General features: G+C 43.7%; 367 protein-coding genes, 11 tRNA genes, 5 pseudogenes and 1 riboswitch (2 of these 384 cut by a window edge). Of the genes and pseudogenes, 180 read left to right on the top strand and 203 right to left on the bottom strand.

What is annotated here, in order from left to right; genetic code table 11:
- Positions 1-266, top strand: partial view of an alpha/beta fold hydrolase gene (locus tag AC3CIA_RS23665; RefSeq protein ID WP_488519206.1) — the 3' end only. It extends 1,027 nt beyond the left edge of the window; only the last 266 of its 1,293 coding nucleotides appear in the window; the start codon falls outside the window, past its left edge; the stop codon is at positions 264-266.
- Between the two features lie 280 nt (positions 267-546).
- Here the strand turns inward: AC3CIA_RS23665 and AC3CIA_RS23660 are convergent, their stop codons facing one another.
- The 6 genes from AC3CIA_RS23660 to AC3CIA_RS23635 all read right to left on the bottom strand — a co-directional run bounded on the left by AC3CIA_RS23660 (position 547) and on the right by AC3CIA_RS23635 (position 5,994).
- Positions 547-729: a hypothetical protein gene (locus tag AC3CIA_RS23660; RefSeq protein WP_145565456.1), complete on the bottom strand. Its 183-nt coding sequence runs from the start codon at positions 727-729 to the stop codon at positions 547-549.
- Positions 730-936: 207 nt separating this feature from the next.
- Complete coding sequence (locus AC3CIA_RS23655) at positions 937-1,164, bottom strand: PAS factor family protein (protein WP_004730426.1); 228 nt, start codon at positions 1,162-1,164, stop codon at positions 937-939.
- Between the two features lie 207 nt (positions 1,165-1,371).
- Complete coding sequence (locus AC3CIA_RS23650; RefSeq protein WP_488519205.1) at positions 1,372-3,528, bottom strand: c-type cytochrome; 2,157 nt, start codon at positions 3,526-3,528, stop codon at positions 1,372-1,374.
- Entirely contained in the window at positions 3,525-4,139 is a 615-nt protein-coding gene (locus AC3CIA_RS23645; protein WP_488519204.1) for a cbb3-type cytochrome c oxidase subunit II, read from the bottom strand. Before AC3CIA_RS23645 ends, AC3CIA_RS23650 begins: the two co-directional genes overlap by 4 nt.
- Positions 4,140-5,564 (bottom strand): cytochrome-c oxidase, cbb3-type subunit I, encoded by a 1,425-nt coding sequence (gene ccoN, locus AC3CIA_RS23640; protein ID WP_488519203.1) that lies wholly within the window; start codon positions 5,562-5,564, stop codon positions 4,140-4,142.
- Between the two features lie 43 nt (positions 5,565-5,607).
- The gene (locus AC3CIA_RS23635) at positions 5,608-5,994 is read right to left on the bottom strand and encodes a c-type cytochrome (RefSeq protein ID WP_488519202.1); all 387 of its coding nucleotides are present in this window, start codon (positions 5,992-5,994) and stop codon (positions 5,608-5,610) included.
- A gap of 474 nt (positions 5,995-6,468) precedes the next feature.
- Here AC3CIA_RS23635 and AC3CIA_RS23630 point away from each other — a divergent pair, with 474 nt between their 5' ends.
- A complete protein-coding gene (locus tag AC3CIA_RS23630) occupies positions 6,469-6,924 on the top strand; it encodes a putative pterin-binding protein (RefSeq protein WP_029405637.1) in 456 nt (151 codons plus the stop codon).
- 9 nt (positions 6,925-6,933) lie between these two features.
- The gene (locus AC3CIA_RS23625; protein WP_019825037.1) at positions 6,934-7,959 is read left to right on the top strand and encodes a GGDEF domain-containing protein; all 1,026 of its coding nucleotides are present in this window, start codon (positions 6,934-6,936) and stop codon (positions 7,957-7,959) included.
- A gap of 231 nt (positions 7,960-8,190) precedes the next feature.
- Here AC3CIA_RS23625 and AC3CIA_RS23620 read toward each other — a convergent pair whose 3' ends face one another.
- The gene (locus AC3CIA_RS23620; protein WP_488519201.1) at positions 8,191-10,623 is read right to left on the bottom strand and encodes a putative bifunctional diguanylate cyclase/phosphodiesterase; all 2,433 of its coding nucleotides are present in this window, start codon (positions 10,621-10,623) and stop codon (positions 8,191-8,193) included.
- 3 nt (positions 10,624-10,626) lie between these two features.
- Positions 10,627-11,658, bottom strand: coding sequence for a polyamine ABC transporter substrate-binding protein (locus AC3CIA_RS23615; RefSeq protein ID WP_019825033.1), 1,032 nt, complete (start codon positions 11,656-11,658; stop codon positions 10,627-10,629).
- 362 nt (positions 11,659-12,020) lie between these two features.
- Here AC3CIA_RS23615 and AC3CIA_RS23610 point away from each other — a divergent pair, with 362 nt between their 5' ends.
- The 6 genes from AC3CIA_RS23610 (at position 12,021) to AC3CIA_RS23585 (ending at position 15,798) form a co-directional block, all read left to right on the top strand.
- A complete protein-coding gene (locus tag AC3CIA_RS23610; protein ID WP_488519200.1) occupies positions 12,021-12,671 on the top strand; it encodes a LysE family translocator in 651 nt (216 codons plus the stop codon).
- Between the two features lie 324 nt (positions 12,672-12,995).
- Positions 12,996-13,796, top strand: coding sequence for a PhzF family phenazine biosynthesis protein (locus AC3CIA_RS23605; RefSeq protein ID WP_488519199.1), 801 nt, complete (start codon positions 12,996-12,998; stop codon positions 13,794-13,796).
- 119 nt (positions 13,797-13,915) lie between these two features.
- On the top strand, positions 13,916-14,419 hold the full coding sequence (locus AC3CIA_RS23600) for a YgjV family protein (RefSeq protein ID WP_488519198.1): 504 nt from the start codon (positions 13,916-13,918) through the stop codon (positions 14,417-14,419).
- 90 nt (positions 14,420-14,509) lie between these two features.
- A complete protein-coding gene (locus AC3CIA_RS23595) occupies positions 14,510-14,824 on the top strand; it encodes a cupin domain-containing protein (RefSeq protein ID WP_065206018.1) in 315 nt (104 codons plus the stop codon).
- A gap of 91 nt (positions 14,825-14,915) precedes the next feature.
- Complete coding sequence (locus AC3CIA_RS23590) at positions 14,916-15,395, top strand: GNAT family N-acetyltransferase (RefSeq protein WP_016785165.1); 480 nt, start codon at positions 14,916-14,918, stop codon at positions 15,393-15,395.
- 106 nt (positions 15,396-15,501) lie between these two features.
- Positions 15,502-15,798, top strand: a complete 297-nt coding sequence (locus tag AC3CIA_RS23585) for a hypothetical protein (RefSeq protein WP_004730457.1) — start codon at positions 15,502-15,504, stop codon at positions 15,796-15,798.
- A 127-nt stretch (positions 15,799-15,925) separates the two neighbouring features.
- Here the strand turns inward: AC3CIA_RS23585 and AC3CIA_RS23580 are convergent, their stop codons facing one another.
- Complete coding sequence (locus AC3CIA_RS23580) at positions 15,926-16,423, bottom strand: fasciclin domain-containing protein (RefSeq protein ID WP_054546975.1); 498 nt, start codon at positions 16,421-16,423, stop codon at positions 15,926-15,928.
- A 202-nt stretch (positions 16,424-16,625) separates the two neighbouring features.
- Here AC3CIA_RS23580 and AC3CIA_RS23575 point away from each other — a divergent pair, with 202 nt between their 5' ends.
- The 5 genes from AC3CIA_RS23575 to AC3CIA_RS23555 all read left to right on the top strand — a co-directional run bounded on the left by AC3CIA_RS23575 (position 16,626) and on the right by AC3CIA_RS23555 (position 20,944).
- Complete coding sequence (locus tag AC3CIA_RS23575) at positions 16,626-17,609, top strand: DUF2860 family protein (RefSeq protein ID WP_054546974.1); 984 nt, start codon at positions 16,626-16,628, stop codon at positions 17,607-17,609.
- A gap of 166 nt (positions 17,610-17,775) precedes the next feature.
- Positions 17,776-18,270: a GNAT family N-acetyltransferase gene (locus tag AC3CIA_RS23570; RefSeq protein ID WP_488519197.1), complete on the top strand. Its 495-nt coding sequence runs from the start codon at positions 17,776-17,778 to the stop codon at positions 18,268-18,270.
- 86 nt (positions 18,271-18,356) lie between these two features.
- Positions 18,357-18,456: riboswitch (purine riboswitch) on the top strand.
- Between the two features lie 90 nt (positions 18,457-18,546).
- Complete coding sequence (locus AC3CIA_RS23565) at positions 18,547-19,545, top strand: adenosine deaminase (RefSeq protein ID WP_488519196.1); 999 nt, start codon at positions 18,547-18,549, stop codon at positions 19,543-19,545.
- A gap of 359 nt (positions 19,546-19,904) precedes the next feature.
- The gene (locus AC3CIA_RS23560; protein ID WP_474356548.1) at positions 19,905-20,621 is read left to right on the top strand and encodes a Crp/Fnr family transcriptional regulator; all 717 of its coding nucleotides are present in this window, start codon (positions 19,905-19,907) and stop codon (positions 20,619-20,621) included.
- Positions 20,622-20,785: 164 nt separating this feature from the next.
- Positions 20,786-20,944: a hypothetical protein gene (locus AC3CIA_RS23555; RefSeq protein ID WP_017070406.1), complete on the top strand. Its 159-nt coding sequence runs from the start codon at positions 20,786-20,788 to the stop codon at positions 20,942-20,944.
- Between the two features lie 88 nt (positions 20,945-21,032).
- Here the strand turns inward: AC3CIA_RS23555 and AC3CIA_RS23550 are convergent, their stop codons facing one another.
- Both AC3CIA_RS23550 and AC3CIA_RS23545 read right to left on the bottom strand, forming a co-directional pair.
- Positions 21,033-21,698 (bottom strand): DUF2057 family protein, encoded by a 666-nt coding sequence (locus tag AC3CIA_RS23550; protein WP_488519195.1) that lies wholly within the window; start codon positions 21,696-21,698, stop codon positions 21,033-21,035.
- 300 nt (positions 21,699-21,998) lie between these two features.
- Positions 21,999-23,561 carry an arylsulfatase gene (locus AC3CIA_RS23545; protein ID WP_004730480.1) on the bottom strand — a complete coding sequence of 521 codons (1,563 nt, stop codon included), beginning with the start codon at positions 23,559-23,561 and terminating at the stop codon, positions 21,999-22,001.
- 347 nt (positions 23,562-23,908) lie between these two features.
- Between AC3CIA_RS23545 and AC3CIA_RS23540 the strand changes: the two genes are divergently transcribed.
- From AC3CIA_RS23540 to AC3CIA_RS23500, 9 genes are all read left to right on the top strand, one after another.
- Positions 23,909-25,456: an arylsulfatase gene (locus AC3CIA_RS23540; RefSeq protein WP_004730481.1), complete on the top strand. Its 1,548-nt coding sequence runs from the start codon at positions 23,909-23,911 to the stop codon at positions 25,454-25,456.
- A gap of 208 nt (positions 25,457-25,664) precedes the next feature.
- A complete protein-coding gene (locus AC3CIA_RS23535) occupies positions 25,665-28,073 on the top strand; it encodes a tetratricopeptide repeat protein (RefSeq protein WP_488519194.1) in 2,409 nt (802 codons plus the stop codon).
- A 128-nt stretch (positions 28,074-28,201) separates the two neighbouring features.
- Positions 28,202-29,185 carry an AAA family ATPase gene (locus tag AC3CIA_RS23530; protein ID WP_488519193.1) on the top strand — a complete coding sequence of 328 codons (984 nt, stop codon included), beginning with the start codon at positions 28,202-28,204 and terminating at the stop codon, positions 29,183-29,185.
- Positions 29,186-29,197: 12 nt separating this feature from the next.
- Positions 29,198-30,160: a DUF58 domain-containing protein gene (locus AC3CIA_RS23525; protein ID WP_488519192.1), complete on the top strand. Its 963-nt coding sequence runs from the start codon at positions 29,198-29,200 to the stop codon at positions 30,158-30,160.
- Positions 30,161-30,721, top strand: coding sequence for a DUF4381 domain-containing protein (locus tag AC3CIA_RS23520; RefSeq protein WP_488519191.1), 561 nt, complete (start codon positions 30,161-30,163; stop codon positions 30,719-30,721).
- A complete protein-coding gene (locus tag AC3CIA_RS23515; protein ID WP_488519190.1) occupies positions 30,714-31,793 on the top strand; it encodes a vWA domain-containing protein in 1,080 nt (359 codons plus the stop codon). The genes AC3CIA_RS23520 and AC3CIA_RS23515 overlap by 8 nt, the downstream gene beginning before the upstream one ends.
- Positions 31,786-33,510 carry a vWA domain-containing protein gene (locus AC3CIA_RS23510; RefSeq protein WP_488519189.1) on the top strand — a complete coding sequence of 575 codons (1,725 nt, stop codon included), beginning with the start codon at positions 31,786-31,788 and terminating at the stop codon, positions 33,508-33,510. Before AC3CIA_RS23515 ends, AC3CIA_RS23510 begins: the two co-directional genes overlap by 8 nt.
- Entirely contained in the window at positions 33,507-34,886 is a 1,380-nt protein-coding gene (locus tag AC3CIA_RS23505) for a BatD family protein (protein ID WP_488519188.1), read from the top strand. The genes AC3CIA_RS23510 and AC3CIA_RS23505 overlap by 4 nt, the downstream gene beginning before the upstream one ends.
- A gap of 78 nt (positions 34,887-34,964) precedes the next feature.
- The gene (locus AC3CIA_RS23500; RefSeq protein ID WP_004730495.1) at positions 34,965-35,870 is read left to right on the top strand and encodes a LysR family transcriptional regulator; all 906 of its coding nucleotides are present in this window, start codon (positions 34,965-34,967) and stop codon (positions 35,868-35,870) included.
- 235 nt (positions 35,871-36,105) lie between these two features.
- Here the strand turns inward: AC3CIA_RS23500 and AC3CIA_RS23495 are convergent, their stop codons facing one another.
- Entirely contained in the window at positions 36,106-38,580 is a 2,475-nt protein-coding gene (locus tag AC3CIA_RS23495; RefSeq protein WP_017094544.1) for an EAL domain-containing protein, read from the bottom strand.
- On the bottom strand, positions 38,577-39,695 hold the full coding sequence (locus AC3CIA_RS23490; RefSeq protein WP_017085136.1) for a substrate-binding domain-containing protein: 1,119 nt from the start codon (positions 39,693-39,695) through the stop codon (positions 38,577-38,579). Before AC3CIA_RS23490 ends, AC3CIA_RS23495 begins: the two co-directional genes overlap by 4 nt.
- Positions 39,696-39,776: 81 nt before the next feature.
- On the opposite strand from AC3CIA_RS23490, the gene AC3CIA_RS23485 reads away from it, so the two are divergent.
- Complete coding sequence (locus tag AC3CIA_RS23485; protein WP_488519187.1) at positions 39,777-40,871, top strand: substrate-binding domain-containing protein; 1,095 nt, start codon at positions 39,777-39,779, stop codon at positions 40,869-40,871.
- 140 nt (positions 40,872-41,011) lie between these two features.
- On the opposite strand, the gene AC3CIA_RS23480 is transcribed toward AC3CIA_RS23485, so the two are convergent.
- Both AC3CIA_RS23480 and AC3CIA_RS23475 read right to left on the bottom strand, forming a co-directional pair.
- A complete protein-coding gene (locus tag AC3CIA_RS23480; protein ID WP_237288946.1) occupies positions 41,012-42,694 on the bottom strand; it encodes an alkaline phosphatase family protein in 1,683 nt (560 codons plus the stop codon).
- 148 nt (positions 42,695-42,842) lie between these two features.
- Entirely contained in the window at positions 42,843-43,631 is a 789-nt protein-coding gene (locus AC3CIA_RS23475; RefSeq protein ID WP_488519186.1) for a formylglycine-generating enzyme family protein, read from the bottom strand.
- Between the two features lie 136 nt (positions 43,632-43,767).
- Between AC3CIA_RS23475 and AC3CIA_RS23470 the strand changes: the two genes are divergently transcribed.
- Both AC3CIA_RS23470 and AC3CIA_RS23465 read left to right on the top strand, forming a co-directional pair.
- Positions 43,768-45,099, top strand: coding sequence for an anaerobic sulfatase maturase (locus tag AC3CIA_RS23470; protein WP_004730505.1), 1,332 nt, complete (start codon positions 43,768-43,770; stop codon positions 45,097-45,099).
- Positions 45,100-45,186: 87 nt separating this feature from the next.
- Positions 45,187-46,245 carry a HEAT repeat domain-containing protein gene (locus tag AC3CIA_RS23465; protein WP_237298069.1) on the top strand — a complete coding sequence of 353 codons (1,059 nt, stop codon included), beginning with the start codon at positions 45,187-45,189 and terminating at the stop codon, positions 46,243-46,245.
- Between the two features lie 161 nt (positions 46,246-46,406).
- Here the strand turns inward: AC3CIA_RS23465 and ggt are convergent, their stop codons facing one another.
- Entirely contained in the window at positions 46,407-48,137 is a 1,731-nt protein-coding gene (ggt, locus tag AC3CIA_RS23460) for a gamma-glutamyltransferase (protein ID WP_171307860.1), read from the bottom strand.
- 619 nt (positions 48,138-48,756) lie between these two features.
- Between ggt and AC3CIA_RS23455 the strand changes: the two genes are divergently transcribed.
- From AC3CIA_RS23455 to AC3CIA_RS23440, 4 genes are all read left to right on the top strand, one after another.
- Positions 48,757-50,223: a methyl-accepting chemotaxis protein gene (locus AC3CIA_RS23455; RefSeq protein WP_171308050.1), complete on the top strand. Its 1,467-nt coding sequence runs from the start codon at positions 48,757-48,759 to the stop codon at positions 50,221-50,223.
- 118 nt (positions 50,224-50,341) lie between these two features.
- On the top strand, positions 50,342-51,478 hold the full coding sequence (locus AC3CIA_RS23450; RefSeq protein WP_146453763.1) for a porin family protein: 1,137 nt from the start codon (positions 50,342-50,344) through the stop codon (positions 51,476-51,478).
- A gap of 9 nt (positions 51,479-51,487) precedes the next feature.
- Positions 51,488-51,898: a type 2 periplasmic-binding domain-containing protein gene (locus AC3CIA_RS23445; protein ID WP_017081159.1), complete on the top strand. Its 411-nt coding sequence runs from the start codon at positions 51,488-51,490 to the stop codon at positions 51,896-51,898.
- A gap of 109 nt (positions 51,899-52,007) precedes the next feature.
- Positions 52,008-53,245, top strand: a protein-coding gene (locus AC3CIA_RS23440) for an IS3 family transposase (protein WP_145572392.1) whose coding sequence is annotated in 2 segments (ribosomal slippage) — positions 52,008-52,374 and positions 52,374-53,245 — 1,239 coding nt in all. Because the reading frame shifts where the segments join, the coding sequence is not laid out codon by codon here.
- A gap of 53 nt (positions 53,246-53,298) precedes the next feature.
- On the opposite strand, the gene AC3CIA_RS23435 is transcribed toward AC3CIA_RS23440, so the two are convergent.
- The 10 genes from AC3CIA_RS23435 to AC3CIA_RS23390 all read right to left on the bottom strand — a co-directional run bounded on the left by AC3CIA_RS23435 (position 53,299) and on the right by AC3CIA_RS23390 (position 67,813).
- Positions 53,299-54,366, bottom strand: coding sequence for a porin family protein (locus AC3CIA_RS23435; protein WP_146453759.1), 1,068 nt, complete (start codon positions 54,364-54,366; stop codon positions 53,299-53,301).
- Between the two features lies 1 nt (position 54,367).
- Complete coding sequence (locus AC3CIA_RS23430) at positions 54,368-54,844, bottom strand: hypothetical protein (RefSeq protein ID WP_017080103.1); 477 nt, start codon at positions 54,842-54,844, stop codon at positions 54,368-54,370.
- A gap of 9 nt (positions 54,845-54,853) precedes the next feature.
- Positions 54,854-58,054 carry a response regulator gene (locus tag AC3CIA_RS23425; protein ID WP_171307859.1) on the bottom strand — a complete coding sequence of 1,067 codons (3,201 nt, stop codon included), beginning with the start codon at positions 58,052-58,054 and terminating at the stop codon, positions 54,854-54,856.
- A gap of 215 nt (positions 58,055-58,269) precedes the next feature.
- Positions 58,270-58,644, bottom strand: a complete 375-nt coding sequence (locus AC3CIA_RS23420; RefSeq protein WP_171307858.1) for a hypothetical protein — start codon at positions 58,642-58,644, stop codon at positions 58,270-58,272.
- 108 nt (positions 58,645-58,752) lie between these two features.
- Positions 58,753-60,891: an ATP-binding cassette domain-containing protein gene (locus tag AC3CIA_RS23415; protein ID WP_488519185.1), complete on the bottom strand. Its 2,139-nt coding sequence runs from the start codon at positions 60,889-60,891 to the stop codon at positions 58,753-58,755.
- Positions 60,891-62,474 carry an ABC transporter transmembrane domain-containing protein gene (locus AC3CIA_RS23410; RefSeq protein WP_474356529.1) on the bottom strand — a complete coding sequence of 528 codons (1,584 nt, stop codon included), beginning with the start codon at positions 62,472-62,474 and terminating at the stop codon, positions 60,891-60,893. Before AC3CIA_RS23410 ends, AC3CIA_RS23415 begins: the two co-directional genes overlap by 1 nt.
- The gene (locus AC3CIA_RS23405) at positions 62,464-63,888 is read right to left on the bottom strand and encodes a TolC family protein (RefSeq protein ID WP_488519184.1); all 1,425 of its coding nucleotides are present in this window, start codon (positions 63,886-63,888) and stop codon (positions 62,464-62,466) included. The genes AC3CIA_RS23410 and AC3CIA_RS23405 overlap by 11 nt, the downstream gene beginning before the upstream one ends.
- On the bottom strand, positions 63,863-66,094 hold the full coding sequence (locus AC3CIA_RS23400) for an ATP-binding response regulator (protein ID WP_135456906.1): 2,232 nt from the start codon (positions 66,092-66,094) through the stop codon (positions 63,863-63,865). The genes AC3CIA_RS23405 and AC3CIA_RS23400 overlap by 26 nt, the downstream gene beginning before the upstream one ends.
- A gap of 3 nt (positions 66,095-66,097) precedes the next feature.
- Positions 66,098-67,447, bottom strand: a complete 1,350-nt coding sequence (locus AC3CIA_RS23395; protein WP_135456908.1) for an HlyD family type I secretion periplasmic adaptor subunit — start codon at positions 67,445-67,447, stop codon at positions 66,098-66,100.
- A gap of 3 nt (positions 67,448-67,450) precedes the next feature.
- On the bottom strand, positions 67,451-67,813 hold the full coding sequence (locus AC3CIA_RS23390) for a hypothetical protein (RefSeq protein ID WP_237298078.1): 363 nt from the start codon (positions 67,811-67,813) through the stop codon (positions 67,451-67,453).
- Positions 67,814-67,999: 186 nt separating this feature from the next.
- On the opposite strand from AC3CIA_RS23390, the gene AC3CIA_RS23385 reads away from it, so the two are divergent.
- Positions 68,000-89,221, top strand: a complete 21,222-nt coding sequence (locus AC3CIA_RS23385) for a tandem-95 repeat protein (protein WP_488519183.1) — start codon at positions 68,000-68,002, stop codon at positions 89,219-89,221.
- Positions 89,222-89,441: 220 nt separating this feature from the next.
- Complete coding sequence (locus AC3CIA_RS23380) at positions 89,442-89,795, top strand: hypothetical protein (protein ID WP_017079131.1); 354 nt, start codon at positions 89,442-89,444, stop codon at positions 89,793-89,795.
- A gap of 231 nt (positions 89,796-90,026) precedes the next feature.
- On the opposite strand, the gene AC3CIA_RS23375 is transcribed toward AC3CIA_RS23380, so the two are convergent.
- The 5 genes from AC3CIA_RS23375 to AC3CIA_RS23355 form a co-directional block, all read right to left on the bottom strand.
- On the bottom strand, positions 90,027-90,923 hold the full coding sequence (locus AC3CIA_RS23375) for a sigma-70 family RNA polymerase sigma factor (RefSeq protein WP_488519182.1): 897 nt from the start codon (positions 90,921-90,923) through the stop codon (positions 90,027-90,029).
- Positions 90,924-91,387: 464 nt separating this feature from the next.
- Entirely contained in the window at positions 91,388-91,720 is a 333-nt protein-coding gene (locus AC3CIA_RS23370) for an Hpt domain-containing protein (protein WP_017079133.1), read from the bottom strand.
- Entirely contained in the window at positions 91,714-93,303 is a 1,590-nt protein-coding gene (locus AC3CIA_RS23365) for a response regulator (RefSeq protein WP_488519181.1), read from the bottom strand. Before AC3CIA_RS23365 ends, AC3CIA_RS23370 begins: the two co-directional genes overlap by 7 nt.
- Positions 93,304-93,589: 286 nt before the next feature.
- Entirely contained in the window at positions 93,590-95,140 is a 1,551-nt protein-coding gene (locus AC3CIA_RS23360; RefSeq protein WP_488519180.1) for a DHA2 family efflux MFS transporter permease subunit, read from the bottom strand.
- Positions 95,141-95,143: 3 nt separating this feature from the next.
- The gene (locus AC3CIA_RS23355; protein WP_019822141.1) at positions 95,144-96,208 is read right to left on the bottom strand and encodes an HlyD family secretion protein; all 1,065 of its coding nucleotides are present in this window, start codon (positions 96,206-96,208) and stop codon (positions 95,144-95,146) included.
- Positions 96,209-96,336: 128 nt separating this feature from the next.
- On the opposite strand from AC3CIA_RS23355, the gene AC3CIA_RS23350 reads away from it, so the two are divergent.
- Positions 96,337-97,239, top strand: a complete 903-nt coding sequence (locus tag AC3CIA_RS23350) for a LysR family transcriptional regulator (RefSeq protein WP_488519179.1) — start codon at positions 96,337-96,339, stop codon at positions 97,237-97,239.
- 72 nt (positions 97,240-97,311) lie between these two features.
- Here AC3CIA_RS23350 and AC3CIA_RS23345 read toward each other — a convergent pair whose 3' ends face one another.
- From AC3CIA_RS23345 to AC3CIA_RS23330, 4 genes are all read right to left on the bottom strand, one after another.
- Positions 97,312-99,768: a glycoside hydrolase gene (locus tag AC3CIA_RS23345; RefSeq protein WP_488519178.1), complete on the bottom strand. Its 2,457-nt coding sequence runs from the start codon at positions 99,766-99,768 to the stop codon at positions 97,312-97,314.
- 120 nt (positions 99,769-99,888) lie between these two features.
- Positions 99,889-100,707, bottom strand: coding sequence for a DUF2861 family protein (locus AC3CIA_RS23340; RefSeq protein ID WP_372042838.1), 819 nt, complete (start codon positions 100,705-100,707; stop codon positions 99,889-99,891).
- Positions 100,707-101,354: a response regulator transcription factor gene (locus AC3CIA_RS23335; RefSeq protein WP_054546940.1), complete on the bottom strand. Its 648-nt coding sequence runs from the start codon at positions 101,352-101,354 to the stop codon at positions 100,707-100,709. Before AC3CIA_RS23335 ends, AC3CIA_RS23340 begins: the two co-directional genes overlap by 1 nt.
- Positions 101,332-102,741, bottom strand: a complete 1,410-nt coding sequence (locus tag AC3CIA_RS23330; protein ID WP_488519177.1) for an ATP-binding protein — start codon at positions 102,739-102,741, stop codon at positions 101,332-101,334. Before AC3CIA_RS23330 ends, AC3CIA_RS23335 begins: the two co-directional genes overlap by 23 nt.
- Positions 102,742-102,984: 243 nt before the next feature.
- Between AC3CIA_RS23330 and AC3CIA_RS23325 the strand changes: the two genes are divergently transcribed.
- Together AC3CIA_RS23325 and AC3CIA_RS23320 are read left to right on the top strand one after the other, a co-directional pair.
- Entirely contained in the window at positions 102,985-103,518 is a 534-nt protein-coding gene (locus AC3CIA_RS23325) for a YbhB/YbcL family Raf kinase inhibitor-like protein (RefSeq protein ID WP_237298087.1), read from the top strand.
- Positions 103,519-103,614: 96 nt separating this feature from the next.
- Positions 103,615-104,427 carry a helix-turn-helix transcriptional regulator gene (locus AC3CIA_RS23320; protein WP_171307843.1) on the top strand — a complete coding sequence of 271 codons (813 nt, stop codon included), beginning with the start codon at positions 103,615-103,617 and terminating at the stop codon, positions 104,425-104,427.
- 14 nt (positions 104,428-104,441) lie between these two features.
- Here AC3CIA_RS23320 and AC3CIA_RS23315 read toward each other — a convergent pair whose 3' ends face one another.
- Complete coding sequence (locus AC3CIA_RS23315; protein WP_054541138.1) at positions 104,442-105,635, bottom strand: MFS transporter; 1,194 nt, start codon at positions 105,633-105,635, stop codon at positions 104,442-104,444.
- Between the two features lie 133 nt (positions 105,636-105,768).
- Between AC3CIA_RS23315 and dsdA the strand changes: the two genes are divergently transcribed.
- The 9 genes from dsdA to AC3CIA_RS23270 all read left to right on the top strand — a co-directional run bounded on the left by dsdA (position 105,769) and on the right by AC3CIA_RS23270 (position 115,980).
- Positions 105,769-107,100, top strand: a complete 1,332-nt coding sequence (gene dsdA / locus AC3CIA_RS23310) for a D-serine ammonia-lyase (protein ID WP_488519176.1) — start codon at positions 105,769-105,771, stop codon at positions 107,098-107,100.
- 254 nt (positions 107,101-107,354) lie between these two features.
- Positions 107,355-108,155 carry a hypothetical protein gene (locus tag AC3CIA_RS23305; RefSeq protein ID WP_488519175.1) on the top strand — a complete coding sequence of 267 codons (801 nt, stop codon included), beginning with the start codon at positions 107,355-107,357 and terminating at the stop codon, positions 108,153-108,155.
- Between the two features lie 251 nt (positions 108,156-108,406).
- Positions 108,407-109,489: a tryptophan--tRNA ligase gene (gene trpS, locus AC3CIA_RS23300; RefSeq protein ID WP_488519174.1), complete on the top strand. Its 1,083-nt coding sequence runs from the start codon at positions 108,407-108,409 to the stop codon at positions 109,487-109,489.
- A gap of 218 nt (positions 109,490-109,707) precedes the next feature.
- Entirely contained in the window at positions 109,708-110,076 is a 369-nt protein-coding gene (locus AC3CIA_RS23295) for a YbbD-related protein (RefSeq protein ID WP_488519173.1), read from the top strand.
- 458 nt (positions 110,077-110,534) lie between these two features.
- Positions 110,535-112,559 (top strand): M4 family metallopeptidase, encoded by a 2,025-nt coding sequence (locus AC3CIA_RS23290; RefSeq protein ID WP_488519172.1) that lies wholly within the window; start codon positions 110,535-110,537, stop codon positions 112,557-112,559.
- A 200-nt stretch (positions 112,560-112,759) separates the two neighbouring features.
- A complete protein-coding gene (locus AC3CIA_RS23285) occupies positions 112,760-113,137 on the top strand; it encodes a VOC family protein (RefSeq protein ID WP_065206061.1) in 378 nt (125 codons plus the stop codon).
- Positions 113,138-113,279: 142 nt separating this feature from the next.
- Positions 113,280-113,804, top strand: coding sequence for a hypothetical protein (locus tag AC3CIA_RS23280; RefSeq protein WP_488519171.1), 525 nt, complete (start codon positions 113,280-113,282; stop codon positions 113,802-113,804).
- A gap of 382 nt (positions 113,805-114,186) precedes the next feature.
- Complete coding sequence (locus AC3CIA_RS23275) at positions 114,187-115,047, top strand: delta-class carbonic anhydrase (RefSeq protein ID WP_488519170.1); 861 nt, start codon at positions 114,187-114,189, stop codon at positions 115,045-115,047.
- A 306-nt stretch (positions 115,048-115,353) separates the two neighbouring features.
- Positions 115,354-115,980: a LysE family translocator gene (locus tag AC3CIA_RS23270; protein WP_488519169.1), complete on the top strand. Its 627-nt coding sequence runs from the start codon at positions 115,354-115,356 to the stop codon at positions 115,978-115,980.
- A gap of 143 nt (positions 115,981-116,123) precedes the next feature.
- On the opposite strand, the gene AC3CIA_RS23265 is transcribed toward AC3CIA_RS23270, so the two are convergent.
- Positions 116,124-116,729 carry a short chain dehydrogenase gene (locus tag AC3CIA_RS23265; protein ID WP_054546927.1) on the bottom strand — a complete coding sequence of 202 codons (606 nt, stop codon included), beginning with the start codon at positions 116,727-116,729 and terminating at the stop codon, positions 116,124-116,126.
- Between the two features lie 153 nt (positions 116,730-116,882).
- Between AC3CIA_RS23265 and AC3CIA_RS23260 the strand changes: the two genes are divergently transcribed.
- The 3 genes from AC3CIA_RS23260 (at position 116,883) to AC3CIA_RS23250 (ending at position 120,649) form a co-directional block, all read left to right on the top strand.
- Positions 116,883-117,767, top strand: coding sequence for a LysR family transcriptional regulator (locus AC3CIA_RS23260; protein ID WP_488519168.1), 885 nt, complete (start codon positions 116,883-116,885; stop codon positions 117,765-117,767).
- 426 nt (positions 117,768-118,193) lie between these two features.
- On the top strand, positions 118,194-119,720 hold the full coding sequence (locus tag AC3CIA_RS23255) for a methyl-accepting chemotaxis protein (RefSeq protein ID WP_171308049.1): 1,527 nt from the start codon (positions 118,194-118,196) through the stop codon (positions 119,718-119,720).
- Between the two features lie 362 nt (positions 119,721-120,082).
- Positions 120,083-120,649, top strand: coding sequence for a type II secretion system protein (locus tag AC3CIA_RS23250; protein WP_135457799.1), 567 nt, complete (start codon positions 120,083-120,085; stop codon positions 120,647-120,649).
- A 97-nt stretch (positions 120,650-120,746) separates the two neighbouring features.
- On the opposite strand, the gene AC3CIA_RS23245 is transcribed toward AC3CIA_RS23250, so the two are convergent.
- A complete protein-coding gene (locus tag AC3CIA_RS23245) occupies positions 120,747-122,129 on the bottom strand; it encodes an MATE family efflux transporter (protein ID WP_488519167.1) in 1,383 nt (460 codons plus the stop codon).
- A 397-nt stretch (positions 122,130-122,526) separates the two neighbouring features.
- On the opposite strand from AC3CIA_RS23245, the gene AC3CIA_RS23240 reads away from it, so the two are divergent.
- Together AC3CIA_RS23240 and AC3CIA_RS23235 are read left to right on the top strand one after the other, a co-directional pair.
- Complete coding sequence (locus tag AC3CIA_RS23240) at positions 122,527-123,522, top strand: DUF4062 domain-containing protein (RefSeq protein ID WP_488519166.1); 996 nt, start codon at positions 122,527-122,529, stop codon at positions 123,520-123,522.
- A gap of 19 nt (positions 123,523-123,541) precedes the next feature.
- On the top strand, positions 123,542-123,976 hold the full coding sequence (locus tag AC3CIA_RS23235) for a hypothetical protein (RefSeq protein WP_488519165.1): 435 nt from the start codon (positions 123,542-123,544) through the stop codon (positions 123,974-123,976).
- Positions 123,977-124,318: 342 nt separating this feature from the next.
- On the opposite strand, the gene gcvP is transcribed toward AC3CIA_RS23235, so the two are convergent.
- The 3 genes from gcvP to AC3CIA_RS23220 all read right to left on the bottom strand — a co-directional run bounded on the left by gcvP (position 124,319) and on the right by AC3CIA_RS23220 (position 129,011).
- Positions 124,319-127,198 (bottom strand): aminomethyl-transferring glycine dehydrogenase, encoded by a 2,880-nt coding sequence (gcvP, locus tag AC3CIA_RS23230; RefSeq protein ID WP_372267277.1) that lies wholly within the window; start codon positions 127,196-127,198, stop codon positions 124,319-124,321.
- A gap of 88 nt (positions 127,199-127,286) precedes the next feature.
- Positions 127,287-127,667, bottom strand: a complete 381-nt coding sequence (gcvH, locus tag AC3CIA_RS23225) for a glycine cleavage system protein GcvH (RefSeq protein WP_004730871.1) — start codon at positions 127,665-127,667, stop codon at positions 127,287-127,289.
- 51 nt (positions 127,668-127,718) lie between these two features.
- On the bottom strand, positions 127,719-129,011 hold the full coding sequence (locus AC3CIA_RS23220) for a serine hydroxymethyltransferase (protein ID WP_171310553.1): 1,293 nt from the start codon (positions 129,009-129,011) through the stop codon (positions 127,719-127,721).
- 441 nt (positions 129,012-129,452) lie between these two features.
- On the opposite strand from AC3CIA_RS23220, the gene AC3CIA_RS23215 reads away from it, so the two are divergent.
- The 3 genes from AC3CIA_RS23215 (at position 129,453) to AC3CIA_RS23205 (ending at position 133,026) form a co-directional block, all read left to right on the top strand.
- The gene (locus tag AC3CIA_RS23215) at positions 129,453-130,076 is read left to right on the top strand and encodes a helix-turn-helix domain-containing protein (protein ID WP_017082298.1); all 624 of its coding nucleotides are present in this window, start codon (positions 129,453-129,455) and stop codon (positions 130,074-130,076) included.
- A gap of 494 nt (positions 130,077-130,570) precedes the next feature.
- A complete protein-coding gene (gcvT, locus tag AC3CIA_RS23210; protein ID WP_029223675.1) occupies positions 130,571-131,704 on the top strand; it encodes a glycine cleavage system aminomethyltransferase GcvT in 1,134 nt (377 codons plus the stop codon).
- A 263-nt stretch (positions 131,705-131,967) separates the two neighbouring features.
- Entirely contained in the window at positions 131,968-133,026 is a 1,059-nt protein-coding gene (locus tag AC3CIA_RS23205) for a S1 family peptidase (protein ID WP_488519164.1), read from the top strand.
- Between the two features lie 100 nt (positions 133,027-133,126).
- On the opposite strand, the gene AC3CIA_RS23200 is transcribed toward AC3CIA_RS23205, so the two are convergent.
- The gene (locus tag AC3CIA_RS23200; RefSeq protein ID WP_488519163.1) at positions 133,127-133,453 is read right to left on the bottom strand and encodes a hypothetical protein; all 327 of its coding nucleotides are present in this window, start codon (positions 133,451-133,453) and stop codon (positions 133,127-133,129) included.
- 201 nt (positions 133,454-133,654) lie between these two features.
- Here AC3CIA_RS23200 and AC3CIA_RS23195 point away from each other — a divergent pair, with 201 nt between their 5' ends.
- The gene (locus tag AC3CIA_RS23195; protein ID WP_065206071.1) at positions 133,655-133,972 is read left to right on the top strand and encodes a helix-turn-helix transcriptional regulator; all 318 of its coding nucleotides are present in this window, start codon (positions 133,655-133,657) and stop codon (positions 133,970-133,972) included.
- 93 nt (positions 133,973-134,065) lie between these two features.
- Here the strand turns inward: AC3CIA_RS23195 and arfB are convergent, their stop codons facing one another.
- A complete protein-coding gene (gene arfB, locus AC3CIA_RS23190; RefSeq protein ID WP_004730912.1) occupies positions 134,066-134,476 on the bottom strand; it encodes an alternative ribosome rescue aminoacyl-tRNA hydrolase ArfB in 411 nt (136 codons plus the stop codon).
- Positions 134,477-134,563: 87 nt separating this feature from the next.
- On the opposite strand from arfB, the gene AC3CIA_RS23185 reads away from it, so the two are divergent.
- Entirely contained in the window at positions 134,564-135,169 is a 606-nt protein-coding gene (locus AC3CIA_RS23185) for a beta-phosphoglucomutase family hydrolase (RefSeq protein ID WP_488519658.1), read from the top strand.
- Between the two features lie 36 nt (positions 135,170-135,205).
- Here AC3CIA_RS23185 and AC3CIA_RS23180 read toward each other — a convergent pair whose 3' ends face one another.
- The 4 genes from AC3CIA_RS23180 to AC3CIA_RS23165 form a co-directional block, all read right to left on the bottom strand.
- Positions 135,206-137,110: a sensor domain-containing diguanylate cyclase gene (locus AC3CIA_RS23180; RefSeq protein WP_488519162.1), complete on the bottom strand. Its 1,905-nt coding sequence runs from the start codon at positions 137,108-137,110 to the stop codon at positions 135,206-135,208.
- A gap of 237 nt (positions 137,111-137,347) precedes the next feature.
- Positions 137,348-139,096, bottom strand: a complete 1,749-nt coding sequence (locus AC3CIA_RS23175) for a formate--tetrahydrofolate ligase (RefSeq protein ID WP_488519161.1) — start codon at positions 139,094-139,096, stop codon at positions 137,348-137,350.
- A 293-nt stretch (positions 139,097-139,389) separates the two neighbouring features.
- Positions 139,390-140,694 (bottom strand): inosine/guanosine kinase, encoded by a 1,305-nt coding sequence (locus AC3CIA_RS23170; protein WP_054546914.1) that lies wholly within the window; start codon positions 140,692-140,694, stop codon positions 139,390-139,392.
- Positions 140,695-140,836: 142 nt separating this feature from the next.
- Positions 140,837-141,313 (bottom strand): CreA family protein, encoded by a 477-nt coding sequence (locus tag AC3CIA_RS23165; protein ID WP_017088239.1) that lies wholly within the window; start codon positions 141,311-141,313, stop codon positions 140,837-140,839.
- 248 nt (positions 141,314-141,561) lie between these two features.
- Here AC3CIA_RS23165 and AC3CIA_RS23160 point away from each other — a divergent pair, with 248 nt between their 5' ends.
- From AC3CIA_RS23160 to AC3CIA_RS23150, 3 genes are all read left to right on the top strand, one after another.
- Positions 141,562-142,056: a hypothetical protein gene (locus AC3CIA_RS23160; RefSeq protein WP_372290093.1), complete on the top strand. Its 495-nt coding sequence runs from the start codon at positions 141,562-141,564 to the stop codon at positions 142,054-142,056.
- 60 nt (positions 142,057-142,116) lie between these two features.
- Positions 142,117-143,925 carry an HD domain-containing phosphohydrolase gene (locus tag AC3CIA_RS23155; RefSeq protein WP_488519160.1) on the top strand — a complete coding sequence of 603 codons (1,809 nt, stop codon included), beginning with the start codon at positions 142,117-142,119 and terminating at the stop codon, positions 143,923-143,925.
- 305 nt (positions 143,926-144,230) lie between these two features.
- On the top strand, positions 144,231-144,956 hold the full coding sequence (locus tag AC3CIA_RS23150; RefSeq protein ID WP_488519159.1) for an HAD-IA family hydrolase: 726 nt from the start codon (positions 144,231-144,233) through the stop codon (positions 144,954-144,956).
- 442 nt (positions 144,957-145,398) lie between these two features.
- Here the strand turns inward: AC3CIA_RS23150 and AC3CIA_RS23145 are convergent, their stop codons facing one another.
- On the bottom strand, positions 145,399-146,823 hold the full coding sequence (locus AC3CIA_RS23145; RefSeq protein WP_488519158.1) for a methyl-accepting chemotaxis protein: 1,425 nt from the start codon (positions 146,821-146,823) through the stop codon (positions 145,399-145,401).
- A 148-nt stretch (positions 146,824-146,971) separates the two neighbouring features.
- A complete protein-coding gene (locus tag AC3CIA_RS23140) occupies positions 146,972-148,195 on the bottom strand; it encodes an aromatic amino acid transport family protein (protein WP_171328545.1) in 1,224 nt (407 codons plus the stop codon).
- 446 nt (positions 148,196-148,641) lie between these two features.
- On the opposite strand from AC3CIA_RS23140, the gene AC3CIA_RS23135 reads away from it, so the two are divergent.
- From AC3CIA_RS23135 to AC3CIA_RS23125, 3 genes are all read left to right on the top strand, one after another.
- Positions 148,642-148,770: a hypothetical protein gene (locus AC3CIA_RS23135; protein ID WP_004730901.1), complete on the top strand. Its 129-nt coding sequence runs from the start codon at positions 148,642-148,644 to the stop codon at positions 148,768-148,770.
- Between the two features lie 174 nt (positions 148,771-148,944).
- Complete coding sequence (locus tag AC3CIA_RS23130; protein WP_488519157.1) at positions 148,945-149,556, top strand: acyl carrier protein phosphodiesterase; 612 nt, start codon at positions 148,945-148,947, stop codon at positions 149,554-149,556.
- Positions 149,557-149,613: 57 nt separating this feature from the next.
- Positions 149,614-150,885 carry a DEAD/DEAH box helicase gene (locus AC3CIA_RS23125; protein ID WP_017088235.1) on the top strand — a complete coding sequence of 424 codons (1,272 nt, stop codon included), beginning with the start codon at positions 149,614-149,616 and terminating at the stop codon, positions 150,883-150,885.
- Positions 150,886-151,012: 127 nt separating this feature from the next.
- Here the strand turns inward: AC3CIA_RS23125 and AC3CIA_RS23120 are convergent, their stop codons facing one another.
- A complete protein-coding gene (locus AC3CIA_RS23120; RefSeq protein WP_171308672.1) occupies positions 151,013-151,753 on the bottom strand; it encodes a TetR/AcrR family transcriptional regulator in 741 nt (246 codons plus the stop codon).
- A 150-nt stretch (positions 151,754-151,903) separates the two neighbouring features.
- Here AC3CIA_RS23120 and AC3CIA_RS23115 point away from each other — a divergent pair, with 150 nt between their 5' ends.
- The 3 genes from AC3CIA_RS23115 to AC3CIA_RS23105 are packed head-to-tail and all read left to right on the top strand — an operon-like array spanning position 151,904 to position 157,103.
- Entirely contained in the window at positions 151,904-152,992 is a 1,089-nt protein-coding gene (locus AC3CIA_RS23115; RefSeq protein ID WP_488519156.1) for an efflux RND transporter periplasmic adaptor subunit, read from the top strand.
- Complete coding sequence (locus AC3CIA_RS23110; RefSeq protein ID WP_488519155.1) at positions 152,992-154,047, top strand: efflux RND transporter periplasmic adaptor subunit; 1,056 nt, start codon at positions 152,992-152,994, stop codon at positions 154,045-154,047. Before AC3CIA_RS23115 ends, AC3CIA_RS23110 begins: the two co-directional genes overlap by 1 nt.
- Entirely contained in the window at positions 154,044-157,103 is a 3,060-nt protein-coding gene (locus AC3CIA_RS23105; RefSeq protein ID WP_488519154.1) for an efflux RND transporter permease subunit, read from the top strand. The genes AC3CIA_RS23110 and AC3CIA_RS23105 overlap by 4 nt, the downstream gene beginning before the upstream one ends.
- 201 nt (positions 157,104-157,304) lie before the next feature.
- On the opposite strand, the gene AC3CIA_RS23100 is transcribed toward AC3CIA_RS23105, so the two are convergent.
- Both AC3CIA_RS23100 and AC3CIA_RS23095 read right to left on the bottom strand, forming a co-directional pair.
- On the bottom strand, positions 157,305-158,042 hold the full coding sequence (locus AC3CIA_RS23100) for an EAL domain-containing protein (protein ID WP_081279982.1): 738 nt from the start codon (positions 158,040-158,042) through the stop codon (positions 157,305-157,307).
- Positions 158,043-158,617: 575 nt separating this feature from the next.
- Positions 158,618-159,253 (bottom strand): hypothetical protein, encoded by a 636-nt coding sequence (locus AC3CIA_RS23095; protein ID WP_054546903.1) that lies wholly within the window; start codon positions 159,251-159,253, stop codon positions 158,618-158,620.
- A gap of 285 nt (positions 159,254-159,538) precedes the next feature.
- On the opposite strand from AC3CIA_RS23095, the gene AC3CIA_RS23090 reads away from it, so the two are divergent.
- The 3 genes from AC3CIA_RS23090 to AC3CIA_RS23080 all read left to right on the top strand — a co-directional run bounded on the left by AC3CIA_RS23090 (position 159,539) and on the right by AC3CIA_RS23080 (position 161,075).
- Positions 159,539-159,784: a DUF2164 domain-containing protein gene (locus AC3CIA_RS23090; protein ID WP_017059821.1), complete on the top strand. Its 246-nt coding sequence runs from the start codon at positions 159,539-159,541 to the stop codon at positions 159,782-159,784.
- A gap of 185 nt (positions 159,785-159,969) precedes the next feature.
- Positions 159,970-160,509 carry a cytochrome b gene (locus tag AC3CIA_RS23085; RefSeq protein ID WP_171328558.1) on the top strand — a complete coding sequence of 180 codons (540 nt, stop codon included), beginning with the start codon at positions 159,970-159,972 and terminating at the stop codon, positions 160,507-160,509.
- Positions 160,506-161,075, top strand: a complete 570-nt coding sequence (locus AC3CIA_RS23080; protein WP_004730890.1) for a YceI family protein — start codon at positions 160,506-160,508, stop codon at positions 161,073-161,075. The genes AC3CIA_RS23085 and AC3CIA_RS23080 overlap by 4 nt, the downstream gene beginning before the upstream one ends.
- 349 nt (positions 161,076-161,424) lie before the next feature.
- On the opposite strand, the gene focA is transcribed toward AC3CIA_RS23080, so the two are convergent.
- A complete protein-coding gene (gene focA, locus AC3CIA_RS23075; protein WP_054546901.1) occupies positions 161,425-162,876 on the bottom strand; it encodes a formate transporter FocA in 1,452 nt (483 codons plus the stop codon).
- 272 nt (positions 162,877-163,148) lie between these two features.
- Here focA and AC3CIA_RS23070 point away from each other — a divergent pair, with 272 nt between their 5' ends.
- Together AC3CIA_RS23070 and AC3CIA_RS23065 are read left to right on the top strand one after the other, a co-directional pair.
- A complete protein-coding gene (locus tag AC3CIA_RS23070; RefSeq protein WP_009845304.1) occupies positions 163,149-164,054 on the top strand; it encodes a LysR substrate-binding domain-containing protein in 906 nt (301 codons plus the stop codon).
- Between the two features lie 204 nt (positions 164,055-164,258).
- On the top strand, positions 164,259-164,753 hold the full coding sequence (locus AC3CIA_RS23065) for a DUF1097 domain-containing protein (RefSeq protein WP_017079195.1): 495 nt from the start codon (positions 164,259-164,261) through the stop codon (positions 164,751-164,753).
- Positions 164,754-164,934: 181 nt separating this feature from the next.
- On the opposite strand, the gene AC3CIA_RS23060 is transcribed toward AC3CIA_RS23065, so the two are convergent.
- On the bottom strand, positions 164,935-166,755 hold the full coding sequence (locus tag AC3CIA_RS23060; RefSeq protein ID WP_488519153.1) for a DUF2813 domain-containing protein: 1,821 nt from the start codon (positions 166,753-166,755) through the stop codon (positions 164,935-164,937).
- A gap of 238 nt (positions 166,756-166,993) precedes the next feature.
- On the opposite strand from AC3CIA_RS23060, the gene AC3CIA_RS23055 reads away from it, so the two are divergent.
- The 7 genes from AC3CIA_RS23055 (at position 166,994) to AC3CIA_RS23025 (ending at position 176,241) form a co-directional block, all read left to right on the top strand.
- Positions 166,994-168,733, top strand: a complete 1,740-nt coding sequence (locus tag AC3CIA_RS23055) for a bifunctional metallophosphatase/5'-nucleotidase (protein WP_488519152.1) — start codon at positions 166,994-166,996, stop codon at positions 168,731-168,733.
- A gap of 657 nt (positions 168,734-169,390) precedes the next feature.
- The gene (locus tag AC3CIA_RS23050; RefSeq protein ID WP_029222116.1) at positions 169,391-170,392 is read left to right on the top strand and encodes a TerC/Alx family metal homeostasis membrane protein; all 1,002 of its coding nucleotides are present in this window, start codon (positions 169,391-169,393) and stop codon (positions 170,390-170,392) included.
- 312 nt (positions 170,393-170,704) lie between these two features.
- Positions 170,705-170,893, top strand: a complete 189-nt coding sequence (locus AC3CIA_RS23045) for a hypothetical protein (protein ID WP_017079198.1) — start codon at positions 170,705-170,707, stop codon at positions 170,891-170,893.
- A 266-nt stretch (positions 170,894-171,159) separates the two neighbouring features.
- Positions 171,160-171,900 carry a DUF1223 domain-containing protein gene (locus tag AC3CIA_RS23040; protein WP_171314460.1) on the top strand — a complete coding sequence of 247 codons (741 nt, stop codon included), beginning with the start codon at positions 171,160-171,162 and terminating at the stop codon, positions 171,898-171,900.
- Positions 171,901-172,043: 143 nt separating this feature from the next.
- Positions 172,044-173,330 carry a DEAD/DEAH box helicase gene (locus AC3CIA_RS23035; RefSeq protein ID WP_488519151.1) on the top strand — a complete coding sequence of 429 codons (1,287 nt, stop codon included), beginning with the start codon at positions 172,044-172,046 and terminating at the stop codon, positions 173,328-173,330.
- Between the two features lie 199 nt (positions 173,331-173,529).
- Positions 173,530-175,248, top strand: coding sequence for an autotransporter assembly complex protein TamA (locus AC3CIA_RS23030; RefSeq protein ID WP_488519657.1), 1,719 nt, complete (start codon positions 173,530-173,532; stop codon positions 175,246-175,248).
- A gap of 111 nt (positions 175,249-175,359) precedes the next feature.
- Positions 175,360-176,241, top strand: coding sequence for an aspartate/glutamate racemase family protein (locus AC3CIA_RS23025; RefSeq protein ID WP_488519150.1), 882 nt, complete (start codon positions 175,360-175,362; stop codon positions 176,239-176,241).
- A gap of 88 nt (positions 176,242-176,329) precedes the next feature.
- On the opposite strand, the gene AC3CIA_RS23020 is transcribed toward AC3CIA_RS23025, so the two are convergent.
- From AC3CIA_RS23020 to AC3CIA_RS22995, 6 genes are all read right to left on the bottom strand, one after another.
- The gene (locus tag AC3CIA_RS23020; RefSeq protein WP_488519149.1) at positions 176,330-177,787 is read right to left on the bottom strand and encodes a phospholipase D family protein; all 1,458 of its coding nucleotides are present in this window, start codon (positions 177,785-177,787) and stop codon (positions 176,330-176,332) included.
- An 84-nt stretch (positions 177,788-177,871) separates the two neighbouring features.
- Complete coding sequence (locus AC3CIA_RS23015) at positions 177,872-179,986, bottom strand: carboxylesterase family protein (RefSeq protein WP_488519148.1); 2,115 nt, start codon at positions 179,984-179,986, stop codon at positions 177,872-177,874.
- Positions 179,987-180,177: 191 nt separating this feature from the next.
- The gene (locus tag AC3CIA_RS23010) at positions 180,178-181,836 is read right to left on the bottom strand and encodes a hypothetical protein (protein WP_488519147.1); all 1,659 of its coding nucleotides are present in this window, start codon (positions 181,834-181,836) and stop codon (positions 180,178-180,180) included.
- 321 nt (positions 181,837-182,157) lie between these two features.
- On the bottom strand, positions 182,158-183,513 hold the full coding sequence (locus tag AC3CIA_RS23005; RefSeq protein ID WP_488519146.1) for an FUSC family protein: 1,356 nt from the start codon (positions 183,511-183,513) through the stop codon (positions 182,158-182,160).
- A 9-nt stretch (positions 183,514-183,522) separates the two neighbouring features.
- On the bottom strand, positions 183,523-184,389 hold the full coding sequence (locus AC3CIA_RS23000) for an HlyD family secretion protein (RefSeq protein WP_488519145.1): 867 nt from the start codon (positions 184,387-184,389) through the stop codon (positions 183,523-183,525).
- Between the two features lie 10 nt (positions 184,390-184,399).
- Positions 184,400-184,612: a DUF1656 domain-containing protein gene (locus tag AC3CIA_RS22995; protein ID WP_010429574.1), complete on the bottom strand. Its 213-nt coding sequence runs from the start codon at positions 184,610-184,612 to the stop codon at positions 184,400-184,402.
- Between the two features lie 471 nt (positions 184,613-185,083).
- Here AC3CIA_RS22995 and aspT point away from each other — a divergent pair, with 471 nt between their 5' ends.
- The 7 genes from aspT (at position 185,084) to AC3CIA_RS22960 (ending at position 193,918) form a co-directional block, all read left to right on the top strand.
- Entirely contained in the window at positions 185,084-186,799 is a 1,716-nt protein-coding gene (gene aspT, locus AC3CIA_RS22990; protein WP_488519144.1) for an aspartate-alanine antiporter, read from the top strand.
- A gap of 163 nt (positions 186,800-186,962) precedes the next feature.
- The gene (locus AC3CIA_RS22985; RefSeq protein ID WP_488519143.1) at positions 186,963-188,561 is read left to right on the top strand and encodes a bifunctional aspartate transaminase/aspartate 4-decarboxylase; all 1,599 of its coding nucleotides are present in this window, start codon (positions 186,963-186,965) and stop codon (positions 188,559-188,561) included.
- Between the two features lie 206 nt (positions 188,562-188,767).
- A complete protein-coding gene (pdxY, locus tag AC3CIA_RS22980; protein ID WP_488519142.1) occupies positions 188,768-189,625 on the top strand; it encodes a pyridoxal kinase PdxY in 858 nt (285 codons plus the stop codon).
- 204 nt (positions 189,626-189,829) lie between these two features.
- Positions 189,830-191,002 carry a patatin-like phospholipase family protein gene (locus AC3CIA_RS22975; protein ID WP_488519141.1) on the top strand — a complete coding sequence of 391 codons (1,173 nt, stop codon included), beginning with the start codon at positions 189,830-189,832 and terminating at the stop codon, positions 191,000-191,002.
- A 16-nt stretch (positions 191,003-191,018) separates the two neighbouring features.
- On the top strand, positions 191,019-191,444 hold the full coding sequence (locus AC3CIA_RS22970; protein ID WP_019825859.1) for a hypothetical protein: 426 nt from the start codon (positions 191,019-191,021) through the stop codon (positions 191,442-191,444).
- Positions 191,445-191,599: 155 nt separating this feature from the next.
- Positions 191,600-192,505, top strand: coding sequence for a LysR family transcriptional regulator (locus AC3CIA_RS22965; protein WP_488519140.1), 906 nt, complete (start codon positions 191,600-191,602; stop codon positions 192,503-192,505).
- A gap of 258 nt (positions 192,506-192,763) precedes the next feature.
- Complete coding sequence (locus tag AC3CIA_RS22960) at positions 192,764-193,918, top strand: BamA/TamA family outer membrane protein (RefSeq protein WP_488519139.1); 1,155 nt, start codon at positions 192,764-192,766, stop codon at positions 193,916-193,918.
- Between the two features lie 83 nt (positions 193,919-194,001).
- Here the strand turns inward: AC3CIA_RS22960 and AC3CIA_RS22955 are convergent, their stop codons facing one another.
- The 3 genes from AC3CIA_RS22955 to AC3CIA_RS22945 all read right to left on the bottom strand — a co-directional run bounded on the left by AC3CIA_RS22955 (position 194,002) and on the right by AC3CIA_RS22945 (position 198,539).
- Positions 194,002-194,559, bottom strand: coding sequence for a PhnA domain-containing protein (locus AC3CIA_RS22955; protein ID WP_004730927.1), 558 nt, complete (start codon positions 194,557-194,559; stop codon positions 194,002-194,004).
- Positions 194,560-194,865: 306 nt separating this feature from the next.
- The gene (locus tag AC3CIA_RS22950) at positions 194,866-197,274 is read right to left on the bottom strand and encodes a VolA/Pla-1 family phospholipase (RefSeq protein WP_488519138.1); all 2,409 of its coding nucleotides are present in this window, start codon (positions 197,272-197,274) and stop codon (positions 194,866-194,868) included.
- A 23-nt stretch (positions 197,275-197,297) separates the two neighbouring features.
- A complete protein-coding gene (locus tag AC3CIA_RS22945; protein WP_046223601.1) occupies positions 197,298-198,539 on the bottom strand; it encodes a porin in 1,242 nt (413 codons plus the stop codon).
- A 356-nt stretch (positions 198,540-198,895) separates the two neighbouring features.
- Between AC3CIA_RS22945 and AC3CIA_RS22940 the strand changes: the two genes are divergently transcribed.
- Positions 198,896-199,978, top strand: a complete 1,083-nt coding sequence (locus tag AC3CIA_RS22940) for a site-2 protease family protein (protein WP_488519137.1) — start codon at positions 198,896-198,898, stop codon at positions 199,976-199,978.
- Between the two features lie 85 nt (positions 199,979-200,063).
- Here the strand turns inward: AC3CIA_RS22940 and AC3CIA_RS22935 are convergent, their stop codons facing one another.
- Positions 200,064-200,852 carry a M48 family metallopeptidase gene (locus AC3CIA_RS22935; protein ID WP_249633003.1) on the bottom strand — a complete coding sequence of 263 codons (789 nt, stop codon included), beginning with the start codon at positions 200,850-200,852 and terminating at the stop codon, positions 200,064-200,066.
- Between the two features lie 188 nt (positions 200,853-201,040).
- On the opposite strand from AC3CIA_RS22935, the gene AC3CIA_RS22930 reads away from it, so the two are divergent.
- The 5 genes from AC3CIA_RS22930 (at position 201,041) to AC3CIA_RS22910 (ending at position 204,869) form a co-directional block, all read left to right on the top strand.
- A complete protein-coding gene (locus tag AC3CIA_RS22930) occupies positions 201,041-201,466 on the top strand; it encodes a hotdog fold thioesterase (RefSeq protein WP_108109013.1) in 426 nt (141 codons plus the stop codon).
- A gap of 76 nt (positions 201,467-201,542) precedes the next feature.
- Positions 201,543-201,776 carry a DUF3389 family protein gene (locus tag AC3CIA_RS22925; protein ID WP_372321159.1) on the top strand — a complete coding sequence of 78 codons (234 nt, stop codon included), beginning with the start codon at positions 201,543-201,545 and terminating at the stop codon, positions 201,774-201,776.
- A gap of 154 nt (positions 201,777-201,930) precedes the next feature.
- Positions 201,931-203,622 carry an SgrR family transcriptional regulator gene (locus AC3CIA_RS22920; RefSeq protein ID WP_017081104.1) on the top strand — a complete coding sequence of 564 codons (1,692 nt, stop codon included), beginning with the start codon at positions 201,931-201,933 and terminating at the stop codon, positions 203,620-203,622.
- 65 nt (positions 203,623-203,687) lie between these two features.
- Positions 203,688-204,596 carry a DMT family transporter gene (locus AC3CIA_RS22915; protein ID WP_488519136.1) on the top strand — a complete coding sequence of 303 codons (909 nt, stop codon included), beginning with the start codon at positions 203,688-203,690 and terminating at the stop codon, positions 204,594-204,596.
- Positions 204,597-204,617: 21 nt separating this feature from the next.
- On the top strand, positions 204,618-204,869 hold the full coding sequence (locus AC3CIA_RS22910; protein ID WP_017082269.1) for a hypothetical protein: 252 nt from the start codon (positions 204,618-204,620) through the stop codon (positions 204,867-204,869).
- A 93-nt stretch (positions 204,870-204,962) separates the two neighbouring features.
- On the opposite strand, the gene AC3CIA_RS22905 is transcribed toward AC3CIA_RS22910, so the two are convergent.
- On the bottom strand, positions 204,963-205,571 hold the full coding sequence (locus AC3CIA_RS22905) for a DUF2238 domain-containing protein (RefSeq protein ID WP_488519135.1): 609 nt from the start codon (positions 205,569-205,571) through the stop codon (positions 204,963-204,965).
- Between the two features lie 202 nt (positions 205,572-205,773).
- Here AC3CIA_RS22905 and AC3CIA_RS22900 point away from each other — a divergent pair, with 202 nt between their 5' ends.
- Complete coding sequence (locus AC3CIA_RS22900) at positions 205,774-206,613, top strand: isopenicillin N synthase family dioxygenase (RefSeq protein ID WP_004730947.1); 840 nt, start codon at positions 205,774-205,776, stop codon at positions 206,611-206,613.
- Between the two features lie 308 nt (positions 206,614-206,921).
- The gene (locus AC3CIA_RS22895; protein WP_065206102.1) at positions 206,922-207,542 is read left to right on the top strand and encodes a DNA-J related domain-containing protein; all 621 of its coding nucleotides are present in this window, start codon (positions 206,922-206,924) and stop codon (positions 207,540-207,542) included.
- Positions 207,543-207,632: 90 nt separating this feature from the next.
- On the opposite strand, the gene mrdA is transcribed toward AC3CIA_RS22895, so the two are convergent.
- The 5 genes from mrdA to AC3CIA_RS22870 all read right to left on the bottom strand — a co-directional run bounded on the left by mrdA (position 207,633) and on the right by AC3CIA_RS22870 (position 215,535).
- Positions 207,633-209,531: a penicillin-binding protein 2 gene (gene mrdA, locus AC3CIA_RS22890; protein WP_488519134.1), complete on the bottom strand. Its 1,899-nt coding sequence runs from the start codon at positions 209,529-209,531 to the stop codon at positions 207,633-207,635.
- A gap of 245 nt (positions 209,532-209,776) precedes the next feature.
- A complete protein-coding gene (locus AC3CIA_RS22885) occupies positions 209,777-211,432 on the bottom strand; it encodes a P-loop domain-containing protein (protein ID WP_488519133.1) in 1,656 nt (551 codons plus the stop codon).
- Positions 211,433-211,551: 119 nt separating this feature from the next.
- A complete protein-coding gene (locus AC3CIA_RS22880) occupies positions 211,552-213,459 on the bottom strand; it encodes a sensor domain-containing phosphodiesterase (protein WP_488519132.1) in 1,908 nt (635 codons plus the stop codon).
- 177 nt (positions 213,460-213,636) lie between these two features.
- Positions 213,637-214,836 carry an enoyl-ACP reductase FabV gene (gene fabV / locus AC3CIA_RS22875; RefSeq protein ID WP_488519131.1) on the bottom strand — a complete coding sequence of 400 codons (1,200 nt, stop codon included), beginning with the start codon at positions 214,834-214,836 and terminating at the stop codon, positions 213,637-213,639.
- A gap of 81 nt (positions 214,837-214,917) precedes the next feature.
- Positions 214,918-215,535: an arylesterase gene (locus AC3CIA_RS22870; RefSeq protein WP_004730957.1), complete on the bottom strand. Its 618-nt coding sequence runs from the start codon at positions 215,533-215,535 to the stop codon at positions 214,918-214,920.
- Here AC3CIA_RS22870 and AC3CIA_RS22865 point away from each other — a divergent pair.
- From AC3CIA_RS22865 to AC3CIA_RS22855, 3 genes are all read left to right on the top strand, one after another.
- Positions 215,534-216,208, top strand: coding sequence for an ABC transporter ATP-binding protein (locus tag AC3CIA_RS22865; protein WP_004730959.1), 675 nt, complete (start codon positions 215,534-215,536; stop codon positions 216,206-216,208). The two genes, AC3CIA_RS22870 and AC3CIA_RS22865, sit on opposite strands and share 2 nt — an antisense overlap.
- A 1-nt stretch (position 216,209) precedes the next feature.
- A complete protein-coding gene (locus AC3CIA_RS22860) occupies positions 216,210-218,648 on the top strand; it encodes an ABC transporter permease (protein WP_488519130.1) in 2,439 nt (812 codons plus the stop codon).
- A 531-nt stretch (positions 218,649-219,179) separates the two neighbouring features.
- Complete coding sequence (locus tag AC3CIA_RS22855) at positions 219,180-220,634, top strand: FAD-dependent oxidoreductase (protein ID WP_488519129.1); 1,455 nt, start codon at positions 219,180-219,182, stop codon at positions 220,632-220,634.
- 318 nt (positions 220,635-220,952) lie between these two features.
- Here the strand turns inward: AC3CIA_RS22855 and AC3CIA_RS22850 are convergent, their stop codons facing one another.
- The 3 genes from AC3CIA_RS22850 to AC3CIA_RS22840 all read right to left on the bottom strand — a co-directional run bounded on the left by AC3CIA_RS22850 (position 220,953) and on the right by AC3CIA_RS22840 (position 223,582).
- A complete protein-coding gene (locus tag AC3CIA_RS22850; protein ID WP_171314444.1) occupies positions 220,953-221,903 on the bottom strand; it encodes a 5-oxoprolinase subunit C family protein in 951 nt (316 codons plus the stop codon).
- Positions 221,896-222,663, bottom strand: a complete 768-nt coding sequence (locus AC3CIA_RS22845; RefSeq protein ID WP_488519128.1) for a 5-oxoprolinase subunit B family protein — start codon at positions 222,661-222,663, stop codon at positions 221,896-221,898. Before AC3CIA_RS22845 ends, AC3CIA_RS22850 begins: the two co-directional genes overlap by 8 nt.
- A gap of 175 nt (positions 222,664-222,838) precedes the next feature.
- Positions 222,839-223,582 carry a 5-oxoprolinase subunit PxpA gene (locus tag AC3CIA_RS22840; protein ID WP_114635342.1) on the bottom strand — a complete coding sequence of 248 codons (744 nt, stop codon included), beginning with the start codon at positions 223,580-223,582 and terminating at the stop codon, positions 222,839-222,841.
- A 170-nt stretch (positions 223,583-223,752) separates the two neighbouring features.
- Here AC3CIA_RS22840 and AC3CIA_RS22835 point away from each other — a divergent pair, with 170 nt between their 5' ends.
- From AC3CIA_RS22835 to galE, 4 genes are all read left to right on the top strand, one after another.
- Positions 223,753-225,816, top strand: coding sequence for a TonB-dependent receptor plug domain-containing protein (locus AC3CIA_RS22835; protein ID WP_488519127.1), 2,064 nt, complete (start codon positions 223,753-223,755; stop codon positions 225,814-225,816).
- The gene (locus tag AC3CIA_RS22830) at positions 225,806-226,342 is read left to right on the top strand and encodes a YfiR family protein (RefSeq protein WP_488519126.1); all 537 of its coding nucleotides are present in this window, start codon (positions 225,806-225,808) and stop codon (positions 226,340-226,342) included. Before AC3CIA_RS22835 ends, AC3CIA_RS22830 begins: the two co-directional genes overlap by 11 nt.
- Positions 226,342-228,315 (top strand): sensor domain-containing diguanylate cyclase, encoded by a 1,974-nt coding sequence (locus AC3CIA_RS22825; RefSeq protein ID WP_488519125.1) that lies wholly within the window; start codon positions 226,342-226,344, stop codon positions 228,313-228,315. Before AC3CIA_RS22830 ends, AC3CIA_RS22825 begins: the two co-directional genes overlap by 1 nt.
- Positions 228,316-228,400: 85 nt before the next feature.
- Complete coding sequence (gene galE, locus AC3CIA_RS22820; RefSeq protein ID WP_488519124.1) at positions 228,401-229,414, top strand: UDP-glucose 4-epimerase GalE; 1,014 nt, start codon at positions 228,401-228,403, stop codon at positions 229,412-229,414.
- Positions 229,415-229,769: 355 nt separating this feature from the next.
- Here galE and AC3CIA_RS22815 read toward each other — a convergent pair whose 3' ends face one another.
- Positions 229,770-231,917, bottom strand: coding sequence for a TonB-dependent hemoglobin/transferrin/lactoferrin family receptor (locus tag AC3CIA_RS22815; protein WP_102569153.1), 2,148 nt, complete (start codon positions 231,915-231,917; stop codon positions 229,770-229,772).
- Positions 231,918-232,141: 224 nt separating this feature from the next.
- On the opposite strand from AC3CIA_RS22815, the gene AC3CIA_RS22810 reads away from it, so the two are divergent.
- Positions 232,142-233,029, top strand: coding sequence for a LysR family transcriptional regulator (locus tag AC3CIA_RS22810; RefSeq protein WP_004730984.1), 888 nt, complete (start codon positions 232,142-232,144; stop codon positions 233,027-233,029).
- Here the strand turns inward: AC3CIA_RS22810 and AC3CIA_RS22805 are convergent.
- A complete protein-coding gene (locus AC3CIA_RS22805; protein ID WP_488519123.1) occupies positions 233,021-235,702 on the bottom strand; it encodes a bifunctional acetate--CoA ligase family protein/GNAT family N-acetyltransferase in 2,682 nt (893 codons plus the stop codon). The two genes, AC3CIA_RS22810 and AC3CIA_RS22805, sit on opposite strands and share 9 nt — an antisense overlap.
- Before the next feature lie 216 nt (positions 235,703-235,918).
- Here AC3CIA_RS22805 and AC3CIA_RS22800 point away from each other — a divergent pair, with 216 nt between their 5' ends.
- Positions 235,919-236,482, top strand: a complete 564-nt coding sequence (locus AC3CIA_RS22800) for an SPOR domain-containing protein (RefSeq protein ID WP_004730988.1) — start codon at positions 235,919-235,921, stop codon at positions 236,480-236,482.
- A 179-nt stretch (positions 236,483-236,661) separates the two neighbouring features.
- Positions 236,662-237,657: a D-alanine--D-alanine ligase gene (locus AC3CIA_RS22795; RefSeq protein ID WP_054546869.1), complete on the top strand. Its 996-nt coding sequence runs from the start codon at positions 236,662-236,664 to the stop codon at positions 237,655-237,657.
- 63 nt (positions 237,658-237,720) lie between these two features.
- On the opposite strand, the gene AC3CIA_RS22790 is transcribed toward AC3CIA_RS22795, so the two are convergent.
- Positions 237,721-238,689, bottom strand: a complete 969-nt coding sequence (locus AC3CIA_RS22790; protein ID WP_054546868.1) for a tyrosine-type recombinase/integrase — start codon at positions 238,687-238,689, stop codon at positions 237,721-237,723.
- Between the two features lie 100 nt (positions 238,690-238,789).
- Here AC3CIA_RS22790 and AC3CIA_RS22785 point away from each other — a divergent pair, with 100 nt between their 5' ends.
- The 6 genes and pseudogenes from AC3CIA_RS22785 to AC3CIA_RS22760 form a co-directional block, all read left to right on the top strand.
- On the top strand, positions 238,790-239,158 hold the full coding sequence (locus AC3CIA_RS22785; RefSeq protein ID WP_004730993.1) for a DUF3319 domain-containing protein: 369 nt from the start codon (positions 238,790-238,792) through the stop codon (positions 239,156-239,158).
- A 3-nt stretch (positions 239,159-239,161) separates the two neighbouring features.
- Positions 239,162-239,473 (top strand): stress response translation initiation inhibitor YciH, encoded by a 312-nt coding sequence (gene yciH, locus AC3CIA_RS22780; protein WP_145565382.1) that lies wholly within the window; start codon positions 239,162-239,164, stop codon positions 239,471-239,473.
- 319 nt (positions 239,474-239,792) lie between these two features.
- Positions 239,793-240,165 (top strand): annotated as a pseudogene (locus AC3CIA_RS22775) (ISNCY family transposase); the annotation flags it as partial.
- Positions 240,166-240,404: 239 nt separating this feature from the next.
- Entirely contained in the window at positions 240,405-240,947 is a 543-nt protein-coding gene (locus tag AC3CIA_RS22770) for a hypothetical protein (protein WP_135458701.1), read from the top strand.
- 41 nt (positions 240,948-240,988) lie between these two features.
- Entirely contained in the window at positions 240,989-241,183 is a 195-nt protein-coding gene (locus tag AC3CIA_RS22765) for a superinfection immunity protein (protein WP_167853058.1), read from the top strand.
- Between the two features lie 464 nt (positions 241,184-241,647).
- Positions 241,648-242,052: pseudogene (locus AC3CIA_RS22760) on the top strand (GGDEF domain-containing protein); the annotation flags it as partial.
- Between the two features lie 808 nt (positions 242,053-242,860).
- Here the strand turns inward: AC3CIA_RS22760 and AC3CIA_RS22755 are convergent.
- From AC3CIA_RS22755 to AC3CIA_RS22715, 9 genes are all read right to left on the bottom strand, one after another.
- Entirely contained in the window at positions 242,861-243,013 is a 153-nt protein-coding gene (locus AC3CIA_RS22755) for a YoaH family protein (protein ID WP_004731009.1), read from the bottom strand.
- Positions 243,014-243,054: 41 nt separating this feature from the next.
- Positions 243,055-244,203, bottom strand: coding sequence for a conjugal transfer protein TraF (locus AC3CIA_RS22750; protein WP_017079243.1), 1,149 nt, complete (start codon positions 244,201-244,203; stop codon positions 243,055-243,057).
- Positions 244,204-244,253: 50 nt separating this feature from the next.
- Positions 244,254-245,141, bottom strand: coding sequence for a DUF2861 family protein (locus AC3CIA_RS22745; RefSeq protein WP_488519122.1), 888 nt, complete (start codon positions 245,139-245,141; stop codon positions 244,254-244,256).
- A complete protein-coding gene (vxrB, locus tag AC3CIA_RS22740) occupies positions 245,141-245,800 on the bottom strand; it encodes a response regulator transcription factor VxrB (RefSeq protein ID WP_009845363.1) in 660 nt (219 codons plus the stop codon). The genes AC3CIA_RS22745 and vxrB overlap by 1 nt, the downstream gene beginning before the upstream one ends.
- Positions 245,775-247,247, bottom strand: a complete 1,473-nt coding sequence (gene vxrA, locus AC3CIA_RS22735; RefSeq protein WP_054546846.1) for a sensor histidine kinase VxrA — start codon at positions 247,245-247,247, stop codon at positions 245,775-245,777. Before vxrA ends, vxrB begins: the two co-directional genes overlap by 26 nt.
- A 378-nt stretch (positions 247,248-247,625) precedes the next feature.
- Complete coding sequence (gene pntB, locus AC3CIA_RS22730; RefSeq protein ID WP_017079246.1) at positions 247,626-249,005, bottom strand: Re/Si-specific NAD(P)(+) transhydrogenase subunit beta; 1,380 nt, start codon at positions 249,003-249,005, stop codon at positions 247,626-247,628.
- A gap of 10 nt (positions 249,006-249,015) precedes the next feature.
- A complete protein-coding gene (gene pntA, locus AC3CIA_RS22725) occupies positions 249,016-250,563 on the bottom strand; it encodes a Re/Si-specific NAD(P)(+) transhydrogenase subunit alpha (protein WP_076648415.1) in 1,548 nt (515 codons plus the stop codon).
- 300 nt (positions 250,564-250,863) lie between these two features.
- Complete coding sequence (locus AC3CIA_RS22720; protein ID WP_004731023.1) at positions 250,864-251,145, bottom strand: HlyU family transcriptional regulator; 282 nt, start codon at positions 251,143-251,145, stop codon at positions 250,864-250,866.
- A 39-nt stretch (positions 251,146-251,184) separates the two neighbouring features.
- Entirely contained in the window at positions 251,185-251,553 is a 369-nt protein-coding gene (locus tag AC3CIA_RS22715) for a late competence development ComFB family protein (protein WP_004731025.1), read from the bottom strand.
- A 354-nt stretch (positions 251,554-251,907) separates the two neighbouring features.
- On the opposite strand from AC3CIA_RS22715, the gene AC3CIA_RS22710 reads away from it, so the two are divergent.
- Positions 251,908-253,149 carry a GGDEF domain-containing protein gene (locus AC3CIA_RS22710; protein WP_488519121.1) on the top strand — a complete coding sequence of 414 codons (1,242 nt, stop codon included), beginning with the start codon at positions 251,908-251,910 and terminating at the stop codon, positions 253,147-253,149.
- Positions 253,150-253,181: 32 nt separating this feature from the next.
- Here AC3CIA_RS22710 and AC3CIA_RS22705 read toward each other — a convergent pair whose 3' ends face one another.
- Positions 253,182-254,192 carry a Solitary outer membrane autotransporter beta-barrel domain gene (locus tag AC3CIA_RS22705; protein ID WP_488519120.1) on the bottom strand — a complete coding sequence of 337 codons (1,011 nt, stop codon included), beginning with the start codon at positions 254,190-254,192 and terminating at the stop codon, positions 253,182-253,184.
- Between the two features lie 77 nt (positions 254,193-254,269).
- Positions 254,270-255,220 (bottom strand): diguanylate cyclase, encoded by a 951-nt coding sequence (locus tag AC3CIA_RS22700; protein ID WP_488519119.1) that lies wholly within the window; start codon positions 255,218-255,220, stop codon positions 254,270-254,272.
- A 152-nt stretch (positions 255,221-255,372) separates the two neighbouring features.
- Between AC3CIA_RS22700 and AC3CIA_RS22695 the strand changes: the two genes are divergently transcribed.
- On the top strand, positions 255,373-255,810 hold the full coding sequence (locus AC3CIA_RS22695; protein WP_004731036.1) for a DUF3069 domain-containing protein: 438 nt from the start codon (positions 255,373-255,375) through the stop codon (positions 255,808-255,810).
- Between the two features lie 451 nt (positions 255,811-256,261).
- On the opposite strand, the gene modC is transcribed toward AC3CIA_RS22695, so the two are convergent.
- The 4 genes from modC to AC3CIA_RS22675 all read right to left on the bottom strand — a co-directional run bounded on the left by modC (position 256,262) and on the right by AC3CIA_RS22675 (position 260,477).
- Positions 256,262-257,368, bottom strand: coding sequence for a molybdenum ABC transporter ATP-binding protein ModC (modC, locus tag AC3CIA_RS22690; RefSeq protein WP_004731038.1), 1,107 nt, complete (start codon positions 257,366-257,368; stop codon positions 256,262-256,264).
- Entirely contained in the window at positions 257,365-258,063 is a 699-nt protein-coding gene (gene modB / locus AC3CIA_RS22685) for a molybdate ABC transporter permease subunit (RefSeq protein ID WP_428792037.1), read from the bottom strand. Before modB ends, modC begins: the two co-directional genes overlap by 4 nt.
- Positions 258,064-258,822 carry a molybdate ABC transporter substrate-binding protein gene (gene modA / locus AC3CIA_RS22680; RefSeq protein ID WP_488519118.1) on the bottom strand — a complete coding sequence of 253 codons (759 nt, stop codon included), beginning with the start codon at positions 258,820-258,822 and terminating at the stop codon, positions 258,064-258,066.
- Positions 258,823-259,004: 182 nt separating this feature from the next.
- Positions 259,005-260,477, bottom strand: a complete 1,473-nt coding sequence (locus AC3CIA_RS22675; protein ID WP_237298141.1) for a cobyric acid synthase — start codon at positions 260,475-260,477, stop codon at positions 259,005-259,007.
- A 280-nt stretch (positions 260,478-260,757) separates the two neighbouring features.
- On the opposite strand from AC3CIA_RS22675, the gene AC3CIA_RS22670 reads away from it, so the two are divergent.
- A complete protein-coding gene (locus AC3CIA_RS22670) occupies positions 260,758-261,156 on the top strand; it encodes a YgiW/YdeI family stress tolerance OB fold protein (protein ID WP_108209198.1) in 399 nt (132 codons plus the stop codon).
- Between the two features lie 99 nt (positions 261,157-261,255).
- Positions 261,256-261,780, top strand: coding sequence for a hypothetical protein (locus tag AC3CIA_RS22665; RefSeq protein ID WP_054546838.1), 525 nt, complete (start codon positions 261,256-261,258; stop codon positions 261,778-261,780).
- 203 nt (positions 261,781-261,983) lie between these two features.
- Here the strand turns inward: AC3CIA_RS22665 and AC3CIA_RS22660 are convergent, their stop codons facing one another.
- The 4 genes from AC3CIA_RS22660 to AC3CIA_RS22645 all read right to left on the bottom strand — a co-directional run bounded on the left by AC3CIA_RS22660 (position 261,984) and on the right by AC3CIA_RS22645 (position 266,845).
- Complete coding sequence (locus AC3CIA_RS22660) at positions 261,984-263,591, bottom strand: ABC-F family ATPase (RefSeq protein ID WP_267136073.1); 1,608 nt, start codon at positions 263,589-263,591, stop codon at positions 261,984-261,986.
- Positions 263,592-263,915: 324 nt separating this feature from the next.
- Entirely contained in the window at positions 263,916-264,602 is a 687-nt protein-coding gene (locus tag AC3CIA_RS22655; protein WP_054546836.1) for a putative ATP-dependent zinc protease, read from the bottom strand.
- An 11-nt stretch (positions 264,603-264,613) separates the two neighbouring features.
- Entirely contained in the window at positions 264,614-265,798 is a 1,185-nt protein-coding gene (locus AC3CIA_RS22650) for an amino acid aminotransferase (RefSeq protein WP_488519117.1), read from the bottom strand.
- Positions 265,799-266,008: 210 nt separating this feature from the next.
- Positions 266,009-266,845, bottom strand: a complete 837-nt coding sequence (locus tag AC3CIA_RS22645; RefSeq protein ID WP_488519116.1) for an AraC family transcriptional regulator — start codon at positions 266,843-266,845, stop codon at positions 266,009-266,011.
- Between the two features lie 121 nt (positions 266,846-266,966).
- Between AC3CIA_RS22645 and AC3CIA_RS22640 the strand changes: the two genes are divergently transcribed.
- The gene (locus AC3CIA_RS22640) at positions 266,967-268,394 is read left to right on the top strand and encodes an MATE family efflux transporter (protein ID WP_488519115.1); all 1,428 of its coding nucleotides are present in this window, start codon (positions 266,967-266,969) and stop codon (positions 268,392-268,394) included.
- Positions 268,395-268,547: 153 nt separating this feature from the next.
- Here AC3CIA_RS22640 and nrdG read toward each other — a convergent pair whose 3' ends face one another.
- Both nrdG and nrdD read right to left on the bottom strand, forming a co-directional pair.
- Positions 268,548-269,018: an anaerobic ribonucleoside-triphosphate reductase-activating protein gene (gene nrdG, locus AC3CIA_RS22635; RefSeq protein ID WP_171314421.1), complete on the bottom strand. Its 471-nt coding sequence runs from the start codon at positions 269,016-269,018 to the stop codon at positions 268,548-268,550.
- Between the two features lie 173 nt (positions 269,019-269,191).
- Complete coding sequence (gene nrdD / locus AC3CIA_RS22630; RefSeq protein ID WP_017081069.1) at positions 269,192-271,312, bottom strand: anaerobic ribonucleoside-triphosphate reductase; 2,121 nt, start codon at positions 271,310-271,312, stop codon at positions 269,192-269,194.
- A gap of 303 nt (positions 271,313-271,615) precedes the next feature.
- On the opposite strand from nrdD, the gene AC3CIA_RS22625 reads away from it, so the two are divergent.
- Positions 271,616-272,491, top strand: coding sequence for an endonuclease/exonuclease/phosphatase family protein (locus AC3CIA_RS22625; RefSeq protein ID WP_171312806.1), 876 nt, complete (start codon positions 271,616-271,618; stop codon positions 272,489-272,491).
- A 159-nt stretch (positions 272,492-272,650) separates the two neighbouring features.
- Here the strand turns inward: AC3CIA_RS22625 and AC3CIA_RS22620 are convergent, their stop codons facing one another.
- The 5 genes from AC3CIA_RS22620 to AC3CIA_RS22600 form a co-directional block, all read right to left on the bottom strand.
- Positions 272,651-273,082, bottom strand: a complete 432-nt coding sequence (locus AC3CIA_RS22620) for a DUF6691 family protein (RefSeq protein WP_488519114.1) — start codon at positions 273,080-273,082, stop codon at positions 272,651-272,653.
- Positions 273,082-273,558 (bottom strand): YeeE/YedE family protein, encoded by a 477-nt coding sequence (locus tag AC3CIA_RS22615; RefSeq protein ID WP_488519656.1) that lies wholly within the window; start codon positions 273,556-273,558, stop codon positions 273,082-273,084. The genes AC3CIA_RS22620 and AC3CIA_RS22615 overlap by 1 nt, the downstream gene beginning before the upstream one ends.
- Positions 273,559-273,760: 202 nt before the next feature.
- The gene (locus AC3CIA_RS22610) at positions 273,761-274,993 is read right to left on the bottom strand and encodes a glycosyltransferase (protein WP_488519113.1); all 1,233 of its coding nucleotides are present in this window, start codon (positions 274,991-274,993) and stop codon (positions 273,761-273,763) included.
- Between the two features lie 99 nt (positions 274,994-275,092).
- Positions 275,093-275,557, bottom strand: a complete 465-nt coding sequence (locus AC3CIA_RS22605) for a GNAT family N-acetyltransferase (protein ID WP_488519112.1) — start codon at positions 275,555-275,557, stop codon at positions 275,093-275,095.
- Between the two features lie 32 nt (positions 275,558-275,589).
- Positions 275,590-276,687, bottom strand: coding sequence for a ketoacyl-ACP synthase III (locus tag AC3CIA_RS22600; protein ID WP_114635312.1), 1,098 nt, complete (start codon positions 276,685-276,687; stop codon positions 275,590-275,592).
- A gap of 122 nt (positions 276,688-276,809) precedes the next feature.
- Here AC3CIA_RS22600 and trxC point away from each other — a divergent pair, with 122 nt between their 5' ends.
- Positions 276,810-277,244: a thioredoxin TrxC gene (gene trxC, locus AC3CIA_RS22595; protein ID WP_004731082.1), complete on the top strand. Its 435-nt coding sequence runs from the start codon at positions 276,810-276,812 to the stop codon at positions 277,242-277,244.
- Between the two features lie 145 nt (positions 277,245-277,389).
- Here trxC and AC3CIA_RS22590 read toward each other — a convergent pair whose 3' ends face one another.
- Both AC3CIA_RS22590 and AC3CIA_RS22585 read right to left on the bottom strand, forming a co-directional pair.
- On the bottom strand, positions 277,390-279,039 hold the full coding sequence (locus tag AC3CIA_RS22590; protein ID WP_488519111.1) for a GMC family oxidoreductase: 1,650 nt from the start codon (positions 279,037-279,039) through the stop codon (positions 277,390-277,392).
- Entirely contained in the window at positions 279,032-280,633 is a 1,602-nt protein-coding gene (locus AC3CIA_RS22585) for a long-chain-fatty-acid--CoA ligase (RefSeq protein WP_488519110.1), read from the bottom strand. Before AC3CIA_RS22585 ends, AC3CIA_RS22590 begins: the two co-directional genes overlap by 8 nt.
- Positions 280,634-280,936: 303 nt before the next feature.
- On the opposite strand from AC3CIA_RS22585, the gene AC3CIA_RS22580 reads away from it, so the two are divergent.
- Entirely contained in the window at positions 280,937-281,962 is a 1,026-nt protein-coding gene (locus tag AC3CIA_RS22580) for an AraC family transcriptional regulator (protein WP_488519109.1), read from the top strand.
- A gap of 270 nt (positions 281,963-282,232) precedes the next feature.
- Positions 282,233-283,384: an MFS transporter gene (locus tag AC3CIA_RS22575; protein WP_054546822.1), complete on the top strand. Its 1,152-nt coding sequence runs from the start codon at positions 282,233-282,235 to the stop codon at positions 283,382-283,384.
- A gap of 158 nt (positions 283,385-283,542) precedes the next feature.
- On the opposite strand, the gene AC3CIA_RS22570 is transcribed toward AC3CIA_RS22575, so the two are convergent.
- The 3 genes and pseudogenes from AC3CIA_RS22570 to AC3CIA_RS22560 form a co-directional block, all read right to left on the bottom strand.
- Positions 283,543-283,878: a winged helix-turn-helix domain-containing protein gene (locus AC3CIA_RS22570; protein ID WP_017079269.1), complete on the bottom strand. Its 336-nt coding sequence runs from the start codon at positions 283,876-283,878 to the stop codon at positions 283,543-283,545.
- Between the two features lie 147 nt (positions 283,879-284,025).
- Positions 284,026-284,402 (bottom strand): annotated as a pseudogene (locus AC3CIA_RS22565) (winged helix-turn-helix domain-containing protein).
- A gap of 130 nt (positions 284,403-284,532) precedes the next feature.
- Complete coding sequence (locus tag AC3CIA_RS22560) at positions 284,533-285,426, bottom strand: helix-turn-helix domain-containing protein (protein WP_488519108.1); 894 nt, start codon at positions 285,424-285,426, stop codon at positions 284,533-284,535.
- Between the two features lie 50 nt (positions 285,427-285,476).
- Between AC3CIA_RS22560 and AC3CIA_RS22555 the strand changes: the two genes are divergently transcribed.
- On the top strand, positions 285,477-286,874 hold the full coding sequence (locus tag AC3CIA_RS22555) for an MATE family efflux transporter (RefSeq protein WP_488519107.1): 1,398 nt from the start codon (positions 285,477-285,479) through the stop codon (positions 286,872-286,874).
- A gap of 150 nt (positions 286,875-287,024) precedes the next feature.
- Here the strand turns inward: AC3CIA_RS22555 and AC3CIA_RS22550 are convergent, their stop codons facing one another.
- Entirely contained in the window at positions 287,025-287,420 is a 396-nt protein-coding gene (locus AC3CIA_RS22550; RefSeq protein WP_171312824.1) for a nitrous oxide-stimulated promoter family protein, read from the bottom strand.
- A 2-nt stretch (positions 287,421-287,422) separates the two neighbouring features.
- Entirely contained in the window at positions 287,423-287,938 is a 516-nt protein-coding gene (locus AC3CIA_RS22545) for a GNAT family N-acetyltransferase (protein ID WP_488519106.1), read from the bottom strand.
- Between the two features lie 97 nt (positions 287,939-288,035).
- Here AC3CIA_RS22545 and AC3CIA_RS22540 point away from each other — a divergent pair, with 97 nt between their 5' ends.
- Positions 288,036-288,254 carry a DUF2986 domain-containing protein gene (locus tag AC3CIA_RS22540; protein ID WP_488519105.1) on the top strand — a complete coding sequence of 73 codons (219 nt, stop codon included), beginning with the start codon at positions 288,036-288,038 and terminating at the stop codon, positions 288,252-288,254.
- A 128-nt stretch (positions 288,255-288,382) separates the two neighbouring features.
- On the opposite strand, the gene AC3CIA_RS22535 is transcribed toward AC3CIA_RS22540, so the two are convergent.
- From AC3CIA_RS22535 to AC3CIA_RS22495, 9 genes are all read right to left on the bottom strand, one after another.
- The gene (locus AC3CIA_RS22535; RefSeq protein ID WP_488519104.1) at positions 288,383-289,306 is read right to left on the bottom strand and encodes an ABC transporter substrate-binding protein; all 924 of its coding nucleotides are present in this window, start codon (positions 289,304-289,306) and stop codon (positions 288,383-288,385) included.
- A 2-nt stretch (positions 289,307-289,308) separates the two neighbouring features.
- Positions 289,309-290,184 carry a metal ABC transporter permease gene (locus AC3CIA_RS22530; protein ID WP_004731167.1) on the bottom strand — a complete coding sequence of 292 codons (876 nt, stop codon included), beginning with the start codon at positions 290,182-290,184 and terminating at the stop codon, positions 289,309-289,311.
- The gene (locus tag AC3CIA_RS22525; protein WP_171308621.1) at positions 290,184-290,918 is read right to left on the bottom strand and encodes a metal ABC transporter ATP-binding protein; all 735 of its coding nucleotides are present in this window, start codon (positions 290,916-290,918) and stop codon (positions 290,184-290,186) included. Before AC3CIA_RS22525 ends, AC3CIA_RS22530 begins: the two co-directional genes overlap by 1 nt.
- Complete coding sequence (locus tag AC3CIA_RS22520) at positions 290,918-291,853, bottom strand: metal ABC transporter solute-binding protein, Zn/Mn family (protein WP_171308620.1); 936 nt, start codon at positions 291,851-291,853, stop codon at positions 290,918-290,920. Before AC3CIA_RS22520 ends, AC3CIA_RS22525 begins: the two co-directional genes overlap by 1 nt.
- Before the next feature lie 49 nt (positions 291,854-291,902).
- Positions 291,903-292,481, bottom strand: coding sequence for a DUF6162 family protein (locus tag AC3CIA_RS22515; protein WP_171308619.1), 579 nt, complete (start codon positions 292,479-292,481; stop codon positions 291,903-291,905).
- Complete coding sequence (locus tag AC3CIA_RS22510; RefSeq protein WP_017079279.1) at positions 292,478-292,813, bottom strand: hypothetical protein; 336 nt, start codon at positions 292,811-292,813, stop codon at positions 292,478-292,480. The genes AC3CIA_RS22515 and AC3CIA_RS22510 overlap by 4 nt, the downstream gene beginning before the upstream one ends.
- Positions 292,814-292,928: 115 nt before the next feature.
- The gene (locus tag AC3CIA_RS22505; protein ID WP_017109579.1) at positions 292,929-293,765 is read right to left on the bottom strand and encodes a DUF4198 domain-containing protein; all 837 of its coding nucleotides are present in this window, start codon (positions 293,763-293,765) and stop codon (positions 292,929-292,931) included.
- A gap of 94 nt (positions 293,766-293,859) precedes the next feature.
- Complete coding sequence (locus AC3CIA_RS22500; protein WP_065206167.1) at positions 293,860-294,378, bottom strand: DUF2271 domain-containing protein; 519 nt, start codon at positions 294,376-294,378, stop codon at positions 293,860-293,862.
- Between the two features lie 97 nt (positions 294,379-294,475).
- Positions 294,476-295,105: a PepSY-associated TM helix domain-containing protein gene (locus AC3CIA_RS22495; RefSeq protein WP_488519103.1), complete on the bottom strand. Its 630-nt coding sequence runs from the start codon at positions 295,103-295,105 to the stop codon at positions 294,476-294,478.
- Between the two features lie 417 nt (positions 295,106-295,522).
- Between AC3CIA_RS22495 and AC3CIA_RS22490 the strand changes: the two genes are divergently transcribed.
- Positions 295,523-295,843, top strand: a complete 321-nt coding sequence (locus tag AC3CIA_RS22490; RefSeq protein WP_488519102.1) for a hypothetical protein — start codon at positions 295,523-295,525, stop codon at positions 295,841-295,843.
- Between the two features lie 175 nt (positions 295,844-296,018).
- Here AC3CIA_RS22490 and AC3CIA_RS22485 read toward each other — a convergent pair whose 3' ends face one another.
- From AC3CIA_RS22485 to AC3CIA_RS22455, 7 genes are all read right to left on the bottom strand, one after another.
- Positions 296,019-297,197, bottom strand: coding sequence for a tetratricopeptide repeat protein (locus tag AC3CIA_RS22485; RefSeq protein WP_054546809.1), 1,179 nt, complete (start codon positions 297,195-297,197; stop codon positions 296,019-296,021).
- Complete coding sequence (locus AC3CIA_RS22480; protein WP_054546808.1) at positions 297,194-297,814, bottom strand: energy transducer TonB; 621 nt, start codon at positions 297,812-297,814, stop codon at positions 297,194-297,196. Before AC3CIA_RS22480 ends, AC3CIA_RS22485 begins: the two co-directional genes overlap by 4 nt.
- 19 nt (positions 297,815-297,833) lie before the next feature.
- Entirely contained in the window at positions 297,834-298,238 is a 405-nt protein-coding gene (locus tag AC3CIA_RS22475) for an ExbD/TolR family protein (protein WP_004731145.1), read from the bottom strand.
- Positions 298,235-298,795, bottom strand: a complete 561-nt coding sequence (locus tag AC3CIA_RS22470; RefSeq protein ID WP_010429842.1) for a MotA/TolQ/ExbB proton channel family protein — start codon at positions 298,793-298,795, stop codon at positions 298,235-298,237. The genes AC3CIA_RS22475 and AC3CIA_RS22470 overlap by 4 nt, the downstream gene beginning before the upstream one ends.
- On the bottom strand, positions 298,795-300,171 hold the full coding sequence (locus AC3CIA_RS22465; protein WP_102556153.1) for a MotA/TolQ/ExbB proton channel family protein: 1,377 nt from the start codon (positions 300,169-300,171) through the stop codon (positions 298,795-298,797). The genes AC3CIA_RS22470 and AC3CIA_RS22465 overlap by 1 nt, the downstream gene beginning before the upstream one ends.
- A complete protein-coding gene (locus AC3CIA_RS22460) occupies positions 300,171-300,938 on the bottom strand; it encodes a DUF3450 domain-containing protein (RefSeq protein ID WP_171308617.1) in 768 nt (255 codons plus the stop codon). Before AC3CIA_RS22460 ends, AC3CIA_RS22465 begins: the two co-directional genes overlap by 1 nt.
- A 178-nt stretch (positions 300,939-301,116) precedes the next feature.
- Positions 301,117-303,210 carry a TonB-dependent siderophore receptor gene (locus AC3CIA_RS22455; RefSeq protein WP_488519101.1) on the bottom strand — a complete coding sequence of 698 codons (2,094 nt, stop codon included), beginning with the start codon at positions 303,208-303,210 and terminating at the stop codon, positions 301,117-301,119.
- Positions 303,211-303,765: 555 nt separating this feature from the next.
- On the opposite strand from AC3CIA_RS22455, the gene AC3CIA_RS22450 reads away from it, so the two are divergent.
- The gene (locus AC3CIA_RS22450; RefSeq protein ID WP_017093555.1) at positions 303,766-305,070 is read left to right on the top strand and encodes a dicarboxylate/amino acid:cation symporter; all 1,305 of its coding nucleotides are present in this window, start codon (positions 303,766-303,768) and stop codon (positions 305,068-305,070) included.
- A 249-nt stretch (positions 305,071-305,319) separates the two neighbouring features.
- Here AC3CIA_RS22450 and AC3CIA_RS22445 read toward each other — a convergent pair whose 3' ends face one another.
- The 3 genes from AC3CIA_RS22445 to AC3CIA_RS22435 all read right to left on the bottom strand — a co-directional run bounded on the left by AC3CIA_RS22445 (position 305,320) and on the right by AC3CIA_RS22435 (position 307,921).
- A complete protein-coding gene (locus AC3CIA_RS22445) occupies positions 305,320-306,705 on the bottom strand; it encodes a histidine kinase sensor domain-containing protein (RefSeq protein WP_488519100.1) in 1,386 nt (461 codons plus the stop codon).
- Positions 306,702-307,367 carry a response regulator transcription factor gene (locus AC3CIA_RS22440; protein WP_054546803.1) on the bottom strand — a complete coding sequence of 222 codons (666 nt, stop codon included), beginning with the start codon at positions 307,365-307,367 and terminating at the stop codon, positions 306,702-306,704. The genes AC3CIA_RS22445 and AC3CIA_RS22440 overlap by 4 nt, the downstream gene beginning before the upstream one ends.
- Positions 307,368-307,447: 80 nt before the next feature.
- On the bottom strand, positions 307,448-307,921 hold the full coding sequence (locus AC3CIA_RS22435; RefSeq protein WP_004731130.1) for a LabA-like NYN domain-containing protein: 474 nt from the start codon (positions 307,919-307,921) through the stop codon (positions 307,448-307,450).
- A gap of 235 nt (positions 307,922-308,156) precedes the next feature.
- On the opposite strand from AC3CIA_RS22435, the gene AC3CIA_RS22430 reads away from it, so the two are divergent.
- A complete protein-coding gene (locus tag AC3CIA_RS22430; RefSeq protein ID WP_488519099.1) occupies positions 308,157-308,708 on the top strand; it encodes a DUF4174 domain-containing protein in 552 nt (183 codons plus the stop codon).
- A 51-nt stretch (positions 308,709-308,759) separates the two neighbouring features.
- Here AC3CIA_RS22430 and cobA read toward each other — a convergent pair whose 3' ends face one another.
- From cobA to nirB, 4 genes are all read right to left on the bottom strand, one after another.
- Positions 308,760-309,536 (bottom strand): uroporphyrinogen-III C-methyltransferase, encoded by a 777-nt coding sequence (cobA, locus tag AC3CIA_RS22425; RefSeq protein ID WP_054546801.1) that lies wholly within the window; start codon positions 309,534-309,536, stop codon positions 308,760-308,762.
- Between the two features lie 296 nt (positions 309,537-309,832).
- A complete protein-coding gene (locus AC3CIA_RS22420) occupies positions 309,833-310,648 on the bottom strand; it encodes a formate/nitrite transporter family protein (protein WP_017109568.1) in 816 nt (271 codons plus the stop codon).
- A gap of 123 nt (positions 310,649-310,771) precedes the next feature.
- Positions 310,772-311,095, bottom strand: coding sequence for a nitrite reductase small subunit NirD (gene nirD, locus AC3CIA_RS22415; protein ID WP_004731122.1), 324 nt, complete (start codon positions 311,093-311,095; stop codon positions 310,772-310,774).
- Positions 311,096-311,110: 15 nt separating this feature from the next.
- Positions 311,111-313,669, bottom strand: coding sequence for a nitrite reductase large subunit NirB (gene nirB, locus AC3CIA_RS22410; RefSeq protein ID WP_054546800.1), 2,559 nt, complete (start codon positions 313,667-313,669; stop codon positions 311,111-311,113).
- Positions 313,670-314,290: 621 nt separating this feature from the next.
- Here nirB and AC3CIA_RS22405 point away from each other — a divergent pair.
- The gene (locus AC3CIA_RS22405; protein WP_488519098.1) at positions 314,291-315,481 is read left to right on the top strand and encodes a hypothetical protein; all 1,191 of its coding nucleotides are present in this window, start codon (positions 314,291-314,293) and stop codon (positions 315,479-315,481) included.
- 157 nt (positions 315,482-315,638) lie between these two features.
- On the opposite strand, the gene AC3CIA_RS22400 is transcribed toward AC3CIA_RS22405, so the two are convergent.
- The 6 genes from AC3CIA_RS22400 to AC3CIA_RS22375 all read right to left on the bottom strand — a co-directional run bounded on the left by AC3CIA_RS22400 (position 315,639) and on the right by AC3CIA_RS22375 (position 318,438).
- A tRNA-Cys gene (locus tag AC3CIA_RS22400) sits at positions 315,639-315,712 on the bottom strand.
- Positions 315,713-315,778: 66 nt separating this feature from the next.
- Positions 315,779-315,865, bottom strand: a tRNA-Leu gene (locus AC3CIA_RS22395).
- 80 nt (positions 315,866-315,945) lie between these two features.
- Positions 315,946-316,021: transfer RNA gene (locus tag AC3CIA_RS22390), tRNA-Gly, on the bottom strand.
- 44 nt (positions 316,022-316,065) lie between these two features.
- Positions 316,066-316,139 (bottom strand) — tRNA-Cys (locus tag AC3CIA_RS22385).
- Between the two features lie 83 nt (positions 316,140-316,222).
- Positions 316,223-316,309 (bottom strand) — tRNA-Leu (locus AC3CIA_RS22380).
- Between the two features lie 323 nt (positions 316,310-316,632).
- Positions 316,633-318,438, bottom strand: a complete 1,806-nt coding sequence (locus tag AC3CIA_RS22375; protein ID WP_488519097.1) for a citrate lyase ligase — start codon at positions 318,436-318,438, stop codon at positions 316,633-316,635.
- A 311-nt stretch (positions 318,439-318,749) separates the two neighbouring features.
- Here AC3CIA_RS22375 and AC3CIA_RS22370 point away from each other — a divergent pair, with 311 nt between their 5' ends.
- Positions 318,750-319,538 carry a lipase family protein gene (locus tag AC3CIA_RS22370; protein ID WP_488519096.1) on the top strand — a complete coding sequence of 263 codons (789 nt, stop codon included), beginning with the start codon at positions 318,750-318,752 and terminating at the stop codon, positions 319,536-319,538.
- A gap of 83 nt (positions 319,539-319,621) precedes the next feature.
- Here AC3CIA_RS22370 and AC3CIA_RS22365 read toward each other — a convergent pair whose 3' ends face one another.
- The 7 genes from AC3CIA_RS22365 to AC3CIA_RS22335 all read right to left on the bottom strand — a co-directional run bounded on the left by AC3CIA_RS22365 (position 319,622) and on the right by AC3CIA_RS22335 (position 325,622).
- On the bottom strand, positions 319,622-321,511 hold the full coding sequence (locus AC3CIA_RS22365) for a methyl-accepting chemotaxis protein (RefSeq protein ID WP_488519095.1): 1,890 nt from the start codon (positions 321,509-321,511) through the stop codon (positions 319,622-319,624).
- Positions 321,512-321,808: 297 nt separating this feature from the next.
- Positions 321,809-321,882, bottom strand: a tRNA-Cys gene (locus AC3CIA_RS22360).
- A gap of 65 nt (positions 321,883-321,947) precedes the next feature.
- Positions 321,948-322,034 (bottom strand) — tRNA-Leu (locus AC3CIA_RS22355).
- 80 nt (positions 322,035-322,114) lie between these two features.
- A tRNA-Gly gene (locus AC3CIA_RS22350) sits at positions 322,115-322,190 on the bottom strand.
- A gap of 48 nt (positions 322,191-322,238) precedes the next feature.
- Positions 322,239-322,312: transfer RNA gene (locus AC3CIA_RS22345), tRNA-Cys, on the bottom strand.
- A gap of 197 nt (positions 322,313-322,509) precedes the next feature.
- Positions 322,510-323,955, bottom strand: coding sequence for an ATPase RavA stimulator ViaA (gene viaA, locus AC3CIA_RS22340; RefSeq protein ID WP_065105819.1), 1,446 nt, complete (start codon positions 323,953-323,955; stop codon positions 322,510-322,512).
- Positions 323,956-323,966: 11 nt separating this feature from the next.
- Entirely contained in the window at positions 323,967-325,622 is a 1,656-nt protein-coding gene (locus AC3CIA_RS22335) for an ATPase RavA domain-containing protein (protein WP_171308899.1), read from the bottom strand.
- A 287-nt stretch (positions 325,623-325,909) separates the two neighbouring features.
- Between AC3CIA_RS22335 and AC3CIA_RS22330 the strand changes: the two genes are divergently transcribed.
- The 10 genes from AC3CIA_RS22330 (at position 325,910) to AC3CIA_RS22285 (ending at position 335,703) form a co-directional block, all read left to right on the top strand.
- Positions 325,910-326,425 (top strand): NUDIX hydrolase, encoded by a 516-nt coding sequence (locus AC3CIA_RS22330; protein ID WP_065206181.1) that lies wholly within the window; start codon positions 325,910-325,912, stop codon positions 326,423-326,425.
- A gap of 39 nt (positions 326,426-326,464) precedes the next feature.
- Positions 326,465-327,469 carry a low-specificity L-threonine aldolase gene (gene ltaE / locus AC3CIA_RS22325; RefSeq protein ID WP_108117114.1) on the top strand — a complete coding sequence of 335 codons (1,005 nt, stop codon included), beginning with the start codon at positions 326,465-326,467 and terminating at the stop codon, positions 327,467-327,469.
- Between the two features lie 771 nt (positions 327,470-328,240).
- The gene (locus AC3CIA_RS22320) at positions 328,241-328,765 is read left to right on the top strand and encodes a hypothetical protein (protein ID WP_428784161.1); all 525 of its coding nucleotides are present in this window, start codon (positions 328,241-328,243) and stop codon (positions 328,763-328,765) included.
- A gap of 77 nt (positions 328,766-328,842) precedes the next feature.
- A complete protein-coding gene (locus AC3CIA_RS22315) occupies positions 328,843-329,340 on the top strand; it encodes a hypothetical protein (RefSeq protein ID WP_488519094.1) in 498 nt (165 codons plus the stop codon).
- A 106-nt stretch (positions 329,341-329,446) separates the two neighbouring features.
- Positions 329,447-330,172 carry a fimbrial biogenesis chaperone gene (locus AC3CIA_RS22310; protein WP_114635285.1) on the top strand — a complete coding sequence of 242 codons (726 nt, stop codon included), beginning with the start codon at positions 329,447-329,449 and terminating at the stop codon, positions 330,170-330,172.
- Positions 330,173-330,174: 2 nt separating this feature from the next.
- Positions 330,175-330,861 carry a fimbrial biogenesis chaperone gene (locus tag AC3CIA_RS22305; RefSeq protein WP_017076029.1) on the top strand — a complete coding sequence of 229 codons (687 nt, stop codon included), beginning with the start codon at positions 330,175-330,177 and terminating at the stop codon, positions 330,859-330,861.
- A 91-nt stretch (positions 330,862-330,952) separates the two neighbouring features.
- On the top strand, positions 330,953-333,337 hold the full coding sequence (locus AC3CIA_RS22300; protein WP_488519093.1) for a fimbria/pilus outer membrane usher protein: 2,385 nt from the start codon (positions 330,953-330,955) through the stop codon (positions 333,335-333,337).
- Entirely contained in the window at positions 333,327-334,208 is an 882-nt protein-coding gene (locus AC3CIA_RS22295) for a hypothetical protein (RefSeq protein ID WP_114635283.1), read from the top strand. The genes AC3CIA_RS22300 and AC3CIA_RS22295 overlap by 11 nt, the downstream gene beginning before the upstream one ends.
- Before the next feature lie 94 nt (positions 334,209-334,302).
- Complete coding sequence (locus AC3CIA_RS22290) at positions 334,303-334,986, top strand: response regulator transcription factor (protein ID WP_488519092.1); 684 nt, start codon at positions 334,303-334,305, stop codon at positions 334,984-334,986.
- Positions 334,987-335,355: 369 nt separating this feature from the next.
- Positions 335,356-335,703, top strand: coding sequence for a c-type cytochrome (locus AC3CIA_RS22285; RefSeq protein ID WP_488519091.1), 348 nt, complete (start codon positions 335,356-335,358; stop codon positions 335,701-335,703).
- A 46-nt stretch (positions 335,704-335,749) separates the two neighbouring features.
- Here the strand turns inward: AC3CIA_RS22285 and AC3CIA_RS22280 are convergent, their stop codons facing one another.
- The 3 genes from AC3CIA_RS22280 to AC3CIA_RS22270 form a co-directional block, all read right to left on the bottom strand.
- The gene (locus AC3CIA_RS22280) at positions 335,750-337,195 is read right to left on the bottom strand and encodes a pyridoxal phosphate-dependent decarboxylase family protein (RefSeq protein ID WP_474357314.1); all 1,446 of its coding nucleotides are present in this window, start codon (positions 337,193-337,195) and stop codon (positions 335,750-335,752) included.
- A gap of 196 nt (positions 337,196-337,391) precedes the next feature.
- Positions 337,392-338,402 carry a helix-turn-helix domain-containing protein gene (locus AC3CIA_RS22275; RefSeq protein WP_171313408.1) on the bottom strand — a complete coding sequence of 337 codons (1,011 nt, stop codon included), beginning with the start codon at positions 338,400-338,402 and terminating at the stop codon, positions 337,392-337,394.
- A gap of 115 nt (positions 338,403-338,517) precedes the next feature.
- On the bottom strand, positions 338,518-338,838 hold the full coding sequence (locus AC3CIA_RS22270) for a hypothetical protein (RefSeq protein ID WP_474357312.1): 321 nt from the start codon (positions 338,836-338,838) through the stop codon (positions 338,518-338,520).
- A gap of 355 nt (positions 338,839-339,193) precedes the next feature.
- On the opposite strand from AC3CIA_RS22270, the gene AC3CIA_RS22265 reads away from it, so the two are divergent.
- The 4 genes from AC3CIA_RS22265 (at position 339,194) to AC3CIA_RS22250 (ending at position 343,747) form a co-directional block, all read left to right on the top strand.
- Positions 339,194-340,300: an HlyD family secretion protein gene (locus AC3CIA_RS22265; protein WP_114635278.1), complete on the top strand. Its 1,107-nt coding sequence runs from the start codon at positions 339,194-339,196 to the stop codon at positions 340,298-340,300.
- The gene (locus tag AC3CIA_RS22260) at positions 340,290-341,285 is read left to right on the top strand and encodes a DUF2955 domain-containing protein (protein ID WP_488519090.1); all 996 of its coding nucleotides are present in this window, start codon (positions 340,290-340,292) and stop codon (positions 341,283-341,285) included. The genes AC3CIA_RS22265 and AC3CIA_RS22260 overlap by 11 nt, the downstream gene beginning before the upstream one ends.
- 216 nt (positions 341,286-341,501) lie before the next feature.
- Positions 341,502-342,437: a ribosome biogenesis GTPase YlqF gene (gene ylqF, locus AC3CIA_RS22255; RefSeq protein ID WP_054545545.1), complete on the top strand. Its 936-nt coding sequence runs from the start codon at positions 341,502-341,504 to the stop codon at positions 342,435-342,437.
- Positions 342,438-342,721: 284 nt separating this feature from the next.
- Positions 342,722-343,747 (top strand): GGDEF domain-containing protein, encoded by a 1,026-nt coding sequence (locus AC3CIA_RS22250; protein WP_171329618.1) that lies wholly within the window; start codon positions 342,722-342,724, stop codon positions 343,745-343,747.
- Between the two features lie 151 nt (positions 343,748-343,898).
- Here the strand turns inward: AC3CIA_RS22250 and AC3CIA_RS22245 are convergent, their stop codons facing one another.
- Entirely contained in the window at positions 343,899-344,444 is a 546-nt protein-coding gene (locus AC3CIA_RS22245) for a GNAT family N-acetyltransferase (protein ID WP_004731280.1), read from the bottom strand.
- A 166-nt stretch (positions 344,445-344,610) separates the two neighbouring features.
- Here AC3CIA_RS22245 and AC3CIA_RS22240 point away from each other — a divergent pair, with 166 nt between their 5' ends.
- The 6 genes and pseudogenes from AC3CIA_RS22240 to AC3CIA_RS22215 all read left to right on the top strand — a co-directional run bounded on the left by AC3CIA_RS22240 (position 344,611) and on the right by AC3CIA_RS22215 (position 350,160).
- The gene (locus AC3CIA_RS22240; RefSeq protein ID WP_004731281.1) at positions 344,611-345,753 is read left to right on the top strand and encodes an acyl-CoA desaturase; all 1,143 of its coding nucleotides are present in this window, start codon (positions 344,611-344,613) and stop codon (positions 345,751-345,753) included.
- A 279-nt stretch (positions 345,754-346,032) separates the two neighbouring features.
- Entirely contained in the window at positions 346,033-347,454 is a 1,422-nt protein-coding gene (locus tag AC3CIA_RS22235) for an endonuclease/exonuclease/phosphatase family protein (RefSeq protein ID WP_488519089.1), read from the top strand.
- Positions 347,455-347,635: 181 nt separating this feature from the next.
- Positions 347,636-347,926: a putative quinol monooxygenase gene (locus AC3CIA_RS22230; protein ID WP_488519088.1), complete on the top strand. Its 291-nt coding sequence runs from the start codon at positions 347,636-347,638 to the stop codon at positions 347,924-347,926.
- A gap of 30 nt (positions 347,927-347,956) precedes the next feature.
- A pseudogene (locus tag AC3CIA_RS22225) lies at positions 347,957-348,088 on the top strand (transcriptional regulator); the annotation flags it as partial.
- Positions 348,089-348,319: 231 nt separating this feature from the next.
- On the top strand, positions 348,320-349,216 hold the full coding sequence (locus AC3CIA_RS22220; protein WP_488519087.1) for a hypothetical protein: 897 nt from the start codon (positions 348,320-348,322) through the stop codon (positions 349,214-349,216).
- 191 nt (positions 349,217-349,407) lie between these two features.
- Complete coding sequence (locus AC3CIA_RS22215) at positions 349,408-350,160, top strand: DUF481 domain-containing protein (RefSeq protein ID WP_102512069.1); 753 nt, start codon at positions 349,408-349,410, stop codon at positions 350,158-350,160.
- Between the two features lie 124 nt (positions 350,161-350,284).
- Here the strand turns inward: AC3CIA_RS22215 and AC3CIA_RS22210 are convergent, their stop codons facing one another.
- The 4 genes from AC3CIA_RS22210 to AC3CIA_RS22195 form a co-directional block, all read right to left on the bottom strand.
- Entirely contained in the window at positions 350,285-353,362 is a 3,078-nt protein-coding gene (locus AC3CIA_RS22210) for an efflux RND transporter permease subunit (RefSeq protein ID WP_488519086.1), read from the bottom strand.
- The gene (locus AC3CIA_RS22205) at positions 353,349-354,701 is read right to left on the bottom strand and encodes an efflux RND transporter periplasmic adaptor subunit (RefSeq protein WP_488519085.1); all 1,353 of its coding nucleotides are present in this window, start codon (positions 354,699-354,701) and stop codon (positions 353,349-353,351) included. Before AC3CIA_RS22205 ends, AC3CIA_RS22210 begins: the two co-directional genes overlap by 14 nt.
- 194 nt (positions 354,702-354,895) lie before the next feature.
- Positions 354,896-356,089, bottom strand: a complete 1,194-nt coding sequence (locus AC3CIA_RS22200) for an outer membrane protein transport protein (RefSeq protein WP_488519084.1) — start codon at positions 356,087-356,089, stop codon at positions 354,896-354,898.
- Positions 356,079-358,283: an alpha/beta fold hydrolase gene (locus tag AC3CIA_RS22195; protein WP_341635810.1), complete on the bottom strand. Its 2,205-nt coding sequence runs from the start codon at positions 358,281-358,283 to the stop codon at positions 356,079-356,081. The genes AC3CIA_RS22200 and AC3CIA_RS22195 overlap by 11 nt, the downstream gene beginning before the upstream one ends.
- A 356-nt stretch (positions 358,284-358,639) precedes the next feature.
- Between AC3CIA_RS22195 and AC3CIA_RS22190 the strand changes: the two genes are divergently transcribed.
- The 3 genes from AC3CIA_RS22190 to dcuC all read left to right on the top strand — a co-directional run bounded on the left by AC3CIA_RS22190 (position 358,640) and on the right by dcuC (position 361,676).
- Positions 358,640-359,359, top strand: a complete 720-nt coding sequence (locus AC3CIA_RS22190; protein WP_488519083.1) for a winged helix-turn-helix domain-containing protein — start codon at positions 358,640-358,642, stop codon at positions 359,357-359,359.
- Entirely contained in the window at positions 359,352-359,858 is a 507-nt protein-coding gene (locus tag AC3CIA_RS22185; RefSeq protein ID WP_171329634.1) for a hypothetical protein, read from the top strand. The genes AC3CIA_RS22190 and AC3CIA_RS22185 overlap by 8 nt, the downstream gene beginning before the upstream one ends.
- Positions 359,859-360,308: 450 nt before the next feature.
- Entirely contained in the window at positions 360,309-361,676 is a 1,368-nt protein-coding gene (dcuC, locus tag AC3CIA_RS22180) for an anaerobic C4-dicarboxylate transporter DcuC (protein WP_016785306.1), read from the top strand.
- A gap of 232 nt (positions 361,677-361,908) precedes the next feature.
- Here dcuC and AC3CIA_RS22175 read toward each other — a convergent pair whose 3' ends face one another.
- Both AC3CIA_RS22175 and narQ read right to left on the bottom strand, forming a co-directional pair.
- A complete protein-coding gene (locus AC3CIA_RS22175) occupies positions 361,909-362,541 on the bottom strand; it encodes a response regulator (RefSeq protein WP_004731316.1) in 633 nt (210 codons plus the stop codon).
- Complete coding sequence (narQ, locus tag AC3CIA_RS22170; RefSeq protein WP_488519082.1) at positions 362,528-364,258, bottom strand: nitrate/nitrite two-component system sensor histidine kinase NarQ; 1,731 nt, start codon at positions 364,256-364,258, stop codon at positions 362,528-362,530. Before narQ ends, AC3CIA_RS22175 begins: the two co-directional genes overlap by 14 nt.
- Positions 364,259-364,511: 253 nt before the next feature.
- Here narQ and napF point away from each other — a divergent pair, with 253 nt between their 5' ends.
- From napF to AC3CIA_RS22140, 6 genes are all read left to right on the top strand, one after another.
- Positions 364,512-364,991 carry a ferredoxin-type protein NapF gene (gene napF, locus AC3CIA_RS22165; protein WP_017078318.1) on the top strand — a complete coding sequence of 160 codons (480 nt, stop codon included), beginning with the start codon at positions 364,512-364,514 and terminating at the stop codon, positions 364,989-364,991.
- Positions 364,992-365,014: 23 nt separating this feature from the next.
- Positions 365,015-365,320 (top strand): chaperone NapD, encoded by a 306-nt coding sequence (locus tag AC3CIA_RS22160; protein WP_004731320.1) that lies wholly within the window; start codon positions 365,015-365,017, stop codon positions 365,318-365,320.
- A complete protein-coding gene (gene napA, locus AC3CIA_RS22155; RefSeq protein ID WP_054545564.1) occupies positions 365,317-367,806 on the top strand; it encodes a periplasmic nitrate reductase subunit alpha in 2,490 nt (829 codons plus the stop codon). Before AC3CIA_RS22160 ends, napA begins: the two co-directional genes overlap by 4 nt.
- A gap of 125 nt (positions 367,807-367,931) precedes the next feature.
- Complete coding sequence (locus tag AC3CIA_RS22150) at positions 367,932-368,393, top strand: nitrate reductase cytochrome c-type subunit (protein ID WP_004731324.1); 462 nt, start codon at positions 367,932-367,934, stop codon at positions 368,391-368,393.
- 29 nt (positions 368,394-368,422) lie between these two features.
- On the top strand, positions 368,423-369,004 hold the full coding sequence (locus AC3CIA_RS22145; protein ID WP_017105877.1) for a NapC/NirT family cytochrome c: 582 nt from the start codon (positions 368,423-368,425) through the stop codon (positions 369,002-369,004).
- A gap of 11 nt (positions 369,005-369,015) precedes the next feature.
- A complete protein-coding gene (locus AC3CIA_RS22140) occupies positions 369,016-369,153 on the top strand; it encodes a TIGR02808 family protein (protein ID WP_004731329.1) in 138 nt (45 codons plus the stop codon).
- Positions 369,154-369,297: 144 nt separating this feature from the next.
- Here AC3CIA_RS22140 and phaC read toward each other — a convergent pair whose 3' ends face one another.
- The 5 genes from phaC to AC3CIA_RS22115 all read right to left on the bottom strand — a co-directional run bounded on the left by phaC (position 369,298) and on the right by AC3CIA_RS22115 (position 374,843).
- The gene (phaC, locus tag AC3CIA_RS22135; protein ID WP_488519081.1) at positions 369,298-371,124 is read right to left on the bottom strand and encodes a class I poly(R)-hydroxyalkanoic acid synthase; all 1,827 of its coding nucleotides are present in this window, start codon (positions 371,122-371,124) and stop codon (positions 369,298-369,300) included.
- A 75-nt stretch (positions 371,125-371,199) separates the two neighbouring features.
- Positions 371,200-371,547: a phasin family protein gene (locus AC3CIA_RS22130; protein WP_054545566.1), complete on the bottom strand. Its 348-nt coding sequence runs from the start codon at positions 371,545-371,547 to the stop codon at positions 371,200-371,202.
- Positions 371,548-371,656: 109 nt separating this feature from the next.
- The gene (locus AC3CIA_RS22125) at positions 371,657-372,868 is read right to left on the bottom strand and encodes an acetyl-CoA C-acetyltransferase (protein ID WP_428784174.1); all 1,212 of its coding nucleotides are present in this window, start codon (positions 372,866-372,868) and stop codon (positions 371,657-371,659) included.
- 26 nt (positions 372,869-372,894) lie between these two features.
- Positions 372,895-373,635, bottom strand: coding sequence for an SDR family oxidoreductase (locus AC3CIA_RS22120; RefSeq protein ID WP_054545568.1), 741 nt, complete (start codon positions 373,633-373,635; stop codon positions 372,895-372,897).
- A 530-nt stretch (positions 373,636-374,165) separates the two neighbouring features.
- On the bottom strand, positions 374,166-374,843 hold the full coding sequence (locus AC3CIA_RS22115) for an SH3 domain-containing protein (RefSeq protein WP_114635232.1): 678 nt from the start codon (positions 374,841-374,843) through the stop codon (positions 374,166-374,168).
- Between the two features lie 96 nt (positions 374,844-374,939).
- Here AC3CIA_RS22115 and AC3CIA_RS22110 point away from each other — a divergent pair, with 96 nt between their 5' ends.
- Both AC3CIA_RS22110 and AC3CIA_RS22105 read left to right on the top strand, forming a co-directional pair.
- Positions 374,940-375,515, top strand: coding sequence for a hypothetical protein (locus AC3CIA_RS22110; protein WP_488519080.1), 576 nt, complete (start codon positions 374,940-374,942; stop codon positions 375,513-375,515).
- A gap of 269 nt (positions 375,516-375,784) precedes the next feature.
- Entirely contained in the window at positions 375,785-376,027 is a 243-nt protein-coding gene (locus tag AC3CIA_RS22105) for a hypothetical protein (RefSeq protein ID WP_017062621.1), read from the top strand.
- 168 nt (positions 376,028-376,195) lie between these two features.
- Here AC3CIA_RS22105 and AC3CIA_RS22100 read toward each other — a convergent pair whose 3' ends face one another.
- Positions 376,196-376,654, bottom strand: a complete 459-nt coding sequence (locus tag AC3CIA_RS22100; protein WP_009845472.1) for an Lrp/AsnC family transcriptional regulator — start codon at positions 376,652-376,654, stop codon at positions 376,196-376,198.
- A gap of 149 nt (positions 376,655-376,803) precedes the next feature.
- Between AC3CIA_RS22100 and AC3CIA_RS22095 the strand changes: the two genes are divergently transcribed.
- Together AC3CIA_RS22095 and AC3CIA_RS22090 are read left to right on the top strand one after the other, a co-directional pair.
- A complete protein-coding gene (locus tag AC3CIA_RS22095) occupies positions 376,804-377,733 on the top strand; it encodes a DMT family transporter (RefSeq protein ID WP_488519655.1) in 930 nt (309 codons plus the stop codon).
- 137 nt (positions 377,734-377,870) lie between these two features.
- Positions 377,871-378,356, top strand: coding sequence for an exoribonuclease R (locus AC3CIA_RS22090; RefSeq protein WP_081279987.1), 486 nt, complete (start codon positions 377,871-377,873; stop codon positions 378,354-378,356).
- 152 nt (positions 378,357-378,508) lie between these two features.
- On the opposite strand, the gene AC3CIA_RS22085 is transcribed toward AC3CIA_RS22090, so the two are convergent.
- The 5 genes from AC3CIA_RS22085 to AC3CIA_RS22065 form a co-directional block, all read right to left on the bottom strand.
- Complete coding sequence (locus tag AC3CIA_RS22085; RefSeq protein WP_488519079.1) at positions 378,509-379,882, bottom strand: sensor histidine kinase; 1,374 nt, start codon at positions 379,880-379,882, stop codon at positions 378,509-378,511.
- A 66-nt stretch (positions 379,883-379,948) separates the two neighbouring features.
- Entirely contained in the window at positions 379,949-380,680 is a 732-nt protein-coding gene (locus tag AC3CIA_RS22080) for a response regulator transcription factor (protein ID WP_488519078.1), read from the bottom strand.
- A gap of 82 nt (positions 380,681-380,762) precedes the next feature.
- Positions 380,763-381,443, bottom strand: a complete 681-nt coding sequence (locus AC3CIA_RS22075; protein ID WP_488519077.1) for a spondin domain-containing protein — start codon at positions 381,441-381,443, stop codon at positions 380,763-380,765.
- Between the two features lie 9 nt (positions 381,444-381,452).
- Positions 381,453-382,136 carry a spondin domain-containing protein gene (locus AC3CIA_RS22070; RefSeq protein WP_488519076.1) on the bottom strand — a complete coding sequence of 228 codons (684 nt, stop codon included), beginning with the start codon at positions 382,134-382,136 and terminating at the stop codon, positions 381,453-381,455.
- Between the two features lie 371 nt (positions 382,137-382,507).
- On the bottom strand, positions 382,508-382,849 hold the full coding sequence (locus tag AC3CIA_RS22065) for a YggL 50S ribosome-binding family protein (RefSeq protein ID WP_004731398.1): 342 nt from the start codon (positions 382,847-382,849) through the stop codon (positions 382,508-382,510).
- 254 nt (positions 382,850-383,103) lie between these two features.
- On the opposite strand from AC3CIA_RS22065, the gene AC3CIA_RS22060 reads away from it, so the two are divergent.
- Positions 383,104-385,131: a PhoX family protein gene (locus AC3CIA_RS22060; protein ID WP_488519075.1), complete on the top strand. Its 2,028-nt coding sequence runs from the start codon at positions 383,104-383,106 to the stop codon at positions 385,129-385,131.
- A gap of 242 nt (positions 385,132-385,373) precedes the next feature.
- Here AC3CIA_RS22060 and AC3CIA_RS22055 read toward each other — a convergent pair whose 3' ends face one another.
- The 3 genes from AC3CIA_RS22055 to AC3CIA_RS22045 form a co-directional block, all read right to left on the bottom strand.
- Complete coding sequence (locus tag AC3CIA_RS22055) at positions 385,374-385,994, bottom strand: LysE family translocator (protein WP_004731394.1); 621 nt, start codon at positions 385,992-385,994, stop codon at positions 385,374-385,376.
- Between the two features lie 136 nt (positions 385,995-386,130).
- A complete protein-coding gene (locus AC3CIA_RS22050) occupies positions 386,131-387,417 on the bottom strand; it encodes a DEAD/DEAH box helicase (protein WP_488519074.1) in 1,287 nt (428 codons plus the stop codon).
- A 181-nt stretch (positions 387,418-387,598) separates the two neighbouring features.
- Positions 387,599-388,582: a CobW family GTP-binding protein gene (locus tag AC3CIA_RS22045; protein WP_488519073.1), complete on the bottom strand. Its 984-nt coding sequence runs from the start codon at positions 388,580-388,582 to the stop codon at positions 387,599-387,601.
- Between the two features lie 573 nt (positions 388,583-389,155).
- Here AC3CIA_RS22045 and clcA point away from each other — a divergent pair.
- Positions 389,156-390,562 carry a H(+)/Cl(-) exchange transporter ClcA gene (gene clcA / locus AC3CIA_RS22040; RefSeq protein WP_488519072.1) on the top strand — a complete coding sequence of 469 codons (1,407 nt, stop codon included), beginning with the start codon at positions 389,156-389,158 and terminating at the stop codon, positions 390,560-390,562.
- A gap of 336 nt (positions 390,563-390,898) precedes the next feature.
- A complete protein-coding gene (locus AC3CIA_RS22035; protein WP_017078300.1) occupies positions 390,899-391,879 on the top strand; it encodes a TDT family transporter in 981 nt (326 codons plus the stop codon).
- A 157-nt stretch (positions 391,880-392,036) separates the two neighbouring features.
- Here the strand turns inward: AC3CIA_RS22035 and hmpA are convergent, their stop codons facing one another.
- On the bottom strand, positions 392,037-393,233 hold the full coding sequence (gene hmpA, locus AC3CIA_RS22030; RefSeq protein ID WP_473578326.1) for an NO-inducible flavohemoprotein: 1,197 nt from the start codon (positions 393,231-393,233) through the stop codon (positions 392,037-392,039).
- A 349-nt stretch (positions 393,234-393,582) separates the two neighbouring features.
- Between hmpA and norR the strand changes: the two genes are divergently transcribed.
- Together norR and AC3CIA_RS22020 are read left to right on the top strand one after the other, a co-directional pair.
- Positions 393,583-395,175 carry a nitric oxide reductase transcriptional regulator NorR gene (gene norR, locus AC3CIA_RS22025; protein ID WP_237298188.1) on the top strand — a complete coding sequence of 531 codons (1,593 nt, stop codon included), beginning with the start codon at positions 393,583-393,585 and terminating at the stop codon, positions 395,173-395,175.
- A gap of 89 nt (positions 395,176-395,264) precedes the next feature.
- Entirely contained in the window at positions 395,265-395,624 is a 360-nt protein-coding gene (locus AC3CIA_RS22020) for a glutaredoxin family protein (RefSeq protein WP_004731371.1), read from the top strand.
- A gap of 112 nt (positions 395,625-395,736) precedes the next feature.
- On the opposite strand, the gene AC3CIA_RS22015 is transcribed toward AC3CIA_RS22020, so the two are convergent.
- Entirely contained in the window at positions 395,737-396,372 is a 636-nt protein-coding gene (locus AC3CIA_RS22015) for an OmpA family protein (protein ID WP_029222001.1), read from the bottom strand.
- Positions 396,373-396,643: 271 nt separating this feature from the next.
- Between AC3CIA_RS22015 and AC3CIA_RS22010 the strand changes: the two genes are divergently transcribed.
- From AC3CIA_RS22010 to AC3CIA_RS21985, 6 genes are all read left to right on the top strand, one after another.
- The gene (locus tag AC3CIA_RS22010; RefSeq protein WP_237298189.1) at positions 396,644-397,270 is read left to right on the top strand and encodes a thioredoxin domain-containing protein; all 627 of its coding nucleotides are present in this window, start codon (positions 396,644-396,646) and stop codon (positions 397,268-397,270) included.
- A gap of 95 nt (positions 397,271-397,365) precedes the next feature.
- Positions 397,366-397,839, top strand: coding sequence for a BamJ family beta-barrel-assembly machinery protein (bamJ, locus tag AC3CIA_RS22005; protein ID WP_004731366.1), 474 nt, complete (start codon positions 397,366-397,368; stop codon positions 397,837-397,839).
- Positions 397,840-398,011: 172 nt separating this feature from the next.
- Entirely contained in the window at positions 398,012-398,602 is a 591-nt protein-coding gene (locus AC3CIA_RS22000) for a TetR/AcrR family transcriptional regulator (protein ID WP_029222534.1), read from the top strand.
- 138 nt (positions 398,603-398,740) lie between these two features.
- Positions 398,741-399,772 carry an NADP-dependent oxidoreductase gene (locus AC3CIA_RS21995; protein ID WP_488519071.1) on the top strand — a complete coding sequence of 344 codons (1,032 nt, stop codon included), beginning with the start codon at positions 398,741-398,743 and terminating at the stop codon, positions 399,770-399,772.
- Between the two features lie 38 nt (positions 399,773-399,810).
- Positions 399,811-400,431, top strand: a complete 621-nt coding sequence (locus AC3CIA_RS21990; RefSeq protein ID WP_237288816.1) for a glutathione S-transferase family protein — start codon at positions 399,811-399,813, stop codon at positions 400,429-400,431.
- A gap of 151 nt (positions 400,432-400,582) precedes the next feature.
- Positions 400,583-402,265: an RluA family pseudouridine synthase gene (locus tag AC3CIA_RS21985; protein WP_488519070.1), complete on the top strand. Its 1,683-nt coding sequence runs from the start codon at positions 400,583-400,585 to the stop codon at positions 402,263-402,265.
- Between the two features lie 88 nt (positions 402,266-402,353).
- Here the strand turns inward: AC3CIA_RS21985 and AC3CIA_RS21980 are convergent, their stop codons facing one another.
- Positions 402,354-402,737, bottom strand: coding sequence for a DoxX family protein (locus AC3CIA_RS21980; RefSeq protein ID WP_488519069.1), 384 nt, complete (start codon positions 402,735-402,737; stop codon positions 402,354-402,356).
- Positions 402,738-402,841: 104 nt separating this feature from the next.
- Here AC3CIA_RS21980 and AC3CIA_RS21975 point away from each other — a divergent pair, with 104 nt between their 5' ends.
- Positions 402,842-403,738, top strand: a complete 897-nt coding sequence (locus tag AC3CIA_RS21975) for a LysR family transcriptional regulator (RefSeq protein WP_488519068.1) — start codon at positions 402,842-402,844, stop codon at positions 403,736-403,738.
- 114 nt (positions 403,739-403,852) lie between these two features.
- Here the strand turns inward: AC3CIA_RS21975 and AC3CIA_RS21970 are convergent, their stop codons facing one another.
- From AC3CIA_RS21970 to AC3CIA_RS21960, 3 genes are all read right to left on the bottom strand, one after another.
- Complete coding sequence (locus tag AC3CIA_RS21970; RefSeq protein ID WP_017085602.1) at positions 403,853-404,146, bottom strand: YkgJ family cysteine cluster protein; 294 nt, start codon at positions 404,144-404,146, stop codon at positions 403,853-403,855.
- A 167-nt stretch (positions 404,147-404,313) separates the two neighbouring features.
- Positions 404,314-405,498 carry a D-alanyl-D-alanine carboxypeptidase family protein gene (locus tag AC3CIA_RS21965; protein WP_102565948.1) on the bottom strand — a complete coding sequence of 395 codons (1,185 nt, stop codon included), beginning with the start codon at positions 405,496-405,498 and terminating at the stop codon, positions 404,314-404,316.
- A 178-nt stretch (positions 405,499-405,676) separates the two neighbouring features.
- Entirely contained in the window at positions 405,677-406,267 is a 591-nt protein-coding gene (locus AC3CIA_RS21960) for a DUF4136 domain-containing protein (protein ID WP_017093719.1), read from the bottom strand.
- 268 nt (positions 406,268-406,535) lie between these two features.
- Here AC3CIA_RS21960 and AC3CIA_RS21955 point away from each other — a divergent pair, with 268 nt between their 5' ends.
- Complete coding sequence (locus AC3CIA_RS21955; protein WP_010430226.1) at positions 406,536-406,790, top strand: YgjV family protein; 255 nt, start codon at positions 406,536-406,538, stop codon at positions 406,788-406,790.
- Between the two features lie 135 nt (positions 406,791-406,925).
- On the opposite strand, the pseudogene AC3CIA_RS21950 reads toward AC3CIA_RS21955, so the two are convergent.
- Positions 406,926-408,388 (bottom strand): annotated as a pseudogene (locus AC3CIA_RS21950) (sensor domain-containing diguanylate cyclase).
- Positions 408,389-408,626: 238 nt separating this feature from the next.
- Positions 408,627-411,794, bottom strand: coding sequence for a chitinase C-terminal domain-containing protein (locus AC3CIA_RS21945; protein ID WP_488519067.1), 3,168 nt, complete (start codon positions 411,792-411,794; stop codon positions 408,627-408,629).
- Positions 411,795-412,245: 451 nt separating this feature from the next.
- On the opposite strand from AC3CIA_RS21945, the gene AC3CIA_RS21940 reads away from it, so the two are divergent.
- On the top strand, positions 412,246-413,832 hold the full coding sequence (locus AC3CIA_RS21940) for a BCCT family transporter (RefSeq protein ID WP_029405430.1): 1,587 nt from the start codon (positions 412,246-412,248) through the stop codon (positions 413,830-413,832).
- A gap of 128 nt (positions 413,833-413,960) precedes the next feature.
- Here AC3CIA_RS21940 and AC3CIA_RS21935 read toward each other — a convergent pair whose 3' ends face one another.
- Positions 413,961-414,323, bottom strand: a complete 363-nt coding sequence (locus AC3CIA_RS21935; protein WP_488519066.1) for a RidA family protein — start codon at positions 414,321-414,323, stop codon at positions 413,961-413,963.
- Between the two features lie 281 nt (positions 414,324-414,604).
- Between AC3CIA_RS21935 and AC3CIA_RS21930 the strand changes: the two genes are divergently transcribed.
- Entirely contained in the window at positions 414,605-415,051 is a 447-nt protein-coding gene (locus AC3CIA_RS21930; protein WP_076646849.1) for a DUF417 family protein, read from the top strand.
- Between the two features lie 109 nt (positions 415,052-415,160).
- On the opposite strand, the gene AC3CIA_RS21925 is transcribed toward AC3CIA_RS21930, so the two are convergent.
- The 8 genes from AC3CIA_RS21925 to AC3CIA_RS21890 form a co-directional block, all read right to left on the bottom strand.
- Entirely contained in the window at positions 415,161-415,679 is a 519-nt protein-coding gene (locus tag AC3CIA_RS21925; protein WP_237298197.1) for a GNAT family N-acetyltransferase, read from the bottom strand.
- A 70-nt stretch (positions 415,680-415,749) separates the two neighbouring features.
- Positions 415,750-416,214 carry an acyltransferase gene (locus AC3CIA_RS21920; RefSeq protein WP_237298198.1) on the bottom strand — a complete coding sequence of 155 codons (465 nt, stop codon included), beginning with the start codon at positions 416,212-416,214 and terminating at the stop codon, positions 415,750-415,752.
- Between the two features lie 113 nt (positions 416,215-416,327).
- Positions 416,328-416,477: a hypothetical protein gene (locus tag AC3CIA_RS21915; protein WP_165886753.1), complete on the bottom strand. Its 150-nt coding sequence runs from the start codon at positions 416,475-416,477 to the stop codon at positions 416,328-416,330.
- A gap of 94 nt (positions 416,478-416,571) precedes the next feature.
- Entirely contained in the window at positions 416,572-416,928 is a 357-nt protein-coding gene (locus AC3CIA_RS21910; protein WP_146457734.1) for a hypothetical protein, read from the bottom strand.
- Positions 416,929-417,151: 223 nt separating this feature from the next.
- Positions 417,152-418,399 carry a RidA family protein gene (locus AC3CIA_RS21905; RefSeq protein WP_237298199.1) on the bottom strand — a complete coding sequence of 416 codons (1,248 nt, stop codon included), beginning with the start codon at positions 418,397-418,399 and terminating at the stop codon, positions 417,152-417,154.
- 578 nt (positions 418,400-418,977) lie between these two features.
- The gene (locus AC3CIA_RS21900; RefSeq protein WP_488519065.1) at positions 418,978-419,439 is read right to left on the bottom strand and encodes a GNAT family N-acetyltransferase; all 462 of its coding nucleotides are present in this window, start codon (positions 419,437-419,439) and stop codon (positions 418,978-418,980) included.
- Positions 419,440-419,558: 119 nt separating this feature from the next.
- Positions 419,559-419,909 carry a hypothetical protein gene (locus AC3CIA_RS21895; RefSeq protein ID WP_108100593.1) on the bottom strand — a complete coding sequence of 117 codons (351 nt, stop codon included), beginning with the start codon at positions 419,907-419,909 and terminating at the stop codon, positions 419,559-419,561.
- 165 nt (positions 419,910-420,074) lie between these two features.
- Positions 420,075-420,959 carry an AraC family transcriptional regulator gene (locus AC3CIA_RS21890; protein WP_054545603.1) on the bottom strand — a complete coding sequence of 295 codons (885 nt, stop codon included), beginning with the start codon at positions 420,957-420,959 and terminating at the stop codon, positions 420,075-420,077.
- A 193-nt stretch (positions 420,960-421,152) separates the two neighbouring features.
- Between AC3CIA_RS21890 and AC3CIA_RS21885 the strand changes: the two genes are divergently transcribed.
- The 6 genes from AC3CIA_RS21885 (at position 421,153) to AC3CIA_RS21860 (ending at position 427,090) form a co-directional block, all read left to right on the top strand.
- Positions 421,153-422,301 (top strand): iron-containing alcohol dehydrogenase, encoded by a 1,149-nt coding sequence (locus AC3CIA_RS21885; RefSeq protein WP_004731461.1) that lies wholly within the window; start codon positions 421,153-421,155, stop codon positions 422,299-422,301.
- 225 nt (positions 422,302-422,526) lie between these two features.
- The gene (locus AC3CIA_RS21880) at positions 422,527-423,273 is read left to right on the top strand and encodes an amino acid ABC transporter ATP-binding protein (RefSeq protein WP_019350835.1); all 747 of its coding nucleotides are present in this window, start codon (positions 422,527-422,529) and stop codon (positions 423,271-423,273) included.
- On the top strand, positions 423,273-424,070 hold the full coding sequence (locus AC3CIA_RS21875) for an amino acid ABC transporter permease (RefSeq protein WP_488519064.1): 798 nt from the start codon (positions 423,273-423,275) through the stop codon (positions 424,068-424,070). The genes AC3CIA_RS21880 and AC3CIA_RS21875 overlap by 1 nt, the downstream gene beginning before the upstream one ends.
- 12 nt (positions 424,071-424,082) lie before the next feature.
- Positions 424,083-424,892, top strand: a complete 810-nt coding sequence (locus AC3CIA_RS21870) for a transporter substrate-binding domain-containing protein (protein ID WP_488519063.1) — start codon at positions 424,083-424,085, stop codon at positions 424,890-424,892.
- Between the two features lie 134 nt (positions 424,893-425,026).
- Positions 425,027-425,953: an amino acid ABC transporter permease gene (locus tag AC3CIA_RS21865; protein ID WP_488519062.1), complete on the top strand. Its 927-nt coding sequence runs from the start codon at positions 425,027-425,029 to the stop codon at positions 425,951-425,953.
- A gap of 192 nt (positions 425,954-426,145) precedes the next feature.
- On the top strand, positions 426,146-427,090 hold the full coding sequence (locus AC3CIA_RS21860) for an ADP-ribosylglycohydrolase family protein (protein ID WP_237298203.1): 945 nt from the start codon (positions 426,146-426,148) through the stop codon (positions 427,088-427,090).
- A 55-nt stretch (positions 427,091-427,145) separates the two neighbouring features.
- Here the strand turns inward: AC3CIA_RS21860 and AC3CIA_RS21855 are convergent, their stop codons facing one another.
- From AC3CIA_RS21855 to AC3CIA_RS21835, 5 genes are all read right to left on the bottom strand, one after another.
- Positions 427,146-427,577 carry a GNAT family N-acetyltransferase gene (locus tag AC3CIA_RS21855; RefSeq protein ID WP_488519061.1) on the bottom strand — a complete coding sequence of 144 codons (432 nt, stop codon included), beginning with the start codon at positions 427,575-427,577 and terminating at the stop codon, positions 427,146-427,148.
- Between the two features lie 93 nt (positions 427,578-427,670).
- Positions 427,671-428,165, bottom strand: coding sequence for a GNAT family N-acetyltransferase (locus tag AC3CIA_RS21850; protein ID WP_488519060.1), 495 nt, complete (start codon positions 428,163-428,165; stop codon positions 427,671-427,673).
- A 47-nt stretch (positions 428,166-428,212) separates the two neighbouring features.
- Entirely contained in the window at positions 428,213-428,635 is a 423-nt protein-coding gene (locus AC3CIA_RS21845; RefSeq protein ID WP_428784201.1) for an N-acetyltransferase, read from the bottom strand.
- 101 nt (positions 428,636-428,736) lie between these two features.
- Positions 428,737-429,075, bottom strand: a complete 339-nt coding sequence (locus AC3CIA_RS21840; RefSeq protein ID WP_004731484.1) for a zinc ribbon domain-containing protein YjdM — start codon at positions 429,073-429,075, stop codon at positions 428,737-428,739.
- A gap of 179 nt (positions 429,076-429,254) precedes the next feature.
- On the bottom strand, positions 429,255-430,418 hold the full coding sequence (locus AC3CIA_RS21835) for a threonine/serine exporter family protein (protein WP_017058966.1): 1,164 nt from the start codon (positions 430,416-430,418) through the stop codon (positions 429,255-429,257).
- A 525-nt stretch (positions 430,419-430,943) separates the two neighbouring features.
- Between AC3CIA_RS21835 and AC3CIA_RS21830 the strand changes: the two genes are divergently transcribed.
- Positions 430,944-431,018, top strand: a tRNA-Gly gene (locus AC3CIA_RS21830).
- 38 nt (positions 431,019-431,056) lie between these two features.
- Positions 431,057-431,131: transfer RNA gene (locus AC3CIA_RS21825), tRNA-Gly, on the top strand.
- Positions 431,132-431,310: 179 nt separating this feature from the next.
- On the opposite strand, the gene AC3CIA_RS21820 is transcribed toward AC3CIA_RS21825, so the two are convergent.
- Entirely contained in the window at positions 431,311-433,596 is a 2,286-nt protein-coding gene (locus AC3CIA_RS21820; protein WP_488519059.1) for a glycoside hydrolase family 9 protein, read from the bottom strand.
- A 299-nt stretch (positions 433,597-433,895) separates the two neighbouring features.
- On the opposite strand from AC3CIA_RS21820, the gene AC3CIA_RS21815 reads away from it, so the two are divergent.
- Positions 433,896-434,153: a hypothetical protein gene (locus AC3CIA_RS21815; protein WP_016788617.1), complete on the top strand. Its 258-nt coding sequence runs from the start codon at positions 433,896-433,898 to the stop codon at positions 434,151-434,153.
- A gap of 161 nt (positions 434,154-434,314) precedes the next feature.
- Here AC3CIA_RS21815 and AC3CIA_RS21810 read toward each other — a convergent pair whose 3' ends face one another.
- The 6 genes from AC3CIA_RS21810 to AC3CIA_RS21785 form a co-directional block, all read right to left on the bottom strand.
- Complete coding sequence (locus AC3CIA_RS21810) at positions 434,315-434,800, bottom strand: hypothetical protein (RefSeq protein WP_488519058.1); 486 nt, start codon at positions 434,798-434,800, stop codon at positions 434,315-434,317.
- A 112-nt stretch (positions 434,801-434,912) separates the two neighbouring features.
- Positions 434,913-435,533 (bottom strand): copper-resistant cuproprotein CopI, encoded by a 621-nt coding sequence (gene copI / locus AC3CIA_RS21805; protein ID WP_488519057.1) that lies wholly within the window; start codon positions 435,531-435,533, stop codon positions 434,913-434,915.
- Between the two features lie 106 nt (positions 435,534-435,639).
- A complete protein-coding gene (locus AC3CIA_RS21800; RefSeq protein WP_145565613.1) occupies positions 435,640-438,783 on the bottom strand; it encodes an efflux RND transporter permease subunit in 3,144 nt (1,047 codons plus the stop codon).
- A complete protein-coding gene (locus AC3CIA_RS21795; RefSeq protein ID WP_488519056.1) occupies positions 438,780-440,519 on the bottom strand; it encodes an efflux RND transporter periplasmic adaptor subunit in 1,740 nt (579 codons plus the stop codon). Before AC3CIA_RS21795 ends, AC3CIA_RS21800 begins: the two co-directional genes overlap by 4 nt.
- 3 nt (positions 440,520-440,522) lie before the next feature.
- Positions 440,523-441,974 (bottom strand): TolC family protein, encoded by a 1,452-nt coding sequence (locus AC3CIA_RS21790; protein WP_488519654.1) that lies wholly within the window; start codon positions 441,972-441,974, stop codon positions 440,523-440,525.
- Positions 441,975-442,073: 99 nt separating this feature from the next.
- Entirely contained in the window at positions 442,074-442,538 is a 465-nt protein-coding gene (locus AC3CIA_RS21785; RefSeq protein WP_054545614.1) for a hypothetical protein, read from the bottom strand.
- Between the two features lie 233 nt (positions 442,539-442,771).
- Here AC3CIA_RS21785 and AC3CIA_RS21780 point away from each other — a divergent pair, with 233 nt between their 5' ends.
- Complete coding sequence (locus AC3CIA_RS21780) at positions 442,772-454,423, top strand: VCBS domain-containing protein (RefSeq protein WP_488519055.1); 11,652 nt, start codon at positions 442,772-442,774, stop codon at positions 454,421-454,423.
- A gap of 256 nt (positions 454,424-454,679) precedes the next feature.
- On the opposite strand, the gene AC3CIA_RS21775 is transcribed toward AC3CIA_RS21780, so the two are convergent.
- From AC3CIA_RS21775 to AC3CIA_RS21755, 5 genes are all read right to left on the bottom strand, one after another.
- On the bottom strand, positions 454,680-455,993 hold the full coding sequence (locus AC3CIA_RS21775; protein WP_054545616.1) for an HlyD family type I secretion periplasmic adaptor subunit: 1,314 nt from the start codon (positions 455,991-455,993) through the stop codon (positions 454,680-454,682).
- Positions 455,986-458,238, bottom strand: a complete 2,253-nt coding sequence (locus AC3CIA_RS21770) for an ABC transporter transmembrane domain-containing protein (protein ID WP_488519054.1) — start codon at positions 458,236-458,238, stop codon at positions 455,986-455,988. Before AC3CIA_RS21770 ends, AC3CIA_RS21775 begins: the two co-directional genes overlap by 8 nt.
- Positions 458,235-459,881: an ABC transporter transmembrane domain-containing protein gene (locus AC3CIA_RS21765; protein ID WP_488519053.1), complete on the bottom strand. Its 1,647-nt coding sequence runs from the start codon at positions 459,879-459,881 to the stop codon at positions 458,235-458,237. Before AC3CIA_RS21765 ends, AC3CIA_RS21770 begins: the two co-directional genes overlap by 4 nt.
- Before the next feature lie 139 nt (positions 459,882-460,020).
- Positions 460,021-460,656 carry a CatB-related O-acetyltransferase gene (locus AC3CIA_RS21760; RefSeq protein WP_054545619.1) on the bottom strand — a complete coding sequence of 212 codons (636 nt, stop codon included), beginning with the start codon at positions 460,654-460,656 and terminating at the stop codon, positions 460,021-460,023.
- 414 nt (positions 460,657-461,070) lie between these two features.
- A protein-coding gene (locus AC3CIA_RS21755) for an NADH:flavin oxidoreductase (protein ID WP_054545620.1) crosses the window boundary here: on the bottom strand, positions 461,071-461,373 show its 3' portion. Its footprint extends 810 nt past the window's final position; 303 of the gene's 1,113 nt are visible here — the last part of the coding sequence; its start codon lies beyond the right edge, outside the window; the stop codon is at positions 461,071-461,073.

Raw genomic sequence — 461,373 nt, 5'->3', positions numbered from 1 at the left:
CAAACATGTTGGCCGAGAAGTCGGACTGGGGCTCTTTGTACAACGCAGAGCAGCTGAGTAAGAATACGGTTCCAATGGCATGCGCAGTTTACGCTGACGATATGTACGTAGAGCTGGATTACAGCCGCGAAACGCTGGCGAACATTCCAAACTCAAAAGCGTGGATTACTAACGAGTATGAACACAATGGCTTGAGAGTCGATGGCGAAAGAATTGTAGATAAATTAATGACGATGGTTGAAGCGTTAGAGAACCTGCCAAAATAATTAGACGATTTCCGTTAGAAGCTGTTTACGTTAAAGCTGTCTACATTAGAAGCTGTCTACGTTAAAAAGTTATGCACGTTAAAGGCCATCTGCGTTAAAGGCTATCTACGTCAGAAGCTATCTACGTTAGAAATCAGATACGCTAGAAACAAGAAAACGCTGCATCCGTGCAGCGTTTTTTTTATGTCATCGAACTGTGTTTTACTAGCCGTGATGTTAAGAACTGCAGCTAACTGAAACGATAGAGTTTAAGAACCGGGAGGGATAGTTCCTAAATTCATTAAGGTTGGATGACGATATCTTGAGTTTCTGTGGTAGTTAAGTTGGCGCGGTTTTGTTTGATAAGTTGAGCCGCATAAGAAGGACTCACAGCTTGAACTTCGCCTTTTGATCGAATCGTTAATGCTTCCCACGCATGGTCACGGTATTTGCCTGTTTGTGTATATTCAATAAGTACTCTCATGATTCTTCCATTCGGTGTGTGGTTAACGTGCTACTAACATTAGCGGCTTTGTGTTGGTTGCACACCTGTTAAATATGAAACATAAGATTAACCAAATGAGAATGTGTGTAACTTGAAAAACAGAAGAAATTGCACATATAACAAACAGTGGATATAAAAAAACGCTGCACAGTGGCAGCGTTAAAATAGAGATAAGTTGAAGAGCGATCAGCTGTTTTCTAAACCAACGATCTTACGCGCGGACATCACCGCACTATCTAAATCGGTCAATCTACCAGCACTCGCAGGACCAAGAACTGATGAATACAAAGCCAACTGCTTCTCAAATGATAAATCTAATTGGTTATATAGATTTTGGCGGATTTGAGCGTGTTGCTGTGGCTTTGCGCTCGACAGGCCTTCCAACGTATCGTAGATGAGTGTAGTTGTATCCATATCTGTCCTTAGTACACCTTTATAAAATTTTGTATATTATGCACTTGGTGTCATCTTTGTTCTGCGAGATTGATCGCATTATGTGCAGCTCTGCTTAATTGTGTAATCAGTTGGTTATAATTGTGTTGTTTTGACGATGTTAACTATGAAATCAACATAAAGAAAAGGAGGCACATTGGCCTCCTTTTAAAGGGTGATAGATAGTGGTTATCTAATGTTAATCGAGTTATCTCTGCGGTCATACATGTCTGGTGTGGTATGTAAGCCGCCAGCGTAACCTGCAGCTTCCAGTGTTTCTCTTACCTCTCTAACATGTTTCGCGGTTACTGGCTCCTCTCTATCCCCAAGGTGCAATCGTACGAAGGTGATCAACTCTGCCAAGCGTTTATCCGACAGGACATCTTCAAAACTTGCCATCGGCATGAAGTTTCTGTCTTTGTCGAGATAAGTGGGTTGAAGGCCGCGCACGGTTACCGCGATGGTGTTGAACGGGTCGTTGTGCATGATGATGCCATTATTCAGCAGTGTAGGTGCGATGGGATCTCGCCCTTTACCATCGTCACCATGACAAGCACCACACGTTTGGCGGTAAGTGGTGTAAATGTCAGTCGTGTAAGCGTCTTCATCAAACCCTTTAGGCTGCAACGGAACAGCGTTACTGCTGATGGTGTTGTTGATGTCACCACTGAGTAGGTAATAGGACATCGACTCGACATCTTCACGAGTCATCAAGCTCAGGCTGTTTTTCACGACGTCTGCCATACCCGCAAAAGCAGTCCCTTTGTCTGAGTGACCGGTATGTAAGAAGTCGGTGAGTGTTGCTTCGTCCCAACCGTCGATATACAGCTCATTGGCCGTGATATCAGGCGCGTTCCAACCATCAATCAAGTTACCTTGGAAAATACGTTCAGGTATCAGCGCTTGGGCAATGTTTCGCGGCGTGTGACATTCAGAACAATGTCCAAGTCCCGCAACCCAGTATTTCCCTTGTTGCCATTTGTCGACGTTTTTGACTTCCGTTTTAAGAGCTTCAGGCACTTGGTAGTCAATCGGATCGGTATCCATGAACACAATATTCCAGCCGAGCAACCCTAGACGAATGTTCGACGGGAACATCATGCTGTTGTCGTCATTACGGCGAGGCACCGCGGTGATTGATTGCATGTATTCCCACAAGTCGACCATGTCTTGGTCTGTGAGATATTGATAAGAGGTGTAAGGCATTGCAGGGTATAGATAGCCGTTCTTACCCTTGCCGGCGACTAACGCGGCTCGGAAGTCTTCAAAGTCATATGTTCCAATACCTTCCGTTGTGTGTGGCGTAATATTGGTTGAATAGACGGTGCCAAAAGGTGTCACAAAAGGTAGCCCGCCAGCAAAGGGTTCGCCACCTTCTGCACTGTGACACGCGACGCAGTCACCGGCATAAGCGAGGTATTCACCACGCTCAACAGACTGAGCTTTTAGGTTCGCGAGTCTTTGTTGTTGCACTGAACCCGAGTGTCGAATATAAGCCCCAAGCGCGAGTATCTCGTTCTCCGTCAGCTGTTTATCAAACGCAGGCATTAAGTTGTTCAAGCCTTTGTTGATAGTGTGCTGAATCTCTTCAATACTGCCGCCGTGCAACCAAATATCGTCTGAGAGATCAGGCACGCCAATCTCTGGGTTCGCAACAGAACCATCAGCGTGACAAGACGAGCAGTATTTTACAAACAGCTCTTTGCCGACTTTAACTTTTACTTCTGGAACATCGGTATGGCGTTGATTGAGGGAAGCTAAGTAGTAAGAAACCTTAGCCACTTCATCGGGGCGCATGATTTCGCTCCAACCTGGCATAGCACCGTTCCGACCTTTGGCGATCGAATGAATAACAGCTTCATCACTGCCACCGTACAGCCACTCTTGGTCTATCAGGTTAGGGAAGTGCTTTTGTCCCTGAGCATTATCTCGGTGGCAGGCCGCACAGTGAGTTTGGAACAAGATCTTACCGCTATTGACGATCTCTGGGACTGCTGCTAATCCTTGTAACGTGGTTTCACTGGTTTGAGAGAATTGTTCATTGAGAGTGGTGGATGGTGAACTGAGCTTATCATCGCTTTGTTCCCAATCGACTAATCCTTCCCATTCGCCAAGCCCGGGGTAGAGCACCAAATAACCAGCAGACAAAAGAAATGCGACCGCATAGCTTACAAACAACAGCTTAGGTGGAGGCGCATCTTTCTCTTCAATACCATCAAAGGTGCCAATGGTGTGGTCGTGATCGGCCTTGTGATTGCTACGCCAGTATTTAACGACAACAGACACCATCAGAATAAAGAATATTAAGGTTAAGAGTACCGCCCATAGATTCCAGAATGTGCTCATTGTGATACCTCCTGTGACGTATCTTTACCCAGGCTTTGTAAATAGCGAATCAGCGCTTCACCTTTGGTTTTGCCTCTTACTTGCAATCTGGCATCACCAATTTTTTGATCGGTATAAGGCACACCTAAGGTACGTAAAACCTCCATTTTCGCGCTGATATCATCGCCAGTCAGAGTCTGCTCAAACAGCCACGGGTAAGAGGGCATGATCGATGTAGGAACGACTTTTCGAGGATCAATTAAGTGAATAACATGCCATTGGTCAGAATACTTTCTACCTAAATTAGTGAGATCAGGGCCAGTACGTTTAGAGCCCCACAAGTTAGGAAACTCATAGATATCGTCTGCTTCTTGGTTGGGGCGACCATTACGCTTCACTTCTGGCTCTAGAGGGCGAACCATTTGTGTGTGACAAACATGGCAGCCTTCACTGATGTAGATGTCTCGGCCAGCTAACTCTATCGGTGTGAGTGGCATCGCTAAGCTGCCTTTGGCAATATCATCTCCACGGACAATGTTTGGCACTACCCAGACCAATAAAGAGAAGGAGGCCACGACAACAGTGGTCAAAATTAAAATGACGATTGAATGTGTAAAGTCTTTACTCATCATTTAAGCCCCCTCATTAACGGTGTGTTTAGCATCATGTACTGCGGGCATACGAACCGTTTTGTACAAGTTGAAAGCCATTAAGAACAATCCAAGTACAAACAGCGCACCACCAAAGAAACGCATGAATAGCCAAGGTGCTTTAAAGTCCATAGCTTCTACAAAACTGTAAATCAGTTCGCCATTTTCATTTTGAGCGAGCCACATATACCCCTCGCCGATGCCTGCGATCCATAGTGCTATTGCATAGATGGCGACGCCAGCATGAGCAAGCCAAAAGTGCCATTTAATCAGTCGTCGTGACCATAGATCGGTTTGGCCCCATAAGCGTGGAATGAAGTAGTAAAAAACCGCTATCCCTGACATTCCAACCCATCCGAGAGCCGCGGAATGGACGTGTCCTATGATCCATTCGGTGTTGTGTGCCACCATGTTGAACCAGCGAATAGCGAGTAACGGACCTTCGAATGTTGCTAAGCAGTAGTAAAGAATCGCTGAGAAAAAGAATAAAAGAATGTAGTCGGACTTCAGCTTTTCTTTGTTTTGTAGGAGGGTCATTGCACTATTGAACGCGCCCGCCCAAGAAGGGAGCCACAGGATCAAAGACATTACGATGCCGATGTTCTGAATCCAGATAGGAACGGAAGAGTAAACCAAATGGTGCGTTCCGGCCCACGTGTAAAAGCCGACCAAGCCCCAGAAATGGATCACAGACAAACGGTACGAATAGATAGGTCGATCCGCTGCTTTGGGTATGAAATAGTAATTCATACCAATCACACCAGCAGTCAGCAAGAAGCCGACGGCATTATGTCCCCACCACCACTGAACAATCGCATCTTGAGCGCCTGCAAACACAGAGTAAGACTTCATCGCCAACACAGGCATCGCGAGGTTGTTCACGATGAAAATCATTGCAACGACGATGATGAAAGCAGCAAAGAACCAGTTAGCCACGAAGATATGGCTGACCTTACGCTTAGTAAGGGTGCCAAAGAACAACACCGCATACAGCACCCAAACCAGTACAATCATTAAGTCGATTGGCCATTCAAGCTCCGCATACTCTTTTGAGCTGGTGTGTCCTGCGGGTAACGAAATGACCGCAAGTAACAAGATGAATTGCCAGCCCCAAAATACCATCCATGAAAGGCTTTTATTGAACAAGTCACAATGGCCTGTTCGCTGGGCAATGTATAAAGACGTCCCCATCAAGATATTCACGACGAAGCCGTAAATTACTCCAGAGGTATGTAGCGGACGCAGTCGACCAAATTGGAAATATTGAGAATCAAAGTTTAAGACTGGCCAATATAATTGCGCGGCGAGAATCACGCCGATGATCATACCTACGATCGCCCACACTAAGGATGCGACGATGAAGTACTTCACGACCTTAATGCTGTATTGCGTTGTCACTTGTTCCATAACAAGGCTCCTTGCCTAGAGGTTTTGAACCGCTGACTTAATTTTATTCGTTGACTTCATTTGAATCGCCAAGCGAGCTTGCTTCGTTGCCGAGCACTGAATAGAAATAGGAAATGTCACGGATGTCTTGGTCTGAGAGCGTGTCGGCTTGTTGTTGCATGAGAATCGCTAAGCCACTGGTTCTTTCTCGAGTCTGGTAATCTTTCAGTGAGGAGATGAGATAACCCACTTTTTGACCGCGAAGGTTCGGGTAGGGGTCTTGTGTTGAGATGCCATCAGCGCCATGACAAGTCATGCACACTTTGGCTTTTTGTTTACCTAACTCGAATTGTTCTTGGTTAACTTCGGCAGAAACAGGAAACATGACCAGCGTCATTACCAGGGTAGAAAGTATCGCCATGGGGTTAAATTTTTTTATATTCAAACTCATTCTCGATTCCCTTGATTATGAAATGAGTAAGCTTTCTAAGATCAATACACGAGATCAACTGGTGAAGTAGAAACGACTGGAACCCGTTATTAAGTCTCTTAAAGCTGCTTACGTTCGATTAAAGGTTATGCAGCAACCAGCATTCTCGCTACTTACTTACTCATATTTATTGTTAATTTTGTTGTTTGATACGTATTCATAAGGCTTATTGGTTTACTTCCGCAGAGTAAAATACGAGTTTTTGTTACTAGACGGTCGAGAAGGAATACGTCAAGCGGGTAGGGAGTGCTGAACGAGAGCGGTGATGGAAGCGACAGAGAAGTGAGAGAGAAACTGCGAAGCTATTGAAAAACAGCGAGGTGTAGGGGGCCTTAGGGATAAATCGATACCAATCAATCTGAGTGGTATCGGTACAAGTTAAATGGTCAATTTATACTAGACTCAATTTAGTGACCTTTTTAAATGGAGTTTAGAATGAGAACTGTATTCTTGTTGATGCTTTGGCTTTGCTCGTTTTCGATTTTTGCAGCCTCAGAGTTAACGGTTTTCGACCACTCCGGGCAAAAGCATGGTTTTAGTAGAGAGCAACTCCTGTCACTTCCTCAAAAAGAAATTACTACCACCTTGCCTTGGGTCGAAGGGCTGACCGTTTATAGTGGTGTGACGTTACAAACGGTGCTTGAAAATATAGATCTACCGATATCATCACAAGTTACTTTCGTAGCATTGAATGACTATAAAATTGCGGTGCCCAAAGAAGATTTTGATACCTATGAACCCATCATTGCGATTAAAAAGAATGGTGAGTTGATGTCTGTGAGGGAGAAAGGCCCGTTTTGGTTGATTTACCCAATCTCTGCGAACCCTGAGACCAATACCCCTGATTTCCATGCCAAGATGATTTGGCAGATTCGTGATATTCATCTGTAGAGGCTAATTATGAAGAAGCTGTTGTCTATGGCTGCAATCAAAGTCGTTGTTTTGTCTTTGGCCGTGGTTGTTCTATCCGTCAATATCTACAGCGTTACTCGAATTAATGACATCAACAAGAGCTTTTCTAATCGCCAAAATGAGGCTACATGGTTTGTTTTTCAACTTGTCAAAGAGTATGCAAACTTCTTGATGGTTAGCCACGCAAAGAAGATTGATTATGATGAACTTTGGTTGGCTTATGACATTACATGGAGTCGCTTTGATATTCTGATCAACAGCACTGAATCGTCCAATTTTATTCGCTCAGCAAACTTTAAGCCTTACTTTACCGCAGAGTTTGAAAAGTTTAAGTCGCTAGAATCGTCAATCAAGTTGGTCAGTACAGGGCAATTACCTAAAGAATCGCTGCAGAAGAAAGTTGATATTTGCTACACCACTTTGGTCGAATTCATTAACGAAAAGTTTCGATTACAAAGCCCAGTTATTGAAGAAAATACGTCCATAGTAGGCAAATTTGTTGTTGTTCACCAAATCAGCAGCGCCTTTCTTGTTTTGATTTTGTTGATGACAGGCATCATTTTCTATCTCGATTTTTCCATCAAACGAAAACTTTATTCTACCGACTTCATTACAGGCTTTCGTAATCGAGTATCGTTAATGAAATTTGTTAAGAACAGCTATCCTACAAACGGTAACTTCGACCTTTACTTTGTACGAATCAGAAATCTCAGTGAGATAAACCAAAAGTATGGGCTTGAATATGGAGACTTGGTGGTGAGTTCAGCCGCTAAGTCTCTGACGGCAAAGGTTCCGGAAAGTACTATCTCGTTTCGTAGTAGTGGCAGCCAATTTCTATTCTTCATTCCTGAGCACTTGTACACAAGTGATGAGATACAGGAAAAGTTCAATGACGTGCTCAAGGACTATATCTCGGCGGGCAATTTAGAATTGATGATTGACGCTGTAGTCAGGCATAAGAAGAATATCAGCTCTAAAGATATGATGGAGCTATTAACGACAATGCAGAGCTAATCTCCGCATTAGCGATAAGTTAAATCGTCAGGTTTTGTTTGCTTTTTGCTCGCCATTCTCCCGCTTCACTATCATGGCCTTTGCCATCCTTTATTTGCCTCCTCATTCAATGTGTAGCCAACGCAGAGCTCCTGCACTGATGAAGATAGTCCTACTACTAGTTATAGCTATAGTGGATTGCAACGCTTGGATAGGAAGGGAGGCCTTGAAGTTTAGGTTTAAGGTTTAAGGTTACTGCTTTTGAGTGAGAGCAACGATTCGCTCGTTAGATCTCGAACTGGTAACAGACTGCGGGTTTAAAATTGCTTGCGGATTATGGTCTCGCACAAACTCGATGAATTCCAGATAAGTGAGTGGTTGGCTAAAGAAGTAGCCTTGTATTAGGTCACAGTTCGCTTTTTTAAGGTAATGATACTGTTCTATGGACTCGACACCTTCTGCGACGATTCGCGTGTCACAAGAGTGGCCTAAGTTAACCATAGATTCGACCATCTTACGGTCGGCTTTGCCGTCTACCATGTTATCGATAAAGCTCTTATCAATTTTTAGCTCATCCACAGGGTAGTGGAGTAGCTGGTTGAAGGCTGTGTATCCAGTACCAAAGTCATCAAGTGAAACCTTTAAGCCTAGGCTTCTGATTCTCTCGATAGTCTGTACCGTAAGCTTGGTACTTTTCACGTAACTGGTCTCAGTTATCTCGATAATAATGTTGCTAGGAGGTACTTGGTACCGTTCGATAACCTTACGAATATTGTCGGCAAAATTGCGGTTGTATAGCTCCATTGCTGAAATGTTAATGGATAAGGTACCTTTGTACTTGTGGATTTCTGAGAGCTCTTTATAGCTCTTGATAGCGGTGCTAATAACCCACATATCGAGTTTGGATATGAGGTTGCTCTTCTCTGCTGCAGGTATGAATTCGTCTGGACCCGCGTTTATGGCAAATAAAGCAGGGCAACGAACCAAACACTCAGCGCCATCTACCTGAAGTGTTTTAGCGTTGAAAATAGGCATAAAGCGAAGTTCAAAGTTATCACTTTCACAGCACTCTAAAAGCCTTTTTTCTATAATGTCGTGTCTCTCTAACGTGTGTAATAACTCCTCGCCATAAACAATACGGCTTTCTCCATCATTGTGAGATTTTGCACGGAGCAACATCTCATCAATACATCGGTGCCAAATTTCTTCAAACTTTGGTGTGTCGAGCGGTAAAACACCTGTTGCGAGTGATAACCTAAATCCATAGTAATCAAGGAACGTAGTGCTAGTCAGCGTATTATTGATGTTCTCTATTTCTTCGTTTATCACTTGGCTTTTATTCATTTCTAAAATGGCGATAAACTGATTCCCCCCAAGCCTTGCTATGGAGTAGTCATTGCAATTGAAACCGGAAGATGACTGTTGGTTTTGTAGAGTATCTCTCAGCACTCTAGTTAAGTTTATTAGTACATTATCACCAACTTTGGCACCGTAGAGATCGTTGATTTTACGGAAGTCGATGATGTCCCAACAAACCACATAGCAGTGTGGGTTCATTGAACTCTTGAGGCGTACATCAAGGTGACGTATGAACGAACGTCGGTTGGCTAACTTGGTGAGTTGATCAAACTCAGCTTCGAATTTTAATTCCGTCAACGAGTCAATGTACGCGTTCTTTAAGCCATCAATTTCACTTTGCCCCGATGAACGCTTGAAATACCTAAGCTTGAGCCCGCCGATCGATATCTCTTGCAGTAAGTCTTTAAGCGGGCGCACAAGTTGGTAACGCACCACTAAATGCACGATCAACATGATCGTAAAGAGAGTGCCAAAGCCACCTAACAAGGTTTGTTTAGCGATGATGGCTTTCTCATGGTTGAACTTTTGTTCTCGAATATTTACTTGCGCGATGAGATGTCGGCTGGTCATCTGCACATTGATATTATCTTGGGTTTGCTCAATTGATTTGATAACGAATTGGGTATTTGCGATGTTGGCAGCGTCTGAGGATGGCTCGATTAAGAACTGAATATTGTCATCGTCATTGTATTTGATTAATAAGCTAGAGAGTTGTATCAGAGGTCCGTCAGCAATCAAAATGTAGCGATTTAAACTGCTACTTGCACGTTTATCTTGAGGAAGGAGGTAAGGGTCAATTGCCGCAACATACGAATATCTGAGCTCGCCACTAATCGAGACATAAGAGAAGCCTTCGTAGGAGAGTTCCTTCTTGCTGATTAACGAGGTGTATATGTCGAAGACTCTTTCATAAATCTTGTCAGGGATTTTTAGCTCCTCGAAAGGATCGGCTCTGAGAGTCGAAAGCGTTAATTTGAACTTAGGGTCCACGATATAAACATTGCGTTGCCCAAATTGATTGACGTGATTCTGGCTTAATACTCGGAGTACTCGTTTTTCCAATAGCGATAGAGTCGTGTAGTCGCCAGGATTTTGAATGTAGCGGAGGAACTGCAACGAAGAACCGATATCTTTAACTAGTAAGGACAAGCCGAGCTGCTCGTATTCCGCCGCGACTAAAGCGGTGTTCACATCAGATTGCACCTTGTCCAAATACATGTGCTTAGCATGATTTGATGCGAAGTTGTACATCACGATTCCTGCTATCAGGAGCACAAATGTCAGCGTTGGTAAAAGTACAAAATAGAGCTTCTTCAATACTGGCATGAGTTATCTCAAACTGTCGACAATACGATTGCGAATTTGAATGCTACTCGGTTCTAACGGCTGATAAAGGTAGCTGCGATCTAATACTTCTTTATTCGGGAAAAGCTCGGGATCGTTTTGATACTCCTGAGAAGTGAGTGCTTTTGCTTTTGAACTTGGCGTTGCAAACCATGAATCCATTGCGTTTTGAGCGGCGATTTCGGGTTGCGATAAGAAGGCGAGAATCGTGGTTGCCTGTGGAGATCGCTCTCCGTTGTTAATTGCAGCCATACACTCTAACCATAAGGTTGTTCCTTCTAGAGGCACTGTGTAGGCCCAAGATGCCTCAGGTTCGGCATCATTAAGCACATAGCTGTCACCTGAGTATCCGTAGGCGAGGTCGATATTGGCTAAGCGCTCAAGCTGGTGGATGTGGTCGATGACATACTCATTGCTTTCAAGATGTGGTTTTTGCAGTTGTAGCGTTTTGTACGCAACACGAAGTTCTTGCTCATTATTAGTAAATGGGTTAAATCGATTGACCAATAACGCCGTGCTCACCAAGTCGGTGGGGTCGTAGTACATACTTATACGGCCACTGACTTTAGAGTCGGGTTCAAGAATCGCCATCCAAGATTCTGGGGCGGAGATTCTATCACTGCGATATAGGATACCGGATGTTCCCCAAGCGTAAGGAATACCATATTCACCGCATCCATCTGCCCACCTGGGATCAAAATTGCTTTCAATGGATTGTTGTAAGTCACTTAGGTTATGGAACAGGTTTTGTTTGGCTAATGCCTTAAGTTTTACGCTTTCGATGATGACCAGTTCAAAAGCGCCTCGACGCTCGCTTAATAGAACCTCATCCCTTATTGACTCATCAGAGAAGAATTGTTGCTTTAGTGAGATGCCGTAGGTATCACTCAACTGGGTAACGACGCTGTCAGATAAAAATTCATCCCAATTGTAGAGATAAATATCATGCTGCTGGCCAAATACAGGGCTAGCCAAAAAGGATGTTGACGCAAGTATTGATACGCAAAACGCTTTCACTGACGGATTCCCTTTCGTACGTGATAACTAAATCGTAGCCCAAAATCTGCAACCTGATTCAAATTTACGACTCTTATTTTAGTACAACCTAATGCAATGCATGCGAACACCAACTTTTAATTACCAAAATAGAAGGGAAATGAGTCTGGGTTATGAGATCGCTAGGCAAAATAATGGATTAACTATCTAAACTAAATGTTGGAAAGTCGGTTATTAGAGCGTCTTTACCTAACGAGGCTTATGAAAACGTGTTGTCCGTCTGATTCTCTTAGTATCGAAGCATTAATTATGAACCAAAAAACCAACCGCAAGTTAATTATGCGATAATAATGCATTAAATTTCAAAATAAGGACGTTGATTTATGGATGCAGGTTTAGTTGGGATTTTTGTTACCGTGGCGATTGCTCATTTTTTGGCGTTGTTGAGCCCCGGACCAGACTTTGTGATTGTGGTGAAGAGTGCTGTTCGAAATAAGGGAAAAAAAGCCCTAGGCGTTGCATTCGGTATTGCCAGTGCGAATGCGGTTTATATTGCTTTGTGCTTGGTTGGTGTTGGCTCGATTCTAGCGGCATCCGTTTCTATTATGATTGCACTCAAGATCATTGGTGGTGTGTTTCTTGTCTATCTTGCTGTACAAGCGATAAGAGCGAAAAAATGCAATTACAGTAATTTCGATGTTGACGAAGAAGGTGCCTCCAATCAAACCACTTTTCTTAAAGAATTCCTCACCGGTTTTCTATCGGGCATCCTTAACCCTAAAAACCTTTTGTTCTATTTGAGCTTATTTACTGTTGTACTGAACAATGACGTTGGCTTCATGTTTAAGTTAGGTCTAGGTATTTGGATGACGGTGGTTGTATTTGTATGGGATGCGGCGATCATCTTCCTGCTATCTGCACCTAAAGTGCGTCAAGAGTTTACACGTGTTGCTTACTATATTGATAAAGTGACAGGAGTCATGCTGGGGCTACTTGGCTTGACTATTGTGAAATCTGCTCTAGTCCGCCAGTAGATTATATTGAATTATAATTACTTGGTAAGCTTACGTTCGTAGCTCGATATGGTGTCGGTGTGCCACGAATGTGAGCTTGTTTCCTGCCAGGCTGATACGTTTTATCTTTTATCTGCTCGATTATAAACCTTCTGCTTAATCCACGAATTCTTTGCATAACTCTTTGTTTGTCATTTCTTTTGTTTCTGATTAAGTATCTATAAATTTGTTTCTAAAGACTTGTAGCACAAGGTGATTGTGCTTATTGTGGGCAGCAATATCTAGGTTATGTCCCAACGAGCCATGATTGCCGGTTTGGGAAATGTTGTGCATTTAGGAGCCATTGTGGATTTAGAGATATATCAAGTAGATTCGTTTACAACTCAAGCGTTTAAAGGGAACCCTGCCGGGGTCTGTATCTCCAAAGAGCCGTTGGATGAGTCGTTAATGTTTTCAATCGCTGAAGAGATGGCGGTATCTGAAACGGCTTTTCTCGCGCTTAACACTATGACGCTTAAATGGTTTACTCCCGAAGTCGAAGTGAAGCTGTGTGGACATGGCACACTGGCAACGGTTCATGTGATGAAAGAACAAGGACTGCTTGAGACAGGTGATAAGGTCGTGTTTAACACCTTATCTGGGGAATTATCTGCCGCCGTTTGTGAATCGTCTATCGAGCTTGATTTTCCTAGCTCCGAACTGTCATTAGATTCTGAACCCAACCTCACGCTGCTTGAACATCTAGGTTTAGAGCCGCATCAAGTCGTATCATTCCAAGAATTTGACTCTAAGCAGTTAATCGAAGTATCCAACGAACAAGTATTATTGGAGCTTTCACCAAATTTTGATGCGTTAAAAGGCATTCAAGGTCGCGGTGTTGTGGTCACAGCATTGGCAGCAAATACGGAACTTGATTTTGTTTCTCGTTACTTTGCACCCTGGGTTGGGGTTAATGAAGATCCTGTGACTGGTTCGGCGCATTGCGCACTGACGCAGCACTGGGCAGAAAAGCTAAACAAAAGTAGTTTCAATGCTTATCAGGCGTCTCGTCGTGGTGGTTATATGTCGACAGAGTTATTATCTAACGGGCGAATAAAGTTAATCGGTTCTGCTATCACTGTGATTAGTGGTGTGTTGAAACTTTAGATCTCTATTGAAGCTTTAGATCACTGTTGCCGTATTTTTGAATTAACCAAGAGAGTTTCTTAGGCTATTCATGGTTGAACGAAACGGCTCTGCGTAATGTTATTATTGAAGGAATCACCGTGTCAGCCTTTTATCTTTCTCAAGTATTAGTCGCGATTGCGATCTGTTTCGATCTTTTGTCATTCCAGTTTAAGGAAAGGAAGAAAATCGTCACTTGTCTGTTCTTTGCTGGTGTGCTTATTTCGAGTCACTTTATTCTTCTCGAACAATGGACAGCGGCGAGCCTAATGACGATTGCCACTGTTCGCTATTTAACGAGCGTGTTTTCTACATCGTCTAAGTTTAAATATTTGTTCTGTTCCATGTCGGTGGTCGCAACGGCCGTGACTTACTCAGGATTAACCAGTGTATTGAGCTGTTTTGCCTCGGTGTTTCAAACCTTTGCCGCATTCAATAAAGATGACCGTCGATTAAGAGAGTTGATGATCATCGGAACCAGCTTTTGGCTAGTTCACAATTACTTAGTAGGCTCTCCTACTGCTGTACTGATGGAAGCGCTGTTTATCTGCAGTAACTTGGTGGGTTATTACCGTTTTTACTTCAAAAAGAGTGCTGCTGCCTAGGTTTCGGCTTTCTACTGTTTATTAAGTTAAAGAACCACAAGCTTTAAAGCGCAGCACCAGATTACAGTTAACAAGGATTAGGAGAGTTCGATGTCTAATATTTACGCTGATGTTCCTTCGTCAATGCCCAATGAAATATTCAATGACCTGCTTGCGAACGACAGTGTTCGAATCGAAAGAATATTGTCTCATGGTCATAGTTCCCCTGAAGAGGGTTGGTATGACCAAGATGAGAATGAGTGGGTAATGGTGATCGAAGGTCAAGGTGTGATTGAGTTTGAAGATGGACGCGTTGTGACTTTATCAAAAGGGGATTACATCAACATTTCCGCAAGAGAAAAGCACAAGGTTATTGGTACGGACAAAGACATGGTGACGATCTGGTTGGCTGTGTTTTATCGTTGAAACTCTTTGTTCTATAGTCGACTCATTCAGAGAGCACATAGGGATAATACTTTACCTGTCCAATACACTAGATACATGAAAGGACTATGTCGTGGTTAGAATTCGAAATTACCAAACCAGTGATGCTAAGGCGTTGTGGGAGATTTACTTTCATACCGTTCGCAATGTTAATGTTCGAGATTATTCTCAGCAGCAAGTAGAAGCTTGGGCACCAAGTAGCTTTGACTCTGAGCTTTGGCAAAAGCGTATGAACGAGTTACTACCTTTTGTGGCTGAGCTAGATGGTTGCGTTGTTGGTTATACTGACCTGCAACCCAATGGCTTGATTGATCATTTCTTCTGTCATCATGAATGCCAGGGTAAAGGCGTTGGAAGAGCGCTAATGGAACATGTTCTTGCTGTTGGTCGTGTTCGTGGTGTATCGCGGTATTTCTCTGAAGTAAGTATTACCGCAAGGCCTTTCTATGAACACCTTGGTTTTAAGGTCGTTAATGAGCAGGAAGTTGAAATGCGTGGCGTAAAACTCACCAATTACGTGATGGAGAAGGTAGTGCCTTCAGACGAACGGTAATCTCATTTTTGTTACAGTTTTCACCTGTTTTTGGTTCTCTTCTTAAAGAAAAATCATCACTTTAGCGATAATATTCACTGCAACTAATTTGAGTGAAGGAAGTAACGTGGGAATTGAAGCTTTAGCGTTTGTGATGGACGCATTAATAACAGCATGCTGCATGTATATCGCCTCCAAAATGTCTTTCGTGGTCGCAGACTTTAAATCCCTTCTTACTATTGCTGTAATCGTTGCTTTGGTGTCATTGATTCCGACAGTGGGTTGGGTGTTGGGGTTGATTCTGTTTGTGTTCCTTCTCGGGAAAGCGACGCACTCTAGTATTGGTGATTGCATCTGGGTGGTGGTCTTCACGAAGGTGGTGTCGATGGCGGCATTTCTAATATTCGGCCGCTTGTTTGTGTAACTCGGGTTCTTGTTGATATAAAGGCAGCCTCGCTTGGCTTGAGACCGTGATTAACTTTTTAGTTAAAAGATGAAAAGGGCGTGACCTGTCACACCCTCTTAAAAGACTTTGACCGATATTGTATTTCTTATTTAGGCAACAGCACAGCGTCAATCACATGGATAACACCATTGCTAGCCTCAACGTCTGGCATAATAACTTTAGCGTTGTCTATCATTACGTTGCCGTCATCAATCGCTATCATTACCGCACCGCCTTGAACCGTTACTGCGCTATTTAATTTCATAACTTCAGCTGCCATGATTTTACCTGGTATTACATGGTATGTGAGCACTGCAACTAATTTGTCTTTGTTTTCTGGCTTCAACAACATGTCGACCGTTCCTTCTGGTAACGCAGCAAATGCCTCATCAGTGGGAGCTAATACGGTGAAAGGGCCTTCACCTTTCAATGTGTCAACTAAGTCCGCTGCTTTTACTGCAGCCACTAAGGTGTTGAAAGAGCCGTTTTCAGCCGCAACATCAACGATGTCTTTCTTCATCTCGTGGTGGTTAGCGTGAGCAAAAGCCGTAAAAAGAAGCGTCGCAACTAGCACTGATGTGGTTTTGATTAATTTGTTAAACATATTGTCTTCCTTTGAGTTTTGTCCGTTATTTTCGAGAAGTTCTACGAAAGCTTAAAAGCGATAGATCAACTTATTGCACCTTTGAACCTATTTTTTAGACACCCAATTCGTCAGTTGAACGAATGTATCCGTTAAATAGTTGTTATAATTTTAATTTAATACATATAGTTAACGGGTGATTATTCAATTAATGGATGTGAATATGAGGTTTGTTTTACCAGTTGTATTTTCGGCATTCGCTTCAATGCCAGCTTATAGTGGCCTTGCACCAACTGAAGGTTTCAGTGGTAACTTCAGTGTCTTGACGGGTGTATCTTCTGATAGCAGTAACTTGAGCACCGAGCAAGACGCGAATCAAGCAACTAACACCAAGGAGGGGGACAGCGAAAATCTAGGGCTACTCGGTTTTTTGGGTACGGTTCAATATACCTTTGGTGAGTCACTGACTCATCAAGTGTATGCGGGTACCACTCGAGAGGATATTGCAACAGGTACCATTGCTTTTGAGATTGGTTATCGACATCAGCTATCTGGAGGCACAATATTGGATTTTTCTGTTCTTCCTACGCTTATCTCGGGCAAGGCTTGGACGGATCCGTATGCTGTTGGCGTTAATCGAAATGAAACGGATGTGAAAGGTAATGTAGGACGACTGCAGCTCACTAATATCGGTGGAACTGGTTTTCGAACGGATCTCGCATTTGGGCAATCTGATGTTGATGAAGAGCTATCTGGTAGCCAAGGCTTATCTCCGGAAAATGCTGTGCTGCTGGATAGGGAAAGAACCTATGTGTACGCCAAAGCAGGGTACCGCTTTATCTTGCCAAACCAAGCAGGTCTATTTGTTCCTTCAATGGTGTATTTCCACTCAGACGCAGAAGGAGGAGCACTCAGCTTCGATAGTTATGGTATTGAATTAAACTACGCAAAGAGAATCGGTCGTCATGGTTTTGTTGTCACCCTAGATGCAAGTGATCGTGAATATGATGAGTCGAATCCAATTTACGGGCAAGTACGTGAAGAGAATGAATTCGGTGCATTCTTAGCTTATGAGTTTGGTGGCTTAATGGGTTATGAAGATTGGTCGTTTATTTCATTACTCGGTGTAAGGTCGATTGACTCTAAGATTGACTTTTACAGCTCTGAACAAGCATTAGCGAGTGTTGGTGTTGACTACAAATTCTGATATTCACACTGCGTAAACAATACTAATCAAAGCAGAAACAGAAGCTCAGTCTTTCTATTTGTTTAATTATTTCGGGCACTTACACTTTCAAAGGTTGTAGGTGCCCGTTGCTATCCGTAATATGAAAATTAGCTTATGGACAAAAATAATATGATAAGGAAACGTTTTGGATATACAAATTAGACATTTAGAAGCAACGGATAGCCACGATATTTTTGATATTTATCGCCACCCTTCAGTTTCAGAAAATACCTCACAAAAGCCTTATCTTAGTTCTGACCAAGTGGAGCGACTGTTTGGCCATTCTGATCATTTCACATTGGTCGCCGAATTATCAGAGAAAGTCGTAGGACACATTACGCTATTCATGACCACAAAGGTAAGAGACAGGCACTGTGCTGGGCTTGGTATTGCGATTCACCCTGAAGCTCAAGGGAAGGGGATAGGAAAGGCTTTGATGCAAGAGGTGATTAATCAGGCCGATAATTGGCTAAATCTAGTTCGCCTTGAGTTAGAGGTTCATGCAGATAACCACTCCGCGATTGCTTTATATGAACGAGTGGGTTTTCAGTTAGAAGGCACCAAAAGGCTGAGTACATTCAAAGCGGGTAAATATATCGATATGTTGCTGATGTCGAGAATTCGACCGGATTATCGTTGATATCGAGCTAAACGGGTTCCTACTATATAAATCGGTTTTTACTATGTTAATGAGTAATTGATTAGTGAAATTCACACTGAACTCTGTATAGTAGCAACCGTTTGCTTCGTATAACCCCAATGATATGGCTTGGGGGTCTCTACCAGCTCCCGCAAAGTGCTGATTACGAAGGGTTTAGATCACAATTGTGTTCTTACTCTTTGTAATGGCGTTCAAGAAAACCTCCTGTCTATTATTCAGAGTAAGTGCACACCTAAAATCCATAGTAGGTGAAATATGAACGCATTTATTCAAGGGCTCCCAAAAGTTGAGTTGCATTTACACATTGAAGGTTCGCTCGAACCTGAGTTACTTTTCCAACTTGCTCAACGCAACGGCATTGATCTGCCTTATTCATCCCCAGAGCAGCTAAGACGCGCATACGAATTTGATGACCTGCAGTCATTTCTTGATATTTATTATCAAGGTGCGGATGCATTGCGCACTGAACAAGACTTCTATGACTTAACCTGGGCGTATTTAGAACGTTGTAAAGCCGACAATGTTATCCATACTGAAATTTTCTTTGACCCTCAGACACATACCGATCGTGGCATTGCATTCGACACCGCTATTAACGGCATTCATCGTGCGCTTGAACAGGGTCATAAAGAGTTGTGCATCACATCTCAAATCATCGCATGTTTTCTGCGCCATTTATCTGAAGAGAGCGCCATTCAAACGTTCGCCGATGTGTTGAAGCATCAAGACAAGATCATCGGAGTTGGCCTAGACTCTTCTGAATTAGGGCACCCACCAGAGAAGTTCAAGCGTGTATTCCAGCAAGCAAAACAAGCAGGCTTCTTAACGGTTGCCCATGCAGGAGAAGAAGGGCCTGCTCAAAACATTGTGGATGCGATTGAAATGCTCAGCGTGAGCCGAGTGGATCATGGTGTACAGTGCATGACCGACGAAGCTCTGATAGCCGAATTGATTGAAACCAAAATGCCGCTGACCGTGTGCCCACTGTCTAATATTAAATTGCGTGTATTCGATGAGATGGAAGACCACAATATTGTTGAGCTGTTAAGACGAGGCGTAGCGGTGACGATTAACTCGGACGACCCTGCATACTTTGGTGGTTATATGTCGGATAACTTTAACGCGGTGAGCTTAGCTCATGAGATGACGGAGCAAGAGCTTGCTCAATTTACTTTAAATGCTATAGAAGCGAGCTTTATTGAAGAATCATTGAAACAGCAATATCGTGATGTTGTTTTAGCATATCTCACTTAAGTCAAAAATTAAAAGTTAAAAGTTAAAAGTTAAAAGTTTCAGTCTGAAACTACAGGCGGAGTTTAGGATATAGGTGAATGCGAACGAACTCTCGGCATTTTGCGATTTAGAAAGCTTAAACGGCCAACAAGTGTTGGTCGTTTTTATTTTGGTTCTCAAGCGGGTTTTAAGCTAGATAAGTGGCTTAAGACATTAAGAAATATGATTTTATTTAGGTAAAAACATCTTGCCTTAAGCTTTAGTGAACTACATTTAAACGAGGTGTAGATATACAGTGTCACGCTGTATTGATATAGAGATCAACTTAAGCATAAGCATATAAAAGCAGACACAGAGATTGTCTGAGGAGGAACAAACTGTTGTTAGAGCCAACAATCAGTGAACAAATACAATGGCCGTGTGAATTGTCAGCGGACTTGATAGAAAGCTTGATTGATATTGCCGTTTTTAAAACGGGTGTCGACAGCTTTGAGATTACAAAAAAGTTTCAGAATTTGCCCGGTGTCTTTTATATTTTAAGTGGCTCCGCTGGAATCTGTTTTTCTACGGAAAACATGAAAAGCTTATCTGGTGGTGTTATTGGAAGGGGAGATTGGATGGGTGCTTTGTCTATACATGCTGACTACAACCTCTTTGCAGTGGCAGAAGAAGTCGAGCCTATCACTATGGTACTTTTTCCTGCAAGTAAGGTATTAGAGCTCGCAGAGCGGAAGTGCATGGTTTACAAATGGCTACTTCACTGTGGAACCAAAGCGCAATCTATTTGGATGCAGGCTTACTTATCCTCGATTCATGAAAAAGAGCAGAAAACCATTTACGTCTTGTTGGAACTTGCGGCACGCCAGACCAATATCGCGGGGGCAACCGTCAGCATTAATATTTCACAAATTCAACTGAGTTCGATAACAGGCATATCAAGACCTAGGCTAAACGAAGTTCTTAAAGGGATAGAGCAACAAGGCTTGGTTAAGATACAAAGAGGAAAGGTGTTTATCACCGATGTTAAGGGCTTGTATGAGCATATTTCACCGATGAATTTGATGATACGAGATCCTGTTGCTGAAATTAAGGCATGAATCTTTAACACTACGAGCTAACGTTTGGATTACTAGATTTTCAGTGTTTATTAGATATTTCAAAAAATTATGCACAGTGTTCTTTTAGGAACATACATTACAAGAGAACATCTATAATGTTCACTCTAGATTTATAAATTGAATTAGAGCGGAATAGAATTGTTATGAAAATGGCTGTATTGGAATATAAAGTATTGGGGCTTGGTGATTGGATTAAAACAAGAGTTTCTAGCCGCTGTGCGCACTTACTGGCTGCAGAATACAAAGCGCTAGGGTGGCCAACAAAAGTAGATGGAAAAGTGTTATCGACTGAGTCTGCTTAATCTATATAAGCCTAAATCATCTAGATGAAGACAAAAAAGAAGCTGGCAGTGCGCCAACTTCTTTCGTTTTTAAATTAAGACCATTGAGCTACTTGTTCACGTAGTCTTTGAATTTCTGCTTCGTTGCAGCATCCGCTTTTTCGTACCAGAAATACAACATTTCTTCGGCTGTATTCGCCGCATTTCCATCAATCTTTGCTGGAAGCGTTACGGGTTGTACTACAGCAGCCGCTGTACCCGCGCTAGCACCTAGTGTAAGTGCTGCGATGCCGCCTTTCTGGTTGTATTCCTTCGCTTCTTGAGGGTATTTACGGCCAATCTGCATGCCATCTTTGATTAGCTTATCTTGCTTAACACTGATTGCGTTTTGGTTTTCATCAACCAGTTTCCAATCTAAGTTTTGAAGGCCTTTTTTCGCTTCGTTGGTGTTGCGGAACTTCGGCATGTCGAACGTTAATGCGGTGTCTGTCGCGTCAAAAGTAGCAATAATGGTGTCGCTATCGACAAACTCGCGGTCGTTACCTTGGCTAAAAGCGAGTTGATATTTGAAAACGATTTGGTTCACGCCATCTGGAACGGTTATCGTTTTGCTCGAAGAGAAAAAGCCACCGTCAAGATCAGGTTTAGCCTCATTTACAGCTAAGACTTCGACTAAAGCATCTGCGCTAGAAGGAACTTCAATTGTCACGTCAGCTAACACGTTTGGTGCTACGATAATTGTGGAAAGCAGCGCGATGGATTGTAATGTTTTCATAATCATACAGTTGTTTATGGATAGTTAAATTACAATCGCATGGTAAGAACTCCAATTCAAGTCAAGTTATAAGGATTTGGAAAAATTTGCAAAATCTTAACGCAACGGTCATATATTAAGGTTCACATTGACTAGTGTGAGTTTTATTTTTGAAAAATGAGCGGATAGGTTGGGGATGAATTATGCTAGTTGGCGGTTCGCGCCTCATGTTCTTTGTATTGGGTACTAAAAAGCCGAGATAACGTTTGAGTTATCACGGCTTTGTTTGGCTTTACTAGGGTTGTGAGCGTTAGCTAGCTATTATTTAGCTTGCGCTGCTGCCGCTTCTAGTTGCTTAAGTTTACCTTGAAGCATGTAAGCATTTTGGTTGAAGTTACCAGGGTTCAACACTTGGCTTTGCTGCATAGGGTAGTCAGGTAGCGTGTTCATGAACTCTTGTACTTTGCCGCCTACTGGTACGAATAGCCACATGTTATCTGCCATCCAGCGTAGGTACATGCCCGATTCGTGTGGTGCTTTTTCGAATGGGTCAGCACGTAGATGAACAACTTGAGGCCAGTTTGGTTGGAAGCGAACTGCATCAACAATGTTACCGTCCATTACTGCGAACGAAATCTTGAAGTCATTCCAACGAACTGCGTTTAGCTCAGCGTTAGCAGAGAAGTAAAGCATGCTGTCACGAGGGCCTTTCTCTTCTTTGCCTTGGAAGTAAGGTAGGAAGTTGTAACCATCTAGGTGAACACGCCAGTTTTTACCGTTGTAAGTTGCCCCTTTATCAGACGCAAGTTTCTCAACCACTTTATCATCACCAGCGGCTGCGAGTAGAGTAGGGATCCAGTCTTGGTGCCCCATGATATCGTTGATCTTAGTTCCCGGTTTGATAGTGCCAGGCCAGCGAACTAGCTGAGGAACACGCATGCCACCTTCGTACGTTGTACCTTTTTCACCGTGGAAGTAAGTAGCACCACCATCAGGCCAAGATACCGTTTCTGCACCGTTATCGGTCGAGTAGATGACGATAGTGTTGTCTGCGATTTTAAGCTCATCAAGCTTGTCTAAAAGGATACCCACTTGGTCATCGTGCTCTAACATGCCATCAGCGTAGATGCTGATACCCGATGCGCCTTGGTATTTTTCTTGTAGACGAGTCCACACGTGCATACGAGTCGTGTTGTGCCAAATGAAGAATGGTTTGTCAGCTTTCACTGCTTTTTCCATGAATGCTAGAGATTCTTCTAGGAACTCTTCATCCGCATGCTCCATACGCTTACGCGTCATAGGGCCTGTATCTTCAATCTTACCGTCAGAAGTCGATTTGATTACACCACGAGGGCCAAAGTTCTTACGGAACTCAGGATCTTTAGGGTAGTAGTAAGTCTCTGGCTCTTCTTCCGCGTTTAGGTGGTACAGGTTACCGAAGAACTGGTCAAAACCGTGGTTCGTTGGAAGGTGTTTGTCTTGGTCACCCATGTGGTTCTTACCGAACTGAGCTGTCATGTAGCCTTGTTCTTTAAGAAGGTCTGCGATCGTTGGAGCCCAATCAGGGATACCGTGGTCCGAACCTGGCATACCGATAGTCAGTAGACCTGTACGGAAAGGTTCTTGACCGGTTAGGAATGCAGCACGACCAGCAGTACACGATTGTTGACCGTAGTGGTCAGTAAATAGTGCGCCTTCGTTAGCAATACGGTCGATGTTAGGTGTTTCGTAACCCATCATACCGTTGTTGTATGCACTGATGTTGAATACACCAATGTCATCACCCCAGATAGCAAGAATGTTTGGTTTTTCTGCTGCTGTTGCCGCTGAAGAAGCTGCTAATAAGCCAACACCTAATGCTAGTTTATTAATTTTAGTACCCATAAGGACTCCGGTTCACTTTTAAGATTAATGCGTTAGAACAACGCATCGATGAGCAAATGTTATTCTCAAAATTCCGTTACGTCCTTTTATAGTGCTTATAACCAATCGTTATGATGCATGGTTAACTTGCTGATTAAATTGAATTTAGGCTGATGGTTACCAGAAACCCTTAGATAACATGTGTGATCCTTATCATGTTTGTCGCCGTAAACCTTATCGATAACTTCTGCACCTGTATCGGAATAAAAAATGACAAAAAGATTAATAGTTTAGCGAACCTCGCGCATGCTTAAAAAATGGACTATACGTTGTAGGGCAGAATGCAAATAACTTACGGAGAGGTTTCTATGACAGCGAAATATGGCGTTAAGCGTCGTTTAGCAATTTTGGGTACGGCGATGATGGCGGCTTCCACCACCACATTCGCAGCTGAAAAACCAAATATTCTCGTGATTTGGGGGGATGATATTGGACAGTCTAATGTTAGCGCATACACCTTTGGTTTAATGGGTTACAAAACGCCTAATATTGATAGCATCGCCAAAGAAGGGATGATGTTTACCGATTATTACGCTGAACAATCGTGTACTGCGGGTCGCTCTACCTTTATTACGGGACAAAGTGTATTACGAACAGGTTTGAGTAAAGTAGGCTTGCCGGGTGCCGATATTGGTCTTCAAGCAGAAGATGCAACAATTGCAGAAATGCTAAAACCTATGGGTTACATGACAGGTCAATTTGGTAAAAACCACCTTGGCGATAAAGATGAATTCCTTCCAACAGCACACGGGTTTGACGAATTTTTTGGCAACCTTTACCACCTGAATGCTGAAGAAGAACCAGAGAATGAAGATTACCCAACCGATCCTGAGTTTCGTAAGAAGTTCGGTCCGCGTGGTGTCATTAAGTCATTCGCTGATGGCAAGATTGAAGATACGGGTCCACTGACGCGTAAGCGTATGGAAACGGTCGATGAAGAAACACTAGACGCGGCACTTGATTTCATGGATCGCGCAGTGAAAGCTGACAAGCCATTCTTCGTTTGGTGGAACGCAACACGTATGCACTTTAGAACGCACGTGAAAGCCGATAGTAAAGGTGTGACCGGTGTCGGTAATTACGCTGATGGTATGGTTGAGCACGATCGACACGTTGGGCAACTATTGAAGCAAGTGGATGAATTGGGAATCAAAGACAACACGATTGTTTTCTACTCAACGGATAACGGCCCACACATGAACTCTTGGCCAGATGCTGGTACAACCCCGTTCCGTGGTGAGAAAAACACTAACTGGGAAGGCGCATACCGTGTTCCAGCAATGGTCCGTTGGCCTGGCAAGATTGAACCTGGAACAGTATCTAACGAAATCATGCACCACATGGACTGGATGCCAACCTTCGTTGCCGCTGCTGGTGATGACCAAATCAAAGAGAAATTGCTGAAAGGTCATACTGCCGGTGATAAAACGTTTAAGGTTCACTTAGATGGTTATAACTTCCTTCCTTACCTAACGGGTGAAGAAGAAAAAGGCCGTCGTTCAGAGATCTTCTACTTTACCGATGATGGCGATTTAGCGGCGCTTCGTTACAACCAATGGAAAGCGGTGTTCATGGAGCAACGTGCAACGGGTACCATGCAGATTTGGTCAGAACCGTTCGTGACGTTACGTCTTCCTAAGCTGTTTAACCTGCGTATGGACCCATACGAAAATGCAGATATTACGTCGAATACCTATTATGACTGGTTGTTAGACCATGCTTATATGTTCGTTCCTGCGCAAGCGTATGTAGGCGAGTTCTTAGAAACGTTTGCCGAATACCCACCACGCCAAAAAGCAGCAAGCTTTAGCTTGGATCAGGTTATGGAGAAACTTCAAGAGAACCATAATAAGTAAGCTTTGGTTTATTGAAACTGATAGCTTGATGAAACTGATAACACGAAAGAGCTCCTAGGAGCTCTTTTTTTATGCGCATATCGATGAGTAAATCCCGGTCGTGAATATGAATCACAACTATCGTGCTCATTGCCACTAAATAATTGTATTTTAGTCGTTTTTACGTCTACCTTAGTAAGCATAAGGATGTATAAAAACAAGGAATGTTATGTCTGCATGGTTGTGCTCGCTAGTGAACGGATTGAAACACCAGAGAGTCGCAGTATTATCCGTAATCTTGTCTCCACTTATGTTGTCGCTGTTCAGTTTGAGCACCTATGCCAACGAGCAAGCTCCTAATAGCAACACTGAGACTTCAAAACTCAGTTCTGTAGCTTCACACGCTAGCTCTGATGTTTTACCTATCGGCTCTAAAGCCACCTATGTTGGATCGGAAGCTTGTGTTGATTGTCATAGTGAAGAAGTCGAAGCGTGGCAGGGCTCTCATCATGACATGGCGATGAAACACGCTACAGATGAATCTGTATTAGGCGATTTCAACGATCAAACGGTCACTCATGGCGGTAAACCCAACCGATTTTTTCGCAAGGGTGAAGAGTTCTGGGTCAATATCGAAGGCCCAGACGGGCAATTCAAAGATTACAAAATCAGCTATACCTTTGCCTTTGAACCATTACAACAGTACATGGTTGAGTTTGAAGACGGTCGAGTACAGTTGATTCCTTTCGCTTGGGACTCTCGCACTGAGGGCGAAGGCGGTCAACGCTGGTTTAACCTCTACCCGGATACCACCAACACTGATGAATTCTACTGGACCAATAGCGGTCAAAACTGGAACTTCATGTGTGCCGATTGCCACTCAACGAATCTAGAGAAAAACTACGACAGCGCGAGTAATACCTATAACACGACTTGGTCTGAGATTAATGTCGGTTGTGAAGCCTGTCATGGCCCTGCAAGCGAGCACGTTAAACAAGCCCAGCTAGCAAAAGCCAACGGCGGAAAGGATGCTCAAGTCTCGTCGCATTATGGCTTTGATCGCGACTTGTCGAAGTCGGTGAAAGAATGGGTTTACCAAGAGGGCAACTCAACCCTGCAACCAAAAGACATCATCCATACTAACCAAGTTCAAACCTGTGCTCAATGTCACAGCCGACGCACTCAGCTGAATGAAACAGGCGATCATGTTAACGGGTCATTCTTTGATAAATATCGCCTGAGCTTAATTACTCCTGAGCTTTACCACAACGACGGTCAAATCTACGACGAAGATTACGTTTACGGATCTTTCCTTCAATCAGTGATGGCTGAAAAAGGCGTCACATGTACTAACTGCCACGATCCACATACTGCTGAACTAAAAATTGCGGAAGAAGCTGTGTGTAGCCAATGTCACATTGCCTCTGAATACACGCCTGAAAAGCACACCTTCCACGAGGCGAATACCGAAGCTTCACAATGTACGACTTGTCACATGCCAGAGACGACGTACATGGAAGTCGATCCAAGGCGTGACCACAGTTGGCATATTCCACGCCCAGATATCAGCCAACACATTAAAACGCCGAACGTCTGTACTAGCTGTCATGAAGATCAAACCGATCTGTGGGCCGATAAGCAAATTGGTGGGTGGTTCCCAGATTCTAAGTATCGTAATCAGCAGCACTTTGCCGTTGCCTTTTATGCTGACTCAATAGGGCACAGAGGATCAGAAGATGCATTGGCGTATTCTGCTCAGGATTCAAGTTTAAGTAATATTATTCGAGCATCGAGCTTAGAACGCTTAGGTGGCAACACGGGTAAGAACACGCTTATCTCGCTGGCAAGAGCGGTGAAACACGATGATGAGATGATCCGTTTAGGTGCTGTTCAAGGCTCGTCTGGTTTCCCATTCACTGACCGTTGGCAGATTCTAGAGCCGCTACTGAAAGACCCTGTATTATCGATTCGTTCAGAAACCGCAGGCGCATTAGTGCGTTATTGGGGAGAAATGAATCCTCTGCAGAAAGACCAAATCAAGCCTGCATTGGAAGAGTACATTGAGATACAGCAATTTAATTCTGATAGAGGATTTGGACGTACTAATCTAGGCAACGTTTACCGAGATTTAGGTCAGCACGACAAAGCGATTGAGTTTTATCAAGGTGCTATCGAAATCGAGCCTTATTTCGAAAACAGCTACGCTAACTTGGCGGATTTGTATCGAGCGCAAGGTAACGAAGCAAAAGCGCTGTCGACCTTGAAGCAAGGTATTGAAGCTCAGCCTAAATCGAGTGTATTGCCATACAGCACAGGATTATCTCTGCTTCGTGTGAAAGATTACGACAAAGCAACGGAGTACCTTAAACAAGCTGCTGAAACGGCACAAACCGACCCACAATATTGGTATGTGTACGGATTGGCTTTGGAGAAATCAGATGTGCTTGCGGCAAGTCAATCACTGCACAAGGCTTACCAATTCAGCCGCAATCCACAACACCTGTATGCACAGTGTGAAATCTTAGCGCGAAATTACCAACAACCCGGTGTACCTAAAGCGTTTGAACAATGTGTTTCATCATTGAGTAAGGTGGCGCCGCCTGAGGCGATTAACCAATTGAAAGCAATTAGCCAGTAGAAAGCTGAGCTGAAATAAAGCGCCAACATTGACGTGGCTATGCGCTTATAATTTATGGTGTTTATAACTAATAGTTATGGGGCTTGTGAGTAGGATGTACGCAGCCAGATTGAATTAAGGGAAGACCTATGAACCATGCGCAACAAGCAATAAACCAACTGATTGAACAGACAGAGAAAAGTGTTATCGGTCAGAGTCACGTCGTTCGGGCTCTGGTAATCGGATTATTGACCAATGGCCATGTGCTTCTAGAAGGGCTCCCTGGTACTGCGAAAACGCGCTCGGTGAAGTCGTTGGCGAATTTACTGAATACAAGCTTTGGCCGTATTCAGTTTACGCCCGATCTCTTGCCATCAGATGTTACGGGTACTGAAGTGTATCAAGAGCTGGATGGTAAGCCTCAACTGCATTTCCAACCGGGGCCTATTTTCAATAGCATTGTTCTGGCCGATGAAGTGAACCGTGCCCCTGCGAAGGTGCAAGCGGCTCTGCTTGAAGCGATGGCGGAAGGCACGATAACCGTAGGTGGTCAAACTCATATCCTTCCAGACTTGTTCATGGTGCTAGCGACTCAAAACCCTGTTGAACAAGAAGGCACGTATCCACTGCCTGAGGCGCAAATGGACCGTTTCATTATGAAAGTGACGGTCGACTACCCAGAAGACGAAGCGGAGCGTGACATTATTCGACTGGTGCGCAGCGAAGAGTTGGGCAGCGAGACCAGTTCAGAATTAGTCACCCCACAGCATATTGAACCTGAATTGGTACTTGAAGCTCGTCGCCAACTTCCTGATATTGCGGTTTCTGATTTAGTCGAAAACTACATTGTGGCCTTGGTGATGGCGACTCGTAAGCCTGAGCGTTACCCAGAATCAAACTTGTCTAAATGGATTGAGATAGGTTCAAGCCCACGAGCGTCAATCTCCTTGGATAAATGTGCACGCGCTTATGCGTGGCTACAAGGGCATGACCACGTCACGTTAGACGATGTGCGAGCAATGCTACCGACCGTATTAGGCCATCGATTTTCGCTATCTTATGACGCATTGGCTGATGGTGTGAACCATCAACGAGTAGTTGAAGAGCTGCTTGATAATGTTGAGATCGGATAACTAGGGGGCGTTATGGCGAAGCCAACACAAGCTCCCGAATCGCAAGGCCTTGATCCACGACTGTATTGTGACTATTCAAGGCTAGTGCGAATACAGGCTCAAGCGGAGTCGTTTTCTCTGTTACCTCATTTAAAGGCAGGCAGCGTATTGTCAGGACGACATAATTCTTTGTTTCGCGGTCGAGGTTTGAATTTCGAGGAACTGCGTCATTATCAATTGGGTGATGATATCCGCAACCTCGATTGGAAAGTGACAATGCGAACAGGCAAGCCGCATGTTCGTAGTTACACCGAAGAGAAAGACCGAAATGTGATGATCTGTGTTGATCAGCGCAGTTCGATGTTTTTCGCTTCTCAAAATACCATGAAATCTGTTGTGGCTGCCGAAGTGGCGGCATTGTGTGGATGGCGAGTGCTTAAAGACGGCGACCGTGTCGGCTTTGTTTTAGCTTCACACCAAAAGCTATTTCACAGCAAAGCACAGCGTTCTCAGTCTGATTTACTGGCGCAGCTCAAGCACCTAGCAAAAGCCAATCAAAGCTTAGGGGTGAGTGTCAGTGACAATGATGGTGTTGGGTTTAGTCAGTGGATTGAACTGATCAAGAGAATGAGACTCAAGCAGTCGACTTTAATTTTTATTAGTGATTGGCGTGACTGCCAAGAACAACACCTTGACCGACTCAAGCAGCTTCAACAACACAATGACATCCTAGCGATCATGGTGACTGACCCATTAGAACAGTCATTGCCTCAAGATCTTGCAAGCGCAAACTGGGTGGTGGGTGATGGTCGCTTTCAACTGAATCTGGATAGCCAATCTAAGGTCAATCTTGCGAGCGAGAGCCTTGCTCAGAAAGCGGAACTTCAGAAACAGTCCCTTGCTAAATTGATGGCGATGAAAAACCTCCCTTATATAGAATTAGACACGTCGGGCAATCACATATCACAGCTGCAGAAGCAAGTGGGAGGGCGCTAAATGGCTGTTGAACATACTCCTCCAAGTACCTATATCCTCCGCGAACTGCACGATGTAGCGATTCCTGACAGTGTGAGCTGGGCTCCTCAAACGATCGGCTGGAAGATCCTTGGCGTTATTTTGTTATTGGTCGCTATCTATCTGGCTTATCGTTTAGCGCAGAAATGGTGGAATAACCGTTATCGTAAAGAAGCGCTTAAAGAGCTCGTGCTATTGGATGCACGAGACAAAAATTCAACCGAGCGAACTTTCAAGGTGCTCAAAGTGGTGCTTCGTTATCTAGACAGCGGCAATGCTAAGTTGTTTGGTCAAGCCTATGTAAATCGCTTGAATGCTTATTTGCCTGTTAGCGCTGGCACGAGCGCAAACAGCAATGCTTTCTTTACCGATGAAGTATCGGGGTTATGGATGCAAAGCCTAATTGACCCTAAGGTGCGTTTGACTTTTGAACAGCGTTTAGAGGTGATTCAAACCGCGATGATGTGGCTAAAAATTCATAAACCCAATGTACAAACAAAACCAGAGGTACAAGCGAAACCCGAGGGACAAGATAATGTTTGATAGTTTATCTGCCAGCTTTGAATTCGCGCACCCACTGTGGTTTATCGCACTACCTTTACCTTTGTTGGTCTACTTTGCCGTACCTGCTTATCGCACCAAACAAATGGCTATCAAAGTGCCGTTTTTCAGTGAGCTGGTTGAAGCGATTGGTGAGGCGCCATCCGAAGGTGCAAGCCAATTAACACCAAGCTGGTGGCAACGCACCACGCTGATTATTACTTGGGTACTCGTGGTTTGCGCGTTAGCTAAACCAACCATCTTAGGTGAGCCACAAGTTCGTGAACAATTAGGTCGCGATGTGATGGTGGTCGTCGATTTGTCGGGCTCAATGGCTGAAGAAGATTTTACTTCTCAACAAGGCGATAAGATCTCTCGTTTAGATGCAACCAAAGACGTGTTGGCTGATTTCGCTAAAACTCGAAAGGGCGACCGATTAGGTTTGATTCTGTTTGGTGACGCGGCATTTGTACAAACGCCATTTACAGCTGACCAAGAGGTGTGGCTTGAGCTACTCAATCAAACCGACGTGGCGATGGCTGGGCAAAGCACGCACTTAGGCGATGCCATTGGCCTTGCGATCAAGGTGTTTGAACAGAGTGAGAAGCAGAGTTCAGCGGTTCAAGATTCAAGTATTGATGCCAACGCAAAAGAGAAAGTAGTGATTGTGCTAACTGATGGTAATGACACTGGCAGCTTTGTTGAGCCTATCGATGCCGCCAAAGTGGCTAAGGCAAAAGACGTTCGTATTCACGTGATCGCCATGGGTGACCCGCAAACGGTGGGAGAAGTGGCGCTGGATATGGAGACCATCAATCGTGTGGCGCAAGAGTCTGGTGGTGAAGCTTTTGAAGCTCTCAACCGCGATGAACTGACTAAAGCCTACGCTCAAATCGGTGAGCTAGAGCCTCAGCTGTATGAGAGTACGACTTATCGTCCTAAGCAGGGGTTACACCACTACTTGATGGCGATTGTCGTTGTGATGTATTTGACTGCGTTTAGCTTAGCGACAATCCGTAGAAGATCCCTTTTGGTTTCTTCAAAGAAAAATTTGAAAGGAGAGAACAATGCCTGATTCTCTCATGTTGCAACAGTTTTTTACTCAGTTTCACTTTATCCGACCTTTGTGGTTGTTGGCCTTTATTCCGATGTTCTTCCTGTTATGGGTTCGTTGGAGAGAAGAGACCAAACCGACGTGGAAAGACATTCTACCTGCACACTTACGTGATGTATTGACGATTGGCGAAACAGGCTGGCGTAAGCAGCTACCATTGAAGCTATTGGTGGTGATTGTAACTATCGCCATCATTATCTGTTCTGGCCCGACATGGCAACGTGAGGCTTCGCCTTTTGGTGAAGACAAAGCGTCGATGTTGGTTGTGCTTGATAACAGTGAATCTATGCTCGCTAAAGACTTACCACCGAGTCGCTTGGAACGATCTAAGCAGAAGATTAGAGACTTATTAGCAGCTCGGAAAGGCGGTAATACGGGCTTAGTGGTTTACGCAGGCAGCGCACACGTCGCGATGCCAGTCACTCAAGACAGCAAAGTATTCGAACCGTTTCTAGCGGCTATCACACCCGATATCATGCCGGTATCAGGTAAGTCAGCAGAAGAAGCACTGCCTCTGATTCATCAGCAACTGTCTGGTGAGTTAGGCTCTTCAGTACTGTTGGTATCAGATGGTGTAAACCCAAGCACCAGTAGGGCGTACGAGAGTTTCTTTAACGACAACCCTTATCAGTTGCTCATTCTAGCCGCAGGAAACAGTAATGTGGTGAGCGATAACCCTGTCGACCTAGATTCACTGCGTAACTTAGCGAGTAAGACAGGTGGACGAGTGATTGAGGTGACCGTTGATGATTCCGATATTCAACAACTGAACAGAGCGGTTGAAAGAAACATGCAGCTCAACGGCGAATCTTCAATGCCTTGGAAAGACATGGGCTATGGACTGCTTATTCCAATGGCTTTCATTATGTTGCTATGGTTCAGAAAAGGGTGGCTGGTGCAGTGGTGTGTCGTTGGTTTGATGATCACAAGCAGCATGTATTCACCAGACACTTTGGCGAAAACAGTCAACTTAACCGCTGAGAAACCAGTTGTGGTGGAGTCGGTTACGGCTTGGGACAAAACAGCTCAATGGTGGTGGGACTTATGGCTAACGTCTGACCAGCAAGGTCAACGCCTGTTGAACCAGAAGGAATACCTTGAAGCGGCAAAACATTTTACTGATCCAATGAGAAAAGGCGCGGCTTACTACTATGCTCGTGATTTTAAGCTCGCTCACAGTGCATTCCTGCAAACCAAAACTGACCTTGGTTTGTACAACGCGGCGAGTGCGTTAGCCAGACAGCGTGAATACCTTGCGGCGCGAGACCTTTTGAAATCATTAAGCGAGAAAGAGGATCTGTCACCAGAACTAAGGCCTGACGTTGAGCATAACTTAGCGGTAATAGGAGGTATTGTCGAAGAGGTAAACCGAACCAGTGAAAGTCAATCCGGAACCACAGATGGCCCTGAAGAGTCTTTAGAACTCGAAGACGATCAGCCGCGAACGGGTGATGGCGCTGAAGAAGAAACGGTAGCGGAATTGATGCTCAAGGAAACGCTTAATGCCAATGAAATTTTGGGCAGCCAAGAACTTGCCGATAAGTGGTTGAAGCGCGTAGAAGCGGATCCTAAGTTCTTCTTGAAGTCCAAGTTCCAAATTCAATTAAGAGACCCTGCACCTTCCATCGAACAAGCGTCAAAACAGGAACAGGCATCAAAACAGGAGCAAACCCAATGAGTCGATATGATTTAGCTCTTGAATCGATTCAAGTAAAGGTAGGGCGCTCAGAGTCCTTTAAACTAACCAAGACCTTGCTTGTGTCGATGGTTCTATTGATTAGCACTGTTTTCCCTACTTTTGTTTCTGCTGCCGATATCTTCGATCTTCAAAAAAGTGGTGACGTTGAGCTTATTGCTTGGGTAGGGGAGAAGCCAAAGTCAGGCGATAAGATAACGCCGAATAAAGTGAGCGTTAATGAGCAGGTAATTCTGAACATTGAGGTGGCGACGCCGCGTTGGTTAACGGGAGGGACTCGAATCGGCAGTATCGAAATCCCTAACGTGATTGCTAAGCAACGTAACCAACTCGCAACTAACTACACGGAACGGGTCAATGGCACTACATGGTCACGCCAGCGTTGGGAAGTGACGCTCTATCCGATGACTTCTGGCGAGTTTGTCATTCCAACCGTACCGGTTCGTATTCAAGTGTCCGCTCCTGATGGCTCAAACGTAGGTGGCACGCTTTACACGCAGCCAATTAAGTTTGAAGCTTCGTTGCCTTCAGGTTTACTTGATAATGAATCGCCTTGGTTTTCTGCAACAGAAGTAGATACAGAGCAACAATGGCAACGCTCGAGTGAAAACTTAAAAGTAGGCGATGCCATTACTCGAACGGTAACCATCAAGGCAAAAGACAGCCTTTCTGTATTACTCCCGGACGTGTTGAACAATGAATCGATCCAGCAGTACCAAGCTTACCCGCAACCTAATCGTTTAGATGATACTCAAGAGCGTGGTAACTACCGTTCCAGTCGAATTGAAGAGACGGTTTATGTTATTCAGCAGGGCGGTGAATTTTCGTTGCCAGAGTTTTCATTTCAGTGGTGGGACAGCAAGAATCAACGCCTTGAAAACGTGGTGATAAAAGGGAATGTGTTTGAAGCTAAACACACAGTCCGATCTTTCATCAAGGCTTACATGTCAGTGTTTATTAGCGTTGGTCTGGCATTGTTGTTCAGTGTGGCGTGCTTTGTTTCTGTTAAACGTTATTATGCGAACCGCCCAACACCAGGTTGGTTGGCACTACGTCGTTTACTTAAGCAAGGTAATTGGCCTGCATTAAGAACCTTTATCTATCGTCAATTGCGAAACGAAACCTCTCAGCTAGAGCTGGGTAAAGCGCAACTTGGTAAATTGAATGGACAAAAGCGTTGGCTAGAAGATAGCGAAGCGCTTCAACAAGGGCGAGAAGACAAAAACGTATTTACTCGTTTGTGGAGAGGGTTACGTAACTTACCCAATGACACATTAAACTCAAGCAATTCTTGTTCAATTTTCGACCGCTTGAAAATCCCTAAAGCCTTGCCAGACTTAAAAGATAGAACTAAGTAGCAAACTTTAGTTATTCGCATCGAACAAAATCGGCAGGTTCTCTACTATAGGGAACCTGCTTCTTTAATATGGAACTGTATGAAAAGTACCGAACTCAATCTAATTCCTATATTTGTCGCTATTTATGAAGAGCAGAACTTATCTAGGGCTGCTAATCGCATGGATATAAGCCAGCCAGCTGTGAGCAAAGCGCTTGCAAGGTTGAGAGATATCTATGACGAGCCACTGTTTCATCGAACTACTTCTGGCGTAGAGCCAACCACATTCGCTATTGATATCTATCCAGCAATGGCTGCGGCGCTTAAAAACTTTACTTCTACTTTATCCGCATCAAGAGATTTTGACCCTAAAACCTCTGGCCGTGTGTTTTCAATTGCCTGCGTTTCAGCAGCGAGTTATGAAATGATGCCAAGAGTCATGCAGTTAATCAGTCAAGTCGCACCTGGTATCGCATTAGAAGTTCATCCTCTATTTACGGAAGATTACGAGTCTGATTTAAGGCTTCAAAGACATGATGTCATTATCGATATGACGCCAAGAGGAAGAACCATGCTCAAGCATGAGGTGATCTCTAAAGAGGAACTGGTGGTGGTGTGCCGTAAAGACCATCCCACGATTGGTGACACTATCGATATGGAACAGTTTTTATCACTTGATCATGTGGTTGTTTCAAGATGGCATGCACGTAGAAGCTTATTGAGTTCTGAACACTACAGTGACCTTGAAAAACGCAGAATCGTCTATCGAGCTGCTGGCGTTGTTGAGATGCTGCCTGTTATTGAGGGCTCTGATTACATTGGCGTGCTACCTATGTCATCGGTGCGTTGCTTTTCTGAAAAATATGACGTTAAAACTCTTCCTTTGCCATTCGAATTGGAAGACCTCGATATGTGTATGATTTGGCACCCCAGTCGCACTAACGAACCTAGCCACAAGTGGTTGCGCACTAAGCTCAAAGCGGCGGCAAAAGAGTTATCAAGTTAGCTTCTAAAGGGCTTTTTCATAGAAAGCATTCGCGCAATTTTAAATGGAAAGAAAGCCAGTATCCCTGAGCTGAGGTAAGCGGTGTTTACTACAAGGGGACGGGATATTGACCTACAAGTTAGAGTCAGGTGGGACTCGTAAGATATGTTTCGCTTGGTGCTGCCCGAAGGCAGCCCTTGTTTAATCATAAATCATTGAAAGAACTTACTGAATTGTTTAATTTAAGTAACGGATACTAAGCCTCTTTTGGGCTCTGTTCTGAGTTAAGCAAGAAGTAGGACACCCAATCATCAATAGGTAAAGGTCGCGCGAAGAAATAGCCTTGAGCGTATTTACAACCGATCTGGCGCAGAGTCGTTACATGATTCTGGGTTTCAAGGCCTTCTGCAATCACTGAGAAATCGAGTATTTGCGCGAGCTTGAGAACCGCGCAAGTAATCTCATAATCTACTTTTGACGAGTTAATATCTTCAATAAAGCTTCGATCTAATTTTACGCAATCGGCGGAAAGATTCTTCAACACCGACAACGAAGAATAACCCGTTCCAAAATCATCGATAGCGATCTTGTAACCCTTAGAATGAAGTACCTCAATGGTCCTTGAACAGGTCTCGAAATCTCGCATCATATCCCTTTCTGTGATCTCCAGAAGCAGCTGATGAGGCTGACAATCTGTTTCGTCGAGTATCACTTGTAACTGGTCTGCGAGATCGGTCATATAGAACATTCTCGCTGAGAAGTTGATGGAAAAAATCACGCCCTGTAGGTCCATTCCTGCGCGTTGCCATTCGGTAATCAGATTCGCTACTTTCTTAAATACCCATTTATCAATGTCGATAATGAGATCACTTTTTTCGGCAACCTCAAGGAAATCGACGGGCGGTAATAAGCCCAGTTTAGGGTGACGCCAACGTATTAGAGCTTCGGCACCAATGATGTCTTGCGAGTCTAAGTTGACTTTGGGTTGGAAGAAGACTTCAAGCTCGTCATTGGCAATGGCTTGATGAAGCCCCATGTTGGTTTCAATCAAGTCATTTACCTCGTGAGTCATTTCGTCCGCGTAGACGCGATATTGATCTCGGCCGTTTCGCTTTGCGTGATACATTGCTGTGTCCGCATTTCTGATTAGAGTTTCACGATCTAAACCATGAGTAGGGTACTCACACACACCAATACTCGCCGATACAAAGATAGAATTATCATCGATGTAATAAGGCTTTCTTAACGCTTGATTTAAGCGGTCTGCGATAGGTTCGCCTTCGTCTAACCCAATGTTTGAGTAAACAACCAAGAACTCGTCTCCGCCCATTCGCGCAACAAAGCCTTTATCACCCACTAAGTTACTCAATATGTGCCCGACATTGACTAATAAGTTGTCACCTGGTGCATGCCCTAAAGAATCATTAATGGTCTTAAACTCGTCAATGTCGAGGTAGAACAGCAAGAAAGAGGCGTTGTTCTCATAGGATTTCCTGATCTCTTCATCTAACTGTTTGGTTGCCAATAGTCGATTTGCCAAACTGGTCAGTGGATCGTGGTGGGCGAGGAAGTCGAAATTCTTTTTTTCTTCAGTGAGGTCTAGGTATGCTTTAGATAGCCTTGAAGCCATATCATTATAGGCTTTCTCTAAGTGAGACCATTCGTCACTTCGGCCCAAGTTAATGGGGTTTTTTAGGCTTCCAGACTCTAGACGATCGAAGCCATGTCTCAGTGCATTGAGTGGCTTTCGAATGTGATGTCGAACAACGTGGTGAACCAACAACATCGATAATACAACGGCTGAAAAACTGATAATAATGGCGTTTAGTCTTGATAAACCGATCTCTTTTTCAAGCTGGTCGGTTAATTCTAAGGCTTGGCTTTGTACGCGTGACTCGGTTTTTTCTACCATCTCCAATAGGTCGCTTTGAGCGACTAAGAGTGAAGCCATCACCAACCAACGCTGCTCCAGATTAGCTCTAATGCGCTTCAAAGCGGCGTTGTATCGTTTCACCGTTCGATTGATTCTTTTCTTCTCAGCAATAACCGCCGTCGTTTCGATATCAACGTTTTCTAAGTGGAGTAAGAATATATCGAGTTCTTTCTCGACTTCGATAAGCAGTACTTTCTCCGTTTCTGGCGTGATGCGACTGTGAATGTCTCCAACCATTTTCCCTGAGGTGAGGAACGACTCTCTCAACATGTTGATAAGATCTAATTCATTGTTATAACGAATGAAATTGGGTTGGTCTAAGTGCCTAAGCTTGCTGTCGGCTATCGCAAATTCGAGCTGATCAAGCTGTTCAGCTAAGGTGGCGTCGATCTGATTGGTCTGCTTTAGAATTCGATTCAATGCGAGCGAACTGCCTAAGAAACGGTGGAAGTTATCGATAAAGGCATCAATTTTTTGCGAGAAACCTTCGTTAGTTGATAGGTCTCTGAGTCGTTGAAGCTGGAAATCCACATTAAATGCTTCTTCCGACAGTGTGGTTTCACTGAACAAAAAAGTTTGTTCAAGTAGCTTAACTCGAGAGGTGAGCGTAAATACGCGTCGGCTGATTTCAGAGTTAACAATCAAGTCTGATACGTGTGTAGAAGTTTCGTTTTTAAGCGTCGACTCGACGTAATAGAGAGATCGAATCACCATGATGACAGCAAAGCTGACAATCAAAAGCGAAAGCAGGTTCGAAATAATGAGTCGTTGGGTGATGTTTATCTGAGGTAATTTCATTGTGGCTTCCAAATTTTCAGATACGCTTCACGGTAGCCATTTTTAGGGTCGTAGATGCCTTTGTCTGACTGGCTGATGAGCTCTTCAACATTATCGGGCGTGACGAGATGCACAGGGGCAGAGTACCCACTTGGCGGCATTTGATTAAATGCTCGGTTGAGTTCGTCGACTATTTGCCAGCCTTGTAGATATAAGGGCTCAGGAACTGTTGCTAGTTGGAATTGACCGCTATTGATTCTTTTGTACGCGGCCTTGCTACCATCACCCGCTGAGATATTTTGTGGTATTAACCGGTACTCCTCTAGGTTTGATTCCAAAGAAGGGATAGCATAATCAATGTACAGGTCGTTAATTGCCAGGAGATGAGTGACTTTCTCGCCGTACTTCTCATCTAGGTTCTTTAATGTCGCAGGCATTTGCTCGGCAATTTTATCGAGCGGTAAATAGTTAAGCTCAAGTACATCACAAGTGCTGCAACGCTTGATGGTATTGACCATCGCGTTGGCTTTGATCATCGCGATTTCATAGTTAGGGTCGGTGAACACCACGGTTCTCGCTCGACCGTTTGAGTTTACAATCGCGAGTAGCGCGGCCACTTCCGCCACATCGAGAGGGTCGGTGGTGATGTTGGTGTATAAACCTATTTCTGGATTACCACCGACAAGTTCAGTCGCGTGCCATCCAATGACTACAATTCCCAAATCTTCTGCTTGTTTCAAAATGGTTTTGTGTCGGACTGCGTCAATGCCGCCCAAAACAATGGCATCGGGTTCAAAACCAATCGCTTTCCTGATAGCTGCACCTTGGCGCACTTCTGAGCCTAATCCATCGATGAATCTAAGGTGCCAATTGATGTTAGAAATGGCTTCAGATATGCCTTTCCCAACGCCATAAACGCCACCATTACGTAAATCAGACGCGACAAAAATAACGTTCTTTTCATGGCGCACAGCAGGGCCTTGTGTGGGGCCATTCCACGTTCGCTGGTTGGAAACCGCACGCATCACTTTTTCTTCAGCATATTGGAAGAAATCGTCTTCATGATTACCCGCAAAACTCTGAGAGTAGCAAGTAATAGCGAGCAACAAACTCGCAAAATTTAATCTCTTATTCATATGGCTTATAAAACGCTTTAACTTATAATCGCTCTATATTTATAATAATGTTAATAAACATTCAAACATTTGGTAACAGTTATGCCGGGTCAAATTTGTAAAAACGTCTTGCTAACCCTACTGACAGCGTGTTTTTCCCTCCCTTTGTACGCCAATTCCGACCGTATAAGGGTGGAGGCTGATGCTCAGAAACTCGAAAAATTTCAAGAGACTGTGAGTGGCGAACCGATTCTTTTGGCTCCAATGTCGGTAGAAAAACCGGTAAGAATTGCATTAATTTACCCAAGTGCAGATATTTCTGACTTTTGGACAAGAAATTACACAGCATTGAAGCAAAGGCTCGTCGCTTTGGAGTTACCATTTGAGATAAGCGAGTTCACCTCAAGGCAAATTGAGCACTCATTGCAGACTCAATACACCGAACAAGTGTTGAACTCTGAAACCCCTTACGACTTCGTTATTTTTGGCCCTTCTGAACTGGGTATTCAAGCTGAGAATATTCAAAAACTGTCTGCTTCGACAGAGTTCAAAACGTTTATTTGGGCTTTTCACACGCCCAATGAACAATGGAAACATCAACCGGATAGCTGGTTCGATTTTTCAAGCGCGATGGGGGCCGATGTCCTGTGTGACCATGTGGTGAAAGAGCTCGGTAACGACGTGGAATTTTCAGCGAATCGTGGGATACCGGGAATAACAGATACCCAACGCTCACAAGGTTTCATTGATTGCGTAGAAGAGAAAGGTGATTGGCTAACAGTGTATGAGCACTTTGGGCAATACCAGAAGATAGGCGGTGCTGATGGAATTCGTTTAGTGCTCGGTAATTTCCCTGAGGTGACCATGGTTCACAATGCCAATACTGCGATGACCATGGGAGCGGTGGACGCATTAAACAATGCCGACATGTTGTCTGAAATCTATGTGACGGGTTGGGGCGGTACAGCGAAAGAGATTGAAAAGATTCGTACGGATGAACTGGATGCGACTCCAATGAGAATGAGTGATGACCTTGGTGTGGCAACGGCCGAAGCGATCAAGTTTCATTTGGAAGAGCGTGAAGCAGAAGTCCCACTGGTTTATTTAGGCCGTATCACGGTTGTACACAACAAGATGAATGATGACCAGTTGGATCAGCTGACCAGAGAAGCGTTTCGATATTCTGGTAAGAACTAGGTTAGATTCAATCTATCCTTTATCAATCAAAAAGAGCCGCTTATCTGTTTCGACTGAATCAGTCTGAATATGATAAACGACTCTCTTAATGAGTGGGCACTGGATTCGAAATCTAGCTCACGAAACCTTAGAGGTATAGTCTACTCAGTGATCTCTTGTAACACCTCTCCAATTGATCCGCTTGGTTGGGTTATCCCCAGTTTGTTCGAAAGCGTTGGCGCAATATCGTATGGCGTGATTGCACGCGAGATCTTCTGAGCTTCAACGTCGTAGCCTGCGAAGATTACAGGGACGTGCGTATCGTACTTCCATGGAGAGCCATGTGTAGAGGCGATTTGAAGGCCTTCCATGTCGTTAATGTAACTACGCGGTGCAAACACCACATACACGTCACCAGAACGAGCAGGGTGGTAGTTGTTTTTGATTAGCTGCATCACATGAGTATCAGGCACTCGGTTCGCTGCAATATCGCTGCTTGATACTGCAAACGCCACACCCTTCACTTTTGCTATTTCATCGGCGATCGCTTCCTGCACTTTAGCTAGGTCAAGTTTCTTCTCTGCGATTAAATCGTGATTCAGATAGATATAAGGCTGTGCATACAAGCGAATGGCGTCTTTGGATAAACCAAATTGATCCTTCAATCTTTTTTCTACGCCACTCGAGAGCAGTGTGTCTTTATTGAAGTATTGAGCTTGATTAAAGCCAAGCGCATTTGCCGCAGGTGAAGATTCAGGGACACCATGATCGGCAGACAACACAATTAATGTATTTTTTAGTCCGACTTGGTTATCAACGGTTTTAAGAAGCTTGGCGATCGTCTTATCAAGTCGAATTAGGTTGTCTTCTGTTTCTAGGCTTTCAGGGCCGTATAAATGCACCACGTAGTCGTTTGATGAGAAACTCACAGACAGATAATCGGTCACGTCACTTTGGCCTAGCTTCTCTTGCATCAACAGTGTGCTTGCAAAGTTTTCTGTGATCTCGTCACCAGCCGGGCTAACGGTTAGCGTTGTGCTGTAGTACTTGTAACTTGCGGGGCCATAAGGGTGAGGGAAGGTGCGTTGGAAGTCACCGAGTTTCACTTTGTGTTCGGTATTGTGCTCTTGAAGCGTGTACTTCTCACGTGGTAATGAGAGCTCCCACTTCTGTTTCGAATACTGAGCAGCAATCGCTTTCTCGTTCCAACGTGATACCCAATCTGGATACTCGTCGTAGTAATAGTTGCTGGTGACAAACTCAGATTGCGCTTTGGAGAACCAGAAGGCTTTACCACTGTGTCCCGCCAATGAGATTGCGCCGCGATCTTTCACTGATACACCGAACACTTTTGATTTGCCACTATTAGAAATCGTCAGCTCGTCACCAAACGTGGTGGAGAGTATTGGCACAGGGGAACGGCCATCGCCTTGTGCTGTCTTCTGCGTTGGGTCGATCTCAGTTGCTTTGTCGACACCCGCACCAGAGGTCAACATTTTGTAGTTGCCGTCTTCTACGTTATACACCAAACGCTCTTCGCTACGGTCATACCAAACGTTACCTACCATGCCGTGTACGCTCGGTGGCGCACCGGTTGCAAGCGACACATGCCCCACGATCGTTTCCGTGTTGCCATGTTGGTAGTTCGCGTTGGTGTAGTAAGTGCCGTCATCCATTAAGTACCGGAAACCACCTTCACCGAAGTTATGCTTATATCGTTCGATTAGGTCTGCGCGCAGGCCATCTACCGTGATTTGAAGGACTAGATCTGGCTTTTCCGCAGCCGAAACAGGGAAGGCACAGAGTAACGCGAGTGTAAGTCCTGAAAGCTTGGTGTATTGCATAGAGTTTCCTTATTTAGTATTGCAGCAGAGTTCTAAGGTTTGGTCAGATTTCCAACATTTGGTTAGATTTCTAATGTTTGTACAGTGCGAATCGTATTTTTAGGATTGTTTGTGAAGATTATTGAGTCATAACCGTCGGCATCTTTAGTTAGTTCGTATCCTTAACTAAACGCAGGCCCATATCTGACATAGTGATCGATTGGCTTGCGAAGTCGCGACGGTAACTTTCAGATTCATTTTCGTCATAAGCAAAGCTGCCACCGCGAACCGATTTATGTGATAAACCAACGTCGCTGTGTTTTGCATTGTTAGGATTGTCTGTTGGACCGAATCGGTAGAAGGTGTCATCGAAGGCATCAATCACAAACTCACCCACGTTTCCGGTCATGTCATATAAGCCTAGTTCATTTGGCTTCTTTAGCCCGACTGGATGTGCGCTATTTTTAGAATTTGCTGAGTACCACGCAACATCATCTAAGTTATTGGAACCACTGTAAGTATAGCCTTTGCTCTTGTTGCCACCTTTCGCTGCAAATTCCCATTCAGCTTCAGTCGGCAGACGGTATTCTTCACCCGTAAGTTCGTTCAATTGTTCAACGAAGTAGTTCGCCTGTTGCCAACTTAAGTTATTGACCGGAACTTGTGGGTTTTGGAAATAACTGAGAGATGAACCCATCACCGATTCGAACAATTCTTGAGTCACCTCAAACTTCGCAATGTAGAAACTATCTACAGTTATATCTCGCGCTGGTCGTTCTGCTTTGGTCGCTTCAGGATCGTTCGAACCCATGGTGAATGTACCACCTTCAACTAGCACCATTTCTTGGTCGATTTGTTGAGCGATAGGGTGTGTAGGCACGCTCGCACAGCCGCTTAGGAAAATAGTCATGGTGATGCTGCTGATCGCCGCTAATTGTTTGTAATTGAAAAATTTCATCACGTGCCTCGAATGTTCGAAATAGAGGGCAATTTTAACGTTTAAGGTCATTCCTATTGGTTATAAAGGGTATAACATGCCACTGACTGAAATAGGCATTATGATGGCTACAGACACTAAGATAGGTAGATAAATCATGCACATTACTCAAGGTCCACAATACAATGGTAAGGCGTCTAAACGCTTGCATGTTATGGCTAAGCCAATTGGTGCAGCGTGCAACATTGATTGTAAATATTGTTATTACCTAAGTAAGCAAGATTTGTTGGAGTACAAGAAAGGCAGTTCTCCAAGAATGGATGATGAGACGTTAGAAACCTACATCCGACAATACATCGAAGGTCAAAATACGCCTGAAATTATCTTTTCATGGCAGGGCGGTGAACCGACCATGCTAGGTTTAGCGTACTTTGAAAGAGTGGTTGAACTACAGAAAAAGTACCGACCTGAAGGTGTGTTGATCTCAAACGATCTACAAACCAATGGCACATTATTGAATGACGACTGGGGCCGATTCTTAGCAAAGAACAATTTCCTAATCGGCTTGAGTATTGATGGCCCTGAAATGCTGCACAATGCGTATCGTGTTAACAGAGCAGGCCGTGGTACATTCAAACAAGTGATGGCGGCCGTTGAACTGCTGCACAAACACCAAGTGAAATTCGCAACGCTGACTTGTGTGAATAACCTCACCAGTCAAAATGCACTTGAGGTGTATCGCTTCCTACGTGATGTGGTGAAGTCACCGCAAATGCAGTTTATTCCTATCGTTGAGCAAAAAACCTTTAGAACGGTTGCGCCACAAACGTCTCAAGTGAGTGAGCAGCTTAAACAAGGCGACAAACGCCTTATCCCCGGCCATAAAGACTCGATTATGGAATCGTGGTGTGTGTCGGACTTGGCTTGGGGTAACTTCCTTATTTCTGTATTTGATGAGTGGGCGAAGAACGACATCGGTAAAGTGTTCGTTCAGTATTTTGAAGCAAGTTTAGAAACATGGATAGGGCGTCCTAACCCGCTTTGTACTCTGAATGAAATCTGCGGTAAAGGCCTCGCGATGGAGCCTAATGGCGACGTATTCTCATGCGACCACTATGTTTACCCTGAATACAAGATTGGCAATATTCATCACGAGAAGCTTGATGACTTGGCGTACAGCGCACCACAGCAAAAGTTTGGTTTCGCTAAATCACGCACAATGACCAGTCAATGTCAGCAGTGTGATTATAAGTTTGCTTGTCATGGTGAATGTCCTAAAAACCGCTTTATCAAAACTCGCGCAGGCGAACCGGGCTTGAACTACTTATGTGCAGGTTGGCACAAGTTCTTTTCTCATGTCGACAAGTCGATGGCTTATATCGCTCGTGCGATGGGGCATCCGGTTGCTCATGGCAAATTCAGTGACTCAGTATTGATGGCACATCGTGCAAAACAGGCGCAACAAACTACGTTCGAGACCAAGTTTTAACTCGTTTTTTGGGTCAACAGGTCTAAGACAAATTTAATCAGATACGAGTCTAAGGACAGGCTAAGTTCTCCAGTTTAAGGTAATACTATGATGAAGAAGAGTTTAGCGACGGCTGTTGCTCTATTAGTTTCAACGTCCGCATTGATTTCAACGTCTGCGATGGCAGCGAATAGCGTTCAGCAAACTGTTGACGCTCCGGCACAAAATATCAATCAAGTGCTCGAAATGACGGACACACAAACCCGTATTCAACAGTTGTCTTACATGGCACAAGATCAGAACCAATCTATAGAGAATCGTACTGGTGCACTGCAAGAGCTTGCTTCATACCCAAGCCAGAATGCGCTGGTGGCGGTGGCAAGAGGTTTGAAAGATCAAAACCCTGAAGTTCGTGAGGCTTCGATTATCGGTTCTTCGCCATATCAACTTGAGCATCGTTGGGCGTTAGTTTCACCTTTGCTGAGCGATACAGATTCTATGGTTCGTCACTCGGCAACATCGAACTTAGTACGTGATTACAATACGTTAGATAAAGAACAGAAAGCACAAATTGAACAACCCGTCGCTGAGTTAATCACATTCTTGGAATCACAAGAATCTGAAAAGTTTCAATTGTTGTTCGCTGACGTGCTCCGTTGGCACAATGAATGGGATAAAGCGGAAACGATTTATCTTGAGTTGATTAATACTCACCAGAAAGACCCTCAAGTTTGGCTGAGCTACGCGGATAACTTCCGAGCTCAGAATAAAGATCAACAAGCGGTCGAGGTGTTGGATCGTGGTTTGAAGAACGTGCCGGACAATGCAGCGATGCACTATTCTAAATCATTAACTTTGGTTCGCCTTGAAGACAAGGCAGCAGCAGCCAAAGAGATTGAAGTAGCAGCAGAACTTGCAAAAGATAACAGCTACTACTGGTACTTGAATGGGGTACTACAAGAAGAGCTGGATATCGACAAATCGACTAAATCGTTCGAGAAGGCGTATTTGATCTCTGGTTCTCCGGAGCAGTTATACGCAGTATGTGATATCTACGTGCGATACGGCAACGACAAGACCGATGATTGCTTAAGTGAGCTAGGTAAAGTGGCTCCTGATTATGTTATTGAACAGCTGAAAGAGAAGCGAGTAGCGCCAAGCTCATAATATTTGAATGAGTAAATTGATAAGCCGCTTATGAAAAGCCAGTCGAAATATTCGACTGGCTTTTTTGGATCTAGAGTTCTGTTTGGAATGTCTATTAAAGCAAGGCACAAGTTGGAAACATCTAAAGTGGGTGAGCTTATTCTCTCACCCGTTAAGTTAAATTATTCGCCCATTGAGGTGGATGCACGGCGTCTGTCTGTCGCGCCATGGATCTTGCCATCTTTGATTTCAATGGCGTTCAAACCGCTGACCACTGGAATGACATGTACTGGGTAACCGAGCTGCATAAATTCTGGAACCAACATTTCAGCGTAAGTCTTCTTCTCGACCAACAAACCTGTTGGATCATAAGGTTTGGTGCGGTCGATCTTGGTGCCGTACTGAATGTTCGGCAGGTCAATTGCTTCCTGCGCAGACAGACCCCAATCTAAAACACCAACCACAGTTTTCAACACGTACCCCGGAATTTGTGAGCTACCAGGAGAACCTACCACTAAACGCAGGTCGTCTTTTTTATCCATAACCATTAACGGGGTGATCGCGGAACGAGGTCGCTTACCTGCTTCAATAGAGTTTTGAGTCGGTTTACCGTTTATTGTGGGTTTGGTGGAGAAATTTGCCATTTGGGCATTAAGAATCACGCCGTCGACCATTACCCCTGACCCCATGCCTGTGCCGACGGTACTGGTCATTGCAATGGCATTACCGTCTTTGTCGATGATAGATATGTGCCCTGTATCTTGGCTCTCAAAACCTTGATATTGAGCGTAATCGGTATCAGATAGCTTGCCTGCTTTCGGTTTTGTTTTCGCAATGCCACTCTCCGGAATGAGCTTACGTCGCTCGTCGATGTAGGTTTTGTCGAGTAGGGCAGCAATTGGCGCTTCAATGTAATCTGGGTCACCTGCATACGCAATGCGATCGGCTTTGGCGATTCTCATGGCTTCAGTCATCAAGCGCCAAGGTTCAACATCAGTTTTAGACATGGCGGCTAAGTCATAAGCTTCTAACATTTCAAGGCTTTGAGCAACCATCACGCCACCAGAGGCTGGATAACCGAACGAGACAATCTTGTTGCCTCGGTAGTCGCTTTCAATAACCTCACGCTGTTTGACTTGGTATTGTGCAAAATCTTCTATAGAGAGCTTTGCGTGGTCGGCATCGATTCTGCTGTTCACAGTTTCAACGATGTGCTTACCAAACTCGCCACCATAAAGGTACTTATCGCCTTGTTGAGCAATGTTGCTAAGAGTGTCAGCAAGCTTTGGGTTCTTCATCAATGTGCCGGTTGGTTTGATTTGGTCGTCACTCCAATACAGGGCTTCGATTTCTGGATCTTCAATCAATCGTTCTTGTTCACGAACCACGATGTCGTAGGTGTAGCTGTTCATCGCGTAACCCTTGCTTGCCAGTTCAATCGCGGGTTGAACAAGCTCAGACCATGGTAGCTTTCCGTATTGTTGATGAGTGCTATAGAGCAAACGAAGCGTGCCGGGAACGGCAACAGATCTTGGTCCTAAAATCTCATTTCGACTGAGTGCTTTACCATCTTCCATAAACATATTTGGAGTCGCACTTGAGGGCGCTTCATCACGCCCATCCAGTGCGAGAAATTGATCTTTGTCTTTTTGATAAAACAGCGCAAAAGTACCACCGCCAATCCCTGTCATATCAGGTTCAACCACCGACATGGTCATCTGCATCGCCACCATCGCATCGACCGCATTACCGCCTTGCTTGAGTACCGAATACCCAGTGCTGCTTACATATGGATTCGTTGCACTTACCATAAACTCTTCGCCACTTTCATCTGGCGTAATTGGAAAAGGATTTGGCTCAGCCGCGAAACCGACCGCTGAAACCACACTTAAAGATAAAGTCGCTATTCGCATGCGTTCTCCGTTTAAGGTATCTGTTTATTCGCTCTTAGGTTGACTGAATAAAGGCGGTGAAGTTCGTGAGTTTGCAGCCTTCTTACACAATGCTGACGCTGCTGACAGAACCATTAAATTGTAGATCACTCTGCGACGTTAATTTATTACCAAGTTGAATGTAAGAAGGGTTTTGGCTTCTTTATATCGATTTAATCGTGACGATAGGTCTGCTCTTAAATAATAAAAATGAGGACAAAAACCGCAGAACTATATTTTAAATAAAGGGCCGATATTTTGATGACTAAGGGTTTTTAATAAAATGGTTATTTATACATGTTGATTTATATGGTTATTTTTCTGAGATAACAGTTTATAAATAATATTAACATTTCTGTCACTATTTTTGGTGTGACAGATTGATATACTGGTCAGATCTGTTATTGTTCGAATAATTAGTGCAGTTTATCATACTGTTTAGCAAGGAAAGCTTATGTTTACACTATCGATCAAGAATAGAATTCTAGCGTTATGTTTAGTTTCGTTAGTCGGGTTTATTAGTATTCTATTTGTTGGAGGGGATACATTAACCAACAATACAAAGCAGGTTAATCGAATTGATCAAGTGACTTATCCTGTCATGAATTCTGCTTCGTTGAATAGTGTTTTAATCTCTCAATTAGCAGAGCGTTTTAATTTAGCCGTGACTCTCGGTGATGAAGAGATTTTGGAGATGAATAAGCAAACTCTTGCTGCGATCCAAAGCAACTTCAATATTCAAATTTCATTGGACCAATCTTTACAGGGTTCATCCGCACTTTTGCAAAATCAAACCAATCAATATTTCGATCTGGCTTATCGTATCGCGCAAGGCATGATCGACGAAGAAATTAGCCTTAGTGAGGCAGGTCGTCTCGCGAAGCAAAGCACTGCAATTTTAGAAGAGCTTACTACGGGGATGAGTGAGTTTTCGTCGGCTCGTCAGTCAGAGTTTGAGAACGCAGTGCAAGAGTTGGAATCGAATAACAAAGCAGCTAACCAGATCATGAGTATTTCAGGTGCATTAGCCATGCTTGCTATGTGTATCTTTGGGTGGTTTGTTGTAAAAGGTATACGGAAAGATTTAGCAAACATCAGTGATAAAATGCGTGATATTGCGGAAGGAGATGGTGACCTAACCGTTCGCTTACAACACGAGAAAAACGACGAACTAAAACCTCTAGTTGAATCATTCAATAGCTTTGTTTCTCACCTACAACAAAACGTGACGCATACAATCGAAAACGTCACTCAATTGGACACTATTTCTGGCTCTTTGGTGAGATCTAGTCAGGTCACGAACGAACTTTCAACCAAACAACATCTTTCTATTGAAGAAGTATCTAGTTCATTAAATCAGTTGTTTGTTGCTGCCAGAGAGATCGCAACGAACGCGAATGATGCTTCGACTTCTGCTTCGAGTGCCAGTGAACAGGCGACACTAGGAGAGCAGCAGGTTAAAAGTACCATTTTAGCCGTGCAAGAACTGACGCAAGATGTAGGCAATGCTTCACAAGTGGTTAAGCAATTGAATGACAAGACTCAAAGTGCCGGATCTATCTTAGAGGCGATAAGCGCTATTGCTGAGCAAACAAATCTACTGGCACTAAATGCTGCAATCGAAGCGGCACGTGCTGGTGAGCAAGGTCGTGGTTTTGCTGTTGTTGCTGATGAAGTTAGAACGTTAGCATCAAGAACACAAACGTCGACACAAGAAATCCAATCTGTACTTTTGCAGTTACAAGAGCAAGCTAAAACAGCCTCTACGATCATTTCGGATAGCGTGACGAAAGCTGAAACTTGCGTTGAAAAGTCACTTGTTGCTGAAAACTCGCTACAAAAAATCACTTCCGAGATCACTGAAATCAGTCAGCGAAACGAAAGTATTGCCGCTGCAACTGAAGAGCAGGAACAAACTTCAACTCGTATAGAAACTTTTGTCGAAGAAATTAGAAAAATGGCAGAAGGTACAAGCAACAGCGTTCAACAAGTCGATGCAGTTGCTCATGACATTCAGGAAGTCACTCGTAACATATCAACATTAACTGGCCACTTTAAGGTGAGTTAAGCCCCCTAGAATCATTCCTTCTCTCTTTCTGGCTATGCCTCAAGGAGGGCAGGAGTATGCCCAACATTTGGGTTAATTACATAAAAACAAGAAACAACATAACAAATTGGAGTTAGTTATGAAGAAGACAGTGGTTGCTGCCCTAGTAAGTATGGCGTTTGGAGCAAATGCTGCAAATATGGATAACCTTCGTATTAGCGGATTTGGTTCTGTAGGTATCGGTAAGTCAGATAACGCAATCGGTTATGCTGGCTACACGGACGAAAAGTTGGATTGGGAGCAAGAAACACTAGCGGGCTTGCAGTTTGATTTTCAAGTTAACGAGCGAGCGAAGTTCGTGACGCAAATTGTTGCAAACAGCCGTTATGACTATGAACCAAAAATCGAAATGGCTTACGCCTCTTATGATTTTGATTCATTTACTGCCCGTGCAGGTAAGCTGCGTCTACCTCTGTTTTTCTACTCTGACTACACTGATCTTGGTTATGCATACCCTATGATCAGACCTTCTCAAGAATTGTATGAAAACATTGTTTTAAAGGGCTATACGGGCGCTGATTTATTGATTCCGATTGAGCTTGAAGATTCAAGCATTCTTCTTCAGCCTGTGGTCGGTATTGGTACTATTGATGAAGACGACTCAATTGTTGGTGAAGTTAAACTGGATAAACTATTCGGTATCAGTGCCAACTGGAACGTTGATGATTTTACTTTCCGTGGTTCGTACTTTGTTGCTGAGTCAAACCCTTCTTGTGATTTCCAAAACTCACAAGACCCGTATTGTCAATTGGGTGCAATGCTAGATAGCCAAGATGGTCAGTTCATCTCCTTGGGTGCTCAATATGACAATGGTGATCTGTTAGTTAATGTTGAAGCTGCGGATGTTCAGTTGGAAGGGCAGTTTTATGACTATCAATCGGTTTCTGGCTTGGTCGGTTACCGAATTAATGAATTTACGCCTTACGTTTCTGTTAGCTGGGTTGAAACAACAGACAACGAAGAACGTGAAAACATGACTACGACGGCAATTAAAGAGTCGATGAATTACGAGCGTCTTTCTTACTCTGTTGGTAGTCGTTGGGATTTCGCTAAGAACATGTCTTTAAAAGCGGATGTGACGTATGTGGATTACCGAGATACTAGTGGTGGGTTCCAAAGCAATGTTGAAACAACAGCAAACCCATATATTGCAACGGGTAACTACCTTGAAGACAGCTCTATTGTCTATTCAGCACGTCTTGATTTCGTATTCTAAGGAGGCAACATGAAAAGTTTACTGGCAGCAATAACCGTAGCGGTTCTTTCATTTAACGCTTCTGCTGGAATGGTAGTGATTGGTAACAATGCTGGCGTTGATTCTCTATCTAAATCTGACGTTAAAAAGTTATTCATGGGTAAGAAAAGCAAGCTATCGAATGGTACCAAAGCACAGATCATCGAGCTGGCCGATGGTTCTGAAGGTCGACTAGCCTTCCATGAGGTGGCGACGGGGCGCAGCGAATCACAACTTCAATCAGCGTGGTCGCGACTTGTATTTACCGGTAAAGCTGAAGCGCCAATCCAGGTTGCAGACTACAACGAAGCAATCACAACGGTTGCTTCAAAAACCAACGCAATTGGTTATGTCGACGAAGCCGCTGTAACAGGTGACGTGAAAGTATTATTTAAATACTAAGCGTTGTTTGCTTACCAACATTAAAAAGCCCAAGGTTATTTGATTACCTTGGGCTTTTATTTAATGGTGTGTCCCGTCCTGAAATGTGTTTACACATTGAGGACGAATTATGACTACTTCAAATAATACCTACGTTAAGCGCACTCAGCGTGATTACACACTAGGCTTTAAATTACAGGTCGTCGCCGCTGTAGAAAGAGGCGATATGACATATAAACAAGCCCAAACCATTTATGGTATCCAAGGCCGTTCAACTGTTTTAACTTGGCTTCGAAAGCACGGTAAGATGAATTGGGCGCAAACTCCAAGGATGAATACCATGCACCAATCAATTAAGCCTAAAGAGTCACCAGCACAGAAAATAAAGCGCCTTGAGAAAGAGCTGGAAGACGAAAAAATAAAGAATCTCTTTTTAAATAGAGTGGTTGATATTCTTGATACTGAACACGGAACTAGCCTCAGAAAAAAGTATCTCGCCAAGGAGCAAGAAGTCTTCAAGAACAGGACGGAATAAGTTTAGTTCGAGTATGTAAGCTATGCGGGATATCGAGACAAAGCGTTTATCAACGAGAAAAGCGAGCTGTTCATCGCCAGTTGGAACTTAAACCCATCAAACAAATGGTGTTAGATATTAGACGTTATATGCCTCGGGTTGGCACTAGAAAACTCTACTTTTTACTTAAGCCAAAGTTGCAAGAACAAGGCATCAAGCTAGGTCGAGATGCTCTTTTCAACTACTTACGTGATGAACGATTATTGGTAAGACCTAAACGTAGTTTTACAAAAACGACAAACAGTAAGCATTGGATGAAAAAACATCCGAACTTATTAAAGAACTACAAACCATGCAATCCAGAGGGTGTGTTAGTAAGTGACATTACCTATATCCAATCAGATGAAGGAGTTCACTATCTCTCATTGGTAACTGATGCGTTTAGTCGGAAAATTATGGGCTACGAGCTAAGCAACGAAATGAAGGCGACGGATGTTGTAAAAGCGCTAGATATGGCTATTAAGGGACGTCAATATCATCGTTCGTGTATCCATCACTCTGATCGTGGTCTCCAGTATTGCTCAGGTGTTTATCAAGATAAGTTGAAAAGTAGCGGCATAAGCCCCTCGATGACAGACGGTTATGACTGCTATCAAAATGCATTAGCAGAGAGAGTAAATGGAATACTGAAACAAGAGTTCTTACTTGATAAGTGTAAAAACCTCGGAGAGCTTAAACAACTAGTAAAAGAGTCTATAAGTACCTATAACAACATGAGGCCGCACCTTAGTCTCAGGATGAAAACTCCAAATGAGGTGCATGAAAAAAGCCAACAGCTGACGCTGTTGACTTAGTAGAAATACTGTCAACGTATTTTAGGACGAGACAGTGATTGTTTAATTCTGGGTTAGAAAACGAAACTCAACATGATGGTGTAAAGGACGGCATCTTTGTCATCAAAACCAGTAAGTGCGTTGAAATCCTCAACAAAGGCACCGTTTGCTTTACGAGCCTCAAAATATTGCACTTCACCATTAATAGACACGTTAGGTAACACATCATAGTCAACGCCAATTAAGTAGCTGTTCCCCTCTAAGTGTTCATTGGAGTCAAATTGTGCGCCATAAACGACGTAAGGCGTGAATGACCCTAAGTGGTAGCCAAGACTTGCGTACATGGATGAAGAGAAGTCGCTAATTTGCCCTTCACTGGCAAGTACAGCTTGACCAAATTCATATTCAGCACCTAACGACCAAAGTTGGATGTGTTGGTTGTCTGCTGTTGGAAGTGAACCGATGTTTTTAATCTTTACGGTTTGGTCAAAATTGGAATCGAGGAATGACAAATTCCAACGATAATCTTCTCCACTCAATTGTAGATTGGCACCAAACATTCGATTTGTTTCAAACTCCAGCTCAGTTGTCGAATTGAAGTCGACCTCATTGTTGTCTTTTATACCGAAGAACGGGGAGAGTAATAGAGTCGCCTCATCACTTACATCGTGAGTCCAACTCACTTTGATACCATTGAAGGCAGTAATACCTAATACGGCGTTATATACCTCTGTTGGGGGTCTCGCCGTCATATAGGCTTGGCCGACATAGTAGTATTCAGAGGCAAGGAACAGTGGCAGCCTTAAGCGTCCAACACTGACATCGAAGTCGTTAAACTCGTAACCGACGTAAGCCCACTCTAATTGAGGGTCACTCCAATCATATTGGGGTGGTTTGACAACTTGCACAGAAGCTTTGAATGAGTTGTAGAAGTAGTCTAACTGAACCCCAAATGTGGTATCACAGTCGTAACAATTTTCATCGGTAAAACCGCGGTTGATGATTAATGGATTATCGTTATCTGAGGTTGCCCAAGAAGTAGAACCGAATCCGCTTAACGAAAAATTATCGGTAAGTTCAATAATCGCAAAAGCCGGAGAGGCAACTGAAGCACACAGTACTGACGTAATTATTCTTTTCATATTATTTCTCCGAACTTATAACGTAGAGAATGTTGGCATTTTGAGGAACCGAAGAGAGTGGGGAGTAACCAATACGGTTTGGTTTGTCATCAAGCCAGTCCACTAAGCTGTCGGTTGACGCCGTTTTGATTTCTCTTGGATAACGCGCTTTTCCTGAAAAAGATAAACCAGCCCAGTGTGCATTCATTTGAGCGGCATTTTTTCCAAGCAAAAGCTGATAAAAGTCCTCTCTTTCGGCACTGTTCTCAGGCCAATCAGACAGTTCAACACGTTTGCCATTGAGGCGTTTAGTTTTCCCTCTATAGAGCTTTCGCGCTTTGTTTATTGATATCTCTTCAAATCCGGAGTCTAAAGAAAATATGGCATAATCTTCAGCGGCGTGAGCAGGGCTGAGAAGAAGCAAGCTTCCTAATAGCCCTACCGCGACTGGCAACATGACTCTGCGGGGAAGTGTTTTTATTGTTCTAATCCAATCCATGGGTATCTCCTAACAAGTCGCACTTTCTATTTGATGGAATAGCTTTTCTTTTCTTACGGGCTTCGCTACATATCCATCCATGCCTGAATCAAAGCACTTTTGAATATCATCGTCGATAACACTGGCGGTTAACGCGATGATAGGAGTTTTGCTTAAGCCTAGGTTTTTCTCATGCTCTCTGATCTCTTTGGTCGCAGTGAAGCCGTCCATAACGGGCATCATGCAATCCATTAAAATAATGTCGAAGCTACTGTCGTTTTGGTACATGTCGACGGCGATTTGCCCGTTGTCGGCGATTTCAAACGCGTAGCCCGCCTTTGTTAACATCACAGAAGCGACTTTTTGGTTAACTCGATTGTCTTCGACGAGCAGTATTCTTTCAGATTTACTCGGAACCGTGTTTTGTACTCTTTCTTCTGGCAATGTTCGCTTAGCCGCAGCATTAAGAATCGGTGTTACGGTCGTGGGTTTTTTCGTAGATTTAGTTTTGTAGGCAGCAGGAAGTGGCATCGCTTCAACGGCGGCAAGTACTTTTTCTTTTAGCATTTCAAATTTGAAAGGCTTTGGTACATAGTCATCCATACCTACGTCGAAACACTTTTGAATATCATCATCAATCACACTGGCGGTTAAGGCGATGATAGGGATACGACGCGTGGCATTGGTCTCTTTTTCAACGCGTCGAATGTTGCTTGTCGCTTCAAAGCCATCCATGATGGGCATCATACAGTCCATCAGTATCACTGCGTAATGAGGATTTGCGGTGAACATGTCCACAGCTTCCTGACCATTATTAGCGAACTCGAATTCAAAACCACTTTTACCGACATGAAGCCCAGCAATTTTTTGGTTGATCTTGTTGTCTTCGACGATGAGTATCTTATGTTGGATCTCTAGAGGTTGTTGGCTTGCCTCTGAAAGCTCAGCTAAACCCTGCGTATCACAGAGCTCAATAGCTTTAATTAAACGTAAGCCGAGTAGGGGTTGTGCGACTTGTGCAGTAACACTGTCGCCAAGATCCGCAGGCTCACTTAAGAAAGAACGTATCAAACAGATAGTGATGCCATTCTGGTGCAGCTTAGCTAAGTTATCTGCGTGGGTATTAGCTAGGAATGCATCATCTTCAGCGAAAACGACAGTAATCGGTTTATTGTGTTTCTGAGTCGCGAGTTGTTCGGTCATCGCGGAAGTGTTATTCATTCGCTGAGTTACCTTTAAGCCATAAAGGTTAAGGTCGCATTCTATTCGTGTAGAAAGCATGCTCTCGTTACCCAGAATATAAATGTCAGCGGTTGCCGTGCTTGGTTTAGGTAGCATGATGTCAACGGGTAATTCTAAGTCGAAGTAGAAACAGCTGCCTTTCCCCTTAACTGAATCGAGCTGAATCTGGCCACCCATCAGTTCGACCAACTGTGTACTGATGGCGAGGCCAAGACCAGTACCGCCAAACTGACGTGTAGTTGAGTCATCTTCTTGAGCAAAGGGCTCGAATATTTGTTTCTGTTGTTGCTTGCCGATACCAATACCTGTGTCGCGAACGGCAAATCGAATGGTGATATTATCGTCAGATTGTTCGAGCGTTTGGATTGATAATGTGACGCCACCTTCTGCCGTGAACTTCACTGCATTCGACATAAAGTTCATTAGGATCTGTCTTAAGCGGTGATCGTCGATCATCACGCGTGCAGGTGTGTCTGGGCTGATATCAACGTTAACCGATATTTTTTGCTCTTTCGCTTTTGGCGCAACAATAGAGGCTATGTCGTATATCGATTCTCTAATCGACGCCGAGTGCGGGCTGATTAACAGCATGCCAGATTCAATCTTCGAGAAGTCTAAGATATCGTTGATCAAGCTCAGTAGCAGTTGGGATGAAGTTTCAATCGTATCCACATAATCACGCTGTGTGGGTGTGAGTGGGGTATCTGCAAGAATCTCGGAAATACCAATAACGCCATTGAGTGGGGTACGAATTTCATGAGACATATTGGCTAAGAAGCTGCTTTTCGCTTTGCTAGCTTGTATTGCATGATCTTTCGCTTCTTCAGCGTCTTCTTTGGCTCGCTCAGCGTCTTCTTTCGCTATCGTAAGCCTGTCTTTTGCAAGTTCTCGCTCGATGGTCAACCGTTCAACTTGCTGAGCAAATAGGCTGAGTTCATCTTTGCCTTGAATCAGCTTATCCAAAGAAGGTCGAGTTTCATCATTTTCGCTTTTCAAGAAAGCTAACACCAAATTCAGGTTGTTGGTGACTTGTCGTGCCAAGCTTAGGGTTAATCCCATTACAATGGTCGCGAGCAAAGCAACGATGGAGATAAACAGTGTTCGTTGGATTTGCGCTTCATAGATGGCTTGCTCAACTTCCTGTTGGAACTCTTGCTTGATAACATTACCGAGGCTTTGCAATAAGCTGAGTCGAGCACTCATAGCCTCTAATCCGACTGAAATCTCTTGTGGCGTTAGTTGGCTGATTGCGTTTAGGTCGAGTAGGGCGCTGCGGATCTCTTGGCTTTGAGCAAATACATCGTTTCTAAACACTTCAACCATCAATGACACTTGATGTTCGTTGGCATTCAATGACACAAAGCGTTCTAGGAACAGTTGTTGTCTTTCACTCAGAGTTTCGATCTGTTCAGCGAGTTCTGGATCGTATTCTTGGCTATTTTGGAATATCTCAATCAATGAGGTACCCAGTTTAAATTCTTCATTTGACCAAAACATCAGCCATTCAAGCTGTTGTAACGCGGTGAGGTGCTGTTGAATTTCACGCTTGGTGTTTTCGAAAGGGACTTTTTCTATCTCAAGGAGCAACTGTTTGTACAAATCACTCTGCCATTCAAGTGCATCCAATTTATCGTAACTATCAGTCGCTTCCATCGTTGATAGAGTCGCTTCGCTGAAGTCTGCAACCAGTTGGTTCATTTCATCAGAGGTGTTTAAAAATATAGCTGGAGAAAGCGTTTTTAGTTCTGCCTTTACTTGGCTGCTTTGTGTCGCGAATTCTTCAGGGCTAGAAGCCAGAGTGCTCCGATATAAGACCGAAATATCTTGAAGATACACAGATAACTGATTGGTTCGTTCAAAATCGGTTAACTGAGTCGTTAAAATATACGCTTGTCTGCCTGCTAGAAAGAGCAGTAGTGAAATGGGAAGTAGAACTAAGCCAAAGAGTTTATGTTTGACTGAAAGGTTATTCCAGACCGTAATCGCCATATAAGGATCCATCCAACTGTTTTTATATCAAAACAGTAGAATAAAAATGATGATATGGAAACTTTGAAACTGTAAATTTAGTGGAAGTGTGGGAGGGGTATAAGTTCTTGTGATTCCAGAGCTTATTTTGAAATGGATTCTGTTTTTAGTGGTTTATAGCGATTGGCAGTCGGTTTATTTTTTTATGCTTATTGATGAGTAACCTAAAAGACGCGCTAATGAGCACGATTTTTGTCTTGAGTTACTTCGAATAGAAGCTGTTCTAACACCGTTTTTGCTGAAGGCTCTAATGTCCAAATTCCTAGCATTCGCTTTAGCGCGGCACAATATGCTCTGTTTTTTAATAAAAAAGCGAGCGTATTTGTATCGTTATTCAAAGCATGTGTTTGTATGACGGACAGCTCGGCTTTGTTTGCGATGTCAATTTTCTTAAGATTGAAAGCGGGTAGGAATGCACACACGTACCAAACTTCAACGATCTCTCTGAGTTCGATTTCTTCTTCGGGTACGTCACAGTCCTGAAGTTGATGACCTTCAGGAATCGCGGATAAGTACGCTACATCAAGCTTGTCTGCAACAAAAGTGTACATTTGCTTCCTTGTTACCAATATTTTGAGACTGAATCATCCCTCTCACTTATGAATTTGTCAATTACATCCATTTATCTAAAGAGTGAATTGTGAATAAGCGTTGAAGTTTTAACTCAAACTGTTTAAGTATTTGTCTGTTAAGCCAAAATATTTCAAATTCCCGTCTGATTCTAAGACTAAACTCATGTTTGATGTGGCGATCAAACCAGGATCATTGGTGGAAAAAATCACCGTTTTATTCAGAAGTTTATCGGTGAACAAACGATTAAAATACTGTGCGTTTTCATTTTCAGAGCCGTTGAAGGGTTCATCAATGATGATCAGAGATTGCTCACAGTTACCTAGGCCAAGCGCTAAGCGCAGTTTTTGCTGAATTCCGTTGGGAAGGCTTTTACATTTATCCACGCTTAATTGTGTTGCTAAGCCTTCTGGTAGCCATTCATCTAACTCGAAGAAGCTCACCATCTCTTGCATCTTATCTGTTGGAATGAGCCCATTGTGTAGAATGAAGTTGGTTTCTAAAGAGCCCTCAAAAATGTGTAGATTAAAAGGGATGTAGTTAATCGATGTACGATATCGATAACTGTTAAATTGCTTAATGTTGTAACCATCGACGGACACTGCGCCTTGATAGCGATCTTCCAACCCTGCAATGATAGAAATTAGCGTTGTTTTTCCGCAACCTGTCGGGCCACAGATGACCACTTTTGCACTGGGTGGGATTTTGAAACCAAGGTTGGTTAAGCCTGTTGCAGCCCCGGTGTAACGGTGGCTTACACCACTGCCCACAATACTGCCTTGGAACAGGCGAATAGGCGGGCTTTTCTCTAGCGTTAGCTTATCGTCATTCATCGACATCAAATTGTTTATTTGTGCGGATGAAGCCTTGATGGACTGGAATTTAGAAATTGAGTTATAGATGCCCATGATTGGCCCTAATGCTTTCCAAACCAGAATAACAGTCGCGAGCATGGCACCAGCATCTGAAGTGCCTTCCATTACTCCAATTACTGCAGTCACGATACTGGCAGTACCAATCACCTGAATCAAACTACCACCCGCAGCCTGGATTTTACTGTTGGTTACAGCAACGTTCTCGGCATCACTGGTGCTTTGCATATGGGAGGCACTAAAACGAGATTGAACTACGCGCAGTAAAGGCAAACCCTGAATGGTCTTGATACCACGAAGAATTTCATTCCATTGGTAAGACACCATCGCGTTAGCACGAGAGCTTTTGGATGTGGCTTGTGAGTAGATATAGCGTGAGTAAATACAGAATACTAACATCAAGATTAAGCCGCCCATCACCACAAGGGCTGCTGTGCCAGACATCAGAGCAATCGCAATGATGAATACAATCACAAATGGCATATCAAAATAGCTTAGGGTGGATTCTGCAGTCACTAATCGACGGAAGGTGTCGATATCTTTCAAACGAGCTAACTGGGATGAAACGCCAGCGGTTGATGTCATCGCGTAGGGCAGCCAAAGAAGCTTCGATATTACGGCTTGGGATATGTGTACCGCGAGATCTTTACCGGAGGTCGCAATGATGTTGACCCGCATCTTTTTAAAGAAGTATTCCGAGAAACCAACAATGACGGCAAACAAGGTCAACCAATAGAGCGTTGCTTGAGAACTCGAGGTGAGTGCGAAGTTATACACGCTCATAATGAAGAAAGGCTGCAATGCTCCTAAGATACTGATCACAAAGCTCAGGATGATTAGGCTTTTGAGTTCATTGTTGTAGCGGTAAAAAGCGTATTTTATCCAATTACTTCTATCTTGGGATTCGGGTGGGGGTTCGCGAAACAGACGAGAATATTCACTAATTGCAATCAATAAGCAGGGCTTCTTACACATTGGATGTTCAATGGTGTTGTTGTTCGTGTAATCGAACAAAAGCAACTTGCCATCCTTGGTCCCCAAAAAGATGGCATTAAGGTTTTCTATCTCAATAAAGCATGGGTGAGGGTGCTTATCGATATTCTCGAGTGTTTTAAGTTTAGTGACATCACAACGATACCCTAGGCGTTCTATGGTTGCGGTAAAGCTATCGCTGTCATTCGGTTTTGGAATAAAGGCGTCACTGAGGATAGAAGGAGTCCCTTCCCATTCAAGTGCTATTAAGGTGTAGGCCAACCCTCGAATCAGAGGTGATTGGCTGTAGCGCTCGTCATACCCGCTTGATTCAAAATCTGCTACGCGCTGTGGAACATTGTTGAAGTCTACTAGGATACTCATTATTCACCTCCCGTAAGTTTGACACGTTTGAGGCGATGGTTAAGTTTGTCCATTTTATTACTGGCGATAATCAGGATCTTGTCATTGGCACGATAAGCGGTACTGGTTAACACCACGCGCGCAAATTCATCATCAAAGACACAATCGATGTCGTCGAATATTAAGACGCGTTTACTGGCGAGCAGAGCGCGGACTAACAACAAAGCGTAACCGACTTGGCGCGAGAATGGATTGCGCATATGGCCTTTGATTTCAGTGTAAAAGCCGGCCGGCAGCGCATCTATTTGTGCTTTGATGTTCATGGTTTCACATAACGCAAACGCAGTGTTATTCAAACTCGGTCGAAAGCAGGTCAGATTATCAATAATGGATCCTTCTACGAACGAACTGGTTTTATCTACCATTAGCACGCTGTTGCGCCACACGTTGTAGTTAACATCATCTAGACGCGTTTCGTTAATCATTATTTCTAGTTTGCTATCATTGTTTTGTCGCGTAATACAGTTGGCTAAGTGTGTCTTGCCTGCACCACTCTTACCTGTGAGCAGGTAGGCTTGTCCTAGTTCAAACTCGATACGTTGTTTGTCAGAGTACTTGATTGAAATACGTTCAACTTCTGTTGTTTCATGTTGATGCTCAACAGAGGCTGCCAGTTCAAGCAGTTCCGCGATACGTTGTATATGGAGTTTGTTTAATTCCCAGCGGCTCGCAGTACGCATTACTTGTTGGTAAGGCGCGAAGTAACGGTTGGTCAGCATAATGATTGCCGCCATGATGCCTTGGCTTGATTCCATGTTGATAACCGCGGTTGCTAAAACCACAACCACACAAGCAATCGAGAGTTGTTGTATCAGCGCCAAGATCAAACCAAAATTCGATTCAATTTGTTCATATTTGATGTTCTCAACTTCACGCTCTTCGACCATCTGTGTCATCAAACTTTCAACTCGGTATTCCATGTTTCGCGCTTTAATATCAAGTGGACTAGAGATGATTTCAATGATTTTGGACGTCGTTAAACCTTCAATATCAGACTTGTTTTGTAGGCTGCCAATCTTTTGTTTAGACAGGCTCCAAGCGAAAATAGCTAAGATAACCGAGGCAATCAGAAGTGTAACGCCTGCCCATATGTTAATTAGGCCGATGATGAGGATGGTAATTACGCTGACGGCAAGGTTTATCAGGGCTCGAACCGACTCTCCACCAAAGAAGGTTTTCAGCTCAGGAATGGTTGAGATCCGTTCTAGGTATTCACCAGGTTCTAAGCGGCGAAATTTGGAGATTTCAGCCAAACAAATGGATTGGAATACCTTGTTGGTTAAATTGGTCTCAAACTGTCTCATGATTACGGAAGAAATCTTCTCTTCCTGACTTTTCAGATGGTAGTCGAGGAAGATGGAAATCAAGATAATCGCGAACAACAAGAACAACGTGTCTTGTGCTTGGTTGGGCAAGACTCGGTCGAAAATGATCAGAATCGAGAAGGGCAGCACCAAACCAAATAGCGTTGAAATGATTGTCGAGAAAGTCAGATAGCATTTATCTGCCATGTTGATTTTTTGAGAAAATTGCTCAGTTTGCATTGCTAACTCCTTTTCTCAAAGACGACGTTGAGAGCAGGTGTTTAGGCACTAATTCTTGCTTGTTTCGACCTTCGATGTCACTCATTAGCTGCATAACACTCTCTATAGACTGCACGGAAAGCACGCCTTTAACCTGCTCAAGCTTGATGGTTTCGATGATGTAGTCGTAACGTGCGCTTTCATAGTCTCTTAACGCGCTGAACAATTTACTTTCTGCGGCAAGCAAATCGGTGATAGTACGCGTGCCTAACTGGTACGCCCTTTGGATACCTTTGTAAGAGGCATAATTAGCGCGAATGATGTTTTCGTAACTGCTTATAGACTGTGAGAAATCGTTAATGTTGAGAACTGAGGTGTTAACGCTGTTGCGTGTGGTGTATAGCGAGTCTTGGTAAAGCAATTCAGTTCTTTCAATGGCAGTTGAAGATTTTTGATATCCATAATAGTCAGAACCACCTGACAAGATAGGTACAGCGAGATTCAGCCCTACGCTTGTTGAGTTGCTTTCGCCGGTCGCTGTTATGTCGGTTTTGTCGTAGTTATTGGCATCATCGTGACGATAGCTGGCTGAAAGCGAAACGGTAGGTAAGAAGTTCGAACCGCTTTCTTTTAAGCTTCTTCGGCTTCTTTCGACGTTTTTCTTTGCTACTAACAAGTCGTTATTGAGCTTTAAGGCTTGATCCATGATCGTGCGCTGTTCGGTTTCATTTATTTCCTTTAACGGGACACTTTCATATATATCTTGTGATGGCGTAATAGGGTACTGAATTTGAATAGACAGCCCGTTAAGAATGACACGACGATCTTTCTGCAAGGTTCTTAATCGATTCGACACACCTTCTTTTTGAGCAATAACTTCGTACAGTTCACTGGCCGCTGTATTTCCTAGCTCTACGTTACGTCGCATCTGATGTTCACGAGTCTCAGACGATTTAAGCTCAACCTTAGTCGCTTTGATTTGAGCGTTGTTTTTCAGGTATTCAAAATACTGTGAACCGATTTCCGAAATAGTGCTTTGAATTTTGTTCTCATGTTTAATCTCTTCAATATTGAAGTCGAGCTTTGCTGTTCCGTATTTGAAAATATCGCCAAGGTTGAATACTGATTGGGAAAGGGAAAGACTGTAGCTGTTTGAGTTATAGCTTGAGGTCTCATCAGGCACACTTGATAACAAGGTTTCATTTTCGTTCCAGGTGGTATCGGCTGCACCATTAAGCGAAGGGAGAAACTTAGATCGGCTGACGCCAATGTTGTACTCGTTTTCTTCAACCCCTTTGTTGCTCGCACGAAGAGAAAGACTGTTTTGTAGGCCGAGCTCTACCGCCTCAAGCAGGGTCGTCGCCGATGCTGAAAGTGTTGTGCTGAGTGCAAGCGCAGCCATGATGCTGCTAGTTAAGTTTCTGTACCGCAACATACTTGTTGATCACCTTGATGATTTGGTCGCTTTTGTAAGGTTTGCTGATCACGTAATCCATTCCGGCTTCAATACAAGCCTGGTGTTCGTTACTGCTGGTCAATGCGGTTGCACCTATGATGGTACAAGGGTTTTTCTCGTTCTCTTGTTCAAACTGTCGAATCCGCTTTGTCGCTTCAATACCGCCCATGCCTGGCATGATGCAATCCATAAAAATGATGTCAGACCGTTGATTCATGAAGTGTTTCACAGCGTCGGCACCATCACCCACAGTGTCTGGTTCATACTCTTGTTTGGTCAGGATTCGTTTAAGTAAGATCTGCTGAACTCGGTCGTCCTCTACGATAAGGAATGAGCTGTTCTCCATTTGTTCTTCTGATGCTTCCGCTTCCATAATGGTCAACAAGTTAGGGATGAACTCATAAGGAATCGCAGGGGAGTTGATGATTTTATCGACGAAGCTGTGACACTCTTGAGCGTGTTGGGTGCTGGTTACTGATAGCAATAGCTTGGTATGTGGGTGATTTTTAAGTTGGGATTTCACCGTTTTACAAAGCGATGGCAACTTGTTTGCCTCAAATGTATCAGTCAGCATGATCGCATCGTATTCACCGAAGGTTTTCGCTGCTGAAAATAGCTCATTTGCGGTGCGAACCTCGGTGATATCAAGCCCTAAGTTCGAGAGCATTTTCTTCATCACATCAATGCGAACTTGAGTGTTGGCGCAGAGTAATAAACGCTTGCCGTCGAAGCGAGTTTTCTCTGTGTGGAAATTCTTAGCTTTTAGGTCAAGCTCAATCTGGAAACGTTCCTGAGTGCCCGATTGGAACCAATGGCTTTCGTAATACCCGTAATCTTTCAATACGCTTTTCGCCAAGTCATCTGTATTGGCGGTATGGTCTTTGTGAGCACTCCAATGCAGCTTGTTCAATTTGGCAACCGAGACATCAAGTGTTGATAGGAAGTTGAGATTAATGGTGACACGCGTATTTTCCATATCAGAAGCGGCGCCGGACTCTATCGTCACAAATAACTTCTTATTCGACTTGAGTTGAATGGCATTGGAAAGTTGTAAGAACAGTATCCAAAACAAGCTGGTGGATTGGCCTTCAACACGGTTCGGTAAATTGTCAGAAATAAAGCAGTCGAGCTGACCTTCATTACGTTGCACTTTTGCGCTGATATGAATCATCAACTCAGACAACACGCTCAGAAGCGAAAACTCTTTCGATTTACTTTCTGTCCCTTGTGAAATCAATCGGTTATAGTTTTCAGCGAGCTCAGATAAGGTGTTACACGCAGAGGTAATATCTTTCGCCATCAATACACCATTTTCATCGGTTTCTTGAACGAGATATTGCACACCACCATTAATGGTGTTGGTGATTCCACGAATCTCATATCCGATTAGCGCATACAGCTGTTTATAGAGGTCGTTGTTGCGCTTCTGGTCTTCTAATTTACTGAAGATCAATTTGAGGTGAGAGTAAATCTGGCGTTGTTTAGGATTGATGCTTACTTCGTTAAGAAGTTCTTCTAGTCTTTGTAAATCTAAGTGTTTGAGCTCTTGGTACAGAGCATCGAATTCATAGTCGATTTCTCGTTCATTCGAACTGGATTTCTTCAGTTTCAACATCGCGACTGAGTTAGATAAAACCGTAATCACAGTTAATATCAGAACCACCATAAACAACCAGATAAAGAACTCGTTTTTCTCAGACATCAAGTCGCTCGCATGGTTGTTAAACATGGTGCGATAGTTATCATCCATTTGTAGGTAGTTGTTAGTCAGTGATAAATACAAGTCCAAAACATCGTTACGGGCTTTCACGCTGTCAGAAAATCGGTTAATCGCCAATTCAAGTTGCGTATATTCGGTCGCACCAACCAAACTGAATTCGGTTTTGTTCAATGAAGCCAAAGACCGAAATTCATCAATTTCACCTTTCAAAATAGAAAGGTTCAATTCACGGGTACTGCAGTTATTAGCTTTTAGGCATTGCTGTAAGGTTTGAATATCGAGCTCTATGGTTTGATTTAACTGTTGGGCTTGTATCAGCAGCGGGGCGTTTTGCACTTGCGCGACGGAATCTACTTTTGACCAAGAAAAGTACAAATAGAAAGCGAGCGCCGCCAGTACGACGCTAAACCCTATGCTAAGACGTAGCGCTGGAACTGAAATGTTGTATGAAGGTTTTCCGCTCATTGACTACCTCTCATCGAATGCATCTTCAATGGCAGACATCACAGGTTTCGCTGCGTATTCGATTACGCGACGCGAGCCTGTTTTTACATCGGCGGTAAATTCCATGTAAGGCGATAGTTTGTATTGTGTGCCTCCTCGCTCAAGAAAGTTTCGGTCAATTTCGATCTCTGCTAAATAGAATTCGGCATCTTCCTCTTCATATGATGAACGGCTGATTGAGGCGATCGTTCCCTCAACAAATCCGTATTTTGCAAAGTTATAAGTGTCCATTTTTACTTTCACAGCCTGACCAATTTCAACAAACCCCATGTCTTTACGAGGGATCTTTGCTTCTCCGTGTAGGGAGTTATTAATCGGTGCAATATCAGCGATACTCTCACCTGGTGGAATTACTGCCGAGCGGAAGTTGAAGTGCAATTTATCGACCACACCATCAACCGGAGAGTAGACGACTAATCGATCAACCTTGTCGGAATGTTGTGGTTGTAAGATTCGTTTAAGCTTGAGGTCTTTATTCGCCTGAATGATTTGTGCTTGGTACTCTGAGTTTCGATTCTCAACCAAGTCTCGGTGCTGCTTTTCAAGTTTGTCGAGCTGAAAACGTTCATTCATGACCGACTCATCGAGGTTTTCAATCTCACGTACCATATTGGATTCTTGTACTTTCATGTTGAGAACGTCGACATACGACGCCATCTCTTCTTTATAAAGCGTGTTTTTGATGTTGAGTTGTTTGCGAATGAGCGATAGTTGGTTCTCTGAACTTTTACGACGCTTAAGCATCGATTTAATCAGAGAACTCTTGTGTTTAATATCGTGTGTAATGAGCTCTTCGTTAGAGCGGTTTTTAGAGAACTCTTGCTGCCACGTATTCATGTTTACCTGTACTTGTTCCGGAAACCTTTCGATGTAAGAAGCGAAGTTTGGTTCGATCATGTCACGCAAGCTTTCATAACGAATTTTGTCTAGCTCTAGCTGAGTGATTTCGGTATTCACGGTATCAAGTTGTGTGTTGCGATCTAGTGAGCGTATTCGTGCGATTGGTTGTCCTTCATAAACAACTTCTCCTTTTCGGACTAACATCTCTTCCAATATGCCGCCTTCTAAGTGTTGAACTTTCTCGACGTCGGATTCCAGTAGCAATTCACCGCGCACAGAAACGACAATATCGATACGCGCCTGTGACGCCACGGCGATAGCGACCAAAGCGAGTAGGAATATGATGAGCAAGGTTTTATGAACGCTGGTCATGGCACTCGCAAGTACGATGGTGTCATCCGCTGTTACCTTAGACGCTTCGTTATTAGAAACGAGCGCTTTTCTAAGATGATGCTCTATTTGGTTATTGCTCATGGCCTACCTCGATGACTTGCCATCTATTACTTCCTTAATATCCAACAAGTGATTGATCTGTCGATTGACGTTTTGTAGCTCAGTTTTTACATCCTCTAAAAGCGCTTCAGGCGCAGGGAAGTGGTGTTTACTCAAATGTTCCAATTTGGCCATCTTGGGTGGTAGGTCTTGGTCGCAGAGCAAAGTTAAGATGCTTTTCAGTTTTTTTGAGTAACTGCTGAGTTCATCAAAACGCTGCATGTCATGGAGAGTATCTATGTTTATATCTGCGTCTGAAAAATCTTGATAAAAGTCGCCTAACAGCAATTGCAGCCCTTTGTGGTTGTTGCCGATTGAACGCAACAAATTCGTCATGTCTATCATCATTCCACTGCCTTAATTGCTTTAATGACAATAACTAAGGATCTTTAAAGACAGTTTTCAAATTTTTTTTCATTCTTTATGTATAAAAAGAAAAATATGAAAAAAGTTGTATAAAAACTTGGTTTTTCAAAATGGTGTCCTTTAATGCCTCTAAATACGATCAGTTAGCTAGTAGCAACGGAGGCTGTAATGGCAGGCGAAAACAACCAAAATGAAGATCTAAATGACGCGGTAGAACAAACGGACACGAACGACGCGGGTACGCCCTCCCAACAGCAGAATCAACAAAATCAACAGAATACGATTGCGTCGACAATCGCGACGGGTGCTGAAAACACGGATGCGGCAGACGAAATCAACCAAGCGCTAGAAGACAATCCAAGTGGCGCAGGTAATGCAGAAGATGCGTCTGCTTCTGGTGGGGCTGTTCAAGAAGAGACGCCAGAAAGCGATGGAGACTCAGATGCAGCTCAATCCAATGTAGTCGGTGGTGCGGCTTCTGAAGCTGGCTCAGAGAATGCTGCCGGTAGTGGGGGCGGAGCGGGTGCTGGCGCGCAAGCTGTCGGTGGTGAAAATACCGCAGGTTCTGGAGGTGCTTCGAGCGCTGAAGGTAATGAAGAACAAGGCCAAGCAGTAACAACGTCAGCTGCGCCTAGTGCTGATTCTTCTAACTCTGGTGAGCAACAAGTCGGTGATGATCTCGATTCACAAACGGTAGAAGAGACATTCGCCGTTGATGTTCAAGCCTCTGACGAAGGGACTATCAGTGAAGTAGAAGATGACTTTGATTCTGAGACGGTAAGCGAAACGTTTAAAATCAAAGTGGAAAGTGAAAATGATGCACCAGAAGCTCAACAAGACCTGGCTTACATCATCGATGAAGATGGATCCATAACATTCACTCAAGAACAATTACTCGAATACGCAAGTGATGTAGATGGCGATGAGCTGGTTGCTTCAAACGTTCAAGTCGGCGCAGATGCAACGGTTCAAGACAATGGTGACGGTACATTCACAGTTGTACCTTCCGCTGACTTTAATGGTGAGCTTGACCTTACTTTTGATATTAGTGACGGTCAAGAAACCGTAAGCAGCGCAATTGATTTAACGGTTCGTCCTATTAATGACGCACCTGTACCAGAAGATAAAACCTTTGAAATAGAAGAAGACGGCACGCTTGTTTTCACTGATGCAGACCTACTAACCGGTGCAACGGACATTGAAGGCGACAACCTAACGGTTGAAAGTGTGACCTACGATGGTGGCGACGGTATTTTTACCGACAACGGTAATGGTACTTACACCTTTGCACCAAATGAGAACTTCAACGGCGATGTAAACTTCGGCTTCGATGTGTCTGACGGGACTGATACGGTGTCTGCAAACATTGATGTGAGCGTTACAGCGGTTGATGATGCGCCAGTATCGGGTGACCTCGCTTACTCAGTGGACGAAGACGGTTCGATTCGTTTGAGCCAAGAACAGCTTTTATCGCAAGCATCAGATGTTGAAGGTGATGACCTGACAGCCAGCAACCTAACGGTTGATGGCGATGCAACAGTAGTTGCTAACGATGACGGCAGTTTCACCATCACGCCAGATGAAAACTTCAATGGCGACATCGATATCAGCTTCGATATCTCAGATGGTACCAATACGGTTCAAGCATCAGCAGATTTAACAGTTAACCCAGTTAACGACCTACCAGTCCCTCAAGATCAACAGTTCAGCGTTGAAGAAGACGGTACACTCATCTTCACTGATGCAGATCTGTTAACAGGTGCTACGGACATTGAAGGCGACAACCTAACGGTTGAAGGTGTGACCTACGATGGCGGTGACGGCATTCTTACCGACAACGGTAACGGCACATACACCTTTGCTCCGAATGAAAACTTCAACGGCGATGTAAACTTCGGCTTCGATGTGTCTGACGGTACCGATACGGTGTCAGCAAACATCGATGTGAGTGTAACGGCGGTTGATGATGCGCCAGTATCCGGTGACCTTGCTTACTCAGTGGACGAAGACGGTTCAATTCGTCTAAGCCAAGAACAGCTACTTTCTCAAGCATCTGACGTTGAAGGTGATGACCTGACTGCGAGCAGCTTAGCGGTTGATGGAGATGCCACAGTTACTCAAAACGATGACGGCAGCTTCACTATTACGCCAGATGAAAACTTCAATGGCGACATCGATATCAGCTTCGATATCTCAGATGGTACCAATACGGTTCAAGCTTCTGCAGACCTGACGGTTAACCCAGTTAATGATTTGCCCGTTCCTCAAGATCAACAATTCAGCGTTGAAGAAGACGGTACACTCATCTTCACTGATGCAGATCTGTTAACAGGTGCAACGGACATTGAAGGCGACAACCTTACTGTTGAAGGTGTGACCTACGACGGTGGTGACGGTATCCTTACTGATAACGGTAATGGTACTTACACATTCGCTCCGAATGAAAACTTCAACGGCGATGTAAACTTCAGCTTCGATGTGTCTGACGGGACTGATACGGTGTCCGCAAACATTGATGTGAGTGTAACGGCGGTTGATGATGCGCCAGTATCCGGTGACCTTGCTTACTCAGTGGACGAAGACGGTTCGATTCGTTTAAGCCAAGAGCAGCTTTTATCGCAAGCATCAGATGTTGAAGGTGATGACCTAACGGCTAGCAGCCTAACAGTTGGCGGTGATGCAACAGTTACTCAGAACGATGATGGCAGTTTCACCATCACGCCAGATGAGAACTTCAATGGCGACATCGATATCAGCTTCGATATCTCAGATGGTACAAATACGGTTCAAGCATCTGCTGACCTAACCGTTAACCCTGTTAATGACTTGCCAGTTCCTCAAGATCAACAATTCAGTGTTGAAGAAGACGGCACGCTTCAATTTACTGATGCAGACTTGCTTACAGGTGCAACCGATATTGAGGGTGATGATCTCACGGTTGAAGGCATCAGTTATGAAGGGACTGATGGGGTACTGACAGATAATGGTGACGGCTCATACAGCTTTGCGCCAAATGAAAACTTCAATGGCGACGTGAACTTTAGTTTCGATGTGTCAGACGGCACCGATACGGTGTCTGCAAACATTGACGTTAGCGTGACTCCAGAGAACGATCCGCCAGTTGCTGGCTCTACGTCTTACACTGTTAATGAAGACAATTCGATTACCATTTCTGATGCCCAACTATTGGCAACATCTTCAGATATTGAAGGTGATGTATCGATAGACAGCGTGACTTACTCGGGTAGTGATGGTGTACTTGAAATCAACGGTAACGGCACTTACACCTTCTCGCCAAACGAGAACTTCAATGGTGAAATTGCTCTAGATGTGGTGGTTGCCGATGAAGAAGGTGCAACCGATGCGACAACTGCGGGTATCACCGTACTTGAAGTTAATGATCCGCCAGTTGCTGGCCCAACGTCTTACACCATTGATGAAGACTCAGTACTGACCTTCAGTGAGTCACAAGTGCTACTGAATGCTTCTGATGTAGAAGGGGATGTTGAGCTTGTTGGTATTAGCTACGATGGCCCTGACGGTATCTTCTCGGTAAATGGCGATGGTACTTGCAGCTTCGCTCCGAATGAGAACTTTAATGGCCAAGTTCAGCTTGATGTGACCGTGCGTGATGAAGACGGTGCAGAAGTTGAAACCGTCATCAATGTTGACGTATTGCCAATCAATGATGCGCCAGTATCGAGTGATTTGGCTTACAACGTTAACGAAGATGGTTCAATTACATTGAGCCAAGAGCAACTATTGTCTCAAGCGTCTGATGTTGAAGGCGAAGACCTAACCGCGAGCGATTTAACGGTAGATGGCAACACAACAGTAACCGCCAATGATGATGGCAGTTTTACCATCGTTCCAGAAGCGAACTTCAATGGCGACATTGATATTCAATTCAACATTACTGATGGTACTGACACAGTTCAAGCAACCGCCGATCTTACGGTTAATCCAGTTAATGACTTGCCGGTTCCTCAAGATCAACAATTCAGCATTGAAGAAGATGGCACTCTGCAATTTACAGATGCCGATCTACTTACCGGTGCCACCGATATTGATGGCGATGACTTAACCGTTGAAGGTATTAGCTATACAGGTGGCGATGGCGTATTGACCGATCACGGTGATGGTACTTATACCTTTGCGCCAAATGAAAACTTCAATGGTGATGTGAACTTCAGTTTCGATGTGTCTGATGGTACAGAAACGGTCAGCGCTAACATTGATGTGACTGTGACGCCTGAGAACGATCCGCCCGTTGCGGGTTCAACCTCGTACATGGTCAACGAAGACAATGCGATTACCATTTCTGATGAGCAATTGTTAGCAAACTCTTCTGACGTTGAAGGTGCGGTATCGGTTGATAGCGTGACCTACAGTGGCACCGATGGTGTGTTCCAAGATAATGGTGACGGCAGTTACACCTTCCTTCCTAATGAAAACTTCAGTGGCGATATCAGCCTTGATTTGATTGTTGCCGATGAAGACGGTTCGATTGATGAAACCACCGCGGGCATTACCGTTCTAGAAGTGAATGACCCACCGGTTGCAGGTCCAACGTCTTACACCATTGATGAAGATTCTGTTCTTACATTCAGCGAATCTCAGATTTTAGTGAATGCCTCTGACGTTGAGGGCGATGTAGAGCTAGTTGGCATCAATTACGATGGCTCGGACGGTATCTTTATCGTAAATGGTGATGGTACATGTAGCTTTGCACCCAATGAAAACTTTAATGGTCAAGTTCAACTGGGTGTGACCATTAAAGATGAAGACGGCGCAACGGTTGATACTCATATTAATGTTGATGTACTACCTATCAACGATCCACCGACTTCTGGTGAATTGGCTTATACCATTAATGAAGATAGCTCGATCACTCTGAGCCAGGATCAATTGCTAGCTCGAGCGGGTGATATTGATAGCGAAAACCTAGAAGCTATTAACCTGTCGACCGATGAAAACGCGACCATCCAACAAAACGACGATGGTAGCTATACGATTACACCAGACGCTGATTACAACGGCGACTTAGACTTAAGCTTCGATATCATCGATAACGACGGTGGTTCAGTTCAAGTTGGCCTAGACATTACCGTGAATCCGCTGAATGACTTGCCACAAGCGCAAGATCAACAGTTCTCAATTGAAGAAGACGGCACACTACTCTTCACCGATGCTGACCTACTCGCAGGAGCATCAGATATTGATGGTGATGAACTGTCGATTGAAAACGTGCTCTACACTGGTGCAGACGGCGTTCTGAGTGACAATGGTGACGGCACATATAGCTTTGCACCAAACGAGAACTTCAATGGCGATGTTCAATTCTCATTTGATGTTTCTGATGGCACGGGCTCAACGGCTGCTGTCATCGATGTCAGCGTAACGCCTGAGAATGATCCACCAGTCGCAGGTTCAACGTCTTACACAGTTCAAGAAGATGGCCAAATCACGATCAGTGATGAGCAGTTATTAGCGAACTCTTCTGATGTTGAAGGTGACGTTGCTCTATCAAGTGTTAGTTACGCTGGTGATGACGGCTCATTCGTTGATAACGGTAATGGCACATACACCTTCACACCAAATGAAAACTTCGACGGTGACATCTCACTTGATGTTGTTGTCGTTGATGAAGACGGTGCAACCGCAACAACAACCGCTGGCATCGATGTTATTGCTGTGAATGATGGACCTGAAACTTCGGGCATTCAGGCTGAGGTAGACGAAGATAATTCCATTACTATTACTCAAGAGCAGTTGCTTGCAAACGCAACCGATGTTGAAGGTGATGAGTTAACGGCAACTAACCTACAAACCAACGATCCAGACGCGACAATTGTTACTAATGACGATGGTTCATTTACCATCACGCACACAGAGAACTTCAATGGCGAGTTGGACTTCACATACAGCATCAGTGATGGTGACAATGAAGTTCTGACCACATTCGACTTAACGGTTAACCCAGTTAATGATGCGCCAGAAGCGGGCGAAGAAATCTTCATTCAAGCACAAGAAGACCAAACGGTTGGTGTGACGCTTCGTGAAGAGCCGGCACTGCGCCTGGATCAAGCACCAGAAAACGGCATCATCGAAGCAAATCTTGACAATGAGTGGGTAGTACTGGAAGTCGGACAAGAAGTACCTGCTGATACAGAAGTACGCTTTGTTCCAAGTGAGGATGCTCTGGCTGAAGGAACACATACCACGCAAATTGGTACCTTTGACGATAATGCGAGCGTAGACGATTGGGGCACAGAAGTAGACCCATACACGCGTGAGTTCTCGGATGGCGACTTAACGGTAACGGTTCAAAGTAACGATGATCCACTTGGCGCTTGGAATGGTAACACACACATTGGTCACGGCCTTGGTGATACCGATCGCCAAGGGCTGAGTGGTGATGAAAAACTGACTGTTTCAGTTGAAGGCCAAGACATCAACGAAATTAGTTTCCACCTAGATGGTTTAGGTGGTTGGTTCATGGAAGATTCACGTCACTTTACAGAAGTAGAAATCAAAGCATTCAATGAGGATGGCGACCTAATTGACTCGATGACTTACCACAAAGAAGATCGTGGTGGTTACGAGACTGATTACACGCTTACTGTTTCTGAACCTGTGTCTTACTTTGAACTCGGTACGGTACAAGGAAATGGTACTTACGTCGTTCAAAACATGACAGTGTCACAAACCTATCATGATGAAGCCGTGTTTACTTCGATTGGTGTAGACGGTTCTGAAATCACTGAAACGGTTGAGTTGAACATCCATGCGGGTGACAACGAAATCGAGCTAACGGCTGATCTTCCAAATATCACTATCGATACGGAAGGTTCTGCTCAGTTTGCTTCTGTTGTGATTACAGAAGAACAGTTACTGGCACAAGCCTCTGATATTGATGGCGACGACCTTGATATTCAAAATCTAGAGCTGGTGGGTGAAAACTCAGAGCATGCAACACTGACTGATAATGGTGATGGTACTTGGACGGTAACACCGGATGAAAACTTCCATGGTGAAATCGAACTGGGTTATCAAGTTACCGATGGTGAATTGACCGACGACAACATCATTAACATTAACTTCGAGTCGGTGAATGATGCACCAATCGTTTCTGGTCCAATGGTGCTATCGACAGACGAAGACCAAGGTATTACTTTCAGTGCTGATGATTTATTGGCGAACACTACAGATGTGGAAGGCGATACGCTGTCTATTTCTGACATCACTTACGGTGGTGATCACGGTGACTTGGTCGACAACGGCGATGGCACGTTTACCTTCATGCCGAATGAAAACTTCAATGGTGAAATCGACATCGACTACAAGGTGTTTGATGGTACTGATGAAGTTGCAACGCACCTAGACCTAACGGTTGTACCGGTCAATGATGTGCCGGTTCCGGGCGAACCACTGCACACCCAAATGCTTGAAAACGGATCCATGATCATTGAAGCGAAAGACCTATTGTCTGGCGCAACGGATGTCGATGGTGACATTCTTCATGTTGAAAACCTATTACTTGCAGACCAAACGCAAGGTACGTTAACAGATAATGGCGATAATACGTTCACCTTTGAGCCTGCAGAGAACTTCTCTGGTGAAGTGAATCTGACCTTCGATATTAGTGATGGTCAAGCAAGCGCGCCAAGCATTGCAACAGTCGACGTTGAAATTGTCAACGAAGGCCCTGAAGTTAGCGGCCCAATTGAAGCGGCGGTTGATGAAGATGGTTCAATCACCATTACGCAAGAGGACTTGTTGGCGAATGCAACCGATGTCGATGGTGACAACCTTGAAGCGGTTAACTTTGCGACCAACGATCCAAATGCGGTTATTGTAGAAAACTCAGACGGTAGCTTCACAATCACACCAAGTGCAGACTTCTTTGGTGAGATTGAGTTCACTTACGATGTCACTGACGCAATTGAGACAGTGGCAGCCGATCTTAACCTGACCGTAAATCCAATCAACGATGCGCCAGACGTACCGGATATGTCTTTCACAACGGAAGATGGTCAAGCAATCACCATTACCGAAGCTGAGCTATTAGCACAAGCGACAGACGTTGAAGGCGATGAGCTGTCTGTTGTGAATGTGACTAGCGCGAGCGACACGGTAGAAGTCACGGACAACGGTGACGGTACATACACATTAACGCCAGAGCAGGGTTTCTTCGGCAATGTTGATTTAGCGTTTGATGTGAGCGATGGCACTGACGTGGTTGCCGCAAACATTGACCTAAAAGTTGAGTTCGTCAATGACACGCCAGAAGCGACGCCAATGGTTGCAGATGTCGACGAAGATGGTTCAATTCTCGTTACACAAGAGATGTTGTTGGAAAGCGCGAGCGATCAAGATGGTGATGAGCTGTTTGCGAGTGCGCTGGAAACCAATGATCCAAACGCCACCATCGTAAATAATGGTGATGGCACGTACACAGTGACGCCTTCGGAAAACTTCAATGGTGATATCGCATTCACTTATGAGGTGAGCGACGGTGAGCTGAGCACGTCTAATGACATGACATTGACCGTGAATCCGGTGAATGACATTCCAATCGTTGCTCCAGGCATGTACCACATTGAAGAGGATGGCAGCATCCTGTTCACTCAAGAAGATCTGTTGAGTGGTGCGATTGATATTGATGGCGACGACTTAAGCGTTACTAGCATCAATTACTCTGGTGATGAAGGCACAGTCACCGATAACGGCGATGGCACGTTCAGCTTCGTTCCTGAAGAGCACTTTAGTGGCGATCTACAGTTCAGTTTTACAGTTACCGATGGCACAACTGAAGTAGAACAAGACCTCAATGTTCACATTGAAGCGGTCGCAGATGCGCCGGATCTTGTGATTACCGATAGCGATGGCGTTAACGTCGATGACCAAGCGATTTTGGTTGAGCCAGGCGGCATTGTTGAACTGAATATTGCAGCGGCGCTTGTCGACCAAGACTTGTCTGAAACACTTACCGTAACTGTAGATGGTGTGCCAGAAGGTTCGGTTATTCAATACGATAACGAAGGCGTTCTGAATGACCAAGAGAACGGTATCACCAGTTACAACGACACTGAAATTACAGTAACGTTTGAAGGTGAAACGGCAGGTTACCAAAACGCAGCGGGTTACTACAAAGTTGACGAAGACGGCAACATCACGGGTGTTGAAGTTGTCTATGAAAATGCATCACAAGTGGGTGGCGGTGGTGACCTTGTTCCAGGACAAGACCAGTTCAGCTTCCAAGTTGAAGAAGGTGAAAGTTTCAACCTGTTCTTGATTCCAAACGGGCATCAGCACAATGACTTTGACGCGATGCAGGAAGGTCAGTACGAGTTCCGTGCAGTGGATGGTTCGCCTGCAAACATGGATACGGTTGATCCTCAACTTGTATTTGTTGCTGCCGATGGAACTGAAACTGTAGTTCAAGGGCAGAATGGTGACGCGATATTCCATGGTGGTTCAAGCTCTCAGCTCAACCAAGATGGTATCGAACATACGCGCACAACGGTTAATGAAGACGGAGAGCTGGTTTACGGCTTTGAAGATTTGTATGGCGGCGGTGATGCTGACTATTCAGACTTCAACTTCACAATCGATGTCGGTGAAGTGAACAGCCAAATCTACAGTGGTGAAGTGACGGTTGGTCCTGATGGTACGGTGAACCTACCAACAACGGCTATCGAAAATGCACTACAAATCCAGTTACCAGAAGACTTCAACGAACAGCTTGAAGTTCATGTAACAGCAACCGCAACAGAGCTATCGAATGATGATTCTGAAACGGTCTCTCAAACCATCTACATTAACGCGACAGGCGCCCACATTGAACATGCACCTGAAGCACTTCCTGTTGCTGCAACTGTGGAAGAAGATGGTTCTATCATCATTACGCAAGAAGACTTGTTAGCTAATGCTCGTGATCTCGATGGCGACCAGCTGACCGCTCTGAATTTAGCAACTGATGATGACAGCGTTACGATTACCGATAACGGTGATGGTACTTACACATTAACGCCAGATGCTGACTTCAACGGTGATGTTAACTTCACATTTGATGTATCGGATGGTGATGATGTTGTCTCTACCAATCTTGAGTTAACCGTTTCACCAGTGAATGATGGTCCAGAAGCGCAAGACCAAGCGTTCACAGTTGGTGAAGACGGTGTGTTAACGTTCAATGACCAAGACCTATTAACGGGTGCAACGGACATTGAAGGGGACGACCTAAGTGTTGAAGGCGTGACTTACACTGGCGCAGACGGTGTTCTCACAGATAACGGCGATGGCACATATAGTTTTGCGCCAAACGAAAACTTCAATGGCGATGTGAACTTCTCGTTCAATGTATCAGATGGTACCGATACGGTAACCGCTAACATTGATGTCAGCGTGACGCCAGAGAATGATCCTCCAGTGGCGGGTAGCACGTCTTACACCGTTCATGAAGACAACTCCATTACGATCAGTAACGAACAGCTATTAGCGAACTCTTCGGATATCGAAGGGGAGGTGGCAATTGATAGCGTCACCTACAGTGGTAGTGATGGTGTGTTGGAAATCAACGGCAACGGTACTTATACCTTCTCTCCAAACGAAAACTTTAACGGCGAAATTAGCCTAGATGTTGTCGTGGTTGATGAAGATGATGCTGCCGTATCGACTACCGCGGGTATTACAGTCCTTGAGGTAAACGACCCTCCTGTGGCTGGTCCAACGTCATACACTATCGATGAAGATTCTGTACTGACCTTCAATGAGACTCAAGTTCTATTGAACGCATCTGATATCGAAGGTGATGTACAACTCGTCGAGATTAACTACGATGGCCCAGACGGAATCTTCTCAATCAATGGTGACGGCACATGTAGCTTTGCACCGAATGAAAACTTCAACGGCCAAGTACAGTTGGATGTGACCATTCAAGATGAAGACGGCGCTCAAGTTGATACTCATATTACGGTTGATGTCTTACCAATCAATGATGTTCCAGTATCGGGAGGCTTGGCATACAGCGTAGAGGAAGACGGTTCAATTACCTTGAGCCAAGAGCAACTTCTTTCTCAAGCTAGCGATGTAGACGGAGACGACCTTACTGCTTCTAACTTAATTGTTGATGGAGACACGACAGTCGTTGCTAACGATGATGGTAGCTTTACTATTACACCAGATGCGAACTTCAATGGCGACATTGACCTAACGTTCGACATTAGCGACGGTACCGATACGCTGGTTGCGACGGCTGACCTCACCGTTAATCCAGTTAATGACCTTCCACAACCTCAAGATCAAACGTTCAGCATTGGCGAAGACGGCATCTTGAACTTCACAGATGAAGACTTGCTAACAGGTGCGACAGACATCGATGGGGATGACCTATCGGTTGAAGGCGTTACTTACACAGGGGCTGATGGGGTTCTTACTGACAATGGCGACGGAAGCTACAGCTTTGCGCCAAACGAGAACTTCAATGGTGATGTGAACTTCAGTTTTGATGTATCAGATGGTACCGATACGGTTCAAGCCAATATTGATGTGAGCGTGACACCAGAGAACGATCCACCGGTTGCGGGTAGTACGTCTTACACGGTTCATGAAGACAACTCGATTACCATTAGCAACGAACAGTTACTTGCTAACTCTTCAGATATTGAAGGTGAAGTGGCGATTGATAGTGTGGCTTACACCGGTGCCGATGGTGTATTCGAAGACAACGGAAACGGTACGTATACCTTCTCGCCAAACGCTAACTTCGATGGCGATGTAAGCCTTGATGTTGTCGTGACTGATGAAGATGGCGCAACCGTAACGACCACAGCAAGCATTGATGTTCTACCTGTTAACGATGCTCCGGTATCGGGTGACTTGGCATACAGCGTTGATGAAGATGGTTCGATTACCTTGAGCCAAGAGCAATTACTTGCTCAAGCTGGTGACATTGACGGGGATGACCTAACAGCGGCCAATCTAACCGTTGGTGGTGATGCGACCGTCACTGTAAACGATGACGGTAGCTTTACCATTACGCCAGATGCGAACTTCAATGGCGATATTGATTTGAACTTCGACATTACCGATGGTGATGCAACGATTCAAGCAACGTCAGATCTCACGGTTAACCCTGTGAATGACTTGCCAACAGTTGGTGAACCACAATTCACCACTCAGGAAGACACCAGCTTTACCTTCACAGAAGAGCAACTGCTGCAAAATGCAGGTGACATTGATGGCGACAACTTGTCGGTTGAAAATGTCGCTTCTGACAGCGGTTCTTTGGTTGATAATGGCGATGGTACTTACACATTCGCACCGAATGAAAACTTCGACGGCAATGTGAATGTGACGTTCGACGTGAATGACGGTACAGCGACAGTACCAGCGGAAGCGACGATTGATGTTCAATCTGTGGTTGATATGCCTGAGTTGTCGATTGCCTCTGACTTGGTGATTGCTTCAGATAACTTCGAGTCTGGCTCAAATGGCTGGAATGCGGGTACTGAAAGCTCACAAGGCTTTGAGTCGGGTGACATGCTGGGTCGCATTGGTGGGACTGGTGGCGATGAAGCGGTCAGTAAAACTTACGACATTCCACGTGATGTGAGTGAAGTGAATATCTCATTCAGCTTCTACGAAATTGATTCTTGGGATGGTGAGTCGTTCCAAATCTTTGTAGGCGGTGAAGAGCTTACCTCGCTAGATAATTCTGCGTTCCGTACCGAAGATGGCACGACAACGTTGTACGATTCAGCTGGCAATGAAGTGGGTGAAGTCGTCCATGGTGTATCGCAAGGTGAAGGCTTCAGTGGTTGGAATGACCAAGCACACCAAATTACCCTAACGGTACCCGTTGAAGACGGCCAACTTGAATTAGGCTTCGGTTCAACCTTGAACCAAAGCGTGAGTGATGAGTCATTTGGTATCGACAACATTGAAATCACAGTGTCTGACGCGGATTACCAAATCATTGGTACCGAAGATACGCCAGTACCACTGGATATTGATGCGGCACTAACGGATACGGATGGTTCAGAAAACCTCGCTATCTTGATCGAAGATGTGCCGGAAGGAAGCTCGCTTTCTGCAGGTACGGATAACGGTGATGGCTCTTGGTCACTGCAACCAGGAGAACTAGAAGGGCTAGAGTTTATTCCTTCAGGTGACTTCAATGGTGATGTGGTACTAACCGTTAAAGCGACATCGACTGATGTTGATACAGGCACCACCGCAACGGCAACACAAGATGTGACGATTCATATCTCTCCAGCAAATGATGCTCCAGAAGTTGATGGGGATATCAGTGCAGTCACTGCCGAAGACAATAGCATCACGCTAACGCAAGAACAGCTGCTAGAACACGCTGTCGATATTGATGGTGATGACCTATCAGCAATCAACCTAACCACCAATGATGAAAATGCCACCATTGAAATGAACGACGATGGTAGCTTCACCATTACCCCAAGTGAAAACTTCAACGGTAATATCGAATTTAGTTACGATGTCACCGATGGAGAAGAGATGGTGGCAGCCGGTCTAGACTTGACAGTAACGCCAGTCAATGACGCGCCAGAGCCACAAGATCAAGCATTCACTATTGGTGAGGATGGTGTTCTTAACTTCACGGACACTGACTTGTTAACTGGCGCAACCGATGTTGAAGGAGACGACCTAACAGTAGAAGGTGTGACTTACACGGGTGCGGACGGTGTTCTTACTGACAATGGCGACGGCAGCTACAGCTTTGCACCAAACGAGAACTTCAATGGCGATGTGAACTTCAGTTTTGATGTGTCAGATGGCACGGACACGGTTCAAGCCAATATTGATGTGAGTGTAACGCCGGAGAACGACCCTCCAGTGGCGGGTAGTACGTCTTACACGGTTCATGAAGACAACTCGATTACTATCAGTAACGAACAGCTATTAGCTAACTCTTCAGATATTGAAGGTGAAGTGGCGATTGATAGTGTGGCTTACACCGGTGCCGATGGTGTATTTGAAGACAACGGTAACGGTACGTATACCTTCTCGCCAAACGAAAACTTCAATGGTGATGTGAGCCTAGATGTTGTTGTGACCGATGAAGACGGTGTAACTGAAGCAACGACAGCTGGAATTACTGTACTTGAGGTGAATGATCCACCAGTCGCGGGTTCAACCAGCTACTCTGTCAACGAAGACGAAGTTATCACCATCAGTGCCGAGCAACTGTTGGCGAACGCTTCTGATATCGAAGGTGAAGTGGCAATTGATAGCGTGAGTTATACAGGCGCTGACGGTATCTTTACTGACAACGGTAACGGCACATTCAGCTTTGCACCTAACGCAAACTTCGACGGCGATGTGAGCCTCGATGTCATAGTGACAGATGAAGACGGTGCGACAGTAGCCACCAGCGCAAGTATTGATGTCTTGCCAATTAACGATCCACCGGTATCAGGTGACTTGGCGTACAGCATTGATGAAGATGGCTCGATTATTCTGAATCAAGAGCAATTGCTGTCTCAAGCTTCTGATGTGGATGGTGATGACCTTACGGCAAGCAACCTAAGTGCGGGCGATAATGCGACGGTCGTAGATAACGGTGATGGTACCTTTACGGTGACACCAAACGCCGATTTCAACGGTAATATCGACCTAAGCTTTGATATTTCGGATGGTACAGAGTCAATTGTGGCAAACGCCGATCTGACGGTAAACCCAGTTAATGACTTGCCAACGACATCTGATGTTTACGCGAACGTTGATGAAGATAATGTCATCACTATCACGCAGGAGCAGTTACTAGCGAATGCCGCTGATATTGAAGGTGATGATCTTGTCGCTTCCGACTTAACCTTGGTGGGAGATGATGCAACGATTGTCGATAATGGCGATGGCACATTCTCTATCACTCCAAGCGAAAACTTCAATGGCTACATCGATGTGGCTTACAGTCTCAGCGATGGTGACACACCGATTGCGGCTAACTTAGGTTTGACGGTTGATCCAGTTAACGATGCGCCAATTGTTTCTGCTGATGTTGCTATAACCATTGAAGAAGATGGTTCGTATACCATTACTCAAGAAGAACTCCTACAATTCGCGACTGATATCGAAGATGATGACATGACCGCAATTATCGGAGAGCAAGGCGATGAAACGACCGTAACCGGTACGGTGCTGGATGCCGAAACGGGTAGCCCAGTCGTTGGTGCAGACGTCACAATGACCGATAACGCCGGTCATTCTTACACAGCGGAGACGGATCAATCCGGTAACTACTCTGTGAGCGGTCCTGTTGTTGACCAAGGTACCGTCACTATTGAACAAGAAGGCTCTATTACCAGCAGCTTCCTGGTTCCAGCAGGCGAAGATACCAACGGTGGCGTAACCGCTATATCCGAAGTCCTTGAAGAAACAGATATGCGTATCGTGGTCACATGGGGCGACAGTCCACGTGATATGGACAACCACCTATGGCTCTACGATACAGAGAATGGCAATGAGCTAGACCATATTTACTATCGCGACATGAGCCATGATTTGGGCGAAGGTAATGTCGTTCAGCAAGATGTAGATGATACAAATGGTGGTGGCCCTGAAACAATCACCATTCCAAACTACCAAGATGCGGACATGCACTATTCAGTACACAACTACACCAGCAGAAGTTGGGATGTAGATGGTGTTGAAGATGTACAGGTTCAGGTGTTTGTAGGCGATACATTGGTTGAAACCTTTAGCCCTGATTTATCTGAAAACCCATCGGGCGACCATTGGCATGTATTCGATATCGTGAACGGCGTTATTGTTCCAAGCCAAGATGTAGGCAGCGAGAATGCGTTTGATTTACCAACGGCAGAAGAAGCGCTCGCGAATGAAAACGGCATTGATATCTCTGAGTTGCTAACTGGCGATGAAGGTGATGATTCTGGTGAAACGGGTGGTAACGAACCAAGTGTTGGAGATGTTTCAATTGAGAACGCTCTTATCACTGACAATGGTGATGGTACTTACACCATTACACCGGAAGAGAACTTCAATGGTGAATTCTCGATTAGCTACAACGTAGACGATGGCAACGGTGGGGTTACTCCAGCGGAACTAGACGTGACCGTAACAGCAGTTAACGACCTTTCTGTAATTTACGACCACGACTACACCATTAATGAAGATGGTTCGCTGACCTTTACCGATGAACAGCTACTGACTGGTGCAACGGATATTGACGGCGATGATCTTTCTGTCGAGTCGGTTAACTACGAAGGCACCGACGGTGTGTTCACGGATAACGGCGACGGTACTTATACCTTTGCTCCAAACGAGAACTTCAATGGTAATGTCGACCTTACTTACGATGTGAGTGATGGTACAGATGTTGTATCGGCGAATATTGATGTTCAAGTTGTTCCAATCAATGACGTACCGGTTGCAGGCACTACTGCTTACACAGTTGAAGAAGATGGCAGTATTACCCTAAGCGATGCACAACTTCTGGCGAACAGCTCGGATGTGGAAGGGGAAGTCTTTGTTAGCGATGTCAGCTACAGCGGCACAGATGGTGTGTTCACCGATAATGGTGATGGCACTTACACCTTCTCGCCGAACGAAAACTTTAACGGCGACATCAGTCTTGATGTGTCTGTTATGGATGAGGATGGCGCAACGGCTGAAACAACCGCAGGCATCGACGTTATTGCTGTCAATGACCTACCGGTTGCAGGTTCAACGACCTACAGCGTTGATGAAGATAATGTGATTATTATCTCTGATGCTCAGCTTCTTGCTAACAGCTCAGATATTGAAGGTGATGTATCCGTTAGTGACGTTTCTTACTCGGGTGCAGACGGTATCTTTACTGATAACGGTGATGGTACTTACAGCTTCGCACCAAATGAAAACTTCAACGGCAATGTAAGCCTAGATGTGACCGTTGCCGATGAAGACGGTGCAACCGCGCAAACTACCGCGGGTATTGACGTTATCGCAGTCAACGACGCTCCAGTATCTGGCGACTTGGCTTACTCAGTGGATGAAGATGGTTCAATCACCTTAAGCCAAGAGCAATTGCTGGCTCAAGCGTCTGATGTTGATGGCGATGATCTTACCGCTGCAAACCTAACGGCAGGTGATAACGCAACAGTAACGGCAAACGATGATGGTTCATTTACCATCACACCAGATGCTGACTTCAATGGCGACATTGACCTAAGCTTCGAACTGTCTGACGGTACTGAAACGGTTGTCGCAACGGCAGACCTTACTGTTAACCCAGTGAATGATGTCGCGGTTGTTGAAGATGTGGCTTACACCATTGAAGAAGACGGTTCATTAACCTTCACAGATGAGCAACTGCTGGCGGGTGCTTCTGATATAGATGGAGATGAGCTTTCAGTTGCTGATGTGTCTTACACCGGCGCAGAGGGTGTGTTCACTGACAATGGTGATGGTACTTACACCTTCGCTCCAAATGAAAACTTCAATGGCGAAGTAAGTCTGGACTTCTCAGTATCTGACGGTACAGAGACGGTTGATGCAAACATCGACGTAACGGTAACAGACGTTAACGATGCACCAGTAGCGGGCGCAACGTCTTACCAAATGAACGAAGATGGCACCATTACACTGAGCCCTGAGCAGTTGATTGCGAATAGCTCAGATGTGGACGGTGAAGTATCACTCGATAGTGTTAGCTATTCAGGTGCAGACGGTATCTTGGTTCAAAATGAAGATGGTTCAGTCACCTTCGCTCCAAATGAAAACTTTAACGGCGACATCAGTCTTGATGTGACGGTTATTGATGACGATGGCGCAACGGCTGAAACTACCGCTGGTATTGAAGTGATTGCAGTCAACGACGCTCCAGTAGCCGGAAACGTGGCTTATTCGGTTGATGAAGATGGTTCAATTACGCTATCTCAAGAACAGTTGTTGGCGAACGCTTCCGATGTTGATGGTGATGCACTGACCGCAAGCAACCTATCTGCGGGTGACAATGCAACCGTCACAGCAAACGAAGATGGTTCATTTACTATCATGCCGGATGCTGATTTCAACGGTGAGATTGACTTGAGCTTCGATGTGTCAGATGGCCTTGAAACTGTTCAAGCTGGCGTCGACCTAACGGTTAACCCAGTCAATGACCTACCAACAGCCGCAGACCAAAGCTTCACCGTTGAGGAAGATGGAACACTAATCTTCACGGATGCAGACCTACTAGCAGGTGCTGCAGACATCGACGGCGATGATTTGTCTATCACGGATGTGTCTTACACGGGCGCAGAAGGTGTGTTCACGGATAACGGTGATGGCACTTACAGCTTTGCTCCAAACGAGAACTTCAATGGCGATGTAAACCTTGGCTTCACAGTGTCTGATGGCACCGAGACAGTCGATGCCAATATTGATGTGACCGTAACCGACATTAACGATGCACCAGTGGCGGGTTCAACGTCTTACCAGATGAACGAAGATGGCACGATTACCATTAGCCCTGAGCAGTTGATTGCCAACAGCTCAGACGTTGATGGTGAAGTGTCGCTTGAAAGCGTGACTTACACTGGCTCTGACGGCGAATTGGTTCAAAACGATGATGGTTCAGTAACCTTCACACCAAGTGAGAACTTTAACGGTGATATCAGCCTAGATGTGGTTGTAACCGACGATGACGGTGCAACAGCGACAACAACGACGGGTATTGAAGTTCTAGCCGTGAACGATGGACCTGAATCTGAGGATGTGAAACTAACCACAGCCGAAGACAGCACCATTCTTATCACACAAGACATGTTGTTGGCTCAGGCGACGGATATAGATAACACCGCAGACGAGCTGTCAGCTTCGGGTCTACAAATCGACCCTAGCTTGGGTGAGTTGTTAGACAACGAAGATGGTACTTGGTCATTCACACCAAACGAGAACTTCAATGGCGATGTGCCAATGACGTTTAACGTTAGTGATGGCCAAGAGACAATTTCAGTCGACGGTAACATCGATGTCACGCCAGTGAATGATGCACCTGAAGCGCCAATGATTGAGATGCAGGGCGAAGAAGATGTGGTCATGGTGATTGACCCAGCTTACATCGCGGATCAAGTGACGGATCTAGATGGTGACGAGATCAGCATCGAAAGCATCACGGTTCGTGCTCCAGCCAATGCGACCTTAACGCAGCAACCAGACGGCATGTATCACTTAGTGACTACTCAAGACTTTAATGGCTTGGTAGAACTGGGTTATCAAGCGACTGACGGGGAAGAAGTGGTTGATGGCTCGCTGAATGTGGATGTCATTCCTGTTAACGACGCACCGTTTAACGTCGGCAACGCAATGATGACCACAAGCGAAGATGGCGCGTTCACCTTCGATGCTGGCGACTTGATGAACTTGTTCGGTGACATTGATACCGCTGACCTTGTTGTTTCTCGCATTATCACCGCAGACGGTGAAGATGGCGGAGAAGTAACAGACAACGGTGATGGTACGTGGACATTCACACCAACAGGCGACTTTGCGGGTGTTTCTGACCTACAAGTTGTCGTGAGTGACGGTGAGTTTGAAACCGTTCTCGATGTTCCTGTGTACGTACGTCCTGTCGCAGATGGCGCGGTTATTTCAACTGACCATGACGGTCCATTGGTGTTCGGTGAGGATGAAACCGGTCACTTAGGACTGAATGTTGGCCTAGTCGATGATTCAGAAACACTAAGTAACCTAGTGATGACAGGTTTCCCTGTTGGATTCGAGGTAACAGATGGTGTGAATACCGTGATGATCACCGAGCCGGGTCAATACATCGACCTGTTCGATTGGGATATCTCAAACATTCAAATGACGCCTCCTGAAGACTTCCATGGTGAGTTCTTCGTAACCGTAAGCGCAACAACGGTTGATTACGGAGATGAGCCGGAAGCGTTTGAAGATGGCATCGATTCTGGTGATTTCGAAACCGTAGCGGGTGATTCCATCATCCTAACGGCGGACGACCTAATCGGTTTGGCTGAGAATGTGGATGCTGACAGCGATGATGAAGTGAAACTGGTTCATCTTGCCGACCGCAGCCAAGGTGAGATTGTCGATAATGGCGATGGCACTTGGACCTTCACACCAGCACCAGGCTTCACTGGCGAAGCAGACATTGCGTACGTAGTTGATAAAGATGGCGTGCTTCATGATGAGCAAACTGGCGTAGTCGTGAAAGAAGGCGACTCGCAAGAGAATGCAGCACCAGAAGTTAACAGCATCACGACGACGGAAATCGCAGCGGATGCAACCTTGTCGTTCACTGATGAAGACATGTTAGCGAACCTGAGCGATGCAGAAGGCGATAGCTTGAGCATTGAGTCAGTAAGCTTGATGGAAGGTCAGGGCGTAATTGAGAGCGATAACCAAGGTAACTATCAATTCACACCTGCTGAAGACTACACCGGCGATGTTCAAGTTGGGTTTATCGCGACCGATGGCGAAAATCGCATCGAAAGCTTCTTCAATGTGGATATCCAAGGTGGCGATGAAGCAGCGGCGAGTGAAGGTTATGCCTTAGCTGATGATGGTTCACTAACTATCACCGAGTCACAGCTGGTGGATGAGTTAGGCGTGAGTGATTCTGCACAAGTTGTTGATGTTGCAGACGCGAACGATGCAGGCTTCTTTGCGGAATCTGGTGAAGGTGAGTGGACTTATTGGCCGAACGAGGACTTCGATGGCAATTTAGCGATGAATGTTGACGTTAACGATGGTGGTGAGGTGTCGAGCCATAGCTTAAGTATCCAAGTAGCCGATGATTCAGTACAAAGTGATGAACCACAAGTTCAAGCTGCTCAAGTAACAGAAGACCAGCAAGTGGAAGTGGCTCAACAAGCTGATGACCAAGCTCAAGATGCTGAAACTGAAGACAGTACAGCAGATGTAACCGCGGCACCGGGCGATACCATCTCTATCTCGATTCCAGATGAGGTGAGTGGTAACGAATCGGTTGATTACGCTGATATGTCTGGCTTACCTGAGGGTTCCACTGTGAGCAACGCACTGGATAACGGTGATGGTAGCTTCACAATCAGTGGCAACTTAGAGCAACCGGTATCCGTTGAACTTCCAGAAGGTTACGAAGGGACTAGCGAAATCCAATTCCAAGGTTACGACGAGTTGGGTAGCTCAATTGACGGTGCGAGCGGTTCTGTTGAAGTTGAGGTCGATGATCAATACACCATGCAAGGTTCTACTCAAGAGCAGCAACCGGACATGGCAGGTATGGAATCTGGAGGCAGCGACTGGACAAGTTCAGGTGGTCAAGATCAAGGTGTTGACTTCACGGATGACTCTGGAAGCTTCGATTCAGATTCTCAAACTGGAACCGATCAAGGCAACGACTTCGACCAAAGCTCGATTTAATCGAGAGGGCTTGGTTTTAGTCTGAACCGACATTTAGTCTAAACCAACAAGTAGATAGGGCAGCGTAAAGTTGCCCTCACTAAAGCCATGTGGGTCATTGATGCATGGCTTTTTTATTGCTTGTTCTTCTAAACAATATTGTTTGTTTCGCTAAATAAACTTGAGAACAGATAAAAATGTCCTTAATTATTAGAAGAGTTAGTTAGAAAGGAGGGACGACATGTATCGTTATGTCAGTTCACCGCAAGCGTCGAAGTACATCGTGCCACCACCTCAACATCGTGAGTTGTCGAGTGTGGATGTGCCTGAGTCCGAATTAGAGATGCGAGAAATATTGAATAATTGGTTTGCTGATGGTTTAGCACCCATTATTGAAAGTGAAGATGACTACATCTCTGCGAGCGATCACGTTCGATTTGAAAAGCTCAGCGGCACCGTTGGGATGCTGTTGAGAAACAAAGATTATTATTTTGCGGCCAAACGGATTCTATCTGTGTGGGAACAAGATTGCCTTGAAACCACTTACATCAATTATCTCATTTTACGCAGTGAGCGAGTCACTTCTTTAAGGTAAGTTAATGCTGTGGCATTTGCCAATAGCGATTAGCCATTTAGGGTTCGTGTGCTTACGATCTTTTTGTTTTTCTACCGAATTAGGTAAACAAAACAGGCAAACAAAAAGGGCAAGCTTTGAGGCTCACCCTTAAGGTTCTTTCTTTAATTAACGTTGTTTCTCAATTAACGATGCTTTTGTCTAACGTTATTGTTCTTTCCTGTCGTTATAACTTATCAGTAGGGTTGAGACTTACACCCAACCATCAAATTTGAGTCGTTTTTGAATTCTCTCGACTGCTTCTTTCTGCATTTGTCTAACACGCTCATTAGAAACATTCACATCTTGCATTTGTCCCACCTCAGACAGTGTTTTCACCTTGTTATCAAAGAAACCAAAACGGTGAATGAGAACCTTCTGTAATTTGGGTGGCAGTGTGTTTATTATTTGCTCTAGAGCTTGGGTAAAAGACTGATCTTCACAATCTTTTTGCGGGTCAGGGATATACTCACTTTCACACTGTTCAAGTACTATCGGTGCGTGGCTGATACCAACCGTTGTTGTCACGTCAATAAACCCACTTAACGCCACCAGTTGATCGACGCGTTCGGCCTTAACACCAGAGCTGTCTGACAACTCTGAAATAGAAATCTCTTTACTCATTTTTTTACTTACATCGAGCTTCTTGGACGCGAGGCTATTTATTTCTTTGCATACGTGGGCGGGCAATCGGACAGTACGACCTTTGTTCATCAATGCTGCTTCAATATTCTCTCGAATCCACCATACGGCGTAAGTCGAAAAGCGATAACCGGGTTCGGGATCGTATTTATCGATTGCTTTGATTAAGCCGATGTTACCTTCTTCGATAAGGTCGAGCAGCGTGAAGTTGTTGCCTTTACGTTTTAGGTAACTCTTTGCGATTTTTACAACAAGTCGCAGGTTTGATTCGATCATGATGTCACGTGCTTGCTTGTCACCAGCGCGATTCAATTTTGCGTAATACACCTCATCTTCACGCGACAGCAGATCAATCCCCACAATATCCTTTAGATAGTGAGCATAAGGTTCTGCAGTGGTAGAAAATGATTCTTTAATGGGTGTGTCATCCATGAGCCCCTGAAACGCAGCAAAACTGTCATTGTTCATTTCCTTGTCCTTTTTTAGCCGACTGAACGTTTTATTTTTTTATTTATTATTATGCCACCAAGTGATTAACGCTTGGTTTCATTAGAGTGTAGATAACAGTTTCTTCTTTACCAATAAATAAAATGCAATTTCGTATACTTACGTCACAAAAAGATCTACAAGTATTTAACCATTTTACATCTCATCGAACGTGTCGGTTTTTCATAGGAAACATGAACATGCATAGCTTATAAAGTATGTATTATGCATTGGCGTATGTAGATAAATCGAGTGAATTTATAGTAGCGGGCGGCTATATAATTGATAGGGAAAATGAGGAGAACGTGGCAAGAGTCGAGGTTCCATGTTGCCAAAGTACCTCAGCTCTTTAACCTGTTCAGCTGACATTGTTTGCTGCGTAAAACTATAAAACTATTAGTGGAGACTAAAAGCTGTTACGGAATACTAAAAGCTCAGTGAATTGACTAATAAGTGCTGAGCACCTCATCGATTTGTTTGTTGATGATCTTCATTTCGCTGTAGATAACAGAAAGATCATCATCTTGAGGTGCAAGCTTATTAAGTGTGTTTTGCTCCACTCTTTCTAAGGCCACGGTGGCGGTTTCTTCGCCGAAGCTGGCTAATATGCCTTTTAATGTGTGCACGGTAAAATGAAGCTTGCCCCAATCCTGTTGCTGTACCAGTTCTTGTATCTCTTCTAATGAATTGCCATGGTCTTCTTGATACACAGACAACACAGCGAAAATCACTTCTTTGTCATTATCTAAGTAGGCATTTAGGGCATCAAAATCTAGCATATAGACTCCTGTCGGCTGTATGTTGAAAATGGGCTGGGCGGCTTAGTAGAAAAACCAGATCTTAATGAATCACTGAGCCATTGGCTCCATCTTGGTGGAAGCTCTAGCTGTGCGAGCTGTTTCAAGTATTCGTGTCTAAGGTTTTCTTCTATATGAGCTTTATGGACGGCATATATATAGTCAAGTTTCGCCGCAATTGAATATGGGTAATTGTGAATGTAGTCCTTTAGTTCTTGGATGGAATCGGAATTTTCGATATTTACACAAGTAGAAGGGTCTACATCTTTTGATTCGAGTTGGTGGTTTATTGTCTCCCCTCGAGCTTTTAAGCACTCTGTAACTAAGTGGTACAGGGAGTACTCGCCAAAGTGAGTCAGGAGAGGCAGCAATTGAAGCAATAAGTGAGTGGGTTGGTTGTAAAAGTTATTTGCTAACAGTGTCGAGGCTCGAATCACTTTCTTGTGAGCAACTTGAGGGCTGTTCTCAATGAGTAAAATATTACTTTGAAATAGGGCAAGGCTGGCCAGAACTTGTTGCTGTTGTTTTACCGGAAGTTTGAGATTTACCAACTCTGTGAATTGATTAGCATGTTCCAGCAGAATACGTTTGTACTTTAATTGTGTCTCACGTTGGTAGGTCGCCTTTAGTGAACTGAAGTGAGCGCTAATGGAATGAATAATATCAATGTCGGCAGACGATATATGCGTCGCGTACATCTCACCAAGCTTGATAAGCATCAGGGTGTTGTCGACGTTTTCTGCCAAGTCGATTGCTCTTATCGCACGGTGACTGATGCTAGGCGTCATTTCAAACGCTCTTATGGCCAGTTTAAGTGCGGGCAGTAACATATTATGTTTTTCATAAATGCAGCTTAAACAATCAATAACGTTTAATGACAATGGCTGAGCAATCAGGTAATTGTGGAGCTTTTCTATGGCTAGGTTCGGTTTACCCAAGCTGTCTAGAATTAATGCCTCTGCGACTAATTTGGTCGGGTGCATTTTCGTGTTCGAGTTGTTGATTGTGCTTGAAAGCAAATCCCATTCTTTGCCTCCAATTAAGTGCTCAATCAACGTCGCTTCAAACTGAACGCTATTGCCATTAGGGGAGATCGCTAACGCTTGTGTCAATCGTTCCAGATTAGTGATCGGATATAAGTCATTCAGTTGGGTGAGTTTCTTCGAAACGGACACAGCACTTTGAATCTTCTTGCCTAAAGATTGAGTATTGATCGGTTTAGAAACAAAGTGATGTGCTTCGCCAGAAAGGGCTGTCAATACGGTTTCCTGACGCATATCCCCAGAAACAAGAATCGTGGCGACTGTATGATCGATGAGCCTGTTTCGATAGAGGATCCCCAAAAGCTCAAACCCCGTGAAGGATTGCTCTAAGTGGTAGTCAATGAGGAGTACATGAAATGAGTGCGTCTCGACCGCCTTGATGGCTTGTCGATAATCGGTCGCAATAAAGATGCAATCATGTGAAATGCCCAAGCTCGAGAGTTGCTGCTTAATGAGTATTGTTGCGCTCTTAGAGTCGTCGACAATCAAAACCCGCAGGTCTGTTGGTAAGGTCAAATCCATTTTCCTCAATACCAAATGTTATGTTTAATTTAGGTGTCAGGTTGCACATTGTCAAGGTGCCTATATCACATACAAACACTCAATAAACTATTGGTAATTAAAGAGTATTCGATAACATTTATGAAAGCCTTCAAACGCAGGCTGCGTTTACCTTATTTTTGTGGGGTTATCCGTGTTTTAGAAATAAAAAAGAGGTAAGCCGATAAGCTTACCTCTCTGTTTTCTTACTCGATTTTTTATCCGAAATGTAGCCTTTTTTGAAGCTTTACTAACTAAAAAACTAGCGCTAATCACGCATGTTAAAAATCAATACTGCCGCTAGAGCCAAGAACGCCGTCATCATTAAGAACACATCGTTGTAAGCCATGATGGCAGCGTCACGTTGCATTGTACCAAGTAAGCTTGCTTGCGCTTGTTGCATCGCCGTTGCGGCATCACTTCCTGACTGAATGAAAAACGCTTGTTGTTGCTGAAGCGTCTGCCAACCAAGTTGACTCACAGAAGGTAGCGACTCCTTGATGTGAGCCAGATGCTCACGGGTTTTGTTATCCAATAGCGTAGCGATAATCGCGATGCTGAAAGCGCCACCTAAGTTTCTCATTACGTTGGTTAACGTTGATGCGTCTGGCGTGTCCATTTTGCTGATGTTTTTCATGGCAACCAAAGACAGCGGAACCATAATAAATGGGCTACCGATAGCACGCAGAACCATAGACAAAATCAGCTGTTGGCCAGCAAAATCGATTGTCATGTGCGTATTCACGTAACAACTGAAACCGAACATTGCGAAGCCAAAGGTCACCAAGTACTTAGGCTTAATTATCTGTGTTAGCTTGGGCACAATTGGGAATATCAGAAGCTGTGGGAAACCCATCCACATTAGCACTTCACCAATTTCCATCGCGTTATATTGCTGAATTTGAGTGAGATACATCGGCAGCACATAGATAGAGCCAAGCAACGCCATCCCCAAAATCAAATAGGCGACACAAGACATAGCAAACTGCCCATCCCGCAATAGCCGCAGGTTAACCAATGGCTTTTTGTGTTGGAGTTCGTTTATCACGAAGTAAACCAAACTCACCGCCGACACGATACTCAAGCCAATAATAAAGCTCGAACTGAACCACTCTTCACGGTTACCTTCTTCTAGTACCACTTCCAAACAACCTAGCCCTAACGCCATGGTGGCAATACCAAACCAGTCCGCTTTTTTCAGCGTCCCAAGGTCGAGCTTTTCGTCATCCAAGCCATATCGGATCATGGTGACCACAAGCAAAGCAGGCGGAATATTGATGTAGAAAATATAGTGCCATGAAAAGTTCTCCGTCAGCCAACCACCAAATGTTGGGCCGATCGATGGAGCAAAGGTCGCGGTTACGCCAAACAGTGCCATACCCACAGCCCGTTTGTTAACAGGCAATAACTGAATCACTAACGAGAAAGCAAGCGGGATTAAAGCGCCACCACTGAAGCCTTGCATCGCTCGGAATACGATCATCGAGGTCATATTCCAAGAGAACGAACACAGCAAAGATGAAATGGTGAAAATGGCCGTCGTCCACGTGATATAACGGCGTTTACCGAGCGCTTTAGAAAGCCAACCACTGAGTGGGATAGCAATCATCTCTGCGACTAGATAAGACGTAGAGATCCACGAACTTTCATCTAAGGTGGCAGACAGCGCGCCTTGAATATCTTTGAGAGACGAGTTGGTGATCTGAATATCCAAGATCGCCATAAACGCGCCAATCAAACCGCCAAATAGGGCGATCCAATGGCGTCTAGAAACCACTCCATCATCATTAGTGTGGGTGACAACACCAGCGTTACTCATGATCTAGCCTCGTTTATCGATGGTCGCTACCACAGACAAACCAGGAAGCAATCTACCTTTCAATTCTTGCTGATCTGGAATGGTAATTTTCACCGGTACACGTTGAACGATTTTAGTAAAGTTACCGGTCGCGTTTTCTGGTGGCAGTAGTGCAAACTTGGCGCCAGTCGCAGGAGAGAAACTGTCTACCACGCCTTCAAGTGGTTGTCCCGGGAAGGCATCTAATTCAACTTCTACGGATTGACCTTTATGAATGCCGCTTAACTGTGTCTCTTTGAAATTAGCTTCGATCCACACTTGGTTGTTTGGTACCAAACTCATAAGTGGCGCGCCGGCTTGAATCAACAGACCTTCTCGCACGCTGCGTTTGCCAATTACACCATCTGCTGGCGCGTAAACTTTGGTGTAATCAAGGTTAAGTTGTGCTTGATCTCTTTGTGCTTGAGCTTCAGTCACGGATGCGTTTGCTTGTTCGATTTCACTCGCAATCACGATTAGCTGATCATTACTTGCGACGAGGTTTGCTTTTGCTTCTTCAAGTTCTGCTTGGGTGACTTTTTGTTGTGCGACCATGCTGTCGACTTCATCTTGCGAAGCATAGTTGCGCTTTAATAAGCTGCGAGAACGCACGACTTGTTGGATTGCACGCTCGTATTCAGCTTGTGCGGAATCAACACGGCTCTCGGCTTGATTTATTTGGCTACGTTGTAACGTTTGTTGAGCGATAAGGTTGTGTACGCTTGATTGAACGACGCTTAAATGCGCATTCGCCTGAGCAAGTGCAGATTGGTAATCACGATCATCAATTTGAACCAACAAGTCACCTTGTTTAACCGATTGGTTATCACTCACGTAAGACTTAACAATATAACCTGACACCTTCGGGCTTATATTCGTGATGTCGCCTTGTAGGTAGGCATTGTCGGTAGATTCAAAGTATTGGCCATAGCCGTACCAATATCCGGCACCAGCAAGACCTAATGACAGCATGATCGCAGTAGCAATAAGCGGGGCTTTTTTACGTTTTTTTGTGCTTACTGATTGCGAAGCGTTGTTGTTCTCTGTCATTTTTTATTTCTCATTTTGTTTTTATTTAGATGTAACGAATTGTAAATGAATTCGATTGATTGATAAGATAGGAAAAAAGGGAAACACTGTTGCAAAAATCTTACTAATATAGCTTTGGGAGAAGTACGATGGACTTAAATGCTGTGACTGTTTTTACACAAGTTGTTGATTATGGGAGTTTCACGCACGCAGCTGAAGCGTTGAACATGACCAAGTCGACCGTCAGCCGAAAGCTTGACGAGCTAGAGCAGCATCTAGGTGTGAGGTTGATCACTCGTTCGACACGAAGTTTAGTTTTAACGCCAGAGGGTGAGCGCTTTTATCAGTCGAGCATGCAGATGCAAGAGATCATGAACCAAGCTGAGTTAGAGGTTTCTGCCAATCAGGATTTGATCCGAGGGCAGTTGAATGTTGTGTTGCCTGTCGAATTGGGACATCAAGTATTAGCCACATACATCCACAGTTTCCTAAAAGAGCACCCAAACGTGACTTTGAACTTAGAACTGTCGAATCGAGAAGTCGACATCATTGCGGAGGGGATCGATCTTTACGCACAAATTGGTGAGCTGGTGGATTCGAGCTTGGTTTCTCGCTACCTCACAACATCGAAGCGTGTATTGGTAGCCAGCCCTGAGTATTTAGAACAGTTCGGTGAAATCTCTTCACCCGATGACCTTAAGCCTCCATTTAGGATGATTGAGGTGGTGAATAAGGCGGCACGTCTACCCAAGTGGCATTTGCAATTAGAAGGCGGTGAGTCGATTTTGATCGATCTGCCGTGTCAGTTACGGGTGAATACCATCACGGCATGCCTAACAGCTTGTGTGGATGGGCTCGGCTTGGCGGTGCTTCCTGAATTCATTTGTCGGGAACACTTCAAGACAGGTAAGCTGATTCGTTTGTTACCTGAATATGAGATGCCAGAAGTTTCAGTAAGCCTAGTGTATGCAGACAGGCAGTTGATGCCGAAACGTAAAAAGGTCTTTATCGACTATCTACTGACTGCCTTTCAAAATAGGAAGCACAAGTAACGGGCTGAACATTAGCGGTTAAATAAGTGCTTAAGCTTCCTATTATTCATTTTTGTCTAAACCGTATTGAAGCTAACTATGATTGGGCTGCCAGTCGACGACTTGCCCATTCGCTAATATAGCTTTGACCGACAGGGCTGCAATATCAATGTTATCGTGACGAAAGGTCTTGTTGGAGAAGTTGGCAATGATCTTACTCCCGTCACTGAACTCGGTTTGTTGAACTTCGCCGCTTTTGTCTAACCAGTCGAAATCGACCAACTGTTTATCCCATAACTGTTCGTGCATCGGTTCAAAGCCATCTTGATAGTGTTTGAGTGCTTTTATCCTTGGACTTGAACTTGATAAAGCTTCATCTCTGGTCAAGTGAACCATCGGTGGTGTGTTGTACAACATGGCGGTTAAGTCTCGTTCTGCTTGTACATTAGTGAACTTAAGGCTGTCTGAGTGCCAATGGCGCGTATTGATTACTTCATCATGGAAAACGGCTTGGTAAAGCGGAATTCGATATTGTGGCGAAAACAGTAGCGACTTGTAGGGCTCTTTAACCTCGGCGGGTTTAAAGAAGAAGTCAGGTTTGTGGTCTGGATACCAACGACCTAAATAGTAAGGTGATTGACGATTTTCTTTCATGTCTTTATCTGTCCAACCGAAGCCTACCGTTTCTAAGCCGTGTGCAAACGCGATGCCTTTTGTTGTTAGGCTGTTGCCGTCTTCAGAGCCTAATACTAACGATGGTTGCTCGCTTAGCCACTGCATTCGGTTGTTGAAGGCAGAAAGCATATCCGATTCGTTTGTATCGCCATTGCCATTACCATTGCTGTTGCTATGACTCTTGCTATGACTGTCTATAGAGCCGCTGTAATCCTCACGTGCCATGGCGGTTGCATCAACATCTAAGAACAAGCTGTTGAAGTTGCCGAATTTCATAATGTCTTGAGCGCGCTGCTTTACGTAATCTAAATGGCAATTCGGATTAAGATAGAATCCGTTACCTCGAAACCCTTTTTTTAGGCTGCCATCCGCTAGTTCAATGGCACAACTTTGACGCATTGGCTCTGGTAATTGAGCGGTTAGCCAGTTGTCGTTCAGCTTCGCAGGAATGGCTGTGTTGTAGGAGTCATAGGTGCCGACCAGATATCCTGACTGTTTTGCCAGACCCACAGCGTTAGGTTGATAGAATGCTGGCATCCAATTATCAAATCCGAGCCAAAGTTTGTTTAAGCCTGCCTTATTTAGATTGGTTACCATGTCTGAAGACAACGCTTGTCCCCAAGTGTCTGACGAGTTTAGGTAGGGGGAGGCGTGTTCAACCAACCAATTTTTCTTATTCTGCGCTGCCACGTATTGAGCTTTAATCGTGTTGTTTTCGAGTGTCGGATTACCGACTGGAAATAACACCTGCAACGACTGGCTAATAGAGTCCAACAATAACTGTTTGTGGTACTGACTGAACCAGTCTTTGCCCTTGGAGAGTGATGAAAGCTCTCTTTTTGCTTCATTCGAAACGTTGAGTTTAGAGCCTTCTAAATACCAGGTTTTCAATCCCCACCAGTCGCTTACATCTTGGATGCTTAATGGGTCTTTGCCAAATAGGTAAATGTGGCTTGCGCCGATTAGCTTACTCACATCTGGATTGTGCTTTTGCTTTGCTACAAGTGTTTCAGAAAGGCCATTTTCGATGCGCCAATCGCGGTAGTGTTTCGCTCCATCTAACCACGAGTCTCCAAGGGTGATACGAACAATAAAAGATTGTGACTGATTGAGCATCGTAAATTGGTGTGATGCCTTCATATCAATTCTGGTCTTGGAATTTGTGGAAGTATTAGAGGATGCATCTGCAAAGAGCAGTTGATTGTTGGTTGCATTAATCATCTGATAGCTAATGAAGTGGTCGTTCTGTTGTGCTGTCCAAAAAGGCATCTTTAGGTCTTGAGTGGTGTTGCTTCCAGAATGGTTGTCGACTAGATAACTACCCCAAAGCTTGTTATTTGTAGGTACACGCATGCCTTCGCTAAAAGGAAGAAATAGGGTCTGAGTTTGTTTTTCTGCAAGATCAAACCACGCCAACTCTACGGGCTGGTTACGTTTCACCTGTATATTTGAAGGGAAGCTGAACTGAAAAGTGAGCTGGTCTTGATTAAGCTCGGCCTCAACGTTTATCCCACTAGGTACTAAGGTCCAAGTTGCGGTCTTTGCTGAATTAATTTTATCGGAAAGACCAATGACTAGATTGGTCGCTTTCTGTGGTTGGTTATCAACGGTGAGAGCGCCGCTGTTAACGCTTAAGCCGTTCCAATCTATCTCTAAAGTATTCGATGAAATAGAGACTGTATTGTTAGTGGCGATGTTAGCGTTGTCGCGAATACTGCTGCCGCTAATGCTATTTCCGCTAACGCTGCTGTTGCTGGTGCTAATAGTGGTGAGCGTTATTTGGCCCGCTTGTGCGTTGGATGAAAACAGACAAGCTGTTGTTAAAGCTACAATGGCACAAGTAGAAAGATTGAGTGGGTGACGTACGCTGAGCATATCTAGATTCCGTAAAGGGTAAGTACGGTTATTACACCCAAGTAGCGCTAGTGCTTTGTCACCTATATGTCTCTATTTTCTGCATTACCTAGTTTCTCATCTTCTTCTGAATGCATTCCATTAGAAAGGCACCGCGACACGCTGCACATATTGGACTTCAATCGCGCCTTGGTATTCAAACATTTCAACCGAAGCACTCAAGTGTTTGGCATTAGTCCCTAGTGGGCTTTCTGTGGGAACGGGTGCTTGCGCTATCTTGATTGGCACTTTGTAGCCTAACAGGTTGTAGTTCTCATCGAACCATTGCCAACTCACATTGGCGTTAGGGCAGTTGTTGATCACCTTCGGTGGCGTGATCACGATATGTGGTGCGCTGAGTTTACTTTCGAGTGTTAACCATCGCTTGCTGTTGTCTAAAGCGACAACAATAGGATAGTGGTTTGAATCTATCTTTAGTTGATAAACACCAGATTCGGGTTTGATAAACATTTCACTAGTCTCAATCTCTTGATACTCATTGTTAGAAGCGAGTTGTCCATCGAGAAGGATTTTACCTCTTGGGGAAACCAGAGAGATAGGTTGTGTTTGGATTTTCGTGTCTTCACTGAGTTGCTCTGCAGCGACTTTGATTTGATAACCTTGCGATGACAGGCCGTAGCGTCGAATGAAGCTAACTTGAATGTGATGTTTCGTCTCAGTGTCTTGTCTTAGTGAAGTTCCGCATTGAGTTTGGCTCAATATCTCTTGTTTCACAGGCAGCCAAAGCTCACTATCGAGTGTTTGTTGATCGAGTGCGATTTGAAGCTCTTGCCACGCGACTTGAGGTTGTTCATCAAGCAGAGATTGATACGTATGTTGCAATGGTGTGTTGGTAAACCAAGCGGCGTGACACGCAAACGGCAAAGCGCAGATCAATGCGATTAACGAAGTGACTCTCATTATGATTCCCCAGCTAAGCGGTAACCAACGCCGCGATGTGTTTCGATCTTTAGGGTTGGCAGCTTCTGGCGCAAGCGCAGTATGTGATTATCCACGGTTCGGGTACTTGGAAAGGCTTGATAACCCCAAATCTTATTGAGTAACTCATCACGATGAAACACACGACTTTGGTTCTGAACAAACAAGACCAATAACTGGAACTCTTTAGGTTTTAACGTGATCGGGCTTTCATCCAAATAAGCGATTCGTTCTGACAAGTTGATTTGGATATTTGCGTAATTTAAGTGGCTCACCCCTAACGGACGAAGTTGGGTAATGACTCGAGCAAGCAACTCCTCGTTCGAGAAAGGTTTAGTGACGTAATCTTTGGCTCCTGCCATTAAGCCTTCTACGCGTTGTTGGACTTCCACTTTAGCCGTTAACACAATCACTGGTAGGGCTTTGAGCAGTAACCAATTCGGCAAATGTCGCAAGCTGTCACCGTCTTCGAGTTGTCGATCCAGTATCACTAGATCGGCTCGGAACCATTGCTTACTGGCACTCTCTGAATCCTTCGCCCAAAGGCATTGGTAACCATTGGACTCAAAGAAGCTGACGAGGCCCTGTCCAAGTAGATGGTCGTCTTCAATCAGCAGTAGGGTGTTCATAAGCTATTTCCAAAATACATCGGGTTGGGTTACGAAGAATAATGAGGCGGCCATTCGCTTGTTTCATCAAGTGTTCGACAATTGTGAGGCCAATGCCCATGTTGTCTTGTCTGTGATTGATATTCGGTGTTGCTCGAGATACTAACCGTTGCAGAAAAGAAGGGAAGTGACCTTCGTCTTGCACCTCAATCCTGAGCTTATCAGCGAGTTCTACCTTGACCAAAACCTCACCTATACCGTGCTGTTTAGCGTTCTTAATCAAGTTATCTAAGCAGATGGTTAGCCAGTAATACGGTAGGTTAAGTTCAGCATCACTTGAATCACATTGATACTCGATATTGTGCTTTTCACATACATGATCGAGCCACTCTTCTAATGAAGCGTTTTGCTTCAACAAAGGTTCTGACTGATCCGAACTTAGATACACTTTACTGTTTTCGGTGAGCTGAGAGAGCCTTTGATAGTCGGATATTAAACGCCAAACCGCATTTTGAGTTTCATCAGAAAAGTCATCGTAGCGATTTCTAAACATTTCGACGGTTAAGCCTAGGCTAGTAATTGGCGTGCGCAGTTCATGAGTAAGAAGCTGTAAAACGAACTGCCTCTCTTTTCGTTGTTTTGTTCTTAGGTATAAGACTCTACCGAGTCCGGAAAGCAACGTTAACAGCAATGTAAAGATCAACGTTTTCATGATCAGATTGTCATTGCTAGGCTCGCTTAAGCACACGTTGCTGTAACGAAAAGTACAGGTTTCACCCGTCAAAGATACCTCTTGCCGCTCTGCAATAGGTTGCCAAACATTTAAGGGAATGGCTTTCCAGCCTTGTTCGCCACTTAACCAAAGCACATCGTCCTGTTGCCAAGCGCGGTATCCACTGAGCAGTGCTTCTCTGCCTTGTGCGCTTAGGTTTTCTAGCTTGTTATATAAAGGATGCTGAGGGTTGGTAAGACTCAAAAATGGGCGTATCTGCTCGGTCACATCTGGGTAAGCGGCTAAATAACGATCAGCAAAACTGCCACCTGCAGGGTGTCGTTTGGAGTGTGCTGCAAACCAAATGGAATCCAATGCTTGTTGCTGACACAAAGCGAGCTCAAACTCGATGGCGTCATCTAATGAAGGGTTATTGCTTTCAATCGCTCGGCAGTGATCTTGTATTGACGCTAACGCTGCGATGTCGTCCCAACTGAATTGGTTGAAATCAGGATAGCGGCTACGTTCATGAAGCAGAACTTTCGGATACTGAGCCAACTCTTGTTGAGATACTAGGATTGGGGATGATTGCCAGCTCAGTTGATACAGGGTTTGCCACTTGTCTTGCAAACTTTGGGCATTGGCTAGAGTTGGGAGCCAAAAGATCAAGCCAAGGGCTAAGGTAAACCTGCGCATCCAATCATTCTCGTTAAAAGTCGTGGGGCGAGTCTAAAGAGTTTTGGACGTGATTTGTAACCTGAATGTCAACAAGTGTTCCTTTAACAACAAATTGTCGAGTGGGTCATGTTTTAAAATAATAAATTGGAAATACAGTAAGTATCATTTTAATGGATTAAACTAGATAATTGTGTACTTATTGTCATTATTGAACGGATGGAGGGGACTATACTGGGCTCATACCTAATCAGAGGAACCACCATGAAAACACTCATTAAATCAGTATTGGCACTTAGTATCTTAACAGCGGGCTCGGCTCAGGCATTCGAATTAACGAGTAATGATATTCAAGAAGGTCACCCAATGGCGAAGACGTTTGAATATTCAAGTTGGGGCTGTGATGGCGAGAACTTGTCACCGCAGTTGATGTGGAAAGATGCTCCAGCAGGAACCAAAAGCTTTGCAATCACGGCTTATGATCCAGATGCACCAACTGAAAGTGGTTTCTGGCACTGGGTCGCGTTTGATATTCCAGCAACAGTGAGCGAGCTACCTCGTGGTGTCGACATCTCTAAAGTGGGTGGCAAAGAAGGCCGCATAGATTATGGAACGGTAGGTTTCGGTGGCGCTTGTCCTCCTGAAAAAGATGGCATGCACCGCTACCAGTTCGCGGTTTGGGCATTGCCAACGGATAAGCTCAACCTAGACGAAAACACGCCGTCGGCTGTGGTTGGATTCACGTTGAACAGCATGGCTTTAGGCAAAGCGAAACTGACTACAACTTACACACGTTAATAGCTTACACACGTTAGTAATTGACACAAGCTAATAAAGCGACCAGTTATTGATGCGAAAGCTGGTCGTTGATAATAAGTAAACAAGGGAGATGAGATGAATCATCAATATCAAGTGACGATCTTTCGTGCAGAGCAGTTACAAAAACTGCGTAATGTGAGGATTCTATCTCCTAGTATTATTCAGATCATTACAGGCAGTAAGCGCCTGTTTTGGAAAGACTCAACGGCAGAACTCTCACATTCTGAGCTGCTGTTGTGTGAGGCATCAGCGTCATTAAGTTTTGAGAATATGCCTCACAAAGGACGCTTCTTATCACGAGTGTTCAGCTTTCAATTCCAACCTTCTCAGGCGATGCTTGATTTAAGTGAGGAACGCTCGAATGATCTGGGGCTGCCTACAGTACAAGCGGACCGAAGCTTACAAGATTCACTCAATGCTCTGTTTTCCTTTGATAGACAAAGCATGAGTAAAGAGACCCAGCAGTTTTGGTTGCAGGGCTTATACCAGCAATTAGCCGAGAAGGGCGTACTGCATCGATTGTTTATTAGCTCAAACGTCTCGTTTAGCCAGAAACTCAGCCACTACCTTTCACATTCACCGGACGAGAAACATCCGTTAGAGTCGGTAGCAGAGCGCTTTGCGATGAGCCGCGCCACGCTTATCCGTAAATTGAAACTTGAAGGCATGCAATATCGTGAGGTACTGGCTGAAGTTCGCTTGAGTCACGCGCTTTATCTGATGCAAAACGGGCAGCAGAATGTCGCGATGCTGGCTCAGTCTTGCGGTTACCAATCGGAGGGGCGTTTTAGTCAGCGCTTTAAAGGGAAGTTTGGTTTGTCGCCAAGCGAATACATCAAAACCGTCGTCAGCAATAGAGTCGCGAGTAATAAAGTCACGACGCCATAACCATTCTGTTCGTCCTAAACGCTCACTTTTTTGTCTCGTGCTGCCAATGCCGCGAAAATCGTGCACGCAAATGCAACAGATGCGATCAGCAGAATGGGAACGCTCCAAGAATCGGTTTGAGCATGAAGCTTACCCACCAGCGTTGGACCTGTTGCCGCTAAAGCATAACCAATTCCTTGCGCCATACCCGACAGCGATGCGGCTTGGCTGCTATTCGATGTTCTCAGGCCAACAAAAGAGAGCGCGATAATAAACGTAGAGCAGTTGGCTAATCCAAAGAGTCCCACCCAAAAGATCGCAAACTCAGGCAAATACAGCAGCCCAATTAATCCAATGAATACACTCGAAGTACAAAGCGTAATGAGCCATTGTTGGTTATCGCTTTTACCTAAGAACGGCAGTAACAGCAATCCCGGAACCATAGTCGAAAATTGTAGAAATCCGTAGATATAACCCGCATCGATTTCGCTGTAGCCAAGGTCGTTCAAGATCTGTGGAAGCCAGCCTGCCAAAGAATAGAAGGTAAATGAGTTAAGCCCAAGAGCTAGTGTCACTTGCCATGCAACGCCACTCTTGATCATCTTCTTCATCGGAATTGGCTTTTCTTGATGCTTGTTATTGGTCGATGAAGAAGAGCGTTTTCTGATTTTAGGCAACCAGATCATCAAAGCTAATATTGGGAATATTAGGTTCATTAACAGTGCTAATTGCCAACCCGTGACCGTGAATAAGGTTAGATTTGAAAACGGCACCATCAAACTTGAGCCTAACGTCGAACCGATGCCCATAGTAAAGATGTACAAAGAAGTGACTGTCGCAATACGAGTAGGGAAGCTAATTTTCACTACTACGGGCAACAACACATTACCAATCGCGATACCAAGTCCAATCATTACTGTGCCGATGTATAAAGTCGGAATTGCTCCAAAAGAGCGCAGTGTAATACCCGTAGTGATCAAAACTAAGCCTAAGAGCAGACTAGGTTCTAGGCCAATTCGTTGAGATATCTTGGTGACTAATGGTGAAAATAAGGCAAAAGTTAACAGTGGCAAAGCTGTTAAGAAGCCAGCAGCCGACGACGTAAGGTTGAGGCCTTCCATAACCTGAGAAAGCACAGGAGCCAAGCTCGTAAAAGGCCCACGAAGGTTAAGTGCTAGGAATAGAATCCCTAACATGACGAAAATGCTATTACGAAGAGAGGCGCTCATAGGTTGTTCTACTGTTTGCTTATGAGAAGAAAAGCTAGCCTACAGGTCATTGAATGATTACACAAATACCGTTTAAATAGGTTTACTAATGACTGAACCAGCGTCGCGCGCGCTTTACCAAAAAAGGTAATCCATGACCATATTGAATATCCATAAACTCATCTCAGATTTCCCACTGCTTCAACAATTGATTGCATTGGAAGAAGTGGTTTGGTTTAACCCAAATGTGACGACTCTGGAGCGCGGTTTACCTTATGTGGGATTGGGCGAACAAGATATTCATGATGCGAGTTTGAGGTTACAAAGGTTTGCCCCTTATCTGGCGAAGGCATTTCCTGAAACTCATGTGACGAATGGCATCATCGAATCTGAGCTTATCGATATCCCTGCAATGAAGTTGGCATTAGAAGCTCATTATCAGCAGCCAATAAAAGGGCGTTTGATGATGAAGAAAGACAGCCATTTGCCGATTTCAGGTTCAATCAAAGCGCGCGGAGGTATTTATGAAGTACTAACGCATGCCGAGAAGCTTGCGATTGAAGCCGGGTTACTATGTGAAAGCGATGACTACAGCAAGTTGCTCGAACCTGAGTTTCGTAACTTCTTCCAACAATACAGCATTGCAGTAGGTTCAACGGGTAACCTAGGCATGTCGATCGGTATCATGAGTGCCAAATTGGGCTTTACGGTCTCTGTTCACATGTCGGCAGACGCGAGAGCTTGGAAGAAAAGTAAACTGCGAGAGCACGGTGTTAACGTGGTCGAGTATCAACAAGATTATGGCGTTGCAGTAGAACAAGGGCGTAAAGAGGCGGAGCGAGACCCACGTTGTTTCTTTATTGATGATGAAAATTCGCAAACCTTGTTTCTTGGTTACTCAGTGGCAGGACAACGACTAAAGCAACAATTTGAACAGCAACAAATAGTGGTCGATAAACAACACCCATTATTTGTCTACTTGCCATGTGGAGTAGGTGGCGGGCCCGGTGGTGTTGCATTTGGCTTGAAGATGGCATTTGGCGACCATGTGCACTGCGTTTTTGCAGAGCCGACGCATTCACCTTGTATGCTTCTTGGCGTTCATACCGGTTTGCATGACCAAATTTCAGTACAAGATCTTGGCATCGACAATCTAACGGCTGCTGACGGCTTAGCGGTGGGTCGTGCGTCTGGTTTTGTTGGTCGCGCGATGGAACGTTTGCTTGATGGTTACTACACATTAACCGACGAACGCATGTATCAATTGCTAAGTGAACTGAATCAAGCCGAGGGGATTCAATTAGAGCCTTCAGCACTTGCGGGCATGCCGGGTGTGATTCATGTTGAGCAGAATAGAGAATATCTTGATCGCCTAGAGATTGATGAGTCGACGCTAGCGAATGCAACGCATCTTGTGTGGGCAACTGGCGGAGGCATGGTGCCGAAAGAAGAAATGGCCGCTTACTTGGAAAAATTGTCGGTTTAGCCCTAAAGCGTTTATAAGCTCGCTGTTTGTTGATGCTTAGCTGTTACAAATATAAGCATTTAAAAAGATAAGTCATGATAGAAGAGTGTTGTTTATCGGTTGAACGCACTCTTTGTTACTCCTAAATCCAGTCGTTATTCAAACAATAACTTGCGCAGATCGTTATCCGAAACACATATTTTATAAATTAGGCTTCTTAGGTGTTATAACTATCAGTTAGGTTGAGTGGCATTCAACTTGATAGGGATTTAGCAATGCAAACGGATAAAGTGATGCAGACAAGACACATAAACACACCAGAAAAATTACTCCAGCGTTTAGATGCGATTGGGGAGTCTTTGGAAGCATCGGGTAAGGCTCATGCTTTACTGGGATTGGGCTCCGTAGGTATTGAAACGGAGCGACTTGATCAGTATTCAGATGTCGATTTTTTCGCGATAGTACAAACGGGGCATAAGCAGTATTTCTTAGACTGCTTGCATTGGCTATCTGATATTCACCCAATCGACTACGCGGTGAGAAACACCGTCGATGGCTATAAAGTCTTATACGCTGACGGAATCTTTTGCGAATTTGCGGTGTTTGAATCCCATGAGTTAGCGCATATTCCATTTGCTGAAGGGCGCATTGTTTGGCAGCAACCTGAATTTGATACGCAGTGTTGTGTTCCACCAGTAAAAGGGGAGGCACACACTAACTCCCAAGAGTGGATCATTGGTGAGGCTCTAACCAATCTTTATGTCGGCATGTCTCGTTATAACCGAGGCGAAAAGCTGTCGGGCAGTCGATTCGTTCAATCTTACGCACTTGATCGTTTGATCGATCTTGTGGATCAAACTGAACATTCTGAGCCTGAATTCGTCGATGAGTTTATGTCGGATAGAAGACTAGAAGCGCGCTTTCCTAAGTTTGCTCAATTGCTACCAACCTTTACCCAAGGTTACGAGCGTACGGCTGAATCGGCACTTGCCCAACTGGCGTTCCTCAACACCCACTTCACAGTTAACCAAGCCATGTGTAACCGAATCACTGAACTGTGTTCCGGTAAAGATTAAGCTTATAACCTGTTAATCTTAAAACCTATTTTCTTGGTGCGCGTAAATAACAGTTGTCGCTAGTCTGTATTGTTGATAGGTTTTAACCATGAAATTTAATTCTGCTTCAACTTCAATTTTCTTTTGGTGGTGCTCTTAATAGAGCAGCACGGAATATTCACATTCTTTAGCTGCTGGACGGTAGCTAAGAATGTCATCAAAAATGTCGCCTCTTTTTATCTCCAGTAGCCTTTCTAACTTGGAGATACCTCATGAAAACCCATTCAAACAGCCATATTGATAGCAACAGCCATGCGGTCAGCAACTATAGCGCTGGCAGTAAGAACAATACCAACAAGCCTGAAATCATTCTGACTGGCGATAGAGCAACTGGGCCTTTGCATTTAGGCCATTACGTCGGCTCTCTCGAACAAAGAGTCTCTTTGCAGCATATTCACGACCAAACGATATTGGTCGCCGACATGCAAGGGCTGACCGACAACGCCCATAACCCCTCGAAGGTTTCTTCTAACATTCTCAATGTAGTCGCTGACTATCTTGCTGTTGGAATTGATCCAGCGAAGACCACGATTTGTTTACAATCACAGTTGCCGGTGTTAGCTGAGCTCACCATGTTCTACAGTAATCTTGTTTCTATCGCTCGTTTGGAACGTAATCCAACGGTCAAAAGCGAGATTCAAAACAAAGCATTTGGACGCTCAATTCCAGCAGGCTTCCTCACTTATCCAATCTCACAGGCGGCAGACATCACCTCTTTCAACGCGACTTTAGTACCTGTCGGTGATGACCAACTGCCGATGTTAGAACAAACCAATGAGATCGTGCGAAAGTTAAATTCGCTCGCTGGCAAACCAATCTTGAATGAATGCAGGCCACTTCTCAGCAACGCCTCGCGTCTCCCTAGTGCTGATGGTAAAAGTAAGATGTCTAAATCGATGGGCAACGCCATTAATCTTGGTTCAACAGAAAAAGAGATCAGAGCTGCCGTTAAATCCATGTATACCGACCCAAACCATCTACGAATTGAAGACCCAGGCAAGGTAGAAGGGAACATCGTGTTCACTTATCTTGATGCTTTTCACACAGACGTTAACTATGTCAGTCAGCTAAAAGAGCATTATCAAAGAGGTGGGCTAGGCGATGGACAAACTAAGAAAGTGTTGGAAGAGTGCTTACAAGAGATGCTTCGTCCTATTCGTGAAAGAAGATCTGAGTTGCTGGATGACAAAGCGCAGCTCATCGATATTTTGCGAAATGGTAGCGAAGTCTCTAGGGAAAGAACGCAAAAGGTATTGTTCGATGTAAAAGGCGTCTTTGGTCTGAATATTATCTAGCATTTGCTGCACCTGTCACAGGCTAAACGGCGGGAGAGTGAAAGCGCGATGACTTAGTAATCAAGAGTTTGGTATTCAATGACTGGTTTGGATGTAAATAAAGTCAATTGATTTGAATGGTGATTACGATTGATTTATAAAATGCCTTTTGTGAATATCTTTGAGGTTATGTGGCAAAGCACGACCTCAAAACCTTATCTTCAAGTGATGGTAATTAAATGAAAATTAACGTTTTACTCCCTGTCTTATTTTCGATTCTGGCCCTAATGTCGGGTTGTTCAGATGTAGTCAGCGATGAATACTCGACTTATGCGCAAGCCAAACAAGAGCGATTGTTCGACAGAGGTTGGTTAACCGATATTCTGCCTAAATCTACTTTGAATATTGAAGTGAATAACGATCTGGATGCGAATACTTCAAAAGGACGCTTTATCATCAACGAGCCAGCATTGTCCGAGTTTATTGCGAAATTGGAGTCGAGTGAGTCGACCAATGAATTTCACTTTGTAGACGGCGAAAATGTTTGGGTGTTCATTGTGGGAGAAGACAGTGTAGTTAACTACACACTAAACAAGCGTGAAGACTAAGTTGCTGAATTCCAACCTATATCTGTTTATTGCTGATATGGGTTGATAAATAGCACGTTTCACCAAAGTACCAGCAAGCACTCATCATGGTTATTCTTCGGACGGTAATCATGGAATTCAAACCGTTGAATTTGTCGACGCTGCACTTTCGTCGTCGTTAACCCAAAAAGGCGACGAATAATGTTCAATCTTTGGGTTCAGTTCTTTGTATATGGATATAAAAGACATGAGGATAAATTCGTATTTTCTCGTTCTTCTTAATACATTGCTTCAGTTAACCATCAGATTTAACTTACTTTTTTTGACTGCATGTCTCAGTTCGTCCTGCACCAGTAATTATGTTTTGAATTAAGCTCACGTATGCAACTAGGTTTATTTCTATATGTGGAATATCTATCGTTAAGATACGCGCTCATCAAGTTGGTGAATTTGTAAAACATAATTATAAAAGGTTACATATGCGTAGTGCACATTTAATAATGCTATTCCCGATAGCGTTTACTTCTCAAGCTGCTAATGTTGTTGATTATTCGAAGGTTGACTTGTCTAAAGTACTTAATAATACACAACAAGGGCTTACAGTAGCCAGTGAACAACTGTCTTATCAAGATATAAGCCGAGTAAACACCAATACAACAACACTTTTACGTAAGAAGCAGCTCCATTATGGAATCCCTGTTTATGGACAATCTGTGGTCGTTGATCTTTCTAAGCAAGGTGTGGAAAAAGCTGTTGATGGCCAAGTGTTAACCGGTATTGAGTCAGATATTGGTTCAACACTGCCCATGATTAATGCTAAACAGGCGGTTGATATTGCGAAGTCACAACACAAAGGTATTGCCGCGGCTACTATCCGTGACCCTCACACTGAGCTTGTTATTTGGCTTGATGATCAGCAGTCTGCTCGGCTCATCTATAAAATTGATTTCTTACAGACTAAAGGGATGGCTCCTTCAAGGCCGATTACGCTTGTGGATGCTAAATCTGGTGAGCTATTGGAACAGTGGGAAGGCATCGCTTTTCTTGAGGCTGAAGGTCCTGGCGGTAACGAAAAAAGTGGGCGTTATTATTTTGGCTCAAACACAAAGTATGGCGGTTTTCAGGTTAACCCGTATTGCCAAATGGACAGCGAGAACGTCGTTACTCTGAACATGAACAATCAGCAAAGCTCTGGGCAGATACATCAGTTTAGCTGTAGCGATAATAATGGCGTGAACGTTAACAATTATCGCGCAGTGAATGGTGCGTATGCGCCGATGAATGACGCTCATTATTTTGGCCAACGTGTATTCGACATGTACCAAGATTGGCTAAATACACGTCCGATTAAACAAAAGCTCACGATGCGTGTTCACTATGGTTCGAATTATGGGAACGCATTTTGGGACGGTCGTCAAATGACATTTGGCGATGGTAACCAATCGATGTATCCGCTAGCAACATGGGATGTGATCGCCCATGAAGTAAGCCACGGCTTTACCGAACAAAACTCAGGCTTAGAATATCGTGGAATGTCGGGAGGAATGAATGAATCCTTTTCTGATGTGGCAGCAGCAGCATTAAGTGAATATGTGCACGGTAGCTTCAATTGGAAGATGGGCGAACATGTGATGAAACATAGTGATGCAATGCGTTACTTCATTCAACCAAGCCAAGATGGTGTGTCTATTGACCACGTCAACCAGTACTACAACGGCATTGATGTTCACCATAGTTCAGGCATTTTCAATAAAGCGTTTTACCATTTATCAACAAGCAATAACTGGGGAATTAAGAAAGCTTTTGAGGCTTATGCTACCGCTAACCAACTTTATTGGACGCCTAACTCGGACTTCCAACAAGGTGCTGACGGTGTCTGCAAAGCGGCCCAAGATCTTGGTTATGAAACCTCTGCGGTAAGGATTGCTTTTAACGAAGTAGGCATTGATGTAGAACACTGTGGTTCTGGTCAGCCTAATCCACCATTACCAACTTCAGACGTTGTGGACCTAGAGATCAATATGCCAACGCCTATCTTGAGTGACGGCGCGGATCAGCAACAGTTCGTTCTAAAAAATACACCAGCCGATGAGGTATGGGTGCAGACTTATAATGGGTACGGTGAAGTAGATATGTACGTTGCAATCGGTCGACCAGCCACGCTGAGTGACTACGATTGTGCGTCAACTAATCAAGGTAACCGAGAATATTGTGGTCTCAATGGTGTAACGGGTGCCGACATTTACGTGATGGCTTCTGGGGCTCAAGCTTCGATGGATGCGTATGTTGCTGTGAGTGCTGACCTAGAAGCTCCTCAACCTGAGCCACAACCAGAACCACAAGGTTTGTGCGATAACCTTCAAGAGTGGAACCCAAATTACTATTACCCCGCAGGCACAGCAATTCAATATTATGGCAATAGATTCTCAGCGTCTGCGGATAACTGGGGAGCCGACCCGTTCAACAATTATTGGTACTGGGTATTTGAAGGTACTTGTGACTAGTTAAAACGACTTAAAGTGATTCAAGTTAGCTAAAACCGATGAGAAGGGAGCGCAGTCTGTGCTCCCTTTATTGGTTCAAAGTGAGAAGTGAAGGTGTACGCTTATCTTGTGTTAGCAAACCCAACATTAGAGTATGTAACTTAGCGTTATTCAGCATTGAATATTCAACATTTAGTAACAACGAGATAAGGATGATTAAATTGGAAATTAGCCATTTAGACCATTTGGTATTAACCGTTCAAGACTTATCCGTGACGGTGGATTTTTATCAAAACGTGTTAGGTATGAAGCCAATCCAATTCGGTGAAGGGCGTTTGGCTTTATCGTTTGGTAATCAAAAGATTAACCTTCATCAAAGAGGTAATGAGTTCGAGCCAAAGGCTGAGTACGTGCAAGCTGGCAGTGCCGATCTCTGCTTTATTACCAATACGCCCATGATTGATGTTATTGAGCATATCCAAGCGCTAGGAGTCGTGATAGAAGAGGGACCAGTACCGCGAACAGGTGCAACGGGTAAAATCGTTTCTGTCTATGTTCGAGACCCTGATGGGAACCTGATTGAAATATCCAATTACTAGATGTTGGCGAGAGCAAAATACCAGACCGTTTAATAGAAACTTAATAGTACACCAACTGCCTTTAGAGCCAATAGATGCTGGATGTTGAAAGGCAAATAAATTACAATCGAACAATGTTTTATTAATTCAAACTCTAATCCCTATGCTGAGAAATTTAATCACATTCATCGTTAGCCTATTTCTTTTGACGGCTTGTTCTACAACGAGCAACAATCAACTTGATGATAAGACATTAAGTAACGAAGACACTGTGTCTAAAAGTGTAGAGGAAGAGACCAATCTAGACATTAGTACAGAAACAAACTCTGGTACTAACGCAAATGCTAAAACGGGTGATGAGCCTTTATATGAGGCTGGTGGCAACGATGATTCTAATGTGCTCCCAGATTCCAAAGCGAACCTAGAACCAAATACGACTTTAGATGTAAATACATCGTCTGACTCAAATGAAGATTCGAATACACACACTAAGACAGAGCTTACATCAACAGAAACCTCTCAAATAACGGCAAAACACGCGGCCGACGGGCACGATAGTGAAAAGGGCATAGGAAACTATTTCTTGCAAAATAATGAACCAACCAAGAAGGTCATTAAATCGTTAGAGGGTGTGACAGACACATTGAATATTCTGACCTTCGGAATATTTGCGACGGGCCATGGATAAGCAAGTTGGGGGCGAGCTCTAAGCTAAACTTTGTAATGAAGCGATGAAGGCGAGCTAAGTGGTTCGCCTTTTTTATATCGCAGCCTAATTAACTCATCGTTCTGTTGGCTATTATGTTTGTTGTTCAATATCCACAGCTCTATCTGATTAAGTCAAAACACAGTCAACTAAAGTAGGAATTTTCTCGTTCTGGAAGGGACTAGTCGTATTTACTGTGTTCGACTTGTTATATGCACCAAGGCTTTTAATACTCTTACCCAAAAGTAAGCAATGAAATCTAATCTTGCTAAGACAATGTCTTATATTCACTTTGGAGCATAGTAATATGTTTGTTGTGAAGTTCGATGTTTAGATTAAGTTATCAATATTCTAGGGAAGAGATATGAAGAACAAGAGTGTGTTTTTAAGCGTTGCGATGGCCATGTTATCGGCTCAAGCAAATGCATCTAGCGCGAATCATGAAGCTGTTTCAGATGGAGTTATCGCCGAACAAAGAGCGAACCTTTCTGAAAATACTCAAGGGAAAGGTTTTGGCCCGCAAGCCCCACGAGATTTGGACTCTTTAAAGGGAACTAACGCCCGCCTGTTTTCGGATGCGCCAGATTCAACAGCAATGAACTTATGTAATATTCACTTTCACAAGAACGCCGAGCATAAAGGGGGTGAGTTTACTCAATACGCTGGCAATGGTGATGGAAAGGGCTTCCAAAGTGGTTTCAAATACACAGGTAAGTTAAGCGCTGCTGAGCTTAATCCATTCGATCAAAAGGTTTGTACAAGTGATCATGGTTCTCTTCACTCGGGAGATACTATTGAGGTGCATTACGTGTATTCAACGGCGCAAGTTGAACCGGGTGAAACATTGGGCGCTTGTTTTAACGATGCGATTACCAATCCACAATTGCGTGTTGAAACTCAAGTCTATGTATTAGTTAATGACGATAAAGCTCTCGACTTCGAAGTATTAGCGAAACACTCTAAAGTCAACGGTTTAAACCAAGCCCCGAACATTCCACAAGATACCGGTTCTGCGATTCAATACGCAGGCTCTACAACTGGCCCTGGCTATAATGAACAAGGTTCACCGTTTCAAGTAACATGGAGCGTGAGACCGCAAGTAGCGAAAGTGAACATTGCGACGGTAGGCAGCTGGTGTGAAGGCAATGACTTCAACGAAGATCACGCGCATGGTGTGAGAAACATAGTTGTAAACCCAGAGTTGTTGTCACCAATAGCGAACTAATCTTGTTACGTTGATTTGTAATCAATATTTTTCAAAGGCGAGCCACTAGGTTCGCCTTTTTTGTGTCTTAACGAAAAACGCTTAGTTTCAGTTTCAGTTTCAGTTTTAGGCTTAGGCTTAGGCTTAGGCTTAGGCTTAGGCTTAAGTTTAAGTTTAAGTTTAAGTTTAGTGGGGAAATTACGTGTGACACTTATTCAAAACATGAGTTGTGTTAAACGTGCTTAGTCAAAAACGTTCTTTACCCGAATCGAAGCTCCATGATACGTTCATGATCAATTATGTTGGGTTATAGATAAGGACAGTCCAATGTCATTAGAAGGTGCGATTACATTCTTTATTGCCATGTTTATATTTGGTATTACTCCGGGGCCTGGCGTGTTTGCCATTTTAGCTCGAGGCATGGTTAACGGTTGGCGAAAGTGCATCACTCTCTCGTTGGGGATGATATGCAGTGATCTTATCTATCTTGCGCTTGCCTGTTTTGGTCTAGCGACGATTGCTGAGAACTGGTCGTTTGCTTTTGAGGTAATTCGCTACGTTGGTGCGGCTTATTTGATTTACTTAGGCTACAAGATGTTTAAGAGCCTACCGGAAGTGCAAGGCTCAGCGGAACTTGCAGCCAAACAAAGTCAGAAATCAGAACTCGCCAGTTTTGCGCAAGGCTTTTTGATTTCGGCATCAAACCCTAAAGTGATTCTCTTTTATATTTCATTTTTGCCGACCTTCGTCGACCTGACTGTTTTGCGCTCACAAGACATCGCCTTGGTTTCTGTTTTAGCGGCTGTTGCTCTGATGTCTGGTTTAATGCTAATTGCAATGGGCGCGGGCAGAATGGCAAGTTTACTTAAAACGCCACGCGCACATAAAAGGTTAAATCAAAGTGCAGGTGGAATAATGATTGCTGCTGGCTCGTATTTGGCGATAAATCGATAAACACGATTTTTTAAGCACGACTCTTTAAACAAGAAGGCGAACCGAATGGATCGCCTTTTTTGTTAGAGAGAAATGGACTATATGCTTGTAAAAACTATTCGTATAAAAAGCTAGCGCTTATAAACACGGTTCATTTGCTAAATCTAAGCATCTACAAAAATCACTTCACCGGTAATGAAGCCATCGACAGAACGCTCGAAGGCTTTACCGACTAATTTGCTCGGTACAGGTTCAAAGCCTGGCATCATTTCACCGTAAACATCCCATGCTTCAGCAAGAACCGTTGGGTTGATTACATTGATACGTGTGTTTCTTGGCATTTCATAAGCGACACACTTTACGAATGTATCAATTGCGCCGCTGGTGGTTGCGTCTGCAATAGCGAAAGGGATTGGTTTAACGTTCAATATGCCACTAATCAGCGTAAATGAACCACCGTCAGCGATGTACTTTTGGCCGATACGAACAAGGTTAATTTGTCCCATCATTTTGCTCATTACCGTAGTCATCCACTGTTCTTCAGTCATATCTGCAAAGGTATTGTATTCGCAAAGGCCGACGGTGTTCACAACCGCATCAAAGTGACCCACTTTCTTGTAAAGCGCCTCAATTGATTGTGGGTCAGTGATGTCAACAATATGGTCTACATCGCCAGAGCGACCCGCAGTGATAACGTTATGATTGCCTAAGCCCATTAATGCTGCTTGACCCATCTTGCCACGTGCGCCAATTAGAATGATTGTTTTCATGTTGTTCTCCGATCTGTATATGTTTCGTTTCGATGGAAGAACTTTAACCAAATAGCCAAACAAGTAGAAACAAAGCTTAGTTGTGAGTGTTACTGGTTTTATTTGTTGAGTGTTACACTGACATGGAATCCAACTTCACCGAAGCGAGTGCGTGTGAGCAAACTAGACCGACTAGACATAAAGCAACTTAGAGTTTTCCAAGCTTTAATCCGTGAAGAGAACGCGTCTAAAGCTGCGAATCAATTGGGGCTGACCCAGCAAGCTGTTAGTGAGCATTTGAAGAAGCTGCGAGAAGTGTTCGACGATAGGCTGTTTGTTAGAAAAACCAACGGCTTTGTTCCGACCACCTTCGCGCAAGAGTTATCTGTTGGTGTTGATCGTTTACTGATCGATTTCAATTTGTTGTTATCTAGAACAAATTTCGTACCAGAGAAAGCTAAAGGGACGTTTGTGATTGCGGCGACGGATTATGCTCAGCAGATCATCCTACCAAGCTTAATTGCAAAGCTAAGGGCACAAGCACCAGAGTTAAAGCTGATTGTGCGTGACTTCGAAATCGACAACCTGCACGAGCTAATGGAAAGCGGCAAAGTTAACTTAGCGATCGCGTTTCCAGACTACATTCCAAGCAGCTACAAAGTAATCAAGCTGTTTGAAGAGCACCATGTGTGTGTTGCATCACCTCGTTCTTCAATAGCACAAATCACGCCTTCATTAGAGGAGGTGGCGACCTATCCAACCATTATTGCTTCACCATCGCGTCCAAACTTCAAAGGGTCGATTGATGAATGGTTCGGTCAGTTTGGGTTAAAGCGTAACGTGGTGGTATCTGCACCGTGTTTCTCTATCGTACCTATGTATTTAAACACTACTGACTCTATTGCTTTCTTACCATCAAGGGCAATCGAAGGGCTGAACTTGGTGACTATTCCAATGGAACAATCCCCCGAGAGTTTTGATGTGATAGCCGCATGGCACCCAAGGTATAACGATGATCCGCTACAAAAATGGGTGACGTCTTTGTTAGAAGTCGATTAATGGGAAGAGTGTTTTTGTATCGCAGCGAACTAAAGAAGGCTCTTATTGGGCTGTCTATGTGATTAGATTAGATTAGGTTAGATTAGGTATTTCGACCTGAACCGCCGCTACTTTAATTGGTGTTCTTGCACTTATTTGTTCATCGACATTTTTTTCTTCTAACCTGAACTCCAACTACTTGATTTCCAGTTAATTGACCTTTATTGAAGAATTTTACGTGTTGCATAAACGTGATCAATATATGTTTTTTGTATTCTTCGGCTAAAGTTATCGGGCTTTTTACAGATAAAGGAATAGAGGCGAGCTCTAACACGAGATAAAACGTGCGAGCTTTGGTTTCGCTTTTTGAAACCTTTAGAGAACTTTTAACAAACTTGCGTCGAGACAACCTAAATGAAGAAAACAATCCTATTTGCCGTTTTTATTATGTTTGGCATTGCCGTCGCTGCGAGTATGGCGTCAACTTATTTCATTTCAAGCGAAAAAATTGATGAGATAATATTGAACAAATCTCAAGTTCAAGCTGAATTTTTGGCTGGGAATGCTGGGTATATCTTAGAGAATTCGGACAATCCAGTTCAAGATTTACAAAAGCTGGTGGGCGAGCTGAAACAGCGGTCTGATGTCACTTATGCCATTGTTATCGATAGTAACGTAAGTGCTATTGCTCACAGCGATAAAAATAAACTGAATAAAGTTTATGAAGATAGCTATACCGTTAAAGGCGCGACCAAAGGCGTACAACAGTATTCAAAATGGTACGCTGATGTTCAACAAGTGTGGGTGTTTGACATCATGGCACCTATCTACGTCAACGGTGAGCTGTACGGTACTTTTGATATCGGTATCCCGATCACAGAGGTTAGCCAAGCAACGAATGGCATTATTAGCTACCAGCTCGCTTCAATGGTTTTCATTTTTGTGGTTTGTCTCGTTGTTCTATCACTTCTTCTTAGCAAACTGATGCAACCTCTCTTGGTATTGAAAAATACATTGCATGATATTTCTGAAGGCGATGGTGATCTATCAGTACGTTTGCCTATCAAAGGGAATGACGAAGTTGCTCAAATCTCATCGGCTTTCAATGTGTTCGTTGGTAAGGTGCACGAGATAATTACGCAAACAGTGAATACGGGGGTCGAATTAAATAAGACCGCTATTGGGCTTCGTGAACAGTCGCAGCAAGCATTGCAAAGAGGGCAAGAACAGAACGAACAAACCATGTTGGTCGTGACGTCTATGAATGAAATGATTGCCACGGTTAATGAAATTGCATCTAGCGCGGCTGGTGCTGCAAGCGCGGCAAACATGGCAGCGAGTGAAACTCAAGAAGGTCATAAGACGATTGAGAAGACCACGACTTCAATTTCGAACCTTGAAGCCGAAATGAATAGTGCTTCTGACATCATTGTGAGCCTTGCTGATAATACTCAGTCCATTGGTACTATTCTTGATGTTATTCGAGGTATCTCTGAGCAAACGAACTTACTGGCACTTAATGCTGCAATTGAAGCTGCGCGTGCTGGTGAGGCTGGCCGAGGCTTTGCGGTTGTTGCTGACGAAGTTCGTAACCTAGCGACAAAAACCGCGCAGTCTACCGATGAAATTGACACTATGATCAACCAACTTCAAACCGAAGCTAAGAACGCTGTTAGTTCGATGAGTAATAGTAAGAGCTTAATTGAAGAGGGTACGACTGAAACTGAAATGGCTCGCCAAGCTTTGGAAAAAATTTCCACGCAAGTTTTGGCTATTCTTGATATTAATACGCAAGTCGCAACGGCAACGGAGCAGCAGTCAGCGGTAGCGAATGAAATTAATATGAACATGGATACGGTTAATAGCTCAGTCAAAAACGGTTTGAGCGCAAGTGAGAAGTTAGAGCAATCAAGTCAGCAGCTGGCAGAGTTGTCACAAGTTCTCGATCGTTATGTTGGTTCATTTAAAATCTAGACTTCCCAACATATTTCTTTGAGAGAAGTGTTGAGTCTCCAGTTATTTAATAGCGCTTATGTCATACATGAGCGCTATTTTTTTGCGATATGCAGACGCAGATACTCCGATAGAGCGCAATAGAAATGAAGAATGTACCTGCAGTGTAATATCGTGACAATTTAGCTCATTCAAAACAACGCGATCAAATAAGACAGCGACAACAAGGCGCTAATTTTCATCCTCCCATGCGTAAGGTCTAAAAATCGACTAAACAACAACTTTGACGCGACACAGAAGGTGTTCCGCATCTCATCACGATGTATAGTTATTGATAATTCATTCAGTAATTGTATCTGTAGTTGTCAGTTGATGTGGGTGTTATGAAGAAAAACGGCTTTACGTTAATGGAATTAATCATTGTTATCGTGATACTCGGTGTTTTAGCTGTGACAGCAGCTCCAAGGTTTCTTAATATCCAAGAGTCAGCGAGAGAAGCGGTGCTTGAAGGTGTTGCAGGTGCAATGGAAGGGGTAATCACGCAAGTTACGTCTAAGGCCATTATCGTTGGGCTTAATCCGGACGCAACAAACCCAGGAGATCAGAGCAACTATGTGATCGATTTTGGCATTGGTAGCGTTGAAGTCGATTGGGGAACCCTTTGCCCTGAAAGTAAAGGTGAATCAGGAGATGCGTTAAATATGCTCCACTTCCTAACTTTGTCGGATGATGATAGCTTAACTTCAGAACTCGGTAATCGACACACTGTGGTCGGGTATGATTATGACTTTACTCAAGCAGAACTAGATAGTACGAATATAACAGACGCTGACCTAGAGCAACGCCAAGGTTGCTTTGTTCTTTATGACTCTTTTGGCCGAACCAATGGTAGTCAATGTCCTGATGAAGGATGTGAGTGTACAGTTCGTATTGTTAACAACAATTGTTAAACCGAACCCTTTAACTGATTTTTAGACTTCGAATAAAAAAGCGCGTTATTACCGGTTGGTAGTAACGCGCTTTTTTGTATTAGCTTATCGGTCAATCTTAGTTTGCTATTGCCGCACTTGCTGGTGGCAAGTCACGCTTCTTAATCACGTATCGCAAGCGAATTAGCATCAGCGTCGCTGAAACACTCAAGCCCGTTAGGATACCAATCCAAAAGCCTTCTTCACCCATTGCTGGAACAATATGGTCTGTTAAGCCCAACACCATACCTAGTGGTAGTGCTAAGCCCCAGTATGAAGCGATAGCTAAGATCATCGGGATCTTAGTGTCTTTATAGCCACGCAGTGCGCCGTTAGCAGAGGTTTGCAGAGCATCGCTGAATTGGTACATCGCCGTAAAGGTCAACAATACCGCTGCTGTAGCGCTTATTGTAGGGTCGGTTGTGTAAAGCCTAATGATCCACTCAGGGAACAGCAGGAACATCGCTACTGAAAGTAATGAAATCAACGCTGCAACCAAGATACCGACTTTGCTGCGTTCAATTGCGCCTAGTTCATCTTTCTCGCCTAGTGCATGCCCAACACGAATTGTAATGCCAAACGAGATACTCATTGGAATCACGTAAGTTAGGCTCGAGATGTTAAGTGCAATTTGTGCGGCAGCTACGTTCTCTGCACCAATACGGCCAATCATCAGTGCGATTACTGCAAAGATGCTGCCACACACCGCGATATTCATCCCGATAGGTAAACCTAATCTTAGAAGGTGTAGCATCTCTTTTGCTTTTGGCTTCGCATCTGAAAACTTGATGATGGTCTTGTAGTGGTGATGACCTTTAATGTAGGAATACAGCATTCCCGACATTAACCAATACACTAAGCTTGTCGCCCAGCCACAACCCACAGCGCCCATTTCAGGGAAGCCGAACTTACCGTAGATAAGCACGTAGTTGACCGGAATATTCACCAACAAACCAACCACAGAAATGATCATTGGCACTTTGGTGTTGTTCATCCCTTCACAGAAGCCGTTCAAAGTGTAGAACAGGGCAATACCCGGCACACCGAAGGCTAGGGCAAACGCATAATCGCTGCCGATAGGGATGATCTCAGCGGCAACCCCAATCCATTCTAAGATCGGTTTAGCACTCACCAAATAAGCGATGAGTAATACACTGGCAATTAATGCCAACCAAACCATCTGGAAGAATTCAACAGAGATACTTTGAAAGTCACGTGAACCGCGGTGATAAGCGACAACAGGCGTTAACGCCATGATCACGCCACGCAGTAACAGCAATACAGGAATCCAAAGACTGGTGCCAAGTGCAATAGCGGCGAGGTCGGCAGGGCTTACTTGGCCAGCCATTGTCGTATCGACAAATCCCATCGCTTGGGTCGCTATTTGAGTCAAAATGATTGGAACCGAAAGATGCATAAGCGCACCCGATTCATGAGTAAAAGGACGAAATTTCGTTAGCATGGAAGTTCACAACACCAATATAAATACACGAATGATGGCAGGATGGCCGGTGTGCATTTTAGGATGTGCCCCGTTGGGCGGGCGACAATATAAACACCTTACCGTATAGGGTCAAGCATTGGATTTATAGAGTTCAACTAGCTTTGATATTCGGATAGGTTTTGAAGGTCAAAACACAGCGCCAACGCACGTAAGTTAATGATTTAGTGGGAATCATACTAGACGAGTAAATTCTATATTTGCCACACTAATTACTAAGGTCACGGTATAAGTGATTGTTATGGAAAGACAAAGTCTAGTACAATTGCTGGCATAAGGAACTAGATAGAAAAATTCTGTATTTAAATGCAGAATTTTTCTGTCTAAGAACTGTTATGCATCAGGACAGGAGAATCACTTGGAAAAACGTTATCAGGTTTTTGTTAGTTCAACATATGCTGATTTAAAAGATGAACGTCAAAAAGTTCATCAAACTCTTATGGAAATGGACTGTATCCCTTCAGGAATGGAAATGTTTCCTGCTTCCGATGAAGAACAGTGGGAATTCATCAAGAAGATAATAGATGATTGCGATTATTACTTGCTAGTAATTGGTGGCCGTTATGGCTCTCTTTCAGATGATGGTATTAGCTACACTGAAAAGGAATATCAGTATGCAGTAGAAAAAGGGATAAAAGTTATCGCGTTTATTCATGAATCACCTGACAGTTTAGCTGTATCTAAAACTGACATAGATCCTGCTTTAATGGCCAAGTTAAATGAGTTTAGAAGCCAAGTATCAACAGGAAGGCTAGTGAAATTTTGGACTCATGCGAATGAACTGCCTGGATTAGTAGCTCTCAGTTTAACTAAGACAATAAAAACTTACCCTGCTGTTGGCTGGGTAAGAGCTAATAAGCAAACTAGCTCTGAATCGCTTGTAGAAATAAATGCATTACGTAAAGAAAACTCTGAACTTAAACAAGAGTTATCAGGGCTAAAAATACAGCCTTTGGTTTCAGTTGATAATTTGGCAGACCTTTCTGAAGAAATTGAATTTAAAGGGACTTATACAGCTCAATGGCAAGGTCAAACTAGAAATTGGTCAACGAATATGTCGTGGGAGGAGATATTCTCAAGCCTTGCACCTTATTTGCTAGAGAATCCGAATGATGGTTCTGTAAAAATTACGGTAAAAAAGAATGCAGTTTCTCGAGTTGTTGGTTCATACCATGAAGCCGTTTTAGATGATCAAATCTATCAAACAGTAAAAATTCAGCTAATGGCTTTAGGGCTTGTAGATGTGAAATACGCTAAAACTGTTAAAGGCGGAATGTTGTTGTTTTGGAGCATTACAGAAGCAGGTAAAGATCTAATGCTCAAACTACGAACCGTCCGTAAAGCTAATACATAACGCCGCAAATGGAGTAAAAGTGGAAGTTTCAGATTTTGCCAACATTATTAGTATTGTCTCTGGTTTAATGACTTTGTTAGGCATCGGTGGTTTTTTTAGTTGGAGTATTTATGACAAGTCAAAAGAACCGGATTTGTCTGGTAAGACTATTTCGGTATTTGCTTATTCAGTAAAGTTCGGTTTATGCATTTTGGTTTTTTTGCTAATGCTTTTGCCTGTGTATCTTGTTCATATCTTTATAGTTTTAGCTATTGGTGACGGTTCTATTGGAACTTCGGATATGTACTGGTCTCAAGGTGATTGGTATGCTTACTTAGTGAGCTATACGATCATAGTGTCAATTTGGCTTCCTATTTATCTATTGGTGACGTCATCAGTTTTCCAATGGTCTTTACTACCGTTTCGATTGTTTATGGCAAAAATACAAGGGAAATCTCTAGCCCCAGCTAGTTAACAAACGACTATGGCGCCAATATCAATTTGGCGCTATCTAACCCTTACTTAATCATCACTTCTTAGCTTCAAACCTACCTCTTATTGCCATAAAGCCAGCAGAAACACAAAAATCCCAATCCCGAGCGTGACTTTTAGAAGCAAGCCAAGAGGGGCTCCACCTTTTGGCGCTTTGTTGCAACATCCCATAATTGATTCCTAATTTATTGTTGGTTTCAATCAACCTTAAACCTTTCCCTTACGGTAAGGTCAATGCATTTGTTGACCTTGAATTTCAGAAAACAAAAAGGCGAACCGTTTGGTTCGCCTTTTGTTATGTTTCGTTGCTTAGCGCCGCTACGAATTAGTCTTCGTAGTTATCGATGCTTGGGCAAGAACAGATTAGGTTACGGTCGCCGTATACGTTGTCTACACGGTTAACTGTTGGCCAGTACTTCGAGTTCTTCGTTGCTTTCGATGGGAAGCAAGCCAGTTCGCGAGAGTAAGGGCGATCCCATTCTGCGCCTGAAATGTCAACTTGTGTGTGTGGTGCGTTCACTAGAGGGTTGTTGTCTAGTGGCCATTCACCCGCTTTCACTGCTGCCATTTCGTGACGAATTGCTATCATCGCTTCACAGAAACGGTCTAGCTCTTCTAAATCTTCTGATTCAGTTGGTTCTACCATTAATGTGCCAGCTACTGGGAAAGACATCGTAGGCGCGTGGAAACCGAAGTCCATTAGACGCTTAGCAATATCTTCTTCGCTGATGCCTGTGTCTTCTTTAAGCGGACGAATATCGATAATACATTCGTGTGCTACGCGGCCGTTAGTGCCACGGTAAAGAACAGGGTAGTGAGGACGTAGTTTCTCCATCACGTAGTTCGCGTTCAGAATCGCTACTTTCGTTGCGTCTGTTAGGCCTGGTTCGCCCATCATCGCGATGTAAGCCCAAGAGATAGGCAGGATTGAAGCACTACCTAGATCTGCAGCTGATACCGCGTAATCTGAACCTTGTACACCGTTTTCGATGTGACCCGGTAGGAAAGGTGCTAGGTGCGATTTAACGCCGATAGGACCCATACCCGGACCGCCACCACCGTGTGGGATACAGAATGTTTTGTGTAGGTTCAAGTGAGATACGTCTGAACCGATGAAGCCAGGTGAAGTTAGACCTACTTGAGCGTTCATGTTCGCGCCGTCTAGGTAAACCTGACCGCCCGCTGCGTGTACTTGTTCACACACTTCTTTCACTTGCTCTTCGTATACGCCGTGCGTAGAAGGGTAAGTGATCATGATGCTTGATAAGTTTTCTTTGTGCTTCTCGATTTTCGCTGCTAGGTCTGTCATGTCGATGTTGCCATCTTCATCACACTTAACAACCACTACCTTCATTGAAACCATAGATGCTGTTGCAGGGTTAGTACCGTGCGCAGAGCTTGGAATCAGACAAACGTTACGGTGAGCTTCACCGCGGCTTGCGTGGTAACGTTGAATCGCGATTAGACCTGCGTATTCACCAGATGCACCAGAGTTAGGCTGTAGTGAGAAATCGTCGTAACCAGTGATTTCACATAGCTTCTCTTTAAGATCTTTTGCTAGTGCCGTGTAACCAGCCGCTTGCTCTAGAGGTGCGAATGGGTGAATCGAACCAAATTCAGGCCATGTTACTGGAATCATCTCAGCAGCAGCGTTCAGCTTCATCGTACAGCTACCCAGAGGGATCATGCCGTGCGTTAGTGAGAAGTCTTTGTTCTCTAGCTGTTTTAGGTAACGCATCATTTGCGTTTCGCTGTGGTGCGTATTGAATACTGGGTGAGTTAGGAACTCTGATTCACGACGGCAGTTTTCTGGAATTGCTGCAAACTCGTTTGATGCAATGTCAGAAGATAGTGCTTGAACGTCTTCTTTCACGTCGAAGATTGCGAACAATGCGTTCACGTCGTCGATCGTTGTTGTTTCATCTAAGCTGATACCGATCTTACCAACAAGTCGACGAAGGTTGATGTCTGCTGCTTGCGCTTTCGCGTACAGTGCATCTGTCTTGTCTTCTGTGTTCAGCGTAATAGTATCAAAGAAGCTGTTGTTCGTTAGCTCGTAACCCGCTTTAGTCAGGCCAGCCGCTAGGATAGCTGTCATGTGGTGTGTACGACGAGCAATAGTACGTAGGCCTTCTGCACCGTGGTAAACCGCGTAGAAAGACGCCATGTTTGCTAGAAGTGCTTGAGCTGTACAGATGTTCGATGTCGCTTTCTCGCGGCGGATGTGTTGCTCACGAGTCTGCATTGCCATACGTAGCGCTTGGTTACCGTGAGTATCGATAGATACACCGATTACACGACCTGGCATTGTACGCTTATGCTTTTCACGAGTACCCATGAATGCAGCGTGTGGACCACCGTAACCCATAGGAACGCCGAAACGTTGCGCTGAACCGATTACTACGTCTGCGCCCATTTCACCTGCAGGCTTAAGTAGAGCAGAAGCAAGTAGATCAGTAGCAACTGTTACAAGAGTCTTATTAGCTTGAGCTTTAGCAATGATGTCTGTTAAGTCGCGAACTTCACCCGTTGTACTCGGGTATTGAAGAAGCGCACCAAATACGTCTTGCTCTGGAAGTGTTTCAAGAGCGCCAACCATTACTTCAAAACCGATGTACTCAGCACGAGTTTTAACAACTTCTAGTGTTTGAGGGTGAACATCGTCAGCAACGAAGAATACTTTGCTCTTGCTTTTACCAGCACGCTTACACAGTGTCATTGCTTCGCCAGCCGCTGTCGCTTCATCAAGAAGGGATGCGTTCGCGATTTCCATACCGGTTAGGTCCATTACCATTTGTTGGTAATTGAGTAGAGCTTCAAGACGACCTTGAGAAATCTCTGGTTGGTATGGTGTGTAAGCTGTGTACCAGCCTGGGTTCTCTAAAACGTTACGTAGAATAACGTTTGGAGTGAATGTGTTGTAGTAGCCTTGGCCAATGAAAGTACGTTTCACTTGGTTTAGGTTAGCGATCTCTTTAAGAGAGGTCAGCATGTCCATTTCGCTCAGTGGCGCAGCAAGTGTCATTGGTTTTTCAAGACGGATTTGTGCAGGAACCGTTTCGTCGATCAGAGCGTCTAAGCTAGTCGCGTTGATCGCATCAAGCATTTTTTGCTGGTCTGCTTTATTAGGGCCGTTATGACGAGCAACAAACTCGTTTTGAGTACCCAAGTCTTTTAGTAATTGGCTTTGAAGTAATTCAGTCATGATATGTTCTACTTTCTCTTTGGAGCCGTGAGCTAGCCCCTAAAATTAAGCTGCTCTAAAGAGCAGCTTTATCGTAATGAGGAACCTATTAGTCTTCTTCGATAGAGCTTAGGTATTCTTCCGCATCTTTAAGGTTGTTTAGTTCAGACGCATCAGACATCTTCACTTTAACAATCCAACCACCTTCATAAGATTCTTCGTTAATCAACTCTGGGCTATCTTCTAATTCTTCGTTGATTTCTACGATTTCGCCAGAGATTGGTGCGTAGATATCAGAAGCTGCTTTCACTGATTCAACGAGAGAGAAGCTTTCGCCAGCTTCGATTTCGTCTCCAGTGTCAGGCAGGTCAACAAACACAACGTCACCTAGCATCTCTTGAGCGTGCTCAGAAATACCGATTGTTACAGTACCGTCACCGTTGTCTTTTACCCACTCGTGGCTGTCTGCAAACTTTAGTGTATTGTCCATTGCTTATTCTCCAAAAATTTATGAGGTTTTAATTTAAATCTTAAAAACGGTTTAACGATAAAGAGGGAAGCGTTTGCAAAGCTCTTTAACTTGCTTGCGAACACGTTGCTCAACTTCAGCGTTGCCTTCAGGGCTTTCAACTAAGCCATCAAGTACATCGCCGATCCATTCACCGATAAGTTTGAATTCTTCAGTGCCAAAACCACGACTGGTTCCAGCTGGCGTACCTAAACGAATACCCGAAGTAATCATAGGCTTCTCTGTGTCGAATGGTATGCCATTTTTGTTACATGTGATCCCTGCACGCTCTAATGCTTCTTCAGTTACGTTACCTTTCAAGCCCTTAGGACGAAGGTCAACCAACATTAGGTGCGTGTCTGTTCCGCCAGTCACAATGTCACAACCGCGAGTTTGCAACACTTCAGCAAGAACTTTTGCGTTATCGATCACTGAATCAATATAAGTATTAAATTCTGGGCCAAGAGCTTCGCCAAACGCCACTGCTTTAGCTGCGATAACGTGCATTAGTGGGCCGCCTTGAAGGCCTGGGAACACTGCAGAGTTGATCTTTTTGTTGATGTCTTCGTGGTTAGTCAGAATCATACCGCCGCGTGGGCCACGAAGTGTTTTGTGCGTTGTTGTTGTAACAACGTGTGCGTGTGGTAGTGGGCTAGGGTGAGCACCTGTCGCGATAAGACCCGCGATGTGTGCCATATCGACCATTAGGATAGCGCCAACTTCGTCTGCGATTTCACGGAACTTAGCGAAATCAATAACGCGTGGGATAGCACTACCACCAGCAATAATCATTTTAGGTTGGCTTTCGATAGCTAAAGTACGAACTGCTTCGTAATCGATTTCTAGTGTATCGCGGTCTACGCCATATTGAACGGCATTGAACCATTTACCAGACATTGCAGGGCGTGCACCGTGTGTAAGGTGACCACCAGCGTCAAGAGACATACCCAAAATAGTGTCGCCAGGTTGAAGCAGAGCAAGTTTAACTGCACCGTTTGCTTGAGCGCCTGAGTGAGGCTGTACGTTTACGTATTCGCATTTGAATAGTTGCTTCGCACGTTCAATCGCAATCGCTTCAACTGTATCTACATGTTCACAACCACCGTAGTAACGGCGGCCTGGGTAGCCTTCTGCGTATTTGTTTGTTAGGCAAGTGCCTTGAGCTTGCATTACTGCTTTAGAAACGATGTTCTCAGAAGCAATAAGTTCGATTTGTTCATTTTGACGAGTGTTCTCTGCTTGGATGCCAGCAAATACTGCGTCGTCAGTACCAGATAGGTTCGTAGTGAAAAAACTGTCTAAGCTATGGTTTTGGTAAGCGTTCATTGTCGAGACCTTTCATTAAGCTAATGGTGATTATTTTTATAGTCCATTAGGTCTTACGTTGATTTCTGCATCGGTATCGTTTGCGCTATATAGGTATAGATAAACGTGAATTGCGTTATAAATATACTCTTACAGCGTCTAAGCGATCGTTGTAGGGTCAATGCAGCACGAATTGTTTCCCAAAAAGTTCGGGTAAAAAACAGCTCTTACAAATGTTAAATCTATCATTTGCTGCAAGCTGAAGTAGCATCTCTTCATCTAACAAGTCGATAACATAGCTCCGATAAAATCAATTTTCAACAAAAATTTCCAATAGGAAACAACTTTTCTTGTTTTGCTACGGGGAGCACGCTTTATTTCTCTGTGTGCTCTTTAATCAACAAAGCGCTTCATGCAACAATGAAATTAATAGACAGGAAGCAAGAATTTAATGAGGGACCTATGTCAGAAGACATTTATGATGAGTACCCATCTTTAACGTTGGCGAAGGAAACGTTAGACCAGAATATCGAACCACTTAGGCTTGGTCAGCGCATTAAAGATATCCGCGGCAAGCTTGGGATTACGTTAGAAGAAGCGAGCCAACGTACTGGTTTAGCTCGCTCTACGCTCAGCAAAATTGAGAACGAGCAAATCTCTCCAACCTTCCAAGCGATGCAAAAGCTAGCGATGGGCTTACAAATAAATATGCCCCAACTGTTTGAGCCACCAAGGAAAAAGGTCGCAACGGGGCGTCGTGACTTAACTAAGGCCGGTCAAGGTAAACCTCACCCAACCCCAACGTACGAGCATGAACTGCTTGCAACAGAGCTGTCTAATAAGAAGATGATGCCCTTTAAGAGTCGCGTGAGAGCGCGTACTTTTGAAGAGTATAACGATTGGGTACGTCACGACGGTGAAGAGTTTTTGATGATCATCTCTGGTGATGTGATGTTCTACTCAGAATTCTACGAACCTGTGCCAATGAGTGAAGGTGATAGCATGTATTATGATGCCAATATGGGTCACATGCTTATCTCGACCAGCGCAGAAGACGCGCTCATTTTGTGGGTGACAGCAAAATAAATTAACAAAGTTGGAATTTCTTATAGTGAATGCAACCGTTTGCTATTGTTTCTAACGTTAGCCAACAGACGCGATATTGATGTGATAATCATCAATATCGCGTTTTTGTATGCATCGAAAAATTGTTTTTAAATTGTTAAATGTCACATTTTGAACTGTTTTACTATTGTTAAGGGTGTAAAACTGACTCAGGCTTGTTTATTATAGTGAACACGGTTTACTCATGTTGATTGAAGTTTACTGAAGTGAATTCTTAGAAAGTGACTTGTAGAGCTTTTGTACAGCTAACCTGATTTATCAAGCTAACGATATAAGCCTATATAAAAGACATCACTTTTTACTATCTACTGTTTCTAAGGTTAAGACGTCAAGGTGACTAACGCGAATACGCTGAGGTGACTAATGATGAGACTTATCGTTAGAAGCGACTCTAAATAGAGATATAAGCGGCAGACTCGACTTTGGACAGCCTGCAACGCTTCATGGAGAAGAAAATGACTCAAGAACACGCTAATCAAGACCTACTAACAACACCACTGCATGCACTTCATGTTGAAGAGGGTGCAAAAATGGTTCCTTTCGCTGGCTACGATATGCCAGTTCAGTACCCACTAGGTGTAAAGAAAGAGCATTTACACACTCGTGATGCTGCCGGTCTTTTTGATGTTTCTCACATGGGGCAACTTCGTCTTCATGGCGCAAACGCAGCAGCTGTCTTAGAATCTTTGGTTCCTGTAGATATTATTGACCTTCCTTCTGGTAAACAGCGCTATGCGTTCTTTACTAACGAGCAGGGCGGCATTATGGATGACCTGATGGTTGCTAACCTAGGCGATCACTTGTTTGTTGTTGTTAACGCGGCTTGTAAAACACAAGATATCGACCACCTAACTGCGCACCTTCCAGCTGACGTAGAAATGGAAGTGATTGATGATCGCGCTCTATTAGCACTTCAAGGCCCTAAAGCGTCTGAAGTTCTTGCTCGTTTCCAACCAAGTGTTGCAGACATGCTGTTCATGGACGTTCAAAAAGTCGATATCGACGGCGTAGAGTGCATCGTAAGCCGCAGTGGTTATACCGGTGAAGACGGCTACGAAATCTCAGTACCGAACGATCACGCTGAAGCACTTGCTCGTAAACTAACATCAGAAGCAGAAGTGGAGTGGATTGGCCTTGGTGCTCGTGACTCACTTCGTCTTGAGTGTGGTCTATGTTTATATGGTCACGACCTAGACACAACGACAACACCAGTAGAAGCTAGCCTTCTATGGGGTATTCAAAAAGTTCGTCGTACTGACGGTGAGCGTGCAGGCGGTTTCCCAGGCGCTGATATCATCCTTGAGCAAATCGCAACGAAAGATGTTCAACGTAAGCGTGTAGGCCTAGTGGGTCAAACTAAAGCGCCAGTACGTGAAGGCGCAGAGCTGTTCGATGCTGAAGACAACAAGATTGGCGTTGTAACAAGCGGTACTGCTGGCCCTAACGCTGGTAAGCCTGTTTCTATGGCGTACGTTCGTACAGATCTAGCAGCAATTGGAACGGAAGTTTTCGCTGACGTTCGTGGCAAGAAGCTACCAATGACAGTAGAAAAAATGCCTTTCGTACCTCAACGTTACTACCGTGGCTAATCTCTTTTAAGATAAACCACTAAGTTGAATCAAAGCCTATTGTTTACCTCTTTATATTAAGAAGTATGACGGTAGGCTTTTTTGTATTCGGTAACGTACATAACTTTGAGTATTGGTAAAGATACATCGTCTGGAATTTCGTTTATAAAATGAGAGATGTGGCCATATCGTTACAAATACTTACTATACTCAGGTTTATGCCGTGTTATGGTGGCCACATATCATTTTTATAAATAAGTCGTAGTGGTTACAAGGAGTTAACTATGAATGTGAACTATACAGTGAGTCCGGTTCGTAAAGCCGTTTTAGTGCTATTAGCACCGTTGATTTATACATCTAGTGTATTGGCGACGGAAAACACGGCCGAGAGTGCTCCTGATGCGGGTGTCACACCTTATATCGTGAATGGTAGTAACGCATCTGTGAGTGAATTTCCTTCGATGGCAAGCCTGTTCATCGATCGTATTGGTTACGACGGCGTTTACTCGAAAGGTTCATACTGTGGTGCGACTATTTTAGACAATTACCATATCTTGACAGCGGCACACTGTATTTACGGTGATCAGAGTGCACAGTTGTTTACAGTGGTTGTGCCTCAATTGGAAGATACCTCGCTATTTCCTAATGGGAATATTCCAAAAGTACGAGTATCAGAGGTGTATTACCGAACTGATTATTCAAATAGTATCAATCAGTTATTAAGAAATGATATTGCGATTTTAAAGTTAGAAGCCTCTCTCAATCTTCAATCTTCCGCTGAAACTGTTATTCCTCAATTTGATACTTACCTTAATGCTGCGAATGATTTCGTTGCAGTTGGCCATGGCGACATAGAAACGGATGTTGATGGTACAACTTTGCTACAACAAGTTGATCTTACATACGTTGACACTCCTAATTGTAAAGCTGTCTTCGGTCCCTTAGTCACAGACAAACAAATTTGTTTTAATGGTGATGGACCGAATAATGGTCTATATGGTGGTACATGCCAAGGTGATTCTGGTGGCCCGGTTTTTTGGAAAAATGGGTCTACTTATGAGCAGGTTGGTATAACCAGTTTTGGACCAACTACTTGTGGTGCAGGCATCGGTGTTACATCAGTATTTACAGAGATATATGATTATAAAGATTGGATAACTGACGTGACTAATGGATCAATCGATAGCACTGAAACCGTCCAGTTTTCTGCGACAGAGGCAAAACGAGTTGCGTATGCTGGCACAAGTTCGTCTGGCTCAGGTAGTAGTGGTGGTAGTGTTTCATTTGGTTTGCTAGGTATGCTGATGTTGTTCGCGGGTCTTAGAAAAGCCGTGTTACGTTAGAACTTCAATGTTTTGAACAAGTCGACGCTTTATCTAACGATAGCGTCGACTTTTTTATCTCTGCAGGTTTATCTGTTTAGTCATTTACCCGCTTAGTTACTTAGCTGTTTAGTTCTACAACCGCTTTTCGGCTGTACCTTTCTAGAATCTCATCCATCTCTTTTATTGCATCATTGATACTTTTGATGCCACCTTGCGCGACACCTTTTTCACTTGGGTTCAATGCAGAAAAAGCCTGTCTTAATTCCTTATCTTCCAACATGTTCCCGTGCAACAACACTTCTTTGTAAGTGAGTAGCCTATGCTGTACCGCGATAATTTGATTGCGGGTATTTTCTGATTCTAATGCGTGCTTTATGCAAGGAAATGCCAATGTATAGCGATTCGCAATTTCCAATTTGACGTCTTTATTATTCGCAATTTGCAATTTTTTTTATTTCCCAACACTTAAATATTCAAGTTTAGTAGCCTGTACGCTCACGACCGATCTAAGTGTCAAAGTTTATGAAACGTAACGTTTTTTAATAATCGAATAATATGCCTTTAATGGCGTATGTAAACCGTTGCGAGTCAATATGGTCTGCTTCTTGCTGAAATTAGGTCATAACTGTCTATTGAGGATAAGCTTATGTCACAAGAACCCATAATCATGGCGCTGATTGATCGCAGGAAGCTCGCTAATTTGTCCCAGGAAAAATTAGCCTCAAGTGCGGGAATGAGTTTAAAAACCTATCAACGAATCGAACGTGGTGAAGCTGATATCAAAATGTCTCAGTATCGTTCGCTCACGAGGACGTTGAAAGTTACCGATTTGGATGTGGTACTGGATGTTGTTGGCGCATCACAAGCGACAGCGGAAGACGTAGCGGCGGTCAGTCGTTTACTGACCAGCGAAGAGCGCATGTTGTTAATCAAGCTGATTTTGTCGGTCAAAAAGCAGCCGTAGCGTTTTGGTCTAATAGGTACCGTCTTTTCTCTAAATAAATAGAGTTAGAGCGGTTGTTTCATGGGTGACGTGTTCACTGATGACATGAAACAATTATTCTACTCTTCCGCGCAGTTGCTTGGTGGTACTTCTTTGCTTCTTACCTTCTAAACGTCTTTTCTGAGAGCCACGCGTCGGCTTAGTTGCTCGTCTTACTTTTTGAACCTTTGTTGCTTCCAAGATCAGTTCTTTCAAACGCACCAAAGCATCATCACGGTTTTGTTCTTGAGTTCTATACTGCTGCGCCTTAATGATAATCACGCCATCTTTAGTGATACGGCTATCTTTGTGTGCAAGCAGTTTCTCTTTATAGAAATCTGGTAGGGTGGAGTGCTTGATGTCAAAACGCAAATGTATCGCACTTGATACTTTATTGACGTTTTGGCCGCCTGCTCCTTGTGCTCTGATCGCAGTTAACTGGAGTTCCCAGTCTTGAATCGAAACAGAGTTAGATATTTGTAACATAAACATCCATTTTGAACGGTAACATGGGGTCATGATACTGAATATTGGTTATGGTATCAGTAACTTTCTCAAAGAGTGGTAGTAGTGATGAAAATAGATTTAACGGCATATGATGGATTAATCTTTGATATGGATGGTACGTTGATCGATACAATGCCAGCACATGTAAAGGCGTGGCAGCAAACGGCTGAAGAATTCGGTTTTCATTTTGAAGCGTCTTGGCTGCATAGCTTAGGTGGCATGCCGAGTTATAAGATCGCGGGTGAGGTGAACAGTAAATACGGTTTATCGCTCGACCCACAAGCGGTTTCTACGTTTAAGATGGCGTCATTTGCTGCGATTGAAGACAAAGGAGATATCATCCCTTGTACTCACTCTCTGCTGTTAGAGCATCTGGGTAATAAAAAGATTGCAGTAGGAACGGGCAGTCAACGTAAAAGTGCCGAACAGTTATTGGATAAGACAGACATCTTGAGCAAGCTCGATATTCTAGTGACAGCAACAGACGTTAAGAATCACAAACCCAATCCAGATACCTTCTTAGATGCGTGTTTTGGTATGGGATTACAGCCAAAGCAGTGTGTTGTGTTTGAAGATACGAACTTAGGTAAACAAGCCGCTCATGCTGCGAAGATGGATTGTATTCTGGTGGTAGAAGGGAATAAGTTAGAGTTTTACCCGGCCCCAAGTTGATCGAGAGCCTAACAAGAGTGCTTGTACTGTCAATTGTTAGGCTATTTCACTCATTTCTTTGTCTAGGAATAAGCATACATTGTTTCTACCTGCCGCTTTAGCTTCGTATAACGCTAAATCAGCGCACTTGTAGTTCAGTGCTGGATCGTTGGTGACGTTAGTAATGCCGCCACTCACAGTGACTACGTTATCGAGTTCAAGGCTGACAGCAATTCTCAGCCTATTGAGAACGTATTCAGCTTCTTCTGTTGTGGTGTGAGGCAGAATCACACCAAACTCTTCGCCACCAATGCGAGCAACAAAATCCGTTTCACGGCATTCACGCTGAAGCACTTGAGCGACTGTTTGAATGACTCGATCACCGTAATCGTGCCCAAATCTGTCATTAATACGTTTGAAGTAGTCAATATCCAAGATAGCTAAGCAAGATTGCTCGCGAGTAGGGTAACGATTAACACGAGAACATTCGTCACGAAGTTCAAGGTCAAATTTTCTTCGATTCCAGCAACCAGCTAACGCGTCTTTTTCACTTAGGTTTCTGAGCTTTTTTTCGAGTTCTTTGTGTTTACTAATATCGACAAAAGAAGCGACGTAAAACTGAATCACATCTTTCGAATCTTTGATGGTTTGGATTCGTAATATCTCAGTGATCAAAGACCCGTCTTTACGGCGATTGACCACTTCGCCTTCCCAAACTCCCGTCTTGGTGATAATGCTCCACATCTTGATGTAGAACTCTTGATTGTAGCGACCAGAGGCAAACATCGAAGGCTGACGTCCTTTTACATCTTCCAAATCGTAACCACTCACGCGAGTAAACTCTTGGTTTACTTTGATGATTCGGTTATTTCGGTCAGTAATTACCAAGGCTGACATGCCATTCATCGCGGCTTTAGCCAGTTGGCTATCGATGCTGTTCTTTTTATGGTTACTGTTCCAAAGCACAAAACCTGCTGAGATCATCGAAATTAAGAAAGATAAGGTGATGATCTGCACGAATATGGCTTGTTTTTCTTGTCGGTATTGGCTGCTGAACAGTTGGTTTTCAACATGAAGAACCAAATAAATTGGTCCTTCAAATTGCTTTATTTTAGGGCTGATATCTGAGTGGAAATACCAGTTTTTACCATCAAAGTAGCTAGAAGAGGTATTTTCTTGAATGGCTTTCCAAAGTTCAGGGTAAAGCTTCGCGTAGGTTTTATCTGAACGAGATTCAATAAGATGCCCAAACGATTCTTCGATATCCGGGCCCATGATGACATGTCCGGTCCTGTTAAGAATAACAGGGACGGCGGATGACGTACCGATTTGATAAAGAAGGCGGTCGTAGACCTCGAGCATATTCAGGTTAGCGATAAAGTAACCAATAATACGATCTTCTGATGCGACTGGTGTCATTATCCTTAGGGCTGGCATCAAAGGATGGACAACCTCACCATTTTCAATCTCTAAATCGATACCGTTGGAGCTTACGTCTCCAATCTTCAGTCGGTGGAGATCTTTAAAGTAGCTACGAGCTGATTTGTTCTGCAGTTTATTCTCAGGAACTATTGTCGCTTTATTGTTGTTGTAATTGATACGGTAAACCTCGTTACCTTCTAGGTCGAGGTAGCGAAGTTGAGAATAGTATTGTTGTCCGCGAGCTAACATCACCCACAGATCTTGCAGAGCTTGTTTATGAACAATTGATGGTTCTTCAATTGCGCGAAGCAACGTTTGAGAGTCTGCGATGGAAGGAACAGAATTAGATATTTGCTCAACAATAACGGCCAGTTCGTGGAAGCTGTATTCAATTTGGTTTTGACTTGATTGCTTAATATTTAGCGTGTGCTGAGCGTCTATCCGATCAAATTCAGAGTTAATATAGAGGGCAGGGACTAGTCCTAGGGCAAAAATGGTACATAGAAATTGGCTGACTAGTTTTTTTATACTCGTATTCATCACTGTCCTCAAAGAATCAGCGCAATACTATATATTTTATGGGGTTTTTAATGTGATCTTGACCCAGAACTTAAAACAAGCTTTGCATATAATTATGGTTTTAGTGCAACTTTTTGCAATTAAGCTTGATTGTTGAGCAATCACTTCGTTAAAAAATGATTGCTCGATATAGAACGCCGATCTGAAGCTTGAGCCCAATTAATCGCGATTAATTGCCGTTTATCTAGCTATGAGCAGCTAGCTTAGGCCGATAATATTACCATTACTATCAATATCTAATGACATGAAAGCCGGTTTATCAGGTAAGCCTGGCATGGTCATTACGTTGCCGCACAAAGCGTAGATGAAGCCGGCACCAGCACACAGTTTGAGCTCTCTAACCGGTACATCAAATTGAGTCGGTGCGCCTTTTATATGAGCTTCGGTAGATATAGATAATGGTGTTTTGGCCAAACATACGGATAGGCCACCGTAACCATGTTTGTTGAACTCTTTGAGTTGTTTCCTTGCCAGTGGTGATAGCGAAATACTTGCTGCGCCGTATCCGACTTCAGCGACTGCCATCAGTTTCTCTTCTAAGCTTTGCTTAGAGTAGTACAAAGGCTTAAATTTACTCTCTGTTTGGCATGCTTTTACCACGGCGTGAGCCAACTGAACTGCACCTTCACCACCTTGACCAAAGGCTTCACTTACTTCAACGCTGACACTTGGGTCAAAGTCGGTGATCATTTGTTTCAAAGTATCGAGCTCTTGAGCTGAATCTTGTGGGAATCGATTGATCGCAACGACAGTAGGCACTTGATATTGTTTAACGTTGTTGATGTGCCATTTAAGGTTCTCAAAGCCTGCAGTGAGCGCGTCTTGATCGTCATTAAAGATTGAATCAGGCAATGGAGTACCCGGTCTCAAATCGTATAAACCAGAGTTGGCTTTTAATCCGCGTAATGTTGCGACAACTACGGCGCAATCGGGCTTCTTGTTCGACGCTTTAACCTTGATGTTACACGCCTTCTCAAACCCCATGTCAGAGCCGAAGCCGCCTTCAGTCACAACAAAATCACTGAGTTTTAGAGCAATCTTATCGGCAATAATTGAAGAGTTACCATGTGCAATGTTTGCGAAAGGTCCTGCGTGAATCAACGTTGGCACACCTTCAAGGGTTTGCATCAATGTTGGTTCAATAGAGTCCTTCATCGTTACTGTCATAGCGCCCGCGACGTTAAAGTCTTCTGCGGTTAATGGCGAACCTTGATTGTTATATGCGAGTACGACATGGCCGATCCGCTTGCGTAGGTCTTGTAGATCATCGGCCAGCGCGAGAATAGCCATCAGCTCTGAAGCGGCTGAGATATCAAAACCATCTTCGCGTTCAAGGCCATTAATTGTTTTGTCTGCTTCGTTTTTGCCTACTGTGATCATGCGCAATGCACGGTCATTATGGTCGAGTACACGGCGCCACACGATTCTGCTTGGGTCGATGTCTAATGATTTTAAGCCAGAGCGTGTTTCAAAGGCTTCTAATCCTTCACGCTGCTCATGATACAAGCGTGCATCAATGGCTGCAGAGGCGAGGTTATGAGCGGCTGTCACAGCATGAATATCACCGGTGAGGTGCAAGTTTAATTGTTCCATAGGGGCGACTTGAGAGTAACCACCACCGGCTGCGCCACCTTTAACACCAAAAACTGGGCCCATTGAAGGCTGGCGAATGCAGGCCATCGCAGATTGGTTAATCTTTGCGAGGCCTTGTGCTAATCCAATAGTAGTGACGGTTTTGCCTTCGCCAAGAGGCGTTGGTGTGATAGCGGTCACCACGACCAATTTACCATCTTGTTGGTTGGCGAGGCGTTCAAGTGATGTCAGAGACACTTTAGATTTGTATTGCCCTAATGGCTGATGTTCGTTGTGTTGCAGGCCAGCTTGTTTGGCAACTTCACTGATGTTTTTAAGGGGAGTAGAGCGACAAATATCAATATCAGACAGCATATTTGATCCTTATATCAGAACCGAAAGGTTGTACGTAAACGTTTGCGTGGCGATAGTACTGTATAAATTTGCCAAGTAAAGGCAAACCACACGAATTATGTGCTGGAAGATAACAGATCTAAAGAGTCATTGCGCGAGATCAAATGTTAAACGAGCAAAATATTCGATGTGACTACCTTCAGCTGCAGTTATATTAGTGCTGAATACAAAAAGGGCTGCATATAGCAGCCCTTCAGGAATGGAAAATCTAGCTGGTCATCAACTTTGATGAGTTAACAACCTGGCATGGTTGATTAACGATCCCAGTATGTTTCTTCTAAGCTATCTTCGCGTTCTGGTAGTGCACGAGAAAGGCGAGGAGAGTGCTGAGTCAATACTTCGTAGCTTACGCGGTTTGCGTACTTACAAATTTGAGACAGTGACGAGTAAGTTAAGCACGCGTGCTCGTGTTTCTCTGAATTCGGTACGTTCACGTGATGGTAACTGTTCGCTGCCATGTCATGTAGAAGTGCCGAAAGCGCGCCATCACCAGCACCGTTTGTGTTTTTAATCTCAAGTGGGCCACCTAAGTAAGGGCCGATGTGAGAGTACACTTTGACTGGGTCTTTACAGTCTTGCTTACGCATCGCACGGCTGAATTCGTATTTGTTAAATTCAGGAATGTTACCCGGTAATAACGGTAGTGTGGTTTCGCGTTTCGCTGGCTCGTCAGTGTAGCCTGCCATGTATAAGCCGACAGGACCTGCAGTGCAGAGAACTAGGTCAACCCACTCAAGCGCTTTGTTCGCCGCTAGCAAAGGATCTTTTTCACCGGTTAAGGCTTCACCTTCATCTTCGTTCATTGCGACGATGGTTACGTTCTCTTTCAGGTATTCTTGCCACCATTCAGCGTTACCTTCGATCACGTACTTCGTACCAAGCGTCAGTACAACTGGCACATTGTGCGCTTTCGCGTATTCAATCGCTTTTTGTACCGCTTTTGGCATCGGATCTTCAGGCTTACCGCGCATTAAGTATGAAGACACAACCAATGCAGACGCTTTTTCAAAAATCTGTTCAGGAATACTTTCAGGGAGTAGTTGGTTCATGTGTCCTTCGTTGATCGCAAACGTACGTTCGCCATCTTCGGTAATGAGCGTGTAACAACGACCAATTGGACCATCAACGGTTTGTAGGTGGTTTAAGTTCATACGAGAAGAAGTGCGGCAAAGGTAGCGGTAACCAAATGAGCCAACTTCAATCTTCTTAGACATTACGCCAAGCAGGACAGATTTACTGTCTGCAAGTACGGAATAGTTGTGCAATGTATTGCCGATAGTATCGCCAGGGTATTGATGCGTGATCAAACCGCGTTGAACTAATTCTTCATACAGCGCATCTGCTTTACTTTCTTCCAATACTAGTGAGTGACCTTTACTCAGCTCGTATTTTTCTAGGAACGCGTTGTCAACACGGGCCTCGATATCAACAATAGTTTGACCCACACCGACAATTGTTGCGCGGTGAAGCTTAGGTGTTTGTTGAATTTGGTTGACCAACGGATCACGGGCGTGAGTTGGAAAGTAGTGCTTAGATTTACGCTGTCCAGGAAATTTCATATGACAAATACAGTGAAAAAATTTTGCCGCATGATATCACATTTTGTTTCTGTTTCTTTCATTTTTATTACATTTTGAATCACCTGCGCAATGTCTGTACAGGTGATTCAGCTTACTCTTGCTTCAGACCATTCGTGTGAGACTATTCGACTGGAACGAGTGTTGCCGGATCTACGTAAGCCTTTGTACCCCATAGCGGAACGGTTGAAAGGCTATGTTTGAAACTGCCTTCTGTTTCTTTGGTTGTGTAAGACAAGTAAAGCAGCGATTGATTCTCAGCATCGTAGATACGACGAACCTTCATCGTTTTAAAAAAGATACTTTTCGACTGCTTGAATACCACTTCACCTGATTTACTTTTGTCTATTTTAGCAATCATTTCTGGAGTGATTTCGCCCGTTTGACGACAAGAGATAGAGCTATCGCTTGGATCAGAAAGGCTAAGATTTGCTTCGATTGATGCAATGTGACAAGTCACACCTTCGATCTTATCATCATCTAAAGATGACATTTTGATATCCTTCATTGTGAAGAATCCCAAAGAGACGTCGCCAACCTCGTTGTCCGAACAGCCTGCCAACATTGTGATGATACCTGCTGCTATTAAGGCTTTTTTCATAAGAAGTCCTTTTTATTTATATAGTTCTGTTTACTATAAGGATATTGAAAGCTTGAATACGAGTGTAGAGCTTTTCACCGAGTTCTTAAAGGATGTTATGAGAGAATGAAAAATATGAAGCATTTAAAGTACTTGTTGGTGTTAGTTATGCTCTGTATCCTTTCTGCATGTAGCTCGGCACCTACGCCGACCATATGTCTTCCAAATAACTGTGATATTTGGGGTTACTAATCTTAGGTACTAAAAGAATGAATAACGAAATACCTGAAAGCGCGCATAAGAAAAACCAATGGCTGTTTAGCCAACTCGACATTGCTTATCCCGCAAAGGAGAGCTTGCTAGGTCGAGAACTTTATCAAAGCAGACTCCCATCCAAGAATTACCAACTCCTCGCTCAAGATCAAATTCCTTCCCAAATTGATGAACTTCATAAAGTCGATTTCCATAAACTGACGGTACTTTTTTCACTTAACCAAGCCAGTGTTTATCACGATGAAACCGAAAGGGCACATATGCTCGAGTTCTTGAGTCAGATTATGTTGTCTGATGAGCATGTTTTATACATTGGTACTCAAAGTGGTGATGTTGTGGCGAGTGCTATTGTCACAGAAGTGGAAGACTCTCTGTTGATCTCCGACGTGATTATTGAAAACGGTCAAGATATCAACGGCTTTGCCAAGCAGTTACATGATTTTTGGGCACAAGATCATGCTTCTCACGATAAAGTGTGGGTCGAGAACTAAAGATTCTTTGAGAAAGCGTTAATCTAAGTACAATACCCCATCTTTTATAAAGGGTTTTGTATGTACAAGCTATTGATATCAATCGCTGTATTGTGTGTTAGCGCTTTTTCTACAGTCAGTTTTGCTACCGACTGGGATATCAAACGCATCCTAGTTTTACACTCATACGAACCTTCTTACCAATGGACTGCTGACTTTCAGAAAGGGATAGACAGTGCGTTCAGCCAATCTCAAACCGAAGTTAAACTCTCAATCGAGTATTTGGATACAAAGCGCGTCCATAGCTCTGAGTACTACCACTCTCTCACCGATTACTTACAAGCCAAATACGCAGGTTATAAATTTGATGGTGTTATTGCGACTGACGATAACGCGGCTAATTTCCTTGAATCACTGAGTGCGTTGATTGACCGTGCGACACCTATTGTTGCGGCGGGTATCAATGACATAAGCACCGATATGTATGCGGTGTCTGATAGAGCGACTGTGCTTTATGAAAACGATCAGATAGACGTCAATATTAAGCTGATCTCTAAACTAAGACCTAATCTAAAGAACCTCTATTTCATCAATGATTACAGCGTCACTTCTGAGCTAATCCGTAAAGATATAAGCCATTTTATGGCAGGCTTTCCATCGATTAATTTGGTAGAAATACGCGATTTGTCGCTCAAGCAAACAAGTGAGTTCTTGAAAGGGGTCTCTGTTGACGATGCGGTCTTACTGAGCCACTACAATACTGAGTTAGATCAAGGTGTATATCATACCTATCAAGAGGTCGCGGAAACCTTATCTGCATCGAGCGCCGCACCAGTGTTTGCGTTATGGCAGTTTAATATAGTCGGTGATGTACTCGGAGGTTATGTAAACCACTCGCGAAGTATGGGCGAAGAGGCCGTTAGTGCATTGGATAAGTATGTGCCTCTTAATTTTTCTACACCTTTAGTTCCCGGTGACAACAAGCGTTTTGTTTTCAATTATCCGGCGCTTAAAAAGTTTGGTATTGGTGATAATGTACTGCCGACAGGATCTGTGATTGTTAACGAGCCTTCCTCCTTTTTACAAAAGAACTTTCAATTGTTGTTGGGCTTAATCATGGTCATTACAGGGCTGAGCGTGATTATCGTGATGCAATTTATTACCCTGCGCCAAAAGAAAGAGTTGGCAAAAAAGAACAAGCGAATCCTTGCTCTACAGAAACAAACTTTGAATGTTCAAAAGGACATGATTCATGTGTTGGGTGAAGCCATTGAAACTCGCTCTGGCGAGACGGGTAATCACGTTAAGCGTGTAGCCAAGTTATCCGCATTGCTTGCCAAGTATCGTGGCTTGAGCCATCGCGAGGTCGAGATGATTGAGATCATAAGCCCGATGCATGATGTAGGTAAGATTTCGGTTCCGGAATCTATCTTGGATAAACCAGGTAAATTGACAGACCAAGAGTGGGATGTAATGAAACTTCACACCACTGCGGGCTACAATTTACTGAAGAGCGGAGCGGGTGATATTACCAACCTCGCAGCAATCATTGCTAACGAACATCATGAGCGTTGGGATGGCACTGGATACCCTAATGGTAAGGTAGGTGAACAAATTCATTTGTTTGCTCGCATTACTGCGGTAGCCGATGTATTTGACGCATTGCTTAGTGCCCGCTGCTACAAAGAGCCATGGCCATTAGAGATGGTCGTCGATTTGTTCGATAGAGAGTGTGGCTATCAATTTGACCCTAAACTAACCAAACTGCTACTGAAACACTTGCCCGAGTTTGTCGCCATCCGAGATTCGTATCCCGATACTGGAACTGTAGAATATGCGTCTGTACCTTCGATTGAAGTTAAGGTATTAGAAGAGTCGGTTGTTAGCTAACTCTCGCTCTATCTGAATAGTCTATAAGTCTTGGTTTCTTTATCAATTCGCCATAATCCGACTAGGACGTGGCAATTTATATTTTCCACTGAAATTAAGTCATTTATGTAAACCTTGCAGTATTTGGTTTGGCAGATTCTGGGTTAATTTGATGAAAGCTGTTGCTTATGTCGAGCCATAAGGTGATCAAGCCCATATTTCGCGAAGAGAAATAAGCCTGCGTCCGTAAACTGTTATCTTAATCATCCCACGCATTGAAAGAACACTATAGGATAAAACTTGAATTCAATGCGAGTGAGAGAGCTATGCGGTTAGAACAGACTAAATGTGTAATTTTCGATTGTGATGGAACACTCATCGATAGCGAAAAGCTTTGTTGCCAAGCCTTGGTGAATGTATTCACCGGCTTTGGGGCGGAGCTAAACGTTAATGACTGCTATGCGCACTTTCAAGGTGGAAAGCTGGCCGACATCTTAATGGATACACAGGAACGTTTAGGGCTATCTATCTCGATTGATACGCTTGAGCCGTTATATCGTATTGAATTAGAAGCCTTGTTCCAACGTCATTTAAAGCCGATGGATGGTGCCATCGAGCTCATTGAATTTCTAAAGCGACAGGACATCGAATTTTGTATCGCTTCTAATGCGCCTAAGTCTCGGGTTGAATCTTCATTGGCCATGACAGGAATGCTTGATGACTTTAAAGGTAAAGTGTTTTCAGCTTTTGATGCCAACAGTTGGAAGCCAGAACCTGACCTGATTATGTATACAGCCATGAATATGGGCTTTTTACCCAATGAGTGTATCTATGTGGACGATACTTTGAAAGGAATTGAAGCGGGTGTTCGTGCGGGTATTCAATCTTTCCGATTGCGCCCAAGTATCAATGAATCAGTCGTAGATCCCGAAGCCGACTCATCAGAGGTAGCGGCTCAGGATATCTACAGTTTGGAAGAGATTTCGGTTTGGATTAATGGCAAACACTGCTCAAGTGGTGGAATACCGAACCCTGCAGCTTTGGTGGGGTAGAGCCTAGCTGAAGGCTGACTACCTTACTAAATTGTTTAGTGTGAAAACCGCAAGAGGCACAAGTAAACTTTTCTCCACTTTCTGAGAGCAGATATTCGTCGTGTTGGCATAAAGGGCATGTAATGTCGTCGGTGTTTGGTGTTTCTGTTTTATTCATTATGTGTCACCTGCAGCAAGAGGGTAAGCGAAAAAAGACCCGTTTAATTAGATTACCCCTAAGCTCGAATATTAGACAGTTTTGACACTTGATAATCTCGCCTTTGCGACTTGCTTCATGGTAATGATAATCTCATCGTTAAAGACCATGTGTTTCCTGCAGTTATTAAAGGAAGTTGTTATTAAAGGAAGCTGTAATTAACGGACGTCGATAAAAAAGGACTCATGATGAGTCCTTTTTAGTTTCGCTTAATTTAACTTGGTCAGCCTAAGTGAACACTCAAATCTAAGTGCGGTATCTTGCCAAAGTTTTAGACAAAGAAACTGATGCGTCTGTCAGTGTCGACACGCCATTTGAAGAGTTTTGAGCCACTTCTTTAATCACATCGGATTGACTGCGAATATCGTTAAGCTCAGCTGCGATGGTGTTCGCTACGTTGCTTTGCTCGTCCGCTGAGGTTGCAATCTGAATACTCATATCCATTAGCGCTTGAGCTGAGTCAGCAATCGAGTTTACATCGTCCCCAATGTTTGAAATCAGTTGGCTGCTAGTTTGCGCTTGATCGACCGTTTGCTCGGTGATCTTAGCGATATTTTGGCTCTCTTGCTGTAAGCGTTCAATCATCGCTTGGATTTCAACCGTAGCCGACTGAGTGCGACTTGCCAGTGTTCTTACTTCATCCGCAACAACTGCGAAACCACGGCCTTGTTCACCCGCACGAGCAGCTTCAATCGCGGCATTCAAAGCAAGCAAGTTAGTTTGCTCTGAAATAGCGTTGATCGTCGTGATCACTTCATTAATTTGGCTAGTGTTCACATTCAAGCTAGTAACAGAAGATGAGGTTTGCTCAATCAAAGAAGAAAGGGTGGTGATTTCTGAGATGGCTTGTTGAACTTTCGTATGGCTGTCGTTGATTTGCTGCGCGTCTTGTTCAGTTTGTTCAGTTGAACGTGCTGAAATGTTAGAGACTTCATTGGCTGAAGCGGTCATTTGATCCATAGCAGTAGCAACAGAGTCTAGAGACGCATTCTGGCTCATGATTTGTGTTTCACTGCGCTTCATCTCTGCTTCGAAAGAAGCCGATGTTTCGCTTAGTGTCGCTGCACTGTGGTTTACGTTGTTGACTAGCTCACTAAGCGTGTCCATTGAACGGTCAAGTGCACAACCAATCGTACCAAACTCATCTCGTCCTGGGTGGAAACCAAGGCGTGATGTTAAGTCGCCATCACCAATTTTTTGAGTAGTTGAGTAAAGCACCCACAATGCACCGCCTAGAAAAGTCGCCACCCAGTAACAGAAAAGACCAAAAGGCACACACCATAAAAAACTGAGTAATAAAGAGTACAGTGCTTGCTGCTTTTGATTCTGTGTATCGATATTTGAAACGGTAAGAGAGTAGTAGTTACCATCTTGTGCAATGGCTGTTGCTGTAACTGCACCATTCTTCAATATGGTTGTTTCTTGAGGACGTGTTTGTTGGCTAACTGAACGAACGGAAGCTGGGGAATCTGACGCTGATAAGATGCCTTGCAATTGATATTCAACCTGCTGTTTTGCACTCGCGTCAATTTGTTCCATATTGTTGACGTAGTTGAGGCCAGCGAGGCTTGCCATAGCGGCAAAAAAGATCAAGAAAATGACCCAAAACTTGTCGTTGATAGACATTTTAATAAACAGTTTATCTATCGTTCGAAATTGTACTTCTTTCATAAAAACTCCACGGTAAATCCTTTACCGTGGACTCTAAATAACCGACCTCAATAAAAATGTGATGCCAATCGACTAATTGTGAAAATTAATGATACCAACATATCGTTTATGAGATATCTATCAAGTATTTTTGTTCTCTATGGGTTTATTAGCCCAGAGAAGGCAATAGCCCTACTGAAATAAGGATTTGAATCGCAATGATAAAAACGCCTACGCTGCCAACTAAAAACAGCGCTTTACTTCCACCTAACACTTGGTAAGTCGCTTCGTTGCCTTGAGGTTCTACAGAGAAATCCGTGTAACGAATCTTGTATACCATCACTGTCGGCAGCAAAATTGCGAGCACTGAAAGTGCTATGGCTGCGTAGCCCAGAGCTGTAATGAAACCCTGTGGGTAGAACAAGGCAAAACCTAATGGCGGTAAGAAAGTGATAGCGGCTGTTTTAACGCGTTTTGCACTGCCTAGTTTCTTGCTCAGTGAATCCCCCATGAATTCAAATAACCCCAAGCTCACACCAATAAAAGAAGTCAGCAGTGCAAGGTCTGCGAATACGCCAACAATAACGCTAAGGTTTGATTGATGAACGGTTTGTGACAATGAGACTAACAGTGCGCCCAAACTTGTATCCGATAAAAGCTGCTCTTGGCTGATCACACCTAGAGTTACACTCTGCCAGAAAACATAGATGACCAAAGGCAGTGCAGAGCCAACAATCATGACCTTACGTAGAGATCGAACGTCACCATCTAGGTATCGAACAATTGAAGGGATGCTGCCGTGGAAGCCAAAAGAGGTAAACACAACTGGAATTGCAGCAACAATCAGCCCTTGCTGTAAAGGCATGCTCATTAGGTATTGAGAGGTGATGTTTGGTGCTAGGAAGCTGAGTACCAGTACCATCGCAATCAGTTTAAGTCCGAATAAAACGCGGTTAACTTTATCAACACTGTGCGTACCAATCGTCACAACGCCAGCAACTAACAGTGTGAATAGAAGGGTTGTAATTTGGCCATTAAGCTCAAAGCCTGAAATATCCGAGATACGCTGATTAAACTGCGCACCACCACCTGCGATATAAGCTGCACACAGAGCGTAGAAAAGGAACATAACTGCAAAGCTAGCGATCCACTTACCTTTTGTCCCTAAGATTTTGTCAGCTAGCGTGTGTAGGGTTGCGTCAGAATCAGCGAATTGATGTAGTTCTACCATTAACAATGCAGTAAAGGCCATTAGAGCCCATAAGCCAAGCATTAGAAAAAGTGAGGTTGAAAAGCCAATACCTGCAGAAGCAAGTGGAAGAGCGAGCATGCCAGCACCAATAGTGGTGCCTGCAATGATCAAAGTACTACCAAAAACCTTTGATTTATTCATTGTATATAATTCTTTACGTTAGGGTGTGTTTTCATTGTAATTCTTCTAGCTTAAGCGCATAAACCCAAAGAATATCTCGATTTTCAAGTATTCTGATTGAGTTTAATTCCAAATGCAATGTCTAATGTAATTAAAAATATCCACTGTAAACTATAATTTACGACTGGTGAGTTGGAAGCACTCAAATGCCCGAAGCAAACGTTTGACCATGATCTGCTTCAAAATTTGTAGAGTAATTTGTTGTACTTGGTGTAAGGTGACAGTACATATGTCGTTCGCGTATACCCCTTTAGCGTAAACAAGCGCTAATGATCGCGAGTAGCTTCAAGCTATAAATATGGAATGGGTAGAGTAGAGTGCGTTCATCAAAGTGACATAATATAAGTCCAAGATGGTGCACTAGTTAATCGGACATCATGTCCGCATCAAGGAATAGAGGGGGCACTATGAGTGACCAATCTTTTAATGACGAAAGTCTTGAGTTGTTAGATGCCATGGAAATTGGCATTGATTTATCTGACTACGAGCAGGCGGTTAAACAATTAGCAGAAGAACTTTTTAAGTCTTCGAACTAGGTTTTACCTGAACTAAAGGTTTCTGTAGTTCAACGTTCTCAAATTAGACAATTCTTAAACTGAGCAAATCTCATTCGCTCACACGTCATAACAAAACTATCCTCATTAAAGTTCGCGAAGATAAACGAGTACGTTTACCATGTTACTTAGTTCTCGATACTTTAATGAGGTTCAATGAACTTTCTCGCACACCTCCACATCGCTCAACACTGTAAAAGTAACTTAGCTGGTAATCTGTTAGGTGACTTCGTTAAAGGCGACCCTAATAAACACTATTCAACCTCGCTTTCAGACGGAATAAGACTTCATCGATTCGTGGATAGTTACACAGACCGCCACGATGTATCCCGATCGGCAAAATCGCTTTTTTTAGGCCAAACGCGTCGCTTTGCACCTATTGCACTGGATGTATTTTGGGATCACTGCTTAGCCAATCATTGGACTCAGTTCTCGCAGCAGACGTTAGAGCATTTTTGTTTCGATAGTCATCAACAGATCTTTGAACATCAAGAGCCACACTGGCCTGAGAACTTCATTACGATTCATCAGAAGATGGCTGAACAACGTTGGCTGGAAAGCTATCAAGACATGTCTTCCATAGAGGTGGTATTGCAACGTATGGCGTTGAGAAGGCCCAAGTTAGGCATGCTCAAAAATTGTTACGACGACCTCGAACGTCACTATGATACGTTGCAGTGTCACTTTAATGAGCTGTATCCCAACGTTTTAGAAGAAGCGAAGCAGTTTAATGCACTTCAAATGAAGAAAAATCAAAAGGAAAGGTAAACAGCGTAATGCAGGTTTGCTACAATCCGCGCCTATTTAATCTTTGAGCATCATACTATGTCTGAATCTACCCGATCTTTTAACCAACTAGGATTGTCTGAGCAACTTCTTACAACGCTATCAGAGCTAAACTTTACGGCTCCGACTAGTGTTCAAGAACAAGCTATTCCATTGGTACTGGAAGGCAAAGATGTACTGGCTGGTGCGCAAACGGGTACCGGTAAAACCGCGGCGTTTGGTTTGCCGATTATTCAAAGATTAATCGAGACTAAAGACAATGTTATTCCGAACCCTAAGCTCGTTCGTGCACTTGTGTTAGTGCCAACGCGTGAATTGGCACAACAGGTGTTTGATAACGTAACGAGTTATGCGAAAGGCACCGATATTAAAGTTGTGGTGGCTTACGGCGGCGTTAGCATGAAGGTTCAAACCGATAACTTACGTGGAGGCGCCGACATTCTTGTAGCGACACCTGGTCGTCTTATTGACCATATGTTCACCAAGAACATAATGTTGAGCCAAACGGAAGTGTTGGTATTAGACGAAGCCGACCGCATGCTAGATATGGGCTTCATGCCTGACATCAAACGCATTCTTTCTCGCATGAACGACGTACGTCAGACGCTGTTCTTCTCTGCGACGTTCGACAATAAAATTAAAGCGCTTGCACATCGAATGATGCAGTCACCAAGCGAAATTCAAGTTACGCCAAAAAACAGCACCGCTGACACCGTTACCCAGATGGTTTATCCGGTTGATAAATCGCGTAAAAGTGAACTGTTGGCCTATTTGATTGGCTCAAAAAACTGGCAACAAGTGTTGGTGTTCACGAAAACTAAGCAGGGCACTGATGCTCTAGTTAAAGAGCTTAAGTTAGACGGTATCAAAGCGGCATCAATCAATGGTGATAAGAGCCAAGGTGCGCGCCAAAAAGCACTGGACGATTTCAAATCAGGCAAGGTGAGAGCGTTGATTGCAACCGATGTGGCAGCTCGTGGTATTGATATCCAGCAGCTAGAACAAGTTGTGAACTATGACATGCCATTTAAAGCTGAAGATTACGTTCACCGCATCGGACGTACTGGCCGTGCAGGTAATACCGGTTTAGCGATTTCTTTGATGAGTCAGGATGAAGCGTACCTATTGGGTGACATTGAACGCTTACTTGATACTCGCTTACCTCAAGAGTGGTTAGAGGGCTTTGAACCAAGCCTAGAAAAAGATGTAGCCCCTGATCGCGGTGGTCGAAGTAAAAGTCGTTCATCAGAAAAACGTAAGATGAAAGCGAAGCTTAAGATTCACCAAAACCGCGGTAAAGCACGTCGCTAACAAGCTGGATAAAGCTCCAGTTTAAAGATCTATAGATATAAAAATGCGCCGTTACAGTTGGTTCTGTAACGGCGCATTTTTGTTTCAAGTAAATCAATTTATGACCAAGGAAAATAAAAACACTGGATTAATGATGTTCTTGATTGCACTTCCATACACAGGGCACTTCATAAATTAGCTCTTCTAGGCTAATTGGGTTTAGCACCCATTGGTCTTCGATTCTAAACTTACTTACCATTTGTGAGTTGAATAGTTGCCAATGCTTAAGTAGGGCATCTTCGGGCGAGGTGACCATATCGCCTTCGTTCCATGTGCTTTCCATGAAGGGAGTTAGGCATACCGCACCGTGCGCATACATGATCATTTGCCATTTAATCTCATAAATGTTGATCAAGTTCTTTGGATTCGCATCGTTATATTGTTCAGCTAACATGTTGATTTCTTTTTCAACATCGCCAACATTGTCGATAAAGTAATCGACCAAGTTGTCTTTTTGACGAACAGAGTCAGTGATAAGTTGCATCGGTTTTCGTGAGTGAATCATGTTGCTAAAGAGGCGCATACTAAATAAATAGATAGTAATGTTTGGTGCGACGCCTTTTGGTAACTCTTCCACTATCTTAGCAATATAAGACTGAAAATAGGCGTGTAAACAATCACTTATCGCATGCCAGATTTTTTCTTTGCTGCCGAAGTGGTGGCGAATAAGGCTATGCGATACACCTGCTTTCTCACTGATGTTACGAAGCGAAACGCTATCATAACCATGCTCACAGAACATATCCGCAGCAACACCCATGATCAAAAATCTCGTCTCTTCAGCGTCTTTTGCGCTTCTTCTGCCTTGTTTCTTTTCAGTCATCTTCATTTCACACATTTACCTGATTACCACATTCTACACTGTTTTTACTCAAATAAAAAATACTGCACAGGTGGAAAGTAAAGCTTGTGGATTACGGAATTTTGAATATACTGCCCACCTGTGTAATAAATCATAATAATTAAATGGAGAGACATCATGCAGTCCAATTTGTCTATCAATGCCATATCGAGCAAGCGCATGGGAGCTGTGATTGCAGCACTATTGCTCGCAGGCTCTTTGACCGGATGTAATAAGGTTCAGTCAGAAGAAACGGTTCAAGTTGTTAAGCCTGTAAAGCTGTTTGAGATTCCTTTGCAGACGGATATCGAGCTTGATAGCTTTATCGCAAAAGTGGATGCAACCGACCGTGCTGCGCTTTCCTTCCAAGTAGGAGGCGATATTGAAACCTTCGATGTTCGTATGGGACAAGAAGTGAAGAAAGGTCAGGTGCTCGCCGTATTAGATGCGACGGATTACCGTATTGCGGTTGATGCAGCACAAGCAAAATTTGATCTTGCAAATAGCCAATACAAACAAGCTTCTGAGTTGTACGCGAAAAAGTTAGTCAGTACTGATTACTACGACCAAGCCGTGAACACCTTTACTGCCGCTGACGTTGAGTTGGACCAAGCAAAAACAAACCTTGGCTACACCACCTTAGTTGCTCCATTCGATGGCGTGGTATCGATGGTGTTTGGAAAACAATATCAATTGATCGCAGAAAAGCAGCCTGTACTGAATATTTTGAATCACAGTGAGATGGACGTGACGTTTTCAATTCCAGTATCAAAGCTTGAAGACCGTTCTATTCAAGACCTAACGAGCTCAAACATGTGGGTTGTGATGGATAGCCACCGTGGTATTCGTATCCCGACTCGCTTTAAAGAAATCTCTACACAACCAGATGAAGACACCAACAGCTACCAAGCGGTTGTATCCATCGAAAAGCCGGAAGGCATCAATTTACTTTCTGGAATGACAGCGCAAGTTGAAGTTCAGGAGCATAAATCTGACTACGGTATTGGCATTGTTGATTCAGCTTGGTTAACCAAAGAAGCTGACCATGGTGAGCTATGGCGCTATAACCCTGACTCTCAATTGATTTCTAAAGTACAAGTCCTTCTTGATGAGCAAGGCAAGGTTATTGATGGATTGTCGTCTGGCGACCTTATCGTTGAAGCGGGTGTGGATGTGTTATCCGATGGACAGCAAGTAAAAGCTTGGTTACGTGAGGGAGGTATTTAATGAACCTTTCCAAATTATCAATTGTTGTCGCGTCGGCTATGTTGCTTCAAGCCTGTAACAGTGAAGCCGTACACCGTGAACAACCTCCTCTGCTAGTTTCTACCTTTGAAGTTGGCGCGCCGCTGACTGATCAATTCAGAAGTTTTAACGGTCAGGTAATGCCCGCTGAATTGACCCCCTTGGCATTTAAGCTCGCAGGCGAAATCCAACAAGTCTTGGTAGAAGCCGGTGACAACGTCGAAAAAGGGCAGTTACTTGCGACCTTAGACAACGCAACGTATCTCCAAGATCTTACTGATGCTAACTCTCAATTCAAACTGGCGAGCAAACAGTTGGTCCGTGGTTCGGAGATGTTTGGTAGCAAGATGTTGTCGCAGTCAGAGCTAGACCAACTAACGGCTAACTATAAGCTGGCATCAGCGAATTTGGCGGCTGCAGAGCGCAAGCTAAGTTACACAGAGCTTTTAGCGCCATTTTCCGGGACCGTTTCTACCGTGGACAAGCAACGTTTCGAAAACACGATACCGGGTGAAACACTATTAAGCGTGTACCAGAACGACAAGGTATATGTACGAATTCAAGTATCAGATTCGATCTTGGCATCGATCAGTCCAGACATGCGTTCAAATAGCTATCGTCCTGAGGCGACCTTTGGCGGTCACACTGGCCAATATCCACTGACGTATTTGGAGCACACCAGTGAATTGCACCCGCAATCGCGTACTTACGAATTTTGGATGCAGATGCAACAACCTAAAAACGAAATCCTGCCGGGCACCAGCGTTACGGTGAACGTGGATATGGCGAAAGCTGGCTTGAGCGATGTTCAAGGCTACCAATTACCAATGACAACTTTAGAAGCGGGTTCTGAAGCGAATCAGTTTTATGTGTGGAAAATGGAAGACGGACAAGCATTCAAAAGCGAAGTAGAAGTCGACAAGATCAGTGGCCAAGGCGCATTAATCGCTCATGGTGTTGAGCAAGGTGATCGACTCGTAAACTCGAATCTAAGAAAACTCCGTGACGGAATCAAATTGTCAGGAAAAGCAGAATGAACATCGCAGAATATTCAATAAAGAACAAAGTAATCAGCTGGCTGTTTCTAGTCATTTTGGCCATTGGCGGTGTGACGTCTTTTGGTAATCTATCCCGTTTAGAAGACCCAGCTTTTACCATTAAAGATGCAATGATTATTTCAACTTACCCTGGCGCTACGTCAATGGAAGTTGAGGAAGAACTGACTTATCCCCTTGAGAAAGAGATAAGACAGCTCCCTTATATTGACAAGATCACTTCGACCTCATCGAATGGCATATCCCAAATTATGGTGAGCATGAAGATGGACTACGGTCCAGACGAGCTACCACAAATATGGGATGAAATGCGTCGTAAAATCAATGATCTACAGCCAACACTACCAAGTGGTGTTAACTCAGTTCAGATCATTGATGATTTTGGTGACGTATTTGGTGTGATGATCATGCTGACTGGTGATGGCTACGATTATGTCGAGCTAAAACAGTACGCAGATTACCTAACACGTGAAATCGAATTGGTCGATGGTGTCGGCAAAGTAAGTATTGCGGGTGACCAACAAGAGCAATTGTTTGTTGAGATGTCACTTGAGCGTTTAGCAGCACTGAACCTAGATATGTCGATGGTAACGTCACTGTTAGCACAACAAAACAGTGTGGTATCGGCAGGTGAGGTAATGCTCAATGGTCAAAGCCTAACGATCAAACCTAACGGTACGCTGAGCACAGTTGAAGAGCTAGAAAACCTAATCATTCATGGTCGTGACACTGGCAATCTGATTCGTTTGAAAGATGTTGCTGAGGTCACTCGCGGAATCCAAGAAAAACCGGGCAATGTCTTAACTTACAACGGCAAGCCAGCTATTAACCTAGGTATTGCGTTCTCTTCAGGCGTAAACGTCGTCGAAATTGGTAGCGCGTTAGATGCCGAACTGGATCGTTTAGAAAGCATTAAGCCAGCCGGTGTTGAGTTGAATTACTTCTACAACCAAGCACAAGAAGTGGACAAGTCTGTTGCTGATTTCTTGATCAGCCTAGTGGAAGCGGTCGCAATTGTTATCATCGTACTTCTGTTCGCGATGGGCTTGCGCAGTGGTTTGATCATTGGTTTGGTTCTGTTGCTGACTGTATTCGGTACGTTCATTCTTATGGACTACAACGATGTTGAACTGCACCGTATCTCGCTGGGTGCTTTGATCATCGCACTGGGTATGCTGGTGGATAACGCGATTGTTGTCGTTGAAGGTATTTTAGTTGGCTTGAAGAAAGGCAAAACCAAGCTTGAAGCAGCGAAAGACATCGTGACACAAACACAATGGCCACTATTAGGTGCAACCATTATTGCTATCACAGCCTTTGCACCTATCGGCTTGTCGAAAGATGCAACGGGCGAGTTCATGGGCTCGTTGTTCTGGGTATTGTGTTTCTCGCTATTCTTGAGCTGGGTAACGGCGCTAACATTAACGCCTTTCCTGGCTGAGATGTTGCTTAAAGAAGAAGACAAGGTTGATGAAAACGTAGACCCTTACAAAGGCATCTTGTTCGTTGTATTTGGTGCGTGCCTGAAAGTAGCGCTTCGATTTAGATGGCTTACTGTTGTCAGCATGGTTGCGCTATTAGCGGTTTCCGTTGTCGGCTTTGGTATGGTGAAACAGCAGTTCTTCCCGCCATCAAACACGCCAATGTTCTATGTAGACATGTGGATGCCGGAAGGTACTGATGTTCGTGAAACGATCAAGCAGACAGAAAAAGTCGAAAGCTACATTCGTCAACAAGACGACGTAGAGTTTGTAACCACAACGGTTGGGCAGGGCATGCAACGTTTCGCGCTGACATACCAACCAGAGAAAAGCTACGAAGCGTACAGTCAGTTACAAGTAAGAACCACTGACCGTGACACCATGTTCGAAGTCCTAGAAGAGTTAGACAAGGACTTAGCCAACAAATTTGAACAACCTACGTTCCAATTCAAATTGATTGAGTTTGGCCCGTCACCAGCTTCAAAAATCGAGGCTCGTATTAGTGGTGCCGACCCACAAATCTTGCGCAGTATTGCGGTTGAAGTGGAAGACATCTTGTTAGCGGACCCAGGCTCTCGAAATGTTCGTCACGACTGGCGTGAACGTACCAAAGAGCTAGTGCCACTGTTTAACGAATCAAAGGCTCGTCGTCTTGGTATTTCAAAGACGGATCTGTCCGAGACGTTACAGATGGCGTTTGGTGGCTACAACATCGGTTTACTGCGTGATGGTACTCATATGTTGCCTATTGTTGCGCGTTTACCTGAAGCAGAGCGTTTTGATTTTGAATCACTGAACAATGTGAAGATTTGGAGCCCATCGCTACAAACCTACATTCCCGTTGAACAAGTGATTGATGGTGTAGAGCTTCAATGGTCTGAACCACTGATTCAACGTCGTGATAGAAAACGTACGCTAACCGTCCTGGCTGATCACGATGTATTGGGTGATGAAACGCCGGCTAGCTTGTTTGCTCGTGTTAAACCAAAGGTAGAAGCATTAGAGCTACCAGCAGGTTACAACATTAGCTGGGGTGGTGAGTACGAAAGTTCGAAAGATGCACAAGAATCTCTATTTGGTTCACTGCCAATGGGTTACTTGTTGATGTTTATCATCACCATGCTTTTGTTTAATTCGCTTCGTAAGCCACTTGTGATTTGGTTTACGGTACCACTTTCTATCATTGGTGTTTCGATTGGTCTGTTAGGTACCAATATGCCATTCAGCTTCACGGCGTTCCTTGGCCTACTGAGCCTAAGCGGCATGATTTTGAAAAACGGTATCGTCCTGCTTGACCAGATCAACACCGAACTCTCAACAGGTAAAGACCCATACCTAGCGGTTGTCGACAGCGCGATTAGTCGTGTACGACCGGTATCTATGGCAGCATTGACGACTATCTTGGGTATGATTCCTTTGGTATTCGATGCATTTTTCGGCTCGATGGCGATTACCATCATGGCAGGCTTAGGCTTTGCTACAGTACTAACGCTAATAGTAGTACCAGTGATGTTCGCTATTCTATATAGAATCAAACCGTCCACTGCGGGTTATTAGGGAATGATATAAAATAGATTCTTTTAAGCCAGCCTAGTCAATTTTGACTGGGCTTTTTTATGGGTGTGATTTGGCGACTAAGGGACTATAGCGTCAGCGAGCGTTGCGTTAAGAAAGAGATAGGTATTAAAAAGCCGCTAACCAATGGTAAAGCGGCTTCCTGTAGAATAGGGAATAGGGAATAGGGAATAGGGGGCAGTTCTAGATTGCGAGGCGGAGATCTAACTCAATCGGCTTTGGCATGGCTAAGTGATAGCCTTGATACATATCGAAGCCTAAGCTTTGCATTGCTGCGAGCTGTTGTTCGGTTTCGATACCTTCGATTACGGTCTTAGCACCAATTTGATTAGCAAGGCTAAGAACCAATTCCATCTCGCTTGTGTCGCCTTGTTCAAAATCCAACATGACAGAGCGATCTATCTTGATGATATGAGGATTAATATGACGAACGCGCTGTTCTGTTGACGCTTGTGTTCCAAAATCATCAACAGCAATTTGAAAGCCGTTCTCTGCGAGAGAGTGAGCAGCATCTTTCAAGCGTTCTTCACTTTCTGCATTCAGTTCTACCAGCTCCATGACGATTTGTTCGCATGAAAGGTTAAGTTCATGCAGGCGTTTAGCCAACAGGCTGTCACTGACTTTTTCTGCGGCAAACAGCTCACCAACGTTTGGAAGAACGTTTAGGAAGAGGTGTAAATGACGAATATTCGATTGCGCGAAGTTACGGATATGGATAGCGCGACTCAGCCTTTCTACATTGATCTTGTCAGTGCACAAGGTATCGTCGGAATGGAAGAAGTGATCAGGACGAACAACATCCCCTTTGCTATTCGAAATACGAACCAAAGCCTCAACGCCTATCTGAGTCATTGAACTGTCAAATATAGGTTGATAGACACTTCTAAGTGTTAAGTCTTGATATTTCGCAATAAACTGCATATCGGCATCCACAGATATACAGCTAATAAATTCACTTCTGTCTGATAAAATCATAGTCGCTAATAAAGGTGTTTATTTAATGACGAAAATATACGTCATGGCTGTCACAATATTGACAGGTGTAAGTAAATTGTCAATTAATAAAAATTCATTTGTAGGGTCAATATTTAAATAAATATAATTAACGAAAAATCAGCATGATAAATGACATTAGCCATTAAATTTACTTATCATTCACTATATTTGATAGTTGCAGTGAATTTAATGGCTAAGTAACGTCTCTCATATTAACCCCAGCCAATATAAGGCTAGAATGCTGATACACCAGAGAAAAGTAGGGTTAAAGGCTTAGATTGTGGGGGAATGTCAAAGTTACAAAACAGAGAGACTAAGCGAGTTACATAGAAATGGTATCTATCTCTCAAAATCGAGACGGCAAGTACAACAACTATTAATAATTAAAACAGAAGGTTCGAATAATTAATGAACAAGGAATGAGTTGTCTTTTATAAAATATTGGGATGAAGGTCTAACAATTTACTTTCAATATTGAATGAAAAAGTTGACCCGTATTATCACTGCCATTGAAGTACCGCATAAAGTTGCAGGTATTTACGAACCAATTGTTGATTTCCTGACCGTTTGAGTGGGTGGCTGAATTTAATAAAGCAAGGGCTGATTCTGAAATTGTTATTTAAATCGGAAGCGAATTGAGAATCACTCTCTCTTAGGGTGATGCCCTGCTGGCTGTATTCCGTTATCTCGTCTGGGAGTTCTCCCATCCACCAATGTAACAACTCACTACTGTTTTTACTTCGGCTTATCCAATGGTCGGAGACAATAATCAAAACGTCATTTGGCTGAATGGCAAATCCATACTCTTGCTGCCAGTTATGAATGTCTAGCATCAACTTTTTACGACAGGTTTTTCCTGCACTCACCATATGATGGCTGATCATCCAAACGGTACCTATTTCAGAAGAGATTCGGAAGTGTCGAGGGTTTTCACCAGAAGAGAGCATTTCGAGTGGGCTGATGTTGCTTGCATGGTTAAAGCTAACAAAGGTGTGTTCCATTCGTCGGGCAAAGGCTTTGCCGATGTGATGCTCACTGATTCCTTGATTGTGTACCGTAGGGTAGTGGCGTTCACATAGCTTTAGGCAATCATCTTGAAATTGATTGACGCTTTTAATCACTAGATCTAATAACAATGAAGTCCCTTATACATAGTTACTATCTTATTGATGGGCAATAGTACGGTAATTGAGGTTCCATTACCTATCGCCAAAGTGCGAGTTCTTGATCCCTCTATCAAAATTAGCTATTGCCGAGCGATTTTATGGATAGCACTGGCACTTCAATGGTCTGTATTCTAAATTATGAGGAATTCTAATTAGTTAGAAGGATTATGCTTAGTTAGCAAAGTTACTGGTGGCTAGCTTAATCTTAGTCAGCTAATCACAATTGATCTACTTACTCTTTATTTGGAAACATTCATGACTATTCAATTAGATTCGAAACAAAAGTCTGAACTCACTCATACGCTTCAAAAGTACCTTCAAGATGAACTCGATGTGGAACTTGGTCAGTTCGACACGGAATTTTTGGTCGACTTCATTAGCAAAAAGTTTGGTGCTGTGTATTACAACAAGGGGATAGAAGATGCTCAGAAAGTCATGGAACGAAAAATGTTAGATATCTCAGATGAGCTCTATGAAATTGAACAAATCGTTGAAATATAGAATCAGCAAGCGATTGTTCGACAAAGAAATTTGTCAATAAGGCAACTTGTTCAAAAATTTTGAATAACTTGTTTAATTTGAAATGATGTAACTAATGTAAAGCTTGGTAAATAATATGTTACACAAACTTAGTGTAGGGTACGCTTTTCAAAATTACACGACTCGTTAACATTCGGAACAGATGCATGGACAACAACGTTAAAAATTACAATCCCTTAGCAAGAGCAATGCATTGGATTTCAGCACTCGCAATATTTGGCTTATTTGGTGTAGGCCTATGGATGGTTGATCTTTCATACTACAGCGAGTGGTACAAAACAGCGCCAGACTACCACCGTTCGGTAGGCATTCTTTTGGCTACAGTTACTGTTCTCCGTTTGCTTTGGAAACTAGTTACCGCGTCACCTAAGGTGGAAGGCAAAAGTTATGAAGTTGCAGCCGCTAAGATAGCGCACGGCTTTATGTACATTAACCTAGCGGTTTTATTTATTTCAGGTTATTTGATTTCAACATCAGATGGCCGTGGGATCGAGGTGTTTAATTGGTTCACTGTTCCAAGTATGGGTGAGCTATTTGAAAACCAATCGGATCTCGCAGGAACGATTCACTACTATGCTGCATGGGTACTGATCATTATGGCATCAGTGCACGCCTTAGCGGCGATAAAACACCACGTTATCGACAAAGACGATACGCTACGAAAAATGATAGGAGCTTCAAAATGAAAAAGTCAATTATCGCTACAGGATTAGCACTTGCTATGGCAATGCCTTTCGCTGCGAACGCCGCTGATTACGTGATTGATACAAAAGGTGCGCATGCTTCAGTTAACTTTAAAGTTAGCCACCTAGGTTACAGCTTTATCCAAGGTCGTTTTAACACGTTCTCAGGTGATTTCTCATTTGATGAAAGCAACGTTGAAGCGTCTAAAATAAACGTAACGGTTGATACTACAAGTCTTGACTCAAACCACGCAGAACGTGATAAGCACATCCGTAGCGGTGATTTCATCGATGCAAGCAAGTTTTCTGATGCTACATTCAACAGCACGAAAGTGGTTGATAAAGGCGACGGCAAACTTGAAGTTATGGGCGACCTTAAACTTCATGGCGTAACTAAGCCTATCGTTATCGAAGCTGAATTCATTGGTGCTGGTCAAGACCCATGGGGCGGTGAGCGTGCTGGTTTCGTTGGTACAACTCGTCTAGAGCTTGCTGACTTCAACATTCCAGTAATGGGCGCTTCAAGCTATGTAGACATGGATCTGCACGTTGAAGGTGTAAAGAAATAATCTAGCTTTCAATATTCGCTGACAGGTATCAACATTTTTTAGAAACATCAAAAGTTTGGTCGATACTAAAGAGGTCAGCAGCTGGCTAGTTAGTTAGTCATCGGGAAAGTAGTAAAATAGCTAAAATATAGAGAAAGGCGCAAAGTTTTCATTTTGCGCCTTTTTTATTGAGGTAAATGGCGACGCGTTTGGGTCTGTTTTGTGTCAAACCTTTTACTGCGTCTTAAGCCACCATTTACTTCTAGCCAGTCAACGTTGCCATGACTGATTTTCCTAAGTGAACGACTAATCCCTAATCATCCAGCTTTGTTTTGGTTAAGTTACTATTTGTTAGTCAATTCGTCTTGCGTTAAGCCGTTTCTAGTTCAGCCTTTGGAACCACGTTTAGTCGGTCACCGTAGATTGGACGTAGTGCTTGCATCACTTCAATGCGAGTTAACACACCGACCATTACGCCATTTTCTAACACTGGCAGCATATGTGGTTGGCTTACTTTCATCGCTTTTGCACGCTCTTCTAGAGAAAGAGAAGTCAGGCGAGTGGCGTAGCCCATGCTTGTAGTAGGGTAAAGTTGCTCTTTGTCGATACATAGGAATTCAGCAACATCGACCAACTTATCGCTAGCAGAGATAGCGACTACGTCACGGCTCATTAGGTCTACCACTTTCTGGCCTTTAGTCGGAATGTAGTCTTGGCACCAAAGGTCAACCATTACGTCATGAACAGAGAAGATACCCACTAGGCGACCTTCAACATCGCAAACAGGAGCGCTAACAAGTTGAGCGTCTAGAAGGGAATCAATTGCGACTGATGTAGGCATTTCTACGCTCAGTGTAATTGGTTGAGTGTTCATGATTTGCTTGATAGTCGTTGCTGTGTTCATAGTGATTTCCTTAACTGACGTAATTTCTGTTGTTTGTGTAATTGCTGTAATTTTTGCTGCTTTCAGCTGCGGGCGACGGTAAATGCTCCAGTTAGCTAAGCCGACCAATACTGAACCACCTACAATGTTGCCGATTGTCACTGGTATTAAGTTTGCGGTGACAAATTTCATGATGTTTAAGTCTGCGTACTGAGCAGGCGTTGCTCCGATTTGCATCCAAAAACTCTCTGGTGCGAATGTTTGAATCGTGATGCCTAGTGGAACCATGAACATATTCGCCACACAGTGCTCAAAGCCTGAGCTAACGAACATTGCAACGGGTAATACGGTCATCATTGCTTTGGTCATGGCGTTCGCAGAGCTGAACGTTAACCAAATCGCTAAACACACCAATAAGTTACAAAGCACACCCAAAGCAAAAGCTTGAACAGGGCTGTGGTGTAGCTTGTGTTGAGCAATGTTCAGAGCGTTTAAGCCCCATTGACCGCCATCCAGTTGATATAAGCCTGCTGCGCTTACCAAAGCCAATAGGAACATGGCACCGATAAAGTTACCGACGTAGACCTTGCCCCAGATAGACAACATCTTGGTGAAGGTTATCTGCTTGTTAGCCCATGAAATGCTTGATAACACTGAACTGGTAAACAGCTCGCCACCGCAAATCACAATCAGGATTAACCCCATACTGAATGCAAGACCGCCGGCTAAACGACTCAATCCCCATCCAGCATCAGCGCTACCCGTGGTCACCGTGATGTAGAATAAAAAAGCAAGCCCGATGAATGCGCCAGCCATGATTGCCAAACTCAATGTCATGCTGCTGGTTTTATTTGCTTTGCTTAATGCAAACTTCTCGGCTTCCGCCATCATTTCTGTTGGCGAGAACAGCTGCTGATTTTCAGAAGTGCTGGTTGCCATATCCCCCCCTTGAACAATCCGTCATGTGTAATTCCTAGTGTTAACGACTTGGTTAATCCGTAATGGTTAATCAGTGATTTTTTGCAGGGCTCGTTGTGTCCTGCCATTCCAGATTAGGGGGTAGAGGGGTAGAGGTAAAATTGATAATTTTTAGAAACCACATCAAATTTATTGATATAGATTGGGTTACGCGTAGAATGAAATTGATTGCTCATCGGCTTAAGAAAAACGAGCAACAGGACACAAGTTATTAAAAGAATTAAGGATGAATTTTGCGTTATTCATTAAAGCAACTCGCGGTATTTGATGCAGTGGCAGATTCCGGGAGTGTCAGTCAAGCAGCAGACAGATTGGCGTTGACTCAATCGGCGACAAGTATGTCTCTTGCACAGTTGGAAAAAATGCTCGGCAGGCCCTTGTTTGAAAGGCAGGGCAAGCAAATGGCCCTTACTCATTGGGGTATGTGGCTAAGGCCTAAAGCGAAGCGTTTACTGCAAGATGCGCAGCAAATTGAGATGGGTTTTTATGAGCAGCACTTACTAAGTGGAGAGCTCAAACTCGGTGCAAGCCAAACACCAGCGGAACACCTTGTTCCTGACCTCATCAGTATTATTGATAACGACTTTCCTGAGATGCGAATCTCGCTCGGCGTACAAAGTACCGATGCGGTTATTGATGGCGTATTAGATTATCAATATGACTTGGGTGTTATCGAAGGTCGTTGTGATGACAACCGAGTTCACCAAGAAGTGTGGTGTACTGACCATTTAACGGTGGTTGCATCGGCTCATCACCCCTTTGCGAAGCGTGAACGAGTAAGCTTGGCGCAATTAGAACAAGCAAAATGGGTATTACGTGAACATGGTTCGGGTACTCGCAAAGTTTTTGATAGCTCTATTCATCATTTAATTGGTGATCTTGATGTTTGGCGAGAGTATGAACACGTTCCTGTTTTAAGAAGTTTGGTTGCAAACGGCCCATATTTAACGTGTTTACCTTATCTCGATGTCGAACAGTTTGTTGAATCAGGTCAACTCGTTACCTTGAATGTTCCTGAGCTTGAAATGGAACGTACGCTTTCGTTTATCTGGCGTGCTGATATGGCCGAAAACCCGCTTGCTGAGTGTATTAAGCGAGAGGGTAAGCGCATGATGAAAGGCAAACCGTCGGTTCTGTAAGGTAGATTTGATAGAATACTAATAACTATTTATGTTGAATAAGCGATTTCGGTCTCTATCTGGTGATAAATGCATGTTCGCATACATTATTAATGTGATCGAGATCGGCTAAAAAAGGGTGTTCTTCCCATAATATGCTTACTTGATTTTAAGTGAGGCTAAATCCGGTTGCGATGAATTACGTAATTAGGCTTTAGAAATAGTATGAGTACATTAGTCGCGATTTCATTAACAACAGGTATTTTGTCAGGTCTATGGGGATGGATTGCTATCTCTTTCGGCTTATTGTCATGGGCAGGTTTCTTAGGTTGCACCAGTTATTTTGCTTCGCCAACAGGCGGCGTTAAAGGGCTAGCCGGTAGCTTATTGACCAACATGACAGGCGTATTCTGGGCAATGGTGATTATCGAAAGCTCAACCTTCGCAGGGTTAGAGATTTTAGGCTATATGATTACCGCTATTGTGGCTTTCTTTATGTGTATCCAAGCGAAACAAGCGTGGCTAGGTTATATCCCAGGAACCTTCATTGGTTGTTGTGCGACGTTTGCTGCAGGTGGCGATTGGCAACTTGTAGTACCATCTTTACTGCTTGGTGGTGTATTTGGATACTTGATGAAAGCAACGGGGCTATGGCTTCACGAGAAATCGACTCAATCTTCGGAAGTGGTTGAACAACACACTAAGCAAGCTAAGGCCTAATTAATACGTTAAGCCGTAGTTTAGTGACTGTAAACTCTTGCAAGATAACCCCCAATTAATTTGTATATCGATTTATACAGGCACACCACTTGGTGTGCCTTTTTTGGTTCTTGGTTAAGCCAGTCAGTCAAAAAATTCATCTGCAGAAGAACCAATAGCACCTATCAATTAATTAAAGCGCTTAGGTGTTGCCGTTTGCCATGGTGATGACACGTTTTAGCGTCCACCTTAATAACAAGGGAATACAGTCTTGTCCTTGATTCTCACAATGAGACACGATCGCTAAAGCCAGATCTGGTTTTGCGTGTTTCTTAAGAACTTTAGCCACGACTTTTTTCGCTGGGATAGGGTGATCGTAAGGAATCTTAACCATGTCTCTGAAAAAGTTCTCAAACCCATTCATATACAAGTAGTGCTCGATGTCTCTGTCAGGCAGTTCTGTGAGGCGATGTCGCTCTTGATCGTTCCCAAGTTTAGATAGCACTGTTGCCGCATATTTTTTGCCTGCTGCATCACCATCGGTGACGACATGCCAATCGATGCCAAATTCTTGCGCGACTTTGATCAATGCCTTTAGTCCTGATTGAGCGAACTCAATAATCTGAACGCCTTCCGCAGCAAGGTTATAGCCACATTGGTTGGCTAGCTCGTTAAACAACCAAACTTCAGTCTCACCTTCTACCAATAACCAACAGCGAGCATACAGAGCACCTGAACGATGGAAACGAATATGAAAACCAATTCGACGAAGCTCATCTTTGCTAAAGTGGTTCATGTTGAGTTGGTTAGCGATGGTTTTATCGGACTGACGCACCAAACGACGAATCGATTGAAGTGGTACGGCAGCAAGTAGATCGCCACTGTTGGTGGTAAGGATTTTTTGCATGGGTAACTTCTGCATTAGGCTCCAAGCCCTTGCTAGGTGCGTTGGGTGCAGTCGACCTTCTGGATCTTCAAGGATCAAAAGAGGGCGAGCGCATCGTCTTAAGTCAGTCGGCCCTTTGGCCTGTAGATAAGCGTTAAGTAAGCCCATGAATAACAGCCGAGTTTGCTTATTCTTGGTCTCCTCGACCAATTGATGAATGCTCTTGTCGTTCGCTCCAGCTGAGTACAGTAGCCCGTCACGCGGTTTTCTCGGATTCTTACGTGAGACACTCTTAAATGAGAAGTAGTGTTCTATTAAGCTTTGCATTGATTCAAGACTACTGCGCATTTCACCTTTATTAACATGTCCGGGTATCGCCATAAGACGGCGGCAGGTGTTGTCGATGCGCTTTTCTATTCTTGCCTGACGGCCATTGCCATTGCCATTGCTATTGCCGTTGCCGTTGCCGTTGCCGTTGCCATTGCTGCCGTTTCCATTCGTGCCATGACCATTGGTCGTGTGATTATGTCCGTTCCCATGTCCGTTATTTGGATTGTTGTTCCCATTTACGTTTGCATTATTCGCGTGAACATTAGTCGGCAGGTGAGCATTGTGGTTGAGTGAATTTCCGTTGAAAGGGCGATCAAAGTGCCTTGCGTCTCGTAAACGGATCACAGGATGTAAGGTCATTAATTCTTGAGCAAGCTTTTCTGAATGATGGAGTTTGAGCGGATTACCGTCTAAACCTAAAAATGCGTAGTTTGTGGTCGTTTCATATTGTTCTAATGTGGCACTGATTCGGTAATAGATACGATAGACGCCAAACTCATCTTGAACCCATATAGGTTTGAGCTTGCGGTAACGACCAGCGTTGAGTTCGCTCTTGTCATTGGCTTTTAATGCGAGAACAATTTGAAGATGTTGAGACTGTGGATGTGAAACCGAGTAATCGACATGAAAATCAGTCATTTCGAAGTGATATGGGACACCGTCTGAGGGGAGAACGACGGACAAAGCATCAAGTAAAGAAGACTTACCCCAAGTATTTTCACCAATCAGCGTGGTTAGCTCGTCAAACGCGAGTGACATGCGCTTGATACCTCGAAAGCCAGAAATCTCGATTCTTTCTAGTTGCATAGGCTTACTCCTAACGGAAGGCTCTGCTAATTGTTTGAAAGCTAACAGATATCTTTAATCATAATCGAAAAATGCCAATCCGGTATGCTCACCTGTCACAAAACCCGTTGTTTATTTATACGGTTCAAAATGGGATTTTTGATCTATCTCGAGAATTTTTTTGCAGTGCAGTTTCATAAAATTCACGATTCTGTCATGATTCTCGACCTAGTATGAAGGGACAAAGAGAGAAGAAAATATGACTAAAAAGAATAAGCCGACAAAAATAGTGTTGGCACACATCAACGACACCCACTCATACTTTGAACCAACCTCGTTACAGCTATCACTTAAAATGAACAACCACATCATTGAACCTTATGTCAGTGCTGGTGGCTTTGCTCGAATTTCAACACGCTTTAAACAAATAGAACAAGATGCCCAGCGTCAGAAGGTTGGAACCCTGTTCCTACACGCTGGTGACTGCTTCCAGGGGACTTTGTACTTTTCTTTATTCAAGGGAAAAGCCAACGCCGATTTGTTGAATGCCCTTAATATAGATGCCATGACGCTCGGCAATCACGAGCTAGACATGGGTAATGAGCCCGTTGCGATTTTCGCTAGAAGAATCAAATTCCCATTGTTGGCCGGTAACTGGAATCTATCGAATGAGGATATCAATAAAACTCATACCTTAGCGGACAACGAAATTGTTAAGCCTTATCTGACTGAAACGCGAAGTGCTTCTTTTATTACGAAAGAGTTTGATGGCGAGAAGGTTGCAATATTCGGCTTAAGCATCGACAAGATGGCGGGCATTGCAAATCCAGATATCGATACACCGTTTGAAAATGCTTTAGAAACAGCAAAAGCGACCATTGAGCAGATTCATAAAGCTGGTATCAACAAGATTGTGTTACTTAGCCATCTTGGTTACGAAGCTGATTTAGAGTTAGCAGCCAACGTAACAGGTATTGGTGTCATTGTTGGTGGTCATAGTCATCGCTTACAAGGTGATTTCTCTGATATTGGCTTAGTTAAAGATGATGATTACGGCGTGAAAATCGGTGACACTTATGTTGTGCAAGCGGGTTTCCATGCAATGAGTCTAGGACACTGTGAAATCGAGTTCAATGCTGAAGGCAAAGTGACTCACTTCAACGGTAAGAACGAACTGCTGTTAGGCCGTCGACTGTTTATAGACGCGAAATTGAGTGAAGTAGGGCAAGACGATGCCCACGATATGGCGTGTGAGTTTTTGAACAACCACCCCAATATTGCGGTATGTAAAAAAGATCCGGAACTTCAGAGCATTCTTACGGATAAATATCAGCCGAGAGTTCGAAAGCTTCAGCAACAAGTTATTGCTCATGCAGATACAAAACTGCGCCACATACGCATCCCGGACGAGAAAGGCCCGAGCCAACTAGCGCCCTTAGTTGCTCAATCATTTCACTACCTAATGAACAAAAAAGGGCATCAGGTTGAATTTGCCATTCACAACGCAGGTGGTGTTAGAAATTCACTGAATAGCGGCGACGTCTCTGTTGCCGATATTGCCGGAAAACTACTACCGTTTGCCGTACCCATTGGTGTGTATGAAGTAAAAGGTGAAACGATCGCAGGCATGCTTGAAGGTGCAATCAACAATGCTTTGGATAATGGTGTTGTAGGGACAGGTTCAGGCAGCTTTCCTTATACGCATAACTTGAGGTTTTGTTACCACAAAGAAGCACCTCTAGGGCATAGGGTTCACCATTTAGAAATTCGCTCTGAAGTATTGGGCTGGCAGGCTGTTTCTCGTGACCGTATTTACCGAGGCGCGTCGTCAGCCTATACCATGAAAGGAAAAGAGGGCTATAACGCCGTCTTGGATATGATAGGTGATGGCGTGGTTACGACCGACTCAATGGCAGACTGTTTCATCGAGTTTCTACAAGACCACCCAGAGTCACTGCAACACAACGAGCCGCTGAATTGTTTGGAGTGTTTTAGATAGTCACAGGTAATTTAGATAGTCACAGGTAATGCTTGCGGCTAGTATTATTAGTTTTGCCTATTTATAAATTTGGCATTGTTTATGCTTTATTCCTGCAGGTCGCCTTCTTGTGGAGATAAGCATGGATAAGAAAGATTGGTTAGATGCGGTAGCGGTGGTTGGTTGGGTATCGGTTTGGTCTGCGTTAGTGTACTTGGTACCCGCTGCAGGTTTATAACGTAGCGTGCCTTTAAGTGAACTGTAAGATAAAGCACGTACAAGACTCGTTCGTTATTCGCATCATTGAATAACGGATTTGTATCATGAGTAATGGTAATAGGGGTTAATCCTCTCAGTAGCATTCTCAAAATCAATACGAATGTCGTTTTGACAAGCCTATAGAAATAAATGAGGAGCGTTTTGCTCCTTTTTTATTTATTTCCGAAAATTTTTCTAGACGAAACAAAGATAGAGGAATATTATCCACGCGTTTGGGGAGTAGTTAGCGCAAGTTTACATATCGTCATCTCGTTAGGCCAAGAGTCTATCCGGTATGTAAAGGTGAAATCCCATATTTCACTTCAACGAGACCAACGCAATCACAATCAAGATCCGTCGTGGAACTTGATAGTTTTGTTTGCGGAAGGTCTTTGTACAGTTCTTCCGCCCGGAGGAATAATGAACTCAACTCAATCTCTATTATCTACGAATAGTGAATCCTTTTTTTCATCGCCAATCATGACGACTTATGCGGGCTTTTTCCTGCTGACAGTCATTCTCGTCTCTATTGATATCTATCAGACTCGTGGTGGTAGTGTAACCATCAAGAAAGCGGCAATTTGGAGCGTTTTCTGGTTTGTGCTCGCGTTTTTATTTGCTGGTTCCATTTACCTTTTTTGGGACATCTATGCGCCGAATAGTGAATACACAGCCCAAAAAGCAACCGTGTCATTTATTACCGGTTACTTGCTAGAAAAATCATTGAGCGTAGACAACTTGTTTGTTTTCGCGATGATCTTTGCTCAATACCAAGTTCCTGAGCATCTAAGACCTCGTGCGCTTCTTTGGGGCGTAATTGGTGCATTGGTGCTTCGCGCAATTATGATCGCATTAGGTGCTCAGCTATTGGCTGAATACCACTGGGTGCTTTATGTATTTGCTGCGTTCCTAATTGGTACGGGTATTAAACTGGCGCTAGATAAGGGCGAAGAGGAGAGTGTGAATACGCTACCTGAGAAGTTACTTCGTAAAGTGATGCCTGTGACAGAAGACTTCCATGGTCCCGCGTTGATGATCAAGCAAGGCACTAAATGGGTACTCACGCCAATGATGTTGGTGATTGGTGCCATTGCGGTTATGGATGTCATGTTTGCACTGGATTCTATTCCTGCAATTTTCGCCGTTACGCGAGAGCCATTCTTAGTACTGGCTGCAAACGTATTTGCATTGCTTGGCCTTCGTTCTTTGTACTTTGTTCTGCAAGGCATGATGGATAAGTTCATCTACTTGAAGCCTGCACTGGCATTCATCATGGTGTTCATTGGTGTGAAAATGTTATTGGTTGACAGTGAGTGGGCTATCCCAACGTATTGGTCGTTAGCTGTTCTAATTTCTACTATGACGATTGCGGTTATAGCGTCGATTTATGCGAAGAAGCCAGACATTGAACAAGTAAATTAAAACAAAAATAACTTATCGAAAACTCGATAATAATTAGGTGGTCAATGAAGCTTGAAATTTATTTATGTAAATTTTTTGTGACATTGACCGCTGTTGTTTGAGGGTTATTTGTACTAAATGCATGATTTAGGCACTGCTGTGAATTTTTACTCATCAAGCGTGAATATGTATTTCGAGGTGTTGTTAATGATTTGTGTTATTAGAAAAACTAATCTGAATTTCTAATTTTAGTCATTTTTTAACCTGCAAAAGATCACCTATTATTCTTGTCATCAGAACGAACCACATAAACAAATTTATAGAGAGGCAATCATGGCTCAAGCAATGCAAATGAATACTATCGCTGTTCCTAACTCTATGGATAAGAAGACCTACTCGGTTAACATCAAAGGATTGATTGCACACATTTTCGATATTCTTTTCGTAGACAACTCTCCACGTAGTTACTACGCAAGCGACCTATCTGGTCACATGCAACGCGATATCGGTATCAACCGTTAATCTCTGCGTTAACATGTAAAAATATAGAATTTAAAAAACGCCAGCTGCTAAAGCTGGCGTTTTTGTATCTGAAACAAGCTGTGTATCTGAAAGGAACTAAGCATCTGAAATAAACTACACATCTGAAATAACCCCAGCACCTGAAATAAACTACACATCTGAAATAACCCCAGCACCTGAAAGAAACTCATCACCTGAAAGAAATACTTAGGCATAACGGTCTGTATTTGAGCGCCAGTAAATTCGCTTTGTACAAGGATCTCGGTATGTCACACGCCACACGCAATTCATCATTGATTAAACTTTGTTTATTTGCCTTACCGATCGGCGCCTATTCCTCTGTGTCGTTTGCACAAACCTGGAGTAACGAAGGCCAGCCTGCTCAGGTTATTGAGCTGTTTACCTCTGAAGGTTGTTCTAGTTGTCCGCCTGCTGACACGTACCTTAGTACTTTTGCAGATCATCCAAAACTTTGGACCGAGGTCATACCGCTTGCTTATCACGTAGACTACTGGGATTACTTAGGCTGGGGAGACAAGTTCGCCAGCAAGGCATTCAGTCAGAAGCAACGTTTGTACAAAGCTTATGGGGTAACAAGTGGCGTCTATACACCGGGCTTCGTTGTCGATGGAAAAGAGTGGCGTGGTTACTTTAATTGGCTAGACAGAACGTTGCCTTCGCTCCAACAACAAACTAATCCCAAATTAACAGTGCACCATGAAGGCGATACGTTCAGTGTGAGTTACGAAAGCAAAGGGGATTATGTCGCTCATATTGCCTTGTTGGCGATGAACGAAGTCACCAGCGTTAAAGCGGGCGAGAACAGAGGTAAGAAACTTGAGCACGATTTTGTCGTGGTTTACGACGGCTATCAACGTGGTGAATCCAAATGGCAATTCAATATCGACTTCTCCCCGTTAGTCGCCACGCCAGATGCTGTAGCCGTATGGTTAACTGAGCTCAACTCATACACGCCAGAGCAAACGGTAGCAGGGTGGCTTGACTAAATTTGCGATAACTTGTTATCTGGATGTGTTTTACAGGGGCTTAATCGCTGAAACACGGGAGAAAGGGGCGATTTAGTTACGTAATACTGCTGAAATACGTTAATATAGCGCGCTATTATTTTAGCTTTGAGTTCCTGCAATTAATGACTAACACCACAACACCACCCAACTTCTCTGATCTTGGCTTAATCTCTCCTTTGATGGCTCGTTTAACAGAGCTTGAATACCAACAGCCAACGCCTATCCAAGCGCAAGTTATTCCAAGTGTGTTAGCAGGACGCGACCTAATTGCAGGGGCAAATACGGGTTCAGGTAAAACCGCAGCATTTGCACTTCCACTGTTACAGCAGATCCATGAAGATGCACCTTTAGACCGTCGTTCGGGCAAAGGTAACTTTGTGTCCGGCCTTATCTTAGTTCCTACTCGTGAGCTTGCTAAGCAAGTGGCTGACAGTGTTAAGTCTTACGCTGTGCATTTCAATGGTGCGATCAAAACGGTTTGTGTATTTGGTGGTGTATCGGTCAACACTCAGATGCAAGCGCTACGTGGCGGCACTGATATCTTGGTGGCAACACCGGGTCGTTTGTTGGATCTGATCTCAAGCAATGCTATCAAGCTAGATAAAGTAAAAACGTTAGTGCTTGATGAAGCTGACCGTATGTTGAGCCTTGGTTTTACAGAAGAACTAGACGCGATCTTGAAACTTCTGCCAAGCAAAAAACAAACCTTGTTGTTCTCTGCGACTTTCCCCGAGCAAGTTAAAACGCTGACTCACGAACTACTGAATGATCCAATTGAAGTTCAACTTCAAAGTGCCAATGCGAGCACTCTGGTTCAGCGTGTATTCGAAGTCGAGAAAGGACGCAAGACAGCTCTGCTAGCGCACCTGATTCAACAACACGAGTGGCGACAAGCACTGATCTTCGTAAACGCGAAAAACAGCTGTGAGCACCTTGCAGATAAGCTTTACAAGCGCGGTATCATCGCAGAAGTATTCCACGGCGATAAAGGGCAGGGTTCACGTACTCGTATTCTTGAAGATTTCAAATCTGGCGAGATTGACGTTCTTATCGCGACAGACATCGCGGCACGTGGTCTGGATATCGAAAAGCTACCAGTAGTAATCAACTTTGACCTACCGCGTAGCCCATCAGACTACATGCATCGTATTGGCCGAAGTGGTCGTGCGGGTGAGGTTGGTCTAGCGCTATCTTTGATCGACCACGAAGATTACCATCACTTCACAATCATTGAGAAGAAGAACAAAATCCGTCTTGAGCGTGAGCAAATTGAAGGTTTTGAAGTGGATGAAGAGGCAACCGCTGAACTTGTTGCTGCATTAAAACCCGTTGCGCCACCGGCTGGTACAGGCAAGAAGAAAAAGAAGAAAGCACCTAAAAACCAAGATGTTTGGTTGAGAAACAACTGATATTGAGTCAGTAAAAATAGAATTTCTAAAGGCGCTTAATTGCGCCTTTTTTGTGTCTGCTAGATAAAGAGATGTAATTGGCGAATGAACAACTGAACTTATGTTTAAAGTGAAGGCACATTAGTTCGTAGGACGACGTCCTCTATAAGAGATTCAGTGATTTCACGCTTTGCTCATAACCTATTCGGGTTTTGAGCAACTGGGTAATGGCGTGAAGACCTCGATTAAACAAGTAATACTGGCAGCTTCACTCTTCATGGTTATTCACCCCGCTGCGATAGGTGCAGACTTTAAGGTTAAAGGGCTAAACAAAACTCTCACTGAAAATGTAGAGTTATACTTAGAACCTTTGGTTGATGTCCCAGCTTCCCAGCTATCCCATACTAAGTTATTGAAACGGGTTCAAGATGCGCTCAACCCTTATGGCTACTATCATTCTCAGATAGATATCGAACTTGATGACAGTGATAACCTCACCTTGAACGTCGATTCTGGCCCTGTCATGTACATTGCAGAATCGGTTGTAAAAGTCACAGGTGAAGCGAGTAAAGATGAAGAGTTCATCAAAATACTCACGCAAAGTAAGTTAGATTCAGGCTCACCATTATCTCACCAAGAATACGACCAAACTAAACGAGCGATTTTCTCTATGGCAAAGCGTAAAGGCTATTTTGACGGTAGGTTTGTCGAGTCTAAGATTGAAGTGATTCCTAGCGAAAACATCGCCAACATTCACCTGCATTTTTCTAGTGGCCCACGCTATAAGTTTGGCGCTATCAGCATTCCTGATGATGGTGTTGAAGCTACTCGTATCGATAAAATTCCAACATTCAAGCAAGGTGAGGAATTTGACACCATCAAGTTGGGTGAGCTGCAGTCTGACTTGTTTGAAACTCAGTGGTTTCGCAGCGTTGTTGTGCACGGTGACTTTAACCACCTTGATGACAATCTAGAAGTGCCAATCGAAATCATTGCTGATCCAAGCTCTCGCAACATTGTGCAGGTGGGTGGGGGTTATTCTACCGATCTCGGTTTAAGAGCGTCTTTAAACTGGTCCAAGCCTTGGTATAACCGAAGAGGACACAGCTTTGAAACACAGACGTATTTGTCTGAACAAGAGCAATCACTGCAGCTAGGGTACAAAATCCCAACAGAGAAAGTGACGACCGATTACTTTGGTATTCAGTTTGAATCGAAACGAATTGATCATCGAGACACCAATAGTTTTTCAAACGATCTTAAGTTTGAACGTTACTGGCAACTAGACAGTGATTGGCAAAGCACTATTTATGTCAAATATTTGCACGAACAGTATCGTCAGGCGTCTGAGGAAGATCAATCGCAATTATTGTTACCAGGCCTCAGTTTTTCTCAGATTGATCGTAAAAATGATCAATTGGAACTTAGTCATCGACACATCTACTCTGTTGAGTATTCTGACCCTAGTCTGTTCTCTGATTCAAGGTTGTTGCGGCTGGAAGGAAACAGCGTGCTTTCGTGGGACATTAGCGAAAGCCAGAAGCTCCATTTCCGTTCAAACGTTGGCATTAACATAGCTAAATCGTTGTCGGATGTACCATCGTCATTGCGTTACTTTGCTGGTGGCGATGGGAACTTACGAGGCTATGGCTATGAATCGATTTCTCCGAAAGATGAGAACGGTGAATTAACAGGCGCGCGTTACATGCTAACGGCAGGGCTTGAATATCAACATCAGGTTTATCGGTCAATTTGGATGGGCGCGTTTCTCGATGTTGGTGATGCGTTTGATGACGAAGCGGATTGGAAGCGCGGCACAGGCCTTAGCCTGATTTGGAACTCACAATTTGTGCCTATAAAACTCGATTTTGCTTACGGTTTAGATGCCCCTGAAGGTGATGAGTTTCGTATTCATTTTTCCTTGGGCACTCAGTTCTAATATTTGTACGTTGTTTAAGCGCTCACGAGGATGCGATCCATTGAATGGGATTCAAGTAAATCGACAGAGCGTAATAACCTTTGTGCTCTAGCAAACACAAAGGTAAAAACAATGAAAAAGGTACGATTCGGTGTATTTGGTAATATGGGCCCTGAAGCAGATGCTTTGTTCCAAGATACCGTCGCCAAGAAAGAAATTGAACACGGCGCGCTTAAAGACCAAGACCACATGGCCATGATTGTGGTTAAAAATTCAGATATCCCAGATCGCTCTGAAGCAATAAACGAAGGCGGTATCGACCCTGTCCCAGAGTTGATTGAATCAGCGTGCATTTTAGAACACGCCAATGTTCAATTTGGCGTTATGACCTGCAACACCGCCCATTACTTCAGACCTGAAGTTCAAAAACATACCAATGTTTATATCGTCGATATGCTTCAAACCACGGTTGATCAAATCAAAGAGCAGAACCCTGAATCCATTGTCGGTATTTTGTGCACCAACGGTACATACAACTCGGGAATCTATGATCGCTACCTAACAGACGCCAATCTTGTATTCGCTAAACCAGATGCTTTTGAGCAAGAGCATAATGTTCATAGCGCTATCTATGGCGAAGTCACGGGTGAGATGACCGCATGTGGGCAAGCAATCCGAGAAACCAACGGCATTAAAGCAGGCGAGTTTGACCGTAATGCGGCACTTCTTGCTGTTGAGGTTCAAAGCATCGTAGAGAAGGGCGTTGATACGGTCATTCTGGGGTGCACTGAACTTCCTCTGGTTAGAAAGCAGCTTGAAACTGCATTTCCAGCACTTACTTTTATTGACCCAATGGAAGCTGTTGCAGAACGTGTCGTTGATATCTATCGATTAGCAGAGCAGTATGTTGAACGTGACCATCTTGATTACGACATTAACGATGTCGATTCGATTTATACAACGTTAGATATGGTGAACTACGTAGCCAAGAGAGCGATGACCTACCGCCTGTAAGCTCCGATACGTCTATTTGAAACATGAGAAAGCCGCGAATTACGCGGCTTTTTTGCATTTGGACTGGTGAGAACTCGAAGCTCGGCACTTAAAGCTCAAACTCGCCATTCATTTTTTGAAACAACCAATCCGGCAATTTATTCCATGAACTGTAATCAGGGTTCTTAGTCTGTTTTTGTTCCCCTGAAACCCAAGTAGTCTCGCCTGATTGGGCTCGCGATACAGTCCAGAACAAATCCTCTTTCTGACGTGTTAAGTAGTGTGTCACTTGCTTCGCAAACTCTTCACTCTCAATCAACACACCAAACTCAACGTTGAGAAAGTCTGATCTTGGGTCGAAGTTGGATGAGCCTATATAAGTAACACGCTCATCTAGAATTACAGTCTTATTGTGATAATAGGTATCAACATGAAAGTAATGGTCGTCGTTTATCGCATCGCTTTTGTATTCTAAAATATTAACCCCTTTGTCCAACAAAGTTTGACGATGTTGTTCGTAGTAGGCGGGTATAAACCCAGAGTCATTCGACGCCGAAGAGTTTGTGATTAATGTCACTTGAGCTTGTTGTTCGGTCAATGCATCAATAAACACAAACTGCTGGTCACTTGGTACCACGTATGGGGTTGAAATCATAGCCTTAGAAGGTGTCGGTACTTTTTGCTTCATTAAGTGCTCTGTACGCTGACGAAAGTAGGGCTTGTTGTCATTTAGCTTCTCTAATGAATCGAATAAAGGCGTTACCGATGCTTTAATAAACCTTGGTTCGCTTAGGCGATGTATCTGTTGCTCGACATCGAAAGTGATCGGCTTTTTATTCTTCTCACCTTTATTTATTGCCTTGGTAAACGCTTTGTATTGGTCTTGTTCTTTGACTTTGATTCGCTCTTGAATTGGCACTACATATTGGCTGTCCCAAAGCGCTTGGTAATTGTTGTCGAAAGACGCGATTACGTCACCTCGAAACAAAACGTCCATATCAAAGAAGTTGGCATTCTCGCTATAGCCAAAGTAATCATTGCCGATATTTCTTCCACCTAAAATCATCGAGTGATGATCAACATTGAAGTACTTCTCGTGAAGCCGATTATCCAGTTGTTTTTGGTGAGTCGAGAAGTTAAAGGCGCGACCAATCCAGCCCGCTTTACGTGACTCAAAAGGATTGAATAGTCGAATCTCAATATTGGGGTGTGAGTCCAATTCCGCTAGCCATTTATCATTAAATACCAGTAGGTCATCTAAGGTCAGTCGGACGTGAACCTCGCGATCCGCCGCTTGCTTTAGCTCGTTTAGAAGCATCAAACCAAGTGTGTCACGCTCCCAAGAGAAGTAGGTCATATCAACTGAGTGTTGTGCTTGGCGAACAAGCTCGATACGACGTGCGAAGGCTTCTGGCGCAGTCGGGATCAGGTACACTTCTGCTTGGTGTTCCGTACTTTGCCAATTTGCTTCGAAGTCAGGTTCAACATCGGGATAAGGTTGGGCACACCCTGTGACTAAAGCAATTAACATCATTGTGCATGTTGTTTTTAGTTTGCTAAGTGTCATAAATAACCTGCGTTTGAAAGTAAATTTTGGATATAAAAACGGCCAGCGAGCTGGCCGATAAAGTAGGAGGGGTGTTGAGTCTGTTTAGTTTAGGTACCACTGCCAAGGCATAAGACCTTGATCTTCTAAACCGTTTAAGCGACCTTCACGAAGCTTTGGATCAACACCTGGGTTTGTAGCATAGTCCCAGTCATAGGTTGTGCTAGCGCTAAAGCCTTGAGATTCGATAACTAATACATTGTCGGCAGAGTCGCTGTACTGGTAGTTAGTGAATAATTCTTCGCTAAACCATAGGCGTGACATTTCGTTCATCAACGCCTTCTCACTGCTTGTCGGGTGAATCTCACTACCGTCAAAACGTACAGCTTTGTTAAACATAAATGGCAGTTCTGAACCGTTACATGCACCGCTGATGCAACCGATCGTTTTGAATAGATCAATGATTGACAGTTGGTCGTATTCGCCCGTTTCTTCATTTAGACCTGTTTTAAAGTTCCACATGTTGAAGCTTGGTTTGTGCTCAAAGTGGTATAGCGTTGCTTCTACTTCGTTGTTTGCTGCCATATAACGAGCTGGGCCATTGAACAAGGTGTCATTTAGCAGGGTTTTAAATTGTTTCATGTTGTCAAGAGCACCACCTATGTCAGCTTCTGAGTTAGGGTAGAAATCAGTTAGAGCCAGAATATCTTGGGTTTGTTGATGGCTAGTGATCTCAACAATGTCAACCAAGCAACCTACGGTACCCGTAATATCGTTGGTATCAATGCATCCAGTCATTTCAAGTAGATCACCTTCTAGCTTGGCACCATAAAATAAGCCCGTTACTGCGCTGTAAGCACTGCTTGGCAATACAAGGTCTGCTGAAACTTCATCGCTTGCTTGCTCAGATAGTTTTTGCTGCAGAAGAACGATATTGTTTTCATCTTCTAACCAGTTAACCATAGCTAGAGCTAGCTTTGCTGGATCTTCATTAGTAAGCAGTTCAGGTTCATCATTTGTTAATAACTCGATGACTGTCGGAATTAAGAACGTAGTAGTAAAGAGCATGCCAAAGCTGTTCGCTTCATGTGCATTTTGACCTAGGACAGTTGGTACTGAGAAGCCTGCTTGCATTGGTGATTTTGCTGATTCGCTACAGCTACCAAGGAGACTCGTTTTTTCACACAATATGTATGGAGCAAAAGGCATCAGGTTTGACATTGGAGTCTCATCTGCGGTTGGGCTCAGAATTGGGATTTGCAAAGAACCTAACAACCAATTTTTTAGCTGTTCAATACCATTCAAAGCTGTCTCTTGCGACTCCATGATCTCGTCGACCGAAGTGTCTACATCAAAGTTATTGTTGCGGCTCTTAGCCACGTCATAGCTAGGATATTCAAAACCATACGGGTTACTTTGCATGATGGCACGTTGGAAATATTGACCTGCGATCTCTTCATCTTGCTGCAAGAAACCAATAGACATGGCACCTGAGCCTTGACCGATAACGGTTACGTTTTGAGCATTACCACCGAAGTCAGCGATATTGTTATGTACCCACTCCAAAGCGCGCTTCTGGTCACCTAGGCCATAGTTGCCATCTTTGTTCGCGCCTTTAATCCATTGAGTACCTAATTGACCAAGACGGTAGTTTAAGCTTACATAGATGAAAGGCTTACCATCGTCGCTTCCTTGAGCAACCACGGTATCACCGTGCACAAGTGCTTCTGCACCAGAGCCGTATTCAAAGTCACCACCGTGGATGAATACATAAACCGGTAGGTCTGCATCAGCATCTACGCCTACCGGGCGCCAAATGTTCAGGTTCAAACAGTCTTCAGATTGTGTCTGTGAAATGGTTTTTAATTGTGGGCAAGCATCACCAAACGAAGTGGCATCGACGATGCCTGCTGAGTTCAGCAGCTCAGTAACTTCTACAGGGGTACTGTGCTCAAAACGTTCAGTATCCGCAAAGCGAATACCTTTAAAGATTTCAACAGAAGCCAGCTTGTCATCTTCAGAATTAGAAGACACAACAAGTTCTTGTTTGGTCGCTTTGATCATCACTTCGCCGATTTGCGCAGTAAACTGTTCAGCAGGTGCCGGTACTAAAGGCTCTGGTTTGTTTGGCATAGGAACAGTAGGTTCTGTATCACTACCACAAGCAGCGAGTAACATTGAGATAGTCACAGCAGGAATTAATTGTTTGTTGAGTTTCATTGTTACGTCCACAGTTATTTGTTGTTACCAAACCAGCAATTCCGTGCGCTATCGTCGACCGTTGTCGTGCTTGGATGTATGTAATTTTCTTATGGGATGTATATTAAATACATTTAATTGATTGATGGAATCGCATAAGTAGGACGCCACCCATCAAGAGTGGCCGTGACCACTCAATGCATGATGTAGGGCTAGAAGCGATAACCAAGGTTCAATGTTACAGCCGAGCGCGTTTCGCCCTTGTTGTACAACATCGTCATGTTGTAATGTTTGCCGATCTGCTTATTGAATCCGGTTAAGAATGCCCACTGGTTAATGTCGACACCAACGTCATAATCAAATTCGATGTCATCGGTTTTTACGGTGCCTTGCATACGTGAATTTAAACCTTGGTATTCAGCACCAACGAAAAACTGAGCGCGATAGTCAACTAATTGATAACCCAACATTGGTTGAATAGTGACGATGCCATCGCCCCAATCATCTAATCCTTTTAGGCGTGTTTGTGAGTAGGTACCTGTCACTGAGGCAAAGAACTCTTTGTAACCAACAGATAGTGTGGTGCCCGCACCGCGTAAGTCATATTCGAGATGCAGTGGTACATTCAAACGGCCTCTGTTACATAAGGCAGAGACACCTTCGCAAAGTGCGTTACCTAGCCCTGGCAGTTTGTCATTGAGCTTGTCTTTTAGGTATTCACCTGCTGCGCCGGTATAAGCCGCATCCACATTCGCATCAACGTTTACCTTTCCTACATATCCGAATACATTCCAGAATGGCAGGATATTTACATCGCCGCGTATCGAAAGGCTTTCTGCTTTAACTGTCGCAACGCTATCTTCAGGATCAAATAAGTCATTCAAGCGAACACCACCAATCACGTAATCAGTCATTGGAATGTCCATGTCTTGGTTGCGATAAGCCACTGATACGCCGAATGGAAGAGGCAAATCAATGCCTTGACGGCGCACCATGTCACCCATTAACGGAAAAACTCGGTCTAGCTTCACGTTTGCTTCTTGCATTCTTGGGTCTGATACTTCTTGAAGTCTGTCTTCATTCAGTATCTGTACACCGTTGTCGTCTTCATACAGTGCAACGGGTTCAGTTAAACTCGTCATCTTCATAGGCTTATTCTTTGATGTACCTACGACTTCAGTCGCTTTACTAGCAATAACAACCTTTCCTGAATCCAATGTGTGGAATTCAATCTCTTGACGATAAGTTTCTACTTTGTATACGTGATGTTTGAATGGCTTATCGTTAGTGATTAGCATTCGCTTGGGTTCGCCATCAATTAACTCAATGTCGACATTCAAAAAACGGAAATACGCGATGTCTTGAGGTAGTCCATACTTCGAATAGTCGAAGCTGATGATTACCTTGTTATCGTCGATTTCTTTCACGCGAACCGAAGCTGAATCAAAGCTTTCTGCATAATCACGTAAGCGATATTCGGTACGTGTGAACGCTTCGATTTCATCTAGCAGGTTTTCGTTATCATCCAGTTCTTCTGGGTTGTATTTGATACGAAGATCGATGTTGCCTTTGCTATCGGTGTTCTTGACGAGGTAAACGCTTGAGTCACGAACTTCATCACCAACTTTCAGAGTACGATGTGCGTGCTCAACTAGGTGCTCACCCTGTACAAGTGAGCTGATTGCAAGCTTTGGCAAGTCATGGCTAATACCATATTTGTCAAACAGTGCTCGACCTTGCTCCATGACTTCGGTGTAAGTCTTGGTTTCCGCTGCTGACGCAAAAGTGGGAGTAGTAAGTAATAAGGCGCTCGCTAACACAGAGAGAGTATGGGTCTTACGGGCGCTGTTGCGGATTTCAAAAAAACTCATGACGGATTCCACGCTGAGTAACCTCAAACCTTCGAGGTTCACACAGTCGATGTAAAACTGAACTTCGTGTTCAGTTGTTATGTATTTATCCATTAGGATTGCTTGTGTGAATGTCGCGACTAAAAATGCATTGCGTCAATCAATGAGAGGATTTTAAGAGTAGGTGGCAGATCGCGTTAATCGCGTTTGATGGACGCTATCCTACTTTAGTTAGTTTTGATACTAAGACTATGATTTGTAGGCGCTTTAATTAGATAAAAACGGCCTGCTTAGTAAAATACTTTGCAGGCCGTGTTGTTATAGTGGTGAATGTATTGATTTTTAAGCGGTTACCTTCACTCTAAATAGATCAGTAAACAGCTTGGCTATCATTAAAATGATCAAAATATTCACCAGCATCAACAGTGGCGTTTCTATTGTGTAAACCGGGGTGAGGTTAAGTGCTCCAGATGTCAGTACGACTAACAAATTAACACCTAGTATTCGATGCACCATGAGTTTAGGCGTGGCGAACACTTTCCATATCACCATAATGTTAAGGAAGTAGAATAGACCCAGCTCCCATAACTCTGTCATTAATGGCATCACAAAGATGTACTGCAACAGAATCACCGATCCTGTACCCAAAACACCATAGAAGGCATCCTTAATAACGCTTGGTGGCATGGTCGGCACCATAGAAGAGAATACACCGGCTAACATAGGAAATATAAAACCACCCGGAACTGGAAGATAAATCCAAATCAAGAGCGATGTGATAAACATCGACACGCCTTGCAGCACTTTGCGTCCATCTTCATTCAAATGTTCAACAAATGTGCGATGAGCATGATGCCAAGACACTTCTTTATGATCACCCATTACATTAGGCTCACCTTCCACAAGTGATTGGTCTGGTGTTAATACATCGAACGTCTTCAAGTTGTTAGTTAGAACTGCCCATTGGATGCCCAAGTCTGATTCGATGTTACTTTGTTTGAGTAATGTATCTTGGATATGTGCCATTTCATCTATGCGCAAACTCCATGCTTGGATGTTCTCTTTAAGGTGGTAACTTCCGGTTAGTGGCAGATCTAAAAGTTGATACAGCTTATCAATATTCGCAGTGTTGCTTTCAAGTGCGGCAATGTCGATGTCGCCTGTTTTTTCCATCGCATCTAACAAGGCTTGTTTACTGGCTTCGAAACGTTGTACAAAGTTGAGCTCTGTATTCACAGGCCACAGGATGCGATACACAAAAGAGAACACCACAACACCTAGTAGTGTTTCTTGAAGTCGAACTACAGCAAAGTGAAAGGTGGTTTGGCTATCAAACCCGCCCATGCAAGCAACAATCGAACACACGGCAAATCCTATTGAAAAGATATAGCCGTACTTTTCATCGCTCGACATGAAGATACATACCCCAAGAAATAGGGTGAAAAAAGTAAGAAACAAGAAGCGATCTTGAGAAAATATGGCGATAAGGAAAAAGGCATAACTGGTTCCTAACAAGGTTCCCATTAACCGGTTATGGCCTTTGTTTATCGAATGGGCGAAACTCTCGTTCAATGCCATCACTGCTACGGCTATCGCCGCCCAATACGGTTTTTCCCAACCAAACCACAACGCTAGGCAGATTGCGATAACGATAGATAGTGCGGCTTTAATCGCGTCTTTAGTCGATGCAGTGAACATAAGAATCACCTAGCTATTTTTGATTATTTTAATCGAGGCAGTCATACCAACACGTAGTTGTACGTCTTCTGGTATTTTGTCTAACTTAACTTTGATAGGGATGCGTTGAGCGAGACGTATCCATTGGAAGTTTGGATTCACGTTTGGCAATAAATCATTACCTGTGCTGCCATCTTGCTTAGCGATACCAAAACCAATGCTTTTTATATGTCCTTCTAGTTGAACATTGTTGTGCATCATTAAGGTGACATAGGCTGTGTCCTGAGCATCGACGCCGACTAAATCAGTCTCTTTGAAATAACCTTCAATCCAGAAGCTATCTTCATCAATTAACGCAACCACAGGTGAATTCGCGACAACTTGAGAGCCCACTCGTAGGTTCAGATTAGTGATGTAGCCGTTAGTAGGCGCGTATACCTTAGTGTACTCAAGGTTGAGATGTGCTTCTTCTACGTTCGCTTTTGCCAGTTCTACATTCGCGGTGCTGGTTTCTACCGCGTTGTTCAAGTTGTTTAGAGTAAGAACTGGTACGGCACCGGGCGTTCTTTTCTCTAAATTCAACGCGCGTTGCTCTTCGTTTTTGGCTTTGGCGAGTAGGGCAAACGCTTGTTTTTGAGTGGCAAGCGCTTTTCTGTAGGTCGCCTTGTAAATACTCGGATCGATTTCAAAAAGAAGATCGCCTTTTTTTACTTTCGAGTTGTCTTCGACATGCACTTCAGTCACTTGACCCGTTACTCGAGGTGTAATCGAGACAATATAAGCGCTCACTTGCCCGTCTCTGGTCCACGGGTTACTTGAGTACGACTGGTAATAGCTATAAACCACAGTTCCCGCAGCAGCCAATAATAAAAGTGTGATGAGATAACGTTTGATCACAGTAAGTGCCTCAAAAAATGGTAATAAAATGGCCGATAGCGCCAGTAAAAATCACGATCAAGCTCAGTTCTGCTATTGCAGGAAAGGCGACGTACTTATGCAGGCCAAACCTTGTAGCGATTGACCCTGTTAGCATTGTCAATATGTAAGCCAGTGCGATAACCAATAACAGCGGTGGGAAGTAGACTTCACCCCACACAAGTTCATGTGGCATTGTGTTCATGGTTCTTTTCTCTATTTGTTTGGTGAATGCAACGATAGCGGAGTTATGTTTATTGTGATAATCGCTTATAGAGGATTAGATCCATCAAATCTAAGACCATACTGGCTTACGGTTCGATTTGAATCCTTGTTAAGTGCTGCAAAGCCTGCTGGCTAAGGAAACGAAGAGATACGATCTGGAGGTAATAATACTTAGTTGAAATTTATTTCCAAAATAATTTAAATATTTCGGTTTTGGTTAAGTCCTTTTAAAACAACAACTTTTAGTATGAACCGCGCTACTGTGACTCATAAAACAATCGAAGTGATGATTTGATCCTTCAAATGAGATTACAGAATAAAACCTTTTGTTCTTAATATTCGGTTCGAAGCAACGAGCTGCTTTATTAAATTGAATAATCCAACAAATATTACTATTAAGTATTCGTTAGATTATTTACTCCTTATATTTTGTAACAAGAGTAAATTTGTCATGGACATTATTTCTAATCTGTTTGACATGGCACCATTTGTCGCACTATTTATTACACTCTCATTAGGTTATATGGTTGGTAAAATTACTATCGGCCGATTTGTTTTAGGCGGGGTAGCCGGAACATTATTAATGGGCGTAATTATTGGGCAATTTGGTGTTCAGATTGATCCCGGCGTAAAAAGTATTTTCTTTGCGCTCTTTATTTATGCTGTGGGTTATCAAGGCGGCGCTCAATTCTTTAAAGCCCTTAACTTCAGAACCATTAACATTCTGCTCTCTGCGGTTGTTATGACGGTTTCAGGCTTATTGTGTGTGCTTGCTGCTGCATGGTTATTTGATCTAGATAGAGGTACAGCTGCAGGTCTAGCGGCTGGTGGCTTAACTCAATCTGCGATCATTGGTACTGCAGGCGATGCGATTGCACGTTTAGGCGGCGTATCTGAAGAAGCCAAGCACATGATGCAGACAAACGTAGCAGTTGGTTACGCTGTAACATACATCTTTGGTTCTTTAGGACCAATCTTGATGGTGACTTGGGTATTCCCAACGCTCATGAAGTGGGATATCCGATCTGAAGCTATTGCTCTAGAAGAGAAAAACTCTAACGGCAAACGCGATTTAGCAGACGGCGAATTTAATGCAGTCACCGCTCTAGTGACACGTGCTTTTAAAGTAACTCACGACGATAAATTGGTTGGGAAAACGCTAGCACAACTGAATCAATCATCACTTGCTGCGTGTATCGAACTTATTGAGCGCGACGGAAAAGAGCTAAGTGCAGACAAGTTCACTGCGCTTAAAGCAGGCGACCTGGTTGTGGTTACCGGCCGTAGAAATGCGGTTCATGAGCTACAGAGCAAGGCACAAAGCAATGAAGTAGCATTACCGGAAAGCTATGAAGTTATTGAAGAAAATCGTCAACTTATCGCTGATAACCGCAAGCTAATAGGTCACTCGCTAAAAGAAATCAAAGACAGCTCAAACGAGCGCTCATTCCGCGGCGTGTATGTGACAGACTACATGCGTGCAGGTACTTCAATGGACATTACTGATGACCTGATTGTCGAGAAAAACGATGTTATTCAATTAACGGGTACCGCTCAAGACATCAACCGAGTTGAAAAACACATCGGTAAGCGCATGGGTTCTGCGACTATGACTGACTTCATCGTACTGGGTTTCGGTATGGTGCTGGGTCTTCTAATTGGCCTAATTAGCTTCAAGATTGCAGGTATTCCTGTAACGATTGGCTCTGGTGCAGGTTGTTTGATTTCTGGCTTGCTTGTCGGCTGGTTACGTAGCCGAAACCCGCATGTGGCTCAGTTCCCAGCGGGTGCAGCAAACTTCATTCGCGACTTTGGTTTAGCGGCATTTGTAGGGATTGTTGGCCTACAAGCAGGCCCTCAAGCGGTTGATACCATAAAAGAACACGGTATGTCGCTTCTGTTCTTGGGTATGGCGGTCACCATAATTCCACAGATTATTTCATTCTTCTTCTCGTACTTTGTATTGAAGATCAAGAACCCAGTAGAGGCTTTAGGTTGTGTGACTGGTGGTCGAAGTGCAAACCCAGCATTCGCAGCATTGATGGAAAAAACAGGCAACGCAACGCCAGTATTCTCTTTCACTGTGACTTACGCTGTAGCTAACGTGTTACTGACGTTATGGGGACCAATTATCGTCGGCATTATTACCGTTAATGCGGGTATGTAATTAATACCTCGAACTAATTATAGATATAAAACAGCTAAAACAATCATCAAATTATTAACAGAGCTACCAAATAACTAAATAGGTTAGGTCTGAATAATTACAATTAAGTAAAACACTTCATTCTAATTGAAAGTGTTTAAAATTAAACTATTAGGTAAATATTATGACTACAAAAAACACTACTATCGACTTTTCAAAATTCGCTGATTTAAGCCCTTTTGAATTGAAAGATAAATTAATTGAAGTTGCACAAACAGTGCCAGACCGTGCTTTATTAGATGCGGGTCGTGGTAATCCAAACTTCCTAGCAACACTGCCACGTAAAGCATTTATTCGCTTGGGTGAATTTGCCGTAATGGAGGCGGAGCGCACGTATTCATATTTAGATGGTAGCTTTGGCGGCATTCCAGATGGTGTTGGTATTGTTGAGCGTTTTGATTCTTATGCAAACAATAATCAACAGAACCCAGGTGTTCAATTCATTGAAAAAGCTCTGAGCTACGCAAAAGATCGCTTAGGTATCGAGAAGCAAGTGTTCTTAAATGAGCTAGTGAATGCGTACTTAGCGTGTAACTACCCAGTACCACCACGCATGCTGACGAATATCGAAAGTGTTGTAAAACAATACATTGCAGAAGAGATGTACGGTCCAATGCCAATGACGACGGATTTCGATTTGTTTGCAACGGAAGGTGGAACAGCATCAATGACGTACACATTCCAAACAATGTTTCACAATGGTCTACTAAAGAAGGGCGATAAGGTTGCGTTAATCACACCAATCTTCACACCTTACCTAGAAATCCCTGAGCTTTCAGAATACGAACTTGAGATTGTAGAACTTCGTTTAGATGAGACAACATGGCAGCTACCTATGTCTGAAATCGAGAAGCTTGAAGACAAAGACATCAAACTGCTATGTGTGGTAAACCCAGCAAACCCTGCATCAGTGAAGTTCTCAGATGAGACGCTTGATAACCTATCAGACTTCGTTAACACACAACGTAGTGATCTGTTCATTATCACCGATGATGTGTACGGCACATTCGCAGACGATTTCGTTTCACTGTTTGCCAAACTTCCATACAACACACTTTGTGTTTACTCATTCTCAAAGTACTTCGGTGCAACAGGCTGGCGCCTTGGCTCGATTGCGATTCAGCACAATAACGTGTTCGATGATGCAATGCGCAGCCTACCAGAATCACGTCAACTGGAACTGGATGATCGTTACAAAACGCTTGACCCAGAACCACGTGGTATTAAGTTCATCGATCGTATCGTTGCAGATAGCCGAAGTGTTGCACTAAACCACACAGCGGGTCTTTCACTACCACAACAAGTTCAAATGGCGCTGTTCTCATTGAACTGCCTAATGGACTCAGAGCAAAACTACAAAGAAGCGTGCAAACGCATCATTCGCGAGCGTTACAAAACTCTGTACAAAAACATGGGTATCGAAATTGAAGAAAACAAAGATCGTGTGGACTACTACACATTGCTTGAGCTCGACACTTTGGGTGGCAAATTGTACGGCCCAGCTTTCGTTGAATGGTTCAAAGCGAACGAGAAGGGCAAAGACTTCCTGTTCCGCCTTGCACACGAAACTGGCGTTATCTTGCTTCCAGGCAAAGGTTTCGATGTAGTTCACGCTTCTGTTCGTGTATCGCTAGCTAACCTGACTCACCACGAGTACGAACTGATTGGTCGTGCAACTCGCAAGGTGTTAGACGAACACTTCGCTGAGTTTCAAGGCGCATAAGTTCAAGTCAGGCTTAGAATCGAATACATGATTTTAAGCCGATGACGTCCAACTCGTTAAGAATAAGCCTCGGCGATGTCGAGGCTATTCCGACCAAATAAGCACAGTGGTTAGATCGATAAAACTTCCTATCTTGATGTTCCGTTGTGTTTATTTAGTCGTCTTATCTAAGTAATCAAATCCATTTCAAACTGAAAGAGCGACGCATGAAAAGCATTATTTCTATTCAATCTCACGTGGTTTATGGGCATGCAGGCAACAGCTCTGTGGTTTTTCCAATCCAAAGGATGGGACTCGATGTGTGGCCAATCCATACTGTTCAGTTTTCTAATCACACTCAATATGAGCAAGGTTGGACAGGACAAACATTTGGCTCAGACGATATTCGAAACTTAATTAGAGGCTTAGACAACATCAGTGCATTGAAAGACTGTGGCGCGGTTCTCTCGGGTTATCAGGGAAGTGCAGACCAATGCAAAGCGGTTGCTGAAGCGGTAAATCTCATCAAAGATAAAAATCACAGTGCACTCTACATTTGTGACCCTGTAATGGGTGACCCAGATAAAGGTTGTATTGTTGATGACGGCGTGAAAGCGGCTATTGCCCAACATTTGCTGCCCATAGCTGATGTCATCGTGCCTAACCAATTTGAGTTGAGCGAATTGACCGGTACCAAAATCCACTCGCTTTATGATGCGGTTACAGCCTGTAAGAAGGCATTGGAACTTGGGCCAAAGATGGTGCTCGTGAAACATCTGCACTCATTACCCGATGATGCGTTCAGCATGATCCTCGCAACGAAAAAGGCATGCTATTTAGCTCAACGACCGAATATCGAATTTGATAAACAACCGGTCGGTGTTGGCGATCTTATCTCAGGCATATTTACTGCAGGGTTAATGAAAAAAATGTCTCCGGTGGCTGCATTCCGTCACGTAAACAACGCTGTTTACGGTGTATTGGAACTGACTAAAAGCTATGGCACTTGGGAACTACAAACGATTAATGCTCAATATGAATTTGTTGAGCCTACCCACGATTTCAACGTAGTCAAAATAGCCTAGAGCGTTTAACTCTAAATGTGGTGGCGATGGCTATTCGATGGATAGCGTCCTACAAACAAGATTACGAGTTAAGCCTTACTCTAGCTATATTACGACCACAAAGAGATGGACTTCACTTTATCCCTATTTATTAACTTTTCTGTTTTCAAATTTTATTAAACAGAGTCTCTGAATCACATTAGAGAAAATTAAATGAGCCTAAATATGAACCGTCTAATCTCTTCCAGTCTTACCGTTGCTTTGTCATTCCTCGTAGTGGCCTGTAGTTCACCTCATACACTGGATCTACGTGTAAATAAAGATAATTACAAAGAAGTAGTAGTAGAAGATACCTCTACCGTAGGTGAGCCACTGCGTATTTGGTCTAACGAGGCGCCAGATTTCTTATATTCTGCAGATGATAAAACCACGCCGATTACCGTATCAGGCGATCAACTGAACATTCTTGCGTTGTCAGGAGGTGGCGCCAACGGAGCCTTTGGTGCCGGTATTTTGATCGGGCTTGAAAAATCAGGCCAGCTGAAGGACTACTCCATAGTGACAGGCATCAGCGCAGGCGCGTTAATGGCACCGTTTGTGTTCATCGGGGGAGATGCGTTTCCGAAGATGAAGGAAGTGATGTTGAATATTAATGACAAGTCAGTCCTTGGCAAAAAGAATTTTCTGAACACTGTCTTTAAAGATGCGTTTACTGATGGAGAAAGCTTGTATCAGTTCATTGCTTCGGCGTTCCCTGAACCGATGATTGAGCAAATTGCAGAGCAACATCGAAATGGCAAGCGTCTGTTCATTGGCAGCACACATTTTGATTCCGGCGAGCTTGTGATTTGGAATGTGGGCGCAATTGCAAACAGTGACATGCCAAATAAATCCGAGCTTATCTATAAGGTTTTGGCCGCAAGTGCATCTATTCCTGGAGTGTTCCCACCGCAGTTTATCAATGTGGAACATGAAGGTGAAACTTTTGAAGAGTTACACGTTGATGGTGGCTTAGCGGCTCAAGTGTTCTTCAATCCATCGCAATTTGACTATCAACAGATCTCAGATGCACTTGGATTAGAAACACCACCACAGCTTGATGTGATTCGAAATGGTGCACTGAAAGCGCCGTACCACTCGTTACGAGACAAGGGCCTAGATTTGGTAGCGAAGAGCGTATCAAGCCTGACTCTTGCTCAAACTCGTGGTGACTTATATCGAATGAAATACATCAGTGAAGCCAACAATATTGATATGCAATTTACTTACATTGAACACGATTTTGGTTACGCCAAACGAACCAAAGACATGTTTGATGAACATTACCTATTAACCATATACGAGTATGGCTATCACAAAGCAACTCAGGGCAAACCTTGGGTAACCGAATTACCTTAATTAGGGATATTGTAAAATGAAAAAAACGGCATTAACGCTACTTATTATTGCAACGTCTGGCGCTGCAATGGCACAAAACACATCCTCAATGGAACAGCAAAAAGTAAATAACGACATGCTACAACTGGTCGATGTTCAACAAGAAGCAGCGTTGGTGATGGTTGAAGAGACTTCAGATTACGTGACAATTGATTACATTGGTCAGTGGGTAGAAGTGAATAACTACATCACACATAAAGAAGCTAAGCAACGCCAACTTCAGAAGGGCAGCAAGAAATACATTTACTCGCAAACGGGTGAAACTCTAGAGTCCATTGAGCAGCGTATTGCTGAACATATTCAAGCGGATCAACCTAGATATTTTAGTGTCGATATTTACCGCAATTACCACGGTGATTCAGGCGACTTTAACTACCTAGCTCGAGTTATCGAGTACATTTAAGTTATTCGCTACAACTCAATGATAGAACCTACTGACTTAAGTAGGTTTTTTTGTTTCAATTAGACGAATTCATCTCACTATTATTATGACAAAGTAGATATTTCGTCAGCCTGTGATAATTTAAATATATAACGATTAAAAATAAGCACATCAAAATGAATTTCAGCATTGAACAACTTCTCGCGTTTGTGACTGTCTATGACCAACTGTCTTTCAGCAAGGCTGCGGTTAAGCTTAACAAGCATAGGACAACAATCGGCCAAGTTATTACTAACCTTGAAGACCAACTCGCGGTAAGTCTATTTGAAAGGGTTGGACGATCGGTTAAGCCAACAGAAGATGGCCACCATCTCTATCACTATGCTAAGCAAACGATTGAACAAGCACGCACTTTCGACAAGGTAGCCTTGAGCTTGTCTTATGGCGGTTTGGAAAACATTACTTTTGCTTATTCAAGTGTGATACCTCATCAAATACTTGTGGATATTCGAAAGAAGTTGCGTCGCGATTTCCCGATGATGCGAGTGAATTTTCTAGTACGAAATAAAAAAGACATTAAGCAAGGCCTTCAGAGCGGTGAGTATCATTTTGGACTGGTCAACGTGCATGACAGTCGTGGAATACACAGTTTTGATGCCACCTTTTTAGGCCATATAGAATTTTTTCCTTTCGTTCAAAAAAATGGTGAGTTTTCATCTTTGGCAAAAGAAGATGTACTTTTAGCGCTAAGAAATGCGAAGCAGTTTGTCTTAAAATCCTTCATTGAAGAAGGAATGTCCGAAAAAATAACCGTTAGTTCTGACAATGAAGAAGTCGACCAATTAGCGCTAGTTATCAAAATGGTTGAAGCAGGCTTAGGATGGGCACTTCTACCAAAAACGTTCGCTCATTCTGAATTTTCGCATTACGACATCGAACCTATACAATCGTCTGAAATGGAACAAGGATTTAAATTTGGCTTTGCACTGTGGTGTCCTCATTCTAAACAAATTAGCGAAGTTAAGTCATCAGTCTTAGCAGTTATCAAAGAAAACGTAGAGCGATTGCTAAAGCGAGATTAATGAACCAATAACACAGTTTATTTGCTTATAGAGGCTCATTTATATGAGCCTTTTTCGTTCATACGATCTATGGATTATTTGATTTTGTAGGGCGAGACCCTCCATATGAGAGTAGGGGAAATATTAAGAGCTAGCTATTATGCTTGCGCTGATAAAGAACTTTCTTTGTAGCAAAATGTTATTATTTTTAATGTTTATTGCACGGAAGCAAATTTTCAACCGAGGTTCGCGCCTCGGTTTTTTTTTGAGGCAATTAATATGAACTGCAGTGGTGTGCTTGCGTTATTTTCAAGCTCTTTATTGATCCCTTTTTCTACTATGGCGTCTTTTTACGATCCTGTGGATGGCAAATTTGATATGGGCCATCACATCGCAGAAAATGCGACGGGCTTTTTACCTATTCCAATTTTGATTACCGAGCCTGCAATAGGTTACGGTGGCGGTGTAGCTGGCTTGTTTCTACATGAGACGGATGAAGAAAAGCGACAACGAAAGCAGGCAGCACTCTCTGCTATAGATGGTGGTGCACAGCTTGTTCCTTCTGCAATGTCAGTGGTTGGCGCAGTCGGTACAGAAAATGAGACTTGGTTTGTCTTTGGTGGCCATAGACGTTCATGGATGAATGATGCTATTCGTTATACTGGGGGGGGCGGTTTTGGTGTTGCGAATTTAGATTTGTACACATCAATCGATTGGGCACCGATTGATCATGACCTGAGAATAGCCACATCAACTTCCGTTGCTGTACTGTCTCAAAAGGTACAGTTTAGACTCGGAAATACACCTTGGATGTTGGGTATAAAGCAATTACTGGCAAAGTCTGAAATTGAATTCGAAAATACACTTTTAGATAAACTCCTGGGTAACGAATCGGTCACATCAGGTTTAGGGTTAGAGGCAGAATATGACACGCGAGATAACCTATTTTATCCGACTAAGGGCTATAAGTTGTCTGCTGATTACATGATTTATGATGATGCCATTGGCAGTGATTACAATTACCGTAATCTCAATATTGATGGTGAAGCTTATATCCCAATCACCAATAAATGGACGTTAGGCTTGGCCGCAAACTATCAAAACTTCGAACAGAAAGATCTGTTTGTATCACCAACAGCGAAGCCTTATGTTTCTTTACGTGGTGTGTCTTCTTACCGTTATCAAGGGGATGAGATTGAAACTATACAAGGGCAATTGACGTATAGCATTAATCATCGCTGGAAGGTTTCGGGGTTCTACGGTTCTGGTAATGCAAAACAAGATAGCAGGATAAGTCAGGATAGTACGGTAAATGCAGGAGGTGTCGGTTTTCGATATCAAATCGCAAGACGTTACGGTTTACACCTTGGTATGGACTACGCGCAAAGCCATGAAGAGCGTGCTATCTACTTTAATGTCGGCAGTGGCTTCTAGAGCTACGCATGGGTTGAATTTTTTCTAAGAAAAAGGCGCTAATCAGCGCCTTTCTAGTTTCTTATTACTTGTTCACAGTAAGATTACTTCTTACGGCAGAACTCAGCGATTACGTACATTGATTGACCGCCGTTTGTTTTACCAGAAACAAGCTTAGGATCGTCACCAACGCTGATACCACGGATAACAGTACCTTGCTTAATCACTTGGTTAGTACCTTTAATTGGCAGGTCTTTGATTACTGTTACGTCGTCACCTTTTTTAAGTTCAACGCCGTTCACATCAAGAGGCTTGTCATCAGCAGACATGCCGATTTGTGCCCAAACTGATGTTTCTTCTTCAAGGTACATCATGTCTAGCGCGTCTTGAGCCCAGCTTTCAGAGTTCAGACGAGTAAGTTGACGCCATGCCATTACTTGAACTGGCGCTTCTTGGCTCCACATGCTGTCGCTTAGGCAACGCCAGTGGTTGATATCTTTTGGATCGTCAATCTCACCCAGGCATTTGTCACATACCATGATGCCGTGATCCACTGTTACGTGGCTGTGTGGCGGTACTGCGTATGCAGTAAGAGAAGAATCAGAACCACATAGTTCACATTTAGATTGGCAGCGTTCTAGCATCGTAGCTTCAGAAGACATAATGGACTCACATTAGTAATGTTTTTTGGTGGCGGTATTATCCACTTTATCCTGAAAAATAAAAGGGTATTAAAGAATTAAAAGCGAGATCCTACAATATTCTAACTCAAGAGGATCCGAGATGTAAGATAGCAGCTGCTACCGCAAGCGGCGAGAAGTAGTGAAGTAGCAATTAAGGTCGATACGCGCATAGATATTTTTGTCTTAGAACTAGTGAGTTAGACAAAGAAGAAATATTAGTGGGTTTGAATAGCGATGAAATGAAAAGCCCAGTCCGAAACTGGGCTTTGGTATAGCTAGATATACTTACTTAAGTACTGAGGTATTGGTGACACCAATTAGCAAATCATCCACTAGGAAGTCAGCATTTTCCATCTGCATTTCTACATGATGGTCTAAGTCAGCCAGTGTTCCCCCGGGGGATGCAAACGTACTGTGTGTTGCTGTCGCATCAAACTGAACAAAGCTAGCAGAAGGAGATACCGTCGTGCTAGCACTGTTCACTATTGTTAATCCAAGTTTAGCCGCAAGAGGTTCAGTACCCGCAAATGGTGCTTTTGCAACATTGTTTGGTACGGTATTGTCACCATCTACTTCTGTCATGAAGAATGGTGTTGATAGTGAGCCACTTGAGACAAGGTCACTTGCATTGGTAAATGGATCAACTGTATCTAGCGTAGTTTGCGCAGCATAGATAAAGCTAGAGAAACCAGTATTCAGTGCCGCTAGTTGGGCTTCGCTCGCTACTTGTTCAAATGCCTCATAACACGATTTGTCAGACAAGTCTGCACACGATGCATCTGCATAGCTCGCGTAATCTGTTGAAGCTGCGTACGCTAGGTTATGCTTGATTTGGGGTCCAAAGTTAGGCGACCCAAGTAGCAGGTTACCAATTTGACCACCCGCGTTTTGGATAGATGCACCGCTGAACGTGTAAAGTGCATCAGCTGTCGGGCTACCCAACGTATTGTTTGCGGCTGCAACTGCTGAAGTGCCAACGATACCGCCAAGCGAATGGCCAAGCATTTTAACTTTTGAACCAGTCATTGGATTGAAGCCGCTAAGTGGGCTTTTAGCTAATAAGCCAGCTTGCGCAGAAACGACCAAGCTTGCTCGTAAACCCAGTACATCGAGCACGCTTTGGCGAAGGTTATCACGCGCCACTGCAAGGTTAGAAAGATTCAGGTAAGCCAGTACATCTACGTTGGCGGAGCGTTGATCATCTAAACTACGAGTACCATGGATTGGTAGATCGATTGCAATAACAGCAACACCTGCTTTTACCATATTAAACGCAAAAGAGTACGCATTTTCTTTTGCTGATGTAATACCGTGTTGATAAATCACAACATCTGTAGGTGTGCCAGTTTGCGGTGTAAACAACAAGAACTCGACGTCTTCGAGTGATTTGACCACTGGTACAGGTGAATAACGACTGATAATACGGTCACTATCCAGCTGTGTTCCGTCCGTTAGATACAGAGTCGAACCAACAAGCTTTAACTGCTCTGTCGGTTCCGTAGCTAACTTAGTGACATCTACAGGGTCATCGGCAAATACACCGGTAGAAAGCTGTTGAACCATATTCGCCTGTTCGCTTTCATCCGCTAGTGCAGCACTGACTTTTGCAAGGCTAGGCATTGCAGAAACCATTGGTTGCATGTTCCAGTCAGCACCTTTCTGTATATAATGAGGCAGTTTTGCCACACCTTGCGTCACATTCACCGCAACAGCGGCGCCAGCATATAAGCCTTTGATTGCTGTTTTAGCTGCATCCAAGTCACTAACGTACTTGTTAAAATTTTCATCAGCATCAAGTGCTGTAATAAAATCTTGTGTCGTCCCCATTGTCAGAGTATATGCAGTAGAAAGGTCAATTGAACCTTCATTTGCGTCGTTTTTGTACACAGTATTTAACGTATTAGCACCAGTAGCAAAACCGGTTGCCGTGACGCCTTTTACTGCGGCAAGCGTATCGCCTACAGATTGTGTGCTGAACCATGATGAGTAAACAATATCAGCAGGGTTGACACTTGCGAGTCCAAAAATACCCTCAACTGCTGTCGTGGCTGCCTGTACTGAAGCTAGGTCACCAGTCTCATAAACGATCTCTTTCGTTTTACCTGTTGCGTAGCTTCCTGATGTACCAATAGGATTTCCGTTTACGTCTTGAATCGCTTGAGTTACCGCGAAGATGTACTCGCCAGATTCGTCCAAAGAGTTCATAAATTGAATGTATAGAGAATTACCGCTCGCTTGTACAACATAGTCCGTACCCAGCGTAAGTACTTTTTCGATTGGGTTTGAAGCGCGATCCCAATCGGTAAGACGTTGGTTTATTTTAATAACGCTGACACCAGAAGTAACAAGGCCGTCAGCAAAACCATCGCCATTGAAGTTAAGAACGATTGGCATAGACGTAGACCAACCATCCATTGTGTTCATGGCTGCGAGGGGATTGGTCAACGCATCATCACCACCTGTTGGAAGGCCAAGTGTTCCGTCTGTGCTATCCATCAATAAATAAGATGGTGCAGGAACGTCTGCATCTGCACCTTGCAATGTAAAGCTAATCGATGTGTTGCGGTCAAGAAGCGCTTGAACCTCTGGTTCAAACGTAACGGTATCAGAAGTGCCTGAACTAGAGGTATCGTCACCACAACCTGTAAGTAGGATTGCAGAACAAAGCAGCGATAGTTTAAACGTATGTTTCATTGGTTTTACTCCGTTAATCCTAATTAATTGAAGGTGTAGTTCATTTGTACGGAACTGATGTACGCTGTACCTTCTGAATCAAAGGTGATCTCTTGATCTGCGGCATCGGTTTCAGTAAATGAACCAGACTTACTTTTAATGAAAGCAAAACCAGCATCAAAGGTCAGGTTTTCTGTCATTGCGTAAGTCACGCCTGCGCTGTACCAAAAACGATCGCTATCAGGGATACTCAATGTAGCTTCACCGGCTTGTTCGTCATAGGCGATACCCGCACGAAGTGTCCATTGATTGTTCAGAGTGTATGTACCACCGAAGGAGTATCTGTTGTTGTCTTCGTATTTTTCAGGTTTGAAGAGGCACACTCCACCAGCACAATCTTTACTGGTTGCTTTTAATTCTTTAAATGTGCTCCAGTCTGTTTGTTGCCAGCCGTAGTGGATCGCCCACGCTTCGTTTAACTGATGGAATGCCGAAAGTTCGATAATAGACGGAAGAGAAATCTGCAAACGGCCATCTACTTTTGCAGCGTTGGCGATACCAGAGTCATAACTGCTGAATTCACCGTCATCAAAGTCAAGGTCCACTTTAGAGCGATAACCAAAGCCAAAACGGTTGTTTTCATTTAGCTCGTATAACGCGCCAATGTTCCAACCCCAAGCAAACGTGTCGCCCTCCATACCAATAAGGTTGTCTGACTTCTTGCTGCCAGGGCCAAATAGCGGGGCAAGTGAGCCTTTGTGGCGAGTTAACTCTGCGTGTGCGTATACCAAGTTAATACCACCACCCACACTGAATTGTTCATTAATGCGGTAAGCTACATTAGGGTTGATATTGACTGAAAGAAGTGAAGTATCGCCAGCCATATCACCAACAGAAATATCATCTGGGTAATCGGTTGCAACACCATAAGTTGTAAACATACCGATACCCCAAGCCCAGTTATCATTGATAGGGCTTATATAATAGGCTGCTGGAACGACTTGTAGTGGTGCTACATCTTTTGAGTGTTCGTTATTGTCCACGTCATACACATTAACTTCTGGATCAACGATAGAAACCGCGCCTGAAAATTGGGCTGTATCAAATAGGGTCATTGCGGCGGGGTTTCTCGCTAGTACACTCGCGTTATCAGCTACAGCACCTTCACCTGAAAATGCGCGACCAAGACCTGAGGCAGAGTGCTCAGCAACTTGGAAACCAGCCGCAAGTGAATTACATGCAAATAGCACAGAAAGTGAAACGAGAGAGCGTTGTATTGTTTTCATCCTTGACCCTCCTAGGGCATCAAATCTCATTCTTATTGTTGAAAACACACTGAGCGTTGTTGGTGTTTAAGCTCTAATGTAAATGGCATGTTAAATTCATGTTTAATATAAAGTCAAAGAATGAGTTATCATTTTGTGAAGTAATATTTTTGAGGGGCGGCACTCTAACACTAATAATATAATTACAATCAATGATTTATGGGTGGTTGGAGGTGTGACCAGAATGTTTATGTTAGGTGCTGGTATAAATAGTGTTCAACTGCTCAATATGTAACAACTTTGTTTATGTTTACCGTTAATCGCTAAATCGGCATAATATCGATTCATATTGATAGTCATTAAATTGGAATTAAAGTTTGGAATTACTCGCGATAGAGTTTCTTGGAAAACCACTTCGTTTAGAGGGGTCAATGGCAGGGTGGCAACAGTTGTATTGGGACAATACTTTGGTGTCCCAATTAAACGCAACCACAGATCAAGATGACGCTCGAACTCATGCATTTACTCTGCGCGCAGGCGAAGAAACGTTGCAGTGTCACGTTGAGGCGTCCGTTCAGTGGCAACCGTTTGAGATGACCTATAAAGCGACCGTGAATGGCCAAACCGTTACCGAAGGCAATCGAAACACCAAAGATATCGAGCAACAAACACCGGTTGTCGCACCAAAACCAGAGAAGCGTTTTAGCTTAATCGGGTTAGTTTCGCTGGGAATGAAAGCCCTCAAGAGTGCCAAGTTAATCAAGGTGGTACTTGCCTCTGCGAGTTTAGCCGCTTATTCGTGGCTATTTTCAATTCAGTTCGCTTTAGCCTTGATCGCTTGTTTAATGTTCCATGAATATGGGCACATTAGAGCTATGAAATACTTTGGAATGAAGACCAAAGGCATCTATTTGATACCATTCCTTGGTGGTTTGGCGTTATCCGACGAAAAGATCAATACGCGTTGGCAAGATGTGGTTATCTCGATCATGGGACCATTGTTTGGTTTGATACTGTCGTTGATATTTATGGTGTTGTACTGGGCGACTGGCGAAATGTTCTTCGCCGGGCTTGCAGTATTTAACGCATTATTAAACTTGTTTAATCTATTGCCGATTTTGCCTCTCGATGGCGGACATGTACTAAAAAGTATCAGTTTCTCGATGAACAGTGTGCTTGGTATTGTCCTGTGTGTTGCGGCTGCTATTGCTGGCGTGGTACTGAGTTATCAGTTGAATTTGACCCTGTTTGGCTTCTTATTGATTATGGGCAGTGTTGAAATCCTATTCGAATGGAAAGGGCGTCACCATAGCCATTTATTGCCATTAGATAAATATGGCCAAGTCGTATCATTCCTTTGGTATGTGGGCTTAGTGAGCAGTTTAATCGGCGTTATCTGGTACTTTGCCTCTACTGGTGATCAGCTATTAAGCCTACCATTGCAAATTCTTGGTACTTAACAAGAATCAAAAACAAAAAAATGCCCTAACCAATATAGATAGGGCATTCTTGTATTCGAAGTTTAGCGTCTAAACAAATGTAAAATTACGCTTTGCAATTTGGTCTTGGTGAACCTGATTGAGGTAACGTTTTTATCGTCGCCTGTAGATCTTTGATACGCGTACTGTGGGAAGGGTGCGTAGACAGCAACTCTGGCGGTTGGCTACCACCTGATGCTTTCGCCATGTTTTGCCACAAGTCGACGCTCTGTTTAGGATCGAACCCTGCCTGAGCCATATATTCTAAACCAACAACATCGGCTTCTGATTCCTGAGTTCGGCCATACGGTAGAATTACCCCGTATTGAATGCCTAAACCTAAGGCAGCCATTGTCATTCCTTGGTACTGTTTGTATTCTGATGCGCCTAACGCGACGCTAGTAATAGATAAGCCAGTATTAGCGATTTGAGACTGAGATAGACGCTCATTACTGTGGTCAGCGAGAACGTGAGCCACTTCGTGTCCGATAACCGTTGCGAGTTGGTCTTGATTGACCGCTACCTTAAGTAACCCTGTGTATACGCCAATTTTGCCACCCGGCAAAGCAAAGGCATTCACTTGGTCGCTATCAAAAACAACAACTTCCCATTCACTAAAGCCTTGTTTTGGAATATGTTGAGTAATGCTATTTGCAACGCACTGTACATAAGCGTTTGTTTTCGCATCTTTACTTATTGGCTGCTCTTTCTTCATTTGTTCAAAAGATTGTGCCCCAAGTTGAGACATGTCTTGATCAGAAAAAAGCAGTAATTGGTTTCTTCCTGTCGGGGAAGCGCTACATGCGGTTAGGCCTGCAAGTGTGAGAAGCGAGGCAAACTTCATCCATGACGTCATACAATATCCTCTGTGTATTCGGTTTTTATGCATGTTAACATCAACTTGCGTAATAACTAAGAGCTGTAAGATAAGTATTGTATTTAAAAACATCGTTATCGTTAAGATCACTATTAACGATAATGAAGTTATTTACTTACTAATAAAGCAATTCACGCACTAATAAAGTCAATAATTAAGGAACCCATATGAGTATTTGGAAAAAGCCCGTTGACCTAGATACCTTCAACGCGACCTCAAAAAATACCTTAATTGAGCACCTCAACATTGTTTACACAGAAGTAAACGATAATTCCTTAGTGGCAACCATGCCGGTTTGTCATTTTACGCACCAACCACTAGGCATGCTTCATGGCGGCGCATCGGTTGTGCTAGCTGAAACGCTTGGCTCATTGGCGGCTAATTTCTGCGTACCAGAAGGCTACTATTGTGTTGGATTAGATATCAACGCGAATCACGTAAGATCAATGCGTGAAGGCCATGTTATAGGTACTGCTGAACCTATTCACCTGGGTGTCTCTACCCAAGTATGGCAAATCAATATCACTGACGAGCGTCAACGCTTAGTTTGTACGAGTCGATTAACGATTGCCGTGAAGAAATATAAGCGATAATAGAGTAGGCAGCAGTTAACTGTGTTCTATTTCGAAAATAGTAATTTGTATTTTAAAGAAGTAGCTAGAGAAACCGATGGTCATAACGTTTAAAAGTGGAAAAGTTATCGCAACCGCACATGAGCTGGTTGTTCGTTTAGATGGTGAACATAGAGTCACACTGCAAGCACAAGTTGACGCGATTCAATTAATTGGAAAAGGGGCAAATGTCATTTCGGTGAATGGCTCTGAGTGCAAGTGGTCAATTAAATTAGATAATGAACAACAGCTTCGTGATATCGCCAATGAAATCGGCTGCGATGTGATGTAACTGTATGCTGCAAAAGTACTTAGCCATTCTGTTTGAATAACATCTTGGGACGTCATACCCAATAATTCGCAATAAAAACACGTCAGTAAGATTGATTTTACGTCTTAAAATAGGGAAACTGAATTCAATGTCCTTTGAATAAGTTTTCCTCTTTATGAGCAGCCCAAGACTTCGCGTTCAATTTGAAACCCTGTTTGAATACTTCGATGGTAAAGATTCTGATGTTCAGCTCGATGACATAACAGATGTACTCTGTTGTACGCGTCGTAATGCAAGAATGGTACTCAACAAACTTGAAGAACAAGGCTGGGTAGAGTGGTTACCGGCGGCTGGCCGAGGTAAGTTATCTCAACTTATCTTTAAGCAGAATCGTTGCGATGTCAGTGAAAACTTAGCGAGGCGGTACTTACAGGAAGGTAAAATTGGTCAGGCGCTGTCAGTGCTTGACCACAATGCTGCCAAGCTTACTCAGGTTATTCAAAACTATTTGGGTGTGCAATATCAAGAAGGTGAGCAGGTCATTCGTTTGCCTTATTATCGACCGCTCTCAATGCTTAACCCGACAAAATCGATGCGACGTTCAGAGCAGCATATTGCCTGCCAAGTCTTCAGTGGGTTAACGCGATTAGATGAAAATGATCAGTTACAACCCGATCTTGCTCATTCATGGCAAAAAATCAGTGATTATCAATGGCGATTCTTCTTAAGGCCGGGTGTCCGTTTTCATAACGGGGAGCCTCTATTAACGAATCATGTTGTCGACACGCTTCTTGCGCTCGAACCACTCAATTTGTTCTCGCATATTAAAGATGTCTCTTCACCCGCAAATTGCGTGGTCGATGTATTCTTAACGCGCCCAGACAAGTATTTCCCACTCGCGCTCACGGAGTCGGTCGCTAAGGTCACTTTGCCGATGATTTTACGTGGCGAAGACTACGATATTCGACCAATTGGTACGGGGCCGTATCGCATTGAGAAGAACGATGAGAAGCAACTCGTACTAACGGCTTTCAACGGATACTTTGGTTTCAGGCCGTTGATTGATCGCGTTGAGGTTTGGGTGGTTGATGAGGCGTATTCTTCTATGGTTTACCCAAGTCTTTCGAAACCTGTAATGGCCGACCGTGGTGATAGTGATGAAGTAGAGCTTGATCCTGGTTGTACGTATTTACTGTTGAATAGAAAGAAGGGCATCGCACAAGATCCCGCATGGGCGGAGTTTTTGTCTAACGCATTGAATGCAGCTGATCTGTTTGTTCATATTCCAAAAGAGACCGTCATCGATTTGGGCGTTCTACACGCCTATGGGATAAAACCTGGTTGGTATGACATAAAGTTAAACACGCCAGTCTGTCCACCAGCGAATGCGAAACCAACCATTAGATTGGCGTACCAATGCCAACACCCGATGTTCCCAACACTTGCCAAAGCGATTGTCACTGTATTGAAGCAATATAATGTCGATGTTGAGCTTATCGGTTACGAAACCGATCCTCCACACGCCGATAATGTTGATATTTGGATTAATCCAATGGGTATCGCTAACAACAGAGACGATGCATTGGCCGGCTGGTTGATGGATTACAGTTTTCTTGATGAATCCAGCCCAGCAGAAGACTTCGACCAATGGTGTCACATGATTGATCGTTGGCGTTCAGGCGAATTCGACCAATTCCCAGCAAGGCAACTCGGTAAGCAACTGGTCCAAAGCAATCAGTTAATTCCGATGTTCCACTGTTGGTTGGGCGTTAACAAAGATCAATGTGGCACGTTGCAGAACGCAAAATGTAATGCATTAGGCTGGTTCGACTTTAGTCAAGTTTGGGTGAAGCCTGACGTTGATTGAAACCCAACGTTGATTGAAAACCAAGAACACTTATTAGGACCAAATAACTCAATTAGGACAAAACGATGCAAACTGTGATGGTTACATTTATTACGCTGGTGGCCTTTGCTGCTAATTCAGTTTTGTGTCGCTGGGCTTTAATGGATCAAACGATTGATCCTTTGAGCTTTTCGATCGTGCGCATCTTGTCTGGTGCGCTTACACTGTTGATTTTATTCACTTTATCTGCCCAACCTAAGCATAAGCAGGAGTTAGCAAACAACAGCACATCGGTATATACAAAGCTAAAGTCACAGTTTCAATTCACATCAATATTGTCACTGCTTGTGTATATGTTTGGCTTTTCATTCGCTTACTTAAAGCTTGGCGCAGGTCTCGGTGCGCTGGTGCTGTTTGTCGCAGTACAATTTACGATGATTGCCGCGCACTTGTTCTCTGGAAACAGAATGTCATTACTTGAGTGGGGCGGATGTTTGTTATCGGTGGCAGGGCTTGTTTACTTGTTAATGCCAACTGAATCGACACAGGCACCAGACTTAGTTTCTATCATCTTGATGTCTCTGGCAGGAGTTGGGTGGGGTATTTACACATTGGCAGGAAAGAAATCTTTAAACGCACTGCAATCGACTACCGCTAACTTTGGATTTAGCTCGCTAGTTATCCTTGCAGGTTTAAGCCTTCTAGTTGTAATACCTAATGCAATGCCTCAAGTCTCTATCACTGAGCAAGGTTTGATTTACGCGGTTATATCGGGCTCAGTGGCTTCAGGTGTGGGTTATAGTTTGTGGTATTACGTGGTGAAAAAGCTGAATACAGTGGTCGCATCCATTGCACAGCTCTCTGTGCCGGTTATTGCGACACTCGGTGGCGTCTTGTTACTCTCCGAGCCGGTCACCATGCAATTTATTATCTCATCGACCGTTATTTTACTCGGGATAAGCTTGGTTCTTGTCGCACCTAAACTTAAGAAATAAAGAGTTCAATCATTAACTTCTATGGCTAAACCAAACAAGAAACAACCAACCAAAACGGTTCAGATTTTCTGTGCGAAATGCAAAACGCAACTTTTTAAGTATCGGAAAGGTGGCAAAGGTGCCCTCGTGAAGTGTTTTAAGGAACGTATTGTTGAAGATTTCACTAAAGAGCCATGTGTGTGCCCTGAATGTGGGATTGAATTCGCGCGAGATACCTTGGTTCGAGGTACGCCAGCCTACAAGTTTGTGGGTGGCAAGGTGACTATGAAGTAGAAAAGAACAAATGCCACGACACAGTTTCTGTGTCGTGGCATTTAAATCGACTTATTAGCTTATAAGCAAGAAGTTGATGGGGCTATCCACGAACTATTGAGCTCTAACTCGCCCTTGAAGTTTCAGAAGTAATAGCGAGACAATAGCACCCGTTGTATCACACAGCATGTCTTTCTGTGCGTCCCAAATATCACCTTGTGAGCCAAGGAACGCGATACCTTCATCACCACCTGCAATCTCGGCATACCACCACTCGATAATTTCGTAACCTGCGGCAACACTCATGATCGCAAATAAGGCAAAGAAACATGCCAGTACTGGTTGAGCCAATTTCTTACGAATCAAATATTCAGCGAGCGGGTAAGCGTAGAGACCAATCGAAAAGTGCGCCACGCGGTCAAAGTTATTACGCTCAGATCCAATCAGGTTATTAAACCAATCAAAGGGGACTTCAGCGAAAGTGTACTTAGCGCCAATCGTATGCAGAACCAACCAGATGAACATTAAAACGTAAGCCGTCTTTGAAAAGGTGAGCTTGGTGGAAAGCCACCAGATACCTACTAATATCGCTAGAGCAGGAACAATTTCGGCAATCCATACTGCTCTTGAAGAGGGAGCAAACGCTGAAAATAGAAACACAATCAGATAAAGCGTCGTTAATGAAAGCAATGGTCGATTTTGAGCAAGTGGCGTAATTGTCATATCGAGATCTCTCGTCAAAATTTTTAATAGTGTTACACAATATTGAACAGTGTTCAATTAGGCTGTAATCACCATATTTGTTGAAAACTGGCGTTATCGCCCAGTATCTAGACAAACGGTTGCGAGAGTTTCACAAAAGTTTGATTTACAACAAAGCGATCCTTAAAATCGCTTCATCACTACATAACAAGAAAGAAAAGTCATGAAACTGGAAACTGTCGATTACCTTGCTGACGACGCAGCAGAACAATTTGTTCGCTCTCTACGTGAAACTGGTTTTGGTGTTCTTAAGAACCATCCAATCCCGAAAGAGCTTGTTGAGTCTATTTACGAAAACTGGTACCAATTCTTCATCTCTGAAGAGAAAGAAAACTTCCACTTTAATGTTGAAACACAAGATGGATATTTTCCACCATCAGTGTCTGAAGTTGCTAAGGGCCACACTGTAAAAGACATCAAAGAGTACTTTCACGTATACCCTTGGGGCCAAATTCCTGAGCAGCTGAAAGAACAGATTCTAGATTACTACCAACGTGCGAATGCTTTTGCTCAAGAGCTTCTAGGATGGGTTGAAGCTCATGCTCCTAAAGAAGTACAAGAGAAGTTCTCTATCGCGTTGTCTGAAATGATCAACGGCAGTGAGCAGACTCTGCTTCGTGTTCTTCACTACCCACCAATGCAAGGTGACGAAGAGCCAGGCGCTATCCGTGCAGCAGCACACGAAGACATCAACTTACTGACTGTTCTTCCTGCTGCAAACGAGCCGGGCCTACAAGTTAAAGCTCAAAACGACGAGTGGTTAGATGTTCCATGTGACTTTGGCAACATGATCATCAACATTGGTGACATGCTTCAAGAGGCATCGGGTGGTTACTTTCCATCGACAACTCACCGTGTAATCAATCCATCAGGTGAACGCCAAGAGAAATCTCGTATCTCTTTGCCTCTATTCCTTCACCCGAAACCGGAAGTTGTGCTGTCTGAAAAGTACACAGCAAACGAGTACCTAATGGAGCGCCTAAGAGAACTTGGCGTTATCTAACTAGCGAAATATTTCGTACTAAAATTGGTATAGATATCAAAGGTCAGCAAAATTGCTGACCTTTTTTGTACCTGTACCGCAGGCTCACGTCTGCATTGATGGCGGTTGCACTCACTTAATGACTTTCAGTTTCATGATGAAAGGGTGCCTTTGAGCCAAGCGTTTGAAAGTTGTTGGTCCATTAGCTCGACAAATCGCAAAAAATCGCTTTCAATTAAAAGAGATACGCCAATGGTTATGATGTAGGTTGCTCATTGTATCCAATACCCTAGTCATCCATTAATACAGAAAAGCTAACTGAGTCTACTATGTCGAATCATCAAGAGGTGAGAGCAAACTTTCATTGCCATATGGAGAATCCATTGCTTTGGCCGATTATGGAAGTGCTTAAGCAAAAGCCAAGCGGCTGGAAAGTACACACATTGGCGGCTCACCTTAACGACCTTGGGTTTGTGCCGGTGCTAGACCCAGCACCTGAGAAAGAGTTGTTTAAAAAGAACTTCCTCATAATGAATGCGCTTTATCAGCTTCAAGAAACCTTACACCCTGATGGTTGGCTACAAGTCCAAGCGATGGACATTGAATTGATGAATGGTCGGTATCACGGAAGCAGTCACAGTATCGATCATCAAGACCCACTGCGAGAATACTACATTAATTGGATTAACTATGAAGCGGACGAGGGCGAAGTCAAAAGGCTGCTGAACGAGTTCTGGACTCGGTACAGAAAGTTTGTCGGTGGTGATGAACTCGATATGGATAGAAGCCGAGCGTTAAACTTGTTTGAGTTACCGTTGGACGCGACTCACCATGAGATTAGAAAGCGCTGGCGACAATTGGCTTTGCGCTGGCATCCAGATCGGGACGAGGGCAACACGGCTAAGTTTCAGACATTGTGCGAAGCATGGCATATATTGAGAAGCTCGTAAGCTAACGAAGTCTCTAGCTACGTCTACGTCTAATGCAACTCTAAAATAAAAAGCCCCATACTATGAATCTAGAGTGGGGCTTTCTTGGTATTAGGAGTTATCTTTGTTTTGGCCACTTTTATGCTCAAACGCATAATCGAGTACTTTACGGATATATGGCGCGCCGACTTTTGAACCGCCGTTACCGTGTTCAATGACCACCGTCGCGACATACTCAGGGTGCTCGTAAGGTGCGAAAGCCGTGTAAAGCGCATGGTCGAGTAAATGCTTAGCCAACTTCTTCGAGTTGTAGACTTGATCTTTCGCAAGATCAAATACTTGTGCCGTACCTGATTTTCCGCCGCTAGTGTAGTTGGTTCCCTTAAATGCGCGCCTGCCGCTACCTCGCCTGCCGTGGTTTACGAGTCTCATTGCATTGATGGGTACATCCCATATTTTGTCAGGGACTTCAGTGATAGATGGCATAGGTTCAGGTGTAACGAGTTGTTGTGTGTCAAAGTCCTCACCATGATCCAAGATTGCTCTCAGGATATGAGGTGGCATCACCTTTCCATGATTGACCAACACTGAAGTCGCTTTTGCCAGTTGCATTGGTGTCGATGTCCAATAACCCTGACCAATGCCAATTGGAACTGTGTCACCTTGATACCAAGGGGTACGATAACGCATCATCTTCCATTCTCGAGTTGGCATGTTGGCGGTACTCTCTTCATAGATATCGATACCTGTAGGTTCACCAAAACCAAAGCGATTCATCCAGCTTGAGATACGGTCAATGCCCAAGTCAAAAGCGGTTTGATAGAAGAACGAATCCACTGACTCTTCAATGGCTTGAGTGACGTCGACAGGGCCGTGACCCCAGCGTTTCCAGTCTCGCCATGATTTAGAGCTACGCTTAGAACCAGGGATTTGCCATGAACCGTGATCATCACGAATCGTATCCTCAGAGATGACATGCTCTTGCAAGCCAGCGACTGCCATAAATGGTTTGATGGTAGATGCCGGAGGATAAACGCCGAGAGTAGTGCGGTTTACCAATGGGTGAGCAGGATCATTCAATAAACGCTGATAGTTCTTGCTAGAAATACCGTCGACAAAGAGGTTCGGGTCGTAGCTGGGGCTTGATGCCATTGCAAGTACACTGTTGTCTTTCGGGTCCAGAACGACTGCGCTGCCTGTTCGGTGATCAAGCTGGTCGAATACGTATTTTTGTAGTTCGAGATCGATATTTAATACGATATCTTTTCCTGCTACTGGAGCTACATACTCAATGGTGCGGACGACTCGCCCACGGCTGTTTACTTCGACTTCTTGATAACCTTTGGTGCCGTGCAAAATGTCTTCGTAATAGCGTTCGACACCAAGCTTACCGATAATGGTCGTCGCTTGATAATTCGCTTCGATGCCTTTTTCTTCTAGTCTCTTAAGATCGCTATCATTGATGTGTGCGACATATCCTAAGACATGGGTAAGTACCTCTCCATTTGGATAAAATCGTTTCAAGCTGGTATCGATCGATAAGCCGGGGAATTGGTACTGGTGCACTGAGAACTTAGCAATTTCTTCTTCGCTTAGGTTCTCTAGTATCGTGACAGATTTGAAACGGCGAGTGTTGTGATAACGCTTTTTGAAACGAGCAATCTGCTCAGCCTCTCGCGGGATGTATTTGTCCAACTTGGTAAGCATTGCATCGACATCATCAGTTTGCTCTGGAATCATCGTCAGATTAAAGACAAGTTCATTCTCGGCGAGCAACACACCATTGCGGTCGTAAATGAGCCCGCGAGTTGGGGGAATAGGTAATACTTTGATTCTGTTGCCGTCGGCACGAGTTTGATAGCTTTCAAAATTTTCGACTTGAAGTCGGTAAAGGTTGCCGACTAAGACAAGAGTGAACAGCAAGATCCCACAAAACGCAACGGTTACACGGTTTTTGAACAGATTTACTTCTTTTTTATGGTCACGCATCTTAACGCGTTTATGATTCATTGAAGCCTCAAGGGGTTGTTACATTTGGTTACACTTGTCGAGTCGGAACTTTATATGAATATCGCCATAGTTTTGTAAAAGCTGTGTCATGATTTTTAGGATAAGCACAATATTGGTGGGTTTTATCGTCAAACAAGAAAAGTGAGGCAGGAGACGGTCTTAAGGCTTTATATAGAGCTAGCGAATAAAAAAAACGGCCCTCACATTGAGAGCCGTCCATACAATTTATGATGCTTGGATCTAACTTAGTTCGAAGGTTTGAACTGAGATTTACGCATACGGTTTAGTGCGGCCATTACATCCAATACTCTTGGTTTCGCTAAATCACCGTAGTTTGGCATGTTGACGTGCCACTCATCGCTTAAGATAGCGCTAAACTCTTTAGCAGGGTTGTTTGACCAACCCGGAGTTTGGGCAAACTGGAACCATGCCCAACCAATCGCGTTCACTTCTGAAGTTGATTCTAACTGCTCCAATGCAGAAAGATCAGCGAATTCCTTACCAAAACGCAACGACTCTTTGCCTTTCGCGTTAACACGGAACTTACCGTCAGTCAGAATGTTCATCAGTGCAGCACGGTTTAACGAGCGAGGAACAAACGTTTCTAATGCTGTCTCACATTCATTAGTTCGTTGAGTAGGGTGTTGAGCGATCACTTCTTGTGCTTTTTCAGTGACGTCTACCGCTTGGTAGTCGTGCATTTGAATCACAGTGTCAGCCACATCTAGGTAATCGCCAGAACCACCCATTACAACAATGGTAGAGATATCCATCTCTTCACGTAGTTGGCCAATACGGTCAACAAGTGGAGTGATAGGCTCAGCCCCTTTTGATACTAGCGCTTGCATACGTTCGTCACGGATCATGAAATTAGTCGCTGACGTATCTTCATCAATAAGTAGTGTTTGAACGCCGGCTTCAATCGATTCTTGTAACCAAGCCGCTTGAGACGTAGAGCCTGAAGCATCTTGAGTGCTAAAATCAGACGTGTCTTTTTGCATCGGTAAATGGTTGATGTAGTTAGACAGGTTCAAGTTATGTACACAGCGGCCATCTTCCGCACGGATCTTCATTGTATCCGTCGCAGTAACAATGCCTTCACGACCGTCACCTGGAATATGGTTGTAGACAGAACGTTCAACAGCATTCAATAGTGTAGATTTACCATGGAAACCACCACCAACGATCAGCGTGATGCCTTTAGGAATACCTAGGCCAGTCACATCACCTTGGTTTGGCGTGTTTAGCGTCACACTTAAAGACTCTGGTGCTAGGAAAGGAACTGCGCCTTTCATTGGTAAATCACAGTTACCAGCAATACGAGGTAATACGCTGCCATTTGCTACGAATGCCGCTAGGTTGTTTTCTTCCAATTGAGCACGCAACGCGTCTTGGTCTTCAACGGCTTCACAATGCTTAATCATCGCTTCAATGTTGAGTTCGCGTTCAAGCGTTGCACGACGAATAAACTTAGGCAAATAGAATGTAATGATGTTGATTGCTTTCTTTGCAAGAATACTACGACCATCAGCAGGTAGGTTGATACGAAAACGGATTTCGATACCGCGCTCGGTGAAAACCACTGAGGTGTTATCCAAAACAGTTTGACCCGTTAATGCAATAGACACAGTCGTTTCTTGCTTAGCAAATTCAGAGAAGCTACGTGCAATGAAATCACGTGCTGCTACTTGGTATTCGTAAGACTTTTCTTTAAGCCAATCTAACCCAGTTAACGACCAAGCGCGTGTTGCGCGAAAACGTGAAGAAGATGCATACGGGTCACCTTGAACGTGGTCGATGTGTAATTCGAAATCAGCAAAGTCGTATTGACCTTTAATTTGTTGATATGCGCGGAAGTTTTGTTTTTCGAGCTTTTTAAGCTTTGCAGTCAACTGATCCATAACGAGGAATGCCTATATAAAGGGAAGATTAAAACAGAAAGGCGGCGATTATAAAAATCACCACCTTTAGAGTAAAGAGAAAGTAGGCCTAAATCCAAAACAAACTGCTCTTTTTTGCTTTAAGCGTAACGGGTTGTCCCCAAATAGTTTTGATTGATTAAACTGTGTTCGAATTCTTGGCTCGGCATTGGCCGCCCATAAAGGTAACCTTGGCCCACATCGCAGCCCTCGTTGATAATAAATTGCTCCTGAACTTCCGATTCTATCCCTTCAATCGTGACTTTTAGGTCGAGCTTCTTCGCGATTTGGACAATAGAACGAACGATTTCCGAGTCTTCGTGTGAGTTAAGCATCTGATCGATGAAGCTCTTATCAATTTTAATCGTATCGAACGGAAATTTCTTGAGATAACTGAAAGAGGCGTAGCCCGTCCCAAAGTCATCCAGTGACAATGTAACGCCAATGTCATGCAGCGATTCTAAGGTATTCTTAGCGACAACTTCATCGGCAATCAGGCCACTTTCTGTCACCTCGAGTTCCAAAAAATGAGGTTCTAGGTGATAGGTTTCGAGTAGGTGAACCACTTGTTCCGCAAAGTGCACGTTCTTGAGTTGAATTGCAGACACATTCACAGCCATCTTGAAATCTTCAACGTATTCGGACCACTCTTTCGCTTTTTCAATCGCATTGCGTAGAACAAAGCTTCCGACTTCGAAAATCAAGCCGTTTTGCTCGGCCATATGTATCAAGGTTTCGTTGGAGATATCACCTAAAACTGGATGGCGCCAACGTAGTAGGGCTTCAGCACCAACCCAACGATGCGTTAATGGACATACTTTAGGTTGAAAGTAGAGCATGAGGTCATCATTACGGACAGCTTGAAGCAAATAACCTTCGATCTTATTGATGTGACTTTGTTGTTCAGTATGAGATTGAGAGTAGTAAGCGAATTTTTGCCCGGAATCTTTACAGGCGAGCATGGCTTCTGATGATTTCTGGAGAATGCTTTCCGCATCATCTTCGTTATCAGTAATCGCGATCCCGATAAAGGCATGCAAATGTACTTTGTCACTGTCGATATCGAACTCTGAATGGCCGACTTTAACGAGCGTCTGGCACAGTTCTTCTAGGCGTTGGTGCAAATCTTTTACGCTGAACGCCAGTACGAGATCGATAGAAGTAGGGCGTGCAGTTAGTACCTCGATATCCGAGATACTGTCGATACGTTGTCGGTATTCAACCAGCACTTGATCTAACGCGTCATAGCCATATCGAGCCTGTATGCGCCTCCCATTCGTAAACCCTATATGAATAACCGCAAATGAACTGTCCGTCAGCCTTTGCTGTGACGACAGTTTGTTATTTAGGCGAGACTCGAATGCGGTTCGGTTTAAAAAGCCGGTGCCGATGTCATGATTCTTTTGGAAGTTTATCTTTTGTTCAGCCGCTCTTCGCTTATCGATCTCTTGGTTTAAAGAATAATTGAGGCTCGCAAGATCTTTAGTGCGAGTGTAAACCCGGTTCTTTAAGTCACGATTCATTTGGGTGAGCTTAGCGTGCTGAAACAAGGTTTTAAGCTGGGACTCTATCGAGGTACGAAAGCTCTCTAATAGCTTGATATAGGTAGGCGTATAGTGATTCTCTTTCGAATCCAAGATACAAATGGTGCCGAACAATTCGCCGTTAGGCCAAAATAGCGGAATGCCACAATAAGAGATTAAGCCAAGCTTTGTATCGGGGTTGTTTTCCCAATCAGGAGCGGCAAGCGCATTGGGCACCACAAGTTGTTGCTGAGACTCCATCACCGTTTCGCAGTAAAGCCCATTTCCTAAGGTTTCGGAATCGCCTTTGTTGTAAGGGTTATTCTCACTGTGACTGGTAGAGAAGACTTCAATATAGTTGGTGTGAACACGCATGATAAGTGCGGCAGGCACTTCAGTGATTTGAGCCAAGAGGTCGACAATATTCTGCCAGCTGGAGGCCATATCGTCAGGGATATCTAAGTCTATCGTTTTTATCTTCTTCATATGACTCCGAGTCAATTATGCTAAATGCATCAACACATCCTGTGTTAATTAAGATGACCAAATAAACTGTGAATCTTACTTTTACTAAGTATAAGAAATGTTGCACAAAAAAACCTCTGCAATTTTGCAGAGGTTTTCAAATGTGAATCTGGGTCTCAGTAATGAGATAAGTTTCGATTAAGGCTTTAACTTTATAAAATCATCAGTGTTAAGTTTCTCTTTATAGTCTACCGACGGTTGAGCAAAACCGTTCAACTGTAAAAACTCTTCTTTGAATCCTTGATAGTCGCCAATTGCTTGAAAGTTGTTTTCATCCATAGCTTCAAGTAGCTCAGTCACATGGGCTTGGGTTTCTGGATCGAGTTCCCATTCATCCATCCGAATTAGGCGTTCGCCGTCCAGAGGGACTTTTGATTGACCATAGAGTTTACTGCTGAATAGACGCTGCATTTGTTGGATACAGCCTTCGTGCGTCTCTTTCTCTTTCATCACTTTATATAAAGCGAGCAGATAAGGACTTAATCCCGGAATGAATACACTGGCTTTGGTGACGAGTGCCTTACACACAGTCGCGTAGGCATTACCGCCGAAGTTTGCTAGTTCAAGATTCAGAGCATGGCTGGTTTGATGAAGGTCTATTTTAGCGCGTCCCAAAGTGCCGTCTAAGTAAATAGGGTGCGTGACTTCTGGACCAACATAGGAAAATGCGATGGTTTTACAACCAGGGGCAATGGATTCAGCGTTGATGAGCTCATCTATCCACTGTTCCCAATCTTCGCCGCCCATGACTTTGAGTGTACTTTTGGCTTCTTCTTCCGTCGCTGCAGCAAGTGTGTCTGTCACCCAGTTGTCGTGCTCTAGCGAGATAGTCGCACCGGTAACGCTTTCACCAATAGGCTTAATGGCAGAACGCCAAAGCTCATCAGTATTTGGCTTAGGTCGAACGCCCGCCGCTAAGCTATAGATAATCAGATCCACTTCACCTTCGAAGTAGGTTTCAATGGCTTCGACAACTTGTGTACGTGTTTCTTGTGAAAATGCATCGCCAACGATGTTGATAGCAGTGCGTTGCTCTCGTTCGGCTTCTTTCTTGAAGTAGATGTTGTTGTACCAACCAGCACTACCGAGGGACTTTTCGTTAGGACCGCGCTCGAATGAGACGCCGATGGTGTCAGCTTTTGCACCGCCAAAGGTCACGGCAATACGAGCGGCAAGGCCGAAGCCTGAGGAAGCGCCGATAATCAGTACTCGTTTAGGGCCATCTTTGATTTGCGGCGCACTCTTAACAAACTTGATTTGTTGCTTTACGGCTTCTTGACAGCCAAGAGGGTGAGCGCTTTTGGCTACCACACCCTTGATAATAGGTTCGATCAGCATAAATAACCTTACAGTTAACGGTGATATGCACTCAGGCTAACGTAAAGCTGTGTAAAATTTATTGAGCTAGACCATTAAAACTTAAAGATACTGATATAATTCTTCGGCGACGAATTCAGCGATCCAAGGTTGAGCTTCTGGTTTTGGATGCAGTCCGTCGTTCATCATCCACTCAGGTTTAAGGATGATATGCTCTAGGAAAAACGGCAAAAGCGGCACATTTTGTTGATCAGCAAGCGCTGCAAAAACGTATTCAAATTGCTGGTTGTAACGCTTACCGTAATTCGGTGGGATTTTAATCTGCATCATAATTGGCTTGGCGCCCGCAGCTTTTATCTGCTCAATGATTTGATCAAGGTTCGCAGACATCAGCTTAGGTGGGAAGCCACGAAGGCCATCATTTGCACCGAGTTCGATAAGAACAGTGTCTGGAGCATGTTCTTCAAGTAATTGTGGCAAACGAGCTAACCCGTTGCCAGTTGTGTCGCCCGAAATACTGCCGTTTACCACGGTAACTGTTTTGTCATGCTTCGCTAATGCGTTTGGCAATAGACTTGGCCAACTCTGTTTGATGTCCATGTTATAACCAGCACTCAAGCTATCACCAAGTACCAGTAACTTAGAATCTAACTCGGTATCTTGAGCCAAAGAAGCGGTTGAAAATATAATAAAGAATAAAAAGGAAATTAGTCGAGTCATGCATACATCCATCATTAAAGCTGAAGCTGTTTCGAAGACAGTGTCTACTAATCAAGAACATTTAACAATCCTAGAGCACGTCGATATTGATATTCGTGAAGGTGAAACTGTCGCGATTGTCGGCACGTCTGGCGCAGGTAAATCAACCCTAATGACATTGCTTGCAGGGCTTGATGTGCCAACGAAAGGCGAAATCAGTTTATTAGGGCAGCCACTTTCACAGCTTGATGATGAAGCAAGGGCTAAGATCCGCAGTGAATCGGTAGGATTTGTATTTCAAAGCTTCTTATTAATCCCAAGCCTTTCTGCGCTGCAAAATGTCACGCTTCCTTGTCTACTTAAAGGGGAAGACGAAGACATCGAACGTGCGACGGCTTTGCTTGAATCAGTGGGCTTAAAAGACAGGCTTGATCACCTGCCATCTCAACTATCAGGCGGTGAACAACAAAGAGTCGCTTTAGCTCGAGCTTTTATGATCAAGCCAAAAATCCTTTTTGCTGACGAACCTACAGGTAACCTAGACCAACAAACGGCAGCCAAAATTGTCGAGTTGTTGTTTGAGTTGAACTCATCACATGGCACAACGCTTGTTCTAGTGACGCATGATCCTAAACTCGCACAACGTTGCCAACGAACACTTAAGATGCATGTCGGTCAGATAGAGGAAGTCTAAATTGAATTCATCAAACGGACTGAATAAGCGCCTGTTCTCATGGAGTGTCGAAGAGATTCGACACGGTCAGTTGTGGCCAGTTTCCATAGCATTAACACTGATCATTGCGTGTGTTTTTGCATTATCGGCATTGGCCGAACGTATGGAGCAGGTGATTGTTAAACAGGGCAAAGATGCGCTTACTGCCGATAGTGTGTTTATCTCAGCAAACCCAATCCCGCAATCCTTATTAGACCTCACTCAGGTTGAACAGTTAGACAGCTCTCAGTTGACACGTTTTTCAACGATGGCATTCAGTGATAACTCGATGCAGCTAGTGACGGTGAAAGCGGTTGAAAGTAATTACCCATTACGCGGTGAAATGATCTTAGAGGGTGCTGATAAAGCATCAAGTAACCATGTTGAGCCAGGTGAACTTTGGTTAGACGAGCGTATATTTGCACAGCTTGAGGTTGAAATTGGTGACAATGTCACTATTGGCGATGCCGATTTAACGATAACAGGGCGTATCACCCAAGAGCCAGGTTTGAGCTTTAACCCATTCCAACAAATGCCTGCTGTGCTAATTCATACCAGCGATATCGAGGCCACTGGAGCGATTCAACCGGGCAGTCGCGTAAGCTTTAGGCTGTTTCTAAACGGTGATGATACAAAACTGAAAGCCGCGCAAGACAGCGTAGAATTGACACCGAGCGATCGCTGGCGCACGCAAGATTCAGCGAGTCGCACTAACGACATGTTCGAGAGCACAACTCAATATCTTTCGCTAACGGTTGCTATCGTTGTGATCATGGCGGCAACCACTTTGGTACTTACTTGCCAACATTATGTTGCGAGTCGCCGTAAAACCATCGCGATGCTTAAGAGTTTGGGCGCGAGCAAGCAATGGATCATTAAATGGTTGTTTGTACAGGTGTCTCTGTTAGTGGTCATCGGCGCTGTACTGGGAATTACAATAGGGGTCGGCTTAGAGTTTCTACTTCGTATACCATTAGGTGATTTGTTGCCAACACCACTTCCTAGCTATGGCATTGAACCTGTCATTTTGGCGATTTTATCAAGTATCCTCATTGGTGTACCTGCGCTTGGAATTCCGTTAATTGGCTTGGTCAACACTTCGGCAATCAGCGTGATTCAATCGAGTCACCAATCAAGTGAAAGCTACAAGAAATACCTGTTGTTGCTGGTACCTATTATTCCAATGATGCTGATGTACGGCGATAACCTGTTGGTATGGATAGTTCTAGCGGGTATCGCATGCCTGTTCTTAGTGCTCGCGATTGTCAGTACGTTTGTTCTGCGTTTGGTCGGCAAGCTGCCGACGTCGACATCTATGCGTTTGGCATTGAGCCGAATTAATCGCACACCATTAGCAACAGGGATTCAATTTGGGTCTTTAGCGTTGTCTTTGATGCTGCTATCTATTATCTGGCTAGTGAGAAGCGATTTGTTGTCGGATTGGCAACAAACCTTGCCCGAGAACGCACCTAATGCGTTTGCGCTGAATATTGCGAGCTATGAGAAAGACAGTTATCTCGAGACGATTGATGCAAACGGAGTAGAGCGTACTCAAGCGTTTCCAATTATACGAGGAAGACTCACGACCATCAACGGCGTTGAAGCGGCAAAATACAGCGATACCTCACAAGAAACAGATGCACTAAGCCGCGAGATCAACTTCACTTGGGGAGATAGCCTGCCTGAGTACAATGAAGTGTTAGAAGGCAGCTGGACACAAGAGCAGGGCGTATCTGTGGAATCCGATGTCGCGGAGCAGCTGGGTCTAAAGATTGGCGATGAGCTATCGTTCACAATCAACAGCCAGAATGTCTCTGCCAAGGTGAACAGCATCCGAAAAGTAGAGTGGCGAGAAATGAAGCCGAATTTCTACTTCATATTTACGCCAGATGTTTTGAGCTCTATTCCTTCTACTTGGCTCGTGAGCTTCCGACTAGAAGAACAACATAATCAGATGCTCAACGAACTCTCTCGAAATCACCCAACCGTGAGTTTGATGGATATTCGTAAGATGGGTAGCAAGATCCAAGAGTTGCTCAAACAGATTGTTTGGTCGATAACCGTACTTGCGGCTCTGGGTGTGGTAGCAGGGTTGTTGCTAATCTTTACTCTGTTGCGATTGAGCTTGTCTCAAAGACAACAAGAGATACGTTTGTACCGCACTTTAGGTACGAGCAAGAAGCGCATTCTCAACACTATTTGGTGTGAATACGGGTTAATGGCGTTAGTGGCTGGCTCGATTGCTGCGATGGGTTCTGAGCTCAGTGTTGCAGGGGTAATGAACTTTGGCTTCGAGTTAGAACCTTCACTCCACCCAATGCTGTGGATAGCGCTACCTGTACTAACGTTCATCACATTGGCTGCGGTAGTGAATAGCTTAATCAAACGTTTGTTGGCACCCGTGAACAAGGATTTTGGCTAGTCGCTAGCGAGATCTCACAAATGCTTAAAACGGTCTAAAAGTGACATTATTTATATTTAGTCATGCACTATTTATAAGGCGTCGCTTTAGACCGTTTTTTATTTGACCAATGGGTAGCACAAGTAACGAATATAGCACCTTAATTTTCCAATTTTTTAGTGTTTTTTAAAACTAATCGCACAATAATGCCGATTTAATGAACAGCGGTTAGTCCCTGTAAACAAAGGGTTTGCGCAACTTAGCAAGAACGTTATCAACAGTTATCCACAAAAACGGTGGATAACTTTAGGGATAAGTTAACATCTATGTTTTAAGAGTACTGAGGCAGCCTTTATGTGGCGTCACTTAGGACAATTTTGACTGTTAGAATAACCTTTAAAACTCTATCTGGAGTTATTGAGTCAAGAGATTATTTATGTTTTTTACATAGATATTAAATCCCACTGAACTAAGACCTTGATAAAAATGTGTTTTAATTCATCGCAGAACAAAAGTAGAATAGCGGCAGTTAATCTTATTCTACAGAACACGATGAACCACAACAAAACGGATACAAATCAGCCTTCTATTGCCATTGTTGGTGGTGGTATTGCCGGAACAACGAGCGCGATTCACTTTAGTGAGTTGGGTTTTAAGGTCACTATCTTGGAAAAAGGGCCGAGTTTGGTTAATGGTCCACCAATTTGCCACCTGCACGCTGGCGGCAATTTGTATCGAGATATTTCTGTAGAGCAGTGTCTTCAGTTGCTCACTCAGTCAATTGATACTGTCCGCTTGTTTCCCCACACGATCAATATTCGACCGACAATTATTGCTGTTCCACACAGTGATGGTGGAGAGCCGTTGGATCTGCTTCCGCGTCTAAAGATAATCAAGAACGCTTATGCTGAGCTTGTTAATCAAGATAAAAGCAACCAAGTGCTTGGTAAACCGGAAGAGTATTACAAGCTGTATAGTAAAGATGAGTTATTAGCACTTGCTACCCAAGCACAGCCTCTGAAACCAACATCGCTTGATGAGTGGTGTATTCCTTTCGCTAAACATACGGATCTAGAAACCCTTAAGTATCCTGTTGCTATGGTTCAAGAGTATGGTTGGAGTGTATTCCGACTTTCTGCAACCGCTCAGCTCTCTTTGGGGCAACAGTCTAATTGTACCGTGTTAACCAACAGCCGATTGCAATCTGTTGAATCGTTAGAGCAAGGCTGGTCTTTGACTTATACCGATACCGAAAACCAAAGCTGTCACCTAACGACCGACTACTTGATTAATGCAAGTGGCTTTGAGACGGGCATCGTGGATGACTTTGTCGGTTCTAAGCAACAAAGGCTTGTTGAGTTCAAAGCCGCATATGTTACAGAGTGGCCGTATTCGCAAGAATGTAAGGAAGAGTGGCCAGAGGTTATCTTCCATGGCCCGAGAGGCACACCGCAAGGCATGGCTCAGCTAACACCGTACGCTGATGGTGTATTCCAACTTCACGGTATGACGGAAGGGATTACTCTGTTTGAGGGGGGGCTTGTTTCATCATCAACAGATTCATCACAACCTCAGCTGCCTTCTAAGCTTCTTAAGAAAATCGTATCAGGTTGGAGTGAAGAGCAGCTTGAATTAAGAACTCGCGCTGCGATAACGCATATGTCTCAGTTCATCCCAAGTTTTAGCTCTGCACTGGTAGGTGGTAAGCCTCTGTTCGGTGCACAGCAGATTCCGGGAACCGATCCTAGCTTAAGAGCTTCAGATGTTTCATTCTGTGGTGAGCGCTATGCTCGACTTGAAGTAGTCAAAGCTTCCTCAACCCTAGAGGCTGCACAAAAGGTTGCTGAGCATTGGTTTGATGTCGCAGAGTCAGTATCGATTGAAGATACGCACTCGGTGACAATGTCACTTAATCTAAATGCTATTGAAAACAGAGCGATAGATTTGACACAAGAACGTGGATACCCAGAAGCGCTTGCAAAGGTGTCAGGTCAAGACCACGCTTAAAATTGCGCTGATTCATCTAGCGTCTAAATCATGATGGCCTCATCAAAAAAATCCAGCTTGCTGCAAACAGTAAGTTGGATTTTTAGTTTATACGTCTTGCTTCATGTTCGAAATTATACCAATCACAGTAAGTAAGTGATCAAAAATAGCGTAGGAAAAAAGCTTGAGAACAAGGCGGCTCTTTTCGACAAGAAGTTTCGATGAGTAGTTATTCTACAATCAAAAATTCTAACGAAGTTATCGAGATTTTTAACGAGCTAGGGTGACCAGTTAATTACTACGATTGGTATTAAAGTGGCTTTTATCTACAGGGGCACATCAATAACCGAAAAATTGAGCCCATTGGCACCAAACATCTTGTAAGCCTAAGCGATCTCCCTTGCTGAATGATATCGCATGTCCAGGTTTGGCTTGTGCTAAGCGCGGTAAATCGATTCTGGCGACACATCCAATCTTTGGGTAGCCACCAATAGTCTGTCTGTCATTAAGCAACACGATAGGTTGCCCATCTTGGGGGATTTGAATCGCACCTAAGGCAATGCCTTCTGACAATAGCGAAATATCAGGTGAATCAACCGATTCACCACTCAGTCGATAACCCATGCGATTTGAATTTTGGTCAACGTGATACTGTGCGTTATACAAAGTCTCTTTTGCTGACTCGGAGAATAGTTCGCTTTGATAGCCTTCAATCACTCGCAGGTTCACTGGTAGGTTGTAATTAGGCGTGTATCGGAAGGTGACACTCAACGCTTTAAACGGGCGAGAGAGTTTGTGTTGGGTAAACGCAATTTGTTGCCCTTGCTGGCATGGCTCTCCATCTTGCGTTAATCCACCAATCTTTTCTCGAGTCACCGTAGAACAGCTATGAAGAGTTGATGGAACATCGAAGCCCCCCTTAATGGCTAAATACGCCCTTAGACCATTTTTAGGTAAACCAAATGAGAGAACTTGCCCAGCGAAAGCTTGAAAAGTACGCCAGTTCGACTGTGGTTTGCCATCGAGCTTCGCTTGTAAATCGCCACCACATAACGCCATTTCGCAATCAAAATCGATTCGTAACGCACATTGCCCAAGCGTGATTTCCAACGCCGCTTGGTTGACTGGGTTTCCGAGCAGGTGATTGGCCCAGCTATACGAGTAATCATCGACAGGGCCACCTTGTGTCAACCCGAGATGAGCGACACCAAATCGTCCGAAGTCCTGAATCAAGCTCAACGGGCCGGGCTTAATGACTGTCAGCGTTGGTTTGGCTTTTGACTTAACCATTAGCGACACCTCCACTAATCTCCATAAGCCTAAGTTCTACAAATTCTTGTTTTGAAATCGCGATGAAACGGACTGTATCACCGACATTAAGTAGAGACAGCGACGTTTGCGTGGTATCAGCGTTCTTTAATTGGCTGTGATCAAACAGTGCGAGTGGGCAATTGCCAATAATATTCCAACCGCCCGGTGAGTCCGAAGGATACACCGCCGTTTTCGTATCCGCGATGGCGATGCTGCCTTTCGGTACACTTAAGCGTGGGGTTGAATGACGAGGCAAAGCAAGTTCATTGACCACATCAGACATAAACGCAAAGCCAGGCGTAAACCCAATGGCACTGACGCTGTATGTCTGAGAAGTGTGGTATTGAATAATATCGTCCAGCGACATGCCTTGGGCTTGATATCGGTCTAAATCGAGTGCTGTTTCTGGTGAGTAATAAGCGGGAAGATCGATAGTGTTACGCGTGTTAATAACACTAGAGAAGGACGAAATAGCATGACTTAACAAGGCGTTGAGTTGTTCCATGAGCTGATGCTCTGAAATTCTATAAGGTAAGTAGTCAACCAGAATGGTGTGGTAAGCCGGTGTCACATTCATCAATACAGGTGCTAAGTTTTGACGAATAGCATCGGAAAAATGAGCCATGTACTGCGCATATTGAGCGCTAGATTGATTATTTGAAGGCGATAGCGCCAAGGTGACCAAAACACTGCATTCTGCGACTGGCGCTATATTGAACTCAATTTGATTCGTCGTCATTTCGTTTCCATACTTTTGCTTGCCTTTGATTTACTTACTGCCTTTTATTTACTTATTTGGCTTTTCTAACTTCCGTGTCCAAACCAATACAAAGCAATTAGACCTTACTAGCAATTGGTTAAGTGCCGTAAGGCGAGCGATAAGGCCATGCGCCATACCAATCACACGCTTCATATTAGTTAAAAGCGTTGAGGTCTTGTCTGATTTTTCTAATTAATGCGATAGATTGGGGATTATCACCATGAACACAGATGGTATCGGCTTCAATAGGCAGTCTTTCACCTTCTATGGTCGTGACCGAACCGTAGTTAATGATTTGCATGACTTGGTTGTAGATGTCGTCCTGATTAACGTAAACCGAGCCTTGTTGAGTTCGCGGCGATAACTGCCCATTATTCAAGTATGCACGGTCGGCAAACGCTTCAAACAAGAGGGGTAAGTCATGATCGTCAGCAATATCTAAATACTGCTGATTGTCTGACGAAGAGAGGATCATTAAGGGGATGTTAAATTCAGCGACTGCTTGGGCTACCGCATTAAACACATCAATGTTCGCCATCATATCGTTGTAAAGAGCGCCATGAGGTTTCACATAGCCAACAGATGCATGGTGATATCGGCAAAGGGCTTGTAGTGCACCGACTTGATAACAAACCAGTTCACTGATCTCATCCATGGTGTGCGGAATAGAACGGCGACCAAACCCGACTAAATCTTGATAACCAGGGTGAGCACCTATTTGGGTGTGATAGTGCTGTGCCAGTTTAATAGTCTTGGACATAACGTGCGGATCAGACGCGTGAAAGCCACAAGCGATGTTTGCCATATCGACCCATTCCATGACCGACTCATCATCGCCCATCTTCCAATTGCCGAAACTTTCTCCCATGTCGCAATTAAGCAAAATCTTCGTTGTCACGTGGTGCTAATCCTTTACGTTGAGGTAAGTAATGACGGTCTTATAAATACCATAAATAAACAGTGACCTGACTCAAACTTTCGACACCGAAAATTTACCAGTATGGCATTTCATATATAGTTGAACTATTGATTAAAGGATTAATATCTATCTGTATATTAGGTGAGCACATGATATCGCGCCAGGTTTGCTTAGGACTAGCATTAACGACACCTGTTTTTGTAGCTGCTCAAGAAAACTCTTTAGACCAACTCATGTCGATGAGCCTTGAAGAGTTGTCTATGTTAGATGTTGAGATGGAAACGGCTTCGAAAGTGACACAGAAACTTACCGACATTCCCTCATCGGTTTATGTACTTTCTAATGAGCGAATTCAACGCAGTGGGGCTAAAACCATTGCGGAAGTGCTGACGCTAGTACCCGGCCTCAAAGTAACCAAGTTTAACGAGACCTCGTGGTTTGTTTCGACGCGCGGGTTTCATGATGGGCTGTATAACAAAATGCTCGTGATGATGGATGGACGAAGCTTATTTAGCCCAGTCTATGGCGGCACGTATTGGAGCGATGTTGACTATATACTTGCCGACATCGAACGTATCGAAGTATTAAAAGGCCCCGGCGGAACGATTTGGGGAGGCAATGCGGTTAATGGTGTGGTGAATATCATTACTAAGTCTGCCAATGATACTCAAGGGACGTATCTCTCTGGTGTCGCTTCTAATACTGATAATTACGAGTTTAGTGTTCGTCAGGGTTTAAGCTTTAATGACGATGTGAATGCGCGTGCATTCTATAAGTACCGAGAAGAACCCACGTATCGCACAGACGAATCTGAAAAATGGAAAGCGCAAACGGCTGGGATGGTGTTTCAACCAAGTAATGCCGAAGAAAGTTGGTCATTACGTATCGGCGGCGAGAAAAGCTTTTACGAGTCGGAACTCTATACGTTCCAATATGATAACTCAGGTTCGTTTGTCGGTTCACAAGCCAATGATTTTGATAACAAGAGCCAATCTGTTTACGTCCAATTCAACGACTCTCGCCATTTTGATGAAAGTTCGACACTCTCATACTCGTTATGGGGGGAATATAATGAGGATAACGCGCCAGATGCTCCGGGAAGCTACTCGACCCTCGATTTTGACTCGACCTATATCAACCAGCTATCTGCAAAGCATCAGATGACACTCGGTGGTGGCCTGCGATATATGTATCTTGATTTCTCGTCTAGCCAAGTTTCGGACGTGGATTGGTACAATCCCGATTACGAAGGTCGAGCCTACAATATCCAATCTGCCAACGATTATATTGCGAACGCTTTTATACAGTCTCAAATTCAAATGACGGAAGCACTATCTATTACTATTGGTGCCAAGGTCGAGCACTTTACACAGAATGATTCAACTGAGCTTTCACCTCAATTGCGAGGTTTATATAAGTTAACTCAACGTCATTCTGTGTGGGCGGGGCTCAGCCGTGCAGTGGTTGCACCATCATATATGGATTCAAACTCTACATACTACTTCAACAGTTTGAATACCGATTCAAACGACAGTTATCTGGATGTCTATAAATCAAACTCAAACCTTGAAATAGAAGACGTCATAACGGCTGAAATGGGGTATCGCTACTCTAACAATTCAAATTTCGAGCTCGATGCAACAATCTACCTGAGTGAACATGACAATCTTCGCTTCCACAGCTATGACCCGAATGATATCCCCGCGAATCATGTCTATGTCGGTGCATTATCTGATGATTATAAAGCGAAAACCTATGGCTTAGAGTTAGGCGCAAGTTATCAAATTACAGAAGATCTCACCAGTTACCTGAGTTATGCCTATTCAACGTTAGAGGGTGAAAACAAGGGTGATGACTCTAAATCTAGCCCGCAAACTGGCGTCTATCATGACATTGATAATGAACATTTAGCCACGGCACAGTTGATGTGGAATATCACCGATAGCTGGCAATTCGATGTTATCGGCCAATACATTAATGTGAATTACCCAGACTATTGGATAGCAGGCGATGGCACTCAATACGAATGGCAATCTTACCCACATGAAATAACTTTTGATGCACGTCTTGCATGGAAAAAATCATCCGCAGCACCTTTAATTGAAGTGGTCGTTGAAAACATTGGTAAGAGTGACGGTTATCAAGCTGAGTTCACGTCTGAGAAAAGTGCTAACCAAGAGTCCGTATATGTGAGGGTCTCTCATGAATTCTAAGTGGCTCAAGTACCGTATTAAGCTTGGTTTTACTAAACTCAGCATTGCCACTTTAGCTATGTTTATTGTGCCTTTGAATACATCGGCGGCTAGCTTCAAGCCTTATGAAGTGAAAGCGGTGTACCTATTTAGAATTGCCAACTTTATTCGTTGGAACGACGAAAGCACAATGAATACGGTTAACTTCTGTGTGATTGGCGATGAGAAGGTAAGCAAAGCACTGACGTCGATTACACAAGGAAAATCTATTCGTTCTCTCGCTATACAAGTACATCAATTGGTGACTCCTAAGTGTGATATCACTTATCTATCTGATACCGATAATGATGAATTTAGCCGTAAAGCCCACTCACCACATACTGTGACGATTAGCGATATCCCAAACTTTACGGACATGGGAGGAGTCATTGAGCTAACGCACATCGATAATAAGCTAAAGCCTAAGATCAACTTAGTGAATGCAAGACGCGGTGAATACGTCATCGGCTCAAACCTGTTACGAATCGCTATAGTGGAGGGCCAATAATGTTGTCTTTCATTAATAATTTATCGATTAAAAACAAGCTGATATTACCGATTGTCATCTTCATCGCGGTTACTTTTGTGACGATTCAATCAGTTAATTACACTGTCACTTTTGAGCGAGAAAAAGAGAGTCTTATTCAGCGAGTTAAAGTGTTGGCACAAGGTGTTGCTTATAACCTGCAAGCCGCGATTCTATTTGAGGATAAATCCTCGGCTCAGGAGATTTTGTCAGCCTTCGTTGCGGATAAAGATATCGTCAGGGTGAAGCTCTATGACATTAATGAACAGCTTTTTGCGAGTTATCAAGTGAGTAATACGCTGGTTCCTAGGCCGAATACAGATGAATTAAATGACATCGCGGATCACCAATTTGCCATCTCCGAGAATTTCATCTTTTTGCTTGTTCCGGTGACTCTGGATGAGGCTGTGATCGCTAACTTGAGAGTGACAATATCAAAAGAGACGTTTAATACGATCTTAACGAATATTTTCAAGGTTGCGGCCGTCTACTTGCTGTTTCTGGTGATCTTAGGCGGGGTACTGGTCAAATTGGTTCAACGCTTGATTATCGAACCGATGTTTGACCTTAATGAGGCGATGCAAGCCTTTGTTGAACGTCGTTCAGAACAACAAAAATTAGTCGCAACGAACCACGATGAGATAGGGGATCTGGTTCGAGCTTTTAATACCATGCTCGAAAGACTTCAACATCGTGACAACCAAATCAATTTTACGCTCGATAAACTACAAGAAGAAAAGTCGTTTGCAAATGAGGTAATTGAAACTGTTCAGCACTCGTTGTTGGTAGCAGATGAAAAAGGGTTCATCGTTCATGCGAACGCTGCCACTCGTGACATTTTTAAGTGTACCGAAGCGTTTCTTGAAAATTTATTGATCCAAGAGTTGATCTCGACAAAGCAAACTGGGTTCTTACAAGAGGTTATCGACGCCAATATTGAGCTGAATGACGAACTACTCGAAACCACCGATCTCTTTAACTCAAAACGCTGGCTTCGTGTGAGCAGCCGTTCGTTGTCAAAGCACGGTCGTATTCTTTATGCAATCCAAGATGTCACGGGGATAGAAACTGCCATGAGTCGCCAGCGTATAGCCGCGGGGGTTTTTGAGAACAGTAAAGACGGCTTAATCGTACTGAATTCATCCAATGTAATTACCATGGTAAACCCAGCGGTCACCCAACTTCTTGGTTATCACGCCGATCTGCTGGTGGGCAAAACACCATTTGACGTTTTTTCTTGGCAACAGTTTTCATCCCTAATGCCGACAATTCGCAGTTCATTGGAAAATTATGGGCAGTGGCAAGGCGAGGTATGGGAGAAGAGTGCATCTGGCACTTTGGTTCCAATGTTTGTAAAAGTGAATCGAGTTTCGTCAGACAACGAGAAAGACGAGTTTGATATGGTACTCACACTGTCTGATTTATCTAATGTCAAAGAGATGGAAAGGCTTGAACACTTGGCTCATCACGACGCATTAACGGGTTTGGCCAACAGAGCTCAGCTGTATAAGGTAATGGATGATGTCGTCACGTCTAGCCATTATTCTAATCAGCATTTTGCGGTTATCTACTTGGATCTCGATGGCTTTAAACACGTTAACGATAACTATGGACACGATGCGGGCGACGAAATCCTCAAAGAAGTATCGAGCCGGTTGCTATCTCAAGTTCGTGCAGGAGATTTGGTAGCACGTTTGTCGGGTGATGAATTTGTTCTTATTATTAAACAGACCAATAAAGTCTTGTTAGCAAAGTTAGCGGAGCGACTGTTGGAGCTGATCGGGCAAGAGGTGACCCATAAACAGCGTTCGCTTCATGTTGGAGCGAGCTTGGGCATACACTTAGTTGATGGTTCAGAGCGTGATATAGACGTGATTCTAAAGGTTGCCGATGAGGCGATGTACCAAGCAAAACGAAAAGGAAAAGGTCAATTTGTGTTCTCTCGTGATAGTTAATAGCCGTAGGCGTTTGTGACCTCTACCTAAGTTGTTGTATCATAAGTGATAGGTTGAATATTTTTAATTAAAAGGTCTGCTAAACATGAATGTTTTAGTTACAGGTGGCATGGGTTACATCGGTAGCCATACAAGTATCCAGATGATCAACGCAGGAATGACACCTATACTTTTTGATAGCTTGTATAACAGTAAACCAAGCGTTCTAGAGCGTATCGAAAAAGTATCTGGTGTTCGCCCTAATTTCATTGAAGGTGACGTTCGTGATAAAGCGCTTTTGACTGAAACCATGAAGCAACACAACATTGAAGCCGTTATTCATTTCGCTGGCCTAAAGGCGGTTGGTGAATCTGTGGCTAAGCCTCTTGAATACTATGACAATAACGTCAACGGCACGTTAGTCCTTGTTGATGCAATGCGTGACGCTGGTGTGAAAACCTTAGTATTCAGCTCTTCAGCAACGGTCTACGGCGATCCTGCGAGTGTGCCTATCACCGAAGATTTTCCAACAAGCGCAACCAATCCTTACGGTCGTAGTAAGCTAATGGTTGAAGAGTGCTTAACCGATTTCCAAAAAGCCAATCCAGATTGGAGCATTACGCTGCTGCGTTACTTTAACCCAGTAGGTTCACACCCAAGTGGTGAGCTAGGTGAAGACCCGCAAGGTATTCCAAATAACCTAATGCCATTTGTCTCTCAAGTAGCCGTGGGCCGCCGTGAATTCCTATCGGTATTTGGTAGCGATTATCCAACAAAAGACGGGACTGGTGTTCGTGATTACATCCACGTCATGGATCTGTCTGATGGCCACATCGCAGCGCTTGAAAAGGTAGGGCGTAAAGACGGTCTTCATATCTACAACCTTGGCACTGGTAACGGTTCGAGTGTATTAGATATGGTTAAAGCGTTCGAGAAAGCGAGCGGTAAACAAGTCCCTTATAAACTGGTCGATCGTCGCCCAGGTGATATTGCAGAATGTTGGGCAGACCCTGCTAAAGCTCAGAAAGAGCTCGGCTGGAATGCGACGCGTACATTGACTGAAATGACGGAAGATACATGGCGCTGGCAGTCAACGAATCCTAATGGTTTCCCTGGCTGATCTAGTCGTTTCATGAATGATTAATATACAAAAAGATGCTTTAGGGCATCTTTTTTGATCTAAATCGAATAAAAAGTGAATTAGTGGTTAAAAAGTATCATTCTGTATCGGTTGTTGTTATCATGCTCGCGAATTATATGTTTAATGTTAATTTTCTTTGGAGTTAATCATGGAACTAGGCCTAATTATCACTTTCATCATTGCTGCTGCAGTAATGGTTAAGAAAGAGATGGCAGAGAAGTAATTTCACTTTATCCCTTTTTGATACAATTTTTAGTGAAATAATAAAAGCCAGCGTTTAGCTGGCTTTTTAGTCTCTGCTGTATACGTTTCTGTGGTTCAGATTTCTAACGAATTAGAATTCGTATTTAGCTGAAATGCCGTAGTTTCTTTCCGCTTGAGAGTTCTCTTTGTAAAGCTCATCATCGCCACGAATGTCGTTCCAACGGTAGTACTCTTCGTTAGTTAAGTTGAATACGCCACCACGGATAGTAAGATCCTTCATTGGCTTGTAGTAAGCTGTCAGGTCAACAACCGTAGCGCTTGGAAGCTCAGCTTGACCAGCGTTGCCGCCGCTTTCGTCATCGAAGTTGATGTCTGAACCAGACTTGTTAGCTGTGTAGTTTAACTTAAGGCTAGTACCCCAGTTTTGGTTTGGAGCATCATAGTTAAGACCTAATACAGCATTCCAAGGGTTAACACTATTCAGTGCATTACCGTTTCCGTCTTCACCTTCTGTATATGAAGCAACGAAGTGAGTTGAAATCCCCTTAGGTGCACCTACCAAAACATCCCATAGTAACGTGTTAGAGAATTCAACTCCCTTAATTGTTGCCGAATCTAAGTTAACGTTAGAGTAGTGTGTAGTTCCGCCAACTTTTTTCGTTACCACTGTTTCGATGAAATCATCGTAATCACTGTAGTAAGCCGCAATTTCAGACGATGAAGCCTGTGTATTATGACGGTAACCTAGCTCATAAGAGATACTGGTTTCTGACTTAAGATCCGGGTTTGGATCGTTTACGTAACCATGTCCTGGGTTGTCATACGTGTAGTACAGTTCATCGAAAGAAGGGGCTCTAAAGCCTTGGCTAATTTGGCCAAAAATGGTGCCTGTATCAGTAAGTTTGTATGTTGAGCCTAAACGTCCAGTTACCGCAGAATCAGAGAAGTCCGTAAGTGACTCACCTGTATTTTTACCAGGGTCTGTAGAGAAGTGATCGAAACGAACGCCTGGAGTAACAACAAGTTTGTCGTTCATTAGGCTAATTTCGTCTTGTACAAACAGACCAAACTTCTGCTCTTTAGCATCAGGAGTGTATACATAAAGCTGATCATCAGTAGCAGGATCAGAGTTGTACTCCATATTCGTGTTGCTTATATCGCTGTGTGTATATGTCGCACCATAAACTAGGTAATGGTTGTTAATCTCTTTATCTAACTGCGTTTCAATCTCAAGCTTATCTTCTGTGTACTCGTAATCTTTGGTTTGAAGATTGTCGTTGTTAGCAGGAACGTAAGGTGGAAAGCCCGGACCTGCGGGTTTAAAGCGTTTCGTCACACCATTTTCTTCTTTGGAAATGTACGACACTTTACTGGTCACGGTATCGGCAATTGCGCCATCAGCGAACCAAATGTGTTTAATCGCAAATCGATTTTGCTCTGTATCATCTGCACCCGTGTAGCTATCGTAGCTTGAGTGATAAATGTCAGAGTCAGAAGTATCCTTGATTAGCTCAGCTAGAAACTCGATACGATGGCTTTCGTTCAATTGGTATTGCAATTTTACCAATAGGTTATCTGCAGATGTGTCTTGATCTTCTACTGCGTAATTCTCTAAGTTATTAGAGTCGCGGAAGTTTTGAAGCTCTTCACCGTCACGACGAGTGTAGGCAACCAATGTTTCTAAGTCACCAAATCGATTAGCTAATGCAACGTGCTCACTGAAAGAGTTATCTTCTGAAGAGTAAGACAGTTTCGCTTGGCCACCGAAGTCTTCGCCATCTTTCAAGAAATCAGAAGGGTCTTTAGTTTCAAAAGCAACAACACCGCCAATAGCATCACTTCCGTGTAAACTTGAAGCAGCACCTTTGATAATTTCTACACTTTTAAGCATGTCGGGATCGATTGAAATACCGCTAGAATTGATAAATGCGTATGGACCACCATCAAATGAACCTGGCTGAGAAGAGCCATCGACTAAAATCTTAACGCGTTTACCTTCCATGCCACGAATGTTGATAGTCTGTGCGCCTTGGCGAGAGCTTGAATTCATCGTCACACCCGGAGTGTATTCGAAGATTTCATTCACATCTTTCGCCATGTTCTCTTCAATTTGCTTATCCGAGATGACAGTAACAGAAGCCGCAGTATTGATAAGTGTTTGATTCGTACGAGTTGCCGATACAACAACCTCGTCAAATAGGGCATAATCGTCAGCAAAGGCTGATGTTGATGAAAGCGCTAAAACGATTGAAGCAGAGAGTAGGGATTGCTTATACATCTGATAGTTACCTTAGTTCCATAGTATTATCTTGATTTGCGAAAGATAATATTGGATCTAAATGATAATTACTATTATTTGCATTTAAATAATTTTCAATTTTATCAACTAATTCATAATTAATACTCTTAAATATCTGTATTAAAAAGACTTTTACAGAAGCATTCATAGTCTGAATGCTTCTGTTTTTGTGATTTAAGTCTCATTTATAAAGTAGGAAAGCTATGCATAGTCCAATAACACTTGAAGCATTACACATATTAGATGCCATTGATCGTCGTGGGAGTTTCGCAGCTGCAGCAAATGAACTGGACCGAGCGCCTTCTTCATTGAGTTATCAAATCCAGAAGTTAGAGCAAGACTTAGATATCATGATTTTTGATCGCTCAGGCCACCGTGCAAATTTCACGGAAGCGGGGCAGTTAATATTAGAGCAAGGTAGAATCATTCTTGGTGCCACTGAACAACTCGTTAACGATGCGAGTATTCTTGCTAATGGCTGGGAGCTAGATTTAACCATTGCCTTTGATGGCATCATTCCTATTGCCAATTTCTTCCCGTTGGTCGACGAACTCGGGAAAATCAGCAAAACACGTGTTCGCTTACAAGAAGAGATCTTAGCCGGATGTTGGGAATCCCTGACAGATGGCCGAGCCGATTTATTGGTATGTCCCAAGCTCGATACGATTCCAAACGATATGAAAAGTGACATCATTGGTAAGATGGAAATGGTATGGGTCGCGGCATCAAACCACTACGTTCATAAACGTTCTGGGGAGTTCGATCAAAAAGCGAGGGAAAGTTACAGGGTTATTGCAATTGCAGACACTGCACGTGATCAACCAGCGTTAAGTCGCAATATTCTAGAGAAACAACCTCGTTTAACCGTAACAAGCTTCCCAGCAAAGGTAGAGGCTCTGACAACTGGATTAGGGATTGGCACCTTGCCGAGTAGTATTGCTAAGCCGCTGATTGAATCTGGCGTTCTACAGCAGATTTCGGGGACAGAACCACAGCCGATCGATATCGTCATGGCTTGGCGACGCAACAAAATGGGCGACGCCAAGTCTTGGTGTATCCAACATCTTAAAAAGACATGGGCGTTAAAGTAACGGTAACACCATATCTGCAGTACCATCTTCAAAACTGATATCTAGCTCGAAGCCGAGCTTTTGAGCTAGTGTCAGCATCCCTCTATTCGTTGGCATCGTCATGCCCGACATCTGTTTAGTCTGCTTCGCACGGCAGTAATCGATAACCTTAGTCATAAGAATACGACCTAAGCCGACACCTTTCAGATCGGAACGTATCAGAATCGCGAACTCGGCATCGGTGTTCTCAGGGTTAATCAGCGCTCTCGATACACCAATAATCGCAGGCACACCTTGTTCCTTACGAACCACCACAAACGCGATTTCTCTATCAAAATCAATCTGAGTAAAGTTCGCCAACGCCTCATGATTGAATTCACCAACATCACTAAAGAAACGCTTATAAAGATCCTCTTTAGATACGCGATTAATAAAGTCAGCATGAAGCGGTTCATCTTCAGGAAGAATAGGGCGTAGCAACACTTCGGTGCCGTCCTTGAGTACGATATTCTCTTCAAGCTCGACCGGATAAGGGCGAATCGCAAGACGTTCTTGTGGATCGCCTTCGTACGCTTTCAAGATGATATCGGCATCTAATATCGTGAACTTGTCACCATTGGCTAGTACTGGGTGGATATCCAAATCATGTATTTCAGGGCAATCCACTACCATTTGCGATATACGAACCAGCAACTCAGATAGCCCTTCAATGTCGATCGGGTTAGGCAGTTTTTGCAGGCGAATCTTGCCACTTTTTATCGCCCTAATGATCAAGTAACGCGCCAGTGTCATGTTAAGCGGTGGGAAAGCAGCAGCGGCATCAATTGATTCGTCCCACTCAGAGCCACCTTGGCCAAGTAAAATGATAGGGCCAAAGGTTTCATCCGTTGTGACCTTAACTCGCAGTTCTTGGCCGCCAGCAAGCTTGGCCATACCTTGAATCAACAAGCCATGGATATGAGCAGTAGGGAACGACAATTGAGATCGATCGAGAATTGCCTGAGCGGCATTCGCGACTTCACTACTGTTTCGTAAATTGAGCATCACACCTTGAACATCCGACTTATGCGCAATGTCTGGTGAGCGAAGTTTTACGGCGACCGGGTAACCGATCGTTTCAGCAATGTGCACCGCTTCACTTGGGTCAGAAGCAATCCAAGTTGGCAACACATCAAGATTGAAGTGCTTGAAAAACTGACTGTTTTGATGGGTATCAAGACTAACTGTATCTTTATCCAGTAGTTGACGTTCTATCCAATTTTTTGCATCTGCCAAGTCTTCAATGTGCACTTTTTCTGCCGTGGTCGGCGTTTCCATTAACTGACGTTGGTTGCGTCTGTACTCGACCAAGTGCATGAATGCGACCACCGAACTTTCAGGCGTTCGATAGGTTGGGAAACCCGCTTCCGTAAACAGCTTTCTCGCTGGCCTTGCGGTTAACTCACCAGACCAATTCGTTAAGATATTAAAGCGCTTGTGGCGAGGATGCTTTTTAATCGCCTCAATAATTCGCTCTGCCGTTTTGGCTGAATGTGCGACCGCAGAAGGGCTGTGCATGATAAGAATGGCATCCGCTTCATCGCCATCGAGCAAGATGTTTATGGTGTCGATATAGCGTTGATCGCCGGCATCGCCAACAATGTCGATAGGGTTGCTATGAGACCAACTCGATGGCAAAACCTTACTGAGTTTATCGAGCGTATCTTCAGATAATTCTGCGAGCTTACCGCCGCGGTCAAATAGGGTGTCCACGGCCATAATTGCAGGGCCGCCACCATTGGTAACAATAGCCAAGCGCTCGCCACGCAAGGGCACTGAATGAGTCAGTGTCTCTACCGCAGCAAACAGTTCATGTAAGTTCTTAACTCGCAACATACCGCTGCGTCGGATTGCAGAGTCATAGATAATGTCTAAGGTATCGGCACCACCGGTATGTGCCATGGCCGCCGCTCGGCCCTTCGCTGTTCGCCCGCCTTTGAGCACTAGAATTCGTCGGTTGCGTGACGCTGCACGCGCTGCAGAGATAAAGCGCCTCGCATCAGTAATACTATCGACATAAAGCAATATCGCTTCGGTGTGAGAATCGGTGCTCAGATAATCCAAGAGTTCCGAGAATTCAATGTCACTGCCATTGCCTATCGAGATAAACGCTGAGAAGCCAATCTCTTTGTCGTTCGCCCAATCGAGAATCGTGGTACACACTGCAGCCGACTGAGAAACAAAGGCGATTTTACCTGGCAGCGCAGTTACCGGAGAAAAAGAGGCGTTCAAATTTAACCAAGGGACAATAATCCCCAAGCTATTGGAGCCAAGCACCCGAATGTTGTGTTTTTTAGCAATCGCTAGGCATCGTGCATCATACGTTTCGCCATTATCGCTTTGTTGCTGCATATCGGAAGAAAGCACAATGACAGAGGCTATGCCTTTCTCGGCCAGCTCTTCAAAAATGTCCACATTACGGGTCGCATTGGTACAGAGAATCGCAAGGTCAGGCACGATAGGCAGTGACAAAATGTTCTTGTATGAGAGTACGCCTGCCACCGAGTCATATTTTGGCGTAACGGGCATCACCGCACCTTTAAAATCCCCGTGCAACAAATTGTTCATGACGATATATCCCGCGCGCGTTTCTCGTTGAGAAGCACCAACAACAGCGATTGAACGGGGTTTAAGGAGGGGATCAAGATGATTCATAGACATATCCTAGCAATGCACGTAAGTTCATCGTAACTTACTTTTCACTCACGGGTTGATGGCAAATTCACCGAATTCAGATGAATAAGCAAACACTGCATAAAGTTTGTGAAATAGGTCACCCACTAATGGTGTATAATCTCAAAGTTAACTTGATTCTAAACCGACGTATCGGCATGATTTATAGTAATTATTATTAAGGATATAGAGCTTTCCATGAAAAAATTTGCAATTGTGACTTTGCCACTGCTCTTGGCTGCATGTGTATCTGACGACTACGTTACAAATGTAACTTCAGATAGTTATCAAGAAGAGTACAAAACGGCAAAAGTTGAAGCTCCAGTTGTATCTCAATCTGAGCAAACAGGCGTTGTTGAAGAAAACGTTGTCAACGTGATCAGAACCGAACCTGTTGAGCAGAAAGTCACTCAAACGACTAAAGCTAAGCCAGTTGCAGTAGTGACAGGCCCAACGAAGAAACAACAAGATATGAACCAGCGTTTTGGTTACACGGTTCAAGTTGTTGCTGTTGGCAGCCAGAGTAAAGTCGATTCTTTCGTGAAAATGCTACCTACGACTTCTCAACCAGTTTGGGAAAACTACAAAATGGTTAACGGCACTAAGTGGTTCACCGTACTTTACGGTGATTACGCAACACGCTTAGAAGCTAAAAAGGCAATCTCAACGCTGCCAACCACTTTCCAAAACTTGAAGCCGTTTGTTAAGAGCATTGATGACATCAAGAACTCTGAATACCCAACGCTTAACAAGTTGAACTAAGTTTTAATTCAGAAAGAGGGAGCAAATGCTCCTTCTTTTGTTTTAAGACCTGCAGTTTTGTTTAATAGTTAATCGCTCGTTCTTTCGAACACAATTTTAACGTTCAAAACACTGTACCTATTTCGACTTTTGTTTATCATTGAAGTCAGTATTCCTAGTTTCAAGGACCGAATTTACCCATGAACACCATTAACATCCTTCTACTTTGTGGCGGTGGATCTTCAGAGCATGAAGTCTCTTTAGTTTCAGCCAATTACCTTTTTGAACAACTGAATAGCGTTGCCGATTTTAACGTTGTCAGAGTTGAAATTAAAAACGAAGGCTGGTGTCTTGATTCAGGTGAATTGGTTTATCTAGATATCAATAATCAAACCTTACGTGGCGACAACCTAGAGTCTAAAGTCGATTTCATTGCGCCTTGTATTCACGGCTTCCCGGGTGAAACAGGTGACATTCAATCATTATTTGAAATGGCTAAGATTCCGTACTTAGGTTGTGGTTCTGAAGCGAGCAACAACAGCTTCAACAAAATCACTTCAAAGCTTTGGTACGATGCACTTGGCATCCCAAACACGCCGTATCTGTTTTTATCAGACAACAACGACCAAGCTCATTCACAAGCGACTCAAGCTTTTGAAAATTGGGGTAAAGTGTTCGTGAAGGCGGCTCGTCAAGGTTCTTCTGTAGGTTGTTACCAAGTTAACCAAGTGGAAGACTTAAGCGAAGCGATCAATAAGGCGTTTACCTTCTCTGATCAAGTGCTGGTTGAGAAATCAGTTGTGCCTAGAGAGCTAGAAGTTGCCGCTTATGAAATCGATGGTGAGCTACACATCAGCAAACCGGGCGAGGTGATTGCACCTAATGGCGCATTTTACTCTTACGAAGAGAAATACAGCTCAGACAGCCACTCAATTACCGAAGTTGAAGCAAATAACTTAACAGATGAACAACTAGAGTTAATTGCAGACAGTGCTCGTAAAGTATTCACCCAAATGAAGCTTCGTCACTTGTCTCGTATCGATTTCTTCTTAACACAAGACAACGAGATCTACCTGAATGAAGTCAACACCTTCCCAGGTATGACACCAATTTCCATGTTCCCTAAAATGGTTGAACATGATGGCCACAAATTCAGCCAGTTCCTAGAGAACTGTGTGAGAACAAGCATTTCTTAGTTGTTCCAAAATATCTTAGCGAGTCTTACACCACTGGCTAAAGAACATAATAGTGCCTTGAGCTTATTGCCAAGGCACTAGTGTTTTAAACTTCATCTTCTCACTCTCAGCCGTCCCCGAATAACCCACATATTGCGCAGGCATTGCAGGGCTGAGCCAACGACCAAAATCCTGAATCTCCCTCACCTTAAGACCTTGTTTTGACAACTCTTGTGCGGCACCCACACGAATCGAATTCCCTGAAAAATGGTGGTTTTCTGCGAGCTGAAGTAAGTCGCTTGCACTTCTTAGTATCCTATAGATCGACGAATCATCTAAAGGTTGCAGACTGATATTTTCATGCTTGTCTATCGCACGAAACACGGGTAACTCATCTTGTGTCCCAGTAAACGCAAACCAACGCTGAAGAGCAGCACTTGCTACTTGCGACAGCCGATACACTGAATCTTTTACTGTAATCTGGTAATCATTTTCAACGCACTCGACATTACCCATTGATAACGCCTTAAGTTCTGATCGTTTTAAAGCACACTCAAACATCACATTATAAATGGCGATATCTCTGATCTCTTTTAAGCTCGATTTCTCATTTGAAAGTAACGTGTTTAACTCAGCGAGGTGTGCAGATGTCATGGCATTGGTTTGCTTAGCGTCGCCGGCCATTTGAGCTTGCAAGTGGAGCAGGGCAAAACGAACTTGTCTATGCTTAATTGGGTTGGCAAAGCTCAACACAGTATGCAACAAACTAAGCGTTGCAGTGTAACGTTTTAAAGATGCGTATTTTCTGTCACTGGATTCAGTCTCTAGAAAACGACGAACAGCAGTAATAGAGGCAGGGAGTGTGTTGATACGGTTTTTAGTACAGAACGCATGGTAGCGATTCCAATCACTGTAGATACCCAACAGTGAGTTACGAGAGTACTGGTATCCTGTTAACTCATCTATAATTTCAATTGTCGCGTGCCTGTTCAATTTTTCAACAAATGAATTAATTGTCACAGAGTCGGTTAAAATAGGGACTTTTTTTCGCAAATTACCGTACCTCGACAGGTGTTTTTACCATATTATGCTTGATATCATTATAAGTATACTTATGATTAATACAGTGAAAACAAAAAGATGATTAATAGATATGGCTAATTCAATTTACCGTAGCGTCCATCTGCAATCGATGGATGCGAATAACACCATTTGGCGTGCTAAGTTAAAAAACAATGTTATTCAGGGCAACCTAGCTGCCGTGAAGAAGAGTATTGATTGGTGGATTGACACGGCGTCTATTATTGACCCTAAAGAGTTCACTGCATTAAATAAGTCGAGAGGAACTGGTGGCCTAACTGAAAACTTCAACGGCTATCAGATCAAGAATGACACCGGTGAGCCTAACGCGTGGTATTGCATGTTTAACGGGCGTCTTATCAAAGGCGGCAAGATTGCAATCCAGCGTCATATAGAAGCTTACTTACTCGCAAAACAAAAAGCAGAGCAACAAAAGAAGTAATTTATGAGCCTAGTATATTCAACAGAAACAGGTCGTATCACACCTGAAGAAGAGAAAGTCCAACGTCCTAAAGGCGATGGTATCGTTCGAATCCAAAAAGAAACCAAAGGCCGTAAAGGCAAAGGCGTTTCTATAGTAACTGGCTTAGACCTAGATGACGCACCATTAAAACTAATGGCAGCGGAACTCAAAAAAGTGTGTGGCTGCGGCGGCTCAGTAAAAGATGGCAACATCGAGATTCAAGGCGACGCTCGTGACAAGCTCAAAGCGCATCTTGAAAAGAAAGGCTACAAAGTTAAATTTGCTGGCGGTTAAGCTCTAACTAATGCCAGGGGTAAAATCGAAGATTATTATCACTGGTTATTAGGTATTTTATGGTAAATAGCTAATGTGGTTAAATACACAGTATAAATCAGAGAATATCGACACCAAATAAAGGCAGGGCATCACACAAAGATACCTGCCTTATAAACACCAAAATCAATTTAACATAACGTACATAATACGCACTGAGCTTGTAAGCGCAAAGTTGTAATGTCACTATTTTCAAAAGTTAAAATGTCCCTTTAGCTCATCACCACTAGGCTTAATTGATATTGGTAAACGCTATGGACATAACAACATGCTGGTGACTATGAGTGATTCAGAGATCAATCGTTTTAAAGTAATTGAAGATGTGTGTCAGCGACGGATACGCCGGGCCGATGCTGCCGAGATCCTCAGCTTGAGTGTCCGTCACATCCAACGCCTGATGAACCGACTTCGTAAATACGGTGCGAGCGGATTGGCTCATCGCGCTCGCGGTAAGCCTAGCAATCATCGTTCGAAACTCGGTGCTAAGCCTTGTCCGTGAAAACTACAGCGACTTCTCACCAACACTCGCTCAAGAAAAGTTATCTGAGCTGCACAACTTGCCCATATCAAACGAAACTTTACGTCAATGGATGATCGCCGACGGACTGTGGCTTCCACATTCACAACGCAAACCTCGGGTCTATCAGCCTCGTTAAATCTCGCTCTAAAGTTTATGTTTGGGGCATATGAGGACATTTTAAAATGGCATTGACATGTTGACTATTGATGTTAGTGCTCAAACTGAACCCTGCGGAAATGCCGAAGTTCAAGCATGATCAAAACGATTTGTATGATATATCAACTCTAAGTAATATGTGCCGCCTCTCTTCTAGCCAAGCAGAAAACCGCTAGTTTACGCTATTCAAACAAATCAAATTGGTTATCATAATTAATGAAAAATCGTTCTAAAATACTTGTCCCTTTGACATTCGGCATCTTTTCATCATTGTCGGCCTACTCCAATGAAACCACACTCGATCAAAATACATCATACGACAGAGTTTATGTAGGTTACCAAGCGTTAGATGATAAGTACTCAGAATACAATGGTATTAAGATCGGTTATACGAACCAAATATCTAACGGCGGAATTTTGCTTGGCGGTGAATTTAGCTATAACAAGTCAACCAACACTTATTACGACGCAACGTTAGTTGACTTAAACTTCAATGCTGGATTTGATGTGGTATCGTTGTGGTTTGAAAGTGATTACAAAATCGTTCCTTACATAAAACTTGGTCTTGGTTCTTACAAGGAAGATTATGGAAATGTAGACATTTCGGATTTCGGTATCAGCCGTGGTCTAGGAGTACGCTATATAGGAAAGCATGGCTTGTACCTTGACGCTAGCTTACAGAAGCAAAACGTTGACGTAATGGGTTTAACTACTGTAGACATAAAATGGACTGGCCTATCCCTCGGCTGGTCATTCTAATGATCATCTACTAATGAAAATTTTTCAAACAAGGTAACATCGTGGAACTTATATTCTATGTGATTGCATTTGGCATCACGATTTACATTTTTCTACTACCGACAACCATCTCAAGACGAAAAGACCACCCACATAAGACTGCAATAGCAACACTAAACATAGTTGGTAGTCTTTTCTTTGGTACTGGCTGGCTAATAGCCCTAATTTGGAGCTTGATGAACACTAAGCGGCTATAGCGTTAAGATAACCTGTTACGATTCCGTAGCGGTCGTCGAACTAGTCATTTCTAATGAATTCCGACTAAGTAAATATATAAAGACTATACGACGCATGAACTTAAAATTTTCGCAATAGGTATTATTAATTACGAACTGAATTTCTTGTGGATTCAAAGGTTATGCATACTGACGTATTTATAAAGTGACACTGCAACTAATATGGGTACTAACTAGTGAATTAGAAGTCTAAAACCAAACACTTCAAATTACTGTATAAATGCACAGTTAAATTATTATCCCCGTAAAACCGCACTTATTGACCAAATAACAATAAAAACGACATATTCCTTTCTGTTTTTTATTTGGCAGTCACCCTGCTATCACCTATCTCTTTCCGTACGATAATAGGCAAGAACCCAAACAGAAACTAAGAGCAGGAACGTTGCTTCATTACGCAAGTCAAAAGATGGAATTGAGGACGCCTTGCGCAACAAGGAAAAACCATTCACATCGCGTTGTTTGATTTAGACCATTTTAAGCAGATCAACGATCAACATGGCCATGAAGTGGGTGACAAAGTACTTATTCAGTTTGTCGCAACGGCGAACGAGAGCCTTGGTGAGCAGTACTTGCTTTATCGCTGGGGTGGTGAGGAGTTTCTACTCGTTTGCCTCGAGCAAACTGCGCTACAGTGTAACGAATCTATCGGTAATCTTTACCTAGCAATGGACCAAAGCCTTTGGCCTAAAGCGCTTAAAGTAACCGTTTCGACTGGAGTAACGCAGCTCAAGGAGCATGAATCGATACGTACAGCCATCAAACGTGCAGACAAAGCACTCTACCAAGCGAAAGACAACGGACGAAACCAAGTCGCTACATTTTATTAAGGCTCGCTAGACTGGACTGCAGTTACACATTCAACGCTCTGCCTATACTCAATCAACACGTAATCAACACCCTGTCGATATCTACTCTCCACTTAAGCACCCGTTAGATTCTTAAGTGCTGACCAAACAAGCCCATAAGCTTTGCTGTCTCATCAGAACTCAAATCGATTCGTATGCCTATAAGCGCACTCTCGCCATCTGCTATAACACCGTTTGCTAGAAAACCATCTGTAATAACGCAATCAATAGCATTCTCAGGTTGATACGTATTGTTCCTGAATCGCTCTATAAACAGCTCTTCCGTACGCCTCTAAGCTTCCTAAGCACTTGTTTTAAAGTGCACATATTTGGCTAGTAAAGCGTGCTCTAACCAGTGGTTAGTCACTCGCGGTATCGGTTTTGAACATTACCGTCGTCACTTATCTCGCACTGTTCTTAGATGAAATCCTCATTTGTCTGCTTCTGAACATTCATCCACTCGTATCCGCTAAAAATAGAGGTCACAACGTCACTAGCCTTAAAAAACGGCATATATTTAACCACTTAGACGTGGTGACATAAATACTGACACCTAAAATGGCGATTGTTTTACTTTCAGATCTTGCTGTAATTTAATTACAACCCAAAGCCAAGAAAAGCCTTAAAAGTGGATTACTCCGACGTAACTGACTGAATATACTGTATTTAAGGGTTTTTGGTAGATCGGTGTTTAGGGTAACTAAAGAGTTCGGATGTACGAAATAATATACTAGAGGGTAATATATTTAGTTATAGTGCACTAAGGCGTTAAAAAAGAAGGGCTGATGCCCTACTCTTCTTTATTACTCATTTCTTCACGAATTTGCTCAGCAACGATTTTGATAGCTTGTGCTGTGCTGATGCCCTGAGTCATCATTTCTTGAATTCGTTCAACAGCTTTCTGTTGTTCTTCGTGAGAAAGGGTTGGTAAGTCGTTTAGCATGCTCTGCTCCTTTATTTAGGAGCAGAACTATATAAGGACTGTTAGTAACTAGCAAGGAAATTGATTGAAGCACCCATTGCATTTTCGTTTGTGTAGTTTGCACTTAGATCTAACTGGAACAAGTTGAGTGGCGAGATACCAATACCGGCTGTGACTGTTCCTTCTGAATCAGAGTAAGCCAGGTTCTTGTAGTACCCTCCCCTTAACTTAAGCTGACGTAGAAGATCGACTTCGGTACCCACACGAATCATCTGTTCGTTATCAGCAAACGAAGTAAACTTCTCAGTCTCGTTTAGGTCGTAATCAACACTGAAAGAAAAGTAATCCGATACAATGCCGGCACCCACTGTGTATACCGGTTCAAGTTGGTAAGTGTATTTACCGCCAACTTGGTGTGTCGCACTACTTGTGCTGCTGTTTAGCGTTCTCGTCGTATCCTTGGTTTCGATGTCTCGAGAGATTAAGTTAGTTGCTGCAACACCCACTCGGAACGGGCCGAAGAACCAAAGCGCACCAGCATCCATATTAAATGCAGTTTCGCCGTCACTGTTTTCTCTTACATCAGATAAATCGTAATCATCAACCGATGCAACATAGTTGTACGTGTAAATACGTTGGATTTTAGGTGTGATACCAAATGAGATGTGTTGGCCCATAAAGGTTTGGTATTTTGCTAAAGAAAGGCCGACTTCTGCGACACCGATTGAAACCGCTTCAACGGTAGACAGTTCCACTTTATCTGCATCTGAACCTGTTGTGTAAACGTTAGGTGTTGCAAATGATTCTGTGTAGGCTTTAGCGAAAAGGTTTGCCGCGATAAACTGATTAGGAAGAGCAAAGGCGACTACACCACCCAGTTCAACATTGGCTTGGTTGCCATCCAATTTGTTAAGCGCCGCATCGAGTTCTGCAGTATTTGATGCATCAACAACACTATCGATGTTCGATTTCATGTCGTTGGGGTCGTTATAGCTACCACCAAAACTTGGCGTGATCATTCCCATATCATCATTACGACGATAAATGGCAACAAGTGCTGGGTTATAGAATGGAGCGGTTAAGAAGTTTGCTGAAACAACACCAACACCACCCATCGCATCACCACGCGCTTCAATGGCGTAGTTTGCTGCTGAAAGAGGAAGACTGGCGAATGCAATTGATGCTGCGAGTAGTTTAGTCGTATTTTTCATGCCGTTTATCTTTGTTAGATCCCTTACATAGTTAACGGCTCAATTTTAAATTACTTTAACTCTTCTTCGCTAGAAATATCATAAGTTTTACTGATAGTTTGTGCTTGTTCTATCGCTATGTCACCTTGCCAGCGTGAATGCACCATTGAAACCGCCAAAACGTAGCGATCATTTGGAAGTTCTTCGCCAGTGAGGTTCATTGGATAATCAGATTCATAGCTCTTGCCCCACACCTGCTCATAGTGTTCATCGACGTAATCGTACAAACCAATTTCGAGCTTAGGAAGCGGACAATAAGGGTTCAGCAGTTCTTTTTTATCGATGCGCCACGTGTCTTTTGACGCCCAACGAACTTGCTGGCGAAAAGAAACGTCACCAAGAATAATCCAAGTACTCCATGAATTACCGCCATCGCCTTTCACACTTAAACGATACAGGCCTGACTCAAGTTGAGATGCTAAATTGTAACGCTTGCGGTATAGGCTCACCGATGCGTTGTTTACCACTTCACTGTCTTTGGTTAGCTCACTGTCCGATGAAACAATCTTATCGACCCACTTCTCGAAGGTAATATCTTGAATGTTGTTTTCGGATTCAACATTAATCGATACGCGAAAAGTATCTCGGCCAGGGCTTTGAATAATGTGTCTTTTAACGACGACTGAACTGATCCAATCTGGGAGTGTTTTTCTGGTGAGGGTTTTACCACAATCTTTGTTCAATGCTTGATCGAACAGCTCATTGAGGTGGTCTTCTCGTGATTGAGAAGAGTTGATTTGCCAAACTTCCACTAGTGAATCAAACATCTGAGGTAAGTCATTATCCAGCAGGTGTTTATGAACTTGAGTTAGAGTATCGCTACTCTTAAACCAATCTGCAGCTTGCGCGGTATTCACCACGCAAGACAACATTAATAGTGGAAGTAAGGCTTTTTTCATTACGCTTTCATCTTGTAACCAACGCCACGCAGCGTTTCGATTTCTAGACCCGGCAGTTTCTGTCTTAGTTGCAGAACGTGCGTGTCTACCGTACGTGTTGTTGGGAAATGGTTGTAACCCCATACATGGTCAAGCAGCTCATCACGCGTGAAAACACGGCCAAGATTGCTTGCCAAAAATAGCAGTAGGTCGAACTCAGTTCGCGTTAACGTGACTTCCAGTTCATTGAAAAACACTTCACGTGTCGCTTTATCGATAACCAGATTTTGAGCCATCACTTTTGATGCGTCTTGATCTTCAGCATCAGGCAGGCGTAACTGCGCGCGAATTCGAGCAAACAATTCAGCTTCAGCGAAAGGCTTAGTTAGGTAGTCGTTTGCACCTGAATCTAGGCCCGCAACTTTGTCTTTTACTGTTACGAGAGCCGTTAGCAAAATAACTGGGATGTCTTTCTTTTTCTTCCAACCTGGAAGTGAATCTACTGAGTCACCATCAGGAAGTTGACGGTCTAGAATCACTAGGTCCGCTTGTTCCCAGTAGCCTTCAACTTCAGAGATCAGTTCTGCATGCAAACATTCATATCCAGCTTGCTCAAGGCTAACTAATAAACCGTCAGCTAAATTTTTATCATCTTCAACGAGAAGCAATGTCTGTTTCACAAGGTATCTCCAAAATAAATGTTGTTGGGGGGCCTATCAGCGTCATGTGACCGCCCATTTTTCCGACCATAGATTCCACTATCGTCAGACCTAAACCGAGTCCACTCTTACTTACGAATGGCTTTCTTAGTTGCCCCCAATCTTTGCGGGACAAGTCTCCATTATCTATAACTTTGAATGTCAGCTTCTTGTCAGAAGTATTCAGTTCTAGTATCACTGGTGCGACACCGTATTTCACGGCGTTCCTGATCAGGTTGTCGATGCACGTTCCTAACCAATATACGTTTATTTTTGCAGCAATATCTTTGTTTACACGGAGTTCAATGCCCGGTGCAAATTCTTCTTCAACTTTGTATTGAAGCCACTCTTCTACGCTTGGTACCCACTCTGTTGCGAGCGGTTGGTTGTCTGATTGCAAATAGTCTTTACTTGCTTCTGCCAACTGTCTTAAACGGCGTGTATCTTCACACAGCCTACGAAACTCATCATATACCGATTCTGGTAAGTGTTCGAACTCACGTCTGAACCCTTCAACCGTCAATGACAAACTTGCAATCGGCGTTCTTAATTCGTGCGTTAGGATTTGAAGCACCAGCATGCGGCTCTTCATCTCTTGTTTCTTACTGTTCCAACGGTAAACCGCCCACCCCAAAACAAGCATGATGTTGGCGAGCACCAAGATAAACATGGCGACTTGCAGAAGCTCTGAATGATCTTCTATTTCCCAACATACATTACCGCGCTGAACAAAACAGCTTTTGCCTTCTGAAGACAAACTGAACGATAATCCAGAAAGTGTCGCGTTTTCATTCCAGTCTGATTCTTTGTACAGGTAATATCTGTCGCCGCGTTTTACCCACATTTCGTCAAGCTCGACAAACATGCTCGAACCGGCTAACAGTGCCGTGATGGCCTCACTGTCCATATTTTGTAAACGAGATAACAGTTCATCATGTTCAGTGTTTGGACGCTCTTGAATATGCATAAAGCGTTTCAAAGAGTCGAACTTGTCAGGATACTTCTCTACGTATCGCGCCGCATAAGAACCACCACCTGGGTGAATCAAGCCACTACGGCTAAACCAACGATCAGAAAGCTTCGTTCCTTTACACATTGCACGAGTAAAGACTAAAGGCTCGGTGATCAACGGGCTTAACGGTAATTTCCCGCTACAGGTTTTTGATAACTGGTATAAGCGCTGTATGTCTTTTAATGGGTACTCTGCGGTTTGTGGCAGCATAGAAGACGGCATGATCAAACGTGTTGGATAATCAGCCTGCAACAATCGAATATCATAAGATTCGATTGCGGTTTCATGATCAAAGAGTTTGGTGAAATTATCGATACGCTCAGGTAAAGAGTCAGCAAGCGCGTTTGCAGACACAGATAACGTAGCGATAAGAAGAGTAAATGTTCTTTTGATGATCACAAACCAACGCAAATTCATATAGATCAAACAAATATATACCATTCGCTATCAAAGATAAATTTTTAACCGCATGAAAAACAGTGGGAATGGTGAGTTATAGCGATAAATTCCATCATATTAGGATTGTGTTGCACAGGCGTACTCGCTAGCTGATTGATGAATCCAGCCATCATTCGAATGGGTTTTGCTTTGGTTTCTTTACCCTATTCGTTGTGGGTTTGGATTAAGACTAGTTCTGAGGATCAAAAAAAGGAGCTCAAATGAGCTCCTAGTCTGGTTATTACATGGTGCTTAAAAAGCACTTAGAGACTATTAGAAAACCTCTTGGAAATCTTCTTAAAAAACTTCTTAGAAAACTCTTAGAAATTTTCTTAAAAAGAAACTAGAAAATGCTTTCTATAGATGTTCTAGAATGCCTAAACAGCTCTGTTTAGCATCACCAAACAACATCTGCGTATTCTCTTTGAAGAACAGTGGGTTTTGCACACCGGCGTAACCTGTGTTCATCGAACGTTTGAATACGATAACATTCTGAGCATTCCAAACTTCAAGTACTGGCATACCAGCAATTGGGCTGTTCGGATCTTCAAGTGCTGCAGGGTTCACTGTATCATTTGCACCAATAACCAATACAGTATCGGTCTCATCGAAGTCATCATTGATTTCGTCCATTTCAAGAACGATATCGTAAGGAACTTTTGCTTCAGCAAGTAGTACATTCATGTGACCCGGTAACCTACCAGCAACTGGGTGGATACCAAATCGAACTTTGATACCCTGCGCTCTTAGCTTGTCAGTGATTTCATGCACTGGGTATTGAGCTTGAGCTACTGCCATGCCGTACCCTGGAGTGATGATCACTGACTTAGAGTTTTTCAGCATGTCTGCCACATCTTCAGCTGATGTTTCGCGGTGTTCACCCTGCTCTTCATCGCCATCAGATACAACGACGTCTTGGCCGAATCCACCAGCGATAACACTAATGAACGAACGGTTCATCGCCTTACACATGATGTAAGACAGAATCGCACCTGATGAACCTACTAACGCACCAGTTACGATAAGCAGATCGTTCGCAAGCATGAAGCCTGCTGCCGCTGCTGCCCAACCAGAGTAAGAGTTCAGCATAGAAACAACCACTGGCATATCTGCGCCGCCAATCGATGCCACTAGGTGGTAACCGAATGCGAATGCGATAAGAGTCATCACCATTAATGCGAACATACTGCCGTCAGCTTTAACGAACATAATCATGAGCAATGTAGAAGCAACGATAGCCGCTAGGTTCCACTTATGCTTATGAGGGATGTTAAGTGCCGACGAAGAGATAACGCCGCGAAGCTTACCAAATGCAACAATAGAACCGGTGAAGGTTACCGCACCGATAAACACGCCTAGAAACACTTCCACTAAGTGGATAACGTGTTCTGCATGCGTTGCCGCTTCTGGTGCATCAATGTAGCTGTTGTAACCAACAAGCACTGCCGCCATACCTACGAAGCTGTGCAGAATTGCCACCAGCTCTGGCATTTCAGTCATTTCTACTTTCTTCGCGAAGTGGATACCAATACCACCACCGATCACCATAGCAATGATGATCCACACAATTCCAGCAGAATGAGGGCCAAAGATCGTCGCGATCAACGCGATTGCCATACCCGTAATACCGTAATAGTTACCTGCACGTGCAGATTCCTGTTTCGATAACCCGGCCAAGCTCATTATAAAGAATACAGCAGCAACAATATAAGCTGCTTGTACTAATCCTTCAGACATCTGTTACTCCTTAGTCTTTACGGAACATTTCAAGCATACGTTTGGTCACGGTAAAGCCACCAAAGATATTGATACTTGCAATTAATACGGCAATAAATGATAAGAATGTGACGACGCCACTTCCTTGTCCTATCTGTAACAGTGCGCCTACTACAATGATCCCTGAAATCGCGTTAGTTACGGACATCAGAGGTGTATGCAATGAATGGCTTACATTCCAAACTACGTAATAACCCACCACACAAGCGAGAACAAAAACGGTAAAGTGAGATAAGAACGCAGCAGGAGCAACCGAAGCTATCCAAGCGAAAGCACCAACAGCAACTGCCATACCCGCCGCTTTCTTAATTGGAGAGACAGGTTCTTGAACTTTTGGTTCAGGTCTCACCGCTTTAGGCTTAGCTTGTTGTGGTTGAGCAGAAACTTGAATTGGTGGAGCTGGCCAAGTCACTTCGCCCTCTTTAACCACCGTTACGCCACGTAAGACGACATCTTCAAAGTCGATATTGATGTTGCCATCTTTCTCTTTGCAAAGCAGTTTCAGCAGGTTAACTAAGTTAGTCGCGTATAGCTGAGATGATTGAGTCGGCAGTCGACCAACCATATCGGTGTAACCTACCACTTTCACGCCATTAGCGGTTGTGATCACTTGATCTGCAACCGTGTATTCACAGTTACCGCCATTCGCAGCGGCAAGATCCACAATGACGCTACCTGCACTCATGCTGTCTACCATCTCTTTGGTAATCAGCTTCGGAGCCGGGCGACCTGGGATAAGTGCCGTTGTAATAATGATATCGACGTCTTTTGCTTGAGCCGCATAAAGCTCTTCCGCTTTCTTATTGAATGCTTCAGACATCTCTTTTGCGTAGCCATCACCCGCGCTGGTATCTTCCTTGAAATCGACTTCCAAGAATTCAGCGCCCATAGATTCGACTTGCTCTTTTACTTCAGGACGAACATCGAACGAACGAACGATCGCACCCAAACTACCTGCAGCACCAATCGCCGCTAGGCCAGCAACACCCGCACCAGCAACCAATACTTTCGCTGGTGGAACTTTACCTGCCGCCGTAATTTGACCCGTGAAGAATCGACCAAACTCATGTGCCGCTTCAACAACGGCACGATAACCGGCGATGTTTGCCATAGAACTCAATGCATCTAGCGCCTGAGCTCTCGAAATTCGTGGAACAGAATCCATCGCCATCACGTTGATGCTACGAGTGGACAATTGTTCCATTAATTCTGGATTTTGAGCAGGCCAAATAAAGCTGACCAATGTTGCGCCATCTTTAAGTAGATCGATTTCGTTTTTAGACTCGTCAACGATCGGAGCGTTAACTTTAAAGATAATATCGGATTTCCAAGCTTCATCTGCGGTAACAACTTTTGCTCCAGCTTGTTCATAAGCTGCATCTTCAAAACTTGCTAACGCACCTGCTTGTGATTCAACACAAACTTCAAACCCTAATTTTAGAAGCTGTTCTACCGATTTCGGCGAAGCAGCGACTCGCGTTTCACCTGCGAGTGTTTCTCTTGGTACACCAATTTGCATAGCTATTCCTTGACTATTGGCACGAATGACTTATTCGTTTGTATCTAACGACAACTAATACTTCAAGCGTTTTGTTCAAAGAACAGGAAAAGTTATTACTTATAACGATCTGGATGGAATTTGAGCGCTTCATTTGAAGAAATGACGACCGTCTCGAACTAAGAGGTCAAACCACTTGCAAATAATCCTTTAAATAACAACTTACTAGCTGTTCTTTGTCCCTAAAACTAAAAAGAGCTTTCAGCATATACACTGAAAGCTCTCTAAATTATGACCAACATCAATTCTAACCCTATTTGGTTAGCTAAAAATATTGTCGCCCATTTGGTCGATGAACATCTGCGATTTTTTTAGCATCAATTCATCGGCATCTTGTTTGTTTGAAACAACATCTGAACGAATAAAACGATGAGTTTTGATTTCACCGTCGAATTCTTTCTCGATTCGCCCAGCAACACGGTATTGACCAGATTCTGCAATGGCATCTTGATAGATATTGAAACCTTTATATTCGACTGGCTCAATCTCTACTTTTTGTTCGGTTTTTTCTTTGCCACCAAATAATCTAGAAAAGAATCCCACGTTTTTTACTCCTTAAATGACCGTATTAACCCTAAACTATCACGACTGTTTACGGTTCAACAATGGCTTTTCATACCACTGCAATTCTACGTCATCATCAAAATTGTGTTGACTAAAGATAACGGGCACATTGTCGTCACGTTCGCGTCTTCTATCGTCAATGATCATACTTTCTGCATTCTTGACCGCGATCTCACTATTTCGTTTATAGAGTACCAATTTGTCTTCTGGCAATGCCGAAAGAAAATCGATATCGAAACGAATATAGATGGGCTTAAGTTGACCTAAAGCCAAACACGCGAGATCAGCCAACTGTTCGTTGTTATAACTAGACACATACTCCTCGGTAGCCAAGACCTGACCCACCAGCGTTTCCATATAGTTGTGAACATCAACACTAATTTGCATACCACACCTCCATTTGTAGCTATCACGACAGATCGCTATCACGACAGATCGAGTTCTAGCCTGATTGGCAACGACCTACATATTGTTACCTTACTATACCCTACTCATTACTACAGATTTACTAACTGCATGTTAACTAACTATAACGACTAATTAATTTCTCATATATACTGTGTAGTTGGTTCTATGGTTAATAGCAACTCAAATACATATAAAAATGGTTGCACCATTAGCGGCCTATGACTATGTTTTTGCTCTAATTTAAGTAAAAAGCTTGGCATTCGCTTGTTTAACCGTATCCTACGTATAAAATTAAATTATAAGATCATCAGTATAATTAGGCTCACCACGTAAATGGCATCTTCTTTTGTAACGTCGAGCATGTTTCGATTTTGCTTCCCTCTATTTTTATTGGCAATTTTACTCGCTGGTATGAACAACGTCATTCTTGTGACGGATTCAAACCTAGGGTTTGCTAGCAACCTTCCATATATCTTATTGAGCGTTGCCGTTTTGCTATGCCATACATTCAGACAAGGGCGCATGGCCATGGTGTCATTAACCATGCTAGTAGCCTATTTGATCATCCAAGTTCGCTTACAAACCCCTTTGGACACCGGGACCACCTTATTAGAGCTGTCGTTACTTGCGGCATTAGTACCGGTTACTTGCTTATTGGTGTATGCCTTCCCGGATAACGGTGTCAATTCAAAGTCGATGCTCCTCTACGCCATCGTTCTCGTGCTGTTTATGGTTTGGGCGCAATTGATCGTTTCTCATTTCCATGCTGGCGGTTTTGAATCATGGAGTGAAGGCCTACTGTTCATTGTTAGAGACTTCTCCAAACTGCCTTTTGTTTTGGTGTTGTATAGCCTTTGCTTACTTGGCCTTACAGCCATCCTAGTGCTGGTGTACAACCGTTCTATCGATGTTGTCGTTTATAGCACTATCTTGCTGTCTTCTTGTACGTTCATCTTCTTTGACGTGCAGTACATCTCTAGCACTATGTTCTCCTTATCAGGCACGTTGATCATCGTCTATGTGATGTCTGCTAGCCACGATATGGCGTTTAATGACCAACTGACTAACATCCCAGGTCGACACGCCTTAGAAGTCGATATGAAGCACTTAGGCCGCAAATATTCGATGGCTATGGTTGATATCGACCACTTCAAGAAATTTAACGATGCCTATGGCCATGACATTGGCGACGATGTGCTGAAACTGGTGGCTCGTATTCTTAGAGAAACCACTGGTGGTGCGAAAGCGTATCGCTATGGTGGAGAAGAGTTCACGATTATTTTTAAAGGCAAATACACGGAACAAGTGAAAGAGCACCTTCAAGTTCTGATTTCAGAGATTCAAAACTACGACATGACCATTCGAAATAGCCACGAGCGCCCTGATGACCATGAAGTGGGTATCAAAAATCGTGGTCAGAACGGAAAACCATCGGAAGTGGTAAACGTGACGGTGAGTATTGGGCTGTCTGATAGCACAACCACCAAGCATCCTGAAGAAGTATTGAAGCTTGCTGACAAGGCACTCTACAAAGCGAAAGAAACCGGCCGAAACAAGCTGTGTGTTGATAGCTAAACATAAGTGTCGATAACTCGACTAGAGGGAGATTAATCTTGGTTGAAGAAGATAACTAAGCTCCCTCCTTTCAGACTACTTCCGTAATTGATCGTAAACCCAATTCCAACATTATCAACCCAGTCGTTAAATAGATTTGGGTTGAGTAGCCAACCTACACTGCCTTCGTAGTATGACGTTGTACCCATAGAAGCAACGGTATCACCACCGATATCAATTCTTCTTATACTGGAGTACATAGAAGTAATGTTCTTATCCCAGCGTATTAAGTCATAGAAAATCTTGGCTTCATTGGCGATATACCAACCTTCGGGATATCCAACGTTGCCATTATTAGCCTCTCCCCAACCTATACCATTGAAGTAATGCCAACTAGTACTTAACTTGTATTTTCCCCAGTCATTCTTGTCTTCAAAGGTCAATTTAATCTTAGGTTCAATGATGTAAGCCCATGCATCGGTATTGAGATAAACGTTATCCAATTGATCTTTAATAGGCTCAAGTAATGATGAACGATATTCGAAGTCATTACGGTAATAAGAGATGTGGTTACCAATAGCAGAACTGAAACTCCAGTGCTCATCTAATTGGGATACATTCGCAAATTCTACATAGCCAGAAATGACTGATTCTTTTTGAAAATCGCTTTTCACCGTAGACGCGTACGAAATGTCCTTCTCAATACGCAGTGCAGACAAACGCAATGTTATCTCTTGATGATTATCTTCAATATATTCAGGAAGTTCAAACGTATACGGAAGGCTGATTGAAGTAATATCTTTTCTGCGACTTACAGAGTCTTTTGAACCAATATCTTCGTTATCTAAACTAAAGACTTTGTTTGGATCAAAATTATTAATACCAAAGGTAAACACGTCGGTGTCGTTAAGCAGTACGCTCGTCGCGAATGTTCGTTCGAGATCCTTTCTGAATGAATCTGTCAACGAGTTTGCATTACCTATTGTAGGAAAGATAAAACAAAGCAGTGGAAGTATGGTTGCCCTGTTTATGTTTACCCTAGAGCATAACTTTGAATGTGGCATTTCTTTTATCACTAAATCAGCTTCCTAGCACAATGCTATTAGAAGTATAAATTCAATTATCTAAAAGAGCTCACCAACTAACGCGCAAGCTCTAAAATAGTTCGCTGTATAAAGGTATTTCTACCACTTTGCTTTGCTTGATAAAGCGCCTGGTCAACCTTGTCGTAAATAGAGGCCGTAGATTCATCACCTCCGGGTACAAATGACAACACACCTTGTGACACTGTCACTCTATCAGATACCATTGAATGATCGTGTGCATAATTCATTTCATGCAGCGCTTCTTTGACTCGGATAGCTTGTAACTTAGCCGTTTCACTGTCGGTATCACTCAGAATCAAAACAAACTCTTCACCGCCATAACGCCCTACATACTCACCCGCACGAACGAAGAGTTGCTTTAAGGTCGAGGCAAGGCCTTGCAAGCAGGTATCCCCTTGAATATGCCCGTAATTATCGTTGTAAGGCTTAAAGAAGTCTACATCTAATAAAATGACTGTCATGGGTATATTACGCCTTCCATGCCATGCAATACTTTCTTCAAGCTTAGTGTCCATATATCGACGATTATACAGTTTGGTGAGACCGTCTTCGTTTGCTTGTTGCTGTAGGAGTATGTTGAGTTCTTCGAGTTTGGCAGTACTCTGCTTTAATTCTCGTCGCATGTGCGCGATACGCTGCATTGCGATCAGCTTGGAATTCAAAACAACTTTGTTAACTGGCTTAATCAGGTAATCGTCACCGCCCGCATCAATCGCCTTAGCGATCATTGCTGGCTCTTCGTGACCACTCAAAAAGATGATAGGAACCCATTCAGGGAATCGACTGCGAACCTCATTAGCTACTTCAAAACCATCCATGTCTGGCATGCTGATATCGAGCAATACGAGTTCAGGATCAAAATCAGAATAAACATTCAGGGCTTCCTTTCCGCTGCCGACAGCTTCAACAATATGACCTAATTGCTTAAGTCGAATAGCAAGTTGCATCCGGTCGAGTTGAACATCATCAACCAGCAATATGCGCATCGAAGATCCCTTTTCTATCATCACATCACCTTTATCTAGTGTTGAATATTCAAAGTAGCTCAAATTTGGGCTTAAATCATGCCCTAATCTCTATATTATATTGACTTTTTTACAGATCTTTTTAGCATTGTTTCTTTTTAAAGAGAAATACTATGTCAGACGCTACAAACAACGAAGTACAAGAAATCGATTTAACCACTATCTCACCAGAGCTTCGCCAAGTTATCGAATTTGATGAAGTGCCTAAAGAGATGCACAACATGGTTACTTCTATTCATGAGGTGTCTGAAGAAGCAGTGCGTGAAACTTGGAGCAGCCTTCCAGCAAGCGCACAAAATGTTTTAGACAACTTTGAGCAATTCCACGCTCTAATCTCTGTTAGCCAAGCTTTCGCTGGTGTAAACATGATGGAGGAGTTCCCTACTCTTAAACTTCCAGAAGGCATGTCTGATGAAGAAAAAGAAGAGTACCGAGCTCAACTGCTTGACCAAATTTTACATAACTGTGTAAAAGACATGGCTAAGCAAATCAAGAAAGCGCGCCGTGATGCTATCTTGAAGCGTGATTTCAAAGAAGTTTTCATCCGCTAAGCTATTCATCGCACCTAAATTTAGGTTGAATATTTAACGAAAACTTAATGATTAAGCCGTATGTTATTTAAAACATGCGGCTTTTTTGTGCCTGCAGCTTTTTCTGTTCGTTGCTTGAGAGCTTCGCTCACAATATCTTTGTGTTTTTTGCCACTGAAGCTCTTGTCAGTGTCGCTTTTGACATTCTACAAATAATTAATATGCCTTAACACTCATACAGTGTGGCGTAAAGCTGGCAGTTATACCGTAAAAAAATGACGCATGTATCCATTCATGGAATCAAGATCAATATTCATATCGCGGACAAGTATTCATATTGCAGACAAACAGTAAGTATCGCAAACAAGCAGTAAGCATCACTGACAAACGTTAAACCCGCTGAAAAGCAGTAAACATAGAAAAGACAATGACCGAACTTATCTCACTCATTGCCTCAAAGGTCGCGCCTGAATCAGTGCGTGACGGCAATATCTCGCTGAGCGACACTCACGCCTTTAATTTGAGCGTAGACTTGCTGACCGATTTCCAAACTCAACTCGTCCAGAGCCCACAAGGTTATGGTGGCCCACAAGTAACAACCAGGCTCTAGCTCCAGTTCTACTGCAACACTCTGCTTGTTTGAGCCTTGCTGGTGCGTCTCTACGCTTTTAATGGTCACAGGGAGGATATTACGTATAGAAGTGCCTTGCGGCTGTTCTAGCGTGATAGAGACATCATTTGCCCTAACTTGTAACCTTACCGCAGCTCCAATGTCGCTCGACACCTTCTGAACCCACAACGATGTCGATTTACCAAGCTTCAGTCGCGATAGTGCGTAATCGTCATTGTGCTCAGCTAGCGTCCCCTCAAACAATGAACTTTGTTCTGAGAACGATTGCCACGGCTGCATCGCTCGTGAAGCCCATACTTCCTCAGTCACACCCGACGAAATGACTTTGCCTTGCTCTATGATCACAAGGTGATTGGCCAAGCGTAGGATCTCATTAAGGCTGTGCGTAACGTAAATGATTGGAATATTCACTGTTTCAGAAAGGTTTTCCAGAAACGGCATCACTTCGCGCTTACGAGGTAAGTCGAGAGAGGCCAATGGCTCATCCATCAACAAAATACTCGGCTTAGACAACAAAGCACGTCCAATTGCCACACGTTGCTTCTCACCGCCAGACAGACGAGCTGGATAGCGATCAAGCAATGAGTCCAAAGACAACAGCGAAACTATTTGCTCAAAGTGCGCTTTGTCCGCACCTTTCATACCGTACTTAAGATTCGCCGCAACTTTCATGTGCGGGAACAATCGCGATTCTTGGAACACATAACCAACGTTGCGTTTATGGGTTGGCAAATTAATGCCATTTCGACTATCAAACAGAGTGGTGCCAGATACGCTGATCAAGCCTTTGTCTGGCTGTTTAAGGCCACTGATCGCATTGATAAGGGAGGTTTTACCCGCACCAGAACGACCAAAAATCGCCGTAATTCCGCTACTCGGTAACTCTAAATCGATATCAAAAAAGGTTTCACCAAGCTGCTGCTGATATTGAAGGATCAAAGCACTCATGCATTTCCTCCCAAGCGTTTTGCTGACTTTTTGTTGAGCCACTCAGATAGCATTAATGAACCGAGCGCTATCACAATTGAAATGACACACAAACGCGCCGCTTCCATTTCCGCGCCAGGGGTTTCAATAAAGGTATACATGGCCAATGGAATGGTCTGAGTTTCACCGGGAATATTTGAAACGAAGCTGATGGTCGCACCAAATTCACCTAGGCTTCTTGCGAATGAAAGCATGGTGCCAGTAATGATCCCTGGGATCATTAAAGGTAAAGTGATGGTGAAAAACACACGAAGAGGTGAAGCGCCCAATGTGGCTGCGGCCTCTTCCAGTTTACTGTCTACGGTTTCTAGGCTCAGACGAATAGAGCGAACCATCAATGGCAGCGCGACAACAACACACGCGAGTACCGCGCCCTTCCAGCTAAAACTGAATACGATACCAAACACGTCATTAAGCCAAGAGCCAATAACGCCTTGCCTACCCATCATCACTAGCAACAAATAACCGATGACCACAGGTGGAAGTACCAAAGGCAAATGGACAATACTTTCTACAATGCTTTTACCCACAAATTGTTTCTTAGCAAGCAACCATGCTAAGCCGATGCCGATAGGAATAAGCCACAAGATGGCAAAACCAGCGACTTTCAAGCTCAGCATTAAGGCTTGGTATTCGTATTCCGATAAATACATCATTTAACGCACTTCAAATCCAAAACTGTTCAAGGTGTCCTTCGCTTTTCCGCTATTTAGGAAAGTATAAAACTCTTCTGCGACGACTTTATCGCTCAACTTCGCTACAGGGTAACGTATTGGCGTATGTAAATTTGATGGGAACGTCGACACTAGGTTCACTTCTTTAGAAAGCAACGCATCTGTTTTGTAGACAATGCCAAGCTTAGCTTCTCTACGCTCTACCAAAGCCAATGCCATACGAACATTGTTACTTAGTGCCAATCGAGTCTTCACATCGTCCCATACACCTAACGTTTCTAGCGCTTCTTTCGCATAGATACCCGCAGGAACCGACATGGTGTTACCAACCGCAAGTCTTTCATTCGTTAGTAGTTTAGCCCATTGGTCACCGTTTGAGAGATCCAACGATATTGGCGTCTCTTTCGGGGAAATTAGCACCAATTCGTTTTCGCACAAGTTTGTGACATTGTCACTAGAAACCAATTGACGATCGACTAAATGCGTCATCCATTTTTCGTTTGCCGAGATAAATATGTCTGCTGGCGCGCCTCTTTCGATTTGGCGTACCAAAGATGACGTGCTCGCATAGACTGGAATAACATCGACAGAATGATCTTTCTCAAACTCTTCGACCAACAAGTTAACCGCATTCGTCATCGACGATGCAGCGTAAACTCGTAGCTTTTCCGCAGCCAAAAGATGACTAGAACTCAATGCCGAAGTTAAGGCGATGGTTAAAAGGATGACTCGCTTTTTCATTGTGATCACTTATCTATTGTTCGTTTCAGTTCTTGAGCTCGTTTTAAGACAGACTCAACGGTTTAACGAAAGCTAAAGCTATTAACGCAAGCTAAAGCTTTTAACTCTAACTGAAGCTATTAGGTCAGACATAAGCTAATGAGTCAGACATAAGCTTTTGAATTCAGGCTAAAGCTTTTAATTCAGACCGAAATGGTTAATTCCGGCCAAAGCAAATCAAGATTTAAATGCTCTTCGATGGCATCAGCGATTCGATTAATACCCAGCTCTTTAAGCTGTTCATGGTCAATCGCTGTTACATCGTTGGCTCCTGCCCATTCGCAAATAAGCGACAACGCATCGCTGTTATCGAATACGCCATGCAGGTAAGTACCAAAAATTGAGTTATCTTGATTCACAGCGCCATCAAGGCTGCCTGATTCTAACTGAACCGGTAATGCTATTTCTTTGACATCAGTCCTACCTACGTGGATCTCATACCCTTTTACTTGTGCTGTTTTACCATCAAGTGTCATGGTGCCGCGCATGTTTGTTAAGGTTTTCTGTTGTGTTAGCGTCGTTTCAGTATCGAGATATCCTAACCCTTCGCTGCTTCCTGGCTCACCTTCAACGCCATCTGGATCGTGGATGATATTTCCTAGCATCTGGTAACCACCACAAATACCCATCACTTTGCCGCCCAAGCGTAAATGACGCTGAATATCTTTATCCCAGCCTTGTTGTTTTAGGTAATCCAAATCAGCTCTTACCGATTTTGTACCCGGCAAGATAATCAAATCTGCATTGTTTATACGTTCACCTTTACCGACATAACGTAAATCAATGGAAGGATTAAGTCTTAACGCGTCGAAGTCCGTATGGTTGCTGATTCGGGTTAGCACTGGCACCACCACCTTAAGCTTAGCTTCTCCGTCAGACTCTTGAGCTGAGGTAATGGCATCTTCCGCTTCTAGGTTAAAACCATGGAGATATGGCAATACACCAATCACTGGCTTGCCGGTTTTCTCTTCTAGCCAATCAAGTCCAGATTGAAGTAGCGCGATATCGCCTCTAAAGCGGTTTATCACAAAGCCTTTTACGCGAGCTTGTTCAGATTCAGATAACAACTCTAATGTGCCGTAGAGGTGTGCAAAAACGCCACCACGGTCAATGTCAGCAACAATGATCACAGGGATATCCGCCTTTTCAGCAAATCCCATGTTCGCAATATCATTTTCGCGGAGGTTAATTTCTGCTGGGCTACCCGCCCCTTCAATCATCACGCTTTCGTATTCGTCAGAAAGTCGGTCAAATGAGTCAATAACGGTATCCATCGCCACTTTCTTGTAATCGTGATAGCCCGTAGCTTCCATGTTACTGATCGCTCGGCCTTGCAGAATCACTTGTGCGCCAGTATCTGAATTGGGTTTTAGCAATACCGGATTCATGTGAACAGTGGGTTCAATGTTACAAGCTTGCGCCTGAACGGCTTGAGCGCGACCAATTTCGCCGCCATCTTTTGTCACCGCACTGTTTAACGCCATGTTTTGTGGCTTAAAAGGTGCCACTTTGATTCCTTTCCTTGCCAAAACACGGCATAAACCTGCCACCAAAACACTTTTTCCGGCATCTGACGTTGTCCCTTGAACCATAAGGGCGTTTAACGGTGATCGCATCTGTACTTAAATCCTTAATTTCTTAATGTTCAATTTATAGCTGTACGCAATATTTCTCTGCCTCCATCTTAACGTCATTGCCGAGTAGATGCTCAATAAAATGAATGGAAAATGAATGTGTTACTCACTCTGGATTCAACCCCGGTGTTGTTTAATGGCTCCATCGAAACGAAGCTTATGAACAATAAGCAGCGCATCAACAAATAAAACGTACTAACGAAAAGAAACGTTTCAAATTCAGAAAAACGTTTCTACTAAAAACAACATTAAGGGATTCACCATGAAAAAAACTGTATTAGCTATCGCATCTACTATTATCCTTGCCCCTACTTTCGCAATGGCTAGTGACCACAACAGCAGCAATACCCACAACAGCAATAGCAAGCACGAGAGCGCTATCGCTTACACAGGGCCGATTGAAACCGTTTCTGTTGCGACACTACTTGCAGACACAAGCATGTTCGCAGAGCAAGAAGCGATTGTAGATGGCAAGATTGTTCGTCAGCTAAAGAATGATACATTTGTCTTCTCTGATGGGCAGAGTGAAATTCAAATCGAATTGGATGATGATATCCGCCTAGCACAACCGCTAACTGCTGATACTAAAGTACGCATCTTCGGCGAATATGAAGGCGGCAAGACACCGGAAATCGAAGTGGATCATATCCAAGTTCTATAAGCGATAAATACAAAACATACTGACTTCAAGTAATTGGCCTGCATATTGCAGGCTTTTTTGTATTATACTGCCGAAAAATACAATTTATATGGAGTCACCATGCTAGGTTGCACGAATAAGACTGTCCTTTTAGGACTAGCTGCACTGTGTTCATTCTCTGCGTCTGCAAACAACTTTAACTACAACACATTCGAGCTACGCATGGGTACTAGCCCAAGTACTTTCGGTGGTGAAGTAACAACAATGTTCACTCAGAACTCTCACTTTGTTGCTCGTATCGATTCAGAATTTGAAAGTGACTGGGATGCAGCGGTAGGTATGGGGTTCAACGGCCCAATTAATCAATTTGCTGACGTTACGGGTCAAATGCTGTTACACAACATTGAACGTAATGATGACAATCACATCAAGACTGAAATCAACATCGGTTTGAGAGCGTGGTTAATGGCAAACGTTGAAGTTAACGCGCGCCTTGGTCAACTGATCGACAACGACGACTCTCGCTCAGTTGTTGGTATCGGCGCTCGCTTTCACTCAACGGATCAACTGTCTGTTGGCCTTGATATGCGAAACAACGGTACTTATGGCCACCAAATCTTAATGTCTGCTCGATTCGGCTTCTAAACTGAATCGGCTGCTAAACTGAATTAGTTGCCTTAGTTAAATTCTGTTTCTAAGCTAGGGTCTACTTTTAAGCTAAGTTCCCTTTATAAGTAGTGATACAGAGATACTAAAAAGCCCCGAGCATAAATATGCTCGGGGCTTTTTTATTATTCGCTGTTATCGCTCGCTTTTAACCACGTTAAGACTTAGCGAGCAATTTGCATCTATAGAGCAACCATCAGCATCTTTTTCTGATGATCTAAGTACTCTTCATAAGTACCTTGGAAACTAACCAGTTGCTTGTCTTTCACATCAATAACGTGTGTCGCCAAAGAAGAAACGAACTCACGGTCATGGCTTACGAAGATAAGTGTGCCAGTGTAAACCTTCAATGCATCGTTAAGCGCTTGAATTGCTTCCATGTCCATGTGGTTCGTTGGTTCGTCCATTACAAGCACGTTGATGTCTTGCATCATTAGCTTGCCGAATAACAGACGGTTCTTCTCACCACCTGAACAGTTACGCGCTTTCTTGTTCGCGTCATCAGCAGTAAACAATAGACGACCTAGAATGCCACGTACCATAAGGTCATCGTGCTTCACTGTGCGCCATTGAGAGATCCAATCGAAGATGCTCAGGTCGTTGTCAAAGTCAGTCGTGCTATCTTGTGGGCAGTAGCCTACCGATGCGTTTTCAGACCATTTAACGATACCTTCGTTTTGCTCTAGTTCTTGAACTAGGCAACGTAGCAGCGTGGTTTTACCCACACCGTTCTCACCAATAACAGCAAGGCGTGTACCCGCTTCAAGCAGCAAGTTACCACCAGCAAACAGTGTTTCGCCATCGAAGCCGTGACCAAGCTCTTTAAGTTCAAGCGCTTGACGGTGTAATTTCTTGCCTTCACCAAAATCAATTGATGGGCTCATACGGCTCGATGATTTCACTTCATCAAGCGTGATTTTATCCATTTTCTTAGCACGTGAACTTGCTTGCTTCGCTTTAGATGCGTTTGCGCCAAAACGGTTAACGAAATCTTGAAGTTCGCTAATTTCAGCCGCTTTCTTAGCGTTGTTTGCTAGAAGTTGCTCACGAATCAAACCAGAAGCTTCTAGGAAGTACTCGTAGTTACCAGGGTAAACACGTAGCTCACCGTAGTCGATATCAGCCATGTGCGTACACACAGAGTTCAGGAAGTGTCTATCATGCGAAATGATGATCATTGTACATTTACGCTGGTTTAGCTCTTCAGCAAGCCAGTTGATCGTGTGAATGTCCAAGTTGTTGGTTGGTTCATCAAGAAGCAGAATATCTGGGTTTGCAAATAGAGCCTGTGCCAGAAGCACACGCAGTTTCCAACCTGGAGCAACTTGCTGCATCAGGCCGAAATGGAACTCTTCTTCGATACCCGCTTGAATTAGGATGTCACCTGCACGGCTTTCTGCTGTGTAGCCATCCATTTCAGCGAATTCACTTTCAAGTTCAGCGACTTTCATACCATCGTCTTCGCTCATTTCTGCCAAAGAGTAAATACGGTCACGTTCTTGTTTTACTTCCCACAGTTTTCTGTCACCCATGATCACAACGTCGATAACGCTGTATTGTTCAAAAGCGAACTGATCTTGGCTTAGCACACCCAGTTTCTCTCCTGGAGTGATAGAAACGTTGCCCGAGCTTGGCGTTAATGCACCACTTAGGATTTTCATGAACGTTGACTTGCCGCAACCATTGGCGCCGATCAAACCATAGCGGTTGCCGTTACCAAATTTAGCAGAGATGTTTTCAAACAGCGGCTCTGCGCCAAATTGCATTGTGATGTTCGCGGTAGATATCAAAGAACTAATTCCTAAGCGTGTACTGACAGATAATTATTAGGCTATTTCAAGAACCTAAATAAGAAGTACGAAAGTATGGATTAAACAAAAATCGAAGCGCGGATTATATAGAGATCTCGATCACGTTGTCGAGGCTAAACCGTAAACGAATCGTAAACATAGACCATTTAGATGCTTTTCATACGTTATTAACGTGTAAATAGAAAAATCCCCACCAGTTGAACTGACAGGGATTCAATTTATCGATACTAAAAATGTTCTAATCTGATCGCTTTTAAAGCTATCTCTCTTCAAGACTAAAAGGCTTGAGGAGGAGATGTACCGTTATTTAGTAATTTTCTTTTGAACGTACTTTTGGCTTACATCCACTACCGCAACATCTCTAAAGAAGCTTCTACCCAATAGAATAGGGAAAGAAAGATGCGTTCGGTCTGCTAGCGTAAACTCAGTTTTGTCTTTCAGATCGCCGATTTGAATTGAAGCTACGACAACAGCACGTCGTTGTGTGCCTTCCGCGCTCGACTGCTTGATCTTAACCCAACGCTCTACCGGTAAACTGATCTCTTTGGTTGTGATACCGTCATGCTCAATTTTAAACTTAACCCAGTCTTTTCCGTCACGCTCAAAATCAACGATATCTACAGCACTGATCGAAGATGTTGTTGCGCCTGTATCAATACGAGCTTTAAATGCTTCTTTCAAACCAGGAACAAACACCCACTCTTCTTCGCCAAGAATCAGTTTTCCATCATCCGTTTTTAACGGTTTTGCTGGTGGCTTTTCAACTGGCTCAGGTTTAACTTCTGGCTCAGTTGGTTTTACTTCTTCAGGCTTCTCTGTAGGTTCCGTTACTTTCTCGCCTTCAGTTGCTTCAGTCTTTGAAGAGTCATCCACAACGGGTTGTTCTACTTGAGGCTTTTGCTCTGGCTCGACAGGAACTTGAGTCGTCGTCGAACAAGCAAACAGGCCACCACTTAGCATTAAGACTACAATCGCTTTCCAATTATACATTCAGTCACCTTCTATTTCGAAACGTTAGCTATCGCTTTAGCTACATAAGGAATATGGGATTCAGAAAGGCCTGCAATATTGATGCGTCCATCACCAACACCATAGACTCCATATTCTTCACGTAATTGATTCATTTGAGTTTCTTTAAAGCCTAGTACACTAAACATACCTTTATGGCTTTCAATGAAGTCAAAGTGTGACGTGTTGTAAGTATTTCGCAATTCATCACATAAACTTTGGCGCAGATTTAACAAACGTTGCTGCATTTCACTCAACTCTTGCTTCCAAATCTTCGTTAGCTCTTGATTCTGAAGAATTGTTTTAACCAGAGCAGCACCGTGATCAGGCGGCATAGTGTAAGTTGAACGAGCCAGCGTAAGAAGCTTGCCTCTTGCGTTGCCAACGTGTTCGCTGTTCTTACCGATAACGATCGCAGCACCCGTTCTTTCACGGTACAAACCGAAGTTTTTTGAACAAGACGTAGTAATCAGCATCTCTTCTACGTTGTTAGCCATATGTTGAAGACCTTTTGCATCTTCTTCTAGGCCGTCACCAAAGCCTTGATAGGCAATATCAACGAACGGTAAGAAACCATTCTTTTGCGATAACTTAGTGATTTCCTGCCACGCTTCAAAGTTGATATCAGCACCCGTTGGGTTGTGGCAACAACCGTGCAGAAGTACCACGTCTGATGGACCCGCTTTTGAAAGATCATCCAACATTTTCGCAGTATCAACTTGCTTCGTTTCCGGACTGAAGTAGTTGTAGTATCGAACTTTTAAGCCCGCCGCTTCCATCACCGGTTTATGGTTAACGTAGCTTGGGTTTGAAATCCAAACCGTGGTGTCTGGTTGAGAAACTTTCATTAAGTCACCCAACATACGAAGTGCACCACTTGCACCCGGTGTTTGAATCGCGGCTACACGACCCATTGCAGAAGTCCCTTTAAGCAGCAGATCAACCATGCTCTGGTTAAACTCTTCACAGCCTGCTAGGCCAACGTAAGCTTTGGTTTTCTGAGTATCGACAACAATGTCTTGAGCCATAGAAACGGCTTTCATGATCGGTGTTTCGCCTTGGTCGTTTTTGTAAACGCCAATGCCTAAATCGACTTTGTCAGTACGAGGATCGCCGCGGTAAGCGACAGAAAGAGATAAAATTGGATCTAAAGTTGGTTTTGGTAGATGTGAAAACATGAAAGTCACAACCCTTTGAAATTCAAGTATTGAATTTCACGTTAACATTTTCGTACTAAAATCAGAAACATTTTTTAATAGAAGAGCTTAGTTACCATAAGTAATCAGAGATTGGTCATTTTAAGCCAAGATAATGTGAAAATTTCGGGCATTTAATAACCAATCACAAAATAAACGGGCTTATTGTTAAGTCTTTTATTACGACTTCAATTAGGTGTTCTGTTTGAATTGCCTCGGTGTCACTCCCGACCAAGCCTTGAATCGAGTACTAAAGTTAGACGCATTCGGGTAACCGACTATCTCGCCGATGTGTTGAATCGACCAATCACTCGACTTCAGCAAGCGTGCTGCGTACTCCATCCTCATACGCATAATATGAGTCATTGGGCTGTGTGAATAATAGCGCTGGCACAAACGATGGAAATGCGGCTCTGAACACGGGAATAAGCCTGCCAGCTCATGAACGTTCCATTCCTTGTGGAGCTGCTTTTGTACGTTGTCGAACACTCGTCTTAAACGAATCAAATTGCGTGATTGTTGCTGAGGTACCGGCGCATTAATCATGTGTTCTATTTGAGCCACACTGTGATTAGCAATTGCTCCACCCAAATCGATCGGTAAGGCAATGCTTCTCAACAGAGTATGAATGCACGACGAGACGACTTCTGCTGCGGGAGACAGCGTATAACTCACTTCATCACTGACGACATTTTCCCATTGTTTATCGGGTGAGAGAAAGATCCATGCGATTTGCCATGTTTCTTCTTCAATCCCGAATCCATTCTCAATGCCCGCAGGCACGGTAATACACGACCCTGGCTCTAGAATATAGCGACACGCCCCACTTTCTAACCAACCCTTTCCTCTCACGGTATACAGCAACATGTGTTTTTGTTGGTTTTTCCGATACACCGAAAAGAAATCACGACACGACGCCGTCCCACACTGAACGATACCTAGCTCTTCGAATGCCAATACATGGCTTTGGTCGACAAACTCTTGATACGTGTTTTCAGAAATCTCATACCGTTCTTGCTTCTCACTCATTTCTCTTTTCGCTCATTGGGTTTGCCTGCAACTGAGTCGCCATGTAAGTAGTTCGATAGTTTTGGAAAATAGATAGTTTGGCAAAAGCTTGTGATGAACAGAAACAATACAGGCAAAACAAATGCCGATAAACTTCTCGCATATTAACCACAGGAGAAATGCGATGCTCTCGACATATCGTCATTTGGACAAAGAGTTTTGGCAAAAACTATTACACATTGGTTTACCTGTCTCACTGCAAACCATGTTGTTTTCATTACTAGGCGTGGTCGATATCTTTATGGTCAATCAGCTTGGTGATTCTGCAACCGCCGCTGTGGGCGTTGGCAACCGCATTTTCTTCTTCAACTTGATCATGGTATCGGGGATTAGCGGCGCCGTCAGCGTGCTAGCTTCGCAATATTTTGGTGCGGGTAATTTCAAGGGGATTAGACGCACACTAGCGCAATCGTGGGCATTGTCGATTGTCGCCATTATCCCGTTTGTGTTGATTTATACATTGGCTCCTGAATCCGTGGTGTCTGTGGTGGCCTCAGACCCTGATTACGTCCGCTTGGCAACGGATTACCTTTGGATAACAGGAGCCAGCCTTTTTGGTACCGCGATCGTAGTGCCCTTAGAAAGCGCACTGCGATCGGTCGGCGAAGCAAAACTACCTACCAAGATCAGCATCTGGGCGATCATCATCAATGCGATCCTCAATGCCTTATTGATCTTTGGCTTGTTTGGATTCCCAGAACTGGGTGTGGTTGGCGCGGCAATCGGTACTACGGTGTCTCGATTCTTTCAAACGATTGCCCTGCTTGTTATGGCAAAGAAACACTACGCCCACCTTTTCCCAACACTAAGTAATTGGCGCGATGCAATATTGCCTAAGCATAGAAAGAAGTATTTCAAGATAGCAATTCCGATGTTGGTTCATGACACGGCTTGGGCGGGTGGCATTCTGATTTATAACGTTATTGTTGGTCAGATGGGGGTTGGCGAGCTTGCGATCATTTCATTGTTATCACCAGTAGAAAGCATCTTGATCTCGGCGTTCATGGGCTTTGCCGTCGCTGCTTCGATCATTTTAGGCAACGAGATCGGCGCAAAGAACTATCAACGTGTTGAGAATACCGCTTGGGGATATGTATTGGTCAGCTGTGGGCTTGCGGCTCTGTTAGCCTTGATGTGCTGGTTTGCTAAACCCGCGATCATATACATGATCGGCCTTACGCACTTAGAGCTAAAAGACACGGCCGTAAACGTCACCTTAGTCATGGCACTCGGCATGATACTGAGAGTCTTCAATATGGTTGGTATCGGCGGTGTGCTGAAAAGTGGTGGAGACATCAACTACAGCATCTTCATCGATCTGTTTGGCCAATGGGCGATTGGTATTCCCCTTGCCTACTTTACTGCGGTAGTGTTTGGTTGGCCGCTAGAATGGGTTTTGATGATTGTGTTACTCGAAGAGCTAGCCAAAATAGTTCTGACCAGTCAGAGGATTCAATCCAAGAAATGGATAAACAACCTAATTGATGAGCCTGAGCACATTCCTATTTAAACAGGCGCCAAACCAAAACTTAGGTATCGGGCGATAGATTCAAAAGAACTCACACCCAAGGGCTGATTTGTAGCATTGCGCTAACGATGAAGCCCTTTTTTCTGTTTCTTTTTCTGTTCACGAGAATACTGAATCAGAACAAACCTTATAAGTTTATAAGTCAGTAAATCGATGGATGATTTGGTTTGAACTACCACGCCAATCTAACATTGGGTCCGCTTTATCTTGTTCGAAACGACCGTCAATCAGGGTATCAACGTATTCCAATACTTGCTTCTGCTTTTCATCCAGCTCATCGAGCTCGTAGCCAGTCCACATCCAGATGTCTTTGCCTTCACATTCCGCTTTTACACGCTGAACAAGCCTCAGCACTTCAGACACGTTTGCCGGATGCAGAGGATCGCCACCAGAAAGCGATAAACCACGACGCTTAATTCGCGGATCATTGAGGTCAGAGATAATTTGGTCTTGTAGCTCTTGAGTAAACAAATGCCCAGAGTCCAATCTTTGTGTCGACTGGTTATAGCACCCGCGACATTGGTGTACACAACCCGACACAAACAACGTGCAGCGTGTTCCTGGGCCATTTACAACGTCGATTGGGTGATATTGATGATAATTCATAAGGCAGTATTGAAAACTCGTTATTGCTTAATAGTTTGAAGGAAGTGCTGTAAGAACTGAAACGAAAGAATTGGTATCGACATAGCGCCGATACCAATCTTATGTCTTGAAACGTAGCTCTTCTAAGTGAGCTAGCTAAAGATCTCAGATCTTAACTAAGATCCTTCGTTAGATTAAAGATGCTTCACGCGGCGTTTAACTTCTTCTTGCTTACCGAAGTTAAATGGTCGTGCATCTGGGCTACCAAGGTAACCACAAACACGGCGTGTTACCGACACTTTGGTTGAGTCGTGGTTGCCACACTTAGGACACGTAAAGCCCTTACTTGTACAGTCGAACTCACCGTTGTAACCACATTCGTAACACTCATCAATCGGCGTGTTGGTGCCGTAGTAAGGAACACGTGTGTAGCTGTAATCCCATACATTTTCTAGTGCTTCGATGTTCTTCTGCATGTTCGGGAATTCGCCGTAACAGATAAAACCACCACTAGAGATTTCAGGATAAGGCATCTCGAAATCGATCTTGTCGTATGGGTTCACTTTCTTCTGCACGTCTAAGTGGAAGCTGTTTGTGTAGTAACCACGGTCTGTCACGCCATCAATCACACCAAACTCTTTGGTATCAATGCTGCAGAAACGGCTGCATAGGTTTTCACTTGGTGTGCCGTATAGGCTGAACGCGTAACCTGTTTCTTTGGTCCAAGATTCCACTTCACGCTTCATGTACTCCACTAACTCAAGCGCTTTAGCACGCATTTCGCCGTCGTCATACAGGTGAACATCTGTGCCGTAAAGCGCAGTCATTGCTTCGTGGATACCAATGTAGCCGAGAGAAACAGAAGCACGGCCGTTCTTGAAGATATCGGCAATAGAGTCGTCCGCTTTCAAGCGAACACCACATGCACCTTCCATATATAGGATTGGAGCAACACGTGCTTTGACGTTTTCTAGACGAGAGATACGAGTCTCTAGAGCACGACGAGCCAGCTTCAATTTTTCATCAAGCAGTTCGTAGAACTTAACCATATCTTGCTTCGCGTTAATCGCGATACGTGGCAAGTTGAGGCTAACTACACCTAAGTTGTTACGGCCTTCGTGAATCAACTCACCATTTTCTTCGTAAGTATTCAAGAAGCTACGGCAACCCATAGGCGTTTTAAATGACCCTGTCACTTCTACTACTTTGTCGTAGTTAAGAATGTCTGGGTACATACGCTTAGACGCACACTCAAGCGCCAATTGCTTGATGTCGTAGTTTGGATCTTGCTTCTGGTGGTTCAAACCATCTTTGATTGCAAACACCAGTTTAGGGAATACCGCTGTTTTGCGGTTCTTACCCAAACCTGCAATGCGGTTTTTCAAAATAGATTGCTGGATAAGTTTCGAACCCCAGCTTTCGCCTAGACCAAAACCAAACGTAACGAATGGAGTTTGGCCATTAGCCGTGTGTAGCGTGTTTACTTCGTATTCCAGAGATTGGAACGCGTCGTAACACTCTTTCTCGGTACGAGAGATAGCAAAAGCTTCTGGGCTATGAATGTCCCACTCTTTCGCTAGTGATAAATGCTTCTCGTAGCTCGCCATAACGTAAGGCTCTAGAACCTCATCGATACGGTTAATCGTAGTACCGCCATAGATGTGGCTCGCGACTTGCGCGATGATCTGCGCGGTTACCGCTGTTGCTGTAGAAATAGACTTAGGCGTGTCGATCTCCGCGTTACCCATCTTGAAGCCATGCGTTAACATGCCTTTCAAGTCGATAAGCATACAGTTAAACATTGGGAAGAACGGTGCGTAGTCTAGATCGTGGTAATGAATGTCACCACACTCGTGAGCTTGTACGATGTCACGCGGCAAAATGTGAGTTTTTGCATAGTGTTTAGCCACGATACCCGCCAGCAAATCACGCTGAGTTGGGATTACTTTACCGTCTTTGTTGGCATTCTCATTGATCAGATCAACATTGCTTTCTTCGATCAAACCTTCGATCTCACGAGTTAAAGCGCTTTGCTTTTCACGTGCGATGTCTCGGTCATGACGATATTCAATGTAGGCACGAGCCAGAGACTTATACGGTCCCTGCATTAGCTCATTCTCGACCAAAGTCTGAATTTCAGAAATATGAACTTCATCGTAGTCTTCGAGCTTCAACTCAACTGCTAATGCCACATTCAGAGCATAAATAGCAATTTCCTTATCGGCTTTGTCTGATGCTGCTTCCACTGCAGCTTGGATACGATCTCTACTGAATGGAGCTCTTGAGCCATCACGCTTGATTACGATTGATTTCACCACTTCTCCTTACTCTTGAGGTATTCACAGACTTATCCACAAACACACTATATAGAGCGATTTATCGTTTAACTAACACTAGATATTGTGGCGTATTTAACGAGAACCACCAACTTTGAGTATTGATTTGGATCAATAAAACGCGCACGCTGAACAAGATAAATCCAATATTATTACGTGAGTTCTCAAGTCGAAAAGAAACAATGTAACAATAAAAAAACTGCTAAAAAGAGTTGAATTTTTGGTAAGTGTTGTAGGATAACGGCTCAACTATATTGGACACCAAAATTAGGGATATTTGGGATGAAACGACTTCAAAAGTGGATAATGTTAGCTTGCTTACTCAGTAGCCAGACATTTGCTGAACCTTTGACCATATCCAGTTGGAATATCGAATGGTTATCAACCAACGAGGCTGTGAATAAGTTTTCTTCCAAACGAAACCAAGCAGATTTCGATAAACTCGAACAGTATTTCCAATCCTTAAATGCGGATGTGGTCGCTTTTCAAGAAGTCGATGACATCAATGCCATTCAACGCATCGCCGGCGCTCAATACAAAATATTGATGTCTGATCGTTCATTGCCCAAAAACAGTAACCGACAATTCAAAGAAGTGAACCAATATACGGGCTTCGCGGTTCGTAAAGGAATCGCTCTCACTGACTACGCTGACTTTCCTCTGGAAACGAGTGCTAACAGCAAGCTCAGATTTGCCAGTTATATGGTTGTGGAAACGGATTCAAATCCAATTCACATGTTGTCAGTGCACTTAAAGGCGGGTTGCAGCGGCGCTTACAAGTCGAACCGTGACTGTTCAATACTTAAAGACCAAGCTAAGCAACTGAATAAGTGGATACAGCAAAGAGAACGTAATGGTGAAGACTACGCGATTCTAGGCGATTTCAACCATAACCTATCCTATTCAAGAGATTGGATGTGGAAAGATATGACGCAAAATACCGATGCCCAGTTGGCAACAAGAAAAACTCGAGCAGATTGTAAGGTGCGCTCAAACCGCAACAATCATCGCACACACCAGTTCCGTTCGGTGATTGATCATATTGTTGTGAGCAAGTCCTTGGATGCCTCTCCTGCGAAGCAAAAGGTATTTGAAACGCAAGATGTTCTGGACTACAAACTCAGTGACCACTGCCCTGTTTCAACGACTATTAAATAGTAGATTTTAGATAACGGCAGATTGTAGATAAGTGCAAATAATAGAAAACAGTAGATATAGAAAGAGGCTGACTGGCTTTTACTGAAAGCGGGCCAGCCTCTCTGTTTGGTCAGATAAGATCGAATCCTCTCAGCCATGCAATAAATGGTAGGCGTACTGCTAGCAACCTTTATTGGTTCGACCCGCTAGCCACATCCCCACCAGCATACTTAAGACGAACAGCCATACCGTAGGGTTACCGCCACTAAGGCTGGTTACTGCAGGCCCCGGGCAAAAGCCTGCAATCCCCCAGCCTAAGCCAAACGCTGTAGAGCCAAGAATCAGCTTTCTGTCTATCAACGGATTGTTACGGCTATCTAACGGCTCGCCATTAATCGCTTTAGCACGCTTTTTAATGACCAAATGATAAAACGGTGCAAAGACCAATAGCGCGCCACCCATAACGAATGCCAAACTAATGTCCCAGTTACCGGTAATGTCTAAGAAGCCGAGTACCTTCTCAGGATAAACCATGCCTGAGATAATCATTCCTGACCCAAACAGAATACCTGCGACCAAACCGACAACGATAGTAAATGAAGCGTTTTTCATTATGCCCCCAAGCCAATCAGATTCTTGATAAACACGGTTACGATTGCCACGCCCATAAATACGCAGGTCGCAACAATAGAACGTTTAGATAAACGAGCCATTCCCACAATGCCATGGCCGCTAGTACAACCATTTGCTGTTTTAGTACCAAAGCCAACCAAAAGACCAGCAATAATGACTAAAACGAAATTCATCTCTTCTAACTGTGGAAGTTGATAGCCTGTCGGGATTAATAGCCAACCACTTATGACCATTCCCACAACAAAGGCGATGCGCCAGTGCTTTTCGGTCTTCTCAACGTTGTTGTCCGTACCTGATTGAGAAGCCTTGCTTGCACTATTGTTCGAACCTGATGGCAATAGTCGGCTAACAATACCGCTGATTCCTGCTACTCGCCCTATGCCTAACATAAGTATAATTGCCGAAGCACCTAACAACATGCCACCGAACAATGCATCCCAAGGTATTAAACCCATCACCGACCTCTCCTATCCACAAACATCATAAACTCATAACAAACTATAAATTAGAGTTTACTAATAAATGTAAATTAGTCAATGCTAATGTAGAGCTAGTATGTTTCGTTTTGTAAGTCTGGAATAGAAAGCGTCCCGCATGAAAAAAGCCCCTAGGCGTTAACCTAAGGGCTTATTATTTGATTCGGTTATATTTTATCAGCTACTTAGTCTTGTTCTTTTCAGCTATCCACTGCGACATGTACTTGGTGCTCGCCATGCTGTGGTGCTTGAGCATCGAACCAAAGAAGTTATCTAGTCGATGAGATTCAAGTTCAGACTCTAACGCCGTTAATCGCTCAATCAATGCGTCGCCGAGTTGATTCTGCTCGTAGTGCGCTTCAAGGATTGAATGACACTGGCTTTGTGCCTTAAGCCACTTCTCTTCATCTTTGTATAGACCGACAGCTTGTTCAACAAACTCGTCGATATCATCAGCAACCGCACCCGGCCATTGCAGTTCACCTTGCGGTAGCATGCCTTCACTGCCGATCTCGCTGGTTACATTCGGAGTTTGCAGCTTCATCGCATCAAGCAACTTACCTTTAATGCCAGCGCCAAAACGTAATGGAGCAACACAAACACGCGCATCTTCCATCACTTCTTGAGCATCTTTAGCCCAACCTTTGATATGGAAACCGGTTTTAGGGTTGTGTAATGCGGTCGCTTTTGGCGGCGGATACGATCCATAAATATGAAGTTCAGTGTCAGGTAGCTGTTTGCGAATCTTCGGCCAAATCTTCTGTAACTGCAGCACAGCATCCCAGTTAGGTGCGTGTCTAAAATTGCCTATCGTCATGAAATTCTTACGTTCTTCAAAGCTTTTCGTGCTTTCAGGTAGCGTATTAAGATCAACCATGAAAGGCAGATGATGAAGCAGTTTTGGATCGATATTGAACTCAGATTGAAGAAGTTCCATCTCGTAACTTGAAATGATCAACGAAAGATCACAGCGTAGAATCGCGGCAATTTCACGTTTCGCTAAGTCACTGTACAAATGCGCTTTGGTCAGTTCAGTCTCTTTCTTAACAGCTTCATGGCGCGCGTTACGTAGGAACTGTAAATCTTCAGTATCCAGTAACTTAAATGCATTCGGGCATACTTTCTCAACACGCCAACCAAACTGCTCTTCCATCATAAAACGGTCGAACATCACGACATCGGGTTGCAGCTCTTCAATGTATTGGTCAAAGCTGTCGCAATTCAACTGTATAGATTGGCTTGTGATGCCCTCTTCAGAAAGATCGATCATGTGCTCGGTTTCTTGAGCTGGCGTTGCAAATTCAACTGACCAACCTTGTCTCTTGAACAGGCGTAAAAGTGACATCATATGGCTACCCGCCGCCGATGAATTCGGTTCTGGCCAAACGTAGCCAATTGCTAAAACTTTCTTCAAAACACTTCCTAAGAAATAACAAAAGGGACTGTAGAAGTCCCTAATTAAACGTAAGTCGATTTATACCGCTGATTATAATTAGTTCTAAAAACTCAGCGATCAGATTCGCTCACCTATATTGCGAGCGATCATAAGTACTTCATCAGCAGAATACAGGTTTGAAATCGTGGTTTCGACTTCTGCACCCAACGTAGATTGATAAAGCTTTTGTGCAAAGTTGTCTGCTCTGGTGGTCACTAGCACGTGTTTGAGCGTCGAGCCTTGATCCGCCAAATGCTGTTTTACCTGCGGCAGGGAATCTAGAATCAGCGTTTTTCCCAATCCTTGCCCTTGCACGCTTGGTAACACGGCAAGTTGCTCTAGTTCTAAAACAGCTTCAGGTCTAAACCCGCTTTTCTGAACCCAGATGATGTAACCCAAGATCTCGCCTTCACTCTCCACAACAAAGTTAAGAAAACGCGGTGCAGCATTTAAGTTACATTGTAACCAACTTCTAGAGTGCTGTTGTCGAACAAATGCAGCTTGGTGGACTAAAGCCGCCTCATCAAGGTCGGCTTTAGTCATAAGACGTACTTTGACGACTGTACCCATCAGCGTTATTCGCTCGCTGAATTCGGGTGTGTTTTACAGTGTAAAATGGCTCTTTCTAGAAGCTCTAAAGCGGATTTATCAGCTTCTGGAAGCTTAGCATCTGATTGACCTAGCGGTTCAACACGGTTACCCCATTTAATGTGGCCAGCACCCCACGTTAAACCCGCACCAAACGCTGCAACAAGAATATTGTCGTTAGGCTTAACGAAACCTTGCTCTAGCGATTCACACAATGCGATTGGTACTGTCGCTGCGGATGTGTTGCCGTAATTTTGGATGTTAACAAACGCTTTCTCGCGATCGATACCCGCCATATCACAAAGGGTTTGAATAATTCGGATGTTCGCTTGGTGCGGAATCACAACGTCAATGTTGTCGGTTGAGATGCCTGTGCGACTCAAAACTGTGTGCGCCGCTGCGCCCATGCCTTTCACTGCGCGTTTGAAGATTTCTTTACCAACGAAATCAAAGTCCCAGTAACCGTTATCAGCCGCAAAGCGATCCATAGACGTACCGAATTTTGGTACCGCTAAAATATCGCGGCCTTCGGCGTCACAACCGATTTGAGCTTCTTGTAAGCCGACTTGTTCTTCAGTGCGAGATAGAACCACAGCGCCGGCTCCATCACCGAAAAGAACCGCGGTATCACGCTTAGTCCAATCAATGAAAAATGACAGGCGTTCTGCGCCTACAACGATCGCATTGCGGTAGTTACCCGCTTGAATCAGTCGAGTCGCCGTTTCGACACCGTAAATGAAGCCAGTACACGCTGCGTTAAGGTCGAAAGCCGCTGCACTCTTAATGCCTAAGTTCTGTTGAACCTTAGATGCGGTATTTGGAATAAGGGAATCTGGGCTGCACGTCGCGATGATCACGAGATCGATATCTTCGGCTGTTAGGCCAGCACACGCCATGGCATGTTTCGCTGCAACAGTCGCTAGCTCAGAGGTATTTACATGACTGATACGACGGTTTTCGATACCAGTTCGAGTTCGAATCCACTCGTCAGACGTATCAATGAAAGTGCTTAGATCATCATTGGACAGCACGGCTGGTGGTAGACACTTTCCCCAGCCAGTAATTTCGGCGTAAAATTTTGTCATCATTTACCTGTTTATTGTTTGTTTCTATTTAAGTATCGTATTCTAGTTTTAAACAGTATAAGCGCTCCGTGCGTGATTCGTAAATCGCGTTAGCAACGGAGTTACAATAAAAAGAGAAAGTTATGTCTACATTCAACACACGATGCCCTTCTTGTAATGGCGTAAACCGAGTTCCTTCAGAAAGAATTTCAGAAAGCCCAACTTGTGGTAAATGCAAAACAGCATTGCTCGATGGCGCTCCTATCGAGGGAACGTCACTTAATTTCCAATCTATATTGAACAGTTCACAGCCTGTGGTTGTCGATTTCTGGGCGACATGGTGTAACCCATGTGTGGGTTTTGCGCCAGTGTTCAGTGACGTTGCTAAAGAGCGCTCGGGAGATGTTCGATTCGTTAAGATTGATACTGAAGCTCAGCAGCAGCTTGCCGCGATGTACCAAATCAGAAGTATTCCGACGGTAATGGTCTTTAAAGACGGTAAACGTGTCGATACGATTAACGGTGCGTTACCAAAAGGCCAATTTGATCAATGGCTTAATCAAGCTCTAACCAAGTAACACTATTGTTTAAGCTATTGATTAAACTATTGAATTAGCTTTTGCTTTGTTCTAAGTAAACACACAAAAATAGGTTAGAGAGTCTTATCAAATCAAGACTATCTAACCTACTGTTTTATTTATGGTTATCACTTAGCTTCTTGAATTAAACCACAGCTTCGCCTTTCGCTTGAATACTAGATTCTTGCTGACCTAACCCGTATTCCTCTTTGATTTGATCTGCGATTTTTTCAGCAATCATAATGGTTGGCGCGTTGGTGTTTGCCCCAATCAATGTCGGCATCACAGAAGCATCAATGACTCTCAAATTATCCAATCCATAAACTTTAAGATCGTTATCTACCACGGCTAATGAATCACTACTAGGGCCCATTTTACAGGTCCCGACCGGGTGATACTGAGTGTCTGCACGGTTACGAATGTCTTGCTCGATAGCCTTGTCATCACTGGCGTCCACTGGGTAGAAAGCATTGCCACGGATGTCATCAAACGCCGAACTCTCTAACATTTGATACTGCTTCTTCCAGCCCTTAATCATAATCTCCATGTCTTCTGGATGGCTGAAAAACGCAGGGTCGATCTTAGGCGGATCATAAGGATCACTACTATTAAGCGTTACGGTTCCTATGCTTTTCGGTCGTAGCAAGGTGACGTGAGAGGTAAACCCATGACTGGTATGTATTTTTCGGGCGTGGTCATCTACCACAGCGACGACAAATACAAACTCTAAATCCGGCACGGCGATATGATCTTCTGAACATAGAAAGCCTATCCCTTCAGCAAAGTTGCTACTCATCTTGCCACGGCGTTCTTTGTGCCATAGCGGCAGAGCTTTGGTCATTTCAGAGGCCATTTGCAACGAGATACCGAAGGTTTCACGCTTTTCACTGCATTTGTACGAATGCACTAAGTCGATATGGTCTTGTAGGTTCTTACCTACTCCAGGCAATTCATGAACCTGTTCGATGCCATGCGTCTCTAGTTCAGCTTTAACGCCGACACCCGACAGTAACAGCAATTGGGGAGAACCAAATGCACCCGCAGATAAAATCACCTCTTTGTTGGCTCTGATCTGATAACGCTTCCCGTTAGAGCCATATTCAACCCCGACCGCCTTCTTGCCTTCAAACAAGACCTTATGCGTGGTGGCCTTGGTCACGACCGTTAGATTTGGTCTCGAAAGGTTTGGTGTTAAATAAGCCTTAGCAGCACTGCATCGTTCACCATTAATCTGAGTCACCTGAGTCGGCATCGCCCCAAACTGAGCCGCACCGTTGATGTCGTCATTACGAGGAATCCCTATCGACTCACACGCCGTTAAATAGCGTTCCAACATTGGACTTGGCGATCGAAGGTTAGCCACATTCAATGGACCACCTTGGCCGTGATACTCATCTTGGTGAACTTCGTTATTTTCTGCTTTCTTAAAGTAAGGCAGACACGATTCATAATCCCACCCAGTGTTACCCAAACTTTCCCATATATCGTAATCATAACGGTGCCCACGAGCGTACATCATGGCATTGATAGAACTAGAGCCGCCAAGTGTCTTACCTCTCGGTTGGTAACCTTTGCGGCCGTTCAAACCCGGTTGTTTAACGGTTTCAAAAGCCCAATTATTCAGTTTGGTTGGCATCATTGCCACAACGCCAACCGGTGTATGAATGAATGGGCTCGTATCTTTGCCGCCCGCTTCTAGTAAGCAAACAGTGACATTAGGATCTTCCGACAGCCGAGAAGCCATCACACACCCAGCCGAACCACCGCCAACAACAATAAAATCATAACTATCCATTTGCCATCTCCGCTATTTCTAGTGGGTGTAATTCGCGCTTCAAGATTTTTCCGGTTGCTGTCATGGGTAAGGCTTTACGAATGAATATCTTACGCGGATATTTGTAATCGGCCAATTGCTCACGACACCATGTTATCAGAGCTACACTATCACATTGCGTATGTTCGTGAAGCACCACATGGGCGTGAATCTCCTCGCCTAGGCGATCATGATGTTCACCCACCACCGCGACCATTTCGACATCAGGATGACACATCAATACTTCTTCGATTTCGCGCGGGTACACGTTGTAACCACCGCGGATGATCATGTCTTTAACGCGATCGACAATGAACAAGTTGCCGTGCTCATCGGTGCGTCCAATATCTCCAGTTAGGAACCAACCGTCTCTGATGGCTTCCGCCGTAGCTTCTGGCCTTTGATAGTAGCCTTTCATGACACTTGGACTTTTGATGCAGACTTCGCCCAATTCACCCATTGCAACAGAGTTACCTTGTATATCAGTGATCTTGATAAGGTGACCACACAAAGGTTGACCCACACTGCCAGACAATCGGTCACCATCAATATGATTAAAGGTCGCAACTGGCGCTGTTTCTGATAAACCATAGCCTTCTAATACTGGAAGCTCAAAGCGAGACTCAAACTGTCGAATAACCTCAAGTGGCATAGAAGCACCGCCAGAAACACCCAACCTCAAGCTGTGTTTAACCTGTTCAGAGCGTTTGCTTATTTCTAAACTACTAGAGGACTCTTCTCCCGCCTTTAATAGCGCGATATACATGGTTGGAACGCCCGCAAACACGCTGACTTTATGGTTAATGATCTGTTCGATCACCAGTGACGGTTCGAAACGCGGAATCAACACCATGGTCGACCCTGTTAGCACACTCGCGTTCATCATGACCGTTTGGCCGAAGCTATGGAATAAAGGCAGTGTGGCCATTGTGGTGTCGCTGTACTCCAATCGCATTAGATACTGTGACGACATCGCATTGGTTTGCATGTTGGTGTGGGAAAGCTCAGCCCCTTTTGGCTGACCTGTCGTACCTGAAGTATAAAGAATCACAGCGGTATCATCACCATGGCAAGCCACAGACTCAAACGAAGCCAAAGGTTGTTCTAACCAGTCAGTGATTGATTCATGCTGCTCGTTTCTTTCTGAAGTCGTGTCTGCGCCGGTTGGGATGGGTATCTCGACAAAGTGTTCACAATGGTTTGCCTGTTCGAAACCTTGTAAGCCATAGCGACCGATGGGCAGCTCTTCACTGCCCTCAAAGCATAAATAGGCTTTCGCGTCCGAGTCATTAAGGTGGTAAGCGATCTCTCTTGCTTTAAATAACACGTTTAAAGGCACCACGACGCAGCCTGCTTTCAGGATTCCATAATAGGCAATCGGGAAATACGTGACATTCGGACACGACAACGCGACCTTATCTCCTTTCTTGAGCCCCAGCCTCTTTAAATTAGCGGCGACGTTTCCAGAAAGTTGTTCCAACTGAGAGAAGCTGACTTCATCCGTCCCCATTCGTAGTGCGGCTTTAGTTGGGAAAAGCGAAGCGCTGCGCTCCAAGTTAACAGCAAGATTGTGCATCCATGATCTCCTTATTCGGCTTAGACCTATTAGTCACGGTCACCGTAGACGTTGTTGTGTTTTGTTTCGAATATGTGTTTAACCTATGTTCATTTGCTCTTTGCTTTCGTTTCTAATCTATTGTTATTTCGACCCTATGCACACGTGTCCGTGTATTACTTATTAAATTACAACATTTCGATAACATTCCGCAAAGGTTGCAAAAAGACAAAAAACGGTGATATTCGGACATAATTGCAACACAGCCGACGAAAAGATGTTCGTGGTTAAGATAGAATAAGAACACTCAACAAGAGGCATATTATGGAATACACCGCAGTTTACGAACCGGATATGCAGGCATTTGGTATTCTTGATCTTCAACTATTGTCTCGCTATTTTTCATCATCCTTGACGGTCGATACGTTATTGAAAGGCAGTAACATCGATGAGTTCCAGCTTAATACGCCCGATACCCACATCACGCTCGCACAAAAATTAGCGGTGTTCAGTAACGCGCTTGAGAGTTCCAACGTAGAGGGGTTAGGGCTAAAAGTTGGACAGGAAGCCCGATTCAGTGATTTTGGTGTGTTGGGTTACGCAGTGTTCAGCAGTGAGACACTGTTAGACGCTCTTTTAATGGGCTTCAAATATCTGCGTCTTGCGGGCCCTGTTCTCAAGAAGACCATGTCCGTTGAACATCAAATCGGATACTTTCGCGCTGAGCAACTTATCGAGCTCGACTCTTTGTTGCCTTTCTGTTGTGAGTATTGGTTTTCCGCTATTCAAAGTTTGTGTGAAGAAGTGCTACAACAGCCGTTTCCCTCTCTTGTGATCCGCTTCCCTTACCCTAAACCTACTTATGGCGATCTCTATCAGGAGATTTTCCGTTGCCGTGTAGAGTTTGATTGCGAGCAGCTTGAGTGGCAGTTCGATGCAACAAGCCTATATTCACCTTTACCAACGGCTAACCCAATCACCTTACAAATGTGTTTAAAATCTTGTGACGACATGTTGGCTAGAGTCAGCGCGCCCACCAGCCTTAAAGAGAAGATCTCACAAATGTTTATTGAAAGGCCTGGCTGTTACCCTTCCATTGAGGCGCTATCCACAGAATTAGGAATGTCTTCTAGAACACTACGTAGACACCTTAAAGCTGCAGACACGAGCTATCAGAAAATATTGGATCACGTGCGATTTCACCTCTCTCGACACTATCTTTCATCGACGCATATGAGTATTGAAGAGATCTCCGATAGAGTGGGTTTTTCAGACAGTGCGAACTTTCGGCATGCCTTTCGTAGGTGGAGTGGAAGCTCGCCCAGACAATACCGAAAAGAAGTGGTCTAACACGATTAAACGCCCTAAATTAAAATCTGATGGATACAACGAATCTCTCTCCGTCTTTCAAATTAAATAGTCGTTTGAACAACGCTTTATCGGCTATTTAACCGCAGAAAATATCGCGAAAACATGAAATATCACAACGGTATTTTAGCCAACAAACACGATAGATTTCTTTTATCTTAACGACCATTTTTATTCGTTTTACCCAATTCGGTTTCTCCCCCATAGTCGCGGAAAATTCATCGTTTCTTTTACTATTTAGAGGCTCCTGCATTGGACAACATCCAACCAACAACTCGCATAACTGTTCCTGTTATTGCATTGTCTTTTTACGCGATCGCTTCAGGCTACTTAATGAGTTCATTACCATTAATGCTGTCTGAGTATGGCTTAGACAGTAATCTATCGAGTTGGTTGGCGAGTGCCTTTTATGCAGGTCTTTTAGCGGGTACGTTATTGATTGAGCGTGCGATCGCTCGCGTTGGTCACAAAGACGCTTTCGTCATTGCACTTAGCGTATTTATCGCCACGATTCTTGTATTACCGTTGGCGCCACATCAATCAGTTTGGTTGTTGGCTCGTTTCGTCGCGGGTGTCTCAGTCGCTGGGATCTTTGTGATTGTGGAATCTTGGCTAATGAGCGGTGAAGAATCTCAACGTGCGAAACGTTTAGGGGTTTACATGTGTTCGTTATATGGCGGTTCGGCCGTTGGTCAACTTGGCATCGGATACCTTGGTATTACGGGCGGCGTGCCTTTCATTGCAATGTTCACCCTGCTGTTTGGAGCAATCATTGTATTGATGTACGGACAAGCAACAGCACCACAAATTCACGATGCGCAGTCTTTATCACTGAAACAAATCAGCAAGCTAAGTCACAGCGCTTTGATTGGCTGTATTGTTTCTGGGTTAACACTTGGGTCTATTTACGGATTGATGCCTGTAGAACTCGCTCAGCGCAACATCGCACACCAAGACATTGGCGGTTTGATGGCGTTAGTGATCATGGGTGGTATGGCCGTTCAACCGATGGTGACGTGGTTGTCTCACCACATAGGACAAGTGTTATTAATGGCTCTGTTCTGCATGCTAGGGGTTGCAAGCATTGGTGTGCTCACTATCAACCATGATTTTTACGTTCTTGGTATGAGCTTGTTTGTATTAGGTATGGCAACATTTGCACTTTACCCAATTGCGATTAACTTGGGTTGTCGTAACTTAGACCCGAGCTACTTAGTTTCAGTGACTCAAGTTATGTTGTTGTGTTACAGCATCGGCTCTGTAGCAGGGCCATTGGTTGCGGATAGCTTTATGGATTCACAAGCAGGCTTATTCACTTACCTGTTCGCGTCTCTACTCGCTACAACCATCTACATGCTAATTGCTAGCCTAAAACGTTCTCCTCTACAGATTGCAGGCGAGTAAATGGAATAGACAGGCACAAGAACTGTATCACTAGGGCTCTTAGTTATGACTTCCCGTCTAAATTAAGAGCCCTTTTTGTTTTATGTCGTCTGGAGGAAAGATCGACAAAAAAACAATAGCAAATAGCAAATAGCAATAAAATCTATTATTTCAGAAGGTTAAGGTTGAAATACGTAACCTTCACCAGTAATCGTGATGATTAATCCGTCTCCGAATAATGATCTAATTTCGGATATCGCAACAATCACAGATGAGTTGGTCACTTTCTCACTTTCCCAGCCAATCTTCTTTAATTGGCCAACACTGAACAGTTCACCTCGATGTCGATTCATAAATAAAATGATCTTTCGGTACGCCAAAGGCATGGTAGCCAGTACGTAACCATTTTCAACATTGCGAATGAGTTTGGTGTTGAGTTCAACAATTTTACCGTTTAGTTCAAGTACTACGTTGTTTTCAGAGTGGTTCGTTTCTATTGCAGGATAAGAGTCCATTTTTATATCATTCCCTTACTATATAGCCAGCGACAAAGTCAGATTCGATCGTATTTATATAACGCCGCTTATAAGTGGACGTTTTAGATTTGACGATAATCAATGGAATTCGTACGGTAAAGAGATTAAATTTTTATTATTAATATATTAACAGGATATCAATAGAAGATTATTTATTACTCCATGACATACCCTTCGTTGGAAACTGTTTGTATACAACGGCAGTCAAGAATCCTCCTTATCTCGTAAATGGCAACCAACACAGATGCAGATGTCACCGCTTTACCTGCCCATCCTACACGCTTCAAAATTTGCTTGCTCACCACTTGGCCTCTGTTCAGGTAAAGATAGAAAAGTACTTTACGATGAGGCTCAGCAAGCGTTCCTATTATTGAACCACAACCCTGCTTGCGTACGATTTTAGTGCCTGATTGAAACTCTTTATTATTTAGAATAACCTTTGACGGGAATTCAAAATCATTCACACTTTTGATAGCTTGTTGCATTAATTCCTCGCATTGCATATGCAGTCACCCTCTTGGATATTTCCAATAGTACCGAATAGAGTAAAAATACTAAATTGATAGATATCTCAATACAGTATTATTACTGCAAAGATTGATCTTGCGTAATTGATCGAGGAAATAAACAACGCTAACCGGCAACCCGATGACTCTTTCGATATTGACTTGGCGATAAACCAAAATGCTTTTTAAAGCGATGTGAGAAGTTATAAGGATCTTTGTAGCCTAAGCGGTTGGCAATCATCGACACTGACCAATCTTGCTGCTTCAACAAGCTGGTCGCTTTGTCCATTCTCAGTTGTATCAACTTGCTACGTGGAGACACGTTAAACAACGACTTAGTGACTCGGTTTAACTGTTCTTCACTGATGAAAACACGTTCTGCCATCCCCGCTACGGTCCACGCTAAATGTAGACTACTCTCGATTTCGTTGTATAACGCCTGAACACGTGCCGTGGTGCTGGTCGATTTGGGCTCAAAGCCCGTTAAGGTTCGAATAATCTCGCTCATGAGCAGTTTTCTGTAACTTGCACGGCCGCCAATTTCAAAGTGAACCAAATTCATCAGCGACCAGATCTGTTCACACTGTCCAAAAGGCACAATGTTCTGACCTAAACTCGCAATATGTTGCCATTGCGGAGTATCAGGCGTCAACATCCACGCCATTTTCCAATAGTTGTATTGAGGATCGAGTTCAAAGCGAAATGGCGTTTCCGCGGGCAGAACCACCAGTGTGTATGGCGTGATGGCTTGTACCGAGGTTGCGGTCGTTAGAATTCCGCCCCCTTCTTGAGTAAAAATTAGCGTATGAACGTTTACGGATTCACGTTCAACCCAATACGCGTCATATAACTTCGCCATGCCACCCATATAAACACCACAGCTTTTCATTTCTGGGATATCTTCAACGGTCAAAAAACGTTCTTTGCACTGTTCCGCGAGAAAAACATCATCATGCCAAGTTGATTTAGGCTTCATAGTCTCAATGACGGGTTTGCACAGGTTTTGTTGTTTTTTAAACATGTTGTTACTTCACTCAAATCACTATAGTTCTGCCATAAATTGGAGAGCTTATGACAACTAACATCAACCCTAACTCATCTATGAATAACAAGCCAGAGAGCATCTTACCTCGTATCGTTAAACTTGGTTTGCCTGTTGCTTTGCAAAGTGCGCTGGTTGCTATTCTTGCCCTTGCTGACGTATTAATGGTCAGTGATTTTGGCATGGAAGCAGCTGCGGCTGTGGGAATTGCATCAAAATGGCACTTCGTTGCTATTATGATTATGGCAGGGTTGGCCTCAGCAAACGGAACATTAGTCGCCCAATACTGGGGAAAGAATGACCGAAAAAGTGCGCGCACAGTGTCATCTATCGCGATGGTATTTGGCTTAAAAGTTCTGCTACCTGTGACTGCAATCATCACTCTTGGTTCTCAGTTTTTAATGATGTTGCAAACCAGCGATCAAACCGTGATTGAACTTGGCGCGACTTACCTTTGGTATGGCTTCCCTGTTTTGCTGCTGACTCACATTGTGGTCGTGGTTGAAGCGAGCATGCGCTCATCAGGTGACACCGTAACTCCACTATTATTAGGTGGTGTTACCATTGCACTCAACATCGCGCTTAACTTCGTTCTAATTAAAGGGGCTTTCGGCATTCCAGCAATGGGCGTGGCGGGTGCGGCATTGGCGACAACCTTAGCGCGATTGATTCAAGTGGGCTTGATGTATAGCTACATGCGTATGCGTAAACACTGGCTGTTAACCACTCCAAGCTCACCACATCGTCCGTCACTGTGGCTTTCTTACCGACGTATTGCATTGCCGCTAACCATGAATGCCGTGTTGTGGGCAATGGGTACTATGGCATACCAAATGATCTTCGGTCACATGGGCACAACAGAGCTGGCGGTTTTCTCGATGCTCGCGCCGTTCGAATCGCTGTGTTACTCGATTTTCTTTGGTATTTCTGTAGCGTGTTCAGTATTGCTTGGCCATTCGCTAGGCCGTGATGAATTTGATGACGCAATGAGCATGGGCCTAACGTTCATAAAGGCTGTAATTGGATTTGGTGCGGTTGTCGGCCTTCTCCTCTTCCTAGGCAAAGAGCACGTATTGAGTTGGCTTAACTTAACAAACGAGAAACTATACCCACTCGCCGCGCCAGCAATGATCATCATGTGCTTTGCTGTCGTAATTCGCATGCTAAACATGGTAATCATCAACGGCATTATTCGTGCTGGTGGTGACAATGCATTCTGCCTGCGCATGGATTTCATCGCGATGTGGATGGTTGGGATTCCAGTGTGTGTTTACGGCGCATTTGTCGCTGGATGGGATTTCAAATACATCTATGGTCTGATGTTGGTAGAAGAAGTGGTGAAACTGGCCATCTGTTCACACCGATACTTGAGCCGACGTTGGATCAATAACCTAACGGTTACCTATGAAGAACCACAAGCGGCATAAGTTACCTGCCTAGCTACCTAGCTACCTAGCTACCTAGCTGCATTCAAGCTTAGATAGAAGTGTATCTACATCAAAAAGGTCTGAGTAATCAGACCTTTTTTGTTTCGATTACTTTCACATTACACATACTTTCACACAGTAAACAATGTGTTACTTCTTATTCATTCGGATATGGCGGTTCGACACATTCGGCAATGGCTTCTCTGGCACTTTCCGCTTCTCATGTATCAAATGTCGTACCGCTAAAATCGGATGCTTGAGTAGCATTCTTGGCCCAGCATATCGCATCACTAAACGCATCTGCTCTTTAGGGTCAGGCTTATAGCAATGAATTGGACACTTATTGCAGGTTGGTTTCGCCTCACCATAAGGACAGCGATCAAGTCGCGTCTCTGCATAACGCAACAGTTGCTCACACTCTTCACATAACGCGTTATTTTGACGAACCGCACCATGGTGATCTTTGCAATAGATGTGCACCATCGCAATAACAGTTTTGTACTCGGTTGCGAGTTCGCCTTGCAGAATATTGTTATGTTGAAACATGATTAATTACTCAGTGATAAACCGTACAGGTTGAGGTTGACGTTTTCACTTAACACGTCCTCGACTCGCTCAAACACAAAACCCAACTTAGTCAACAGTGCGATGCTTCGAATATTATCAGAGGTCGTGATGGCAACTAAATGATCGATATCAGCATTATGTTGAGCTTGTTCAATTATCGCTTGTGCCGCCTCCTTTGCAAAACCTTGCCCATATACTGCAGGTACAAATCCATAACCAATATCATGCGCCTCTAGTGTGTCTCTTTTAATCAAACCACAGACACCGATTGGCGTTGAAGACTCTTTAATCTCGACCATCAGTAAACACACACCCTTCTCTCTATACATCTTAAGAATGTTGTTTTCGATGTATTCAACAGCCTTGCCAGTATCGGTAATTTCCTTGTCTCCGATGTAACGTAAGAAATCTTCTGAGCTATATAATCGCTGAATAAACGCCGCATCTTGAGGTGCGATCATTCTTAATCGTAAGCGTGCGGTTTCGACTGCCTGCATAGTGATATTTTCCTTGCTGGATAGCATGTAAATATTGAGTTCTAGATCTAAAATGATTATCCTCCACCGCATAAACTAAATACAAGGCTATGCAGCAATGAACCGTAAGAAAAAAATCAATCAAATTCTAAAGAAAAGACAGAAACAGGCGACGTCTAAACTGCATGGTAGCAACAAGCCTCGCTATATTTCTAAAGCTGACCGCGCAAAAATGGAAGCTGAAGAGCAAGCGAAAGCCGCTCAAGAGCAAGCTGAAGGCACTGTTGAATCGGAAGAAGCTGGTATCGAAACTAAAGAGACAAAAGCTGCAGAGTAAGTTTTAAACTCGCAGTACTCTTGCCCAGCACTCTGACCCAAAACTCTGACCAGAGCCAACGGACAAGATCAAAAAAGCAGCCTCTATTTGGGCTGCTTTTTTGATCCTACCATTTGTAGTCGCGCTGATTAGCGTTTGAATGGCTGCACCTTCCAACGGGCAAACGGCGCTTTTCCATTAATCCCTGCTCTACCCCAACGATCAACAGAATCCACCACTAAGATACGCTCATTAGGCACCAGTGACTTAATCAAAGTCGTAGGCTTTTTCGCTGTAACTAACCATAGAGCATCGTCTTCAGAAAACATCTCTTTAAGCTTGGCTTTGTCTTCGTCTGTCCATTCCAGTTCAGCTTTAAACATACGTTCTTCAACAAACAGTTGGCTACCAGAAGCAAAATCTTCCAAGCTTTCTGAAAGCAACAATACTGAATCTACATCGTTATCCAATAATACCGCTTGTTGCTGGTTGATCAGTCCACGAACATCCAACATCACACGTTGTAAGTTACTATCAATCGTTTCTGCGTGTGTCGGCCACAACAACTTAAAGTCGTCAGCCACGATCGCCGCCATGCGTGTTAAGTTGGTCGGATTTAACCACGCGTATTTAGAAACATCACCATTCGACAACGTAAGCGCTGCAACCCCTTGTGCACGCGGTGTAATCGCTTGAGCGGCATCAACCTCTACCAAACGGATATTGCCTTGTCTTGCGTAGACAAAGGTAGGATCAGCTTGCCAGATCGACGACAGCGTTACCGCAACGGTCGCCTTTTCGCCCGATTGAAGCACTTTACTCGCACCCTTGGTACCAAACCAATTCGGCAGACGGTCAATACCGTAGCGTTTAGGTGGTAGGTATTCAGTAGTAATGTCTGTGCCTTTGGTCAGCTCAGTCGCCAACGCATAAGTCACAGGCGTACTGGTTAGGATATCTTCAGCATTAACATTGAGAGACACCATTGAGCCAACCAACAACAGACTACTAAGTGCACTCACTTGAGCCACTGCTTTTACTGAGATTGAGATACGATTCATTAAAGAAGTCATGGTTATGCCTTTCTTATAATTCGGTATAGCGTCGCCGCTAGGAAAAAGGTCGCAGAAACGATGATGATTGAAGCGCCTGATGGCACTGGCAGTTTTAGCTCCATCGGTAATACCGTTCCGACCAAACACGCGATGGTTGCCAGCAACGCAGAAAGCAAAACAAAGCTGCCCATGCGTTTAGTCAACAATCGAGCCGTCGCGCCAGGGATGAGCAACAATGCCCCAACAAGAACCGCCCCCACGATCTTCACTGCTGCAATCGTCACTAAGGTGATCATCATGACAAACAAGTAGTCATAAAAGCTGGTGTTATAGCCACGAACCTTGGCAATATCAGGGCTAATACAAGTGAGAAGAATACGGTTGAACGTCGGTATCAAGAGCAAAATGATGAGTGCGCAGCTGCCTGCGAGGATTGCTAAGTCTTGATCTGTTACCGTGAGAATCGAGCCAAACAGCACGTTCTCAAGCATGTGGATGTTGATCTTACGTGCCACGTACATCAGTAATGCCGCGCCGACCGCTAAAGCGAGCGCAAGGAAAACGCCGACTAAAGTATCGTATGGCACATTGGTTCTGTTTCTTACAAAATGAAGAAGCAAAGCAAAGATCATACAGAAACTGAACAGACCAATAATTGGGTTTTCTGGTGGCTCACCAAGCAAAACACCGATAGCGATGCCGGTTAAAGCCGCGTGGCCGACAGCTTCAGAGAAGAAAGCCAGACGCTTTGCAATCACCAAAGTACCAAGGCCACCTAGTAACGGGCCCAGTAATAATGCAGCAACCAGTGCATTCACCATGAACGCATACATGAAGCTGTCTGATAACCAACCCGCTTCAACGCCACTTATGGCAAGTTGTCGTAACCAATCCATTACGCAACCTCCTTCGATTTAACGATAGCTGCGCCACTGCTGTAGTGCTGGAATAGACTCTCGATCTTACTTGGGTGTAGTACCTGTTCATGTGGACCACTATCAACCAAGAATCGATTCACAACATGTACATTCGCTTCAAGACGACGCACTGCAGTTACATCGTGATGAACGGCAAGAATCGAGCGGCCTTCATCAACACATTCACGAATTAGAGATTCAAGATAACGAACGCCCTGCTCATCCATACCGGTCGTTGGTTCATCCAACACCAGTAAGCTTGGGTTATCCAACAACGCTTGAGCAAACAACACCCGTTGCTGCTCACCACCCGACAACTGTCCCATTCGGCGATCGCTACGTGTCGCCATACCCACACGATCCAATTGCGCGAGTGCGAGATCCAATTGCTTAGACTTACGACGCCAAAATAGTGGAATTCGAGTTTGGTTAAGTAACACGAAATCCATTACCGTTAGAGGTAGGCTCGATTCGAAGGTCGCTTTTTGAGGAACGTAACCAATACTTGGCTTTTCAGGCCAATGAATATCGATTTGCCCAGAGAAAGGCGTCAAACCAAGAACAGAGCGCAGCAAAGAGGTTTTGCCACCGCCGTTTGGCCCCATGATCACATGGCACTGACCCGCTTTAAGTTCTAGTGAGATATCGTCAAGAATGACGTTGTTGTCGTATTGCAGACCGAGGTGATTAATTGAAATTGATGGACCTAACATTATGCGTTCCCGCTCTTCGCTTGGTTAGCCGCAGCAAATTTCATGGCTTCGATTAACGTCTCGAGGTTCTTCTTCATCTCAACTTCGACTTTATCGTCTGCATATTCGCCATGTGTCATGTGAGAAAAACGGTAAAGCTGCACGCCTGTTTCCGCTTCAATGGTGTCAACAAAACGGTTTGGCATGTTGAGCTCATAGAACAGAACATCAATACCCGATGCGCGGATCTTCTCGATCGTATCTTGCAGTTGGCTCGCACTTGGCTCAACACCGTGTGCTGGCTCTATCACAGCTGCTACATCAACACCAAACTCTTGAAGGATATAACCATAAGCATTGTGCGTGGTCGCTACTTTCATGCCTGATGTATCGAGTTCACCTAATGACAACATCGCATCACGCTTCATAAAACGAAATTGCTTGGCGTATTTACGTGCGTTCTTGCGATAAAACGTAGCGTTGTCTGGGTCGAGCTTAGAGACTTCACTCGCGATGGTGTAAACCTTTTGAATCGTTGTCGAAAGACCAACAAACGTATGCGGGTTCACGGCACCTTGACCAACAGACTGGCCTAATGCTGGAAGTAGAGGCACTTCTTTGTTCGCTTCGATCACCACTAAGTCATCACGTTGCGCGGCTGAAATCACTTTAAGCGCGAAGTCATCGTGACCAATACCGTTTACCACAATCGCATCCATCTGGCTCAATCGCTTTAAATCATTGGGTTGCGGTAAGTAGTTATGAGGATTAAATCCAGCATCAACCAAAGGAAGAATGTTCACTTTGTCACCTACCACGGCTTTTACGTAGCTGAAATAAGGCTGAAGGGTTATGCCAATCGTCAGCTTATCACTGTCGATCTTATATTCTTTTGCTAATGCATTGGGTGTCATTAACACCGCCAATAACGACATGAACAGAGTCATAATTCGCATAGTAAATCTCTTATTATTTTTGAACATTTTGTTTTTCGAGAATCTGGGGTTAATGAGAAGAAGCATCATGCTGATCAGCAACTTCTGACTCATTCACCACCAATTTCCAACCGGTAGACTCAAGCGTGTGTTGGTCAAAAGTATCTGGCTGTTTCGCTACACCACCAAAGAAAATCCAGATTTCAGGAGAGACACTGTTGGCGTTTAAAATAAAGGAGTCAGCAAAGCCATGTTCGCTTTGTGCAGCGTATTCGCTTGGCGTCGAAAAGTAGTAACCACGCTCGTCCAATAGCCAAGCATGAGAACCTTTGCGCTTCCAACTCTGGTCTTCAACAAATGGCGCGACCCATTCATCCCTAAGTGACACAACACTCGGCCATTCACCGTCAGAGTCCATACGCAAGTCACGAATTTCTTCATGCGCTAAGCGTAACTCTGACAACATTGCCAAGTTTTCTTGTTCAACATCAGTCACCAGGATTTGATGATCAAGCACTGATTTAACGTGAGATTCTGCCTGATGAAATGGGATCGCGACGGTTGCAAAGCAAAGGATGAATACAATGCTCAGCACTACCCATTTACCTTCTCTGCCACCCGTATCAGCACGTACACCTTGAATCATCATTTCTCGCTGATCTCAACAACATCGACTTCAACAGGAAACTCATGGCCTGAATCGAATACAAGGTAGAACTCAGTGTCAGGATTTGGGAATTCAACGATAGAGCGTTTATCTGTCATCTCTTTTGCAATCAAGTTGTCTTCGTAATCGTACATCTCAACCGCGTAATCAATCGCTTTGCTGCCATCAGAATACCCCGCTTCACAAGCAACAGTTTTGCCTTCAAACCAGCAGCTCATCAGTGGAAAGTGTGCTTGCGCAGGTAATGCAGCGAAACCAAGTCCCAAAGCCAAGCATGGAGTGATTATCGATTTTAGTTTTGTTTTTATTGTCATGGTTCGTACCCTAGCCACAGTGCAAATTCTCAGAAGTAAACTGAGCGATAAAGGGCTCAAATGAGCCCTTAAGTTTTTGGTTGCTTAATCAGGGGTCTAACCCCGATATCACAAATCATTGAAGCAATGCTTCGAACGTTAGGTGAACGTTCGCGCTTGCTTTGTCTGCCAGTGGGTTGTCAATCAACTCACCTTTGTAGTTCGCTTTCATTACGTAACGACCCGCTACGTCTGGAGTGAAGGTAATTTCACCGTTCTCGTCACTCACAACATCAATCTGCTCTTGGTGGTTACGGTAAAGCGTGCCTTCTCGAGTGATCTCCGCTTTCACATCTTTCTGGATTTCACCGTTGTAGAAGAATTGGAATGTCACCGGTTCGCCTTCAATGATGTCTGAAGGGTGCGTTACTGGCTTCATTTCAAGTAGCTTACCTTCAATCTTAAATACTGAATCCGATGGCTTACCCACTGTGATGTAGCTTTCTGCACGGGTGAAACTGATTTGTGTTACCACGTCACGCGACTTTTCAGGAAGCACAGAGTCACGTTCCGCTTTGTTTGCTTTAATCCATTTCACTGTGTCACGACGACCGGCCTTGTATTGCGTGTAGTAAGAAGGCTCATTGTTGATCGCCACTTTGTGCGTGCCTTCTTCTTCAAAGTAAAAATCAAAGATTGAACGACGTTTACCGCGAATAACAAAGTTTGGACGCTCGCTGCGACCGTCTGGCATGATGACATGAGCGTTTTCACTGCCTGCTGGCTTATCGAAAACGAACGTACCGTGAGATGCAGTCACGTCGAACGTTAGCCAGTCACCGCCTTCTTTCGATACAGTAAAGTGAGATGGTAGTATCCAACGCGGGTGAGCTTGTGCTGTTGTCGTTGCGGCTAGGCCGAATGCCATCACACCCGCTAGTGCAAGTGCTTTGATTTTTGTTTGTTTCATCATGTTCAATTCCATTATTTATAATTGTTAGCCGTGTCGCTCTATCTGAGCCTACGATTACTGCTGTCTATTCTGTTCAGTTTGCTATTCGCACTTGTTATTTAGCGATGTAGTTCAGAGTGATTTCACCCGTCTCTTCCGTCGCCTTTAGCTCATAAGAAGCGTTTGAATCTGTTAGCGATACTTTTTGACGAAGGTAATTACGGCCACCGTGTTCACGAACAACTTCGATATGAACCGTGTACTCGCCCTGTTCTAGAGTTTGGCCATCATCGCTCTTACCATCCCAAACGAAGCGGTACTGGCCAGCAGGGCGCGTTGCAGACGTCACTGCATCAACCAATTCACGATCGTAACGCCCAACCTTTCTCCACCAGCTACGTAAATCTTTAAGCCATTCATCTTTACCGACCCAAAGCTCAATGGTTTTCACTGACTTTCGTTCGCTGTTCTCTACCCACACCGCCACATAAGGACGCGCGTACATTGAGGTATCAATCTTTGGAAGCTTAAAGTTCACATCAAGTTTTGCCGTATCAGGGATCGCTTGTGCCATACCTAGGCTTGGCAAAAGAGATAAAGCAAGAAGCACCTTGCTCCAGTTCATTTTTTTCATGTTTAACAACCTTTTAAATCCGTTTAACCTTTAATTCGCTCTTCAAGTTGATTCACCAAGCTGACTCATCAACCTGATTGATCAAGCTAATTAAGAATTAAGGTACGGCGACAAAATAGATAGCAAGAGAGATTGCAGACCCAAACACCGTCCATTTAATGGAGGTATTGAGCGTTTTTTTCTTAGGTAACAATAAGCACACGCCAGTCAGCACAAAAAAGATCATCAGCAGAGCAGTGATATCGATGAACCACTTCCAAACTTCACCGCTGTTACGGCCTTTGTGTAGGTCGTTCAAAAGCGCGATAACGCCGTAATTGGTGGTTTCGACTTCCACCATTTCAGACGTCACGTCAACGAACACAGAGGCGTTGTAGCCTGGTCCTTTGAAGTCCATAGACACTTCGCCGATGAGCAACTCACCGTTTTCAATCTCTGCGTAGATGTCTAAACCTGAAGGGACGCCAGATAGGTTGGCTTCTTCAAACAGAAATGTCTCAAAGGCCGTTTCGTCGGCTTTCAATCGCCCGTCTTGGATTGAAAATAAACTTGTAGGAAGCGTTAACGTAGACCGTTGGATATTGGGTTGGGTTGATTCAAATAACTCAGGTCGATTAAGGGTGATACCTGTCACTGAGAAGAAAAGAACAACGAGCAGAAGCGCCATTGAAATATAAACATGAAGTCGACGAGCCCATGATTGAACCGCCCTACTTTTTAACGACATACAAACCAATACCTATAAATTTTATGGCGTCAATTTAGTTGATAATCATTCGTATTGGCATTCAATTTACATTGTTTACGTTTGCCGAGCGGCGTAAGCAAATTTACGTAATATTACAAGGGAAGTAATCGAACTGCTTATCTACTCTGTTAACATGTAAATCTTTTTAACGTTTAGAGCTGGCGGTAATAACAGTTTCAAACGTCAATCAAGGGGACAAACGTCAATGTGATTCAACCCAAAGATCATCGATAGAAAGCAATAGGTGGATACACCGTGCATTTAAGAAAGGAAAACTGGAAGTATTTAGAACTGAGATCACTATCAAGATCATTAACATCACGATCTGTTCAAGAGTAGTTTAAGCTTATTGTCTATAAAACGAGCATGGCGATACATGTTTAAAAGGATTTTGAAATGCGTATTATTATTTTAGCTTTTACCATGTTGGTAACGGCTTGTACTAGCCAGATTATCGGCACTGACGAACATATCGAGAGTTATATCGGCTCCAATATTGCCGACGCCCAAAAGTTGTATTTAACGCCTCACTCTCAAGCTGTTTCATTTTGGGAGTCGCGCACGTTTGCTTGGGTAGAAACTCAAACCCCATTCGAGAATGGCGAAACACAACATGCTTTCAAAAACCCCTATCGTGACTGCACTATCAACTGGGTTGCTGACCAAAACGGAATGATCATCGCGGGATCGCACAGTGGCGAGATGTGTAGCCCTTAATTTTGCCTTTGCTCATACCTCGATCAAACACCAAGGCCTAATGAAGCACTAAGGCACAATTTTATTCAATATATAAAAAAGGGCGTCATTTGAACGATCAAATGACACCCTTTTGCTTTTCTTATTTCTAGCTTCTATGTGCTGTCTCTTATCTTCTCTTTTTAGCTATCAGTAGTTAGACGTTTCCGTTATCACTAACTGTTCTTAGCTGAGTCAGATATTTAATCCAACCTTTTGCTTCAGAAGAAGGTTCAATGTTGTTCGCACGCTTCGCTTGTGCCAGTGCGTTATCAAGGTTCTTTAACTTGTACCAAGAACGTACTTTCGCCAATGCGACGTCGGCTTGTTTGTTTTTGTCTTTCACTTTGTCTAAAACAACCAGCGCTCGGTCGTAGTAACCTTGCTGAACCAATAGTTGAGCCACATTCCAATGATATTGAGTGTCTTTTTTAGACGCTAGCGTCCACACTTCAATCGCATTGTCCCACTCTTTCGCTAGCTGCCAGTAAGTTGCTTGCTCAGCCAGAAGTTGAACGTCGCTGTTCGCATCATCTAGCTTGCTAATTTCTTGTGCTGCGCGTTCTGGAATGCCGCGTTTCGCGTAAAGCTGTGCTAACAAGCGGCGATCTGAGTTTTTCAGCTCAACACCTTGTAGATCAGCCAGCGCTAATGTGTTCAATGCATCACGATTACGTTCTAATCTTAGCTGAATACCAACAAGTTGACGCCACCAGTTATCTTTCTCTGGTTGAAGTTCAATGAGGCTTTCCAGTGTTGGAATAGATTGCTTCCACTGCTTTAACTGAAGCTGTGCGCCCAATTTCAGCGATAGAGGCGACAACTCTGCTTTTGAATTGAATTTGTCTCGATTACCGATGGCCACTAGGACTTTCGACCAGTTTTCAATTTGGTATTCAGCTTGTGCAATTCGCATCCAAAGCGTGTCTTTCTTTTCTTTTTCTGGCGCTGTTTTTACTAACTGATAATAGTGCGGAAGCGCGTTTTTAAACTGCTGATCGTTCAACAACAAATCAGCCAGCATGCGTTTCGTTATCCAAGCCTGTTCATCAACCAGCAAATTGCTGTCGACCGCATAAGTAAGCTGCTTAATTGCCGTGTCGGTTTTGCCATCTTGCCAGTAAAACACACCAAGCATACGAGCTACGTACGCTTTGTCGTAGCCTTTAGAAAGCTCCAAGCCTGCAAGAACGTCAATCGCCTGTTTAACCTGTTCATCTTGAGCAAGCTTGTGCGCTTTTTGAACACGAATAGCAGTATATTGAGTTAGCTCTTTTGCTTGTGTTGTAAGGGGCATTAACAACACGCCCACTAATATCCATATCTGTTTCATCATTTTGCCAACTTAAACTCTAGTTTCACGGTTTGACCAACCTGAGCTATCGCTTTTCCATCGACGACTTTCGGTTGATATTTCCATTTTTTAAGTGCTCTCATCGCTTCACGTTCAAACATACGACGTGGGTTTGCGTCAGTGACTTGAATATCAACTGGGCGCCCCGTCTCATCGATAGTAAAAGACATAATGACATGACCTTCAGCGCCACGCTTAAGCGCCTTCGCTGGGTAACGAGGTTCTACTCGATACAGAGGCATTGCCTGTTGGTTTGACCCAAAATCAGAAAATGTCGGCGCGTTAATCGCTAGACCATCAACAGATGTATTCAAATCCAATGAAGGCAGTGAAGACATCGAATTCAGAGGCGTAACTTCAGCTTGTGACTGAGACGTTTGCGCTTCTGGTGGTGGTTCTGGCATTTCTGGCTGTTCAGGAACGGCACGTTGTCTTCTTTGAACGTCTTGTTCTTGTTCCACCATCACCATGTTGAAACTTAAAGTCTCACCACTTTCTGGAGAACGTTGATGGCCATTATCAACCATCCAAGCCATGAAGGAAAACAGAGCTAAACCCAGTGCCCCCGCTATCGGTAAGGCAAGAAAAAGGCGAATCATTTATAAAGATCCTCCAAGATCATCGCTTTTCAGCAGCAAGCGCAATGTTTTTCACACCAGCACCTTTAGCGGCGTCCATCACTTTTACGACAGTTCCGTTATAAGCGTGTTCATCCGCTTGAATGACCAAAGAAGCATCAGGTTGTTCTAGCAATAAATGTTCTAACGTCGCTTGAACACGTTCAACATCGACAACACGTTTATCGATGAAGATATCATTCGCAGACGTAATCGCAACAAAGATGCCCGCATCCTTTTGGCTTACTACGTTAGACGCTTGTGGGCGATTGACTTCAACCCCTGATTCACGAACAAATGAACTGGTCACAATAAAGAAAATAAGCATGATAAAGACAATATCAAGCATCGAAGTAAGGTCTATTTGAGCCTCTTCATTTTTAGAATGACGTCGACCGAGTCTCATCGTTGACTCCTTAAAGATTTTTCTAATTTCAATTCTAAGCGGTTACACACTTTCGCTAAGCGTGCATGGACAAACATGCCCGCTAATGCAGCAACCATACCAGCCATGGTTGGCAGTGTTGCCAACGAGATACCTGAAGCCATCAATTTAGGATCGCTGCTTCCTTGAGTCGCCATGACATCAAAAACAGAGATCATACCGGTGACGGTGCCTAACAAGCCCAACATCGGACAAATAGCGACTAACAGCTTAATAAAATTCAAGTTTTGGTTAAGTAAGATACTCGCTTGACCTAACCAACCTTCACGAATGGCTTTAGCGTGCCAAGAAGAGTGATCTTCTCTTTCATGCCACTTTGCAATCCAAGCTTGGCGTTGCTTTGGAAAATAGAACGCAAGATAAAGCACGCGTTCTACCACAAGCACCCAATACACTAGGACAACAGCCGCTAGCCACCACAGGACGAAACCACCCTGCTCCATAAAGCTTGATAAAGACAGCAGCCAGTCACTCGTTAACCAACTCGCTGGTAATAGAGAACCCGACAAGATATCCATTACGCAGCAGTCCCAACTGGTGAAACGACAGCTTTTGATTCAACTGTTTTCTCTGCCTGCTCAGCAACAAGGCCAATACCCTGCTTCTCAAGAATATTACGAATGTTCTCTGACTGAGTGCTAAGAATGTTATGTGCCAATAGCAATGGCATTGCAGCAACTAGGCCAAGTACCGTTGTTACAAGCGCCATCGAAATACCACCAGCCATCACTTTAGGATCGCCATTACCAAACTGTGTGATCACTTGGAATGTTTCGATCATGCCGGTTACGGTGCCCAACAAGCCAAGCATTGGTGCGAGTGCTGCTAGAAGTTTTAGCATCGATAAACCTTTCTCTAAATGAGTCTGTTCATCAACGACGGCTTCTAAAAGGCGCAGCTCCAGTGCTTCAACCGTTTGGTTTTGCTCTTTGTTGTAAACTGCAAGAACACGACCAAGCGGGTTATTACCCGGTTGTTCAGGGTTCTTAAGTTGTGCGCGAATCTTCTGACGAGCGATAGCAAGAGAAATACCACGAACCAATGCGATGATTAGGCCAATGGCTAATAATCCAAGAATCACTTTACCAACCACACCACCCGCTTGAAGGCGGTCAGCTAGACTTGGGGTTAGCGCTAGTTGTTCAAGCATGAATCCACGAGAAGGATCGACAACAACATTAGATACTTCGCCATTCGCAAGTGAAGAAAGCGATGCCAGTGTTGGACCATTTGATGGCTGTTTCAGATACGCAATTGCATCTTCACGCTGAGTATTCCAGCTAACGTAACCTTGGTCTGTCACTAGACCAATTGAACCTAGACGGTACGCGTCAACTGTTTGTGTATTGCCTTCACCGTTAATGAACGCAATTTGTGATTTGCTAAGCTCTGAGCTCGCTTGAATCTGTTCAACCATACTCATCCACAAGCCAGAAAGCTGTGGCATTGATGGTAGTGATTTAGCATCGATAATTTGATCAACAGTTGCGGTATGCTCAGCGCGATCAACACTATTCACGGTTGAGCTAAGCTCTGCGCCCAATTCTTTTGCGTTCTGACGAACGACACCGAATAGCTCACCAAGGCTGCCTGTTTCTAAACGCAACTTCTCTTCTAAACGCGCAAGTTTGTTTTCGTTATCGCTAAAGGTTTGAGTAAGAACGTCTGTAGCGCCTTGGATTGAAGTACGTTTCGCTTCAAGCTGCGCCTTGATCGCTTTCAGTTCTTGTTCTGTCTTTTTGAAGTCCGCTTCACGCACTACGTTGTGAGAAGCTTGAGTACGATTCTCTGATTTTGCCTTGTTAACTAGCTGAGCAGTCGTATCAGAAGCTGAGAAAGCAGAAAATGAAATTGAAGTAATACAAAGCAATGCTGCTAATGGCTTTAAGTTCATTACTTAACCTCCGCAACAGTTAAAGAAACAGGTAAAGTAATCAAGCTTGGAGCCGCTTGTTGACCAGCGATATCGTAGGCTTTATCTAGCTCAGACTTCATCGAAGAATCAAGCTCTTGCCATTGATCTTCTGTTTGATCCCAAGACCAATATTGGCTGCCATTTAGATTGCGAGCGACTAAAGAGATGCGACCTAGGTGCAGTACATCAGCCTCAATCGTTTTTTCACTGGTCAATGCTACGCGACCTTGATAGACACCCAGCTTGATACCGTAGTCCATCTCAATTTGATATGCCTCTAGGATACGACGATACTTTTCTGCATCACTTACATCCGCGCGAGTCATCATCGCTTGCAGCTTTTCAACTCTTTCTAGACGCTGTTCTTTCTTGATTGGCACATCTTGCTCAACTAACTGCTGAAGGCCATCAATCATCTGGTACATCAGAGGCACAACACCTTGACGTGTATATTTGATTTCGTCGATCTGCCCTTCAATGCTCTGAGCTTCTTGATTCTGGCTCTCAACCAATGCAGCAAGGTGATCGTGATAGATTTCTAAGTTCTTAACTTCTTCTTGCAGACGCTCAATCTCAGCTTGCAGCATTAAAGTCGCTTGTGAGCTTTTATCAATAACCTTTTGGCTCGAAGCCGACGCGTTATTGGTCTTGTTTTGAATTGATTGAGCTTGATCCAAGCTGTTTGCCATCGAAGACGTTGCAACCAAACAGATCGCAAGTGCTAGGCTAGTTTTTAAAAGATTCATAATTGTAGTCATTTACTATAAGAAGAAGGTCAAATGAATTTTATTGATAAGCAGTCTCATTATCATTAAAAGTCACTCACATTACTAGGGATATTTTACTAAATAGCAGAATCACGAAAGGGGAAAGCCGAAACTTTCCCCTTAGTCTTTATGCTAGTAATAGTACCCTACTAACAAATTAGTATTTTACCTGCAAAGTCGCCATGTAGTTACGACCTTCGCCAATGACTACATTTTTTGCACCATCTTGGTTTGAGCTTGTTGAACCACCACCCGCTAAGTACTCAGTATCAAATACATTTTCTATATTCAAACGAGCAACAATGTCTAAGTCATCATTGTATTTATGTGTATATGATGCACCCATATCAAATCGAGCATAACCGTCTTTCTTAAAGGTATTTGCAGCATCACCATAACGCTCACCTTCATAAATTAAACCAAGGTTAACATCTGTACTTTCGATAACTTTGTATGTAGACCAAAGGCTTGCAGATAGTTCAGGAACATCTGCTGGTTTGTTACCTTGATAAGTATCGTCCTTAGTAATCTCGGCATCTAGATACATCGTTGACGCACTAAGAGAGAACTTTTCGGTTACAAAACCTTGAGCTAAGAGTTCAACACCACGGTGTTGTTGCTCACCTCCTTGAGTCTTGTTGTAAAGAGTATCGCCATTACCGTCGACACCGGCCTCCACATCAAGCGTAATGTTTTCTTTGGTAATATCGAATAATGCCCCACTTAAGAACAAACGCTCATCAAGCAATTCCCACTTTGTGCCTACTTCATAAGAAATACCACGTTCCGCATCTAACTCTTCGCCATCATTTACGTACTCATCACCACTCACAACACCTTGAGGCATAAAGCTCTCTGAGTACTGTACATAAATAGAGCCATTTTCCGCGGGGTGATAGATAACACCAAGCTTTGGAGAAACTTGGTTCTCTGTTAGGTCATCAGTTTTCTTCTCATCAAAACGTAAGCCAACAAGAACTTGCCACTGGTCATTTATAGTCATCATATTCTGAAGATAAATACCGTAAGCTTCATATTCAGAATCAGATTCTTTCACTTTTCCCGAATAGCCTGGTTTACCAACAGTTTCATTCGGAGCTTTAGACACTGAGTTATAGTAAGTTTGATGACGGTCGTAAGAGTAACCCAACCAGTTACCACCTACTAACAAAGTATTCTCAGTTCCTAATAGTTCAAAGTCCTTAGTTACATCAACATATGCTGTATCAAATACCCACTTATCTGAACGCTCATTACCTGAGTGCTTGATAAGGCCCGTCTCTTCATAATCAGAAAAGCTTGGGTATGATTCCACATCAAAACGTTCAAAGTTCTGACGGTTATATCCCACTTTCAAACCAACTGTATCGGTAATCAGCGCATCAACTGCAACACCGTAGTTCTCTACATCGTTTTCAATTTTTGACCACTCAGCATCCCAGATGTGTGTATTTCCAAGAACTGGCTTTCCGTTAACAATATATGCACCAGAATCGACGCTACCATGATCTTCTGTTTTGTCGTAATGTGCAGAAATCATTACTCGATCTGTAATGTCATATTCCACAAATAAACCACCAACAAAACGATCTGTATCTGGTTCAGTTCCATCACCATAAGAACGGTATGAGCCGTATGTTTCTTTAGAAAGCACTGTACGAGCACGAAGTGTCTCATCTGAGTTTAGAGATCCGCTTACGTCCAGTGTCGTGCGATAATGGTCATCAGAGCCCACATCTTGACTTAATGACATCTGAGTATTCGCAGTCGGCTTTTTGGTAACCATGTTTACAAGGCCACCCGGCTCCGACTTACCGTAAAGTAAACCTGATGGGCCTTTTAAAACCTCAACACGCTCTAAAAGCTCAATAGGTTGGCGGTAATGAGACCAATGTTGATGTCCATCACGTAAAAAGCCGTCAGAGCTGCTTAATTCAAAACCACGAAGAGAAAAACGCTCACGGTTACGACTTGTACCGCCAGCACTAACACTTGCATCGTTTTGTAAAACTTCGCCCAAAGTGCTAGCACGCTGTTCATCGATGATTTGCTCATCGATTACTGAAACTTGTCCCGGAGTCTCTAATTGAGTGGCCTCCATGCGCATTGCTGTTGTGTTTGTGTCGGCTTTGTAACCGTAGTCGCGACCTTCAACAACCATGTGTTCGTCTGTTTTTACTGTTTCTGCCAATACTGCTGGTGAAGCTAATACTGCGCCGATCACTAAAGCCAATGGGCTCTTTGAAAACATGTCCTTTACTCCGCTTTATTCTTTTATTCGAGCACTTTTTATTTATTCGATGTACTCGTTGAACCGTTTCCGGTACCACTAATCATTTCGGGAGTGAATATAAGTGATAACTATTACCATTTGCATTAAATTTACATTCTTTGCATTCGTAAAGCTTTGTAAAGGGGCTTATCTAGTGGTTTTAACAGGTTATACAAATCCAATTCGATACAGATATTTACAGCTCGTTTGAATAAAAAACCTCGCAGTTATCTTCGAATCTTCTGAAACACCATTATTTGCTTGGTCTATTTAAGATATGACGATCGATAAGAAAATTGTCTTGTCTTATTTACTACCTTTGAAACGACGGATTTATGTATAAAACCCTCGATAAATGTAAATAGATAGTGAATTACTTTGTTTTTATTTGTTTAATTTACACAATTATCAGTGATTGTGATCACATCTATAATTTCAAACTCATTTTTTGTTTTTCGATTTGAACAACCGACTGCTAATCTCCTGCTCACTTTGAAAAGGTATCAAAGTTATAAATAATAAGGAGTGTTCTAAATGAATACCAAGAAACCTATGTCGCTAACTGGTCGAGTTATCCTCGGTATGGTCGTGGGCATATTAACGGGATTTGCCATTCAATCCCTTTTTGCAGACAGCGGATTTGTTAACAACTACATCGTTAACGGACTCTTTGAAGTAGGCGGACAGATTTTTGTCGCCAGTTTAAAAATGCTTGTTGTACCTCTAGTCTTCGTTTCACTAGTGTGCGGTACAAGCTCTCTTAAAGACTTATCAACTCTTGGCCGTATGGGTGGCAAAACGCTTGCACTTTATATCGGTACTACAGCCGTTGCTATCACTCTAGCACTCACTATCGGTAACCTGTTCCAACCTGGAGCTGGTGCGGATCTTACTGCTGCGAGCTCTTTCAAATCAGCGGATGCCCCTTCTTTGGGCCAAGTAATCATCGACATGTTCCCAACCAACCCTATTCAGGCGATGGCTGAGGGCAAAACGCTGCAAGTGATCGTATTTGCTGTGTTGTTTGGTATTGCAATCAGTGCAGCGGGTAAACCTGGCGAGCGTATCGCTGCGGTTTTCTCTGATTTGAACGAAGTGATCATGAAGCTTGTTGCGCTACTGATGAACCTTGCGCCTTATGGTGTGTTCTTCTTAATGGCGAAGCTGTTCTCCGGCCTTGGTTTAAGCGCAATCTGGAACCTAGCAGAATACTTCTTAGTACTTGCAGGTACCCTACTCCTACACGGTTTGGTTACTTACAGTGCGATGCTAAAAGGTTTCACAGGTTTAAGCCCTATTACGTTCCTACGTAAAATGGAAGATGCCATCATGTTCGCATTTTCAACGGCTTCTTCGAATGCGACGATTCCAGTAACAATGGAAACGGCGAAAAACCGCATGGGTGTTGACAACAAAGTCGCTTCTTTCACTGTACCACTAGGTGCAACAGTGAACATGGACGGCACTGCTATCATGCAGGGTGTTGCAACGGCGTTTATCGCACAAGCCTACAACATTGACCTTACTATGGGTGACTACTTGATGGTTATCCTAACAGCGACATTGGCGTCTGTTGGTACTGCAGGTGTTCCTGGTGTTGGTCTTGTTATGCTAGCAATGGTATTGAACCAAGTTGGTCTACCGCTTGAAGGTATCGCGCTTATCATGGGTGTTGACCGCCTTCTTGATATGATTCGTACCGCAGTAAACATCACAGGTGATAGTGCCGTAACTATCATTGTGGCTAAGTCTGAAGGTTCTTTTGACGAAGCTCGCTTCAATGACCCTGCAGCTGGTGAGAAAGAAGAAGAAGTTAAGCTAACACGCCAACAGGCATAATCTAGCTTTTCTGTCGCTCTTACCTTCAAGCTGAGGCGTAATTAATGGCTATGCCTAGCTGATAACGAAAAGCGTATAAACAAAAACGCCACTGCATCTGCAGTGGCGTTTTTTATTGGGCTATGTTTCTAAGATATATTACTTAGATATATTACTTAGCTATATTACTTAGCTATATTTCTAAGCAATGTTTCTCAGCACGCTTTCAGCCATCGTTATAGATGGAGCACGACAGGTAACAACAAGAAGCTAGTCGGCGATTGGGAACATAAGGTTCACTCTAAGCCCTCCACCGTCTCTATTCTCAGCAGTAACATGCCCATTCATCACACCCATGGCTTCCTTCACGATCGCAAGGCCTAAGCCGTAACCGCCAGACTGTTTGTCTCGGGCTGATTCTATTCGTGTAAACGGGTCGAATATACCTGCAATCTTGTTATCAGGAATGCCATCACCATCATCTTCTACAGATATGACACTGTAACGTTTATCGGTTAACAGTTCATAGGTAGTCACGACAACATGAGCATTCTCACCCGCATATTTGATCGCGTTACTCACCAAATTACCGATAACTCGAAGGAGTAACCTTTCATCAACATTAACCATTGATGTCGGCATCTCTAAATCACCAATCAAGGTTTGATTCGGTTTTAAATCATTTTGCATCTGCGCGATTAGCATCGAACAATAATGCTCAAGATGCATCAAGCTTAACTTGGAGTCATAGCGAGACGTTTCTAGACGGCTGAATTCAAGGATCTCACCCACCAACTTGTTCATCTCTTCCGTTTCACTTTCCATTCGCTCAAGCAAGCCTATGCTCTTATCATCTACCTTACTGCGCAACAGGTGCAATGCGAGGTTTTGCCTTGCCAATGGTGTTCTAAGTTCATGAGACACATCGCGAATCAAACGACGCTGCTTTTCAGCGAGAGACTTGATCTCAACTGTCATATGATCAAAATCATGAGCAAGTTCGTTGAACTCCCGCGTCGTGGAATTTAACTCAGAAACAACACTGACAGTGAAGTCGCCTTGCGCAAGTCTGCGGCTCGCTTCTCTTAATCTATCCAGCGGCTGCTGCAGGCTTTTCGCCATGATAATTGAGAACAGAGACAACACGATCAAAGCTATTACCGCTTTCAACATGTAAGAATATGGCGCAAAGGATTTAGCCGGGTGAAACTGGTGTGGGAGTTGGATAACCAGTGTTTTACCGTTATTAAGTGGCAGGCCGAATATCGGCTTACTCACACGATCACTAAGTTGGTGATCTAACGTTCTTAAGTATTTAAGCTTAAATTCAAAATGCGGATGCATGTGACGATGTGTAATCGGACGATTGTCTTTATCAATGACGAACAGATAATACTGCTGAGCATTGCCCCAATCCGCGAGTTCATCCATGTCCCCTTCTTCAATCAACACATTCGCTTGATAGGCAAGGTCGAGCATTTCCGCTTTAACCGATTCTGGCACTTTAAGCAGCGCTTTCATCAAGGCTCTTTCAGCGACACCTTGCAGGATCAAAATGCTAACTAAAATGACGGTCAGGTAACTGAACAACTGGAACGTTAAACCATCTTTACGCTTGGCAATAAAATCAGGGCAACGCAGCAGTTTCTGACTCATACCCCTACCGACTCTAGGTAGCTATACCCTTTTCCACGAACGGTTTTGATGTGTTGCTTAGACAAGCCAGCCTGAACGAGCTTCCGACGTATATTACTGATATGCATATCTAAATTACGATCGAAAGGACAGAGTTCTTTCTTTAGAACATGGATTTGAAGGTCAGATTTAGATACAACAATACCGTCGTTTTTGACCAAGTAATCAAGCAGTTCTTTCTCAGTACCCGTTAACGGTAAACGAGAAAGTTGTTCACACAAGCCTTGATTAGGTGAAGCCAAAGATTGCCTTTGACGTTCAAAACCAACGCGGCGCAAGATTACCTTGATTCGGGTTAGGAGCTCAGGAACATTGAAAGGTTTGGCGATGTACTGGTCGGCTCCAGCTTGGTAGCCATCCAGCATAGAGGCATCGTCGTTCAGTGCAGTCAGCATAAGAATAGGAGTAGCAAAACGCTGACAAATACGCCTCGCCACTTGAATTCCGCTCAAGTTTGGAAGCATTACGTCTAGTAGAACCAAATCGACAGGGTTCGATTGAATAAACTCTAGCGCAGATTCACCACAATGAACGGTATCGACGTGATACCCCTCATTTTCCAATACTTCACCCAGTAACTCACACAACTGGATATCATCATCAACAACTAAAACGCGAGACATTGCACACACCGATAAATAAGAACAGTTTGCATTCTAATTATCGTTATTATTGATTTCAATTATAAAGTGCAGGATTTCCTCTATAGAAGAAAATCTTTTTCAATCGGTACAAATTTTGAGGCAGAATCGATAAGATTTTGAGCAGTTAACCCCGGAACACCATACACTTCAACAGGTTTGCCAAAACGCTCTTTGATTCGCTCTACAAGGATTTCGAAATCACCGTCTCCAGATACCAAAACAATCGTATCAACCGTCTCTGCGAGTTCTATCGCGTCTAACGCAATACCCACGTCCCAGTCGCCTTTTGCACTGCCATCTCGACGCTGAATAAAGGGTTTTAACTTCACATTAAAACCAACACCACGAAGGATATGATGAAATTGACGCTGCTTTGGATCTTGGCTTGAGATTGCGTAAGCATTGGCTGCCACAACGTTACGCCCTTCCGTGGCAACATACCAAAACTGGTTATAGTCGAAGTTAGAACGGTATTTGTCGCGCGTTGTGTAGTAAACGTTCTGAACGTCGACCAAAATTGCTATGTTTTCCATAATTTCATACCTTTAGATTTTCCGTATACCCTATTCTATTCAACTCTAAAATGCGAGCCGCTTTCTTTAATAAAAATGAACTCATTGGCTATGCTTAACGTAGCTATTATTGGCTTAACGCAGCTGTTATTGGCCTAACGTAACTGATATTGGCTTAACGTCGCTACTATTAGCTTAACGTAGTTGTTATTAGCTTAACTCAGAGCTTGTTTGAGTTTATCAAGGAAGGTGGAACATGCAGTACCGACAAATAATCAGATCGTACGTTGGCAGCAACACCAATGGCTCAGTATTGCCACGTTGCTGCGCAGCGATAACCAAAGCAATATCCAAACCATTGAAAACTCTATTAACAAGCGCGGTTATGTTTATGATTCTGTCAGTCAACTCGTTGCACGCTTACCCAGCCTACTCTCACTCCAAGGCCTTGCCGCACCGCAGTGTGATCTATTTTGCACCGAATGAGGACTCTGCCGTCAAAGAGTTTCTCAATGAAGTGTTGATCAATAACTGTCAATTGGATGAACGAGACGTGGTTATCATAGTCATCGCGGAAAGCGGCTACACAGTCCCTACTTGGCTTGAAGAAGAATTTAACTTAGAGGCGGTAACCGACAGCTATGGAATACCGAAAGGCTCACATACTGCTGTTTTGATAGGTAAAGACGGAAAAGAAAAGCATCGATGGAATGGGAAGACTGATTGGAACCTTATCACCAACATTATTGATGAGATGCCTATGCGCCAAAAAGAAATGCAGCGACAAAGTAGCCGCTGCAGTATTTGATTCTTAGTCAGCTAAGCGGTCGCTTAACACACTAACTTGTAAATTAATCAATTAAGCTTGCTTGTTAAACCAAGCCAATTTTTCATGAAGCTGAGCAACGCTACCTACCACAATCAATGCTGGGCTTTTTGCGACACTCGCAAGGTTGGCTAAGTCACTCAAACCACCACGGAACACTTTCTGTTCTTGGCGCGTACCATTTTCAATAATCGCAACAGGCATGTCTGCTCGCATACCGTTATCTAGTAAATTTTTCTGAATGTTCGGGCTCTCTTTTAAACCCATGTAAAACACGATCGTGTGATTGTGTTGAGCAAGCGAACGCCAATCAATATCTTCACCATCTTTCTTTAGATGACCAGTAATGAATTGAACGCTTTGTGCGTGATCTCTATGTGTAAGCGGAATACCCGCATACGCGGTAGCGCCTGCAGCTGCGGTGATACCGGGTACCACTTCAAATCTCACACCATTTTCAGCCAGAGTTTCGCACTCTTCACCACCACGACCAAAGATAAACGAGTCACCGCCTTTAAGGCGAACAACATGTTTATTTTCTTGCGCTTTAGTCACTAGCAGTTGGTTGATCTGATCTTGTGGTACACAGTGATGGTCGAGCTTTTTCCCCACATACAGCATTTCTGCATAGGAGTTAGCCATTGCCAAGATATCTTTAGATACTAAGCGGTCATAAACGACCACATCAGCCTGTTGAATAACACGTGCCGCTTTTAGGGTAAGTAAGTCTGGGTCACCAGGGCCTGCGCCTACTAATGAAACCAATCCTTTGGTTACTTCTTTAACATTCGATGACGATACTTCTGACATGCTGTGCTCCGAAGGTTTGCTTGTTCTATCTCAAGCTTTAATCTATGTGATAAGTCACTGTATTCATGATGACTTATCCAAATCCTTAACCCTTAGACTATCAGGTGTTGAATTAAATATTCAGTCTAAATACTAACGAAGATAGAAGTAATTATAACAAAACAGTCTATTGCGGCTATTTTACTCAATAAAAATCAACGCATTGATGATGTTTAAGGCTTTCGAACTAAAAAAGCCCCAAACATGTTGTTGGGGCTCTTAATCTCATACTAAATTACGTTTCACCGTATTCAGAATTACTTAGCACCTAGAGAAGGAGCGGTTCTAGCGTGTGTTAGGAACAAAGGAACACATGTTAAGAAAAGGCCACCTACGATGTTACCAAGGATTGTAGGGATAAGGTTGAAGTTCAACCATGTCGCGATACCGAAATCAGCGCCTAGAATCATACCCAGTGGGAATAGGAACATGTTAACTACTGTATGCTCAAATACTAGTGCGAAGAAGATGAAGATTGGGAACCACATCATTGCTACACGACCAGACACAGTGCGTGCTGTCATGTTACCAATCACGCCTAGACATACCATTAGGTTACAGAAGATACCGCGTACGAAACACGTGATCCATCCGTCCATACCCATGTTTTCAAAACCTAGGCTACGAGCTGTAGAAACCGCAATGAACTTTTGTGCTACTGCGTTTGGATCTAAAGAGAAGTTACCCGTTAATGAGATAGCAACCAGTACCGCAACGATTAGAGAACCGATAAGGTTACCAAGGCCAACAATACCCCAACAACGTAGAACACGCCCCCAAGTCACACCTGGGCGGTTATCGAATTTCGCTAAAGGAGCAAGGCCAAATACACCTGTTACTAGGTCGTAGCCCATTACACTTAGAATAACGAAGCCCACTGGGAACACAAGAGCGCCAACAATACCAATGCCTGTTTGCACGATAGTCGTAATTGCCACAACAACAGCAAGAGAAAGAATGATGCCTGCCATTGTGCTTCGAATCAGAAGATCGCGAGTACTTGTTTTCGTTTTCGCTTCACCCACATCGATCATCGTTTGAACGAATTCAGCTGGTTTAAAATCAGGAGACATAAGGTTGTCCTTAAAAAGTTAAAATTAAAAGTTAAAATCGGATAGGAAAAGGTTCTAGTTGCCGAACTAAGGCAATGTCGATAACTAGAACCCTTGATCTATCAAATCTTGTTACGTATTCGATTATGCTGAAATTTCAACAGCACCTTTGGTAATTCGAGCTTTATACGCTTTCACGCTGAAGTTCTCGTCTTCCATGCACACACCTGTTGCTAGGTTAAAGCGTTGTTTCTTAAGTGGACTCGCCACCCAAAGCTCACCTTTGTGCTCAACCGTTAAACCGCGAGATAAAACGTTTGATTGGAAAAACGGGTCAGTATTACTAATAGCGAACACTTCTTCAGCTTTAGTTGGGCGGAAAATAGCAACTTGCTCACCACCAACCAATGCACAAACACCGGTACCTGGAATAATATCTTCGATCTTACAAACTTTGGTAAATGCCATGATGTCGTCTCCCAATTAAACCAGTTCAACGTGAAGGATGTCGCCCTTCGCTTCTGGGTGTTTTTCTGTAAATGTTGCTGGGCGGTGTTGTTCACGGCCATCGTTAACAAACACAACGTTTTCATCACGGTCATCAGCATTGATGAAGTGTGAGAAGCGCTTAAGTTGAGCTTCATCGTTGATAGTGTCAGTCCACTCACAAGCAAAGTTACCCACTAGGCCAGCGACGTCAGCTTCGAGCTGGTCGTTGATGCCAAGTTTATTATCTACAATCACTTCACGTAGGTAGTCAACGCCGCCTTCTAGGTTATCCATCCATACCGAAGTACGTTGTAGTGGCGCAGCCGTACGGATGTAGAACATCATGAAACGATCGATGTATTTCAGCAGTGTTTCTTGGTCTAGATCGCTTGCCAATAAATCTGCGTGACGAGGCTTCATACCACCGTTGCCACACACATACATGTTCCAACCAGCGTCCGTTGCGATAATACCTAAATCTTTACCTTGAGCTTCAGCACACTCACGAGTACAGCCAGACACACCGAACTTCATCTTATGAGGCGTACGGATGCCTTTGTAACGGTTCTCGATCATCACGCCTAGGCCAACTGAATCTTGAACGCCGTAACGACACCAAGTTGAACCGACACATGTCTTAGCCATACGAAGTGCTTTTGCGTAAGCTTGACCCGTTTCGTAACCGGCTGCGATTAACTTCTTCCAGATTGCTGGTAAGTCATCTTTCTGAGCACCGAATAGACCGATACGTTGTGCACCAGTGATCTTCGTATATAGGTTGTATTCAGCCGCAACATCCGCAAGAACGCTTAGAGCTTGAGGCGTTACTTCGCCACCCGCCATACGAGGGATAACCGAGTAAGTACCATCTTTCTGAATGTTACCTAAGAAGTTGTCGTTGGTATCGTGCAGTTTTACTAGCTCAGGCTTAAGGATGTGCTCACCCCAGCAAGAAGCAAGGATAGAACCCGCTAGAGGCTTACAGATTTCACAGCCGTAGCCTTTACCGTACTTCTCAAGTAGCTCGTCGAATGTTTTGATTTCTTCGATGCGGATTAGGTGGAAAAGCTCTTGGCGAGAGTAAGCAAAGTGCTCACAAACGTCGTTCTTCACTTCCACACCCGCTTTAGCAAGTTCAGCGTTTAGCACAGAAGTCACAAGTGGAATACAACCACCACAACCTGTACCTGCGCCAGTCACTGCTTTGATATCACCAATGGTGTGGTGACCTTCAGCAACAGCTTGAGCGATCTTGCCTTTGGTTACGTCGAAACAAGAACAGATAACTGCAGTTTCCGGTAAGGAGTCAGCGCCAAGCGTTGGTTTTTCACCGCCAGCGTGTGCTGGAAGAATCAATGCATCTGGATGTTCTGGTAGGTCAATTTCGTTCAACATAAGTTGAAGAAGGTCACCGTAATCAGAAGTATCGCCAACCATTACTGCGCCAAGCAGTTTCTTGTTGTCTTCAGAAACGATTAAGCGTTTGTAAACTTCTTGCTCTTCGTTTTGGTAAACGTAGCTTTTACAACCAGGAGTACGACCGTTTGCATCACCGATTGAACCTACTTTCACGCCCAGAAGCTTAAGCTTCGCAGACATGTCAGCACCTTCAAATGTGCTTTCGTTACCAACAACGTGGTCAACAGCAACGGTCGCCATTTTGTAACCCGGAGCAACAAGGCCGTAGAACGTTTGGTTCCAAGACGCACACTCACCAATCGCATAGATGTCTTTATCCGTCGTTTGACAGTAATCATTAATCTCGATACCGCCACGAGGTGCGATACCCAAGCCCATTTGACGAGCAAGTTTGTCTTGTGGACGAATACCAGCAGAGAATACGATGAAATCTGTTTCGAGCTCTGTTCCGTCTGCAAAACGCATCACGTTACGAGCTTCAGTGCCTTCAGGAGCAATCTCAAGCGTGTTCTTGCTTGTATGTACGTTTACGCCCATACGTTCGATTTTTTGACGAAGTTGGTTACCACCCGCTAGGTCAAGTTGCTCAGCCATTAGCTTAGGAGCAAACTCAACAACGTGTGTTGTCACGCCAAGTGCTTTTAGTGCACCAGCCGCTTCAAGACCTAGTAAACCGCCACCAACAACAACACCAGACTTAGAATTCTTAGCGGTTGCTTCAATAGCTTTTAGATCTTCGATTGTGCGGTAAACAAAACAGTCTTTACCTTCGTTGCCTTTAATTGGCGGAACGAAAGGGAAAGAACCAGTAGCAAGAACAAGTTTGTCGTATTGGATTTCACGGCCAGTGCTTGAGTAAACCGTTTTTTTCTCACGGTTAACGTTGATTGCACGTTCACCGATCAGCATGTTTATGCCGTTTTTCTCGTAGAAGCCCTCTTTAACTAAAGAAAGTTCGTCTGCAGTGTGGTGTGAAAAGTAAGAAGAAAGGTGCACACGGTCATACGCAACACGTGGTTCTTCACAGAACACCGTAATGTCCATGTTCGCAACATCTGTCTTCTCGACTAAATCTTCGATATAGCGATGACCGACCATCCCGTTACCGATTACGACTAGCTTCATCTTGCTCATAAGAATTCCTGAAGGTTATATATTTCTTAACTACACGAATAATGAATTATGAAAGAAAATGAAAATATGATGTAAATCAATTACGAAAACGAACTACCCGAAAGGGGTAGGACAAAAGAGGTAGATCTGCTTGTTTATCGAGCTAAGCAAACGAATAACCTTGGTTTTGATAGGGTTTAGCGGGATTTTATATACACTTTGGCGCACTAGAAAGAGTGTTGTAAAGTTTCATAATAGGTTAGCAACAACGTAAGTAAATGACAATCATTTTCATTTACCGTTCCATTTTCTACTCTACAAATTGCCAAACCTCTTACTTCATGAAGAAGTATGAGTAATTGTGAAGAGTCATATGATCAATTAATGGTGACAAAGCAAATACCATCTCCTCTACTATTACGCATAACGTGTCTATGACAGACGAAACTATTACCTTCGCCATTTTACTCATCCATACCTCGACACTACTCGCGGCCGCTAACAACTTAAAATGATAGAACGGTTAGGATCACGGGCTTTGTAAGACATTGTATGGATATGTATTACAGCAACTGTAATCACCCAATATCACGCGACATCTCGGTATATTGGCACTACGTTCAAAATCATAAGATGTGTCCCATGAAAGTGTTATCTTTAACTGCATTCGCTGCCAATGTTCTTCTTGTCGGTTGTAATAGTTCAAGCCAAAGCAAGCCTGTGGCAAGCCAAGAAAATGTCAAACCATCCGTTGTTCACGGGATCACAATAGAAGCAGTCCCTTCTCAGTTCTCTGCGTATTCCAAAGCAGGTTATAACCGACATGTCGCGGTCAATGCCCCCAATGGCAAATCTATCCATATTCTAATTATGGATCGCCTGAGCGATTATCAAATAGTCAAATCAGTCAATATTCTCAACCACTATCTAACCCCCGTTGATGGCACTAAATACGGGAGCGCTGACTCAAAACGCGATATTGCAAATGCTATGGCGAACAATGGCGCAATATTGAAACTAATGAATTATCACGATGAGCCCCAATATAACGACGATTTGGATGGCCAACCCTTGTTCGAAGAGGAAATTCAAGTAGAAGGCGGAGAATGGTATGTTCGACAGGATTATGAAGAGCATCGCGATGCGTCTTACGAGGAAATTCTCCACCTAGTCCATGACTATGGTATTGGTGTTCTTAACTCCCCTCAAAGTGGCAAATCGGCATTACCTTTATTTCAAAAAGAGCTAAATACAATACAGACTCAGGCTTTACATAATGCCTATACACCTCCAGTTGACACTTTGGAAGAGTGGCAAGAAGAAGTCAGTGTTGACCAAGAATACTTTGCAGCCGTCATTGATAGCTATTACGGGCTTTGGGGGGCGTATAGTGGCGAAGGTATGTGGGGGTTATACAAAGTTAAAACTCGCGACGACTTCTCTACAAGAGATCCTAACGCGCAATATATTACGGAACAGATTTTCGCTCCAACACTGGCTTACGACGCATACATTGCAGATACATTCACCGGCACTTTTAAAATGCAATATGACCCAGCAACACCCTACACTCATCACTCTCAATATCTGACGAAACTAACGCTATCGGGCAAGAATAACGCAAATATTGAGATCAATGGATATGATAATAAGGTAACCGGAAATTTAGGTGTTAATATGGTTGTAGTACATGGTCCTAAAAGTGAATACCAAATCCACAATCTTGGGGGCGGTAAATTTCAGCTCAATGACACCGTTACTTCACGCGATGGCTTGAATACCCTATCAAGCATTGAACAAGTGCAGTTCACTGATCAGCGTTGGACTCTTTGATTCACATACACGTGTTTACTAATCAAACGGAGATATGATTCATAGCACTTGCTTCCTTAATGATTCTGAACAAAGACAGAACAAGAAATGTTTTCTAAGTACACTTTCCTACAGACGTAAAAAAGCCCGATCATTTCTGATCGGGCTTTTAAAAAAATGGAGGCGCCTCCCGGAGTCGAACCGAGGTCCACGGATTTGCAATCCGCTGCATAGCCACTCTGCCAAGGCGCCTTCAATAGTGTTTAAAGAGAACAACTCTCTTGAGTATTACCTAACAAAAAGTAACAATCAAATAGATGGTGCCCCGGGCCGGACTTGAACCGGCACAGCGCGAACGCCGAGGGATTTTAAATCCCTTGTGTCTACCAATTCCACCACCAGGGCACGCAATTCTTTATTGCGATGCCGATTACTGAAAAGTAAAACACCATCTTAATGTCAAAATGAATCAACATTACAAAATTTGGAGCGATACATCGGGTTCGAACCGATGACCTCAACCTTGGCAAGGTTGCGCTCTACCAACTGAGCTAGTATCGCAATTTCATTCTTTTAATTTCTCATTAATTAAATAAGAAAGAGAATGGAGGCGCCTCCCGGAGTCGAACCGAGGTCCACGGATTTGCAATCCGCTGCATAGCCACTCTGCCAAGGCGCCTTTATCAACATAAAACTATATTGAAGTGTTTAAAGAGAACTACTCTTTGTTCAACACTCTACTTAAAGTAGAAACTAGATAGATGGTGCCCCGGGCCGGACTTGAACCGGCACAGCGCGAACGCCGAGGGATTTTAAATCCCTTGTGTCTACCAATTCCACCACCAGGGCAACGCAATCATGCGATGCTGATTACTGAAGAGTAAAACACCATCTCTCAGCGACCTAAGCCGTGAGAACGAGGTGTACTTTAACGGATAGAAAAAATTCGTCAACAGTAAATTTTATCTTTCAATTCAAGTGATTAATTATCGAACTCAAACGATTGAAATTACTACAAATCGCACAAACTGCACACACAACACCCTACATACAATACCTAATTTGACCTCGGATTAGCTATTGGACTTAACTATGGCTACCGAATTCGAATAAGAAAGCCAGTCAACAGACTGGCTTTTGTACAGAAAAGTAGTTTGAAAGCTAACCCAAACTTAATAATTTTCTTTTAAGAATTGGTATGTAGGCTTGGGAACTATTGCTTCTATACTGCTGAAATCTCGGCTTGCTAAGAACTCCCTTACTTTAGAAGCACTAATCACATCGCCATTTGTTGAAATGCGCTCAATGATTTCAACTTCAATATCATATGCAGGGAGTAGTTCCTGCATTTTTTCGTTGTATTGTTGGGTGGTTTGACACATTGGCTCATTCCCAAGGAATATCTTACTAATATTCAGCGCCTTAGCTATGTACTCACAGAAAAACCAGGCTTCCATTGATGCATCAGCTTTAGCTTCAGAAGTTTCTTTATCGAAGTAATCAGGGTAAGTCAATTCAGTACAAATAAACTTTCCGCCTCGAATAACGGTTACGTTGCCAATATGCTTGGTACTTTCAAAGACTAACTTAAATCGATCTTCGAATTTAAAGAAAGATTTATCTTCTTCGATAACAAAAATGAACAACTTATCGACACTTCTTGCCGCATACTCGATTAAGTGCAAATGTCCTTTAGTAATTGGGTTACAATTGACAGCTACGCTACCTATGACACCTTCATTATCTGTAGCATGTTGATCCAATAACTCTAAGTAAGATTTCATTTCACAAGATTCAAGTGCCTGCGCAGTATGTTTGAATAGGAAGTACTTGAACTTTTCTAGAACACACAACATTCTATTATCTAAGTCGAATTGATGCGGTACGGGTTCACTTTTCAACACAGGTATTAAATTATTTGTTACGAGCTCTCCCATTACCTTATTTCCCTTACGGGAGTAATGACAATGACGCGCGTTTAAATCAATGAAAAAGTCGCCACCTCGGTCAACATCGTTGAGATCAATCGATAGTACAGCTGTATTTTCAACATTTTTGAATTCATCAAAGTTGAAAAAAACAATTACATCACCCTGCTTGATCTCCGTTTGTACCAAATTATTCATCGCTAGAAGCAAATTCATCCCTAGTACGCCATGATTTTCAACTCTAACGTTATCGGTTACTTTATTTATATTTTTCTGAACCTGACTGACAATTGTATTTTTGTCGCTCATACCATACGAAAAAGTTGTTGATGCTCCGAAGAAAAGCACTCGGCGATCTGATGTTTCTGGTTGGCCTGTGGTCGCTCTAAACCCATTCTGTACTGATATAACTGAGCTGTCATGATCAGATAAAGATACTTTGGTTGCTCTTACAATAGGCAGTACATCACTAAACAGCTCATCAATTTTGTTCTGCTCATCTTTGCTATAGAGTGATTTGATGTAAGTCGGTGGACTATTCCTGCGACTCCAATCTCTTCTCTGCTTTAGATAGAGCTTTGTGTTGTTAACAAGGTCCCTTTCCTCTTTAGACAGTTTAGTTAAATGTTCTTCTCCACTTTTAACATCAATGAGAACTGAAGATGCTCCTTTTGTAGCAATGTACGATTTGATAAAGGCCACTTTATCAGAGTCGTTCACACTTGAATTTAAGATATCCAAACTCTTTACAAGATTAGTACTTTCAGTAGTGGAATCTAATGAAACTTCAAGCTCTTTTGATTTTTCTGAGTCACCATTCATTAAATATAAATTCAATAACATGAAACAATATTCATTTTTTTTGAATTTGTAGACTAACTCTTCTATAAGACTAGTTGCTTTTTTATAGTCTTTTTTTTGTACATATAGCTCAGCAAGCCTAAGGTTTTTAGACATCTTGATTTTTGAAGGTAGTATAGGAAGTAATATATATAAGTTTTTTAATATCCAGTAAAACGTTAACTTATGCGATTGACTTTTTGATAGCATGAATAGAGCCTTTTACATTATCTTTATAACTTCGAAATTTCGAAGATGCTACCATATTAAATTTTCAATAATGTAAGGTTAAGTAAGGCATTGTATTTATCTTAGTTACAAACCGTATTATTTAAAAAAGCTTACTTATTAGACAACACTCGAATTGTTATTAAAAAATATCAATAAATGTTACAATTTAATATTATATAGAACAGTTTTAATACAAACTGAATGTCATTCCATCGTTTATTCCCCCCTTCATCTCTGTTTCATAATCTAAGGCTATAGTATTTAAAATACTGTCAAAACGATGGGTACCCGTGAAACCACTAAAACGATACCAATATGAACGCTACGCCGTGCTCTGCAACCTCGCCTACCCTAGAGTATTTAAACAAACTCGTTATGGTTTTGATCCGAATGGACAGCGCATCATAAAGAATCAGTTTGGCAAAACCATGATTCGAGTCTTATGGAGCAGCGACAAAGATGAAGTGGTCGTGGTTATCAAGGGGTCACACAGCGTTTCTGACTGGCTACTCACTTTTGCACTATGGACCAGAAGCTGTAAAAGGATTGGGTTGAACTATCGGGTACACGCTGGCTTCTATCATCTTATGTTCCAAGAAAGCCAACCAGGTCATAACGAAGACAAGCTTGGGCAAACCGTTATCAAACGCTTAGAAGCCACGCTCTTGCCTTTGTTAGAGCAAGGGAAAAGAATTTCTATTACTGGGCACTCTTCTGGTGGCTCTATTGGTTGTGTATTTGCTGACTACCTAGACCAAAAGTATCCAGGCTGTATCAAACGAATTGTGACTTTTGGACAACCTGCAATTGGTGATTGGAGTTTTAAAAAGAACTACCGTTTGAGCAAGAAAACCTACCGTATCTGTTGTGACATCGATATTGTCACCTTCATGCCGCCCGTGCCACTGCTGTATTGGCATGTAGGGAAAGTACTTTGGCTCTATAACGGCAGGATCTATGAAAACACACCGACGTTAATACGCCTTGGACGCTCAATTTTCAGTTGGTTGATCCGGCCTTTCTCTTATCACCTAATGAGCAAGTATATTCGTAACAAAGATTTCTTCGATAAGCACTGAGGCAGTGAATTAAGTTGATGCTGGCTGCATAAAAAAGAGCACAAGCCTGTAATGACTTGTGCTCTTTATGGTTTTAACTGCACTTAAAGTTTAAATCTTGATAGTTCCTGTTTGAGATCGTTAGCTAAGTGGCTGAGCTGATCGGCTTGCGAAACTGCATCTGTCGCATCAAGCGCCATCACATCACTAACTTCACGAACAGACTCAGTATTCGCATTGATTTCCGCGGTAACTAAAGATTGTTCTTCAGCGGCAGAAGCAATCTGAGTCGCCATATCACTGATCATCTGAATCGCTTCACGGATTTGAGCTAGGCTCTCTCCGGCCATGTCCACGTCATGTACGCTTGTTTTCGCCATATCATGGCTTTGTGTCATCACTTTCACCGCACCATTGGTCGCTTGTTGTAAGCGTTTGATCTTGTCTTCGATCTCTTCTGTTGAAGCATGAGTACGTTGAGAAAGCACACGAACCTCGTCAGCCACCACAGCAAAACCTCTGCCTTGTTCGCCTGCCCTAGCCGCTTCAATGGCCGCATTGAGCGCGAGTAAGTTAGTTTGCTCCGCTATTTCACGAATCGTCGCTAAGATAGACGCGATTTGTTGACCATGCTCTTCAAGCTCGCTGATGATAGACACAGCGCTTGTTAGCTCAGTAGCAAGTTCATTGATCGATGATTGGCTTTTGGCCATCTGTTGGAAACCTTGCTCGCTCAACTCCACCGAATGAGTCGCACTTTTGGCCGTACTCTCAGCATTCGTGGCGATTTCGGCTGTTGCTGTCGCCATTTCTGTCACAGCCGTTGCTACCATAGTGATCTCATCTTGTTGTCTGCTTACACTATCACTGCGCTTCAACGCACTGGTATTAGCATGCTCGGCACCGCTGTTCATCGCGGTAGAAACTTGAGTGACGTTTTGCATCATTTGATGGAGTCGATCAACGAAGACATTAAATTTATCGGCAAGTTGACCCACCTCATCTTGGCTCGACACTTGTAGTCTTTGGGTGAGGTCGCCTTCCCCTTCCGCAATATCAGCTAATGCTTCACTCACTCGACCCAGTTCAACTAATTGACGAGCCACAAACCATGAGGTTGCTACAGCCATAACGATCAATACAATCAAACCTGTGGTAATTTGGCTAATCAACATATCGAACAGGGGCTGCTCTAGTACGTCTTTATCCATTTCAATCACAAGTAACCAGTCAGTGCCTTTAATTGGCTCAGCCATGATGACTCGCTCGGCACCATCCACTTGCGTAAAGATCGTCGTCAAGTTCTGCGCAGCACTGTTTAATCCAGAAACACTTAATTCAGGTGCTATCTCTTTGACTTCCTTAAGGATGAAATCTTTATTCTTATGAGCAACGACCGTGCCTTGCTTATCAATTAGTATCGCTCGTCCATTACCTGGAACCTGAATAGCCAACACATCTTCAATTAGCTTGTCTAACGCAAGATTAGATGCCACAACACCGATGATTGAACCATTTTCGGTCACAGGATCGGTCAGTGTCACCACCAAGGTTTGCATCGTCACACTCACATACGGCTTTGTTGTCACAGCTCGATTTTCAGCCAATGTTTGTTTATACCAACCTCGGACTCTTGGGTCGTAACCCGCTTTATTCAATGAAGGATCATGGCGAAACATCTCACCTTCTTTGTTACCGTAATAGCTCAATCCAAACCCACCAGATACCAAGGTTTGACGTAAATGAGGAACGATATCTATTGAAGGGTTAAGCTGTACTTGTTGCTTAAGCCCGTGTACTGCTTGCTTCTTATCGTAAAACCAGTCGCTGATGCCTTTTGCATGAGCTTGAAGCGTATTGCGGCTTTCACTTTCGATTGCTTGCCAGCTGTTTGTTTGAAACGTCTTATAACCCATGAAAAGAAGAATGGCAGATGTAACAGCAATCGCCAAAACTACAGAGAAAACCATTTTCCTCTTTAGACTAAATTGCATATTTAAGAACCTCTTATAGAACAATTAAAGAAATATAAAAGAGGGACACTATCACTCATGCACATGTTTTAATTTGGGTTATCCCATAAAACAATGAAACAAATTGAGCATTATGGTTAATTGTGACTTTGGTTTATTTACCTGTCTATCAACAAAGGTTCAACTTAGGATCTCATCAAAATAGAGTGGGTCTATGAAAGGTAAAGGGGAGAAATGAAGAGGCAAGGATGGAGAAACAAGAAACAAAGAAGCCAGAAACGAAAAAACCAGCCACAAGGACTGGTTTCTTCTAAATGATGGAGGCGCCTCCCGGAGTCGAACCGAGGTCCACGGATTTGCAATCCGCTGCATAGCCACTCTGCCAAGGCGCCTTCAAGTCGTGTTTTAAGAGAACGACTCTGTTGATCACTACCAAACAAGATAACAATCAAATAGATGGTGCCCCGGGCCGGACTTGAACCGGCACAGCGCGAACGCCGAGGGATTTTAAATCCCTTGTGTCTACCAATTCCACCACCAGGGCACGCAATTCTTTATTGCGATGCCGATTACTGAAAAGTAAAACACCATCTTAATGTCAAAATGAATCAACATTACAAAATTTGGAGCGATACATCGGGTTCGAACCGATGACCTCAACCTTGGCAAGGTTGCGCTCTACCAACTGAGCTAGTATCGCAATTTCATTCGTCTAATTTCTCATTAACTAAATAAGAGAGAAAGAGAATGGAGGCGCCTCCCGGAGTCGAACCGAGGTCCACGGATTTGCAATCCGCTGCATAGCCACTCTGCCAAGGCGCCATTTTTCAACACGTTAGAACCGACTAAACGTTAGCCCCGCTGTGTTCGGGTGCCTACTTTACGGATTGAGTGAAGATAGTCAAACAAAAATGTGAATTTAAATTCTGTTTGCTGACATTTAAATCAAATTGCTGCATGTTCGATCTTTTTATTCAAAAAGCATACAGCAAAGTCGATTCATTTAAGGAGTTTGCGCCCTACCACTTTTTCATGAAGCGGCCAACGAGGCTTGGATGATACGACCAACAGTGATCAAACATGGTCATAAGTTGAGGGTTACCGTACTTAGAAAGACTAACTGCATGGAAACGGTTTTTGTGCGTTTTAAGTTTCTCAACTTGAGCAATCATTTCATCAGACTGCTTTGGTGCGATAAAGTCAGAAAGAACGATCAAATCAGCATTCTTGTACTTGTCGCCCATCATCAAATCTATCGACTTCATTAGCACTGGCTCAAGGTCTGTCCCGCCGTGGAATGAGTAACTTAGGAAGTCACTGGCTTCACGTAGGCCGTCTTGTCGCGTCAATTCATAAGTAATGTGTTCTGAAGAGAACAAAATCACATAACAGTCGCGTTCTTCAGCTAAGGCGATTTGCATCAAGGCATAAGCCATCGCTTTTGCCGACTGTTCTGGGAAACCACTCATTGAACCGGACGCATCCACACAAACAATAAATGGGCCTTTTTCAATGTCCACCGATTTGCTGTCTGGCTTTTGAGCTTTGACTTTACGTAGGGTTCGAGATTTACCTTGCGAACGATAGCTAAGCAAACGCTTGTCGGCCAAGTGTTTGTAGAAAATGACTTCTAACTCTGGGTACGCTAAGAACATGGTTTCGTTCGGCAGCATCTTGTTGAGGTCATCACTTTCGTGGATTCCAACAATATCATCGACTGCCTCATCGCTCTTCTCTTCAACCATCTGTAGTTCTTCTACAGGGGCTTTGTGCAAAGAAGGGTCATCTTCTAAGCCAGCCATGCGACCGAGTTTTTCAGCAATTTCTTGAAGGCCTTTGTGCTTATTTAGAAACTCCGCATGACGCTTCATTACTGTTAGGTCGGTTTTACTCAACTTAGCCGAAGCCATGTCCCACAAGCGCCCTACACTGCCTTCATCACCAGACTCCGTCACTTTATCCATGTTTTTCATGGTTTCCATGCGTTGATAAAGGTCAGCTAAGACTTTTTCTTTGCTTGTTTCAAGTTCGGTTACTTGAGCTTGTTTAATGGCGTCTGACAGTGATTGGTACCATTGGTCGCAAAAATAGTGTGGAAACATCGCGTTATAAACGCCTTTGTTGTTTTCCATCAAGCGTCTTGCTTGTAGATAAAACGCCGAGTGCCACTCCAGTTTTTTGATAACACTATCGATCTCGTCAAAGAACTGAGGTTCATCCCAATAGATCACTTCTTGGTAAAGTGCGATTTCCTCTTGGAACCTATCGGTTTCACACACTTTAGTGACGCGTTTTTTTACTTTACCGCGCCACTTAACCAAATGGTTTTTAACCGACGTTTTCACGCCCTTGTTCTCAGCAGCCATCATGACTTGAGAACGAGCGATGAGATCATTCATCGCTGTATCAATGATTCCTGAGTCAGCTACCATCAAAGCGAGGTTTAAGCCGTCTGCTCCTAACATATGCTCTCCCCTTACTCGAAGTACTGACTCATGAACTTAATGCGCTGTGCGATCTTACTGCTCTTCACTTTCGTGGTTTCAAGATCTTGCGTTACAGCTTGCAAGCTTGCTTCCATTGCCTTCGGTAAATCAGGATCAATATAGTTGTGAGGCAACGCATCATGGAATTCAGTTCGAACTCTCTTTAACTTAAATTCAGCCTCAGTTAACTGTTCTAAGGCTTTCTCAGCGCCACTCAACCACTTGTTATACAATTCTTGGTCTAAACCGTCGGTAGTAACCACACTCACCAATACAGAGCGATTGGCAATATCTTTAATCACTAATTGGTTCGATGCATCCAAGTCGAGTTTTAAACGGCATAGGTTTTTATTTTCATTTACGTAACCGTAAATATCGCCGTGGCCTTCTTTAAGCGCACGGTCAAAATCATCCTTGGCTACATATACCCAACGGCTATCGCCTTTCTCAGATTCAGAAACCGACATGTTGCTTTGCAGCATAACCAGTTTAACTAGGTTGTAAGCGCTGCCGACGCTGTACATTTTCGCGTTCTTGATATCATTTTGGTAAACATCTTTACGCAGTAAGCCGCTGGTTGATTCCATAGAGAGCGACACCGATAACGTTGATTCAACATCATCTTGAATTTCTTCAAGCTCTTCACGTGACATTTCGATTTGAGATTTCGACTCCTGCTGATCAAACGCTCGGTTCAATGCAAAATCTTTTACCACACTACGAACTACGTCTCGCGATTCTGGACTATGCCATAAACAATCTTGCAGTAGCATAATATCCAGCGGGTTTACGCTATCACGACCACTGAAGAATGCGCTTGCCTTCAACAGCTTGACCGCTTTCTTCCAGCGTCTGTCCGATACATATAGATCAGTTTCAGTAGCCGAACTTTGCTTTTTGACAGTCTCTTCAAGCATGGTTTTCAGTTCAAATAGCTTGTTAAACGAGTTATCCGTCAATTCCAAGTTATCGAGCTCTTTCTGCCATTGATGGTATTCAATATCAGTAATCGCCAAACCTTTTGGAATCACAGCTTCCTGAGAAGTACCCGTCGTCAGCATCGATTTGAAGTTTTGTTTGTTTTGAATACGGTTTACAAACACACGAACCAGCATCCGGTCGTAAAGAGCTTCTAAGCCGCTGTCTTCATCTGGAAGTTCGTTAGATGCAGACACTAATAAACGCATCGGCACGCGCTCGATGTCTGCGCCATTTTTGAACGTCTTTTCGTTAACGACCGTGAGCAAAGTATTTAGGATTGCAGGACCTGCTTTCCAGATCTCATCAAGAAATACAACTTGTGCGGTTGGTAGGTAACCCTCGGTCAGTCTTACGTAACGACCGTTGTCTTTTAATTCTTGGATACTTAGCGGGCCAAACACTTCCTCTGGTGTAGAGAAACGTGTCATCAAATATTCGAAGTAGCTACTGTTGTCAAAAGCTTGGATGAGGCGTTTAGCGATAAGACTTTTTGCAATACCCGGAGGGCCTAATAGGAACACACTTTCACCGGCAAGAGCCGCCAGTAAACAAAGCTTAATGGTGTCTTCTCTTTCGTAAACGCCATCTGAGAGAGCATGCGCTAATTTGTTGATTCTTTCAGAGAGTAGCGCCTTGTCAGCATGTGAGGAAATAGAAGGGTTCATGCGTTACTCCGAAAATCTTTGAACAGTTGAGAGTGTAGATACGTTTTTATACATTTGTTAGCACTTTGTTACAAGTATCTTTTATTATTGAGTTGCCTTTATATCAGATGGTTACGCTGCAATTTTCGCGTAATCATAGATTCCAATTATGAGAGTAACATCACGAACGGCGTCAAATTAAATCTATTGCTAAGCCTAATTTTTCTTTTATTTTCGACACCATAGACGTTATGGTGGTACACGTCTTCAGTTATACGAAAAATTGGCAAGGAATGTGGCCAAATTGCATGAGTAAAGTTATCCATCAATGGAAAAGTATTTCTCTCATCGAAGAGAACGTGACGCTCCCTACGAACGTCGTGGTAAAACATACAACAATACACCACCCCGGCGCGGCCGTTATTCTTCCTATCACTTCGTCAGGAAAAATCATCCTCATTAATCAGTTTCGTCCTTCTCTTAAGAAATGGCTTTTGGAGCTACCTGCAGGCACGATGGAAATTGATGAGACACCTCTTCAATGTGCCCAGCGCGAACTGGAAGAAGAAACCGGTTACAGTGCAACTTTTTTTCAGAGCTTAGGACAAGTCACACCTTTGGCTGGATTCTGCGATGAGATTCAGCATTTATTTGTCGCAAAACATCTTAGCCTCACTACCCGATTTGAATGCGACGAAGATGAAGTTATAGAAGTGATAGAGCTGAGCTTAGAAGAGCTGCACAACAAAATACGACACGATCAAATCACCGATACAAAAACTATCGCTTGTTTAAGCAAAGCCCAACTATGTGGCTATCTATAGCCAATTATATGACTACCTAAAGTACTCTAGGAGAGAAGCATGGACTTTCGTTCTGATACCGTAACTAAACCTTCGCAAGCTATGCGTGACGTAATGGCAAATGCAGAAGTGGGCGATGATGTTTATGGCGATGACCCAACCGTAAACGAATTGGAACAGTGGGCTGCCAATGAAACCGGCTTTGAAGCAGCGATGTTCACTTCTTCAGGTACACAAGCCAACCTACTTGGTTTAATGGCACACTGTGAGCGTGGTGACGAATACCTTTGTGGCCAACAAGCGCATAACTATAAGTATGAAGCTGGCGGTGCTGCAGTGCTCGGCTCGATTCAACCTCAACCCATCGAGAACAACCCAGACGGCACACTCGACTTTAAAAAGCTTGCCGCTGCGATTAAGCCAGATGACAGCCACTTTGCTCGTACTAAGCTTCTTAGTTTAGAGAACACGATCAATGGTAAAGTGCTGCCAATGTCTTACCTAGCGGAAGCACGTGAATTCGTAAACCAACACGGCTTACAAATGCACCTAGATGGCGCGCGCGTTTATAATGCAGCAGCGGCGCTGGATGTACACATCAAAGAGATCGCACAGCACTTCGACTCTATGACGATTTGCTTATCAAAAGGTTTAGGCGCTCCAATCGGTTCACTACTCCTTGGCAACAAAGAGTACATCGCTAAAGCTCGTCGACTGCGTAAAATGGTCGGAGGCGGTATGCGCCAAGCGGGTATTCTTGCCGCCGCAGGTAAAATGGCGCTGACTGAGAACGTAGCTCAACTTAAAAATGATCACGAGAACGCAAAAAACCTAGCGATTGGTTTAAGCAAGCTAAAAGGCTTCTCTGTTAACCCTGATTTCATTCAAACTAACATTGTATTTGCGAAGTTAGATGAATCTGTGGATATTAACCGCATCGCACGAGAGTTAGGTGAACAAGGTATTACGATGTCGCCAGGTAATCCAGTACGTTTTGTTACCCATAGAGATATCAGTTCAGAAGACATCGCTACTTTCCTAACAAAGCTAGAAAATGCGCTTTAACTCTTGACGAGATTAGCCTTTATAGCAATTGAGATTTGAGCTTCCCCTGTGGGAAGCTTTATTCTTTCAGCAAAATCATTAACCCATTCCACAGCCCAAATAGCCTTCGACACCTGCTAATTTTCTAATAAACACACTTGATTGACTGGAACAGAACGCGATCTCGTTTTGGCCTATGAGAATACTTTCTGACAATTATTCTAACATTTAAACATTAAATTATTGTTTAAGTTGGATTTACATTAATGGCTTATCAGCATTGTATTGTCACTAAAGGTAAATGACTTAGTAATAACAGATTCAAGTTTTTAATCACCACGCACACGATAATTAAAACTAGAACACATCAATCCTAATAGATTCTTGTAAAGAACTAATTTCAATAAAGAAACAGTAGATATTCGCCATCCATTATTAAAATTTTAAATCGCTACAATTAAATTATAAATTAAATAATCAAATTAGTGTTTTCGTTAATAATGCTGTCACATTCATGATGACAGTAACCCATCAAAAACTCCAAAACACCCGTGTAGACCATAGCTCTATTTTAATCAATTAAATAAAAAATCTCCGTCAATATTAGTATTGAGTAAAATCAACCTATCTAATTGAATATTAAATTATTATCTAATAATTTCGCTTCTACCTCTCAGCTTAAAATCATACTAAAACTCATACTTCTCCTAAATAATAAACTTTTTTTACTACTTCACCATTTTTTAAAGCACTTATAGTTTTGAAAGTTAAGCAACAAGTTACATTCAATCAGTGAGAGGTGAAATTATGTTTAGAGTATTTCGGATTCTTCATAACTTCACCGTCTTCGTGTTAATTTTGGTTCTGTCAATTTCATTTAATGTCAGTGCCAATACTTTAACGTTAGGAATTAACGGCAAGATCAAAGATCGATGCGAAATAAATTTTTTCTCTGGCAACATTATGAAGTTTACCGAACATCTCGATGAGCAATCGTTGCCTTTTAATGTGTATTGTAACCGCCCGTTGGGTATAACGATTAACTCAAAATACGGTGGCCTAAAATATCAACAACAAGGCGTTGATATTATTGAAACTTATAATTTGTCATTACAAATAGATGAGCTTCGTCTTTATGAAAGTCGACACAGCAGCCAACTTATATCATCAGTAATGATAGACAGTTCTGGTGTTATTCCTTTCGCTCAACATGGGAGCCTTAGGGTAGCACTCGAAAATAGCTTGCGTTTCGCAGGTTATTATCAAGACGTTATCGAGATCGAAGTTTACCCTTCGATTCATAGCGTGACAAAGTGAAAACTCTGCAATGTATCTGCAGAACAACAAACGCTCAGCAGTATTCGAGCCAATCATTTAAGATAAAGGAATTTCTAATGAAAAAGCTAACACTCTACGCAGTAACAGTCACTGCTATTTTTGGTGCTCAAGTCCAAGCCGCTCCTGGTGATGTCCAGTTAGTTGGTTTTGTTTCACCTGTATGTGAAGTTACTGGTCTTTCAACGCAACTGATGGACTTCGGTAACGTATCTCAAATTCAAAACCTTTCTGTTAGTGGTCTTAACATGAAGTGTAATGACGTCGATGGTGCAACTGTGACACTCACAAGTGCTGAAGGTGGTCTAGAGTCAGACGATAGCGAAGACTACGCTCTTACATACGATGCAACATTCAACCCTTCAGGTTTAGCTCCTTTTACGCTTAATGCACCAGGGGGCCCAGGTCAAAATGACGTTTCAGTCAGTAATTCTTATGGTGGTTCCGGAGTATTGGCTACTGGTGTTGCCGCATCTATTGATATTGTGACAACAGAAACCTCCCCATGGGCAGGTGGCTACTCAGATACATTAACCGTCAATATCACCTCAAATTAGAGGTTAATAAGTCGGGGGCTATTATTTGGCCTCCGACTTAATCTCATCTCAATATCAATATCAATATCAATATCAAAGACATAAGTTTAATTTGGAGCTCTTCGCTATGTATAAATGGATCATGCATAAATGGATCGTTCTTTTCCTATTGTCATTCACTTGTCTGTCCGCTCATGCGTTCAAAGTCGAACCGATGTCTATGGAAATGACACCGCTTGGCAAAAGAGCTCAAATGACCATGAGGGTTGAGAATTCGTCTACCGAACCACTCACGGTTGAATTGTCTCCAGTATTTATGACAATGAACGAATATGGGAAAGAGACCACGACGCCTGCAGATGACGAGTTATTAGTGATACCGGTGACCGCAATAATAGAACCTGGAAGATCACAATCCATTATGGTGCGGTATTTGGGCGATCCTTCCATCACAGAATCTAAAGCGTATCGCATTGCTGTTAAGCAAGTAAAAGTTCAAAGAGCGAGCAGCAATCAAGGGCAAGTAAGTCTTTTGCTTCAGTTTAATACGCTTATCAACGTACGACCTCAGAACACAGCTTCTCAGCTAGAAATTAAAAGTATCGAACAAAATGACAAAAAGAACAAATGGGTTCTTGAGGTACTTAACAGTGGTAATAGTTATGGTCGATTAACCAATACAACATGGAAAATATCTGATGGTAAAAATTCAACATATTTAAAAGGCGTAGAAATCGCTAAACGTATTCCGGGTACTTTAGTCCTACCCTACTCCACTCGCTTTTTCGAAATGCAGCCTCTTAAAAATTATGATGTGGACACCCTATCGATTGAAATAGAGCAGGATCAATAACAATGAGACGTTATATCTTGGGTGGGCTCATTTATTGCTTTCTGTGTGCTCAAACGTTTGGCATAACATTGTTTCCAACCGTCATCGAGCTCAACACAGATCACCGGGCAACATCGCAACTGGTTGTAACTAACAATTCAACACAAGCTCTCCCACTTGAAGCTAACGTTCGTCGTTTGAACTTCTTATCTGATGGCACGTTCCAAACATCAGATCTATCGAGTGAAGAGATGTTTGTGTTTCCACCAGCCGCAATGTTGGCACCCGGTGCACGCCAAGTATTCCGTATACAGTGGTTGGGAAACCGACCACTCGAAACCTCCCAGAGTTACTTCGTTCGCTTCAGTACCGTGAATATTGGCCAGAACAACGCGAGGATAGACAAACCCATCGGGCTAACAACCGGTATCAATTTACAAGTTCACTACAATGCGTTGTTGCACATTCACTCGTCCTCTTTAGAGCCTGACGTGAAATTACACATAGATGAACAAGGTCAACTGACACTCACTAATTCTGGGTCGCGATTTACCTATACATCGTTACTTCATTTTGCGGGGCTCGAATCTCAGAGCCAAAAAGTACATGAGGCTTTAGGTGAGCAGTTTATTCCACCACGCTCCATTATTACTTTGCCTTCTTCTTTAAATTATTTACCAGTGGGCACTTACCATGGGCATGAAAACTGAAACCTATCACAAGATATGGCAAGTTTTGTATGTCTTGGGATTAGTACTTTTTTATTTTGCTGCCTTAAGCCCTGCTGCTTGGGGTCAAGAAATGATCTTGAACCCGACAGGACGAGATATTCAACTTACCTCTTTGTTAAGAATAAGTGACACCATACTTGGGGAAGCGGACATTATCATTACCGCAAACAATGAAATCTTTTTACCAAAGGAAAGTACGCTTTCTCTCCTTTCGTCCGTCGTAACTCAAGAAGGTATTGGGAAACTCAATGACACAACAGACGATAAGATGCTGTCTCAGCACCATTTTGAGAGCGTAGGACTGGGCCTTAGTTTCGATTTCTCTTCATTAGAATGCATCGTGACGGTACCGCCTGAGCTTAGCTTAACCCAGCAATTGTCTATGAACGGTGCAGATGATTTTTATAACTATGCCGAGCCAAGTTTGCTTAGTGGATACGTTAACTTTGCCCTTTCGGCTAATGAGAGCCAATATGTCGATCAGAATTCGTCAAGGCAGGACCTCTATCGCAGTCAGTTTGACTCAGCACTTAACATTGGTTTTCTAAACTTTGAATATGAATCCTATTTAGAAAACAGTTCATCACAAGATTCGCGATACGTAAGAGAAGGATCTCGTCTTAATATTGACTTTGCAGAACAAGGCACACGACTTGTACTCGGCGATATGTACAACAGTGGTCAATCTTTTCAGGACAGCACCGACATACTTGGTATTGGCTTAACTCGAGATTTCACACTCATTCCAACCAGAAATGCACGACCACGGGCCAATCAATCATTCACACTTCAAAGAGCTTCAAATGTCGATGTCTATATAGATGGGATTGCAGTTCAGCGATTAACGCTAGGCGCCGGTAGCTATAACCTTAGTGACATACCTCTAGCGCAAGGTAGCAATGATATTGTACTCGTCATCACCGACCGCTCCGGGAATGAAGAACGCATCGAGTTCTCTGTTGCGACCGGTAACGACTTGCTCAATAGCGGTGAGTTTGAATATAGCGTCATGTATGGAGCGCCTTCTGAATTACAGAATGGACAACTAGAATACCTAACCAACGAGCGTATTTTCCATGGTTATGTCGATGTGGGTATTAATCCTTGGTTAACGTTAGGTACCAACTTCCAAACCCGTGAAGATCTTTACCAATATGGTGCTACCGCGTTATTCGCTTCTACATGGGGCGTCACTGAACTCACTGCTTCGCGTAGCGAACACCCTACATTTGGAACTGGCGACGCTTACAAATTTGCGTTCGATGCGGAATTTTCTAATACGAACACGCTGTCCCCACAACTGAGTGTAAGTTATGAATATCTGACCAACAATTTTACTGGGGTCTCAGGGTTTGATGCTTCCGATACCGATATCAATCTAACCACCCATTATGTATCTGCATTCAGCTCTATTTACCTTGGTCAGTCTTTACGTGCCGCCATGACCCTCAATTACCGCTCAGGGGTAGACAAAGAGAACGATTATTGGTTGATTAGCCCGAGTTTATCGGACGGACTGTTTGATACTCCCGCCACCTGGAGTGCACGCGTTAACTATCGGCATAACGCAACCGAAGACGATGATATCAGCACGACTGTCACCATAAGCTGGCCCCTTAGTCGACAAACTCGTGTAGTCGGTCGTTACACCACTGAGCTTAATGAAGCCGCCTTAGATTACAGCTATCAGAATAATATTGGTAATACGGGGGGGATGTCGGCGTTTGCGAGTGTCATTACTAACGAAGAAACGGATGCCGATATGGATGCTGGGATTAACTACACGGCTAACCGTTATGAATTAAACGCGACCCACGCTTCGCGGCTTGAAGACATTAATGGTGAAACACGAAATCACAGTACTGATGTGACGATAAGTAGTGCCCTTGCTTTTGCAGGTTCATCTGTAACGATCGGCAGACCGGTGCGCGAAGCATTTGCTATTGTTAGCAAGCACGAAAGCCTCGCAAAAAATGACGTGGCTGTCGACCCAACAAAAGATGGCGAGTACGCACGCGTTTACCTGAAAGGAGATGCAAGTGCCATGGTTCCTGACCTTGTTGCTTATAATGGCCAAGTAGTCGGTTACGAGGTCGATAACTTGCCACCAGGGTATGACTTAGGCGATGGTGCTTTTTGGATTAAGCCTGGTTATAAACGGGGATTCCAGCTACAGATCGGATCTGATGCTGTATTAACGGTTATTGGCAAGCTATTCGATCGTCAAAGTAACAACCCTATTTCACTTGTCGCTGGTGTCGCACATTACCTTGGTGATGCAAAACAGTTGCCGATTGACTTCTTTACCAATCGTAACGGCATATTCGCAATCTCTGGATTAAAGCCGGGGAAATATCAATTGGTACTCGACACCAAAGAACAAGAATCAGTCATCATTACCCTCAGTGAACGCAGTGACAACTTGATAAGACTAGGAGATGTTTATGTGGAATAAACAAGTTCTTTGGGGATCCTTGTTCCTCATCGCCATAAACCATGTACCTTCGGCATTGGCGTGTGAAGCCAGTGCCTTGGCTATTCAACCCGTCTCATCGAAATCACAATATGATGTTTTCAGCGCAGGAACTTTCGCAACAATAAACACTTACCGTATAGATGCGATCATAATTGGCGAACCATGCAAATTAGACTTAATTTTACAACTTAACGATACCAGTCGATCGTTAAAAGGGGTAAACCAAGCAAAACTCGGCTTTGAATGGAGTGGGCAGATTGGTATGTCAGTGGCTAATCAATGGCACTTATCATTAACCGAAAACCAACCTTCGGCAACGATACAAATGCGTTTCCCAAGTAAACAATGGTTAGCGTCAGGAACCTATCGAGGGTTATTGGAAGTCTCGCCTTCTTATACCTCAGATAGTAAACAAATAGAAATTAGCCCCAGTTCACTCTCGGTATCTGTTAACGTTCCGCCTGCTGCAAAAATTCATTTTTATGGATTGACCCAACAACATTATGACCTTGATCTAGGGACTTTATATTCCAACAAGGTTATTCGTTCCGCACCTAACCTATGGGTTCAAAGCAACACAGCTTATACCATTGTATTGGAATCAACCCATCAAGGAATGCTACGTCATGAATCTAATGAGGAAAAATGGGACATTCCATACCAACTTTCCCTTGATAACGACAGAGTAAACCTTGAACAACTGGATGCAAAAATTCAACGTCTTTCCGCTACGATTGGTCAGCCTATTCCTTTGAGTTTTGTCATCGGTGAGACAGAGAACAAACCAGGAGGACAATATGACGATACATTACAAATTTCTATCGAACCCCAACTTTCACAACAACCATAATTATGTAATTATATAAAAAGTGAGATATGCAACTCAATTATATAAAATCTATCATCATACAATCAAACGTGATTTTTCAGTTTCGGAGTAAATTATGTATGAAAATAAAAATAATTTAAAGCACATACTCCTGGTAGGTGACAACGGTATTAACAACCAGTTTATTCAACGAGAAATAGGGAAATACAGTGATTTTTCTTTTAGCAGAGAATGTATTTTAAGCATTGAGCGCTCTCGTAATCATAAAACGTTCGATGTCGTTCTCATTAGCTACTTACTCTTGGAAAATATCGAAGATATCAACATCATCTTATCAAAAATAGAGTCCAGTAAATGGGTAGTCTATGACGTTCCCTCAGATATTACCGGACAGAGTATTACCGTAATGCAACTATTCAACCTGTTTAATATAAAGGGGATGATTTATCAAGATGCTCCTATTGAACACCTTACACGTTGTTTAAAAACAGTATGTGATGACGATCTATGGCTACCTAGGAAGTTAATGTCACATATTTTATCCAATGCATGCTCTTATACTTTCAAGCCTCAGGTAATACTGTCTAACCTGACGAAAAGAGAGGCTCAGATATTTAAACGAGTTGTCAGAGGAGATTCAAATCTAGAGATATCAAGTGAACTATTTATTTCAGAAAGCACGGTAAAAACGCACGTATACAACATATACAAAAAAATAAATGTCACCAATAGAAAAGAAGCGATAAGAAAAGCACATTTTATCAATAGTTTAGAGACTATTATACAACCAGACATATAGTTGAAATTATGAACATAAAAATGCCGATTGTAGTTTTTTTTTCAAACAGACGTATTAGAATTTAAGCCCTTGAAAGGTGACCTGATATTATTCAGTTCCTCATAGAATCACTGTCAGGATAATAAACGAAGTTTAAATCGAATCGTCTGTGGTTTAATCACATTTTAAAAAGTAGAAAAACATCCCGCCCTATAAAATACGAGTCGAACTTGTAAACTCACGAAAACATCACTTCTGCAGCCCCTCTACTTACCTAACAGAGCAAAAAGTACGCTTTAACTGTTAACACCATTAGCATCTATAGCAATTCAGACTTGAGCTTCCCCTTAGGGTAAGCCTTATTGTCATGTTTTTAACTGGAGTAAAAACATGACTTATCAATCCTTCGCTTTACTATTACTCACTCTTTCCCCTAGCCTTCATGCCTCTGATTCTGGCGATCCTGAACTGGGTAAAATGAAATCACCAAGTTGCGTTTTCTGTCATAGCCCCACGGGTGAAACAAGTAACACTGATTACCCCAAACTTTCGGGTCAAAATTCAACTTACCTCTATAACACGATGAAAGCATACCAAAGCGGAAATAGACAAGGCGACTACGCAGAAATGATGCGAGTTCAGCTCAGTAAGCTCGATGATCAAGACTTGAGAGATATGGCGGCTTTTTATTCATCTCAAGATAATGGTTCCAGAACTCATGTATTAGATGGAAATTAGTAAAAAGTCCCAATATTCAATTGGGACTTACTCCCTAAGGGATGAATTAAGAAGCTCCATTATCCATAAATTCTTTCTCCGTCAGGTATGCTTCAACAATCTTCTCAGCAGATAGGTCGATGTCTTCAGTCGAAGTATGGCAGCTCAGAACAGAGAACAGCATCGTCTTCAAACCTTTGTAACCCGAAGTTGATGGATATAATGTTCCCTCTTCCTGTAAACGGTGAACTACTCGATCTGTTAGTTCATTGCGGTAAGTGTCATCGCCTTCACCAAATTGTGCTGAGAAACGATTAGAAATAACATCATTCAAAATCGTAATACCTTGCACGGATGAAAGCTTATTCGCCATACGCTGAGCTAACTCAGTACAACGATCAATGTGTTCAACAATCCCTTCTTTGCCTAATGATTTGAACGCTGCATACACAGGAACGCCACGTGCTCTTCTTGATGCAGAAATACCAAAATTAATCGCATTTCGATCTGGTTTTTCCATTGCATCATTAAGGTAGTCACCCATGTTACTACCGCCCATCGCTTTAGATAGTGCCGCTGCATCTTTTACGATGATCATTCCACTGTCATACGGCATGTTGAACCATTTATGCCCGTCAGTATCAATAGAATCTGCGCGTTCAATACCTGCTAATAAATACTTTTGTTTATCACTTGCGGCAGCCCATAAACCAATTGCACCATCTACGTGAAGCCACGCGTTGCCGTGGTTCTCGACAGCATCAGCCAACTCATTAAATGGGTCGAAAGCACCGGAATCAATACAGCCAGCTTGAGCGCAAACAAGCGTTGGGCCTTCTAAGCCTGAAATAATTTCTTTTAAGTTATCTGAGATAATACGTAAGTTATCGTCAGTTGGTACTTTGACAATCGTTTCAAGACCAATGCCAATCATGGATAGCGCGCGCTTGATCGTTGAATGAATTTGATCGCTGACAACAACGTTAATACGAGGAGCTCCAAACAAGCCTTTTGTCACCACATCCCAACCAGCGCGTTCAAGCAGTGTATTGCGGGCTGTAATCAAACCGGTGTAAATCGCTTCTTGAGCACCAGAAGTGAAACCTACCGCCGTACCTTTATTTAAACCTAGTAGCTCAACCATCCACTCTGCAGCTGTTTCTTCAACAACAGACATAGCAGGGCTAGAAACGTAATAAGGCACATTTTGGTCCCAAGCACTCACGAGCCAATCGGCTGCTAGTGAAGCGGGAAATGAACTGCCAATCGCGTACCCAAAGAAACGTGCACCACCAGATGCCATTAAACCAGCATCGACATTCTTTACCATGTCATTAATCACTTGTGATGGGTCTGTTGGTCGCAATGGTAAATCCCCGCCGATAGCTTCACGTAACGCTTGTGAGGTTGTACCTTTGTCTACCGGTCTATCTGCTAAAGACTCTAGGTAAGAAACTGCATGTTTGAGAGAGCTTTCAAGTGGTAAGCGATATTCATTAAAACGGTGTGACATGATGATTCCTCTATTTGTTGTCTACCCAATAATGTTATTGGATCAGAGCGTTTAGGAATTGTCATATCGCGCCACGGGAATGCGATTTAATAAAGTTCATATATCCAGCACAAAAACGAGAAACCAAAGACGAACTTTTCTAATCAATGTATAGAGTTTTGAGTCAATCATATAATTACCCCTCACTGACAGAAAACTATAACCCTTGATGTTGGCTGCGGAACTGTGAAGGAGTAAACCCTGTTTTGCGTTTAAAGAAACGAGTGAAGTTAGCAGATTCACCATACCCGATATTGGTTGCTATTGACGTTATTGAGTCGTCCGAGTACTTCAGCCGAACCTGAACTTCATTTAGAATAAGATCATCCAATACTTCGCGATAAGTTACACTTGCGCCGAATAAGCGCCTCTGGATAGTCCTAGGACTCATTCCCAGTATGTTCGCAGCCGTTGATATGGGTAACTTTCCCATCGACAAATATGGTTGCATGGCATGTTTGAATGAGCACAAAAAATCACTAGGTATACCTTCTCGATCTATGACCTCTCTTCCTGAATTTTTTATTAAGTTAACTTTTTGACTCAAAATTTTGTTATTTAGACGAATACCTGTGACTGAGCGGAGTGTAAAAAACTGAACATGTGCTAACTGTGAGCATTCAAAAAAGCACTCCGTATGTGGGCTGACAATTGTCACATACTTTTCTTTGCTGTTGTGTTTTGTCAAAGCTGTTATCAACTCATCCAGGAAAATGAACGAGAATATTTCCGCGTACTTAAACCAGTCTTGTGTCGCACCCTCTTTTTCGCGAACTAACCAGTAACAATCATTATGGAGCTTTAACGATATTTTAACTCCGCTTGAGTAATATCGAATGATTTCACAGAATTCTTCTAGCGCTTCTTTTACAGTGCCCTCCCTTGCTTTAACCAACTGAGCAATCACGCCCGGTATATAGGTGTTCTTACACATTAACCAAACACGAGTCACAAATGTGTCCAACGAAACACTTTCACCAAACATTCTGATTATGTTGAGTAAAACAGTCTCAGGTATAAACGGGAATTCACATCTTTGTATGTCAACCGGTGCTTTAACACCAGTAATCAAAGAATAAACATTAATATCTCTTTCACTAAAGAGTTCAGCCAGGTCATGAACACAATCTGTGCGAACAAGTGGTACTCCTCTATTCGGTAACGCCATACGTTAGGACCTTCTTTATAATTAGATGTTTCTCGTTTGATATGTTGACAGTCGTGCCTAAGAATTAGAAAACCCCTTACTTGGCAAATCAAATAAGGGGTTAGATTCATACTATTTAGTTATATTTAATATAAAGCACCTTTCGTAGGCTATTGCATCGACTCTTATCCAGAGGGTCTCCTAAATAATCGCCACCTTCTGCAGCCCTTTTCATTAATAACGCTCTTGCACGTTCATCACTAAGTAGATCTCGGTACTTTTCATAGGTTTTCAGTTTGAGAATTTTATATTTCGAATTTTGGCTAGGGTCAGAAAAGTTATCGTAGCAGTAATTCATAGCACCTGAGTTTGCGCCAATCTTACTGGCATCTGTGATTGCATACACGTTGGAAATCAACACAATCATAGAGAATGCGAGAATCTTTATCAGTTTCATATCCAGTACCCTTTAACGTTAATCTTGTTTCAATTGCAGTTCTCGAACCTCTTAATTGGCTGCAATTAATGTTCAAAATCCATGTTAATCATTCATCTAACGTCATGCTTGCCATTTGGTGACACATCAAAAATAACCAATTTAATTAATACTGATTTGACTCTGCCTAGCATATGTTTCAATTTCATCACGAAAATAAAAAAACCGATGTCACGACATGGCCATTAAATCAAGATATTTGATCTTATTTTTATCTTAAAAATAGTTCACTCTCTCATTAATAACGTGATGGTTCATTGATGGGAGTAGAACACCTAACTCCCTACATATCAGAATCTTAAATTGAGAGCCTCACATGTCAGAAATAAAAAAAATCGGCACTGAAACGCAAAAAAAGAAACCAATCAATAAAGTAAAAATAGCGACAAACAGTCTGTTGGCATTCACCATACTTTCTATTGGTATCGCTGTAGTTTCAGACAGGATTATTCCAACTACCGACAACGTTAGAGTTGAAGGCAACGTCATTTCCTTAAAACCACAAGTATCAGGTTTAATAGAACAAATTAATATTACAGCAAACACTAAAGTAGAGAAAAATGACGTGTTGCTCAAAATTGTCTCTACCGACTATGAGATAGCCGTTAAACAAGCAGAAGCAAAATTGAAGATAGCCGGGCAGCAAGTTGGGGCGCAAATGGCCAGTATTATTTCCGCTCAAGCACAACTCACGACATCGTTAGTTGCACAACAAAATGCTCGGCGTCAGGGTCAACGAGTATTAGCGATGGCAGACAAAGGGGTTGTATCAAAGTCAGATGCAGATACAACACGTGCCACGATTGATAAAGCTAATGCTGAGGTCATGAACGCTCACGCTAATCTAGAAAAAGCTAAAGCTCAAGTGGGTTCAGAGGGAGAGGAAAATGCACAAATACAATCAGCACTACTTGAATTACAAAAAGCCCAATTAGACTTATCGCGCACAACCCTATCAGCGCCTTCAGATGGTGCGGTAACCAACTTGAATTTATCAGAAGGTTCATACGCTTCTTCAGGCTCTCCATTAGTCACCTTCGTCGAAAGCGACAATTTATGGCTTGAAGCTTATTTTCGAGAGAATAGTCTCGGTAACATAAAGCCAGGCGATGATGTTGAAATCGCATTAGATCTTGCTCCAGGCACTACGTTCAAAGGCACAGTTTCTTCAATCGACCTGGGAGTCACATGGGGTAAAAACGAACAACTTGGCGACCTTGCGAGTGTACAAAACCAAAATGGATGGTTAAGAGACACACAACGTATTCCAGTTACGATCAAAATAAACGAACCATCAGCGATCCAATCAATGCGAATTGGAGGCCAAGCAGATGTCATCGTTTATACTGGCGAAAACACTCTATTCAACCTACTAGGAAAATTCTGGATTAACGTAGTGAGCTTGTTCTCTTATGTTCGATAAAATAGAACAAGCACAAGAGCGTAGTATTTTTCGCTACGTCACGACAGTCGGCTTGGCAACATTCCTTGCACTATGGTTTAACTGGCCATTAGCTTTTTGTACGCCACTTCTGACCGCAAAATTTATCACTGATAAACCTCAATTTCATATTCTCCATGTCAAACAGTTGGCCTATGCGCTTCTATCCACCGCTGTAATTGGATTCGTAGTATCAACGGGACTACCTGAGTATAAAATTGCCTTTCTTTCTATACTCACACTCGGGATGCTTTGGGCATACTATTTATTTACCGACCCTAAATGGGTCATGTTCGCAACATTCTTAATGATCGAACTGATATTACTTCCATCTATAACGATAATCGATCAAGCATCCGCGCTGAATGTAGGAATCGGTTTTGCGTTTTCAGGCACTTTGGCCGTCGCTTTGTATGCCCTTTCACACGTTTATTTTCCCGAAGAAGAGAAGACGGACTTTGTTGGCTTTCCCGTATCTCCACTTACCAAAGAAATGCGATGGACAGCCGCTATACGCGCATGGGTGATTTCATTTCCACTCGTATGCTTTTACTTCTATTTCCAACTTTCACAGATACTGCTTACCGTTGCATTTGTAATGTTATTATCGTTAATGGCAAGCAGCGAAACGTCCGGTAAGACCGCGTTATCTTTCACAGTAAGTAACATCCTCGCAGGCCTGATTTCATTCGTCACTTTTCTCATCATATCTTTAGCACCTAATATGTATGTATATATGATGGTTGTACTCAGTGTCATTGCGCTTTTCGGAATAAAGATTTATACCGTTCCACAAAAGGCGCCTATATATATTACGGCCTTTACCGGATTCAATGTACTTATGGGAACATCAATAAGCAGCGGCGCGTTGGATGACAAGTTTTACGTTCGTATTTTCCAGCTATTTTTAGTCTTGCTATACATGGTATTTATGACCTATTTCTTAGAGTCACGAACTAGGAAATAACCCGTCAAAAATCAACTTTCAGTCGTTCGTACAATCTCATCCATTGTTACTAGGTGTTGTTAAATGGCTGGGAAACTCCTGCCATATCTAGTCATGTGACAGCCACAGCCCCTAGATAACACCGTAAAGACATAGCTTCAGGTACAACATAGCGCTTTACACGCCCTAGCGAACCCTTACAATGTGCAGCAAATATATTTATCAAGGTTTATCTCTATGTCTATTCAATGGTTTCCGGGTCACATGCATAAAGCCCGCAAAGAAATCGAAGAAGTTATCCCACAGGTTGATGTGATCATCGAAGTACTGGACGCTCGTATCCCGTTCAGTAGTGAAAACCCAATGATCTCTTCACTGCGCGGCGATAAGCCTTGTGTAAAAGTGTTGAACAAGCGCGATCTTGCCGATCCTGAGCTTACTGAACGTTGGATTGAACATTTCGAGAAAGAGCAAGGCGTTAAAGCGATTGCGATTACCACCAGCGTAAAAGAAGAAGTTAACCACGTCATGGAACTAGTTCGTAAACTAGCACCGCACCGTGAACAAATGGGTAAGAACATCCGAACGATGATTATGGGTATCCCGAACGTGGGTAAATCGACCATCATCAACTGCTTGGCTGGACGTACGATTGCGGTAACGGGTAACCAACCTGCGGTAACTCGTCGCCAACAACGTATCAACCTGCAAAACGGCGTGATCCTTTCAGACACTCCAGGGATCCTTTGGCCTAAAGTAGAAAATCCACACAGTGGTTTCCGTTTAGCCGCTACCGGCGCGGTGAAAGATACGGCAATGGAATACGATGAAGTGGCCTTCTACACAGTCGAGTACCTAGCGAAACAGTACCCTCACCTTCTACAAGAACGCTACCAAATTGAAGAGCTGCCAGAGTCTGACATCGAGTTGATGGAAGCGATTGGTCGTAAACGCGGTGCACTTCGTGCAGGTGGTCATATAGACATTCACAAGTGTTCGGAAATCCTACTTCACGAACTTCGCAACGGTACTTTAGGTAAAGTAACGCTAGAACTACCAGAGATGATTACCAAAGAATTGGTTGAAGTAGAAGAAGCGGCTGCGCTGAAAGCTGAGCAACAGATTAAGAAGAAAGAAGAGCGCCGTAAACGTTACTTGAAGAACAAGCGCTAATCGCTATTAGTTTTTGTTAATCTGCATTAGTTTCTGTTAACCAGTCTTACACCAACCTCTAATATATTCACGCTCTATCGATAATAGGGCGTGAATATTGCGTTCTACCGTTTGTTGATCTAGCTAACATACTGACAAATCTATAGAAACGGTCATTTACAATCCCAAAGACTGTGACATACTACGCAAATTATTGTGTATCAATCTCGGTTAGTTTCTCAATGCGCTCTTATTCTGGGTTCAAGAATCAAAGATTTAAAACCTATTTCGATAATGAAATTTATTTGCCGTATATAAATTTCATCTACATTCCAATCTCAATATTCTGTGCTTTCATTGTTACCGACTACATCCACTTTGGTACAGAGTGCGTAACCCCTATCATTTTCCGAGTCATACTTTTTCTATTGATGATGGCCGTCGCCAGATACTGCATTACAAATAAACCCAACGTTTTAGAACTCGTAGAAAGTACCTTCCTTGTAATTAGCTCGCTTTTCTTGGTCTATGTAGGTCGACTCGCTATTGAGTTGAACAATTTCGATTACCAAGGTGGCATCATTCTCGTAATGATCTACATCGGAACCTTTTCAAGACTGTCTGCTAAATACAGCATCACTACTCTGTCGTTTATGTTTTTGGCTTATCTCATCGGCCTTGCTCCAATACTTTATGAGGCAGAGCCAAAGCATGAGATCGAAACAATTTCCGTTTATATTTCAGCTTACATCCTAATCTCAGCGGCCTGTATAAGGCGAGACTTAGAAGTACACAAACGTTTTGCTCAATCCGAACAACTGCGCAAACAAGCGATTCAACTTCGCAAGCAATCTAATATGTTTGAAGCCCTTTCTTATCAAGATGCGCTAACGGGTTGCTACAACCGCCTTTATCTTCATCAGGTGATCGAACCAAGCATAGACCGTCAGTTGTCCATTACATCGATCATGATAGATATTGATCATTTCAAATCGATTAACGACACCTACGGCCACCAAATGGGTGATATGGTGATCAAAGAACTGGCCGATGAGATTCAAAAAAGGCTACCAACCAGCAGTAACTGCTTTCGATACGGCGGTGAAGAGTTTTTAGTGATGGTCCAAGGAGAAACTGAGGCTTCAATTGAATCGCTAGTTAACTCCCTATTAGGATCTCCTTCTCTCCTTCGGTTAGAAGTAACGATTTCAATCGGTGTGAAACATGCGTCACAGGCTCTCGGCTCTGTCGAACAACTTATCGACGATGCCGATCAAGCACTCTACATTTCGAAGAAAAGCGGTAGAAATAAGATCACATGGAGTGATTAATCACACAGTATTTCACGCGCGTTAGCGATTCATTATAACGACCATTAATCCAATCAAAAAAGCCCCGAACAATTGAATGCTCGGGGCTTTTGTCTTCGTTCTTCGGCTTTAAAGTGACTTCAGTAATTATAGTTACTTAAATAAGAAGCTACTAAGAATACACAACGCTCGCTGTTTTCTGTTCAAGTTCAACGGGAGAGCTCCAAGAAATCACTTTTTCATTCACTTGGCTGCCACATGGTGCGTTCCAAACTTGCTCTAGTTCTTCTTTGCCACCAATTGCCTGATAAAAAGCAATCGCTTGGTGGTTCTCAGACATCACCTCTAGGTAAAGCCCCGAATCAGAATAGTATTGCTGCAACCACTTTGATAATTCAGACAATAGACGCTTGCCAACACCACGACCGTGGTAATTATTGTCTACGTGTAACGCATCAATGAACGTGCCACGTTCAAAGTTGTGATTACCAAACGCGCAGACGAAACCAACCAGTAAACCGCCTTCTTCAAGCAATAAAACATGTTGGTTGAAAGGAGGATTAATCAAACGAGTCTGCCAAATAACAGATCTGTCCTCCAGAACATCATTTTCTAGGTAATCATCAGCAAGAATGCCACGGTAATATAGCTTCCAGCTATCCGCGTGTAATTGGGCAATCCGCTCATAATCTTTATATTCAGCTACCTTAATTTCCATTTATTAGCCCTTAGTACTTCCATTTATGACTTGCTACTACATTTCACACTACCTTTATACAATATTTAAGCAAAACATACTAATACACGTTTACACTTTCAATATTGACTTACACGTGTACGCTGATATTCTAGCGAACAGATGTAAGCTCAATGGAAATTTACTAATGAATAGTGCCGATAAACCATCAACAAAAAAGCCACCACTAATCTGGCTCAATATTTTTGTATTCTCTTTTAGCATGCTGTTAGCTGTTGTCGCGGCTCCCGTTTATGGCTACTTTTTTGGCTATGGTATGGAGCACTGGATATGGCTAGCGATCTGTTTTACGTTCTGTAACCTTTCTATCACGACGGGTTATCACCGCTTATGGTCGCACAAAGCATTTGAAGCGCATTCAAGCCTAAGATTTCTATTTGCATTAGGTGGCGCATTTGCTCTACAAAACAGCGCGCTACACTGGTCTTCTGATCACCGTGTGCACCACAAGCATGTCGATAACAACGACAAAGACCCATACTCAGCAAAGCGTGGCTTTTGGTATTCGCACATAGGCTGGATGATTCGTAATTACAACACTGCAATGTACACAGATTACGAAAATTGTCGCGACCTAAAAAAAGATAAGATTGTTATGTGGCAGCACAAGCATTACGTTTTATTAGCATTACTTATGAACTTCGGTGTTCCAATCGCATTAGGTGTAATTTACGGTGACGTGCTTGGCATGTTGTTAATTGTGGGTGCAGTTCGTTTGGTCCTCAACCACCACACCACATTCTTCATTAACTCTCTTGCTCACATCTGGGGTAGCCAACCTTTTACCGACAAAAATACAGCGCGTGACAACGGTGTGCTAGCGGTACTCACTTTTGGCGAAGGCTACCACAACTTCCACCACATCTTTGAGAACGACTACCGTAACGGCATCTACTGGTGGCAATACGATCCAACAAAATGGTTGATTAAGAGTGCTTCTTTAATGGGCTTAGCAAGCAAGCTTAAGAAAACACCACAAGCTCGTATTGAAAAGGCAGAAGCATCAATGTTATTAAAGCGCACGCAGCAAAAAATCATGCACCGTGCCGATAAGCAACAAATCGCGGAAAAGCTTCAACAAGAGTTCGATGCGCTTGTATCAAACATGAACGAATACTACGAAGTCAAAAAGCAGCTAATTGAAAGTAAACGCGAAGACGTTGTGAAAAAGTACGAACACTCAGTACTTAAGGTTCGTTACCAACAAATCAAAATGAATTTTGAACAGCAGAAGAAAAATTGGGCGATGACGGTGGAACAATATGCTTAAGGGCAAATAATACACTTAACACGCCAATAACAACGCTGTTTGATTCTTATTCAAAAGCCCTCATATTGCTATGAGGGCTTTTTTAATTCACAGCTCTAATTAAACCCATGAATTTTAAGTCTTTATTCTAATAAAAGATACTAGTTCCAAATGTCACATTTTCAATGCAACAAGATGTCACCTTGGGGCTCTACCTGTGACAAGTATCACTTATAGAATGATGTCCATCTCATAATATGCGCGTCCCAAATTTCTTTCAGCAAATAGCGGACCCACTTTATGAAAATGTTAAAATCATCCCTGGCCCTTGCAATTTCTACTTCCTTTTTATTTGGTTGCGGTGACGAAACAACTAATAACTACTACCCTCAAGAACCAACCGTACCATCTTCTACAGAAGCTAAAATCGCCGTATTCAACCTGTCTTTTGACCGTTATACCTACGAAGATCTTGTAGCTGAAATGAAACTGACTAAGCCAGAGCAAGACGCATTGGTTGAAGGCTGGGAAAATGATACTTTGTCTGAAGAAGCCAAAGCCACCGCTCTTAAAGTAATCCAGATTCGTAACGTAGCTGCAATCATCCAGACTGAACGCCCAGAAGTAATCATGATGGCGGAGTTTAACAACGATGGTACAGCTGAAAATAACGATGCTCTTGTCGGTTTCCGCTTGAACTACCTATCTGTATCTCAAAATTCAAATAGCTTTGATCAAGACGGCACTCAGTTAGATCCAATCGTATTCCAGTACTTTGCCAACTTCGCGACCAACACTGGCCTTTTAAACGAATTTGGTTTTGACCTAGATAATGACGGTAATCCGGGGCAACTACCAGGCGATGCATGGGGCTTTGGTACCTACCACGGACAATATGCGTTCGCTCTAATGTCTATGTATGAAATTGATCACGACAACATTCGTACTTTCCAAAAGTTCAAATGGAGCGATATGCCTTCGGCTACCATGCCAACTATCACCAACTGTAACGATTCTTGGAACCCTATCCCAGATGGCATGGAGTGTGGTGACGACTGGTATACTGCTGAAGAGTGGGCAGAAGTTCGCCTTTCTTCTAAAAACCACGTTGATGCACCAATCCTAATCCCTCAAGAAGACGGTACCTCAGAGACGATTCACCTACTTATGTCTCACCCAACGCCACCTATTTTCGACACGGGTAAGAACAAGGTTCAAAATGCAGATGAAGTTAATTTCTGGGTCGATTACATCGATGGTCAAAGCTACATGTACGACGATAAAGGCGTGACTGGCGGATTAAGTACAGACGCTAAATTCGTTGTTATGGGCGACCTTAACGCTGACCCTCTTAAAGGTGATGGTGATTTGACAGCAATCAAGGCACTGATGGACCACGACAAAGTTAATCGGTTAGCGACGTTCGGTCCATTAGCACCTGCCAGCCTTGGTGGCCCAGAATGTCTAGCTCTTGGCGAATGTAAAGAAGCAAACTGGGATACTCCATACCCTGGTCAAGTGACCAGCACGAGCGGACTACGCCTTGATCATGTTGTACCATCAGAAAACCTAACGATTTCAGACTCTGGTATTTACTGGCCAGCAACGTTCGAAGACGGCCGTCTATTAATGAATGACGAACGTGTAGGTAATTACGGAAACGGTAAGGACATATCTTCTGACCACCGTATGGTTTGGATTAAAGCAGAAATCAACAACTAATACTTTCGAATAAACTCTATCATCCATGTCCGACTATTATAGTCGGGCATTTTTTATTAAAGAGACTGGCTTTAATTATGGATTAAAGTATCCATAGTAATTGGATCTAGCCAATCTTTACCCCTCTCATTCAACTGCTTATATTAATTACACTTACCGAGTGGAACACTGAGGATAAAGAATGAGCAAACTGACTATTATTGCAACGATCGTCACTAAAGAAGACAAAACTGAGCTTGTTAAATCAGAGATGATTAAATTGATCGATAAAACCCGTGTTGAAGATGGCTGTATTAACTACGATCTGCACCAAGATAACAGTAACCCTGCTCACTTCGTTTTTCATGAGAACTGGGAGTCTGAAGCTCATCTAGAGAAACACTTAGCGAGCCAACACATTGCAGAGTATGTAGCTGCGACTGAAGGTTGTATTGAAACCTTCGTGCTTAATAAAATGACGCACATAGCCTAACTAGCCAATGCAGCACTGATATAAATGACAAACCCTGCTCAACCGATTATTGAAAAGCGCACTCGTGGTTACCTTGCCAATAATACGGTGTTTGAATACAGCCGTAACTACTTCACGTCTAACGATTACCGATTTACTTTGGTCGCAAGACGCCAGAGATAATACTCATCAGCGAGTTTCTATAGTCGTAATATGACCAACACAGAGAGCGCCTGTTCTCTGTGTTTCTATGCTGTTATCTCAATCATAAACCTAACTTTCTCCCCAAAATATTCCTAAACCAATATCAAGCAACCTCACAAAAGATCATTCACGTTCATTTAAATACTGTTCGCGCACTTTGAACATAAACTAAGCGCCAAATGACAAGAACAACAGTCGACAGGAATGTAGATGAATACCAAACAACTTGAGGACGCTGTAAGCGAAGTGAGCTTATTCAATCAGCACCTCCACTTAATCCAATCCGTGCATACCATTCCGACCCCAAAAATGAATTGGGAGTCGATTGCGATGGAACCTGCGCCGGCAATGCCAACGGTCCGATTCGATCATAAAGTCAAAGCCATGGAAGCACTCGATGAGTACAAGCCTAACTGGCTAGATATGCTGTTGGGCAGCAAGTCGAAGTTGTACACCCTGACCAACAATATTGAGCGTGCCGCCGAAAAAGACATCGAACAATACAAAACTGAGTTTGTAAGTTGGGTTCAACACTACAGCTACTGGGCCAAAGGTAATCAGTTGTCGAAAGGCATTTTAAACAACGATAGTCGCGCCAAGCTTTCTGCCCTTTCAGAAGCGCAACAGAACCCTATAAACGCCGCTGTAGTCGACACCAAGCTGATAAACCACAACTTTAATACCTACAAGAATGGTCACCTGTTAGAAATCAACATTCAGGTTAATAAGCACAACGTGATTCCTAAAGAGAAAAAGGTACTGTGCCAAGGCGAAGTAAAGTTAGAGACTCTATCCCTTTCAGAAAGCAACGCCTTATATCGTGAGTATGTGTGTAGCTGTATTCTTAAATGTGCGCAGGACTCTTTCAATGTCTTACCCGAGACAAGCGTCGTGATCAATGTTGAACAAATCTCAGCAGACCATTCCAATGAAACCATTCTTTCGTGTCATATCGAAAAAGGGTTACTGGAATTCTTATTGATTGAAGATGACAAGCCCTCTGAGATCCTTGAATTCTTTGTTCATATCGAAGATTTCAACCCTCATAGAGGCAACGGGTTTTCTGCGATCAAAACCATCTTCTCGCCTTTGCCTATCGCGTCGTAACTCGCTCGACCTTACGGTTCAATCATTGACTACTCATCACGACTAACCCTTGGTTGGTCGTGTTAAATCACTTTATATACCTAACCATTATGTCGACACACACTACCTCACAAACAATGCGCCCATTAACAAGCACAGTTTCATACACACATTCCCTAGCAAAGCTACCTATAGTTCTAATCGCTATCTCTATGCCCGTATTTGCCGAAGAGGTTGATGAAGTGGTACTCGAAGGCGACGTCGTATTAAGCGAAGGTTCTGAGTTAAAAGAAGAAGCTGAAGAATCTCCTTTTACAACCCTGACTAAGCTTGGGTTTATCTACTCGCAAAACACCAGTTCATCTTTGTCGATCAACTCTGGAATCTCTGTTGGATACAAAAAAGAGAACTGGGGGCAGCGAGTTCAGTTCGACACCTACTATACCGATGCTGAAAATGATGAAGATGGTACTAATCGTTATACCACCAACTATGGCATTAGCTATGACCTGAACGAAATAACCTATTTGGTCGCCACAACACGTTTTGAACACGACCACTTTGGTACTTATCGTAAGCAATTCATAACAGCTACAGGACTGGGTCGCCACTTTTATGATACTGAAAGAATCAAACTCCAAGGATCTGCCGGTCCGGGTTACCGAATCAGTAAACGACAGTCTTCTGATGAAGAGTTTCCAAACAAAGAGAACTATGAACTGATCGTCAATGCCAATATTGATGGGTCATTAACCCTAACAGAAACGTTTTCTATGGGGGCGACGGCTAACATGGCTTACGGTGAAGAGAACACCAACTACAACTTGAAAGGCTATCTGAAAAATATTTTGATGGGCAATTTGGCGCTAACTTTTGATACCGAATACATTTACAACACCACCGTTGCGTCAGACCAAAGTAACGCTGAAATCTACAGTTCAATGAATCTAAACTACGATTTCTAACCGTCCGCACCGCTCATTTCGCTTAATCTAGAAACCCCTATAGCAAAAGGCCCTCACAACGAGGGCCTTGAAGTATTTAACTTAAACTTAAACTTAAACTTAAACTTAAACTTAAAGTATATCGCTATGCTGCTTTCGTTCTCAAGCGAGCTAATATGTCCATCTGTTTTAGGTTCGCCATACCGACGTAAGCGACTGGCACTAAGAACAGTGAGAAGAAGGTTCCGGCAGTCAAACCTCCGACCAACACTAAACCAATATTGATACGGCCTAGTGAACCCGGACCATCCGCGAGTGCCAGTGGCAATGAACCGAGGATCATGGTGAGTGATGTCATCAAGATAGGACGCAATCTTGAACGCGCACTGCTGATCGCCGCCTCTTGAGCACTTGCACCCGATTTACGTTTCTCGTTAGCAAATTCCACCAGTAAAATACCATGTTTGGTCACTAGCCCAACCAGAGTAAGCAAGCCGATTTTTGAGTAGATATTAAGGCTTTGGCCAAATATCGATAGCGTCAGAATCGCACCCACGATACACAACGGAACCGTTAGCAGGATGATCATCGGATCAACAAAGCTTTCAAATTGCGCCGCCAAAATCAGGAAGATGAAAATTAACGCCAATACAAACAACACCTGTGCACCGGCTGTTGAATCAACGAGGTCTTTTACAATTCCATTGAACTCGTAGCTCTGTGCGGGTTTCAATAAGCTCGGCACCATGTCGTCGATATAAGCTTTCACATCGCTCGCTGTATATCCGGGCATTAAGTCAGCCGTAATTTCAGCGCTGTCTTTGCCCATGAATGTCTTGAAGTTCGATTCTGATGTCACTTGTTTAATCGATACAAACTGAGACAAAGGAAGCCTTTGGCCAGACTGTGAGTCCACATACAGCTTATCGAGAACCTTAAAGTCGCCGAGATCCTTTCGGTTAACTTGAACTTGAATGGGGTATGTATAACCGTCATCGGCTTGTAAATCTGCCGCTTTCACTGAACCTAAGAAAGTAGATAGCGCATTGGTGACATTACTGTAATCCACGCCAGACAACACAATCGCATTGCGGTCAATCGACAAGTCATAACGCAATTGGTCGCGTAACATCGAATTTTTAATGTTGGTCACGCCCTCATAACTCTCAAGCGCCTCAACGACTTCACTTGCGGTTTCAGACAACACCGAGGTGTCGCGGTTAACCGTCGTCAGCTCAAGGATCATATTGGTCGCTATGCTTAAGTTATCTGCAGAGCGAACCTTGAAAGACATGCCGTAGGCAGAGACTGAACTTTGCGCTTTAGCGATAAACTCGTTCACCAACTCATCGGCTGACTGGTCACGTTCGCCCCATGATTTCAATAAAACGTGATTGGTCGGAGTCCCTTCGATGTAAGATAAATTCGCTTCTACTGAATTATCACCTTTGAACACACTGTTAAGCTGCTCGTTGTTGTCTAGGTGATACTGACGTCCGACCCCTGTAGGAGGCGTTGAAGTGACCTCAACAAAACCAGTATCTTCCGTTGGAAGCAACACTTGAGGCATTGTCCAAACCGCCAAAGCAGACAGAGTAATCAACACCAAGGCAATACCACTCATCAGTGTTTTACGCTCAAACCATTTGCTAAGTTCCTTGGTGTACAAGTCAGATAGAACATTCAGCTTCGCATCAACTTTTTTGTACCACCTTGCCGGCTTTGTAACTGGCTTCATTAAGTAAGCACACATCATGGGCGAGAGCGTTAAAGCAACAAACCCAGAGATGATCACTGCTGCTGCTAACGTGAAAGCAAATTGTCTAAATAGGTCGGCGGTTAAGCCCGACATCAAACCAATAGGGAGATACACGACTGCTAAAGTCAGCGTCATCGCTATCACAGGAAAGACGATCTCTCGGCACCCTTTGATTGCCGCATTAAAAGGGGTTTCGCCCTCTTCGATATGTCGGTAACAGTTTTCAGCAACGACGATGGCATCATCGACGACCAAACCAATCGCAAGAATGATGGCCAAGATAGTCAGCACGTTGATACTAAACCCGAGCACATGCATAACTGCAAACACACCAATCACACAGACTGGGATCGTGATAATAGGAATAGACGCCACACGAACTGAACCAAGGAACAACACGACAACGGCTGAAACAAGAACAATCGCCTCAACCAAAGTCATGAAACCTTCGTCAATTGCGGTTTTAATGAAATCAGCTTGGTTGTAGACCATCTTCATCTCAATGCCTTCTGGCAACTGAGGCTGAATCACATCTATTTGCTTCTTAACCTTATTGGCAACAATCACTGGGTTTTCACTTTTCAGTGGCAGTACCTGAATCGACATTGCTAAGTTGTCATCGACTCGAAGAATACTCGGGGTTAGGCTTTCTTCTCCCATTTTAACTTCTGCAATATCGCCTACACGAATGATCTTGCCGTTATCAACACGAATCACCAAATCTCGCACATCATCAACACTGGTCACTTGGTTGACCGGGTTAATAGAGAAATCTCTCACCTGACCTTTGATAGTACCCGCGGTAAATGTCGCGTTGTATGAGCTTAATGTACCAACTACATCCGATGCACTCATGTTAAGCGCCATCATGCGATCGGGTTGAAGCCAAACACGCACCGCCTTTTCACTGCCGCCGTACGGTCCCCAAATACCGCCAACGCCTTGTATATGCTTAAACTGAGGCACAACCTGTTGGCTAATGTAGTCGTACATATCTTGCTTCGACATCTTGCCAGTATTGACAAAAGTGATGATGTTACTGGGCATACTGGTGTCAGAAGAGTCATCCGTTACCGTTGGCTTATCCGTCATACTTGGCGGAAAATCGCCAATCGCTTCGACACTGCTGCGCAGATTGTTCATCAAACTGGTGTATTCGACATCATCAATGTCATCTTCAAAGATGATTTTTAGATTACACGTACCTTCCTGACAGTCCGTCGTCATGGTTTTCACACTGTCGAGACCGGTTGCAGCGGTAATCAGTTTGTCGGCCACGTTACGTGACATGAACTCTGCGCTCGCACCATTAATCGCCGCGGTTACGGTCGCTGACGGTGTTTTATGTTCAGGGAAATATTGGATCGATAGTTTCTGAAATGACAGCATGCCAAATAAAACAATTGCGATACTCAGTACTGAAGCAAAAACTGGATGCTTAATACAAATCTCAGGAAGCTTCATTCAGATTCTCCTTCGTTACGGCTTCCTTGCTCTGGGTTTCCTTACTTTGGATTTCCTTGCTTAAAGTTTCCTGGCTTAGGGTTTCGCTCGATAACGGCTCAACAGTCGCGCTTACCTCTGCTTGCTCGGTGTTTTCGTTGATCGCTTCGTCTACACCTTTCGATGCATCTGTCCAATCAACCGAAGGCTCTACCGGATGTTGTTCATCCACCTTTGTTACGCTCTTTTCTACTTTAGGATCAACAGTCTGCTGAGTGTCTTCTTTGTCTGTCGGTTCCGTTATTAACTCAACGGTTTTCTGTTCAACATTTGGGTTCATTACCTTAACCAACGACGCTTTCTTGAGATTCTGTTGTCCCGTCACTACAACCTTATCACCCAGTTTCAAGCCTTTCTCGACAACAACGTATCCGTCGTTAGTATTTACGCCCAATTCAACAATGCGTTGTTCGATCTTTTCGCCATTCACAACCCACACAAAGCGCTCAGCATCTTTTACTTGAACGGAATTTTGGGAAACCACCATCTGCGTTGTGTCTTCGCTCGTCATTTGGCTTACTTTGGCAAACATACCTGGAACCAAGCGATGGTCTGGGTTGGTTACGTGCGCGTGTACTTCTACACGGCCTGAACTCTCGTCCACCGCGGGGGCAATGTAATCCACTACGCCAGAAAAGGCTTCATCGACAAAAGCATCAACTTGGATGGAAACGTTCTGTCCAAGCTGCGCGTTACCTAAATCCGACTGTCCAATGGAATACTGAACTTCGACAGGATCGAGTTTGATCAAGCTCACCAGCGCGGTTGCGCTATCAATCTTACTGCCCACTGAGTGGGTAAAATTAGTTAACTGCCCATCAAATGGCGCTACCAATAAATAGTCATTCATCAGCGCTTCTTTCTGACGGTAATCCGCTGCTGCTAGATTCGCCTGCTCTCCCAGTTCTTCCACATCTTGTTGAGACATAGAGTCAGGCTGTTTCTTTAGTAATTCTTGTACTCGCTTTAATTTCGACTTTGCCAGAGCGAGCGAGCTTCTTGCTTTGTCTAAATCGGCTTTCGCTTTGGTATTGTCCAATTGAGCGATCAGTTCGCCTTTTTTAACTGAATCTCCATCTTTGAAATGGATGTTGAGAATTTTGTCGGAGGCACTAAATGTCAATGCAGCAGAATCCGTTGCCCTGATTTTGCCAACCTCGTTGATTGAAGATGTGAATGCTTGTTTGTGCGCTTTTTCGATAGTCACAGGAATCAAGTTTGAGTCTTGGGCAAACGATGGAGAGATATGTAAGGCAAACAGTGCCAGACAGATTGTTTTACTAAGCTTTGTAAATTTCATTTTTAATAACCATAACCGTTGAATTCGTCTGAATTAAAACGTTTTTCTAAGCAGCTATTTCTTACTTAATGAGCTTCCAGCTATTTAAATAATGCTAAAACAGCTAATAATGAGAAAAGGGCTCAACTCACTGTCGAGCCCTGCAATTTTTATATGATTCCTAAATTTTTACGTTCTGAACTCCAAAGTAAAAGTTAAAAACGATGCTGATATTGAACACCAAGCAAGAGAGCATCGGCAGTCACATCAGCAGTTATATTGGAACTCGTTCCTGGAATCGTCGTCAGGTTTTCGTCAATATCTTGTGATTCTCCGATGATAAATCCGACTCCAACGTCCACAGAGCTGGCAGCCGTGAAGCTATATGTCCCTCCAACTGTGAGCCAGTGTCGGTTTACATCAGGTATAGACAAGGATGTAAGTTCATCGGTCGGTGAGATGTCGTACATGTAGCCCGCTCGTAGAACGATGTCCTTTGACATGCTGTATGTACCACCGACAGAAACATGCCCTGCATCTTTCCATTGATACTCTTTGATCGACTCGTCATAAGAGTCAGATGTTAGCGAGTCAAATTCAGACCAGTTCACCCACTGCAGGCTGTAGTGAAAAGCCCACTGATCGTTGAGTTGGTGCCAACCGGAAAACTCTAGAGTGTCTGGTAACGGGACATTCATTTTGTCAGCAGAAACGCCTGCTTTAGTGATGTCACCTTCCACTTCGATATCTGGGCTGTAGCGATAAGAAATACCGAACCTGTTTCGCTCATTCACTTGATAAGTCGCACCAATGTTGGCTCCCAAACCAAAGCCGTCCGCATCTACATTCAACAAGCCCTGACGGTAGATCTCACCCTCACCGTAAATAACATCCAGCCCTGCACCTAAGTTGATTTCTTCAGACAATTCATAAGCAACAGCAAAGCCAACGTTGATACTGGAAAGCGCCGTTTTGCCCCCAAACTCATCGGCTTCGAACGAGTTATCAAATTCGACATCGGTACCAAAGTTGGAGTGAACCGTCGCACCTAATGTGAACTTTGAATCTTCGATAGGATGAACATAATGAATGTTTGGAACTAATGTCCCTGCGTCTAATGATTGGTCATCCAACATTTCAGTATCACCAATCATTGGTGTGTAGCTAACACTAGACACATCAATACCACTATCGATATAGATAGCGCCGACAGAGAGTGTTGGTTGCTCGATGTAAGCCATCGCAGCACTGTTCTTAGCAACAATCGCAGCGCTATCGGCTATCACAGCATCACCCGCGAATGCACGACCTAACCCTGTTGCGGACTGTGCATTAAGTTGAAAACCGGCCGCGTTAGTCAGGCAAGGAACAAGAGCAACTGCAGTACCCAATAAAAGTTTATTCTTCATTTTGAGGCACCTCTGTTTCGATATGATCTTCGTTCACTATTTCGATTGAGGCACCCTTTGTTGTTACCATAGAGGCAACGGCGACCTGCTGAGTATTGGTCGCATCCCAAACAAAATTAAGCTCTTCTGAATCTGGAAATCCGGGTAATCCCGATTCGTCCATCGTTCCTTCATAAGGGAACAGATAAGTACCATGCCCTCCCGTGGTCGTTCGAATGACCCCGCGAGTTTCAGTAGTAGTTAATGGTTGTCCTGTCGTGCCCGTAATTGGGGCCAATCCCAAAGCCTTTATAAGTGGCTCAGTTCCCGTTCTTATGTTGTCTGGAGCTGAGTTGGGAACGACACTGTCTGGAATGTAATCCACGCCGACATCACATGAGTCACCGCAGTCACCTACAGCCGCCAACAATAACGTTGGTTGTTCGTTGTTGGCTTGACGAGATGTAAAACTCGCAGGATCTGAGCTGTCGATGGCAGCCTGAACTCCCTGCTTTAAACCAGTCACAAGAAGGTCATAAATATCATTTTCTAACTGGCTAACCGTAAGAGCATTTTCGGAAGATAAACTGACAAATTCGTTCAACGCCGCGATACATTGTTGATTGGTCGTATCTGTCACGCAGCTTTCAGGAACAACTGTCTCAGCAATACTGCGCTGTACATCTGGGGATTTCTTAACACCCTCAGACATCTCAGGCCCTAAAGTTTGAGATGTTAAAGTTAGATTGGTGAGCCCCTGTCCTGGTACGACGAAGTTAACTGTTTTAAAACCAAACAATGGGGAGTCTTGACTGAATTCACTCACCATGACTGACATGATTCCACCCAAGGAGTGCCCGACTAAGTGAATATTTTTTTTATCAACCCATGGCTGACCATTCAAAGCAAAACGTAAACCTAAAAAGTCCGAAACCGACTGTTGTAAATTGGAGCGAAGAGCAAGAGGCGAGTCGATATTGATGAAGAAAGATTTGTTCGCTTTAGCACTAATTTCAAGCCCATTTACATCGTATCTCATGCGCTCACCATGATAAGGCATATCAATAGCCACCACCGCAAAGCCCTGTGTTGTATAATCTTTTGCCATTAGCGAAGCGGCAGACTTATCAGCTGTAACGCCATGAACAAAAACCACCGTCGGTAGCTGCTCGATTCCATCCCAACGAGCTGGGGTGTAGATATCAGCATTGATAATTTGTGACTCTACGACAATTGGAAGTGGATCATCTCCAGTAGGAAAGCCACCAGAGCCTGTTTTCATCCATTCATATAACGGTGGACATGATGCTTTAGGCTCGTATTGATCATAATTACATTCAGCCTCACGACTTTCAGTAAAAGGTAAATAAAATGGAAGCTTCAATTTTTGAGTATAAAGATCATATTTAGTCGTTTTATCTTCGACTAAAATGAGCTCTCGTGAGAAGGTCGTTCCTTCAGAAATATGGTTATCCCTCATCGCATCTAAAGTCGAATAAGCACTCTGCGTTGTAAACTGAGCGGCATACACAGGAACACCTTGTTCAGGAAAGTGCTTGTAGTATGCGTCCATAGCACTGAGTACTTGTTTCTGTAATTCAATATCTCTTTCACTTTCAAGGGGAACACCTGAATATAAAAGATCATTGAAAGATTGCGCAGCTTGAAGCGACTCTCCAAATTCTGTTTTCACACCATCAGTTACAACGACTGAATACAGTTCATGTGGTTTAAGACTAGCTTCACATTGAATCTTAATATTTGAACCATCAGCTTCAACGCGAGTTGCAACTAATTCCCCACTCTCATCAATTAACACGACATTATTTAATAAAGAGTTGTTATCTAATGGATAACGTTTGTCGGAATTAACACTTTGCAGAGGAATTAAAATCGGTTCTGCACAAAGGCCCCAGCCATCTAGTGCTGCGTATGAATTGTTGTAATCTTGATAATAGGCATCGTTAGCCGATGACATTACGACAGCGTCTTCTCCAATTCCCGAGATTGTTCCGTCTTCGTCATACCCATACCCATCGTTCGGTTTTGGTAGTTCGTTAATGTTGTAAGGAACCAAAACTGAAACAGGTTCTTGAGTCGGGTCTTCAGACTGACAGCCGAGTAAGGCAAGCGTCATTAGCCCACATAGATATGGCTTATTGAATTCTTTCAAAACAGCTCCTTCGTAGCTTTCGCATTTAACTGGTGTGGTCATGCGTTTATCGTTATTTGAGTTGCCGATTGAGTCGGAGGTAAACTCGACTTTTATTCGCAGAGAGCAAGGCAACACAGAGATGGAATGACACGTTGATAGAACTACGTAAGAAATTTGAGCACTTTACCCACACCCACTAAATCAGCGTCACCAGTTAATGATCTAATAGCAACTGACACCAAGCACCTGAAACCGCATTAAACAACCTCAAAAAGGTTTATAAGGGAATCTAAATAGGGGAATAAAATAAATTTATTCAATAACTTAAATATCAAAGGAGACAAAGTCAGCGAGTTTATATTTGTAGCAACATTTGTTATATTTAGGTTAGAACGCTTACAACAATGAGAACCCAGATGTCTGCTGAATTTATTATCAATGATGATATACAAGTCAATTTAGAAGAGAGTGAAATCCATCACTTTAAGACAGGTCGTACATACCCAATAGGTTCGAATGAATCAGAGCTACTCAAGTTTTTTATCTCTCGACCGAATGAAGTAATCACTCGCCAAGTTCTGATCGAACAAGTGTGGGTTTCTAAAGGTATATACGTTGAAGATGGAAGCTTAATGCAAACCATCTCTATCTGCCGAAAAGCTTTGGAAGACAAAAGTGGAATGATCATCGTTACTGAACGTGGTAAAGGCTATCGATTTGCAGGACAAGTGACACAAGACAAAGAAAGCGCGCTGCGTAAAATTCAATCGCAACCAAAACAAGAAACGAAACAACCTGAAGACAATACGGCGACAGATAGCATAGCGACAGAAAATTCAACAACCGAGACAACGGCCGCAGCGAAAAAAACAAACAGTGTAGTAGCGCTGGTTACATTATTTTTGGTAACTGCAGGTTTATCCCATTATTTATTTTCTTATTTAGATAGAAATAGCCTAGGCGAAGATCTCGTGGGTCAGCATTTTATCTCTTGTAAAATCGAATCCGACGAATTCACTTTTAATGAATTATTCAACGTCACGCTTTATGAATATAAGGGACGAAAAATCATCATCGATAATTCAGGAAAATCTCTGAGCTTTCCAGCAGGATTTAAAGGAGTGACTTGTGAATAACAAAAAGAATACAGTAATTTTTGTGGTACTGCTTGGCGTATTAATCGGTTGGCTTTCTACCTTTATTCCGAAGTCACACCTTGCAGGGCATTATTTAGCAAATACAGCTTCGATTATTAACCCGTCCAATAATATGATTCATAACCAGTCTTCTATTAACATCGAATTTAAGAAGAATGACAGTTATGACCTATTATACGTGTCGACCAAGCAAGTCGGTTTTACGTCATCGGGATCTTACTCTGTCACTCAACACGACATCTCACTCGATGAGAACCAACACCAGCAAATCATCCCGAATCGCGAGTTGTCGTTTTACGAAAAAGTCATGATAAGTGAAGGTTCTACCCTATCTTCTGACGCGATGCCTTACATTCCATTGAATAGAGAAGAGTTTTTACTGGTGACGCGCTATGGGATGATTCATTTTTGTAAGAAGGTAGTCTGCTCTGAGCTGTCAACGTATTCAAATGACATTCCTGACGTTGATATGAACTAAGCTCACTCGCTATTTTCACCCTAATTATATTTTAGTGCCAGCTTGTGTTTTAACGCTTACTTAGGGAAATAAGTAGGCGTTAAGCGTCAAAGCTAAGTAATCGTCAAAGTTAAGATTCTCACCTCTTTACTCCGATAAATACCCACTTCGTTACACATTTCCTTCCAAAGTACAAAAAACACTCACGATTTATAAAATAACGCATCCATATGCAACTAGAACAACCAAAAGTGATCCAAGTTATATTCTAACGAGCTACAAAATTTGTTTATTAACATCTAAACAACAGTAGTTAATCACGATTTACAACCACAATTAACATCGAAAAAAATGTTTGTCTTAGATCATATCAACCTCAACTATGCCTCGTGCCACAGTGCAGTTTTCTGTACATTCATTGTCATATTCTGAAACACTTTCTTATATTTTTTAAACTTTGTGGAGATTTCTATGTTAGAGCTCTTGATCGGATTAGTGATTACCATCGCTGTTGGTTACTTTATTGTGAAAGGCTATAAAGCGGCAGGCGTATTACTAACTGCTGGCCTTGCCCTACTTCTTATTACTGGCCTTATTGGTCACACAGTCTTACCAGCTAAGGTCGCTTCAACAGGTAACATGGTTACCGACTCACTAGAATTTGTTAAGTACATGCTTCAGTACCGTGGAGGCGGCCTAGGCATGCAAATCATGCTTCTTTGTGGCTTTGCTTCTTATATGACGCACATCGGCGCAAACAACGTGGTAGTGAAACAATTCTCTAAACCGCTTGCTGCTATCAAATCTCCATACGTACTTCTTGTTGCGGCTTACATCGTAGCGTGTCTAATGTCTCTAGCAGTAAGTTCTGCAACAGGCCTTGGTGTGCTATTGATGGCTACCCTATTCCCAATGATGACCGCAATGGGTATTTCACGCCCGGCAGCGGTTGCAGTTTGTGCGTCACCTGCAGCAATCATTCTTTCACCAACCTCTGGTGATGTGGTTATTGCAGCTGAAAAATCAGGCATGTCTCTTGATGTGTTTGCCGTTCAAACGGTACTACCTGTTTCTATCTGTGCAATCATCGTGATGGCTGCGGCCGCTTTCTTCTGGAACAAGTATCTGGATAAGAAAGAAAACACACCAATGGAAAAAGTAGACGTTTCAGACATTGAAACAACGGCACCCGCTTTCTACGCTGCACTGCCATTCCTGCCTATCATCGGTGTATTCCTATTTAACGGCCGTACGATTCCAGGCCTTTCACTTGATATCTACACCATCGTCGTGGGCTCTATCTTCGTGGGTGCTATCATCGATTACGTTGTGAAGAAGTTCGACGGTGAGAAAACATTAGAAGACCTAGATTCTTGCTACCAAGGTATGGCAGAAGCATTCAAAGGCGTGGTAATGCTGTTGGTTGCGGCGGGCGTATTTGCTCAAGGCCTAATGTCTATCGGTGCTATTGATAACCTAATCGGTCTTGCTGAATCAGCTGGCGCTGGCGGCATCGCGTTAATGCTTATTCTAACAGGTCTAACGGTTGCAGCGGCTATCGCGACAGGTTCTGGTAACGCACCTTTCTATGCATTCGTAGAACTGGCTCCGTCACTTGCTGCGAAAATGGGCTTGAACCCAGCATTCCTAATCATCCCAATGCTTCAAGCATCGAACCTAGGTCGTACCATCTCGCCAGTCTCTGGTGTAATTGTCGCGACATCTGGTATGGGTAAGATCAGCCCATTTGAAGTAGTAAAACGTACTTCTGTCCCTGTAATCTGTGGTCTTATCACGGTTATCTTCGGTACGCTTGTTCTAGTACCAATGGCAGCTTAATTGTCAGTAAAACAGACATGATTATTTGGATATAAAATGCCCTAACAAAAAGGCGCTGAACTTAATAAGTTCAGCGCCTTTTTTAATGTCACGTGTTCAAAATCATTAGAGGCTATTGATGCTAAATTAAAAGTTATCTCGAGAAACTGTCGTTAAAAGCTCACGTTATTTGCCCCTAACATTTACAACCAACAGTACGGCTTGAAATAGTTTTATTTCAAAGGAACAAGCCCTACTTCATGTCACCATAGCGTTCTAGGTACAGAACCGTTGCTGCAGTACGTGAAGGAACTTGTAGCTTTTTCAGCAAACTCTTCATATGTACCTTAACTGTCGATTCAGAAATGAACAGATGGTCTGCGATCTGCTTGTTGCGGTAGCCTTTTGCAACTTCTTGAAGGATCTGCATTTCACGTTCAGTCAGTTGGTCGAAGATGTCGTTGCGGCTCTCAGCATCATTTAAGTAACGAGATACAACACTGCTGTAGGCTTTGTCGCCATGGTGCGCTTGTTTCAGTAATTCGATGAGTTCATCGGGTTCAGTGTCTTTAAGCAAGTAACCATCAGCGCCCGCTTTTACAATTGCTTCAATATCTGCTGGGCTGTCAGAAACCGTTAGAATAACGATGTTAGCGCTTGAGCCATCAGTACGAAGTGCCTTCAGCGTGTCAAGGCCAGACATGCCTTTCATATTAAGATCCAAAAGGATCAGGTCCGGTTCTTCTTCATGGGCAAGAGCGACCGCTTCAGTACCGTTACTTGCTTCTGCAATCACTTCGAATTCATCTTCAAAGCTCAGTAATTGGCTTATACCTCTGCGCATCAATGGATGATCATCAACCAGCATTACTTTACAAATCGTCAACTTTAACTTCCTTCAAACTTTTATATTTCAATATGACTGTACAGCCTTCACCTTGAGCCGCTTCAATCGTTAAGTCGCCATTCAGTCTTGCCGCACGCTCCTGCATAATGCTCATCCCGTAGTGGTTCATCTTCGAACTACTTGGGTCAAAGCCATCTCCATTATCTTTAATCACGACGAATACTTCACCTTCCTCATCGATACAACATACATCTATCAAGTCGGCATTGGCGTGTTTTATTGCGTTTATTGTTGCTTCACGAATCAATTGAAGCAAGTGAACCTGACTGTGCGCATCAAGCTCAATCGATGAAAGATTATTGGTTAGGTTAATCTTCGCTTCTGTTCTTTCGCTGAGTTCTTCAAGCATGGTGCTCAAAGCCTCTCCGAAGTTGCCCTCTTTTATCGTCAACCTAAAGGTTGTGAGCAACTCTCGTAACTGAGTATAAGCATCAGCCAAACCGTTACCGATCTCCGACGCTATTTGTTCCGACTGCTCTCGGTGTTGTTGCTCTGGCAGTTTGCCAATCACACGCTTCAGCAATGTCACTTGGATTTTCAAATACGACAGTGATTGAGCCAGTGAATCATGCAGTTCACGTGCAATTGTTGCACGCTCTTCCATAATAATAAGCTGCTCAGCTTTTTTTTGCGCGCGATTATAGTAGATAGCTCGCGATAAGAGTTGGATAAAACTCTCAATCAGCGTCTTGGTTGAATGGCCATGATGATACGAACAATATAAATAGCCCAAGATAAGCTCATTGTCATCCAGCTTCATTTCAAATTTTTCATAATCTAATTTCGAGTCGTACCCTTCATCCATGATCAATGAACGACCTGAGTTATCTACAATCTCTAGCCTTAACGATTCGATGCCTTCTAAGCTCACGAGGTGTTGCAGGATTGCTCGGAAATTCTCTGGGGCGATACGAGTTACGGTCAGCTCTTGTGAAGAGTGATACAACGCCTGGAGTGATTGGTTAGCGTTTTGTAGCTCTATTGTCTTAGCATCCACAACGTCTTCAAGGTTTCGATAGAGCGCACCCAAGTCTTTCGCCATTGAGTTAAATGTCTTGGTCAAAATACCCAGTTCGTTGTTATTGGTGACCTTCAACTCTACTTCAAAGTCACTGTTTTTGATTCGCTGACTGGCGCCAACGAGTGCATGTAACGGCTTAACAACTTGTTTACGGACAAAGTGAACAACAAAAAGAGATATGACGAGAATTCCCCCTAAGCCAATACCACCAGCCCACGCCAACTTTATCAGCTTATCTTCAGAGAACTCTTGCAACTTAAAAACGAAGCCATCGATTTCAGCAACGAAGTTTTCAACTAATACGAGATAGTACTTTCGGTCTTCGCTGCTTAATACCTGTTTAAGCTCGTGCCAACGACCAATAATTAAATAGTAATCTTCGGTGATGTCTGTCGGAACTTCCCAACTGACCAAGTTGGTCATAGATGGAGAATAAAGAGACCTTTCGAATTCACGAATATGAGAATCATAATCAACTGATTCTATTTGAATATCATGCGCTAAACGATAGCTTTGCATACGCATTGAGCCTGCCACGTTAACCGCCTCTGCGTCGTTGAGACTTGACGCCAATGTGAAGATGGCAAAACCAGTAGTGGCAACTGAAAGGAGCAGTATGGATAGCAATGATTTAGCTATTGTACTCGTTACAGATGAAACAGGTTTAATAAGCAAAATCAAAATCCTGAAGGTATATAAGTGGCTGTCCGAAACCTATTGTCACACATCAAAAAACAGAGCTCCATTCAATATGTGACCAAACGCTTCGTAATTTATTGATCTAAGACAATATAGGATCCTATTTAGCCCTTAAGGGGTATTTATACAAATATTTCTAAAACTACACTACTTGTGAGGATAAATGACAAGATATTAACAAAACAATGATCTACAATTACAACATCTTAGCAACATTAGTAGGCATTTAGTGGTAGACCTATCGAGACGACGCCTATTTTCTAGGCGAAAAGTAGATTCAAGCCAGATTCGATTGCCTTGGATTAACAGCCTAGAAAGCTTTACAGATGACTGCACTCGTTGCGGTAAATGTATCGAAAATTGTGAGACTAAGATAATCATTGTAGGCGATGGTGGTTTTCCTACTGTCGACTATTCAAAAGACGAATGCACTTTTTGTTATCAATGTGCTGACGTTTGTCCTGAACCAATTTTTAAACCCAAGGAAGAAACACCTTGGCAAGCAAAAGCAAGTATCTCTGATAAGTGCTTAGCGCAACAAAATGTTGAATGCCGAAGCTGTGGTGACATGTGTGAACCTATGGCCATTCAATTTCAACTTAGAGCAGGCAGTGTTGCTCTACCAAAAATCGAGTTAGATGAGTGTAACGGTTGTGGAGCCTGCGTAGCAGTTTGCCCTACTTCAGCTATTCTTGTGAGTAATGCATAAAACAAAAATAACGAGAGCAATTTATGGCACTAAATGAAGTGCATATATCAAGTTTAGTCGTGCATGTGAGCCCAGAGCATCTAGACGAGATCAAAGCACAAATCGAGAAATTCGATAACGCAGAGATTTACGGCAGCAGCCCTGAAGGCAAAATCATAGTAGTCCTAGAAACCGAAAACCAAGGTTTTGTAACGGACACCATCGAAGAAATTAATAATATTACGAACGTTTTAGGCACAGCTTTGGTTTATCACCAAATCGAAACTGAGCTCGACGAAACGGATTTAGAAACTGGAAGCAACAATTCTCAACTTGAGGGTGAAGTATGAAAATGACAAGACGCGCGTTTGTGAAAGCAAACGCAGCTGCATCAGCGGCAGCCGTTGCAGGTGTAACTCTGCCAGCAACAGCAACCAACCTGATTGCTAGCTCTGATCAAACAAAAATCACGTGGGATAAAGCGCCTTGTCGTTTTTGTGGTACGGGCTGTTCGGTACTAGTTGGTACTCAAAACGGTAAAGTGGTTGCGACTCAAGGCGACCCAGAAGCACCTGTAAACAAAGGCCTTAACTGTATTAAAGGCTACTTCCTTTCAAAAATCATGTACGGTAAAGACCGTCTTGAACAGCCTCTTCTTCGTATGAAAGACGGCGAGTTCCACAAAGATGGTGATTTTACACCAGTATCTTGGGACCAAGCTTTCGACGTCATGGCTGAGAAATGGAAAGCCGCTCTTAAGAAAAACGGTCCAACAGGCGTTGGTATGTTCGGTTCAGGCCAGTGGACTGTAATGGAAGGCTACGCAGCCGTTAAGATGATGAAAGCGGGCTTCCGTTCAAACAACATCGATCCAAACGCTCGTCACTGTATGGCTTCTGCGGTAGGTGCATTTATGCGTACCTTCGGTATCGATGAGCCAATGGGTTGTTACGATGACTTTGAACACGCAGACGCATTTGTACTGTGGGGTTCAAACATGGCAGAAATGCACCCAGTACTATGGACTCGTATTACAGACCGTCGTCTAAGCCACCCACACGTTAAAGTAAACGTACTGTCTACTTACTACCACCGTTCTTTTGAGCTTGCAGACACGGGTTATATCTTCGAACCTCAATCAGATCTAGCGATTGCTAACTTCATTGCTAACTACATCATTCAAAACGATGCCGTTAACTGGGACTTCGTGAACAAACACACGAACTTCAAGCAAGCAACGACAGACATCGGTTATGGCCTTCGTGACGACGATCCACTACAGCAAGCCGCTGCGAACCCTAATTCAGGCAAAATGACTGATATCAGCTTCGAGAACTACAAAGCTTCTGTTGCTGAATACACCGTTGAGAAAGCGTCTGAAATGTCAGGTGTCTCTCAAGATGATCTAATCAAACTTGCGAAGCAATACGCGGATCCAAACATCAAAGTAATGTCACTTTGGACTATGGGTATGAACCAACATACTCGTGGCGTTTGGATGAACAGCCTTGTGTACAACATCCACCTTCTAACAGGTAAGATTTCTACTCCAGGTAACAGCCCATTCTCACTAACTGGCCAACCATCTGCGTGTGGTACAGCTCGTGAAGTTGGTACGTTCTCTCACCGTCTACCAGCAGATATGGTGGTTGCTAACCCTAAACACCGTAAGATCGCAGAAGACATCTGGAAACTTCCAGAAGGCACTATCCCTGCTAAACCGGGTGCTCACGCTGTTGTTCAAGACCGTATGCTTAAAGACGGCAAGATCAATGCGTACTGGGTAATGTGTAACAACAACATGCAAGCTGGTCCAAACATCAACACTGAACGTCTGCCAGGTTACCGCAACCCAGACAACTTCATTGTATGTTCTGACCCATACCCAACGGCAACAGCTCAAGCGGCTGACCTTATCCTTCCAACAGCAATGTGGATCGAAAAAGAAGGTGCTTACGGTAACGCTGAACGTCGTACACAAGCATGGTACCAACAAGTTAAAACTGTAGGTGACGCGAAGTCTGACCTATGGCAAATCATGGAGTTCTCTAAGCGCTTCACTATTGAAGAAGTTTGGGGCGAAGAACTAGTTGCGAAAATGCCTGAGTACCGCGGCAAAACCATGTACGACGTGCTTTACAAAAACGGCAACGTTGATGCATTCCCACTGTCTGAAGCTCAAGAGCTTAACGACGATGCACAAGCTCAAGGTTTCTACGTTCAAAAAGGTCTATTCGAAGAATACGCAGCCTTTGGTCGCGGCCACGGTCACGATTTAGCACCATACGATCGCTACCACCAAGTTCGTGGTCTACGTTGGCCAGTTGTTGACGGTAAAGAAACACTATGGCGCTTTAAAGAAGGTTCAGATCCATACGCTAAGAAAGGTTCTGATTGGGACTTCTACGGTAAGCCAGATGGTAAAGCGCTGATCATCAACGCTCCATACGAAGCGCCACCAGAAGTACCAAACGATGAATACGATATGTGGCTATGTACAGGTCGTGTTCTTGAGCACTGGCATACAGGTACTATGACTCGTCGTGTACCAGAACTTTACAAAGCAGTACCGGATGCACTTTGTTACATCCACCCTGCTGACGCTAAAGCTCGTGGCCTTCGCCGTGGTGATGAAGTTCTTATCGAAAACAAACGTGGTGAAGTACGCGTTCGTGTTGAAACTCGTGGTCGTAACCGTCCACCACAAGGCTTGGTATTCGTACCATTCTTTGATGCAAGAATTCTGATCAACAAGTTGATCTTGGATGCAACGGATCCTCTGTCTAAGCAGACGGATTACAAGAAGTGTCCAGTTAAGATCACTAAGGTTTCTTAAGCGCCAATTGCTTTTGGAACCTAGATACAAGATCTAACGTATTTAATATTGCGACTACTTTTTTCATCACTTTTTGAAAGAAGTAGTCCACTCAAAGAATTAGCCTTTAGGCGGAGAAATTAACCATGAAAAAACTGATTACTGCCCTACTATCAGCTGGTCTTTTGCTAGCTGGTGCAGTTCAAGCTCAAGCTGAGCTGGATAACCCAGGCGGCATTGGTGGCGTAGAATCTCTACGTGGTGCAAGTGAACTTGAAGCTACTCGCGCAGCAGATGACTTCAAAAAGTTCCCTCGTGACCAAGTACTCGAGAGTGACTACGTATACCAACCACCTCTAGTGCCTCATACTATTCGTAGCTATGAAGTTTCTCTTAACGCAAACAAGTGTCTTTCTTGCCACAGCTGGAAAAACGCAAAAGAAATGGGTGCGACTAAAGTGAGTGTAACTCACTACATGAACCGTGAAGATGCGGTACTTGCAGACGTATCACCTCGTCGTTATTTCTGTCTACAGTGTCACGTACCTCAAGCTAATGCTAAACCACTAGTTGAGAACGAGTTCAAACCTGTAGATTCACTGCGTTAATCGTAGCCAGACGGTAAGAGAGGCTATATATGATAAAATTACTTAAAGCGTTTTGGAAAAGACTCGCGACACCAAGTAAAGCAGCGGTAGGCGTTGTACTTTTCTTGGGATTCGCAGGCGGTCTTTTGTTCTGGGGTGCATTTAACACAGGTATGCAAGCAACCAACACAGAAGAGTTCTGTTCTGGTTGTCACGCTCCTATTGTTGCTGAAATCCAAGAAACAATTCACTACTCTAACCGCTCAGGCGTTCGTGCTATCTGTTCAGATTGTCACGTACCTCACGAGTGGACAGATAAAATTGTTCGTAAGGTTCAGGCATCTAAAGAGTTGTACGCGCACTTCATTGCAAAAACCATCGATACTGAAGAGAAGTTCAAAGCACGTCGTGCTCACCTTGCTGAACGCGAGTGGAAACGTATGAAAGGCAATGACTCACTTGAGTGTCGTAACTGTCACCAGTTCGATTACATGGACTTCTCAGAGCAGAGCCCTCGTAGTGCGAAACAACACTCAACTGCGCTAGCTTCTGGTGAAAAAACGTGTGTAGATTGCCACAAAGGTATCGCACATAAACTACCAGACATGCACGGCGTTGAAGGCTGGCAATAAGGAGCGATTGAATGAGTACTTTAGAAAGCGTAATTTGGCACATCCTAGGTTACAGTGCTATGCCAGTTATCATTCTTGGTGGCTTTGCAGGTGTTGCAGCCGTATCTCTTTGGCTTTTATCTATGACTAAAGACAAAGAAATCGATTAGAAATCGAAATTGCGTCAACTTTTACCAGTTATTTTTGAGATGAGTTGATACTAGAAAGCCACTGAATTCAGTGGCTTTTTTATTGTCTGGCATTTCTTACTTCTACTGTTGAGGTGTTTCTACTGTTAAGTAAGAGGCAAAACGTTAAGCTTGATTTTCCGAAGCTTCTGGATCGACGTTCTCTTTATCGACATCTTCCTTATCAACAATCGGCAGCACCTGTTTTACATAGTTACCCGGAGCCTTGCCAATCACAGGATGAAGCTCGGAACCTTGATTGAAAGATTCGATTTTCTCGTCAGCTTCAAAGCCTTGTAACCATTGATCCCAGTGTGTCCACCATGAGCCTTCGTTGTGACTTGCGTTATTTAGCCATTCGTCAGCGGAATCGTCTAGGTTATCGTTCAACCAGTAGCCGTATTTCTTTTTCTCTGGATGGTTAACAATGCCGGCAATATGACCCGACTCACCCAGAACAAACGTTTTGTTTCCACCAGTGTTCAATGCACCACGGTAAGTCCCTTGCCACAAAGCAATATGGTCTTCTTTGGCTGAGATAAAGTAGCTTGGAATTTTGATCTTATTCAAATCAATCCAAACACCGCCTACTTTTACGCCTTTGTCTTGAACCAGTTTGTTTTCAAGATAAAGCTCTCGCAGCAAGAAGTTATGGCATTTAGCCGCAACGTTAGTGCTATCACTGTTCCAGTACAGAAGATCAAACTCCATCGGGCTACTGCCTTTGAGGTAGTTATCGATGTAATAGTTCCAGTATAAGCTGTTCTCTCGAAGCAAACTGAACGTCACGCTCAACGAGCGACCATCCATGTAGCCTTTGGCGTTGTTCTGTTTCTCAATTGCGTCGATTATCGTCTCATTGATGTACGCCCCAACCTCACCCGGCTGAGAGAAATCTAATAACGTGGTAAAGAAGGTCGCCGTTTTGATTCGCTTCTTCATGCGCTTCGCTGCGTAGTAAGCCACCGTAGAGGCGAGTACCGTACCGCCAATACAATAACCTGCGGCATTGATTTGCTCTTTGCCGGTGATGTCTTCAATAGCGGTGACCGCCTTAACGACACCTTCCGTGACGTAGTCTCCGAATTCTTGGTCTTTCTGTGCCACACCCGGATTGCGCCAAGACATCATAAATACGCTATGCCCTTGTTCAAGCAGCCAACGCACCATCGAGTTCTTTTCTCGAAGGTCGAGAATGTAGTACTTATTGATAAACGGCGGAACGATCAACAATGGTGTCGCATTGACTTGTGGGGTCTTCGGGTGATACTGAATCAATTCAAACAAATCATTTTGGAAGACGACATCACCTTCTGTATTCGCAACATCCACACCCAATCGGAATGCATTATTGTTGGTCATACGGATCTTAAGGATGTCGGCACTCGCTTCCACGTCCGCTTGCAACTGCTCTAACCCATCAAGAAGGTTTTCGCCATTTCTCTCAAGAGTCAGCTTCATCAGCTCCGGGTTAGTCGCGATAAAATTACTTGGGGACATGGCATTGATAGCCTGACGTGAAAAGAACGCTACACGCTCTTTGGTTTTCTCGTCAATGCCTTCAATCGAGTTGATGGTATCGATATAGCTTTTACTAAACAGCAAGTAAGATTGCTTGATGAAGCTATAGAAAGGGTCGTTCTTCCATGCATCATCGATAAAACGCTTGTCACCACGATCTTCAGCGATAACGCTCTCGGTGTTACCCATCAGTGCAGCGTTTTGCCAGATTTGCAGTTGCTGTTCCCACCATTGGGATTGCAGTTGAAGTAGAACGGCTGGTTGGTTTGCGGCTTGCTCAAAAATTTTCGATGCATCATTAAAATTCAATTCTTGCATCGCTTTATTTAGGGGAGATTGCGCGGCTTCCTTGTTTTGTTCAAAATTTTCCCACCATTGCTGGTTCGTTTGTTGAAGCTTAACAAGGTAGTCCGAAAAGAAGTGTTGAAACATAACATGACTCCAATAATCGGAAAATCGCCACCAAGCGGCACAGGCCAACCTGTACCAACTTGAAGGCGACTAATTTTATGCAGGTGTAACTGTTTTCAAGTTTTCAGTTGTTAGTGTTTCAACATCTTCTTTGAACTCTTTTGCAGCAGCTTGCATTTTTGAGCTATCAGTCATCATCTGTTGAGACAATTGAGTGAGTGCCGTTAGTTGCTGGCCGTTAAAAGCTGTAAGACTATTTACGTCTTTGATTTCACTGACTGCTTTCATTTGTGCAAGACCCATATCGGTATAAGTCTGCAACGCATTCATTTGAAGTTCAGTCATTGTTTGAACGTTCTTTGCAACCAACTTATTGAATTTCAAGTACGGTTCAAACTGCTTTTCAGTTTGGTCTGTGATTGTTTTGAAAATATCCGTGTACATAAGTAACTCCTGGTGAATACATAGTTAGTGAAGAAATAGCTTAATAAAGAAATAGTTAAAAAATAAATAGCTTTAAAACCAATTTGGCTCGCCTACGGCATGTCGAGTTCTAATCCTCAATACCTTTAAGCAAAACAGCGGTTCCCATTCCCCCACCTACACAAAGCGAAGCAACACCATAATTGGTATGTTGTTCGATCATTTCGTGGATGAGTGAAACAATAATTCGGTTACCTGATGCCCCTAGAGGGTGACCAAGTGCGATAGCGCCACCGTTGACATTAACTTTAGATTTGAACGCTTCAAGCGGCAGATCATGTTGTTCAGACAACTGGTACATTACGCCTAACGCCTGTGCAGCGAAGGCTTCATTCAACTCAAACAACTCGACTTCTTCTAAAGTTAAATCTGCTTTATCTAGCGCTTTAGATACTGCTTCTACTGGGCCCAATCCCATGATCTTTGGGTCTAAACCCGATTGTGCGTAGCTGCTCAGCTCTACCAGTGGAGTCAGGCCGTATTTCAAGACCGCAGATTCAGACGCTAAGATAATGGCACTTGCGCCATCATTGATGCCCGAAGCATTACCAGCGGTGACCGTTCCTTCTCGGTCGAAGGCTGGACGAAGCTTTTGTAGAGCTTCGAATGTCGCGTCTGACTTCGGATACTCATCGGTATCAAAAGTGACGGTTTGTCTGCGTTGCTTAACTTCTACAGGCACGATTTGCTCGTTGAACTTACCCGCTTCAATCGCAGCAACTGCTTTCTGTTGGCTTTCTAACGCGTAGTTATCTTGTGCGAGACGCGAAATATTCAAAGCGTTGGCGATGTTTTCAGCGGTCATGCCCATGTGGTAGTGATTGAACGCATCGGTTAACCCATCACCCACCAACAAGTCTTTCATCGAGATGTCACCCATCTTGTGTCCGTTGCGAATACTCGGTGGCACAATAAAAGGAATCTGAGACATCACCTCAACACCCGCTGCAATAACGACTTCAGCATCTTGTGCTTTGATGTGCGCCGCTGCGTCCATCACCGACTTCATGCCGCTGCCGCAGATCATGTTCACACCGTATGCAGGAGTTTCCTCAGGTAACCCTGCATAGATGGAAGCTTGACGGGCAACCCCCATGCCTTGACCTGCCGAAATTACATTACCAACGATCACTTCATCAATCGCATCCAACGAAAGATCTACGGACTCCAACGCTCCTTTGATCGCAACGCCAGCTAACTCGCCCGCAGATACGTTTTTTAGCGACCCGGTGAATGCACCAATAGGAGTACGTTTAGCCGCAACAATAAAGACTTTTTCCATTATTCCATTCCCTTCAGTTTCGCCAATTAGTGCATGTACAAGCCGCCATTCACAGACAGTGTTTCGCCTGTAATGTACGCGCCAGATTCACTTGCTAAAAAGCCCACTGCGTCTGCAATTTCTATAGGCGTCGCTAAACGTTTCATTGGGATTTGGTTTTTAATTGAATCAAGGACTTCAGGCTTCATTTGCTCAACCATAGGCGTGCCTGTGTAGCCAGGGGCAACCACGTTTACTGTCACTCCACTTCTTGCACCTTCAGCCGCCAGTGCTTTTGAAAAACCAATCATTCCCGCTTTAGCCGCCGAGTAGTTAGTTTGTCCAAACTGACCTTTTAAGCCATTGACTGAAGAAATATTGATGACTCGGCAATTGCCCTTTTCGCACATAGGTGCAAACAGAGGCTGTGTCACATTGAAAAGGCTGTTGAGGTTAGTCTCAATCACATCTTTCCAAGCTTCGGCATCCATCTTTTTGAAGACGCTGTCACGAGTAATACCTGCGTTGTTGACCAAAACATCCACCGTGCCTTCTTCTTCTAACAACTTGCTTAAGCTCTGTGCACATTCAGCGGTGTTGGTGACATCTAATTCAAACAATCGCACTTGATCTTCAGTAAATTGCTTTTCATTAAACCAATCCAGTGCGCACTGATAATTCCCAGTAAAATAGGTCGCGATAACACGATAGCCATCCGCGACTAATTTAGAAGAAATTGCTGAGCCGATACCGCCTTTTGATCCTGTAATTAAAGCAAGCTTTTTCATTAATGGTTCCATCCCTTACAAGCGATTAAATAACAATGATGTTAATAAGATAATGTCTTAGTCGATAATTAAACTTTACGTTTTTCTTTAATTAAACCCTACAGCTCAAAATCAAAAATTATTATTACAAATATAAAATATTTTCGTATCATGATTAAAAACTAGACTTCCGTCCCAAAATCAATGAAATGTTACATGGATGTAAAACCACGCAATACTTTGATTTTAATAAGGTTTATTTAATTTTACTTTTATCACCAAGAAGATAAGTCTTTGTTAATACGAGACAAACCTATATATCTCAGCTTGTTTCAAGAAGAATGCAATGTGGGGATTTGAAATGATTGATCATGAGAATAATAACAAAACTCTAATTAGCCATTAATAAATGGTTCCTTATCATTCTATATAAACCTCAATATAATTAACGTTTTGGATTTGAAAGCTGAACATTATGAATAGACAAAAAAAGCCCACTCAATCTATGAATGGGATTAAGTAAATGTTATTAATAAATAGAGCGCAGGATTCTACTTCGTAAATATTTCATTTGTATTTACATCTAAATAAATTTTATTTTCAAGCGATAGTCCGCCGCAATAAATAAAATAGACATCTCGGTCACTGTACTTTACCGATTTCACCCAACCACCCAATTCTTCGAAGTCACTTGGGTCACATTCGCCATCAGAGATCAGCTCAGCAACCGTATTGCGGAACTTCTCTTTATGGATCTTAAGATCGTCGGATTTAACCAAATATGAATCCAATATCTCTATGCTTTCTTTCTCGGAAATAATCACTTCATCATTAGATAGGCCAGACATCGAAACCCATTCGGCTGTCTGTGGCCCGCCTTCTTTTAGAACGATGTAATCTGAGATACGAGCCCATTCGCCTTGTTTCTCTAACACTTCGACCTTTTCACCTTTATAGAGGTAATCTGTTATCAACCCATCAATTTCAGGCTGCTCTACCACTTCAAGCTTTCTATCCAGAACGTAAAACTCTGTCTGTTCTGGCTCAGGTTTAAGTTCCATGATCGGTTTTAAATCAGCTTCAGGCTGAGCAACTTCTTCAACGGACTCTTCGGTTTTGTCTGCTGGTGGTGAGTCTTTCTTCATAACAAAGAAGTAGTACGCTGCTCCTCCTCCGCCCAATATTAACAACACAAGTAAAGCGATCAGCGCTTTTTTCATCAAATCCACCAGCTCTTCCGTCTTAGGTATCTTTTAAGTGTACATCAACTCATGCTGCTGCTCATCTATACTCTCAATAGAGAACGCAGTAAGTAGAGGAAAGTCATGAGTTTTTGGGTGAAGGTTATCATTGTGAGTGTACCTTTGAGTGCTAATGTCGCGCTAGCAAACCATTGTGACCGTGAAAACTGGCAAGTACTGTTGGACCGCCAACTCTCATTTGAAGGGCGGTACAACCAATACACTAAAGAATTCAACCAAGTTCTCTCAACCTATAAATCACAAACGCTGTTATCCAAACATTTCACCAAAAAGCAGATCATTGAACTTTGGGCAAAGTACGAACAAAGGTTTAATTTACAGCTCAATAGTCATATGAATACCGCTTACGATGCCTCTGAGGTTCTATTAAAACAGGCATACGTTGTGTCTACCGAGCTAGATGGGACGGAATCTCTCATCCACTCATGGCAAGCCGTGGCTCAACACTGTGCTAAAGCAAAGCTACCGCGCCAAACTGAAAGCGCACAGTTGCACGTAACAAGCTCGCAATCACTCTCCCGAGATCTCCATACACTCAGTGAAAAGTTCCGTCAGCTGTCTTCAAAATACCGCAAAGAAGCCACGATGATTGACGAAGCACGCCACACAAACCAACCGACAAACGATGACCCAAACTGAAAACATTTCTAGGTTTCATCGCTTTCTCGACTGGATTTTTCCGATAAATATGCTTCCCTCAAGCCAAAATAGTCAGATAAGTCGTTAATCAAAGCTTTATCAATAAGTTGTAAAACTAATGTGCGAACTATCAACAATAAAGTTCAATTTCCGACCAATGCAAGCGAGCATATGAGATATTCATCACAAAATAGATTTACAAACGCCAAGAAATTGTTATCATGATTATTCATATAACTTAATAACAAGAAACATTTTGGCTAGGTAATATGCAAAAAACTATGGCTTTCAACTGCTTGAGTAACACGGAATGGACTGCGGAGATAAGAGGTAAACTTTTATCTGTAGCTAAACACATGGAAGAGTTCGGTTCAGTAAGTGAGCTAGAGCTATGTAAGATATTTGGAGAGACGATTTGGAATGACGGTGTGGATTATCATTCACATGCTTTCTCATTCAGAATTAACGCTCAAACTGGGGATTGTTCAATCTCTAACTTTAAGTATCACTAAGTTTTGCACCTATCATATACGGAGTGCCTTTCGCGAGGCGCTCCGTTTTTTATTGCTGCGCATCTGGTATTTCACGACAGTCTTTAAGAGCAGCAGCACCCTAGTTTAACAACGAAAGTCATTTCGTTTTCAGCTCATTTCACCCAAAGACGTATCCCCTACTACTGTTCAGTCAGTGTAAACCGGAAGTGGCGCATTGCCTTTCACCTGCCTAATCGCAAGATGGGTATGTATGTCTTTTACGTTGGAGAGTCGCTGTAGCTTTCTGGTAAACGCTTCGTAAGCCATCAAGTTAGGGCTGACAACTTCTAACAAGTAATCATAAGCCCCAGATACAACGTGGCAGCTGATGACCTCTTCCATCTCGACAACTGCACTTTCAAATTTGTCAATCGACACTTCTTGGTGGTTGTTCAAGCTCACCTCAACAAACACACTCATTGCGATGCCTACTTGTTCTCGTGACAGGCTCACACGATAACCATCAATAATCCCTTTTTCTTCCAGTCTTTTGATGCGCCTCGCGCACGGTGAAGCCGATAAGCCAACCTCATCAGCTAACTCAGCGGTGGTTAGCCTGCCGTCTTTCTGAAGCAACTCAAGAAGATGTCTATCAATCCTATCCATAGCAAATACCGATTATTGGTTAAATTCGTTAATAATTAGAGAAATATTAGCAGAAATCATCAACCACAACTTAAGTTAGAGCAAAACTTGCCAACTTGTGGCACACCAAGTGCCCCATAATGAGTCATCATCCACTTTCCTTGTATATTATGAAGCTTGGCTATTTATCTATTACTGTCACTCTGCTCATCTGGGCGAGCTTTTTCCTTTCTCTTAAAGGCGGCGCAAACTCAGATTTAACACCTGCAGACATCGCACTGACTCGATTCCTCATACCTGCATTGGTGCTATTGCCTTTAATGTGGAAAGCACGCGGTACAATCGCAGCTGTCCCGAATCGATACTTGGCTGGTATGTTTGTGGGGTGCGGGTTGCCTTATTTGCTCGTTGCAGGAACAGCCATGCAGTTTGTTCCGGTATCACACGGCAGTGCTTTGGTTCCGGGAACGCTTCCTCTGTTCGTAACAGGAATCGCGGTACTCTTTTTTAAACAACCGCTTAGCCGGCACCGTGTCGTTGGTTTAGGTCTTGTCTTACTCGGGATATTGTTGTTTCTAGGAAATAGCTTAAGCAGCTTCAACTTTGAATACACCAAAGGTCACTTGTTGTTTTTGTGCGGCAGCTTGATGTGGGCGACTTTTACCATCTCAGCACGTGTTGCCAACCTTAATGCGCTCGTGAGTGCAGGTTTTATCTCATTCTGTTCCACTTTACTACTACTGATCCTTATCCTTACAGGAACCCTCCCTAGCCATTTAATGAGTACACCAATTGCTCAATGGCCAGTCACAGAACTTGCCGTACATTCAGCGGTGCAAGGCGTCGGCGCAGGCCTAATAGCGGCATTCACTTATCTCTATGCTGTTAATACATTAGGAGCAGAGCGCTCAGCCGCCTTTGGCAGTGCAACACCTGCCGTTGCAACTTTGTTGGCGATCCCACTGTTCAACGAGATTCCGGATACGATGACTTGGTTAGCACTTGGTTCAATTTGTATCGGCAGCTTGGTCGCGAGCAACATTTTCATGAGAAACGACCAGTCTATGCAGTATCAACCGCCAAGCCATAGTAAAGCCTGATACTGCGTTCCAACCTAAATACAGTTCCCCTAAACATCAATTTTAGGGCTTGTAGTACACAGATAAGCCTACAAACGTAGGCTTATCTAAAATCTCCTTTTTCTGAGCTCGCTTCTCCATTAAACTGTCCGACCTTTTTGCAGATCCAAGAGAACACCATGCAACGCGATTACACTTTAACTTGCTTAAACAACATGCCTCGTGAAGAACTAGAAGAATTTAGTTTAAGAATGATTCATCGCCTTGTCCCTGAAGATGCAATGACGGAACTGTTTACGTTCGAACAGGAAGAAGTGACCAATGAAGAGCGTATGCAATCAGCGAAGTTTGATGCGATGCTTAGAATGACTGCAATCGCGCTGAGTGAAGTGAATCTTGCGTTTAGTGAGTCGGATAACTCACAACAAAACATCGAGCGCATGACTCGACTATTGCTTTGGCACTTCTATGCAATGTCGTTCAACCTTGAGCAAGCGATCAGCCTTGAAACTCACTGTGATAAAGTCGAGAAGATTTTGTTGAAAGCACCGACAGAAGCGTTTGGTTGGGTAAAAGAGCTAACAGAGTTGCTTCACTTCTATGCTGAAGTAAATGAAGGCAACGAAGACAAAAAAGACGCATAAAGTCCCTTCAACTTAAAAGCATCTCAACTTCTCAACTTAAAAGCTGCTCAACGAGTTGTTCGTTACTCAAGGAACAACTCGCCTATCCCCTAGAACGGCGGCAAGCAAAACGATATCGAAAGACATTGGAACTAAATCGAAGGCAGACAGGGCTATACCGAAGGCAAATAGAAACTTTGCTGAAATGAGTTTTCTGCTTTTGTTGTTTCTAAAACACTATGATGCAACATCAGTATCGACTGAGCGATTTTGGTGCCAATACCTAACGAACCATTAGGGGCCTCTCGTTCAACTTCATTATGGATAACGACCTTCACCCGTTTTGAATCCGATTCTAAACCTACATCTAACGACACCATTGTTCCACTCGGGCTATGCCTCAACGCATTATCTAGCAGATTCAAGATCAGCCTCTCAAGTAAATCACCGTCACCCACAGCCTTGATTCCAATAGGTATATTGACGTTCAACTCAACATTCTTATGGCGATACTGGCTTTGTATCGTTTCTAAGCATTCGTTCATCAACACATTAAAATCGATTGAAGCGTATTGATACTTAGGCACAGGATTATCATTTTTGGCGCTATCGAGTAGTGAATGGAGCTGTTCAGACAACTTGTTGCCATTGCGGTAAGCGACGTCAATCAACGGGTCTGACTTCGGATTTTGAATCTTCCACGTTTCTAGGTAGCCAAGAACACTCGATAATGGCGTTTTCAAATCATGACTGAGCTGTAATAAGCTTTGTCTTCGGTGTGATGACTGATACTCAAACTGCAAAAACTGTTGTTGGATGTGTTTCGCCATCAATTGATAAGAACGTGCAATGGGCACCAATTCTGGCACTTGATGGACAAAGTTAGGTTCCAATCTAAAATCTTGCTCAGCTTGTTGCTGCAATTTATTGGTTACCGCCTCTATTGGGTTCAACAGACTGCGTTTCACTAGCAGATAAGCTCCAATCGCAAAGCCAAAAATAGAAACCAGCACAAGCCCTACAAGTGCGATGTATGGTGTATCAACCTGAGAGTTGGTGATCACAGTATGGCGATTACTTCCTATCACCACATACAAATAACCCACCGTCGACCCTAGCTCTTCAATCGCCGCCACAGAAAATACTTTAGGAGAGCCTGGGTTGATCGGGTCTTCGCCCAAAATAGGATAAGGCTCGTCATTTAAGAACTGTTGAATGGGCGCTAGATCTATCTGATTGGCTAACACAGTGCCTTCAGGTGCTGCATTGGTGGTGATATTGCCCTGACTATCCAGAAAATAGATATCAAAATCAGGCCCTATCAACATCAAGGTATGGAATATAGATTTGAGTGCTTTGGGGTTGTAGTCGGTACCAATCATGAGAGGATTATCATCGCGCATATGAACCGCGAGCTCTTTATGTAAGCTCTGCTTAGTTCTTTGTTCTATGGTCTCTTTTTGCCAATGATAAGTGTAAGCTATCACCACACTCACGAGCAAAAACCACAAACTTGTGAACAGCACTAAACGCGATTTGAAACTCATGTTCTCTCCTCGATGGCTCGTAGGTCTTACTGGCTTTTTAGTAAACTTAGGGCGCGACACATAGACCTAAACTTTCGACTCAAACTTATAGCCAACACCCCAAACGGTTTTAATGAAATCATCATCACTATTGGGCATCGCAAGCTTGCTTCTTAGACGGTTGACCGTGCTACACACAGTATGGTGATAGCCAGAGTGATGAGTATTCCAAACATGATCGAGCAGCTCGTCTTTGCTATACACACGCCCCGGGCGGGTTGCTAAGAAGTGAAGTAAGGTAAACTCGGTAGCAGTAAGCGGTACATCTCGGTTATTGAGTGAAACCTGATGGCGTTCAGGTTGGATAGTGAGTCCACCAAAATTCATAATCGATTCTGTTGTCATAGCCTCTTGAGTGACTGATTCAACATGGCTTAAACGGCGAAGTACGTTCCTCACTCTTGCTTGAAACTCGAGAACGCTGAAAGGTTTCGTTATGTAGTCATCAACACCGGCTTCTAAACCTGACACCTTATCTAGCTCAGCATCCCTTGCGGTTAGCATGAGTACCGGCGTCCAATCTTCTTGCTGACGTAACATTCGACAAAAATCGAGTCCATCTCCGTCAGGCAAGCCACGATCCAGTACGATCAAATCGAAATGGCCATCTTTATAGAGCGCCTGAGCCTTTTCAATCACATTAGTTCTTATTACGTCATGGCCTTGGAACTTAAGATGCATCTGCACCAGTTCAGCTAAGTCATCATCGTCTTCAACCAGCAATATGTTTGCCATCAAATTTACCGCAGCACTATTCATGATCCCTGCTCTATTCGGAGTCTGCCTACCTTTCAATTGACCGGAACAGAGCAAGAATTCTTTCATCGTGCTTTCAACCCTATTATTCAGTTCGAGTAATGGTGATTCTTGCTCCTGGGTTGAGGAAACGATGGTTAGCACTTAAAGCAGACGTCGTAAGGCCGTCATCTTGGCTGATTACACCAGAGTGGAAACTCACTACATCCGTGTCGTCTCGTGTGGTATTAAAACCCTCACCACCGCCCGCAGGTCCCGGAATCGTTGCAGCAAGCTCGTCGTTCAATTCCGTTCCTGAATCCCAAACATTCATGTTCATCACAAAGTTATCACCCACGGCTAATGACTTAAGCGACAAACCGGATTCACCAACAAACGCATCATTGGTATTCACCAACATGGAAGCAACTGAGATATACCCTTCTTGATTTGGGTCAACACGAATAGACACCGTGTCTTGCTCACCTGAAAGAATCAGCCCATTGCCTGAGATGCCTTGATAAACATTGACGTCACTGTCACTGAGCGCAAGCAATTGTGCATTACTGCCTCCTTCCGCCAAGTATTCCAGATCGACAGAGGCACTTTGCCCGACTTCAAACAGATTGAAGCTATTATTGTGAGTCAATACCGCGAGGGGCGACATAGGTTGATTGGGCGTTAGGTTAGCAACACTGACATCGTAACGATAATAATCATCGTCATCGTCTGGACAACCTGCTAACACAGCTACTGATGCAGCAATAAATAGAATTCTAGCTTTCATACATCCCCCTTACTTCACAACAATGGTGATAGTTGCAACAGGGTTTAACCAACGATGGCTGCTGCTATCGAGGTCACTGATGCCGCCCGCCGCATAACTATCACCAATGTTACCCGGATGAATATGAACCTTAGCGTTTGACACTGCAGTTTCAACTCCGGTACCACCAGCACCAAAGGTAATAAATGGCGGGTTTGGCATGCTGCCCGCTAGCTCATCATTGGCTTCTGTGCCTGCGTCATAACCATTGAGGGTCGCTTTATAGGTGCCCGCTTGAGTTGGGATTTTCCAACTGTCTAAGCCAACAAAACCGTCGTTGGTTGGCAGCAGCATTGCACCCAATGACAAGTAAGCTAAATCACCAGTGTCGATATCAAACGTAGTTGCGACGCCCGGGTTAAGAATTCCGCTAGCTGGGTTTTCTACCACCACACCACCCGCGTTAGCAATCAAACTCGATAGACCTGAAATATCACCACCTTCGGCCATCGATTCTAATTCCGCAGAAGCACTCTCACCCGTTCTAAACATGAACAAGCTGGAGTCATGAGCGGCTGCCAAGATAGGCGTAAAGTAGATCCCTTTCGTTGCGTTGGTAACGGTCACCTCAAGCTCTGCAGCCTGAACCTGAGCCGCTCCGAAGGCCAACATAGCCGAGCTAATCACTAAGCTGATTTGAGTACGTTTGTTCATTTTGATTCCATCCTTTATCGAGTCCTATCGTTGCCAACAAAACTAATAACAGCAATATACCGTTACATTTGCCAGAACGAACTGTGGTGTTGTTGACTCTAAGAATGGCGATCAAATCTATCAGCAACTTCCTTGAATTATCATAAAAGTCTCACAAATTTATTATTATCCAGAGAATTAGGCATAAGAAGCTGATATTTAAATAGAACTCTCGTTCTAGAAGAGAGATATATAGAAGAATACATGGATGAATAACAGCGCTAACCAAACGTAAAAAGGCCCAATCGATATATCGACTAGGCCTTTCATCTGATGGGCAAAGTTATCTCAGGAAAGCTCTATTCGCCTTCAACTGAGCTAGCACCACCTATTTAGAATGCGTAGTTTGCGTCAACAAGTTCGCTTACTTCAACTTTGCTTACTTCTGCGCGAGCTTCAAGCCATTGTGCAACTTGCAGTTGCTCAGCTTCTGTCACTGAACGGTAGCGCTCAATAGAACATAAGAAACCTTCGAAGAGCTCTAAACCACCGCCACCAAAGCACAGGCCGATGCTGTCTATAAAATCGATAAATTCATCGATGAACACATCGTATTGGTCAAAATCAGCAATCGAAGTCGTGCAGCTTACCTCAAAACCTAGAATAGCGAATTCACCTAGGTATAACTTCTTGCGTAGGCGGCGATTTTTGTTTTCGATTTTATCTAATTTCATAACTGTCTCTCTTTTCGTTTGATAAAGCATTTATACACAGTTCTCCGTTAATTCCCAAGAGTTTTGTATTGCACGAGAGGGTTAGCAGCAAAAATCGTGCTACAGAAACAAAACCTTAATCAAAACTATAAAAATCTGTCACTTAACTGCTTCACGATTGCTCACACATCAGCCCAAGTTATTAACCAATTCATTAGTAAGTGGGTAAGTCATAAATAACGAATAATAAAGTCAGCCAACAGGAAGCAGTCCCGATGAGCAAGGAAACATTTGATAGCACTCGTTTTAACAAGAGCAACAACAAGCCTTTCGAAGAAGTTCTAGATGCGAACCTTTCAAGAAGAAACGTTCTGAAAGGCGGTTTAGGCATCAGTGCAATGACCGCCTTTGGCGCGTTTGGTTTAGCAGGCCACAGCACGGCTAACGCTACGACAATGCAAGCAACGGGCGCCCAAAAAAGCACTGCAACACTTGCATTCGAATCGGTTAAAGGATCATTGACAGACAGTGTCGTTGTACCAAAAGGCTATACAGCACAGGTATTAGTTCCTTGGGGTACTCCACTTAACAAGCAAGGCAAGGCTTGGTTAAAAGACGGCACCAACAACGCACAAGATCAAGCCAACGCATTAGGCATGCATCACGATGGCATGCACTTCTTCCCGCTTAATGGCAACAGCAATGATGGCTTATTGGTGATCAACCACGAATACATCGACCAAAAAGCGCTGCACGCCAACGGCCCAACATACAACGAAGGCGCTCGCCCTAGCCTTGATGAAGTACGTAAAGAGATCAACGCGCACGGCGTGAGTGTTGTTCGAGTGAAACTGGAAGGCAACCAATGGGTGATGGTTGATAACGATCCACTGAACCGCCGCTACACAGGCGCAACAGTAATGGATCTGTCTGGTCCTGTTGCTCACAGTGAATTTACCAAAACCAAGTTCTCACAAGACGGCAGCCAGGCTCGCGGCACGCTGAACAACTGTGGTAATGGCTACACGCCATGGGGCACTTACCTAACGTGTGAAGAAAACTGGCCGGGTTATTTCGTTAACAAAGGCGAGACAACGCCAGCGCAAGAACGTATTGGTATCGCAACCGACAAAACACGTTACGGTTGGGATACGCTTTCAGGTAACAAACAAGAACGCTTAGACGAATTTGCACGCTTTGACGTAACACCAACAGGTGAGTCAGCAATGGACGATTACCGTAACGAAGCACACGGTCACGGCTACATTGTTGAAATCGACCCATACACAGCAAACTCTCGCGCTAAGAAACGTTCTGCACTGGGTTGTTTCCGCCATGAAGGCTGTACGTTTGGTAAGTTGACCGAAGGCGAGCCAATCGTATTCTACTCTGGTCACGATTCTCGCTTTGAATACCTCTACAAATTCGTTTCTGAAGAGAAATGGGACCCACGTGACGCAGATCCAAGCAATCGCCTAAGTGCGGGTGACAAGTACATGGACAAAGGCACATTGTATGTGGCTAAGTTCAATGATGACGGTTCAGGTACTTGGCTACCACTGACTCTGAGCAGCAAGACTACGAACGGCGGCAAGCTAGGTGATGCATTTGACTCTCAAGCAGCGCTTATCATCAATACAGCAGGCGCAGCCGACCTTGTTGGTGCAACGCCAATGGATCGCCCTGAATGGTGCTCTGTTGACCCGATGACAGGTACCGCTTACCTAACGCTGACTAATAACAACAAGCGTAAAGAAGCGAACTCAGCGAACCCTCGCGTAAACAACAAATTTGGTCATGTTATCCGTTGGGATGAAGGCAAAACAGCAGGCGAGTTCGATTGGGATATCTTCGTATTTGGCTCTCCAGCTGTGGAAGACAAGTCTATTAACCGCTCTGGTCTAACAGACATGAACCAATTCGCGAGCCCTGACGGCTTAGCGTTTGATGCTCGTGGCATCTTGTGGATTCAGACAGATAACGGCGCAGATGAAGTAACGGGTTACACCAATGACCAAATGCTGGCAGTGGTTCCATCTCAGTTAACTGATGACAACGGCAACAGCGCGGTGATTGATGCAAACAACCAAGCACAGCTTAAACGCTTCTTTGTTGGTCCTAACGGTTGTGAAGTAACTGGCTTTACCATTAGCCCAGATTTCAAATCACTGTTTGTAAATATTCAACACCCTGCAAACTGGCCATCGTCAGACGATGCGACGGCTCAAACTCAAGGCAATGTTCGCCCAAGAGCATCTACGGTTGTGATTCGTCGTGAAGACGGCGGTGAAATTGCCGTTTAATCAGGGAACTAAAGCTGGTCTCTTTGATATCTATAGTGACTAAAAACGGCTCACTCTAAATACGTTACAACGAAAAAGAGCGATAAGGTTAAATACCCTATCGCTCTTTTTATATTCTATTCATTCTTCGGTTTAAGTAAGAGTCCGAGCTTTCAAAACTCCTCATCAGCCCAAGTACTCGTCATCCTCGAGAAGGAGGAATGACTGACCCGAGGAGCTGTACCCGTTATCGCAGCTCAGAATTAGCTAACGAACAACCACACACCAACGCCCATCATCAGCGTACCTGCGATACGGTTCATCAACTTGACGTTATCGGCTTTACCCAGCATATGTTTTAAGCTCTTTCCGCCTGTCGCGTACAAGGTCATGCAGACAAATTCAGAAACCAGAATAATAGACACTAAAATCAACAATTGCGGGGCTAAGTCTTTATTACTGTTAATGAAAGGAGGCAATAACGAAATCATGAATGCCCAGCCTTTAGGATTCGCGATTGCCGTTACAAAGCCTTGCACCACCAAATCCCAATCATTACTGACTTTAGTTGTTTGGTTGTCAGTACTGATCGCCAATTTGCCTCTTGAACGCCACATCTGAACGCCTAGATAGAACAAGTAAGCTGCACCAACAAATTTGAAGCCCGTAAATAGCCACGGGTAGTTCAACATAATAGATGCAATACCCAATACCGCAGCAATGGAAACCACCGCAACACCAGCCAATTCACCGATCATCATCCATAATGTACGCTTGTATCCAACACTCATTCCTAGCGTCAACGCCAAAGTCATACACATGCCGGGCGTGATTGACACAAAGAAAAAAGTGGGAATAAAAGCCCAAAGTAGCGCGCTGTCCATATTATTACCTTATCGACTTATTTTTATTTGAGTGTTTAGCTCGTTGAGCTGTCTTTGTAAGGAGTGACCTTGTATTTAGCGACACAACGAAAAAGAGCCACAATACAGTGGCTCTTTTTCATTACCAACCGTAATTTTACTTACGACGGTTTTTAATTCGCTTCATCATAGTCAAACGACGTTCAGCGCTTGCTTGATCTTGAGGCTCTTCGCTCGCATTGTTCTTGCGACCCTGACGGTTTTTGTAAGCCGATTTTGTGTTCAACTTCTCGATGTAAGCATCACGTTTCTTCGGTTCATAACCTGGTTGTTCGACACGGCGAATACGTTGTTGAATCAGTGTTTCAACTTGAACAACAGTCAGCTCTTCTTCGCGGTTAACGAAAGAAATCGCGTGACCTTGTTTACCAGCACGACCTGTACGGCCAATACGGTGAACGTAATCTTCCGCTAGGAAAGGCATATCGTAGTTAATTACGTGTGGTAAGTCTTCGATATCAAGACCACGAGCCGCAACGTCGGTTGCTACCATTACGCGCGCTCTGCCTTCTTTAAAGTCATCCAGAGCACGACGACGAGCGCTTTGCGCTTTATCACCGTGACAAAGTACCGCTTTAATGCCGTCTAGCTTAAGCTCTTTTACCACATCATTCGCTGTTTCTTTGTAGTTCACGAATACAAGAACTTGGCGCCAGTTTTTACGGCCAATAAGCTCAGAAAGCAGTTCTGTTTTACGCTCTTGATCTACTGGGTAAACCACGTGACCAACAGTAGCAGCCGTTGAGTTTTCACGCTCAACACTAATACGTTTTGGTTTACGTAAAATATCAACAGACAATTGGTTTAACTGAGTAGAAGTCGTTGCCGAGAACATCATGATTTGCGGCGATGTTTCTACATCCAACATGATCTTACGAACGGCATTGATAAAGCCCATATCAAGGATACGGTCAGCTTCATCGAATACTAGAAACTCTAGGTTTGCGATAGACACGTTACCCGCTTCTAAGTGCTCTTCTAAACGGCCTGGTGTTGCAACCAAAATATCAACACCCAGTTCTAGTTGACGAACTTGTGAAGACATCTTGTTACCACCGTAAACCGCAGAAACGCTTAGTTCAGTGTATTTAACATAGTCTTTAATGTTTTGAGCGATCTGCGCAGCTAGCTCACGAGTTGGTGCAAGAATTAGGCCACGAGCCGTACCACGAGATACTTTTTTACCGCTATTCAAAAGACTCTGAATAACAGGCAATGAGAATGCCGCTGTTTTACCCGTACCGGTTTGAGCAGTAGCAAAAATATCATGGCCTTTACGAGCCATTGGAATCGCTTTTTGTTGAATTGGAGTGAGTTTTTCATAACCACACTCAGTCAACGCTTTGACTAATTCAGGAGCAAAACCTTGAGAAGAAAATGACATTGTTACGGGTTCCTTAAGCAGACAGCCTACATTCTTATTTCAGCCGAGCACTATAAAGTAATTAGAGTGATTTATCTCACATTTATCGTGATATAACGCAAACTTTCTCATTTAATCTGGTGTTTACTTCACCACCCGCGAAGCAAACACCAGAATCATCGTTTCAAACAGGATAATTGAGCTATTTGATACCACACAGCTTAAGCAAGATCTGTTCGAGCTCAGCCCAAGGCATCTGTTGTGAGTCAATCACTTCAAGTCGAGATTCGAAGCCATCAAGGGAAATTTCATTCACTGATACGACTTGATTCGCCACGTTAAACGCGTAACAACCTTGGTCAGTATTCACCACCGCTTTTACACGCTCAGCCGTTAGATCCGACAACATAGAGAATAGCTCATCAAAATCAAATTTATGCTCTGCGCCAAATAGCCAACCACAACTAAAGTAGCCTTGTCCTTTGTTCTCCTTTCGGATGAAAGCTTCACCGGGAGGAAGTTGGAATTGAGGCTCTTGTTCAGCGTGATCGTGATGGTGCGATTCAATATGAGAGGAAGCACTGCCATATACTCTTTCAATATCCAACACTTCCAATGGCACTTCACCATCGTGGATTAGCTTGTGGAAGACTTTGGCTGGCGTTTGATCCGTCACCCAATCATTGAACACATCGATGTCTTCAGAATGAACAAGGTCAACCTTAGTACCAAGAATCACATCTGCACTGTCCAGTTGATCATTGAAATTCTGATTCAACGTGTACTTTTCATTGGATAAGTTTCGTGGGTCCACCAAGCCAAGCGTCGCTTTTAAATCAACATAAGGTGTGTATTGATCTGAAGTTAGTGTCGCAATAACCTGTTTAGGGTGACCAAGCCCAGTTGGCTCAATCAATAAACGGTCTGGCTTTTGGCGCAGCAAAGCATTAATGCCCACCGACATAGGCACACCTGCTGTACAACACATGCAACCACCCGGTACTTCTTTAATCAAAGCACCTTGATCCGTCATCAATGCGCCATCGATGCCAATTTCTCCGAACTCATTAACCAGAACAGCCCAGTTTTCATTCTCAGGTTTGTTTTTTAGTAGGTTCAAAATAGCGGTCGTCTTACCGACACCCAGAAAACCCGTAATTATGTTTGTAGGAACTTTTTTGGTCATATCAGTTCTCCTTTTTCAGGGAGTATATACTCAATCACCGAAAAGTTGACCCCAATCGATTGTTTATACTGAGATTCATTAATAGAGATATGGCGCAAATATAATCAGAAGAGATAAGAGTAGAGATAAATAGAGGGCAAATAGATAAGTAGATGCGAAAGTTGGATGCTCCAGACGAACTAAAGGCGTACTTACTCAGTACGCCTCACCCTCGTTACTCAATCGTGAGTTCGCGAATCAGGAAGCCTTAAATATCGACCTGAACATTTAACGAGGAACTAAAACTTTGTTTCTGAATCCATCCAAATTGTGTGTAAAACCTCACTTCTCCTTGCGGTTCGTTATGTTGCTTTACGATTTAACTATGGTTCATTTTTGGGAATATTCAAGCCACCACCAGAGAATCGATCAAAATTGTGACGGCGATTCCACAATTGCCCATAGATTCCATTTATGTAACACGCACATTCCATAAATGAAATTCAACTTTTCATCTTTGCTGCTATAGGATATGCAGAGGACGCGTATAATTTACGACAAACCCGCCTTAACCCATTCAGGAGCCTTATCTAAATGACCAGAAGAGAGAAAATTAAGCAATCCTTATTAGCCAAAATGCCAAGGGATGCTATTAATCAATTTCTCTCAAGAGATAAGACACCCGCTTCCGTTCTCTTTCTTTCTTGTATTGTAGGTATACTTGCTGGTGTGGTGGGTACCTATTTCGAAGTCGCGGTTCATTTCATCACAGAAACTCGCACCGACTGGCTTAAAGATGAAATCGGTAGCTATTTACCCCTTTGGCTTGCCGCTTTCCTTATTAGTGCTGCATTTGCCTTTATTGGTTACTTCCTCGTTCATCGCTTTGCTCCAGAGGCTGCAGGCTCAGGCATCCCTGAAATTGAAGGGGCGATGGACGGTATGCGCCCTGTTCGATGGTGGAGAGTATTGCCAGTAAAATTCTTTGGCGGTATGGGCGCATTAGGTTCTGGTATGGTTTTAGGTCGAGAAGGACCAACCGTTCAAATGGGCGGCAGTATTGGTCGCATGGTCACCGATATCTTTCGGGTCAAAGATGACGACACTCGGCACTCACTATTAGCTTCGGGTGCCGCAGGTGGTTTAGCCGCCGCATTCAATGCACCACTGGCTGGCATCATGTTTGTAGTCGAGGAGATGAGACCACAGTTTCGCTACTCACTCATATCAATTAAAGCCGTCATCATCTCCGCGGTTTCAGCCAACATCGTTTTTCGATCAATCAACGGACAGTCTGCCGTTATCACAATGCCTCAATACCAACCGCCTGAACTGGATGCTCTGTGGTTGTTCTTGTTGTTAGGCGTGTTGTTCGGCCTGTTTGGTGTGATTTTCAATAAGCTGATTACACTCTCGCAAGACCTGTTTGTGGCAATACACAAGAATGACCGTAAACGCTACTTAATGACAGGTTCCCTGCTGGGCGGTTGCTTTGGCTTATTGCTGCTCTATATACCTGAGTTGACTGGCGGTGGTATTGGTATCATCCCGAACATCACTAATGGCAACTACAGCGCAAACGTGCTGCTGTTAATCTTCTTAGGGCGCGTGCTCACCACGCTACTTTGTTTCGGCTCTGGTGCACCGGGTGGTATCTTTGCACCAATGCTTGCTCTAGGAACGCTCTTTGGTTACGCGTTTGGGCTTATCGCGGCGGCATTCTTCCCTGAACTGAATATAGAGCCGGGTATGTTTGCGATTGCTGGCATGGGCGCATTATTTGCCGCCACCGTACGAGCGCCTATCACTGGCATACTGTTAGTTATTGAAATGACCAATAACTACTATCTCATCCTACCGTTGATCATCACCTGCTTGGGCGCAGTAATCATTGCTCAGATGTTAGGAGGTCAGCCAATTTATAGCCAATTACTCAACCGTACGCTCAAAAACGAGAAACTAAGACAGCAAGACCTCCCTCAGCAAGAGGAAGTACGTTAACGACATTGAGAACGGTAGTTCAAATGTGGAACTTAAACGTAACTCGTCAAGTTCCACTAATACAGTCAAGTTCCATTGATACATGAGCAAACCCAGCTCGGTATTTATAAATCACTCAAAAAATAAAGCACACTTTCCTCGTGCTTAATGTCCCGATTTCGTATCAAAATCAAAAAAGCAAACGTTAAACTTGCTATCATCCACTCAAAATTATTTGAGTGTCCTTAACATCTATTGAGGACACAACTGAGCGCTCACTCTAGAGCAAAAATTCTATAATTGACTCATATTATATAAACAGCTCACATTCTATAAATAACTAGTTGGAGAAAGACGTTGAACTGGAGAAGGTTAACCCAAGTAAAAAATGTGCCGCCATCTCAGGCGTCTTTGGCACTTGGTGTTATTGGACTAGGACAAGCTTGGGCATTATATCTGCCTGGGGTTGGTGAGATCATTCGCCCTTACCTTGCTGCATTTGGCGCACTGTTATTGCTACCCGTTTTACTTCGTTATCTCACCAGCTTTAATACTTTCATCAATGACATTCGTCATCCGCTTAGTGGAAGCTTGATGGCACCAATGAGCATGGCGTTATTGATTCTATGCGACTATTTAGCCGAAATCTCTCCAGTCATTGCTTACCCAGTCTGGTTCTGCGCGTTGTTATTACATTTTACCATGATGGTGTTGTTCTTTAGTTTCCAGATCATCAACTTCAAAATGTCGAACATTGTACCGAGTTGGTTTCTGTATCCGGTGGGGTTAATCAGCAGTTCCTTAGCAGGTTCACAATTTGGGCACACCGTTTTTTCAGAAACACTTGCGGCCACTTGTATCGGTATCTATTTCCTAATGCTGCCAGTGGTGTTGTACCGATTGGTATTCGAAGGAAACCTGCCACGCCGAGCAAGACCAACCTTAGCCATCATGGCAGCACCTGTGAACCTGTCTTTAGCGGCTTACTTGGTTAACTTCGACAACCCAGACCCTATTCTAACAGGCGCGTTGGCTGGCATTGCCATTACCATGACGCTACTGATCTACTTGTGTTACATACGATTGATGCGTCTGAAATTCCAACCTTCGATTGCTGCCGTCACTTTCCCTTCCGTGATCAGCGCTATTGCCATGCATCGTCTAACTACGTTTTTCGGCGCGGAATACCCACAATGGTATTGGCTGCACAAGTTTGGTTTCTTCGAGCTAACCATCGCGACTATCCTAGTGATTTGGGTTGCAGGTGGTTACGTGAAGATGTATTGGCCGGAGTTTTTTGATACTGACTACATGTCTAAAAAGGTCAAACGTTCTTAGACCGAAGCTAGAAGAGCTTAGTTTGCTCGACCGAATTCTCCAATATTCGATATTTCAGACACGAGAACCAAACAAAAAAAGGCCTCACAATGTGAGGCCTTTGAATAGGCAAGGTGTTAATAGTTCAGGCGAGTGTTAATAGAACTGGCGAGAGCTATTAGAAGTTAGCGTGAGGGCCAAATACTTCGTAGTGTACGCGTGAGCGATCTACTTTAAGTGCGTCTAACTGCTCTACGATGTTCTTCATGAAACCAACAGGGCCACAGATATAGAAATCACTCTCTTCAAAGCCTTGAGTATCAGAGATAGACGCTAGATCCATCTGACCTTGATGTGTGTTCTCACAAGCAGACTCGTCTTTGTTCATGTACCACGTTTTCGCTTCCCAACCTTTGTCAGCAACAATATCTTTAACACGAGTCGTGAAAGAGTGTTGGCCTACGTTTTCACAAGCGTGAAGGTAAAGTACTGGCTCGTTTTTATCTTCCGTGTTTAGGAACTCAAGCATAGACTGCATTGGCGTTACACCAACACCTGCAGAGATGAGCGTTACTGGCTTGCTGCGCTCTTGATACATAAAGTCACCTGCTGGTGCGTATAGGCTAACTTCATCGCCGATAGCAACGGTATCGTGCATGTGGTTAGAAACAACACCTTGCGTTTCTTGACCTTGGCCTTCACGCTTCACAGAGATACGGTAGTATTTTCCGTTCGGCTTGTCTGACAGTGAATACTGACGAATTTCGCTGTATTGTGCGCCTTCAGGTTTCACTTCAATGCCGATGTATTGACCTGGTGTGTAATCCAAAACCTCACCGCCATCTTTTGGCTGTAAGATGAAGCTTGTTACGAGTGCTGACTCTTCGATCTTGTCTGCGATTACAAACGCACGTGCTGCTTCCCAACCGCCAACAGCCTGCTTGCGCTGTAGATAAAGTTCAGCTTCACGGTCGATGAATACTTGCGCTAAGAATAGGTAAGCGGCAGTCCATGCTTCTTCTACTTCTGGAGTAAATGCCTCAGTAGCTAATTCACGCAATGTTTCAATCAGGTGCAAACCAACAATTTGGTAGTGCTCTGGTTGAATGTTAAAGCTTGTGTGTTTCTGTGCAATACGTTCAACCGCGGTGGTTAGCGCCGCTAGGTTTTCAATATTTTTAGCATAAGCCGCGATAGCTTCAAACAGTGCCACACCTTGGCGACCTGTTCTTTGGTGAGTCATATTGAAGATATCTTTTAATTCAGGGTTATGCGTGAACATACGTTGATAGAAGTGTTGAGTTAAAGCAGGGCCTGCGCTTTCTAAAAGAGGAATCGTCGATTTGATGATGTTGATATGTAGATTGTTTAGCATTGATTTACTCCGAACACTTAGTCTTTTGACCACTTGAGTCAGATTGACTAGTTTTATTTAAAGATGACTTTATACAAATTCATTCTCAATGAGCTCTCTGGCTGCATTTTTTATGAGAATCACGTGGACTGATAAATGAGCATTAATTGATTCAAATCAACTATAGGTCGGTTATTCAGTCATATAGACAACACGTAATGGACACATTGCACAAACGGTGCCAACATGCGAAAGCTTGCTGTGTCTGGCATCCTTTCAAAAATTCACTTCAAACTTTAGTCAAAAAGACCTTTTTTTTGTGTCATAAAGACTCTACCATGTATAAAAATACAAACAGTATGAGCCCTTTATGCAAGACATCTCAGCATCCACTCTCATGGAAATGACCATTGGTTTAGCCAGCGGTGTGAACGATCAAGACCGTTTTAATCGCCTAATCGATGCCATTCGTAAAACCATAACGTGTGATTGCGTCGCGCTTTTAAGCCTTCAAGGCGACACGCTAGTACCCATCGCAATGCAAGGGCTCAGTCGAGATACATTCGGTCGCCGCTTTATCATTTCGGAACACCCTCGCTTTGATGCGATTTGCGCATCACGCTCTCCTGTTCGTTTTGATGCTGATAGCTCATTGCCTGATCCTTTCGATGGCTTACTGATAGACCACGACGGCGATTTGCCAATGCATGCCTGCATGGGTTTGCCTCTGCTGTTTGGTGACAAATTGTTAGGAGTGCTAACCCTAGACAGCCTAAAACCTGATGTCTTTGCGAATATTCCTGCTCGTAACCTAGAAGTTCTCGCTGCTATTGCGGCTTCAACCATGCAGATGGCGATGACTTTCTCGCAACTTGAGCATCAAGCAAAACAGTCAAAGCAATTACTGGAAGAGTTGAACGTAGAAGCGTGGGAACGTGACGGCGGCGAGTTAATTGGTAACAGTGACACCATGGTCGCGCTTAAGAACGACATCGCGGTTGTAGCACCGTCTGAGTTTAATATTCTGATTCATGGTGATACTGGTGTTGGTAAAGAGCTCGTTGCTCGTACCCTGCACCACCAATCGCAACGTAAGCGTAATCCGCTGGTCTACGTGAACTGTGCTGCTATTCCTGAGAACTTGGTAGAGAGTGAACTATTTGGTCACGTTCGTGGCGCATTTACTGGCGCAGACAAAAACCGCTTAGGTAAGTTTGCCCTAGCCGACGGCGGCACTCTGTTCTTAGATGAAATTGGTGAATTGCCTTTGGCAGCACAAAGTAAGTTACTGCGTGCGCTGCAAAACAACGAAATCCAACCTGTAGGCCAAGACAACATCCAAACCATTGATGTTCGTGTTCTGGCTGCAACCAACCGAGACTTAAAGCAAGAAGTTGAAGACGGTCGATTCAGAGCCGACTTGTATCACCGACTTAGTGTGTACCCTATCGCGGTACCTGCATTGAAAGAGCGCGGTGACGACATCAGCTTATTAGCTGGTTTCTTCCTAGAACAAGCGCGCCGTAAGCTTGGTATCAACCAAGTTAAGTTCCGTTCTGATGTTCTGGTATTCCTAAACCGTTACGGTTGGCCAGGTAACGTTCGTGAGCTTGAACACGTTATCAGCCGTTCAGCACTGAAAGCATTGGCTCGCAGCACTAACAAAAACCTCGTTACAATCACTAAAGAAGATTGTGGTCCACTCGACCAAGATCAACCGATTGCGACGACACAGGTAAAAAACACACCATTATCGACACCAACGATCGACCTATCCGCTGGTTTACGTGGCGCGACGGACGATTTTCAACGCAGCATCATTACTGAAGTGTTGGAAGATGCTAACTTTAACTGGGCGCAAGCAGGACGAGTTCTGAAAACAGACCGAGCAAATCTGACTCGACTGTCTAAGCGTTTAGGACTAAATGTGGCTAAGTCTCACACGATCGAACGGACAAAATAGATATTAGCGGTTTGTTGCGAGCATCTAGCAAAACTTGTGTATATAATGCTGCAAATTGTAACGCTAATTTTAAATATGTAGAGAGAGTTATGAAGTTTATCCGTTGGTTCTTAGGTCGTGTCATCTTGTTATTGAATTTTGTATTCAGCCCACGTGGTGTGAAGCGTTCTCAAGAAGAGCAAAGCAAAGTGAATGAGCAGGCAAAGACGCACACGTTATACCAATTCGAAGCGTGCCCATTTTGTGTAAAAGTGCGCCGCGCGATGAAACGTCAATCGGTTCAATTTGAACTTCGTGATGCAAAGAACAATGATCAACACCGTGCAGAGCTTGAAGCTGGTGGCGGTCGCGTTAAAGTGCCTTGCCTACGTATCGAAAAAGACGGCAAAACTGAGTGGATGTATGAATCTTCGGATATCGTTACTTACTTAGAAAAGCAGTTCGCATAAGCTAACCTGCGTAACGAAAGTCAGATACAAAAAATCCCTCAAATATGAGGGATTTTTTATGTCTATTATTTGGAACTCGTCGCTTTCAATTTAGGGAAGAAAGCTCAAATGACTACTTCGACACAATCAGCATCAATTCTACACGGCGATTACACGCCTTGCCTTGCGGAGAAGCGTTAGTACAAGCAGGTACGTATTCGCCAAAGCCGCGAGTGTAAATAGCACGACTCGAAACATAGTTACTTTCCAAGCGCGCTTTCACTTCTTTTGCACGTAGCTCAGAAAGCGGATCATTAACACGATCACTGCCCGTGTTATCAGTATGGCCCTCAATCACCACATCAATGTCTTGGCGTTGAGAAAGGTAACTGCCTAAAGTATCCAGCCATTGATTGTAGGCTGGCTCAGGGAATGCCGAACCCGTTTTAAAGTTCACGTGCTGTTCCAGCTTTACCATCACATGGTTGCCCGGCAGTACTTCAAAGTCGATACGGTTTTGTCTTAAAAAAACTTCCAGTGGGTCATTAGTCGAGACACCACGTCCATAGTTGGTTGTGATGGTTTTTTGTTGATGAGTGCTGTTCTGGACTGAGTAACTGCGATTGCTCGCTACAGATGTCGTTTGAACCACACCCCATTCAGGATGCATAAGGTCGTAATCGGTTTGCGGAGCAGTTTCTAGCAGATCGTCACCTAACATACCCGTTGGTAACGTCGTTTCACACCCTGCCAAAGCTATGCTTAACATTATCGCTAAATATCTCATTACTTCACCAACCACTCATGCAGATAAACCATTCACTAATGTCTATATCGGCACCGAGGGAAAAACTTTAGACAAAAACTTTATACGAAAAGAAAGCACATCCCAAAAAAGTGCTTTTGATCACAGTTAACCGTCAACTAGCCTGTCATCACCCGCTAGTTCCAACTGTTTGCATTTATTTACCTTATAATTGTTTTCCAATTCGTACTAAATAGTTAGAATCTCACGACTTCTCAACGCTAGAGCAAACATTATGTTTAAACCATTTACTAAATTCATCACAGCACTCGCTGCCGTACTTATTATTGCGGGTTGTAGTGAAACAGACGAGCCACAGAAAGGCGTTCAATACGAAGCACTTCCTACTGCTCTAACTGAATTTAACCTGTCTCCGATCACTGAAATCTTCTCTTTAAACTGTGGTCACTGTCGTCAAATGGAAAGTGCAATTCCAGAGATTGAGTCGCTAACAGGCCAAACTATTGGCAAGATGCACGTAACGTTCAATGAAAGTGCTCAAATCAGCGCAATGATCTACTACACAGCAGTGATGCAACTTGACGCGACACCTGACCACGCGTTCATGGACGACCTATTTGGTGCCGTTCAAATGGGTGCAGATGCAACGCCAGAACAGCGTCAACAAGCACTAGAGACAGCGTTCACTTCTCGTGGTTTGGTTAGCCCATACCAACTGAATAAAGAACAGCAAGTTGCTCTATTTGACTACGTTAAGAAAGCAGAAGAGATCTCAGTAAAAGGTCAAATCAACTCAGTACCAACATTTATCATCAACGGTAAATACCAAGTACTCACTGCAGGTCACCAAGATGTTGCTGGCATCGCAAAAACGATCAACTACCTTTTGACTCAACCCTAATCACGGCTTTAGCCCATTGATTAACACACTCTGTATTAACTGCGAAATTCTGCATTAACTATGAAATACAGCATTAACTATAAATAGGTTTTACTATGTCTAAATTTATCATCCCGGTCATTGTCTTTATTTTGGCTGGCTTCATGATCTACCGCACTTGGATGAATCATAAATCTGGCGAAGAAAATATCGAGCAAGGCCAACAGTTTCTTGTCGAAAACGGTGCTAAAGAAGGGGTTGTTACGACTGAAAGCGGTCTTCAATACCTTGTACTTGAAGAAGGTACAGGCACAGAGCACCCAACTAAGAACAGTAAAGTAACGGTTCACTACCACGGTACACTTATCGACGGCACTGTTTTCGACAGCTCTGTTGAGCGCGGCGAGCCAATCTCATTTGCTCTTAAGCAAGTAATCAAAGGCTGGCAAGAAGGTTTGACTTACATGGTTGAAGGCCAAAAAGTTCGCCTGTTTATTCCGAGCCAATTGGCTTACGGTAAGGGCGGTTCAGGCCCTATCCCACCGTCATCAACTCTGATTTTTGATGTTGAGTTAATCTCTATCAAATAACCGAAGTGACTGATATAAGCCCCAACATACAAGCTATGTTGGGGCTTTTTTATATGTGAACATTTGAAAGCACTTTGGCACTTTGGCTATTTAGCTACTTTAACAACGACCAAATATACCCTCAAAAATCGACCACTAGACGACTGGTCTAATTTGAATTATAGTACTGCCCATGAACGAAAAAACGAATGACACACGCCTGCATGTTTTAGATGTTGGCTACCAATTAATAGTGAACAACGGCTTTAACGGCGTTGGCTTATCGCAATTGCTTAAAGAAGCGGACGTGCCGAAAGGGTCGTTTTACCACTACTTTAAATCGAAAGAGCAATTTGGCGAGGCTCTGATCCAACACTATTTTGAGACCTACATCAGCAGAGTTGAAACTATTTTGGTTCATGGCGAAGGAAACCATTACCAGAGAATCATCAGTTATTTCACTCGATGGTCACAGATTGAAAACGGTACCTGTAACGCTCATAAATGCTTAGTCGTTAAGCTCAGCGCTGAAGTTTCTGATCTTTCTGATCCTATGCGTCAAGCCTTGCTAAAAGGGGCTGAAAAAGTGACCTCTACGATACAACACTGTGTTGCTGGTGGTATTGAAGATGGCTCCATTAAAGTTGAAGACAGCCAAGAAACCGCTCAAAATCTATATTCTATGTGGTTGGGCGCAAGTTTGTTGAGCAAACTAAGCCAGAGCTCAAGCAGCTTAGAATCAGCTTTAAACCTAACCCAACAGATTTTAAAAGGTAAAAACTAACCACGTACTGTGTTTAGTCTTTATTAACGACAGATAACCCGCCCTCTTATCAATTTGATGACGGCGGGATTTTTAGACAACAAGACTAGACGACTGGTCTAATTCCAAATAAACATAATATAAAATTAAGGATATCCAATGACTCAACAAGACAATCGCCGCATCGTATTGGCTTCTCGCCCAGTTGGCGCACCGACTCAAGATAACTTCCGTTTAGAGTCAGTAGCCGCACCAACAATTCAAGATGGCGAGATGTTACTTCGCTCAGTTTATCTTTCTCTAGACCCATACATGCGTGGTCGTATGAGCGATGCTAAATCTTACGCAGACCCAGTTGCGATTGATGAAGTGATGGTTGGTGCAACCGTATGTCAGGTTGAAGAATCAAACCACGCTGATTACGAAATTGGCGAGTGGGTACTGGCTTACACTGGTTGGCAAGATCTTGGTGTGTCTAACGGTGAAGGCCTCATCAAACTAGGCAAAGAACCAACGCACCCTTCTTATGCACTTGGCATTATGGGTATGCCTGGCTTTACGGCTTACATGGGTTTGCTTGATATCGGCCAACCTAAACAAGGCGACACGCTAGTCGTTGCGGCGGCAACAGGTGCAGTAGGCGCAACCGTTGGACAAATCGGCAAACTAAAAGGCTGTCGTGTTATCGGCATTGCGGGTGGTCAAGAGAAGTGTCAGTACGCGAAAGACGTGCTTGGCTTTGACGAATGTATCGACCACAAAGCTGACGACTTCGCGGAACAACTGGCTAAAGCATGTGACAACGGCATCGACGTTTATTTTGAAAACGTTGGCGGCAAGGTTTTCGATGCCGTAATGCCATTGCTTAACACCGGTGCTCGTATTCCTGTATGTGGCCTTATCTCTCAATACAATGCGACATCACTGCCTGAAGGCCCGGATCGCATGTCTAGCCTTATGGGTATGCTGCTGGTCAAGCGTATTAAGATGCAAGGCTTCATTATCTTTGATGACTACGCGCACCGTTACAACGAGTTTGCTGTGCAAATGACTGAATGGTTGTCTCAAGGCAAGATGCATTACCGTGAGCACCTAGTTGAAGGCCTAGACGAAGCGCCACAAGCATTCATGGGTCTATTAGAAGGCCAAAACTTCGGTAAGCTTGTTATCAAAACAAACGAAGCCAAATAAATTCAAAAACTGAACCCGTTAGTTAACTAGGTAGAATCATGATTACTTTGCATCACCTGAATAAATCACGCTCAAAGCGTATCATCTGGCTATTGGAAGAGCTTGGCGTGGATTACCAAATCAAACCATACCAACGAGACAGTGTCACTTTTCTTGCGCCACCAGAACTTAAATCCATTCACCCATTGGGTAAATCTCCTGTCATTGAAGACGATGGCGTCGTGATCACTGAATCTGGTGCGATCACGGAGTACCTAATCGACAAATACGGTCAGGGTAAGTTCGCACCTACACGCGGCACCGCAGACTACGTGGAATACTCACAGTGGCTTCACTTCGCTGAAAGCTCAGGTATTTTGCCAATGTTGCTTAAGATCTTTGTAATGAAAGACGGCTGTGAGACTAACTTCCTAGGCGGTTATGCCGACGACGAAAACCAAAAGATCTTAACTTACGTGAATAATGCACTTGAAGGTAAAACCTACTTGGTTGCAGACACACTAACAGGTGCAGACTTTATGATGTCGTTCATCGTAGAAATCGTTGGTAACTTTGGTGCAACTGCGCTTTACCCTAACATTGCTAAATACGGTAAGCTTTTGGCTGACCACCCTGCTTACCAAAAAGCAGAGCAAGTAGAGCTAGAACACTCGAACTGATCGAGTTTCAATCAAGCTCGGACGCGCTTAGGATAAGCACAAGCAACTAAATGAAGCCAAAGCCGATTTATCTTTCGCTTTGGCTTCTCATTTGCCTTCATTTCGTCAACAATACCGAACTCTAACTGAACAGCCATAGAGTTTGATCTTCATGTCAGCAAACCTTGCTCAATACACTCCACTGCACGCTTTAAACCAACCAGCGAACCAAGACTTATCGCTACCCACTCGGTTTACGTTTCCGTATTACTATACTCCGCACCCAATGTGTGAGTTAGCAATGCTGCGGCTTCAACAGTCACTGCTCGACTGTGGTGTGAATGAAACATCGCAAGGCAACCTCTATGCCGTGCTTCTTGTTCAGGATCCAACAACTCAGGAGCTAGGCTACCTTTCTGCATTTTCAGGTTTGCAGTTAGATTCGTCTTTGGACTCCCAGTTAAACAACATTAACTTTGTTCCACCAGCCTTCGATTCAGAACAGTTTCAATCTCACAACAGTGCAAACCTCGCTCGCCAATCGCAACTAGCGGATGACATTGAAAAACTAAAACAATCGCATAACCTAGATGAATTGACATCAAGCCTAAATGAACTCAAAAACGATGCGAGCAAAGCAGTCGAAGCATTTCAAATCGCAATGGCTGCAAACAAGGCAGAGCGTACGGTTCTAAGAGAAAAAGCTAATCAAGAGGAAGCGTCGGGGAATCTTGATTCAGCCACTGACCTGCTTAAACAGTTAGGTAATCAAAGCAGCCAAGAGAAGCGCGACCTAAAAGCGCTCCGTATCGAGTGGAAACAAAAGATCGCAGAACGCCAGTTGCAAGTTGATGCTATCGAAAGCGAACTTAAGAGCCGCAAGCAAGAGTACCAAGCGATCTCAGCCGAATTAGAAGCGCAACGTTTGTTCCATTATCGCTTTATCAACCAAGCACTCGAATCAAAGAACCTGCTTGAATTGTTAGATGGCAAAGACGCTCTTGAAGGCTCTGGCGACTGTTGCCTACCTAAGCTGCTTAACTTTGCGTTTGAACACGGATTTAAACCGTTAGCATTGTCTGAGTTTTGGTGGGGATTACCACCTACAGATATCATTCGACAACACGCAAACCTCTACCCTGCTTGTCAGAGCAAAAGCTTTGAGGTCCTCGACCACCAGCTGAGTGGTATTGAACTAGAAGATAACCCGCTTATCGTGAACCCTGCGGTGGGTAAATCGTTTGATATTGTCTACGAAGATGACGAGATCGTGGTGGTGAATAAACCCGAGGAGTTCTTGTCGGTTCCTGGCAAGTTCATCGAAGACTCGGTTTATACACGCATTAAAGCGCGTTACCCCGATGCAACAGGCCCTTTGATTATCCATAGGTTAGATATGTCGACGTCTGGATTGTTGATTTTGGCACTGACCGCAGAATCTAATAAACACATCCAGAAGCAATTTATAGACAGAACCGTAGAGAAGCGCTACACCGCTCTGCTTGATGGCGAAATCCACGGTGAATCTGGCGATATTAGCTTGCCCTTACGCGGCGACATAGCAGACAGACCAAGACAATTGGTTTGCCGTGAACACGGACGTAACGCTGAAACTCATTGGGAAATGGTCAACACCAACAATGGCAAAACCAAGGTTCACTTATACCCAAAAACAGGCCGCACCCATCAGCTACGCGTACATTGCGCTCACCCGTCAGGCCTTGGTGTCCCAATCCGCGGTGATGACCTTTATGGCTACAAACGCGAGCGTCTGCACCTTCATGCGGGATATCTAAAACTGATTCACCCAACCACGGGCAAGTGGATCGAGTTTGAAGTGCCGTCAGAGTTTTAATCCTATCTTTAGCTTAGGGCTTTCGAGCCCTACGCTTCTCAAATGTCCTGTAAATAAGCTTTCAACCCTCGGTCGAAAGACCAAGACATTAGTACCAGAAATCTAAGACTAAAAAGCTTGAACACAATAAAGTGACCATCGCGGGAATACCGTCCTTCCAAGTATCAAAGCGTAAGTGGAAATAAAGCGCCCCTATCGAAGTAGCCCCCAATATTGCACCACCCATCAATTGAGTCTGTGCTGGTGAGATGTCACATAGGGCTAAAATCAAGAGAGCCGCTCCGGTCAATTCGACTAACCCCACGAGAAACATGATCTTTCTATTCAAGCCATAGCTATTAAAGAAACCAAGCTGAATTTCAAAGACCTTCTTTTGCCAACCAAGCGTCTTGATTGAGCTCGCCAACACAAAGAACATCACCATCAAAATACTTATTACTGTACTCATTCCGCCTACCTCTACAAGAATCATTAATTTCAACGATGTTATTTAATCATTCATAATTAAGGTGGTAAATGCTAGTTTCATAATAGTAAAGATTCCAAATTGGAATAAATAAACACAAGGTGAGTAAGATGGATAAGATTGAGTGTATTCGTATCTTTGTGGAAACCGCGCAACTGAATAGCTTCACCGCAACCGCCAATAAGTTAAACATGACACAGGGTGCGGTTAGTAAGAAGATCGCATGGTTGGAAAGTGACTTAGGGATGACTCTGTTTCAACGAAACAGCCGCAAGATATCCCTCACTCATGTAGGGAAAGATTACCTAGAATATTGCTCCCGTTTGCTCGAAGAGATGTCTGCCATAGAAAGCAAGCTCAAGCGTGAGACAGAATCCGTAGAAGGCGAGCTCAAGATATCTGCGCCAAGTGCCTTTTCATCGATGTTACTCAGTGAGCCGCTTCAAGCTTTCATTGAACAGCACCCAGGTATCCGTATTAACCTCAGTGTCGACGACCGTATTGTTAACCTCAATGAACACAATATAGATGTCGCCATTCGAGCATCACAACTTGAAGACTCAGGGTTAAAAGCTCGCTTTCTTTTCAACAATAGAGTTCACTACTTTGCATCGCCCGATTACTTAAAAAATCACGGAAAACCTAAACATCCGCAAGATCTTAGCCAGCATAAGTGCTTAACTTATTCTCTGATGAACCCTGCAAACGAATGGCGTTTCAAAGACAAAGATCGCCAATGCACCAGTATGGAAGTAAACCAAATTTTCACGTCAGACAGTCCAGAAATGTTGCTTAAAATGGCGAGACAGGGTTTAGGTGTGGTTGCTTTACCGGATTGGATGGGCATAGAATTTGTAGAGACTAGGGAGTTAACGCAGTTATTAGAAGATTGGAGCAATGACTACTTGCCGATGTACGCGGTGTACCATGCAAGTGATTATTTGCCCCAAAGAATTCGAGTATTTATCGATTTTATTGCGGAGTGTTTAAGTTCTACAAACAATTAAAGCTCAACCAGAAATCAATCAACCAATCGATCAATCAATCAATCAATCAATCAATCAATCAATCAATCAATCATCAAGCCTCTATAAGCGACTAATCAAACATTAAGATGGTACTTAGCCCATCACATCAGTGCGTTGCTCGACGCATTCGAAAGAGCCCATTTCGAACTCACGACAGATCCAAGGTCGGTTTTCGTAGATAGTACACATCAGTGTTTCTCTATCAACGGCCGAACACCAACCGTCGTCTAATCTCAGCATGGTCTCGCCGCCCCATTCGTCATACGCAATATGCTCTTCAGGAACGCCGGTATCTGTGATGATCATAACCTCTAAACGACAACAGCATGCCTGACAATTGGCACATGTTACTTCGGGTTCGGTTACGTTCTTTATCTCTATGGTCATAAGTGACTACACTGCTAAATTTTGCGTATAGTAATCGAAACCGCTCGCTACGGCTAATAAAGAAAGCGAGATGCACCGTTTTCAGGTGGGTAAAAATAACAATAGGCGTTGTGATTTACTCACAACGCCCACTAAGTTTTCTCGTTTTAGCTGAATAACGACTCTATTTAGAATAGGCTCGCGAAAAACAACTTAACGTAGTCCATCAGACGTTTGAATATTCCACCTTGTTCAACAGCCTCTAGCGCAATCAATGGCTGAGTTTGCACATCTTCACCATCGACTGTGTAATGAACCACACCTAGTGTTTGACCTTCTGCAATCGGTGCCTTCAACTCAGAATCAAGTTCAATCGATGCAGTTAGCTTTTTACTGTCTGACTTAGGCAGTGTGATAAACGTGTCTTCTGCAACACCCAGCTTCAATGTATCTTTGGCACCAAACCATACCTTCTCTTCAGCGACTTCATCTCCACCTTGATGTGGGTTTAGCGTGTCAAAGAACCTAAAGCCATAGCTTAATAACTGTTTACTGTCTGACTCACGGCTCTTAACGCTTGATGCGCCCATAACAACCGCGATAAGTCTCATCTCACCTTGTGTCGCCGAACTCGCTAAACTGTATCCAGCACCAGAGGTATAGCCCGTTTTCATTCCATCAACCGTCAAGCTTCTATCACGCAGTAAGCCATTACGGTTGTGTTGTGTGATGCCGTTATAACTGAACGAACGTTCGCTGTATAAGCCATAAACATCCGGTAAGTCACGAATAATCGCACGACCTAGTAATGCAATATCGTAAGGAGTCGAATAAAGATCGTCAGCGTCTAAGCCATGCGCGTTAGCAAAGTGGGTATTTTCTAATTTTAAAGATGTTGCCCAAGAGTTCATAAGATCCACAAATGCATCTTGTGAGCCCGCAACGTGTTCCGCAATCGCAACACTCGCATCGTTACCTGATTGAATAATCAAGCCACGGTAAAGATCCATCATCGCCACATCGGTGTTCACTTCAATGAACATCTTCGATGAGTCTGGGAATTTTTTCGCCCACGCGTTCTCACTGATTCGTACCTGATCGTCAGCAGAGATGTTGCCTCGCTTCATCTCTTGCCCAGCCACATAGCTGGTCATCAGTTTGGTCAAACTCGCTGGGTTTAACTTAGTGTGTGCGTTTTTTTCTACCAGCACATCACCAGAATTAAAATCAATTAACACATACCCTTTTGCGCCTAGGCTAGGTGGGCTTGGCACTATAGAAGGTGCTGCGATAGCTGCATTACTTACCATCGCTGCGTTACTTACAATGAATATACTTAATAGAGGGAGAGAGTATTTGGAAAACAGTTTCATTGAATCAAACCTAAGTTAACGTTTTGAGCAGTATAGACAAATGCTAGCAAAAGAAGCGCGAACTTTACGTTGCTTTACGTATTTGTACCATTCGTTACAAATAAAAAAGTATAATCTGCGATCTGACCATATTTTCAACAACCAATATTGACTCAACGAATGCATCCAACGCCTTATTCTATCGCTCAGGCATGCGTCTAAATAACATTTCAACAAAGCCAGTAATGCGCTGTTTGCTCTCGCTTGGCTCTAAATCAGGTTGAATGCCAGACTGTGCTAATGCTTGCCATTGTACGACCTGAGAGTTAGGTACGAAAAAAGCAATGTACAGAGATCCTTTCTCGGCGACTTTTCCGTCACCATCATAAAATGGCACCCCTGTTGAAAGCTTAATCGCATCGAAAATCGAGTCATCATTTAACTCTGATTCTTCGGCCAATCCAAAACCGACAACAACATCACCAACTGCACCATTTTGATTCAGTTGATAACCTTTCGTAGCGAGTTGATCTTCAATCGCATCACGCACCAGATCGGTTACTACGGTCTCATCGTATTTTTGAGAAAGGTAAACCTGCTCTGATTCAGGGTGCCACGAGTACGTCGTCACTCCGTGTTTCATGAACTCAAAATCGCCACTGGTGACCACACCATAATTGTGCGTTGGCGGCATTTCTTGTGTGGTACATGCTGTCAGTCCAATCGCTATCAAAGCCAATAACGCTGCTTTTTTTATGCTTTTTGTTGCACAAATGGATCGTTTTATCATTCGCGGCTTCCTTACCTATATAAGAATAAATATCAATTAACCTCCCAACATAAATAGTAATTATGTTAATAGAAAGGTCATTAAACGTTTGCGTAATCGCTAACCTTCACTTCTGCCCGTTTTGGGGGTTTAATCACAAAAACAGAGTTGGTATAGTCTACCTCGTTAAACATAACCAGACCATTCGAGGCACGGAGCTTCCTCAATCATCTCATGAAGAGAAGAATTGGTACCGACAAAGTATCGGCAAATTTAAGAGGGTCAAACAATGGAATTCAATATGGTTGAAATTTTAGGTTACGCGGCATCTATTATGGTCGCAATTTCATTAACAATGAAAGATATCGTTCGTCTGCGTGTCCTTAACTTTATTGGCTGTACTCTCTTTACAGCATACGGCGTTATGATTGACGCATGGCCAGTGGTCGCGACCAACGGTTTCATCGCTTGTGTAAACATCTACTTCCTTGCAAAAATGCAAAAGGAAAAAAAAACGGAAGCGATGAAAGCAGCGAAAGCTTAAATTAGCGATTAGCATTTCAAATATTTCAGAAAAAGCCCAAATAGAGCGATCTATTTGGGCTTTTTTGTGTCTGTCGTTCTCAAGAGCATGATTTCCAATTTTCCAGCCTTTGAAGACATCGATTCTTTCAACTGATCACATATAAGCAACGCGATATTCGTTCTTTTGATACGTCTGAGTGTTGTTACGTCCCCTCTCTTTTGCTTGATAAAGCGCTTTGTCAGCTTTATCGATCGCTGTTTCAATATCAGTGAGCGCTCGATCGTGACAACAGCCAGCACTGATTGTGACAGGTGACACCAAACCTTGCAGTTGCTCTACACTTCGTCTTAGTTCCTCAGACAATTCGAATAACTCACGCTCATCACAATCAAACGTCACCAAAATAAACTCTTCACCGCCATAGCGTGCAATCAAGCGACGACGATTAACAAATCTCTTCAGTGATTTTGCGACCTCACAGATAACCCTATCGCCTTGAGCATGACCATATTGATCGTTCACTCGTTTGAAATGGTCAATATCAAGCAAAATGACACCGACATTTGTTAGCGGATAAGGCGACCTTTGAGCAATTTTCAGCTTTAACTGCTCAATAAAACTCCGTCGGCTAGGAAGACCAGTGAGGTAATCGAGGCTCGCAACATCCAATATTTTGAGATGACGATGCCGCAGGTAAAGCACCAACACGATGATAATGCTCAATAGGCTCACGACTAAAGCCATCAAACTAATAAACAGGAGGCTGTGATTTCGATTAAGCTCTTGTTCTAAGATACCTGCAGAAATGACCCAATTCAGATAAGGGTAAAACTTGTAGAAGATGTTTTTATTTGTCGTGCCACTGTCACTGGAAATCGAATAACTGAAGTGACCTTCGGGTTTGGTGGCGACTCGATCAATAAGCAGTTCAGACGAGTAGCCTGTTAAGGATTTCAATGATTTATGTTCATAATCCGGATGAAGCACTAAGTTACCTTGCAGATCAACAATGTACACATATCCGCTCTCACCGAACGCGTACTTTCTTAGCTTGTCTTTTAAACCTTCAAGATCGACCAAATACATCAATTCTTCTTTATAGGTTGTCGCGACCAATGTATTGCCACTCGGAAGCCTCATCGAATAAGCGACTTTGGCTCGGCGGTTTATTTCATGAGGATTGGCGTGAAAGTATTCGATCATACCAGAGCCAATACTGAGCTGTTTTTGGATATGAGTAAGGTGACCGCGCTTCTTACCTTGTAAGAATGGATGATAGAGGTGGACGCCTTGCGGAGACATCAAATAAATATAACCCGATTGTCCAATGTGCAATTCACTGGCAATTTGGCTTACCTGTTCAATTTCTTGCTCTGGCGTGGCATGCCATACATGAGACGCAACGGTATCCGTGATTCCTTTAAGATATGTCTTTATCGCCTCATTAACTGTGGTATCGACAATATCGTAGCTCGCACTCACAATCGTACGAAAAACAGTTGGTTAGATTCTAATAATGACTTTTCAGTTCGATTAAATTGAACAGCGGAAAGAATCATCGACACGACGGCGAGCGCAATGGAAAAATTAAGAATGTACTTACGTCTGACCTTCAAGATTACCCCATAAATTTATAATTTCAGGTAACGCTGTGATTTTTTTATATACAGATTGTTTTATATCATATTTTTATTTTTTACTGAACGAGCGTCGATATTTTGAGAGGTTTCTATACGCAATCTGTGACTTATAGCAAAAACGCCGAACTGGATTCAGTTCGGCGTTTTGATTTTACGTCTAAGTCGATTACTTAGTTCATATCAAAGCCCTGATAAATTGACTTAAAGCATTAAATTAAGAACAAACTTGAGCCCAGCTACCATCGCTACCCGGTTCAGAACTTGTCCACCAGTTTGCTTGGTAAACACTACCGTTATGAACCACTTGGTCGCCTGTGTTTGCATGGCTTGGATTACCCGCCCAATCTTTCTGAGGTAAGTCTGGGTAAACCGCTAAACCCGCTGTATCACATGTACCTGGATTAGTGCCGCCATCGCCAGGGTTACCGCCACCTGAACTGATATCACCTAATGGTAGATCTGGTTGCTCGAAGCTAAACGCGTAATCAACACCACCGACATTTACCGCGTAGTTAGCAGGGCCAGAAATTGGCAAGTAATACACCATATCTAGCTCATACACACCGCCAGCAGGAAGCTCTTCCCATGTCGGCAAAGTAAACGCTACTCGGTGCATGGTTCCATCTAGTCCACCGATGTTATCCGCACGAGTATGACCCGAAGCAATCACAGACAAACCACCACCCGATTGATCTTTTGCATTATCAGGCGCAGACACAGGAATATCGAACTGGAACTCGGTACCACCCGGAAGTGCTTGACCGGTGTTGTTTGTAAACGTGATCTTAGGATTGATTGGGTAGTTTTGGTCACCGACTTTGAAGCCACCAACTGAAACCGTAATATCTAACGCTTCTGTCGGGATAGCGCCAGTCGCCACTTTGTTTCCGTATGGAGTCGCAGACTTAAACTTATCGTAGATAGCTTTCGTCATTGTATTACCCATATGGAACTCACCGTTACCGCTATTACACGCTTGTTCGGTCGTATCGATAGACGTTCGGTTGCCACTTGCATCGAGTACATAACAGTTATAATCCCCTGCTAGTTCCCAGAACATGATGCCGCCGATCTCTTTGTCGATAACGTAGTCTGCTTTCACATCAATAGACTGTTTATCTTCCGTTGAAAGGAATACGCCCTTCTCTGCATTCCACAACCAAGGAGCAACCGCCACGCTGTCATAGTTACGCGTGTAAGTGCCTGCTAAAACATCAGATGGATCGTTCACAGGATCAAGCTTGTAAGCCTCAGCATAAGAACCCCAAATACCTTTCTCTAGGTTCTTCGCGTGCCACATTGGGTTGGAACCCGCACCCATTTCGTTACCTTTCGGATCGGTATCGTGCCACATGTTGTCGATACCAATTGCACCATGACCACAATTGTTCTTCTCACCTTCACCGGTACCTGCTGAACATTCAGATTGGTTTGGAAGTGCAGCTCGGCCCCAAAGACCATTTTCGCCTCCGGTTACACCTTGCCAACCACGTGTGTAGTAAGGCACACCGATATTAATACGACCTGCTGGCATAGAACCACGGAAGTAATGGTAAGCCCAATCCGTGTTCAGATAACCGATACCACCGTAAGCCGCAGTGCCGTAAACGTTCCACTGTGCTAACTCTGAATCTTTACCTGTATCAAACAATGCAGCGTTATGGCCAACGTGATCGTTCCACGCACCGTGAAGGTCATAAGACATGATGTTTACGTAATCGAGGTACTTGGTGACATCAAATGTTTCCATACCGCGCAATAGGTACCCAGAAGAAGGAGCCGCGATAGTTAACATGTAATGATTGCCATCTTCCGCAGACGCTACATCAAGCTTCTCACGCAGCACTTTCATCAATACTTGGTACGAAGCCCATAGGTACTGACGACGTGGTTCCATGAAGTCTTTGTCGTACGGGTTACCAGCACCCGCCATTGAGGTTGGGTATTCGTAATCGATATCCAGACCATCGAACTGGTATTTACGAAGCATTTCTACCGCGGAAGTCGCGAATGTTTCGATACCTTGATGATTAATAGAACCATCAGCGTTGGTCGTCATGGTGTAGAAACCACCATCAGCAACTCGGCTGCCGTCAGTCGCGAAGTGGCCGCCTGTTTCAGCCCAACCACCGATTGAGATTAACGTTTTAACACCGTGTTTTTTCTTCGCGGTTGCGAGTGCACCAAAGTGACCTTTAAAACCTAATGCAGGATCCACTTCCACACCCGGCCACTCTTTACCGACAGCAGCATTATTTGGATCATTTACATCACCCACATTTACTTTACCGTCTGAGCCAATGCTCACGAACGCGTAGTTAATGTGTGTAAGTTGTTCCCAAGGAATATCATTTACTAGGTAAGCGGCTTGTGGGTCATCCCCTGCACGCCAACTGGTGAAGTAACCAATCACACGACGTGGGTGATCCGCACCCATCTTCTCACGGCCTTCATCATCGTAAATCGTACAGTAAGGGACATCGATACCTTGCGTTTGATACAAGCCATCAGGTCGACAAGTGCTCACCGTTGGAGCGCCGTTAACTGTCAAAGAAGCCAGTGCTGAATCAGTCGTTGCGCCTTGGTTGTCTGTCGCTTTCGCGTAGACCGCTAGAGAGCCAGCTTGAGTGGTTGTGTAATCTAGCGTGTATGGGCTCGTTGCAGCTGTACCCACAAGAGCACCCGCTACGTAGAAATCAACCTTATCAACCGTACCATCGCTGTCTGCTGCCATTGCAGTTAGTGTAACTACACCACCAACATCAACAGATGTCGCTGAAAGGGAAACTGAAACTGTTGGCGCTTCATTACCTGGTTGTGCTGAATCAACAGAAACAGAAACCACACTTGCAACACTTGCTGCGCCTTCATTATCCGTTGCAACAACTGAAACTTGATGGTTGCCAGACGTTGCAGCCCAAGCCGCCTCAAATGGTGCCGCTGTCACTACTGCAACCGACGAACCATCGACAAAGAATTCTACCGAAGCAACACTGCCATCAGAGTCGAGTGCTGTTGCGCTAAGTACCACATTATCACCTTCAACAATCACATCGGATGCCGTTGGCGCTGTTAACGAAGCGGTTGGCGCTTCATTTGGTGTACCGCCGCCTCCATTGCCACTACACACATCCAGTTTTTTCCACTGTGCGTAATCACCTTCAAATTGGCTCGGGTTGTTGTTTTGATTCCAGTAATTCGCTGAGTACGCGCTGCCGTCATGTGAAACCTGATCACCACCGGTGTATACCGTGGCTGAGTCCCACGTTTCTAACGTTGAACAATCAACAGCCGCATAACTGTTGAACGCCATTAAGCATGACGCGGTTAGAGTACTGAGTGTAAAAACCTTCTTGGCCACTCTTCCTTGGTTTAGGTGCATGTTAGCTATCCCTTAAGTTGTTGTTTCAAGATGTTTAATCTAAATGGCATTTTCCTCACCACTTAAATCTCTTCGCAAAACAACTGTAGGTAACAGCGCCAATTAAACACCTAAAATATTCAGTATTTATAAAATGACTCGCATTAATTTGTTTATAGCATGCAATGAGTCGACACTTATTTTGCACCAACAACTAATATTAATTTATTTCGGAAAGCTAAAAAATAATATCTCAAAAATCGGAAATGTGATTTGGATTCGAGAAAAAAATCCGTATCAAAACTAGCCAAAAAGTAGTGATTTAAAGGCGATTTGGGATTCTTTTGGGAATTCGCCCACTTTTTGATAACAAATGTGTTAGTATCGGCGGCTTTTTTGACGAACCTCACATTTCCATGCAAGTGTGGGAGAAATACATAGGCTTGAAAGAGCCAAATATAGCGAAGAAATAATGTCCAACTTGACGCAAGTCGCCAACGAAAACATCAACGCAGAATCTACTTCTATCGATTTCAATAAAGCTCAATCTCTGGGTGAAAAACTGGAACTCGGAAACCCAGTCTTTTGGCTTAGTGGCAGTTTTTTAACCCTCTTTGTCATCCTCGCTTTTACCAACACCTCCGTGTTGTCCGAACTTGTTAACATCGGCTTCAGTTACTCAACTAAGTGGTTCGGTGCTTTCTGGCAAGTCCTACTACTTCTCAACTTCATTATCGGTTTAGTGCTTGCACTAGGTCGCACCGGCCACGTTCGCTTAGGAACGCTTGCCCTACCTGAAATGACCACCTTCAAATGGATGTCTATCGTCCTATGTACGCTGCTAGCTGGCGGCGGTGTATTCTGGGCAGCTGCAGAGCCTATTGCTCACTTTGTTTCGGCTCCGCCACTTTATGGCAACGCTGATCCACAAGCGATGGCGTTTAACGCTCTATCACAATCTTTCATGCATTGGGGGTTCCTTGCATGGGCAATCTTAGGTGGCTTGTCTTCTATCGTGTTAATGCATCTGCATTACGACAAAGGCCTTCCTCTTAAGCCTCGCACTCTGCTTTACCCTCTACTTGGCGACAAGGCAATCAACAGCTGGGTGGGTAACGTAGTCGACGCATGCAGCATTGTGGCAGTAGCTGCAGGTACTATCGGCCCTATCGGTTTCCTTGGTCTACAAATCAGCTACGCATTGAGCGAACTGTTTGGTATTTCAGACAGCTTTGCAACTCAAAGTGTCGTTATTATCTTTGCTATCGCTATGTACACATTGTCTGCATTAAGTGGCGTGAACAAAGGCATCCAACTGGTTAGCCGTTACAACATCATCTTGTCTGTGTGTCTAATCGGCTACATCCTTCTAGTAGGCCCAACAAGCTTCATCGTTGACGGTTACCTACAAGGCATGGGTGAAATGATTGATAACTTCATCCCAATGGCGCTTTACCGCCAAGATACAGCATGGCTAGGTGGCTGGACTGTGTTCTTCTGGGGGTGGTTCTTAGGTTACGGTCCAATGATGGCTATCTTCATTGCTCGCATCTCTCGTGGCCGCACTATTCGCCAAATGATCGTTTCTATCAGCATCGTTGCACCGCTTGTAACATGTTTCTGGTTCAGCATCGTTGGTGGTAGTGGTTTAGCGTTTGAACTAGAGAACCCAGGTGTGATTTCTAGTGCGTTCGAAGGCTTCAACCTTCCGGCGGTTCTTCTAGCAATTACCGCGCAACTGCCGTTCCCAACTCTGATTGCAATTCTGTTCCTGATCCTGACGACCACGTTCATCGTGACAACAGGTGACTCAATGACTTACACAATCAGTGTAGTAATGACGGGCACAACAGAGCCGAATGCAGCAGTACGTACCTTCTGGGGTATCATCATGGGTGCCGTAGCTATTGCACTTATCTCGATGGGCTCTGGCGGCATCTCTGCTCTACAGTCATTTATTGTGATCACAGCCGTTCCTGTATCGTTTATCTTGCTGCCGTGTTTATGGCACGCACCGAAGATCGCGAAGCAGATGGCAAGAGATCAAGGCATCGCTTAATTCCTAATCCGATTTAGTCTCGGTTAGCCTTTAAAACGAAAAAGCCACTCAAGTGATTCACCTGAGTGGCTTTGTTTTATCTGTTCGTTACTTGTATTGACGAAGCTTATTTCTACCGATAGTTCGGCTTATTGAAACTTTTCACCCGCAGCAACCATAAACGACATCTCAACCAATAGCTTTGGGTTTGCCAGTTCAGCTTTTACACACGCTCGGCTTGGTGCGCTACCTTCAGGGAACCATGAATCCCACACTTCGTTCAGTGCATCAAAGTTAGCGAAATCCGTGAGATAAATAGTCACTGACAATACGCGAGATTTGTCGCTGTCTACCAAACTCATCATTTCTTCGGCTTGTTCGAAGATTTGCTGAACCTGACTCTTAATTCCTGCTGTTGTATCCGTCTCTGCCACTTCCACAAAGCTTGCAATACCGTTAAAAACAGTTACATCAGACCAACGTTTGGTCGGGTTAATTCTATGAATTTTCACTGGTTATACTCTTCTTATAATTAGGGTGAACATCAGCGTAATCTAATCCAAATCGCGAATATTGAAAACAAAAATTGGAAAACTCGCGGTACCTTTTGAACAGCACTATCGCTTCCCCATTGCTTTGGTTCTCAACATCACTAGCCTTTAAGCCCCTATCGAGACAATAAGTCGCCACGTGTCAAATCTCTAGATAAATATATTAATTATTATTCTCAATGCGAAATTTAATCTGAACTCTTGCGGTCATATTCAAGGATTTTATTAAATGGAGTACTTTTATGCATGTTCAAACCTATGATTTAAAACAGAGTAATGTGGGGTATAACCTTGGAGTGGTTGGCGTAGCATTGGTGTTAGCTTGGATTGGTATTTACAAGTTCACACCAACTGAAGCGATGCTCATTGAACCGCTAATCGCAAATCATCCTGCAATGAACTGGCTTTACAATCTGTTTTCAGTACAAGCTGTGTCTAACATGGTGGGTGGCGCGGAGATCATTGTCGCGATTGGACTGATCGTTGGATTTAAGAAACCGACAATTGCTTTCTATTCAGGCATTGCTGCAGCGGCTATCTTTGTTGTGACACTCAGCTTCCTAATTACAACGCCAAACGCTTGGAAAGTATCGGATGGCATCTTAGTCACTAACTTCTTCCTAGTGAAAGATATCCTATTTTTGGCGATCGCGATTAGCGTAATCGAACGTAACAAACCTCAGAAGTAACAGTAAATCTAGAAGTGGCCAAAACCTAGAAGTAACCTTGAAATAAAAAGACTCGAAGCTGGCTAGAAGGACGCTGCCAGCTTCTAATGTAAAAGGCACTGATAGTCAGCTAGTCAGCTAAAACCTTACGATAATAATGAGCATCTTGATCCTTCCCTTTGAACACGGCGTAACTTTCAACGCGCTCAACTAAATCAAATCCTGTATTGGATAAAATTTTATTTGAGCCGATATTACCCACTAACGCATAGGCCTCAACATACCTAAGGGAAGAGTTCTCGGCCAAGTAGATAAGTAACTTCCTCACCGCGTTAGACGCAATACCCTTAGAACCAAAGGAATGACCTATTCGATAACCTAGTTCTCCACTTTCAGCGTTCTGATCGATATCACGAACGTTGATTCGCCCACAAATAGTGCCATTAGCGTCTTTGATCAACATAGGAATCATATCGCCATTGTCATACTCTGTTAGAAAGCTAGTGATTTGTTCGGCAACACCCGTATTAGAATAGAAACGGTCTTCCCGAGCTGGGACAAATTGCTCAAACCACTCTCTATTTTCGACTTCAAATTCCAACAAAGCACTAACATCGCTTGGGTGAAGTACGTGTAAAAATACATCCATAATCAATACTCTGTCGCTTATCTAAAAAGCTGCACCTTATGATTCATACAGCTCAGCTTGTCTTATGAATCTAAGGTAAGTCTCTTAACTTCTTAGCAGGGTTGCCTGCATAAATACCTTTCTCGGTGATGTCTTTTGTCACCACACTGCCCGCGCCGATTACCACCCCTTCGCAAACACTGACAGGCAACACTGTCGCATTAGAACCAATAGTAACGTTATCAGCGATAACAGTTCGCCCCCAACTGTCTGGGTTTGGATCTGGCTTGCCATCTTTAAACAAGTCATTCGCAAACATCACCCCGTGCCCAACAAAGCAGTCACTTCCGATAGTCACATACTCGCAAATAAAGGTATGAGACTGGATCTTACTTCTCTCGCCTATCACGGAGTTCTTTTGAATCTCGACAAAGGGGCCAACGAACACGTCATCTTTAAGCTCACAGCCATAAACATTGCTTGGCTCGATGATAGTGACATTCTCACCACAGGTAATGTCAGTAATCTGTACCTTTAACACTCTTGGACTGGCCATACTTCCTCTCGACATTAGCGTCATAATTCAACATAAGCGATTGTGCCGTATGCATTAAAACGCATCAAATAGAGATGTTGAGAGTTGGTAATGGATCAAAAATTCTGCATAAATTAAAACAAGCCAACCAGCACGACTGACAACAGTATTCCTCCGATAAAACTTGGGGCATGAAATGGGCGAGCTTTAGATTTTACGTACTCTTTCTGAAGCTCTTCTTGATAAGTTTTGACGGCAAGTTCTTTTACGTAGTTGTTTTGCATAATAAGCTCCTTTTCAATGAGTAAGAGAAGCTTAAGACTTGAAGCTAGGTTGAGGTAAAGCAAAAATTCAGATTAATTGAGCACATTGGGTGTGTTACTCGAGAATAACTCTAAATACATCGTTATTCACGCCGCCAACATCCACTAACTCGCCAGGCTTCATAACAAGCGAGGCGTTTAGTTGTCGTGTTGAGCGTGGCTCTTTCGTTTCTCGAATCACGAGCATATCGACGAAGTAGCCAGAATCTTGCTTTCGTATTGACCCTGAAAAAGTTACGCTTTCAACCCTATCCGCGAGCACTGAACTAAATGTTTTATCTTCTAAAACACCCGAAGAGATCGACGTATCACCATAAAACAACGTGATAGTTTTTGGGTCAGGAGCTAACTCTGGATTGGATGAACAACCCATCAAGGCTAGGCACAGCATTAAAATAACTCGAAATTGCATAAATTGGTTTTCTTACGTTAAGCGTCTGTTTTTCATATTAAAACACTTCGCATCAGTAAACACCATATGTCGGGCAGAAGCTTGTTTAGAGTGAGTTGTATAGCGAGACTTAATGATGGGGGTACGTCTTGGGGTAGAGTTCGCGAATCAGAGAATAGGCTCTGGTTCCTTGTTAGGAGCTAGAGCCTGAATTTAATCGCTTTTATCGAAGGGGTTCAGTGAATTAAGCAACAACGTCTTGTGGAGGTGTGCCTTCACAGTTAGAAACGACGGCATCAATTTGAATTAGAGCATTCATAGGGATCTCTGAAACTCCAACCACCGTTCTTGCCGGTAAGTCAGCGTTAAAGAACGTAGTGTAGATCTCGTTCACCGCATCAATATCTGAAACATCTTTAAGCTGAACATTAATTTTCACCGTATCGTCCATGCTGTGGTCAACACTTTCAATGATCGCCTTAATATTCTTAAGGCACTGTTCAGCTTGTTCTTTTATACCACCAGCAACCACTTCATTGGTTTTCGGATCTACAGGTAGTTGACCAGAAATATGATTGTAGTGAGAGAAAGCAACAGTATGCGAATAAGGCATGAATGGTGCTGCAACAGTATTATTGGTTTCAATAACCAGTAAGCGAGTGTCTTCTGGTAATTGCGGCGGTGTACCGTCACCATGTGAAACGGATGTATCAATTTGAATTAAAGCGCCCATTGGTAATTCAGCTGCGTTAACAACGGTACGAGCAGGAACGTAGCTTGGGAAGAATTTAGCACATATTTCATTTACCACTTCCGCATCTGCGATATTTTTTACGTAGATAGTCGTTTTAACCACATCATTCATGACATGTCCGATGCTTTCTAAAATAGCTTTAATGTTTGATAGACATTGGGCCGTTTGCGCTTCGATACCACCATCAACCAACTCACCTGTTGTTACATCTATCGGTAACTGAGCTGAAAGATTGTTGTAGTGAGAAAAAGCCGCAGTCTGCGTGGAAACTGCACTTTGAGGTGCATTATCTGTATTTCTTGATACCTTAACTAATGCGCAAGGTGCTTGTGGTTTAGTGCCTTCGCCGTTAGAAATCAGAGCATCCATTTGCACTAGCGCATCGCTGTTTGGCAGTGCAGCTACACCCACGACGGTACGTGTAGGCAGGCTGTTGTTAAAGAAGCTTTTGTAAACTTCATCAATAGCATCGATATCAGAAATATTCTTAACGAAAACATTAATCTTCACGACATCATCCATAACATGGTCGATGCTTTCAACAATCGCTTTAATATTATTTAAGCATTGCGTTGCTTGGTCTTTAATATCACCAGCTACTATTTGACCTGTTTTAGGGTCGACAGGTAATTGAGCTGAAAAGTTATTATAATGAGAAAAAGCGACCGTTTGTGTAGATACAGAATTTATTGATGCTTTTTCAGTATTTCTTGAAATTTTAATGATATCGCTACTCATCGGAATTATCCTTTTAATAATATAGGAATACGTATTTATATTTAACAATCGTATTAGAAAGAATGATTAAAGTAGCGCCATGTTAAGTGAATTATTTTAGGGTAAACGTGATATCCATCAGACTCTCAGTTGACTATAAATCAGCAAGTTACAGAATAATTAGTCATCGAACGACTAATTATCCGTAACACTAGGCTTTATCAACTGCTAAATTCTCTTTAATTTCAAGTCTATTCAATAATCCTGAATACTCTCTCTGAGAATACGATGAGTAATTCCTAAATTTTAGATAATATTTGATAGGTTGTTCACACTAAAAGTCCTATAACTCTTTTACTAGCCTAATTATTGAGCTTACTCTCTTATATACGTGCATAAACTCTTAGGCTGTTTAACTAATTATTTTAGAGAGCTATTTTTATATAAATACGTTAATAATATACTCGACAATCAAATACCAACACACTGAAAATGCCCACAATTAGATACATTTACTCACTTAATTCAACAAGACAACTGTGTTCGTTCAAGGTATCCGATAAGTCGGCCTAGAAGTAGCCACTGTAATTTTCAAAACATTAACGACGAGCGCCTAAGAAGCTTGACCATTTGTCTTTTACTTCAGGCGTTAAATCTAGCGAGAATTCGTAGCCTAAATGGTTTTCACGTGTGACCTCAAAACCTAGATGCTTGTGAAACCGCACCGACAACTCATTAAGACGTAGGACATTACTCACTAACACAGTTGAGTGTTTGTTTTTTAGGTTATCAGCAATGGAGCGAAACAAAGAAAGGAAAGCCGCCTTACTACGATAGTTTGGGTGTACCACAAACATAGGTACAAACCACTGACCATCGCCTAAATCACGCAGTGTCGTATAACCAATTAACTTGTCGCCTCTACGATATTCAAAAAGTAACCCCTGCTCAATTGATTCAGCACGTGACGCCAAATAAACATCTCTTTCGATCGGAAACCCGGCTTCTTTAGAAATTGACTCCAACGTGAGCATATCTAGTTCCAAATACTCTTCCATCATTACCTTCTTAGCTAATATCTTACTGGCGAAACTTTAAACGTCATTGATGCACGAAACACACTTTAAGCGAAAATTTCCAAGTATTAAGTATCATTGCAACTCATTTGTTCTACTGGAACTCAAAGAAGTTGAAGAACGAAGCAAGCAATAAAAGCAGGTAATCCTGCAATAAATAACACTAGGCCTGTTTGATAATTCATTCGATAATGTTCTTGTTGGTCTTTATCAAAATCATGGCCTTCGACCATTTTGTAGACTTTATCTGTTACAGGGTCATCAAGACGTGTGGTCTTACTATGAACACCACCTTCCCACATTAACTTGGCTAGAACCCAAATGACGATAACCACGAAAAACAAGAAATCGACGATTCTTGTAGTGGCAAAGAAAGGAAAAAACTGAGATAAGGCCAGAACAACCAATGCTGCCGTTAAATTAATCAATGCTACTTTCTTCAATAAATCGAGCAAGAGAACTCCTAGAAAATGTCTGTAAATTAAGCTTTCCTCACGAGAGAAAAGCAAAGACTAAACAGATATTTATAAAATAAACACTTCTCGATCAACCAAAAGATATACGTGATATCGCGCAACATGAAATACCGCACGTTTCGAAACATAAATATTGAGTAAAGGCTAAACAGCTCTTGGAGTAGTGTTGAAGTGGCGCTTAAATTCGCGACTAAATTGGGATGGGCTGGAATAGCCAACTCGGCGTGCAGCATCGCTGATGCGTAGGCCTTCTAGTTGAATCAATTCTTTGGCTTTGTTGAGCCTAACCTTCTTCAAGTATTGCAGCGGTGATTCGAACGTTACGTTACGAAAGGCGTTGTGGAACGCAGACACACTCATGTTGGCTTCGTCGGCAAGCGATTGAACAGTGATGGTTTGGTCGTACTCTTCATGCACTTTAGACAGCGCTTTAGCGACACGTGCGTAGTGACCGTCATGATGAGCTAAATCAAACAGCACTCGTCCTTCTGAACCGGTTAGGGCGCGGTAGACAATTTCGCTGACCATGGCATCACCCAATATGTTGGCTTCGATGTCGCAATGCAGCATTTTCACCAATCGAGTAAAACTTTCGAGCATTTGTTCTTCCATCGGCGTGGATTCTAAGCCGCTAGAATTCTGTCTGTGCTTATTGCAGTAGCTCTCAAGAAAGCCTTGGTCTTCTAACTTTTTTACCAAGCTGTGCAAGCGCTGAGAGTCAATGTTGATAGATAAACCAAGCAATGGTTCGCCATTTACAGGCAAGGCTTCACACTCCAATGGCATTGGTACACCTACCACAAGGTAATCACCTGCGGCGTAAGTAACGGGTCTGTCGCCAATGTAGATATTCTTTTTCCCCTGCCCGAGCATGATAATACCCGACTGGTAAGTGAATGGCTGACGCTGATTCCCGCCACTGCTTCTATACAACCACACACCGCCAATTTCAGTTTCTCTGATCCCTTCGAGATCATCCCAACCTTTGTGTTCTACATAAGACTGTAATAACTGCGCGAGTGTTTTCATAAGTGGCGACTTTCCATTCCAAGTGCTAAGAGTAAGTAAGCTAAAGCGGAGAAAGAATATCAAGTTTGTAGAAATAGGCAATTTATTTGGAGGATCAGCTCTTCATCACCCTAGATTACTGTACTAATATGCAAATATAGAAATTGAGCAATCAAATAAAATAACAAATTGAGCTTTACACAAGGAATCTCTAATGCAATTCACTTATGTTAACCCTACAGTTATCCACTTCGGCCAAGGCCAAATCAACGCTATCAGCCAAGCGGTTGATACTTCGAAGAAAGTACTAGTCATCTACGGTGGCGGTTCAATCAAAAGCAACGGTGTTTACGACCAAGTTGTCGCTTCTCTGAAGGATCACGCTTGGATTGAGTTCGCTGGTGTTGAAGCTAATCCAACCAAAGAGACGCTAGATAAAGCCGTCGCTCTTGTTAAAGAAGAAAACGTAGAGTTCATTATCGCTGTTGGCGGTGGTTCAGTAATCGACGGTTCTAAGTACGTTGCTGCGGCAGCTAAATACGACGGCGACGGTTGGGATATCCTAGCGGGTAAACACCAAGTAACAGAAGCGACACCAATTGGTGCGGTACTGACACTTCCTGCGACAGGTTCTGAATCTAACATGGGTGCGGTAATCACTCGTAAAGAAACTCAAGAGAAACTGGCATTCATGAACCCTGCGGTACAGCCTAAATTTGCGGTTATGGACCCAGACGTAATGAAGTCTCTGCCAGAGCGCCAACTGATCAACGGCTTAGTTGATGCGTGGGTTCACGTATGTGAGCAATACATCACAATGCCAACAGACGCGATGGTTCAAGACGGTTACGCAGAAACACTGCTTAAGAACCTACTTGTACTGGGTAAGCAATACGACGAGCGTGACAACGACGCATGGCGTGCAAACCTAATGTGGACTGCAAACCAAGCGCTTAACGGTCTGATTGGTACTGGCGTCCCTCAAGATTGGGCAACACACATGATTGGCCATGAGTTCACAGCACTATGGCACGTAGACCACGCGCGTTCTCTTGCGATTGTTCAACCTTCACTACTTCGTAACCAAATCGAAGCGAAGCGTGGCAAGCTAGAGCAAATGGGTCGTAACGTATTTGGCCTAGAAGCGGGTGCTGATTTAGCCGAGCGTACAATCGCGGCAATCGAAGCCTTCTACCACAGCCTAGACGTTCCAACCATGTTCGACGGTTACGAAGCAACTAAAGCGGCAGCAATCGACAACGTTGTTGCTCAACTTGAATCACACGGTTACCTGCAACTTGGCGAAAACCAAGCAATCACGCCAGAGAAAACGCGTGAGATTTTAGAGTCTGCGATTCACTAAGAATTGCTAAAGTGGAGAGAAAGCAAAGACAATAGTCACACAAAGATGATTTTTTACATCTGACTGAACCCGTTACTTATTTCTTTCGTACAAACAAAGCAGCGTTCATTTTGGGCGCTGCTTTTTAATTTGCCCTACAAGATGCTATTAAATTCTCATAAGTCCTTAATTTTATGTGCATTCAGATTTCTATATTGGTAAGGTAAACCTGTCTCTTTACTAGGTATGAACAACGATTTGAACAATCTCAAGGAAATGGTTAAGTTTAAATCACTTAACAAGTGGTATGGTGATTTTCATGCCCTAAAGGATATCGATTTAAATATTGAACAAGGAGAGATAGTGGTGATTTGCGGGCCATCAGGTTCGGGTAAATCAACTTTAATCCGTTGTATCAATCAGCTAGAACCTTTCGAAAGTGGCGAGCTTTGCGTGTTAGAACAAGTACTTCCGAGTAAATTTAACACACCAGGCCAAGTCGGAATGGTGTTTCAGCATTTTCATTTATTCCCCCATCTTACCGTGCTTGAGAACCTAACTCTGTCGCCGATTCGTACGCTTAAAAAAAGCAAACAAGAAGCCGAGAAGATTGCAATGCACTATCTCGAGCGCGTACACATCGCTGAACAAGCCAACAAATACCCTGTGCAACTTTCTGGCGGTCAGCAACAACGTGTAGCTATCGCCCGTTCGCTGTGCATGAAGCCTGAATTACTACTTTTTGATGAACCGACTTCAGCACTTGATCCGGAGATGATCAACGAAGTGCTCGACGTGATGGTTGAACTGGCGAGCGAAGGTATCACCATGGTGTGTGTGACCCACGAAATGGGCTTTGCGAAACAAGTGGCCGACCGCGTTATCTTCATGGATGAAGGACAAATTGTGGAATCGAATACGCCACAAGCGCTCTTTGAAAACCCTCAACATGAACGTACTCAAGCGTTCCTAAATCAGATCCTGACTTATTGATGTTGATTCGAATTATTAAACCCGCCCTATCTGCTTTGGTACAGATTGTTGTACTGGTGGCTGCTGTTGTTTGGATTCTCGACTCTGGTGCACAAACCATGGGATACAGCTGGCAATGGGAGCGTGTGCCGGACTATATTGCTTTCTATGAAGATGGTGAATGGTGGCCTGCAGAATTAGTTGAAGGGCTACTGGTTACCATCAATATCTCTTTGATTTCTTTGGTTGCCACACTGATCATTGGTTTAACGACAGCACTATTGAGAAACTCAAATTCTGTGGTTGGACGCACCTTAGCCACCAGCTATGTTGAGTTGATTCGTAACACGCCGTTATTAGTACAAATTTATTTGCTCTATTTTGTATTTGGCCCCGTATTAGGGCTCGATCGCTTTAGTACTGCCGTTTTAGCCTTAGCACTTTTCCAAGGCGCTTACACCGCCGAGATATTTCGTGCCGGTTTAAATGGTATTGCGAGAGGACAATTTGAAGCAGCTCAATCCTTGGGCTTATCAAAGACCTATACTTACTGGGATGTGGTTCTTCCTCAGGTGGTGCAACGTACCTTGCCACCGTTGACCAATGAAGTGATCTCTCTTATTAAAAACTCTTCAATTGTAAGTGTCATGGCTATTTTTGACCTGACGACTGAAGCCAGAAACATTGTTTCTGAAACCGCGATGCCATTCGAGATTTGGTTCTCTGTGGCGATCATTTATCTTGCTCTTACACTTTCACTTTCTGCCGTTGCTGCTTGGCTTGAGCATAAGCTCGGGGCTAACTGGCGAACACAATAAGGATTTATCAGCATGAAGCTATTTAAAACCGCGATTACAGCCCTACTAGCGCTTGCCGTAAGTTTGCCTGCACTTGCTTCTGAAACGCCTAACCTCGATAAAATAAACGAACGTGGCTCACTGCGCGTTGGTATGTCGACATTTGTTCCTTGGGCAATGCGTAACAAACAAGGCGATCTTGTTGGCTTTGAAATCGACGTGGCGAAACGCCTTGCCGAAGATTCTGGTTGGAAAGTCGAATTTGTACCTACGGCATGGGACGGCATCATCCCTTCACTATTATCGAAGAAATTCGATGTGATCATCGGCGGTATGTCTATCACTGAAGCTCGTGCTAAAAGCGTATTATTCACTGAACCTTACTCGCACTCTGGCGTTCAACTGGCGGCTAATAAAGAGCTAGCGGAAGGTTTTACTCAGATCTCTGATTTTGATTCTCGCCGCGTAAAAATTGCAGCACGTCGTGGAGCATTCACAGTTCAAGTCGCTCGTGAAACCTTCCCTAAAGCGAAAGTTCTACAGTTCGATGACGATGCTCAAGCATTCCAAGAAGTGTTGAACGGCAACGCACACGCGGTTATCGCGTCTAGCCCTAAACCAGAACACGAAACGATCAAAAACGCAGACACGCTATTTATTCCATTTGAAGAGCGTCTATCAAAAGGTAACGAAGCATTTGCAGTTCGCCTAGGTGAAACTGACAAGGCAGAATTCTTCAACGAATGGATCAAAGCACGTACTGAAGACGGTTGGTTGAAAGAGCGTTACGAGTACTGGTTCTCTACTCTAGATTGGCAAGACCAGGTTGCTCAAGGTCAGTAATCAGAACTTTTGCTAGTGAATCGAGGCAGTGCGTTGTCTGCACTGCCTTCTCATCGGCAACTTGATTCGCTTTATTGATGATCTAAAACTTAACAAAACAGCCTACTAATTATTATTTTTTAAATAGGAATGACGTGAGTAGTACTAGCGCATTGACAACACCTAAGCCCAACGTTCATATGAAGCCTTGGTATCAACGCCTTAACCTTTTGGATGGCGTGTTACTCGCTATCATGTGTGTATTCTCAGGCTGGCTTTATTATCGTTCGGCTGTTGGTATTAATTACCAGTGGCGCTGGGAAGATGCGTTTACACTAATTTTTATTCCACCTTCTCAAGGCAGTATTCCCTATTTTTTCCAAGGCTTGATCGCAACGCTGCGCTTAAGTTTATGGAGTATGGTGTTAGCACTCTCTTTTGGCACATTGTTAGGTGTGGCAAGGCACTCAAAGATCGCTTTTTTCAAAACACCGGCACTGATTTTCATTCAGTTGGTTCGTAATATTCCGCCACTGGTGTTTGTCTTCATATTCTATTTCTTCGTTTCTAACCAACTGATTCCATTACTTGGTTTAGAAAGTATCTTGCGTGAACACAATGGGGAGATTAACGCTGTTCAAGATTTCCTATTCGGCCCAGCTAACCTTTGGGAAAACTTGGCGTCTGGTGTTATCTGTATTGGCTTGCTCTCTTCTGCTTATATTGCTGAAGTGATTAGAGCTGGCTTAGAAGGTATTCCTAAAGGCCAATGGGAAGCGGCCGATTCACTTGGTCTGTCTGCATTGTCTAAGTATCGATTTGTGGTCGGTCCACAGGTATTAACGGCTATCACACCGCCTTTGGCTGGCCAAGCAATCTCCTTGGTTAAAGACACGTCAATTGTGTCTCTGATTTCGATCCAAGAGATGACGTTTGTTGGCACTGAGATGGCAAACTCCTCAGGTTTGATCTTTGAGATCTGGCTGATTGTAGGCTTCGTATATTTTGCTTTGTGCTTTGCACTTTCGCGTCTGTTCAAAGTGATTGAGCAACGTTCTAGTGCTTACCTTAACCACCAGTAACGTCATTAATCAAAAGTACCAAATCGCCCGACCATTCATTGCCCTTATCAATTTTACCTGATTGGTTTAAGCTATTGACCAATCAGGATTTATCCCTTCATATTTCTTCTTAGAAACACAGCAAAATACTCGCCTAATCACTATACTTAACGTACCGAACTACGTTGATTCATCTCAAGGACATTGCTCAACATGGACAATCATAAAGAAAGAGCTTTTTACGCCGTTGTTGGCGCATTGGTTGGAGACGCAGCTTCAATGGGGCTGCACTGGCTGTATGACCAAGAGAGGATCTTACGCGTGGCTGGTTTTGAGCCTGAATTTCGCTCACCGAATCGGTTCGATTATCAAGACAAAGGCTACTTTGCGCACCAAGGTAAAACCGCAGGTGAGCAATCGCAATATGGTGCTCAGTTACTGGCGATGGTCGACAGCTTAGTCGAAAACCAAAAATACGATGAAGCGAACTATATTCAACATTTCCGCTTCTGGTTTGATTTTGGCGGCAGTTGGCAAGGCTACATTGATAAAGCGACGCGCATGAGCTTGCTGAACATCCATCAATTAGAACTAGAGGACGCCCCGATTACTGCCTGTGGCGCAGACGATACGCAACTTCCCGCAGTCTCAAAGATCATCCCATTGGTGGCGTGTACTTACACCTCTCACACTTTACCAGCCATGGTAGAGAGTGCGGTGCGAGTCACTAACAATAACGACAAAGCAGTGGAGTGGGCGCAAGCCATCACCCTATTGGTTCAAGCGGCAATTCAAGGCAACTCGCCATTGCAGTCGGTAGAAATGGTGCGACAAACCTGTAGCAAGTTTGTACACGACCAAATCGACATGGCTTTGGCTGATCCCGAACTTTCAATAACAGATGCCGCGAAGAAGTTCGGATTGCATTGTGAACTGAGTGCCGCATTTCCCTTGCTGATTCGCATCATTGCGGGTGCTCAGAGCTATAAACAAGGTATTCGAGACAATATCTTATGTGGCGGTGACAGCTGCGGGCGTGCGATTGTGATTGGCGCTGTATTAGCGGCGTGTTTCTACGAAGAAGATGGCGAAATTCCATCCGAATGGCTAAAACAAGTCGAACTCAATGGCGGCGTGCTGTCTTTGCCTATTGAGTAACGATTACAACACAACGGCACATTGTGCCGTTGAGGTTAAGAACTAACGCTTGGAATTACTGACGCCACATATAGACAAACTGATCGTTTTGCGAGGTGATTTCAAAGCCAAACCTCAAGTACAACTCCCCAACTCGATTTCCTTGCAGGTAACAAAGTTCGACGGGTTTATTGAGGCTGTCAGCCTTAGTTAAGCAATCTTTCAATACTTGGCTGCCAATGCCCTTTCCATGATACTCAGGCAATAAGAAGAATCGGCAAAAATAGCAGTGCTCGCCTTTGTCTTGCAACAACACACTACCAATCGCTTTACCCTGATATTCAATGATTTCAGGCCGTTCTTCTGCCCACTCTTCGGCGTGTATATCTCGTTGAATCTGCTCATCCCAGCCAAATACGGCTTTGATTGGTTCAAACTCAGCGGCCTTCTTAAGCTCGAACAGAAATTCATAATCTGATGACTGAGCAGGTCTTGTTGAATACTTCAAAATATCTCCAACAATAATTGGCTATAGCTTCATTTTCGTTTAAACCGGGACATAGTAACCCCGATTAAACCAAAAAATGCCACGCTTAAATGTTCATTTTCGTTCTAGTTGGTAACGTAAGACTTCGTGTTTATCTTGCTCCGAGTAAAAGGTATTCAGGAATTGCCCACCGCACTTCTCAATCACTTTTTGCGAAGCAATATTGTTGCAGTCACAGGTAATAATAGCACTTTCTACAAGTACATAACGCTGAACCCAAGACAACATATGACTTGCGATACCTCGCCCTCTTGCTTGTGGCAGCGTCTCATAACCGATGTGCCCGATAACGTCATGAATGTATTCACTGGTACCGTGACGAACTCTAATCACACCAAGAATCTGACCAGAGTCGATACAAAAATACGTAGAAGCAGGTGTCCAACCTTCTGGCAGTTTCTCACCTTTTGAATAAGCGACTCGCCTTTTTAAATACGCATCACTACTGTCAGAAATACCTGTATAAATATCTAACCCATCCTCAGAGCAAGCATTCACATAGCTATGAAAGGCTCTTGAGTGCGAAATATCAGCTTTGACCATGTCCATATAGTTTCGATTCCTAGTTACTGCTCTTTCGGGTTTAGCTATCAAGTCTAAGCTAAGTGCATGGTGTATTCTTGATACCCTGTATGTTCATCAACTTGTTCACTCACAATAGAAAATCCTTGGGACAAGTAGAATTGAATCGTCGCTTGGTTCTCTTTATACACATTCAATGACAAGTTCGGGCATTCAAGCTTCGCGTGATGAATAAGCTGCTTACCAATACCACTGCCTTGATATTCTGTACTGACAAAGATCGCCGCTAAGATCCCTTCATAAAGCGAATAAAAGCCACGAACTTCCCCATCAACTTGGAACACGTAGGTTTGTGAGGCAGGAAGGTAGATATCGCGCATATTGCCCACTTGTGACTCCCAAAATTCAGGCGCTATGAAGTTGTGCGCCTTAATGGAAGCTGTGAGCCATATATTTAGGACCGCTTCGGTGTCGGCTACGCTGTATTCTCTGATCATCTTGATTCTCTAACGTTTGAGTTTGACTCTGTTTGCCAGTCAGTATGCTCAATAACGGCCCAAAAGCATTGAACATTTACGACAATCGTCCGAAAAAATGGTTACTGCTTTTTCACGTATTTTGCAGTCACCAGCATTTCACCGCCACCATCAAGCTTGCAATCTAGCTGATGGTCTTTGCCTTCATTGATTCGTCTGATTACCGCTTTAGTGCCGATTTTCAGTACAGAAGAACTGCCTTTGATTTTTAGATCTTTAATGAAGGTAACTTTATCGCCACTTTCCAATACAACGCCATTTACGTCCTTAACACGCGCGGCTTCTCTTTCTAAACGCTCTTCTTCTGGGTTCCACTCATAAGCACACTCAGGGCAGATTAGGTTGTTTTGGTCTGGGTAGACATATTCAGATTGGCATTGCGGACAAGGAGGTAAAGACATACGTTAATACTTCATTTAAATAGAATTTGTCCCCATTTTAATGACTCTTGTTAGGCTTAGCGAGCACAAATCGAACCAATTTTCGGTAGCATAATTTAACGTAAAAAAGAACAGCACCTAAAACGAACAAACACAGAAGTTAAGCTGTGTTTGTTTAAAGGTTTGGGAAGCGAAACAGATTAACGTTCTACTTTTGGCGAGTAAATTGAGTAAGCGGTGATTTGCCCTGCCACGATTGCAGAGAACATGAATAACGCCGACAAACCAATACTTGGAATAGGCAAAATAGATTGTTCAAACACCGACTGGCTGGCACTCACTAATACTCGGCTACCCGGAACCAAAATGATAATACCTTGCACGATATAAATAGAGCCCGTGAGCTCCATCTTCTTGGCAATCCAAGTTCCGTACAAAGTAATAAGAACCGTGGTTACCCAAGTGCCCACAACCCAACCACTATCAAAACCGAGGTAGAACGGCCCCCACATGCCAAGAACCGCGACTGGCAAGCCAAGCAAGATGTCTTTAGGGCGCGCATTGAACATCACACCGATAGATACTGAGATCAACACCAAGCCTGATATGTGCATCCACATCGGTACCGCATTGGTATAGTCGATAGAGACCGCTTGTCCCCATATTGCTTCACCAATATTGAGACCCATAATAATCCCAACAAACAGCTTGATCAGCGTTAACGCACTCTGCCCTAGCAAGCTGGTACCAGAGACGAGATCATTAAACGCCAAACACTCTAAAGCGTTAGCTATCGATAATCCGGGGACGAACAAGACGATCGAGGCGATACACAACGCCCACACCGGAATCGGCAACCCTGTACTTGCCAAAAACGCCACAAAAATACCCGTTAACAATGCCGAGATGAATTCAACCGCGATAGCACGACGTGAATGAAGAACTTGCTGACATACCCAAACCATCAAACCCAATAACGCAGAAAAGCCAACCGCTTCCAATGTACTGCCCACCAGCATCAAATACGCAGGCGGAATACCCATATTGGCAAGTGCCGTCACAAATTTAGAGTAGCCGACAGGCTCTGGTACAGGCTCACTGCTCGGTTGGTTAATACGGATGATCGTATTGGCCAACAAACTCAGGTTAATTGAAGCAGGCTTTAGACGCTTAAGAATCACAGCGTTGTTATCGTCTGGAAACTGATAATTGATCGCGGTTGGCGTTGCTTGGATCATCACATCCACACCATGCTTTTTAGCATAATATTGTGTATATTTTTCAAGCTTATACGGAGCGCAACCACTGCGGTGAAGAGTATCACCAATTTCAACAATTTTGTTAATTCGGAACTGAGAAGGCATGGGTATTTTAGCGGAGACAAAATGTGCGGCAAATGTACCAAACGACAGACGGAATGACGAGGCTTTTGCGTGAATTATCAACTGAACTCGTTACTTTTTTCTGCAAAGGCTTAGAAGTCTCTATAACTCTACTCATTTAGGATTAGTTTACTGAATGTTTTGACCGGCTAATAAGTTAAATTTATGCATTCAGATTGTTATTAACGAACGCCGAAACACGAATAAAAATCAGTTTATGTTAACACTCCAAATACCTTAATTTTTATTAGATTTATGACAACTGAGCACCACCAAAACAGGTTTATAAATTAAGTTGGATTTATCGAAGAAAGCGGCATGACATTTACTATTATTTCTCGCCCTCTTTTTAACGAGATTTTAGTCACATTTTATTCACTCTCATAACGCCAGATATGATTGAAAAACTAGCGGAGTGGTGGTTATGCGAGCACTTAGAATAAAAATTAAAGAAAAAGGTTTCGTTTTCAGTTAGATGTGGCATTATCAAACTCGTTAAGACGATGTGCGTACATCGTATAATGGCTATTACCTCAGCCTTCCAAGCTGATGATGCGGGTTCGATTCCCGCTGTACGCTCCAGTCTTCTTGATGCCTCAGTCTTACTCTTAAGACAGTGTGCGTGCATCGTATAATGGCTATTACCTCAGCCTTCCAAGCTGATGATGCGGGTTCGATTCCCGCTGCACGCTCCAACTTCTGTTTAGTTTCAAATTCTCTTTAGTTACAATATCCCTTTAGATTCACCATCTCCTCTTAACTTCAAAACCTAAAACAATTAAAACTGCGCACTTCATTGTGTGATTTTTTGTATTGAAAAAGAGCAATACCAAATGATATTACTCTTTGAATATTCTTAATTTAATTGGTTACCTCAATCAAGCTGTCCTTCATCTAAAGCAGACGCGACCCAGACAAGCGGCGCATTCCAATTGATGGTTATCTCGTTCAACGTCCAAGCTCCAATATTATCGCTGTAACACGTTTGTCCAACACACTTGCCTTTCATCACAGCGGCAATAGGATCACTAAAACTTACCGAATTTGGGCCTCCAATTAACGCACCCGGCGCTGGTTTTGGTGAACTTTCATCAGCAGCGTAAGCCCAGAATCGATGATGAGGATTCTCAGCAGGTTTCGTTCCATAACCAGTAACATAAGAGATATTCATCGGGTTACCTCCGAGGATATAATCCATGGCACTAGCCGCCGCTTTGATGTATCGAACATCATTAGAAAAATCGTGAGCGTAAATCAAAAAGATACTTCGGTTTACAAGGTTGGAGTTTGAGCCCCACGAATACTCTTCGACGGTATAAGGAATGTTATAGCCTTCATTGGCAACTTGCTTGGTATAAGATTCTGCCGTTTTAATGATGTTCTTACGTGCTTGTTCAATAACTTGGCTGTCCAATGAATTAGGTACCACGGCTAAACTCACGGTGCCCGCAGGCGCTATATACTGCCAATACATGTCACCATCTGCATTGATGTTCCCCTTCGGCACTTCAAGATAGTGTGGAGAATCAATCAATACTTTTTTGTAAACCTCATCATTGGTTGTGATAAAGAGCTCGGCCGCAGCCCAGTATCGCTCATCACTCAATTCGATATCATCATACGGCCCAGAACCGGTGAAGTTGTCGTAAGCATAGATATCTTGATGTTGATTTGCTGCGTTCCACGCTTTGGTCGCTGAATCCAAACATAACTGTGAGAAATCACTGTCGATATCTTTCCAAATACGTGCGCACTGAGCACCGATTGCCGCCAGATTCAATGAAGCCGCAGTAGTAGGATAACCAACATAACGTTTCTGAGTATCTTTGTGTGGCGGTAATGGCATACCAGTCCAAGACTCATCCGCGATCTTGTGGAATGCCAGCCCTCTCACGTTAATCTCGGTAAGTTTGAGCTGTTTACTGGCAGACTGATTACCAACAGGAACGGCGATAGGCGTGTCCGAGTCGACTTGCATCGCTAACATGAACTCTATGTTCCAGCGAGCTTCAGACAACAGCGGGTTAACGCCATTGGTTGCTTCAGGGATTTTTACTTTACTCTCAGAAAAAGGAAGTGATTTGTTCTCTAAGAACTTACCTCGCTCAAATAAATTCAGGAGTGTCCAAGTTGAAATACCACTGTTCACCGTGTATTTGCCATGATCGCCAGCATCGTACCAACCACCGGTCGCATCAATAGTCAGGTCGCAGCCAGGCCATTTATTTCCCCAACTATCGACTTTATCAAAACATGTTGCAGTATCAGACATATGGCCACCGGGCCTCGCAAGATCCTCACGTTGAACGAACTCTGGCTTTATTTCAATGCCGCTACGATTTTGATAGAAGTAAGACAACGCATCGAGCTTCAACTTACTATAAACATCGTTTCGAATATCGAATGGATAGCTGACATCGTCGTCGACCTTGACCGTTAAACCTTTCATCGTGTCTGTATATTTTGAAAGGTTTACTCGGTGAATGTGCTCACCCGACGCTTTATTCAAACCGAATACTTCTGTTTTACCGAGATCAAGGCTGATCCCGGAATGAGATACTAATGTCCATTTCAAAGGTGTTGTCGAGGTGTTTTCAACAAAGATATATTTATCGGATTTCGGTAAGAAGCCAACTTGATTGGCTCGAATAGGCATCTTAGTCGCTACTTTTACAAATGGCTTACCTACAACAGAAACGTTATCAATACAGATGACCCCCGTTTTCTGTGCGCCTAATTGAAACTGGAATTCTGTATCGGCGTCACTATCAAGTGCTTGTACAAAATCAAACGTATAGCTTTGCTTGTCTGTTGATACACCCACGTCACTTAGAAAATAATGCGTATAAGGAGGCCCTTCATGTTGGATCAAGGCTTTCATCTCAGTATCAATATTTGCATATGCATCGAACGATACCTGATATTTCTGACCTTGCTCTAAGCCAATACCGCTATGGCCTAAAATAATATCCCAAGAATTTTTCCCTGGGTTTTTAATATCAATACACGCTTCATTACTTTCTGTTGCTATGTTGGCGCCAGCATTCCACCAACCATCCATATTGCCTTTAAAGTGACTATTCCTAATCTGCTCTTCTGCATAAGTTACTCCAGAAGATAAAATCATGACAACCGCGAGAGATAACGTTCCTTTTTGCATCATTATTCCTTAAAGATGTTTCATATCTCCAAGGAAACTAGCGAAATAGATTCAATAATAGAGAGTTAACATTCGCAAAAAATAGACTCGTAAAAATAAATATTATGATTTCTTGTCATGTTTAACACTAAGGAACAAGCTCATGAATCAATTGCATGGATAGACAAAACGATATTGTGCTAGTGCTTCTCAATTAAACTCAGATTTCATAAAAGTGTGGGTTTAATAATCTTGGTCAATATCCGAAAAAACAGTTGTGTTAATGTGCGCGCATTAGCAACAACCAAAAATAATTAAAAATGTTTAAAAGCAATGAGTTAACAATAAACATCGAAGCAATCAATGTCGCACTGTCAAAAGTTGAAAATGCGAACAAGATTCAGCTTAATACGTTGAAAGGTTATGTGAGCAGCGAACCAGAACAGGCCGTGCTTGCGTTTCGTTCTTTGAATGAAGTGGAATCGATCGACGACAAACTTAAGAAAATCATGTCAGAGTTACCGCATCTTAGTGGCGAAGCTCACCATCTGCTGGAAACTTCTATCTTGCTACAGTGATTCTAGCTACAGATAAGCCTCAGCCAATACAAATTAGTTCATGTATTCCTAGACAGGTTGAGACTTATCTTTAACTGAACACTCTATTTAACCAATGACTTAGCGGCCACACAAAGCTGTACTGGTAGGTTGAAATGAATAGATGATGTAAGAGCCTCGCATTACTCCCAAAAGTTCCACCATTTTTTGCTGTTTTCCTCACGCTGCTGTTGGCCTTTTTCTGAACCTTTCCCCTCTTCTTTACGCTCTTGTTCCGCTTTTTTGTCTTTCTGCTTTTCTAATCCCGACTTTTCTTCGTCCTTATCCATATCATCTTTAAGCTTCTCTTTCTTATCTTTGATCTTCTCTTTACTCTCTTCGAGGGCTTCTTTCTCGTCTTCTAAATCATCAAGCTCTTTATCTAACTTCTGCTTATCTTTTTTGTTCTTACTTTTTTTCGCTTTCTTCTTTTTCTCTTCGATCATCGAATCAAGCTGCTTCTCACGATCATCCATTTCGCCTTCAACTTTTTTTGCCTCAGCGAATGTTTTTACTTCTTCTAAATCGGGCTTACCTTTACCAGCCCACTCAGGTTTAGCAGCAATACTGTGGGTCGACCACGTTATCAAAGCACCCGTTACTGCAAGTACTAGAACTGTCTTATTCATCCTTAAACTCCTATTCCTATAGTCTTTTAAAGCTAATACCTAAATAGCACTAAAACAAGGTAGCCATACCTAGCACTCATCCCTTTGAACTAGATATGGCTTGTGTATCACCTTATAGCGTTAATGCTTTGACCATACCCGCTTCAGCGTGACCAAGAATATTGCACGCGAACTCTACGTTATTATCACCATGAAAATGCCAAAGCATCTGCTTCGCTTTACCCGGCTCAACTGTAACTGTGCTACCCGAATCATGGGCGTGATTCCCCATATTTTTCATCATTTCACGATGCTCCAATTGCTCTGAAGCAGAGCCAATCGAGAATTCGTGATCAATCTTGCCGGTATTCATCACAACAAACTGCACTACGTCATTTGGCTCTATATCGACCTTGTTTTTAAATGTGATTTTCATATCATCACTTAGCAGCACATGAACCACTTTATCGGGCTTCGCGCCTTTAGCTGGCATCCCAACTTCTGACATACCTTCCATGTCCATCATTCCATCCATATTCATCATCTTTGAATGGTCCATCTTTCCACTCGTCATCATACTGTGATCCATTTTTGAATGATCCATTTCTCCATTTTTCATCATCGAGTGGTCCATATCTGAATGATCCATACTTGAATGGTCCATATTTGATTGGTCACCAGCTGAATGGTCCATTGCAGCAAACGCGGTTGCTGTAGTCAGTGTTAGAGCGATAGCAATTAGTGTCTTTTTCATCGTCGTTCCTTAGATTAATTCAGTTATTTATTTGTTAGTTTCACATGTTCATGTGGTACGCCCTTACTCACTCTGTTTTGGTAAGTAAGGGCTAATAATCAGGACTTTATTTGTTTGTCTCACTTTGGCTGTGCGTAATCTCACGCTGTTTCCAGAGCTTAAAGATTGCAGGCAACACCAGTAGGGTAAGCAACAGTGCAGACGCCATTCCGCCTATCATCGGCGCGGCAATTCGCTGCATCACTTCAGAGCCCGTTCCCTCGCCATACATAATTGGAATGAGGCCAATGATTACGGTGAGTACTGTCATCATCACAGGGCGTACACGCAGTCCTGCGCCTTCTCTAATGGCATCGGTTAGATCAGCTTGTTGAAGCGTTTGTTGGTTTTGTTCTGCATCGAGCTTTTTGTAGTGCCACGCTTGGTTTAGGTAGACCAACATGATCACGCCTATCTCGACCGCAACGCCTGCAAGTGCAATAAAGCCAACACCCACCGCAATCGAGAAGTTGTAATTTAGGTAATGCATCAACCACAGTCCGCCCACCATAGCCAAAGGAAGTGTTGCCATGATCATCATCACTTCACCGACGCGGCGGAAGCTTAGGTAGAGCAACAACATGATGATGGCGATGGTGATTGGCACAACGACACTCAAACGCTCCTTCGCGCGCTCCATGTATTCGTATTGACCAGACCAAGCGAGCGAGTAACCCGCAGGTAATACAACTTGTTCGGCAACGACTTGTTGCGCTTCAGCCACATAAGAACCTAAGTCACGCCCTTCAATGTCAACGAACACCCAACCATTAGGACGCGCGTTCTCCGTCTTTATCATTGGAGGCCCATCTTCATAACGAATATCCGCAACATCAGAGAGAGCAATTCGCGCTCCATTTGGTGTCACTAACGGCAGGTTCTGCAACTTAACGACAGAGTCACGATAGCTTTGTGGGTAACGTACATTGATTGGGTAACGTTCTAGCCCTTCAACGGTTTCACCCACATTCATCCCGCCAACTGCAGTCGAGATAACCTGCTGCACTTCTTTAATGCTCAAGCCATATCGCGCAGCAGAGCGGCGTTTAATGTCTATCGTCACATAACGACCACCAGCAACACGTTCGGCATACACAGAAGCCGTACCGCTAACACCATTTAAGATAGGTTCCAGCTGAGAACCAATATCTTCAATTACGCTCAGATCCGGGCCAGCAATTTTGATACCGATTGGGGTTTTGATACCGGTTGCTAACATGTCGATACGGGTTTTGATTGGCATCACCCAAGCGTTGGTCAAACCGGGGAACTGAATCAGATCATCAAACTCTTTACGCAGAGACTCAGTGGTGACACCGTCACGCCACTCACCTCGCGGTTTAAGCTGAATTACAGTTTCAATCATGGTTAACGGTGCAGGATCGGTTGCTGTCTCTGCGCGACCAATTTTGCCCCACGTGGTTTCGACTTCTGGAATGGTTTTGATTAACTTGTTGGTCTGTTGCAACAACTCACGCGCTTTACCAATTGAGATGCCAGGATACGTGGTTGGCATGTACATCAAATCCCCTTCGTCCAAAGGAGGGATGAACTCGCTGCCAAGCTTACTGGTTGGGTAATAAGCAGACGCCATTAAGCCAAGTGCGATAACAATCATCACCTTAGGATACTTTAGGCTGAGGTTTAGAAGCGGTTTGTACATCGCCACTAGGCTGCGGTTTACGGGGTTTTTATGTTCAGGTAGCACGTTGCCGCGAATGAAATAACCCATTAACACAGGCACAAGCGTGATAGCCAAACCGGCTGCTGCGGCCATCGCATACGTCTTGGTAAACGCAAGTGGCGAGAACATCTTGCCTTCTTGTCCTTCTAACGCGAACACAGGCACAAAGCTCAAGGTAATGATGATCAGCGAGAAGAACAGCGGTGCGCCAACTTCTTCTGCTGCCTTACCAATCACCTGCCAACGGTTTTTGTCAGTGAGCGGAGTCCGTTCAATGTGTTTATGAACGTTCTCTATCATCACTATAGCCCCATCAACCATGGCACCAATCGCAATTGCTATCCCGCCAAGAGACATGATGTTGGCATTAATACCCTGCCAATGCATGACGATGAACGCACCTAAAATACCAACAGGCAAACTTAGCGCGATAACCAACGACGAGCGGATATGGAACAAGAACAATGCACACACGACGGCGACCACGATGAACTCTTCAGCCAGCTTCTTCCATAGGTTTTCAACCGCAGAATCAATAAGAGTTGAACGATCATAAGTCGCGACAATCTCGACACCATCAGGTAAGCCGGCTTGCAGCTCCGCGAGTTTGGATTTAACTGAGTCGATCACTTCACTGGCATTTTCACCAAAGCGCATCACGATAACGCCGCCAACCGCTTCGCCCTCACCATTGAGTTCAGAGATACCACGACGCATTTGCGGGCCAAGGTTGATGTCAGCAATGTCACCTAATAGTAGCGGTGTACCTTTGTCTGTCACTTTTAGCGGCAGAGATTGAATGTCTTCGATACTTGTGAGGTAGCCGGTTGTACGAACCATGTGCTCGGCTTCGGCAATTTCAACCACTGACGCGCCGGTTTCTTGGTTACCATCTTGGATAGCCTTATTGACTTGTTGTAACGTTAGGTCATAAGCACGTAGCTTGGCCGGATCTATCTGAACCTGATATTGCTTCACCATGCCGCCAACGGTCGCAACTTCAGACACGCCTTCTACGGTTTGCAACTCATACTTCAAGAACCAATCTTGCAAGCTGCGAAGTTCCGCTAAGTCATGCTGACCGGTTTTATCTTGCAACACGTAGCTGTAAACCCAGCCCACACCGGTTGCATCTGGCCCTAGTGTTGGCTTGGCACTCGATGGCAAGTTAGGTGCAACTTGGCTGAGATATTCCAACACGCGAGAACGCGCCCAGTACATATCGGTATCGTCGTTGAAGATGATATATACATAGGAATCACCAAAGAACGAGTAACCACGAACCGTTTCAGCTCCTGGTACAGCTAACATGGCGGTGGTCAATGGATAAGTCACCTGATCCTCGACCACCTGCGGGGCTTGCCCCGGATAACTGGTTTTGATGATCACCTGAACGTCTGACAAATCAGGAATGGCATCGACCGGTGTATTTTTAACGCTGTATAAGCCGCCAAATACGATGGCTACAGTGGCAACCAGCACTAAGAATCGGTTACTGATAGACCAGCGAATGATTGCATTGATCATAGTTCGCCCTCACCCGTGCTATTCGTCGGTTCGAGAGATTTGAGCACATAATCAGAACCTTGCTTCGCCACTAGAAACCGAATGGTTTGACCCTCGGTAAACTCAGATAAATCAAGGTCATCACTGGCTTGGAAATTCATTTCACCCGCTTTCCAATTCCACTCAGAGACTGGCTGATGTTTTACGGTGATCATGCCAAAATCTGCCATCAACATAGTGATGTCACCTGTTACCCAAACTTCGCCAGCGATCTTGTGTTTGTTGACCTTGTAATCAACAACCTCGTACTGCCCTGACTCTGTCTTTCTCATCTCAAAATCAATCGCCTTACCACGTTGCACGTCACTCATATCCAAGCCTTCCGCAAAGGTGAAATTCATCACCATGCCCGGCCAATCCCATTCAGGTACAGGCTGATGGTTAATCGTCACCATGCGACTGCCTTTCATAACATCGGAAATTTCACCGTTTGCCCATACGGTTTCAGCTTCTTCCTCAACACCATTGATACGTGACAGATCAGCCGATTGGCTCGATTCAGAGTCCAACATAAAGTGCGCAGAAGTCACGATATGTTCACCTTGTTCAAGCCCTTGCAACACCTCGATTTTCTCGTCAGCTTCACGCCCGACTTCAATGCGTGCTGAACGGTATTTGCCCTCACCTTCGGACAACACTACTCGTGTCATACCACCAGAATGAATCACCGACGATCTTGGGATAGTAAGAACAGATTCATCACTGATTGGCTTCAACGCAATATTGGCGAACATGTTCGGTTTTAGCTCGCCATTAGGATTCGAGAACTTCAAACGAACGCGTAAAGTTCGAGTTTTCGGGTCAAGAATTGGATACACATAATCAACGTTGCCCTGCCACTCTTTGCCCGGAATCGCATCAAGTGTCATCTCTGCATTACTGCCCGATGAGATCCAGTGAGCTTGGCGCTCGAACACTTCGGCATCAACCCACACCTCGTCTAGAGGGCCTGCGCTGATTACCGCTTGCGCAGGCGAAAGATAACCACCCTCACGAATATTGAGGCTAGCGATAACGCCATCTGCAGGTGCTTTAATTTTTATGGTTTGCGAGGCTTTACCTCGGCGAGTGATCGAACGAATCTGAGCTTTATCGACACCCAAGGTGATCAAGCGTTCAGTGGAGCCCTTGACCAACCCTTTGCGACCCGTTTTGTATGCACTAAGTAACTCTTCTTGTGCCTTAACCAGCTCTGGAGAGTAAAGAGTGAACAACACATCGCCCTTATTCACCTTCTCACCGACAGCATTGATATAAAGCTTCTCAACCCAGCCAGCTGCTCTTACGTTGGTTTGCCACAATGTACTTTCATCAAACGCCACATAACCCACGGTTTCAATCCGAGGAGACAACGCTTCAAAGTTAACTGTTGCTGTTTTGACACCAAGATTATTTTCTACCGACGGGTCGATAAACACAGTTCCCGCCTTGTCTGCTCCCGCACTTGAGTCATCCGCATAAACAGGAATTAAATCCATCCCCATAGGCGACTGACCCGGCTTATCACGCTGATAATTTGGATCCATTGGCGCAACCCAATACAGAGGTTCATTACTTTCGTCAGCTTTAGATTCAGCTCTTTCAGTACCTGCCATCGATGACATGTTATGTGCTGATCCAACAACAAAGTGATTCACACCAAAACCCAATGCACCACCGACCAACAAAGCGATTGTTGCTACTTTTACTGTATTCATTGTCTATTCCTTTACTGATTGGCTGTTGTTTTGAGTTACGGTGGGATTGAGTTGCGGTTGCTTAACTTGGTAGTCAAAACCACTGACCAGTGAGGCCAGTTTGCTATTTACGATGTTGAGATCAGTGATTAGGCGTTGTTGTTCAAGCTGGAGTGCTAGTTCATCCGCCGTTGCTGCAATAACATCGTTAAACTGAGCGGTATTGTTTTGATAACCCCTTTCAACCGCGCTGATTCGGGCTGCGGTTTGAGGAAGCAAGGACGTTTGATAGCGATCTAATCGCTGGATCAGATTTGATCTGTCCACCAGCAATGCGTTCACTTGCGCGTTCATTTGGGAAAGTAAGGTGTCTTTTTGAGATTTAGCCGCACCAACTTGATACTGAGCAGCCGATAAGTTTTTATCTTGTCGATTCCCCGTAAACAGCGGAATGTCGACTGTCAGATAAGCACTCACCAAATCAGAAGCTGGTTCACCCGCCATGTTATTGGCTTGGCGGTGCGCATACATCACTTCTACCCCAAACTGCGGGGTATAAGCTTGCTCGGCTAACTCAACCTGAGTTTGATTGGAGGAAATACTGACATCGGAGATCTTAACCAAAGGATGGTCAGTCAGTAGCTGGTAGTGCTTGGTTGAATCGGTATTGGTCGCTAATTTGCTTTCTAACAATGACCAATCGATTTGGTTAGTTGCATTCAGTGTGCCCTGAGAATCAAGAACCTGAGAGCCTAACCAATCAGAACCCAACCATTCAGAAAGCTGAGAGATTAAACGGCGTTGAACCTGTTGGTTTGCCTGAAGTTTCTCATCAAGCTTGCTCACTTGAAGCTGAGCATTAAGCAGATCTTGTGCTTCACTTTTACCAATCGAGTAATTGGTTTGTACATAATTTTCTAGCTCAACCAAAAGGCGTCGGTTTTCACGCATAACACCTTCTGCGACTTTCTGGTAACCCAATTCAAGCCAAAGCTGCGTCATGCTATTCGCAACCGTCAATTCTCTTGCTTGCACCTGCAAAGCTAAAGCATCAGCCTGTTGGCCTGCCTTTTTCTGTTGGAGGTTAAGCGTATCGCCACGCTCAAACTGCTGCATCACCCCTACCGATATATTAGTCATCGGGTCTTCGTCGAATTGAAAGCTATCGACAGGCAAACCGCCAAATCCAACTTTTAATTTCGGGTCCATTAAGGTCGCGTTGGCAATGCCCGTTTCTCGCATCGCTTGAGACTGAGCAAAGTACTGTTTGCGATTTCCATCTTCGCTTAAAGCAATCTCAATCAGTGTATTGAGTTGCTGCGTCGAGCTTGCTTGGTCATGTGCTGAAATGTGTTGAGCATTTGAAGCTGACGCCGTGGTAGCCGCGAGCGTAGCACTTGAAAACAAGGCCATAGGCAAGGCAGCAGCAACCACTAAGCTCGTGTTCATAACAAACACAGAGGTTGTTGGTTTCATATTCACAATGAATGTCCATATCTAGCGCTAATTAGCGCATAAAAAAGAATGGCTTATCAGATTTATCTAACTGATAGAGCTGTATTTTTAGATATAGATTTATGCAGTGGGCGGGCGTAACAAAGATTGAGCACGTGCGACTTTCTGGCCAATCGTGACCGATTGAAAACGAGCTAATGAAAAGGAAAGTTGATCAACGGCTTGAACAGCCTGAATTGGATAGGGACTTGCAGAACACATTGAGGCACAGCAATCGGCACTCGAACAATGGTTACCCATCATCGAACTGCCGTCTTCGCTCATTGAAGACATATCACATTGAGCCATCAAAGCATGGGCACTCATGTTAGAGTCTTCAGCGTGTACTTTTTCACTCATCACATGACACCCTGCCATTGAATCATTAACCGAAGTACCGCTGTGGTAACAAGCCGATTTGCTCGACCCCATTTCCATCATCATTACTTCAGTCATCAAGGCTGAGGAGCTTGAGGCATAGCTAGACATCAACATCGCAATGATGCTGAAAACAATAATCCAAGTTTTTCGGAATGTGTTTGTCATAGTTTACCTTTGAATTTACACCGCAACTATAAACGTTACCCTTAGGGTAAGGTCAATGCCATTGTGCCGATATTTATCTGACCGTTGAAAAAGTATTCATCCTCTCTTTCATCAAAATGAGATAATTCTTCGACTTTGCAGTTTTTTCTTTAAAAATTATCCAATTAGCTAGCGAAACCTCTATCTGTGTATTTTACTTAAAATAGTGCAACCACGATTCACGGATGATAAAAATGGCTAACAAAAAAAACGTCGAAACAGACAAGAAAAATACAGAAATCAAAAATAAAAAAAGTAACGAGCTAGAACAAAAGAAACCAACACAAAGAAAGAAGCGCAGACTGCATTCACATCTAAAAGTGAATATCCCACTTTTTCAGTCACTCATGATGATTTTGCCATCATTGGCTAAACACGCTGCTGCCGAAAGTATAGACAATTCCAGCGACGCTGCAGATCAAGTAACCGCAAATAACGTGACCGAAAAAGATGTCACCGATGACCATAGCAAGGCGGACTCATCTGCGGTTGCTCATCAAGAAGCTCAGACAAGTGACAGCGATGTAAACTCGAGCTTAAGTGCAAGTCATGCCCCCCATGGTTCGAGCTCTCACTTGGTTCCTTCTCATCATTTGTCGACGCTTCCTCACCCGCAAGTCCATTACATTCCTTCGGTATCGATGCCGACTATCTCCTCAGGAAGTAACGGTCAGCCGACTCATTCGAATGCGCCTACGACGCCCGCTTTACCCGTCACCTTCATGCCAGAAGTCATAAAAGGTACGTACGGAGAGCTTCATGTTGATGCAAATGGTCAATACACATTCATATTGAATCCAAATTCTCCTCAATACATCCTGTTAAATCAGCACCAACCAGGTACTGACCATTTTGCGTTACATCTATCTAATGGCTCGAGCATCATTGTTCAGATACCGGTAACAGGTAAGCAAGACACGCCAAATATTTCTGGAGACCTAACAGGTGTCGTAACAGAAGATCACAATATTGATTCACAAGGTTTGTTACATGCGAACGGCAAAATCGATGTCATAGACCCTGACCAAAATGAAAGTTCGGTTACGCCGGAAGTTATCTCAGGAAAATATGGTTCATTAACTATCGATGCTGATGGACACTGGCAGTATCAAGTTGACAACTCTCTTTCGAATGTTCAAGCGTTAACCGCAGCCACTTCATTGCACGAAAGCTTCACTATTCACACCAAAGATGGCACGCCTCAAACAATCGATATGACAATTGGCGGCAACGACGACAACGCCGTTATCACAGGTGTAGATGCTGGCACGGTAACTGAAGATTTAACGACACAAATCCAAGGACAGCTTTCGGTGACGGACTCTGATCTTGGAGAGGACCACTTTCAAGCCTCACAAGTGACTAGTAATTTCGGTACGCTAAGCATCACCAAAGACGGTGCATGGACATACAATTTAGATAACAATAACCCTGTAGTTCAAGGACTTGGCCAAGGATCAACAGCGACAGACATCGTCACTGTTCACTCTGCCGATGGCACAGCACATCAAGTTACGGTTACGATTAATGGCACCAACGACCATGCGGTAATCACGAGTAGTACAGCAAATTCACCAAGTTCGTTTTTCGCTATCGGGAAAAGTAATGGCTCAAGCCAAGTTACTGAAGATAAAGACCTAACGGTTTCGGGCCAACTCAACATCACCGATATCGACTCAAAAGAGGCGCATTTTTCTAATTCCGACCTCAAGGGGACACTGGGTACTTTACACCTTAAAGACAATGGCGATTGGAGCTATGACCTAGATAATAAAAAACCACAAGTTCAGGCTCTTGGTAAAGGTTCTTCGACAACAGATATCATAACCATCCATTCCGCCGACGGCACTCCTCATCAAATCACTATTACCGTTAACGGCACCAATGATAAAGCCGTGATAAGCGGAACCAGTGCCGGCGTGGTAACCGAAGAGTCCCAACTTCAGACCTCGGGCACACTTGCGGTAACGGATGTGGATACTGGCGAGGCACACTTCTCCAACACCGATATCGTAGGCTCGTTTGGTACGCTTCATCTGACTGATACTGGTTCTTGGACGTACGATCTTGATAATACAAATCCTAACGTTCAATCATTGGGCAAAGGAGCAACCGCTACCGACACCATCACCGTTCATTCTGCTGATGGCACGCCGCATCAAGTGACTATCACAGTAAATGGCACTAATGACAAAGCTATTGTCAGCAGTGCGACCGTTGCCATCGATGAAACCGACAAAGCGGTAACGACATCAGGAACATTGACCAGTACCGACGTCGATAACCCAGACAATGCGTTCACGCCGGATTCGATTACTGGCACCAACGGCAACCTCACCATTGGTGCTAATGGCCAATGGACCTTCACCGCCAACAGCGCGTTTAATCAGTTGAATGTCGGCGATAAAGTCGAAGAAATCTTTACGGTGTCGTCTGTAGATGGCACAACATCCACCATCAAAATTACGATTAATGGCACCAATGATAAGGCGACGGTAAGCAGTGCGACCGTTGCCATCGATGAAACCGACAAAGCAGTAACAACATCAGGAACGTTGACCAGCACCGATGTTGATAATCCAGATAATACATTTACGCCAGACTCCATTGTTGGAGCTAATGGTGATCTCACTATTGATGTTAGTGGACATTGGGTGTTCACAGCCAACAGCGCGTTTAATCAACTAAACGTCGGCGATAAGGTCGAAGAGACCTTCACTGTCTCGTCTATTGATGGCACACCCTCAACCATAAAAGTCACGATTAATGGCACCAATGATAAAGCGACGGTCAGTACCGCAACTGTAAGTGTGGACGAAACCGACAAAGCGGTAACCACGTCAGGCACGCTAACCAGCACCGACGTCGATAACCCAGACAATACGTTTACGCCGGACTCCATTTCAGGTACCAACGGCAACCTTACCATTGACGTTAATGGTCATTGGGTGTTCACCGCCAACAGCGCGTTTAATCAATTGAACGTCGGCGACAAGGTCGAAGAAACCTTCACGGTGTCGTCTGTAGATGGCACACCGTCCACCATCAAGGTGACGATTAACGGTACTAACGACGTCGCAACTGTCAGCAGTGCGACCGTTGCCATCGATGAGACTGACAAAGCAGCAATCACCTCAGGCACCCTAATCAGTACCGACGTGGATAACCCAGACAATACGTTTACGCCAGATTCTATTTCAGGCACTAACGGCGACCTGACCATTGATGCCACGGGTCACTGGAATTTCACCGCCAACAGCGCGTTTAATCAACTAAACGTTGGCGATAAGATCGAAGAAACCTTCACGGTAACTTCGGTTGATGGCACACCCTCGACTATCAAAGTGACGATTAATGGCACCAATGATAAAGCCACCGTCAGTAGCGCAACAGTCGTAGTTGATGAAACCGATACAGCGGTAACAACATCAGGAACATTGACCAGTACCGACGTTGATAACCCAAATAATGCGTTTACGCCGGATTCCATTACAGGCACTAACGGTGATCTCACTATTGATGCCAATGGTCATTGGACGTTCACCGCCACCAGTGCGTTTAATCAATTGAACGTCGGCGATAAAATCGAAGAAACCTTTACTGTGTCGTCTGTAGATGGCACACACTCGACCATAAAAGTCACGATTAATGGTACCAATGATAAAGCGACGGTCAGTACCGCAACTGTAAGTGTGGATGAAACGGACAGCGCTGTAACAACTTCTGGAACCCTCACCAGTACCGATGTAGACAACCCAGACAATACGTTCACGCCAGATTCCATCATTGGCACGAACGGCAACCTAAACATCGACGCCCATGGTCATTGGATCTTCACCGCCAACAGCGCGTTCAATCAATTAAACGTTGGCGATAAAGTCGAAGAGACGTTCACTGTCTCTTCCATCGATGGTACCCCATCAACAATCAAAGTGACGATTAATGGCACCAATGATAAAGCCACCGTCAGTACAGCAACAGTCAGTGTGGGTGAAACCGACAAAGCGGTAACTACTTCAGGAACATTGACTAGTACCGATGTTGATAATCCAGATAACACATTTACACCAGACTCCATTGTTGGATCTAATGGTGATCTCACCATTGATGCCAATGGCCATTGGACATTCACCGCCAACAGTGCGTTTAATCAATTAAACGTCGGTGACAAAGTCGAAGAAACCTTTACGGTGTCGTCTATTGATGGCACACCGTCAACGATCAAAGTGACAATTAATGGCACCAATGATAAAGCGACGGTCAGTACCACAACGGTAAGTGTGGATGAGACTGACAAAGCAGTAATCACCTCAGGTACCCTAACCAGTACCGATGTCGATAACCCCGATAATACGTTCACGCCGGACTCCATTACTGGCACCAATGGCGACTTAACTATTGACGCCAATGGTCACTGGACGTTCACCGCCAACAGCGCATTCAATCAACTGAACGTTGGCGATAAAGTCGAAGAAACTTTCACTATCTCTTCCATCGATGGTACTCCATCAACAATCAGAGTTACGATTAATGGAACCAACGATAAACCAACTATTGCTGCGCAATCGCACTCGGTTACCGAAGATGGGCAATTACTCCAAGGTCAAATGGTCGGCTCAGATATCGATAATGGTGCCCAGTTAACTTATTCAGTAGCAAATCCTGTAGATGGATTGACCTTAAATAAAGACGGTAGCTACAGCTTTGATCCTTCGAATAGTACCTACCAACATCTGGCAGATAAACAAACTCAAACCCTTACGATTCCAGTCACAATCACTGATGAGCACAACAGCAGCTCAACAGAAAACCTAACCATTACTATTACTGGTACTGGTGATGCCGCCATTATTGGTGGTGTGGATACGGGTTCTGTCATTGAAAAAACAGCGGGTGATAATATGTCACCCGATTTTGCTCACTCCGGAATGGCAACACTGGGAAATAGTGTTTTATATGCCGATGGACAATTAACCATTGTTGACGCAGATAAAGGCGAACAAGGTTTTGCTTCCCACACCAATGCCTATAACTACCATGGTACTTATGGTGATTTAATTTTAAACCCTGATGGTAGTTGGCATTACGTTGCCGATGCAGGCAGTGTCAGTCATATTGGTGGGCGACCAACCACCAGAGGGACCGCCATCGACCAACTTGGTAAAGGTGATACGTTAACTGACACCATCACTGTCCATTCTATAGATGGCACTACGCACGATATTGTAATTACCATAAACGGTAGCAATGACCGTCCATACTGCTCTTCAAAAGTGCAGCTCAACAGCGGTAAAGAAGACCTCGCGCAAACCATCACAGCCACCGAACTCTTAGCAAACACTATAGACGTGGATAGCAACGACCTAGGCAAACTCACCGTTGCGAATCTTCACGCTGATCATGGTTCTATTCTAGATAATCAAGACGGCACATACACTTTTACCCCAACCAAAGACTATAACGGTCAGGTTCATTTTAGCTATGACGTGACAGATGCGCATGGCGGAACGACTCATACAGGGGCGTCTACCACACTCACGGCTACCCCAGACAGCGCCATCATTTCAGAAGTGACAACTGACCACGTCACTGAAGATGGGGCACACAGCAGCCACAATGCAGGGGTTACAACTGAGCTCGCGAATGGAAGACTACAAGTTGTGGATCCAGATAGCGGGGAGAATAAATTCCAGTACAGCCAGTTTGGTGAATCAGCAGTTCACGATCCGTTTGGTGGCATGTTACGTATTGATAGAATGGGCAATTGGGGGTACAGCGTTAATAATGCCAATTTGCAACACCTTGCTCAAGGGCAAACTGAAACCGTTGTCTACCGTGTTCATAGTTATGATGGAACGGCATACGAGTTGCACATAGACGTTGTTGGCACCAATGACGCGCCAACCGTTACCCAAGTTGCGCTAAGTAACGGCACTGAAGATACACATTACCAAATGCAATCTAGTCAGTTTGGATTCAGTGATATCGACACAGGCGATACGCTACATTCCATAGCAATCACAGATCTACCACCAGCAACACAAGGTAAGTTTGTGCTTGATGGACACGATGTTACAGCGGGGCAACACATCTCTACAGCTGACATCACTAAACTTCAGTTCGTTCCTGCGCAAGATTTTAATGGCGATGTTCAGTTTAAATATACTGTTAACGATGGGCATACCGACTCTGCAGAGGCTACCAACACACTTCATATTGATGCGGTGGGAGATAAAGCCGTTATATCAGGTGTGGATACTGGCGATGTTTATGAAAACAGAAACCCTGATATGTCGCCAGACTTTGCCCAGTCAGGTATGGCGCATTTAACTAATAGTATGATTCATGTTGAGGGGCAACTAACAATCATCGATCCAGATACCGGCGAGAATAGTTTTGATTCTAAAGGTATTGGTTATACCTATCATGGAAAATATGGCCATTTGATTCTTAATACAGATGGTAAATGGTTTTATGGTGTTGCGACCGGCACTGCTGATGTAAATGGTGGATTAACAACAAATGTAGGATCGACGATTGATCAACTTGGTGCAAATGAGACACTCACTGATACGATAACGATACAAAGTAAAGACGGTACTAATCATGATATTGTTATCACCATTCATGGCGACAACGACCGTCCATACTGCTCTTCAGAAGTGCAGCTCAACAGCGGTAAGGAAGACCTCGCGCAAACCATCACGGCCACCGAACTCTTAGCAAACACTATAGACGTGGATAGCAACGACCTAGGCAAACTCACCGTTGCGAATCTGTTAGTCGATCACGGCTCTGTAGTCGATAACAAAGACGGCACCTACACTTTTACTCCAACCAAAGACTATAACGGACAAGTTCATTTTAGCTATGACGTCACAGATGCGCATGGCGGTGTTACACATACCGGAGCGAGTACGACACTTGCGGCAGTCGATGACAAAACCATTATTTCTGGTGTTGATCATGGTGTTGCAACTGAAGATATCGCCACTCATATGTCTACGAATGCCAATATTATGGATGCTGTAGATTGGCAAGCGCTACAAGTTACTGATGTAGACAGCCCTAATACTCAAGTCACTGTCGAATTTGCAGGCAAACAATACACATGGAATATAGGCAGTAACCTAGATGTAACGACTCCTTATGGCAAATTCCAGTTCCACACTATCGCAAGTGGATCTCACAAAGGTGAGCATTCTTGGAGTTATATTGGCGACAATAATAATGTTCACGTTCAAGAATTAAAGCATGGTGAATCATTAACCGAATCTATAAAGCTAATAGCAACCGACGGTACTGAGTTTCCTATTACGGTTAAGGTAAACGGCACAGAGGATGGGATCATAATCGATTCCAAGTCAGAACTTGGCCATGTCGTAGAAAATGCCCAAACAGGCGCTTCAGTTTCCGGCAGCGTAATAGCCCACGATGTCGACCTTCACGATACGGTGAGTTGGACACAAACACCAACAGCAGGCCTTAATGGCCAGTACGGTACGTTCCACCTAAGTGCAGATGGACAATGGCATTATAACGTTGACCAGAACAAAGCAACAAAACTAGGAGACGGCGACGAGTATTGGGAACACTTTACGGTTGAGGCAGTATCTACTGATGGTAGCCATGTATCGAAAAGCGTATCGGTTGTTGTGCATGGCAATAATGATGCACCAACAGTCAGTGGAGAAGTCACTTTACCTTCAGGCAAGGAAGATACTTCAATACATATTACGCAAGCTGAATTAATCGCCAATGCTACCAATGTTGATACTAACGATAGAGGTTGGTTACACGTTCAAAACTTAACTGCAGACCACGGTAGCTTAGTATCAAATTCAGATGGTAGTTTTACCTTTAACCCCGACCCTAATTACAACGGAACGGTCCACTTTACTTACGATGTTGCCGATAGACACGGTGGCATAGCTCATACAGGAGCAAACACGTCTCTTGCTGCTGTTAATGATGCCGCCACATTTACCGGTGACTCCAGTAGCATAAAAGAAGATACAAACATTCACCACAACGCGCATATCACGGGGTCAGCAACTATTCCAGATGCCCTTTCTTGCCATGGGCACCTGATTGTTTCTGACGCTGATGGTCATGGCGAAGCTGCATTAGATCTTAAAGGGCAACCGAAAATATCTCTGGATGGAACCTATGGTCATTTCGACATCACTAGTACTGGGACATGGGTTTATAAAGCAGACAACAAGAGTACGCCGATTCAAGACTTAGACAATGGACAAACACTCACAGATAGCATTGAAGTCACATCAAAAGACGGTACCAAGCATTCAATTACCGTCACTATTAACGGGACCACCGATGATCCTGTTCTACACAGCCTCAGTGATTCTGGTGTTCAACATAGTGGCCCAGTTGAAGGGAATCTACTTACTGGCTCTGGGACGGATCAAGGATTGAGTGGTGCAGCAACAGACACCGATTCCAACGCACATCTGGTGTTGCAAGATATTCAAATAAAAGACCCGGTGTCAGGTTATGTCGCGGTAAGGCCGGGGCAACCACATACTATGGCCGGTATCGGTACACTCGCGATCGAAGCGAATGGTCATTATACCTTCACCCCGGAAGCTGGCTTTACAGGTAAAGTGCCAAGTATGGTTTATCGCGTCGGCGATGATGGCGGTAACCCAATAGGAGACTCTTCTCAAAATTCTCTCTCTATTGAAGTCACCCTTCCTCTACAACATGCGCCAACGGTGACAGGGCAAACCGTTTCTACAAATGAAGACATCACCAGAACCTTTACAACCAGTGAATTTGGTTACAGTGATCAAGATGGCGACACGTTACAGTTCGTGACTATTAGCAGCATACCGAGTCATGGATTATTACTTCTAAACGGTAACGCCGTAACCGCCAACCAGCAAATCAGCAAGGCTGACTTAGACGCAGGCCATTTAACTTTCACGCCGATCAATAATGAAAACGGCGCCAACTATGCGCAATTTACATTTACTGCGAATGATGGCCATAAAAATTCGGCAAACGCAACGATGGTAGTGGATGTCAATGCAGTCAATGATGCACCTATCGTTGGATCGAGTTTTATTAGTTCTTTAGAAGATAAGCCTCATGCGTTCACCACCGCAGACTTTAAATATTCTGATATTGATGGAGATGCGTTAAACCACATCACGATTACCAATGTCGCCCATGGCGTGTTATCGCTGAATGGCGCCACAGTGAATGTTGGTGATGACGTCAGCGCCTCCGACGTTTCATCACTCATCTTCACCCCAACTCACAACTACTTTAGTTCTGGTGTCAGCGGATTAGGAGGGGTGCAATTTACCGCAAACGATGGTCATCTTGATTCAAAAGAAGGGTCAATACTCATTAATATAGCGAGTGTCGCTGACCCTGCAACATTCAGTGGAGACTCCACAGGAGTGGCAAAAGAAGACATAACACTTCAAGCTTCAGGTACATTGACGGCGAGTGACCCTGATGGAACCGCAGGGTTTACCGCGGTACAGGGCGGAGCTGGAATAGCCGGAAGCAAAGGCTATGGACACGCTCATATCGATGTAAATGGTCACTGGACTTACGACCTTGACAACAACCATCCTATAGTTCAACAGCTTGGCGAAGGTCAGACAGACACTGAAACCATCACGGTTCAATCTGCAGATGGCACGCACCATGATATCGTGGTTACCATTACCGGCACCAACGACGCACCGATTCTCGGCGTTAACCAGACATCATCAACAGCAGGTACATTAACAGAGACAGATGTCGACGTGAACGACACTCATACCTTCTCTGTCGTCAGTTCAACAGGGCAATTCGGTTCATTGTCGGTCGATCCAAACACTGGTGACTACATCTACACACCAAATACGTCTATCACAGGAATGAGTTATAACTCTGCCACCAACTCCTATCATGGTGTCGATGTATTCGAAGTAAAAGTCAGTGACGGCCATACTGAAGATTCGAAATTCATCACCTTTGATGCCTCGGGACATGTCACCATGTCACCAACGGGTAGCTTAGTCACCTCGACGACTGTTCCGCACCAACCTGTGGTAACTGCGACGCAACCAACCTTGCCTTCAGGCACTAACGTCGCGCCAACGAACACCGTTACTCTGGGTCTCGCGTCAACAAGCGATTCAGGTTCATCGCAAACTGACAACCTGACCAACGACACTACCCCAACGATTACCGGACACACTGATATTCCATTCTCGAAAGTCACGATTTACGATGGTTCCACACCCGTTGGACACTCGGTATCTGATGCCTCTGGCCAATATAGTGTTGCCGTAAGCAGCTTATCGGAGGGCGATCATAATCTATCCGCCAAAGCATTGGCTCCTTCGTCAGTGCTACCGGCTACATCTTCGCTTCTTTCCGTCCATATAGATACACAAGTACACGTCGGTATTCAAACAGACCCAATTACCGCCGACAATGTGATTAATGCTCAAGAATCCAACAGCTCCATTGACATCACCGGATCCGTTTCTGGCGATTATAATGCAGGCGACATTGTGACTTTAAATGTAAATGGCACAAAACATACTGGCGTTGTCGGTTCACATGGGCACTATTCAATTGCTGTACCTGGCAGTGAACTCATTACCGATGCTGACCAAAAAATAGAGGCATCAATAGCGGTAACAGATACCGCAGGTAATAGCGCTCATGCCACTGCAGATGTTACTTACCAAGTTGATACACAGGTTAGCGTTCCTACGATTACCTTTGAAAACACAGGGGCAGACAACTTATACAGCAAAGCTGAAATCGCCCGAGGACAAGCAAACACGATCACAGCAACCGTTACGCCTCCTGGTGATGCCAAAATCGGTGAGCATCTTGTCGTTAACGGTCAGGATCATGTATTAGATGCTCATACTCTACAGCACGGAATACAAATTGAAGTTCATCCGGGTTCTAATGTACAAGCAACAATGACTGACGAACACGGTAATACCGCAGGCAGTCAAGGTTTTGCTGCAAGCGCTATTCCTGAACCGATCATTGTCAGACCGCCATCGGGAAGCCACCAAGTATCTGGCACGCTTGGGGTACCACCACTGTTACCATCTTTAACTCCGGTACCAACAACACAAAGCGGTTGGCGAATCCATTTACCCAATGGACAGTATGTCACCAGCCACCATGGGCAATATGGAACATTAACCATTGATCCTCAAACTGGCCACTTACATTACCAAGAGCAAGCTCAGGTTCACACCGGGCCGCATGGTAGCGCTTCGGGCGTCGGCCAACATGAGGATAAATTTGAAGTGGCACTGCAAGGGACAAATCAAGATGAAGTAATCGCCCACGTGAACATCCAGATACTCAGCCATGGTCCAGGAGGTAGTGGTAAGCTGACAATTGGAACCGAGGTGGTTGATATGACGATCACTCCTGTCGTCCATACATCACATCCTGCCCCACCGCCACCGCCTCCTGTTCAACATGACGAACCAGACATGGCTTCGCAAGCCGACTTTACGGTCACACTAAGCGATGATAGTAATCTAGATTTAACCCAGCAGACCCATCAAGAACCCGATGAGAAAACCAGCCACCATGGTGCAGCCGCTTATCTGGATGCTCTAGGCATTAAGCCTGGCACGACATCGACAACGGTTCACGATCAACCTGCGGATATGGATATCGTACTTGCACAAGTCGACCAACCAGATGCAGCAACACATGACCAAGCGCACTTGGATATGTCAGACGCGCTGGAACACCATGATGCAAACATCAACCATAACCAGGATGATGAGCATCACCACCACGATATCGATGGATTACCGGACATAGATCCTAACTCATAACTCCACATATCAAGTGCTTATTGCCTAACGCTTAGTGCTTAGTGCTTAGTGCTTAGTGCTTAGTGCTTAGTGCTTGCAACTTACCGCTTAAACTCAAAGCCAACACAACAGGGAGCATTACTTGCTCCCCGTTGTTTCTCTCTAAACAACATACAAAACAGAGAATATGAAAACCAAAAAGGGAGCACATGATGTGCTCCCTTTTATACTTTTCTACTTTCTTATTCGTTGACTATCCAGCTACTCTTTATAACGATTACCTTTCACCAAATGCGACACTCACATTGGTGTAGATCGGTTTCCATAAATACTGGAATACAGATTTCTCACCAGTGGTAATATCTACCTCGCCCGTCATACCTGGCAAGATAGAAAAGCTCTCAGGATTATCACGGAAATAAGGAACATCCACCGAGACGACGACTTCATAATAGATCTCGCCACGTTCGCTTTGACTTGTGGTCGGTGAAATACTCTCAACCGCCCCTTTTAGCGCCCCAAAGCGGCTGTAATCAAACGCATCAATCTTGATACGAGTCGGCTGCCCTACACTCACAAAACCAATATCTCTTGGCGACAAACGGGCTTTAAAATCGGCTTTCCCACCAACAGGAACAATTTCAACCACAGTGCCACCCGGCTGAATAACACCTCCGTTCTGTGTACTTGGCAGGCTTTGCACCAAACCTTGTAGCGGCGACACTAACATGGTGTTCGTCAATTTCGCTTGGCTTGAACGTACTCTGGCGTTCAGGGCTGACAAGTCAGAGACAGCTTTAGAACGATCATCGCTCACTTTAGCTTTCGCCTCCGCCAGAAGCTGTATGATTTTTTGATCATTACTGTCAGCTTGTCTAATCAATACAGACTTCTTACCACGAGCTTCTTCAATTTTCTGCTCAATGCTGGCCAGTTTTTGACGCATTTCAAGCACACGTAAGCGTGAAATGTTGCCCGATTTATAACCCTTTTCTAGTATGTTCAACTCTTGCTTAGTCGCATTCAACTCTTTCTCATAACTCGGCAAGGCCTTTTTTACACTACGAAGCTGTTCTGCAATTTGCTCACTCTCTTTCTCAAGCACCACTCGCTTTTGAAAATAGAGTGCTTTTTGCGCATTCAACTGCGCCTTTTGTTGGCTGACGATCTCTGGGTAATCGACCTCGAATTCAGCAAGATTAGGCTCACGTTGCTCAAGCAGCGCATTCATACGTTCCACACTGGCTAGAAGCGTCACTTGTTGAGACTTGAGCTCTTCAAGGGCGGTACGCTGGAAAGTGGCATCAAACTCAACAAGCGGCTGGCCTTTCTCAACCAACTGGCCTTCTTTTACGAGAATTTGCTTTAACTTACCGCCAATCGCACTTTGTAATACTTGCTTCTCGCCTTCCGGAATCACAGCACCTTTGGCTTTGGCGATTTCATCAACTTGAGTGACGACAGACCAAGTGGCAAAAGCAATAACACATAAGGCAACCGACCATGTGGCCAGCGCCAATGTACGAGCCGTATTTTGTGATTCAACAAGTTCACCGTAGCGCTTGCCCTTCTCGATAGATTGTTTAGTCATTAGCGACTCCTTGCTTAGACTCTGATTGTTCTTGTTGGGCTGCATTTTGTTGAGCAGACGAATCTTGAGTTGACGGCTGTAGCTCTTGAGATAACGGTTGCTCAGATAACTGCGGTTCTTGAGAAGCTTGAGGTTCTGAAGGCTGCTCCTGCTTCGAAGACTGTTCCGGCTCTAATGGGCCGGCATAAACCACTGCACCTTCATTTAATACCACTACTTTATCGGCAAGCTTGATTAAATCCGGATCGTGGGACGTGTAGATCACCGTTGCTTTTCCTTTTTTCGAGTGCACAAACTCACCAAATATACGTTTAGCATTTGGGTGAGCATCCGGCACAGGATTATCCATTAAGAACATAGGGTAGTCATAAACCAGCGCTTTCGCGTCAATGAGGATCTGCGCGACGCTGCCAGACAACATGTCAAAAAGGCTGTCCGGCTGAATACTGCTGATGGAAGTGTCTAGCCCACCTGACAATGTCTCGAACCAACGCTTTCCTCCCACCATTTCAATTGCAGAGATCATTTTCTGATCTTCGACTTTATGGCCGTCGTTTAGCCACTCTCGAATACTCAGCGTAAGCAAATCAGGATAAGCGGCTCGAATGAAACACCAGTGACGATAGAGCTGCGGGTCGTATTGGACGAGGTTAACGCCTTCAAGCTCGACCATGCCGTTTTGGATAGGCTGCAAGCCAGACAGCACTTCAATTAATGTTGATTTACCGCTCCCAGAAGGGCCGGTAATCGCGACAATTTCACCGGCTTCAATATCAAAGCTCACACCATTCAAGGCAGGGCGACTCTGTTTGGGATAGCGCAGTGTCACTTGGTCTAATTTCAAGCTAGGCGCTACCACAGGCAACGGGTGATGCTGGTAACTGAATTCACGCTCAGACGGCTGAGACAAAATACGGTTCACTTGCAGTTTGGATTGATTAAAGCTATTAAAACGCATCGCACTGTTTGCCAACACCTGAGCAGGACCCGTCACCTTAGATATCAACATCATTGAAGCAATCAAACCACCAGGGGTCATCACTTGTTCAAAAATAAGTCCTATACCTAACCCCATCACGGCTAATGTCGAACCAACCCCAATGAAATAGTAAATCGAGGTGTACCGGCTCTGGAGAACCGATTGATTAAAGGTCACTGTTGAAGCAAGAAGATTGGCCTTTTTGAAGCGTTGAATCCAGTGCTCTGAGAATCCGGCACTGCGAATAAAGGCAAGCTTGGATGACAATTCATTGGTCATATTTTGACGATTTGTACCTGCTACCGTCGATTGCATTGAGCGCTTGCTACTTGAGCGTATCGAACGCTTAGCTAATAGGTAATAAAGAACCAAAGAAACGATAGGAACCAGTACTAACCACCCACCTAACACACCTATCGCAAGTACAAAAATTAGAATGAATGGCAGATCAAACAGCGCATTTCCTAATGGCCCTGAAAGCACACCTGAAATACGCTCCGACAACATCACTTGGTTTTGTTGACTAGAAGAGGCTGTTTGCTGATTCTGAGCATAGCTATTTCGAAGCAGACGCTGCACGAGGGATTGAGAGATCTCACGACCTACTCGGTTGGAAACTGAAGCAAACACTCGGCTACGCAATGTTCTTAACCAACCCATCATCACAAACAACAACGCCGCGCCAATGGCGATACCTTGCAGCTCATGCCCTGCATCACCGCCAATCACATGGTCATAAATTGACATCGTGATGAAAGGAACGGCAAGCGCAAATAAGTTAGTGATAAAACTGACTAGCAGTAATTTAGGAATAATGGGGCGAAATGCATGTAATCTTTCGCCAACCCAATCAGGAGAAGCCTTCTCTAATGGCGGACCATCTATAACAATACAAAACTGCGGGACATCGGTAATATCTTCATTTGCGTTAAAGGCAACAAACTGCTTCGATTCTAAATGACCGGAGATCAACTCATGTTCACCAAGAACCAGTAATACTAATTTGTGTTCACCAACTTCATCTAGGCTCGCAACCAAGCGATAAGGTAATGCAAGCCTATCGAACATAGCGAACATGTCGTCGATTGATTCAATGCCATTCTCATCAACCCATTGATGTGCGAACAACTGGATATTAGCATTAACTTCCAACTGCTTAAGAACCGAAAGGCTCTCGGTTTCTAAATGGTTCATCACCTCTTGTCGACCGCTGGTATCTGCACGGTTGTTCGTACCTGAAGGGTTACCAATATCTAAACGATTCATACGATAGCCTCCTGGTTGTTCTCGCTGGCGACCGCAATAGCTCGACTTTCCACTATAATGATTCGATTAGCCAATTCGCGAAGTTTAGAATGGTAGCTCACCATCAGTATCGTGCGTCCTGCCGTCACTTCTTCTTCCAGAACCTTAGCTAGGTTTCCAAGGGCATCTAAATCAAGTGAAGAATCCGGCCTTTCCAACATGATTATGGGTTTATCGCTTGCCAATTGAGCCGCGATATTGAGCATTTTCACGTTACCCATACTCAACAAAGAAGCACTCGTATGGCCGATTTGTGTCTCTAGTCCATCAGGTAATCGAGTAATTTCCTTGGTTAAACCCAAACGCTTTGCATAGTCACTGGCGCTTTGCGTTTTCTCAGGGTCAAAGCCACACAAGTTATCAAGAATGGTCCCCGACACCAACTGTCCTTTAACGCCACAGTAGGCAGCAATGTTGGTTACCGATGCGATTGAAACGGCAGCTCCGTTAATGAAGCACTCACCCGCTTTTAGATCATCAATACCTGCAATCGACGACAATAAATGACTGTTGGTGTGGCGATCCTCACTCTCTAACAATACCAACTCACCTTTATTCAGTGTGACATCAGCATGAGAGAGTTCACCGTATCTTTCAACGGTCGCTTGCTTAATGTCCAACGTCTCAAAGTCATATAAAGAGAGCTTAGGTTGCTCAGAATCTGAAGGCTCAGATAGTGATAAGTCACTCAACTTTTCTATTGCCTGATTAGCACTGTGTATTGAATTAAGCTTAATTCGAACTCCCACCAAAGCACTTAAAGGTGCGACGGCTCTGCCCGACAAGATAGAACATGCCGCTAATCCACCAGTAGTTAACTGCCCATCCAACACCCACAAGCTCCCCGTAATCACCAGTAAAACTGACGTCGCTAATGCGGCAAGTTGAATACACTCTTGGGCGAAGGCGTTCTGTTCTTCTTCTCTCGCTTTAGACCGAGAACGAACATTATTGAGGGATTTAAACTGATTGAAGATTCGAGACTCAACGGCCTGACGTTTGATTCCCTGAATGGTTTGGCTCAGCAAAATCAAGAACGCTTTTCGCTCCTGCTCATCTTGAGAGGCTTCTTCACTTAAGCTTTTAACGCGAATAGAAGATAACCAAACGATTCCGAGCGTAATAAGCCAAACTGCCAAAGGTATCGCCACCAGCTCACCGCCGATGTAAGCCACTAAGCCCAAGAAGATCAATGCAAAAGGTAAATCAATAAAGCCTGCAATCACACCACCGGAATACCAATCTTTGACTTTTGATACTGAGCCCAGCCCCTCTTCCACACCGCCAACACCAATGTGGCGAAGATGGCCTGATGAAGCCGTTGTTACTCTTTCAACCAAGGTTTGATAGGTCGCTTTCTCGGTATTGCTGGCCGCGGCTGACAAAAGCCAAGTACGCACAAACCTGATCAATGCTTCCATGGCAACAGCCAACGCTGCACCCGCCAACAACAAAGTGGCAGTACCGTAACTTTGGTTAGGTAAAATACGATCATAAATTTGTAAAACCGTTAACGGAACGGCGAGAGAGAGAAGATTTATGAGTAAAGAAGGCAGTAGGACTTTTCCTACCACCCCTTTGTTTTTCATTGAACTTGCGGGCATACACAATCCTTATCCATGCTTATGAAATAAGATTGGTACACCATGTTGAGTATTGCAAGGTAACGGACTGATTTAACGTGTTTTTCAATATAACTATGACGCAGATCTTCCTACACAAATCTTCCGTTCTATTCGTGCTCTACAATCTGTTGTCATAATCCTCAATCGCCTGCTTTAACTTTGTAAAATCCGAATCACACAAGTGCTTTCTTAATGACTCAAACTTCTCTTCAGGCCAGTCGTATATTTTCATCGAAATCAGTTCTTCGATAACAGAATTATCAAAGCGGTGTTTAACTAACTTCGCTGGAGAACCACCAACAATACTGTAGGGTGCGACGTCTTTTGTCACAACGCTATTCGCTGCAACCACAGCGCCTTCGCCAATCGTAACGCCGGGCATCACCATCGCTCGCATGCCTAACCACACCCCATCTTCAATATGGGTATCGCCTTTGCCGATATAGGCGTCTTCAATCACATCCATAAATGGATACAGTGAAAACCAGTCGACTCTGTGGGTATGGTTACCGCCCATGAGAATGACCACTTCTGCCCCGATACAAACATAGTCACCGATATAGAGTTCGTCGATTTCCCAACGAGGCTCCCACTGACGACTGACTTCGTCACCATGAAGATAACGGACAACTGAACCTTCAAACCCATTGTCCCAGCAATCGCTGTAGTAACTGTGTTGACCTTTGATGTGAATGTTGGGGTTGCTGACTACTTCATGCAGCAATTCGAATTTAGACCAATGCTTGTTTTGCATTTTTACCTCTGATTAATCTTTATTAGTTAAATATCAATATATTCGACAATACAGATTCAACGTGCACAGCTTCGCTGACGTAGTAGCACTGGGTGCCCTGATACATCAATAGTGTAGTCACAGTTAAAATAATCGTAATGTCGCTAAAACTAAAGAGACGTCAGTGGATTCGAGGTTGCTTAAGAAGAGGAAGTAATTTCAAAGTTTGCTCAGTTTTTATCGATAACTTGGTGGGATAATTTACAGACGTAGTGTATCTGTTTAGTCGCACCAATTTGACAGGAAGATGTGATTAATAAGGTTTCAAATATCGTTTCGTAGAATACGGCATGAACAAGAGCCTGCACGATTACACAGGCTCAAACTTAGACTCGCTTATAAATTTAGGCTTACGCTTGGGTCTAGGATCAGCGGTTACATGCGAGCAAGTTGTACTTTTCTGTCTTTGTTCACGACACAGAAGTTACCGCGCTTAGTACGACACTTAGAACATCGCTCACATTCAACAGGGCTTCGGTCACCCTCTTTCCAACGCTTAACTAAATGGGGTTCAGAAAGCAGCGGTCTTGAAAGCGCGAAGTATTCAATGCCAGTATTGTTTGCAATCGCTTCGATAGCATCAAAATCCGTTAGGCCACCAACCGTGATAACTGGGATATTAACGTCTTGGCTGATTGCGTGACCATACTCCTGGAAGTAGCCTTCTGCCTGAATGGT

Source organism: Vibrio sp. QJM3NY_27 (genome assembly GCF_057785955.1).
This window is presented reverse-complemented; position numbering and strand designations above follow the sequence as displayed.

Bases quoted from the DNA above. Each gene is read 5' to 3' on its own strand.
- AC3CIA_RS23380 (WP_017079131.1), top strand. From the start codon at position 89,442: ATGTATCGTTATGTCAGTTCACCGCAAGCGTCGAAGTACATCGTGCCA.
- AC3CIA_RS21905 (WP_237298199.1), bottom strand. From the start codon at position 418,399: ATGAGTAGCGATATCATTAAAATTTCAAGAAATACTGAAAAAGCATCA.
- AC3CIA_RS22540 (WP_488519105.1), top strand. From the start codon at position 288,036: ATGAACCGTAAGAAAAAAATCAATCAAATTCTAAAGAAAAGACAGAAA.
- AC3CIA_RS23295 (WP_488519173.1), top strand. From the start codon at position 109,708: ATGAAAATTAACGTTTTACTCCCTGTCTTATTTTCGATTCTGGCCCTA.
- AC3CIA_RS23245 (WP_488519167.1), bottom strand. From the start codon at position 122,129: ATGCTAACGAAATTTCGTCCTTTTACTCATGAATCGGGTGCGCTTATG.
- AC3CIA_RS23450 (WP_146453763.1), top strand. From the start codon at position 50,342: ATGAAGAAGACAGTGGTTGCTGCCCTAGTAAGTATGGCGTTTGGAGCA.
- copI (WP_488519057.1), bottom strand. From the start codon at position 435,533: ATGAAAAAGACACTAATTGCTATCGCTCTAACACTGACTACAGCAACC.
- AC3CIA_RS21800 (WP_145565613.1), bottom strand. From the start codon at position 438,783: ATGATCAATGCAATCATTCGCTGGTCTATCAGTAACCGATTCTTAGTG.
- modB (WP_428792037.1), bottom strand. From the start codon at position 258,063: ATGATGTATTTATCGGAATACGAATACCAAGCCTTAATGCTGAGCTTG.
- AC3CIA_RS22945 (WP_046223601.1), bottom strand. From the start codon at position 198,539: ATGAAAACAATACAACGCTCTCTCGTTTCACTTTCTGTGCTATTTGCA.
- AC3CIA_RS21940 (WP_029405430.1), top strand. From the start codon at position 412,246: ATGTCCAACTTGACGCAAGTCGCCAACGAAAACATCAACGCAGAATCT.
- AC3CIA_RS23155 (WP_488519160.1), top strand. From the start codon at position 142,117: ATGTACAAGCTATTGATATCAATCGCTGTATTGTGTGTTAGCGCTTTT.
- AC3CIA_RS23145 (WP_488519158.1), bottom strand. From the start codon at position 146,823: ATGAAAGAAGTACAATTTCGAACGATAGATAAACTGTTTATTAAAATG.
- AC3CIA_RS22975 (WP_488519141.1), top strand. From the start codon at position 189,830: ATGAACCGTCTAATCTCTTCCAGTCTTACCGTTGCTTTGTCATTCCTC.
- AC3CIA_RS23320 (WP_171307843.1), top strand. From the start codon at position 103,615: ATGAATCATCAATATCAAGTGACGATCTTTCGTGCAGAGCAGTTACAA.
- gcvH (WP_004730871.1), bottom strand. From the start codon at position 127,667: ATGGACAATACACTAAAGTTTGCAGACAGCCACGAGTGGGTAAAAGAC.
- AC3CIA_RS22310 (WP_114635285.1), top strand. From the start codon at position 329,447: ATGTATAAATGGATCATGCATAAATGGATCGTTCTTTTCCTATTGTCA.
- AC3CIA_RS23360 (WP_488519180.1), bottom strand. From the start codon at position 95,140: ATGAGTAACGCTGGTGTTGTCACCCACACTAATGATGATGGAGTGGTT.
- AC3CIA_RS23020 (WP_488519149.1), bottom strand. From the start codon at position 177,787: ATGACACTTAGCAAACTAAAAACAACATGCACAATGATGTTAATTGCT.
- AC3CIA_RS23215 (WP_017082298.1), top strand. From the start codon at position 129,453: ATGTCAGAAGACATTTATGATGAGTACCCATCTTTAACGTTGGCGAAG.
- AC3CIA_RS22305 (WP_017076029.1), top strand. From the start codon at position 330,175: ATGAGACGTTATATCTTGGGTGGGCTCATTTATTGCTTTCTGTGTGCT.
- AC3CIA_RS22160 (WP_004731320.1), top strand. From the start codon at position 365,015: ATGGCACTAAATGAAGTGCATATATCAAGTTTAGTCGTGCATGTGAGC.
- AC3CIA_RS22675 (WP_237298141.1), bottom strand. From the start codon at position 260,477: ATGCGATCACCGTTAAACGCCCTTATGGTTCAAGGGACAACGTCAGAT.
- AC3CIA_RS23620 (WP_488519201.1), bottom strand. From the start codon at position 10,623: ATGCCAGTATTGAAGAAGCTCTATTTTGTACTTTTACCAACGCTGACA.
- AC3CIA_RS23510 (WP_488519189.1), top strand. From the start codon at position 31,786: ATGCCTGATTCTCTCATGTTGCAACAGTTTTTTACTCAGTTTCACTTT.
- AC3CIA_RS22600 (WP_114635312.1), bottom strand. From the start codon at position 276,687: ATGACAAAATTTTACGCCGAAATTACTGGCTGGGGAAAGTGTCTACCA.
- AC3CIA_RS23270 (WP_488519169.1), top strand. From the start codon at position 115,354: ATGTCATTAGAAGGTGCGATTACATTCTTTATTGCCATGTTTATATTT.
- AC3CIA_RS22485 (WP_054546809.1), bottom strand. From the start codon at position 297,197: ATGATGAAACAGATATGGATATTAGTGGGCGTGTTGTTAATGCCCCTT.
- AC3CIA_RS23485 (WP_488519187.1), top strand. From the start codon at position 39,777: ATGCCGGGTCAAATTTGTAAAAACGTCTTGCTAACCCTACTGACAGCG.
- AC3CIA_RS22930 (WP_108109013.1), top strand. From the start codon at position 201,041: ATGAGTATTTGGAAAAAGCCCGTTGACCTAGATACCTTCAACGCGACC.
- AC3CIA_RS22745 (WP_488519122.1), bottom strand. From the start codon at position 245,141: ATGAAAAAAGCCTTACTTCCACTATTAATGTTGTCTTGCGTGGTGAAT.
- AC3CIA_RS22065 (WP_004731398.1), bottom strand. From the start codon at position 382,849: ATGAAATTAGATAAAATCGAAAACAAAAATCGCCGCCTACGCAAGAAG.
- AC3CIA_RS21925 (WP_237298197.1), bottom strand. From the start codon at position 415,679: ATGGATGTATTTTTACACGTACTTCACCCAAGCGATGTTAGTGCTTTG.
- norR (WP_237298188.1), top strand. From the start codon at position 393,583: ATGCAAGACATCTCAGCATCCACTCTCATGGAAATGACCATTGGTTTA.
- AC3CIA_RS23185 (WP_488519658.1), top strand. From the start codon at position 134,564: ATGAAAATAGATTTAACGGCATATGATGGATTAATCTTTGATATGGAT.
- AC3CIA_RS23315 (WP_054541138.1), bottom strand. From the start codon at position 105,635: ATGAGCGCCTCTCTTCGTAATAGCATTTTCGTCATGTTAGGGATTCTA.
- AC3CIA_RS23515 (WP_488519190.1), top strand. From the start codon at position 30,714: ATGTTTGATAGTTTATCTGCCAGCTTTGAATTCGCGCACCCACTGTGG.
- AC3CIA_RS23425 (WP_171307859.1), bottom strand. From the start codon at position 58,054: ATGGCGATTACGGTCTGGAATAACCTTTCAGTCAAACATAAACTCTTT.
- AC3CIA_RS22445 (WP_488519100.1), bottom strand. From the start codon at position 306,705: ATGAGTCAGAAACTGCTGCGTTGCCCTGATTTTATTGCCAAGCGTAAA.
- AC3CIA_RS21960 (WP_017093719.1), bottom strand. From the start codon at position 406,267: ATGATAAAACGATCCATTTGTGCAACAAAAAGCATAAAAAAAGCAGCG.
- AC3CIA_RS23025 (WP_488519150.1), top strand. From the start codon at position 175,360: ATGAAAAAGGTACGATTCGGTGTATTTGGTAATATGGGCCCTGAAGCA.
- modA (WP_488519118.1), bottom strand. From the start codon at position 258,822: ATGAAAAAGCGAGTCATCCTTTTAACCATCGCCTTAACTTCGGCATTG.
- AC3CIA_RS22520 (WP_171308620.1), bottom strand. From the start codon at position 291,853: ATGCGAATTATGACTCTGTTCATGTCGTTATTGGCGGTGTTAATGACA.
- AC3CIA_RS23090 (WP_017059821.1), top strand. From the start codon at position 159,539: ATGACTATTCAATTAGATTCGAAACAAAAGTCTGAACTCACTCATACG.
- AC3CIA_RS21985 (WP_488519070.1), top strand. From the start codon at position 400,583: ATGTCAGCAAACCTTGCTCAATACACTCCACTGCACGCTTTAAACCAA.
- fabV (WP_488519131.1), bottom strand. From the start codon at position 214,836: ATGCTGATCGAACCTATTATCAAGGGTGTGGTAGCCAAAAGCGCTCAC.
- AC3CIA_RS22500 (WP_065206167.1), bottom strand. From the start codon at position 294,378: ATGAAAAAAATGAACTGGAGCAAGGTGCTTCTTGCTTTATCTCTTTTG.
- AC3CIA_RS23535 (WP_488519194.1), top strand. From the start codon at position 25,665: ATGTCTGCATGGTTGTGCTCGCTAGTGAACGGATTGAAACACCAGAGA.
- yciH (WP_145565382.1), top strand. From the start codon at position 239,162: ATGAGCCTAGTATATTCAACAGAAACAGGTCGTATCACACCTGAAGAA.
- AC3CIA_RS21930 (WP_076646849.1), top strand. From the start codon at position 414,605: ATGCATGTTCAAACCTATGATTTAAAACAGAGTAATGTGGGGTATAAC.
- AC3CIA_RS23335 (WP_054546940.1), bottom strand. From the start codon at position 101,354: ATGAACACCCTACTGCTGATTGAAGACGACCATCTACTTGGACAGGGC.
- AC3CIA_RS21965 (WP_102565948.1), bottom strand. From the start codon at position 405,498: ATGAAACTGTTTTCCAAATACTCTCTCCCTCTATTAAGTATATTCATT.
- AC3CIA_RS22810 (WP_004730984.1), top strand. From the start codon at position 232,142: ATGCATAGTCCAATAACACTTGAAGCATTACACATATTAGATGCCATT.
- AC3CIA_RS21875 (WP_488519064.1), top strand. From the start codon at position 423,273: ATGTTGATTCGAATTATTAAACCCGCCCTATCTGCTTTGGTACAGATT.
- AC3CIA_RS23495 (WP_017094544.1), bottom strand. From the start codon at position 38,580: ATGAAATTACCTCAGATAAACATCACCCAACGACTCATTATTTCGAAC.
- AC3CIA_RS23580 (WP_054546975.1), bottom strand. From the start codon at position 16,423: ATGTTTAACAAATTAATCAAAACCACATCAGTGCTAGTTGCGACGCTT.
- AC3CIA_RS23545 (WP_004730480.1), bottom strand. From the start codon at position 23,561: ATGGGTACTAAAATTAATAAACTAGCATTAGGTGTTGGCTTATTAGCA.
- AC3CIA_RS23430 (WP_017080103.1), bottom strand. From the start codon at position 54,844: ATGGATTGGATTAGAACAATAAAAACACTTCCCCGCAGAGTCATGTTG.
- dsdA (WP_488519176.1), top strand. From the start codon at position 105,769: ATGACCATATTGAATATCCATAAACTCATCTCAGATTTCCCACTGCTT.
- AC3CIA_RS22455 (WP_488519101.1), bottom strand. From the start codon at position 303,210: ATGTTTTCAAAGAGCCCATTGGCTTTAGTGATCGGCGCAGTATTAGCT.
- AC3CIA_RS23595 (WP_065206018.1), top strand. From the start codon at position 14,510: ATGTCTAATATTTACGCTGATGTTCCTTCGTCAATGCCCAATGAAATA.
- AC3CIA_RS23265 (WP_054546927.1), bottom strand. From the start codon at position 116,729: ATGAAAACAATCATTCTAATTGGCGCACGTGGCAAGATGGGTCAAGCA.
- AC3CIA_RS22230 (WP_488519088.1), top strand. From the start codon at position 347,636: ATGAGCAAACTGACTATTATTGCAACGATCGTCACTAAAGAAGACAAA.
- AC3CIA_RS22265 (WP_114635278.1), top strand. From the start codon at position 339,194: ATGTCAGAAATAAAAAAAATCGGCACTGAAACGCAAAAAAAGAAACCA.
- AC3CIA_RS22670 (WP_108209198.1), top strand. From the start codon at position 260,758: ATGAAAAAAACTGTATTAGCTATCGCATCTACTATTATCCTTGCCCCT.
- AC3CIA_RS22240 (WP_004731281.1), top strand. From the start codon at position 344,611: ATGAATAGTGCCGATAAACCATCAACAAAAAAGCCACCACTAATCTGG.
- AC3CIA_RS23655 (WP_004730426.1), bottom strand. From the start codon at position 1,164: ATGGATACAACTACACTCATCTACGATACGTTGGAAGGCCTGTCGAGC.
- AC3CIA_RS22555 (WP_488519107.1), top strand. From the start codon at position 285,477: ATGACAACTAACATCAACCCTAACTCATCTATGAATAACAAGCCAGAG.
- AC3CIA_RS22895 (WP_065206102.1), top strand. From the start codon at position 206,922: ATGTCGAATCATCAAGAGGTGAGAGCAAACTTTCATTGCCATATGGAG.
- AC3CIA_RS23165 (WP_017088239.1), bottom strand. From the start codon at position 141,313: ATGAAAAAAGCCTTAATAGCAGCAGGTATCATCACAATGTTGGCAGGC.
- AC3CIA_RS23650 (WP_488519205.1), bottom strand. From the start codon at position 3,528: ATGAGCACATTCTGGAATCTATGGGCGGTACTCTTAACCTTAATATTC.
- AC3CIA_RS21915 (WP_165886753.1), bottom strand. From the start codon at position 416,477: ATGCAAAACAACTACGTAAAAGAACTTGCCGTCAAAACTTATCAAGAA.
- AC3CIA_RS23110 (WP_488519155.1), top strand. From the start codon at position 152,992: ATGAACCTTTCCAAATTATCAATTGTTGTCGCGTCGGCTATGTTGCTT.
- AC3CIA_RS23455 (WP_171308050.1), top strand. From the start codon at position 48,757: ATGAATTCTGCTTCGTTGAATAGTGTTTTAATCTCTCAATTAGCAGAG.
- AC3CIA_RS23175 (WP_488519161.1), bottom strand. From the start codon at position 139,096: ATGCTGTCTGATATTGATATTTGTCGCTCTACTCCCCTTAAAAACATC.
- AC3CIA_RS22770 (WP_135458701.1), top strand. From the start codon at position 240,405: ATGAAAAATCGTTCTAAAATACTTGTCCCTTTGACATTCGGCATCTTT.
- AC3CIA_RS22235 (WP_488519089.1), top strand. From the start codon at position 346,033: ATGAAAATGTTAAAATCATCCCTGGCCCTTGCAATTTCTACTTCCTTT.
- AC3CIA_RS23140 (WP_171328545.1), bottom strand. From the start codon at position 148,195: ATGAATAAATCAAAGGTTTTTGGTAGTACTTTGATCATTGCAGGCACC.
- AC3CIA_RS22095 (WP_488519655.1), top strand. From the start codon at position 376,804: ATGAAGCTTGGCTATTTATCTATTACTGTCACTCTGCTCATCTGGGCG.
- AC3CIA_RS22560 (WP_488519108.1), bottom strand. From the start codon at position 285,426: ATGTTTAAAAAACAACAAAACCTGTGCAAACCCGTCATTGAGACTATG.
- AC3CIA_RS22465 (WP_102556153.1), bottom strand. From the start codon at position 300,171: ATGAACTTAAAGCCATTAGCAGCATTGCTTTGTATTACTTCAATTTCA.
- AC3CIA_RS23130 (WP_488519157.1), top strand. From the start codon at position 148,945: ATGAACTTTCTCGCACACCTCCACATCGCTCAACACTGTAAAAGTAAC.
- AC3CIA_RS23435 (WP_146453759.1), bottom strand. From the start codon at position 54,366: ATGAAAAGAATAATTACGTCAGTACTGTGTGCTTCAGTTGCCTCTCCG.
- cobA (WP_054546801.1), bottom strand. From the start codon at position 309,536: ATGTCAGAAGTATCGTCATCGAATGTTAAAGAAGTAACCAAAGGATTG.
- AC3CIA_RS22835 (WP_488519127.1), top strand. From the start codon at position 223,753: ATGATATCGCGCCAGGTTTGCTTAGGACTAGCATTAACGACACCTGTT.
- AC3CIA_RS22885 (WP_488519133.1), bottom strand. From the start codon at position 211,432: ATGGATCAGTTGACTGCAAAGCTTAAAAAGCTCGAAAAACAAAACTTC.
- AC3CIA_RS23055 (WP_488519152.1), top strand. From the start codon at position 166,994: ATGACTAAAAAGAATAAGCCGACAAAAATAGTGTTGGCACACATCAAC.
- AC3CIA_RS22795 (WP_054546869.1), top strand. From the start codon at position 236,662: ATGAACACCATTAACATCCTTCTACTTTGTGGCGGTGGATCTTCAGAG.
- AC3CIA_RS21980 (WP_488519069.1), bottom strand. From the start codon at position 402,737: ATGATTCTTGTAGAGGTAGGCGGAATGAGTACAGTAATAAGTATTTTG.
- AC3CIA_RS22700 (WP_488519119.1), bottom strand. From the start codon at position 255,220: ATGCGCATATTGCTGGTTGATGATGTTCAACTCGACCGGATGCAACTT.
- gcvP (WP_372267277.1), bottom strand. From the start codon at position 127,198: ATGACTGAATTACTTCAAAGCCAATTACTAAAAGACTTGGGTACTCAA.
- AC3CIA_RS23290 (WP_488519172.1), top strand. From the start codon at position 110,535: ATGCGTAGTGCACATTTAATAATGCTATTCCCGATAGCGTTTACTTCT.
- AC3CIA_RS22210 (WP_488519086.1), bottom strand. From the start codon at position 353,362: ATGAAGCTTCCTGAGATTTGTATTAAGCATCCAGTTTTTGCTTCAGTA.
- AC3CIA_RS23420 (WP_171307858.1), bottom strand. From the start codon at position 58,644: ATGTACACTTTTGTTGCAGACAAGCTTGATGTAGCGTACTTATCCGCG.
- napA (WP_054545564.1), top strand. From the start codon at position 365,317: ATGAAAATGACAAGACGCGCGTTTGTGAAAGCAAACGCAGCTGCATCA.
- AC3CIA_RS21885 (WP_004731461.1), top strand. From the start codon at position 421,153: ATGCAATTCACTTATGTTAACCCTACAGTTATCCACTTCGGCCAAGGC.
- AC3CIA_RS23370 (WP_017079133.1), bottom strand. From the start codon at position 91,720: ATGCTAGATTTTGATGCCCTAAATGCCTACTTAGATAATGACAAAGAA.
- AC3CIA_RS23105 (WP_488519154.1), top strand. From the start codon at position 154,044: ATGAACATCGCAGAATATTCAATAAAGAACAAAGTAATCAGCTGGCTG.
- AC3CIA_RS23160 (WP_372290093.1), top strand. From the start codon at position 141,562: ATGAATAACGAAATACCTGAAAGCGCGCATAAGAAAAACCAATGGCTG.
- AC3CIA_RS22215 (WP_102512069.1), top strand. From the start codon at position 349,408: ATGCCCGTATTTGCCGAAGAGGTTGATGAAGTGGTACTCGAAGGCGAC.
- AC3CIA_RS22335 (WP_171308899.1), bottom strand. From the start codon at position 325,622: ATGAACCCTTCTATTTCCTCACATGCTGACAAGGCGCTACTCTCTGAA.
- AC3CIA_RS22420 (WP_017109568.1), bottom strand. From the start codon at position 310,648: ATGTCTCCTGATTTTAAACCAGCTGAATTCGTTCAAACGATGATCGAT.
- AC3CIA_RS23135 (WP_004730901.1), top strand. From the start codon at position 148,642: ATGAGTGACCAATCTTTTAATGACGAAAGTCTTGAGTTGTTAGATGCC.
- AC3CIA_RS21840 (WP_004731484.1), bottom strand. From the start codon at position 429,075: ATGTCTTTACCTCCTTGTCCGCAATGCCAATCTGAATATGTCTACCCA.
- AC3CIA_RS22830 (WP_488519126.1), top strand. From the start codon at position 225,806: ATGAATTCTAAGTGGCTCAAGTACCGTATTAAGCTTGGTTTTACTAAA.
- AC3CIA_RS23520 (WP_488519191.1), top strand. From the start codon at position 30,161: ATGGCTGTTGAACATACTCCTCCAAGTACCTATATCCTCCGCGAACTG.
- AC3CIA_RS23195 (WP_065206071.1), top strand. From the start codon at position 133,655: ATGTCACAAGAACCCATAATCATGGCGCTGATTGATCGCAGGAAGCTC.
- AC3CIA_RS22905 (WP_488519135.1), bottom strand. From the start codon at position 205,571: ATGACAATTACGCCACTTGCTCAAAATCGACCATTGCTTTCATTAACG.
- AC3CIA_RS22085 (WP_488519079.1), bottom strand. From the start codon at position 379,882: ATGAGTTTCAAATCGCGTTTAGTGCTGTTCACAAGTTTGTGGTTTTTG.
- AC3CIA_RS22150 (WP_004731324.1), top strand. From the start codon at position 367,932: ATGAAAAAACTGATTACTGCCCTACTATCAGCTGGTCTTTTGCTAGCT.
- AC3CIA_RS22100 (WP_009845472.1), bottom strand. From the start codon at position 376,654: ATGGATAGGATTGATAGACATCTTCTTGAGTTGCTTCAGAAAGACGGC.
- AC3CIA_RS23045 (WP_017079198.1), top strand. From the start codon at position 170,705: ATGGCTCAAGCAATGCAAATGAATACTATCGCTGTTCCTAACTCTATG.
- AC3CIA_RS22585 (WP_488519110.1), bottom strand. From the start codon at position 280,633: ATGCACAATCTTGCTGTTAACTTGGAGCGCAGCGCTTCGCTTTTCCCA.
- AC3CIA_RS22710 (WP_488519121.1), top strand. From the start codon at position 251,908: ATGGCATCTTCTTTTGTAACGTCGAGCATGTTTCGATTTTGCTTCCCT.
- AC3CIA_RS23125 (WP_017088235.1), top strand. From the start codon at position 149,614: ATGTCTGAATCTACCCGATCTTTTAACCAACTAGGATTGTCTGAGCAA.
- AC3CIA_RS23100 (WP_081279982.1), bottom strand. From the start codon at position 158,042: ATGCAGTTTATTGCGAAATATCAAGACTTAACACTTAGAAGTGTCTAT.
- AC3CIA_RS23465 (WP_237298069.1), top strand. From the start codon at position 45,187: ATGATGAAGAAGAGTTTAGCGACGGCTGTTGCTCTATTAGTTTCAACG.
- AC3CIA_RS22535 (WP_488519104.1), bottom strand. From the start codon at position 289,306: ATGACTTCTTTAATGAATCGTATCTCAATCTCAGTAAAAGCAGTGGCT.
- AC3CIA_RS22640 (WP_488519115.1), top strand. From the start codon at position 266,967: ATGCCGATAAACTTCTCGCATATTAACCACAGGAGAAATGCGATGCTC.
- AC3CIA_RS21835 (WP_017058966.1), bottom strand. From the start codon at position 430,418: ATGCCTTCTCAGTTCCGAATTAACAAAATTGTTGAAATTGGTGATACT.
- vxrA (WP_054546846.1), bottom strand. From the start codon at position 247,247: ATGAATTTGCGTTGGTTTGTGATCATCAAAAGAACATTTACTCTTCTT.
- ylqF (WP_054545545.1), top strand. From the start codon at position 341,502: ATGTCTATTCAATGGTTTCCGGGTCACATGCATAAAGCCCGCAAAGAA.
- AC3CIA_RS22815 (WP_102569153.1), bottom strand. From the start codon at position 231,917: ATGTATAAGCAATCCCTACTCTCTGCTTCAATCGTTTTAGCGCTTTCA.
- AC3CIA_RS22530 (WP_004731167.1), bottom strand. From the start codon at position 290,184: ATGGATTGGTTACGACAACTTGCCATAAGTGGCGTTGAAGCGGGTTGG.
- AC3CIA_RS22200 (WP_488519084.1), bottom strand. From the start codon at position 356,089: ATGAAGAATAAACTTTTATTGGGTACTGCAGTTGCTCTTGTTCCTTGC.
- AC3CIA_RS22275 (WP_171313408.1), bottom strand. From the start codon at position 338,402: ATGGCGTTACCGAATAGAGGAGTACCACTTGTTCGCACAGATTGTGTT.
- AC3CIA_RS23080 (WP_004730890.1), top strand. From the start codon at position 160,506: ATGAAAAAGTCAATTATCGCTACAGGATTAGCACTTGCTATGGCAATG.
- AC3CIA_RS22060 (WP_488519075.1), top strand. From the start codon at position 383,104: ATGAGCAAGGAAACATTTGATAGCACTCGTTTTAACAAGAGCAACAAC.
- hmpA (WP_473578326.1), bottom strand. From the start codon at position 393,233: ATGCTAAACAATCTACATATCAACATCATCAAATCGACGATTCCTCTT.
- AC3CIA_RS23390 (WP_237298078.1), bottom strand. From the start codon at position 67,813: ATGATGATAGACATGACGAATTTGTTGCGTTCAATCGGCAACAACCAC.
- AC3CIA_RS21790 (WP_488519654.1), bottom strand. From the start codon at position 441,974: ATGAAACCAACAACCTCTGTGTTTGTTATGAACACGAGCTTAGTGGTT.
- AC3CIA_RS21880 (WP_019350835.1), top strand. From the start codon at position 422,527: ATGAACAACGATTTGAACAATCTCAAGGAAATGGTTAAGTTTAAATCA.
- AC3CIA_RS21975 (WP_488519068.1), top strand. From the start codon at position 402,842: ATGGATAAGATTGAGTGTATTCGTATCTTTGTGGAAACCGCGCAACTG.
- AC3CIA_RS21890 (WP_054545603.1), bottom strand. From the start codon at position 420,959: ATGAAAACACTCGCGCAGTTATTACAGTCTTATGTAGAACACAAAGGT.
- AC3CIA_RS23330 (WP_488519177.1), bottom strand. From the start codon at position 102,741: ATGCGCAGGTTTACCTTAGCCCTTGGCTTGATCTTTTGGCTCCCAACT.
- AC3CIA_RS21760 (WP_054545619.1), bottom strand. From the start codon at position 460,656: ATGCAAAACAAGCATTGGTCTAAATTCGAATTGCTGCATGAAGTAGTC.
- AC3CIA_RS23470 (WP_004730505.1), top strand. From the start codon at position 43,768: ATGCACATTACTCAAGGTCCACAATACAATGGTAAGGCGTCTAAACGC.
- AC3CIA_RS22970 (WP_019825859.1), top strand. From the start codon at position 191,019: ATGAAAAAAACGGCATTAACGCTACTTATTATTGCAACGTCTGGCGCT.
- AC3CIA_RS22845 (WP_488519128.1), bottom strand. From the start codon at position 222,663: ATGACGACGAATCAAATTGAGTTCAATATAGCGCCAGTCGCAGAATGC.
- AC3CIA_RS22140 (WP_004731329.1), top strand. From the start codon at position 369,016: ATGAGTACTTTAGAAAGCGTAATTTGGCACATCCTAGGTTACAGTGCT.
- modC (WP_004731038.1), bottom strand. From the start codon at position 257,368: ATGAGTGCTTTGATCCTTCAATATCAGCAGCAGCTTGGTGAAACCTTT.
- AC3CIA_RS22365 (WP_488519095.1), bottom strand. From the start codon at position 321,511: ATGCAATTTAGTCTAAAGAGGAAAATGGTTTTCTCTGTAGTTTTGGCG.
- AC3CIA_RS22300 (WP_488519093.1), top strand. From the start codon at position 330,953: ATGATCTTGAACCCGACAGGACGAGATATTCAACTTACCTCTTTGTTA.
- AC3CIA_RS23005 (WP_488519146.1), bottom strand. From the start codon at position 183,513: ATGTTCACTGCATCGACTAAAGACGCGATTAAAGCCGCACTATCTATC.
- AC3CIA_RS22055 (WP_004731394.1), bottom strand. From the start codon at position 385,994: ATGGACAGCGCGCTACTTTGGGCTTTTATTCCCACTTTTTTCTTTGTG.
- AC3CIA_RS22405 (WP_488519098.1), top strand. From the start codon at position 314,291: ATGAAAGTGTTATCTTTAACTGCATTCGCTGCCAATGTTCTTCTTGTC.
- AC3CIA_RS23120 (WP_171308672.1), bottom strand. From the start codon at position 151,753: ATGAAGATGACTGAAAAGAAACAAGGCAGAAGAAGCGCAAAAGACGCT.
- nrdG (WP_171314421.1), bottom strand. From the start codon at position 269,018: ATGAATTATCATCAATATCACCCAATCGACGTTGTAAATGGCCCAGGA.
- AC3CIA_RS22880 (WP_488519132.1), bottom strand. From the start codon at position 213,459: ATGAAGAAGATAAAAACGATAGACTTAGATATCCCTGACGATATGGCC.
- AC3CIA_RS22865 (WP_004730959.1), top strand. From the start codon at position 215,534: ATGCATACATCCATCATTAAAGCTGAAGCTGTTTCGAAGACAGTGTCT.
- AC3CIA_RS23565 (WP_488519196.1), top strand. From the start codon at position 18,547: ATGAACGCATTTATTCAAGGGCTCCCAAAAGTTGAGTTGCATTTACAC.
- AC3CIA_RS23445 (WP_017081159.1), top strand. From the start codon at position 51,488: ATGAAAAGTTTACTGGCAGCAATAACCGTAGCGGTTCTTTCATTTAAC.
- AC3CIA_RS22460 (WP_171308617.1), bottom strand. From the start codon at position 300,938: ATGAATCTTTTAAAAACTAGCCTAGCACTTGCGATCTGTTTGGTTGCA.
- ccoN (WP_488519203.1), bottom strand. From the start codon at position 5,564: ATGGAACAAGTGACAACGCAATACAGCATTAAGGTCGTGAAGTACTTC.
- AC3CIA_RS22960 (WP_488519139.1), top strand. From the start codon at position 192,764: ATGAACTGCAGTGGTGTGCTTGCGTTATTTTCAAGCTCTTTATTGATC.
- AC3CIA_RS22750 (WP_017079243.1), bottom strand. From the start codon at position 244,203: ATGAAAAATACGACTAAACTACTCGCAGCATCAATTGCATTCGCCAGT.
- galE (WP_488519124.1), top strand. From the start codon at position 228,401: ATGAATGTTTTAGTTACAGGTGGCATGGGTTACATCGGTAGCCATACA.
- AC3CIA_RS23630 (WP_029405637.1), top strand. From the start codon at position 6,469: ATGAGAACTGTATTCTTGTTGATGCTTTGGCTTTGCTCGTTTTCGATT.
- AC3CIA_RS22605 (WP_488519112.1), bottom strand. From the start codon at position 275,557: ATGACTAAAGCCGACCTTGATGAGGCGGCTTTAGTCCACCAAGCTGCA.
- AC3CIA_RS22915 (WP_488519136.1), top strand. From the start codon at position 203,688: ATGCAAACTGTGATGGTTACATTTATTACGCTGGTGGCCTTTGCTGCT.
- AC3CIA_RS21810 (WP_488519058.1), bottom strand. From the start codon at position 434,800: ATGAATAAGACAGTTCTAGTACTTGCAGTAACGGGTGCTTTGATAACG.
- AC3CIA_RS23345 (WP_488519178.1), bottom strand. From the start codon at position 99,768: ATGCTCAGCGTACGTCACCCACTCAATCTTTCTACTTGTGCCATTGTA.
- AC3CIA_RS23305 (WP_488519175.1), top strand. From the start codon at position 107,355: ATGCAAACGGATAAAGTGATGCAGACAAGACACATAAACACACCAGAA.
- AC3CIA_RS22110 (WP_488519080.1), top strand. From the start codon at position 374,940: ATGAGTTTTTGGGTGAAGGTTATCATTGTGAGTGTACCTTTGAGTGCT.
- AC3CIA_RS22525 (WP_171308621.1), bottom strand. From the start codon at position 290,918: ATGTTAGGTCCATCAATTTCAATTAATCACCTCGGTCTGCAATACGAC.
- AC3CIA_RS21785 (WP_054545614.1), bottom strand. From the start codon at position 442,538: ATGACAAACACATTCCGAAAAACTTGGATTATTGTTTTCAGCATCATT.
- AC3CIA_RS22785 (WP_004730993.1), top strand. From the start codon at position 238,790: ATGGCTAATTCAATTTACCGTAGCGTCCATCTGCAATCGATGGATGCG.
- AC3CIA_RS21845 (WP_428784201.1), bottom strand. From the start codon at position 428,635: ATGATCAGAGAATACAGCGTAGCCGACACCGAAGCGGTCCTAAATATA.
- AC3CIA_RS22220 (WP_488519087.1), top strand. From the start codon at position 348,320: ATGAATACCAAACAACTTGAGGACGCTGTAAGCGAAGTGAGCTTATTC.
- AC3CIA_RS23115 (WP_488519156.1), top strand. From the start codon at position 151,904: ATGCAGTCCAATTTGTCTATCAATGCCATATCGAGCAAGCGCATGGGA.
- AC3CIA_RS22515 (WP_171308619.1), bottom strand. From the start codon at position 292,481: ATGATGATTCAAGGTGTACGTGCTGATACGGGTGGCAGAGAAGGTAAA.
- AC3CIA_RS22495 (WP_488519103.1), bottom strand. From the start codon at position 295,105: ATGTCGTTAAAAAGTAGGGCGGTTCAATCATGGGCTCGTCGACTTCAT.
- AC3CIA_RS22490 (WP_488519102.1), top strand. From the start codon at position 295,523: ATGCGTATTATTATTTTAGCTTTTACCATGTTGGTAACGGCTTGTACT.
- AC3CIA_RS22855 (WP_488519129.1), top strand. From the start codon at position 219,180: ATGAACCACAACAAAACGGATACAAATCAGCCTTCTATTGCCATTGTT.
- AC3CIA_RS22020 (WP_004731371.1), top strand. From the start codon at position 395,265: ATGAAGTTTATCCGTTGGTTCTTAGGTCGTGTCATCTTGTTATTGAAT.
- AC3CIA_RS21850 (WP_488519060.1), bottom strand. From the start codon at position 428,165: ATGGACATGGTCAAAGCTGATATTTCGCACTCAAGAGCCTTTCATAGC.
- arfB (WP_004730912.1), bottom strand. From the start codon at position 134,476: ATGTTACAAATATCTAACTCTGTTTCGATTCAAGACTGGGAACTCCAG.
- AC3CIA_RS22295 (WP_114635283.1), top strand. From the start codon at position 333,327: ATGTGGAATAAACAAGTTCTTTGGGGATCCTTGTTCCTCATCGCCATA.
- AC3CIA_RS23040 (WP_171314460.1), top strand. From the start codon at position 171,160: ATGTCACACGCCACACGCAATTCATCATTGATTAAACTTTGTTTATTT.
- AC3CIA_RS22430 (WP_488519099.1), top strand. From the start codon at position 308,157: ATGCAGTACCGACAAATAATCAGATCGTACGTTGGCAGCAACACCAAT.
- AC3CIA_RS22935 (WP_249633003.1), bottom strand. From the start codon at position 200,852: ATGACGTCATGGATGAAGTTTGCCTCGCTTCTCACACTTGCAGGCCTA.
- dcuC (WP_016785306.1), top strand. From the start codon at position 360,309: ATGTTAGAGCTCTTGATCGGATTAGTGATTACCATCGCTGTTGGTTAC.
- clcA (WP_488519072.1), top strand. From the start codon at position 389,156: ATGACCAGAAGAGAGAAAATTAAGCAATCCTTATTAGCCAAAATGCCA.
- AC3CIA_RS23540 (WP_004730481.1), top strand. From the start codon at position 23,909: ATGACAGCGAAATATGGCGTTAAGCGTCGTTTAGCAATTTTGGGTACG.
- AC3CIA_RS22075 (WP_488519077.1), bottom strand. From the start codon at position 381,443: ATGAAAGCTAGAATTCTATTTATTGCTGCATCAGTAGCTGTGTTAGCA.
- AC3CIA_RS22015 (WP_029222001.1), bottom strand. From the start codon at position 396,372: ATGTTAAGCATAGCTTTGGCAGGGTGTGAAACGACGTTACCAACGGGT.
- AC3CIA_RS21995 (WP_488519071.1), top strand. From the start codon at position 398,741: ATGACTCAACAAGACAATCGCCGCATCGTATTGGCTTCTCGCCCAGTT.
- AC3CIA_RS23475 (WP_488519186.1), bottom strand. From the start codon at position 43,631: ATGAAATTTTTCAATTACAAACAATTAGCGGCGATCAGCAGCATCACC.
- AC3CIA_RS23525 (WP_488519192.1), top strand. From the start codon at position 29,198: ATGGCGAAGCCAACACAAGCTCCCGAATCGCAAGGCCTTGATCCACGA.
- AC3CIA_RS22910 (WP_017082269.1), top strand. From the start codon at position 204,618: ATGGCTAAACCAAACAAGAAACAACCAACCAAAACGGTTCAGATTTTC.
- AC3CIA_RS23280 (WP_488519171.1), top strand. From the start codon at position 113,280: ATGCTGAGAAATTTAATCACATTCATCGTTAGCCTATTTCTTTTGACG.
- AC3CIA_RS22205 (WP_488519085.1), bottom strand. From the start codon at position 354,701: ATGAAATTTACAAAGCTTAGTAAAACAATCTGTCTGGCACTGTTTGCC.
- AC3CIA_RS23325 (WP_237298087.1), top strand. From the start codon at position 102,985: ATGAAAACACTCATTAAATCAGTATTGGCACTTAGTATCTTAACAGCG.
- AC3CIA_RS23635 (WP_488519202.1), bottom strand. From the start codon at position 5,994: ATGAGTTTGAATATAAAAAAATTTAACCCCATGGCGATACTTTCTACC.
- bamJ (WP_004731366.1), top strand. From the start codon at position 397,366: ATGTCTAAATTTATCATCCCGGTCATTGTCTTTATTTTGGCTGGCTTC.
- AC3CIA_RS23530 (WP_488519193.1), top strand. From the start codon at position 28,202: ATGAACCATGCGCAACAAGCAATAAACCAACTGATTGAACAGACAGAG.
- AC3CIA_RS22550 (WP_171312824.1), bottom strand. From the start codon at position 287,420: ATGTTTCAACATAACAATATTCTGCAAGGCGAACTCGCAACCGAGTAC.
- AC3CIA_RS21775 (WP_054545616.1), bottom strand. From the start codon at position 455,993: ATGACTAAACAATCTATCGAGAAGGGCAAGCGCTACGGTGAACTTGTT.
- AC3CIA_RS22245 (WP_004731280.1), bottom strand. From the start codon at position 344,444: ATGGAAATTAAGGTAGCTGAATATAAAGATTATGAGCGGATTGCCCAA.
- AC3CIA_RS22850 (WP_171314444.1), bottom strand. From the start codon at position 221,903: ATGGTTAAGTCAAAAGCCAAACCAACGCTGACAGTCATTAAGCCCGGC.
- AC3CIA_RS22130 (WP_054545566.1), bottom strand. From the start codon at position 371,547: ATGTACACGGATATTTTCAAAACAATCACAGACCAAACTGAAAAGCAG.
- pntB (WP_017079246.1), bottom strand. From the start codon at position 249,005: ATGTCTGAAGGATTAGTACAAGCAGCTTATATTGTTGCTGCTGTATTC.
- AC3CIA_RS23015 (WP_488519148.1), bottom strand. From the start codon at position 179,986: ATGAAACTCAACAAACAATTAATTCCTGCTGTGACTATCTCAATGTTA.
- AC3CIA_RS22715 (WP_004731025.1), bottom strand. From the start codon at position 251,553: ATGCAAATTAGTGTTGATGTTCACAACTATATGGAAACGCTGGTGGGT.
- AC3CIA_RS22955 (WP_004730927.1), bottom strand. From the start codon at position 194,559: ATGTCTTCTGAAGCTACGATGCTAGAACGCTGCCAATCTAAATGTGAA.
- AC3CIA_RS22950 (WP_488519138.1), bottom strand. From the start codon at position 197,274: ATGAAACATACGTTTAAACTATCGCTGCTTTGTTCTGCAATCCTACTT.
- AC3CIA_RS23400 (WP_135456906.1), bottom strand. From the start codon at position 66,094: ATGAGCGGAAAACCTTCATACAACATTTCAGTTCCAGCGCTACGTCTT.
- AC3CIA_RS22285 (WP_488519091.1), top strand. From the start codon at position 335,356: ATGACTTATCAATCCTTCGCTTTACTATTACTCACTCTTTCCCCTAGC.
- AC3CIA_RS22825 (WP_488519125.1), top strand. From the start codon at position 226,342: ATGTTGTCTTTCATTAATAATTTATCGATTAAAAACAAGCTGATATTA.
- gcvT (WP_029223675.1), top strand. From the start codon at position 130,571: ATGACTCAAGAACACGCTAATCAAGACCTACTAACAACACCACTGCAT.
- AC3CIA_RS23180 (WP_488519162.1), bottom strand. From the start codon at position 137,110: ATGAATACGAGTATAAAAAAACTAGTCAGCCAATTTCTATGTACCATT.
- AC3CIA_RS22480 (WP_054546808.1), bottom strand. From the start codon at position 297,814: ATGATTCGCCTTTTTCTTGCCTTACCGATAGCGGGGGCACTGGGTTTA.
- AC3CIA_RS22590 (WP_488519111.1), bottom strand. From the start codon at position 279,039: ATGGATAGTTATGATTTTATTGTTGTTGGCGGTGGTTCGGCTGGGTGT.
- AC3CIA_RS22665 (WP_054546838.1), top strand. From the start codon at position 261,256: ATGCTAGGTTGCACGAATAAGACTGTCCTTTTAGGACTAGCTGCACTG.
- AC3CIA_RS23050 (WP_029222116.1), top strand. From the start codon at position 169,391: ATGAACTCAACTCAATCTCTATTATCTACGAATAGTGAATCCTTTTTT.
- AC3CIA_RS23625 (WP_019825037.1), top strand. From the start codon at position 6,934: ATGAAGAAGCTGTTGTCTATGGCTGCAATCAAAGTCGTTGTTTTGTCT.
- AC3CIA_RS23085 (WP_171328558.1), top strand. From the start codon at position 159,970: ATGGACAACAACGTTAAAAATTACAATCCCTTAGCAAGAGCAATGCAT.
- AC3CIA_RS22755 (WP_004731009.1), bottom strand. From the start codon at position 243,013: ATGCTAAACGACTTACCAACCCTTTCTCACGAAGAACAACAGAAAGCT.
- trpS (WP_488519174.1), top strand. From the start codon at position 108,407: ATGAAAACCCATTCAAACAGCCATATTGATAGCAACAGCCATGCGGTC.
- AC3CIA_RS23645 (WP_488519204.1), bottom strand. From the start codon at position 4,139: ATGATGAGTAAAGACTTTACACATTCAATCGTCATTTTAATTTTGACC.
- AC3CIA_RS23255 (WP_171308049.1), top strand. From the start codon at position 118,194: ATGTTTGGCATTGCCGTCGCTGCGAGTATGGCGTCAACTTATTTCATT.
- AC3CIA_RS21860 (WP_237298203.1), top strand. From the start codon at position 426,146: ATGGACAATCATAAAGAAAGAGCTTTTTACGCCGTTGTTGGCGCATTG.
- AC3CIA_RS23065 (WP_017079195.1), top strand. From the start codon at position 164,259: ATGAGTACATTAGTCGCGATTTCATTAACAACAGGTATTTTGTCAGGT.
- AC3CIA_RS22965 (WP_488519140.1), top strand. From the start codon at position 191,600: ATGAATTTCAGCATTGAACAACTTCTCGCGTTTGTGACTGTCTATGAC.
- aspT (WP_488519144.1), top strand. From the start codon at position 185,084: ATGGACATTATTTCTAATCTGTTTGACATGGCACCATTTGTCGCACTA.
- AC3CIA_RS22270 (WP_474357312.1), bottom strand. From the start codon at position 338,838: ATGAAACTGATAAAGATTCTCGCATTCTCTATGATTGTGTTGATTTCC.
- AC3CIA_RS23550 (WP_488519195.1), bottom strand. From the start codon at position 21,698: ATGAAAACATTACAATCCATCGCGCTGCTTTCCACAATTATCGTAGCA.
- AC3CIA_RS22125 (WP_428784174.1), bottom strand. From the start codon at position 372,868: ATGGAAAAAGTCTTTATTGTTGCGGCTAAACGTACTCCTATTGGTGCA.
- AC3CIA_RS23610 (WP_488519200.1), top strand. From the start codon at position 12,021: ATGGATGCAGGTTTAGTTGGGATTTTTGTTACCGTGGCGATTGCTCAT.
- AC3CIA_RS23505 (WP_488519188.1), top strand. From the start codon at position 33,507: ATGAGTCGATATGATTTAGCTCTTGAATCGATTCAAGTAAAGGTAGGG.
- AC3CIA_RS22050 (WP_488519074.1), bottom strand. From the start codon at position 387,417: ATGTCATTTTCTTCTCAAGGTTTTGCTCCTGAATTAGTCAAAGCGTTG.
- AC3CIA_RS23490 (WP_017085136.1), bottom strand. From the start codon at position 39,695: ATGAATAAGAGATTAAATTTTGCGAGTTTGTTGCTCGCTATTACTTGC.
- AC3CIA_RS22330 (WP_065206181.1), top strand. From the start codon at position 325,910: ATGAGTAAAGTTATCCATCAATGGAAAAGTATTTCTCTCATCGAAGAG.
- AC3CIA_RS22510 (WP_017079279.1), bottom strand. From the start codon at position 292,813: ATGACAATAAAAACAAAACTAAAATCGATAATCACTCCATGCTTGGCT.
- AC3CIA_RS21920 (WP_237298198.1), bottom strand. From the start codon at position 416,214: ATGGCCAGTCCAAGAGTGTTAAAGGTACAGATTACTGACATTACCTGT.
- AC3CIA_RS21955 (WP_010430226.1), top strand. From the start codon at position 406,536: ATGGAATTCAATATGGTTGAAATTTTAGGTTACGCGGCATCTATTATG.
- AC3CIA_RS23220 (WP_171310553.1), bottom strand. From the start codon at position 129,011: ATGAACGCTTACCAAAACCATAGCTTAGACAGTTTTTTCACTACGAAC.
- viaA (WP_065105819.1), bottom strand. From the start codon at position 323,955: ATGTTAGGAGCAGACGGCTTAAACCTCGCTTTGATGGTAGCTGACTCA.
- AC3CIA_RS22995 (WP_010429574.1), bottom strand. From the start codon at position 184,612: ATGAACACAATGCCACATGAACTTGTGTGGGGTGAAGTCTACTTCCCA.
- AC3CIA_RS23555 (WP_017070406.1), top strand. From the start codon at position 20,786: ATGAAAATGGCTGTATTGGAATATAAAGTATTGGGGCTTGGTGATTGG.
- AC3CIA_RS23035 (WP_488519151.1), top strand. From the start codon at position 172,044: ATGACTAACACCACAACACCACCCAACTTCTCTGATCTTGGCTTAATC.
- AC3CIA_RS22805 (WP_488519123.1), bottom strand. From the start codon at position 235,702: ATGAATCATCTTGATCCCCTCCTTAAACCCCGTTCAATCGCTGTTGTT.
- AC3CIA_RS22900 (WP_004730947.1), top strand. From the start codon at position 205,774: ATGAAACTGGAAACTGTCGATTACCTTGCTGACGACGCAGCAGAACAA.
- AC3CIA_RS23170 (WP_054546914.1), bottom strand. From the start codon at position 140,694: ATGAAATTTCCTGGACAGCGTAAATCTAAGCACTACTTTCCAACTCAC.
- AC3CIA_RS22620 (WP_488519114.1), bottom strand. From the start codon at position 273,082: ATGAAAAACGCTTCATTTACTATCGTTGTCGGTTTGGTCGCAGGTATT.
- AC3CIA_RS23410 (WP_474356529.1), bottom strand. From the start codon at position 62,474: ATGCAAACTGAGCAATTTTCTCAAAAAATCAACATGGCAGATAAATGC.
- AC3CIA_RS23010 (WP_488519147.1), bottom strand. From the start codon at position 181,836: ATGAGTTTTTTTGAAATCCGCAACAGCGCCCGTAAGACCCATACTCTC.
- AC3CIA_RS23250 (WP_135457799.1), top strand. From the start codon at position 120,083: ATGAAGAAAAACGGCTTTACGTTAATGGAATTAATCATTGTTATCGTG.
- AC3CIA_RS22000 (WP_029222534.1), top strand. From the start codon at position 398,012: ATGAACGAAAAAACGAATGACACACGCCTGCATGTTTTAGATGTTGGC.
- AC3CIA_RS22010 (WP_237298189.1), top strand. From the start codon at position 396,644: ATGTTTAAACCATTTACTAAATTCATCACAGCACTCGCTGCCGTACTT.
- AC3CIA_RS21815 (WP_016788617.1), top strand. From the start codon at position 433,896: ATGTTTAAAAGCAATGAGTTAACAATAAACATCGAAGCAATCAATGTC.
- AC3CIA_RS23405 (WP_488519184.1), bottom strand. From the start codon at position 63,888: ATGTTGCGGTACAGAAACTTAACTAGCAGCATCATGGCTGCGCTTGCA.
- phaC (WP_488519081.1), bottom strand. From the start codon at position 371,124: ATGTTTCAACACTTCTTTTCGGACTACCTTGTTAAGCTTCAACAAACG.
- AC3CIA_RS22925 (WP_372321159.1), top strand. From the start codon at position 201,543: ATGGTCATAACGTTTAAAAGTGGAAAAGTTATCGCAACCGCACATGAG.
- AC3CIA_RS22505 (WP_017109579.1), bottom strand. From the start codon at position 293,765: ATGATGAAACAAACAAAAATCAAAGCACTTGCACTAGCGGGTGTGATG.
- AC3CIA_RS21795 (WP_488519056.1), bottom strand. From the start codon at position 440,519: ATGAATACAGTAAAAGTAGCAACAATCGCTTTGTTGGTCGGTGGTGCA.
- AC3CIA_RS21765 (WP_488519053.1), bottom strand. From the start codon at position 459,881: ATGCCCGCAAGTTCAATGAAAAACAAAGGGGTGGTAGGAAAAGTCCTA.
- AC3CIA_RS23500 (WP_004730495.1), top strand. From the start codon at position 34,965: ATGAAAAGTACCGAACTCAATCTAATTCCTATATTTGTCGCTATTTAT.
- AC3CIA_RS21990 (WP_237288816.1), top strand. From the start codon at position 399,811: ATGATTACTTTGCATCACCTGAATAAATCACGCTCAAAGCGTATCATC.
- nirD (WP_004731122.1), bottom strand. From the start codon at position 311,095: ATGGCATTTACCAAAGTTTGTAAGATCGAAGATATTATTCCAGGTACC.
- AC3CIA_RS22695 (WP_004731036.1), top strand. From the start codon at position 255,373: ATGTCAGACGCTACAAACAACGAAGTACAAGAAATCGATTTAACCACT.
- AC3CIA_RS22570 (WP_017079269.1), bottom strand. From the start codon at position 283,878: ATGGACTCTTATCCTGCAATAGAAACGAACCACTCTGAAAACAACGTA.
- AC3CIA_RS22450 (WP_017093555.1), top strand. From the start codon at position 303,766: ATGAATACCAAGAAACCTATGTCGCTAACTGGTCGAGTTATCCTCGGT.
- AC3CIA_RS22260 (WP_488519090.1), top strand. From the start codon at position 340,290: ATGTTCGATAAAATAGAACAAGCACAAGAGCGTAGTATTTTTCGCTAC.
- AC3CIA_RS22195 (WP_341635810.1), bottom strand. From the start codon at position 358,283: ATGACCACACCAGTTAAATGCGAAAGCTACGAAGGAGCTGTTTTGAAA.
- AC3CIA_RS22280 (WP_474357314.1), bottom strand. From the start codon at position 337,195: ATGTCACACCGTTTTAATGAATATCGCTTACCACTTGAAAGCTCTCTC.
- AC3CIA_RS21945 (WP_488519067.1), bottom strand. From the start codon at position 411,794: ATGCACCTAAACCAAGGAAGAGTGGCCAAGAAGGTTTTTACACTCAGT.
- AC3CIA_RS23395 (WP_135456908.1), bottom strand. From the start codon at position 67,447: ATGAGCAATAACCAAATAGAGCATCATCTTAGAAAAGCGCTCGTTTCT.
- AC3CIA_RS22045 (WP_488519073.1), bottom strand. From the start codon at position 388,582: ATGACCAAAAAAGTTCCTACAAACATAATTACGGGTTTTCTGGGTGTC.
- AC3CIA_RS22440 (WP_054546803.1), bottom strand. From the start codon at position 307,367: ATGTCTCGCGTTTTAGTTGTTGATGATGATATCCAGTTGTGTGAGTTA.
- AC3CIA_RS23355 (WP_019822141.1), bottom strand. From the start codon at position 96,208: ATGACAGAGAACAACAACGCTTCGCAATCAGTAAGCACAAAAAAACGT.
- pntA (WP_076648415.1), bottom strand. From the start codon at position 250,563: ATGCAAATTGGTGTACCAAGAGAAACACTCGCAGGTGAAACGCGAGTC.
- AC3CIA_RS22070 (WP_488519076.1), bottom strand. From the start codon at position 382,136: ATGAACAAACGTACTCAAATCAGCTTAGTGATTAGCTCGGCTATGTTG.
- AC3CIA_RS22705 (WP_488519120.1), bottom strand. From the start codon at position 254,192: ATGCCACATTCAAAGTTATGCTCTAGGGTAAACATAAACAGGGCAACC.
- AC3CIA_RS21870 (WP_488519063.1), top strand. From the start codon at position 424,083: ATGAAGCTATTTAAAACCGCGATTACAGCCCTACTAGCGCTTGCCGTA.
- AC3CIA_RS23340 (WP_372042838.1), bottom strand. From the start codon at position 100,707: ATGAGAGTCACTTCGTTAATCGCATTGATCTGCGCTTTGCCGTTTGCG.
- AC3CIA_RS22625 (WP_171312806.1), top strand. From the start codon at position 271,616: ATGAAACGACTTCAAAAGTGGATAATGTTAGCTTGCTTACTCAGTAGC.
- AC3CIA_RS22435 (WP_004731130.1), bottom strand. From the start codon at position 307,921: ATGGAAAACATAGCAATTTTGGTCGACGTTCAGAACGTTTACTACACA.
- AC3CIA_RS22615 (WP_488519656.1), bottom strand. From the start codon at position 273,558: ATGGGTTTAATACCTTGGGATGCATTGTTCGGTGGCATGTTGTTAGGT.
- AC3CIA_RS23060 (WP_488519153.1), bottom strand. From the start codon at position 166,755: ATGCAACTAGAAAGAATCGAGATTTCTGGCTTTCGAGGTATCAAGCGC.
- AC3CIA_RS23375 (WP_488519182.1), bottom strand. From the start codon at position 90,923: ATGAACAATGACAGTTTTGCTGCGTTTCAGGGGCTCATGGATGACACA.
- AC3CIA_RS21900 (WP_488519065.1), bottom strand. From the start codon at position 419,439: ATGATGGAAGAGTATTTGGAACTAGATATGCTCACGTTGGAGTCAATT.
- AC3CIA_RS21770 (WP_488519054.1), bottom strand. From the start codon at position 458,238: ATGAATCGTTTAGATATTGGTAACCCTTCAGGTACGAACAACCGTGCA.
- AC3CIA_RS22475 (WP_004731145.1), bottom strand. From the start codon at position 298,238: ATGAGACTCGGTCGACGTCATTCTAAAAATGAAGAGGCTCAAATAGAC.
- AC3CIA_RS22105 (WP_017062621.1), top strand. From the start codon at position 375,785: ATGCAAAAAACTATGGCTTTCAACTGCTTGAGTAACACGGAATGGACT.
- AC3CIA_RS23275 (WP_488519170.1), top strand. From the start codon at position 114,187: ATGAAGAACAAGAGTGTGTTTTTAAGCGTTGCGATGGCCATGTTATCG.
- nirB (WP_054546800.1), bottom strand. From the start codon at position 313,669: ATGAGCAAGATGAAGCTAGTCGTAATCGGTAACGGGATGGTCGGTCAT.
- AC3CIA_RS22650 (WP_488519117.1), bottom strand. From the start codon at position 265,798: ATGTTTTCACATCTACCAAAACCAACTTTAGATCCAATTTTATCTCTT.
- AC3CIA_RS22190 (WP_488519083.1), top strand. From the start codon at position 358,640: ATGTCTGCTGAATTTATTATCAATGATGATATACAAGTCAATTTAGAA.
- AC3CIA_RS21910 (WP_146457734.1), bottom strand. From the start codon at position 416,928: ATGCAATTTCGAGTTATTTTAATGCTGTGCCTAGCCTTGATGGGTTGT.
- AC3CIA_RS22800 (WP_004730988.1), top strand. From the start codon at position 235,919: ATGAAAAAATTTGCAATTGTGACTTTGCCACTGCTCTTGGCTGCATGT.
- AC3CIA_RS22870 (WP_004730957.1), bottom strand. From the start codon at position 215,535: ATGACTCGACTAATTTCCTTTTTATTCTTTATTATATTTTCAACCGCT.
- AC3CIA_RS23480 (WP_237288946.1), bottom strand. From the start codon at position 42,694: ATGCAATACACCAAGCTTTCAGGACTTACACTCGCGTTACTCTGTGCC.
- AC3CIA_RS22375 (WP_488519097.1), bottom strand. From the start codon at position 318,438: ATGCTATCAAAAAGTCAATCGCATAAGTTAACGTTTTACTGGATATTA.
- ggt (WP_171307860.1), bottom strand. From the start codon at position 48,137: ATGCGAATAGCGACTTTATCTTTAAGTGTGGTTTCAGCGGTCGGTTTC.
- AC3CIA_RS23385 (WP_488519183.1), top strand. From the start codon at position 68,000: ATGGCAGGCGAAAACAACCAAAATGAAGATCTAAATGACGCGGTAGAA.
- ltaE (WP_108117114.1), top strand. From the start codon at position 326,465: ATGGACTTTCGTTCTGATACCGTAACTAAACCTTCGCAAGCTATGCGT.
- AC3CIA_RS23575 (WP_054546974.1), top strand. From the start codon at position 16,626: ATGAGGTTTGTTTTACCAGTTGTATTTTCGGCATTCGCTTCAATGCCA.
- AC3CIA_RS22080 (WP_488519078.1), bottom strand. From the start codon at position 380,680: ATGAATAGTGCTGCGGTAAATTTGATGGCAAACATATTGCTGGTTGAA.
- AC3CIA_RS21970 (WP_017085602.1), bottom strand. From the start codon at position 404,146: ATGACCATAGAGATAAAGAACGTAACCGAACCCGAAGTAACATGTGCC.
- AC3CIA_RS22470 (WP_010429842.1), bottom strand. From the start codon at position 298,795: ATGGATATCTTGTCGGGTTCTCTATTACCAGCGAGTTGGTTAACGAGT.
- focA (WP_054546901.1), bottom strand. From the start codon at position 162,876: ATGGCAACCAGCACTTCTGAAAATCAGCAGCTGTTCTCGCCAACAGAA.
- AC3CIA_RS21820 (WP_488519059.1), bottom strand. From the start codon at position 433,596: ATGCAAAAAGGAACGTTATCTCTCGCGGTTGTCATGATTTTATCTTCT.
- pdxY (WP_488519142.1), top strand. From the start codon at position 188,768: ATGAAAAGCATTATTTCTATTCAATCTCACGTGGTTTATGGGCATGCA.
- AC3CIA_RS23660 (WP_145565456.1), bottom strand. From the start codon at position 729: ATGAGAGTACTTATTGAATATACACAAACAGGCAAATACCGTGACCAT.
- AC3CIA_RS22290 (WP_488519092.1), top strand. From the start codon at position 334,303: ATGTATGAAAATAAAAATAATTTAAAGCACATACTCCTGGTAGGTGAC.
- mrdA (WP_488519134.1), bottom strand. From the start codon at position 209,531: ATGAATCATAAACGCGTTAAGATGCGTGACCATAAAAAAGAAGTAAAT.
- AC3CIA_RS22655 (WP_054546836.1), bottom strand. From the start codon at position 264,602: ATGTATAATTGGAAAGCGATTGTAGTCTTAATGCTAAGTGGTGGCCTG.
- AC3CIA_RS23415 (WP_488519185.1), bottom strand. From the start codon at position 60,891: ATGAGTATCCTAGTAGACTTCAACAATGTTCCACAGCGCGTAGCAGAT.
- AC3CIA_RS22120 (WP_054545568.1), bottom strand. From the start codon at position 373,635: ATGAAAAAGCTTGCTTTAATTACAGGATCAAAAGGCGGTATCGGCTCA.
- trxC (WP_004731082.1), top strand. From the start codon at position 276,810: ATGTCTACATTCAACACACGATGCCCTTCTTGTAATGGCGTAAACCGA.
- AC3CIA_RS21780 (WP_488519055.1), top strand. From the start codon at position 442,772: ATGGCTAACAAAAAAAACGTCGAAACAGACAAGAAAAATACAGAAATC.
- AC3CIA_RS23150 (WP_488519159.1), top strand. From the start codon at position 144,231: ATGCGGTTAGAACAGACTAAATGTGTAATTTTCGATTGTGATGGAACA.
- AC3CIA_RS23365 (WP_488519181.1), bottom strand. From the start codon at position 93,303: ATGGATTTGACCTTACCAACAGACCTGCGGGTTTTGATTGTCGACGAC.
- AC3CIA_RS22145 (WP_017105877.1), top strand. From the start codon at position 368,423: ATGATAAAATTACTTAAAGCGTTTTGGAAAAGACTCGCGACACCAAGT.
- AC3CIA_RS23350 (WP_488519179.1), top strand. From the start codon at position 96,337: ATGGACTTAAATGCTGTGACTGTTTTTACACAAGTTGTTGATTATGGG.
- AC3CIA_RS22315 (WP_488519094.1), top strand. From the start codon at position 328,843: ATGAAAAAGCTAACACTCTACGCAGTAACAGTCACTGCTATTTTTGGT.
- AC3CIA_RS22580 (WP_488519109.1), top strand. From the start codon at position 280,937: ATGGAATACACCGCAGTTTACGAACCGGATATGCAGGCATTTGGTATT.
- AC3CIA_RS22545 (WP_488519106.1), bottom strand. From the start codon at position 287,938: ATGCAGGCAGTCGAAACCGCACGCTTACGATTAAGAATGATCGCACCT.
- AC3CIA_RS23205 (WP_488519164.1), top strand. From the start codon at position 131,968: ATGAATGTGAACTATACAGTGAGTCCGGTTCGTAAAGCCGTTTTAGTG.
- AC3CIA_RS22920 (WP_017081104.1), top strand. From the start codon at position 201,931: ATGAGCAGCCCAAGACTTCGCGTTCAATTTGAAACCCTGTTTGAATAC.
- AC3CIA_RS22985 (WP_488519143.1), top strand. From the start codon at position 186,963: ATGACTACAAAAAACACTACTATCGACTTTTCAAAATTCGCTGATTTA.
- AC3CIA_RS22645 (WP_488519116.1), bottom strand. From the start codon at position 266,845: ATGAGTGAGAAGCAAGAACGGTATGAGATTTCTGAAAACACGTATCAA.